Genomic DNA, 459,889 nt, shown 5'->3' on the forward strand with positions numbered 1-459,889 from the left:
CTGAACGTGATGCCGGGATACCGCTGGTGGCTCCCGGGCGCGGCGACAGTGGCCTGGATGGTGTCGTGCCACGCAACTACCTTGCCGTCCTCGGTCCGGGGGTGCCCAGCTCCAGTGTGGTCACGCCCAGCGCGCCGGGGAGTTCGAGAACGGTCCAAGGACTTCTCGGTCCATTCGTCGCGGCCGTCGCGGCGACGGCGGAACTCGCCATTGTAGCGATGAGGCAGCGGCTGCCGCGGCGGTCAGGATTGGGCGCAGTGGTGTATCCGCATTGGATGACGGGGCCAGCTGTCCGCCGGCGACCCGTCCACGCTAGGGAGGCGTTGCGTGCTCGGTGCGGGGAGTTGGAGGGGAGGTTAGCGGCAGTTGATGCCATTTCGGCGCGCATAGTCAAAAATCCCCATCCGAGTAACGACACTTAATGCTCGTCTAGCCGTTGTCATTGAAAATCTCTGGGACACGGTTATTGTACGACCATGGATTGGTAACGCGCGTCGGCAGGGCCATTCAGAGCATCGAAGAGAAATCGAGTTTCAGTGACAACTGCAGGCGATAAGAAAGTTGCCCCGATAGGTATGACAACAGAGTCGCTGCCGAAAGGGCGGCAAGGATTCCGCGTCTGGGGGTCCAGCCTCTATTACGACTTACGAGTCGTCGGCGGTAACCACTATGTGGATTCTTATGTAGCCATTCATGAAGGCGTGAGCGGCGTAACCGGGGGCGTACGTATTAGGGAAGTCGCTGAACTTGTCTACGAACCCTCAAATCCAAATGACGGCAACGCGGTTTCCGTGTATGTCAGAGGGTTGCTCGTTGGGTATCTTGCTAGGGATGATGCTGCGTACTTTGGTCCGCTCATTGGCGCCATTCGCGATGGTGGATTTTCAGCGATTTGTGACGTCCAATTGTGGTTCAAGGTAACCGAGATCGACAAGTACATCGAGGTTCCAAACCAGTGGTGGAGCCCCGAGGACCTCGACGAGCCGCCCACTGCATGGCAAGCTGTTGAAGGCGAAACCGAGCCGCAGTACTCGTGCGGGGCCGAGCTTGCCCTTCGCGGCCATAATGCGATTTATCCGGTGAACGGACACCCGCCGGGGCATTACGCCATGCTGCCTCCAGGGCGCATGATTCCCGTCTACGACCTCGACGAGGATGCCCCGCCACTCCGCCAAATCCGAAAGATTAGCGATGAGTTTGGAGGCCGGAGTCTTGCAGCCTTTGGCACCCTTACGGTAGGCAGTGATGGAAAACGAGAACGAGCTGTAGTGAGTATCGATGGGGTCCCGATAGGGCGGCTCAGTCTTCCCGCAAGCAAAGACTATGTCCCCCTCATAAAAGCAGAGCTTTCCGAATTCGACGAGCTTGCTGTAGAACTGCACATCGAAGACGGGGTGTGCCACCTAAACTCTCTACGCGCCTTTGAAACAAATCTGTCTCCACTGCCTCGGAAAGAACTCATCAACTGGCACAACCATCTTCCTTTCATACCCCAAGCCGACTTGACGCAATATCCAGAACGCTTCGTACACAAGGTATGGTCTGAGGAAGTAGGAGGCTACATTCATCCGCACGAAGACCCCCAGTGACAGCTGCGGCCGTCAGCCACCTCATGAGCCAAAGTCAGTAGAGACCTTCTCGCTGATACGCCATTTGGCTTGCGCAGATGATCAAAACGTCGAGGCGAACTCCAAGAGTGTGGGGCGCCGACTATGATCCGGACGGTTGCACCCGTTGTCCCTGTCCGCTAATCCCCTAGTGCGCTTTTCAGGTTTCCTGATGGGCGGGCCGCTTCCGCCCGGGCCCGGCGAGTATGTCGCCGTACTTCTGGCTTAGGTGATGATAGGGGCGTTGATCACCTGAGGGCCAGCGGCCTTGGGAACCAACAAAGGCCCAGCCAGAACGAGAGCGGCGGAGCCAGCTCGGTCCGATAGTGCAGCTGGATAGTCAGGACCATGAGTCGTTCGTGGTGTCTTTGTTCTTGTGGCCGGCGCGGAGGACGACCGACTAGTTGTACCTGCCAATAGCGCCAAGCCAAGCACCGACATAGGTGTTCGAACCGGGGAGCGAGCTTTGGCCTGATGGCCTACTATGCTCTGCGGTTCCCCGAGCTGGCCAGCTCCTTGGCCAACGCCCGCCCGCAGGCGTGCTGGTCTGCTCCTGGCGAGTGCCGGGCACTCGCGCGACTGAGTAGTGGATGGCGCTGAATGCGGCCGCGCCATTTAGCCTCGAGATTTCATCGGGGGTGTGACCGGGGCGCGTAATTAAAGCCTGAAAGGCGCCCTGACGTGGGAAAATGTAGTTACCACACCGCAATAGGAACCGTCAGGCCGACAGTCAGCCCTGAACCATCAGAAACCCCGCCTCATGAAAGATCGAGGTTAGAACATCGTGTATGTACTCGGTGTGATTAGGCACCGCCCGAGGCGGAGCGGGCTTCGTGGCTCTGTTCGGGTTGTCCAACCTGACCCCGGCAGGAACGCTCCCGTGCGTCTACGGAACCTAGATGACGTCATCCGCAATTCTTCCTCTCGAACGTTGGCTCTTTTGCCCCCACCTCGGACGTGACTATGTATTGCCCAAACCGACGGCGCGCAGCCACGAACGCTATGTAGCGCCTGGGTATCTTACAAGAAGGGAAGTAAGCCTTCGGCGCTTGCCTGCACGGTATGCCATTGTGGTTCGGACGAGTCCGGCCGCTACCATCTGACAAGAGTTGCTACGAACACTGACGGATTATGGGGAAAAGATGAAGTCAACGGAGTATTCCGGCAGCGATGTCGAGAAGATGGCTGACACGCTCGCAACTTTGGTGGCTGGCGGAATGACACTGCAAGGTGCCCAGACTGCCTTGACGTACGCACCAGAGGGTCTCGTGCATGCAGCGCGTGTCGTTTACGAGAAAAGGCTGAACCTCATCAAGGAAATTCCCGATCCCGGCATTTTGGCCGAACGGGAGAGGAAAGTGGGCTTCTGGTATTCCGGCCCACGCCACGACGATGTCGTCTGGCCGACGCTTAAGGCACGGCTGCTTCAAGAACTACCAGAAAACGCAGTAAGGGGGGTTGATGCAGCCTCGTCCAAAGTAATAGGACTGGGCAGTCCTCCAGGCAAGGAAGCCATCAGCACCCGAGGTCTTGTACTTGGCTACGTCCAGAGCGGCAAGACGACTAACTTCATGTCCGTTGTTGCGAAAGCGGCCGACGTCGGATACCGACTCATCATTGTTCTCACCGGAACGACCGAAAACCTTCGCACGCAGACGCAGGATAGGATCAATGACTACCTGATCCAACCGTGCAGTTCAATCTGGCACCCGTTGACTTCCGTCGATATGGACTTCAGCGTGACCACTTCTGCTGACGCGATTCTCAGTAATCCGTCCATGCGCTCAATTGCCGTGGTTAAGAAGAATCCCTCTCGGCTCCGGCGACTACACAAATGGATCAAGACCGCATCCGCGACTACGCGGCAAAATTGTCCAATTCTGATCATTGACGACGAAGCTGACCAAGCATCAATCGATGTAGGAACAAAACGTCAGTCGACCATTAATGGCTTAATCCGAGACCTCCTAGCCAACCCAAAAGCTGCATACATCGCATACACAGCGACACCCTTCGCAAACCTGCTTATCGATCCAAGTGTCGAACATGACCTGTATCCACGAGACTTCATCGTGGACCTACCTCGCCCCGATAACTATTTTGGTGCGGAAAGGATATTCGGTCAGTTCGAAGCTGAGAGCCTCGAGGATTCGGTGGATGATGGCTTGGATGTAGTCCGCTTGATTTCCGATTTGGAGGTTGACTCCGTTCGCCCGCCCCGGAACAAGACGCTTCTGGAACAGTGGTCTCCCGAAGTGCCCGATGCAATGGACGTCGCAATTCGGTGGTTCCTCCTGGCCACGGCATGCCGGCGACTCCGCGCCAACAAGGTTGCCCATTCTTCAATGCTTATCCATACCTCAATGTTGGCTGGCGCGCATGAGAAGACTGCGGAAGCCGTCGTCGATCATTTGGACGGGATTAGGGCCGAGCTGGTCAATGAGGCCCAAAGCGCCTTCGACGTATTCCGCGATCTGTGGGAGTCAGAATCGGCTCGCGTGAAGGCTGACTCATTTGGACATCAGCCGATCGAATTCGGCGATCTCATGCCGCACCTGATTGAGACAGCCCGTGCAACCAAAGTTGTTGTGGATAACTATCAATCAAGCGACCGCTTGGTGTACGACAAGGAGCATCCGCAGACGGCCATCGTCATCGGTGGCAACACGCTTTCCCGTGGATTGACGCTCGAAGGCCTCACCTCGAGCTACTTCGTCCGTGCCTCAACGGCGTATGACACGCTGCTTCAAATGGGACGCTGGTTTGGATACCGAGTCGGCTACGAAGATCTGATCCGCATCTGGATGAGTTCTGAGCTGAAAAGCTGGTTCCTCATGCTGTCCATTGTGGAAGCCGAGATTCGCGAGGAGATCAAAGTCTACGAAGCGGAGGGTAAGACGCCGGCAGAACTTCCTGTCAAGATCCGGACCCATCCGCAAATGTCAGTCACGTCAGCCGCGAAAATGCGTTCCGCTGTCAAAGCGCAAGTCAGTTATTCAGGACGTCGTGTCCAAACAATCATGTTCAACGAAGACGACGGCGCTTGGCTGGAAAGCAACATCACGGCAACCAAAAACCTGTTTGAGCGTCTGATTAGCAATGGCCATCACGAAAACGAACTGGAATCCTCTCGGCGCGGATTCCGTGACGTGTCGGCTGACGAAATTCTGGACTTCCTGGATGGTTACAGGGTCCACGATGCGGCAAAGTCCATTGATAAGGACGCTATCAGCCGCTACATCGAGAAGGAACGTGCCGAAGGCGACTTGAAACGCTGGGAGATTGTACTGATGGAGCCCCTCAACGGCGAAGGGCAGCTGGATCTTGGGCTCGCCGGGAAAGTCCGACTCCTGCGCCGTAAGAAGATGTACATCCCCAGCGACGACGGGACGGCCAATCTAAAGGCAGTCGCTTCGACGTCCGACCGCGTTGCTGATCTTGATGTCGGATTGGACTTTATCCGGAAATCGCTGAATCTAAAGTCCACAGACAAAATCACGGACCGACAGTTGCTGCAATTCCGCCAACTGCGGCAGGCGACGGATCGAAAGGGTCTCCTTTGCATCTATCCCATCGCCAAGGAATCCGACCCAGACCTAGATAAATCCGCGCTGGAACCCGCAGCGAACCGGAGAGTTCCGCTATTCGCGGCTGCCGACGTCGTAGGGCTCTGCTTCATGTTCCCCGATTCGCGCAATCCTCGATCAGTCGTCGACTACGTCGCCGCCAAGATAGACACTGAATACCTTGAAGCTCTAGAAGAGGAACTGGAAGCGGCCGATAAATTGGATGAAGCGAAGGCAATCGAAGACGAGCTGGTGAAAGCATGAGAGAGTCATCGTCTTCAGTCTTTGATTTCCTTGCCAAGGATGTCTCTGCCGCGGGAAGCTTCCATTCCCGGAAATCTGGCATATCTGCGGCGGAAGGCGAGGTGCTTTGTGCCGTTGACGCCGGAGGGCGCCCCACGGTGCTCGTCCCAGTGGAAATATCAAACGGCGGCCCGCTGGACTGGCATAGTAAGTCGCTGTCACTGCAGACACTTGAGCTGGTTGTTGATGGCGTGCAACGGCCTTTCATGATTCTCCGCTGTATCGACCCGAAGCTGCACCACCAGTTCGGGCTACTGGCGGACGACGTTCTGAATGCCATAGAACTGGACCCCGAAAGGGCACCAAACGCAGTTTCGGCGACCTTAGACCGCTGGAAGAATCTCTTTGAGGCCGATCGGGGAGCCCTCTTGGGGCCCGAGCAGTTGGCAGGCATAATGGCGGAGCTCTCAGTCCTCCACGAGCTCGTAAGATGTCACGGACCTCAGGCCATATCTGCGTGGCAAGGGCCCCACGGCAACCGACACGATTTCGTATTCGCGGACTGTTCCATTGAGGTGAAGGCTACGACCAATCACAACAACATGGTGGTTACCATTCATGGAGGCCGTCAGCTGGCTGCGCCGGATCGGGGCGACCTGTACCTTCGGGCCCTCCAACTGGAGCGCTCGCCAAACGGCACATCAGTCCCCGGTAAGGTCGAGGAGCTGATCGCATTAGGTGTTTCCAGGCTTGAGCTTCTGACGGTGCTAGGCGGCGCACACTATTCGGATGCCGAGTCGTCTGCATACGAAGGAGTTAAATTTTCCACGCTGTCCACGGGATCGTATTTGGTTGACGTCAGCTTCCCGCGAATTACCGCGGAAACCTTGATTCCGTCCGGCACTATTGAGCGGCTTGGCAGTATTTCTTACTCCATTGACCTTGGCCATATGGAGGAGGCTGACCTCGACCTGTCGACGGTCCTAATAGCGAACAGTGGGCAAAACTGATGTTGTCGTTGTATAGGCAGCAGTACGGCGCTGATGGCGGCCTGGATGCGCGTTCTGCAGACAACGCCATCGGGCGTACGTCGCTTGGGCTCTGGGATCTTGTGCTTCGCGAGTCTCTGCAGAATAGTTGGGATGCGCGGACTGAAAAGAATGGACGAATCTCATTTGCTGTAGACGAGTATGAAATGTCGATGGAACAAACTCGCATTTTGACTCGAGACGTCTTTGGCGAACTGCCGCCGCATTGCAAATCTACCCATCTTGACAAACACATTTTCGATCGCCGAATGAGAGTTCTCATCATTTCGGATACAGGAACACGCGGCTTGGGAGGTCCTATTCGGGCCGATGTATCAGGGACGTCGGGCGAGCGACGGGACTTCGTCGACTTCGTCCGGAACCTTGGCCGTTCGACCACCAAGGGCCTAGAGGGTGGAACTTATGGACTCGGTAAGGGTGTTTTGTACAGGGCAAGCCAAATGGGCCTTTGCCTTGTCTACTCACAGGCGCGTCAAAATGGATCGATTGAGCCTCGCTTGATTGGCGTGTCAGGAGGTGATGGGGACTATGACGATGATGACAGACGGTACACGGGGCGGAACTGGTGGGGGGTGCCCGGCGCAGACGGGATCGTAGATCCACTCACCGGTCAAAGCGCTCGTGAGCTAGCTGAGAGTCTGGGAATGCGAATTCCGGCGGGCGACGAAACCGGCACGAGCATCATGGTTGTTGCACCGGACTTTGCTGGTGTCACGAACGGCCGTGATCGGGTGGCAGCGATCGCTGAAGCTGCTCTGAAATGGGCGTGGCCACACGCCCTTGATATGGGAAACGGTCCAAATATTCGGTTTGAGTTCACTGCAGAGAACAACTCGATCCCTGGCCCAGAGCCGTTGAACCATCCGGTCTATCGTGAGTTTGCCTCGGCGTACATGGAGTGCCGCAAGCGGATCATGGATCCGAGCCATGAAAGCAATTGGCAGACTACGTTTACACCGATTCGAAGCTTGCGGCCAAATCAAAGTCTGGGACTCTTGACACACCGTATCAACCACACTCCGGTGGCAACCGGATCCGAACTTGAGAACACTGTTGCCCTATTACGGGATCCGCGGATGGTGGTGAAGTATCTTCCAATTTCGGCTCAGCCGAACGGAGTGCCCGTCTTTGGTGTATTCATTTCGGCGCCCGACATGAACGAAAAGTTCGCCAAATCGGAACCTGTGACCCATGACGACTGGGTATATCAGCAAGCCGCATTGGGCAGAAATTCTCCGAACCCCGTCAGGATCGCCTTAGACAAAATTCGCGAAACCTTCCGGGTGCTGTCGGTCCAAGGCGCCAAAGCAGGCAGCGGTGTTGCCTCCAAAGGTGCCTCTAGGGTGTCAGCGGCCCTAGGCAGCCTGCTTTCCGGCTTCTCGGGTAGTGGGGCCGAACAGCAAGCACTGGGCTCGTCTGATGGGCTAAGTGCAAAGCGCCCGCGGAAGGCATCCATCCGTCAACTCGCTGAATCGTCCTTGGACCTGTTGGACGGCGAGATGGTAGCAAGATTCGGATTCGCTGTGACTGGAGGGCGGCCAGGAAACGCTGTGGCAGTCCGTGTTGCCGCCCGTGTCGTTACGGAGTCTGGAGGGAATGAGTCGGTCAGCCCTGCCGACGCCGAGATGCCTCGTTTTATCGGGTGGATGTCATCAGGTGGGCAGCTCTCCTCTGGGGAAGTGTTGACGGTGCCTGTGCCGAGCGATGATGAGATCACAGCCGTGTTCACTCAGCCTGCCGATACGGCAATCCGTGTCACGGCCACCGTGGAGGAGCTTGAAATTGCGGGGAGTTAGTTTCGGGCACCTAACGTTACCCATTGAGGAGGTGTCGACGCTCTCATGGGACGTCTCTGTCGGTGAAACGCTTCTGTCTGATGGCGAGACTCTGGCTGAGAATTGGACATACTATGACGACATCTATATCAAATGCTCGTATCAGTTGGATCTCACGGATGCCTTGCACCGGCTGCGGCTGCCGCCAGGCGCACGCCTAGGGGCAGTAATCATCGCCCGTTCCTCAGGAACGCCGCTTATCACGATCTCTGAAGTCGTCGACGTCCGCGGTGGCCGCCAGCAGGTCTACTTGACGGTACCGGCGGATCAGGTTTCCGGGACGCTGTCCCTGGAATTCCAGATATCGGTCCTCGCTATAGGGCATGCGGTGGAAAGTCCCTTTGCGCCGAAGAGGCTCGGAAACACTGTCTTTCGAGTTGATCGAAAGATTGTTCTGGAGGGCACTGCTCCTCGTCTGCCAATGCTTCCGGTGAGTTTTGCGGACCACGGAATAGCCGGCTCGAGCAGATCACTTTGGTGGCTCCGGCTGACGACGCGTGATTTGGGAGCAAGCGCATCTGCCGCAATTTGGCTATGGCTAAATGTCGACAACCCATTCATCTCCCGGATGCTCGAAGATTCAGACTCCGCGGAGTCTGCTGCATGGCTGAGGTTTCTTGAACTGGATTTCATCCGCCAACTGCTTCGCGAGGCGCTCAGCAGCGACGAGTTGAGCCTTCAAACGGACTATCCCGAGGAATCTCTCGGATACGTGCTGAGCAGTGTGGTCCGGCTCTTGGGCGAATCCTTAGACCAGGTCCAACAGCGGTATCAAGAGGATCCTGGCCGCGTCGAGGCCGAGCTCCAATCGAAAGTTGGTGCCAAATAAAGTGGCGGAAATTCAAACGTTGCTGTGCTACCCTCGTATGCCGCTGTACGAGGCAGCTCAAACTTGGGAGGTGCTCCGCGGTCAGAGTTTGGGAGAGATCGGTTCTTCCCTTGATCTCAGTACTATTCAGGCGCAGTACTACCCCCTTGCCCGGCAGCGTGCAAGTGCCGAAGAGCTACTTGGGCTCCGGGGGAAGATCGTGGGTATTGCTGAGGAATTCGGATTCCCATCAGCGGTGAGCAGCAAAGTACTCGTTGAATTCGATCGATCCGTTGGGCCAGAGGTTCATGCCCAGATGACCATCATGCCCGCCGATGCGTCGTCGATAGATGTTTGGAATTTCATCAACACGGCCGTTGTACCCGACGTTGTCCTCTGGCGGTATGGACGATTCCACACTCAAAGCAAGAAGTGGAATATCTCTGAGGATCGCTTGTTTGACATGACAAGGACAACAATCGGCCGGCTTTGGTGGAGGGTTCATCTTCTTGGTCCCGAACTTGCACGCAAGCTCGGTGAAGATGAAGTTGTAAACCTGCTCGAAAAGCCCCGCATTGGCGGCTATCCGGTTCTTTCCCGCGCGATGGGTGGGCGTCTGTTGGCGTTTGCCTCGGAATCAAACACGGGACGCCGCATGGAACTCTTCCGAGATGCTACGAAACGTCTGCTCCGCAAGATGGCTGTCCAATCCGTCTTTGTGATGACGCCTGAGCAGATTGACGAGTTCGTCACCTCCTTGTTCCTGGAGTCCGCGACGGCCTTGGATATCTCTCCGCTAGGGGCCCCGACGAAACCAGCGAATGACGTGGTTTCGCCGGAACGTGGATTGACTGCTGATTGGCCGGTTTTCTGAGAATGCCTCGGCAGTAGCCGACCACGCCAACAGGGTTCCGCACACTCAGTCCTCCAGTCGTCCCAGCATCTCGGCCACCACATCACCAATCTGTTTGGAAAGCAGCGGGGGCACGGCGTTCCCTACTTGATGGAATTGTTGCGTCCTGGGACCTTCAAAAAAGTAGTTGTCAGGGAAAGATTGGAGTCGCGCGGCTTCGCGTACCGTAAGGCTGCGTGTCTGCTCCGGATCCGGGTGAATGTAATAGTGCCCATCTTTGGAGATGTGTGAAACCACCGTTGTAGCTGGTGCATCCCAAACCTGCACTCTAAAGCGGTCTGTAAAGGGGGGCCGCTCGCTACCGACGTTTTTGTGTTCGGGGTGGAGCGACGTCGGCAGGTCCGTGTACTTTGGGCTCTTGCCCAGTCGTTCCGCAAGCGCCGCGAGTACGCGGTAACGTGCCAAGTCAGAAACCATGTGGGCACGCGGTTCGTGTTGGATAGGCTCGCTAAGCCTTTTGTCATGGATCCACGCCTCATACTCATCCACAGCGAGAGCTCCGGCCTTCACAGGTTCGGGCTTGGTGCCTATTTCGACCGCTCGAACGCTCTCGAGTGCCTCGTTCTGAAGAGCCTCCCAGTCCAGCTCGACTTTCGGCCTTCTCTTCGACTTCGCCGCTCGCGCACTCGGCATTGTTTGTACAGCAGCTCGAACAGTAACTGCCCCGTCTGCTTTGGCGAGCACGTGTCGCGGAAGGCTTGCTGCGACATCACTTCGAACTCCAAGCAGAATCACGCGGTGCCGCCTCTGCGGCACTCCGTATTCTTCTGAACGAATGATGAAGTCCGAGGGTTCCAAGTCTTGCGGCTCGGCGTCCACGACTAATGATCGGATTTCGTAGCTGGTGCCACCAGGGAGGCGCTTGAGGTCACCCAAGATCGTTTGGAACATGCTGCTGTTGCCATTTTTCGACGAGAGAAGCCCCTTCACGTTCTCCATCACAAAAATCGTGGGCTTGAATTTGCCGAGGATGTGGAGGTACTCACGGTAGAGGAAATGCTTGTGATCTGCCGCGAACAACTCGTCGCCCGTTCTGCGTGACCGCCCGGCAAGGGAATATGCTTGGCACGGCGGACCCCCAATGAGCGCCCAATGTCCCCGCTCATTCTCTGGCCCGAGCTGCCGTTCGATGAAGTTGTCCACCTTGGGTCGGTTGTCCTCCCCAAGCTCGACCTGGTAGACGTGCGCTTTCGCAGTTTCATAGGCCTCTTTAAAGTCACCCGTGAGGACAGACTGCCACGCCTTTTTGCCTTGGATATAGTCGAAGTAGGGCTGCAGATCGCCCCCAGATCGAACGAGCTCCCGGTATGTTGCACGCAGCCTCAGCGTCTGGCAGGCCAAGCTATCCATCTCAAACGACGCCAACGCTTTGAAGACGAAGTCGCCCGACTCATCTCGTACGCTGGAAAAACCCTCGTTCAAGCCGCCTGGCCCGGCGAAAAGGTCGATTACTGGAAACACTTGCACCCCTTGATCTTTGGCTTCCAAGATACCAGGCCCCGACGACATCGTTCGTTCAGCGGCCGCCAGCTAAGAGGTGTGTGCCTGGTTCGATTCCGTGTGGGTGGCACCAACGCATTACGCCAGCAGCGAGCAACAAAGCCGGGCGTCAGTCCGGCCTGTATCTTCCTCTTGGGGGTGTCCCCATTCACACAACGCAGGGAGACAGCATGACTGAGGTTTGGGTTAAGACAAGCGACAACAGGCAGAAGATTCGCGCCAGCGACATTTCCATCGTCGGCATCCTTACGGGCGGCCGCGACGCGCTGGTCGAGGTCACTGCCCTCGGCAACAAGCACGTTATCGCACGCAAGAAGGAAGCTGTTGCGGCGGGTGATGACTTCCACAGCGATAAGGTTCTCGACGTTGCGTCGGATATCGCTGACGACTTCCTCAACACCGTTTACCGCATTAGCGACACAGGTGCGGCCTACTACGAGATCGGCTTCGACGGCTCGGATTGGCAAATCTTGTAATGAAACTTCGGCGCAACCGCGCCAACACAAACAGGTCCACCTGGTTATTCCGGTGGGCCTTTTTGTTTGTCTAAAGCCAGTTCCGCCCCTAGGGCCGTCAGCCCTTAGGAGGCACTGCGTGACTCTGGTGAAAGTTCTCTGACCGCGCCGCCGACATGCACTCGCTCCGGGCACCGCGGCTTGGCTTTGGAAGGTCGGCGTTGTTGACGGACTCACGAACAGCTTCCGCTACGTAGCGGTCCCCGACGTTCCGACCATCGACTTCACGGACCTGACTGAAGTCGATCCCGACACCCTGGAGCCCGCCCCCGCGCCGAACCCTGTATGGCATGCGTACATCGCTGACATTGAGGCCTCAGCCGCCGCATCGAGGGCTGCAGCCGCGGGCTCCGCCACTTCAGCAGTGTGGAGCGCCAGCTCGGCGACCGCTTCCTCATCTTCCGCTTCCAGTACCAAGACTGCCGCGGCCGGCTCGGCTACTGCAGCCGCCGGCTCCGCGACCACCGCGACCGCCAAGGCCACTGAGGCTGCGGCCAGCGCAGAAGGATTCTCGATCGGCACAGTTACTACCGGCAGCCCTGGCTCCGCTGCTCGCGCCACGATCACTGGCGCCAACCCCAGTCGGAAGCTGAACCTCACGCCCCCGAAGGGTGAGACTGGCCCAGCCTCCGCACCCTCTGTCGGAGAGGTGGTCACCGGCCCCGAAACGTCTGGCGCGATAGGCCCAGTCGGGCCTATCGGCCCGAAGGGTGATCCGAGCTGCCCGCCGCCGCCACAATCGGCGCGGGCAGAACCAAGCTCCCGTTCCGCGCCACCGAGAGCAAGGTAGGTTATGGTCCCATGATGAAGCTTCAGCTACTGACCCCAGAGCACCTTGAACGCAAGCTGTATGTATCGCCTTACACTGAGTCCGACGACTTCAATGAGGACTGGTGGCAGCCGGGTTGCATCGTGTTCGACTCTGCTGAGGATTCGGACCGGTTCCAAATCCTGTTGCGTGGCGTGGAGGTTGGACGCATCATGGCTGTCGATGACGGTACGCACCCGGCAAAGGAGTTTGGTGTGCCGGCGAAGGATTCTTTTGTACACCTTCCATTCATCGAGACTGCTGAGTCATGGCGGCGTCAGGGTCTGGCCACGCAGATGCTCCGTCTGCTCCGGGAGCACTACCAAGACAGGAACCTAATGGCGTTTTCTGAGGGGGCAGACGACTTTTGGGACTCTACCGCTTGGGAGCGCTTCGAGCATTGCGAGGCGGCACAAAGCCACCAAACACTGTACATCTCTTGGGCAGGTCAGACGGAGACCTCAGGGGTCGATAACTCCGCGCGCCGTGCAGACGCGGCGTTTTCATTGCTGAACATCGGTCCCCCTTTGGACTTAGCCGGAGAGCACCGGCGATTCGATCAAGACGGCGAGTGGAAGCGGGAGGGGCCGATTCAACTTCCTGGACGATGCCACCACGATATCTGTTCAACTGACCGCATACAGTGGCTGAGTTATCGCTGATCGCCCAAGTGCGGAAACTATCTGGCTGTGCTGAGCCCAACGTTGCACGGGCCGTGTGTCTGTCGTGGGTCCATGCCGGCTTCATGTTTCACTGAGACATGCAACCAATTTCAGTTCAGTCATCCAACGTACAAGCCGTTCAATACTCGCCAGCAGCCTTGACGCTGACAGTCTGGTTCCAATCCGGAGGGGTTTACGAGTACCACGGCGTTGCTGAGCATCTGTATCAACAGTTTCTTGCGGCGCAGCCGCATCCGTGGACCGCTGTGGGTAGAGCGATCAAACTGCATCGCTTTGTAAAGCTGGCTTGAGGCGTCTTGTCCATCAGAAAAATCACCCCACCGCCGAGATACTGTCCCTGCCCATCTCAGCCGCGTACCTGCAGCCCCGGCACACCGTCCTAGATCGTGAAGGCGGCCGTCGTGCTGACGGGGGATCCCGGCGTCGTGACGTAGTCCAAGACACGGAAGTCGGCGGTGAGGGCGTCCATGGTGATTTGGTGTTCACGTGTAGCCGCGGTTGTCGTTGTAGAACTTCAGGTGCGGGTTCTAGGCCGTAAGCGGGTCCATGGTGGAGCCGTTGCCCGTCGAGGTGATGGATTGCATACGTGCTCAGAGCCGACCATGGGGGAAGCGGGCGTTGCGAAAGTTTGCGTCCACCCAGCCCTGCGTAATTCGGCGGCAAAAGGCGGCGCGGCCGTCGCACCCGTCCATGAAGACGTCGTCGATATTCGGTGCCAGGGGTTTCGACAGGCTCAACCACCGAAGGAAGTCCAAACACCATGGGGAGGGCTCAACCACCGAGGCTGGCCTCAACCCGCGGCGGACGAAGCCCGGAACGACAGATACCGCGCATCCCCGCGTCCCACCAGCCGTCCCAGTTCCTCGACTGCCTCGAAATCCGGGGCACCCATATCAGAGGACAGCCACCGAACCAGCAGCCCGGGATTCCCGCTCGACCGCACAGCCGAACCAACTGCCAGGTCGAGCTGGTCGCGGAGCAGCTGGACAGCCAGAGCACCCGAGCGGCTGAGCAGGGGAGCCCGGTATGCCTCCAGCGCTTCGGCCACCCGTCCGTCGCGTAGCAGCCGCAGCACACGCCCCGAATCCGAACAGCCCACCAGGCCCGCTACGAGGCGATAAGGGTTCGACTCCACGGCCTCGCCCAGCATGGATCGGATCCTGAACATCTCGGTGCGGATGGCAGCCGTGGTGCCCGCATCGCCGTGGAGCTCATAGGCCAGTTCCTCGGCACTCCAGCCGTGGGTGCGTGAATCCAGCAGCGCCAGGATCTCGGCCCGGCGCAGCGTCAGCGGCACTCTGCTGCCGTCCCGGAACACCGCGGCGGGTTTGTCCCCGAGCAGCTCCAGCGACTCAACGGCAGCAACCGGCCGCCGGATAGCCTGCCGGGACGCACGAGAAGGAGAAGAGGCACCCAAGGCCGTCCCGCCGTCGGGCCTTCCCAAAAGCGACTCCGCCACCCGGACCGCGCACCGCACCATCCGCAGCGTGTCCGCGCTGATGGTGTCCAGCGGTCCGGAGATGTCGAGCACGCCCAGCAGCCGGCCCGTGGCCGGGTCCGTGATGGGCGCCGCCGTGCAGGCCCACTCATGGTGGGTGCGGACCAGGTGCTCGGCGGAGAACAGCTGCACCGGCCGGCCGGTGACCAGCGCCTCGCTGATGGCGTTGGTGCCGATCCCGGCTTCGGACCAATCGGCCCCTTCGGAGAACTCCAGCCGGTCCGCCCGCCGCAGCACCTCCGCGCTGCCCACGCGCCACAGGATCTCCCCGCTGGCGTCGGTGAGCACCAGCAGGTGCCGGCCGGAACTGGAATCGTCGGCCAGCAGGTCGTTCAGGGCCGGCATGACCTGCTGCAGCCGGTGCTCCCGCCGCAGCTCCAGGACGTCGGCGGCGTCGTGCAGGTGCCGGGGGGCTGTGCTGGTCCGGGCTGATGCCCAGGGCCATGGAGCGGCGCCACGAATCGGCGAGGTCGTTGGGGATCTCGGGGCGCGGGACGCCGGAGATGACCAGTTCGTGGGCGCGGCGCAGGGCGCGCGAGTACTTCGCCGGGTCCGAAAACCTCAGGCCGTAGTCCAAAACAGTGTCCTCCTCACCGGCGGCGTCCTTGCCGGCAGTGCCCGTGTAACGAGGCTGTTACCCCCACGGCGTTCCAATAGTGATGACCATAGAGGGCGTTGAGACTGTCATCTACCTGGATAAGGAATACAAGGACGGGCAGCTCGTAGCGGAAACCCGGGATTTACCTGGCACAACACAAAAACGGTGACGTGTGATACTTCGGCGAGGACGTGAACAACTACTCGAATGGGATGTTGCTGAACCACGCCGGAAGCTTTCTCCACGGAAAAGATGGGGCAAAAGCCGGCATCTGGATGAAGGCAGAGCAGCGTGTTGGCGATTCCTATAAGCAGGAATTTTATGTTGGCCATGCAGGAGATATCCGGGACACCGTCGCTACCGGCGAGACCGTGTCCACGAAAACCCGCACCTACACCGACTGCGTCAAGGTTTACGACTGGACGCCGTTTGAAAAGAATCCCCGGGAGCATAAATATGGCTGCCCCGAGGTCGGTGCGCTGGTCCTTACCGAGGACCTGCAGACAGGAGAACTGTCAGAGTTCGTGGATGTTGTCCAGCCCTATCCTTCCAACAGCACATCCGCATTCCGTCAGCACCTCCGCGAAGCTTCAGTAGCTGACGCGAAACAAGTACTCCGAGTGGCCGAACCGGGGGGTATGACGCCAAAAGATGAGTAGCCGGTACTCATGACCTGTCGCGGCCCCGCTCATAACCTGAACCGACAACAATAGAATCAGGCCGCCGCAAAACGTTCTTACTCGAGGTCACCCGCCGAGGCGTACATGGAAGGACCATAGTGCAACCAGCCCTCACAGTTCCCGGTATTCCAGGGTGGGCACAGGCCGGCAGGAGCCCACAGCATAGGCAGCATTCCATCCCTGCCCTGACCCGAGGCATGGATTTCCCATGAAGCGCCGCTCACTGTGCTGGTTGTGCTGCCTTCTAATCCTGGCCGGGCTGTCAGCGAGTGCAGCTCAGTCTGCATTCTCCATTCCGCAGCCATCTTCTGACTCGGGAACCACGGCATCAAAACCTGCCGAAGCCGATCCAGCGGACTCCGGCGTGGCGGGTGCTGACGTGCCGGTGGAGTCGCCTTCTCCCGATAGCGGGGCTGGGGTCCCGACGGAAGCTCCTTCTCCTGGTTTTGGTGCAGACACTCTCGCCGACGCGACTTCCGGCAATCCCGATGGAGCTGATTCAGTGGCTGCGGCTCCCGTCCCGGGCAAGACGCAGCCAGCTCCGCTCGGCGTTCGCGGCTCGTGGAATCTGGTTTTCGAAGATGAATTCAACATCCTGAACACAGCAGTCTGGACTCCATACTGGTTCAATGACTGCAACCCCAAATCGGTGATGAACAACGTCAAGACCTGTTCGAGCAACATAAGGGTTGCCAACGGTGAAGCAGTTCTCCAGCTCACCGACGCTGAGTCCGGGGCGCTTCTCTCCACCAATCCCAAGGACGGCGTTCCCGGCCATGCGGGCTTCGAGTTCACCACCGGCTACGTCGAAGCGCGGATTTCCTTCCCGGGAACCTGCAGCTTCGGGATCCTCAACTGGCCAGCGTGGTGGACAGTGGGGCAGCGATTTCCCCACACCGGGGAAATCGACATAGCAGAGTCCCTTGCCGGTTATGTGGAGAGCGTCTATCACTCAGAGGACTGGTCGAAAAGCCAGCAGGTCTCCGGCTGCTGGGCCGGTGAATACCACACGTACGGTTTGTACCGGAAGGCTGGAGTCAATGACATCTACTACGACGGCCGGCGCGTCCACTCCTATGCAACGAATGACGGCAACAGCCCACATTATCTCATCCTGAATGTGGGCGTTGCGGGGGGCCCCCGGATTTTCGGCGAGCGGGGCAGCATGAAGGTTGACTATGTGCGGGCTTGGCGGTAGCCCTGGCCGGCGCTGATCGATCTTCGAATTTCCTGCTCACGCGCAGCAACGGGCAGGAAGTCAGACCGCACCGACGGAACGTCTGGCCGGACATCCCGCTGGAACCAGTTGTCGAGCCTACCCCCGCGCCTGCAGCCCCGGAACTCCGTCCTGGATCGCGAAGGAGGCCTTCGTGCTAACAGACGCATCCGGCGTCGTGACGTAGTCCAGGACCCGGAAGTCTGCGGTGAGCGCGTCCTTGGTGACCCTGGTCCCAAGAAGCTCCAGCGACTCATCGGCAGAAGCCGGCCGGCGGACAGCCTGCCGGGACGCACGGACGGGAGACGAGGCACTCAGGGAGGTCCCGCCGTCGGGCGTTCTGCTTCGGACCAGTCCGCCCCTTCGGCGAACTCCAGCCGGTCAGACCGCCACAGCATCTCCGGGCCCGCCACAGGATCTCGCCGCGGGCGTCGGTGAGCACCAGCAGGTGCCGGCCGGAACTTGAATCATCGGCCAGCAGGTCGTTGAGCGCCCGCTCCCAGATCCGGTTCAGCAGATCCAGCTCGCCGGGGGGGTGTCGTAGCGGTGGTAACCGACGGTCTGACGGACGATGTGCCAGTTCTTCTGCTCCACCAGGACACTCACCACTATTGGTACGCCGCCGTACCCGCTTACCGAGTCGGAGCGCAGGCAAAATGCACTCCTCGTCTACCTGTAACGGACCGTCAGGAGCGCTTAGGGCCGCCCGTTCGGCCTCCGCTGCGTCCAGCAGTTCATCGTCGCGGCCAGCCAGCATCAGGACGGGCACCTGCAGACGGGGTAAAACCGGGCGGACGTCGGGGCGGTGCATCATCACTGATTGCATGGCCCAGTATTTTCCGGGCTTGTCCCCTGCCATAAAAGCAGCTTTCACCACCGCCGCAGCCTGCGGGGCGGTGGTGGCCACCCCCTTGCCGGCCAATGCCTCCACCATGATCCGACTGAAAGGTCGTGGCCCCACTATCGCTTCGGATGAGTCACCGGAGCCGGCCACGTCGCGCCGCTACTTGTGGCACCCCGTGAAGTCACCGAGCGAGTCCTGGCGTTCTGGTCCGACCTCCACGGATAAGCGCGGCTGTCCAGAAGATCCGCGTGCCGCCGTTTTCGTACTAGAAGTGCTGTGCACACACGTCAGTACCGGGCTGCATAACCGTTCCCTCTCCGAATGCGGGGTCATTTTGGCTTCCGGTCCAGATGGCACCGCCCCCAGGGCAGGGCCTCACCTCGAACGCCAGGCCATCACGCTGGGCCCGAAGGTGGCGCCCGTCATCCTTGACCACTTCCCAGCCCGCCTCTTGCAGCGCCGCACGATAGTGCTGCAACACATCGACCTCTCCTGAGAGCACAAACCAGCGGGCACAGCCGCCCACACCGCTTATGCCGCCACCGCTGTAAAGGCCGATGTGTTCAATGGAATCGAACGCCCGCTGGGACTCGCGGTCTGCGGTGGCCATGGGCTCATCCGTGCCCTCGATCACGCATTGCGGTGTGGAACCGAATTGCCTCTCGGTCTTCTGCCCCAGCGCCGAGGGGGTGACAGCGAGCATCCCGAGCAGCACGAGGACCGGGATAGCCACGGCCGTCAGCCGCATCCACAGTCGTGGCGAGAACACCAAAGCGAACACCCCAACCACCGCGACCACGCCGAGGGCCAACCCTGCGGGACCGGCCGTCAACCCCCAGATGAGTCCCTCGAACGCGGTATCAGTGATATCGCCGTACATTCTCATGAATTCGTAGTGGACCAGCACCGCCAGCACCGCCAGTCCTGCCTCAATGACGAGCAGCACCGCAACAGAGACAACTCGGCCGGTCATGGGCATGGCTCATTGTAGGGTCCGTCTGACCTGCTGTACATGGGCCGACGCTCGCGAGAGCCCTTGCCCTATTCGCAAGATATGTTGCAACCCCTCTTGACGCACTGGGCTTCTTGACGCCACACCTGAATCCCCAACCTATCTTGTAACCCATCTTGGAGTTCAAATGTTCATTCCGATCACCGTCCACGTCCCCGAACACCGCGTTGAGGAGTTCTACATCCGATTTGGAGAATTCATCGCCGACGTCCCTGATCCGGATGCGCCCACCCGGCTGCCGTCGGGGACCGTCCCCGCCTGGGTCGAGACCGACGAAGCTCCCGCTATCGCCGCGACCCTATGGAATAAGATCTCGCCGCAGGGACAAGAAGTTCTCCTTCACTTGATCCGGGCGACCGGCGACGAAACCATGCATTTCCTTCCATGGGAGATCGCCAAGGCGATCTCGCACCCGAAAGGTGCGTCGGGCGTGGCAGGCACTCTCGGTGGTGTGGGGAAGGCCATCCGTCGCGCGGGGCTTCCGATGTACACCACCCCCAAGGGCAAGCCGTGGCACTACATCTGGGGTTGGGACGGTGAACGCTACTCCATGACTCCCGAAGTCGCTCGGCTCTTGCGCACGGCCGCAGGCAACTGACAGCAAAGATCCTTCCGACGAGGACTTGGCGGGAGCGCGATTTAATCAAACCGCAATAGTTGGGCGTGAGTGTGAATCGATGAGCGAAGTTTGATGCGGAAGGGGAAACCGTGATCGCAGTTCTGAACGGAGCCGTCGGTTACATCGAGGAGCGCCTCACCGAGTACATCCGCCGGCGGCGCATGACCGTCGCCGCGGCCGACGTCATCGGAGATCAACCGGCCTTCCGGCTCGTCGGCCACACGGCTCGCGTGCCGCTCATTAACCACGGCCCCAACCCGCACATCCAGGCGCATATCGCCTCGCTGCCCGAAGCGGAGCACTCTCGCCTCAAGGCACTGAGCAACACTGAACGGGCAGGACTGCTTCAAGTGAGTGCCGACGTCGACCCCGATTACACCGAGGGCAGCGAGCTGACGTACCTGCACGGCGTCGCCGTCAGCGAAGGGGCGCCGGTGCCCGAGGACCTCGACGCGATCGAGGTCCCGGCCGGCACCTTGGCGGTGTTCCGCACCACCGGACCCTACCCGGCAGCCCTCCAGTCGACGTGGGCGGCGACGGCCTCCGACTGGTTCCCCTCCAACCCCTGGCGGGGGCCCGGCCCGTCGGTCGTGGCCATTCTCGACCGCGCCGCCGACTTCAGCACCGCAACCTCCGAGTTGTGGCTGCCGGTGGAACGCGCCTAACGACGAGATGCCAACCGACTGGGACTTTTTGGACTAACGCCAACTCCAGCACCCTTTGAATCATCTGCGCGTCAGTCTGGCCGCACATCAGTGACCTCGCCCTCTGACGCACATTCGCGTTAACCCAGCCCTCTATGAACGTTTGTGCAGATGCTTCTGGCGATCGTCTGGGCCCAAACACCCGAGTAGAAGCTACTGTCGAGTAACTACGCGGCGATCGAGCGTTTTACCCTTTGGGAGAGCGCCCGGGCTGGCAGCTTTCTTCGCGCACATCTGTGCAGCCAACCCCATATGGACTCCCGGGCTGCATACATTTGAGTACCCCGGCCCAAGCCTTGGTTGACACGAAGAACAAACATCCACGGCCGGCCCCACCCCGCTGACACACGAACAATGAGGTTTCTATGTCACTGCTTACCAAAACCCTGTCCGTCGCCGCGGCGGCCGTCCTTGCCGGCTCCCTGGCCGTGGCTCCCGCCCAGGCGGACGTTGTTGAGATTTCCCCGCCCGGAGCCAACGACTGGTCCTGCAAACCAACCGCCGAGCATCCGTATCCGGTCATCTTGGTCCCAGGAACCTTCGAGAGCATGGTGAAGAACTGGTCCACCCTGTCGCCGTACCTCAAGAGCGCCGGGTACTGCGTTTTCGCCCTGAACTACGGCGAGACGAACGGCGTGCACGCCACCGCGCCGGTGGCCGAGTCCGCGCAGGAACTCGCCCCGTTCGTGGACGCGGTACGTGCTGCCACCGGCGCGAAGAAAGTGAATCTGGTGGGCCACAGCCAGGGCGGCATGATGCCCCGCTACTACATGGGCTTTCTCGGCGGAGCCAAGCACGTCCACCAGCTCATTGGCATCGCACCCTCCAACCATGGCACGGAAGGTGTAATCGTCCCGCCGCCGGGCTTTATCCCGCCTCCGGACTACACCGGCCTGGGCTGTGCGGCCTGCGCCGACCAGCAGGCCGGATCGGCGTTCATGCAGCAGCTCAACTCCATCGGCGACACCGTTGCGGGACCGTCCTACACCGTCATCTCCACGGTCTACGACGAGGTGGTCATTCCCTACAACAGCCAGTTCCTCAACGGCCCGGCACGGCAGGTCACCAACATCACCATCCAGGACAAGTGCCCGGCCGATCTCTTCGAACACGACCAGACGCCGAACGACCCCGTGGTGCACCAGATCGTGGCCCACGCACTGGGTAAGACTTCCGGCCCCGCTGATCCGGCCTACCAGCCCCGCTGCATTTAGCAGGGATCAGGCAGGCCGCCCCTCGGCCTGCTCTCAGTCGACGTTATCCAGAACGACGACGGCGAATTCGTCGCCTCGCAGTGGGGCCCCGGGGCGTGGCTGCTCCAAGGAATGGGCTGGATGAATCCCCCTATGGACTGCCCCGTTCCAGGAGGCTTAATCTGGGAGAGGCGGACTAAGGAGACGTCATGAAGCGCTTGCTTATTGGACTATGCACGGCGGCAATGGTGGCCCTGACTGCACCACCAGCCGGAGCCGCTCCCAACAGTTACCACACGATTTCGTCATCGCATGGCTCTGCAGCGGTGGTCGAGACCGTCGGCTGCGAGCGGACCGAAATTTTCGTCTCCTCAATGGTGGCCATGTTCGCTGCCCAGCCCGGTCCCGTCAACAAGCAGGGCCTGACCAGCGTGTTCGTGCGCATCACCGACGTCTGTGCTGCCCCCGGCCGCGGCGTGGTGCTGTTCCAGGCCGACGGCCAGAACCTGGCACCCTTGGAGGTTCGTCCGAGACTGACCGCCGCATCCATCACCACCGAACTGGCCGGCACCGATGGCGACGGCAACCCCGTCACTATCAGCCTCTCGGCGTCGTGGACCGGCACCGGCCCGCTCGAGCATGACACCCTCAGCTCACACGAGAACATCCCAGGTGTGGGCAACGTCAACTCGACCGACAACAATTTGAGGCGTGTTGCCACGGCAACTGTGTCGGTCACAGTCAACGGACTGACGGTGGCGGGCACGGACAGCGAAGCAGTCCTTGAACAGGTGAAGGCACGCTGCATCGAGATTGCCCGCCCGGGTGTAGAGGGGTTCTTCCCGTGCTTTGGGTTCCCGGGGTAGCGGATGCCGGAGGCACGGCGGCAAGCCCTGGTCCCTGGGAGTTGCCGCCGCTGACCGCGACGGCGACGACCAGCATTTCGTTGAACAGATCGCGGAAGACTGGCGTGCTCCAGGGTTGAGCGTGAGAGGACTTCCAGCGGCCCGTTGGGTGTTTGGTCAAGAATATGGAAGCCCATGGATTGCCCCGGTTCGAACTCGACCACCTCCATCGTGCCCTCGATGGGGCCGCCAATCCGTGTGTGCCGGCGCTGATACCGTGTGCCGATGCCCACAGGTCCGTCCGTGAGCTGTTGAAGCTCCATGTGGGGATCCCACCGTGGATGGTTGTGCAAGTGGTTCACTGATAAACCGCGAGGACAAGAACCCGGAAAAACCAGGAGGCTACGTCGGTCCCGACAACACGAGATAGTGCCGGCCACGGCTGACTGAAGCCCAGCGGCGGGACGGCCAGCAGATGCTGTCCGCCCCGCCGTCGTCGTACGGTATCCCTTGTGGCAGGCTACCCCTTTGGCTGCAGTCCGGGCACCGCGGTTGTCGTTGTAGAACTTCAGGTGCGGGTTCCAGGCCTGGACCGGGTCCGTGGTGGAGCCAGAGCCGTTGCCTGTGGAGGTGTTGGACGTGCAGACCAGTTCCGATCTGGTCAGATGTGTCGGTACCCGAGGTACTCGGTGACCTCGAGGACGGAGCCGGGCGGAGGAAGCGCGTCCGGGTTCCACGTCTTGCTGGAGATGCCTCCCGTGATGAAGGTGCCGAGATAGTCGGCGTCCAGAAGGAGCGCGCCGTCCGGTGCCAGCACTCGGAGGCCGGTGAGGTCCTCACCCCTGCTGCTGACGACGAACGCCCCGTCATTCGCGGTGATCTGCAGTTCGTGGGCGGCGAGTTCCGGGGTGCTGACGGGGCCGGGTTGGAACGGCACGCGGCTGGTGCGAAGGATGTTCTCTGCGAGCACCCGGAAATCGACAACAAGTGAGGTGAGACTGCCGTCCGCGGCCAAACCCCAGTAGCACGGGTAGGTCCCGTCGCCGTACCCGCTCGAGACCATGACCGCATCCACCACCTCGCCGGTAAGGCCGAACATTGTGCCCGGTGTCTCCATGAGCCGTTCCATGTGCTCTTGAAACATCGCCTCGATGCGCTGGGCCTGACACTCCACCAGCGACCCGACGTCGAGGAGGGCGACGTTTCCGGCATCGACCCCTACGCCGTGCGTGCCGTCGGTGAACTCGGCGGGGTGCCAGCTGACCGCTGGCGCCTCGGAGAGCAGCAGCCGTAGTGCGACCGTCACGTCCGCCGCGGCGGCGACTTCGACGGCATACGTCCCCGGCAATATCCGTCGCGCCAAGGGGACGAAGTGTGCGTCAACCGAACCCAAGTCCAAGACCGTGAGCACCCCGGAGGCGCAGGTGAGCTTGCAGGTCGGGCAGAATGGCTTCGGGTGTTGCACTCTGCATCAGTGCCTCGGCCCGGGCCGGATCGATCAACGGTGTGCCGGGCGGGTCCAGAAAGGTCGAGAGTTGGGAGATCCGCCAGCCGTCATCGCCTCGCAGCAGCTGGTACTCGTAGTAGTAGGTGGTGTTCCCGGCCGTTTGGATGACCGAGCGGACCGTCGCCGAGTCCTCGTCGACATCGACGTCGGTGATCTGCTCGGCGGACGGGTCGTGCGCGGGACTGGAAGACAGAGCACCTTCCTGGCCGGTGCGGGCTCCCGGTGCGAAATGGGTCGCGACCAGGTCCGCCAACTCGGCCGCCCAGGCTTCGAAGACCCTGGGTGCCGGCAAGGTAGCGCTGGCACATCGGCATGAGAATACCTCGCAGGGTGAAGCGGCGAACGGGATCCCTGCGCTTCACGTCCCTGGCCTGGAAAATCTCGGCGATGATGGTCAGGACCACGGCGAGTATGCCAGGAAGCGCGACCGCCGCCGGCACGCCGTCGAACATCCCTGTAAAAACGGCAGTCACGGTATTAGGCCGTCCGCCCACAGCTACATTCCCGGAACGCGCATGCGGCGTGTTCGTCGAGGGGGTTCAGGTTCAAGACGAACTGCACTATCTTTTCTCCTATGGCCATGGGCAAGCAACGGTGCTCTGACCCCCTGCAGGAATTTCTACTCAGAAGGAGTGGGAAAGGTCATGAATCAACGAACCAAAATATTCTTTGCTCTCATCGTCGTGCTGCTGATTGCCGGCGGGGCGGCACTTCTTTTCTCCGAAAACACCAAAAGGAGTAGGGCCGGGGAGTACAGTCCACAGATCAACCCTGCCGATTTCACCACCAAAATCACCAATAAAAACTTTGCCCTCCCCGTCGGCAAAAAGATGACCTACGAGACCACCGAGCAGGGAAGCGTCACCGCGAGGATTGAAATCGAGATCCTGCAGGAGACCAAGACCATAGAGGGCGTTGAGACAGTCGTCTACCTGGATAAGGAATATAAGAACGGGCAGCTCGTAGAGGAAACCCGGGATTACTTGGCACAACACAAAAACGGTGACGTGTGGTATTTCGGCGAGGACGTAAACAACTACTGGAATGGGATGTTGCTGGACCACGCCGGCAGCTTTCTCCACGGAAAAGATGGGGCAAAAGCCGGCATCTGGATGAAGGCAGAGCAGCGCGTTGGCGATTCCTATAGGCAGGAATTTTACGTTGGTCATGCAGAAGATATGCGGGACACCGTCGCTACCGGCGAGACCGTGTCCACGAAAACCCGCACCTACACCGACTGCGTCAAGGTTTACGACTGGACGCCGCTCGAAAAGAATTCCCGGGAGCATAAATATCACTGCCCCGAGGTCGGTGCGCTGGTCCTTACCGAGGACCTGCAGGCAGGAAGCCGGTCAGAACTCGTGAATGTTGTCCAGCCCTAGCCTTCCAACAGCACATCCTGCCGTCATGCCGCACGACGGAACGTCCGGCCGTTGTGCGCCCGGCGTCGTGACGTGATCGAGCACCCGGAAGTCCGCCGTGAGTGCGTCCTTGGTGATCTTGGTGTTCACGTAGCCGCGGTTGTCGTTGTAGAACTTCAGGTGCGGGTTCCAGGCCTGAACCGGGTCGACTGTGGAGCCTGAGCCGTTGCGCCGGCGAGCTGGTCGTCGCGGTACTGCCGGGTGTCCATCATGTGGAAGTTGGCGAGCTGTCCCCATTGGATGGTGCGGTAGATCTTCATATCGAATCCGGCCAGCACGGAGGATGCCCGCAGCGGCATGTTCTCGTAGTAGGCCTGGAATGCGGCGGTTCGGCGCTGCCGGAACCGCTCGGTGGTGTCGTTGAGCTGGTTGGCGTCCTTGTTCTCCGGAACCTCGTCGGCCCAGTTGTTGTCCACCTCGTGGTCATCCCAGACCACCAGCCATGGTGCGATGGCGTGCGCGGCCTGCAGGTCGGCGTCGGACTTGTATTGTGCGTGCCGCTGCCGGTACCCGGCCAGGCTGGCGGTCTCGGGGCCCTGGTGGTCGCGCGGGTTGCAACAGGATCCACCGCGAGGCGGGTCCAGATCACGAAGCCGTCCGGCCATGGCTCGCCCGAGGCGATGCCCAGCAGGAAGGGATCGGTGCGGAGGCCGGCGTCGTCCGCTGTTGAAACGGCGACGGCGGCACCCGGCCCGGCAGCACATGCCACCTTGTCAGGAACTTCTGCCGGGAGGAGACTTTTCCTACGTCGTCCTCCTTTGCTGAAGGGACGGCGGCGGAATCGGTGGTTCTCCTGGGGGCGAGCGGCCCTCGGGGGTGGCAGGGCGAGGAAGCCATGGACGGACCTGGTGCCAGGAATGAGTTCATCGTCGTCAGCGGGGAGGCGGCGGGGAGCAGGATTGTCATTCCGCACGGGGACGTCCCCATCGGCAGCGTCGATGGCTCCCGGATCCGCCTGCCGGTCTCAGGTGTCAGCCGCCGCCACGCGCTGCTAACCTCCGCCGACGGCCGGACCCTCCTCGCCGACCAACAGTCCCGGAACGGTAGCTGGGTGAACGGGCACCGCATCAGCTCGCCGACGGAACTGACTGACGGGGACCTGGTTCAGTTCGGCCAGGTCAGGCTGCGGTTCATCGACAGGAAAGCCGACGGCGGCCACGGCGCACCCCACGGGAGCGGCGGCAAGAACGGGACGAGGCCAGCCCCGCAACCGTCCGGGGGTCGGCTGGGAACGGCACTGATGTACGCTGCCGGCATCAACGTCGTCGGGATTTTGGGTAACAGCCTCGCCTCGTTCCTCACCGAGCTGACGCCCACCTGGACGTGGTTCATCACCCCCTTCATCGGATTGCTGGTTGCCCTGGTCATAGAGACGCTCGGCTATTACCGGAAGGGTCAAGGCGCCCCGCAGCGGCCACCCGCTGGTCACGAACCCGGGCCCGGGCTGGCGCCTGCGCCCCGGCGACCGCTGGGGGTCACAGTGCTGCTGACGTTGCTGCTGCTCGGAGGCGGCGGCTGGCTGGTCACCGCCGGGGTGAGCTACGCCGTCGGCTACTTCTCGGGTAACGAAGACGGTGTGCAACGGCTGGAAAGCCAGGTGGTGGCCGAAGCGCAGGGAGTCAGGGTGACTGTCCTGGGCGTCCAAAGCACAGCCCACTTCACCCGGGTGGAGATCCTCGTCAACAACGGGACCAGGAACTCGATATCCCTCCCGCTGTTCCAGAACGCGCTGCTCACCGGCCCGGACGGCACCACCTTCGACGCGAGTGCCTTCCGCAGCAACTGGCAGCCCCAGATACCGGCAGGCGGGCAGCGCAGGGGAACCCTCAACTTCGAGAGCCAGCTGCCCGAAGAGCCGTCGAGGGTGACGCTCAGCTTCGCCACGGTCTTTGTGCAGGGCTTCGACGGACCCAAGTCCATCACAGTTCCAAACATTCCACTGAGGCCGCTGGACGCCGAGGTTTCGGCGTTGCCAGCCCAGCCGGCTCCTGCCCGGTAAGTGCCGTTTCAGGTTGTGGCCGAACCGAGGTACTTCCTGGCCGTTGCGACCTTCATGTACATTCTCAGGTTGCTCCCGCCGGTTGAAGCAAAACCGTGACGGGTGTACCAGTCCACCAAGCCCGGATTGTCGGCGTCGACCACGATGATTTGGCCGCCGCCGAGATCCGAGGCGCCCACAATTGTCTCGAGCGCCGCACGGAGAAGCTGCCACCCCCACTGGTTGATCTTGTCGCCGCGCAGGGAGCGGTCGAGCGCCAGCTTGGCCAACAGCCAACCGGGGGCGTTGCGCAGTACTTTCCGCTGGAGCGGCTTCGGCATGTCTTCCCGGACTACGAGCGTGGGGCAGATGGCAAAGTATCCCACGATCCGTTCGTCGTGGGCGGGCCGCTGTTCGAGCAGCAAGTAGACCATGCTCGCACCGGCCTCTACCGCCTGGGCCGCGTAGTCTGTCAGCCACTTGTTGTAATCGACTTCACCACAGTCAAAGGCCCCCAGATCATGCCCGGGGGCCAGCCTCGCAACGCGAATCGTCGGCCCGCTCATCGACCGATGAGGCGCGGAAGCTTGGACAGTGCTGCCAGTTCTGCGGACTCGTCTGGGACGTCGAGAGATGCCATCATGGCATCGAAGACCTCGGGTGCCATGAGAGTGACGTCCGAACGTGAGATGACTTTTTGTGCAGCCTGCCGGGCGGCATCGGTTACGAACGCAGACTTTGTCACGTGAAGCAGCTCCGCCGCTTCCGTGATCAACTCGTCAGTGCTCTGGTCCGTGCGCAGCTCTAAGCGACGCGTTTTTGTGCTTGCCATAGTGATCGCCTCCATCTGCAAATGTACGGCATTTGTACGGTTCGGGATAGAGGTTTTGTCGCTGTCGAGATTCGGCAGGCCCGACTGAAGTAGGATCGGCCGCTCTTCTGGGGTAGTGATTGCAGAGGGCAACGCCGGGAAGGTCGGATACACAGGTGGACGAATTGCTGGCCTCCCACCACACCCGGTGACGGCCGGAATGCTGGTTGGGTAAGCCTGTCCGCCGATGGTTGGGCTTGTCGAACCCGGTTCCGGCAAGCCCAACACCGGCAGGCCGCCGTCGACCCGTCCTGGGCTATTAATTACTACACGTATTGCGCGGACGCTCTCGCGCTTTGGCCGCTCGGCGGGTTCACCGTCCAGAGTCCTGGTGTCGTAGTCCCACGTGTACCGACCGCCGGTCAAAGTCGGCGTCTTTGCGGGTGTGCTCTGTTACAGTCGGCCCCCATGATCGAACTTCGCCCTGGCGGCCCCGGCGCAATCGGTTTCCTTCACACGGAACAGGTCCACGTGGCTACGTTCGAGGCCCTGTCCCGGGAGCTCAGGCCCTCTGCTCGCACGGTCCACCGGGTGGATCCGGAAGCTCTGGTGCTTGCCAGACAGGACGTTACAGGGGGGGCCATGCGCGCCGTCCTGGCCGGGCACCTGTCTGAACTCCGGAAGGCGGATGCGAGGTCGTCCTTTGCGCCTGTTCAACGCTCGGCGAGGTGGCGGAAGACCTGTCAGGAGACGGTCTCGAAGTGATCCGGATCGACCGGCCGATGCTTCGTCGGGCCGTTACCCTCGGCCCTCGGGTCGGGGTCCTCGCGGCGCTCACAAGCACCGTTGAGCCGACCACGGGGGAGGCGGGGTCCTTGTAGTCGACTTTGATGTCGTTGGCCCAGTTGCGGTGGACGTCGCCGGTGAGGACCACTGCGTTGCGGACGTTCGCGTCCACCCAGCCTTGGGTGATGCGGCGGCGTGAGGCGGCGTAGCTGTCCCATCCGTCCATGGAGACGTCGTCGATCTCGGGCGCGGCGTTCAGGTCCCTTTCGGCGAAGAACACCTGCTGGCCCAGGATGTCCCAGCGTTGCGTGGAGTTCTGAAGGCCGTCCAGCAGGCACTTCTCCTGCTCGGTGCCGGTGATGGTTAGGTCCTCGGCCAGGCGCTCGGCCACGTTGGGAACCGCGTCCTAGAAGGCAGACTTCGGCGACGCTATTGAGACCTATGGCCTTCAGTTACGCCAGTAGATTGAGGCGGGGCAGAGCTTTCCTGTTCCTTTGGTTCAAATTTTCCAAAGGTCCATTCGGCCGTCTTGTTCCCACGTTGGATCCGAGTCGGGTGCCAGGAACGGAAGTCCAGCCGGGGCGCTTCGGGAAAGTCCTCTCCGATGGTCCCCAGTGCGACGATGTAAGCTCCCTGCAACTCCTCTCTGTTCAAGAGATGATGCCAGGAGCCCGAGGCATTCCGGTGACCTTCGAAAACAGCGGGATCGCTCTTGATCAGCTGCTGCGCCCGTTGTGGGGACAGACCAAGTAGCGTTCCGACCTCGCGCACGGCCATGCCCTCTTCCGTCAGGGTGTGGGCGGCGTGGCGTGTCAGCGCGGACGCCTGCACCTGGGATTCGGCGGCTAGCGCGGCTGCTCGGACTGCTGCTTCCACAGCTCGCTCCAGTACGCCATCCATCTTGACGGTGACGACGATTTCGAAGGAATCCTCCGGTTCGCCAGTCAGTAGTGCCGCAGCGTCCCGCACCATGTATGGAACCTTGTCCAAGCGTTCGGCCTGCGTGAACAGGCCGTCAATCTCGGGGACTTCGACAGCCCACCATTTCCCGGATCGTTCTGCGATTGCGGTGAGTTTCATGCTTTCCCCCTTGGTTTCTGGAGGATACTCTTAGCGGTTGGTTCGGCTATCTCCGCGGCACGGAGCTTTGGTTTTGGCCGATGCGAACGACGGTGTGCTCTTTGCCCTCTCGGACCTGTAAGTCGTCCTGACGGGTGAGATGTCAAGGGATCGTGACGACATCGAAGCCGACCTGCGTGCTGCGGGGTTCGTCCCTCATCCGGCGATCACCAAAGCAGTCAAGCTCTTGGTTGCGGCAGATCCGGACAGCTTATCCGGCGAGGCGAAGAAGGCACGCAGCTATGGGATTCCGGTTGCGGGTGAGGGTACCTGCCAAAGCTGCTGCGGAAATAGACGGGCGGTGAGGCATCCCTGAACCGACGACGTAAGGATTACTGAATGCAGATGAACAAACAGACGCTCAAAGAGGACGGGTTCACAGGTTTCCAGTCGTTTCGAGAGATGGAAATCAACCGAGTTCCGCAGGTACCCGGAATCTATGCAGTGCTCAAACCAGAGGGATTTCAGCCGCTGTTCCTTGCGAAGAGCGTGGGCGGACAGTTCAAGAAGCGGGATCCGTCCCTGTTCCAAGCCGCGTTGGAAACGCATTGGATCGAGGATGCAGAGGTCCTCTACATCGGAAAAGCTGGTGCTGGAACTGCCGGTACCCGGGGACTCCGACAGCGCATTCAAGAGCTCGCTGACTTTGGCCGAGGAAAGCCCGTAGGGCATTGGGGCGGGCGGCTGCTGTGGCAGCTCGCCGACTCTCAGTCACTGGTCATCGCCTGGAAAGAATTGGAGGCGGCCGAGGTAAATTCCACCGAAGCCGCGTACCAGGCTGAGTTCATCAGCCTCTGCGGACGGCTGCCGTTTGCCAACTTGGTGCAGGCTCGGGGCAAGGGGTAGCTGCGACGACCTTCCTGGGGCCCCTGATTCCCCAAATGCCGCAGAAGGCCTCGAGTTCGGCCGCGGCACTTTGGCTCCCGCCGTCGACCTCTGCCCCCACCGTATAATCTGAGCATGCCGATCACGCGCCTCCACCGAGGCCTCCATGCCCAGCAGCCCATGCTCAAGCAGAGGGGGATCGACCAGTGAGCGGCGGTCTTGTCGCGCTGCTGGACGACGTCGCAGCCCTGGCCCGCATAGCGGCCGCCTCGGTGGACGACATCGCCGCCGGGGCCGCGAAGGCGGGGGCCAAGGCTGCCGGCGTGGTGATCGACGACGCCGCCGTCACCCCGCAATATGTGTCCGGGGCGGACCCATCCCGGGAACTGCCGATGATCAAGCGGATCTTCTGGGGCTCGCTCCGGAACAAGCTGTTGTTCATCCTCCCGGCGCTGCTGCTCGTGAGCGCTTTCGTCCCGTGGGCCATCCCGTTCATCCTCATGCTGGGCGGCACCTACCTTTGCTACGAGGGTGCCGAGAAGGTCTGGCACAAGCTCCGCGGAGACCACTCGGACGAAAAGGCGCCCGCGGTAGAGCGGGGTCCGGAGGCGGAGGCCAAGGTGGTCAAGGGCGCCATCACCACCGACTTCATCCTGTCCTGCGAGATCATGGTCATCTCGATGAACGAGGTGGCCGGTGATTCCATCTGGGTCCGGGCGTTCATCCTGGTCATCGTGGCTCTGGTGATCACCGTGCTCGTGTACGGTGCCGTCGCACTCATCGTCAAGATGGACGACGTCGGCCTGCACCTGGCCGCTAAGGATTCCGCGGGCTCCCAGCGGTTCGGCGAGCTGCTTGTCAAGGGGATGCCCTCGGTGCTGGCCGCGATCACCCTTATTGGGACGGTCGCCATGCTTTGGGTTGGTGGCCACATCATGCTGCAGGGAGCATACGACCTCGGCTGGCATGCGCCCTATGACTTGGTCCATGTCCTCGAGGCCCCCTTCGTCGGGATCCCGGTGGCGGGCAGCTTCCTTGCCTGGCTCGTGAATACCTTGTGCTCTGCTGTCCTCGGAATCATCTGGGGACTCCTCGTCATGGCCGTCGTGGGCCCGCTGCTCAAAGTGCTGCCGTTCGGCAAGAAGAGCGGTCACGAAGAGGGCGACGTCCGCGCCGAATTGGCAGGGTACCGGCCGGCTAAGCACAACGACGGTTCCGCCGGATAAGCGCTCATTTGGGCGGAGCCCCCAACGCCGCAAGGGAGGAGCTCACCGAGAGGCAGGCCAATCAACGACTGCTGAGCTACACGGAGGACGTGGTGCCGCTGCGCCGCTGGATGGCCGCTGCCATGATTACGTCCGGCTCGTGGAGGGCCAGGGCATCGAACTGCTGCTGCCAGAGCGCCAGCTCGCGGTCCATATATAGCCTGCGCGAGGGGGTCCATTTGGGCCAGATGTCCGGCTCCACCTGAGGTGGTCGGGCCTGGACAGGTACCCGGGGCCGGTTCCGGACAGGGACCGGAACCGGCGGCTGGTTCCGTCTGGGGCTAGCAGCGGCTTGGGGCCCCGTAAGTCTGGGCTTGAGGCCCAGCAGCCTGAGTATGACGTTGGACAGGCCCCAGATGGTGGCGAAAAGGACGAACGCAACGATCAAGAAGGCGATCCATAGGACGAGGCCGATCGCGGGAAAGAGCATCATGGCTCATTTTACTTTTCAAGACCATGTTTGGATAAGGGGTTAATCGTCGCCGGCAGGGGCTACAACCCTATTTAGGGGAGCAACTGCCGTTCGCCCATGGCCACCGCATCTTCGAACTCGACGTACGTGCGGCGCCGCTGCCGGCGCGTGAAGCGCCTCACCGGGTACCGGCGTCGGACATCCCGCGTACGGAGCGATCGGGAAGTGCTCCGAGAATGCGTCCTCCGAGAAATTATGGTCACTTACCTAATCACTAAAGGACTTAGTGGTCATGTTTATGACCTTTATTGGTAGGCTCTAAATGTGGCCACGAAGAGAACGTCCCTGAAGACGCAGCGGACTGCGCGCATAATCGGCGAGCAGCTGGTTACCTGGCGAAAACTACTCGGCCTCACCGCCGAGCAGGTGGCCGACCGCGCCGGGCTCAGTCGCAACACACTCCGCAAGCTCGAACATGGCGAGCTCGGAGTCGGTTTCGAGGCCTTCCTCGACGTGGCGCGGGTCCTCGGCCTCGCAGATCAGCTCAACGTCGCCTTCGACCCCTACGAGAGCGATTTCGGCCGCGCGCGGGCAGACCAGGAATTGCCGCAGAGAGTGCGCCGATGAGTGAACCAATCGAGGTCGATCTCGAAATGGAATCAGGCACTGTGAACGTGGGCCGGGCCTTCATTGCGGCGAAGCGGGGAGTGGTCACCACCAACTTCACGTATGCCCTTGATTACCTCGCCTTGCCAGGCTCCTATCCGATCGACCCGGCCCTGCCACTCTCGGGCGGAAACCACGCAGTCAAAGGTCTCCCCGGTGCCTTTGACGACGCGTCACCAGACCGCTGGGGACGCCACATCATCACGAAACGGCTCCAGGCGGAGGCGCGACAGTTCGGCCGGAACGCCGGGACGCTCACTGCCTTGGACTTCCTCCTGGGGGTGTCCGACCGCACCCGGCAGGGCGCAGTGCGGTTCCGGGTGGGGAACGGCCAATACCTGAGTGACGGAACCGACGTGCCCAAGCTCGTGCAGCTTCCCGAGCTCCGTCAGGCCGCTCAAGACGTCGAGAGCGATCCAGGCAACTTGAGTGCGCTAAAGAAACTACTCGACGCCGGGACCGGCAGCCTTGGGGGAGCCCGCCCCAAGGCATCCGTACAAGACGGCGGCCGGTTAGCGATCGCTAAATTTGGGCATCAAGGCGATCACTGGACGGTCATAGCCTGGGAGGCGGCCCTGCTGCGAATGGCCAAAGCGGCCGGCATCTCCGTTCCCCGGCACCAGCTTGTGCCCCTGGGCGGCACGGATTCAGTCCTCGTTCTCGATCGCTTCGACCGGGACGGGGAGCGGAGGATCGGTTACTCGTCGGCGATGACAATGCTTGAGCTGAACGACGGCGCGCACGGCGACTACCTCGATCTTCTGGACGTTATCGATGAGAACTCCGAGGAACCGAAGGCCGACCGCCAAGAACTGTTCCGGAGGATTGCCTTCAATATCGCGGTGAACAATACAGATGACCATCTTCGAAACCATGGCTTCCTCCGCGGGCGCAGTGGCTGGCGGTTCTCGCCGGCGTTCGACGTCAACCCGAATCCCGACCTGGCTGCGGAGAGAAGCACCGCCGTTGACGGAGCGACCACCCGGGACGACGCCATGGCGGCACTTCTCGATTCGGCTGAATACTTCGTTCAACCCAGCCAACGGGATACGATCCTCGCCTCCGTGCGCAAGGCGTTGGCTGCTTGGCGGAAGGCAGCGGATGCCTGCGGGATACCTCGAACCGAGTTGGAGCTTTTTGCGCCACTGTTCGACAACCCGCCGCTGCGTTTGGGCTCTCAGACAGAGTGAACTCCTGAAATCGTCCGGTAGCCACTTTCTCCTGCTCAGGGCCGGCCATACGCTGCGCGGCCTGGCCACCTACCTGTATCCGGTGCAAGGATGGGCGGGTGCGGTCCGGTCGCAACCCAGCGGCCCTGGACCCCTCAAGATACCCACATTCACCGAATCGAAGGACCATCATGAAGGCAGCACGTTTCCATGGCCGCAAGGACATCAGGATCGAGGATGTGCCGGAGCCGGAGCTCCGTGCCGGGGCCGTCAAGATCGACGTCGCCTGGTGCGGCATCTGCGGCACCGACCTGCACGAGTACCTCGAAGGCCCCATCTTCGTCCCCGCGCCGGGTCACGCCCACCCGCTCTCGGGGGAGGAGGCTCCGGTGACTCTGGGGCACGAGTTCTCCGGGACTGTCTCTGAAGTCGGCGAAGGGGTGACGGGCCTCGCGAAGGGGGACAACGTCGTCGTCGAACCTTATTTTGTCTGTGACGAATGCGATTCCTGCCTGGCGGGCAATTACCATCTGTGCCGCAAGATGGGGTTCATCGGGCTCTCCGGCGGCGGGGGAGGCCTGAGCGAGAAGATCGTGGTGGACGCGCGGTGGGTGCATCCCATCGGGGATATTCCGCTGGATGAGGCGGCCCTGATCGAGCCGCTGTCCGTGGCGCACCATGCGGTGGCACGCAGCGGCGTGAAGGCCGGTGACGTGGCGCTGGTGGGCGGATCGGGTCCGATCGGGCTGCTCACCGCGGCGGTCCTCAAGGGCATGGGCGTGACCACGATCGTCAGCGAACTGACGCTGGCCCGCAAGGAGAAGGCCGTCTCCAGCGGCGTGGCGGACCATGTGCTGGACCCCAGCCAGGAGGACGTCCCGGCGCGCGTGCTGGAACTCACTGGCGGTACCGGGGCGGACGTCGCCTTCGAATGCGCGGGCGTGAACGCTGTGCTGGACACCATGCTCGACGCCGTCCGGCCCGCCGGTGTGGTGGTCAACGTGTCCATCTGGGGCGCTCCGGCCACGGTGGACATGCAGAAGCTGGTGCTGAAGGAGATCGACCTGCGCGGGACCATAGCTTACGTCCGGGACCACGCGGCCGCCATCAAGCTGGTGCAGGAGGGCAAAGTGGACCTCAAACCGTTCATCACCGGCAGGATCGCGCTGGAGGACCTGGTTGAGCAGGGCTTCGACGCCCTGATCAACCACAAGGAGACGGCGGTGAAGGTGCTGGTGCATCCGTAGGAGCTGGCGGGCCAAGGCAGCGCGCATCGGCCCATGCGAGAATGGCGCCATGAGCCACGACGAGCAACAGTTTGCCGCGCCGGAAGCACCAGCTGCCTTCCACCCCGCATTCGAAGCCGCCTACCAGGCCGCCCAAAAGAGCCTCAGCGAAGGCGGCATCCCCATCGGAGCAGCGCTCGCCCGTGACGGTATGGTCATCGCAAGCGGCCACAACGAACGGGTCCAGAACGCCGATCCGATAGCGCACGGTGAAATGTCCGCCCTACGCGCCGCCGGCCGGCAGAAGAGCTACCGGGACACCACGCTCTACACCACCCTGGCCCCGTGTGCCATGTGCGCCGGAACCATCATCCAGTTCAAAATCCCCCGCGTGGTGGTGGGGGAAGCACACACGTTCGACGGCGAACTTGAGCTTCTGCGGTCACGTGGCGTTGAGGTGGTGGTCCTGGATGATCAGCGTTGCGTGGACATGATGCGCACCTTCCAGGCTGACTGCCCGGAGCTGTGGTCGGAGGACATCGCCGAGTAGGCCTGGCCGTGCGCGGCCTGCCACCCAGCCCGTGACCGTGCGCCGCGCAGACAGCGCGGCGCACGGTGCACTTCGCACTAGTTCCGCGCCGGTTCCTTCTCACGGTCGGCCGTCTTGTAGGACTCCCAGAAGGTGGCTCCCACGATGCCGAGGGGCCGCGGGTCGAACACCGGGTCGAGGCCAAGCTTCCGCTGCGCCTCGAAATCCTTGAGCGCCTTGAACGCGGGTTTCTGCAGGATCAGGATGCCCACAATGTTCAGCCAGGCCATCAGGCCGACGCCAATGTCGCCCATCGTCCAGGCATCGGCCGCGGTGTTCACGCAGCCGTAGGCAACGGCGATGAGGATCAGGAGCTGCAACGCCATCGTGGCGAGACGGCCCACGCTGACCTTGACGCCCGGAATGATCTTGCTCGAGGAATTGCCCACCAGGAAGCGCAGGTTGGTTTCGGCCATGTAGTAGTAGGCGAAGACCGTGGTCAGGCAGAAGAAGATCAGCGTGATGGCGATGAACGCCGCGCCGACTCCCGGGAAGACGCTGTCGAATCCGGTCTGCACGAACTGCGGGCCCACCGTGGCCGTGGCCGAGAGCAGTCCACCTTCGACGAGGACGCCGCTGTCCTCCGTGCCGCCGGAGAACACACGGTAGGCGCCGGTGGAGAGGATCAGGAATCCGGTGGCCGAGCAGACGAACAAGGTGTCGATGTAGACCGCGAATGCCTGCACCAGGCCTTGCTTGGCGGGGTGCGAGACCTCGGCGGCGGCAGCAGCGTGCGGGCCCGTGCCTTGGCCGGCCTCGTTGGAATAGACGCCGCGTTTGACGCCCCACATCACGGCCAGGCCAATGACGGCGCCCATGGCCGAGTCCATGCCGAGCGCGCTGCGGAACACCAGGGCGAGGATCTCCGGCAGCTGAGCGGCGTTGACGAAGACCACCACCATCGCGAGCACGATGTAGGCGACGGCCATGAACGGGACGACGAAGGAGGCGACGCTGGCGATGCGCTTCACTCCGCCGATGATGACGAATGCCAACACAATGACGGAACCGACGGCGACTATCCAGGACGGGACGGTCCAGGCACCGGCGATTGCCGTGGCCATCGAGTTCGCCTGTACGCCCGGCATGAGCACGCCGCAGGCCAGCACGGTCACGGCGGCGAAGACGTAGCCGTAGACCTTGAAGAAGCCCGCGCCCTTGGTGTGGGACAGGCCCCGGGAGAAGTAGTAGGCGGGGCCGCCGCGGTATTCGCCGGTCAGCGGGTCGCGGGTTTTGTAGATCTGGCCGAGGGTGGACTCGATGAACGAGGTGGAGGCGCCAAGGAACGCCACCATCCACATCCAGAACAGGGCGCCGGGGCCGCCGAAGGCGATTGCGGTTGCGACGCCGGCGATGTTGCCGGTGCCGACGCGGCCGGACAGGGACATGGCCAGAGCCTGGAACGAGGAGACGCCGGCGGCGGATTTCTCACCCCGGATCAGCTGCTGGATCATTCCCTTGAAGTGCCGCACCTGCAGGAAGCGCGAACGGACGGAGAAGTAAACGCCGGTGGCGAGGCAGAGATAGACGAGCCAGTCGCTCCAGATCACGCTATTGATGGCTGACAAAGCATTGCTCATAAGTGTGGGTTCCCTCCAGGAAGAGCATGGGTGATGCGGTTGGTGCCTGCGCATAGGTCGGTGGACGAAGTGGCGCACGACACCAAAACCTGTGAAGTTTCTCACAAGGTATCGGCGCAAGTCCATTTGGCGGTGTTCCGGCCGTTTTGCCGGGCTCCGGAGTAACCGCGGTGGGTGCCGTTTGACCGCTCGCCGCGGTCGGGTTTCGGCAAGCTAAACCACCGACGCGCGTCAGCGCACCCGGATGTTCGAAGGCTTCCCTGGAACGTCCAGCGGCTTCATGCCCGCGGCCCGAGCCTGCATCACACACCACTTACGCAGCGGCATACCCAGCACCTTGGGCAGCGAACCGTGGTGCTGCTTCACCAGCGGCGTCCCCACGGACCCGAAAAGGGAGACGCTGATACCGGTCTCTCCATGCAGCAGCGGATCCGCAAGCACCAGCTTCCATGCTTTCGCCAGTGCCTTGGCTGCTGCATCGGAGTTGCCGTTGACGCCGTGGAAGCTTTGCGCCAGGTGGGCGTTCATTCGCTGGTGCTCGGTCAGGGCAGGGGATACAGGCGCCGGGGCGGTCTTTGTCGCGGCAGCCCGCGGCTGGACGCTAACGGAGCCCTGGGCGGCCAGTGTGAGGTCGGCGAGTTCGACGTGCAGCGCGGCAATCTGCCGGTGAATGGCGCTGATCCGTTGGACGAAGTCGGTGTCCCCACCCACCAATGAACCTCGCAGCTTGGCTTTCACTTCGGCAGGTGATGTGGTGCGGAACAGCGCACAAAGCGCAGTCGCTAAGCGAAGCCGGGCGCCTTCTTCTGACATTACCAGCGGCGACCGGCTGGTCGAGTTCGAAATCACGGCAGCCAAAGCCGGAAGGCTGCCGTACACCTTGCCCCAGCGGATCCGCTCGATGGCTGTCCCCCCGTCCACCTGCGGAGAGTAGACGCTCTGCATAAGCAACAGCTGCTGCGGATCGAAGGCGGGGAAGTGCTGCGGAAGGATCTCGGCCCGCAGGACTGAGCGGACTGCATCGAGCTGCCGCGAGACTTGCTCTATCGGATTGGGGACCGCCATGCCGCCGTCGAGCCTCCACGGTTCACCCGTATCGGTTGCCGACACCACACGTTGCGGGAAACCCTTCCACTCGCTGACCATAAGTGTCCCGTGCCGCACGTTGTAGAAAAGCCAGTCAATTTCGGCAACAGGCTTACCAGGGGCATCCACCCGGCAATTGCTGAACGCCCACACGTCGTCGTCCAGCAGCCCACACAGGATTGCGACGTCGCGGTCAGAGGGACGGTGCGCCGCGGAATTGGCGGAAGGAAAATGCAGCAACGAAGGCCTTCTGGGGCGCTGGAACCGGCAGAGGGGACCCCGCACCCCCAGCCCGCAGCGCGACGTGCGCTACGCCATCATGACTGGGCACGCGTTCCATCCGCAAGTATCTCCAGCCGGGGAGTGCGGCCCAGCGGGAGCGCGGCCCAGCGGGATGGGGGCCCGCCGGGATGGGGCCCGGCGGGATGAAACCGGCAGTTACTGCGCCGGCTGGCGGGCAGGGGCGAGGCGGGCGGCCAGGCCACTGAGCAGGATGGTGATTCCCTCGTCGAGTTCTGCCATCCCGTCGTAGTCGATCAGGACGTGGGCGAGGGCGCGTAGGCGCGGGAACTCCTTTGGCGGTAACCGGTGCAGGCCCAGACGGAGCAGGGCTTCATTTTCGTCCGGATCTACAACGAACTCCTGCAGCTCGTTGAGGATGTGACCGTACAGGTATCCGTAGTAGGCGCGGTAGACATGGAGGGCGTCGGCCGGAGAAAAGCCGGCGTCGATCAACAGCGACAGGATCTGCTCCAAGGGCCGCAGCGTCCCCAGGGGGCGAAGGCCCAAGGGGGTGGACAGGGGGCGGGTCACCAGCAGGGGCACAACATTGGGGTGCCGGAGCGCCAGGAGGCGAAGATCGTGGGCGATGCGCCGGAGCTGGGCCTGCCAGTCCGGGTCGTCGGGAAAAATGGCCAGTTCGTTGAAGACCAGCTCAGACACGCCGTCGAGTAGCGCCGCGCGGTTTTCCGCATAGCGGTACAGCCCCATGGGATCCCGGCCGAGCTCCTGCCCGAGCCGGCGCATAGTGAGCGCATCAAGCCCTTCGGCATCCACCAGGTCCAGTGCCGCGGACAGCACAATTTCACGGGTGAGCCGCTTCTTGCTGCCGTGCGTCGAGCCGGATATCGGGTTCTCTGCGGGGGGCATTGGGTTCCGTTCAGGTGGAGGCGGCGGGCCCCTCAACCGAGGCGCCAATCGATGGGGAAATGCATCGGCAAACCCATGCGGGCTTGTTTAACCTGTAGTCTACGCCTAAAGTCTACAGTGTAGAGAATATGTTTAGCGCCCGTTACAGGCATCTACTCCTGGAACGCCTGGCCGTACCGGCCCGTCACGCGAAGCTGATTAAATTCATGCGGCGTGACCCAGAACCGCCCCCAAGATCACACCACTCCCGAAGCTGCAGTTCCGCAGATGCCGGGTTCCCCGCTTGACGCCGTGTGCGCAGTCAAGCATTGGCCGCCGCAACAACGCGGAGGCACGACCCCCAACGGAAGAGACTTTCATGACATCCACCCACGCGGAAGAGGCTTCCCTGGCAGATTCGCAGTTCGACCAGTTCCTTCAGGATGCCACCGCCCTCGACCCGGCAGCCGGTACAGCGCTCGGGCGGAACCGGCTTTACGGGCTCTACACGAGCTGGTGCTTCGTGTCCCAGGGCGTGCCGGGTCCCGAAGACGCCTTTTGGGCGGCCATGAAGCAAAAGGGGATCCGCCCCGGACGCACACGGCTCCGCATGAAAGGGCCTGCGGCCACCGACTACATCCTCTCCACGTATCCCGAGACGGTGTGAGGCAGATAAGCGTCACCGCAGGCGCCGTGGCATTCCTGGCATCCCGCTTAGCCCGCCGGTAGGCGGCTTAACCGGCTGGCAAGCCACCAGCAGCCGCCGCGGGTTTGTCTGCGTGTAGGCGGCCAGGTTGCCCAGCGTCATGGTGAGCAGGCACAGCAACGCGATCAGCAGCGGCCAGCTCACCGTGCCGGGCTACGCTCCGTTTCCTGGCGGCGTTGACCGGCGGTGTCCAACGGTTCGGCGACGCTCCCGTCCAGGCGGGCACCTGTTCCTCGTCAGCGCTCGCCTTGCTCCAGGGTGACGGGCCCGGGCGGGGGCACCAGTTCGTCGCCGCCCAGGTCTGCGGCTTCACGCGGCAGAGGCTCGGCATGGCGCATGCGCTGCAACCGGACCAGAGCAGTGATGGCGATGGCGCACCAGGCAATGTTGGTGGCCACCGAAGGCCACGCGCCATGCCAGGCGCCGTTGACGAGCAGGGCCAGGGCGCCTATCAGGTTTGCGCTTTGATACGTCCTGCCGTTGGGGATCCGGCCCAGGGAAAAGAGCAGGTAGCCCGCGAGGACGGCCAGCGCACCGAACCAGCCGGACGTTTCGGCCAGATATTCCATCGCACTAAGCTCCTTTTTGCAGAGGCGGCGTGACCGCTGCTGCGGGGTGCCGCCGGCCGTGTACCGGTCCGGTGTACCGCACGTGCGGTGTCGGGCCCCCGGTATGGACCCGGGTCATCGTGCGGTGAAAGCCGGTTCGGCCAGCTCCGACACTCGTAGCTCGCGTCCCCTCAGCACCACCTCGGCGAACTGCCACAGGATGGCGCCTGTTGGAGCGTGGATGACCATGCCCCGGCGCAGCGGCATCTGGAGGATCGGGCCACCGTCTGGCCGGGGGTGCCATCTCGGGACGCCGTCGGCAGTCAGCGCCTCGAGTGGCAGCGGATGCAGCGAGGCCACTTCCGCCGGATGCCGGCGGGGCCGTTGCGGCTCATCAAGCAGGACAATTACAGGGGTAATGACAATGCCCCGGCTGGCCGGGAAATCGTCCAGCAGACCCACCACCTCGGTGCGCGTCGCCATGATCCCGGTCTCCTCGTGCAATTCGCGCAGCGCAGTGTCCACGAGGTCTTCGCCTGGATCCATGCGGCCGCCCGGCAGCGCCCACTGCCCGGCGTTGGAGCCCCTGGCTGCACGTTTAATGATGAGGACGTGCAGGGAGCCGGATTTTGCGTAAACGGTGATGGCGACCGCGGCACGGCGCACTCCCGGGTGGTCTTCGCCGGCAATATGGCGGGCCCGGTGCTCCAGGCGGGAACGCCACAGGGAACGAAGCTCGCTGTGCGGCCCCGCCACCTGCGCCACGGTCAGGCCACGCTTGCGGACAGGGTGAGCTCCCTGTCAACGATGGATACCAGCATGGTCCGCATGCCATCAATGGACATGTCAGGGGCGCCGGTGAGGATCTTGATGGCCGCGCCGTCAGTGGCGGAGGTCAGCAGGCGTGCGAATCCGACGGGATCGAGGTCGCGGAAGATACCTTGGCGCTGGCCGCGGCGGACGATGCTGACCACCGCGTCCATCCAGCGGGCATAAAAGTCGTTGTGGATAGGCCTGAGTGAAGGGTTAAGGCAGGTTTCGGACCAGAACTGGAGCCAGATGGACCACTCGTTGCGAACTTGGGTGCCAATGGGCAGTTGGAGTTCAATCAGTGCCAGCAGCCGCTTGTGCGCGTTATCAATCTGGCTCAGCACCGCACCCTGGCGCTCGAAGGCCTGGTCCACGCAGTAGCGCAGCGCTTCACGCAGGACATCGTCCTTGCCGGGGAAGTAGTAATGGATAGTGCCGGTACTGGTGCCGCAGATCCTGGCTATGTCCTGCACCCGGACATGATGGTAACCACGCTCAGCGATCAGCTGCCAGGCGGCTTCGAGAATGGCGTTCCTGCGTTCCTGGGATCCCTTGGCATCGCCCGAATCAGTCATGGCAGTTCCTTCCGCGGACTGGCACATCATTTGTACCGATGACTATAGCCTAGCGGTAAAACTGACGCGCCAGTCAACTTTATCGCCCGAATTTAGGTTCTCAGGTCAGCCCGCCAGCTACTTGCGCCGGATTGTGACCCGCTAAAATTTTCGCACAATCTAGGCATTCTTGGGGCCTTAGGTGGTTTGAGTCTTGACAGACTGTGATCCGAGACACGAAGCTTGGGTCAATGACCGACGCGTCAGTCAATGCGTCAAGGTCCCCGATCCTTCCTTCATCGCCGCAGGAGGCACACCATGACCGCCCACCGACGTCACAAGAGTTCCCACCTCATCACCGCTTTGGCCCTGGGCTCGCTCATGGCTCTGTCCGCATGTTCTTCCGGAGCGTCAGCGGTCCAGGCCGGGGCAGACTCCGTGTCTGACCCCAAACCCGGCGGTAATCTGCGCGTGGGCATTGTGGGTGGATCGGCCAAAGACAGCCTGGATGCCCACGCCCCGGTGACCCATCCGGACCAGGCGCGTGTCATCCAGCTCTATGACACGCTCGCCAGCTACGACAACGAGCACAAGATCCAGATGGCGCTCGCCGACTCCATCACGCCGTCCGCGGATGCCACCACCTGGACCGTCCACCTTCGGGACGGGCTGAAGTTCAGCGACGGCAGGCCGCTGACGGCAGAAGACGTCATCTTTACATTTCGCCGCATCACGGATCCTGCCTCCCCGCAGAGCGGAGCTTCGGCACTGTCCACGCTCAACCGAGATGCTTTGAAGGCCACCGATTCCCAGACCGTCGTCTTTAGCTTCAGCGCTCCCAACTCGACCTTCCCGGACACCGCCGCCCAATACTCGCTCGGTATTGTGCCGGCCGATTACGATCCCAAGAAACCGATCGGCGCGGGGCCGTTCATGATGGAAACTTTCACGGCGGGCCAGCAGAGCGTGTTTGTGAAAAACCCGCATTACTGGCAGGCCGGGCAGCCGCTCGTGGACAAGGTCACCATCATCGACTTCCCGGACGACACCGCCCGCGTCAACGCTCTCCTGGGCGGCCAGGTCGACGCGATCGACCAGCTTCCCCTCGGCCAGGTCAACGTCGTCAAGGCCAATCCGGCCATGAAGGTTCTGGAATCGGCCACCGGGTCCTGGCTGCCGTTCACCATGCGCGTGGACCAGGAACCGTTCAACGATCCCAAGGTCCGCCAGGCCTTCCGCCTGATCATTGACCGCCAGCAGATGGTGGATCAGGTCCTTGGTGGCCACGGCACCGTTGGCAACGACATGTACTCACCGCTGGACCCGTGCTATCCGTCAGACACCCCGCAGCGGACCCAGGACATCGAGAAGGCCAAGCAGCTTTTGGCGGAGGCCGGTAAGAGCAACCTCACCGTTGATCTGGTCACGTCGCCAGTGGCCGCGGGACTCGTGGAGGCAGCGCAAGTCTTCGCACAGCAAGCCAAGGCCGCCGGCGTCACCGTCAACGTCAAAAAAGTTGATCCGGGAGAGTTCTACGGCGAGCAGTACCTGCAGTGGACCTTCGCCCAGGACTTCTGGTTCACCCGCGACTACCTCTCGCAGGCATCGAACTCGGGCTTCGCCACGTCGCCGTACAACGAAACGCACTGGGCCGACCAGGAATGGACAGAGCTCGTCACCCGGGCACAAGCCACCACCGACTCCGAGACCCGCTGCGGACTCATCAAGAAAGCACAGCAGATCGAATTTGAGCGCGGCGGCAACATCATCTGGGGTTTCCCGAACAGCGTGGACGCCTACAGTGCCGCGGTCCAGGGCCTGACCCCGGACAAGAGCGGCATCCCGCTGACATCATTCGGGTTCCGCAACGCCTGGCTCAATAAGTGACGGCCGCACAGGGAGGGGGCATGCGCCGGCTGCTGTTCAGGCGCACCCTGTTCGGGCTCTTTACCCTCTGGGTGGTGTCGCTGGTGGTCTTCCTCGCAACGCAGGCGCTGCCGGGTGACGCTGCCCAGGCCATCCTGGGGCGCGAAGCAACTCCGGAGCGGTTGGCCGCCCTCCGCGAGCAGCTCAACCTTGGGGGTTCGCTGCCGGAACAGTACTTCGGCTGGCTCGGCCAGCTCCTTAGTTTCAATCTCGGAACCTCCCTGGCCGGGGGGACTCCGGTGGCCTCGGCCGTGGGACCCATGCTCCTGAACTCGAGCATATTGATGCTGTGCGCGGCCGTCATAGCGATCCCGCTCGCCATCGGCATCGGCACGTGGACCGCGCTGCGGAAAGACTCCGCCGTGGATCACGTCACCGGCATCATCACCCTGGTGCTGGCCTCGCTGCCGGAATTCGTGGTGGGTGTGCTGCTGGTCCTGCTTCTGGCCACCGGGGTGTTCCACCTCTTCCCGGCTGTGTTTGTCCTGGTTCCCGGCGAACAGGTATGGAGCAACCCGGCCCAGCTGGTGCTGCCCGTGCTGACCCTGGTGCTGGCCGTGTCCCCGTACATCATCCGCATCATGCGGGCCACCATGCTCGAGGTGCTGGAGAGCCAGTACGTGCAGCAGGCCCGGCTCAAGGGTCTGCCGGAGCGCACCGTGGTCCTGCGCCACGCCTTGCCGAACGCCATCGGCCCGGTAGCCCAGGTGATCGCCCTGCAGCTCGCCTGGCTGATCGGCGGCGTGGTGATTGTGGAGTTCCTCTTCCGGTTCCCGGGAGTCGGCTTCCAGCTCATCGACGCCGTCACCAACAGGGACCTGCCCGTGGTGCAGGCACTGGTGATCGTCATCGCCATCTTCTACGTAGCGGTGAACCTTCTTGCAGACGTGGTCACCCTCGCCGCCAACCCTAAAGTAAGGACGGCATCATGAGCATCGGCATGAGCACCCGGCCGGCTGGCAACTCCGACCAGGCAGGCCGCACCCCCCGGAAGCAGGGGCTCCTCCGGCGGGCACTTCAGTCCAAACGCACCGTTGTGGGCTTGGTCCTGACCCTGGCCGTCCTGGCCGTGGCATTTCTGGGCCCCTACCTGGCACCACATTCCGCCACGGAATTTGTGGCGGCACCCTTTTCACCAGCTGGTATCGGCGGGCCGTTCGGTACCGACAACCTTGGACGGGACGTACTTTCCCGCTTCCTTGCCGGCGGGCAGACCCTGATGATCCTCGCGATCATCGCCACCGCCCTCGGCGTGGGCCTGGGCGCCCTGGTGGGGGTGCTGGCCGCGTACCGGCGGGGCTGGCTGGATGAATTGCTGATGCGTGCCGGCGATGTGGCACTGGCATTTCCCCAAATTGTGCTGGCTCTCCTGTTCCTGTCCATTATCGGTCCGGAGCTGTGGCTGCTGGTACTGATGGTGGGTTTCGGCCACCTTCCCCGGGTTGCCCGGGTGGTCCGGGGAGCCGCGTTGTCGGTGGTGGAGCGGGACTTCGTCAAGGCCGCCGAATCTGTCGGAATTCCCCGTTGGCGCATCATGATCGGCGAAATAGTCCCCAACATCAGCAGCACACTCGCGGTGGAATTCGGTCTGCGCCTGACGTACTCGATCGGGCTGGTTGCCGGTCTGAGCTTCCTGGGACTCGGAATACAGCCGCCCGCCGCGGACTGGGGCCTGATGATCAATGAAAACCGGATTGCCCTGACAATTTCCCCGTGGTCCGTTGCATTACCCGTGATCGCGATCGCCCTCCTGACAGTCGGCACCAACCTGGTGACCGATGGCCTCGCCAAGGCATCCATCGGCAGCGACAAAGGAGTCACGATATGAGCACCGCCGCGCCCACCCTTGAAGTGGAGGACCTGAAAATCATCGGCATCCCGTCGATGGCCGCCATCGTCGAGGAACTCTCCCTTGAAGTCCGTCCCGGCGAGATATTGGGGGTGGTGGGAGAATCGGGATCCGGCAAGACCACACTTGGGCTGGCCCTGCTGAATTACTGCAAGGAAGGCACCCGGCTGGGCGGTGGCAAGGTGAGCGTCGCCGGCCAGCAGCTGGCCGGATTGAACTGGCGGCAGGTGCGTCAGCTCCGTGGGCGCACCGTTGCCTACATCCCGCAGTCGCCGGCGTCGGCGCTGAACCCCGCCCTTCGCATCAGCACCCAGCTGAAGGAATGCCTTTCAGGCCCTGCGGCCCAGGTGCTGGAACGGGTCCGGCAGGTGCTGCGGGAGGTGGCATTGCCCGACGACGATGCCTTCCTGGCGCGATACCCGCACCAGCTTTCCGGCGGCCAGCAGCAGAGGGTGGCCATCGCCATGGCATTCACCGCGCGGCCGGCCCTGATTGTGATGGACGAACCCACGACCGGTCTGGACGTCAGTACCCAGGCCCATGTGCTGGCCACGGTACGCTCCATGTGCAGGACCTATGATTGCGCCGCGGTCTACATCAGCCACGACATGGCCGTAGTTGCCGAGCTTGCTGACCGGATTGCCGTGATGTACTCAGGCCGTATCGTGGAAATCGGCGGCACAGCTGAGGTATTGTCCAATTCACGGCACCCATACACCCGGCGCCTGCTGCTGGCGGTACCGGATCTTCTGGCCAAGCGCCCCATGATCGGTATTCCCGGCCACGCCCCATCACCGCTGGCCCGGCCACAAGGCTGCGCCTTCGCGCCACGCTGCCCGCTCGCGGACGCCGGCTGCGGCACGGTTGCCCCCGCTGCCACCGAGGTTGGTCCCCGGCACACTGTGCGGTGCTTCAAATCCGAGCAGCCCCTGCCGCCTCTGCAGCTCCGGAACCCATCCATTCCGTCGGCCCCGGCTGCCGGACGGAAACCGGTGATAAAGATCGAGGGGCTGACCGCCGGCTACGGCAGCAATACTGTCCTGGAAGGCATAAACCTGCAGGCGTATGCCGGAGAATGCCTGGCGCTGCTGGGAGAATCCGGATCCGGGAAGACCACCTTGAGCCGGTGCATCGCAGGGTTGCATCATAACTACACCGGCGACATCTCACTGGACGGCAGCACCCTGGCACCGAGCAGCTTCAAGCGCACCAAGGATCAGCGACGCCGCGTCCAATACATCTTCCAGAACCCCTACGAGTCACTGAACCCGCGGCGAACGGTGGAGGAACTGATCCTCCAGCCCGTCACCGCCGTACGCGGCAAGGTCAACAATGCCCGCGAGATCGTGGCCACGGCACTGGAACGTGCATCGCTGCGGCCGGACCACGCCAGACGCTATCCGGACCAGCTCAGCGGCGGGGAACGCCAGCGCGTGGCGATCGCCCGCTCCCTGGCCACCGAACCCGAGGTCCTCATCTGCGACGAAATAACCTCGGCCCTGGACGTGTCGGTGCAGTCCACGCTGGTGGACCTGCTGCGTGGGCTGCAGGCCGAAATGGGGCTCACCCTGGTCTTTATCACCCACAACATTGCCCTGGTGCGCAACATCGCGCAGCAGGTGGCCGTCCTTGAGCGCGGCCGGATCGTCGAATTCGGAGAGGTGGAACGCGTGTTCGCAGACCCCCAGCATCACTACACACAATCACTGCTCACCGCGACGCCCAACTTCCAGCTTCCCGACCGTCTGAGCACCCCGTGAACGGGGCACCGGTACCCGGACCCAGCTTCCACCCAAAAGCACTGGCAGGACAGGTTGTCCTGATCACCGGCGGCGGCACCGGCATCGGCCGGGCCACGGCCCTCGCCATGGCCGGGTGCGGCGCGAAACTCGTGCTCGCCGGCAGGCGGGAGGTCCTCCTCAAGGAAACCGCCGAGCTGGTCCGCCGGTCCGGCAGCGAGGCCATCGCCGTCGCAGGCGATATCCGCGAGCCGGAGCACGCCACCGAACTTGTGGACGCCGCGCTCGCCGCCTTCGGCCGGATCGATGTCCTGGTCAACAACGCAGGAGGCCAGTTCCAGTCCCCGGCGGAGGATATCTCGCTCAACGGCTGGCGCGCCGTGCACCGGCTCTCGGTGGATTCTGTCTGGAACCTCACCCGCGAAGTGGCCACGCGGACCATGATTCCCAACCGCTCGGGCCTGCTGGTCTTTATGGCTTTCTCGCCCCGGCGCGGTATCCCGGGCATGGTCCATGCGACGGCCGCACGTGCCGCCGTCGAGAATCTCGCCTCCGGGCTGGCGCTGGAGTGGAGCCGGTTTGGCATCCGCTCGGTGGCCGTGGCCCCGGGCAGCATCCTGAGCGAAGGCCTGGAGCAGTACTCCGCCGAGGCACGTTCCGAATGGGAACAGGGAGTCCCGCTTGGACGTCTCGGCCGGCCGGAAGACGTGGCAGACGTTATTACATTCCTGGCCACCGACGCTGCGCGCTACATCACCGGAACCACCATCACCATCGACGGCGGGGCGGACGCCTGGGGCTCAGGCCGTCCCGTCCCCGCAAAGGAGCTCTCATGACCTCAACCACGGACCTGCCGGTCCTCCCCGCCGCCGAGGCCTGCGACCTGGCCGCGCTGTTCGCCCCCAACGCCGTGGCCATCATCGGTGCCAGCGATGACACCCGCAAATACGGAAACTGGATCGCCGTCCAGGCGCTCAAAGGCGGCATCCCGGTCCATTTGGTGAACCGGACCAGGTCCACAGTGCTGGGCCGCACCGCCGTCCCCAGTGTCGCTTCGATCGGCAGCCCCGTCGAACTGGCGGTCATCGCCGTTCCGGCAGCCGGATTCGAGGATGCCGTGGACGACGCCCTGGCCGGAGGCGCCAAAGCCATCGTGGGAATCAGCGCGGGCCTGGGCGAGGCCGGGGGAGATGGCCTGCTGCTGCAGGAGCGCATCACGGCCAAAGTCCGTGCCGCAGGCGCCCGGCTCCTGGGTCCTAACTGTCTGGGAGTGCTGGATCACAGCAGCTCGCTGATGCTCGCCTCCAACGAGTTCCCGGTCGGCAACATCGGCGTCATCTCCCAGAGCGGAAACCTGGCCCTGGAACTGGCCACCCTCCTGGTGGACCATGGGCTGGGCGTTTCCCGTTTCGCCTCGCTGGGCAATCAGGCGGACCTCGACGCCGCAGACCTGATCGACGCCTTCGTGAAGCATGAGGGCACCGCGGCCATCGCCGTGTATTGCGAGGATTTCCGCGACGGCCGCCGTTTCGCCCGAGCAGCCCAGCGCGCCGCCGAGGCCGGCAAACCGGTTGTCCTGCTGACCGTCGGAGCCACGGATGCCTCGGTCCGCAACGCGAAGTCCCACACGGGCGCCATGGTGTCCTCCGGGATTGTCGTTGAGGCTGCCTGCCGAGCCTCCGGGATCGAACAGGTCTCCTCGCCTGCACAGATGGCGCATCTGCTCCAGGCCCTCGTCCGCAGCCGGGTACCCTCCGGCGCCCGCACCGCCGTGTTCGCCGACGGCGGCGGGCAGGCATCCGTAGCCAGCGACAACGCAGCCGAACAGGGCCTCGACGTGGTCGAGTTCGGCGCCGCTCTGCAGTCGGCTATCGCAGCGGAACTGCCGCCGACCGCGGCGGTCAGTAATCCGGTGGACGTCGCCGGCGGCGGTGAGCAGGACATCATGTGCTTTCAACGGGTCCTGGGTCACCTGATGGCGAGCGACGACGTCGATGCCACCCTCATGAGCGGCTACTTCGGCGGATACGGAAGCTACGGGCCCGAACTCGCGGCACGTGAAATAGAGACCGCCCGACGGATGGCCGCGGAGACGGCCGCGGGCGGCGGCACGGTACTCGTCCAGACGATGAACTGGCAGTCAGCGGCGGCCTCCGCCCTCCGCGACGGGGGCATCCCCGTCTACCGCGGCATTGAGGAGACCGCATGGGTCCTCGGACGGCTCGCACGCCGCCGCACCGAACCGGCCACCGGAATTCCTGCCCTGCCACCTCCGGCGCCGCCCGTGGAAGATACGGGCTACTACGCCTCACGCCAGCTCCTGGCCGACGCCGGTATCCCCTTCGTAGGGGCAGCCGAGGTGTCCGGCGAGGCCCAGCTCCTGGCCGCGGCGGCCACACTGCGCTACCCGCTTGTCCTCAAAGCCCTTGGGGACGAACACAAATCCGACCGCGGCGGCGTCATCCTCAACATTGCCGACGAGGCAGCCCTGCTCGCGGCCTGGCGGGACGTCGACGCGAGGCTCGCGCCGCCGTCGTGCTCCATCGAAGAGATGGCGGACCTCACCGGAGCGGTGGAACTGCTGGTGGGGGTCCGGCGCGACCCGCGCTTCGGGCCGCTGGTGCTGGTGGGCCTGGGCGGGGTCTTCGCCGAAATCCTCCGTGACGTGCGCTGCGCCCTCGGCCCGGTGACCGCCGCTCAGGCCAAGGACATGCTGCTGTCGCTGCGCGGCGCGGCGCTCCTGACAGGAGCCCGTGGACGGGCGCCGGTGGATATCGACGCGGCGGCGGACATTGTCGCCCGGCTTTCGACGGTAGCCGCAGCCCACCCGGAGATCGCTGAAATCGAATGCAACCCGGTGGCCGCCACGCCCGCCGGCGCCATCGCGCTGGACGCCCGGATCGTACTCGACTGAACCGTTCCGCCAAAAACCAAGCAGCACCAACATACCCAAGAAAGAGGACCCGTGGACTTTCGCATGACTTCCCGCCAGATCGAAATCAAGCAGCGTGCAATCGCCTGGACAAACGAGATGTACCAGTACGAGCTCGACTGTGAAATGAATAACGGGCTTACGGCTGATCAGCACGCCAAGGTCAGGCAACTGGTCATCAACCACGGGCTCGCCGCCATCAACATGCCGGCCGAGTGGGGCGGCGCAGGGCTCAGCGTGCTGGAGCACGCGATCGTCTCCGAAGAAGTGGGAAAACTGACCGGAGCACTGTGGGACACGCTGTGGCGTCCGGCCAACGCGCTGAAGGCCTGCACCCCGGCCCAGCGCGAGGAATACCTGCTCCCCGAGATCCGCGGTGAGCGCCGCGACGCCGTGGCCATTACCGAGCCGGAGGCCGGCTCGGATCCGCAGAACATCCAGACCACCGCGGTCAAGGATGGCGAGCACTACATCATCAATGGTGAAAAGCTCTTCGTAACCGTGGGGGATGCAGCGGACTTCATCCTGGTGCTCGCCAGCGTGGAGGGTGCCCCCACCATGTTCCTGGTGGACAAGGACCTACCGGGTGTCTCCGTCACCCGCACTCCGCGCTATACGCACACCTTCGTCTACGAGCACCCCGAGTTCCTTTTTGAGGACGTGCGCGTCGGGGCAGACAAGATCCTGGGCGAGATCGGCCAGGGCTACGAACTGACGCGTGACTGGTTCGTGGAGGAGCGCCTCATGATTGCCGCCCGCACCATCGGCGCCGCTGAACGGGCTACCTTGCTCGCAGCCGAGTTCGCCAAATCCCGTGTGCAGTTCGGCAAGCCCATCCTGGAATTCCAGCTCATCCAGAACATGCTCGCCAAGAACACCGTGGACATCATGACCAACCGTGTCCTGACGTATCAGGTGGCGTGGGAAGCGGACCAGGGAATGGACCGCAAGCTCCTCAACGCCAAGGCCGCCGTCATCAAGCTGGGCGCCTCCGAGGCTTCCAACCGCTGCGTTGACAACGCCCTGCAGATCTTCGGGGGCCGCGGCTACATGCGGGAAAACCCGGTGGAACGCCTGTGGCGAGAGCTCCGCGTGGACCGCATCTGGGAAGGTACCTCGGAAATCCAGACGGTCATCATCGGCAACGAAATTAACAAACGAGGCGCCGAGGGGCTGCTGGGCTACGCCGGCGCGGTGGCTCGGTGACGTCACAGGCACAAACCGCAGGACCGCACTCAGCCGGGACCGGCCCTGCAGCCCAGGATTCCGGGCTTGAACCTCTCGTCAAAGTCCGGCGCCAGGGCAAAGTGGCGGTGGTGCAGCTCAACCGTCCCGGCAAACTCAATGCCCTGTCCACCGCCCTGGAGCAGGCTTTGCTGGACGCCCTGCAGTCGCCGGAAGTGGCGGGTGCTTCGGCGATCGTCTTCGCGGGATCGGACCGGGCCTTTTCGGCCGGTGCTGATACGTCCGAGCTGCCGGAGATGACCCCGCAGAGGATAGCGGCCTACTACCGTGGCAGCGGATCGCTGTATGAGGTCGTCTCCCGGTTGCCGCAGCCCACCGTAGCCGCGGTGGCGGGGTACTGCCTTGGCGCCGGCTTCGAGCTTGCCCTGGCCTGTGACATCCGGATCGCGGACCAGACCGCCAGCTTCGGCCTGCCGGAGGTGGGGCTCGGGATCCTGCCCAGCTCCGGCGGGCTGACCCGGCTGGTCCGTGCGGCCGGCCCGGCCATTGCCCGGGAGATCATCCTGTTCGGCGAGCGGTTCCCGGCGGCCGAGGCCCACCGCCTGGGCCTGGTCCGAGAGGTGGCGCCGGCGGGAGATGCGCTGACCGTCGCCCTTGAGCGGGCTGAGTTCCTGGCCGAACAGCCGGCCATGGCAGTGGCCTGGACCAAAGCGGCCATCGACGCCGCCGCGGAGTCTTCGGCCTCGGCGTCGATGCTCATCGAACAGCTCGCCTACGCCGCGCTCAACCGCCCCGCAGGGGATCCCGAATGAGCGTGGGTGAATTCGAGCGGGTAGGGGTGCTCGGGTGCGGCCTCATGGGTTCAGGCATCGCGGAGGTCTGCGCCCGCGCCGGTGCCGGCGTTGTGGTTGTTGAAGCCAACGACGCCGCCGTGGCCGCCGGGCGCAAGCGCCTCACGGCGTCCATGGACAAGGCGGTGGCCTCCGGCCGTCTGGACGCCGCAGACAGGGACGAGGCGCTGGCCCGGATCAGCTTTGGCACCGACATCGAGGCGTTCGCGGACAGCCGCCTGGTCATCGAGGCCGTCCCGGAAATCATGGACCTCAAACTCGACGCGTTCCGGCGCATCGACGCCGTCATCCAGGATCCCGAGACGATCCTGGCCTCCAACACCTCCTCCATGCCCATCGGACGCATTGCCGCGGCAACCCGGCGGCCGGAAAACGTCCTGGGAGTGCACTTTTTCAACCCGGCACCCGTCCAGCCGCTGGTGGAACTGGTCACCGGCCTGCAAACAAGCAGCCGGACCCTGGCACGGGCCAGCGCTTTCGCGGCAGGTCTCGGCAAGGAAGTCATTGTGGCCAAGGACCGGGCAGGGTTCGTGGTCAATGCCCTCCTGATCCCCTACCTGCTTTCAGCCATCCGCATGGTGGAGGCAGGCCACGCCAGCGCTGCCGACATTGATACCGGCATGGTGGCCGGCTGCGCACATCCAATGGGTCCCCTGAAACTGACGGACCTGGTGGGGCTGGACACGACGCTGCACGTGGCCGCTGCACTGTACGAGGAATTCAAGGAACCGCAGTACGCCCCGCCGCCGCTGCTCCTGCGCATGGTGGAGGCAGGCATGCTGGGCCGCAAGAGCGGGCGCGGTTTCTATGACTACGGGTGAGGGAGCAACATCCGTGAAGGCCGCGACGGATGCCAGTGAAGCGATCCAGGTCCGGAACACCGGCTTCGATCCGCTGGGCCCTGTGGTGTGCTCCAAAGTTGTGGGGTCCGGCCGCACGGTGAACTACATCGACGACGGCGGCGCCGGGGCGGTCCCGCTGCTTTTCCTCGGCGGCGCAGGAACAACCGTCAGGGCCTTCAGGCTCCTGGAGTTCGCCCGGTCCTTCCGGCACGAATTGGGGATCCGAGTGGTGTCTGTAGAACGCAATGGGCTGGGGCAGAGCGTGTTCGATCCCGCCGTCGGATTGGATGAGTACGCCGCGGACGTGTGGTCCCTGCTGGACGCCCTGGGCATCGGGCAAATCTCCGTCCTCGCGATTTCCGGTGGCGGACCCTACGCCGCCGCGATCATCGCGGCGCGCCCGGCGCAGGTCCGGTCCCTGCATCTGGCTTGCGCCTTTGCCGAAAGGCCCGAGCGCGCGGACGCGCTGATGGAGGCGGACGATGTTGCTGCGGACCCGGTGGCCTGGTGGAGGTTCCCGGCCGACAGTTCTATCCACTCCATTCCCGGTTTCGTTGACTCGGTGATCGAGGAAGCCACTCGGGGGCTCTTTGCGAAGGGGCGCGACGTTCCGCCCGATGGGCTGAGGCAGGCCTTTGGTCTGTACGCGTCCGAGCCGCTTCGGGACCTGTCCTCGGTCCAGGCTCCGGCGTTCCTGTATTGGGGGAGTGAAGACGAGCTGGTCCCACCGGAACAGATGGGGCGCTGGACAGCTGCCCTGGCCGGGAGCGCAATGGTGGAACGGGTCTACCTGGGCGAGGGCCACGACGTGCAGTACCGCCACTGGGACCAGATCCTGGCCGATGTGAAGTTCCTCGGTGGGCGCATCGTGGCCAGCCGCGGCGGGCGGACACAGCTCATCGTGCCCGAGGAGGAAGCAGAATTCCTCGCAGCGGGTGGCATTCTTGGCATCGCCGCCTGGCAAAGGCCCACGGACGCGCCGCCCGAACCCTTCCCGGGCCCGACACTTCAGCGATAGCGCCGTGGACGCCACACCAGGACAATTTACCCGGAAGGGTCAGCTGGAGGGCGCCAGCAGTCCTGCCGCGACCAGCAGAGCCAGCAGAATCATGATGATGCCGATGGCTCCGACGATCCAGATCCGGCTGGATTTCCCCTTCGGCGCCCGCCAGATGGCGATGACCGCCGCGAGAAGCAACCCCGCGGCGACCGGGATGAATGCGAGCTGCCGGGGTTCGGTGTCGAGGGGGAGGAGCCGGTCGGCACCGTAGAGGGCCAGAACCAGGGCCGGAATGCCGAGGCCGAGGGAGGCCACCGCGGCAAGGGTGTTGAACGCGGCCTGCGAGTCCGCTTCCCGGGAGTTTGAAACGCTGGCCGCCGCGGCCATGAGATCCCGGGCGGAACCGGACTCGGCGTCAAGCTGTTTGCGCATCTCCAGGCACTGGCGGACGGCGGCGTCATGAAGGCGCATCCAGCTGCGGGTGGTGGAGGTCGCTGCGGCGGCGTCATTGATGATCGACGGGTCCTGGAGCCGGCGGTACGAATGGTACGCCTCCGGGTCTGAAAGGTGCAGCCACAGGCCTTCACGGACCGCTTCCCTGGCTTCATCCGCGGCGCGGCCGCAGATGATGTTCAGCTCGAGCAGGGACGCGACGATGGGTGTGTTGCTGGTGGTCGGGTGGCTCTTGCTGCTGAAGTGGGCCAGCCGGTGTTCGAGGTCGTATCGGATCTCCCGGACGCTCGCCACGGCGTTGCGGGACAGCTCGGCCAGGGCTTTGGCGTGTTTGGCGATATGCAGCTGGTTGTCTGTCACGGAGGTTGCGTCGGGCCACTCCGGGAGTTCGCGATTAAACTCTGCCGTGGCGGCCTGGACCTGCTCATTGGTGCTGGCTTCGGCCACGGTCACGCGCACGAACTCGCCGTCGTCCGCACCTTCCACCCACGCATTGGTCACGAACGACTCGACGGCTGCATGATCGATGTCCTGGATCGACAGGCAGCTGTGGCCCACCAGGACCACGCGGCGGCCCTTCTCCCCGGACACCCGCAGCAGCGGCACCACGCGGAGGATGCCGGGACCTTGGGCGCTGCCGGGATGTCCGGCCGATGCCTTGGCCACCATGTCCCGCTGGGTGAGGACATGGTTACTGTGCTCAGTCGAGACGACCGTCGTGTTTTTGACGTGGGAATCCGGGGCAGTCGGTGCGCGCATGGGCTAATCGTATGGGTGGAGCAAGCACAGACGGGTTTCGACAGGCCCGAACGCCGGGCTCGCAGCCGCGGGGGCGGGCTCTACCGCGCCACCAGCCCCGGCACCCCGTCCTGGATCGCGAAGGTGGCCTTGGTGGAAACCGGTGCGCCCGGTGTCGTGACGTGATCGAGCACCCGGAAGTCCGCTGTGAGGGCGTCCTTGGTGATCTTCATGTTTACGTAGCCGCGGTTGTCGTTGTAGAACTTCAGGTGCGGGTTCCAGGCCTGAACCGGGTCCGCCGTCGAGCCTGACCCGTCGCCGGTGGAGGTGATGGAGGTGCAGACGAGTTCGGAGCCCACCACGGGGGAGGCGGGGTCCTTGTAGTCCACCTTGATGTCGTTGGCCCAGTTGCGGTGGACGTCGCCGGTGAGGACCACTGCGTTGCGGACGTTGGCGTCCACCCAGCCCTGGGTGATGCGGCGGCGTGAGGCGGCGTAGCCGTCCCATCCGTCCATGGAGACGTCGTCGATCTCGGGCGCGGCGTTCCGGTCCCTTTCGGCGAAGAACACCTGCTGGCCCAGGATGTCCCAGCGCTGGGTGGAGTTCCGGAAGCCGTCCAGCAGCCACTTTTCCTGCTCGGCGCCGGTGATGGTGCGGTCCTCGGCGAGGCGTTCGGTGACATTCTTCTTCCAGCCGTCGCCGGCGAGCTGGTCGTCGCGGTACTGCCGGGTGTCCATCATGTGGAAGTTGGCGAGCTGCCCCCATTGGATGTTGCGGTAGATCTTCATATCGAACCCGGCCGGCACGGAGGACGCCCGCAGCGGCATGTTCTCGTAGTAGGCCTGGAATGCGGCGGTTCGGCGCTGCCGGAACCGCTCGGTGGTGTCGTTGAGCTGGTTGGCGTCCTTGTTCTCCGGAACCTCGTCCGCCCAGTTGTTGTCCACCTCGTGGTCATCCCAGACCACCAGCCATGGTGCGATGGCGTGCGCGGCCTGCAGATCGGCGTCGGACTTGTATTGTGCGTGCCGCTGCCGATACCCGGCCAGGCTGGCGGTCTCGGGGCCCTGGTGGTCGCGCGGGTTGCCGCCGCCGATCACGTAGCTGTCCTTCTTGTACTCGTAGATGTAGTCACCCAGGTGCAGGACCAGGTCCGGGTGGTCCTGGGCCAGCCGTGAGTAGGCAGTGAAGTAGCCGTGCTCAAACTGCGAGCAGCTGGCGAACGCCATGGCCAGCGCCGCGGGCGTCTCGTGCGGCGCCGGGCTGGTGAGCGTGCGGCCCACCACGCTGACGTGCTTGCCAGTGCGGAACCGGTAGAAGTACTCGCGCCCCGGCCGCAGGCCGCGCAGCTCCACGTGGATGGAGTGCGCGGTTTCGATCCCGGCGTGCTCGACGCCGCGGGCCACCACCGTGCGCATGTTGGCGTCCTCTGCCACTTCCCACGCCACGGCGACGTTGCGGGAGGGCATGCCGCCCAGGCCGTCTTCGGCAATAGGATCCACCGCGAGGCGGGTCCAGATCACGAAGCCGTCCGGCCATGGCTCGCCGGAGGCGATGCCCAGCAGGAACGGATCGGTGCGGAGGCCGGCGTCGTCCGCTGTTGAAACGGCGACGGCGGCACCCGGCCAGGCAACGACGAGCCCGGCCCCAAGGCCGGCGGAAAGAAGGGATCTGCGTGAAATGTTGTCCATGGGTTCGACCGTATTGCGGCCGGTTGGACATGTTGTGAAAGCGGTGTGAATGGGTGGTTAACTGCGTGACAAAACCTGTCGATTTGGCGCAGTAATCCACTACGACGACGGCGACCCGTCCCGCACCCTCCATATCATCTGGAAGTTGGAACCTGTTCCAGGTCTTCGGCATCGTTTTCCGAATCAATGTCCGAAGAGTTTGCAGCGGTTGCTTCGTTGTCCCAGCGCCCCGATTCGCGCTGGGAGTAGAACCAAATGGGTATGTAGAGCGCCAAAACGAGGAAGCCGAGCCAGGTTGAAGTCCAGCCAATCTCCTGGCTGTTCAGGTAGACCACACCGATCAGACAGAGTGGCAGGTTGAACAGGCCAAAGATCATGGCGACGTTTTTCCAGCCCTTGGGTGCTTTGAAGGGCCTTTCCAGGCTAGCGAAGGCGGGGTTTTTTTTGGCTCTGACATAGGCGAACAGGCTGATGCCGTTGGCGCAGGTGTAGCCAATGGCGGCGGCCGCGAGAATAGCGGAGAGGGAGCCCATGGAGATCAGGACCAGATTAAAGGCCGCGGTGACGAGCAAGGCGATAAAGGGAGTTCCGTGGCGGTTCGTTTTGCCGAAGACCTTGGGAAGGTTGCCTTCTGTCGTCATGGAGTGCAGCGCCCGGGACGAACCCAGGTAAGCCGTTTGGATGATCAGGATCATCGCGGCGATCAGCATGATGATGGTGACGATTGAGCCGGCCTCGCCAAAGACTGCCTGGGCAACTGGAATCAGGGGCGATACAGGCTCCGCCATCACACCTTCAACACCGAGCACGCCGATTACTGAAGCCTGCACCATTACGTACGAGAGGAAGCAGATGATGCCGCAGGCAAACAGTGCTTTCGGGACATCTTTGGAAGGGTTCTTGTATTCGGGGGCGTAGATGGCTGCTGTTTCCCAGCCACAGGCACTCCACTGTGCAATCGCAAAGATGCCAAAGAGAATGAGGATGTGGTGCATGTCCCAGGCCCAGTCAGTCGGCCACCAGTTGCCGGTGATATTGGCAAAGTCGACATGTCCGGTAGCAAAAGGCGCCACGGTGAGGATAACCAGCGGTATCAGGGATACGGCCGCCAGGATGTAGCCCAGGATGGCGCCGTCCTTGAGGCCGAACCAGTTAACGATGAACAATCCGGTAAAGATCACCAGACCGGAGATCAACGCGAGCTGGTACTCGGTAAATGTCTCGGCCAGAACCGGAAAGAGTCCGTGCAGGTAACCGCCCACCAGGATGGCGAAGATCGCCAGGACCGGGTTCCAGGCAAACCAGTAGCTCCATGCGGAAAAGCCGCCGATCAGTTTGCCCTTGTCGTACTTGCCTTTGAAGTTCTCGGTGCGAAAAACATGCTGCGCGAAACCTGGCAGACCAGAGGCCTTGGGAAAGGTTGTAGCCATTTCAGCATAGGCAGCGTTCTGTATGAAACCCTGGATGACCGACAACCCCCAGACCAGGATTGCTGCGGCAGCCATATACATCGGCAGGTAGCCTAGGGACGGCAGAATCAACAAGGGGACCCCCAGTGCTATGGCCAAGCCCTGTTTCCAGTTGATCGATCTTTCCAGATGGCCAACACCGTCCGAAATGCTTTTACTCATAACAGTCTCCTTAGACGGCTTCACGTCGTCTGATCTTTTAGGTTAAATAACCAGGTTCATGCCATTCGCGCAGTTTTCCACGATGTGTAGAAGGAAAATGCATGCGTGCGTAATGGGACAAGCCGTACGTTTGTATCCTCAAACTTTTAGGCTCGGTTAAAAATGCAACTGCGATCTTGCAGTTGCATGTATTACCGCGAGTGAGAATGAATTCTGGCGCGTAAATTTCCGCGCAATGACCCAAGGTGGAATAGGTTTTCGAGGGTCTGTAGAGGCGAAATAATATGATGCCTGCCGTTCAGCGGCGTTTGATTTGCAGAAATGCTGAAGCACTTATCGTTGTGCTTGGGCGGAACTCTGCGGCATCTATGTCACGTCTTGAACGGCTATATCGTTTCGTAGACGGTTGTGCCGTCAAGGGTGGCGTCTAAGGCTCAGATTTCGTAGTACCGGAAGGAATGCGACTCCGCGCCCTCGGGGTTGGGGCCATAGACGGTAACCATACGGGCGTAGGTGGGTGCCCAGTACCGGCCAAGTTGTCCGGGATTTACGCGCGCCGAGTCGCCGGGTCTGAGGACGACAGTCTTGCCCTCGGACTCTATGTAGAGCTCGCCCTCCACGACGAAGTTCGTTTCGCTGTGAGGGTGAAAGTCTTCCCACCCGCAGGCTTCCAGTTCCCATTCTGAGAGTCGGAAGTCATCCCAACGGCCTACGGGATCCGCGTTTATGAATCTGCAGCGCAATCGCGGCCATTCATCCTTCATGACCTGCATGGACTTCGCTGACCAAAAGTCGATCGTTTCCCCCGTCGTCAGTGCCGGGGGCTGGGTGGCTGTGGCCATAATCTTTCACCGTTCTTCAGTTGGAAATCTGATTTGCGGACATATCGGTGAAACAAAAATCAATTACATCAACGTGATGTGAATCACGGACTTTCAATACTCTGACATTGACAATCGTCCTAGTCAATAGTCCAGGAGCAGAAGATGGGACGTTTTTCGGTCGCGGATCCGAGCGTTAGTTGACAAAAAGAATCTCGCAGAAATCTGTCCCGAACGATTGACTTGTACGACTGTTCATGTCAAGGTCGGTGGACGACGGAGCGTGATTCACTTCACATCGGCACAGCTCGAGGAGGAGCTCAACCGGTCCGTTAAGAATCAAGAATGTCGGATTTGCGACCATTCCTCCCGGAGCCATAACCCGGTTTCAGAGGTGACCTTCAATGCAGTCCCTTATGCGCCAAAAGCGCCGTCCCCTATGGCTATTTATGCCCTAAATGAGGAGTTCTGAAGAGCTCTTCACCCAATTCACAGGAGAGACCATGGAAACCACCCTCGTAGGAACGCTCAGCAAGGCCGGATCCATCCACAAGGTAGAAAACGGCTTCATCGGGCTGCCGTCGATGAACGAGCCGGGGACGGACGCCGCGATCGGTGACGCCCTCCACAACCCCGCCGGCTCTGTCATGTGCGCCGGCTTCTTCGAGCTGGAGGCTTCCGAACCATTGGTGTACACGTACACCTATGACGAGATGAAGGTGGTCATCAAGGGTGAGTTCATCCTCACGGACCAGACGACAGGAGAAGTCACCCACGCCAAGGAACGCGATGTGCTGTTCTTCCCCAAGGGAACCACCGTCAAGTTCGAGACCCCTGAGTATGGCCTGGGGTTCTTCGCCGGCGACCGCACCTTCGCACCCTAGGGACCATCCAGCACGTTCACATCGTTGCTGGCTTGATACGCAACCCAACTCACAACGTCGCACACCAGCGGCCCCTGAAAATTTGGAAGAGGAAAGCAGCATGACACTTCGAGTCGGAATCATCGGTGCCGGCCCCAGCGGCCTGGCACAACTGCGGGCCTTTGAATCGGCACGCCAAAAAGGCGCCCCCATCCCCGAGATCCTCTGCTTTGAGAAGCAGGACGACTGGGGCGGGCAGTGGAACAACAGCTGGCGGATCGGCCTGGACGCTCACGGCGAGCCGGTGCACTCCAGCATGTACCGCCATCTATGGTCCAATGGGCCCAAGGAATGCCTCGAGTTCTCGGACTACTCCTTTGACGAGCACTTTGGCCGCCCCATTTCCTCTTTCCCGCCCCGCGAGGTTCTCTTCGACTACATCAAGGGCCGCGTGGAAAAGTCCGACGTCCGCAAGTATGTCAAGTTCAACACCGTCGCCCGCCACACCAGCTACAACGAGGCAACGCAGGAATTCACGCTGACGGTTGAAGACCTCAAAACCAACCTCACCGAAACCCACGTGTTCGACAAGCTGGTGGTCGCCACCGGACACTTCTCTGTCCCCTCAGTCCCCGAGTTCAAAGGCATCAAATCCTTTCCGGGCGAGGTTTTGCACGCCCACGACTTCCGCGGAGCCGAGCGCTTCTACGGGAAGAACCTGCTCATGATCGGCAGCAGCTATTCCGCCGAGGACATTGGCATGCAGGCCCACAAAATGGGCGCCGCATCCATCACCATCAGCTACCGGACAGCGCCCATGGGCTACCACTGGCCGGAGAACACGTTTGAGCGCCCACTCGTCACCCACTTCCAGGGCACCACCGCGTACTTTAGCGACGGCACCCATGATGACTTTGACGCCGTCGTACTTGGCACCGGATACCAGCACAAGTACCCGTTCCTGCCCAGCGAGCTATCCCTGAAGTCGCCAAACGTGCTGTACCCGGGCAACCTTTACAAAGGCGTGGTGTGGCAGCAGAACACCAACCTGTTCTACCTTGGCGCGCAGGACCAGTACTACACCTTCAACATGTTTGACGCGCAAGCGTGGTTTGCCCGCGACGTCATGACAGGAGCGATTGACCTTGCGTCCATTGCCGAGCGCGAGGCGGACATCCAGCTCTGGCTCGCGCGCCAGGCCGCGCTGCCTGATCACGACGCGGAGGCCGATTTCCAGACGGACTACCTGCGAGAACTCATCGATGCCACGGATTACCCGCCCTTCGATCTGGATGCTGTTTCCCAGTTGTTCAAAGACTGGATGCACCACAAAGAAACGGACATCCTGGGGTACCGCGACATGGTCCACCGCTCCGTGGTCACCGGCACCATGGCAACCAAGCACCACACCCGCTGGCTCAACGCCATGGATGATTCCATGAAGCGGTATTTGGAAGGGCCTTCGCAGGATGTGGACACCGGCTCACCTGCAGCTGTGGATGACATCCTTGCCGCGAGGTAGCTACAGGATATTCGCGCTCCGGACCGTATCCTGGCTGTTGCATCGACAGCCAGGATACGGTCTTCGGCGGTACCAAAATCCAGTCCTTCAACGCCAGGTGCAAAGGGTGGTCTATGCGGGTATCTGCTTCGGAACGAAAAGGACAGCTGATTGCAGCCACGGTTGAAATTATGCGGCGTGGGGGTATAGGGCCGGTGACTATGCGGGCCACTGCCGAGGTGGCTAAAGCCCCGTTGGCTACGGCTCATATTGCTTCAGCGATAAAGACGAGCTCACTTTGTGGGCAACACGCAATGCCCGACCCGAAGGCTCCCTATCACAGCGCCCAGTTCTAGCAGGCGTCTAGGGCGGGTCTTCTCCCACGGGCGAAACAGCCGCGACCTCAATCTCAACCCCTGCGTCCCGGAACTTCGGCACCTGACCCGCCGACGCCGTCGTCCGTTACCCAAGTCCACGGCAGCGCGAGCCCCGGTCCGGGCTCAATGTGGGCTCGGTTCAGACGCCCCGTCTTGTTTCCGCGCTGCCTCGTCGATCGCTTCCAACACCCGCGCGTGGTTTGCCGCGTCCTTGAGGTCGTAGCGGAGCGGCGTTCATCAAAATGCCCCATCCACAACGCGACGCTCGTTACCGGAAGCCCCTATGTCGTGCTGATTCTGGAACCATTGACACTCCTTCTGCCAGGGCGTGTACTTAAATCGGGTTCTGCTTGAGCAGAGGCCCAGCCATGGAGCGGCCCGCCCTTTCCGTGAGCCGCCCTTGAAACGGGAGGTCGGAAAATGGGACAGGCACGCGAGGTAATGGATCGCTTAACCTCGGCAATGACAGCGAGAGATAAAGAGACGCAGGCAGCCTGTTATGCCGCTGATGCGGTCGCCGTTACCCCGGATCAAGGCGAGATTACCGGGCAGGAAGCAATCAGCAACTACCTGTCGCAATTCGGGGAATCATTCCCTGACGTCGGCTATGAGTCTTTGCAGAAATATGAGGCTGGAAATGTAGCGATCGATGAGGGCTATGTCACCGGAACCAACACAGGACCGCTGCCCTTGCCATCCGGCGAAAGCCTGCCTGCAACGGGCAAAAGCATCAGGGTGAGAAGTTGCGACGTCGCGCACGTAGAGGGTGGCCTAATCAAACAGCACACGTTCTACTTTGACCAGAGGGAGCTCATGGGACAACTTGGCCTGCTCCCTGAATCCCCTTCCAAGCCAGGAGCCTGAATGGCAGATTAGGGCCACCGGTAGCGCCACAATCGGAAATGATCTGAGCTGCCGTACCCGTTGCCCGTCAACAGACACGGCTGCGCCCTTGCGGCCACTTGGGACGGAAGGGTTCTCAGGTCCTTACTGTTGCCGGGAGCTATCCCAAGGGGCAGATCTCGCTTCTTGCCTAAGAGCAGGCTCGCCCACCTGACAGAAGGGGCCAAACAACCGGATTAGTTGGAGGAAAATCGAAATGTTCGCCAGAGTCAGCACCTACGGAACCGGACCGGAAACCATCTCGGATGCGCCATCGGAAGACATCATCAACAGGGCGCTTGAAATTCCGGGGTGCAAGGGAATCTACTATTTGCGCGGGAAAGGTGCAGGCAAAGACCTGTCCATCACATTGTGGGACTCTGAGGATTCCATGACGGCGAGCCGGGAGACAGCGAATAAGATCAGGACAGAGACCAGCGCAGCTGAAGGAACTCAGATCCTCGCCGTGGAGGAATTCGAAGTGACGGCCAGCAGCTTCAAAGACTGAATATCCCCAGCCTGTGTCACATCCACCAGGACTTGCCACGCCAGCCGCTCAGGATTGTCTCGGTCATCCGCCCGACCACGCCAGCAAGCAAACTCGGTTTTTGCTGCTACCCGCGGGCACGAGTGGGCCCCGCAGCCCATGAATCGGTGCTCCGGGGCCGGGCAGTCCGCAACCTTTGGGAGATGCTGCGGACTGGCTATGAGGCCAGGGCAGGCGTCCTGCGCTGGCCTCAGTAGACCGTCAATTAGTCAACTATCCCTCGATCAGGATGGCCGGCTCGGTGAACCCCGCGAAGGTCAGCGAGTACTCGTAGCTGAGGACGTTGCTGGTGACTTCAGGTGTCCAGTTGGGGTTGGGGCACGTGAAGGTTGCCAGGAAGTCCTCGGTGCTCGTTCCCGCTGTGGTCTGCGAGGGCACCACGAGCCTGCCGTTCTTCGTGGAGGTGAGTTCGCTAGACGTTTCCGTTGTTACCGACCTCGAGAACGGTTCGACAACTTTGCTCTTCGAGCCTGGGTTGTGGCAGACGCCGCTGATTGTGCTGGTGACTTTCAGTTCCACGGTCGCGTTTGTGTTTCCGACGCCTGCTATCTGCGTGCCAGTACAGGTTACGGTGGTACCGCTGACGGTACAGATGGGCTCGGCAGAGCCCTTCGCGTAGTGGGCTCCCGGTGGAGCGTTGTTGAAGTTTGTGACCGCGTGCGCCGCAGTCATGCCTGTTGCGAGGGCGAACAGCATTGCCACGAACAGAGTCAGGACGCGGCGGAGTGATAGCTTCATTTTCAGACTTTCTGCAGATGCCCTGGGCCCGATGCCGAAGGCGGTAGTTACAGGGATTTTGGATCCGGCTTTCGCCGGTCCGTGTGTGTTTCGGGAGCCCCCTCAAGCCCTCCAAAAGCTACCCGGCCGCAGAACCCAGATTGAGCTGCGCCTTTCAAATCGGGCGAGCGACCCGCAGCGCCGTTGCCTGTGCTGTCCTCGCCACCGAACTGATTAGGGCCTTGTCCGGCTAATTTTTCTTATCGATATTGGGATTCTTTCAGTGCAGATGCTGCAAATATGAATTCGCCGATTCCCAGCTCGTGGCGGTGTGCATGCCGTCAGTGGCAGGCGACACGGAGACTTTGAAACATCACCTCCCGCGGGAACATTTTACCTCTGTGCGGCGCATCGTGGAATGCAGCGGGGCTAAATAGGGGAGGGCTTGAGGGGCATTTAGGTAGGCGTTCTGCCTCACCTTTCGGTGTCTATTTTTCGGGGTCAACAACGGCGGGCTTCGTCCAGGTTCTCCAGTGACATGAGGGGCTTCAGCGGCACACTCCACTGCGATGGAATTGCCCCTTCTGCTCGGCAGTTGCCGCATATCTCGTGGTTGACCGAGGTCAGCGGGCGCGCGCCGCGCCTCCCGCTTCAGCGCGCCGGTCAGGGTGAAGATACCCCGGTGATCCGGGTGCGCCGGGCTGGTTCCTCAGCGCAAGGTCCGGCGGGCTGTCCCCCCGTTGAGCAGATCGGCTGCCCGGGCGGGGACCAGTTCACCCAGGAAGCCGATGCTGGACTCCGCGCGCGTCGTGGCCGCTGCTCCGGCCACGGCCTCCAGGGCGGCCGCTGCGGTAGTCCGGGCGTCGTCGGCGTCCAGGCCCCAGGCGGCGCCTTCGCGGACGACATGCTCCAGGGTCAGATGATTCAGCCTTGCCTGACCGTCCAGCGCATGGCCGGCATTGACGCTGGGCGCGTAGAGCAGTTGGGTGGGTGCCACGTCGTACAGGGGTGCCAGCAACACCTCGCCGCCGTCGCGGATGAGCACCGAATAGTTCTTGGAGTGCGCGTCACCGTTGCCGATGACGAGGTTGAAGGTCACAGCCCGAAGCAGATCGCGCCGAAACGCGTCGTCGTCGCGGGCATGCGGTGCCGCCGCTGCTATAAGCCTGGTGAGCCTGGACGGCGGCGCCGTGGTGCCCTCGTACTTGGCGCTGCTGGCCAGTGCCAGGGCCTGGGTGAAGTCTTCCTGGTGGAGACGGCCACCGTCATGGGTCCGGTCGTAACGGGTGACAATGATCGCCTGGCGGGTGCCGAAGGTTTCCAGCCGGGACTCGGCTGCCGGCAGGCCGGCCGCGGCAGCCACGTTCAGGCACCAGTGCTCCGCCGCGAGCAGATGCGGCATCGGCGAGTCCAAGGGCTCGGGCTTGATGATGTGGGTGGAGACGGCTCCCCGGCCCGGCCATGCCCAGCCCTCGCCGCGGCGGCTCAGCAGGACCTTGGACTGGATGCCGGCCAGGGAAGCCGTGATAGCGAAGTCCGCCGGCAGGTCCCAGGTGGGCAACGCTTCGACGACGTTGGTGACCTCAACATCGGTCATCGGGATGGCGTCGGCTGGCCCGTCAGGCGACGTTCCGTCCGGCACCGCCTGGACGGCTCCGGCGCAGTCAGCCCCGAGTATCCGGAGCAGCCCTAGAGCGTCCGGAGTGGAGAGCCCGTTCACCAAGGCCAGGTGGGAACGGACCTGCCCTTCCGGCAGCAGCCCATCAAAATAGTTGAACACGGACGCGCCGGTGATCTTCTTGCGGGTGACCGGCAAAGACAGGGAGAGGAGGATCGAGCACGCACCGTATTCGGCGATGATGTCGGGGTCGTAGTGAAAGGCCAGTCGCAGGGATGACCCGGACAGCACCCCGATGTGGCGTCCGTGCAGATACACCTCAAGGCTTTGGCGCTTCATTGTTTCACCTGCAGTCTGGCGAAACGGGGGACCAGGGCAACGTCACGGCCGACTGCCCGGATGGCGTTCATGGCGATGACGATGGACACGGGCTCGCCGTGTTCAAGCCTGACGATGGTTCCCCGGGTGACGCCCAGTTTCTCGGCGACGTCCTGCTGGGTGAGTCCTGCTTCCTTGCGGGCCTCGGCGATCGACCGGCCAAGGGATGCCGCGTCGACCGCCCGGTAGAAACTGGTTGCCTCAGAATGTTCCATATAACGATCATATGGTCTTCGTGGCAGAATGTTCAATAACTCGAACATTCTTATCTCGATGTGTAATGTTCGATAAAACGAACACGCCGGGTTTCGGTCCCCAGCCGCCCCTCACCTCGCAAGCCCGGTCAGGGAACCCTGCGGTCGTGGGCCCGGCTCAACCACCGGCCAGGACAACCTCAATCCCGGAGCCGCGGAACTTCTGCACCTGGGCCGGGTCGGCGCCGTCGTCCGTCACCAGGGTCCACGGGAGCGCGAGCCGCGCCCACGCGTGGAAGGGCCGCAGGCCCAGCTTGGACGAGTCCGCCAGTACATACACAAGATTGCCGCGCCGGGCCATGAGTTCCTTGAGCCGGGTCTGGGCGTGGTCGGCCTCGCAGATGCCGTCCTCGGCGGTGACGGCGTCTGCGCCGAGGAACACGCGGTCAAAGCTCATCCGCTCCAGTGCGGCCTCGGCCAGGGGGCCAACGAAGCTTTGGCTCAGGTTCCGCAGCCGGCCGCCGAGGCAGTCCACCTCGATGCCGTCGGACTCGGCCAGTTCCTGCATGGTGTTGATGCCCGGCGTCGTCACGTACAACCGATCAAACCCGCGCAGTTCGTGGGCCAAGGCACCCACGGTGGAGCCAGCGTCGAGCAGGATGTTCTCCCCGGGCCGGATCACGGACGCCGCCCAGCGGGCGATGGCCTGTTTCTGCTCAAACGCCTCGCCGGTGCGCTGCCGCAACGATGCTTCCGGGTGGGCGCCCAGCGCCATGGCGCCGCCGTAGGTGCGCGCCAGCCGGCCTTGCCCGTTCAGGAGCGCCAGGTCGCGGCGGATGGTGGATGCCGTGACCTCGAACCGGGCGGACAGTTCCTCCACGGAGGCCAGGCCGGTGGTGAGCGCCAGATGGTAAATCTCTTCGCGCCTGGCATTTGCCGACAGCATTCCCGGTCTCCTTTCCGTGGGCGTGGTTACCATGCTAGTTCCGGCCCCTCATCCAATGGGTTTCGACAGGCTCAACCACCGGGGGTCTACACAGCCACGGCGGGCCGGGTGGCCATCTCCGCCGCCTGGTGCAGCGCCTCCACCATGCTGCGCGAATCGGCGATCGCCTTGCCGGCAATGTCAAAGGCGGTGCCGTGGTCCACGGAGGTCCGGATCACCGGCAGGCCCACGGTGATGTTCACGCCGGCCTCGATGCCCAGCACCTTCACCGGGCCGTGCCCCTGGTCGTGGTACATGGCCACCACCAGGTCGTAATCGCCCCGCCCGGCCAGGAAAAACAGCGTGTCCGCGGGCAGCGGGCCGGTGACGTCGATGCCGGCGGCGCGGGCGGCCTTCACCCCGGGTTCGATCTTCTCGGCTTCCTCGCCCTGGCCGAACAGTCCGCCCTCGCCGGCGTGCGGGTTAATGGCGCAGACGCCGATCTTCGGTTTGGCGATACCGGCCCGGATCAGCGCCTCGTGGCCGCGGCGGATGGTGCGTTCCACCAGGTCCGGGTTGATCTTCCGGACGGCGTCCATCAGTCCGATGTGCGTGGTCACATGGATGACCTTGATCTTGGGCGTGGAGAGCATCATGGACACTTCCTCCGTCCCGGTCAGCTGCGCCAGCAGTTCGGTGTGCCCGGGGAAGACGTGCCCGGCGGCGTGCAGGGCCTCCTTGTTCAGCGGCGCGGTGCAGATGGCCTGCACCTTCCCGGCCATGGCCAGCTCGCTCGCCACGCGGATGTATTCGTAGGCGGCGTGCCCGGCCACGGGGGAGAGCTGGCCCCAGGCAAGGTCTGCCGGCAGCAGCGCCAAGTCGATCACGTTCACCCGGCCCGGCGTGAACACCGCGTCCTCTACGGAGGAGTTTCTCTGGATGTCCGCTGCGATGCCCAGGATGTCCGCGGCCTGGCGGAGGCGCAGTGCGTCACCGATCACCACGGGTTTGCATTCGGCGTTGATCTGCGCATTCAGCACGGCGGCTACCACCACCTCGGGTCCAACACCGGCGCCGTCGCCCATGGTGACGGCTACATACGGGAGTTCCGTGGGATCAACAGCATTCATGGAGGGTCCTTTTCCGGGCAGGGACGGCTGGGGCGCCGTCGGCAGAGGGGAGTGCGTTGTGGGGGGATTCGCTGTGCGGGAGGGTGAAGACGTTGAGCAGCCGGCCAATACGGCCAATACGGCCAGGATGGTGCGGAGGCTGTCCGTTTCGCCGAAACTGCCCGGGCGGGTGACCACAGGGTTTCCGTCCGGAGCCAGCGACAGGACGGCGCCGTGCTCAATCTCGCCCTGAACGCCCAGCCGCTGCACACCTACGGCATCGAGCACCGAGCGGGCCGTTTCGCCGCCGGTGAGCATCAGCGGCCGATCCCTGGCGAGCGGCGCCACTGTCCGGGCCAGGGCGGCGGCAATGGCGGAGGACGCCGCAGGATCCACCGTGGATGCATCCACGGTCACCGCAGCCGGACCTGCCGCCAGGGCCTGCTGCAGCGCAGCCATGTCAGCGGTTCCCGCCAGCAGGTCTGCCGGGGACAGGGTGATGACGGGAACGCCGTCCGCGGCAAGGGCCTGCAGCTGTTCCCTGGCCGGGCCGGACGCGGAGCCCACCACCAGCAGGGGAAATCCGCCGGTTGTGCGCTCGCCGAGGGAGGAATCTACGACGTCGGCACTTCCGTTGGGTGCCTTGCCGGCAGCCCGAGCCACCGCGGCGCCTAACGCGGTACCTAACGCGGTACCTAACGCGGTACCTAACGCGGTACCTAACGCGGTGCCGAGAGCTGATCCGAGGGCTGAGGCACCCGCGAACCGGACGCCGGGAATGCTGAGGGCGGCGCTGACAATCGCTTCCAGATCGGCCTGCGTCTCGGCGTCGCAGACCACCACGGGGAAGGGGTGTTCAGCGCTCGCGTCCTTCAGTGCCGCGGCCAAGGTCTCGCCGCCGCTGCGGACAGTAGCCAGCCCAACGGAGGACGTACTTAGCGGATGCAGCGCAGCGGCGATGGTTACCGGCGGCGCCGACGGCTCGGCGTGCCACAGCGTGGTCTCGTGCAGTGGCACACCCTGGTGGTGCACCGTTCCGTTGACGGTGCTGCGGCCCAGCGGCGGCAGCGCCGGGGCCAGAATGACGGGACCTTCCGCGGCGAGCACGTCGAGCTGGGATGCCACCGGCCCACGGAGCAGGGAGTCGATCTTCAGGAAAACCATGGGGGAGGAGTCGCCGGCAGGAATTGAGTCCAGGACTTGGCGCAACCGTGCGGCGGCATCGGCGGGGAGCTTCCGGTTGTCAGTATCCAGCACCACAAGCGCGGTGTTTCCCAGGTTCGCGTCCTGCAGGATGTCCCGCAGGGCAGTGGCAAGCTCCCCCGGGGGGTGCGGGAGCATGCAGACTTGCGGCGCGCCGTCGTGAGACCTTGTGGCACCGGGTACGGTATGCGCGCTCTGCGCATCCTCACCAGGGGTGCTGGCGAGGGTCCCCAAAAATGCCGCTGCCGTCTCAGCGGCGCCGGAAAGGTCGTCAGCAATCGCAATTATGCGATTCATCGCTGCCTCCTTTAGTTTCCGCAGAACTGGGTTCGGTGAAGCCGGTCCGGATCAGTCTGCACAAAACACGCTAATTCACTTGCGTACTTTGCGCAATCCTGCGGCCGCCGGTGCGGCAGACGTCCGCTCAGCCGTTCACGCCGCCGGTACATAGGGCCCCGGGCTCCGGAGCGTTGGGGGACTGGGCGTAGGCGCGGATGAATGGGGCAATGCGCGGATCGGCGGCGTCCGTCACGGTCAGCTGGGCACCCCAGGCCGTGGCCGTGATGTCAGTCCCGGACACCGTACCGGGGCTGAGTAGGACGTAGGGCTTGTCCTTGGCCAACGCGGTCAGCGTAGTGACATCGGAAGCGGCCAGGCCGGAGCCGTACGTGATGCTGACGGCGCCGTGCTCCAACGAGTGGACGGCGCGCTCCTGGTTGACGGATTCGGTGTAAATCCCGCAGTTGGTCCAGGTGGCCGCATGATCACCACCGACTCCGGGCGGGTGGGGGTAATCCACGGGTCCTTCCACGTGGTTCCGGGACAGGCCGGTAAAGGTCTGGATGCCCTCGATGGGTTGCCTGGCGGCCTCGGCTGCGGCGTTCTTTTCCTGCGCGGACCCGACGATGGTCAGGGTGACGGCGGTGATGATGCCCGCCAGGAGCAGGCCAAAACCGCCGAAGAGGAGGATCTTGAGGCGGCGCCGTTTCGCCTGCTGCCGTGCGCGGATACCGGCCACGGTCTGTTCGTTTTCGGCGCGTCGTTGGTCTATATTACTCATGCGGAGATTCCTTTACTGGCGGGGCGGGGTATCCCGGCGTCGTCCCCGGGGCATTGGCCGGGGTTGTCGGCGTCGAAGATCACCGTGACCGTTTGTTTGGGCCGGACGATGACGGTGTCTTTCCGGGCGCCGTCGGTCCCGACCTGGAACGGCGCCGGTCCAGGTGGTAATCGGTGTGAATGCTCATGTGAAGTCCTTCGTAGGGGGTTCTGGAGACGCCGGTGCGCACCGGATCAGTCCGCGTCTGAGGGCCGGAATGACGCCCCGCCGTCCTTCGACACGATCACACCCTTTGAGGTGGCGGCCCAGATCCACGGCTTTCCGTCCGTGCCTTCCGTTGCGGTAATGGCCTGAACCTCGCCGCTGACGGCGCCCGTCCGTTCCCAGGACACGCCGGCGTCGGGGGAGTAATACACTGTCCCGTCCGGTGCGACGCCGACGGCCTTGCCGGCGCTCGCAAACGAGGCGAACTGGATCACAGGTGCCGCCTCGTTCAGCGTCCAGCTGGTTCCGCCATCGGTCGAGCGCTGCACGCCCTTCTGGGTGGTGGCGAGGACGGCGTCGCTGGCGGGATGAGCGGCCAGAACAGCGGGCACGAAGTCGACGGCGACCGTCTGCCACGTTTCGCCGTCGACGCTGGTCCGGAGTGTCCCGTCGAAGGCTACGATGCCGGATTTTGTGGCGGCCAGGGCGTGGAAGTCGGATTGCTTCTGCCGTGAGAGTTGCTGCCAGGTCCTGCCGCCGTCAGTGCTCTTGATCAGGCCGAGCGGGTTGGGCAGGTCCGAGCCTGCGCCAGGGTGCCCCGAAGCATAGAACACGTCCGGGTCACCGGCCGCGGTGAATCCCATGTAGTCATTGGTTGGTCCGATCTTGACAGCAGGGTTCCGGGACATGTCGAACAGGCCCTCATGGGTGGCCAGAAGCACCTGGCCGGTTTCGCCGTCGACGCTCAGCCCATGGACGTGGGCGCTCGGCAGTCCGGGCGCCGCGCCGGCTGCTGGGGCTGTTGCTGATCCACCTCCGGAAGGCGAATCGGTGGCTGCCGGGGTGCAGGCGGAGAGAGCAAGTATCAAGGCTGCTGCCGCGGCTGTCATGGCGGAGGCGGGCGGGCGCTGGCGGGAGGGAAAAGACATAGGGGGCTCCAAACGAAGACGGGAAAAGTCAGGGGATACCCGCGCCGGTCCGCTGCGGGACCGGCGCGTCTGCAGCGCTGGCTAGAGGGAGCCGAGCAGAATCTGCATTTCCTCGATTTCTGCCTGCTGGGACGTGATGATGTTCTTGCTCAGGGCGAGCGCGTCGGCGTTCCGGCCTTGGGCCTCTTCGGTCTGGGCCATCATCACGGCGCCCTGGTGGTGCACGACCATCTGGGTCAGGAACAGTTTGGCCGCCTCGGTTCCCTCCGCTGCCCGGAGTTCGTCCAGATCGCCCTCGCCCATCATGCCGGTCATTTCGTGTCCGGGAGCCATCTGCTCCGGTTCATTCCACGTCTTTAGCCAGCCGGTCATGGTGCTGATCTCCGGGGCCTGGGCGGCCTTGATTTTGGTGGCAAGGGCCGTGACCTGCGGATCAATGTCCGGCTTCTGGAGGATGATGTCGCTCATTTCCACAGCCTGGCTGTGATGCGGGATCATGCCCTGAACGAACATGATGTCGGCCGCGTTCGGAGTCACGGTGTCGAGCGGGGCGGCGGTCGCCGGCATACTGGAACTGCCGTGGTCCATGCTCGGCATGCTGCTGCCGGCAGTTCCGGTCCCGGCCGAGCAGCCGGCCAGGGTCAAAGCGGCGGCGAGGACGGTGGCGGAAATGGTCAGGTTTTTCGTCATGGGAATCGGGGTCCTTCAAGGTGGTTGCGGAAACAACGCTGGGCGGGAACGGTCGCCGTCCAGCGACTCAAGCCCTGGCAAAGAGGGCGAGTTATAAAGGGCTGCGTGCCGCTGCGGTGGCGCGGCACACACCTTTACGTTCGGCTGATGCAGAGGTCGCCCGGCGAAGGAGTCGTGGGCAGGAATGAATAAACAGCGTGGCCTGACGATTGGCCGGCGCCGGTGACATTCCCAAAGGGTGTGCTGCCGGGCAGCGGGGCTAACAGCGATCCGGTTCCCGGTGCCGGGACGCAGCCGGCATCCATGCCCGCCATCTCGGCGCACCCGCCGGATCCGGTGCATGAAGCGGCAGGGTCCGACCGTGTTGGAGCCGACGGCGTTTCGGTGACGTGGTGGCTGGTGTGGCCATCCGGTGCACGCACAACGGAATAGGATTCGGCGGCGTGTATGGCTCCGGTAGCGTCCATGGAATGCGTGCCAGGCATGAAGTGCATCCCGAAGATCCCGGAGATGAGGGCCAACAGCCCAGCCAGGAGGCCCGCACGGCGGAGGAGGGCCGGGAAGTGGCGTAGCAGTGTTGTTAGCATGCAAGTTCCTCCTTTCGCGCGGGATCAACTCAATAAGGGTACTCGTGGGGTGGTCCCACAAGCCCCATGTCTCTAACGTAGCCGGAGGCTGATCAGTTCCAGCCGGTCGACGCACCTCGCGGCGGGCGTGGGCCCGTAAGGGACGTCTCGGAATACCGGCACAATACCCCCGAAGGTGAGTCTCCTCGGCCTATTGCCGGGGCCGTGTTGCAAGCGGAGAATGGCCTTACTGGCGGGGTCCCATATTTCTCCGCCGTGGGTATAGGGGCTTCGTCGTAGCCCTATTCCAGGAGAAACCCATGAACGTCAAACGCACCTCTGCCGCCGTGAGTGCCGCCGTACTGGTTGTGCTCTTCACAGGCGCCGTCCCCGCATCCGCCGAGATTGCCAACAGTCACGCCGCCTGCACCGGACTTGGCATCTCGGATCATGCCGTCACGGACGGCCCCGGTGCCGTTCCCGAGATTATCAAAGAAATAAAGGGGGCGGCCGCCTACTTTGGCTTCGCTAACTCGGGCCAGGTTGTGAGCAGGTTCTCGAAGGTCCATGCAGGCACGCACGCGCCGGGCTGCGAGGAAGCCATTGTGGAAATCCTTGTTGCCGGACCATAACGTGCGGTTCATGCCCTGAGCCGCACTGACCTGGCTGGGAACGGTACTGGCCCCGCCAGCAGCGCGATGCTGCGGACGGGGCCATTGCCACGGTTGCCTGATGGTGCAAACGGTCCCTTAGGCGCGGACCTTGGTGTGTCCCTTGCTGAGGACCATGGCCAGGGCGATCATGCCGACGCCGAGCAGCAGGTGCAGAACGTTGTCGAAGCCGTTCAGCGGCACGAAGTTCCCGGCCGATTCCTGGGGGACCACCAGGCCGTATACAAACAGGACCAGATAGATAACCCCGCCGTAGAGAAGGAACGAGCGGGCGCCGGTGGCGGACTTGGCCAAGGCGATGCCCGCCGCGCCGAAGAGCAGGTGGACCACGTTGTGCAGGACAGATACCTGGAACAGGCCCAGCAGCATTGCCTCGGACTCGTGTCCCGCGAAATGCAGCTCGCCGAAGTTTGCCGTCAGGCCCGGTACGAAGCCCAGGACACCGACCAGCAGGAACACGGCGCCGACAACCATGGATGCTTTCTGGACATTGGTGCGGGTTACTGTGCCGGTGTGGGTGTGAGTGGCCATGATGATCTCCTGATGCGATATGGGTTTGCGGATCAGCGGGTTGTGCTTACCTGCCAAACCGTCGGGTTATGCCTTCAGTTCGGGGCCGGCATGCATCCCGGATGGCTCATTTCGCAAAAAATAGGTGTAGTCGGCTGGGGAATCAGCGGACTTCGACGACGCCCATCATTCCCTGGTCCTCGTGATCGAGGATATGGCAGTGGTAGACGGAGCGTCCGGTGAATTCTTCAAAATTGATCCTGACTTTCACCTGGCCGTTGGCCGGGACATTGACCACGTCCCGCCAGGCGATGGTGTCCGGAGCGGTCCCTGATTCCTCGACAACCTGCATCGGCCAGACATGCAGATGAAATGGATGGTCCATGGGGCTTGGATTTAGCAGGGTCCACTCTTCCACGGTCTGCGCGGCCACGACGGTGTCCGTCCGGCTTGCATTGAATACCCGGCCGTTGATGGTGAAACTCATCATTCCCGTCCCCACCCCCAGGCCGCCCACGCCGAGGGTCAGCTGCCGGTGCGCGGCAACCACCGCGGTCCTTAGGTCTGCCGGTGCCGGCTGGGCGGGCACCGGCAGAGGGGCGCCGGACGTTGTGCCGGACACCGAAAGGGTCGCAAGGACAGTGTCCCCTGCGTCCCCGCTGCTGGGGCCCAGTGGTGCCGGCCCCATCATGCCGGCCATGCTGCCACGGTTGTAGTACATGGTCCTGAAAGCGGACTCGCCCTCGATCGCGGTTACCAGCACATCTGCACGGTTGCCCGGCGTCAGCAGTAACTCGTCCACCGGCTTTGGTGTGGGGAAGCGCCCGGAATCCATGCCGAGCAGCTGCATCTGCTGCCCGTCCAGCCGTAACCGCAGGTAGCGGGCAACGCAGGTGTTCACGATCCGCCACCGTTCGCGCTCTCCCGGCCTGGCTGAGAGTTTCGGGTTGCTGTGACCGTTGACCAGGACCAGGCGGCCTTCGCGGCCGATCATCCGGTCCATGGGCGAGGCGCCAGCGACTGAACCGGACCCGTCCAGGGTGATGTCGGAAATGACCATAATGCGATCCCGGCTGGTGGCCGGGGGATCCGTGTCCTCGACGATGATGGTGCCAAAGAGGCCCGCGAAAATCTGGTCAGCGACCACGCCGTGATGGTGCGGGTGGTACCAGTAGATCCCGGGCGGGTGGTCTGCCGGCAGTGAGTACTCATAGCTGAATGAGCGGCCGGGCTGGACCACCACGAAGACGTTGTCTCCGTTTCCCTGGGGTGACACGTGCAGGCCGTGGACGTGCAGGTTGGTGGGGACGGCCAAGCTGTTGACCAGCTCTATTTGGAGTACGTCCCCACCCCTAAGATGCAGGGTGGGGCCCGGGACTCCTCCGTTGTAGCCGAGCACCGATGCCTGGTGGCCGCCGAGCCGGATTGATCCCGGAGCAGCTTCAAGCCGGACCTGCAACCCTCCGTTGGTGCTGTGCAACGCATCTGGTTCGGTGAAGTCCGCGCCTGCTATCGGAGAGAACCGGGAACTGGCCGTCCACCAGAGCCCGGCTCCGCCGGCGGCCGTGGCTGCCGCGCCGAGGCCTCCCACCAGGAGTGCGCTCCGGCGGCTGATGGGGCGCACTACTGGTCTTCCCCGAGGACCCCCAGCTGCTCGCGGTATTGGTCCGCAGACAGTTCGCCGCGGGCAAACCGCTCATCGAGGATCTGCCGGGCGCGGCTCCTGCCGGGGTAGGGACCCGGCGGTCCCTGCATGCCGCCCGGACCTCTGCCCGCGCCAAACAGGCGCGCCGCAACCAGTACAAGCAGGGCTATCCCGACGAGCAGGAGTATGCCCCACAGCCACATCGTCCAGCCCATATTCATGCCGTAATCCCACATCATGAGGGCGCCTTTCACTGGGAGCCATTGATGCTGCGATTCTCCGGCAGTTTCCGGCTGGCCGGTAGGGTTCGAAGGCTCTTAGCTCAAAGAACTTTTTGTGCCAGGTTTCGACCGGGCTCAGCTCCCGTGGACTTCGTACCGGGCCTTGCCGCTGTGCTTGGCCCGGTACATGGCCGAATCGGCCTGCCGCAGCAGCTCCGTCACGTCCGCCGTGTCCGCGGTGCGCTGGGCGACGCCCATGCTCAGCGACACCCGCAGTGACCGGTCGCCGATCATGAACGGCTCGCTCAGAGCCTCGTAGATCCGCTCGGCAACAGGCCCCGTGGCCGGAGTGCCGTCGTCGTTATCCAGAACGACGACGGCGAACTCGTCGCCGCCCAGCCGTGCCACCAGGTCGTGGCTGCGGACGCTGGCCCGCAGCCGCTCGGCCAGCTGGGCGAGCAGCGCGTCGCCGCCTTCATGGCCGAGGGAATCATTGACGTCCTTGAAATCGTCGATGTCGATGAACAGCAGGCCCTCGTGCCGGGTCCGGCGGTCGCTGTCCGGCTCGAAGGATGCCAGTAGTCGCTCCGCCAAGGCCGCGCGGTTCGCGAGCCCGGTGAGGTCGTCGTGTGTTGCCCGATAGGTCAATGCCTTGTGGCTGTCCTGGAGCGCCGCGGCCATGCCGTTGAAGGCCACCGCCACCTCGCCGAGTTCGTCCCGCCGGGCGACGTCCAGGCGGTGGCTGTAGTCGCCGGACTGGAGCTTCAGGACGCCCCGGCGGAGGCTGTTGACGGGCCGCATCAGGTCCTTGACCATCCGACGGCGGAAGTACAGGGTGGCGCCGATGGCCGCCACGAACAGCCCGAACCGGCCAACCACCAGGAGGCCCTCGAGCTCGCGGGTGTCCACAAGTCCGTTGTTGAGCGCCTGGAGGGAAGACTGCTGGACGGCGGAGAGCTGTTTCCGCACGTTTGAGCTCGCGGCCGCGAAGGCAGGCGCATCGGCCAGGTTGATCTCCGCGAGGCCCAGCACGTCATCACCCCAGAGCCCTGCCTTCTCAAGGCCGGCCTGCCATTCCTGCCGCGCCGCGGACAGGGCGTCGGACCGGCCTTCATCTTCCGCCCGGACCGCGGAGGCCGCAAGGAAAAGCAACTCAATGTCCTGCTGTTCAAGGACAAACGCTGCCCTGTGGACGGGCGCCAGCGCGAGCAGCTGGTATCCCAGCTGTTCATGTGTCTCAAGGGCGGCGGCCAGTTCCGAAACGCTGCCGTACTCGGCTTGGAGCCGTCCGGTCGCAGCTTCCATCTCGTTCACCACGAAACGAACTCCGACGACGGTGACGGCCGCTCCGATGAATAGCGCCAGCAGCATCAAAGTGAAGGCCCCGGACCATTCACGCTGCAGGCTAAAGGCGCGCGGCGTGGTGGTGGCGTTAATCATGGGCGTCCTCGGGCCGGGTGATGTTATGCCTAAATTACACGTCACTTCGTGCAATCGGGCTTTTGGCGGGGTTCCGTTACGACGGCCCCAACCGTCCCGGGCCGACACGCTCAAACACCATCCAGCTGGGGGCCCGGAGTTTCCCGGCCCCTTAGGATTTCCATATGACACCCAATCGAGGTCAAGCACTTTTCAGATTCTGGTTTGCCCTGCTCGGATTCCTGGCCATATTTTTCCAGCTGACACACCTGCTCCAGAACGTTCCCGGCGCCTCCGCGGGGAACTTCTTCAGCTACTTCACCATCGAATCCAACATCATCGCGGTCATTACCCTGGCCATCGCCGGCCGGTACGCGTGGCAAGGCGAAAGCCCCCGCTGGCTTGAGCTTCTGCGCGGAGCCGCAACCATCTATATGACCATCACGGGGATTGTTTACAGCCTTCTGCTCAGTAACATCGACGTCAACACGCCCATCCCCTGGATCAACGTGGTCCTGCATTACACCATCCCAACCATCATGGTGATCGACTGGCTTGTGGACCTGCCCAGAACCAGGGTCCCGGTCCGGACCTCGCTGATCTGGCTCGGGTTTCCCCTGCTTTACCTGGTCTACAGCCTGATCCGCGGTCCCATCGTCGACTGGTACCCCTACCCGTTCCTGGACCCCCGGGTCAGCGGCTACGGGACCGTCGCCGCGATGGCGCTGGCCATCGCGGCAGGAGCCTTCGTTTTTGCCCTCGTGGCTGCATTCTCCACGCGGCTTCACATCGCCCCGACCCCGGCAGTTGCCACCCCCAGCGCAACCGAGCCTTCGCTGCCGGGACGGTAGAGGGGTAAACCCGGCGTGGCACCAAATTGACCTGGACGGGGGCAGCTCAGCAAGGGACAAGCGGGCCGTGGAACAGGACAGTGGCTGACCATGCGGCCGCGGCAGTACCGCCGGAGTTCACGTACGACTTCCCAAGGCCCGTTGCGATGCCTGGGTAGCCAGGGTGTCCGGGAACTGGCTCGTCATTGGGGCAATTGAAATTGCCCCGGGGGTCCGCCGAGGGCTCGAACGCCAGAGCACTTGGCGCGGACATCAGAGTCGCTGTGGCCGTGATGAACACGACGGCCAATGCTTTGCTTCTCATTTCATTTCCACCTTCCGGGGTGCGGGCAGTTCCCCGGCCGGGAACGGCTTCAACCCGCGTCCTTAGGGCAGACATTACTCCGGACAGGGCCTCTTCTCATCACGCTTTGGGACAGCAGCTTCAACGACTGGTATCGAGCCGCACCAGCGCCCAGTCCCACGGGACCAGCTCCTGCTCCAGCCTGACCGCGACTCCGAACGCGTCATCGCGGAGCCTCTCGTAGAGCGCTGACTCCTCGGCCGTCAGCCGGCTTAACACAGCCTTCGACGGTGTCGGCTCGCGGACCCAGGCGTCGCGGTGGGCCAGCAGTGTGGCCTCGTCCATCAGCACGCTCACCACTTGCGGGTGGACGGCGCGGAGCTGGTCCAGGATCCGGAACCCGTGCGTGTCCAGGTCACCCCAGTACAGGACCTCACAGCCGAGCAGCCACCCTGCATCCCGTAGCGACGAGAACCCATAACCGCCGCCGTAAATCGCCAGAGTGTCAGATCGCTCGGGTAGGGCCAGGAAGTTGACGAGGTTCTCCGTGATCAGCACTCTGGTGACCGGCAGGCTCAGAGTGCTGAAGGCCTCAGCTGTCACGGTCACGTCGCGTGCCTGGCCCAGCAGCGGCACGGCAGGATCCAGCAGGCGGAATCGGACGAGCTCCGGAGGATGCAGGAAGCCGTGGCCGGCGGCAAAGCGCGCTGCCGGAGTCCGGGCCTGCGTCAGCCCCAGCAGCGAGCCGGCTTCCGCGGACGAATCCGGAAAAGCTTCATCGGCGGGACCGATCGCGCTGGGCTCGGAATTTGCCCGCAGCGCCAACGCCAGTTCGCTGATCACTGCCCTGTGGTTCTCGATGAACTTGGTGTGCACACCGGGAATGCCCAGCTGCCGCACATAGATGCCTGGCTCGGGATTGTCCTGCAGCCATAGGGCCACGCGGGCTGCGGTCAGCGCGTCGGCGCCGAGTTCGAGCAGCTTAAGCGGCCGCTTCAGCGCCCACGCGCGGAAGGATGAGTGCAGCGAGGCCAGGACCCGGGCGAGCTCCAGAAACCGGGCCGCCTCCTTTGCCTTGCCCACAAGCGCGATCTCGGCCTCGGCGTCTGCAAAGATTGCCGCCGCCGGCAGTTGGTTAGCGCCGACCGTGGTGCGGCCCACCTCGGCCGTTTCGAGGCTGAACGGACCCACTGCGCCGAACAACTCCGCCGCCCACGCGCTCGCCGCAGCATAGTCACTCCGGAGCGTCGCCGCCGTCGGACGCTTCAACGGACGACGGCGGGGGTACAGCCCGCCGGGTTCCAGTACCTCGCGGAGCAACGCACCGCTGCCCCAGGCTTTCTGTGACTGCGCCCGCAAATCAGCCAGTGTGGTCCAACCCTGTGCAGGCTGTTTAGGCACGCCGGGCCCGCTCGTCCCGGTACTCCTGGATGGTCATGTTCCGCAGCTGTGAATCGTCGCCGTTGGTGTTGGCCACGAAGCCTACATGGGAGACAAAGGGTTCGATCACATGGATCTTCTGCAGGGGAGTGACGATCAGCAACTGCAGCTTCATCCGCTGGAACAGCTCCAGTCCATAGCGCGCGGACTCGTCGGAGCCGCGGCCGAATGCCTCATCGATCACCACAAACCGGAAGCTGCGCCCACTGCCGGCATTCTTCCCGGCGCTCTTGCCGGACGCCAGCCCAAACTGGAATGCCAGGGCAGCCGCGAGAATCGTGTAGGCGAGCTTTTCCTTCTGGCCGCCGGACTTGCCCCCCGAATCCGTGAAGTGTTCAAATTCCTCGCCCGTCTCGGTCCACTTCTCCGAGGCGGAAAACGTGAACCAGTTCCGGACATCCGTGACCTTGGCGGTCCAGCGCTCGTCGAGGGTGGTGTAGCCGTCCCGCCCCCGGAACCGCTCGATCAGGCGCTCCACCTGCAGGTACTTCTGCTCGGAGTACTGGTCATCGTCGCCGATGGTGCCCTCCGAACAGGCCCGCAGGTCCAGGCCGAACTGCCGCACGTCCAGGTCGGTGCTGTTCTGGTGCTCCAGCTGGATGTGCCGGCCGGCGTTGTACTCAATCCCGGCCAGGGACAGGTTGATTTCGCCGATCCGGTTCACGATGTCCTGCCGGCGGCTGTCCAGGAACGCGTTGAACGCCACCACCTCGTGGATGGTGTTCTGGTTCAGGGATTCCTTGAAATGGGCTTCGAAGCGCGGGAGATCGTTGCTGACCAGCTGCTCCAGGAGTTGGCCGAACTCGCCCGCTGACTCCAGGGCGGCGTCGATCTCCGTGGTCTCGTTCTGGTATTTGTTCCGGAACTCAGCCATCAGCCGAACAGTTTTCTCGGCGGCCCGGGCGATCTGCTTGGACAGCGCGTCAATGGTGTCGGTCAGCCCGTTCCGGACGGCGCTTTCCACCGTGCCCGTGTTCTTGTAGGTGAGCGGCTTGCCGGCGAGTTCCGCGGCGGCGAGCCGGGCGACGGCGGCCAACACGCCGCCGTCGTCCGTTAACGGTGTCTCCCGCAGGACGTCGTGGCAGTCCTCGATCGCCTCGACGATGTCCTTGGCCGCGCCCTCGTTGGAGCCGATCCGGCGTTGGATATCATCAGCCCGCACCTGCAGGCGCTCCAGCTTTCCGGAGAGCTCGGTTTCCTTCGCCGTCAGCTGCCGTAGTACGTCGCTGGTGGACTCCAGCTGGGCTTTCTCCGCTTTGAGCTCCTCGATGCGGCGTGCGGTGAGCTGCCAGCTCAGCTCGGCGAAGTCGGACACCGCCCCGATGATGCCCAACTGCTGGTTCTGCCTGCCAATGGCGCCCAGGGAATCGTTGACCCGGGACAGCTGACCGGCTAATACGCTGAGCTGACCCTGGACCTCGTCCCGTTCCGCACGGAAGCGGCTGATCTTGTCCAGGTTGTCCCAGCCCAGGACGTAATTCCGGCGGTCCGACAGTTCCTGCCGGTCATCCTTCTCATGGCGGCCGCGGCCGCCCTTAAGCTGGCCGTTGGCGGTCAGGGCCTTGGAACGGCGGCGGAAGTCCTCAAGGGTGTCGCAGCAGAAGTAGTCGAAGCGGCTGCTGAGCTCATCCAGCAGGAAATTGCGGAAAGGAGTCCCCTGCTTGATGGCAATCTTCGCCGCCAAGGTGCCCGCCTCGGCCGGCTTCGGAGCGTACGATTCGCCGATCTTCAGGTACACCAGCCGGCCGCGCAGGTTGTTGCCGTCCACCCAGCCGCTCACCGCAGCGTAGTGCTCCGAGGGCACCAGCAGCGACAGCGCAAAGCCGCGCAGGGTGCGTTCGGCGGCGCCTTCCCAGGCCGCTTCGCCATCGCGGACGCGCAGCAGCTCGCCCGCGTACGGAAGGTGGGACTCCGCGATGCCCGTCCCCTCGCACAGACGACGGCGGAGTTCCACCTGGGGCCGCGGCAGCAGGTTGGGTCGCGCCTGCAGGCTGGTCAGCTCCGCGGCGACGTCCGCGGCGCGGCCGGTGAGCACGGTACGCGTCATACTCAGCTCGGTGCGGCTGTCCTGCGCTTCGTCGGCACGGGCGGCGAGTTCTTTTTCGACGTCGGTGAGGCGGGCCCGGTTGGCGTCGAACTGCACGCGGTCCGCCGGGGCCTGGAGGCCAAGATCGGCCGCAGCTTCGGCGTACTTCTCAAAGCGGACCCGCTGCGACCGGGACTCCTCGCCCAGCCGCGCAGCCTCGGCCTCGATGGCCGCCAGCCTGCCGCCGCCGTTGCTGCGGATATCTTCCTTGACCGCAGCCAGGTCGAGGCGGAGCTGGGTGATTTCGGTGGCCAGTTTGCCGCTGTCCTCCTGCAGCCGCAAGCCGGTGTTCCGCAGTTCCGCCTGGTGCTCGATGCTCAGCTGCAGCTTCTGGTCCGTGAACCACGGGTGCAGCTGGTCCCGCTGTTGGCGGGCGAATTCATCGTCCCGGCTCAGGGCGGCATGTTGGGCCGCGCCCTCGGTGATGGGGGTGAGCAGCCAGATCTGGTCTTTGGCACGGAGGACGGCGTCGTGGGCCTTCTTCAGGTCGTCGAAGTGGTGGATGAGGTTGCCGATCCGGGCCTCGACGTCGTCTTCCTCGAGCATGTTGGTGCGCACAAAGTTGGTGATGTTCTCCACTTGCTTCATGGACACCGTGCGGTGGAACAGCTCCATGGCCTGGTTGCCGCTGATGCCGAACTGCCGCTTGAACGCCGCCGCGTATGGCTCGAAGGTTTCATGGATGGACGCCCCGGCAGCCCGGAGCTGTTTCTTCAGCTTCGCGGGGTCCTGGCCGAAATTGCCGAAGTCTCCGGCGATGGACTGCTCGCCCTCCACCAGCGAGTAGAAGCGGTTGGGCTGGCCGGCTTCCTGGGTGGCCCAGAGGGTGATGGCCAGCGTGATGGATTTGCCCAGGACGGCGTTGTGGAAGACGCCGAGGACCACCGTGAGCTTACCGGTGCCGCGCAGGGCAACGGGCTTCGAGTATTCGCCGCCGGCGCTCCGGGTGCTCTTGTGGAAGCCCCGCACATAGGACATCAGGGTGCGTTCCTTCTTCTGTGCACCCGCGGCCTTGTTGTATTCGATCCTGTTGGCCGGCAGCAGCAGGGTGGTAATGGCATCCACCACTGTCGACTTCCCGGAGCCGATGTCGCCGGTGAGCAGGCTGTTGGACCCGTCAAGCCGGAAGGTGCGCACTTCCTGATGGAAGGTGCCCCAGTTGAGCAGCTCCAGTCGGTGCAGCCGGAAGCCCGGGGGAGTACCGGCGTCGTCCGCTTTTTCGTCCAGGCTGAACAGCATCTCCTGCTGGTCCGTCCCGTCACTGACTGCTGCCGCCGTCCCGGTGGTCATGCGCTGTCCTCTTCCTTTGTGCTGGTGCCGCTGAGCGAGGCGCGGTAGTCGGCCAGCCGCGCCTCGAATTCCTCCAGCCACTGGGCATCCACATAGGCCTTCAGGATCCGTGCTACCTCGTACGTCCCCGCCTGGCCGCGCAGTTTCCGCAGGAAGCCCAGCTCCACCACTTTCTTGATGTTGGTGCCGAGCTGGTCCAGGATCCGCGCCTCGTTGCTCGATTCGGGCAGGAAAACGGCCACCATGTCCGCGATGTCCTGATCCGTCATGATGAGGCGCAGTTCGCTGCTGTTGGTGTCGAATTCGAGCATCCGGCCGCGGAGCAGCGCCAGGAGGAGGCTGACGTTGAAGGTGAGCGGGCGCCGGGGGATCAGCCGCGGCAGCGTGCCGTCCGGATCCTCGCGCGATTTGAGGAACGCGTATCCCTCGGATTCGTCCAGGATGAGGTCAAGGCCCAGGACGGCCACATAGTCGCGGACGTGGGAGGACAGGACCAGCAGCGACTGCCAGACCTTTTCGTCGGCCTCGGCGTACACCACGCCTTTGAAAAGCTTCGTGACGACGCCGGGAAGTTCCCCGGGCGTGTGTGTTTCCGGTGCGTCTGTGGTGGTCATGCGGGCCTCACGAAGATGATCTGTTCGACGGTGGCTTCCCGGATGCTGCCGTCCGGGAGCTGCCAGGACAACTGCTGTGACTCGTCCGGGTTGATGGAGGCCCAGTCCGATTCGGTGGCCAACTGGTAGTAGGCGACGATTTCGGCCAGCCCCTGGGAGAGCGGATGTGCGGATGCTACTTCGCCGAGCGTGGCCTGTTCGGTGCCGGCCAGGACGTCGTCAATGTTGGACTTGAGCCGCTCCGTGTCCACATGGAACTGGCTGAAGAGGGCGCCGGCGTCGACTTCAGCATCATTTGCAGCCACGACGACGTCGTCCACCATGATCCGCCGGCTCGGCTCATACAGCGGCCGCTCAAAAGGCAGTGCCACATCCACAGACTGCGCGGCGATCTCCATAAAGACGCCCGACGGCGGCACCTCCCGGGTGCCCAGCGCGCCGGATTCGATGCTCCGGACGAGCTGCATGATGCGCTTGTTCTCCAGGAACACCTTGTCATCGAGGAGCCGGCGCATCTGCTGCGAGAGCTGGCGGACTGTGGCCTGGGTCTGCTCGACGGCGGGCAGCCAGTCCTGGTGCAGGTTGGTCACGGCGTGCAGATTGTCCAGTTTGGCGAGGGCGTCGATCCGGGTGGCCCGGTGAAGCAAGTCCCGCAGTTCGGTACGGAGCTGCGGGGACATCAGGTAGTCCCAGAAGCCCTGGAACGTGCGGCCCTGGAGCGAGCCGCTGATGTCCTGTTGGTTGGCGAAGATGGAGGCCAGCAGCTCGCCCTGGGAGCCGTCCCACGTGGCGATCTGTTCGCGGACCTGGCGGTCAAGCTTCCGGAAGTTCTGCTCTACCTCCCGGAAATCGGAGAGCAGGTCCTTGGCCAGGGTGGTCAGCTGCTGGAAATGGTCCAGAGCTTCGGGTCCGGTCATTACCCGGATGTTGCCGTCCTTGATCCGTTGCATCTCGGCGTCGATCCCGTCCCGCTGGCGCTGGAGCTCGGCGAGCCTTACCTCCGGGTCGGTTTCGGACTGCTGGACCAGGGCCTTCAGGACGGCGAAAATGCTGGTCAGCCTGGACTGGGTGGCCACGAAGTCCCGGCCGCTCAGGCTCTCCACCCAGCGGACTACGTCCTCGGCGGCGGCCGTGAGATCGTAGCGCGGCTCGTCCTGGCCCGGGATGTAGTATTTTCGCAGCCACGCGCGTTCCGGGGCAGCCCACTCGTCCAGATATTCCCCGGCCGGGCGGGGGTATTTGTCTTCGCCGAAGACTTCGCGGAGGCCGAACAGGACATCATCGAGGTGGTCGATGAGTTCTTGCCGGCCGATGTCCCGTTGGTTGGGCCCGGTGAAGGCTTTGATGAAGAAACTCACGGCCAGCGGGGCGTTCTGAGCGCGGAGCAGAGACCACCCCGCGTGGTTCTCGCGCAGTGCGTTGATGGCGTAGAAATCCATGGTGTCCTCGGTGCGGGGGCTGTTGTTTCTAAGCTACACGGGGGCGGTGACAATTTCCGTGGAGGGCATCCGGGCAAGGCAAGTTTTGCATCGTCGGAGGCCTGAATCCCCGCACTTTGGCGGCTTCCGCGAGCCCCGACGTTGCAAATGCACCGCAGGTAGGTGTCCGGACGGGGGCAAGGGCCGCCGATGAGACAGTGTGAACCTCTTTCAACGGCTGGCGGTTGTGCGGATGTTCGAAGGGCCGGGTCTTAGCATTGGACGTATGAAGGGACATATGAAGGTCGATCAAGTCCACGGACGCCCAGGGCGGAAACTGCAATGACCGGTGACAGGGACCGGGATGCTTCAAGGCGCCCCCGGCAGGCCCGGCCACGTGACGCTCTTGGGCGGCCGTTGCCGTACGGAAGCGCTGGCGTCGAGCCGGTCTCGGAGGAGCCGCTGCCACCGGCGCAGACGTTGGTCTCGGCCCGGAGTCTGGTGGACGCTGGCCGGCCTTTCGCCGCCCACGAGGTACTCGAGGCCCGCTGGAAGGCTGGGCCGGCCGAAGAACGCAACCTTTGGCAAGGTCTCGCCCAGATCTGCGTCGGGCTTACCCACGCCGCTCGGGGGAACAGCGTTGGCGGGCACCGGCTCTTCGAGCGCGGTGCGGCCCGCCTCGAGGAGTACGGTTCCGGCGACGGGCCGGCCTACGGGCTCGACTTGTCCGCCGTTGTGAGTTGCGCACGTGATCGGATGCGCACCGGCCGCTGAGGAGCAAGCAAGACGTGGCCGAACACTTCACCGCCGATTTGAACGTGGTCGACTCCCTTACCGACTGCCGCGACTATACCGGCGACATCGCGGCCGAGAACTACCGGGTAGTTGTGCGGCACCACCGAGGCGAGCAGCCCGGCGGCGGGGAACTTCTGGCCGAGCCCTACGTCAGGGTCGGGTGAGGCGGGTGTCCCCGCTGCCTCCTATAACCAAGGTAGGTCTGTCAGTCCTAGGAAAAGCAGGGCGGGGCTAACGTGCTGACATGAACCCATAACGTGCGTAGCGTCTTCCTCGTACACCTCACGACAGCGGATCCCGGGCTGGAATCCTTCAGCGGCTGGAACGGGCGGGTAATGCCGCAGGGTGCCATTTGATCCGCTGCGAATGAGCTGCCGCGAGGGGGTTTTCGAGCCCCGGACAGGGCATTATGCGGCCTGGTTTGGTGCCCTTAAATGACAGGAAGATGACTATGGATTACTCGCTGCTTGCTTACACCCTCATAAATGACCTGAATCAGGAGAGTCGCAGTGCGTTGCCGGATGCGCCGGTAGTGCGTGCGCGGCGCACCGGTCGCGCACGCACAAGGCTGTCTGCCCTGCACACAGGCAGCAGGGTTGTCCCGATGCGCTGGGACTTAGAGCGCTGGCGGCAGGCCAGATCGGACTGCCGAGTAATACCATCTGAAGGAGTAACCCCATGAGAATTGCAGTGACCGGCGGAAGCGGAAAATTGGGGCGGCATGTGGTCCGCAGGCTGACCGGCGATGGCCACCAGGTGTTGAACCTTGATCGTGCGGGGGAGCGGGGCCACGGGTTGGCGATCGTGGATCTGCGCAACTATGGCGAGGTCCTTGACGTGTTTCTGGGTCTCGACGACCGGCACTCGGGGTTTGACGCGGTCGTCCATCTCGGTGCTGTTCCGGCGCCCGGCATCATTCCGGATGCCGCCACGTTCGAGAACAACATGCTCTCCACGTACAACGTCTTCCAGGCGTGCCGGCGGGCCGGGATCAAGAAGGTGGTTTATGCCTCCAGCGAGACGGTGCTGGGACTGCCGTTTGACGTCGATCCGCCTTACATTCCGGTGGATGAGGATTATCCGGCCCGGCCCGAAAGCACGTACTCCCTGGTGAAGCACCTTGAGGAGCAGATGGCCATCCAGCTGACGCGCTGGGATCCGGAGTTGAGTATTACGGGCCTGCGGTTCTCGAACGTGATGGATCCTGAGGACTATGAACGGTTCCCGTCGTTCGATGCCGACGCCGCGCTGCGCAAGTGGAACCTCTGGGGCTATATTGACGGGCGCGACGGCGCGCAGGCTGTGGCGCGTGCGCTGGAAAACGGGCAGCCTGGATTCGAGGCTTTCATCGTCGCGAACGCGGACACCGTGATGACGCGTTCCAGCGCCAGCCTTGCCGCGGAGGTGTTCCCCGACGTCACGGTGACCAGGGAGTTGGGCGAACACGAGACCATGCTGTCGATCGACAAGGCCCGGCGCCTGCTGGGCTTCGAGCCTGAACATACGTGGCGGACTTACCACACCAACCGCAGCACGACCACCGAAAACTGATCACCGAGGAGCACCATGCAATATCGAACCCTGGGCCACAGCGGCGCAGTCGTTTCCGCCTATGCGCTGGGAACCATGACATTCGGTGCCGAAGCCACGGAAGAGGCTTCGCACGCAGTGCTGGACAGCTACTTCGACGCCGGTGGGAACTTCATCGACACCGCTGACGTATACAGCGCGGGCGCATCGGAGGAGATTGTGGGCCGCTGGCTGGCGCGGCGCCCGGAAGTAAGGGACAAGGCGGTGCTCGCCACCAAGGGCCGCTTTCCGATGGGAACGGCACCGAACGACGTCGGAACGTCCCGCCGCCGCCTCACCCGCGCCCTGGATGATTCCCTCCGCCGTCTGGGCGTGGACCAGATCGACCTTTACCAGCTGCACGCGTGGGATCCGATCACTCCGTTGGAGGAGACGCTCCGCTTCCTGGACGACTCCGTCAGCCGCGGCAAGATCGCCTATTACGGCTTCTCCAACTTCCTCGGGTGGCAGCTGACCAAGGCCGTCCACGTCGCCAGCGCCCACGGCTGGAGCCCGCCGGTGACCCTGCAGCCCCAGTACAGCCTGCTGGTCCGGGAAATTGAATCGGAGATTGTCCCGGCTGCGCTCGACGCCGGGATTGGTTTGCTGCCGTGGTCCCCGCTGGGCGGCGGCTGGTTATCGGGCAAGTACAAACGGGACCAACCTCCTTCAGGTGCCACGCGGCTCGGCGAGAACCCCGAACGCGGCATGGAGGCCTGGAAGGCACGCAATGACAATCCCCATACCTGGGCCGTCATCGCTGCGGTGGAAGACATCGCCGCGGCCCACGATGTGAGCCCCTCCCAGGTAGCCTTGGCGTGGCTGGCTGACCGGCCGGCTGTCACGTCCGTGATCCTGGGTGCCCGGACTAAAGAGCAGCTCGCCGACACCCTTGCTGCGGCAGACCTGCAACTCAGCCCGGACGAAACCAAACAGCTGACTCAGGCCAGCCAGCCTCAAGTCGGGGTCTATCCGTATGGGCCAATGGCGCAGGAGCAGCGCAGCCGCAAAATTGAGGGGGGACGGTAGTCGCCATAGGTCCCTACGCTGCCATCCTGGTATGGCGCTACGGGCGGGGGAAGGGCGCTCCTTCGCACCGAGTGGTAAGCGGTCGCCAAAATCTCCTGTACAGTTGATTTTGTTGTTGTGTTTATGCAGTTGGTAATTCAGGCAGTACGCGCGGTCGAAAGTCCGCGTCTTTCTGAAGTAGCGGTTTTGAACACCCCACACCGGAGGACCCGAAAGTCGGGACTTTTCCTCCACCTTCACGAAGGACAAAAAATAATGGCTACTGGTACCGTCAAATGGTTTAACGCTGAAAAGGGCTTCGGCTTCATTTCCCCCGATGACTCCTCACAGGACGTTTTCGCTCACTACTCCGCGATCGCCTCTTCCGGCTTCCGCTCACTCGAAGAGAACCAGAAGGTTTCCTTCGAAACCGAGCAGGGCCCCAAGGGTCCCCAGGCCGTCAACATCCAGGCACTCTAATTCTTTAGAGATTCTGGGGCCTTAGGGTTTCATTTTCAAAGCAGGGCCGGTCTAATTGACCGGCCCTGCTTTTTGTTAACCCAGGTGTGCTGCCAAGCGTTCCCTCACTCGGTCACAGTATCGGCGTGCCGGTGGGCTACCTTCCATTCGCCGTCTTCGCGCCGGTAAACCTGCGTGGCCCGCAGCGAATACGTGCGGGCTGCACCGTCGACGGATGTCGAAGTGTGTTCCCGCCCGGCTGTGTAGGCCATGTTGCCCACCACGTCGTACGCCAGCACTTCAAAAGCGTAGGAAGTGCAGTCAGAAAAACTTTTCGCCAGCGCCGTGAAGAGTTCGTCGAGTTCCTGCTGCCCGTGGGTATTACGCCATGCCCCGAGGACGCTTACCGGTTCCCTGCGCGACCAGAGCGCGCGGCGAGGGTTAGAGTCGCCATTGTGCAGGGCCAGTTCTGCCTGGTGGAGCGATGAATTTACCCAGGCCATAAAATCGTCGCGGTCGCTCATGATTCGTCGCCGGCCAGCCGGTCACACGTCCGGGTCTGGGCTGCGGACATCCTGTTCGCCGATATCGGCAGCACCCAGGGCGGCCGCGGCAGGGCTGTGCGTGGTTTCGTGCTCGCGGACGCGGAGCTCGGGGTGGTGGAGGTCCAGGGCGGGACGTTCCGAACGGATCCGGGGCAGCGAGGTGAAGTTGTGTCGGGGCGGCGGGCAGGACGTGACCCACTCGAGCGAGGCGCCGAAGCCCCATGGGTCATCCACCTCAACGCGTTCGGAGCTCCGTGACGTGATGTAAATGTTCCAGAAGAACGGAATCATGGAGGCGCCGAGCAGGAAGGAGCCGATGGTGGAGAACTGGTTCATCCAGGCGAAGTTGTCCTCCACCAGATAGTCGGCGTAGCGGCGGGGCATGCCCATGACCCCTAGCCAGTGCTGGATCAGGAACGTGCCGTGGAAGCCAAGGAACAGCATCCAGAAGTGGATCTTTCCGAGGCGCTCGTTGAGCATCTTGCCGGTGAATTTGGGCCACCAGAAGTAGAAGCCTGCGAACATCGCGAACACCACCGTGCCGAAGACCACGTAGTGGAAGTGTGCCACCACAAAGTAGGAGTCGGACACGTGGAAGTCCAGCGGCGGCGACGCCAGGATGATGCCGGTCAGGCCGCCGAAGAGGAAGGTGATGAGGAAGCCCAGGCTCCACAGCATGGGGGTCTCGAACGTCAGGGACCCCCGCCACATGGTGCCGATCCAGTTGAAGAACTTTACGCCGGTGGGGACCGCGATGAGCATGGTCATGAAGGAGAAGAACGGTAGCAGGACCGAGCCGGTCACGTACATGTGGTGCGCCCACACGGTCATGGACAGGGCTGCGATGGAGATGGTGGCATAGATAAGGCCCTTGTAGCCGAAGATCGGCTTCCGGCTGAAGACCGGGAAGATCTCGGACACGATGCCGAAGAACGGCAGCGCAATGATGTACACCTCGGGATGGCCGAAGAACCAGAACAGATGCTGCCACAGCACCGCGCCGCCGTTCTCCGGATCATAGATGTGTGCCCCAAACTTGCGGTCGGCCCCCAGGGCAAACAGGGCCGCCGCGAGCGGCGGGAAGGCCATGATGACCAGGATGGATGTCACCAGGGCGTTCCAGGTGAAGATGGGCATCCGCCACATGGTCATGCCCGGAGCACGCATGCAGATAATGGTGGTGATGAAGTTGACCGCACCCAGGATGGTGCCGAAGCCGGACAGCGCCAGGCCAAAGACCCACAGGTCACCGCCCACGCCGGGGGTGAACGTGGTGTTATTCAACGGCGCGTAGGCGAACCAGCCGAACGCGGCAGCGCCCTGCGGGGTGATGAAGCCCGCGACGGCGATGGTGGAGCCGAACAGGAAGAACCAGAAGGCCAGGGCGTTCAGCCGTGGGAACGCGACATCGGGGGCACCGATCTGCAGCGGCATGATGAAGTTGGTGAAGCCGGCGAACAGAGGGGTGGCGAACATCAGCAGCATCATGGTGCCGTGCATCGTGAACAGCTGGTTGTACTGCTCCTTGGTCTGCAGGATCTGCATGCCAGGTTCGAAGAGCTCGGCCCGGATGAGCAGGGCCATAACGCCGGCCAGCATGAAGAACACAAATGAGGCGATCAGGTACATGTACCCGATGACCTTGTGGTCGGTGGAGGTGAGCCAGCCGACCACCATGGAGCCTTTACGCAGCGGTACCACCGGGGGAGCGGCCGTTGAAGCGGTCCCTATTCGTGAATGTCCGGTGATGGCCATTTTTCACCTCACAGATTAGTCTGCACGGCATGTTTGGACCCTTTGCATGAGCCCCTAAGTGCAGGCTACTCACTTACGCGGCGTCCCGGAAGAGTCAGTGCAGGCCCATCGCGTTCCGGACCTCGTCCAGGATGTGGTGGACTGCGGTCTCCGCCGCCACAGCGTCACCGCGGGCCACCGCTGCCGCAACATCCTCGTGGGCCTGCAACGCTTCGTTCCGCGGCTTGAAGGGCATGAGACCCTGTTTGGTCCGGCTGGTGAGCACCTCGGCCACCATGCCTTCCAATGCGGTAAACATCTCGTTGCCACAGCTTTCGAGCAGCAGGCAGTGGAACTCGATGTCCACCGACAGGAACGCCTCGAGTTCGCCGGCTTCACCCAGCCGCCGCAGCTCTGCAGCCAGAAAAACCAGCCTTGTCCGTTCAGCCGCGCTTGCCCGGCGGGCAGCACCTGCAGCCGCAATCGGCTCGACGGCGATGCGCAGCTCCGTGAGGCTGCCGTACTGCTCGGCGCGGTTGGCCGATGCGAGGCGCCACCTCACCAGCTTGGGATCGTAAACGTTCCACAGCCCGCGCTCCTGCACCACGATGCCCACCCGCCGCCGTGAGTACACCAGGTTCATGGATTCGAGCACTTTCATAGTGTCCCGCGCGACAGTGCGGGAAATCCCGTACTCCAGCTGGATGCCCTCAAGCGTAAGCCGGCTTCCCGGTGGGAGGCTCCCGGATGCGATGGCGACGCCAACCGACTCCAGAACGCGTTCATGCATCGCGGGGGAAGCCCCGCCGTCGTCCGCGGTATCCGCGTGGTCCACTGTCGCCGTCGACATGTTTCCTGCCTCTCTATGCGCCGCAGCGCACTCACAGGATACCGAAGATTGAACCAAAGGTATGACTTGTGACACTCAAAGATAGTATCTATGGTTCCAAATGGTGATACCTTATCTCCCGGCGCAGTTCCCTGTGAGGTGCGCTTAAAGCGTTCTTCACTTAGCCAACGGCGTCTTCGGAGGTAAACATGCAGTATCCAGCCACGCACCTGGTGGTGATGGGCGTTGCCGGTTCCGGCAAGTCCACCATTGCGGCAGCTCTTTCCCGGCAGCTTGGCTGGGCCTGTGCCGAAGCGGACGAGTTTCACCCCCAGTCCAACATCGACAGGATGACCCAGGGCATTCCCCTGCAGGACGAGGACCGCTGGCCCTGGTTGCAGGAAATCCAGAACTGGATGAGCGCACATGCCGCTGCCGGGGAAAGCACCGTGCTCACCTGCTCCGCGCTCAAGCTCAGCTACCGCCGCCTGCTCTCCGAAGCACAGGGCCGGGTCCTGTTCATCCACCTCGACGGCGGCGCCGACCTGATCGGCCAGCGCATGCAGGGCCGCGAAGGCCATTTCATGCCGCCTACCCTCCTGCCCAGCCAGCTGGCCACCCTGGAACCTCTGACCGACCGAGAACTTGCCGCCGGCAGCCTCCGCCTGGACATCTCCAACTCCCCGGAACAGATCGTCGCCGCCGTGCTGGCAGGCCTCACGCTTCCCGCCCAGGCGGAACTCACCGACTGCTGAGCCCGCCCAAATTTTCACAAACCCCAATAAATTCTGTTTCGAAGGAGAACCATGGTCATCGAAGGATGGACCCAGACGCTGGGCGCAGGCCCGCTGCTGCTCATCGCAACAGCAGCGATCGTCGTACTGCTGTTCCTGATCATCAAGCTGCGGATGCACGCGCTGATCGCCCTGATCGCAGTCAGCCTCGCGACGGCATTTTCCACCGGAATCCCTGCCAACCAGGTGGTACCGGTGCTGATAAACGGGTTCGGCACAACCCTGGGCACCGTGGCCCTCCTCGTTGGCCTGGGCGCAATGCTCGGCCGCATCGTTGAAACCAGCGGCGGTGCCAAAGTGCTGGCGGACTACCTGATCGGTGTCTTCGGTGAAAAGCGTGCCCCGTTCGCCCTGGGCCTCGCCTCCCTGATCTTCGGCTTCCCCATCTTCTTCGACGCCGGCCTGGTAGTTATGCTGCCCGTGGTCTTCGCCGTCGCCCACCGCCTGGGCGGGGGAGTGCTGCGCTACGGCCTCCCGGCCGCCGGTGCATTCTCCGTGATGCACATCTTCCTGCCGCCGCACCCGGGTCCGGTCTCTGCTGCAGCCTTCTTTGATGCCAATATCGGCCTGGTCCTGATTGCCGGTCTCATCGCCGCCATCCCCACCTGGTACGTCACCGCCTACCTGTTCGGCCTTTGGACCGGCAAAAAACTGGTCCTCCCGGTACCGGAAATCCTGGGCCACGCCAGCGCTGAAGCCGAGTCCAACCCGCCGCGTTTCCGCACCATCATCGGCCTCCTGCTCCTGCCGCTCGTCCTGATCTTCATCAACACCGGCCTGAACACCCTCGCGTCCTCCGGCGTCCTGGACGCAGCCGTCAAGAAGGAGCAGTGGTTCCAGGTCCTGCGCACCATCGGCGAAACCCCGGTGGCCCTGCTGATCGCCGTGCTCGTGGCCATGTTTGTGCTCGGTGCCCGCCGCGGCACCGAGGCCGGCGCCCTGGAGAAGCTGCTCGAATCCTCGCTGGGCCCGGTCTGCTCGGTCATCCTGATCACCGGCGCCGGCGGCATGTTCGGCGGCGTGCTCCGCGCGTCCGGCATCGGTGCCGCGCTGGCAGATGTCCTGGGCAACCTGGGCATCCCGCTGATCCTGGCCGGCTTCCTTATCGCCGCCATCCTGCGCATCGCCCAGGGTTCGGCAACCGTGGCCCTGACCACCACGGCGGGCCTTATCGCCCCGGCCGTAGCACTGGCGGGGCTGAACGGCATGCAGGTCGCCGCACTGGTCATCGCCGTGGCGGCAGGCTCCGTGGTGGTCTCCCACGTCAACGACTCCGGCTTCTGGCTGGTGGGCCGTTTCTTCGGCATGGACGTCAAAACCACGCTGAAGACCTGGACCGTCATGGAAACGCTGATCGGTGTTATGGGCTTCGCCATCGCGGCGGTCATTTTCCTGCTCGCCGGCGTGGCGGGTTAGCGATCTGACTCCAGCCACGGCTGACTGAAGTACGACGGCGGGGCGTCCAGGGAAATTCTGGCCACCCCGCCGTCGTCGTCGTATTCCTGGGCGCCCCTACTTGCGGGGTTTGGCTGCTTTCGGCGCTTTGGGCGGGAGCTCCGCGACGTATTCGAAGGCCTTCCCCACCCAGGCCTTTGCCCGCGCATCGTCACCGTCGGCGTTCCACATCTCCGGGAGTCCGGTGTAGCCGCCCATGGGCCGCTCCGCCGGGCCGAAAGGGACTGTCTGCTCGGCCCCTTCGAGCTCCTGCCGGTCGGCGTCGGCGAGCTTCACACCGATGGTGGCGCCGAACAGGCCGGCGAACATGTTGCCGTTGACGAAGGCGCCCAGGTTGCCGAACATCGGCTTGACCACCACCTCAGGGATGTCCGGCACTACGGAGTGGAACCGCTCCTTGGCTTCGTCGGACGCTTTGGCCATTTCCATGGTGGTTCTCCCAGGGTCTAGGTGAGATTCTTTGTGCAGCTTATGCCCGTTAGGGCGCCGGCGACAGAATTGCCTACCGCTAGGCTGGCAGGAGTCCGCACCCACTTCTCAGGTTCCCACCCCAACCAAAGGACATCCCTTGACCCAACGCACCATTGTGATCACCGGCGCCAGCGACGGCATCGGCGCGGCAGCCGCGAAGACGCTGACGCAGGCAGGCGACCGGGTGGTCGTCGTCGGCCGTTCCGAGGAGAAGACCCAGGCCATCGCGAAGGAGCTCAATGCCGATTATTTCGTCAGCGACTTCGCCGACCTGGGCCAGGTCCGCACCCTCGCCGCGCAGCTGAAAGACGACTACGAACGGATCGATGTCCTGGCCAACAACGCCGGAGGCATCATGGGCAAGCGCCAGCTCACGGTGGACGGCAACGAATCCACCTTCCAGATCAACCACCTGGCGCCGTTCCTGCTCACCACCGAGCTGATGGACGTCCTCACCGCCAGCAACGCCACGGTCATCAACACCGCCAGCGCCGCCAACGGCTTCGGCAAAATGGATCTCTTCGACCTCAAATCGGAGCACAGTTACTCCACCAACCGCGCCTACGGCACGGCCAAACTCGCCAACATCCTCTTCACATCCGAGCTGCACCGCCGCTTCGGCGAGCAGGGAATCACGACGGCGGCGTTCCACCCGGGCGTAGTCCGCACCAACTTCGCGGCAGCGTCCACCAGCCCCATGCGGCATGCCTACAAGACGCTGCTCAACCGGTTTATGCTCACCCCGGACCAGGGCGCCGACACCCTGCTCTGGCTCATCAACGGCACCGCCGGAACCGACTGGATCTCCGGCGCCTACTACGCCAAGCGCGCCCTGGCCAAGGCCAACGCTCAGGCGTACGATGCCGAGCTGGCGCAGGGTCTGTGGGAGGCAAGTGAGGCGCTCGTCGCACGCTGAGCCGCTTTGCCGCGCCCTGTTGGACGGGCAGCTAAAACGGCCTAACCTAGCAACCGCAAGTATGCTTCCTATCCTTGAGGAGTGGTTTCGATGCGCAGTACTTCAGCGATTGGCCTGGCCGCAGCAAGCATTCTGGCCCTGGCGGCGTGCACAGGCGGAGACGGCGGACAGAGCCCCTCACCCACAGGCACCGCCACCACCAGCGCGGCGGCAGCCGACAAGGTCTACAGCGAAGATGAACTGCGCGAACTCATCGCCGGCATGCGGGATGCGGAAGGCAACGAACTAAAGCTCTATTCCCAGGACCAAGTGGCTCAGGGCAGCAACATTGCCAACCTGCTGCTGAGCACGGCGACGGTGGACCCTCAGGACTGCAAGTCCATCGCCGCTGCCGGGCTCCTCGACAAGGTGGACAACGGCGACGTGGCAGTCGCCCTCTCCGAGAGCGCCCAGCCGCGCACTTTGTCGGCCCAGTCCGGCAGCGAAGGCCCGGACGCCGTCGAACTGCTCCAGGAAGTGAGCGCCAAGATGAACCAGTGCGCCAACTTCAGCGTCGAGGCACTGGGCCAGCGCTACGAGGTGTCCAGCGAGGAACTGCAGGCGGAAACGGATGGTGCGGAGACCTTCGCCACCCTGAGCACGCGCGGCCAGGGTACCAACGAGAATCTGATGCAGGTCTCCGCTGCGGAGGGCAGGCTGCTGGTGGTGGCCACCAAGGGCGGGTCAGATCTGGGCGATGACGACCAGAAAGAGCTTGAGGACCTCGTGAACGAGGTTCTCGCCAAGGCCGACGGCGGCTCAGCTACCTCCTCGCCGACCGGCACCTCGACCGGCTCCTCGACAGGCACGGCGAGCCCCACCTCGAGTGCATCGCCCACAGCCGCCGAGTCGGAAGAGGACATGAGCCCCTCGCCGACAACAACGTCCACCAGCACACCGTAGATTTTGCATAGTGGACGACGGCGGCACTCATGGGAGTGCCGACGTCGTCCTCTTTTTCGTTGCTCTTTATTGCGGCCGGGCCCGCTCGATATCGGAGGCGCTCACCGCCTGCCCCCGTGCGCTGACTCCTGCGACCACGCCGTCCACATCCGCCGCGGATCGGTTCTGGCTCAGCTTGGTCTTCGCCTCGATCCTGGTGATAACCAGTTCGAGGCCCACGATGGCGCGAAGCTGGCCTGAAATGTAGCGCTCCGGCGCATCGTCCACGCTCCATGGGTGCTCAAAGTCCGCTTCATTGACGTTGGTCAGCCGCCTGACCTGGCCTTCAATCCACGCCGGATCGTCATGGATCACGAGGGTGCCGTAAACGTGCGCCGTGGAGTAGTTCCACGTGGGGACCACGCGTCCGTGCTCGGCCTTGGACGCATACCAGGACGGCGATATGTAGGCGTCCGCGCCCTGGATGATCATCAGGGATTCCCCGATGGCCGGTTCGGACCACTGGGGGTTGCTCCTGGCGACATGGGTGTGCAACGCGCCGCGTTCGCCCGCCGAGGGGTCGTACACGAACGGCAGCAGCGTGGCGAGCGGGCCCTGTGAGGTCATGGTGACCAGGTTGGCTGCGCCCGGCCGGGTGAGTAGTTCCTGGACGGCGCCGGCTTGAGCCTGACCCGTACCGCGGCGCCGGCGCAGAGGATGACGGCCAGGCCGCCCACGATGGTGCTCCACGTCAGCGACTCGCCGAGCAGGAGACCCGCCCAGCAGATGCTCAGCACAGGCTGCACAAGCTGGATCTGGCTGACCTGGGCCATGGGGCCGATGGCCAGGCCGCGGTACCAGGCAAAGAAGCCGAGGAACATGCTGACCACGCCGAGGTACGCAAAGGCCAACCACTGGACCGGTGTGCCCGACGGCGGCTGCTGCGCCACGGACACCGCCACCAGGAACACCATCAGCGGCGACGCCAGCAACAGCGCCCAGGACACGGTCTGCCAGGCGCCCAGCTCGCGGGCCAGCAGGCCACCTTCCGCATAGCCGATGGCCGCGGCCACCACTGCCCCGAGGAGCAGCAGGTCGGACCAGTGCAGCTGTCCGAACCCGCCGGACTGCAGGGATCCGAAGGCTATTGCGGCCAGCCCGCCCACGCCGGTGATGAGCCAGAACGCCAGCGGGGGATGCTCGCGCCCGCGCAGAACAGCCACGGTCGCCGTCGCGGCGGGCAACAGGGCGATCACCACGGCGCCGTGACTGGCCGGCGTGTTGGTGAGCGCGAAGGAGGTCAGCAGGGGAAACCCGACGACGATGCCGCCGGCCACCACGGCGAGGCGCGCCCACAGCGTGCCGTGGGGGAGCCGCTGCCGGGTGAGGGCGAGCGCGAAGGCGGCGAGGATGGCGGCTACCACCGCACGGCCTGACCCGATAAACAGCGGGGACAGGGACTCGACGGCCACCTTCGTGAACGGAACCGTGAAGGAGAAGGCCGCTACTCCGATGAGACCCCACCAGAGTCCGGTGGGCTGGCCGGACGGTATCACTGGCGGTAAAAGCGTAGTAGCGCTACTATTGTCTCTCATGAATAACGATAGCAGTTCCCGGATTGTGGCGCACCTGAAGAAATGGATTTCTTCGGCCGCGCCCGGTGCGAAGCTGCCGTCCACGCGCTCGCTGGTGGCCGAGTACCAGGCCAGTCCCGTCACGGTGCAGAAGGCCCTGCAGACGCTCTCGGCACAGGGGCTGATCGAGAGCCGGCCCGGCGTGGGGACCTTTGTGCGCGCCGTCCGGAGCGCCCGACCTTCCGATTACGGCTGGCAGACGGCGGCCCTCCGTTCGCCGCTGGCGCCGCCGCCGCCGGCGTCCAGCACCATGCGCAACGTGGCCAACGATGCCATCTCCTTCCACTCCGGCTACCCAGACCGCGAACTCCTGCCCGAGCGGCTGGTGCGGGCCGCCCTTGCCCGGGCAGCCCGCGGCGACGCTGCATTGTTCCGTCCGCCCGCAGCCGGCCTGCCGGAACTGCAATCGTGGTTCGCGCACGAACTCGGTGCCTCGACGCCGGCCGGGACTACTCCGCCGAACCCGAGCGACGTCGTCGTACTCCCTGGAAGTCAAAGCGGGCTGAGCTCCATTTTCAGCGCACTCGCCGGCCGCGGACAGCCGTTGCTGATGGAATCGCCGTCCTATTGGGGTGCCATCCTGGCCGCAGCGCAGGCCGGCGTGCGCATTGTCCCGGTGCCCAGCGGACCGGACGGACCGGACCCGGCCGAGCTGGCCCGCGCCTTTGAGGAGTCCGGCGCGCGGCTGTTCTATGCGCAGCCCAACTACGCCAACCCCACGGGCGCGCAGTGGTCTGCCGAACGGCGTGAACAGGTCCTGGACGTGGTCCGCGCGAAGGGGGCGTTCCTGGTGGAGGACGACTGGGCGCACGATTTCGGCATCACCTCCAACCCCGTGCCCGTCGCCTCCCGCGACGACTCCGGCCACGTGGTCTACCTGCGCTCGCTGACCAAGAGCGTGTCACCGTCGATCCGTGTCGCCGCGGTCATCGCCCGCGGTCCGGCGAGGGAGCGCATCCTGGCGGACCGGGCGGCGGAATCGATGTACGTCAGCGGGCTGCTCCAGGCGGCAGCGCTCGACGTCGTCACGCAGCCCGGGTGGCAGACGCACCTCCGCAGCCTCCGCCACCAGCTCGAGTCACGCCGAGACCTGCTGGTCACCAGCCTGTGCCAGCACGCCCCGCAGGCTCATATCGAGCAGGTGCCCAAGGGCGGCCTGAACCTGTGGGCCAGGCTGCCAGACGGGACCGACCTCGAACGGCTGACCCGCGACTGTGAAACCGCCGGGGTGATCATCGCCGGCGGCAACGAATGGTTCCCGGCCGAACCGGCAGGGCCGTTCATCCGGCTCAACTACTCGGGGACGAATCCGGGCGCCTTTCCTGAAGGCGCCCGGATCATCGGCCAGTCACTGGAACGGAACAGGGCCTAGGACTCAGCTGGCCAGTTCGGCGCAGACGTCAACCACTGTGCCGGTACCGGTGAACATGCCTCCGCGTTCGGTTCCGTCGGCGTTGAGGGTCCAGTTGACGGTACCGATGGTGAAGTACACCCCCAGAGGATGCCCGTTTGCCTTAGGAACGGTGATGATGTTGCGTCCCGTCGCGGTAACGTACTGGCCGCCATCGGAGGCTGGCTTAATGTGGGTCACGCCCGAGGCGCCCTCGTAGGTTATGGATTCCCCTGATTTTGCCGTGAGAGTGACAGTCAAGCCCGGCCAGATGATCTTGGCTCGGTCACCGGGCAGGTCGATAACCCCGACCTTGCCGTCAGCCGTCACCAACACTTTGAAGCCCGGGCATGACTCGTAGTATGAGACTGCAATCGGTTGGGGAGCAGCGGCGGCAATAGCCGGGTGGGCGGGCGCGACGAGGGCACCTGCTGCAAGGGCAGACAAGGCCAAGCTGCGAGTAATGCTGCTGGTTTTCATGGGATTTCCTTTCGGACGTATTTCGGGTTGGTTTTCTCAGCGTGGCCCGCAGGGCTTAACCGGTCCTTAATCGCCCGCGGACTACTGGACCCTTCGCCTGCCTCGGGAGCATGATGGGGTTGTTGTGGCCGGAACTTCCAGGCCGCATCGGGTGTCAGGGCGGGCGCTATGGGGTCGCTGGTCGATGAGCTCCGCGGTACAGGGCCGACCAGGTCCGGGCCAGCGGCCGGTCGGTGAGGGGTGCTTGGCGATGGGCGCATTGTGGATCAGGACCCTGGGCCCGCTGGAAGTTGTTGCCGACGGGGCGCCGGTCATTGTGGGCAGGGGGAAGCTGCGGATCGTTCTTGAATGCCTGGCCCTGCGGGCAAACTCGGTGGTCTCCACTGACTTCCTGACTGAAGCCGTCTGGGACGGCCGCCCGCCCGCGCGGCCGGGCCTGCAGCTGCAGGTGTACGCTGCCAACCTGCGGCGCCTGCTCCAACCGGACCGGTCCAAGGGGGTTGCTACCCAGCGCCTGGCAAGCCGGCCGGGCGGTTACCTGCTGACAGTCACCGAGGACGAGCTCGACCTCCTGCAGTTCCGCGAACACGTCACCGCCGGTGAACTGGCCGTGCAGGCAGGGGATTTGGCCGGAGGCACCGAATATCTGCGCCAGGCTGTAGAGCTCTTCAAAGGGGCCGCTTTCCCGGACCTTGCCGACGTCGAGCTTCTGCGCCCGGACCTGGACGCACTGGAGGAAGCCCGGCTGGACGCGCACCAAGACCTCATCGACGTAGAGCTCGCTTTGGGCCGACACGGCACTTTGGTGGGGGAGCTGCAGCGGCTCGTGTCCCGGCATCCATACCGGGAGCGACTGTGGGCCTCACTTGCGCTCGCCTTGTACCGCTCTGACCGGCAGGCCGATGCTTTGGCGGCATGCCGTAAAGCGCGGAGCATCTTCGTCGAGGAACTGGGTATTGATCCCGGTGCACGCCTCCAGGAACTGGAAGGCCAGGTCCTTCGGCAGGAAGCCTTGCTTGCGGCCCCCGCCGCTGACGGACACCGCAGGATCAGGCAACGGCTGGACAACCTCCCGGCCGAACTCACCCCGTTCGTCGGGCGGGATGCAGAGGTAAGAGAGCTGTGCTCAATGTATGCCGCGGAGGGGTGCAGGCTGGTTACCGTAACGGGCGCCGGCGGGACCGGCAAGACCAGGTTGGCCTTGGCAGCAGCGGCCCAGCTCGGTGAGCGAATGGCCGACGGCGTGGGCTGGGTCAATTTCGCACCGCTCACCCAGACTCAACAAGTGCCGGCCGCCATAGTTGCTGCGCTCGGCTTGCAGGACCGGGCCGGAGAAGACCCGCTGAAGGTCGCGGCTCGCTTCTTACACTCGCGCCGGCTGTTGTTGGTTTTGGACAACTTCGAACATCTGGAGGAGGCGTGGCCGGTGGTGCTTGGCATGCTCACCGCCGCCCCCGACCTGCGGATCATGACCACCAGCCGACGAAGACTTGGACTGCGCGCCGAATACGAATATGAGCTCGCACCGTTGGCTCTGCCCCCGATTGACCAGCCCCTCCCGCCGCCTCTGCTACGGGAGGTGCCGGCCGTGAAGCTGCTCCTGGCCCGTGGCCGGGCAGTCCGTCCGCATTTCGATCTCGACCACGGCAACGCGGCTGTTCTGACCCGTCTGTGCCACCGCCTGGACGGCCTTCCGCTGGCAATCGAACTGGCCGCCGCCCAGTTGCGGGATCGCAGTGAGACTGAGCTCCTGGACGACTTGGAGGTCAGCCTTGCCGCGCTGCCGGCAGCCTTCCGCGACCTTCCGGACCGCCAGCGGACAGTCACGGCCACGATCGAGTGGGGCCACCAGCTGTTGCGTAAGGCTGAGCGGCGGCTGTTCGATCAGCTCGGCGTCTTCGCTGGCGATCCGACTATAGCGGCAGTCAATAGCATCTGTGCTCAGCCTCCGGGCACGGAAACGATGCCTGAAGACTTGCTCATCTCCCTAGCCCGCCATAGCCTGTTGCATCGCTATACCGATCCCGCGGGACAAATCCGCGTGTCGATGCTGCATTCGATTCGCGAGTTTGCCCGTGACCGGCTCCGGGTGCTCAACGATGTGTCGGCCGTTCGGCGCCGGCATGCTGAGTACTACCTCGGCCTCGCTGAGTCTGTCGGCCCACAGCTGTGGGGGCGCGAGCAAGTGGACGCCTTCCGGCTGCTGAATGCTGATACACCCGATTTGCGCGCCGCACTGTTGTGGGCAACGGGGCCGGATGGCTCCACGGACCTGGCGCTTCGAATGGTCGGGCAACTCTGGCATTACTGGGAGCTCACCGAGGACGTGGCCGAGCAATGCGAGATCGCCCTCAAGCTGGTCGCGGGCGCACCCGACGCTCCACCTTCGCTCCAAGCCCCTGCACTCAGTGGAGCAGCGACTCTGTGTTGGCTCCTCGGTCGCAACGACGCGGCGGCCGACCTTCACCACCGCGCGCTTGAGGCATTCCAGAGGGCTGGCAACGAAGAAGGCGCCGCCTGGACCACGATGTGCCTGGCCGTGCAGGCGATGGAGCTCAACGACGCCGTCACCGCCCACCAACTCGCTGCCGAAGCATTGGCCATACCTCATGCCAGCCCCCGGACTCGCGCTGCCGCATTCGTTGTTCTGGAGCGGTTAGCCTTCTACGCCGGTGACCACGCGCGAGCCCTTGACCTGAGTCGCGAGAGCGTCAGGCTTGTACGACCGCTCGGCGATCGATGGGCCCTCGGGGTGGTTTTGACTAACCTGGCCGAAAACGCAGAGCGGGCCGGCGAATACGACGCCGCGGAACGGCTGCTCCTCGAGGCGGTCGACGCCGGATTCGAGTTGGGTGCACAGGGCAACCTCGTGGGTTTCCTCGAGTCATTGGCCGGCGTCTACGTGGCCGGGCATGGCGTCGAGCTTGCTATTCGCGTGCTGGCGGCCGCCGACTCCTACCGCACCGACCGGGGCATTCCGCTCTACCCTGCAGAACAGCACCGCATCGAATCGATCATTACCAGGGCGCGCTCCGAGGCCGGTGCGATCGGTTTCGGCCTGGCCTGGACGGCCGGGCAGGCTCTGACCCTCACCCAGATCGTCAAGGACTTGCTCCGCACCAGGCAAGAGGGCAGGCAGCAGGAATCCGTCGCCGACCAGCACATTCATTCACGTTCTGACCAATCTGCAGAAAGTGCCCTGAGCGCGGCGCCGTGGTGACGGCCGCGTTTGCCCGTTATTCGCCCAGCAGGCCGTAGGTGCTGATGACGTTGCCCTTCGTGGTCCGGTACTGGTCCTTCAGGGCGAGCCGCGTCACGGGGTCCCCGTCCTCGAACAGCTTACTGCCGCTGCCGGCCACCACAGGGTGGGTCATCAGGGTCAGCTCATCCAGCAGCCCGGCGAACAGCAATTGGCGCACCACCGAAATGCTGCCGGTCACGGCGATCTCGCCGCCGTCGCGCGCTTTCAGGCCGGCCACGAATTCCTCCAGCGGTCCCTCGACCAGGTGCGAGTTCTGCCACTCGAGCGGCTCGGACAGGGTCCGGGAGGCCACAAACTTCTCCACCGGGTTGATGAAGCCGGCGAAGTCATTGTCCGCGGAGGCTGTTGGCCAGTAGCCGGCCCACTCCTGGTAACTCACGCGGCCCAGCACCACGGTGTCCACGCGTTCCATCATGCCGGTCAGGCCCCGGCCGAGGTCGTCGTCGAAGCTGTCGAACTGCCATCGGAATGGGTCTGACACCACGCCATCAACGGAATGGAACAGGCCGGACGTGACTTTGCGCATAAGGTCCTCCAAGGTCAAGGTCAAGGGCAGATGGCGTCCACAGTATTGGCTGTGCCCTTAAGTACGGAAGCCCCAGCCGGTGCATGAGGCTGTCGAAACCCTGGATCACGATGGGCTGGATCACCGGCCCCAACCTTGCCGCAGTTACGTTCGTCACCACCGCCTGCGTGTTGCGCAAATCCACGGTCCGGCAGCCGCATACTGGTGTTCATGCGGCCTCTCGCCGCACCCCGGCCAGACAGGAGGAAATGCATGGAAACCCTGAAGAAAATCCTACGCAACCAGTACTTCCCGGCGGCCGCGGTGCTGACGGCAGTGTTGCTGTTCTGGGTGATTGCCATGTTCGGCGGGCTCTCGCTGCTGAACAACAACCAGCCGCCCATGGCCACCCTGACCTGGATGCTGTTCGTCTACGCCGCGGCTGTCCTGACGCCGCTGGCAGGCGTCCTGGCCGGCATGGACCTGGTCCGCCGCTGGCGCCGCAACCGCATGTACGCGTTGGTTGAGTTGGAGCAGCCCGCCGAGCCTGAAGCCCCGAAGCAGTCCGCCCCCAAACAGCCCGCGCCGCACCGCCCGGTCACTCAGCAGCAGCCCGTGAAACGCCATCCGGTGCAGCAGCAGCCCGGCAAGAAGCAGCCGGCTCAAACGAAGCAGCGAAAAAAAGCGGCGTAGCCGCTACTGCAGCGCCAGCTCCACCCGGTTCCGGCCGGCCGCCTTGGCAGCATAAAGTGCCGCGTCCGCTTCGCCCAGGAGGGTGGCGGCGTCGGCCCGGTGCTCGGCGGTGAACGCGGAAATCCCGGCGCTTAGCGTCAGCTGCCCCAGCGGGTCCCCGGAGTGGACAATCTCCAGCTCGCGCACGCTGTCCAGTGCCCGCTCCATAAAGGCCTTGGCGCTCAGCTGCGACTGGTTCGGCAGCACCAGCAGGAACTCCTCGCCGCCGTACCGGTACACGCCGTCGCTCCTCCGGGCCGCACCCACCAGCGCCTTCGCCACGGCCCGCAGCGCGAGATCGCCCGCCTGGTGCCCGTAGATGTCGTTGTAGCTCTTGAAGTTGTCCACGTCGCACATGGCCACGCAGTACCCCTCCGTGTACCGCTGGCTGCGCGCATGCAGTTGCCCGAGATCCTCGGAGAGCTTGAGCCGGTTGTGCAGGCCGGTGAGCGGATCGGTCCGCGCCTGCTGCGAAAGCACTTTCCGGTAATGCGCCAGGTCCGCATGCAGCGTAGTCACCCGGAGTGCCACAAGGAGACGCGCATGCAGGACGAACGGGTCCAGCGGCTTCGTGACGTAGTCGTCTGCCCCGGCTTCGAGTCCGGCGAGCACATCGTCCCGGGATCCCTGCGATGTCAGAAGCACGATATACGTGTACAGGTCAGCCTCGCGCGCCCGGATGGCCCGGCACAACGCCAGTCCGTCCATGCCGGGCATCATCCAGTCCGTGACCACAACATCGGGCTGGTGTTCCAGGTACAGGGCCCACGCCTCGTCACCGTCCGCCGCCGTCAGGCAGTCATGCCCGGAGCGTTCGACGGCGGCGCGTGCCACCAGGAGCGAGCCCGGATCGTCATCTGCCACCAGGACTTTCACTGTGCCACCTCCAGCGCTAAGTTGAGTTCAAAGTCCACCCGCACGAGCTCACCTTCCAGCCGGGAGACCAGCTGCGGGCCGCCGTCGAGCTTGCCGCTGCGTCCCATCGCCTCCAGTTCCCCGCACAGTCTGGCGACGGCGGTGGCGCCGATGTTGGCCGCCGCACCCTTAAATGCGTGCGCCGCCTGCGCCAGGGCCGGCCCGCCGCCGTCGGTCACCGCTTCGTGCAACGCCGCGAGACGTGCGGGAACGTCCTTCCGGAATGCTTCCGTCGTGGCGGGAAGCAAGCCCAGGCCGTCCTCCGGGCCGAGGCCGCGCAACATGGCGAGCCGCTCCGCGTCAAGGGCCGGCGCACCTCCGCCGGTGACGGCCAGCAGCTGAGGTGCCTCCAGCTGGGGAGCGTCCTCCAGCCGACTAGCCTCCGGCTCTTGCGGCGTAGAGAGCGGCGCTTGCTCGGGGGCCCAGCGGGCGAGGGCTGCTTCAAGCTCGGCAGCGTCCACCGGCTTGGAGAGGTAATCGTCCATGCCTGCCGCGAGGCAGCGTTCCCGGTCTCCGTCCAGGGCGCCGGCGGTCATGGCGATGATGGGGAGATGGCTGGCCCCGTCGCGCCGCCGGATGACGCGGGTAGCCTCGAACCCGTCCATCACCGGCATGTGGCAGTCCATCAGGACGGCGGCGTACCGCGTACTGGCGGTGGCGGCTACGGCCTCTGCTCCATCGGCAACTACATCCACGGCGTAACCAAACTTGGCCACCGTGGCGCGGGCCACGAGCTGGTTCACTTCGTTGTCCTCCACCACAAGGATGCGGCCCCGTGACGGCGCAGGGGGCCTCCCTCGAAGGGACAGCCCAGCGGAGGAGTGGGCGAGCGGCTCAGACGACAACTCAGCAGTCAGGTCCGCGTCGGAAGGCCGGCCGGACGCGGAAAGCGCCGGGGCGTGGTGTTCACTCGTGGACATCAGCCGGACCAGGCGGTTGTAGAACTCAGAGCTGCGGACCGGTTTCATGAGCCATTCGCGGACTCCGGCGTCGGCGATCTCGGCGGCGTTGACCTGCATGGTGGACGTGAGCATAATCAGCTCGATGTCCGCCAGTGCGGCGTCGGCCTTGAGTTCGCGGGCCAGCTCCAGTCCATCGGTATCGGGCATGCAGAGGTCCAGTACGGCGAGGTGGAAAGGAATGCCGTCCGCTGCGGCTTCGTGGGCGCGGGCCAATGCGGCCCGGGCATCCGGCACCGCCTCCGGCTGCAACTTCCAGCCGCGCAGTTGGGATTCCAGCACCAGGCGGTTGGTGGCGTTGTCGTCCACCACCAGGACACGCAGCCCGGTGAGGAAACCGGCCGCCGGCACGGGATGCGTGGACGGCGGGGCCACGGGCACAGGGATGCGGAACCAGAACGTGCTGCCCTCGCCCGGAGAGCTGTCCAGCCCGATCTCGCCGTCCATGGCCTCAGTGAGCCGGCTGCAGATGGCCAGGCCCAGGCCGGTGCCGCCGTAGCGCCGGGTTGTGGAAGCATCGGCCTGGGAGAAGGATTCGAACAGCCGCGCGTGGTGCGCGGGGTCGATGCCGATGCCGGTATCGCTGACTTCGAAGCAGACCATGGCGGTGGCTCCTGGTTTCGCGTCCGGCGTCTCGGTGGTCACACGGATGGAAACTTCCCCGGCCGCCGTGAACTTCACGGCGTTGGAGGCGAGGTTCAGCAGGATCTGGCGGATCCGGCCGGAATCACCGTGCAGCCTGGCCTGAACGTCCGGTTCGCAGTAGGCGATCAGCTCCAGGTTCTTGGCCCGCGCGGGCTCGGTCAGCAAGCCCGCCACTTCCTCCACCAGGACGCGGGGATCGAAGGCGCGGATATCCAGGTCAACCTTCCCGGCTTCGAGTTTGGAGAAATCCAGGATGTCGTTGATGAGGGACAGCAGCGCCTCACCGGCGCCCTTGACGCCCTGGGCGTACTGCTTTTGCGTTTGGTCCAGCGGTGTCTCCAGCAAAAGTGCCGTCAGTCCCACCACGCCGTTCATGGGCGTGCGGATCTCGTGGCTCATCGTCGCCAGGAACTCGGACTTGAGCCGGCTGGATTCCAGTGCAGCCTCGCGGGCCGCCTCGAGTTCTTTCTCGGCTGCCCTGCGTACAGTCATATCCTGGGCTATGCTCGCGACACCGCGCACACGTTGACCATCGCGGATGGGGGAGGCGGTTATCGCTACCGGGACCCTGGAGCCGTCCTTGCGGACATGCTCGCTTTCGAAGGTCTGGGCTTCGCCACCTGCGGCGACAGAGGCGAGGACTTCCGCCACCCGGCCGCGGCGTTCCGGCGGCAGCAGAAAGCCGGCATGCCGCCCTATCACCTCGGCCGATGTGTAGCCGTAGACCTTTTCAGCACCCGGGTTCCAACTGGAGATCACACCGTCAGGGGTGGTGCCCATAATGGCGTTGGCAGATGAATTCACAATCGCGCCGAGTCCCTCGAGCTCCGCCGTCCGGGCAGCCACCTCCTGCTCCAGCCCGGTGGTGAGGGTGAGGTTTTCGATGATGATCAGCACCTGGCGGACCAGGATGAGGGCCACAGTGATCCTGGCCACCGTCAGCAGGAAGGCGCTCATCGCGCTGACGTGCCCCTGGGCGATCATCATGACGGCCACCAGGATCGGCGCGTAGGGGAGCAGTTCAAGGGCCAGCGCAAACGCCTTGCGGTCCTGCCGGGGTTTCTCCGCATAGGGGAGCAGCGGTGCCAGCGCGATCAGGAGGAAGGCGCCGATCCAGCCAAGGGCGAGGGGCGATCCCGTGACGCCCGTGACGCCGTCGAACGTCAGCTTCACATAGGTGCTGTCGGTGATGGTGAGCAACAGCAGGCCGCCGCCGAAACACATCCACGGCAGCCGTTCGCCGGGCTGCCGGCGCATCCCCAGGGCAAGCACCAGGGACGTGATGACCATGTCCATCACGGGGTAGCCCATGGACGTGAGCCGGGTCAGGAGGTCACCTTCCGCGCTGAACGCCGGGCCCAGCGCCGTGTACCAGCTGACCACCAGGACTGAGCCGGCGATCACCGCGGCGTCCAGCACCGTCCGTGCCAGTCCCGCGCGGGTGGTGCCGCCTGGGCGCCTGAAGCTGAAAAGCGCGAGGGCAGCCGGCACCGAATGCGCGAGGAACAGGGCATCGGCCAAGGAGGGGAACGGGTACACGTGGTCGTTGGTGAGGCCTAGGTAGGTCCACACCGCCATACCGGCCGCCCATACGTAAGCGGCCACCGACATCAGGGTCCAGGCCCGGGCGTTCACCCCACCGCGCCAGGCGGCGCTGGCGCAGCTTCGGCCTGCCAGCACGGCGGCAATGAGGATGGCGAAGTCACCCGCCACCACGGCCGTGGTCGTGCCGCTGTTGGCGGCAAAATACAGTCCAAGAACACCCAGCACAACAGCACCAAGCGCGATCAGCCAACCCAGCCTGGCCGTGCTCCTACTGATGGCGGGACGTTTTTCCAGAAGACCGGTGTGAGACACGCGGATCCCTCCCCATAGGTGCGCCCGTCACCCACAAAAAAGCGAGACCTGGGCCCGCCCGAGACCTGGGCAGAGACGCATCCCTATGATATCCCTCACAAGTCAAGAAGGACCGTACTTCGCGTCCACATGAACTACCTCCCGGCCCGCGCGCTGCAGCAGGCTTGCCGCCACCCCGGAGCGGTATCCGGTGGCGCAGTGCACCCACACCGTGCCCGCCGGAATCTCGGCCATCCGCGGCAGCAGCTCATGCAGCGGGATGTTCACCGCCCCGGCGAGGTGGCCGGCGTCGTACTCATCCGTCCGGCGAACGTCCAGCACCACGTCCGCGGGCCCGCGCCCGTGCAGCATTTCGGTCCAGTCCACACGCGGATAATGCACGACCGCGGTGCCCGGGGCGAGTTCCGACGGGTCCGTTCCGAGGGCGGCATCGGGGGAGTCAATGCCGATGCGGGTCAGGTCCCGGATGGCCTTTTCGACGTCCTCCACTGGTCCCACCAGCGTCAGCCCTTGGTTCCAGGGCAGGACCCAGCCCAGGTATGCGGTGAAGCTGGAGCCGCGGCCGTACTCGAAACTCACCGAGCCCTGCAGATGGCTGCTGGCGAAGGCCACGCGGTGGCGCAGGTCCACCACCCATTCGCCGTCGGCAAGCCGGCGGCTGAGCTCCACCGGATCTACGGATTCCGGTACGGTGAGGTCCGCCGGCCCCGGTCCCGTCCGGTTCGCGGGGGCCATATGCGCGTAGTAGGACGGGTAGGCGGTCAGGTTGTTGATGAGCTCCCGCACAAAGTGGTCCTCATCGGCGTCCGTAAACGCGTGGTTAGCCTCCTGCTGTTCGGCAATCGTGGAGGCGTGGACGCTCGACGCCGGCCCGGACGAACAGAACGAGCCGAACCCGTGCGTGGGGTACAAAGCTGCGTCCGGCTTGGCCTCGGCGGCCAGACGGCGGACCGAGGAGTACTGGGCGTGGGTGAGCCGTTCCGTGTCCTCGCCGCTGACCAGATCGGTGCGCCCCACCGACCCGTACAGCAAGCTGCCGCCCGAGAACACGGCCTGCTGCTCGCCGTCGCTGACCACATAGCTGAGGTGGTGGTGGGTGTGGCCGGGAGTGGCCAGGGCCTTCACGGTGAGCCGTCCCACCTGGGCCGTGCCGCCGTCGGCTATTGGTGTGCGTTCAAACCCGACGTCGTCGTTTGCGCTGACCAGATACTCGGCACCGTGCGCCCGGGCCAGGATGAGCCCGCCAGTGAGGTAGTCGTTGTGCAGGTGGGTTTCAGCAACGTGGGTGATCCGGACGTTGGCGTCCGCGGCCGCGGCCTCCACCCGGTCCGTGTCCCGCTGCGGATCGATGACCAGGGCCACCTCGCCGTCGTGGACCAGGTAGCTGCGGTCCCCGAGCGGCCGTGTTTCGATGACAACGACGTCCATAGGTTCATTGTCCTCCCGCAGGCGGATAACATGCTCCGGTCAGCCGGTCTTTGGCCGCCGTGCCGCCAAGGCTGCCAGGGCGTCTTCCGCCTGCCGCCCGGCCAGCTCCAGCCGATGGCCGGACTCCGGCAGCGAGAAAAGGTATCCCTGCAACGAGTCGCGTGCTCCGGGACGAGACCAGCAAGACCTGGGATCCGCCGTTGTCCAGCCGTGCGCCTGCCACCTCGGCGGCGAACTCTGTACCGTCCCGGTGCAGTCCGTATTCCGGAACCCGTCCGACAGGAGCAGCCCGTGGTCGCTGCCGATCAGCTGATGGCGCGTGTAGCCAAACAGCTTGCTGGCCGCCGCGTTGGCCATTTTGATGGTTCCGTCCGCGTTGACCGTTATGAGTGCGTCCGGGCTGGCATCAAGAAGCGCGCCGAAGTTTTGCGCGCCCACATCTTCGTCCCGCCGCCTGGAACCCCCCATGCGCTACCACCCCCACGCACATCATAAAGGGCGGGTTGTGATCCCGGTACAAAAAATGCGTGACTTTTGAGTGGCCCTTGGGAATGGAGGCCCGGGAATTCAGGCTTCTGCTGGGCCGCGGCGGTGGAAACGGGCTAAGAGTTACGCATTCCCGTCAGGCCAGGCGCGGAAACCTGACCCGCAGCGGCAGCGGCGTTGGTGCCCAGGCCGCGGACCACCCAGCCCTCCGCCTGCCAAGCCACAACGTCCAGTACGTTTCGCGCATCCAGGACCACCCGGCGTCGGACCAAAGCGCCCGCAGCGGCAGGGTCGAGGTGACGGTATTCGTCCCATTCCGTGAGCAAGAGCACCAGCTCCGCACCTTCCAAAGCCCGCGTTGCGGAGGCTTCGAACCGCAGTTGCGGATACCGCAGCCACGCGTGGTTCACGGCTTTCGGATCGGTCACCGTGACGTGCGCGCCGGCGGCTGCCAGTTGGGCCGCGACGTCCAGGGCGGGGGAGTCGCGGATGTCATCGGTTTCTGGCTTGAAGGAGGCGCCGAGGATGGTAATGGCGCGTCCGGAGAGCCCGCCGCCGCACAGCTCCGCGGCAAGCGACACGGTCCGGGTCCGCTGACGGACGTTGATGGAATCCACCACGCCCATCCAGTCGTTGACCGGGTCCACGCCCAGCGCGGCGGCCTGGCTGCGGAGGCTGCGGATGTCCTTGGGCAGGCACCCGCCGCCGAAGCCCAGCCCGGCATGCATGTAGCGGTTGCCGATCCTCGGGTCCATGCCCATAGCCTCGCTGAGTTCGGCCACGTCCGCGCCGGACGCGTCGCACAGTTCGGCGATGGCGTTGATGAAGCTGACCTTCGTGGCCAGGAAGGCGTTGGCGGCCGACTTGATCAGCTCCGCGGTGGCAAAGTTGCACACCAGTCGCGGAATGCCGGCGTTCAGCAGCGGCTCATATACGGCATCCAGCGCAGCCGTCACCCCACGCGGCGCCCCCGTCCTGGGGTTGAACGCCGCGGTGCGTCCGCCCGCCACGCCGTAGACCAGCCGGTCCGGCACCAGCGAGTCCTTCACCGCGGTGCCTTGGCGCAGGAACTCCGGGTTCCAGCCCAGCTGCACGTCCGGCCGCCCTGCAAGGACGCCCTGGAGCATGTCCACCGTGCCCACGGGCACCGTTGATTTACCGACGACGACGGCGCCCCTCGCCAGGTGCGGGAGCAGCGCCTCGGTGGCTGAAACGAGAAAGGTGAGGTCGGCGCCGTCGGACGTTTTGGACTGCGGTGTCCCGACGCACAGGAAGTGGACCTGGGCGCCGGCGGCAGCGGCGACGTCGGTGGAGAACGTGAGGCGGTCGGTGCTGCGTCCGTCACGGAGCAGTTCGTCCAGGCCGGGTTCGAAGAAGGGGGCCAGGCCGCGCCCCAGCTGGTCCACTTTGGCGGCGTCCACGTCGATGCCCACCACGGTGTGGCCCATGGATGCGAGCGTGGCGGCGTGCACTGCGCCGAGGTAGCCGCAGCCGATCACCGATATTTTCACAGGGACGCTACACTTCCGGAGATAGAGGACACAGACAGTACTTCGCGGTATTGCTCCTCGAGCTGGGCACACAGCACCGGCCAAGTCCGTGCCTGGACCGAGGCGTGCGCTGCCGTGGCGAACGCGCGGCGCTTGGCGTCGTCGCCCATCAGGTCCATCACCCGGGCTCGGAAGCCGGCCAGGTCGCCGGGCCGGTACAGCCAGCCCGTGCGGGAGTTTTCCACCAGGTCCAGGGGCCCGCCGCGCCCGGTGGCCACCACCGGTACCCCCGATGCCATTGCCTCCTGGATGGTCTGGCAAAACGTTTCGAACTCGCCGGGATGGACAAAAAGGTCGAAGGACGCCAGCGCCCTCGCCAGCTCCTCACCGCCGAGGAACCCCGTGAACACGGCGTCCGGCAGGGCTTCCTGCAGCGCGGACTGCTGGGGTCCGTCGCCCACAATCACCAGCCTGGAATTCGGGACACTGGCGAGCGCGGCGAGGTCCTCCACCTGTTTTTCAACAGCCAGCCGGCCCACGTAGCCGATGATCCGCTCACCGCCGGGGGCAACCGTTGCCCGCCACCCGGCGTCGCGCTTTTCCGGCGAAAACCGCGCGGTATCCACACCGCGCCGCCACATGCCTACCCGCGGAATCCCGCGGCCGCGCAACTGGTTCAGCGCGAAAGTGGACGGCACCAGGGTCCGGGTGGCCAGCAGGTGGATGTTTTCCACCCGGTTCCACGCCCAGTTCTCCAAGTACGGCACACCATACCGGGCGGCGTAGCTGGGAACCTCTGTCTGGTAGATGGCTATGGTGGGGATCCCCAACTGATGCGCGGCCTGCACTGCACGCCACCCGAGGATGAACGGCGATGCGAGGTGGACAACGTCGGGTGCGTAGTCGGCAAGGATTCGCTTGACCCGGTACACACCGCCCATCGCCACTCGCACGTTGGTGTAGCCGGCCAGCGGAACGGCAGGAACCCGGTGTACCGTTGCGCCGTGAACCACCTCGGCGGGTCCCGCGAACTCGGCGACCGCATGGGTGGAAGGGGCGATGACCAGGACCTCGTGACCCTGGTCCTTCAGGTGTTCAAGCACCCTCAGGATGGAGTGGGTCACCCCGTTCATCAGCGGCAGGAATGACTCGGCAACAATTGCGATCCTCACCCCTCCACGGTGGGCGCGCCGCCTGACGGGGCGGGGTCACGCGGGTTGAGCGGAGGGAAAGGTTGGGTTAACAGATCAGCCCTCGAGGTCAGCCGCCTTCGCAGTGCCGCAGCTGCAGCAGCGGTGGCGTTCGCCTGCGCAGTCAGCTCCGTCCGGCGGGCGTTGGCCGTTCGCACCCGCCCAAGAGTCCAGAGCCCGGGCTGTTTGATTATTTGCCGAGGATCTCGCGGGCAACCCGCTGGGCCTCGATCTCCTCAGGGGCAACGGTGGTTCCGCGGAGGAAGCCCGCGGTGGCCATGAGTTGCCGCAGCTCCGCTTCCGTGCGGGGCGTGGTCACCCCGTGGTGCGCCATGGCGTGGCAGTTGGCGCACAGCGGAACCAGGTCCGTGAGCGGGTCCAGCAGATAGCCGATGCCAAGCTGGGACGCCGGCACCACATGGTGGACATCGATGAAGTCCTTGCCGAGCTTCCCGTACGCCAAATCGAAGGAGAACCCGCAGGCCGCACAGTTGGTGCCGCGGTGCGCGATGCAGGCCCGCCGCGCCTCGGGATCGTGCTCGTAACGGTTGGCGCTGACGCGCACGACGGCGGTCTCCGGGTACGTGCCGGGCACAGGCTGGGTGGGGTCCGGTCCTTGCATTGGCCCGTGTGTGGCCCAAACGCTGCGGATGGCCGCCGCATCGCCAGGTCCGAGCGCCATGCTTTCGGTTTCGGCGCTATCCCATGCGACGCCAGGCACCGCTTCGTCGAGGACCGCGGCGGGCACGTGGTCGCCCAGCGGCATGAGCGCATCGAACGCCACCTGCACGGTGCATTCAGGCTGATCCGGGGTGGGCGCGGACTCCGACAGGACAACGCCATGGCCGATCAAACCGGGACCGTGGGCTCCCATCAGGACCAGCCACACGCCGGTGCCGGCGGCAACGCTTCGGCCCACGCTCCAGGGCTCCGGGTGCAGCCCTGTCGCGGCGACCTGTTCGATAACGGCCGCGTAGTTCCAGCGGTTCCGGCCGGCCGGGTCCCAGCCCAGGATGATGTCGCTCATGGGGCCATTGTTGCAGGCCCAAAGGCCTGTGACGCCTTTGGCGCGGACAGCCACTTGCGGCCCTGACTTCCACGTGCGAACCGGCAGCTAATACCCGCAAAACCGAATTTTGACGTTAGTACTGCCGGTTCGCGTCAGCGGGTGGGCCTCGTTTCCGGACCTCCACGCCCGCTAGCCGCGTACCGTCGGGGCCCCGCGTCGCCGTCGGCGGGTTGCGTGGGCGCAAAGAAGCCGGTGCAGCTGTTCGCGGAACGCGGCAACTGCACCGGCAGTAGGACGAAAATTCAGAACTTATGGATCATTTCTCATTCGCGGCTCCTGTATCCCGGCCTGTCATTTCCGGGCTATTTCCTCTCGCCGGACATGTTCCGTGAGAACAGCCAGCCAGCAGCAACCATCACTGCGCCCAGCACCAAGTGGGTCCAGTTGTCAGCCATGTTGAGCGACAGGAAATTGGCCGCCGAACCCACACCGACACTGAGACCGAAAATGGCGAGGACGATGTACAGTGCGCCTGCCCCGATGAGGAAGTTCCGTGCGCCATGTTCGGTCCGGGCCATCGCCCAGCCCGTGGCACCAATGGCCAACTGCACGATATTGAGCAGCATGGACACCTGGAAGAGGCCAAGGAACATCGCATGGGAATCAGGTCCCAGGAACATCAATTCGCTGTACTGGGTGGTGACGCCGGGGATAAATCCCAGGACACCCACCAACAACAAGACAATACCTGCTCCCATGCCGGCGTTCTGGACGTCTGCGCGCCCAAAATGAACGCCGTGTGCATGTGGGGATGCGGTAGTCATTTTTCTGCCTCCAACCGTGATTGCGGACATTCCAATTTTACGGCGGTCCTGTGAAAAAAGCGCCGGATCAAGCCTGGACAGACTGGACTCCCGATGTCGGCGCCATCACCGGCGGGGGCCTTACCGCCGTCGTCGTCCGCTGCTTCGCCGGGGACTCCGCCGGGGACTCCGCCGGGGACTCCGGCTGCTGGAACTCCGCCTACCTCGTCGCCGGGAACGCCCGCGGGCCGGCCCCTGAACCGCGCCGAGGAGCTCCTGCCCGCGGTGAATGTGAAGCCGTGGCGGGCCACACTCCCGGTGGTGGTGCAGTCGGTGAACAAGGACATGCAGTGCTCCATCGGGGCCGTAGGTGCGTCCTGCCATCTCCTCAGCGACGTGGCACCGCGGGACGCATGGGCTGCGCGCACCTCAGCACCGGACGCGGGTTCATGATCAGCACCGCGGACTACGAACTGTGGTGAGGCACGTCTCGCAGGGAAAATGAGCCAGTCGAAGCCCGGTCCGACGGCCCGGCCGTGACACCATGGGACACGATGAAACTGCGCGCTGATCAGACCGGAGACCGTGGCCTTCCCATGCCCTTGTGGCTGCAGGGAGGCCTCGAAACGGCGCAGGCCGCCATCATCTCCGCGCTCCTGGCGGTGGTACCCATTGTGGCCGTCTGGGCCACAGCCGGGTTCCAGAACACCGCCTTTGATGCCCTGGCCCGCCTCGCCGGCCAGGGCTGGCTGCTGATTCACGGGGTGCCGCTGCAGCTCACCGTTGTCTCCGGTGAGGCTGGCGTAGCCGGCAGTTCAGGCTCCGGCCTGCTGACCCTGGTGCCCCTCGGCCTGACCTTGATTCCATTCCTGCTCGCCTGGCGCGCGGGGCGACGCCTTGCCCGGGCCTCCTATACGGACCAGCTGTGGCAGGCGCTGCTCGGGTCCTGGCTGGTCTACTCGGCGTTCGGCGCGGCCACCGGCTTTGTATGCCGCACCGCCGACGTCGTCATCAACATCTGGTTCGCCATGCTCATCCCGCTGATCCCGTTCGCCCTCGGCATGGTGATCGGGGCCCGACGTGAGGCAGGCTCATGGAGCCGGCTGATCGGCGTCGACGCCGTGGTCTGGATCTCGCGCACCAGTCAGCATTCCCGCTGGGCCGGCTCGTATTTCGGCTCCGCGGCCAAGGCGGGCTGTGTCGCGTTACTGGCGGCGTTTGCGCTCGCAGGTGCGCTTCTGGCGGTGGACCTCTTCATCCACTGGAACCTGGTTATTGCCGTCTATGAAGCGCTCGACGCCGGCGCGGTAGGAGGTGCGGCGCTCACCATCGCGCAGCTTGGGTACCTGCCCAACCTGGTGGTTTTTGCGCTGGCCTGGGTCTCGGGCTCGGGTTTTGCCCTGGGCGTTGGCTCGCAGGTGGGTCCGCTGGGCACCGCCACCGGGCCGCTCCCGTCCATCCCGGTCTTCGCTGCCATCCCGTCGGGTCCGCTGGATTACGGGTTCGTGGCCCTGGCAGTGCCGGTATTGGCGGGTATCCTGGCTGGCTGGTGGTTCCTGCGCGAAGGCGAAAACCACTTTGACGAATGGCTCTCCATCAAGATTGACGCGCGCTGGTTCACGGCCACGGTGTCCACGCTTGCCCTCGGCGCGCTGGTAGGGGTTGTGTCCGGGCTGCTGGCCGCGGGGCTGGCCTGGCTGGCCCGCGGCTCTGCCGGCCTCGGCCGCCTCACCTCCATCGGACCGGACCCCTTGTGGATGGGACTCTGGATTGCCGCGGAGGTGGGCATCGGCGTCGTGATCGGTTACGCGGCCGGACCGTGGCTGGAACGCCAGCAGCACGTGGATGAGGAATCTCAGCTGAGCCGCTAGTCTTTCCTGGCTGCCGCTGGGGCTGGCGTTGGCTTGGGGATGCTACGGGAGCCCGGGCAGCGAGTTTTCCAGCTGGATCCGGCATTTGGAGAGCGCCTGGTCCGTGATGGCCTGCCGCGAGCAGGTCTGAAAGTCCTGGACCTGGCGGAAGAACAGTGCCGTCGTCAGGATGACCAGCAGCAGGATCAGCGACACCACCAGTCCCGAGATGGTGCCGAACAGGACAAGTTTGGACTCCTTGAGCCTGACCGACCGGACCAGCAGGAGGATACCCAGCCCAAAGCTCGCGGCGGTCAGGATGCCGGTGAGCCAGAGGTAGCTGACGTCGAGCTGGTAGACGAAGAAGGCGCCCAATACGGTAACAATAAAGGTCCGGAACAGGTTGCGGGTTTTGGTGAGCGAGTCCTTGGCGGCCTCGCTGAGCGGCTGTTTGGTCCGTTGCTGGCCAGCCGGTTCCGGGGTGTTGTTCATGTTTTCCAGCCTACGCGAGCGTGCCCATAAGCTAGACCCATGCGCATCGTAGTCCTCGTTTCCGGTACCGGGTCCAATCTCCAGTCAGTCATCGACGCCGTTATGGCAGGGGAGCTGGACGTGGAAATCGCGGCGGTGGGTGCCGACCGGGAGGGGACCTACGGCGTCGAACGCTCCTCGGAAGCCGGGCTGGAGACATTTGTGGTCAACTTCAACTCCTTCCCCACGCGCGACGAATGGGATGCCGCGCTGACCGCCCGGGTGGCATCCTACGCCCCGGACGTGGTGGTCTCCTCCGGCTTCATGCGCATCGTCAGCGCCGACTTCATCGCAGCTTTCGACGGCAAGTACCTCAACACCCACCCGGCCCTGCTGCCCGCCTTCCCCGGCGCCCACGGCGTCCGCGATGCCATGGCCTACGGTGTCAAGGTCACCGGCTGCACGGTGCACTGGGCCGACGCCGGGGTGGATACGGGGCCCATCATCGCCCAGGAAGCCGTGGCGATTGAACCGGGGGACACCGAAGAATCCCTGCACGAACGCATCAAGGTCGTGGAGCGCCGCCTTCTGGTCAACACGCTGGCTGCCCTGGCGGCCGCCTGATTTTCGGGCGACGACGGGGCTACTCGAGGCGGCGCTGCTTGGTCTCAGGGGAGAAGAACGCCATCCACAGGACAGCCACCAGCACCAGCCCGCCGGCCAGGGCGAAGGACGTGGCCAGACCTAGCTCGGGCCAGAAGTAGTTCGCGAAAATGAGCGGCCCAAAACCTGCCCCCAGCCGCGAAAACGTCGATGCCCAGCCGAAACCAGTGCCGCGGAGCTCGGTCGGATAGAGCTCTGACACATAGGCGTAGAGCACCGGAATCGCTATCTGCACCACAAAGCCGAACACCAGCAGCCAGAACACCGCCGCCGTCGGGATGTCCACCACAATCGCCACGATCACCAGGGTCAGCGCGGACAGCGGGCCCGTGATGGCAAGGATCCATTTGCGGCCCACACGCTCCACCAGCAGCGCGGCAACAACAACACCCAAAAGCCCAACCGCCGCCATGGACGCCGTGGTCACAAATGCCTTGTATTCGGCGAAACCCGCACCGATCAGGATCCGCGGCATCCATGTCAGGGACAGGTAGTAGACCAGCAGGATGCTGAAGAACAAAGCCCACGCCGCGGTGGTGATCTTCCAGTTGAACTGCCACACCAGCCGCAGCTGGTGCCAGGCGCTGCCCACGGAGAGTCGCGGGACTTCCTGGGCGTCGGGAAGGCTGTAGGCACGGGGTTCGGCACCGGTAGCGGCCACGAGGGCGTCGATGACCTTGGCCGCTTCGTCGCGGCGGCCCTTGCGGATGAGAAACAGCGGTGACTCCGGAACGCTGCGCCTGATCCAGAACACGAGAAGAGCAGGCAGCACCATCACCAGCATGGTCAGCCGCCAGTCGCCGAACACGGCCACGAGCCCGGCTGAGACAAAGCCGGCAAGGGCCGCGCCCATCGGCCACCAGCCGTCCATCGCGGTGAGGACTTTCCCGCGCTGCTTGCGTGGTGTGAACTCTCCCACCAGCGCGTAGTCCACTGGTATGCAGCCGCCCAGACCGAAGCCGGCCATAAATCGGAACACGCAGAACCAGATGAAATCGGGGGAGAACGCGCCCAGCACGGTGAAGAGCGAGAAGATCAGCAGCGTGGCCGTAAACGCCTTCTTCCGCCCGATCGTGTCCGCGATGGTGCCCCACACAAACGCGCCCACGGCCATGCCGATCAGGTTGGACGTACCCACCCAGGCCACTTCGCCGGGGGCCAGGGCCCAGTGCGTCGAGAGCAGCGGAATCAGGATGCCGTTGAGCGTCACGTCCCACGCATCGAACATAAAGCCGAGGCCGCCGATCACGAAGATCCTGCCCTGGACTTTCCAACGCCAGGGCAGTTCCTGGACCACCTGTTCGCCGCTGGGCACAGTGGTGTAAGTATTCATCGCAGCCTCCTGTGAAAACTCTAACCGTGCCCACTGACGTTCACACTGCCGCCGGCAAGCGGGGCAACCTGCGCAACACGATAAACTGGGCCTATCCCCACCAACCGCGGCACTGTTCCGCGAGATCAGACGGAGACTTTTTGTGAGCGTCACGCAGCCTGACCGTGTATCCATCGACCGTGTTCCCATCCGCCGGGCGCTGATCTCGGTTTACGACAAAACCGGTCTGGAGGAGCTCGCGAAGGGCCTGCACGCGGCCGGCGTGAAGATCGTCTCCACCGGTTCCACGGCCAAGAAGATCGCCGCGGCCGGCATCCCGGTCCAGGAGGTCGAAGAAGTCACCGGGTCCCCCGAAATGCTGGATGGCCGCGTCAAGACCCTGCACCCGCGCGTCCACGGCGGCATCCTGGCCGACCGCCGCGTCCCGGCCCACATGGACACGTTGACCAAAATGGAGATCGAAACCTTCGACCTGGTGGTGGTGAACCTCTACCCGTTCGTTGAGACCGTGAAGTCCGGCGCCCCGCAGGACGATGTCGTTGAGCAGATCGACATCGGCGGCCCCGCGATGGTGCGATCGGCAGCCAAGAACCACGCCGCCGTCGCCATTGTTGTTGACCCCACGTTCTACGGATCCGTGGTCATCGCCGCCGCGGAAGGCGGCTTTGACCTGAAGACCCGACGCCGGCTCGCCGCCAAGGCGTTCGCCCACACCGCCTCCTACGACAACGCCGTTGCCACCTGGACTGCCAGCCAGTTCCTGGATGAAGACGGCGACGGCATTATCGACTGGCCTGCCTACGCCGGCCTGTCGCTGGAGCGCTCCGAGGTCCTCCGCTACGGGGAAAACCCACACCAGCAGGCTGCGCTGTACGTGGACAAGGCAGCCCCGGCCGGCATCGCGCAGGCCGACCAGCTGCACGGCAAGGCCATGAGCTACAACAACTTTGTGGACGCCGACGCCGCCCTCCGCGCCGCGTTCGACTTCGCCGAGCCTGCCGTCGCCATCATCAAGCACGCCAACCCGTGCGGTGTCGCCGTTGGTTCCGCGGGTGCTGCAGACCCGATCGCTGATGCCCACGCCAAGGCACACGCCTGCGATCCCGTTTCGGCCTTCGGCGGTGTCATCGCTGCCAACCGGACGGTCACCGCCGCCATGGCACAGACCGTCGCCGGCATCTTCACCGAGGTTGTCATTGCCCCGGACTTCGAGCCCGAGGCCGTTGAGATCCTCGCCAAGAAGAAGAACATCCGCCTGCTGGCCCTGCCCGAAGGCTACGGCCGCTACCCGGCAGAAATGCGCCAGGTTTCCGGCGGCGTCCTGGTACAGATGAGCGACAAGGTGGACGCCGACGGCGACGACCCCGCCAACTGGACCCTCGCCGCAGGCGAAGCCGCTGACGAAAAGACCCTCGCGGACCTCGCCTTCGCCTGGACCGCCTGCCGCGCCGCAAAGTCCAACGCCATTCTGCTCGCGAACCACGGTGCCGCAGTTGGCATCGGCATGGGCCAGGTCAACCGCCTGGATTCCTGCAAGTTGGCCGTGGAGCGGGCCAACACACTGGGCGTTTCGGTGGAGTCCGACGTCGAAGGTGCTGGCGGTGCGTCAAACGCCAACGCCAGCGGCGCACCGCAGCGCGCTCTCGGTGCCGTCGCTGCTTCCGACGCATTCTTCCCGTTCGCTGACGGCCTGCAGATCCTGATCGACGCGGGAGTCCGCGCCGTGGTGCAGCCGGGGGGTTCCGTCCGGGATGAGGAAGTCGTGGCCGCAGCCAACGCGGCCGGCGTCACCATGTACTTCACGGGTGCACGCCACTTCTTCCACTAGTCCCCACCGGGTCCCTCGCCGGCGTGGGCCCACCCACCGGCTCCCGCCCACGGTTAACGTCGACGGCGCCTGTCCCCAGCAAGGGACAGGCGCCGTCGGGCTTTAATGGGCAGCTACGAAGGACGTTGTATGGGGTCCGCGCCCCCCTGCATGAGGCGCGGACCTCCTTCCGGAAGCCGGAGCTCCCGGGGCTTTGCGTCGGCCATTCGCTGTTTGGTCCAGTACTCGAGGATCTCCTCGTGCGACGCGGCAAGCTCGCTGTGGCTGACGGATTCGCCGCCTGGCGAGGTTTCCTTAGGAAGCGGCCGCACTGGCGTAGGTCTGCTGGATGACGGTGCCCCAGTATGGGCCGTACATTACGGCGGAACCGCTGTTGTATCCGTAGCTGTTGATGGAGTTCTGCAGGCCGTTAGAACCGCTGGTTTCGGGGGTGCTGCCCTGGATGAACCAGGGACCGCCGGAGGATCCGCCGGTCATATCGCAAGCTATGCCTTGCGAGTTGAACTGGGGATTGCGCCTGTCGTCCGACGCGGTGCCGTAGCAGCTCTTGAGCGTCTCGCCGTTGAAGGGCGAAGCTGCGGGGTAGCCGTAGGACTTGTATGTCAGGCCGCGGGCTGCGTTGAATTCGACGCCGGATCCGGTCACGACGTCAGAGAGGTACTGGCCGTTGAGCTGGTTGACGACCGCGAAGCCGGTGTCGTACTGCATGTCGCCTGAGCCACTCCACTGGCCGGGGGCGTAAAGGGCGTTGGCGGTCCACTTGCCGTAGGGGGCGGCGCCGTTCAGGTAGGCAGGAACAAAAATGAAATTGGCAGCAAAAGTTCCGGGACCCTCGTTGAGGCAGTGGCCGGCCGTGGCGACGGTGCTCTTGTTGGCCGAAACCACGGCGTTGCCTGAACAGACATAGTTGGTGCCGCCGAGGGTGAAGAACACCTTGCCGATGTGGTCGACGGGGTTTTCGTTGACGGCGATGGTGGTCTTGCCCTTGGCGGCCGGGACCTTGGTGTTTTTGCCCTTCTCCACCGTCGCGGCGCTGGACGTGTTGCCGCGCTCCAGTGCCTTGCTGGCCAAGACGTCACCGGGAATCGCGGCGCGCATGCGGTCTGATGTCCAGTAGTCTGCCGCACCGGTGCTGTCCACTGCAGTGCTGGTGACGGAGGCTTGCCCTTTGTCCCCGGATGGGGTCGGTGCTGCCGATGCTCCGCCGGCCGTGGTCAACGCCAGGAGCGCGGCTGCGGAAAGGCTCAGAAGGCTGGTAGCCAGAGACCTCGTACGTGTCATGGTTGTCCTGTCTAAACGGGTGGGGGAGGGCTCCAGTCAAGCCCGCCGAGTGACCTACCGAATTTATCCGGCTATGACAACTTTGTAAATAGTAGTGACGTCTCATGTATGGTCAGGCCCTGACCTGCACGAAAGCCGCAGCGTGACCACAAAAATCCCGCAGACCGCCTTTAGATCGGGCGCCGGTTCTGGCGGGGACTGACGTTCAGGACTAATTTTGAAGCACAGCAATGATTGTCCGACTGGGCTCCGGACACGTAAGAGATTTGGGGCCCTCGCCATGTTTTCCTTCCGTAGACCAGCCAAGAAGTCCGCCGCCCGTGGCCGTCACTTCTCCGCCGCCGACCCGCAGGAGGCTGCCAACGGCCTGGCAGCCCAGGCTGAAGCCTTACGGCTACGAGACGTTGACCCGGTTCACACTTTCACCGCAACCTCGGAGCTTCGCCGCCGCGATCCCAAGTATGCGCAGATCTGGCCCAGTGATGTTCCCCACAGGAGGCGCTGACTGAACTGGTGCCCTGGCGGGCTACGCCCGAAACTCCTGTAAGCACCGCGCGACGGCGGCTTGCCGCCCGGTGTGCGCCCCGCCGTCGTGTGTTTTCCAACGCTGTAATCCGGCAGTAACGGAGCGGCGCCTACGGCTGTGGGTAGGGTCCAACGGCATGTACTCAGGTAAGTTAGGGGTGGTGAAATAGAACAAATTTCCAAAAAATCAGCCGACCTCCAGGGAGACGCCCGCGCATGTCCAAGATTATCTATACCCACACCGACGAAGCGCCGCTGCTGGCTACTTATTCGTTCTTGCCGATCATCGAGGCGTTTGCTTCGACCGCAGGTGTGGAGGTGGAGACCCGTGACATTTCGCTCGCAGGCCGCATCATCTCCGTGTTCGGTGACTACCTCACCCCGGAACAGCAGATCGGCGACGCCCTTGCTGAACTCGGTGAACTGGCAAAGTCGCCGGATGCGAACATCATCAAGCTGCCCAACATCAGCGCTTCCATCCCGCAGCTGAAGGCCGCCATCGCCGAGCTCCAGGGCCAAGGCTACAACCTGCCCGATTACCCGGACAACCCCTCCTCCGACGAAGAGACGGCCGTCCGCTCCCGCTACGACAAGATCAAGGGCTCCGCTGTGAACCCGGTCCTGCGCGAGGGAAACTCGGACCGCCGTGCGCCGCTGTCCGTGAAGAACTACGCCCGCCAGAACCCGCACTCCATGGGTGCCTGGTCCGCGGATTCCAAGACCAACGTCGCCACCATGACCGCTGACGACTTCCGCGCGAACGAGAAGTCCGTGGTCATCGGGGCCGACGGAACCATCGCCATCCAGCTGGTCCGCGAAGACGGCTCGGTCAAGGTCCTGAAGAAGGACTTCCCCGTGCTGGCCGGCGAAGTCATCGACGGCACAGTCATGCGCGCCGCGGCACTGGACGAGTTCCTGGTAGCCCAGGTAGTCCGTGCCAAGGATGAGGGTGTTTTGTTCTCCGCGCACCTGAAGGCCACCATGATGAAGGTCTCGGACCCCATCATCTTCGGCCACGTGGTGAAGGCCTATTTCTCCGAACTGTTCGAGACCTACGGCAAGCAGCTCACCGCTGCCGGCCTGAGCGCCAACAACGGCCTGGCCGCCATCCTGAGCGGCCTCGAGGAGCTGCCGGAGGACGTCCGTGCAGGTGTGAAGGCGCTCATTCAGAAGGGCCTCGACGACGGTCCCGCCCTGGCCATGGTGGACTCGGACAAGGGCATCACCAGCCTGAACGTTCCCTCCGACATCATCGTGGACGCTTCCATGCCCGCCATGATCCGCTCCTCCGGCCACATGTGGGGCCCGGAAGGCCAGGAAGCCGACACCCTGGCGGTCCTTCCGGACAGCTCCTACGCCGGCATCTACCAGGTTGTCCTGGATGACTGCCGCGCCCACGGCGCCTTTGACCCCACCACCATGGGCACCGTCCCGAACGTGGGCCTGATGGCCCAGGCCGCCGAGGAATACGGCAGCCATGACAAGACGTTCGAGATCCAGGAAGCCGGGACGGTGCAGATCGTGGACGGCTCCGGTGCTGTGCTGATCGAACACGAGGTTGCCCCGGGTGACATCTGGCGCGCCTGCCAGACCAAGGATGCCCCCATCCGCGACTGGGTCAAGCTTGCCGTCACCCGCGCCCGCGCCTCCAAGACGCCCGCAGTGTTCTGGCTGGACGAGTCCCGCGCGCACGACACCAACCTCATCGCCAAGGTCAACGAATACCTCAAGGACCATGACACAGAGGGTTTGCAGATCGAAATCATGTCTCCGATGAAGGCAACGGCCTTCACCCTGGAGCGCATCCGCAAGGGCGAGGACACCATCTCCGTCTCCGGCAACGTGCTGCGTGACTACCTCACGGACCTGTTCCCCATCCTGGAACTGGGCACCAGCGCCAAGATGCTCTCGGTTGTTCCGCTGATGAACGGTGGCGGACTCTTCGAGACCGGCGCCGGCGGATCGGCCCCCAAGCACGTCCAGCAGCTGCTCAAGGAAAACCACCTGCGCTGGGACAGCCTGGGTGAATTCCTGGCTTTGGCCGTCAGCTTCGAACACCTGGCCACTACCACGGACAACGCCCGCGCGCAGGTCCTGGCAGACACTCTGGACAAGGCGACAGGAACCTTCCTGCTGGAAAACAAGTCCCCGAGCCGCCGCGCCGGCGAGCTGGACAACCGTGGCAGCCACTACTTCCTCGCACGCTACTGGGCCGAGGAACTGGCCAAGCAGACCGAGGACACGGAACTGGCGGCATCGTTCGCGGCTGTGGCCAAGGAGCTTTCGTCCAACGAGGACACTATCGTCGGCGAACTGGCCGCGGTGCAGGGCTCAGCGGTGGACGTAGGCGGTTACTACCGTCCGGATGAGGCCAAGGCCTCATCCGTGATGCGTCCGTCTGCGACTCTGAACAAGGTTATTGCGACCCTGGGCTAAGCGGGACCGAACCTTAGGAGGCGGCGCCCCGGGGAACCGGGGCGCCGCTTTTTCGTCTTTTTGATCGTACGGGATGAAGCATGGGTGGGTTAATAACCCTCCACGCCGTCTGACCTCAGTCGCCCTTACCCTTGCCTTTATTTCCCTTGCCTTCATCGGATGCCGGTGCCGTGGCCACCTTGGCGGCCTCAGCCGCAGCGGCATCCGCTTCCGCCTGCTTTTGTGCCGCGGCCGCGTCCTCTGCAGCCTTCGCGGCTGCGGCGTCGGCTTCGGCCTTGGCCGCTGTCAGGTCTGCGCGGACAGCGGCAGCGGCCGTGGTGATGCTGCGCCGGCGTTCCTCCGTAACCTTTCCGCTCCCCACAGCGGACGCGAGATCGACCTCGAGGCTCTCCAAGGCCGCCAGTCCGCCGGAAAGGTCGTTGGCGGCGGCAGCCTGGCTGACGCGGAGGACCCGTTCCTGGAGTTGGCGGGCGGAATCACGTTGCAGGCCGGTCTCAGCCGGGCCGCACGCTGCCAACGAAACGGCCAGCAGAACGGCTGTGACAGCTGTGAGGCCCTGGGCTGCCGCAGAACGCCAGCGGTGATTCCGTGCACTGCTCATGGTTTCACGCTCTCCTGAAGTTCCTTGAGGTGGTCGCCCAAAGTGCCGGTGACGGCGGGGTAAGGAACGACGTCGGGCGTTGGCTCAGGTGCCAGGCTGTAGGTCAGCGCCGTTCCGGCTGCTCCAGCGGAGAGAACGCCCAGCGCGATGACCGTCCAGAACCGCCTCCCGGTGGAGCGAAGACGGGACAAGTCCGGGACCCGGCTGCGCGGGTCGGAACGGCGGGTGGCGTCCCGTTGTGTCCTGCTGGCCCGGACTACCGGCAGGTCGGATTCAGCGGTGATGGCGATGGACGGTGGCCTGAACGGCATGGCCGGGAGTACTCGGGTTGTCTCCGGTTCAAGCTCGCCCGGTGCTGACACGGGTGACACCAAGGCCTGACGCAGAACGGATTCAACGTCGGCCGCGACGGGACGTTCCAGCGGTTCGATGGCAGTCATGGAACGGATCAGATCAGCCCACTCCGCCGGAAGGTCAGCAGGGATCTCGGGCGTCCGGTGCAACCTGGCCACTGCGGATTCAACTGCGCTGCCCGGGAACTCAACGGTCTGCTTGACGCATTCCAGGAGAACCAGACCCAGCGAGTAGATGTCAGTGGCGGCCGACAAGGGAGAACCCATGGCCTGCTCCGGGCTGAGGTACGCGGCCGTTCCAACCATGGTACCCGTGGCGGTCAGCCGGGCTGCGTCCGCGATCCTGGCAATGCCAAAATCCGTGAGTTTGGGGCGTAAAGGCTCGCCCGGACGGATCTGCACGAGCAGGATGTTCCCGGGCTTGATGTCTCGGTGGATAATGCCTAGGCCGTGCACGTAGGCCAGCGCGTCAGCTATGCCTGCCCCGATGACTGCAAGTTCGTCCAGGGGAACTGCACTGTGCCTGATCCGGCTGCGGAGGTCCTGGCCCTCCACGAGTTCCATGGTCAGGAAGGGGCGAGGTTCGGCCAGGACGCGCGTATCGATGCCTGCGTCGAACAGCGTGACCAGGCTGGGGTGGTTGAGCGTTGCCAGCAGCTGGATTTCGGCTTGCTGGCGCTTGAGCTCATTGGCATCAGGCGCCTGTGGGGCAAAGAGCTTCAGGGCGACATCCCGGCCCAGGTTTTCGTCCCGGGCGCGGTAGACGGTTGACATGCCGCCGCGGCCGACTATGTCAGCCAGCCGATAGCGTCCGCCGAGCACTTCATTCTTAATGGAGCTAGGCGAATCCGCCACCATGACCAGTTCCTCCCGGTGCGCTGCGGCACTATTCTTCCCCAATAATACCGGCCGGTAAGGCATCCGTTAAGCCGTCTGCCGGCACGCCGACGGCCCGGCTGAGAAGTGATTGGGACTTTCAGCCAGGCCTTCGGGCCACAAGGACTACTGCAGGTAGTTGAGTTCTCCGGTGACCACCTCCTATTGGAAAAGCTGGTTATGCCGCGAACGGCCGAGCCGGTGTGTTGACGGTTTTAGTTCTCGCCGCCCGCTGAGGGCCACGTCCGCTTAGGCCTTCCGGCGACGCTTGAGCATCAGCAGTCCGGCAAGCAGCAGGATAAGGGCGAGCGGGATAAGGGAAGCATCCATGCCCGTCTTGGCCAGCATGGTGGCGCCGCCCTGGCTTGTGGTGTTGCCCCTGGTGTTCACCGCGGCAGATACCGAACCCGTGGTGTTGCCGGCGGGAAGAACGGTGATGCCGGTGGTGCCAGCTCCCGTGGTGCCGTCAGTACCGGTTCCCGGGTCGGTGGTGTCAGTGTCACCGGTCGTGCCGGTTCCCGGGTCGGTGGTGTCAGTGTCACCGGTCGTGCCGGTTCCCGGGTCGGTGGTGTCAGTGTCACCGGTCGTGCCGGTTCCCGGGTCGGTGGTTTCCGTACCCGGGGTTCCGCAGCCGTCGGGTCCGCCGCCGATGATGACGCATGCATCAAGACCGACATTCACATCATCAAGGACGCCGGACGTGTCCAGGCCCAGATCTACGTCAACCGCAGCGTCGAGAGCGCCGTTGGTGCCGCCGAGGACGTTGTCCCCGAGGTTCACGTCGACCACTGCAGCTACGTCAGCGGTAGTGGTGTCCGTTCCGCTGCCGTCAGTGCTGCCAAGAAGGCCGTCGCCGAGTCCAAGATTGGCGTCGACTACAGCAGCGACATCCGCTGTATCCGACTGCGTTGGGCCACCCAGCAGGCCCAACGACGTCGTGTCAACGGATGCCGCGGCTGAGACCAGGGCGGATGCGGAAAGGTCCGGTCCGTTCGTTGTGTCCGCGGCACTGGCTGCGGTGGCGCCGAAGGCGAGTAGCCCGCCGGCGAAGAGGGTGCTGAGCAGCCCTCTGCGAAGGTTGCAATTCATGATGTTCTCTCCTGAGAAATTGATTTTGGGCGCCGGTCAGCGCCTTGACCGTGTTCTGCCCATGAAGAAGGGCAGGCAGGGCTCAACTAGTCAGGAGAGGAACCCGGGTCGAATGACACCGGTGAAGGGGCATGCTCAGATGATCCGCTGATGGGAAAGACTGCCAGGAGCGGCACGTTGAAACCGAACTCGTCCAGCCAGGCAGCAGCGCCTGAGGCGCCGGAGGGCGAAGCGCCGCTCCCTGCCCCCGACGCTGGGCCTGCCGGGGCAGGAGCCGGAGGAGTGGAAGGATCCGTGGTCCAAGGGCTTTCTGCCCGGACTGCGTGCATTTCTGTGCCGGTTGGAACCGGCAGCGACGACGTTCCCGTAACGGCAAGCAAGTTGTCGGCAGAGCCGGGGGAGTTCGTGACGGCATCAGTTGTGACGTGCCCTGCTGCAGCGGGGGCGTCTGTGACCGCCAAGGTCTCGCCGGCAACGGCAGTCTCTTCAAGCGGCACCAGCCCGGGTAGCGTGACCGGTGCGGACAGGACGGTCACCTCTACTAGGTCCACCACGGGTTTCAGAACAGGCTCAGGAACCGGTGCAGCGTCGGTGAGGGGCGGGGCGACTGTCTCAATCAGGTCATCTGCAGCGGTATCCACCACTGCAGCAACCGGGACGGCCACAGCCGTGACGGTGCCCGCAGGAACCACACTCGTCACGACAGGGACCGCGGCAATCAGCTGATCCGCTGTACCCGCCACATTGCGCGCTAGCCCGGATTTTTCATCGGACGGCGGTCGGGGCGCCGGGTCCGGGTTTTTGTCGTCCCGGCGGGCTGGATCGGATTTAGGGCGTGGCTGAAGGGCCCCGGGGTCGCGGGGCGGGGCGCGGGCTTCCACTGATCCCGTTGGCGTGCTCTTTCCGGCTCGTTGGTTGACGGGGGCTGCGGTGTCAGGTCCGCAGCAGGTGTGCGGGGCGGTTAGCGGCTGCAGCGATCCGGCTGATCGCTTCGAGCAGTGCGGCGATGAGGGGTTTCTCCGGTGCGGCGTCGGGCAGCAGCAGGTGGGTCCGGCGGGCGCGGGTGATGATCTTGCCGGCGGTGGCGAAGAGCCGGTAGCGCCAGCGTTTGATGTCCCAGCCCTGTGCCTTGTGGCCGTCGGGCAGGGCGGTGAGCTGGAGCCAGGAGACCAGGTTCGCGGCCAGGACCGCGAGGTTCGCCCAGGCCTGGTTCGCGGCGAAATCGAAGAAGGGGAGCTTGCTCAGGCCGGTGTTCTTCAGCGTCTTGATGCGGTTCTCGCAGCGGCCGCGGGCCCGGTGCCGGGCGTCCAGGAACGGTCCGTGCCAGCGTGGGGCATTCGTCAGGAACGCTGTTACACGGTGACCGTCGATGTCGAGCAGGGTCGGTGTCGCACCGGGGTGCAGCGGTTCGGCGCGCAGGAAGATCTTCGTCCCGGGCGGGTAGTCCTCGAGCGGGATCACCTGGGTGGCGTTGATGACCCAGGCGTCGTCGCGTTCGTTGCCGTCCTGGTCCAGGGCCGGCTGCCAGTATTTCTTGTCGTTGATCCAGTCGATCATGTGGGCCTTGCCGACCGGAACCGGGTACGAGACGGAGAACTGCACGCCGCGCGAATGCAGGTACCAGAGGAACTTCCGGGACGCGCCGGCGCTGTCGGTGCGGACCAGGATTTTCTCCCCGTCCAGTTCGTCGTCTTCACCGTAGAGTGCGTCGGGCAGGACCGCGATGGCGGCCTCGAAGATGCGGATGTGGTCCTCGGCGTTGTTCGCTGTTGCCCCGCCGTGGCGCAACAGCACCGCGAGTTCCTCCCCGGTGCCTCGGCCGGAACCGTAATCGATGCTGGCGGTGAACGGGGCGAATCCAAACCCGCCCTTGTAGTTGCCGGTGGCTCGTTCCTTCTCGGAGTGCGAGGCCACCAGTGTGGCGTCGAGGTCGATGACCAGCGGGTCCGCGGCCGTCGCCGTCACCGCCGGGCTGCGGTCACCCGCGGCTTCCCATGCCCGGGTCCGCAGTTCCTTGGACAGGGTCGAAAAACCGTAATCGAAAACGTCCGGGTTCTTCACGGTGCGTTCGAAGAACCGCGAGACTGTCGCGTTCGAGGGCACTTTCCCGAACACTCCGGGCTGGGAGCGCAGGATGTCCAGGTCGGAGGCGTACTCGCCGCCGGCGGCGAGCATCACCGCCAGCGACCCGAGCAGCCTCCCTGGCCGGTGCGAGGCCATCGCGGGGACGAACTGGCCCAGCCGGTCCTCGCACAGATCCCGGAACCCGAGGGCGTCAATGAATGAAGTCAGGACCCTGGCACCGGCATGGGAGACCAGCGACTGGCCGGTGAAAGTGACCGGGACGGATGGGAAGACCTTGGTAGACTGGGGCATCGAAAAGGTGCTCCTTCAAGACACGGAAATAACGGCGTAGACACCCCTATTTTCCCTTGTCAGAGCACCTTTTCGTCTCTTAAACACACCCGTCAGCCCAAGACTGATGAAAACCCCGGGCTAGGGGCTGCAGGAGTCCGGTGAGTGAAAGAGCCGGCGAGCCGGCGTCAAGAATGGGGGAGAAACCCGGTAATGGCACTGTCAGGGAAGAAACCGGTGAGTTGGCGCCGCCCGGCCGCCCGGAAGGGACCTGGAATCCCTCGAAGAGTCCGCCGTTGCGGCAGGCGCGGAGAGTGTCAGCCAGGTAGCGGTTACCGCACCTGCGAGGAGCAGCGGCCGGAGCGCGCGCCACGGCGATCGGACTTTAGCCATGCGTACCACCCCCAGTACGGTTGAGACCTACGATTTCATCAGCCTAAGACTCCCGCGTGGAGCAAGTCTAGGGAAATGGAAAATACAACCAGCATATTTACTACTTTGTCACTCACCCATCGATAACTGAATGTCGATCGTCAGACCTGTTTACAAAAGAAGTCACAGTCCCGAAACGGGAAGAATCCGGTAATTCAGTGGGCATCGTTTGGGTAGCTGACGCCCAGCTGCCCGCGCACTCCGTCAAAGAGTCGCATCGTCTTGATGGAATCCTCCAGCGGCATAACGGGGCTCTCCGTGAGCCCCTGCTGGAGGCAACGGGTCACCTCGCGCAGTTCGTAGGTATAGCCGATGCCGACGACGTCGAACGTCTCCGTGCGCAGCCCTTCCCGGCCGATGCCGATCACCAGCTCCCGCGGATTGTTGATTGAACCGACGCTCTGGAGGTAGCCCAGGCTGCCCGCCACGGTTGCCGTCCGCGGACCGTGGGCCAGGAGCGAGGACGTCAGCTGGGCCTGGGCCCCATGGTTGTAGCCGAGCGTCAGAGCATTCTGGGCGTCTACGCCGTCGTCATTAATGCAGCCGGTGGCACTGACGGTCTGTGGGAAACCCAGCGTACCTACCGCCCACAGCAGGGGGTAGACCGAGATGTCCAGGAGGGCGCCGCCACCATCCTGCCTGGCCCACAGCCTGGACGTCGGGGAATAGGGTGCGGGAAAGCCCAGGTCAGCGGTCACCCAGTGCACGTCCCCGAGCTCCCCGGATGCCGCAATCTCGAACGCCCGCTGCATGCCCGGGAGGAAGCGGGACCACACGGCCTCCATGAGGAAGAGCTTCCGTTCCCGGGCAATCGCGGCCAGCTCACTCGCTTCCCTGGCATTGATGGTGAACGCCTTTTCGCACAGGACGTGCTTGCCCGCATTGAGCGCAGCAAGCACAATCTCGTGGTGTTGGGCGTGCGGTGTGGCGACGTAGACGACGTCCACCGACTCATCGGCGAGCAGCCGCTGGTAGCCGGGCACGCCGTCGTGGTCTCCGTATGCCTTGGTGAAACCGCAGTCCGTGGCGAATTTTTCCGCGGTGCCCTGTGAACGGGAACTGACGGCGTAGGGCTCGGCGTCAGAAAGCAGTGCCAGGTCCTGCGAAACCGACCGCGCGATCCCTCCTGTGGCTATGACGCCCCACCGCAGGCGTTTTCCGGTGGCGGACCGGGGATCCTGGTCGGACTGACTGGACAGCCACGGTGTGGCAATGGGCGCACTCATGGTGACCATCCTCTCATCCAGTACTTCAGACGTCAGACCAAGGCGCGTGCCGGTTCTTCCCTCAGTCTGCCCTGCTGGAGCCTGAAGCGGCGGTCCGTCTTGTTGGCCAACGCCTTGTCGTGGGTGACCACAAGGATAGTGGTGTTGTGGTCACGGCTGAGCGAGCTGAGCAGTTCGATGATGTGATCGCCGGTCTGCTCGTCCAGGTTGCCGGTGGGCTCGTCCGCAAGGATCAGCTTGGGTTCGTTGGCCAGCGCCCGGGCGATTGCCACACGCTGCTGCTCGCCACCGGATAGCCGGTTGACGCGGCGCACCTGTTTCTCCGGGTCCAGCTGCACCTGCTCCAGAAGGTCTGTCGCCCGCTGCCTCCGCTCCGCCCTGGGCACCCCAGCGAACTCCATGGGCAGCATGACGTTGTCCACTGCGGAAAGGTTGGGGATCAGGTTGAACTGCTGGAAAACGAACCCGATATCCCGGCGCCGGTACTCGGTCAGCTTGCCGTCCGGCATGCCGGCCAGGCTCACGCCGTTGACGACGACGTCTCCGCTGGTGGGTTTGTCCAGCGCACCCAGGAGGGACAACAGTGTGCTCTTGCCGCTGCCGCTTTTGCCGACGATGGAGGCCGTAGTGCCCTGCTCCAGAACAAAACTGACATCGGTGACCGGCTTGATGGTGCGGTCCCCGGAGTTGAAAGTGCGGACCAGGTTCCTGACTTCAATCATGGCTATTCTCCTCGCAGGACTTCGATGGGACGGATGCGTGCCGTGAGCAGTGCCGGGACCAGTGCGCCGATGATGGCCACGCCGAACACCGCTGCGATCCCGGCGGCGATGACGCCGGGGGAGGCGCTGGCGGTGACCGATGTCAACAGCTGGGAAGCGCCGCCAAAGGGTCCTCCCTGGCCGCCGGGGAAGCCGGTACCGCCGCCCGGCATTCCAGCGCCGCCGGCAGCGCCGGCCATGGCGGCCGCGCGACCGGTGGTGGTGGCCGCCGTCGTGGTGGTGTTAGTGCTGATCAGTGCGGAAGCGATGCCTCCGCTGGCAAAGGAGGCGACGGCGGCGCCCACCGCGCTGCCCATGGCCACCAGTACCAGCGCCTCCAGCACGAACTGCAGGCCGATGGTCCGGTTAGGGGCTCCGATCGCCTTCAGGACACCGATTTCCCGGCGGCGCTCGCGGACCAGCATGACCATGATCAGCAGGATGATCAGTCCAGCGGTGCCCAGGGCTGCGACGAAGGCGATGAAGGGCGGACTCCAGGTTCTGGCCCTGGGTGACGTCGGCCTTGTCGGTGCCCAGGGCAGACGCAAGCGCGGTCTTGGCGGTCTCGAGGTTTTCCATGCTGTCCACCGTCACGATCATCGATGACAGCTCGCCCGGCAGTTCCGCGACAGTCTGGGCCGTTGGGAGGGTCAGGTACAGGGCATTGTTGCCGAACGCGGTGCCGGAATCGAACAGGCCAGCCACGGTGAACGTCTGGTCGTTGATGGTGAACGTGGAACCGATGGCCAAGTTGTTCTTCTCGGCCAGAGTGGTTCCCAGGAGGGCGTTGGCGGATTCAGCCGTGTAGTCGCCGAGCCCCGTGCCTTCGGTGATGGTCAGGGCCTTGCCCGTGCTGTCCACTTCGCCGCCGATACCGGTTGCGGTGATGGGAAGCGAGTGTACAGGCTGCGCGGTGGTGGTTCCGGTGGTGCCGTTCGCGGCCTGGTTCCTGCCGCCCAGCGTGCCTGCGTCGATGGCCGCGGTGAGGCTGGTGGTCAGCGTTGTGGCATTCTGTCCGCCGGGACCGCCTTGGCCGCCGCCGGGGCTAACCTGGCCGCCGGCCGCCGTCTGCGCAGCGGCTTCGGCAGCGTTCCGCAGCCTGAGTGCACTGGTTCCGACGACGGAACTGACGTTGGGGACGGCCGCTGCGGTGGCGGCCTGTTCGGCAGTCAGCGGTTCGCCGCCGCCTTCGAAGCCCTGGCCGCCGGCCGGGTTGACGGTCAGGACGGTCCCGACGGATGCGTTCAGTTCCTGGACTTTGGCTCCGACGGCCTGGTTGGCCACCAGCATGGCCAGCGCAAGTCCGATCGCGACGGCCAGGACTGCCACCACCGCAGCCGTTCGAACCTTGTTTCTGAAGGCATTGCCTACACTCCGGGCAAGGACGCTCACTGTACTCCTAGGATCTGGGCCGGCGGAAGGCCTGCATCTGCTCCAACCCTCCCTTCCAGGCCTGTGCAGGAGACGGGCGAACCTATGTTTACGCTGTGAAGGCTGGCCGCTTAAGGCAGAATGCCCCGGCTCCCTGTGGGGGCCGGGGCATGTCCGCGTTCGGTGTTACTTGGTGATCGGGCCGAGTACCGGATCGTCGGTGTAGGCCGTCTTGACGTTTTCTGCCGTCACGATGACCGGCTCCAGCAGGAACGCCGGAACCACCTTCGTACCGTTGTCGTAGGACTTGTCATCGTTGACCTCGGGCGTCTTGCCTGCCTGCAGGTCCTTGACCATGGTGATCGCGTGCTCAACGAGCTTGCGGGTGTCCTTATTGATGGTGGAGTACTGCTCGCCGGCCATGATGGACTTGACGGACTCAACCTCGGAGTCCTGGCCCGTGATGACCGGAAGCTGCTTGCCGGCGGCCTTGACGGAGGTCAGGACTGCCCGGGCCAGCGTATCGTTCGGGGACAGCACGCCATCGAGCGTCGCGGAACCGTAGGTGCCTGCGAGCAGGGTGTCCATACGCCGCTGGGCGTTTTCAGCCTTCCAGCCCTGGGTGACGGCCTGTTCGAACGAGGTCTGTCCGGACATGACCGTGAGGGTGCCGTCGTCGATCTTCGGCTGCAGGATGCTCATGGCGCCGTCGAAGAAGACCTTCGCATTGGCGTCATCCGGGGAACCGGCGAAGAGCTCGATGTTGTACGGACCCTCGGGCTTCTTGGCCTTCATTCCGTCCAGCAGTGCCTGGCCCTGCAGCTCGCCGACCTTGAAGTTGTCGTAGGCCACGTAGTAGTCCACGTTTTCGGTGTTCAGGAGCAGACGGTCGTACGCGATGATGGTCGCGCCAGCGTCTTTGGCCTGCCTGAGCTGGGTGCCGAGCTGGGCACCGTCGATGGCACCGACGATGATGACCTTGGCGCCCTTGGTGACCATGGCACTGATCTGGTTCTGCTGCTCGGAAACGCCGCCGTTGGCAAACTGCACATCGGCCTTGAAACCGGCTCCGCTGAGGCCGTCGTTGAACAGCTTCTCGGCCAGGACCCAGTTTTCACTGGTTTTCTGCGGGAGCGCGACGCCGATCGAGGAGTCCTGCGGGAATCCTGCTGCGCCTGAGGCGCCGCCGGGGGTGGTGGGTTCCGTGCGGCCGCAGGCCGTCAGCGCCAGTGCTGCGATGGCGGCGATCGCCGCTACCTTTCCTGCTTTACCAATCATTTGCATTGCTTGGTTCTCCTTCTATAGGTGGTGTGGGGGAATGTGGGGGAGCCGATCAGGCTTCGCGGTGGATGACTTCTTTGGTGCTGGTCGTCTCGTCGGGCTTGATCTCGTTGTTCCGGCCGAAGTTCTTCATCATCAAGCCGATGATGGACTTCTTGCCCTGGGACTTGTTGTAGACATCGAAGGCCACCGCGATCAGCAGGACGAGGCCCTTGATGATCTGGGTCAGGTCGGCGCCGATGCCGAGCAGCTGCAGGCCGTTGTTCAGGACGGCCATCACCAGGCCACCGACTATCGAGCCGATCACGGTGCCGACGCCGCCGGTGACTGCTGCGCCGCCGATGAACACGGCCGCGATGGCGTCCAGTTCCCAGCCGACGCCGTCGAACGGCCCGGATGCGGTGGAGCGGCCAACGAAGATCATGCCCGCAAGGCCGGCGAGGACTGACATGTTCATCATCACCAGGAAGTTGATCTTCTTGGACTGCACACCGGACAATTCGGCCGCATGGCGGTTGCCACCGACGGCATAGACGTGGCGTCCGACGATCGTCTTGGAGGAGACGAAACCGTAAATCAGCACGAGGAGCGCCAGGATGAGCCCCGGGATGGGGAACGAAGTGCCGGGACGGCCGGTGGCGAACAGGTACGTGGCGAAAAGGATGGCGCCGCACACCAGGACCAGCTTGGTGATCACGACCCAGGCTTCGGGGACGTGGGCGCCGATGGCCTTGGCATGGGAGCGGGAGCGCACGGCACTGAAGATGACGAACGCAACTCCGGCGAGGCCAAGCAACAGAGTGAGATTGTTAAAGCCGGTGTCCGGCCCCACCTCCGGGAGGTAGCCGGAGCCCAGATACTGGAAATCGCGGGGGACCGGGATGGTGTTGGACTTGCCGATGAACTGGTTCAAGCCGCGGAACAGCAGCATGCCGGCCAGCGTCACGATGAAGGCGGGGATACCGACGTAGGCCGTCCAGAAGCCTTGCCACATCCCGATCAGCGCGCCGAGGGCCAGGCCCAGCAGCACGCCGGCGTACCAGGGAATTCCCCAGTCCCGCATGGCCATGGCCACCGAAACGCCCACGACGGCGGCGACGGAACCGACGGACAGATCGATGTGTCCGGCGATGATCACCAGCACCATGCCGATGGCCAGGATCAGGATGTAGGAGTTGCCGTTGAAGAGGTTGATGACGTTGCCTGAGGTGAGCGTATTGCCGCCGGTGGCCACCTGGAAGAAGATGATCAGTGCCACGAGGGCAAAGATCATGCCGAATTGGCGGGTGTTGCCGCCAAAGAGCTTCTTTAACGCGTTCATTGTGTCAGTCCTTGTGTCTGGAAGGGTCTGGAATGTTCCAGAAAGTCAGGCGGCCTTGCGGGCGGAGGTCATCAGTTTCATCAGGCTTTCCTGGCTGGCTTCCTCCTTGTTGAGGACACCGGTGATGGCGCCCTCAAAGATGGTGTAAATGCGGTCCGAGAGGCCCAGCAGTTCCGGCAGCTCGGAGGAAATGACTATGATGCCCTTCCCTTGGTTCGCCAGCTGCTGGATGATGCCATAAATCTCATACTTTGCGCCGACGTCGATCCCGCGGGTCGGTTCGTCAAGGATCAGCAGGTCCGGATCGGTGAACATCCATTTCGCCAGCACCACCTTCTGCTGGTTGCCGCCCGAGAGCTTCGCGACGCCTTCCTCCACGGACGGGGTCTTGGTGCGCAGCGACTTCCGGTAATCCTCGGCAACGGCAAATTCCTGGTTGTCATCGACGACCGAGCGCTTGCTGATCTTTTCCAGGTTGGCGGACACCGTCGTGGTCTTGATGTCGTCGAGCAGGTTCAGCCCGAGCGACTTCCGGTCTTCGGTGACGTAACCGAGGCCGGCGTCGATGGCCTGCCGGACGCTCTTCAGGGTGATTTCCTTGCCCTCTTTGTAGAGGTGGCCGGAAATGAAACGTCCGTAGGACCGGCCGAAGATTGACCTGGCAAGCTCGGTCCGGCCGGCACCCATCAGGCCGGCAAAACCGACGATCTCGCCGCTGCGGACGTGGAAGTTCGAGCCCTTGCAGACCAAGCGGTCCTCGATCTGCGGATGGCCCACGGTCCAGTTTTTGACTTCGAAGAGCACTTCGCCGATTTTCGGTTCATGTTCCGGGAAACGTGACTCCAGGGTCCGGCCGACCATGCCCTTGATGATCCTGTCCTCGTCGACACCGTCGGCCTTGACATCAAGGGTCTCGATCGTCTTGCCGTCGCGGATGATGGTGATGGAGTCCGCGATCTGTTCGATCTCGTTGAGCTTGTGCGAGATGATGATTGAGGTGATCCCTTTGCCCTTCAGGCCCAGAATCAGGTCCAGCAGGTGCTGGGAGTCGGACTCGTTCAGGGCCGCCGTGGGCTCGTCAAGGATGAGGATCTTCACGGACTTATTGAGCGCCTTCGCGATTTCCACGAGTTGCTGCTTGCCGACGCCGATTTCTTTGATCGGGGTGTCGGGATCCTCGCGGAGCCCGACGCGGGCCAAGAGCTCGATGGAGCGGCTGCGGGCCTCATCCCAATTGATGACGCCACGCTTGGTGGGCTCGTTGCCGAGGAAGATGTTCTCCATGATGGAGAGCTCCGGGATCAGGGCGAGCTCCTGGTGGATGATCGCAATTCCGGCGTGTTCGCTGGCCCTGATGTCCTTGAACTGCTGGACTTCGTTCTGGTAGACGATGTCGCCGTTGTAAGTGCCGTGGGGGTAGACGCCGGAGAGGACCTTCATGAGGGTCGACTTGCCGGCGCCGTTTTCGCCGCAGATGGCGTGGACTTCTCCGGCTTTGACCCGGAGGCTGACCTGGTCGAGTGCCTTGACTCCGGGGAATTCCTTGGTGATGGAACGCATCTCGAGAATGATCGGATCGCTGTGTGTGGTGTGGGACGTCATATGCCCTTACGCCTCCCATGGTGACTTCTTTGTCCGCCCAGCAAAGCGCAAGGTGGTCTGATGGAAAAGTAAACTGGATCACACCGGTTATCGTCAAGTCTTTAACGCAACTTCGGGGATAACGAAACGGCTACGTACGCCGGATGCCGGCGTACTGGAACACCAGCGCGGCTGCTCCCAACGCCTCCGCGCGGTCCCCGAGTGAGGACATTGTCAGTGTGGTGGTCTCGCCGATCACCGGCACTGCATGCCGGATCAGCCCCCGTCGGATGGGGTCGAGCAGCAGCTCACCCAGGCCCGCGAGCGGGCCTCCCACCACGATGACTTCAGGGTTGATCAGGTTCGCTACGTTGCCCAGGGCGCGCCCCACTGCCAGGCCTGCATCGTCCACCACGCGCAGTGTCGCGGAGTCGCGTGCCAGGGCCTTCCGGACGATGTCCGCAGGCGTGAGGGGAGGGTCTTCCCCGCGTCCGAGCAGCTCGATCATGGTGGTGGTGGAGGCGATGGTTTCCAGGCAGCCACGGTTGCCGCAGCGGCACACGAGACCGTGTTCATGGATGGTGGCATGGCCTATTTCGCCGGTGATGCCTACTGTGCCGTAGTAGGGGGCACCGTTGAGGATCAGGCCTGCGCCGATGCCAGAGCCGATCTTGAGGAACATCAGGTTACTGACCCCCGTATGCGGCCCCCACGTGACCTCCGACCAAGCACCAAGATTGGCGTCGTTGTCAACAAAAATGGGGATTTTGAGGGTGTCCTCCAGGTGTTGGAGGATGTTGATGCCCACCCATTCCGGGAGGATGGCGCCCTGCGCGACGGTGCCGGTCCGGCGGTCGATGGGTCCCGGGATTCCGACGCCGGCACCTACCACCAGGCTCCGGTCCACGCCGCCTTCCTGGAGCAGTTTATCCAGCAGCCCAACAGCCGCCTGGATGCCTTCCTCGGCCTGGTGGCCCAAGGGGAGCAGGACGGATTCCTCGGCGATCACGTGGTAGCTCAGGGACGCCAGGACCACACGGAGATGCCGCCTGCCGAAGTCGATACCCACGGCGACCGCGCCGTTGCTGTTGAGCCTCACGTTGAGCGCCCGGCGGCCGGAACTGGTGATCGGTTCGGTTGACGCCAGGCCCGCGTCCTGCATGATTTTGACGATGTTGGACACCGTTGCAGTGGACAGCCCGGTCTGGCGCGCAAGCTCGGCCTGCGTGGACGGGCCGCTCATGAGGGTCTCGATGATCCGTTGCTGGTTCAGTTGCCGGAGAGCTGACTGGGATCCCGGATTCTTTGGCTTGCTCCTCGTCGAGCGCGGTGTGGCGGACATGAAAAGAAGATTGCCCTACTTGACTCTTGTAGTCAAGAAGTTAACGCAAGGAGTCTGCCGGATGAGACAAATAGCTATGGGACGAACCGTCCGTCCTGTGGCGTGGGTGGTGCAATTGGCCCCGGAACTGATCGCGGCCGGTGGTTAGGCTGGACAAAGCGGCCGCATACTTCCTTCGGCTGTCCCGATCATGTGAGGTGGAAACGGTGCTGCTGGCCCTGATGCAGGCGAACGCCCGAGTACTGGACGTGGATGCAAACTGCGCTGCCCTGGAGGCGGCTGCCCAGGCGGCCGCTGCTGACGGCGCAGCGGTCCTGGTCACCCCGGAGCTTTTTCCCGTGGGCTATGCGCCGCTGCGGCTCCGCACGGAGCTTGACCCCTCCGGGCTTCCCGCCATCAGGGAAACGCTGTCGGGGATCGCCCGCCGCCACGGGATCGGACTGGCCTACAGCCTGCCGGCAGTCACGGCCGGGGGCAATTGGCACATCACCTCCACGCTGGTGGACGCCACCGGCACTGAGCTTCTCAACTACGCTAAGGTGCACCTCTTCGGTGATGGCGAACGCGAGGCGTTCAGCCCCGCGGAGACGGGTCCCGCCGTCGTCGACTTCAACGGGTTCCGAACGTCGATGGTGATCTGCTACGACGTGGAATTTCCGGAGGCGGTCAGGGCGGCGGCACTGGCTGGAGCAGAGCTGCTCCTGGTGCCCACTGCGCTGGCGCACGGATTCGAGACCGTCCCCCAGGTCCTGCTCCGGGCCCGCGCGCTCGAGAGCCAACTGACCATCGCCTATGCCAACCACTCCGGAAACGAGGACGGCTGCGAATTCCTGGGCGGTAGTGTCATCGCCGGGCCGGACGGTTCGCTGCTGGCCGCGGCGGGACCGGGAGCCGAACTCCTGTATGCCGAGGTGGATCCGGACGCTGCCCGAAATGCCCGTGGCGTGGTGCCCTATCTCCGCGAACGCCGCCCGGAGCTCTACCGGTCCTGGGGTATCTGAGGCACCCCGCCCTCAAGGCCGTCCACGTACTGCAGCGCAATCCACAGTTCAGCGCGCACTTGGGCGGAGTCCAGGTCCATGGCCAGCAGCTCGGCCAGTGCATTGATCTGGCGCCGCACGCTGTTCCGGTGCATCCCGAGGGCTTTGGCGGTGGCATCCCAGTTGCCGTTTTCGCCCAGCCATGACTTCAGGACGTTCAGCTGGGAGTTGCGGCGGTCAGGCTCCTGCGCCAGGACCGGTTCCAGCAGCCGGGCGGCAAGCATGGTGCCGGCGCTGGGGCCCAACAGTCCCGCGACTGACCACGTGACGTCATCCACTCGCACGCTTTCTCCGCTTGCCTGGACGCGGGATCGCAGCGACGCCGCGCGCTGGTAGGCGGCAGGAAGGCCGGCCATTTCGGTGGGATCGCCCACCACCAGGCGCCAGCCCAGGTCCTCCACCTCGTGCAGCAGCGTGTCGTCCACTTTGAACCGCGTGACGGCGGCAAACCCGTATTCCGTCAGTTCCACCATCTTCGTGTCGAACAGCCTGCGCCACTGCAGCAGTTCCCGGACCGGCCCGTCCGCCGACGCGGTCGGCGCAGCATCCGCGCGGACGCCCTGAACCACCCGCAGGGCACCGGACCGGGTTCCGGAAACGCTTTGGGCCAGGAGGTCCCTAAGGACGTTCAGCCGTCGGCTTGATCCGGAGGCCAGGCTCTCCGGTCGCAGCAGGAGTGCCGTTGCCAGCTGGCTGGGGGCGAGCGAGCCGCTGGTGCGTTGTCGCACCAGCAGTTCCAGCAGCCCCACCACCGAGGACACCACGCTGTTCTGCGCCGGGGTCAGCGGCTTGTCCGTGCCCAGGATGAGGGCCCCGAGGGTGGCGTCTTTGGTGCTCCGGAGGGGATGGCCGAAGACGAAGGCCGAACCGTCCGTCGGAAACGAGTCTGTCTCCACCCGCGGGCCGTTGCCTGCCAGCAGCCGCTTGAGCATGGGTTGCAGGGCAGAAGGCTCGACGGCGGCGGCAGGGCCGGTCCCGCCGGTCCCGGCCGCTGCCGCACGGGCCCGCACGCGTCCGTCCGCCCCGAAAAGCTGGGCCCACGCCGGAACCTGCTGTGCCAGCGCGGACAGGAGCTCGTGCTCGGGCCTGGCCGACAGCACAGCCCGCATCAGTCGTCGATTGGTCTCCGCCAGCTGGCGGAAGACCCGGGCATTTCCGGATTCCAGGAGCTGGGAGAACTCCAGGCCGATGGCGGCGAAGGGGACGCTGCTGGGGATCTGCACCAGGGTGAGCTGATGGGTTTGGCAGGCTGAAAGCACGTGGTCCGGGACGTCGTCGAAGTAGGGCTCCAGGCCAAATCCCAAGGCGGCGACGCCTGCGCCGACCAGCCGCCGGACGTACGCTTCCGCCCGCTCCTTGGTGCCGCCGTCGTCCAGGAACGGCAGTCCCGCCGTGAGGACGAACTCCCCGTCCAGCAGGTAGGGCGTGGGATCCTCCAGCTCGCTGGGTTCCACCCAGCGCAACGGCGCGCTGGAGTTACCAGCATCGTGCAGGACCCTGAGGTCCCGGGGGAGTGCTGCCAAAAACTGGCCCAGGGTCACCGCATCCAGGTGGTCCGCGGCATCAGGCTGCACGGAAGGAGCCCTCGCCGACGTGTCCGGCGCTGGCAAAGTTTGGTGCATTACGTCTCATGATTGAAAACTATAGGTCACTTTGCACATCCCTGAGATGCGGCTCACACCCCTACGCTGGATGAGGGAAACCGACAACTACTCACGAACGGACGTCAACGATGACTGTGCCAACACTCTCCGGACCTGCCACAGGCCGTGCAGCCGGCCGTCCCGGGCTGGGCGCGCAACTGCTTCGCCGGAAGCCGATCGGACAGATGGCCAGCGAAGCGGAAAGCGGCCATGGCGGACCGAAGCTGGTCCGCAGCTTCGGGGTCCTGCAGCTGACCATGATCAGCGTCGGCGCCACCCTGGGGACCGGCATCCTGGTGATCCTCGGCGAATCTGTTCCGCTGGCCGGGCCCGCCATCTGGATCTCGTTCGCCATCGCCGGGTTCGCCGCGCTGCTTTCAGCCGTCTCTTATGCAGAAATGGCGGGCATGGTCCCCGTCTCCGGTTCCAGTTATTCGTACACCTACGCCACGATGGGCGAAGGCATGGCCTGGATCTGCGGCTGGTGCCTGGTCCTCGAGTACGCCGTCTCCGTCGCGGCTGTTGCCGTGGGCGCGGGCCAGTACGTGAACGAGGCCCTGGCCGTGTTCGGGCAGGTCCTGCCTGACGCCGTGTCCCAGCCCCCGGGCGGCGGCGGCCTGGTCAATATCCCTGCCATGGTCATCGTGGTGCTGGCAACCATCCTGCTGGTCCGCGGAGCCAAGGAAAGCGCCTGGATCAACACGTCCATCGTTGTGGTGAAGGTGGGCATCCTCCTCTTTTTCTGCGTCGTGGCCTTCACCGCTTTCAACGCGGGCAACTTCGAACCGCTCATGCCGATGGGCGCCGCCGGAGTCTCCGCGGCCGCGTCCCGGGTCTTCTTCTCCTACATCGGCTTCGACGCCGCCTCCACCGCCGGCGAGGAAGCCCGCAACCCCAAGCGCGACCTGCCCCGCGCCATCATGCTCTCCATGGTCATCGTCACCACCATCTACGTCCTGGTGGCCGTCGCAGCCATCGGCGCCCGCCCCTGGGGCTGGTTCGACGGCACCGAAGCGGCCCTCGTGAAGATCCTGGAAGAAACCACCGGCCAGCCCTGGGTCGCCTTTGTCTTCGCCGTCGGCGCCGTGCTGGCGATCGCGAGCATCGTCCTGACTGTGCTGTACGGCCAGACCCGCATCCTGCTCTCCATGTCCCGCGACGGGCTTATTCCGAAGGTCTTCGGCCGCGTCTCCCGCCGTACCGGCACCCCCGCGGTCGGCACGCTCCTGGTGGGCACCGCCGTCGCCCTCACCGCCGGGCTGGTCCCGCTTGGTGCCCTGGCCGACGCCACGAGCATCGGAACCCTGTTCGCCTTCGCCCTGGTCAATGTGGCCGTGATCTACCTGCGCCGCACCCGGCCCGAGCTGGAGCGTACGTTCCGCGTGCCGCTTTTCCCCCTGACCCCGATCCTCGGCGCCCTGATGTGCGCGTACCTCATGGCCAATCTCGGGGCCGAGACCTGGGTGACCTTCGGAATCTGGATGCTTGTGGGCCTGGCGGCCTACTTCGGCTACGGGCGCCGGAACTCCAGGGTGGCGGCGCTGAGCCTGGAGGAATACCGTGAGCTGAGCAGGCCGGAATCTTCAACGCTGTCCACCCCCGAACGAACGAAGGCAGAGCTTTCATGACCGTCGCCACCGAACTCCCGGCTTCCGACCCGGCCAGCACCCAGGCTGGCCCCATCACTATGCTGAACCCCGATTTTCCGTTCAGCTACGACCAGTACCTGGCCCACCCGGCAGGGCTCGGCTCGGTTCCGCCGGAGCTTTACGGCACCGAAGTCGCTGTTGTCGGGGCAGGCCTTTCGGGCCTCGTCACGGCGTACGAACTGATGAAGATGGGGCTGCGTCCTGTTGTCTATGAAGCGGACCAGATCGGCGGCCGCCTGCGGACCGCCAGTTTCACGTCCGCTCCCGGCGTGGTGGCCGATCTTGGCGGGATGCGGTTCCCCGTGTCCGGCAGGGCCTTTTACCACTACGTTGACCTGCTGGGACTGGACACCCAGGATTTCCCCAACCCGCTGGCACCCGTCACCTCCAGTACCGTGATCGAACTGGCCGGTCAGAAGTACTACGCCGAGACCCCCCGGGACCTGCCGCCGTTCTTCCGCGAGGTTGCCGATGCCTGGAAGGCCGCAGTGAACGACGGCGCGAAGTTCGTCGAAATGCAGGAGGCCATCCGGGCCCGCGACACCGGCCGGATCAAGGACCTGTGGAACGAACTGCTGCCACTCATGGACGAGCAGACCTTCTACGGGTTCATCGCCGGGAGCGAGTCCTTCAAGGAAGCAGGCTTTGCGCACCGGGAGGCCTTCGGCCAGGTGGGCTTCGGTACCGGCGGCTGGGACACAGACTTCCCCAATTCCATCCTGGAAATTCTCCGCGTGGTCTACACCGACGCCGATGACCAGCACCGGCTCATCAGCGGGGGAGCCCAACGGCTCCCCGAGGCGCTGTGGCAGCACGCGCCGTCGGGCATGGCCCACTGGCCGGACGGAACGTCCCTGGCTTCGCTCCACTCAGGCTCGCCCCGCGGGGCTGTGGGCAAGATCAGCCGCGATGCCGACGCCGACCTCCGGATCCGGGAGCGCTGGGGCCGCGAGGCAAGCTACCCTGCCGTGGTGACCACGTGCCAGTCCTGGCTGCTGTCCACGCGAATCCACACCGAGGAGGCACTGTTCCCGGCCGAACTGTGGACCGCGATTGAGCGCTCACACTACATGCAGTCGTCCAAGACGTTTGTGATGGTGGACCGGCCGTTCTGGAAGGACATCGATCCGGACACCGGCCGTGAGGTCCTGTCCATGACCCTGACGGACCGGCTGAACAGGGCCACGTACCTTCTGGATGACGGCCCGGACAAGCCCGCCGTGATCCTGCTGTCCTACACGTGGAACGATGACGCGCTCAAATGGCTGTCGCTGGATGCCGACGAACGCGTTGAGCTGATGCTGCACTCGCTGGAGCAGATATACCCGGACGTGGACATCGCCAGCCACATCGTGGGCCAGCCAATCACCGTTTCCTGGGAAGCGGACCCCAACTTCATGGGGGCCTTCAAGGCGAACCTGCCGGGGCATTACCGCTACCAACAGCGCCTCTTCACGCACTTCAAGCAGGACAAACTGCCCGAATCCCAGCGCGGGATCTTCCTCGCAGGTGACGACGTGTCCTTCACCGCGGGCTGGGCCGAAGGCGCCGTGACCACCGGCCTGAACGCTGTGTGGGGTGTGGTGAACCATCTGGGCGGGTCCTCGGCGCCGGGCAATCCAGGTCCCGGCGAACTCCTGGACGCCATCGGGCCGATCAGCCTCGACTAAGCGTGCAGCTCCCGGTGCGCCCGCGCCAGTTCGACGTACCGGACGGCGTTTTGCCTGACGCCGTCGAACTCCTCGTCGGTGAGTTCCCGCCGTACCTTGGCGGGGACCCCGGCCACGAGTGACCGGGGCGGCACAACCGTCCCTTCCAGGACCACCGCGCCGGCTGCTACGAGGGAGCCTGTGCCAATCACCGCTCCGTTGAGGACGGTGGCCCCCATGCCGATCAGGCAGTTGTCCTCCACCGTGCAGCCGTGGACGACGGCGGCGTGACCCACGCTGACGCCCGCGCCGACTGTGCAGGGGAAGCCCGGATCTGCGTGGAGGACCACGTTGTCCTGCAGGTTACTGCCGGCGCCGACGCTGATGGCGGCCGTGTCCGCCCGGACCGAAACACCATAAAAGGCGCTCGAATCCAAAGCGAGCGTGGCCTTGCCGATGATCGACGCCGTCGGGGCGATGAAGGCGGATGCATGAACGGCCGGTGATTCGCCGGCGAAATCGTAAAGGGGAGCCATGGGCCAAGCCTAGGACATCAGCGCAGGGGTGCGGAGGATCAGGAACTGGTAGTGCTGCGTCCAGTTCCCGGCGCCCGGGCCGGATTCTTCGCCCGTGCCCTCCGGCCAGGTGACAAAATCCTCGATCGTGCCGTGCCGTCCGAAAATCCGCCGTACTGTTTCGTCGCGGCGCCGGCTGAAGAACCGGGGTTCGAGGTCGTCCTCCGGGTTCAGACTTTCTTCGTCGTCACCGGACCAGAGGCCGACGGCGATGGGCGCGTTGGGTGCCGCGACGCGCACCAGTTCATGCAGGACGCCGTCGATATCGGCGGCGGGGATGTGCAGCAGCGTGCTCATTGACCAGACCGCGGGAAACGCGCCGTCGGCGAACGGCAGGCTCCGGGCGCTTGCCACCGAGACGTCGAGGCCTTTGGACCGGGCCTGCCGGACGTGGACCTCGGCGAGGTCAACGCCGGTGTAATGGATCCCGGCCTGGACAAACTTCAGCCCGTCCAGTCCGGTGCCCGTGCCTATTTCCAGGATGTCGTGGCGGGCTTCGGATTTCAGCAGGCTGATGAACAGTTCGCGCTGTTCCACCCGCCGGGGCGACAGGGGATGATCCCAGCCGGACGAGGCGCGGCGGTTGTAGAACTCGGCGAGACGTTGTTCGCTGCCGTGTTCCTCCATCGCCGCCTCAGCTGGCTCCATGGCCCAGTCCTTTGGTGAGAGTCCGCTTAGTTAAAGACGACTGTCCGGTTGCCGTCCAGCAGCACACGGTGTTCGGCATGCCATTGGACGGCCTGCGTCAGAGTGCGGCCTTCCACGTCCCGGCCCATCTGCACGAACTGCTCCGGGGTGCGGGCGTGGTCCACGCGGATGACTTCCTGCTCGATGATGGGCCCCTCGTCCAGGGCGGCGGTGACGTAGTGGGCAGTTGCGCCGATCAGCTTGACGCCGCGGGCATGGGCCTGGTGGTAGGGTTTGGCGCCCTTGAAGGACGGCAGGAATGAGTGGTGGATGTTGATGGCCTTGCCGCTAAGGTCCGCGCACAGCTCATCCGAAATGATCTGCATGTAGCGGGCCAGGACGGTCAGCTCGATATCGTGCTCAGCCATGAGGGCGCGGAGCTTGTCCTCGGCCTGGGCCTTGGTGTCCGGGGTGACCGGGATGTGGTGGAACGGGATGCCGTAGAACTCGGCCAGCCCGGCCAGGTCACGGTGGTTGGAGACAATAGCGGGGATCTCGATGGGCAGGGTGCCGGAACGCTGCTGGAACAGGATGTCGTTGAGGCAGTGCGCGGACGTGCTGGCCATCAGCAGCGTGCGCACCTTCTGGCCCACGGGGTTGAGGCTCCACCGCATGCCGAAGGAGTGGGCCACCGGCCCAAGGGCTGCCTGGACTTCGGCCCGGGAAGCCGTCGTGGTTGCTTCCACCCGCATAAAGAAGTTGCCGGTTGCGGGGCTGCCGTACTGCTGCGAGTCCAAAATATTACAGCCTGCCACCAGCAGCGCTCCGGCCACCGCGTGGACGATTCCGGGGCGGTCCGGGCAGGACAATGTCAATACGTAGGCTCGGTTCAGCTGCTCTTCAGTCACGACTACAAGCCTACCCGCGCGGCCCGCCTGCGTTTGGTAGTCTGGTGGGGTCGCAACTGGCGTTGGGTGGCTAACCACCAGGGAGTGGCAATCACGAAGACCACGGATCGTACGCCTGGGCCGAGGGTCATGTCTTACCGGAGCTGCACCCTTTAGGGATGCAGCTCACTTTTACGCCCTGTCATCAAGGGGCGGTGGGGTGCGCCAGCCGGTAGCCTGACCTTAGCAGTGCCCGTATCCCTAGCCAGGAGTTTTTCGTGACTACTACCGCCACCACAACAGCCGCCGTCAGCAACCAGTCGCTGGCCGAGCTCGATCCCGAAATCGCCGCAGTCCTCAACCAGGAACTTGGCCGCCAGCGCGGCACCCTGGAAATGATCGCCTCCGAAAACTTCGCCCCGCGCGCCGTGATGGAAGCCCAGGGCTCGGTCCTGACCAACAAGTACGCCGAGGGATACCCGGGCCGCCGATACTACGGCGGCTGCGAATATGTGGACATCGCCGAGCAGCTGGCCATCGACCGCGTCAAGGCACTGTTCGGTGCCGAGTACGCCAACGTCCAGCCGCACTCCGGTGCGCAGGCCAACGCCGCAGCACTGTCCGCCATGATCACCCCCGGTGACAAAATCCTGGGCCTCTCCCTGGCTCACGGCGGCCACCTGACCCACGGCATGAAGCTCAACTTCTCCGGCAAGCTCTACAACGTTGCTGCCTACCAGGTGGAGCCGGACAACTTTCGCGTTGACATGGACAAGCTGCGCGAGCAGGCCATCGCCGAGAAGCCCCAGGTCATCATTGCCGGCTGGTCCGCCTACCCGCGCCACCTGGACTTCGCAGCCTTCCGCTCCATCGCCGATGAAGTGGGCGCGCTGCTCTGGACCGACATGGCCCACTTCGCCGGACTGGTGGCAGCCGGCCTGCACCCGAGCCCGGTGCCGCACTCCGACGTCGTCACCTCCACCGTGCACAAGACCCTCGCCGGCCCCCGCTCCGGTGTGATCCTGGCCAAGCAGGAGTGGGCAAAGAAGATCAATTCCAACGTCTTCCCGGGCCAGCAGGGCGGCCCGCTCATGCACGTCATCGCGGCCAAGGCCGTGGCCTTCAAGATCGCCGGCACCGAGGAATTCAAGGAGCGCCAAGAGCGTGTCCTCGAAGGCGCCAAGATCATTGCCGACCGCCTCAACCAAGCCGACGTCGCCGAAGCAGGGGTCTCCGTCCTGACCGGCGGCACGGACGTGCACCTGGTCCTGGTGGACCTGCGCAACTCCCAGCTGGACGGCCAGCAGGCCGAGGACCTCCTGCACTCCGTGGGCATCACCGTGAACCGCAACGCGGTCCCGTTCGACCCGCGCCCGCCGATGGTCACCTCCGGCCTGCGCATCGGCACCCCGGCACTGGCCACCCGCGGCTTCGGCGCCGAGGAGTTCACCGAGGTGGCCGAGATCATCGCCACCGCCCTGAAGGCTGGCTCCGCCACGGACGTGGACGCCCTGCAGTCCCGCGTGGACAAGCTCGCCGCCGATTTCCCGCTGTACCCGCAGCACGAGCAGTGGTAATCCATGACCACTGAGACTGGAACTGCACAGATTCTTGACGGCAAGGCTTCCGCCGCTGCCATCAAGGCCGAACTGACCGACCGCGTGGCCGCACTCAAGGCCAAGGGTGTCACCCCCGGACTGGGCACCATTTTGGTGGGCTCCGACCCCGGGAGCACCTGGTATGTGGGCGGCAAGCACAAGGACTGCGCCGAGGTGGGCATCACGTCCATCCGCCGCGACCTCCCCGAGGAAACCACGCAGGACGAACTCCTGGCCGTGGTCCGTGAGCTGAACGGGAACCCGGAGTGCACCGGCTACATCGTGCAGCTGCCCTTGCCCAAGCACATCAACCAGGACGTCATCCTGGAGGCAATGGATCCGGAAAAGGACGCCGACGGCCTGCACCCGATGAACCTGGGCCGCCTGGTGGCCAACGTCAGCGGACCCATGACATCGCCGCTGCCGTGCACGCCCAAGGGCTGCGTGGAGCTGCTCACCCGGCACGGCATCAGCCTCAAGGGCAAGCGCGTCCTGGTGGTGGGCCGCGGTGTGACCATCGGCCGGCCCGTCGGGCTGCTGCTGACCCGCAAGGACGTCAACGCCACGGTCATCCTGGCGCACACCGGGACCGTGGACCTGGCCGCCGAAGTCCGCCAGGCCGACGTCGTGATCGCTGCTGCGGGCGTCCCGCACATGATCAGGGCGGCGGACCTGAAACCGGGCGCCATAGTGCTCGACGTCGGCGTGAGCCGAGTGGACGACGGCAACGGCAAGGCGGTGGTCACCGGAGACGTGGACCCCGCCGCTGCTGACGTCGCCGCATGGATCTCCCCGAACCCGGGCGGCGTGGGGCCGATGACCCGCGCCATGCTGCTGGCCAACGTGGTGGAAACCGCGGAACGCCAGGCAGGGCTCGTCTAACAGCAAGAACAGTACGACGGCGGTCCCGCACCTTCTCGCGAAGGGCGCGGGCCGCCGTCGGGCTTTAACGGCGAGGGTGTGGTGTTCGCCGGGGGAAGAAGGTGCCTTGGTGCGCCGCGGCGTTTGAGACAATGGACCCATGCGATCTCTGGGTAACCCTCAAACTCCGTCCGGCCGGTCCAAGGGCGGCTTCTCCATGCTGAGGATCAGTGGCCCGGGAATGATGGTTTTTGTCATCGCTTTCCTCGTTGCCGTGATCTTTGCGGCCAACCAGAACGATGTCGTGGGCTGGGTTGTCGCCATCATCGCCGCGTTCTGGCTGGCCCTGGCAGCCTTTGTGGTGTTCAGCATCCAGAGGGCCGCCAAAAAAGCCGGCGCCAAGCTGACCGAGGCCCAGAACGCCTTCAACACTGCAGCCGGCCGCGCACCGTCGTCGTCCTCGGCCGACCATGGCGGCACGCGGGTGGTGTACGAACGCACCGAAGCGGACGGGGTCCGCGACCTCAAGCTGGACCACTCGTTCAAGATCGTCCAGGTGCAGATCCAGGTGGTGGAGAAGGAGCGCGCCAAGGGTGAGGCCGCGGACCAGGACACGATCCGCCGCGCGCTGGAGACCATCGAGATCACCGCCACCAACGCCCGCGACATGATCCGCGCCGGCGGCGGCACCGGCGACCCGGTCAGCGGAACCATCATCGACTAGAGTGGTGCGGGTGATCTCGGCATTGAAGAAGGACCACCTTCGCATCGCATCAGTCAACGTCAACGGCCTCCGGGCTGCCTACAAGAACGGTATGGCGGCATGGCTGGAGCCCCGCGAGGTGGACATTCTCTGCCTCCAGGAAGTCCGGGCGCCTGACGCGATCGTGCGCCAGCTGCTCGGTGATGGCTGGCACATCCTGCACGCCGAAGCCGAGGCCAAAGGCCGCGCCGGCGTCGCCATCGCGTCCCGTGAAGAGCCGCTGGACACCCGCAACGGCATCGGCGACGACTACTTCGCCACCGCCGGCCGCTGGGTTGAGGCTGATTTCAGGGTGGCTGACGCCGCGGGGAAGCCCGTGCAGCTGACCGTCGCCAGCGCCTACGTGCACTCCGGCGACGTGGGAACCCCGAAGCAGGTGGACAAGTACCGCTTCCTGGACGTCATGACCACCAGATTGCCGGAACTGACCAAGCACAGCGACCACGCCCTCGTGGTTGGCGACCTGAACGTGGGCCACACCGAGCGGGACATCAGGAACTGGAAGGGCAACGTCAAGAAGGCCGGCTTCCTGCCTGAGGAGCGCGCTTACTTTGACCGCTTCTTCGGCGAGGACATCGGCTGGAAGGATGTCCACCGGGGCCTTGCTGGAGACGTCGAGGGCCCCTACACCTGGTGGTCGCAGCGTGGCCAGGCGTTCGACAACGACACCGGATGGCGCATCGACTACCACATGGCAACCCCGGCACTCGCCGCCGCCGCGTTTTCGGCAGTGGTTGACCGGGCGCCCTCGTGGGACACCCGCTTCTCTGACCATGCTCCGCTGGTAGTGGACTACCGGCTCTAAGCCCCGAAGGTTCTTCCCCATGACTAGCCCGACTTCACCGGTGACCAAAAAACGCATCCTCTCAGGTGCCAAGCCCACGGCCGACTCCCTGCACCTGGGAAACTACATCGGCGCTGTCCGCAACTGGGTGGACATGCAAGCCGAATATGATGCCGTCTTCTTCATCCCGGACCTTCACGCCATCACAGTGGACTTCGATCCCGCCGAACTGGCCAAGCGCACCCGTGTGGTTGCCGCGCAGTACATCGCCGCCGGCATCGACCCGGACAAGAGCATCTTCTTTGTGCAGTCCCATGTCCCCGAGCACGCCCAGCTGGCCTGGGCCCTGAACTGCATCACCGGTTTCGGCGAGGCGTCCCGGATGACCCAGTTCAAGGACAAGACGCAGAAGTCGGGCGCGGACGCCGCGACGCTTGGCCTGTTCGCGTACCCCACGCTCATGGCAGCAGACATCCTGCTGTACCAGACGGACCTCGTGCCGGTGGGCGAGGACCAGCGGCAGCATCTGGAGCTTACCCGGAACCTGGCCCAGCGCTTCAACACACGCTACGGCCACACGTTCACTGTGCCGGAGGCCACCATCCTCAAGGCCAGCGCCAAGATCTACGACCTGCAGAACCCCAGCGCCAAGATGTCCAAAACGGGGGAGTCGCCCAACGGTTCCATCCAGCTGCTGGAGGATCCCAAGCTCGCGGCCAAGCGCATCAAGTCCGCGGTCACCGACACCGGGTCCGAGGTCCGGTTCGATGCCGAAGCCAAGCCCGGGATCTCCAACCTCCTCACCATCTACTCCACCCTCACCGGGAAGTCCGTGGCCGAGCTGGAGGCTGCGTACGAGGGCAAGATGTACGGCCACCTGAAAGTGGACCTCGCGGAGGTCATGGTGGACTTCATCACGCCGCTGCGGAACCGCACCAATGAACTGATGGCCGACCCGGCCGAGCTGGACCGGCTCCTGGCCCAGGGTGCCGAACGGGCCAGGGAAATCGCCGCAGTGACCCTTGGTCAGGTCTATGAGCGCATGGGCTTCCTGCCGTCCCTCAGCCTTGCAGGAGTCCGCTAGCTCGATGTCCGCCGCCAGCAATGTCAGTGAAGGAATGAGCGTAGGCGTCATTCTGGGCTTTCCCCCTGCCATCGCCGAGGAACTTCAACGGTGGCGCGCTTCCTTCGGGGACCCCATGGCCGGGGTGATACCGGCGCACATCACGCTGGTCACCACCACACCCACCCAGGACTGGGTAGCCACTGAGGAGCACGTCCGCGAGGTGGCGCGGCGGCAGGTCCCGTTTATGGTCACCATTGCCGGGACCGGAACCTTCCGGCCGGTGTCCCCGGTGGTTTACATCAACGTGGAGGACGGGTTCGAGTCCTGCGTGGAGCTGCACGAAAAACTCCAGACGGGACCGCTGCAACGCGAACTGCCCTTCGCCTACCACCCGCATGTCACCATCGCCCACGATGTTGCGCCCGAAAGCCTGGACGAAGCCGAAACGGTGCTTGAAAGTTACCGGGCGACGTTCCCGGTGGTTAGCATGGGACTCTACGAGCACGATGCCGACGGCATCTGGCAGCTACGGGAAGAGTTGGATTTTGGGACCGAAACTGACGACGACGGCGGGTCCTTCGCCGCGGACGCCGACGCAAACGGAGCCACCGCTCCCCACTGAACATGCCCGCCTGAAGCTGGCCGTCATCCAGAAACGGATGGAGTGGGGCAAGGCCAGAAGGTCCGACGGCGGCCCGGTGGCCAGCTCGCTGGCGATGCTGCAGTGGCTGCTTGCCCGGCTTAATACCTTCCGCCCGATGCGCGCCTGGCAGCACTACAACCTCCAGCACGGCCCGTTGATGAGCGCCGGCATCGGCTTCAATATGTTCTTCTCCATCACGGGCCTGCTGGCCACGGGTTTCTCCGTTGCCGGCCTGGTGCTGCGGGGACAGCCCGCCCTGCTGGACACCATCATCGGCAGCGTGGCCCAGAGCGCACCCGGACTGCTGAAGGTGCGCGGGGGAGAAGGGCTGGTTGATCCGACGGACCTCCTGAACCCGGACGGCCTCGGCTGGACTGCCGTGATTGCGGCCGTGGTTACAGTCATCACGTCGCTGCGCTGGATCGCCGGGATCCGCGACGGCCTGCGCGGCGTGGTGCAGTTGCCGCCCCTGAAGATCAATCCGATTGTCCTCAAATTCCGCGACGCCGGCACCCTCCTGCTCCTGGGAGTGGCCCTGGTGATCAGTGCCGGGGCATCCCTGGTGTTCGGCACGGCGGCCGGCTGGGTCACGGACTTCCTGCAGTTGGATCCGGCGGTGGCAGGTCCGCTGACCACCGTGATCAAGATCGGTGTGCCGCTCACACTCAGCTGGGTCACGGCGGTCATTATGTTCCGGCTGGCCGGTGGCCTCAAGCTCTCCCGGCGGGCATTCCTGGAGGGAACCATCCTTGCCGCCGTGGGCACCACGGTCCTGCAGGTGTTCAGCACCGAACTGCTGGCCGGCGCGGGACGGAACCCCATCCTGGCCCCGTTCGCCATCATCATCGGCCTGCTGATCTGGTTCAACCTGGTCAGCCAGGTCTACCTGGTGTCCGCCGGCTGGTCCAGCATCCGTGAAGCGGACCTCAGGAACGCGCCCGCCGGCCAGGACAAGGCCCTGTGGGGCTCCCGGCAGGTCCAGCCCGGCAAGGTCCCCCTGGAGGGCCACAGCGACGGAAAGCGTCCCGGTGCGGGGCACCCAGGCAGCCCGGCAGTTACTTCCCGGCGTCGAGGTACTGGTCGGCCCAGGCAGAAATAATCCTGGCCGCCCGGGCCGCCTGGCCCTTGCCGGTCAGCAGATGGTCGCTGCCCTCGAGGGAGACGAAGTTCCGCGGATGGCGTGCCGTCTGGAAAATGGTGCTGGCGTTCTCGATGCCCACGGTGTTGTCCGTGGGGGAGTGGAGCACCATCAGCGGCTTGTGCAGTTGCCGGATGCAGTCCGTGAGGTCCGCGTTCTCCAGGTCCTCCACAAAGTGCTTCCGGATCTCCACCCGTTTCCCGCCGAGGTCCACTTCTGCGCTGCCCTCGCTGAGGATCTTGTCCAGCGCGGCGTCAAAGACGTGGGCCACGTGCTTGGGTGAGAACGGTGCAGCCACTGTTGCGACCGCGTCCAGCTCCGGGATCTGGCGGGCGGCCGAAAGCACCGCCGCGCCACCGAAGGAATGGCCCACCAGCAGGGAGATGGCCTTCCCCTGGCTGCGCATGAACTCGGCGGCCACTACGGTGTCCGCCACCTTGTGGCTGAAGGAGCCCTCCGACCAATAACCTGCGGACTCGCCCAGCCCCAGGTTGTCGAACCGGAGCATCCCGATGCCGGTGTCAGCCAGGGCTTTGCACATGCGGGACGCCGCCGGGCTGTCCTTGCCCAGCGTGAAGCCGTGGGAGAAGACGCCCCAGCCCCGCACCGGCCCCTCCGGGAGATCGATGATGCCGGACAGGAGCTCGCCGGTGGATCCTTCGAAGCTGACTTTTTCGGAGCGGGACATCGCGTGCTGCTTTCGTTGGTGGCGTCAGGTGTTAAACAACGACGGCGCCCATCCCACCTAAGGTGGGTGACGCCGTCGTAAGCAAGAACCTGAATTAGATCTTACGGGAGAGAATTGCCTGCTTGACCTCGGCAATTGCCTGGGTCACCTGGATGCCACGTGGGCATGCTTCGGAGCAGTTGAAGGTGGTGCGGCAACGCCACACGCCTTCCTTGTCGTTCAGGATTTCCAGACGCATGTCGCCGGCATCATCACGGGAATCGAAGATGAAGCGGTGGGCGTTGACGATCGCGGCCGGGCCGAAGTACTGGCCATCGGTCCAGAACACCGGGCAGGAGGACGTGCACGCCGCGCAGAGGATGCACTTGGTGGTGTCGTCGAAGCGTTCACGGTCCTCGGCGGACTGCAGGCGTTCCTTGGTGGGTTCGTGGCCCTTGTTGATCAGGAACGGCATGACTTCGCGGAAGGACTGGAAGAACGGCTCCATGTCCACGATCAGGTCCTTCTCCACCGGCAGGCCCTTGATGGGCTCAACGGTGATGGGCTTGGTGGTGTCCAAGTCCTTCAGGAGCGTCTTGCAGGCAAGGCGGTTGCGGCCGTTGATGCGCATGGCATCGGAACCGCAGACACCGTGGGCGCAGGAACGGCGGAATGAAACGCTGCCGTCAATTTCCCACTTGACCTTGTGCAGGGCGTCCAGCACGCGGTCGGTGCCGTACATGGTCACCTTGAAGTCGTCCCAGGTGGCGTCCTTGGACACCTCAGGGTTGTAACGGCGGACGCGCAGGGTGACGTCGAACGTGGGGATCTCTCCGCCGCCTCCGATGTGTGCGGGCAGTTCGATCTTGGAGGCTGGCTCAGCAAGTTCAGCGGTCATCTTAGTACTTCCTCACCATCGGCTCGTAGCGGGTAAAGACAACCGGTTTGGTGCCCAGACGGATGCCGGCTGTTGTTTCCGCGGTCCCCGCGGTGCCGTCGGCCGGGGCGCGGTCATCCTTGTACGCCATGGAGTGCTTCATGAATTTTTCGTCGTCGCGTTCCGGGAAGTCCTCGCGGAAGTGTCCGCCGCGGGATTCCTCCCGGTGCAGGGCCGCCACGGTCATGACCTTGGCCAGTTCCAGCAGGAAGCCCAGCTCGACGGCCTCGAGCAGGTCCAGGTTGAAGCGCTTGCCCTTGTCCTGGACGCTGATCTTCTTGTACCGCGCCTCGAAGGACTCGATGTCCCTCAGGACCTGGTTCAGCGTGTCAGCCGTACGGAACACCTGCATGTTGGCGTCCATGGTGTCCTGGAGTTCCTTGCGGATTACCGCCACCTTCTCGTCGCCGTTGCCGTTGCGGGCTATATCCAGCAGCTCGATGGTGTAAGCCTCCGGGTCCTCCGGGAGGTCCACGAAGTCAGCAGTCTTGGCGTACTCGGCGGCAGCGATGCCGGCGCGCTTGCCGAACACGTTGATGTCCAGCAGTGAGTTGGTGCCCAGGCGGTTGGAACCGTGGACCGAAACGCAGGCAACCTCGCCGGCGGCGTACAGGCCCGGGATGACGGTGTCGTTGTCCTGCAGGACTTCGGTGGTGATGTTGGTGGGGATGCCGCCCATGGCGTAGTGCGCCGTGGGGAACACCGGAACCGGCTCTGTGTACGGTTCCACACCCAGGTAGGTGCGGGCGAACTCGGTGATGTCAGGGAGTTTGGCATCGATGTGCGCCGGCTCCAGGTGGGTCAGGTCCAGGAGGACGTAGTCCTTGTTGGGGCCGCAGCCGCGGCCTTCACGGACTTCGTTGGCCATGGAGCGGGCCACGATGTCACGCGGTGCCAGGTCCTTGATAGTAGGGGCGTAGCGCTCCATAAAGCGTTCACCCTCGGAGTTACGCAGGATAGCGCCCTCGCCGCGTGCGGCTTCGGAAAGCAGGATGCCCAGGCCGGCGAGGCCTGTCGGGTGGAACTGGAAGAACTCCATGTCCTCCAGCGGGATGCCACGGCGGAAGGCGATGCCCATGCCGTCACCGGTCAGGGTGTGGGCATTGGAGGTGGTCTTGAAGACCTTGCCGGCGCCGCCGGAAGCGAAGATCACGGACTTGGCCTGGAACACGTGCAGCTCACCGGAGGCGAGGTCATAGGACACGACGCCGGCAACACGCTTCTGTTTGTACGGCGTGCCGTCCTCGCGGACCGCGTCTTCCTCGACCGTCAGGAGGTCCAGGACGTAGTACTCGTTGTAGAACTCCACGTTGTGCTTGACGCAGTTCTGGTACAGCGTCTGCAGGATCATGTGGCCGGTGCGGTCTGCTGCGTAGCAGGCACGGCGTACGGGTGCCTTGCCGTGGTCACGGGTGTGGCCGCCGAAGCGGCGCTGGTCGATCCGGCCTTCGGGCGTGCGGTTGAACGGCAGGCCCATCTTTTCCAGGTCCAGCACGGCGTCGATGGCTTCCTTCGCCATGACCTCGGCAGCGTCCTGGTCAACCAGGTAGTCGCCGCCCTTAATGGTGTCGAACGTGTGCCATTCCCAGTTGTCTTCTTCGACATTGGCAAGGGCCGCACACATGCCACCCTGCGCAGCACCGGTGTGCGAGCGGGTGGGGTAGAGCTTGGTCAGTACTGCTGTTCGCGCGCGCTGACCGGACTCGATCGCGGCGCGCATGCCAGCGCCACCGGCACCGACGATGACTACGTCGTACTTATGGACCTGCATACTTGGGCGCTCTTTCTCTCAAAATTCGCTATAAAACAACGGGCGGGCGTTGCCTGCACCGCAAAACACAGCCTGCGGCTCACCGCGGGCAGCGGCTGAACTGGCTACGAGGGGCAGAAGCCGCCGGGCAGCGGAACACCGTCAACCACGGGGCACGGGTTGAAAGTGAAGATCACCAGGGTGCCAAGGACGATGATCACGGTGGTGGCCGCGTAGAGGACGATCTTGAGCCAGAGACGGGTGGAATCCTTCTCGGCGTAGTCGTTGATGATGGTGCGTACGCCGTTGGTGCCGTGCAGCATGGCCAGCCACAGCATGGCCAGGTCCCAGACCTGCCAGAACGGGTCAGCCCACTTGCCGGCGACGAAGCCGAAGTCGATGGCATGGATGCCCTCACCCACCAGGAGGTTCACGAAGAGGTGCCCGAAGATGAGCACCACCAGCACTACGCCGGACAGGCGCATGAACAGCCACGCGAACATTTCGAAGTTGCCCCGGCTGGCGCCCGTGCGGCGGTACTGGGGGGAGATTTTGCCGCTGCTGTTTTTCCCACTGCGTGGGCTGTCGATAGTTGCAGTCATGGCTTAGTGACCTCCGAGTGCGAGGGAAAGGTGGCGGATGGAGAAGCCGACCATAACAACTACCCACAGGGCCAGGACGGTCCACAGCATCTGGCGCTGGTACTTGGCGCCCTTCTTCCAGAAGTCGACGGCGATAATCCGCAGGCCGTTAAAGGCGTGGAAAACAATCGCGGCAACCAGGCCCGTTTCACCCAGGGCCATAAGGGGGTTCTTGTAGGCACCGATGACAGCCGTGTAGGCCTCCGGAGACACACGCACCAATGAGGTGTCCAGCACATGGACCAACAAGAAGAAAAAGATCACTACACCGGTAATCCGGTGTCCTACCCAGGACCACATGCCTTCACGGCCGCGGTACAAGGTGCCAGCTGGTTTTGTCGGCACTGATAAACCTCCCTGCAACACAGCGGCGCTGGCATGAGATCCACGCGGGGGGAACGCCTGCTGCGAGAGCAACTCGTAGCTCAGGCCTAAATCTAGGCTTCGCTCACAGCTTATTCAATTTAGGAACTCCTTGGTGACCCGCAATGCCCGCGTTTTGCCTGTATATGAGACGAACACCACACTAAGGCGCGCCCTCGGGCGTTGGCGGAGGGTTCTGAAGGGGCAGTTCACGGCTCGTCAGCTAAAGTAGGCGGTGATGAGTACAGACACAGTGACAAGCCCGGATTCACCCCTGAACCGCTTTATTGCGGTGATTCCGGCAGGCGGAGTGGGGACCCGCCTCTGGCCCCTGTCGCGAGCAGCCGCTCCAAAATTCCTGCACGACCTCACGGGGTCCGGCAGCACTTTGCTGCGCGCAACCTACGACCGGCTGGAGCCGCTCGCAGGCAGGAACGTCCTTGTCGTGACCGGCACTGCGCACCGGGCCGCCGTCTGCCGGCAACTGCCCGAGGTCCAGGAGTCGGACCTGGTCCTGGAGAGCGAGCCCAAGGATTCCGGCGCCGCCATCGGCCTGGCTGCCGCCATCCTGTATGAGCGCGACCCGGACACCATCATGGGTTCCTTCGCCGCGGACCAGGTCATCAGTCCTGACCACCTCTTCCAGGCAGCCGTCCGCGAGGCCATCCACACGGCCGCCGCCGGCAAGATCGTGACGATCGGCATCAAGCCGACGCACCCGTCCACGGGTTTCGGCTACATCCGCGCCGGCGAGGCGCTCCACATCAACGGTGCGCCCAGCGCCCAGGCCGTGGTGGAGTTCGTGGAAAAGCCGGACGAGGAAGTTGCCCAGCAGTATGTGGACAGCGGTGAGTATGTCTGGAACGCAGGAATGTTCGTGGCTCCCGTTGCCCTGATGCTGAGGCACCTTGAGGCCAACCAGCCGGAGCTGTTCAAGGGCCTCCAGGAGATCGCCCAGGCCTGGGACACTCCCGAACGTGACGCCGTCACAGCCCGCGTCTGGCCCACGTTGCCCAAGATCGCCATTGACTATGCGGTGGCCGAGCCTGCCGCCGCTGCCGGCGATGTTGCCGTTGTGCCGGGCACCTTCGGATGGGACGACGTCGGGGACTTTGCTTCGGTGGGTCGGCTCAACAGTGCGCGGGAAGTCGATGACGTCACCGTTATCGGTGAGGGCGCCCGGGTTTTCACCGAAAACGCGAGCGGTGTGGTGGTTTCGGACACGAAGCGCGTGATCGCCCTGATCGGCATCAAGGACGTGGTCATCGTTGACACCGGCGATGCCCTCCTGGTGACCACCAAGCAGCACGCGCAGCGGGTGAAGGGAGCCGTTGACGCGCTCAAGGCCAGTGGCGATACCGACGTTCTGTAACCCGGTCGGGAGTGTTCAGCCGCGGCACAATCTGTAACGCGCCCGCCCTGATGACGCTATTCCGTGGACGCTCGCTAGAGTAAATGAGTGCGTAATTACACTACTGAAGCCGAGCCCACCGCATTAGTGCGGCCATGGTTGGAACCCCTCCTGCCGGAGCTGATCGACTTCCGCCGGGATTTGCATGCGCACCCCGAGCTTTCCTTCAAGGAATTCCGCACCACGGACAAGCTGGTGGAGCGGCTCGAAGCAGCCGGACTGTCCCCGCGGCGGCTTGAAGGTACCGGCCTCACCGTCGATATCGGCGAGGGGCCCATCGCCACAGCGCTCCGCGGCGATATTGACGCCCTGCCAATCATCGAGGAAACGGGCCTGCCGTTTGCCTCCAAGAACCATGGCGTCACGCATGCGTGCGGACACGATGTCCACACTGCCACCATGCTCGGCGTTGCCCTGGTCCTCCAGAGCATGCATCAGGAGTCGCCGCTGGGCGGTTCCGTTCGGATCATCTTCCAGCCGGCCGAGGAAACCATGCCGGGCGGCGCGCTTTCCTGCATCGAGCAGGGCGTCCTGGAGGGTGTGCCGCGGATTTTTGCGCTGCACTGTGACCCAAGGATCGACGTCGGACGCATCGGTACGCGCATCGGCGCAATTACGTCCGCTTCGGACACCATCAAGATCGAGCTGAGCGGCCGCGGCGGCCATACGTCCCGCCCGCACCTTACCGAGGACCTGGTCTTCGCCCTGGCTCAGATCGCGGTCAACGTTCCGGCCGTGCTTTCACGCCGGGTGGATGTCCGCAGCGGAGTATCCGTGGTCTGGGGCCAGATCAACGCAGGATCGGCACCCAATGCCATCCCGGGCACCGGTTACATGTCAGGCACCATGCGCTGCCTCGACCGCGAGGCCTGGCATGACGCCGGCGAGCTCCTGGATGAAGTCGTGCAGCAGGTGGCCGCGCCCTATGGAGTGGAGGTCCATCTGGAACACACCAGGGGTGTCCCGCCGGTGGTGAACTCTGAGGACGAGACAGCGCTGATCGAGGCTGCGGCCCGCGCGGAAATCGGTGAGGGCGCCGTGGTGCTGACGCCGCAGTCCATGGGTGGTGAGGATTTCGCCTGGTTCCTGGCTGAACGTCCCGGCGCGATGATGCGCCTGGGCACCAAAACCCCGGGCGGCGAAGAGTATGACCTGCACCGCGGTGACTACATCCTGGACGAACGTGCCCTGGGCCTGGGTATCCAGGTCCTCACCGCGGCAGCCCTCCGGACCATCCGCGACCTTTAGCCCCCGCACCGCGCCCCTGACCTGGCGCGAACGGACACTTAAGCCTCCAGTTCGCGCGTCTTTTTAACCAGGTAAGTTGTGCACAATTGAATTGTGGACTACCGTCTTAGGTATGACTGAAGCCCCCCGCCTCGACCGCCAGGTGTGTTTTGCCCTGTACTCCGCGTCCCGCGCGGCAACAGCGGTCTACCGCCCCGTCCTGGAAGACCTCGGCCTGACGTACCCGCAGTATCTGGTGATGCTGGTCCTATGGGAATCGGAGCCGAAGGGCGTCAAGGAGCTCGGCGAGGAGCTGGGTCTTGACTCAGGCACGCTGTCGCCGCTGCTCAAGCGACTCGAGGCCATGGGGCTCGTGGAGCGCCGCCGGTCCGGGGAGGACGAGCGCCGCGTGGCAGTACACCTGACCCCGGCCGGACGCTTGCTCAGCAGCAAAGCCAACGCGATTCCACGGCACCTGGCGGACGCCGCCGGTTTGTCGGCCGATGAGCTGGAACAGCTTCGCACCACTCTGGAAAGGCTCACCGAAGCCCTTCACCGCGCGCACTGAGCCTGCAAGATTTCCGAGTTTCACATCCAACAGGACGGACCGTATATGAAGACTCTCTACACTGCCGAGGCCCTGGCTTCAGGCGAAGGCCGCGACGGCAACGCGCGCACCAAGGATGGGAAGCTGGAGGTCAGTCTTGCCAGTCCCGTGGAGCTAGGCGGTGATGGCCTGGGCACCAACCCGGAGCAGCTGTTTGCCGCCGGCTACGCCGCGTGCTTCCACTCGGCACTCCGCCTTGTCGGGCGCAAGGAACGTGCCGACCTCACCGACTCGGCGGTGGCCGCCAAGATCCACTTCGGCGCCCTGGACGACGGCATAGGTTACGGCCTCGCGGCTGAACTCGAAATCGCCGTCCCGGCCCTGGACCTCGCCACCGCCGAGTCCCTGGTGGCCAAAGCCCACCAGATCTGCCCCTATTCCAACGCCACCCGCGGAAACATGACCGTGGACATCAAGATCCTGGAGTTCGCAGCATGAGCACAATTACTGCACTGCCCACGTCCACCCGTGAAATCCGCCTGGCCTCACGTCCGGTAGGGCGTCCCGTCAGTGAGAACTTCCAGCTGGCAGAGTCACCGCTGCCGGCGCTTCAGGACGGCCAGATCTTGGTCCGCAACCTCTACATCTCCGTGGACCCCTACATGCGCGGCCGCATGAATGACGTCAAGTCGTACTCCGCGCCGTTCGCGCTGGATACAGCGCTCGACGGCGGCGCAATCGGTGAGGTCATCGCGTCCCGGGCCGAGGGGCGAAAGGTGGGGGACGCCGTCGTACATCAACTTGGCTGGCGGGAATTCGCGGTCCTGGAAGCAGGCGCAACCTCGGTTGCCCGCAGGGACCTTGCTCCCGCGTCGGCGTACCTTGGCGCGCTGGGCATGACAGGGCTGACGGCCTACACCGGGCTGCTCAAAGTGGCCGAGTTCAAACCCGGCGATGCCGTATTTGTATCCGGTGCTGCAGGCGCCGTGGGCTCGCTTGTTGGGCAGATCGCCAAGGCGATGGGCGCTTCGAGGGTCATCGGCAGCGCGGGAACCCCGGAGAAGGTGGCCCGTCTCCTGGAACTGGGCTTCGACGCCGCGTTCAACTACAACGACGGGCCGGTGCGCGAACAGCTTGCGCAGGCCGCAGGACCCGCAGGGATTGACGTGTATTTCGACAACGTGGGCGGCGAGCACCTGGAAGCCGCCCTGACTGTCCTCAACGTGGACGGCCGCGTGGCCATGTGCGGCGCCATCGCCCAGTACAACTCCACCGAACCCACGCCGGCCCCGCGGAACCTCATGCTCGCCATTGGCAAGCAGCTCACCCTGCGCGGGTTCCTGGTCAGTGGACAGCGCCAGCACAGTGCTGAATTCTTCGGGAAAATGTCAGCCTGGATTGCGGACGGTTCAGTCCAGTACGACGAGACTGTGGTGGATGGACTGGAGAATGCGCCCCAGGCCTTCATGGATCTGCTCGAGGGCGCGAACACCGGCAAGATGCTGGTGCGCGTCTAAGCTCCCCACCAGTGCGAACGGACACTTGGGACCCCTCCCGGCGGGTCCCAAGTGTCCGTTCGTACTCAACCGAAGGGGTCCGGCCAAGACGCCTTCTACTGGTTGGTAACAAGTTCTCAACAATCTTCAGGATCCGGCTCCAATGGGGTAGCGGATGTGTCGCGGCCCACTAATGTTGCTGCTATCAGTGCGCTTCGGCGCAGTGCTGCGAAGCCCTCAGTGAAAACAGAATTTCAGTGTAGAAACGGACACTCATTGAATTCGAGTCGTAGCGCCACTCTCTCCTGGAGGAAAATTGAAGAACACACTGCGCGCTAAATTCAAACGCGGTTCAATGGTCGGCGTAGCCTCAGTGGGTGCCGCAGCGCTTCTGCTGACTGGCTGCGGCGCGGCCCCCGAGGCCGGGAGCACCGCCACCGCCACGGCCAGTGACTACACCAGCTGCATCGTCTCTGACTCCGGCGGATTCGATGACCAGTCATTCAACCAGTCCTCTTATGAGGGCCTGAAGAAGGCTGAGGCCGACCTGGGCATCAAGGTCAACCAGGTCGAGTCCAAGACCAATAACGACTTCGAACCAAACCTCCGTGCCATGGTTGCCGCAAACTGCGACCTCACCCTGACCGTCGGTTTCCTGCTGGGTGACGCCACCAAGACCCAGGCCGCGGCAAACCCGGACAGCCACTTTGCCATCATCGACTTCGCCTACGACCCGCCCATCAGCAACGTCAAGCCCATCATCTACGACACCGCCCAGGCTGCCTTCCTCGCCGGATACCTCGCCGCAGGCACCACCAAGACCGGAACTGTTGCCACCTTCGGCGGCATCAAGATCCCCACGGTAACCATCTTCATGGACGGCTACGCCGACGGCGTGAAGTACTACAACGAGAAGAAGGGCACCAGTGTTAAGGTCCTTGGCTGGGACAAGACCGCACAAGACGGCAGCTTTACCGGTGACTTCGAAAAGCAGGACGTCGGCAAGCAGCTCACACGGAACTTCCTGGACCAGGGTGCGGACATTGTGATGCCCGTAGCCGGTCCGGTGGGCAAGGGCGCCGGCGCCGCGCTGAACGAAGCGAAGGCCGCCGGCAAGGACGTCAAGATGATCTGGGTTGACTCCGATGGATTCCTGACTGCACCGGAATACAAGGACATCATGCTGTCCTCGGTCATGAAGCTCATGGGTGAGGCGGTTGAGACCGTCGTGAAGGAAGACAAGGACGGGAAGTTCACCAACACGCCGTACGTTGGCACTCTGGCTAACGGCGGCGTCCAGCTGGCACCGTTCCACAGCTTCGACTCCCAGGTTTCTGCCGATCTGAAGGCGGAGCTGGACCAGCTCAAAACGGACATCGTCGACGGGAAGCTGAAGATCGAGTCAGCGGCAAGTCCCAAGGCATAGTCATCCTCGCCAAGCGCCACCCCCGGTTGGTTATCGACCGCCCGGGAGGTGGCGCTTTGCGTTGCAATGCTTGCCTCAGCGCTGCCGCCCGCCGGGGCCGCAGGCACTAGGCTGTTGCTGCAGCCTCATATCCCGTCCGGTTCGTGTACGGACGCTTCGAGATTGGTCAGAGTTTTGAAACTTGAACTCAGAGGGATCACCAAACGCTTCGGCTCCCTGCTCGCCAACGATCACATTGACGTGGTGGTTGAACCCGGACAGATCCACTGTCTGCTGGGCGAGAACGGGGCCGGCAAGTCCACCCTGATGAATGTGCTGTACGGGCTTTACGAGCCTTCCGAAGGTGAGATCCTCATCGATGACAAACCCGTTTCCTTCCGCGGGCCAGGCGACGCCATGGCGGCCGGGATCGGCATGGTGCACCAGCACTTCATGTTGGTCCCTGTTTTCACCGTTGCGGAGAACGTGGCGCTTGGGGCCGAGACCACCAACGCCGGCGGTTTCCTCGACCTGGAGGGTACCCGCCGCAAGATCAAACAGATTTCTGACCGCTACGGGTTCGACGTCGATCCGGACGCGCTGGTGGAGGACCTCCCCGTGGGCGTCCAGCAGCGCGTGGAAATCATCAAGGCATTGGTCCGTGACGCCAGGGTACTGATCCTGGATGAGCCCACTGCAGTGCTGACACCCCAGGAAACAGATGAACTCCTGGACATCATGCGCCAGCTTAAGTCCAGCGGAACCTCACTTGTCTTCATTTCGCACAAGCTGCGCGAAGTGAAAGCTGTCTCGGACACCATCACCGTGATCCGGCGCGGCAAGGTTGTGGGTTCCGCCGATCCCGGCGACTCCACAGCGGAGCTGGCCTCCATGATGGTGGGACGTGCCGTCAGCCTCACGCTCGACAAAGCCCCCGCCAACCCCAAAGAGAAGACCTTCCAGGTCAAGGACCTCACGGTCATAGCTCCGAACGGGCAGCACATTGTGGACGGCATCAGCTTCGACATTGCGCGCGGAGAGATCCTGGCCGTCGCGGGCGTCCAGGGCAACGGCCAGACGGAACTGACCGAAGCCATCCTTGGACTGCAGGAGCGCGTGCAGGGCTCCGTCCTGCTGGACAACGTAGAACTCGTTGGGCGCAGCGTGAAGGATGTACTGAACGCCGGCGTCGGCTTCGTCCCGGAAGACCGGTCTGTTGATGGCCTCATCGGCACGTTCTCGATCGCCGAAAACCTGGTCCTTGACCGTTACGATCAGCCGCCGTTTGCCAAGGGCATCAGCATGAGCCCGGCGAAGGTCCTGGAGAACGCGAAATCGCGGATCGATGAGTTCGACGTGCGGACGACGTCGGGCCTCCTGGCTGCCGGCACGCTGTCCGGCGGAAACCAGCAGAAAGTGGTCATGGCACGGGAGCTGTCCCGGCCGCTGCGCCTCTTCATCGCGTCGCAGCCCACCCGGGGTGTAGACGTGGGGTCCATCGAGTTCCTGCACAAACGGATCGTGGCGGAACGGGACCAGGGCACGCCTGTCATGATCATCTCCACGGAACTGGATGAGGTCATGGAACTGGCTGACCGCATCGCTGTGCTCTACAAGGGCAAGCTCGTAGGAATCGTTCCCGCAGGAACCGGACGTGACGTACTGGGTCTGATGATGGCGGGCATCTCACCGGAAGATGCCGCCAGCGCAGACAACACGAAGTCACCGACCGGCGCTGACACGCCATCCGCTGACGTGACTGACTCCGCGGCCGCAGAAAGCCGCGGAACCTCCAGCGCCGAAGGAGGCGATCATGCCTGAAGAGCATCCCCCTAAGCATGCAGACCAGCACCCTAAACCGGACGCACCCACCCCGGCGGCCGGAGAAAACGCCGCCGGGGTGGCGGTGGACACGGCCGGCGGAGCCATCAGCCCTTCAGCCGTTCCTGCCAGCGCCCAAAGCGGAAAGCTGCCCGGGGGACCGGACACGCTGGTCCGGAAGATTTTCACCGGCAGCGGCATGGTCTCGGTCCTGGCGGTGCTGCTGGCCCTCGTCATAGGCGGGCTACTTATTGCCACCACGGACGCACGCGTCAGCGCCACCTCGGCCTACCTTTTCGCCCGGCCCACCGATTTCCTTTTTGCGGTCTGGGACGCTGCCACCCGGTCCTACGTGGCCTTGTTCCAAGGGTCCGTCTTCAACCCCAAGGGTTCGAACCTGGCCGTCCGGTTCGCGCCGCTGATGGACACCCTCACCATCGCCACGCCCCTCATCACGGCTGGCCTCGGCGTTGCGCTCGCATTCCGGGCAGGCCTGTTCAACATTGGTGCCCAAGGGCAGATCATTATGGCCGGCATCCTGGCGGCCTGGGTTGGTTTTGCCCTGCACCTTCCCCTGGGCCTGCACCTTTTGCTGGTGCTCGTTGCCGGCATCGTTGGTGGTGCGCTCTGGGGTGGCCTGGTTGGCCTTCTCAAAGCCCGGACCGGCGCCCACGAAGTCATCCTGACCATCATGTTCAACTACATCGCCCTCTACTTCCTGCGGTACCTGCTGAACACTCCGGCGTTCCAGCGCCCGGGGGAGTCCAACCCGATCTCGCCTATCCTGGATCCCACCGCGATCTACCCCCAGATTTTCGGCTCCCAGTACCGCCTGCACCTCGGCTTTGTCCTGGCCATCGCGGCCACCGTCCTGGTGTGGTGGCTGCTGAACCGTTCTACCGTCGGCTTTGAATTCCGGGCCGTCGGGGCCAACCCGAAGGCAGCGCTGACCGCGGGAATCAACGTCCCGCGGTCCACCATCCTGGTCATGGCAATAGCCGGTGCGCTCGCCGGAATGTCGGGCGTAGCCCAGGTGGCGGGCACGGAAAAGGTCCTTACCGATGGGGTGGCGGCGACGTACGGGTTTGACGCCATCACGGTGGCGCTGCTTGGACGTTCGACGCCGTGGGGCACCTTCGCTGCCGGCCTGCTGTTCGGTGCCTTCCGTGCCGGTGCCGTGCAGATGCAGATCCAGACCGGAACCCCCATCGACATTGTCCTGGTGGTCCAGTCGCTGATTGTCCTCTTTATCGCGGCACCTCCGTTGGTACGGGCAGTCTTCGGGCTGAACCCCCGACGCAAGAAACCGGCCAGGGCCGGAAAATCCCAGCAGGCAGCAACCACCGGAGGCGCAGCGTGAGCGCAACAGCAACATCGCCCGTGCCGGGACGCGGAACGCCCGGAACAGCGCCGGAGTCCAGCGACGCTCAGGCCGCGTCCGGCAAACCGGTGCTTTGGAAAACTCCAGTCCTGCTGTCGGGGCTGGGACTCGTGGCCTTCATTTTCTTCGGCCTGATGGGGTCAGCGCAGACCGCCAGGTTCGGAGTTTCCACCGGCGGGGATTTCTTCCAACTCCCTGCGCTGGAAGTTCCGGCGATGCCGGGCGGTATTGTCCTCTCGGTCCTCATGCTTGGGCTGGCGGCCTACGCCGTCTATCTGAAGACCAAGGCCTGGCCGGTCCCGGCCTGGCTGACCATCACCTTTACGGTGCTGTTCGTGGCAGCCTTCCTGATCTGGGTAGTGGGCGGTGCCCGGACGCCCAGCATTTCGCTGGCCGGGCTCATCGCCGGTTCGGTCACCCTGGCCGTCCCGCTGGTTTTCGGCTCACTGTCCGGCGTATTGTGCGAACGCGTCGGGGTGGTCAACATCGCGATCGAAGGCCAACTCCTGGGCGGTGCCTTCACCGCGGCAATCGTTGCCAGCATTACACAGAGCCCCTTCGTGGGACTGCTCGCGGCTGCTGTGGCCGGCGCAGCGGTGTCCATGGTGCTCGCTGTGTTCAGCATCAAGTACCTGGTCAACCAGATTATCGTCGGCGTAGTACTCAACGTCCTGGTTTCCGGTGTCACGGGCTTCCTGTTCAGCACCGTTATGCAGGCGGATAAAGCCAGGTTCAACTCACCGCCCGGCCTGGACATCGTAGAGGTTCCCATTCTCTCCGGCATCCCGATCCTCGGTCCCATCCTGTTTAAGCAGTCTGTGGTGGGCTACCTGATGTACGTTGCCGTCATTGTTGTATGGGTTGGGCTGTTCAAAACCAGATGGGGCCTGCGGGTCCGGGCCGTGGGGGAACACCCGCAGGCCGCCGACACAATGGGCATTAATGTTAATGCGACGCGTTTTTGGAACGTCACGCTGGGGGGCGCCATCGCCGGTATCGGCGGTTCATTCTTCACGCTCGTGGCCATCGACAGCTTCACGAAGGAGATTTCCGGCGGACGAGGCTTCATTGCACTCGCCGCGCTGATTTTCGGACGCTGGAACCCCATAGGTGCCTTTTTCGCCGCCCTGTTGTTTGGCTTCGCAGACAACCTGCAGAGCATTGTGACTATCATCGGAACCCCGGTGCCGAGCCAGTTCATGGCCATGCTGCCCTACCTGGTGACAGTGCTGGCCGTGGCCGGGCTGGTGGGCCGGTCCAGGCCACCGGCGGCCAGCGGCATCCCGTACGTCAAAGGATGACGGCCATGGAACAGCATCGGGCTTCGCTCGGCGTCGATTGGCGGGCCCTCGAGGCGGCGGCCGTAGACGCCATGAAGAAGGCCTATGTCCCGTATTCGAAGTTTCCGGTGGGGGCCGCGGCCATCACGGAGGACGGCAGGCTGGTCAGCGGCTGCAACGTGGAGAACGCCAGCTACGGGCTCACCCTGTGCGCTGAATGCGCACTGGTGGGAAACCTGCACATGACCGGCGGTGGGTTGCTGCGCGCCTTCTACTGTGTGGACTCCGCCGGAAACGTCCTGATGCCGTGTGGCCGCTGCCGGCAACTTCTCTATGAATTCCGCGCCCCCGACATGGAGCTTATGACCACCCACGGCATCAAAACCATGGACCAGGTGCTGCCCGACGCCTTTGGTCCCCAAAACCTGGAGGACCCAAGGTGACACAGGCAACTGAGGCATTCGATGCCGTCGATATCATCCGCACCAAGCGGGACCGGGGCGTCCTCAGCCCGGAACAGATCGACTGGACCATCGACGCCTACACGCGCGGGGTCATCGCGGACGAACAGATGGCCGCGTTGAACATGGCCATCCTGCTCAACGGCATGGACCGTGCCGAAATTTCGCGCTGGACGGCCGCCATGATCGCCTCGGGGGAACGGATGGACTTCAGTGGCCTCCGGCGGCCCGACGGCGGCCTGAAACCCACTACCGACAAGCATTCCACCGGGGGAGTGGGAGACAAGATCACGCTTCCGCTGGCTCCCCTGGTGGCTGTGTTCGGCGTGGCCGTGCCGCAACTGTCCGGCCGCGGCCTTGGCCACACCGGAGGCACCTTGGACAAGCTGGAGTCGATCCCCGGCTGGCGGGCGGCCCTCAGCAACGGCGAAATGATGACCCAGCTTCAGGACATCGGCGCCGTGATCTGCGCTGCCGGGGCGGGGCTGGCCCCCGCGGACAAGAAGCTCTACGCACTGCGTGACGTCACCGGCACGGTGGAGGCGATCCCGCTGATCGCCTCCTCGATCATGAGTAAGAAGATCGCCGAGGGCACGGCGTCCCTGGTCCTGGACGTCAAGGTGGGCAGCGGGGCGTTCATGAAGGACGAGGCCCGGGCACGCGAACTGGCCGAAACCATGGTGGCCCTTGGCAAGGACGCGGGCGTGAACACCGTGGCGTTGCTGACCAACATGAGCACCCCGCTCGGCCTCACTGCGGGCAACGCGATCGAAGTGGGGGAATCCGTGGAGGTCCTGGCTGGCGGCGGCCCGGAGGACGTCGTCGAACTCACCGTCCGGCTGGCCGAAGAGATGCTGGCCTGCGCCGGCGTCCATGACGCCGATCCGCGCGCCGCGTTGAATGATGGCCGCGCCATGGACGTCTGGAACCGGATGATCGAGGCGCAGGGCGGAGACCCGCGCGCCAAGCTGCCGGTCGCCAAGGAATCCGAGGTCATTTATGCCCCGGCCGATGGTGTCCTGGTTGAGCTCGATGCGTTGGCAGTGGGCGTTGCGGCGTGGCGTCTCGGGGCAGGGCGCGCCCGCAAAGAGGACGCCGTCCAGGCAGGGGCCGGAATCCGCATGCACGCAAAGCCCGGTGCCATGCTCCGTGCCGGTGAGCCGCTCATGACGCTGCTCACGGACACGCCGGATAAGTTCGCCCGCGCCAAGGAAGCCCTTGAACGCGCCGTCACGATCGCCCCGGAAGGGGCACGCCCGGCGCAACAGCTCATCATCGACCGAATAGCATAGGGACAATGCAGGCCATCAATGACTTTATCCTCACTGCCGCCGGGCAGCCGTGGGTTCTCTTCCTTGTGCTGGCCTGCTGCCTGATTGACGGGTTTTTCCCGCCGATCCCCAGCGAATCCGTGGTGGTGGGCCTGGCCGCAGTCGCCGCCACCGCGGACGTCCCCAATCCGTGGCTGCTGATGGCCGTCGCGGCCCTGGGCGCCTTCTCAGGCGACAACATCGCCTACCTCATCGGGCGCCGGGTGGGTACCCGGCGCTGGCACTGGATGCGCGGACCGCGTATGCAAGGGGCGTTCCGCTGGGCAGGCGACGAGCTCAGGAAACGGCCGGCGTCGCTGATCCTCGTGGCGCGGTTCATTCCCATCGGCAGGGTTGCTGTCAATCTCACGGCCGGCGTGACCCGCTATCCGCACCGGCGTTTCGCTGGCCTGACGGTGCTTTCCGCCACGCTCTGGGCCTCTTACTCCGTGGGTATCGGGCTGTTCTTCGGCCAGTGGTTTGAAAACAACCATCTGCTCGGCGCGGCCATCGCAATCGTCTGCGCTGTGGGCCTTGGAATCTTGGTGGATCTGATCATTAACCGCATCCGGGGAAAGGTTCCTGTGGTGGAGCGGCTGAAGGATCCGGAAGCCTAGGGTTTGCGGCGTCCGAGCGTAGCGGGCGACGTCCCGGGCATGGGACACTGAAGAGCGATTAACGTCACTTCCGGCTGCATCATTTCGTCTAGGAGCAAGACCCGCGTGGAGTTTATTAATGAGGCCGTGCTCCATGCAGCGGGCCAATGGTGGATCTACCCGGTCCTTCTTGTGTTCTTCTTCATTGACGGCTTCGCCATGGTGGTTCCCAGCGAGACCCTTATCGTGGCGCTGGCCGCGTTTTCCCGGCACAGCGGTGAACCGAATCTCTGGATCTTGGGCGCGACTGCGCTGATCGGTGCGATGGCCGGTGACAACATGGCCTTTATGCTTGGCCGCAGGATCGGCCTTGACCGCTGGAAGTGGATGCGCCGACCCAAGGTGCAGAAGGCCTTTGGCTGGGCACGGTATGAACTCGAAAAGCGCGGCGCCGTCCTGATTTTCACGGCGCGCTATATTCCTTGGGGCCGGGTGGCGGTTAACTATGTGGCCGGCAGTACCGGTTTTGCGCACCGCCGGTTCTTCCTGTTGGACGCTTTCGCCTGTTTCACCTGGGTGGGGTATTCCATCGGCATCGGGCTGCTGGCCAGCTCCTTCCCGTGGCTTCACGACAACCCGCTGCTCAGCGCAGGCATTGCCGTGGTGTTCGCCATCGTCCTCGGCGTCCTGATCGACCACCTGCTGCGTTGGTGGCATAAGCGTCTGGCGCGCAATGACGCCGAAACCGTGGATGAATGGCTCGACGGCGGGGCGGAAGGCGCCCTGCCGGCGCACAAAGCGGCTGCCCCGATGGTGGCCCCGGCGCCGGCTGATGCGGAGCAACACGGAAAGTAGCGGCTGGCATAAGGCGCCTGCCGACCCTAAGGTTGGAAGGTGACTGAGCCTATTGTTGACGCTGCCCCTGCCATCGATTTCGACCTGAAGAGCCTGCCGAAGGTTTCGCTCCACGACCATCTGGACGGTGGTCTCCGACCAGCCACCATCATCGAACTGGCCGAGGCCGTTGGCCACAGGCTGCCCTCCTCCGACCCTGTTGCCCTGGGCGAGTGGTTCCGCGAATCCGCGGACTCCGGCTCACTGGTGCGGTATCTGGAGACGTTCGACCACACAGTCGCCGTGATGCAGACGAAGGAAGGCCTCATCCGCGTCGCCAAGGAATTCGTCGAAGACCTCGCGGACGACGGAGTGGTGTACGGCGAAGTGCGCTGGGCGCCGGAGCAGCACCTCCAAAAGGGCCTGTCCCTGGACGAGGTTGTTGAAGCCGTCCAGGAAGGCCTCGAAGCCGGCGTGGACGCCGTGACCGAGAGCGGCCGCGAAATCCAGGTGGGTCAGCTGATCACAGCTATGCGCCACGCAGACCGCGGCCAGGAAATCGCCGAACTCGCTGTCCGCCACCGCAACAAGGGCGCTGTGGGCTTTGACATTGCCGGAGCCGAAGACGGCTTCCTCCCGTCCAGGTTCAAGGACGCCTTCACCTACCTCGCCCAGCACAATTTCCCCGCGACCGTGCACGCCGGCGAAGCCGCCGGGCTCGAAAGCATCCAGTCCGCCCTCGTTGATGGCCGGGCACTGCGGCTGGGCCATGGCGTCCGGATCGCCGAGGACATCATGGTGGAGTTCGACGACGACGACGCCGCCGATGACGCCGCGAATGACGAGGACAACATCGGCCTGGTCACCCTGGGCGACCTGTCCAGCTGGATCCGCGACCGCGGCATCGCCCTGGAGATATGCCCGTCGTCGAACCTCCAGACCGGAGCGATCGCCGGTTTTGGCGAGGGCATCGAGAGCCACCCGCTGGACATGCTGTACCAGCTGGGCTTTAACGTCACCATCAACACCGATAACCGGCTGATGAGCGGTGTCACCCTGACAGACGAGTTCGAGCTGCTCGTGGAAACCTTCGACTACGACCTCGACGATCTGCTGGAGCTCACGCTTAACGCTGCCGAGGCATCCTTCCTGCCGCTTGAAGAGAAGGAAGCGTTGGTGGAATACATCAACGACGCCTACGACAACCTTGGCTGAGCAGGCTCCCATGGAACGGCTCCTGGATGGGCCCACGGCGGCAGGGGTCCCCGGGCGAGCTTGCGAGCTGGGGGAGCTGCTGGATGGGCCCACGGCGGCAGGGGTCCCCGGGCGAGCTTGCGAGCTGGGGGAGCTGCTGGGGATCATAGCCCAGCTGCGCGAGCACTGCCCGTGGATGGCCGCCCTTACACATGCCTCGCTGGTGGAGTACCTCCTGGAGGAGGCTTTCGAGGTTGCCGAGACCATCGAGACCGGCGCGGGTGACGCCGAGCTCCGCGGCGAACTGGGCGATGTGCTGCTTCAGGTGGTGCTGCACGCCCGGCTCGCCGAGGAGCGCGGCACGTTCACGTTCGACGACGTCGCACGCGGGCTGAGTGCCAAAATGGTCCGCCGCAATCCGCATGTCTTCCGGCCCGACGGCACGCTGCAGGACAGTTTCCCTGCCTCGGTGGCGGAGATCGTCCGGAAGTGGGACGCCGTGAAGACCGCGGAACGTCCGGAGCGTACGGGGCCTTTTGAAGGGATCCCGGACGCACTGCCGGCCCTGGCGAAGGCGCAGAAGTTCCTTGACCGGGCCGAGCGGGCCGGATCTGTGGTTGAGCGATCGGGGAGGGAAACCCCGGAAGTGGAGACCGCAACGACGGAGGAGGAGCTCGGCGACCTGCTGCTCGCCGTCGTCGGCTCCGCACGTGCCAGCGGATTCGACGCTGAACGCGCCCTTCGTGGCGCCATCCGGCGGCAGTTCGTGGCACCATCATGACGTCCGGGTGATGGATAGAGTTCCTTAACCTGCACCACTCTCGACTAGGCTTGGTCCTGACGAGGACGTCCCAGATTTAACGCTTTTTCCAGCTGTTCGTTCCCCCAAAATCGCCCATAAGGAGCACATCCATGGCGCTTATCGATGCCATCCACGCCCGCGAAATCCTCGATTCCCGCGGAAACCCGACCGTAGAAGTCGAAGTACTGCTTTCCGACGGCCAGATCGGCCGCGCGGCAGTACCCTCCGGTGCCTCCACCGGCGAGCATGAAGCTGTTGAGCTCCGTGACGGAGATAAGGGACGTTACCTCGGCAAGGGTGTCCAGAAGGCCGTTGACGCTGTCATCGACCAGATCGCTCCGGCACTGACCGGCTTCGACGCCACCGACCAGCGCAGCATCGACCAGGCCATGATTGATCTGGACGGCACGCCCAACAAGGCCAAGCTCGGCGCCAACGCCATCCTGGGCGTTTCGCTGGCCGTTGCCAATGCAGCTGCCGCCTCCGCAGACCTGCCGCTGTACAAGTACTTGGGCGGCCCCAACGCGCACGTCCTGCCGGTTCCGCTGATGAACATCCTCAACGGTGGCTCCCACGCCGACTCCGACGTAGACATCCAGGAATTCATGATTGTCCCGATCGGCGCAGAGACCTTCTCCGAGGGCCTCCGCTGGGGCGTTGAGGTTTACCACAACCTCAAGTCCGTCCTGCAGGCAAAGAGCCTGTCCACCGGCCTCGGCGACGAAGGTGGCTTCGCGCCGAACCTGCCGTCCAACCGTGCCGCCCTGGACCTGATCCAGGAAGCCATCACCAACGCCGGCTACACCCCGGGTAAGGACATCGCCTTGGCGCTGGACGTCGCCTCCTCCGAGTTCTTCAAGGACGGCGCCTACCAGTTCGAAGGCAAGGCACTGTCCGCCACCGAGATGAGCGCCTACTACGCCGAGCTCGTGGCAGACTACCCGCTGGTTTCCATCGAGGATCCCCTGGATGAGAACGACTGGGACGGCTGGAAGACCCTCACCGACAGCATCGGTGACAAGGTCCAGCTCGTGGGCGATGACCTCTTCGTCACCAACCCGGCCATCCTGCAGCGCGGCATCGACACCAAGACCGCCAACTCGCTGCTGGTCAAGGTCAACCAGATCGGTTCACTGACCGAAACGCTGGACGCCGTCAGCCTGGCCCAGCGTGCCGGTTACACCACCATCACCTCGCACCGCTCCGGCGAGACCGAGGACACCACCATCGCCGACATCTCGGTGGCCACCAACGCCGGCCAGATCAAGACCGGCGCGCCGGCACGCTCCGAGCGCGTTGCCAAGTACAACCAGCTGCTGCGCATCGAAGAGGAACTCGACGACGCCGCACGCTACGCCGGCCGCAGCGCCTTCCCGCGTTTCAAGGGCTAGTAGCCGCGTAAACCTCTGACCGGTGGCTATGGTTGAAAGACCATAGCCACCGGTTTTTGTTTTAGCCGGCATTGATAGAGCCGGCATCAAGCGCAGAGATGCGGCCAGAGACAGGCCGTACGTTTCAGGAGTGTCATGGCTACCCGCCGTCCCAAAGTTCCCAAGGCCGCTTCGAGGCATCAGGCCACAACGGACCCGGCCGCGGAAGCCGGCGGCGTCATCCGCGCCGATTTTGGCGGTACAGCCACCGGCGCAAAGAGCGGGACCAAAGGCAAAACCGGCCAGGCGTTCAGCGCCCGAACGTCCGCATCGGACACCAGGCTCCCGGCCAGTAAAGGGCAGGGGAGCGGACACAGCCGTAACACCGCGGGCAAGACGCCGAAGCCCGACACCACGCACGAGGACACCCAGCCGGTGCCCGCCAAGGCCTTCTCGGGCCGCATGCTGGCACTCGCCGTGGTTGTGATTGCCATCACCATCATGCTGGCGCCCACGGTGAAGATTTTCTTCGACAAACGCGCCGAACTCGCCGCCCTCAGCGCCGATATCGCCGCCCGCCAGACCGAGCAGGACGGCCTGCGGCAGCAGATTTCACGGTGGCAGGATCCGAACTACGTGAAACAGCAGGCCCGCGACCGCATTAACATGGTTATGCCGGGTGAATCCGGCTACTGGGTCTTCGGCACCGATCTGCCGGCCGGAACAAGCAGTAGCCTGACCGCCACAGCAGCACAAGACCCCGCCGACCTGCCGTGGGTGGATTCCCTGTGGGAGTCCATCAGGCGTGCGGCCACAGACTGAACAGCTAGAGGAAGGATGGCCCGCGCCAGTGGAAAAAAACACGGCGACTGCGCCGGAGAAGTCCCGCCAGCCATCAGCACATGATCTTGAAGTACTCAGCAGACAGTTGGGACGGCCCGTGCGCGATGTGGTGGAAATCCCGGCGCGCTGCGTCTGCGGCAACCCCCTCGTCGCCGCCACCGCGCCGCGGCTAAGCAACGGCACACCGTTTCCCACCACCTTCTATCTGACGCACCCCGTCATCACCTCCGCGGTTTCCCGGCTGGAAGCCGCCGGACTGATGAACGACATGAACGAACGCCTGAACGACGAGGAGCCGCTTGCTGCCGCCTATCGTGCAGCGCACGAGGACTATCTCGGGGCACGCGCGGCCATAGGTGAGCGTTCCGGCATCGGAGCCGTCCCGGAGATTGACGGCATCTCCGCCGGTGGCATGCCCACCCGGGTCAAATGCCTCCACGTCCTGGTGGGCCACTCACTCGCGGCAGGGCCCGGCGTGAATCCGCTGGGAGATGAGGCCATTGCCGGAATCAGCGAATGGTGGACGGCGGACCGCTGCTATTGCGACGGCGCCTGGGACACCGCAGGGGAGGCCCCGTCAAAGGATCTCAGCCGGCACGGACCCCAGGGCCTGCCGGAAATCGTGGGCCGGCCCGCTCCGGTCCGCAACACCGCAGCCACTGACGAGGCAGGGGCATGACCCGCGTCGCCGCCATCGACTGCGGCACGAACTCGCTCCGCCTGCTCATCGCCGACATCGACCGCAGCAACGGCACAACGACGCTCACCGACGTTGTCCGGGAAATGCGGGTTGTCCGGCTGGGCCAGGGCGTGGACGCCACCGGCGAACTCGCCCCTGAAGCGTTGGAGCGAACCTTCGCGGCCACCGCGGATTACGCCGCAATGATCCGCGAACACGGTGCGGAGTCCATCCGTTTTGTAGCAACGTCGGCCAGCCGGGACGCGCGCAACCGCCAGGTTTTTGTCGACGGGATCCGGGACCTGCTGGGCGTTGAGCCTGAGGTCATCTCGGGTGATGAAGAAGCTGCCCTGTCCTTCGCCGGGGCCAGCAGCGTCCTGCCCATCCTTGACGGCGAGCACGTGCTGGTAGTTGACCTCGGCGGCGGAAGCACCGAGTTCGTCCTCGGCACCGCCGGCGGAGTCACGGCCGCGAAGTCCGTGGATGTCGGCTGCGTCCGGCTGACCGAACGGCACTTGAAGAACGATCCGCCCACGGCGGAACAGATCGCCGCCGCGGAAGCCGACGTCGACGCCGCCATCACCCTGGCGGGGCTGGACGTTCCCCTGGAACGCGCCACCGCCGTCGTCGGGGTGGCCGGCTCGATCACCACCATCACCGCCCATGCCCTGCGGCTTCCGGCGTATTCGCCGGCGGCCATCCACGGGACGGAACTGTCCATCGGCAGCATTACCGAAGCCGCCACCGACCTCCTGCACATGACCAGGGGAGAACGTGCCGACCTGGCGTACATGCACCCCGGCCGCGTTGACGTTATGGGCGCCGGCGGACTGGTGTGGCGGCGCATCCTCGAGCGGCTGAATGAACTCACCGCCGGCCGGATCGTGACGGCTACGGCCAGCGAACACGATATTCTTGACGGAATTGCCCTGAGCCTCCAGTAACCAGGCCATCAGCCAACCAAGCATGGGAAACCCATATGACCAGAGCAAACGCACGGTTCCGCCGGGCCGCGTCAGCTCTCCTGGCGATAACCCTTGCCGGCGCCAGCCTGGCCGCCGGACTGACTTTTGCGCCTGCGGCCAGGGCCGACGCTGAACGGGACAAAGAGTACTGGCTTGGCGAATCCGGAATTACGAAGGCCTGGGAGGTTTCCAAGGGTGCCGGTGTGAAAATCGCGGTGATCGACAGCGGTGTGGACGCCCAGCACCCGGACCTGAAGGGCGCCGTCACCGGAGGCTTCGACGTGTCCGGGGCAGGCAGCCCCAACGGCCAGAAAAGCCTGGGCGTAAAGCCTGAACACGGGACGCTGGTCGCCACCATACTGGCGGGCCGCGGACACCAGCCGGCAGGCGCCACCGCATCGCCCAGTCCAGGCCCGGCTGCCACCGCCGGGCCGGACGGCATGATTGGGGTGGCTCCTGAAGCTGAGATCCTGTCCGTCTCAACGTGGCTCGGATCGACCAACCCCGCGGGCAAGAGCGATCAGGACCAGATCCCGGAAGCGGTCCGTTGGGCCGTGGACAACGGGGCCAAAGTCATCAACATTTCGCTGGGCAGCACCACGCCGCAGTGGCCCCAGAGCTGGGATGCTGCCTTCCTCTATGCCGAACAGAAGGATGTGGTCATCGTGGCCGCCGCCGGAAACCGGATAGGCGGCAACCTTCAGGTGGGGGCGCCGGCCACCATCCCCGGCGTCCTCACGGTTGCCGGCCTGGACCGCAAGGGCATGGCGAGCGTCGACTCGTCTTCCCAGGGGATCAGCATCGGCGTGGCGGCCCCGGCTGAAAACCTGCTGGGCGGGCTGCCCGGTGGTGGTTATGCGGAATGGGCGGGAACGTCCGGAGCTGCCCCGATCGTTGCCGGCGTGGCAGCACTCATCCGTTCCAAGTGGCCCGAGATGAGCGCCAAACAGGTCATCAACCGGATCGTCAGCACGGCCAAGGACGCCGGTCCAGCCGGAAAAGACCCGCTGTACGGCTTTGGCGTTCTGAACGCCGAGGCCGCCCTAAAGGACTCCGTACCTGAAGCCGCCACCAACCCGCTCGGTTCCATCTCGGACTGGATCAGGGTACACCGGCGCGGCAACCTGGGTGCGCCGGCGCCGGTGCCCACAGACGAAGTGGCCAGTGCCGTTCCCACCCTGCCCGAGCCGACTGTGCCCGCGGCGGAGGCGCCCTCACAGCGTGACAGTGCCGTTGGCGCCGCCGTCGTGATCGGTTCAGGGGCACTATTTCTGGCGATCATCGCTGCGGCCGTCGTACAGCTGCGCCGGGCGGCCCGAAACCCAGGAACGGCGCGCGAAGAACCGGATACCGGAGCCTTCCAAACCGTTGATTCAGGCGGCAAAACGTAGTTAGTGAAGATTTTCACAAACTGCTGTATCCTTAAATCATGGCAACCACCCCAGAGCTCCAGGACCGTCCCAGGGTACTCGTCGTCGGCGGCGGATACGTCGGCCTGTACGTAGCACTCAAACTGCAGAAGAAGATCGCGAATGCCGGTGGCATCGTCACCCTCGTGGATCCACTGCCCTACATGACTTATCAGCCCTTCCTGCCCGAAGTGGCCGGCGGCAACATCGAGGCCCGCCACGCAGTGGTCTCGCACCGCCAGCACCTGAAGCAGACTGAACTCATCCAGGGCAGCGTCACCTCGATCGACCACGCCAACCGCACGGCCGTCGTGGCGCCCGCGGATGGCGGAGAACACATCGAGATCCCCTACTTCGACATCGTGGTGGCTGCAGGCGCCATCACCCGCACCTTCCCCATCAAGGGCCTGGCGGATAAGGGCATTGGCCTGAAGACCATCGAAGAGGCTGTGGCCCTTCGCAACAAGGTGTTGGAGCGTATCGAAGCCGCGTCCACCATCGCGGATCCGGCTGCCCGCGCCAAGGCACTGACCTTCGTGGTCGTTGGTGGCGGCTTCGCCGGCATCGAGTGCATCACCGAAATGGAAGACCTGGCCCGCGCCGCGGTCAAGAACAACCCCCGTATCCGTCAGGAAGAAGTGCGCTTCGTCCTGGTTGAAGCCATGGGCCGCATCATGCCCGAGGTCACTGCACCGCAGGCCGAATGGGTTGTGGAGCACCTCCGCAGCCGCGGCATCGAGGTCCTGCTGAACACCTCCCTGGACAGCGCTGAGGGCTCCCTGAAGCTCATCAACCTCCCGGACAAGTCCCTGGCCCAGGAATTCGAAGCCGACACGCTCGTCTGGACTGCCGGCGTGCAGGCCAACCCGATGATCCGCTCCTCCGACTTCCCGCTGGAACCGCGCGGCCGCGTCCGTGTCCTGCCGGACCTCCGCATCGCTGGCGATGAAGGCATCATCGACAACGCCTGGGCCGCCGGTGACATCGCCGCAGTGCCGGACCTCACGGGTAGCGGCCTGCCGGACGGCACCTGCGTCCCGAACGCCCAGCACGCACTGCGCCAGGCCAAGCGCCTCGCCAAGAACCTGTGGGCTTCGCGCTGGGACAAGCCGCTGAAGGACTACAAGCACAAGAACCTGGGTGCTGTGGCTGGTTTCGGCGAGTGGAAGGGTGTTGCGAATATCAACCTCGTGGGCCGCATAGGCCTCAAGGGCCCGCTCGCCTGGCTGGCCCACCGCGGCTACCACGGCATGGCCATGCCCACCATGGAGCGCAAGGTCCGAGTCATCATGGGTTGGATCCTCGCGTTCTTTATGGGCCGCGACACCACCCAGCTGATCGACCTCGATAACCCGCGCGGTGCCTTCGTGGCCGCCGCCACACCGGCTCCCAAGCCGGCTGCTGCTGCGCCTGCTCCGACGGCGAGCATGCCGGACGCATCCGCAGGAGCGGCAAAGCCGGGCTCTGCGGAGGCCACCAGCGTGGACCCCAAACAGTCGGTCACCGCGGACGCCAAGTAACGCTGGCATCCTGACGCAGCATTTGTAACGCCCGACGGCGGCTGTCCCCTTAAGGGGGATGGCCGCTGTTTTGTGTATCCCGCCGGATGTCCCTTCTAGACTGGCACCATGACTGGCGAAAAGAACCTCCAGACCCTGCTGGCAACACTGAAACCGGTACTGCGGGAGGGGGAGTACGTCTACGTCCTGTGGCCGCATGGCAGGCCACTTGAGCCCGGAATCGAAGCTGCCGTGCGCGAGGCCGAGGGCCTGACGGTGGTTCTGCCCCGGGAAAGGGCGGACAGCCTGGGGCTGCACTACGACTTTGTGGCCGCGTGGATCACCCTCGAGGTACACTCCGCGCTGGAAGCTGTTGGCCTGACCGCAGCCGTCGGGAAAGCCCTGACCGACGCCAGGATCAGCTGCAACGTGCTGGCCGGCTTCCACCATGACCACCTGTTGGTGCCGGTGGCGGACGCGCCACGCGCCGTCGAATTACTTGCTGAGCTGTCGGCGGCCAGCAGGCACGTGCCGCGGCCCGCGCTGCTCCTCCGGAACGAGACGGCTGCGGACAGGGACAAGATCCTCGCGTTGACGGCCGATGCCTTCGCGGTCTCCCCGGTCACAGGCCTGCTGGTGGACGGGGAGCCTGAGGAGGTAGAGATGCTCCGCCAGCTCTTCGACTGCGAGGAGTACCTGCCCGGGTTCAGCGTGGTGGCCGTGATCGACGACGAAATAGTCGGCCATGTGATCAGCACGCGCGGGTGGGTGGGCGACTACGGGTTGCTGGGGCTCGGGCCCATCGGGGTGACTCCCAGGCTGCAGCGCCATGGGATCGGCAGCGCCCTCATGGATGACACCATCGCGCGGGCCAACACAGCACGGGAGGGCGGGATTGCGTTGCTGGGCAGCACCGACTACTACCCGCGGTTCGGCTTTGTCCCGGCCGCGTCCTTCGGCGTGCTGCCGCCCGACGAGGCCTGGGGTGACCACTTCCAGCTGCTCCCATTGGCAGTCTGGCCCGGCGGGGTCCACGGGACGTTCCGGTACGCCGCGCCGCTTGCGGGCGAATGTCGGTATAGCATAGACCGGGCGCCCCAGTAGCCCAATTGGCAGAGGCAGCGGACTTAAAATCCGCGTGTTGTGGGTTCGAGTCCCACCTGGGGTACAAACTTTTCCCCCGCGGCGCCCCGTTGCGGCCTCCCGCGCATCCCTCATGACCTCGGACGGAGCATTGCCTCCGTTGATTCCGCATATGCAACGACTGTTATAAGGATGTGACCTCAGTCACTTATATCCTCCGCGGATTTGCATTAGCTTGAAGTTAAATCAGGAACACCTGATCATCCGCGTCAAAGGCCGTTCGCACCTTTCGATCCAGGAGATTGTCAATGATTTCACTTTCCCCGGCGGCACCCCGTCTTGCCAAGCTCACAGCGCTTAGCGTCGGCGTCGCCTTTCTGGCCACGGCCTGTGGTGGTACCTCCACTCCGAGCGCGACAGAAACCACCACGTCAGCAACTGGGATCTCCTGCCCCGCTCCCAGCGCGGCTCCCGAAAGCACTGCGCAGGCCAGCGGTGGAGGCGCTGTTCCGCCGGCCACAACCATCACGGAAACGCCGCTCAAGATCGGTTCCCTGCTACCCACCACCGGATCGCTGGCTTTCCTTGGGCCGCCTGAAATTGCCGGCGTCAATCTTGGCATCAAGGAAGTCAACGATGCCGGGGGCGTCCTGGGCCAGCCTGTGGAAGTGATACACCGCGACTCCGGCGACACCAAGACAGATATCGCCACGCAGTCCACCAGTGCGCTTCTCGGCCAGGGCGTTAGCGCCATCATCGGCGCGGCGTCTTCCGGTGTCTCCAAGACGGTCATCAACCAGATCATCGGTGCCGGCGTTATCCAGTTCTCACCTGCCAACACCTCCCCGGATTTCACCACTTGGGATGACAAGGGCCTTTACTGGCGTACAGCACCCTCGGATGTGCTGCAGGGTAAGGTCTTGGGCAATTATATGGCTACGTGTGGTGCACAGACGGTCGGCATGATCGTACTTAACGACGCCTACGGAACCGGTCTGGCCAGCAACGTCAAATCCGCCTTCGAAGCGGCCGGCGGCAAGGTGGTTGCCGAGGAGCTGTTCAATGAGGGCGACTCCCAGTTCAGCAGCCAGGTGGACAAGGTCATCGCGGCCAAGCCCGACGCAATTGCACTGATCACCTTCGACCAGGCCAAGAGCATTGTGCCGCTGATGACGGGCAAGGGTGTCAAGCCCACCCAAATGTTCCTTGTAGACGGCAACACCTCCGACTACAGCAAGGATTTCGAGGCCGGGACGTTGAAGGGCGCCCAGGGAACCATCCCGGGCACGTTCGCCAAGGATGCGTTCAAGCAGAAACTGCTTGCCATTGATCCGGCCCTGAAGGACTACAGCTACGCAGGTGAATCCTACGATGCTGTAAACCTGATTGCACTTGCCGCTGAGGCAGCCAAGAGCACCAATGGCGTTGAAATTGCCAAGCAGCTCAAAGCAGTCTCGGAGACGGGTGAGAAGTGCAACAGCTTCGCTTCCTGCGTCACGCTGCTTCGCAACGGCAAGGACATCGACTACGACGGCCAGTCAGGTCCGGTGACCTTCTCCGATGCCGGCGACCCGACGGAAGCCTACATCGGCATCTACGAGTACCAGGACGACAATAAGTACGCACCGTCCAAGGAAGAATTCGGCAAGCTGTAAAGCCGCTACAACCTAGACGCGAAAGCCCCCGTCCAGCCGGACGGGGGCTTTCTGCTGCCCGAAGCTCGGCCTCGGGCGCCTCAGTGCTTCAGGCGCCTCAGCAAGCCCTTGGCGGTCTCCTCACGGCCCAGCGCCCGCAGAAAGGGCCGCCACCGGACGGTGACGGCCCTTCTGCGCCTTTCGGAACGGACTAGACCTCGTCAGCCAAGGTACCCAGGTAGAGCTGGATCACCTTTGGGTCCTTCATCAGTTCCCGGCCGGTTCCGGTGTAAGCGTCCCTGCCTTGGTCAAGCACATAGGCGCGGTCGCAGATCTGGAGGCAACGGCGGGCATTCTGTTCCACCATGATCACCGAGACGCCTGCCCGGTTGATCTCGTGCACCCGCAGGAAGGTTTCGTCCTGCTTGACGGGAGAGAGGCCTGCGGAGGGCTCATCAAGGAGCAGGACTGCGGGCTCCATCATCAGCGCCCGGCCCATGGCCACCATCTGGCGTTCGCCGCCGGAGAGCGACCCGGCCCGCTGGGCCCGGCGCTTGCCGAGCTCGGGGAACAGGCTGGTCACAAAATCAAACCGCTCGGCGAAGTCTTTGGGGCGCTGGAACATGCCCATCTGCATGTTCTCTTCGATAGTCAGCGTGGCGAACACATTATTGTTTTGCGGGACGAATCCCACGCCCTTGGTCACCAACTTGTTGGCTTTGAGCCCGGTGATGTCCTGGCCACGCACCACAACTGTGCCCGAATGGACTTTCACCAGACCGAACATGGCCTTGAGAAGCGTCGATTTGCCGGCACCGTTAGGACCAATAATGCCGATCAGTTCACCCTTGCGGGCTTCGATGCTGCAGCCATTCAGGATGTTCACACCCGGAAGGTAGCCAGCGACAAGGTCCGTCACCTTAACTACGGAGTCCTGGGAGCCTGCACTGCTTGCGGCCGGAGCCGCGCTTGTAGCACTCATTCGCTGTCCTTCCCCTTATGGCGGGCTTCGTCTGGTTCGGCGGCGACGACATCGATGGCGATGATGCCCGCGTTCTCAGTTCCGACAATCGATTCCTTGTCGGCCACCAGCTCGGCTGCAAGCTCCTTGATGCCCTCGGTGTCGCCAAGGTCCACGTCGTGATGGGCACCCAGATAAGCGTCGATGACGGCCGGGTTCTTCATGACTTCGCCGGGAGGGCCCTCGGCCACGATCTTTCCTTCGGCCATCACCACAACCCAATCGGCAATATGGCGCACCATGTTCATGTCGTGCTCCACGAACAGCACGGTCATGCCTTCCGCCTTGAGGTTCTTGATGTGGTCCAGGAGGGACTGGGTCAGCGCCGGGTTGACGCCTGCCATGGGTTCGTCCAGCATGACCAGCTTGGGCCTGACCATCAGCGAACGTGCCATTTCCAGGAGTTTCCGCTGGCCTCCGGAAAGGGAGGCAGCGTAGTCGTCCTTCTTGGTGTCCAGCTTGAATTTCTCAAGCAGGACGTTCGCCTGGGCGGTGATCTCCTTTTCCCGGCCGCCCCAGAGGCCCTTGAAAAGAGCCTTGGAGAGGCGCTCTCCGGGCTGTTCCGAGCCGCCGAGCCGCATGTTCTCCATGACGGTGAGCTTTCCCATGACCTTGGTCAGCTGGAAGGTCCTCACCATCCCCATACGTGCCACTTTGTAAGGTGAAACGCCGGCAAGGCTGTGGCCTTCGAACTGCCATTTGCCCGAGTTCGGCATGTCGAATCCGGTCAGCAGATTGAAGAGGGTGGTCTTACCTGCACCGTTCGGGCCTATCAGCGCTGTGATCTTGTGCCGCGGGATCTCCAGGTATTCGACGTCGACAGCGTTGATGCCGCCGAAGCTGCGGGTGACGTTTTCCGCCACCACGATCGGATCGCGCTTCCTGCAGCCGGGAGCGGAGTCCCCGGCGGCGATCGGACGCGTGTCCGTCATGTAGTTAATTTCCTCCGACGGGCGGGGTTCTTCGCTATGCGTGCTCATGCGAACGCCAGCTCCTTCTTGTTGCCGAAGACGCCCTGGGGCCTGAAGATCATCAGCAGCATCAGTGCGACACCCACAAGGATGTAACGCAGCTGACCGGCCTGGACTGTGTTCAGCCAGGTGACGGCGCCGGATTCGATCAGGCCGTACAGGATGCCCTGTGTGAGGGACAGCACCACCCAGAAGATCATCGCGCCGATGACGGGTCCCAGCACCGTGCCGAGGCCGCCGAGCAGCAGGCAGGTGTACAGGAAGAACGTCAGTTCGGTGCCGTAGTTGGCCGGCTGGACTGCGCCGCGGGGGAGCGTAAATATCATGCCCGCCAGGGCGCCGAGCACGCCGCCGATGATGAGGGCCTGCATTTTGTAGGCGTAAACGTTCTTGCCGAGGGACCGGACCGCGTTTTCGTCCTCGCGGATGCCTTTGAGTACGCGGCCCCAGGGGCTCCTCATCAGCAGCCACACCAGGGTGCAGCAGACGATGACCAGGCTCCAGCCGACTATGCGGATGAAGAAGTCGCGGTTGTTCATGCCCATGTACGAGCCCGCGGGGAACGGGTTCATGTCGTAGAACCCACCTTCGAAGGCGGCCAGGCCGTTGGCCGACCCGGTCACGGCGGTCAGCTGGTTGGTCGTGACAATGTAGCGGACGATTTCCGCGGCCGCGATCGTAACGATGGCCAGGTAGTCCGCGCGCAGCCGCAGGGTCGGTATGCCCAGGAGCATCGCGAAGATGGCCGAGCAGATCACGGCGATGATCACGCCCACAAAGAAGGGGACGCCAAAGGTGAGCGTCGAGATGGCGAAGCCGTAGGCGCCCACCGCCATAAAGCCGGCCTGGCCAAAATTCAGCAGGCCTGAGTAGCCGAAGTGAACCGCCAGTCCGAGAGCCGCAAGAGCATAGGCCGCGGTGGTCGGGCTGAAGAGTTCGCCGGCAGCGCTGGAGAGAATGAATCCGAAATCCATGGCTGTCTCCTAACCCACGCGCTCGCGACGACCCAGGATGCCCTGTGGCCGGAACAAGAGGACAACAATCATGATGAACAGTGCTCCCACATACTTGAGGTCGGCAGCGAGGCCGAAAACGGTGGTCAGCTCCACGAAGATGCCGACGATGATGGACCCGATGAGGGCGCCGAAGACGGTGCCGAGGCCGCCCAGGGTCACGCCCGCGAAGATGAGCAGCAGGATCTGCGAACCCATGTCGAAGGTCACGCCTGGCCGGTAGTAGGCCCATAAGATTCCGCCGAGGGAGGCGAGCATGCCGCCGGTGACCCAGACGATCCGGATGACCGAGTCGACGTCGATGCCGGAGGCGGCCGCCAAGGCAGGGTTGTCAGCCACCGCGCGGGTGGCCTTGCCTAGCCGGGTTTTCAAAAGCACGATTCCGATCAGAACGATCACTACAGCACTGATGATGAGCGACCAGAGGTTGTTGGGCGAGATGGATACCGGACCCAGTTGGATTTCTGCGCTCTGGGCAAACGGCAGTTGCTGCGTGGCGCCGCCAAAGAAGAACTGGATGACATAGCGCACGGCGAGGGCGAGTCCGATGCTGACGATCATCATGGGCACGAGTCCCGTTCCCCGGCGGCGAAGCGGCTTCCAGAGTCCGGCGTCCTGGACGTAGCCGAAGAGGCCACCGCCGAGGAGCGAAAGGATCAAGGCAAGCCAGAAGGGGAGACCTATGGCGTTAAAGGCGAAGACCAGCACTGCGCCCAGGGTGACCATTTCGCCATGGGCGAAGTTCGTCAGCCCCGTAGTTCCGAAGATTAGGGAAAGTCCCACGGAAGCCAGCGCCAACAGGAGGCCAAAACTCAGCCCAGCCACGAGACGGTTGAGAAGATTTTGGCCGAAATCCTGCTGCTGGACCACGATCCCCTTACCGAATGCGAAAATCACGGAGAGGTTCGAGGTCTGGCTGAACGTGACGCTGCGGGGGTTTTCCTGGCCGTCCGCGAGTTTGATGCCCTCTGGCAGGGTCGATTCGTCCAGTTCGATCTCGTAGGTGCCCTGAACCGGGACCCCAATGCTCCACGACCCGTTGGCCGATGATTTGGTAGACCCTTCGAAGTCCCCGCTCCTTGCGCTTATGGTCACATCGGCGATCGGGGCGCGCTCGTCATCCCTTAGGAAGCCGCTGATGTTGTTCTGGAAAGACGTAATCGACGGGGATGGTGTCGGCGACGGCGAGGTGGCCTGTGATGCCGGCGCGACGACGAGCAGTATCGCCACGACAGAGGCAAAGATGGCCCCTATCACTTTCAGCGATCCGCCCCGCCGTCTGGTCGGCAAGCCGTTGGGTGTACTTCTCAAAATGAAAATCCTCCACTTGGGTGGGGTGGCCAAGGGTGCGCCATTGCAACCACTGCAAACGTCGCGGGACGGATGGTGGTGCATTGTTCAGGTTGGGGGCCCGATTGTGATATCCGTCACCGCGTGTGGTTTATGTTACAGCTCGTCACGGGCAAATTTGAGGCTGCAGTGAGACCGTCTGGTAGCGATCGCATAACAACTGCGTCACGGTCATGGCGCTTCGGCAAAGTGTTCGCAAAGAAACTTCTGTTGTTTCGCGGTATTCCTCATGGAACACCCTGGTCCACGCGCGGCGCTGGGGAGCGGGCGTCCGTCCACCCGGATGCATCACGGTTGGGTTTCGGCGCCATGAGCGGGGAACTTATTGGGGCGCGGGCGCGTAGATATTGGTAGCGTGGTTCGTAAGTCACGACTCAAACCTTTACTTGGAGGACACCAGCAATGGCACTTGGCGGAAACCCGATCTTCAACGGAAAAAATTTCCGTGGAGCAACGCAGGCACCGCGTGTCCCGCAGGCACCCTACGGACAGGCACAGTACGGCCAGCGGGCTCCCGGCCAGGTCATGGATCCCCAGAATGGCTGGGGCCAGCAGCAGAACATGTCCGATGAGCAGCTGCGCCAGATGTACAACCAGCCGGCTGCAGGTCCCGCGGACACCGGCCGGATGACGTACGACGATGTAATCGTCAAGACAGCGGCTTGCCTCGGAGTCCTGTTGGCAGGTGCCGCAGTGACGATGTTCGTCAGCCTGGGGCTGGCCAGCATGCTGATGATCGTCGGTGCACTGGGCGGCTTTGTCCTGGCACTGGTCAACACATTCAAGAAGCAGCCATCACCAGCCCTGATCCTGGCCTATGCCGGACTCGAAGGCCTGTTCCTCGGTGGGCTCACCCGTGTACTCGACCTGATGTACCCGGGTGTCGGGCTGCAGGCCGTCATCGGCACGCTGTCCGTGTTCACCGTGACGCTGCTCCTGTTCAAGAGCGGCAAGGTGCGCGCCTCGCCCAAGGCCATGAAGTTCTTCATGATCGCCATGGTGGGTTACGGACTGTTCTCCGTGGTCAACCTCGTGATGATGATGACGGGTATGACGACGGAACCCTTCGGCCTGCGCAGTGGCATCATTGGTGTTGTCATCGGCATCCTGGCCATCGGTCTGGCCGCGTTCTCCCTGGTGATGGACTTCACCAGCATCGAAGCCGGCGTGCAGAGCGGCGCCCCGCAGCGCTTCTCGTGGACCGCCGCCTTCGGGCTGACGGTCACGCTGGTCTGGCTCTACGTGGAGATCATCCGTGTCCTGGCCATCCTCCGGGGCGACGACTAGCACCAACGCGGCGTCCGCCGTCGTAATTCTGTCCAACAACAAGGGGCCCCACCGATGCATTTCGCATCAGGTGGGGCCCTCTTTTTTGCGGGTATCCGCGCTACGAAATGCGCATTGCTCCTGCTGCCGGGGTCACGGTGAAGATGTCAGGTGCAGCGTAGCCGGCGTCTGCGAAGGCACGCACTACGGCGGCACGCACCTGCTGCTCGGATGTCACCGGCGTGAGTGCAATCGCTGCCCCGCCGAAGCCGCCGCCGGTCATCCGGGCGCCGATGGCCCCGTTGGCACGGGAAGTGGACACGGCCAGATCCAGCTCCGGGCATGAGATCTCAAAGTCGTCCCGCATGGAAGCATGGCTGGCGTCCAGCAGGGCACCGATGGAACCCGGGCCCGCACTGGCCAGCAGCTCCACGGTCTGCAGCACGCGGTCGTTTTCGGTCACGATATGGCGCACCCGCCGGTAAGTGACCTCGTCCAGGAGGCCGGCGGCTTCGTCCAGGTCCTCCAACCGGACGTCACGCAGTGCCTTGACGCCCATAACCTCGGCGCCCAGCTCGCAGGACGCGCGGCGCGAGGCGTAGCCGCCGTCGGAGTGTGAGTGGGAGACTTTGGTGTCGATGACCAGCATCACCAGCCCCGCTGGTTCTGCTTCGAAGGGAACCAGCTGGACGCTTTGGTCACGGCAGTCCAGGAACACGGCATGCCCCTTTGAGCCGCGCAGCGACGCTGACTGGTCCATGATGCCCGTCGGTGCGCCGACAAAGTCGTTCTCCGCCCGCTGCGTGATCAGGACCATCTCCTCCGCCTCCAGTCCGGCTCCCGTCAGGTCGTTGAGCGCCGAGATGACTGCGCACTCGATCGCGTGCGACGAGGACAGGCCGGCTCCCAGGGGAACGGTGGAGTCAAGCAGCAGATCCACCCCGGGAACGGTGATGCCTTGCTGTTGCAACGCCCACATCACACCCAGTGGATACTTCGTCCAGCCCTTGGCGGAAGCTGCGGCCAAAGAGCCGAGGTCGGTGCTGACCATGCCGTGGTCGCCGTAAGTGGACAGGAGCCTGACCGTGGAGTCCGGACGGACTCCGACAGCCACCCGGGCGGTCTTGTCGATCGCGAACGGGAGCACAAACCCCTCGTTGTAGTCGGTGTGCTCGCCGATGAGGTTCACGCGTCCCGGTGCCTGCCAGACGCCGTCGGGCAGCCTGCCGAACTCCTGCTCGAAGCGGGCGGCCAGATCCGCCATGCCGGGCTGTGCTGTGCGCAGGTTCGCCGTGCCGGGTTCCGGCGGGCTGGCCAGCTGGGCAGCCAATGGGTCAGGGGAGGCGCTCACGCGTGTGCTCCTTCAGGCAGTGCCCCCAGGGGGGCGGGGGCGGTCGTGGCAGGGAACGGGTTGGACTCGGGGACCACCACGGCACGGAGCCGCTCCGCGACGCTTTCCGGGGTGGTGTCGTTGATGAAGGCGCCCATGGCGGCCTCGGAGCCAGCCAGGAACTTGAGCTTGTCCGCTGCCCGGCGGGGCGACGTCAGCTGGAGGTGCAGGTAGCTGGCGGGGCGCAGGAGGTCGTCGAGGGGGGCCTGGTGCCAGGCTGATATGTAGGGTGTCGGCGTCGGATACAGCGCATCGAGCCGTTTAAGCAGGTCAAGGTAGACATGCGCCAGTTCGTCCCTTTCCTCCCCGCTCAGGGCGGCCAGGTCGGGCACCTGCCGGTGCGGCACCAGGTGGATCTCCAACGGCCAGCGGGCAGCGAACGGTACGTAGGCGCTGAAGTTCTCGCCCTCCATCACCATTCGGCTCCCGTCCTCCCGTTCTGCCCGCAGCAGCGAGCCCGTGAGCGTCTGCCGCCCGTCCGACCCATCATAGAACTTGCGTGCTGCCGCTCCGATGACCCCTGCGCGGGGGGTGACGTAAGGATACGCATAGATCTGCCCGTGCGGGTGGTGAAGCGTGACGCCGATGTCGGCCCCCCGGTTTTCAAACGGGAACACCTGCTTGATCCCTGGCAGTTTGCTGAGGGCTTCGGTGCGGTGCGCCAATGCCTCTACGACAGTCCGGGCGCGCGCCTCACTCAGGCCGCTGAAGGATCCCGTGTGCTCTGGCGTGAATGCGACTACTTCGCAGCGTCCGTAGGCAGGCCCCGTGGTGCCCCAGGCCGGGGCGGACGGCACAGGTCCCACCGCCGGACCCAGCGACGGGAAGCGGTTTTCAAACACCACAACGTCGTAGTCGGGGGCGGGGATCTCGGAGGGGTTGTTCGGCGTGGTGGGGCAGATGGGGCACTGGTCGGCCGGCGGGAGGTGCGTGCGGGACTGCCGGTGGGCTGCGACGGCCACCCACTCGTCGGTGAGGGCATCGAACCGGACCTCGCCGGGCTGGCCGCGCTCCGGCAGGGGCCGGTGATCGGTGGTGGTGGACGCTGTGCGGGGCTGGGCGGTTGCGCCGTCGTCGAAGTAGATCAGCTCCCGGCCATCGGCGAGCGTGGTGGTGGTGATACCTGTCATGGCGGGGGTCCTTTGCGTGCTGGTGCCGGCAGATGGCGGGCGTCCGTTGCCTCGATCATCCCACATTTCGCTCAAAAAAGAATAGTTTCACACAAAAGATAACATTTGCGGTAATGGCAGGCCGGCCGTGCCCCCTGTTACGGTGGTGCTCATGACTTCGAGTGCAACCCCGGACGCGGGCATTCCCGCCGGATTCCAGACCTACGCCACCGGTCGGCAGTACGAACTCCGGAGGGGTGACGCGTTGGCCGTAGTGACTGAGCTGGCGGCCGGCCTGCGGCTGTACAGCCGCGCAGGTGTCCTGCTCACCGAGACGTATGGGGACGCAGAGATTTCTCCCGGTGCCGCCGGGATCACTCTTGCGCCCTGGGCAAACAGGGTGGAGGACGGGGTCTGGTACCTCGACGGAAAGAAGCAGCAGCTGGACATCACGGAGGTTTCGCGGAACAACGCCAGCCATGGACTGCTCCGCAACTCCGCCTACAGTCTGGTTGATGAATCGCAATATTCAGTGACCCTCGAGGCGACGGTCTTCCCGCAGCATGGCTACCCGTTCCTGGTGCGGCACCGGGTCCAGTACTTCCTGACTGAGGATCTTGGTCTGGAAGTCCGCCAGACGCTGGTCAACGATTCCAACGCCCCGGCGCCGTTCGTCCTGGGCGCGCACCCATACCTGCGGCTGGGCGATGCGGACGTGGACCACCTGACCCTGACCGTTGCCGCCGATACCCGCCTGGTGGCGGACGAACGCTTGATCCCGCGCAGCTCCGAACCCGTTAGCGGGGACAGTGACTTCCGCAACGGTCAACGGCTGGGGGGCCTCGAGGTCGACGTCGCCTTGACGGACATAACGTTCGACGGCGGGGCGGCCCGCCATGTGCTCAGCGCACCTGACGGCCGCAGCGTGACCTTGTGGCAGGACGAATCCTGCGGCTACGTCCACGTTTTCGTGACAACTGAACTGCCCGGCAGGCCCAAGGCGGTGGCCATCGAACCTATGACCGGTCCGGCCAATGCCTTCAACTCCGGTGACGGGCTGCGCTGGCTCCCGGCCGGAGAAACGTTCACGATGGCCTGGGGGATCGAGGCTGCCCTGGGCGGGGCCGGGTAGCCGTTTCGCATAAGGGCCGGTGCTGAGGAAGTATTAGGCTATGACGCCAGACAAGGACGCCGCCCCATCCGATTCAACGCCCACAGGCACGCTGCCTAACCCGGCCCGGCCGGTGGAAACTGCCCTCCCGGGCAGCGTGCGGGCGGACCGGGATCTGGAGCAGGACATTCCGTACGGCATCCGGATCGCAGCGTCGTGGGCATGGCGGCTCGTCCTCATCCTGCTGATGGCCGGCGCCCTGATCTGGCTGCTCAGCCGGATCAGCTTCCTGATTATCCCCGTTATGGTGGCCGCACTGCTGGCCGGACTGCTGAGCCCCGTGGTGCGCTGGCTACGGAGCAGGCGGCTGCCAAACGGCGCCGCGGTGGCCATCACGGTGGTGGGGTTCATTGGCGTGATCGTTGGTGCCCTTTCCCTGGTGGGACGCCAGTTGGCTTCGGGTTTTGGCGAATTGTGGTCCCAGTCGCTGGCGGGCGTGACTCAGATCCAGGACTGGCTGGCCGCCGGACCCCTGCACCTCACCGCTGACCAGATCGACCAGTACCTCAAGGAAGCAACCACCGCACTCCAGGACAACAGCAGCAGCATCCTCAGCGGTGCGTTGTCCTTTGGCAGCACCGCCGGCCACTTCGCCGCGGGAATGGTGCTGGCCCTGTTCATCCTGATCTTCTTCCTGCTCGAAGGCGACAGGATCTGGGCGTTCCTGGTCCGCCTCCTCCCGAAGAAGGCGCGTGCAGCAACCTTCGGTGCCGGGCGCAAGGGCTGGGCCTCCATGGTCAGCTACGCACGGATCCAGATGTTTGTTGCGTTTGTTGACGCTGTAGGCATCGGCGCCGGCGCGGCCATCATCGGGGTGCCGCTGGCCCTGCCGTTGAGTGTGCTCGTGTTCATCGGCTCCTTTATCCCGGTGGTCGGCGCTCTGGTGACCGGGGCCATCGCCGTCCTCCTGGCCCTGGTGGCCAACGGTCCGGTCAATGCCCTGATCATGCTGGCTATCGTGCTGCTGGTCCAGCAGCTGGAGAGCCACATCCTGCAACCACTCGTGATGGGCAAGGCCGTGTCCCTGCATCCGGTGGCGGTGATCCTCTCCGTGGCGGCGGGTTCGTACCTTGCGGGTATCCCCGGCGCGCTGTTCTCGGTGCCCATCCTCGCCGTAGCAAACTCCGCGATTCGCTACATCGCCGCCAGAACGTGGGAACATGAACAGGTGCTGGCAATCCCCGGTGGGACAGTGACGCCAGGCCTGGACCATGATGACTCCATCAGGGATGTCCGGTTGCCGGGCGGCAGGCCCAAGCGCGGCAAGGACGCCGCAGCCAGCACAGAAGCAGCCAATCCGGACGCCGAGGCCTGAGATGACCCAAGGCGCCGGAGCCGTATCCACCCAAGGAGAATAAGTCCGTGAACACCCTTGAAACCCTTCCCGTCACGCTGGACGATGTCCTGGAGGCGCAGAAGCTGCTCGAGGGGATCATTATGCGGACCCCGGTGGAATCGTCACGGGCCCTGGGCGGGATGGTGGGCGGCGACGTCTTCTTCAAGTGCGAAAACCTGCAGCGGGCGGGATCATTCAAGGTCCGCGGTGCGTATGTCCGCATGGCCAAGCTCTCGGCCGAGGAGAAAAAGCGGGGGGTGGTGGCCGCATCAGCCGGAAACCACGCCCAGGGCGTGGCCGTAGCAGCCAAAAGCCTGGGCATCAAAGCCCGCATCTACATGCCTCTGGGCGTAGCCCTTCCGAAACTGGCGGCCACCCGCAGCCACGGCGCAGAAGTAATCCTCCACGGCCACAACGTGGATGAGGCCCTCGCCGAGGCGCAGCGCTACGCCGACGAATCCGGCATGGTGTTTGTGCACCCCTTTGACAACGTGGATGTGGTGTCCGGCCAGGGAACCATAGGCCTGGAGATTCTCGAGCAGATCCCCAACGTGGATACCATCCTGATGGGGGTGGGCGGCGGCGGGCTGCTGGCCGGAGTCGCTGTAGCCGTCAAGGCCCGGGCCAGGGAACTTGGGCGGGAAATCCGCATCATCGGTGTCCAGGCCGAAAACGCTGCGGCTTATCCGCCGTCACTCGCCGCCGACGCACTGGTTCCGCTGAAGAAAGTGTCCACCATGGCTGACGGTATCGCCGTGGGTCGGCCCGGACAGCTGCCCTTCAGTATCATCCGTGAGCTCGTGGATGATGTTGTCACGGTCAGCGAGGATTCCCTGGCGCGCGCCCTGATCTTCCTGCTGGAACGTGCCAAGATGGTGGTGGAACCCGCCGGGGCGGTGGGAGTTGCCGCCTTGATGGATGGCAAAATCGAAAACCCCGGGACTACCGCCGTGATCCTGTCCGGGGGCAACATCGATCCGATGCTGATGCTTAAAGTCATCCAGCGGGGCCTGTCCGCCGCCGGGCGCTACATGACAGTTCGGATGATGCTGGATGACCGGCCGGGCTCGCTGGCCACCATCGCCCGCATCATCGCCGAAAACGATGCGAACGTCACGGGCCTGGACCACACCCGCGTTGGCGGCTCCATCAGCATGGGCGACGTTTCCATCACCGTGAACCTCGAAACCAAGGGCCACGAACATTGTGAGCAGGTCCTCGGCGCCCTCCGTGCCGAGGGCTTCCAGCCCATTGTGGTGCATTAGGAGCAGCCATGCTTGACGCGATGGGGGACGGAAAGCCGCGGAGCCGGGAAACCACAGCCTCGCGGGCTAAAGTGGGGCTGTTGGTGGCCGGCGGCTTTGTGGCCCTGCTCTTTGTCATCGAACTGTTCAACATGCTGACCCTGCACGCCCTGAACCGGACCTTCGGGCTCCGGCCGCGGTCCGCTGACGGGTTGCTGGACATCCTGACGTTCCCGCTGCTGCACGCCAATCTGAACCATCTGCTCTCCAATGCCCTGCCCCTGATCGTCTTCGGCTTCCTGGTGTTCCTGTCAGGCGTGCGGGTGTTCCTGACGGCCCTGGGATTCAGCTGGCTGGGCTCCGGGCTGACGGTGTGGCTGATTGGCGACGGCGGCATCACAGTTGGCGCCTCCGGCCTGGTTTTCGGGTTGTTCGCCTTCCTCCTGGTGCGGGGTTTCTTCAACCACAGCTGGCGGCAGATCCTGCTCGCCGTGGTGCTGTTTATGGTCTACGGCGGCATCCTGCTCGGTGTGTTGCCGATCATGGGCAGCTACATCTCCTGGCAGGCGCACCTCGGCGGGGCGGCAGGCGGAGTTGTCGCTGCCCTGTTGCTGCGCCCCAAGCACGCAAAAACGCCGGCCTCCTGACGGGGACCGACGTTTGGCCAGGCCGGTAAGGCCTGAAGCGCGTTCAGTGTGACGCGTTAGCCTGCATACGGCTTGGCGGAGATGATTTCGACCGTGATGTCCTTGCCGTTCGGCGCAGTGTAGCTGAGCTTCGCACCCTCTTTGTGGCCGACGATTGCGGCGCCGAGGGGTGACTTCTCGCTGAACACGTCCAGGTCGGAATCGCCGGCGATTTCGCGGGACCCCAGCAGGAATGTCTCTTCGTCGCCGGCGATCAGGGCAACAACGAGCATGCCGGGCTCGACGATGCCGTCGTCAGCGGGGGACTCTCCTACGTGGGCATCTCGCAGGAGCGCGGTCAGCTGGCGGATCCGGGCTTCGATCTTGCCCTGCTCTTCTTTGGCCGCATGGTAGCCGCCGTTTTCCTTCAGGTCGCCCTCTTGCCGGGCCGCTTCAATCTTCTGGACAATCTCCGCACGGCCAGGGCCGGAAAGGTGGTCCAGCTCTGCCTTCAGGCGGTCAAAAGCTTCCTGGGTGAGCCAGGCTGCAGGCGCGCTGTTGGTGGTAGACACGGACTTCTCCTAATGGTCATACATGCAAAAGACCCCGCAACGGTGGCCACTTGTGGAACTCAGCAACCAGCTCAGCGGGGTAAAGGTATTGACCCATTGTAGTCAATACTCTGGACATACCCAACCGGGATAGGGCACAGATCACATGGTGCTACGTCCCGGCGCGCGGAATCCAGCAGTCGTCCACTACGCCGGAAACGGACAAGGACTCCGTCCGAAGGGCCACGCGCTGCGAAACTGTCCTGCCGCCGTCGGCCGTTCCGTTAGTTTCCCCCGGCGGGATGTCCACGACTTTCCAACCGACCACGGCGAACTTGGAGTCGAGGGCCTTCACAGCGCACTTGACGGCCGTTCCCGGGTCCCTGGTGACCTGGAAATCAACCTCTGCCGCAGTGGCATCAATGGTGCTGAATCCGACGTCCTTGAACGTCACGTCCGAGACAGCGTTCGACGTGGAGACCCAGGCCATAAACCCAACTCCGGCCGCCAGCGCCGCTACGGCGATGCCACGCTTGAACGCCGGCGGGAGGGACGGCTTTTTACTGCCATAACGATTGGCTAGGCTAGTGTCTGCAGGCGGGGACACTGCGGGCTGATCGTGGGTAGTCACCAGTCCAGTTTAGTTCGGTTCCGGTCCATGGCTGTCCGTGGCGGATCCGCACACCTCTCCCGCGCAGCTATTCCGTCTGTCCCGTTATATGCAGTCCCGTCAGTCCAGTGGCCGTCACAGCAGCCGCAGAAGAATAAGGAGCCGTCCTTCGATGACAGCGTCCACGCATACCCCGGCACCGCTGAGGCTGCTAGCCGTTCATGCGCACCCGGACGACGAGTCCAGCAAGGGCGCGGCCACCATGGCGATGTACGCCGCCGCCGGAGTGGAAGTCATGGTGGCCACCTGCACAGACGGATCCCGCGGCGATATTCAAAACCCTGCCGTGGAAGGTGAGCCGCATCCCAAGCGGGACATGGCAGGGGCGCGCCGGCTGGAGATGAACCGGGCGGCCAAGGTACTTGGCATCGAACAGCGCTGGCTCGGATTCACGGATTCCGGGCTGCCTGAGGGCGACCCCTTGCCGCCGCTGCCCGCAGGGTCCTTTGCAGTCCAGCCGCTGGCGCGAGCCGCGGCGCCGCTGGTGCGGCTGGTCCGGGACTTCAAGCCGCAGGTGATCGTCAGCTATGACGAAAACGGAGGATACCCGCACCCGGACCACATCATGGCGCACCGGGTGGCAGTGGAGGCGTTTGCGGCTGCGGGTGACCCGGACAGGTATCCGGACGCCGGTGCCGCCTGGGAACCAAGCAAGCTCTACTACGACAGGGCCTTCAGTCCGGACAGGTTCCGCGCATTGCATTTTGCCCTGGAGGAAGCGGGTCTGCAGTCCCCGTACGCCCAGCGGCTTGCCGCCTGGCTGGAAACGGACGCGGAGGGCCACACGCCGCCGCGGGGCGCCCATGCCACCACCACGCAGATCGACTGCGGGGACTTTTTTGAGGCCCGCGACGACGCCCTCCGCGCGCACCGCACGCAGGTGGACCCGCTGGGGTTCTTCTTTGCTGTCTCGGCCGAAATGCAGCGCCGCGTGTGGCCATGGGAAGGCTACTCCCTGATCGAGTCCAGGGTCCCCGCAGTATTGCCCGAAAAGGACCTTTTCGCCGGGCTAAGATAGAGACGGCAGCATATTCTATGCCGTGTAGAAAAGCAGCGGGCTGGTCCGGGTCCCGCGGACCAGCCTCCGGAATCACCGGCTGGCTGCCCATCAGTTTCCACAGAAGGTTTGAACCGTGCATCACATGCTCCTCGCCCTGACCACCACGCCCTCACCACTGCCGACGCCCGGCCTGCGTGAGGGCATCTCCGAGGACCAGATCACCCCGGGCCTGTGGGGCTTCATCATGACGGCGTTCTTTGTGCTGGCCACCACGCTGCTGATTGTGGACATGGTCCGCCGCATCCGCCGCGTCCGCTACCGCGCGCAGGTGGAAGAAGAGCGCCAGGCAGCGGCTGCGGCCGCGGACATCGAAGCCGCCGACGACCACGACGGACTCCGTGCTGCCGGGGAGCCGGATGCTGAAGGCGTCGAGGATGGCCTCGAAGGCAATGGGCAGGGCCAGCCGGCCGATCGGTCCCAGCCCCGCGACTAAGGCGGGCCGACTTCTCGCGCACCCACCGGTTTCCGCCAGTTCACGGTTCCCGCGAGGTCAACTGAGGACTGCGATGGCGATCGCCGTAAAGTGTGTTGCGAATGCCAGGACTGTCAGTGCGTGGAAGAGTTCGTGGAAGCCGAAGTGCTCGTAGCTGAAGTTGGGCTTCTTGAGCGCGTAGAACACTGCGCCGGTGATGTACAGGATTCCGCCCACACAGATCAGAATGGCCGCCGGGACGCTGGCCGCGAAGAATTCGGGCAGGTAGAACAGCGACCCGCAGCCAAGTGCAATGTAGATTGGCACGTACAGCCAGCGCGGGGCGTCCGTCCACAGCAGCCTGAACAGCACGCCGAGGATGGCCCCGGACCAGATGACCCACAGCAGCAGGACCGCCTTGGGTTGCTCCAGGAGCGACCAGGCCAAGGGCGTGTAGCTGCCGGCGATGACCAGCATGATGTTGGTGTGGTCCAAGCGCTTGAGCACAATCTTCACGCCGGGGGACCAGTTGCCGCGGTGGTAGATGGCACTGATGCCAAATAGCAGGACGCCGGTAGCGGCGTAGATTGCCGAGGTGATCTTGCGGTCTGTAGTCGGGGCAAGGACCACCAGGACGATCCCCGCGGCCAGAGCCAGCGGCGCCGTGACGCTGTGGATCCAACCGCGCCACTTGGGCTTGATCATCAGGAGTTCGGCCAGCCGGACAGCGGCGTCGTCCAGGGCGCTGTTGCCGTGGTCCGCGGAGGGCGCGCGGGAAGCGTCAGGAGTCTGGCTGTTCATGGGTTCAGAATATCCTCTCTTTGCGTAAGTTACTCATGGGTAACGATCATGACGGGTCATCCGGCACGTCCCGGCGCACCCGCTCCGGTCCCGGACGGTAGCCTAGGATGTGCAATGCCGTCGAACAGCAACGGAAGTCAGGTGAGTCTCCTCGTGGAATTTCGCGGGTTCCTTTATGGCTTCTACGAAAGGCGGCTGCTCAGCGAGCTTGCCGGCGGACGCATTCCCAAGCACATCGGCGTGATGGTGGACGGCAACCGCCGCTGGGCCAAGCAGTTCAATGCACCCACCAGCCAGGGCCACCAGGCCGGCGCGGACAAGATCCATGAGTTCCTGGGCTGGTGCCAGGAACTCGGGGTCAAGGTGGTCACGCTGTACATGCTGTCCACGGACAACATGAGCCGGTCCAGCGAGGAGCTGGATCTTCTGATGGGCATCATCGCCAACACCCTGGACCGTCTGGACGAGGACGCCAACATCTCGGTCCACGCCATGGGCGCCCCCGAGCTCCTGCCCGACTACCTGGCTGACCGGCTCAACAAGCTCACGGCCCGCACGCCGGTTCGCGAAAAGATCCATGTCAACGTTGCGGTGGGCTACGGCGGACGCCGCGAGATCGTCGACGCCGTGCGGGAGCTGCTTCACGACGCCGTAGCCAAGGGGTCTGACATTTCGGTGCTCGCTGACTCGCTGTCCGTCGACGATATTTCCCGCTTCCTTTATACGCGCGGCCAGCCGGATCCGGACCTGGTCATCAGAACGTCCGGGGAGCAGCGGCTGTCAGGGTTCCTGATGTGGCAAAGTGCGTACAGTGAGTTCTACTTCTGCGAGGCGTTGTGGCCCGCTTTCCGCAAAGTGGATTTCCTTCGCGCCCTCCGGGACTATGCAGGCCGGCAGCGGCGCTTCGGCACCTGATCTGTCAGCGCCGTTCACACGGAATTCACACGGCCGCAACAGGAATCGCCGACGGATGGCACCGGAAATTACTGGGCGGGGATTTACGTTGTATCCATCAGCAGGCAAAAACGCCGGCTGATCGGGGAGGCCAGTACATGGAGCGAAATTTCGCACCGGTTGTATGGGAGGCCGGACCCGGCCTCCAGGCCGAGCCGCCTCACCAATAACAATTCCGGGCGCGTGCCCGGGGCTGGAGTCGATGTGGCTATTTCTGAACAACTGCCCGAGGCCGTTTTTGACCAGGGACAGAAAGCTACCTCTCGCACCACGCGAGCCACCTCACAAACCGGTGCAGCAGACGAAAAATCTGCGGCCGGTTTTGCTGTCTCCGGAAGGGACGCCACCATTAGCACCTTCGTCATTGACACCTCCGTCCTGCTCTCGGATCCACGGGCGCTGCTCCGCTTCGCAGAGCACGAAGTCATTGTTCCAATCGTTGTGATCACGGAACTTGAGGGGAAACGGCACGACCCCGAGCTGGGCTACTTTGCCCGCACAGCGCTCCGGCTGCTCGATGACCTCCGGGTGAAACACGGTGGCCTGAGCAAGCCCATCCCCATCGGAAACGAGGGCGGCACGCTGTTGGTGGAGTTGAACCACATTTCCGCCGACGTGCTTCCGTTGGGTTTCCGCAGTGGCGACAACGACAGCCGGATCCTTGCCGTGGCCAAGAACCTGGCCAATGAAGGCCGGAACGTCACGGTGGTTTCGAAGGATCTCCCCATGCGGGTCAAGGCTTCCGCTATGGGACTTACGGCCGACGAATACCGCAACGAGCTCGTGAAGGATTCGGGCTGGACCGGCGTGGCCGAGGTGGAAGCCAGCGAGGAAGAAATCTCCACTCTGTACGGCCACGAGCCTGTCTTCATCCCCGCAGCCGCGGAAATGCCGGTCAACACCGGGCTGGTGATCCTCTCCAACCGGGGCTCAGCCCTGGGCCGGGTGGGCGCCGACAAGCAGGTGAGGCTGGTCAAGGGGGACCGGGACGTGTTCGGGCTCCACGGACGCTCCGCGGAGCAGCGGTTGGCCATCGACATGCTGATGGACCCCGCCGTCGGAATCGTTTCGATCGGCGGACGGGCCGGCACCGGCAAGTCCGCGCTGGCCCTGTGCGCCGGCCTGGAAGCGGTGCTGGAACGCCGCGAGCACCGCAAGGTGATCGTGTTCCGCCCCCTCTACGCCGTAGGTGGCCAGGAACTCGGCTACCTGCCCGGCTCCGAGTCGGAAAAGATGAACCCCTGGGCACAGGCGGTCTTTGACACACTCGGCGCCCTGGTCAGCCAGGAAGTCGTGGAAGAAGTCATGGACCGCGGCATGCTGGAGGTTATGCCGCTGACGCACATCCGCGGACGCTCCCTGCACGACGCGTTCGTGATCGTTGATGAGGCCCAGTCACTTGAGAAGAACGTCCTCCTCACCGTGATGAGCCGAATCGGCCAGAACTCCAAGATCGTCCTCACCCACGACGTCGCCCAGCGTGACAACCTGCGCGTCGGCCGGCACGACGGTATTGCCGCAGTTGTCGAAACCCTGAAAGGACACCCTCTCTTCGGCCACATCACCCTGACGCGCTCCGAACGCTCCCCGATCGCAGCCCTGGTAACAGAACTGCTGGAGGGCGCCGAAATCTAGCCATACGATCCGGTAGCGAGGGCCGTGGTTCCGCTCGTCGGGCCACGGCCCTTCTCCGTCGGAAGTGCCCTCAGCGAGCCCCGAGGAACTTGGCTGCTGCTTCGTGGCCCTTCACTTGCAGGGCCCAGTCGGGGCGTTTGAAGGTTACGGGAGTGAGGCGCATTTTTTGGACTTCCACGGCCTCGCTGCCCCAGGACTGCCTATGGACGCCGTTGAGTTCGTAGCCGAGGGAGCGGGACACGCCCAGGGAGGCGGCGTTCCAGGCTGCCGCTTCGGATTCGGCGACTTCGGCGCCGAGCCAGTCGAACGCGTAGAGCGCGACGGCGGCCCGCATCTCAGTGCCGAGGCCCTGGCCGTGGAGGGACTGCTTGAGCCATGAGCCGGTGCTGACGGTCTTGAGGGTTGCGAAGTCCTTGGCGCCGATGTCCTGGCAGCCGATGAATTCGTTCAGGTACCAGATGCCCAGGAGCAGGGTCCAGTCCTCCGGCGTGGCCTGGCCGCGGCAGCGCCAGTACCACTGCGCCATGTTGTGCCCCAGAGTTTCTGCCGGCAGTTCTGTCCACGGCGTGCTGAAGGGGTTCCGGCCGGGTTCGTGGACCCCGCTCGCTGCCGCTGCAACCGCGACAGGAATGTCGGCGTCGGCAATGGGTCGCAGCACTAGGCGGGGTGTGGTCAGCTCGAGGCCGAAGAGGGGCCAGATGGCAGTCAGCGCGGTCATCAGGGAAGCCTAGCCCAGGGCGGGCCACGGGGCTTGTCAACCGCCGGTGATGGCCGGAGGGGTAGCTGCGATCAGGTGCGGATGTCCCAGCTGATGTGGCGGCGGACGTCCGTGAGGTTCATGGACTCGGCCACAAAAAGGTCGTCCAACATGTATTCATCCACGGCGAGGATCCGGATCCAGTGCCCATGATTCGGGGCTGCCGCTTCCAGCGACCGGGTGGCAACGCAGACGCCCGTCTCCAGGTCGATCCGCACGCGGTTGCTGCCGGGCAGGCAGAGCGAGGCGGCAGGATACGCGGAACGATAGGACGCCGAAGGCGTCACAATTGCCTCCAGTGCCGGCCGGCCATCGTGATCCACGCGGCTAACGGCGTCGATCTCGACGGCGTTGGTCCCCGGGAACTCGATCGGGACAGGCGCGTTCCCGGCGAGTTCCACGGGATCGAGGGCGGCCGAGAAACGGCCGTTTCCGAAGCCAGGCTCGCCGTATGCTGCCTCCGGCCGGCGCCTGACCAGGCCGCCGTCGTCGTAAACAGGCGCCACTAAGTGGGGCGGCAACAGCCAGGACTTCCGGGTGGCGCTGACGTACAAGCCGTCCTTGGAATCGTTGATTCCGGTGGTGCTGTGGAGGACAAACCGGTCAGCGGTTTCCAGACGAAGTGCACCGGGTCGGCGGAGCCAGGCGCGGACCAGCGGTGCGGACGGGTCTGGGACGTCGGAAAACGGTTCATCCCAGTATTCAAAGCGCAGTGACTGCCACTTCCAGGGGGAGGACCGGCAAAGGTTCCGGAACATGGTGCTCAGGTCCGCAGCGTCAGCGCTGCCCTCCGGATCCGGCCGGCGCCTGGTGTCCCATGTCGACATATCCACAGTTTACGCGTGGGTTCTGCGGTGCGGCGCACCAATCCAGTAGCATCCGAGGGGTGATCCGACGACTCGATGGACTGTGGGACGCCACCCCGCTGGCGTTCTGGCTGGTACTGGCCGCTTGCGCCTACTTTTTTGTCATGGCAGTCCGCCTGACGGTTATTGACGTGCGCCACCACCTGCTGCCCAACCGGATTGTCTTCCCCTCGTACGGCGTGGCCGGGGTCCTGTTGCTCGCGGCTGCCTTGGTGCACGTGATTGCGGGTCCTGCCGCGATCCTGGGGTCACCTGACGGTGCTGCCGAGCTCCTGGGGATCCCGGCGCTGCGCATCCTGGCCGGCGGGGCGGTTTTGTGGGCGTTCTATTTTGTCCTGCGGATGGTCTACCCGCCCGGCATGGGCTTTGGCGACGTGAAACTGGCCGGCGTCCTGGGAATGTATCTTGGCTATCTTGGCTGGGGGCACGTCTTTGCGGGGACGTTTGCAGCTTTCCTGCTGGGGGGCCTCTGGTCTATGGCCCTGCTGGCGGCCCGCCGCGGCACGTTGAAATCTTCGATCCCGTTTGGCCCGTTTATGCTCGCCGGCGCCGCCGCGGCCATGCTGCTGCCTGCCTGACGCGGTCCGGGATGCCCATTTCGAGCCGTGACGGAGCAGCTCTACGGTGACATACAACAGGGGCGCCGCAACCCCCAAGATCGCGGCGCCCCTGACGGCTATTATTGCGGCTTGCGCCGCTACGGCTCACAGCCGTACGACGCCGGTCAGCGGCGTCGGGAGGCCAGCTACCAGAAGACCGGAGCGAGGGAGTCCGCGTATGCGTTGCCGCCCAGGCCCTGGATGGCGCGGAAGATCACAAAGCCCCAGAAATCTGTGGCCAGGGCGCAACCCACTGACGCAAGGGTAAACAGCTCAATGGCAATGAGGAACGGGTTCCGGCGGCCGAGGACGTCCCCGAACTTGCTGTAGATAGGCATCACGATGGTGGGCATGGCGGTCGAGACGATGGTCTGGTCGAGGCTGGAGAGCAGCACGCCGGCAATGAGCGCCGAGAAGATAATCCAGATGCGCTTCTGGGTCAGCAGCAGCGGTTCCTTCTTGATCACGCCGATCAGCTGACGGGTCTCCTCTTCGGAGGCTGCCATGTTTTCGGACAGTTTCAGCGAGAGTCCGATCAGGTCCTGGAAGAGGTCCGGGGAGATCTCTCCCGACGGGGAAGACGCACCGCCGGCGATGAAGCCGTCGATGACATCCTGGGGGATTTTCATCTTCCACGTGGCCGAGGATGGCGTCTTCCTTTGTGGGGAAGTAATTGAAGAACGTGCGGCGCGAGATCTCCGCCAGCTTGCGCGACGAACGACAGCGGCCGGCACCCTCCGTGGAAAGGTGCCGGCCGCCGTCGTTCGTTGGTGCTGAGTGCCTAGATACCGGGGGTCATGCCTTGTGCGGCGGGCGCGTCATGGACATAACGTCCAGCGCAGTGTCAAGCTGCTCTTCGGTGACCTCGCCGCGCTCCAGGAAGCCCATGGCGACGACGGTCTCACGGATGGTGAGACCCTCGGCCACGGCCTTCTTGGCGATCTTCGCCGCGTTCTCGTAGCCGATGTACTTGTTTAGCGGCGTCACGATCGAGGGGGACGCCTCGGCCAGGAAGCGGGCGCGCTCCACGTTGGCGGTGATGCCGTCGATCATCTTGTCCGCCATGACCCGGCTGGTGTTTGCCAGCAGCCTGATGGACTCGAGCAGGTTGGCGGCCATAACGGGGATCCCGACGTTGAGCTCGAAGGCGCCGTTGGTGCCGGACCATGCGATGGCGGTGTCGTTGCCGATGACCTGGGCGCAGACCATGATGGACGCCTCGCAGATGACCGGATTAACCTTGCCCGGCATGATCGAGGAGCCCGGCTGCAGGTCCGGGATGGCGATTTCGCCAAGGCCGGTGTTGGGGCCGGAGCCCATCCAGCGGAGGTCGTTGTTGATCTTCATGAAGGAAATCGCGATGTTGCGCAGCTGGCTGGAGCCTTCGATGAGGCCGTCGCGGTTGGCCTGCGCCTCGAAGTGGTCACGGGCTTCGGTCAGAGGCAGTCCGGTGTCCGTGGCGAGCAGTTCGATGACTCGCTCCGGGAAGCCGGCAGGGGTGTTGATGCCCGTGCCCACAGCGGTGCCCCCGAGCGGAACTTCGGCGACGCGGGGGAGGGCGGCGTTGATGCGTTCGATGCCGTAGCGGACCTGGGCTGCGTAGCCGCCGAACTCCTGGCCTAGCGTCACCGGGGTGGCGTCCATGAGGTGGGTGCGGCCGGACTTGACGACGTCCTTGAACTCCACGGCCTTGCGCTCCAAGGACTCGGCCAGGTAGCCGAGCGCCGGGATGAGGTCGTTGATCAGGGCCGAGGTGGCGGCAACGTGGACCGACGTTGGGAAGACGTCGTTGGAGGACTGCGAGGCGTTGACGTGGTCATTCGGGTGGACAACCTTGTCGCTGCCGGCGGCCTTGAGGGCACGGGTGGCCAGCTCGGCGATGACCTCGTTGGTGTTCATGTTCGAGGACGTGCCGGAGCCGGTCTGGAAAACGTCGATGGGGAAGTCGCCGTCGTACTTACCGGCAGCTACCTCATCCGCAGCCGCTGCGATCGCCTTGGCCAGCTCGCCGTCGAGCACCCCAAGTTCTGCGTTGGCCTGCGCGGCAGCCTTCTTGACCCGGGCGAGCGCCTCGATGTGCGCCCGTTCCAGGGTCTTGCCGGAGATGGGGAAGTTTTCAACTGCACGCTGCGTCTGTGCACGGTACAGGGCGTTCACGGGGACGCGGACTTCGCCCATCGTGTCGTGTTCAATGCGGAATTCTTCAGTGGAAGTCATGGGGCTAGCTTAGGGCGATCCGGGGCCCGGACTAAAACCGTGAACCGCATGCTACGGGCAACGATTCAGGCTGGGCCTAGACGTCGCCGATCCCGGAAACCGCGTTCGCGCGGCCCTCGGCGAGGCTGTAGGAGAGGCCGATCACCGCGGCGCGGCCGTTCTCGATTGCGGTGGAAATCACACGGGAGCTGTCCACCAGGCGCTGGGACGTCTGCTTGACGTGCTCCACCACCATGTCGTTGACCTCGTGCTCGCCGTTCCGCATGGACGTCAGTACCGAAGGCGTGATGCGCTCCACCAGGTCCCGTATAAAGCCCACCGGCATGTTGCCGGTGTCCACTGCGGACTTGGTGGCACTCACAGCGCCGCAGCTGTCATGCCCCAGCACCACGATCAGCGGTACCCCCAGCACGCTGATGCTGTACTCGAGGGAGCCCAATACGGCGTCGTCAATTACCTGGCCGGCGGTGCGCACCACAAAGGCGTCCCCCAGCCCCAGGTCGAAGATGATCTCGGCGGCGAGCCGGGAGTCCGAGCAGCCGAAGATCACGGCAAACGGGTTCTGGTTTTCCACCAGCGACGACCGGCGGGACGCGTCCTGGTTCGGGTGCGACGATTCGCCGGCGACAAAGCGTTCGTTGCCTTCGCGCATACGGCGCCAGGCAAGGGCAGGGGTCAGATAAGTAGCCACGGGCTTACTTTACGGGGCGGTACTGGCTGACGGCGAAACTGTGACAGCCGGATTGGCTTCCATGGACTGCACGACGGCGGCGGCGAGTTCAGCGAATTCGTCCAGCTGGGCGCTTCCAGTCAGGACGACAGTGGTTCCGCGGTAATTCAGCACCATGCTCTTTTCGCCTTTGCCGGTGTCATGCAGTTTCCAGTCCTGCCCGCCCGCTGCACGCGTTCCCGTAACGGGAGCGCTCCTGGTCTGCTGGACGAGCCAGGTGGGGTTGGGCTGGCGGGTCTGGACCAGGCCGATGAAGGACTCCTTCGGGGTCAGGTAGCCAACCTCCCAGGTGGGAACGCCGCTGCCGCTGCCGGACTCCCATCGTGCGTAGTTGGATGTGAACGACTTGCCGGTGTCCGGTGTTACGGGTGTGAATCCGGCCACATCCGTGGCGTTCCGGGCCACGGCGCTGACATCGATGTCCGGGCGGAATCCGTCGCTCTTGGGGAGGGGGTTCATCAGGATAACGGGCAGGAAGGCGGCGATGCTGACCACCAGGGCAACGACCATGCCGATCACGGAGGCATTGGCGCGCTTTGCAGCTGCGGCGGGGATCACTGGGCGGACGGGGGCTGTTTCGGCAGTGCCTGCGCCATCGCCGTTTGCTCCGGAGTCGGAGGGGTTCGGTCCGGGACTGGTCTTTTCCTGCATTTCGCTCACCTCTCTATAGTCGCCCATGTTCAGGCGCAACTCACAGTCGGGGGAGTGCGGGAGGCTGAAGGCCCATGTTGCACGACTGCGTCATGCCACGCCCTGAAGGCGCCGCCCAGACTATGATCAGTACCAGAGGAATCACCGCACCGGCTGAATCCGGCCGAGCGGGTCCAATGATCGCCACTCGAAGAAGAGGTTCACGTGTCACCAGCGCCTATGACCCAGCAGTACTCCACGATTTCCCCCTCCCTGGCCGTGGGCATCGACGAGCCAGACCGCAACCTCGCACTTGAGCTTGTCCGCGTCACCGAGGCCGCGGCCATCGCCGGTGGCCACTGGGTTGGTTTCGGCGACAAAAACAAGGCTGACGGCGCGGCAGTTGACGCTATGCGCTCCTTCCTTCACACGGTCCACTTCAACGGTGTTGTGGTCATCGGCGAAGGCGAAAAAGACGAAGCTCCCATGTTGTTCAACGGCGAACATGTTGGCGACGGCACCGGTCCTGAGTGCGACGTTGCCGTGGACCCGATCGACGGAACGCGGCTGACCGCGCTTGGCATCAACAACGCCCTGGCAGTCCTTGCCGTAGCGGAGCGCGGCTCCATGTTCGATCCGTCCGCCGTGTTCTACATGGAAAAACTGGTCACCGGCCCGGAAGCCGCCGACATGGTGGACCTCCGCCTCCCGGTCAAGCAGAACCTCCACCTCATCGCCAAGGCTAAGGGCGTGAAGGTCAACCAGCTCAACGTCATGATCCTTGACCGCGATCGCCACCGCCCCCTGGTCGAAGAGATCCGCGAAGCCGGTGCGCGCACCAAGTTCATCATGGACGGCGACGTAGCCGGCGCCATTGCCGCAGCCCGCTCCGGCACCGGCGTCGACGCCCTCATGGGCATCGGCGGCACCCCGGAAGGCATCGTTGCAGCCTGCGCCATCAAGTCGCTCGGCGGCGTTATCCAAGGCCGGCTGTGGCCCACCAGCGACGACGAGAAGCAGAAGGCGATCGACGCCGGCCACGACCTTGACCGAGTGCTGTCCACCAATGACCTCGTGTCCAGCGACAACTGCTACTTCGCGGCCACCGGCATCACCGACGGCGACCTCCTCAAGGGCGTTCGCTACTCCAAGGACAAGGTCCTCACCCAGTCCATCGTGATGCGCTCCAAGTCCGGCACCATCCGCTTTGTCGACGGCGAGCACCAGGCCAGCAAGTGGGAAGGCTACGCCCGCAAGAGCTAGCAGGCTCTTCACCCCGCGTCCTCCTGCGCGAACTGGCAGCTAATGACCCGCAAATTCCTGATTTGGCGCCATCAGCTGCCAGTTCGCGCGCCGGGTGAGGCGGGGTAACGGAGGGCACGCAGCTTATCGCGCAGCTTCCGGGCCAGTTGATACGCGTTATACCGGAGCTTTTGCACCGGGAGGTCCCAGGTGCCGGGGTACGCCACCTCGTGGCCGCCGAAGGACTTCTTGAACGCGGTGAATCCCGCCCATTTGTGGTCGGGCTGATCCGCGGGCGCAACGCCCCACAGGTCCACGTGTTTCAGGCCCCGGTCCTTGGCATCCGCCATCAGGGTCACCAGGAGCGGTATGCCGGCGCTGAGCTTGCGGTGGGTATCATCCAAGGCGGCATGGGCATACGTCCTGGTGTCCGCGGAATCGTAGGCGAAGGCTGCAGCAATCGGCTCGCCGGTCAGCTCGGCGATGAACAGCGTGGCTGCGCCGGCGGGCATCAGGGAGGCTGCCACCTGGGTCAGGTACTCGTCGCTCTGCGGCTTGAAACCGTTCCGCCGGGCCGTCATATGCAGGAACTCCAACAGGATACTGATGTCCTCCGGGTCCTTCGACGTCCGGAAGGTCACGCCCTTCTTGTGGATGTTCCGGTAGAGGTTCCGGTTCACGGGTTTCATCGCGGCCAGGACGTCCTTGAAGTCACCTTCGAGCTCCACGATCCAGCTGAGCTCAGGCTGCTGGTTCACCGGCGCCGGCTGAAGGCCGCGCCGGCTGAGCTCCGCGGCGGCCGGCAACTCAAGCCCCGCGGACACCGGCTCAATCCGGACAAACACCGCCCCACACGACCGTGCGGTGGCAACCAGGGCGGCCAGGGCGGCGTCGAACGTCTCCGCCGAGGATGCGACGGGCCCATAGGGGGCATAGAGGACCTTGCCGGCAGGGTTTTTCTCCTCCACGGCCAGGAAGCTCCAGCCCGGACCTGACTGCTGATGGACGGTGCGGCCCAGGGAAGCCTGGACTTCCGCCCAAGCGGGTGTCTGCAGGAAGAATTCCACGGTTCAGGCCTTCAGGGATGTGGTCACGGCGAAGGCAATGGCCGGTGACTCTGCCCCGGCCACGGGGTGGACATTGACCGGTGCTTCCGCGGCCGGCAGGAAGGCGCTGCCGCCGCGGGTCAGCTGCAGATCGCCCTTTGGCGAATCGAGATACACCGATCCGGCAACAACAATAACAACGACTGCGCCCGCCTGTGCCAGCGGGACCGGCTCCGCGCGGGGTGCCAGTTCGATCCGTTGAAGCTGGAACTCCCGGAAGGGCGGCTGATAGAGCTCCTGGCCAAGGCTGGAGAATTCCGGCGTCAGCCTGGGGATGGCCACCGACTGGAATTCGGCGGTCCGGAGCAGCTCGGGTACGTCGACGTACTTCGGCGTCAGCCCGCCCCGAAGGACGTTGTCCGAGGACGCCATGACCTCGACACCCATGCCGTGCAGGTAAGCATGCACTTTGCCCGCGGGGAGGTAGACGGCCTCGCCCGGGGCCAGTGAAATCCTGTTCAGCAGCAGCGAAATCAGCACGCCAGGATCGCCCGGGTACTTCTCGTTGAGACTGATGACCGTGGAAAGTTCCGCTTGGTAGGGTGCCAGCGGAGCGCCGGAGACCAGGACGGCCGCCACCAATGCTGTGGTGTGCGAGACGTCGTCGCCGCCCTTGATCAGCCGCTCGAAGGCACTCTTGAGACCGGCGTCCTCATCGGGGTTTTCCAGGACCTCCAGCAGTTCCAGCAGCAGGGGCGGGATCCCGGCTTCCACCAATTCGAAGCGGGCGGCAAGGTGGAGCAGGATCTTCCGGGTTGCAGCCAGCGCCCGGAACCCGCACAACGCTTCGAACGGCGTCAGCGCAAAGAGCATTTCGGGCTTGTGGTTGTCATCGCGGTAGTTGCGGTGATCGGCATCGGGCGCAATGCCTTCAGCATTCTCCCGGGCGAATCCTACTTTGGCCTGTTCAATGCTGGGGTGGACCTGGAGCGACAGAGGTTGGGCGGCAGCAAGGATCTTGGTCAGGAAGGGGAGCCGTGGGCCAAACTCTGCCACGGATTCGCTGCCCAGGAAATGTTCCGGATCTTCGGCAATCAAGGCGTCCAGCGCTGCCACGGAGCCGTCCGCCCGGCGGGCCATGGAAGGGGCGCCGGGATGGGCTCCGATCCAGAGCTCGGCTTCCGGCCGGCCGGACTCGGGGCGTCCCAGCAGCCCTGCGATCGCGGTGGTGGATCCCCAGGCATAGTCGCGGAGGACGTTCTCAATTTCGTACACAGCCGGTGTCCATTCTTGGTCTACAGGTCTTAAGGTCTTCGTGTTCGTGCAGTCAGGTGCTGCGGCCGGGATGCCGGCGAAGGCGCTGGGCCTAGAGTGGCGCGCACTTGCCGTTGGTGGCCACGAGTTGGCGGATAGCTTCTTCGTTACCCTCGCGCTTGAGCTGGCTCAGCAGCTCCTCGGTGATCGGCTCGCCGTCGGGCGTTGTAGTCACGGGGGTGAAGTCGGACGACGGCGGCGGGGTTTGCTGCGCGGCCGATCCCGCTGGCAGGCCGGCGGCCGGCCGCAATGGAGAGGACGCCTGCAGGCCTCCGCCCACGCTTGATGCCTGCACCATGCTGTCAACGGGCGCAGCAGCCTGTGGGCCCGAAGCTGATGCCAGCAGCTGGTTCACCTTGGCGTGGATGATGTCAAAGTCAGGCACCGTGGAGAAGGACGCGTCGAAGTCGGGCGGGCCGATGGTGAGCCGCTTGACCTCCTGCCCCTTGGCCTTCGTGGCGAGATCCACAAAGCTGCCGAGCTGGGACGAGGAAATGTTGGACTCCACAACCTTGGTGCCTGCGCTGGCGATGTCCTCGAATTTGGACAGCAGCGTGGGAGGGTCCAGCTGCTTCAGCATGGCCTGCTGGACGCACTGCTGACGCTGGATCCGGGAATAGTCGTCGACGTATTCGCGGGACCTGCCGTACCAAAGGGCGTGCTCGCCGTCGAGTGTTTGGTCACCGGCAGGAATCCAGCCCAATGGCATGCCATGGGTGCGGGTAACCTCGTCGAAGAAACCGCTCATCGGAACCCAGCCGCCGGCCTTGATTTTGATGCCGCCCATCGCGTCAATGAGTTTGGCGAAGCCCGCCATATCCACCAGGACGTAGGCCTGTACGGTGATGCCGAGGGTTCCCGACACCGCCTCAAGCGTGGCCTGCGCACCGGGGTCGTCTACACCCGGGTAGAGGTCGGCGTAGTCATTCGTCACTTCGGTGTTGATGGCGTTGATGAGGCACTCGTCGCCGCAGTCGTAGCCGTCCGGGTAGATCTTGCGCATGGGCGAGCCTTCGCTGAACTGGGCGTTCTGCAGGTTGCGCGGCACTGAGATGATGGCAGTCTCGCCGGTCTTGGCGTCCACGCTGAGCACGGAGAGGCTGTCCGGGCGCCTGCCTGTGCGGTCGTCGCCGGCGTCACCGCCCATCATCAGGAAGTTGTAGCGGCCGTCCGCGGGATCGATCGTTGGGCCCCCAGCGAAGATGCTGCCGATGGCGTTGCGGCCCACGTTCAGCAGGTACGCGGCATACCCAAGGGTGCCGCTGCTCAGGACCAGGGCAAGGACCAGGGCGATGCCGACGGCGGGACGCGCCGCCGGTGCCAGCAGGACGGGGCGGATCAGCCGGAGTGTGTTGATGAACAGGAATGCCCATCCGAGCGCCAGCGCGACCAGGACCAGGATGATCACCAGCGAGGCAAACGGATTGGTGAGGATGTTGATCAGGAGCGACCGGTTCACTGCCAGCAGCAGCAGGGTGACCGCCAGCAAAGCCCACGCGCTGAGGGTGACGCGCAGCGCAACGCGGCCGAGCTTGCGGTCGCCGGCCACAATTTGGGCGCTGCCGGGCACCAGGAGGGTCATCAGGACCAGGGCCAAGCCCCGTTTGGTCCGGAATGGCACGGAGGCGCTGGACGGATACCGGACAGGATCAGTCATGACTGTGCCGGTTGCTGGCTGCTGCGGTTCGCTTCTGGACATGTCGGGTTCCTTAACGGCTGCCCCGGAGAACACCATTGCCGTCGGCGAAGACTTCGCTGACCTTTTGCCTGAGGTTGGCTCCCTTGCGGGTGGCGGCGTCGTTGAGTTCCTGGGCGAAGTCCATGAGGTCGGCGCGGAGCGCGGCTGCCAGCTGGTCCGTTCCCGACGCGAGGATCCGGACCGCGAGCAGGCCTGCGTTCCGGGCACCGGCAATGGACACGGTGGCTACGGGGACGCCGGCCGGCATTTGCACGATGGAGAGGAGGGAATCCATACCGTCCAGGGTCTTCAGGGGGACCGGGACGCCGATGACGGGCAGGGGCGTCACGCTTGCCAGCATGCCTGGAAGGTGGGCGGCTCCGCCGGCGCCGGCGATGATGACCCGGAGCCCGCGCTCGTGGGCTGTCTGTCCGTACCGGATCATTTCGGTGGGCATCCGGTGAGCGGAGACCACATCGGCTTCGAAGGGGATGCCGAACTCAGCCAGTGCATCCGCGGCAGCTTCCATGACCGGCCAATCCGAGTCTGAGCCCATGACCAGCCCAACGATGGGACGTGGGCCGGTGCCGGCGGTGGTTTCGGTGGTCATGCGTTCTCCTCGGAAATCCGTGCTGATTCTTCGGCGGGAACCCGGCCATCGCGGATGATGGCCGCCACCCGGGTTGCGCGTTGTCGGACCGAGTCCACAACATCCGTGGAGGTCCCGACCAGGTTGACATGGCCAATCTTGCGTCCCGGACGCACGGACTTGCCGTAGCAGTGGACCTTGGCGGCCGGCTCGCTGGCAAGGGCGGCAGGGTAGGCGGAAAACAGGTCCTGGTTGGCGCCGCCGAGGAAGTTCTTCATGACCACTACCGGACCCAGAATGTCGGTGGCACCCAACGGTAAGTCAAGGACCGCCCGCAGGTGCTGCTCAAACTGGCTGGTAACGGAACCGTCCTGGGTCCAGTGGCCGGTGTTATGGGGCCGCATGGCGAGTTCGTTGATCAGGAAGCCGACGCCGGAGCCCGGCGTTTCAAAGAGTTCCGCCGCCATCACTCCGGTGACGCCCAGTTCCGAGGCGACGCGCAGCGCCGCGTCTTCCGCGGCCGCGGCGACTTCGAGGGGGATGTCCAGGGCAGGGGCAATGACTTCGTCGCAAACACCATCTACCTGGATGGTGTGCACCACTGGCCACGCCCTCGCTTCGCCGCCCGGTGTCCGGGCCACCAGTGCGGACAATTCGCGGCTGAACTCAACCTTGGCTTCGGCGAGGAGCGGGCTCATGGCCTCGAACCACGGAGCAGCCTCTTCGGCAGCGTCGGCGGAATCGATGATCCGTACGCCCTTGCCGTCGTAGCCGCCGCGGGGCATTTTGAGGACAACGGGCCAACCGGTTTCATCGCCGAAGGCCACGAGCGCGGCGACGTCAGCCACGGCAGCCCAAGTGGGGTTTGGGAGACCCAGGCTGTCGATGGCAGCCCGCATCACCAGTTTGTCCTGGGCATTAACCAGGGCATCCGGACCGGGCTGGACATTGACTCCGGCGGCCAAAAGGGCCCGGAGGTGGTCCGTGGGGACGTGTTCGTGGTCGAACGTCATGACATCCAGGCCGTCCGCGAAGTCGAGGAGTGTCTGGAGGTCCTTGTAGTCACCCACTGGTGAAGTGGACACAGCCGATACGGCTGAAACGTCCTCCGCCTCAGCCAGGACACGGAGTTCAAAGCCAAGGGCGGTAGCGGCCGGGGCCATCATGCGCGCGAGTTGGCCGCCGCCAACAACGCCGATTACTGGAAAAGTCACATATGCCAGCCTACAGAAAAGCTCACCGGATCCGGGCTTTGGGACGCCGAGGGTCCCGCTTTTCGGGGATTTCCGTCACCACCCTGCACTCTGCGGGGGCCGGTTCACTGTTTTCGGGTCTAAAATGGACCTCTGGCCGTGTGGCCCATTGAACGGACGGCCATGGAGGGTCATGTTTAGCGCACTTTCAGATCGTATCCGGGGACTTGCCTCGCTATTTTGGCGTGAAGTAGCCAAGTTCGGTGCCGTAGGCGGTGTGGCGTTCGTCATTGACTCGGCAATCTTCATTTGGCTGTTCACCGGTCCGATGCACGGCAGCGAGGTGTGGGCCAAGGCCGTGGCAACCGTCGTGGCCAGTGTCTTCTCGTGGGTTGCCAACCGCTACTGGACGTTCCGCCACCGCAAGCAGGCCAATGTGGCCCGCGAGGCCGTGCTCTTTGCCATCATGAACCTGGTGGGACTCCTGATCGCCTCAGGCTGCGTCTGGTTCGCGAAGTACATCCTGGACCTGAACGACAAACCCTCGCTCTTTATTGCCGGCAGCGTGGTGGGCCTGGTCCTGGGCACCATCTTCCGCTTCTTCGCTTACCGGTTCTGGGTCTTCAACGAAGAACTGGACCAGGAGCCGGAGTTCTCACACGACCACGAGCTCATCGAGCGGCACCACCAGGAGAAGGCCGCCGCCGCCCTGCGGGGGGAGCAGCCGGACGGGGACTTACCGAAAAGCCGCCGGCAGCCCTGACACAGCCGGTACCCGCGGACGCAGGCGGGGCTACTTGCCGTGGATGCGTTCCGCGGTCAGCAGCTTGTCCGTAAGCTCCACATCGGGGTGCGCCAGCACCACTGAGCCGCCGCTGTGCCACGCGCCGAGCGAGTTCGCCAGCGCCGGTTCCAGACCTTCGGCAGCAGGGACCAGAAGCCTGACGCCTTCCTCATGCGAGGCCGCAAAGCCAGAGATCAGGCCTTCGTGGCTGTGCTGCTGGCCTGCTCCGGCCCGAATGGCGCAGGCGGCGGCCGACGGATCCGTGTGCGCCATGAAGACGTCACCGTGGGAGCGCACCTCGGCGGCGTAGTCGAGGACTCCGGCAGGCAGCTCACCCGGCCACCGCATCGCCAGCGCGGGCAGCGCGACGGCTATGACGGCGTCGTACTTTCCCTCAACGGTTCCGGGCCGGTCGGTCACGAGGAGTTCCGCCTCCCCGCCGTCGAGCACTGTTTCCATGCCCAACTGCCAGGCGGCCAGCGCCCAGATCATTGACTTCCAGTGGGCTGGCAAATCAAGGTTCAGCCGCATACCGGGTTCTGCGTCGAGTTCGTCCTGCAGCAGATTACTGGTTTTTGCCACCCAGTTGTCCAACACGCGGCCGGAGAGTTCCACGCGCTCGGAGTCCGGGCCGTACCAGGTCAGGCGGGGCGACGTGGCGTGGCCGGAACGCAGGATGGTCATCAGATCTATCGCCGGGATACTCATGGCTTTATCTTGTCACGGACGCTGTGGGGCGTCCTTGGCGGGGATGTCCCGCGCGGAGTCCCTCAAGAGCGCAGGAGGGTCCAACTGCGCTGTGATGTTACTCACAGCAAATTTGTCATCTTATTTGTCTTATTCGGGCCGCGCCTATATTTTCGACCGCTATTCAGCGGAACCGGGGCACTTTGCGTGCCGATGTGGACCGTCAGGCCTCCGGCGCGCCGGGCCTTCGGAAAACTCCCGGGCGTGGCGTGCCAGCGATTGGCCCGGAAAGTTGATTATTATCCCGTCCACGGCTTGACTCCCCACTAGTTACACGCGTGTAATTAGATATCGAAAGTCGCTGCATAAATTCAGGCACACAACCGAGTGTCCAAGGATCCAGGCAGGGACTGCAACTTTCAGGAGGGTCGCCGTGGGGCAAGCAGAGCGTATCCATGAAGATGCCGTCGTCGCCGGCCAGGCAACGGCTAAATACCGCGCACGGGGGGTACCGAGCGACTGGTATGTGGATCCTGCCGATCCTGACGCGGCGGACCGCTACAACCGCAACACCAAAGACTCCCTCCAGGACCAGGCCACGGCCTTCCTGGCGGCGCACGAAGCACTTCTTGACGGCGGACACGACCAGGACGATGACGACCTGGATCCGCCCATGGAACTGCGCACCCCGGCGCAGGGGACAAGCACCCAGCCCGTGTGGATCGGGTTGCCATTCCGGCAGGACTTCGACGACGAAGGCGAACTCGGCTGGCAGACTGATGCATTGTGCGCGCAAACGGATCCGGAGGCCTTCTTCCCGGAGAAGGGCGGATCCACGCGCGACGCCAAGAAGGTCTGCGGTGCATGCAATGTGCGGTCGCAGTGCCTGGAATACGCGCTGGCAAACGACGAACGGTTTGGCATTTGGGGTGGCCTTTCCGAGCGTGAGCGCCGGCGGCTAAGGAAGCGAGCAATCTAATTCTTCAGGAAGTACACGTCACTGCCGTTGTGGTGTCCCACAACGGCAGTGCCTATCTCCCCAGAACCCTGGCTGCCGTCGCGGACCAGACCCGGCCCGCGGATTCCCATATCGGGGTGGACACGGGATCGAGAGACGACTCCGCTGTCCTCCTGGAGCGGGCCTTCGGCGTAACCAATGTGAGCACCTTCCCGCATGGCAAGAGCGGCATGGGCGGCGCCGTACGGGCCGGACTCGACACCCACTCGCCCTGGGAAGGCCGGTCCCAGCGAGCCGCCACAGAGTGGATCTGGCTGATTCACGACGATGCGGCCCCGGCGCCGGAGGCGTTGGCCGAACTCCTCAGTGCCGTGGAACGCGCACCCTCCGTGACAGTGGCTGGCTGCAAGCAACTGGACTGGCACACCGAACGCCGGCTGATCGACGTCGGGCTCTCCACCAGCCGCTGGGCCGAGCGGCTTACCCTGATCGATGCCGACGAACTGGACCAGGGCCAGTACAACGGCCGCACTGACACCTTTGCGGTGAACTCGGCCGGCATGCTGGTCCGCAGGGACATTTGGGAGCTCCTGAAAGGGTTCGACCCCGCACTGCCCGGCACCGGCGACGACGTCGACTTCTGCTGGCGCAACCGCCTTGCCGGGCACCGCGTGGTGGTGGTTCCCACTGCGCGGATGTTCCACGTAGCACATCGGCCCCATGCCCAGGGAAACGCCGCCGCAGCGCGGAAAGCCCAGGTCCATCTGCGCCTCAAGCATGCCCCGCTCTGGAAGGTGCCCGTCCATGCGGCCGGTGCGCTGCTGGGCAGCCTCTTCAAACTTGTGCTGAGCATTGCCGTCAAGGATCCCGGGCATGGTTTCTCTCAGCTGGTGGCCACGTTCGCTGCCCTGGCCCGGCCCGGTGCCGTCGCCAAGGCACGCAGGACGGCGGCCAGCAGCCGGCGGATCCGGCGGTCGGTCATCAAGAAGCTGCAGACGCCGCGGCGTGAAGTCTGGAACCACCGCCGCTCCCTCATGGAGGCCCTGGGCGCCGACAACTCCCCGGCCGACGGCCTGGTCCATGACCCCATGGCGGACCAGCCAACAGGGGACGCAGCAGATGACTTCGCTGCGCTGACCACCAGCGAACGGGGTTGGGTGGGGACCGGCGCCCTCGCCGCCGTGCTTATCGCGTCCGTGGCTTCCCTCACGGCTCTCAGCGGGCTGTTCCGGGCCGAAGCCGTTTCGGGTGGAGGCCTCATTCCGGTGTCCTCTACCCTCGGCGAAGTCTGGCACCACGCGTCCAGCTGGTGGATCAGCTTGGGAGCAGGGCTTCCGGGCAGGGGAGACCCTTTCGGCTATGTGCTGTGGATCCTTGGCCTGCTCGGCGGGGGAGATGCCAACGCGGCCATGGCGTGGCTCCTACTGCTCGCCGCTCCGCTGGCCGGCCTGACGGCGTGGTTTGCGGCCGGTGGCCTGACCATCCGGCGCCGCTTCCGACTCGTTGCCGCGCTCTTCTGGGCGGCCGCTCCGGCCTTGCAGATAGCGCTGAACCAAGGCCGCGCGGGTGCCCTGGTGGCCCACATCATGATTCCGCTGCTGGTTCTGGCGCTTTTGCGAGCCACTGGGTCGGCCGTGGGCCACGGACGTTTTATTGTCCCGTCCCCGGATGACCGGCGTTTCACTGAAAAACCGCCTGCACGGCCGGGGATCAACGGCATGCCGTCCTGGACTGCCGCCGCCGCCGCGGGGTTGGTGCTGGGCGTTGTGACCGCGTCGGCGCCCTCGCTGCTGATTCCCGCCACGGTGCTTATCGTGCTCTGCGGGCTGATGCTTGGCCGCCGTGGCCGCACCGTGTGGTGGGCCCTGCTGCCCAGCGCCGCGCTCTTTCTTCCCTTCGGCCTATCCGTCATCGACCGGCCGCGGGCCTTACTGGCAGACCCGGGTGTTCCGCTGGGGTTCGAGGCAGCCCCGCTATGGCAGCAATTCCTGGGCCAGCCGCTGCTGTTCTCCGCCGAAGGTGGCTTGACAGGCCTTCCGTTCTTCAGCGGCCAGGCCATCCCGTGGGCACTCGTGCTCGCACTTCTGCTGGCCGTTCCCGTTCTGCTGCTGGCCGTTGCCGCCCTTTTCCTCCCGGGTAAGCGCAGCAGGACCGCACGTGTTCTCTGGGTGGCGGCCCTGGTGATCTTCGCCGGTGGCTGGCTGGCCGGGCACGTTGCCACCGGCGCCACTGCGGACACCCTGGTGACACCGTTCACCGGTCCGGCCATCTCGGCCGGCGGGTTCGCACTGCTCGGAGCAGCCCTGATCGGTGCCGAGCGGTTGCTTGATGCCGCAGACCGGGCAGCCTCGCCCAGTATTCGGCGCACGGTGGCGCTCCGCTCCGCGACGGCGCTTGCCATGGTGGTGCTGCTGGCAGGTCCGCTGGCCGGCATGGCGGTGTGGTCGGCGCAGAACCTGCTCCGTTCCACAGCCACGGCCCGCCCCGCCGAGGTGGCGTCCGGTCCTGCGCTGGGAACGCCCCGCCTGGTAGAGGCAGGCAGTGCCCGGACGCTTCCCGCTACGGCCATCGACCGGGGCACCGGGCCGGAGCAGGCACGCACGCTGCTGATCAGCACCCAGGAAAACGGCGCCTATGACGCGGCCCTGATGCGCGGCGCCGGGACCACGCTGGACAGCATGTCAGCCATCGCCGCAGCCCGGAACATTCTGGGCGCACCCGGCCAGGAGACGGTCAGGGAGGACGACGACGTCACGGCGTCTATCCGAAGCGTCGTGGCCACCCTGGTGGCCGGGCAAGGTGTGGATCCCCGGCCCGGGCTTGAGCGCCTGGGCGCCGGGTTCGTGGTGCTGCGCTCGGCAGATACGGCCGCCCAGCTGACGGCCAGCAGAATGGACGCCGTGCCGGGGCTCGTTGCCGTCGGCCAGACGGATGTCGGCTGGCTCTGGCGGATTACGCCGCTGAACCAGCCTGTGCTGCAGCCTGCCGACGTCGCCCATCGCGTCAGGATTGTGGACGGGGCCGGAGCCACGGTGGCGCTCTTGCCTTCCAAGTACGACGACGTCGACACCGCCGTCGCCGGGGGACCGGAAGGGCGGCTGGTGGTGCTCGCCGAACGGGCGGACCCTGGATGGAGCGCCTGGTTCGACGGGCGGAGGCTCACGGCAACGACGTCCGGCTCGGCCCAGGCGTTCACCTTGCCGGCCTCCGCCGGACAGCTGACCATCCGCTACGAGGCGCCCGGGGCACTTTGGTCCGGAATCGCACAGATCACGGTGATCGGACTCACTGTAATGCTCGCCATTCCCATGCCCGCACGCCGGCCCAACACCGGGCTGTCGAGGGACGAAGGATCTTTGCGTAAGGAACACCAGAATGCATAAGGACGCAGCCCGCAGGACCCCGCGCAAGCAGATGCTGGCAGGCCTGGTCTCGGCTGTGGCGATTGTGGCCGCGGCCGGTGCGGTGCTCGCTGCCGCGTCAGTGGCTCCGCAGCCGGCGGGCAGCCGCAGCATTCCAGCCGTGCTGGTAGCTGTTCCCGCTGGCGCCAGCACAGGGGTATGTGCCGGCCCTGCCCGCCTGCTCGAAGGGACTGAGGCGGGCACTGATCCCCAGTTCAGCCCTGAATCCGCGACCGCGAAGAGCACCGTCACGGGCGCCGTCCTGAGCGCCCCCGGCGGGGTTCTTCCCGGGAGCAGGCTCGCCGCGCTTGACGGGACGCCCGCCGTCGAGATCGCCAAGGACGGCAGCCAGCCCGGCCAGGGGACAGGTCCCCAGGACCTGACCGCCGGCGTCCTCGCCGGGCACAGCGTGGATGATGCCACCCTCCTGAGCGCCGACGCCCAGGCCAGCCAGAAACCCTCCGCCGCCGGTGTTATGAAATTCACCGCCACGGACGGTGACCTGCAGGGCTCGGCCGCTGCCAACTGCCAGCCGCCCGCCAACGATCTCTGGCTCTCGGGCGCAAGCACCACTGTGGGCCGCACTTCCGTCCTGCTGCTCAGCAACGCTTCAAGCACACCCGCCACCGTCAGCCTGGAGCTCTTCGGCAGCAAGGGCCAGATCCAGGCGCCGGGCAGCAGGGGTCTGCTGGTTGCGCCGGGAGGTACCCGCTCAATAGTCCTGGCCGGCCTGACCCCCGGTGAAGCTCAGCTCACGGTTCATGTCCGGAGCGCAGGCGGTCCCGTGGCCGCGGCCATCCAGCAGAGTGTCCTGCGGGGACTTACGCCCGGCGGCATCGACTTCATCGCTCCTGGGGCCGCTCCTGCCGCACGGCAGGTCATGACCGCGGTAGACATCCAGGACGCCGGCGCGATCTCCGCCCTAACGGGAAACAGCGGCTACAACGACGCCGGCCCTGCGCTGGCGATCACGGTGCCCGGACCGTCGGATGCGGTAGTGGAGGTCAAGCTCTTCGGCCGGGACGGCCAGAAAGCCTTACCCGGCGGCGGTGTGGTCACGGCAAAAGCCGGGGCTGTCACCGAGATTTCGCTGGCGGGTGTCCCTGCCGGCCACTACACGGTGTCCGCCAGTTCGGACGTGTCTTTTGTGGCGGCAGCCCGCATCACGCGGGGCGTCACGAACGAGAAAGCCTCGGACGTGGCCTGGGCTGCCTCCGGTGTCCGGCTGGGAAGCCAGCACGTGGTGCCCGTGCCCCAGGGCGGTGACCGGATCCTGGTGTTCGGCGTCCTCGAGAACCGGGCCACGGTCACCTACGCTGCCATCACCGCGGACGGCAAGATCCGCGCTGCCGCAACTGCCGACGTCGCCGGCGGCACCACAACGTCCATCAAGGTCCCCGAGAAGGTGGACGAGTCGGAAATAGTGGCCTACGTTGTCTCCGCGTCAGGTGACGCCGCCTACGGCGCGCTGCTCCTGCAGCAGGAGGGCCGGGACGACATTTCCACGGTGGCCTTTACGCCGGCCGCTTCAGGGCACGAAAAGGTGCCAGTCTCCCTGGGATACTGACCGGTCAGTACCGGCGGCGGTAAACCGGATCCAGAGTTTCCGGCGCCACGCCAAGCATTTCGGCGGTGTGTTCCACCACAACGTCGTGCACCAGGTCCTGGAGTTCCTCCCGGCTGCCGCAACCCTGCTCAACTACCCGGCGGTACAGGGTGATCACAGGGCCCTCCTCGGCCGTTGCGGGGGTGTAAGCGCCCATGGGAGGCTGTGCGGCGTCCGCCACCAACTGCTCCAGCTCCGGGGGTATTTCGTCAACGGCAAACCGTACGCCGTCGAGCGTTTTGCCCCAGATGTCGTGGAGCCGCTGCGCGGAATCCAGCACCATCTCATCAAAGCGGTCTGAGCGGGTCCGATATCCGGGGAGTGTGGGCAACATCAGCTCCCCGCGCAGGCCGCGGCCGTGGCGGTTCCGGCGGCGCATCGCAAAGCTGCGGCCGGGCGAACCCGAGCCCGTTTCTGCGGCGCGGACATCCGGGTCAGCCAACCGGACCGAAAAAGCTGAATCTTGGTTCGATGACTGCATACCTTGACTGTAAACCCGGGCGCAGAATTACGCGACATACCCCGGTTTGCGGGCTCTTCAGAATGCAGAGTGTAGTTTCGGTCTGAATCCTCCAGATTCCAGCAGTGATCTGGCGACGTAGTTGGTGAGATTGCGGAAGCCGAGGGCAGAGCCGCGCAGGTGTTCCAGACGTCCGTTGATTGCCTCCGTTGGGCCGTTGGAGGTGCCTGGTCGGTCAAAGTACGCGAGCACGTCTGCTGCCCTGCGTTTGAGTGTTCCGCCCATCTTTTTCAGTTCTTTCAGGGCGGCGGGGACCCCAGAGCTGAGGGAGTCAATGAGGGCCTGCATGAGCTTCTTACCTTGATCCTGGTCCTTCTCCCGGTAGGCGGCGATCATGCGTTGATACGCGCCCCACGTCGCTTCGACCTCGACATGCTTCTCCTCGGCGAAGAGGTCAGCAATTCGCTTTTGTTGTTTCTCGGTCAGCAACCCGTCACCGGTATGCAGCGTCAGCCGGGCCTTGTAGAGCGGATCCCCGGCCCGTCCCCGGTGCCCGCACGTGGCTTGCTGAACCCGGCGACGGCAGTCATTGAGTGCGTCGCCGGCAAGACGGACGACATGGAACGGATCCATCACCGCAACAGCGGAAGGCAGCTCTTCGGACGCGGCACTCTTGAACCCGGAGAAGCCGTCCATGGCCACGACTTCCACCCCGTCCCGCCACGCTTGAGGACGTTGTTTCAGCCAAGTAGCGAAGACCTGTTTGGAACGGCCCTCGACCATATCCAGCAGCCGGGACGGGCCGGTCTTGTCGCGAACCGGGGTCAGGTCAATGATGACGGTGACGTACTTGTCTCCATGCCTGGTGTGTCGCCACACATGCTCATCAACGCCGATAATCTTCACCCCGTCGAAGCGGTTGGGGTCATTGATCAGCACACGCCGCCCTTCAGCCAGTACAGCCTTGTTCGCGGTATTCCAGGACACACCCAGGCCCTCGGCGACGCGGGCCACGGTGAGGTGCTGACACACGATGCCTTCCAACGCCCACACCAGGCCGCGACGGGAAAGCTTTGACCGTGGTTCGGCCGCCTGGGACGTGTCTTGCCGCCATACATGCCCGCACCCGGTACATCGATAGCGACGGATTCGTACCAGCAAGGTGGTTGGCCGCCAGCCGAAGGGTTCATGGCCAAGTTCCCGGGTCACTGTGTCCCGCGGGATGCCTTGGCAACCGCACTTGCGGCACCATTCGTCCGTGGCCACCACACGGCAGGCGATCACGGCACGATCGGCAGCAAGGAACTGCCCGGTCGCTTCCAAGCCAAGCTCGTCCAAGCGGCAGAAAGTAGTCAGGTCAGGGCATTGAAAGGTAGTTTTAAACACGAGGGCCTTGCGGTAGAAAAATCAGAACTAGACACTCCGATTCTTACCCAAGGCCCTCACCTATGCCGAACCAACTTCCCGGCCTCGGAAGTCACGCGCGCCAACCCCGGCTACACTCTGCATTCGGAAGAGCCGGTTTGCGTGCCGGGGCGCGGCGGTCGTTTCGGCAAATACTCCGAACGGGCAAGGATACGGAGTAGTCTGTGATGTCGTGGGAGCTATCCGTCAATGTTCAAGGTCAGCCTGCCGTCAGTCGGCGGTGGCAACTTTGACGTACGTCTATGCCGATTCCACCGCCGTCCTGGGTCCGCTTGCCACCTACGCCGAGCCTCATTGTTACGATTTGTGCGAGCAGCACGCAGGGTCCCTGACGGTGCCCCGCGGCTGGGAAGTGCTTCGTTTGGCGATGCCGACGAGCCCGCAGCAGCCGGGACCGGACGACCTCCTGGCCCTTGCCAACGCGGTCCGCGAAGCGGCGGGACAGCCGCCCAAGCAGCTGACCACGCCGGGCCAGCGGGTCTCGCATTCAGCGCTGGAGGCCCCAGCCGGCACGGAAGGCGTCCGCCGGGGGCATCTGCGCGCACTGCGCGAACCTTCCTGAGGCGGATCTGGCGGTAGGCTGGAACCTGCTAATCAGTCAGCCAACGGCGCGAACGCGCGCCCCTGTCGGGAGCACCAATCATGCCAAAGATCAGTCCTGAACTGTTGTCCGTCCTCCGCTGTCCCGTGACCGGTTCGCCCGTGGTCCAGGAAGGCGAAGAGCTTGTGTCGACGGCGGCCGGAGCATCGGGCGTGAAGCTGCGCTACCCGATCGAGGACGGTATCCCGCTGCTGCTGCCGCCGGAACTTCTCCAGGCCGCTACCGCTGCCGGCTCGGACCAGCACGATCCCGCTGTCCGGCCGGCCACGGACTAAACCCGGCTGCGGACCAAACCGCAGGTACTGCCCAGGCAGGGCATGGACAACCCGCACCACCACCAGCAGTCGACTTTCGCGCAGACGCTTCAACGCCGTCGCCGCCATCGGACAAAGCAAAGGAACCCCATGACATTTGACTACAAAGTAGCCGACATATCGCTGGCCGAAGCCGGCCGCCACCAGATCCGCCTGGCCGAGCACGAAATGCCCGGCCTGATGTCACTCCGCAAGGAGTTCGGGCCCACCCAGCCGTTGAAGGGCGCCCGGATCGCCGGATCCCTGCACATGACGGTGCAGACCGCCGTCCTGATCGAAACCCTCACAGCCCTTGGTGCCGAGGTCCGCTGGGCCTCCTGCAACATCTTCTCCACCCAGGACGACGCCGCCGCGGCCGTCGTGGTGGGCTCGGGAACGGTCGAGGACCCGCAGGGTGTCCCGGTGTTCGCCTGGAAGGGCGAAACGCTGGAGGAATACTGGTGGACTGCCCAACAGATCCTGGCTTGGCCGGGCGCGGACACCAACCCGGAGCTTGGCCCGAACATGATCCTCGACGACGGCGGCGACGCCACCATGCTGGTCCACAAGGGGGTTGAGTTCGAAGCCGCCGGCGCCGTGCCGGCGACAGGCGAGGACGAATCCGAGGAAGGCCGGATCTTCCTGGACGTGCTTCGCGCCTCGCTGCAGGAAGACCCTCAGCTGTGGACCCGGATCGGGGCCGGGCTGCGCGGCGTCACCGAGGAAACCACCACCGGCGTGCACCGTCTCTACCAGCTGGCTGAGCAGGGCAAGCTGCTGTTCCCGGCCATCAACGTCAACGACTCGGTCACCAAGAGCAAGTTCGACAACAAGTACGGCATCCGCCACTCGCTGCCTGACGGCATCAACCGCGCCACCGATGTCCTGATGGGTGGCAAGGTGGCCGTCGTCTGCGGTTATGGCGACGTTGGCAAGGGAGCCGCAGAAGCATTCCGGGGCCAGGGTTCGCGCGTCATCGTCACCGAGATCGATCCCATCTGCGCCCTCCAGGCAGCCATGGACGGCTACCAGGTTGCCAAGCTTGAGTCGGTGCTGAGCCAAGGCCACATCTTCATCACCACAACCGGCAACAAGGACGTCATCCTGGCCGAACACATGGCCGGCATGCGCGACAAAGCCATCGTAGGGAACATCGGCCACTTCGACAACGAGATCGACATGGCCGGCCTGGCGCGGATCCCTGGCATCAGGAAGGTGGAAATCAAGCCCCAGGTACACGAATGGGTGCTCGACGCCGGAACCTCGGAAGAGCGCTCCATCATCGTCCTGTCCGAGGGGCGCCTGCTGAACCTGGGCAATGCAACCGGTCACCCGTCCTTCGTGATGAGCAACTCGTTCGCCAACCAGACCATCGCCCAGATCGAGCTGTGGACCAAGCGGGACCAGCCCGAAGGCGAACGCGAATACATCAACCAGGTCTACGTCCTTCCCAAGATCCTGGACGAAAAGGTTGCCCGACTGCACCTCGACGCCCTCGACGTGGAGCTCACGGAACTCTCCAAGGAACAGGCCGACTACCTGGACCTGGACATCGCCGGACCGTACAAGCCCGAGCACTATCGTTACTGACGTGTGACTCCCCGGGTGCCAACCGTGCCCGGGGCTGTTACGTCCAAGTATTAAGATCGGACCATGGAACCTGTTGTTAAGCCACGCCGGAGGGGGACCGCCAGGAAGATACTCTTGGTGGCAGCCGTGTGTGTCCTTGCCGCGACGGGCGGAGTTTTCGCCGCCGTCGCGCCGGGCTTCGCGGGCGGCGGACTGGAGTCCGAAGCCAGCTCAGCAGTCCGGTCCGCACCGGGAGTGGCATCGCCCGTGGTGGCCCCGGTCAAGGTGGACGTCACGCCGGCCAACGCCGCGAAGCAGGTGAACCCGGCCACATCCGTGTACCTCACGGTGGGCAACGGTCGGATCGAGAGCGTCACCCTGACCAGCACAGCCGGTGAAGCCGTCCACGGTACCTTCGCCGGGGACGGCAGCAGCTGGACTGCGACGGATCCCCTGAAATTCAACACCGAATACAGCTACACATATGTGGTCACCGACGGTGCGGGACGGGAAACGAGCACAACTAACTCGTTCAGTACGGTATCCAGCACCCATGAGGCGGACGCCGCGATCTACCCCCTGGACGGGATGAAGGTTGGCGTGGGCCAGCCGCTGCAGGTCATCTTCAGCGAACCGGTAGTCAACCGGGATGCCGTGGAGAAAGCCATCAAAATCACATCCAGCGCAGGGCAGGCCGGAGCCTTCCACTGGTTCAGCGACACCATGGTCCGGTACCGCCCCGAGGCCTTCTGGGCGGCGAACTCCACTGTCACCATGGACATGCAGCTCTTCGGCGTGGACCTCGGCAACGGCCAGATTGCCAACTTCAACAAAAAAGTCACGGTCAATTTCGGTGACAAGCGGGTGGCCATCGCCGACGCCACCGCCCACACCTTCACGCTCAGCGTCAACGACCAGGTAGTGAAAACACTCCCGGTCAGCATGGGTGACAAACGCTTCCCGTCAGCGCGTGGCTACGCGGTCCTGATGGAGAAGAACCGCTATGACCACTTCCGGGCCGCCAGCATCGGACTCAAGCCCGGCGATCCCGCCTACTACGGCGAAGTGGACGTCGAATATTCCATCCGCCTCACGCTGAGCGGTGCCTACATCCACCAGGCGCTGGAGTCCGCCTTCCCATACATCGGCAACACGAACGTCTCGCACGGCTGCATCGGGTTCGCTCCCGACGGCGCCGCCTGGGTTTTCGCCAACATGACCACCGGCGATGTGGTTCAGATCGTCAACACCGAAGGCGACTACGCCGCCGTCGACGACGGCTACGGCGACTGGAACATCCCCTGGGCTGAGTACAACAACTAGGAACCGTTCGGCCTGCGACCAGGAACACGTCCGGGCCTACGGGCCGAACGGCAGGCGGCCCAGCCGCTCCGCCGTGGCCGAGTTCCGGCGCCGGGCCTGCCGCAACCGCGCAAGTTCGCGGTGCCGGCGTTCGGCGGTAACGGCCGCCAGGTACTGGTCCGGACGGGTACCCGGGGGCGGCGGCGGGGCCACATGCCCGGCCAGTTCCGTGGCGATCGATGCGGCCATTCCGGCGGCGGACAGGGGCGCCATGCGGCCGGCCTGCCGGATGAATTGGGCAGCCTGCCGTGCGGTGGCGTCCGGAATCCGGCCGATGTCCGCTGCTGAGGCCCAGGCCTGAAGCTGTGGGGGAACAAGGAGGTGGACCGGCGCCTCGACTGGCACCCGCCGACGCAGCGCATACGTGCCGGCAAGGATGTCACCCAGCCGCTTGGAGCGGCTGTTGAAGAGGGCGACGCCGATGGCGAGCCCGCCCATGGTCAGGTAGATTTCCAGGAACCCGGTCAGCCCCCGGATCACTGCATGGCGGAACCGGATGGCGCCGCCGTCGTCCCGAACCACCCGCAAGCCGGCTGCCAGTTTTCCGAGCGAGAGCCCACGGGTGAGGGTCTCCACCGCCACGGGGAAAATCACAAAACAGAAGACCACGCTCACCAGCATGAGCGCCCGCATTGCCGCCTCGTCAAGGTCCTGGCCGGCGGCTGCGATGCCCAGCAGGATCAGGACCAGCAGGATGATGTTGAACAGCACATCCAGCAGCAGCCCAAGGGCACGGGCGGCGAAGGACGCGGGGCGCAGTTCCAGGACAACTGCCTCGCCGGTGATTATCGAACTCAAGCGGATACCCCAATCCCTCGTCAACCATCCTGCGGACGTTCACAGTCTATGGCGGCTAGGCTGTTGCCGTGGATATGGATGCCTTCTCCGCCGCCAACGGGGACAAGTGGTCAAGGCTGCACCAGCTCGCCCATAAGCGGCGCCTCACCGGCGGCGAAGCCGATGAGCTGCTGCGGCTCTACCAGTCGACGTCGGCGCACCTTTCGTTCATCCGGTCCATTGCCCCGGAGAGCGGCCTGTCCGCCTCCCTGTCCGCCACCCTGGCCCAGGCCCGGACCCGTTTCACGGGCGCGCGGTCCAACGTGATGGCGGACCTGGCCCGCTTCTTCGTGGCTGCCCTGCCCGCAGCCCTGTACCGCCTGCGGTGGCTGACTCTGGCCTGCGGCGCCGCATTTGTCCTGGTCGCCGGCGCCTACGCGCTCTGGATCGGGACGTCCCCGGAAGCCCTGCGGTCCGTTGCCTCGGAGGCTGCGGTCCGGCAGTACGTCGAGGCAGACTTCATTGACTACTATTCGGAAAACCCTGCGGCCTCGTTTGCTGGGGCCGTCTGGACCAACAACGCCTGGATCGGCGCCCAGGCGGTGGCCCTGGGCATTACCGGTATCTGGGTACCCATGATCCTGTTCACGAACGCCCAGGGCGTGGGGATTGCTGCAGGAGTCTTCGCCGCAGTGGGCCAGCAGGGTGTGTTTTACACCTACATCCTGCCGCATGGCCTGATGGAACTCACAGCTGTTTTTATTGCCTGTGCTGCGGGCTTGCGGATCTTCTGGGCCATGGTGTCGCCGGGACCACGGACACGGGGACGGGCTGTGGCGGATGAAGGCAGATCGCTGATCACCGTGGCCTTGGGCTTAGTGCTGGTGCTGTTCGTCTCCGGATTGGTGGAGGGCTTTGTCACGCCCAGTCCACTTCCGGTTTGGGCCAAGATCGGCATCGGCCTGGCAGTACTGGCCGCCTATTGCAGCTACGTCCTGGTGTGGGGAAGGCGGGCCTATGACGCCGGTGAACGCGGCGATCTGCTGGCCGGTGACGCCGGATACAGCGAAATCGCCGCATGAATCCGCTGGCGCCGGGGTGGCTCCTCGCCCTCGTGGAGCAGCGGGCGGTAGGCTCAATATCAGATACACGGCGCTGCCCGGATCAGAGCCGGCAGCGCGGACCCCAACGGAAGTGACGCTGCTGTGAACGACAATTCTCCGACCCCTGCCAAACGCACGGAGCCGCAGCCGGATCCGGACCTGGATACTTCATCGGACACGGACGAGCCGGCTTTTGCCTGGCTGAATGAATCCGGCTCCGGCACTCCCGAGGCGTCCCCGGCCGGTAGCTCCGGTTCCGTTCAGGGCGGTGTCAACCAGCCCGAAAGCCGCGCCGGCCGAAAAGCCGCGGAGGCCGCCGTCGAACCCCCCGCCGTCGTACCTTCCGTGGAAGAGTCACTCCGCAAAGAACCGTCCGCGCAGGGCGCCACCCGAAACGGTGCCCACTTCAGCGAGCCGCTCCCCACGTCAGCCCTGCAGGTCCGTCCGCCGCAGGAGGAAGTGGAACGCCGCAACGCGGAGCGCGAAAGCGCAGCGAACGCCAAGCCCGTGGCTCCGCGCATCTGGCAAGTCCTGCTGGCCCTTTTCTACCCCGTGATCCTGCTGGTGCTGGCCGTTCGCGCGGTCACCAGCCCGCTGTTCCTGTGGGTCGAGTACAACCGGCCCGGGTTCCCCGGCGACGGGTACGGCTTCAGCACCGACGACCGGATGACGTACGGGTCCTACGCGGTTGACTACCTCAGCAACTGGGCGGGGCCGCGGTACCTGGGCGACCTGGTCAACCGCAGCGGCGGGGACCTTTTCAAGGACGGCGAAGTCAGCCACATGGCCGACGTGAAAATTGTCATCCTCTCGGCCTTTGGTGGGGGAGCACTCCTGATTGTCCTCAGCCTCGTGGCCATCGCTTACCTGCGCCGCCGGAGCACCGGCGGAGTGCGCCGCGGACTGTTCGCAGGATCCATCGTTGCGCTGGCGATCATCCTGAGCCTTGGCGCGCTGGCCGTGCTCGGCTGGCAGCAGTTCTTCACCGAGTTCCACCGGATCTTCTTCGCCAGCGGTTCCTGGACCTTCGCCCTGGAAGACACCCTGATCAGGCTGTTCCCGGGCCAGTTCTGGATCGATGCCGGCACTGTCATCGCAGCACTGGTCCTCTTGGCAGCCCTCGTGACGCTCATCCTCACCTGGCCCACGCGCCGCCGTCGCGGGCTGGCCAAGGATGACCAGGACGCCGCTGAGGTGCAGCCCTAAGCGGCTGCTCAGCCCTTGGAGTAGCGGTCTGCTACTTGCGGCCCGTGATGGTCAGGAAGCCCTCAGGGTCCAGTTCGCCGAGGTCTCCGGTCCTGAAGAACCCGTCCAGGAAGGCCCGGGCGGTGGCGGCTTCGTTGGCATGGTAACCCTTGAACACGCCGATCCCCTTGACCAGCACTTCGCCGTCCTCGGCCACGCGAATAGTGGTGCCCGGCAGGGGGATGCCCACGCTGCCCACCCTGGTCCGGGCGGGAGTGTTGGATGTGCAGGGCGCCGTTGTTTCGCTCAGCCCGTAGCACTCAAGGACCTGGATCCCGGCGCCGCGGAAGAAGTGCACGTCCTCAGGCGACAGGGGGCCCGAGCCCGATACCGCGTAGCGGACCCGGCCGCCCAGAAGCTGGCGGAGCTTCGGGTACGCCAGTCGGTTAATGACGGCATGCCGCGCCCGCAACGCCCGTCCCGGTACGCTGCCCCGGCCGCGGGCAGCGTTGTCCTGTGCTGTGGAGAAGCGGACGGCGGCGGCCGACGCAGCCCTGAAGATCCCGGCGTTTACTGACCCGGCAGCCTGGTGCGCGGCCTCCGCCCGGACCTTCGCGAAGATCCGGGGCCCCGCCAGGAGGAACGTGGGTTTGAACGTGCCCAGAGCCGCCGGCAGATCAGCCGGACCGGTGACATGGCCCACGGTAGCACCGGCATGGAGGCACGCAACCTGGGCGGCGTGGGCGGGCACATTGGCCAGCGGCAGGAACATCAGGGTGCACGCATTCTGCGCCTTGATGATGTCCGGGAGAAATGCAACGGCGTTGACGGCCACGAGCGCGAAGTTGCCGTGGGTGATCTCGCAGCCTTTGGGATGTCCGGTGGTCCCGGAGGTGTAGACCAGGGACGCGACGTCGTCCAGGCCTGCGGCGGAGCGGTGGCGTTCCAGCTCGGCATCCGTGACGCCCATTCCGGCGGCCGAGACGCTGGCGAGGTTCGGTGCAGCGCCATGGTCATCCATCCTCACCAAGGCGACCAGCCGGTCCTTAAACAGCGCGGAGGTCTCCAGGATGCCCTTAATCATCGCCACCTTGCCGCGGTCTTCGGCGAACACCCGCCGCGCGCCGGAGTGGTGCAGGATCCACTCCATCTGGCCGGGGGTCGAGGCCTCGTCGATGGGAACGCTCACGCCGCCGGCAAACCAGATGGCGAAGTCCACCAGCGCCCACTCATAGCGGGTGGCGGACATTATTGCCACGGTGTCGCCGGGCTCCAGGCCGCCGGCGATCAGTCCTTTGGCCAGGGCGCACACATCGTGCAGGAATTTCTGCGCCGGAACGTCGGTCCAGCCGTTGGGGCCTTTGCGCGCGTAGAGGGCGTGAGCCGGGTTGGCGGCCTCCCGCTGGCGCAGGAGATCGGTGACATTGCTGCCGGGCTCCAGTTCCACCAGGAGTTTTGTGCTTGCTTCTCGCACGGGTGGCGTCTCCGTTCCGCTGCCTCAACGCAGTTCGCGGCCGGTCAGGGTCTGATGCAATCCTGCCTTAGATCCAGGACGGCATCCACATCCGGAAGCGCCATTCCTGGTAGGGGATGGTCTCCGCCGTCCACACCGGGTAGAAAAAAGCGGACAGCAGGACTGCCCCGGCGACGAAGAGTGCCACCAGGTAAACACCGGAGCGCCGGCGCCAGAGGGGGTCGGTGTCCCGGCCCAGGACAAGGCCCAGGCAATACACCAGCGCGAGCACCAGGAAAGGCTCAAAGGAGACTGCGTAAAAGAAAAACATGGTCCGCTCCGGGTACATGAACCACGGCAGATAGCCGGCACCCACACCCGCGAGGATCGCGCCTGCACGCCAGTCACGGCGCCCTGCCCACCAGAACAGCAGGACCACCAGCGAGATGGCCGCTCCCCACCAGATCATCGGGTTCCCCACCGAGAGGATGGCAGAGGCGCAGTTAGGCACGTCGCATCCCGGGACGCCCTGCTCCGGTTTCTGGTAGAAGAACGACGTCGGCCGGCCCATCACCAGCCAGCTCCAGGCGCTTGCCTCGTAGGGGTGTTCGGAGCCCAGCCCCTGATGGAATTTGTAGGCCTCCAGGTGGTAATGCGCCAGGGAACGCAGGGAGTCAGGCAGCCAGCCCCACTCCGCGGAGGGGTTACTCTGGGCCCACTGCCGGAAGTAGGCGCCCTCGGAACGGAACCAGCCCGTCCAGGTGGCGGTGTAGACCACCACGGCAACAGGAACCATGCTGGCGAAGGCCTGGAGCCCGTCCTTGATGACTCCGCCGCTGACCCAACCGCGGATTCCCGCGACGCGCCGTGCATTGAGGTCCCACAGGACCGTCAGCACCCCGAAGCCGGCGAGGAAAAACAGGCCCGACCATTTGGTGCCCACCGCGAGGCCTATGCACACTCCCGCGGCGAGACGCCACCAGCGGATCCCCAGCCATGGTCCCGCCAGCAGCTGACGGGGTGAGGGCTGGCCCTTCGGGGACGCGGCCGCGTGGCGTCCGAGCCGTGCGGCCAGCCGCCGTCGACCGTCATCGTGGTCCAGCAGCAATGCTCCGAAGGCCGCCAGGATCCAGAACATCAGGAAGATGTCCAGGAGTGATGTCCGCGACATCACCAGGTGGTGGCCGTCGACGGCGAGCAGCAGGCCCGCGGCCGCAGCCAGCGGTAATGAGCGGAACAGTTTCAGCGCAATCAGCGTGAGCAGCAGGATGGACAGGGTTCCGGTCAGTGCGGCCGCGAACCGCCAGCCGAACGGATTATCGGCCCCGAACAGCCACATGCCGCCGGCGATCATCCACTTGCCCACGGGCGGATGGACCACGTACTCGGGAGTGTCCAGGAGGATGGCCGGGTTGCCCGCATTGAATGAGTCGTTGGCCTTGTCCGGCCAGCCCCGTTCGTAGCCGCTGACCAGGTAGGAGTAGGCGTCCTTGACGTAATACGTTTCATCGAAGACCAGGCTGTGCGGCGTGTCCAGCCGGACAAAGCGGAGGACGCCCCCGAGCGCGGAAGTCAGGGCAGGAACCAGCCAGAACCAGAGACGCAGCGACGGCGGGTAATCCCGCCAGCCGCGGGTGCTTCCGATCAGGCGCTCGCGGAGGGCTGCAGACGAGAAGGCCTTCGCCGGACGGGCGATCCAGGGGCCTCGTTCCGGCTGGTTGGTTTGGCCGGCCTCGGCAGGCCGCATGGAGGTCTGCGTCACGAGCCCCATGCTACCTTTTGCAGCTTGGGCCCCCTGCCAGCAGTACGCTGGGGGAGTGGACCCTAACCCCAGCACCTTCGCCGATTCCCGCCCTGCAGAACCTTCCGTTGCCGCCGGGGAGGAACCAGCGACAGAGACGCAGGTGACAGCGGACCCGGCTGCAACGGCACCAGTTGCCACGGGGCCGGGCCGGATTGTGCTGGCGGCGACGCCAATCGGCAATGCCGGCGACGCGTCGGCCCGCCTGATCGAACTCCTGGGTACAGCGGACATCGTGGCCGCCGAAGACACCAGGCGCCTGCACCGCCTGGTCCAGAACCTCGGAGTCACCGTCGCCGGGCGGGTCATCAGCTACCACGAGCACAACGAGGCCACTAAGACCGCGGAGCTGCTGGAGCACGTCCGGGCCGGCAAAACCCTGGTGATGGTCACTGACGCCGGCATGCCTTCGGTCTCGGACCCGGGGTTCCGGCTCGTGGAAGGCGCTGTGGCCGCAGGACTGACCGTGACCGCCGTCCCGGGCCCGTCTGCGGTACTGACCGCTTTGGCTCTCTCCGGCCTGCCCACCGACCGCTTCTGTTTTGAGGGGTTCCTGCCCCGGAAAGCCGGCGAACGGGCGTCGCGTCTGGCGGACCTTTCGGCGGAACGCCGGACTATGGTGTTTTTTGAGGCCCCGCACCGCCTGGAATCGATGCTGCGGGCGCTGCGTGAGCGCTTCGGTGCCGAGCGGCGGATCGCCGTCTGCCGCGAACTGACCAAGACCTACGAGGAAGTCATCCGCGGGACGGTCGGGGAACTGTTGCTGTGGGCCGAAGGCAACGAGGTCCGCGGCGAGATAGCCGTGGTGCTGGGCGGCGCTCCCGAGCAGGCGCCGGGGACCCCCGAAGACCACGTGGCCGCCGTCAACGAGCTGGTGGCCCAGGGAATCCGGCTGAAGGAAGCTGTGGCCGCTGTCGCTGAGGACGTCCGCGTCAGCAAGCGGGAGCTGTACGCGGCAGTCCTCGCGGCACGCTGAGCAGGCGAAAACTCAGCTGTGCAGCTGCACAACAGTGTCTGGTATCTGTAGTGCGTCCAGGCGTAGACCCTCTGGCGGCCGCGGCAGTAGTCTGACAGTAAATCAGCCGGGAAGGCAGGCCACCAGGCCTGTGCAGTGGCTGCACCAAACCTTACTGACGAGGGAGTCAACGTGACTGTCACCGCACTGCCAGCTGTTACCGCGGAGCGCGAAAGCGCGCTGCTGGCCTCTGTTCCCACCGGATTGCTGATCAACGGCGAATGGCGCCCGGCGGCTTCAGGCAAGACGTTCGACATCGAAGACCCCGCCACGGGGAAGGTACTCCTTAGCATCGCTGACGCGGGCCCGGAGGACGGCGAGGCTGCTTTGGACGCGGCCGCCGCCGCACAGGAGTCGTGGGCGAGGGTTCCGGCGCGTGAACGCGGTGAAATCCTCCGACGTGCCTTTGAAATGGTTACGGCGCGTGCCGAGGACTTCGCGCTGCTGATGACCATGGAAATGGGCAAGCCGCTTGCCGAAGCCCGTGGCGAGGTCACCTACGGCGCGGAGTTCCTGCGGTGGTTCTCCGAAGAAGCCGTCCGCGCGTTCGGACGCTACTCGGTCTCCCCGGACGGCAAGTCCCGCTTGCTGGTGACCAAGAAGCCGGTGGGCCCGTGCCTGCTGATCACGCCGTGGAACTTCCCGCTGGCCATGGCCACCCGCAAGATCGCCCCCGCCGTCGCAGCCGGCTGCACCATGGTGCTGAAGTCCGCCAACCTCACGCCGCTGACCTCGCAGCTGTTCGCCGCCGTCATGCAGGAGGCGGGCCTGCCCGCCGGAGTCCTGAACGTCATTCCCACGTCCACTGCGGGCGCCACCACCGGCCCGCTGATCAAGGACCAGCGGCTGCGCAAGCTGTCCTTCACCGGCTCCACCGAGGTAGGACGTCGCCTGCTCGCCGATGCCTCCGAGACTGTGCTGCGGACTTCCATGGAACTCGGCGGCAACGCCCCGTTCGTGGTCTTCGAAGACGCAGACCTGGACGCTGCTGTCGCCGGTGCCATGCTGGCGAAGCTGCGGAACATGGGCGAGGCCTGCACCGCCGCGAACCGGTTCATCGTCCACGAATCCGTCGCCGAGGAATTCGCCCAGAAGTTCGCCGCGAAAATGGGTGAGATGACCACCGCCCGGGGCACCGAGCCGGAGTCCAAGGTGGGACCCCTGATCGATGCCAAGAGCCGGGACAAGGTCCACGAACTCGTGTCCGACGCCGTCGCCTCCGGCGCCAAAGCTGTCCTGGGCGGCGCCCCGGCCGAAGGCCCAGGCTACTTCTACCCGCCCACCATCCTCACCGGCGTCACCGAAGGCACCCGGATCCTGTCCGAGGAAATTTTCGGCCCCGTCGCCCCGATCATCACCTTCGGCACCGAGGACGAAGCGATCCGCCTGGCCAACAACACCGAGTACGGGCTGGTGGCGTACGTGTTCACGCGCGACCTGAACCGCGGCATCCGGATGGGCGAACGGCTCGAGACCGGCATGCTCGGCCTGAACGCCGGCGTTATCTCCAACGCCGCCGCACCGTTCGGCGGCGTCAAGCAGTCCGGGCTAGGACGTGAAGGCGGCCTCGAGGGCATCGAGGAATACCTCTACACCCAGTACATCGGCATCGCGGACCCCTACGCCGGCTGAACGGACAATCCTCCGGCTGACAGGATTATCATCCGGTGAGCCGGGTCCTCCAGCGCCTGCGGGCAGGCAATAGCAGTTGGCTGCTATTGGCTGCCCCGCGGCCGGAACAGGCGGTCGCGCGCCCTCGACCCGGAGCGTGCGGCGGCTTTTGCCGTCCCGCGTGCCAGCCTGTTGACCTTCTTAAACGGGGCAGCCAGGAGCCAGGCCCACAGTCCCAGAACCGACGGCGGGAGCCAGTCGGCCCGGAGGCGTCGGGGGAGCGAGGCGTTAGCTCGCAAGGACTGCTGTACCGCCGCGATGCGCGGGGCAATCGCCCCAGTCCTGCCGCGGCCTGGGTCCTGGACAGGCGGCCCGTAGTGCCGGCGTTCGAAGTCGGAGGTGAGGCTGCGGATGGCCTGGTGCGCGGCGTCGTCCATTCCACCGCTCTCGCCGAGCAGGGATGACTGGCGGAACCGGGCGGAATATGTTCGGGCTGTTTCGCTGGATTCCGGTGGCAGGCCGTAGTCAGTTCCGAGGTCGCGGATTTCAGCCCACGCCAGCGGAACCACGTCCTCCCGGGCCCGGTCCTCGGTGCGGAGCCGCCGTGCGCGCCGCCCCACCCTCACCAGCCCTGGCGAGGCCGCCAGGAGGACAAGGCCAAGCGCGGCCGCCGTCCCGAACAGCCACGGCAGGAGCACCTGCCCCACGTCCCCATCGCCGCCACCTGCACCGGGGAGGGGCGCGGCCGTCGCACCTGGCGTGGAGGCCGGGGCTGTTGTGCCCGGGAGGAGGTCGGCGTTGTTTTCCAGCGACACGGGGCTACCCGGGTTGCTGGTTTCCGTAGCGTACGCAGGTATAACGCCACGCGACGGGGTGGGTTCGAACGGCACCCACCCCAGTCCCTGGAAGTAGAGTTCGGGCCAGGCATGGGCATCCCGGGCGTCCACCTCATACTCGGGCAGTCCACCTTGCCCGGCAACGGAAACCGTGGAACCGGTGGTACGGCCAGGCGCGTAGCCCACCGCGATGCGGCTGGGGATACCCTCCAAGCGGGCCATTACAGCCATCGCGGACGAGAAGTGGATGCAGTAACCGCTCTTCTGGGCCAGGAAATCGGCCAGCACCGAAAGCCCATTCCCGTCGTAGCCGCCCTGGACAGGTGACTGGAGGGAATAGGTGAACTCACCCGACCGAAGGTATTTCTGGATGGCCATGGCCTTGGCGAAGGGCGTGTCGCTGGAAGCCGTTACCGTCGCAGCGGTGCTCCGGACTATGTCCGGGACGTTGCCGGGAACCCTGGTGAAATCATCACGGATTCCCCGCACGGCCTGCGAGGACTGTTGAAGCAGGGTGGCCGTGAGCTTAGGCGTCGAGGACACCACAATGTATTGCTGTGCCCGTGAGTTGGTGTTGGTTCCCTTGACGGCCAGCGTGGCCGGGTCCCACGTCCAGGAGCCGTCGAGCCCGCGGATTGACTCGGGCGCATACGGCAACGGCAGGTACGGGCTGGTGAACGTGCCCGTATCCACGGCAGTCACCTGGCGGAGTTGCTCCTCGGCGACGATCTCGTAGCCCGTCTCCAGCTGTCCGGCCACGGGGCGGCGCTCGGCGTCCCGGTCATCAGGTCCCCAGGATTCGCCGTCGAAATTGTCAACAGTGACGGACCGCAGATAGAGCGACCCGGCCGCATTGGTGGCATAGGTGATCCGCCCGCTGCCGCCTGGTGCCCGCAGGCTGTTTCCCAGGGTAATCATGGGATTCAGGCCGGTGCCGGCGCCCCAAGGGTTCAGCCGGGAGCCCTGCGGAAACGTGCCGTGGTCGAAACCTGGAATTGCCGCCGGCACCGCCAGGGTTGCCACCAGCGCCACGGTTCCGGTCAGCACGGCCCGCCGCAGCTGGCCGGGATTCCGGCCGCTGTCGGCTGATGTGCGGGAATCCGACGCAAACCACTGGCTGCACGCGAGGATCAGCAGATATCCGGCCACCGTGGCAATGAAGCCCCAAACCCCCACGCTCTGGGGCTTCACCGTGGCGGGGACCACCAGAATGGCCAGAAGGCCCAGCCCGGTTGTTGCCGGCATGCCAAGCGGCACGGCCAACGCATCGATGAGGATGACGGTCAGGCCCAGGGCTGCGCAGCACACCATCACGATTCCTGCATTCGGAGCCACCGGGGCACTTTCCGCAAGGACCGTCTCGCTCGCCCGGCGGATGAACCTGTCCACTTCGGCCAGGGTTGCCCCGGACGGGATGAAACCGGCAATGCCCGTGCTCCGGAAGAACGTCAGTGTTAGAACCGCGATCAGCGACGCAAAGCCGCTGGCTGCCACCACAAGGGGCTGGGCCCGCAGTGCGCGGAGCGTGGCGATGGACAGGCAGACCACCACTACCGTGGTCAGGATCGGCAAGTACCAGGCCCATCCGCGCAGGACTCCGTTGAGGGAAATTGCGGCGCCCGCAACAGAGAGGGCCACAGCCCCGGCCATGGCCCAGGGGTACGCCCCAACCCGCGACCGTGCCGGGACTTGTCCAGGGCTACCCGTGGCTGCCTTGTCTCGGGAAACGTTGCGTTCCGGTGCCAGCGTCACCGCCCCACCCCCGCTCCGCGGCGCACGTCTGCAGCCGCCGTGGCAGGCGCAGCACCGGCCTGGTCGAAGTGGGTCCAGGCATCCGGGACTGAAATCGAGGTTGTCACAGCCACTGCCCTCCAGCCGCCCCGGCGGAGGGCCTCCAAAGAGACCTCGGCATCCGCGGGCCTGTCGGAAACGATGATGGCGAAGGCATTCGCGCCGTAACCCGCCGCCGGAGCGAGGGCTCTGGCCTCGCTCGGCGAGATCCTGCCGAGCACGGCAATAAGGGGACCCCGCATCCGGTGGGCCGAGAGTTTATCCATGAGGTGATCGTCGAAAACAGCCGGTCCGGCATCCTGGCCACCGTGCTCCCGGGCAGCATGGTGCGGACCGGAGAGCTGGATGGCAGCGAGGCTTTCGGCGATCGACTGGAGCCCGGACACTCCGCTGAACTCTTCCGCCTCCGGTTCCGGCGCGGACGGGGAACGGAGGAACGCGGGTTCGCCGCGGGGGTCCAGGAGCCGGAGGGCGTAGCTGCGCTCCGACAGGTGCGTACAGATGGAGATCGCGGCCACCACGGCCCACTCGAACGTGCCGCTGGTGATCATCTCGTGGCCGTCCGCGGCCGCACCGCCCCCAAGACCAGAACCGTGGCCGCCGGAAAACGCCGCGAACCGTTGGTCCAGGATGACGGTGGCCTCCGGCGTCGTGACGGATTCCTCCTGACGCACCATCAGGGCGCCGTGGTGGGCGGTCGCCGCCCAATGCACCCTGCGCATCGGATCGCCCGGGCGGTATTCACGGGTCATGACGTCATCGTCGCTGGGGTTGGCACGGGTACGCGTGGCTGTGATGCCGTCGTTCCCGCGGGCTCCCGCGAGGCCCGTCGCGGGAAGCTCGACGGCGGCGGGCGTCACGGTGAGGGTGTCGCCGTCGTCAATTGACCGCCGGTGCAGGGACAACCCGAACGGATCCGTGAACTCGGCTGTCACCGGGCCGATCAGGTATTGTCCGCGTTTGGTGGAGCGCAGATGGTATTCGTACCTGCTGGTCCCGCCCTTGGCGGAGCGGGCGGGAAAATGGAAGGCCGGGGATTCCCCGAACCGTGGCGGCAGCCGTTCCTCCATGATGGCCCGGCCGCCACCGGAACCGGTCCGTGCCACGGCGAGCCTAACCGTGGTTGCAGCGAAGGTTTCCACCGGGGACGGGTTGAACTCGCGGTAAACCCGGAACCGCGGCTTGAGGAGCCTGATTCCGGCGAGCGAAACCAGGGGAAGGACTATGAGCAGAACACTCAAACTCAGCAGATCCCGCCGCCCCATGATCTGCGCAGACAACAGGCAGACGGCGCCGGCGGCCAGGAGCCCCCAGCCACGCTGGCTGAAGAGGTGCCGGGGGAGTCGGTCACGCAGCGCCATGTGCCGGCCCAGCCTAGTGGTTCCGGCGCAATCCGGCGGGCGGGGCCGATGACCGGGCCGGGTTGTTCACCGGCTCCTGGTTCACCGGGAGCCGGGAGAGGATGCCCCGGATAACGGTGTGCGGCGTCTCGCCGGCGCCGGCTGCCTTGCGGTCCAGGATGATCCGGTGGGCCAGCACGGATTCCGCCACGCCGACGACGTCGTCGGGCAGCACAAAATCGCGGCCGTCCAGGGCCGCTGTGGCCTTCGCAGCCCGGAGTAGCTGGAGCATGGAGCGTGGGCTGGCGCCCAGCCGGAGCAGGGGGCTTCCGCGCGTTGCTCGGCCTACTGAGACGGTATATTCCTTGACCGCCTGAGATACGTAAACCTGCTGGACGGTTGCGATCATCGCTGCGACGTCCGCTGCGGTGACCACGGGGGAGACCTTGGCCAACGGGGAGGTCGCCTGATGGGTCTCCAGCATCTCGATCTCGGAGTCCTTGTCCGGATAGCCCATGGAAATCCGTGCCATAAATCGGTCGCGCTGGGCTTCCGGGAGTGGGTAGGTGCCTTCCATCTCGATCGGGTTCTGGGTGGCCACCACCATGAACGGTTCGTCGAGTTTGTACGAGTCGCCGTCCACCGTGACCTGGTGTTCCTCCATGCACTCCAGGAGGGCTGATTGCGTCTTGGCAGACGCGCGGTTGATTTCGTCGCCAATGACGATGTTGGCGAACACAGCACCCGGGCGGAACTCGAAAAGCCGCGACGCCTGGTTGTAGATGGACACGCCCGTTACGTCCGAGGGCAGCAGGTCCGGGGTGAACTGGATGCGGCTGACCGTGCAGTCGATGCTCCGGGCGAGGGTTTTGGCCAGAAGGGTCTTGCCCACGCCCGGCACGTCCTCCAGGAGCAGATGGCCCTGGGCCAGCAAAACTGTCAGGGCGAGCCTGGCCGCATCCGACTTTCCGTCGATGACGGTGTTGATGGATGCCAGGATCCGCTGGCTGGCCGCGTGGAATGCTTCCCTGTCCATAGCTGCTGACTTGTGGCCGTTGAGGTGGCCCACTTGCTCCGTCACGGCGGAAAAGTTCCGGCTGGCAGGGGTTACCTCGTTGACGGCGGTGCGGCGGTGGGAATCCATCTGCAACCTTTCAGCCCGGGGATCGCCCGGAACGGGACAGCAGGCCTGCCTTCGCCCGGCGGTGGGCGTTCGCGTCTGTTCGTACCAGCCTACTAACACAACTGCCCTGGCTGACAGAGAGTTCCGGGAATTCTGCGGGGATCGGCCGCCGCTAGGCTTGAGGGATGTGCAATTCGCTGATTCCCGCCGCCTACCGCGCAGTCGGGACGGACCCTGAAGATGCAGCCCATACCGCCGCTGAGGCCGCATCCGGTGCTACGGCCGACACCCCAGCCGGCACCTGGCGGCAGGCGCGGCCGCACTATCCGCCGGCGCCGGAGCCGTTGCCGGTCCCCGTGATGGACAACCATACGCACCTGGACTTCCCCGACGGTGAGAGCCCCGTGGGGATCGCCGCGGCGATGGATGCGGCCCAGGCCGTCGGAGTGCAGGGGGCTGTCCAGGTGGGCTGCGACCTGGAGTCCTCTCGGTTTACAGTCCGCGCCGTTGACCTGGACAGCAGGTTGCTAGGCGCCGTGGCACTGCACCCCAACGACGCCCCGGACTATGCCAGGCGCGGCGAGCTGGAGGATGCGCTGACCGAGATTGAGCGATTGGCCGCGCATCCCCGGATCAGGGCCATCGGCGAGACCGGCCTCGATTTCTTCCGCACAGAAGGGGAAGGCCTGGCCCACCAGCGCTATTCGTTCCGGCGGCATATCGATATCGCCAAGCGACTGAACCTGACGCTGCAGATCCACGACCGCGACGCTCACGACGACGTGGTGCAGGTCCTGCGCGAGGAGGGGGCTCCGGAACGGGTGGTGTTTCATTGCTTCTCGGGTGATGAGGAGCTCGCCAGGATCTGCAACGCCGCGGGCTGGAACATGTCCTTCGCCGGCACGCTGACGTTTAAGAATGCAGCCAACCTCCGCGCCGCACTGGCGGTGGCAGACCCGGACCTCGTGCTGGTGGAAACGGATGCTCCCTTCCTGACTCCGCATCCGCACCGTGGCCGTCCAAACGCCAGCTATATGGTGCCGTACACCGTCCGCGCCATGGCCGAATTGACAGGAACTGACCTCGCTGAGCTCTGCACCCGGATCAGCGAAAATACCGCGCGGACGTACGGATCCTGGGACTGATCCCGGCCGCGCCGGATTGCTTGATACACATACTTCGTATGTAAAATTCTTGGCCGCTTTATAACGCTACGGTTACAGTAGAGAACTATTAGCCGGGGTCGGGGAAGGCCTTCGGACAATTTCACTCCATTCGCAGCAGGACCGGGCAGGGCTTTGATGCCCGCTGCCTGCCGCGCGGAGTGTGGCGGCGCAACGGTGCCCGGAGCTTGTCCCCAGGGTCACGCGCCGGCCATTTTACTGCGTTTTTCCCCGTGCCCGGATCGATCTAAAGTTACGGGCAATCGTGGTCAAGCTCTTCACAACGGACGGCAAGTTCAGTTTTATCAAGGCGGGCACCCAGCTGGTGGTGCTTTGTGCGCTGGTGTTGGGCCTCGTGTCCTTCGTCGGAAATAACAAAACCGTTACCCTCAACGTCGATGGAAAAGTGACTTCGGTCCAGTCCTTCGGCGGCACCGTGGGCCAGGTAGTAAAAAGCGCAAGCGTAGAACTGAAGTCGGCTGACCGCGTCTCGCCCCCGGCGGACGCCAAAGTGGAGAACGGCACCGTGATAAACGTCAACATGGCCAAGTCCGTGAAGGTCAGCCTGGACGGTTCCGAAAAGACCATCAACACCACGGCGCCGGATGTTGCGGGCCTCGTGACCGAACTCGGGGTGGCCAGCTCCTCCTCCGTCTCCGTCCCCAAGGATGCCCAGCTCGCTGTGGCCGGATCCTTTGTATCGATCTCCACGCCCAAGTCCGTCAGCATTGTCGCCGACGGTAAGGCCGCCACGGCCACCACCACCGCGGGGACCGTCGCCCAGGTGCTGGAGGACGCCGGCATCACCCTAGGCGTGGACGACCGCACCTCGCAGCCGGGCAACGCGCACGTGGTCAACAACATGGTGGTCAAGGTCTCCCGGGTGGATACCAGCCAGACCGCAGCGACCACTGAAAATGTTGCTTTCGACAGCATGACCACCGAAAGCGCCGAGCTCTTCAAGGGCGAGAAAGAGGTCACCCAGGCCGGCGTGGCCGGCAAGGTGGACAAGAGCTTCAAACTGGTGATGGTTGACGGCCGTGAAGCCTCGCGGACCCTGGTCTCCGAAACAGTTTCCGTGCCTGCCGTGACTGAAAAGGTCACGGTCGGCACCAAGGCAAAGCCAGCGGCCGTGGCCGCGGCCGGAACGAACACCGGCGCCGCAGCCCCGGCCATGATGAACGAGGCCATGTGGGACAAAATCGCCCAGTGTGAGTCAACCGGAAACTGGTCCATCAACTCGGGGAACGGCTACTACGGCGGCCTCCAGTTCGATATCCGGACCTGGATCGGCTCCGGCGGCGGCGCCTACGCCCCTAACGCCAGCCTCGCTACCAAGGCGCAGCAGATCGACATTGCCAACCGCGTGTACGCACAGCGAGGCCTCCAGCCGTGGGGCTGTGGCTGGGCCGCTACAAGCTAGGCGCCAATAAGCACGTGCGCTGGCGGCAGCTGACCACAACCGCCAGGTAAGCAGAAGGCGGCGGCCGGTCCCGGATTGTCCCGGGGCCGGCCGCCGCCGTTAAGCGGAAACACATGCCGCCTGACACGCATGATCCGCCCGGAATGCGGATGGACCGTCACAGCGGCCGGGATAGGATACCTAGGTGACTGAACCGACTGCCGCCGCGCCCGCACCCCTCTTCGGTGCCTCCGACATACGCCGGCTGGCGGAAGAAATCGGTATCCGGCCCACCAAGACCTTGGGTCAGAATTTTGTCATCGATGGCAATACCATCCGCCGGATCGTCTCGGTTGCGAACATTGGGCCAACCGAGACCGTGCTGGAAGTCGGGCCCGGGCTTGGGTCGCTCACCCTGGGCCTTCTGGACGCCGCACAGACGGTGGTCGCCGTTGAAATCGACCCTGTCTTGGCAGCGAAGCTGCCCGAAACCATCAAGGCCTGGCGCCCTGAAGCGGCGGACTCTTTCCATCTGGTCCAGGCCGACGCCATGAAGGTGACGTCCCTCCCTGTTGAGCCCACCGCCATTGTGGCAAACCTGCCCTACAACGTCGCCGTGCCGGTGGTCCTGCACCTGCTCCAGCACTTCCCCAGCCTGCAGCACGGTCTGGTCATGGTCCAGGACGAGGTTGCCGACCGCCTGGCTGCGGGGCCAGGATCAAAGACCTACGGGGTGCCCTCGGTCAAGGCAGCCTGGTACAGCAGCATGCGTAAGGCCGGCGTGATCGGCATGAACGTCTTCTGGCCGGCGCCGAAGATCCAGTCCGGACTCGTGGCCTTCACCCGGCGCGAACCACCTGAAACTACCGCCACCCGTGAGCAGGTGTTCGCGGTGATCGACGCCGCCTTCGCCCAGCGCCGGAAAACGCTGCGCGCCGCCCTGGCCGGCTGGGCCGGCGGCGCACCCGAAGCCGAACGTTGCCTCATCGCCGCTGGAGTGGCTCCTTCTGCCCGGGGCGAAGTCCTGGACATCCACGCCTTCGCCCGGATTGCCGAAGCCCGCGAGGCCGGGTCGTGAACGCACCCTTGGGGAAATTTCCCGCGCGGACCGTCCGGGTGAAGGCGCCCGGCAAGGTCAACGTTTCCCTGGACGTGGGACCGTTGCGCGCGGACGGTTACCACTCCGTTGCCAGCGTCTACCTGGCCGTTTCCCTCTATGAGGAAGTGGCAGCCACCAGCACGGAGACGCCGGGGATCACCGTCAGCATCAGTCCTGACAGCACCCTGGACCTGGACGGCGTGGATATTCCGCTGGATGAGAAGAACCTGGCCCATAAGGCCGCAGCGATCATGGCCGATGTCTCCGAGCATTCCACCGGGGTGCACCTCGAAATCACCAAGCGGGTCCCCGTGGCCGGGGGCATGGGTGGCGGCTCGGCCGATGCCGCGGCCACCCTGCTGGCCTGCGATGCGCTGTGGAACAGCGGGCTGTCGCGGGACGAGTTGGCACACCTGGCTGCTGAACTGGGTGCTGACGTCCCGTTCTCCCTCCTCGGCGGAACCGCCGTCGGGCTCGGCGTTGGCGACGACCTTTCGCCGGCCCTAGCCAAAGCCCAGACTGACTGGGTCCTCGTGGCGGCGGACTATGGACTGCCCACTCCCGAAGTCTTCCGCACCCTGGACCGGCTCCGCGAGGCCGAAGGGCTTGACGTTGCCGAGCCCACGGCCGTGGATCCCAAGATCCTGCAGGCGCTGCGGAGCGGGGACGCGGACGCCCTGAGCCGGGTCCTGGTGAACGATCTCCAGCGGGCCTCCATTGAACTTGCCCCCGCGCTGCGCGATACGCTGGGAATGGGCGAGTCCCATGGCGCCATCGCGGGGATTGTCTCCGGTTCGGGACCCACAGTGGCACTGTTGACGCACAATCCAACGGCTGCCGAAAGCCTGGCCGAGGATCTGCGGCACTACGGGCTGACAGCACTGGCTGTCCACGGGCCAGTGCCCGGCGCCCGCATCATCTCCGATACCCTCCTTTAAGAGCCCCTTCCTTACTGAGCAGCAGAAAGCAGTCCTCTTGGCACACCTTCTTGGCGGCGAAAACCTTTCGGTTTCGTACGCAACGCGCACCGTCCTGGACGGCATCACCCTCGGACTCGAGGAAGGTGACAGGATCGGCATGGTGGGCCGGAACGGCGACGGCAAGTCCACGCTGATGCGCCTGCTGGCAATGCGCTCAACCCCGGATTCCGGCCGGGTGACCAAGCGCAGCGAAGTCAACATCGGTTATCTGGACCAAAGCGACGTGCTCGACGGGGACCTCACGGTAGGCGCGGCGATCGTCGGCGACCAGGCCGACTATGAATGGGCCCGCAATCCCCAGATCCGCGAAGTCATGGGCGGGCTTGTGTCAGACGTCGACTGGCATGCCAACGTCCACGCACTCTCCGGCGGGCAGAAGCGGCGGGTGGCGCTGGCCAAGCTGCTGATCGAGGACCACGATGTCATCATGCTCGACGAGCCGACCAACCACCTCGACGTGGAAGGTGTCGCGTGGCTGTCCAGGCACCTGAAGACCCGCTGGCGGGCGAACCAGGGCGCCTTCCTGGTGGTCACGCACGACCGCTGGTTCCTGGACGAAGTCTGCACCAAGACCTGGGAAATCCACGATGGCATCATGGACCCGTTCGACGGCGGCTACGCGGCCTACGTCCTGGCCCGTGCAGAGCGTGACCGCGCGGCGAATGTTATGGAAGGCAAGCGCCAGATGCTCGTGAAGAAGGAGCTCGCCTGGCTGCGCCGGGGCGCTCCGGCCCGCACGGCCAAGCCTAAATTCCGCATCGAGGCCGCCAACGCCCTCATCGCCGATGTCCCCGAGCCGCGCGACTCCACAGCCCTGAGCAAGATGGCCACCGCCCGGCTCGGCAAGGACGTCCTGGACCTCGAGAACGTCTCATTGGACTTCCTCGGCGGCGACCCCGGACAGAAACTCTTCGACAACATCACCCTGCGGCTTGCACCCGGTGAGCGGCTGGGCCTCGTGGGCGTCAACGGCGCCGGCAAGACCACGCTGCTGAAACTCCTCAACGGCGAGATTCAGCCGTCATCCGGCAAGGTCAAGCGCGGCAAGACCGTGGTCACCGCCGTGCTGACCCAGGAGGTCAAAGAGCTCGACGACGTCTCGGACCTGCGCGTGATCGAAGTCATCGAGCGTGAAAAGCGGTCCTTCAACGTGGGCGGCAAGGAATTCACGGCGGGCCAGCTCGTAGAGCAGCTGGGCTTCACCAACGAAAAGCAGTGGACCCCGGTCAAGGACCTCTCCGGCGGTGAGCGCCGACGCCTCCAGCTGCTGCGCCTGCTGGTGGGGGAGCCGAACGTGCTGATGCTCGATGAGCCCACCAACGACCTCGACACCGACACCCTCGCCGCCGTCGAAGACGTCCTTGACGGTTGGCCGGGCACGCTCGTTGTGGTCAGCCACGACCGTTACCTGCTGGAGCGCGTGACGGACCACCAGATGGCGCTGCTGGGCGACGGCAAGATCCGCGCCCTGCCGCGCGGCGTGGACCAGTACCTCGAACTCCGCGAAGGGGCTCTTGCCGGCTCCACGATCACCGGTGGCGGCAACCCTGTCACCGGCCCGAGCGGCAGCTCCGCCCCTGCAGCGTCCGGCTCCTCCGAAGCCGAAAAGCGCGACGCCCGGAAGGCCAAAAACCGGATCGAGCGCCAGCTGGGCAAACTGGAGCAGCAGGAAAAAAAGATTCACGACCAGATGGTCAGGAGCACCGCAGAATCCGACTTTGACGCCCTCGCCGACCAGAACAAAAAACTCAAGGACCTCGCTACAGACCGCGAAGCCTTGGAACTCGAATGGATGGAAGCCCTGGAAGTTCTCGGCGAGTAGCTTCGATATTGGGGCGCTGGCAGCCGCGGACATCCTCTGCGCTGCTCGTGTCCCGCTTTCGAACGCAACCCGGCTCAGCTTTCGGTGCGGAGTTCGGGGTCTTTCTGGAGGCCGGTGAGGCCGTTCCAGGCGAGGTTGACCAGGTGTGCGGAAACGGTGTGTTTGTCGGGCTGGCGGCTGTCCTGCCACCATTGGCCGGTCATGGCCACCATGCCCACGAGCATCTGGGCATACATGGCGCCGTCCCGGGCGCTGAAGCCGCGGCGGTGGAATTCGTCGGACAGGATGTGTTCCACGCGGGCGGTGACCTGGGACAGCAAGGTGGAGAAGGCGCCTTCGGGCTGCGACGGCGGTGCGTCCCGCATCAGGATCCGGAAGCCCTCCGCACGGTCCTCGATGTAGGTGAGGAGGGCCAGGGCGGCGCGTTCCACCAGCACCCGCGGTTTGCCTTCCTCCGTCAGGGCAGCGGTGATCGAGTCCAGCAGGATGTGGAACTCAAAGTCCACCACCTGCGTGTACAGTCCCTCCTTGGAGCCGAAATGTTCGTAGATTACGGGCTTGGAAACACCGGCGCAGGCCGCAATTTCCTCAATGGTGGTCCCGTCGAGCCCTCGCGCGGCAAAAAGGCCACGGCCGACGTCGACCAGTTGGCTGCGCCGCTGCGCGCCTGTCATCCGTATCCGGGGTGGGTTATTGCTCACATTTCCATCATGCCCTAGCGCCGCTGAACAGCTGGAAACGTCGGCGGCGCAGGGGCATGGCTGCCGAGATTCCTGCCAATGTCGCGGGCGGCCCTGAAGCCATGGCAAAATAAATACTTGTGCCTTGGCCTTTGCGCCTATGGCATGGTCCGCCCTGGTGTAATGGCAGCACCCCGGCCTTTGGAGCCGTGGAGTATAGGTTCGAATCCTATGGGCGGAACTGCTGTGCTATGACCGTCCAGTAGGATGAACTCGGTGCCCGCCAGCGATCTGGCAGGGCAGGCACCGCGCCCAGCGCAACGCGCAACCAAGCAAGGAGAACCCGTACGTGATCCCCGAGACTACCGGCCCAGCCGCCGTCATTGTTCTGGCAGCAGGCGCCGGTACCCGGATGAAATCCCGTACCCCGAAGATCCTGCACGAAATCGGCGGTCGGTCCATGGTGGGCCACGCCCTCCTGGCAGCCCGCAGCATTAATCCCGGACGGCTGGCCCTGGTGGTCCGCCACGAGCGGGATCTGGTGGCCCGCCACCTGAACGAGCTTGACCCCGAAGCCCTGATCGTGGACCAGGACGACGTTCCCGGCACCGGCCGCGCCGTTGAGGTGGCCGTGCAAGCACTGGACGCCCAGGAAAAACTTGCAGGCACCGTAGTGGTCACTTACGGCGATGTTCCGCTCCTGACCGGCAGCCTGTTGGCGGATCTGGTGGCCACGCATGAGCGGGAGGCCAATGCCGTCACGGTACTGACCGCGCTGCTGTCTGACGCCACGGGCTACGGTCGTATCCTCCGTGGTGAGGACAGCTCCGTCACCGGCATCCGCGAGCACAAGGATGCAACGGAAGCGGAACGCCTGATCCGTGAGGTCAATTCCGGGATCTACGCCTTCGATGCCGACGTCCTCCGTGACGCGCTGGTCCACATCACCACTGACAACTCGCAGGGTGAAAAGTACCTCACCGACGTGCTGGGAATCGCCAGGCAGTCGGGCGGCCGGGTTGCTGCCGTCGTCACCGAAGACCGCTGGCAGGTGGAGGGCGCCAATGACCGTGTGCAGCTTTCCGCCCTCGGCGCGGAACTGAACCGCCGCACCGTTGAGGCCTGGATGCGCGCTGGGGTCACCGTAGTTGACCCCGCCACCACCTGGATCGATTCGACCGTCACCCTCGACGAGGACGTCCGTATCCTGCCGAACACGCAGCTGCACGGCGCCACCACCGTGGCGCGGGACGCCGTCGTCGGCCCCGACTCAACCTTGACCGATGTCCGCATCGGCGAGGGCGCCAAGGTGACCCGCACGCACGGTTCCGGCGCTGTGATCGGCGCGGACGCCGCTGTAGGCCCCTTCACGTACCTGCGTCCCGGCACCGTGCTCGGTGACACCGGCAAGATCGGTGCGTTCTACGAAACCAAGAACGTCACGATTGGCCGAGGCTCCAAACTTTCCCACCTCGGCTACGCTGGTGACGCCGAAATCGGCGAGGACACCAACATTGGCTGCGGCAACATCACGGCCAATTACGACGGCGAGAAGAAGCACCGCACGGTGATCGGCTCGGGCGTACGCACAGGTTCCAACACGGTCTTTGTTGCGCCGGTCACCGTGGGGGACGGTGCCTACAGCGGAGCCGGCGCGGTGATCCGCAAGGATGTCCCGGCAGGGGCTCTCGTCCTGTCCGTTGCAGCACAGCGCAACGCCGAGGGATGGGTTGTGGCTAACCGCCCCGGCTCACGCTCGGCTGAACTGGCGAAGGCGGCCGCCTCAGATTCCTCACATACCCCGGCATCGACAGAAGAGGACCAGCGATAATGAGCGAAATTACGGCACGCGGCGAGAAGAAGCTGGTGCTAGCCGCTGGGCGGGCGCACCCCGAACTGGCGCGGGAAATCGCCAAGGAGCTGGGTACCGAGCTGCTGCCCGTTGATGCCTATGACTTCGCCAACGGGGAGATCTACGTCCGCGCCGGCGAAAGCGTCCGGGGAACAGACGCGTTCGTCATCCAGGCCCACCCGGCGCCGCTGAACAACCACCTCATGGAACAGCTGATCATGATCGATTCGCTGAAGCGGGCCTCCGCCAAGCGCATCACCGTGGTGTCCCCGTTCTACCCGTACGCACGGCAGGACAAGAAGGGACGCGGCCGCGAGCCGATTTCCGCCCGCCTGGTGGCGGACCTGTACAAGACCGCCGGTGCTGACCGCATCATGAGCGTTGACTTGCACACCTCGCAGATCCAGGGCTTCTTCGACGGTCCCGTGGACCACCTCATGGCCATCCCACTCCTGGCGGACTACATCCGCACCCGCGTCGCCGCGGACAACGTCACTGTCGTGTCCCCGGACACCGGCCGGGTGCGCGTTGCGGAGCAGTGGGCTGAACGCCTGGGCGGAGCGCCGCTGGCGTTTGTGCACAAGAGCCGGGACCTCACCGTTCCCAACCAGGCCGTCTCCAAGACCGTCGTGGGCCAGATCGAGGGCCGGACCTGCGTCCTCATCGATGACATGATCGACACCGGCGGCACCATTTCCGGAGCGGTCCAGGTCCTGAAGAACGCCGGGGCGAAGGACGTCATCATTGCCGCGACGCACGCTGTCTTCTCCGAGCCCGCTGCACAACGGCTCTCCGAATCCGGCGCCCGCGAAGTGGTGGTCACCAACACGTTGCCCCTCACCGCGAATCAGCAGTTCCCGCAGTTGACGGTGCTGTCTATCGCACCGCTGATCGCCCGCGCCATCCGTGAAGTGTTCGACGACGGATCTGTCACCAGCCTGTTCGACGGCAACGCCTGATTCTCGACGCTCTTGCAGCCGGCGTCGGGCCCGTTTTCAGTATTTGGTCCCGGCGCTGGTAAGCTTTTTGACGATACCTTGGCGAGGGAGAGCATCCGGGAAACCGGACTGCAGGTCTCCGTTATCGACTGGGTCTGAATCTCCCTTCTGGAAGAGCCGCCTCACGGCCGCCCGGCGTTGAAGGTCGTAACAGACCTCCGCCCTTGCCGAACACCTTTTAGTCTTCCGAGGAGATACACATGTCTGAGCAGAAGCTCGCAGCAGAAGTACGCACCGAATTCGGCAAGGGCTTTGCCCGCCGCGCGCGCATGGCCAACCTGATCCCCGCCGTCATCTACGGTCACGGCGCCGAGCCGATCCACATCACGCTTCCGGCGAAGGCCACCACGCTGGCAGTCCGCAAAGCCAACGCCCTGCTGACCCTGGACGTCAACGGCGAAGAGCACCTGGCCCTGGTCAAGGACGTCCAGCGCGACCCCATCAAGCAGATCATCGAGCACATCGACCTGCTGACCGTCATCAAGGGCGAGAAGGTCACCGTGGACATCCCGGTTCACATTGTTGGCGAACTGGCTCCGGGCAGCGTCTTCAACCAGGAACTCACCGTCATCTCCCTTGAGGCCGAGGCAACCCACCTGCCCACCGCCATCGAAGTCGACATCGAGGGCCGCTCCGCCGGACAGCACATCCACGCTTCCGACCTTGTCCTGCCGAAGGGTTCGGTCCTGCTGGCCGACGCCGACGCACTGGTGGTCCACATCTCCGAGGCCACTGAGGTCACTGAGGAAGAGGCACAGGCTGACTCCGCAGCCGCAGTCTCAGCCGAGTAATAACGGCACAGTTTGATTTGTGGCCGGGCCCTGTCAGGGTCCGGCCACAGCCATGTCCGGACCACCTTAGGATTGAATAATGACTGACACCTGGCTGATCGTTGGCCTCGGTAACCCCGGGGCCGAATACAAGGACAACCGGCACAACGTCGGCCAGATGGTCCTGGACGAACTCGCGGGCCGGATGGGCGGCAAGTTCAAAACACACAAGGCACGCGCCCAAGTGCTCGAAGGGCGGCTGGGGATCGGCGGCCCACGGGTGGTGCTGTCCAAGCCGATGAGCTATATGAACGTTTCCGGCGGCCCGGTGGCGGGCCTGGCGAACTTTTACGGCATTGATCCTGACCATGTTGTTGCGGTGCACGATGAGATTGATATCCCGTTTAACACCATAAAGCTGAAATGCGGTGGCGGCGAGGGCGGGCACAACGGACTCCGGGACATGTCCAAGGCACTGGCCACCAAGGATTACTTACGGGTACGGGTGGGTGTGGGCCGCCCGCCAGGGCGGATGGAAACTGCAGACTATGTCCTGCGCGATTTTGGCACTGCAGAATGCAAGGACCTTCCGTTCCTGCTCGATGAGGCGGCCGATGCCGTGGAATTGCTGGTCAGGGAAGGACTGACCTCGGCCCAGCAGAAGTTCCATCCGGCCAGGTCGGACGGTCAGCAATAAAACTTTAAACCGGCTGTCCCCTGTTTACCTGCGTGTGCCAAGGGGTAGTCTTCTTCCTAAGCGGGGGGGCGATGGGGCTTATCCCGCTTTAGGTGGGATTTAGGGGACAAGTTCATGTCAATCGAGCCACTCAGCTGGGGACGTGGGTCACCGCTCAACGACGTTGGGCTGCGCACCGACACTGCTGGCGTATCAGAGCCGCAGCGATGGTCCGTGCCCGCGCGGAGCGCCAACCTCGATGCGGTCCGTACAGCCCTGACCAGCCTCGAATCCCTGGGAGTGGTCATCACCGGCGGACGCGGCGTCGGCAAGTCCTCCTTGGCCAGGACGGCCGTCTCCGAGCTGGGACCGGATATCTGGACGTTGCAGCTGCGCAGCGGACCGTCATCCGGAACAACGCCCTACGGTTGCCTGGCTTTCCTGCTGGCGCGCCTTCCCCAGGCGTACATGGGTTCGCCCACAGCCATCCTCCGTGGCATTACATCCCTCATCAAAAGCGATGCCGCGGGGCGCCAGTGTGTCATCACCCTGGACACCGCGGGCGGCATTGATGACATGAGCGCCGGCGTACTGCTCAACATCCTCCTGACAGGGACCGCCCGCATTGTGGCCGTGGCACCCATGATCAGCGACCTTCCGGCCGACTTCCACTGGCTCCTCAGCGACCGCCGGCTCACCGAGGTCAGGCTGGACAACCTCAATGAACTGCAGACCCGCCAGGTGCTGCTTTCCCTGCTGGGCCACCGCGTGTCGGCCTCCCTGGTCAGCACCTTCCACACCATGGTTGGCGGTAACCCGCTGCTCCTGAAGGCGCTTGCCACCGAGCAGCAGCATTCGGGGAACCTGGTTCTTTCGGACTCCGTCTGGACATTGCGGGACAAAGTGGTGCTCGACGGCGCGGCCAGCCTTGACGACATCGTCCGGTCCCAGTGGACCCGGAAGTCTCCGCAGGAACGGGACGTCATTGAGATGCTCTCCTGCGCCCGCAGCGTGGAACTGTCCAGGCTGACCACCGTTTACGGTGCCGGTGTGGTCGCGGACATGGAGGATTCGGGCCTGCTGGAGATCGATTCTTCGGACCACCGATGGGTTTCACTGCGTGAAAAGTACCTCGGCGACGTTGTCCGCTCCTGGCTGAGCATCACTCGGCGACGGGAACTGCGGAGCCTCCTCCTGGGCGGCAAGGAGCCTGACCCTGCCACCATGACGGTGGAGGAGCTGATGGCGTTCGGCGCCTGGACCCAGGAATGCGAGGCTGAGTTGAGTCCGGCCATGGCGCTGGCCGCTGCCGAAGCCGCAGTGCAGCTCTTTGACCCTCATTTTGCCCTCAAGTACGCCGACACACTGAAGCGGAATGACCCCCAATGGGTGCCTGCCCAGCGGCAGAAGGCGGCAGCGTACCTGCTCATGGACCTGCCGGTGCAGGCCATGGCAGCATTGGACGATATTTCCCAGCCGCAGCTGGACAACCTGGACGTTGAAGAGTTCGCCCGGGTGGTCGCCGCCAAATCGCGGGTTATGGTCTGGCTCCCCGAACACACCGCCCGCATGCCGGCACTTCTGCAGACGGCACGGGAGCGGCTTGGCGTGGAACCGGGAATCGCGAAGGGCTGGCCGGAGCCTCTGGCTGCTGCGGCCAACCGGATCAGCCTGAGCGAATTCGAGTACCAGGCCTTCGTGGGGGACTACGCCGCTGCCCTGCCGGCGCTGGAAGCCGCCGCGGACCCTGGGCAGAATCCGGATACGTGGTTCAGGATGAACTCAGCGGTAATCCTCATGAGCGCACTGTCCATGACAGGGCGGGAAATGGACGCGCTGAGCCTGATGAGGCAGGTGGGCGGGCAGATCTCGGACGCCGGCGAGATCGTGGGGCTGCGTGAGAAGTTCGCCGGCCGGGCGTACAACGTGCTCCTGATGGCAGGGCAGTGGCGCCGGTGCATCGACCTCCTGGATCCGCCTTCCGCGCGCGAATTCCACCGGCTCCCTTACCGGAGTGCTGCCGCGGAGCTCGCTGCCGGCATCGCCTACGTGTACTCGGGCCGCGGTGCCGTGGCCCTTGATTCGCTGCTCTCGGCCGCTGCGCAGCTGGAGCTGCGGCCCGTCCAGAGCATGCTCCGCGCCTCTTACGCTGCCATCGCCTTCGCATATGCGCAGATCGGCAATGCCGGGCAGTCCCGGAAATATCTTGACAGACTGCAGCGGACAGCAGGTGCCGCTGACCATGCCACCCGGAGCCGCACTGAATTCTGTGCCGATATGGCCGCCCGTTGGCTGGGGGACAGCGACGCAGCCACCCGCCTCAAGCAGTCCGCCCGCCGCGACATCGCAACAGGCAGGTTCACCCTTGCCGGGGTCAGCCTGCTCGGAGCAACAGTCAACGGCACGGAAGCTGACTTCCGGCTGATGGAACAAGTAGCCGGGCATCGCCAGGGCCCCTTGGCCGAAATTTCGCGGCTGATCGCCGTGGGCAGCCGGACCCGCGATGCCAAAGCGTTGCTCGCCGGCGGGGAACTGGCGGCCACCCTCGAACTGGACGCTGTTGAGGCCCGTTGCATGGCGCTGGCCGTTGACTACGCCCGGCAGGCCGGTGACTCGGTCTCCGCCAGGACTGCACAGGCCCGGCTTGACATCCTTGCAGCCACCGTTGCCAGCCTGCCGATCGTACCGAGCAGCGGCAGCCCGCTCCTGACAGCGCGGGAGAGGCAGATCGCGCGGCTGGCAGGCCGGGGCGCGTCCAACCGTGACATTGCCGTAGAGATGGGAGTGTCCGTGCGCACTGTGGAAGGACACCTTTACCAGGTCTTTACCAAACTCGGAGTAACGTCCAGGGGTGATCTGACTGGACTCGTATAGCGGCCACGCAGCCAAACCAGGACCGCCGTACCGGCTCCTCACGGGCCGGCGTGAACCGCTGGACCGGATCTGCAATATCATCCGCAGCCGCACGAGTCAGGCAGTGTTCCTCATGGCGGGCCCGGGCATCGGAAAATCAACGCTGACCGAGGCCATCACCGAGCGGCTTGCCCAGGAGATGATCATTGTTCAGATTCATGGAAGCTCGTCGCTCTCCGGCGTACCCTTTGGAGTTCTGGCGCCCTACACCGCGGAGCTCACTGCCGAGGACTCGGTGTCTCCGGTGGCTGTGCTGCGGTCTGTGTGGAGGTACTTTGAGAAGCTGAAAGGCGGCAAAGATACCCCGTTGCTTCTGATGATGGATGACGCCCACCACTTGGACGAGGCAACGGCCAGCATTGTGGCCGACATGATCACCGCCGGCTGGGCCACCGTGCTCGCTGCCGGCAGGCCGCGACCCGGGCTGCCGCAGCCGCTCGCACAGCTCTGGTACGACGGCCTGGCCGAGCGTGTGGATCTGCGTCCCATGAACCGGGAGCAGATCGAGGAAGTCCTCTCCCATGCCCTTGATGGAACAGTCCCCGCTGCAACCATTGACACTATCTGGAGTGCATCCGGCGGAAATCCGCGGATTCTTGATGCCTTGTTGCACGATGCCGCAGAGCGGGGCCAACTCGCAAAGCGGAACGGGATCTGGATGCTGCTGGGCCCCTTGCCTGCCGACGGACCAAGGCTCACCGAGGTGGTGGTGAAGGACATGCTCCGCCGCGGCCCGGAAGAACAGGAAGTCCTGAAACTTGTTGCCCTCGCCGGGCCCGTGAGCCGGAAGGTGATCGAGGATACCTTTGGCGCCGAAGTGGTGCGCACGCTTCTGGACCAGCAGATGATCGTCGAAAATTCCGGTGTTCCGGCCGAACTCCGGATCTGGAACTCCGTATTCGGAGAGGCGCTCCGCACCAGCATCTCGGTGTCGCGGAGCCTGCAGCTGCTTGAAAAGATCCGGGACCAGCTCGGAACCGCACCCGAAGGATCTGAAGGCAGGATGCGGGCCGTGGAATGGGCCCTCGAATGTGGATTCAAAATATCCGGTCCCGAGCTGCTTGAGGCCGCAGGCACCGCCTTGGTCCACTCCCGAAATTGGAGCAGCCGTACGATGGCGGCAAAGGTCGCGGATCCCGACCTCGTGCCCCAGGCGCAGGCTGTCCAGGCAAGGGCCCTATTCAATGAAGGCGACTTCGTTGGTGCGGCCAAGCTTCTGGACGGGTGCTGGCTGCAGCTGGGGAAGGGGCCCTGGGCTGTCCCGGTCATGATGCTCAGGGCAATGGCACATCAGGCTCTGGGGACACCGCTGGCAGTATTCGCAGCCGATTCCCGCGGAGCGCTTCAGAGCGCCGGTGCCATGCCTGCTGGCCCCTTGGCCGTGCCGCATGATTCCCAACAGGCACCCGGTGCTCCTGACAAGATCTGGCAGGAGCGCTTGCTTCACCTGTTGGAACTTGGCGAAGCCGGCAACCACCAGGCTTTGGCGGCCGAGGTCCAGGAACTTCGTAGCAGCCGCGGGGGTGATGCCACGGAGGACGCCCTGCATGCTGTGGGACTCGCGCTGTTGGCCCATGCCCTCGCCTCGGCCGGACGCGCCCTCCAGGGGCTGGATGCTGCATTGCTGTCGGCCTCGGAACTTCCCGCCCTGCAGGGTGGCGTGTTCTTCTTCAATGAATTTGTCCTCGGGCGCCTGGTGGCAGACTACCTGGCCATGGGGGAGTGGGATTCGGCGGAACGGGAGTTGGCGAACTACGCCGCCGGACAGCCGAGGGGTATCGCATATTTCAGCGGCAGCCTCGAGGTACTCCGTGGCTACTCGTTGCTGCGGCAGGGGCGGATGGAACGCGCCTACCAAACGCTCTTACCGGCTGTGGAGACCTTGCGGCTCAACGACCCGTTGCAGCTGTTCCGGTTTGGTTCCGGGCTGGCATTCTATGTAGCGGCGAGGCTCGGTGACTCCGCCCAGGCCGGCCGGCTTGAGTTGGATTACAAGGATTCACCTTTGGGCTCCACCGGCTTCGGACTCCTTGCCACGGCCTACGCCGCAGCAGCATCAGAGTATGTGGCGCATGACGGAAAAGGCCTGGCGTCCCTCCACACACTGTCCACCACGCGCGAGGTGACCAGCCGAGCCGGGACACTTCTGGAGCTTTTGGCACTCTGCTGGGACCTTGGCGATCATTCCGTGATCCCTTTGGTCCACACGTTGGCGGTGAACGTTGAAGGCCCCTGGGCCGCTGCAATGCTCACCCTGGCGGAGCATTGGGAGTCCGAAGACGCGGATTCCATCATGGAGACGGCGGCCATGCTTGAAGGCGCCGGATTCGTCAACCTGGCGAGGGAGGCCTACGCCCGGTCGAGCACCGTCCTTGAGAGCTCCGGGGAGCGCCGGCGGGCCCGTCAGGCGGTGGCCCTGCGGGAGAAGTGTGACCACGAACTGGGGGAGCGGTTTCGGGAAGGCCACTTCATCGCCGCAGCACCGAGCGTGCACCTCACGCGCAGGGAACAGGACATCGTAGAGCTCGCTGTGCAGGGCCTCACCGACCGGGAGATCGCACAGAAGCTCATGGTGTCCGTGCGTACCGTGGAGGGTCACCTTTACCGCACCTACGTCAAACTCGGCGTGCGGAGCCGCGACGAACTGGCTACAGCCCTTCCGCACTAGGGACTGCGTACGGAAGCCGTCCGTCCGGGCCCCGGAGTGCGGACGTCCGGATATGCGTATCCACGGGGCCTAACGCGTAGCCCAGGCGCAAAAAACTAGAGTACTGCCTACTCGTGTGCCGGGCGTTCGTGTGCGGTTGACTTAGTGCGGCAGGAAAACCCGGAGTCACAGGAAACCGCGGACCGGCCAACAGACTATTTAGGCCTCGTTTTGACGCAAGCTTCCGGCCCCTGCGGCCGGATCGAAACGGGGTCGGCGACGTCGGAGTCTTCTGAGACCGAGACTCTCCCCCCAGCCGTCGCCGGCCCTCACTTCCGCGGGCTGAAGCCCGGAGCTGCTGTGGCGGTTGCCCATCGGGCCGCCGCCACAGTGGTGTTGTGGGACAATTGAGTGTCAATCCATTGGCATCTCAAGGAGTTCGCTTTGGCCCTAGTATCAACGCCTGCCACGCTGGAACGCGCAGTGCCGGCCATGGATAACGCCGAAGTCCTCAGGATTCGGAACGACTTCCCCATACTTGGCCAACTGGTCAACGGCCAGCCCTTGGTGTACCTCGATTCGGGCGCCACGTCGCAGAACCCGCTGAGCGTCATCGAAGCTGAGCAGGAGTTTTACGAACAGCGCAACGCTGCCGTGCACCGCGGTGCCCACTATCTGGCAGTGGAGGCAACCGAGGTTTTCGAAGATGCCCGCCAGACCATCGCAGACTTCATCGGTGCCGACTACGCGGAAACGGTGTGGACCTCCAACGCCACCGAAGGCCTGAACCTGATCAGCTACACGCTGTCGAACGCCTCGCTGTGGGCGGCGCAGGGGCGCGGTGACGCGCGGCTGAAAGAGCTTGGAGTGGGCCCGGGTGACCAGATCGTGGTGACGGAAATGGAGCACCACGCCAACCTGATCCCCTGGCAGGAACTGGCGTTCCGCACCGGCGCCACGTTGCGCTACATCCCCATCGACGACGCCGGTGCCCTGCGGATGGACATTGCGGCCCAGATCCTGGGACAAAAAACCAAGGTCCTCGCCTTCACCCACGCCTCCAACGTGCTGGGCACCATTAATCCCGTGCAGGAACTGGTCGCGCTGGGGCAGCGGGCCGGAGCCCTGGTGGTCCTGGACGCCTGCCAGTCCGCGCCGCACCTGCCGTTGAACGTCAAGGAGCTTGACGTCGACTTCGCCGTCTTCTCCGGCCACAAGATGCTGGCGCCCACCGGAATCGGTGTCCTCTACGGTAGACAGGACATCCTGGACGTGCTGCCGCCGTTCCTCACCGGAGGTTCCATGATCACCACCGTGACCATGGAACGGGCCGAGTACCTGCCCGCGCCGCAGCGCTTCGAGGCCGGTACCCAGCGCATCTCGCAGGCGGTTGCCCTGGCCGCCGCAGCCAACTACCTCACGGAAACCGGCCTGGACCGCGTGCACCGCTGGGAATCGGAGCTCGGCCAGCGGATGGTAGCGGGACTGGAGTCCATTCCCGGCATCCGCGTGCTGGGGCCCAGCGCAGGACAGGAACGGATCGGCCTTGCCGCATTCCACGTCGATGGCGTGCACGCGCACGACGTCGGGCAGTTCCTGGATTCCCGGGGCATCGCCGTCCGCGTGGGTCACCATTGTGCCCAGCCGCTGCACCGCCGCCTGGGCCTGACCGCAACCACCAGAGCAAGCGCCTACCTGTACAACACCACAGACGACGTCGACGCCTTCCTGGAAGCCGTAGCCGGAGTCCGCTCCTACTTCCGCGTCTAGCGCGATCACCGAAGGTACACCGCAATGAGCCTTGACCAGCTGTATCAGCAGATCATCCTTGACCATTCCAAGGTCCGCCACGGCAGTGGACTGGCGGGAATCGCCGCGCCGGCGGGGGCGTCCACGGGCCAGTCCCGCCAGCTCAACCCCGTCTGCGGTGACGAAGTCACGCTGCGGGTGGCTGTGGAAGGCGGCAAGGTGGCGCAGATTTCCTGGGACGGCGAAGGCTGCTCCATCTCGATGGCATCGGCGTCGGTCCTCAGCGAACTCGGGGAGGGAATGACCGTGGACGAACTCCGTGCCGTCATTGGCAACTTCCGCGAAGTGCTCCGCTCGCGTGGGAAAGTCAACGCCGATCCCGAAATCCTGGGCGACGCCGCCGCATTTGAGGGTGTGGCCCGCTACGCCGCGCGCGTTAAGTGCGCCATGATTTCCTGGGTGGCCGCCGAGGACGCCCTGAACCAGGCAACCTAGGCCCGCACGGTCCGAAGCCGGGCCGCGGCGGTCAGCGCCGCTGCTCGAAAACGTCCGGGACGCCGTCGCCGTCAGCATCGCGCCGTTCCGTCTCTTCCACTTCGCGGTAATGCCGGTTCCGCAGCCGGAGCACCACGGCGGCGAGCAGGGCGGCCGCCAGTGATCCGGTGAGGATGGCCACCTTCGAGTGGTCATCGTGCGCCGAGCCCGCACCGAAGCTCAGCTCCGCGATCAGCAGCGACACCGTGAAGCCCACTCCGGCCAACATTGCAAGGCCGGCAACATCGATCCAGGCGAGGCCGTCGTCGAGCTTTGCCCTGGTGGTCTTCGTGATCAGGTAGGTAGTGCCGAACACTCCAATCGTCTTGCCGACCACCAACGCAGCCACAATTCCCAACGCCACAGGATCCGCGAGGGCCGACCGGAAGCCGTCCAGGCCGCCCACGGCTACTCCGGCCGAAAAGAAGGCGAAGATCGGGACGGCGAAACCTGCCGAAAGCGGGCGGAGCCGGTGTTCAAAGGACTCAGCCATCCCGGAGCCCGTCTCACCACGATTCCGCGACGCCAATACCGGCACGGCAAATCCGAGCAGCACGCCGGCCACCGTGGCGTGGATACCGGAGGCGTGCACGAGTCCCCAGGTGGCGGCGGCCAGCGGCAGCAACAGATACCAGCTGCGGACCCTCCTCTGGGCCAGAAGGGCAAACAGCCCCAGCGGAACCAGTGCCGCCAGCAAGAAGAGCGGCTGCAGTCCGGACGAGTAGAAGAAAGCGATGATGCCGATGGCCAGCAGGTCATCTACTACGGCCAAGGTCAGCAGGAAGGTCCGGAGGGCAGCAGGCAGGTGGGTGTTGATGACTGCCAGGACGGCCAGGGCAAAAGCGATATCGGTGGCTGTGGGAATTGCCCAGCCACGCAGGCTCTCAGCGTCCTGCCCCTGGTTCACCAGCGTATAGATCAGGGCGGGAACTGCAACCCCTCCCACGGCCGCGGCCACGGGAACCACGGCCTTGGACACCTTGCGAAGTTCGCCGGAGACGAACTCCCGCTTGAGTTCCAGGCCGGCCAGGAAGAAGAAGATGGCCAGGAGACCGTCGGAGGCCCACTGCCCCAAGGAGAGCCGGAGGTGCCAGGGTTCGTAACCGATTTTCAGGTCCCGCAGTGTGAAGTAGCCCTCGGCCGCCGGTGAGTTGGCCCAGAGGAGTGCGGCAGCAGTCGCCAACAAGAGGAGGGCGCCGCCGGCTGTTTCCAGTCTGAGGATCGCGGAGATCCGCAGGAATTCAGGGTAGCTTGAGCGGCTGAGGACCTTAGCGGCGAAGGCGGGACGGGAAGGGTGCTTGGCCATGAATGGCTCCTGGAATTAAGGGGTCGGCAAAAGTATTGCCGACCAGACTTCCCGGCGCACCTTTACAGCCTACCCGAGCAGGCCCATAACCCCGATCACCGCGGTGACAGCTCCCAGCACCATCGAAATGCTGACCAGCACCACGTGGACGGTGAGGAACTTTGTGGCCTTGCCGGCGGCGTCCCGCGCCCGGGGGTCCTTCATCACGCGGCGCAGGAACTGCGGCCAGACCACGAGGGACCAGACTCCGGCGATGATCAGCAGGCAGCCCGCAAACAGAGGGAGCTGCACGGCCTAGTGGCTTTCGAGCCAGGCCTGGGCCTGCTGGGACTGGATGTTCAGGGCCTTGGACACCATGGGCTCGGCCGCCTCGGCGATTTTGCCGCCCAGGAAGGGAACAGAGGACGTGACGTTGCCTTCGAGTTCAATGCGTGTGCTGCCGCCCTCTGCGACGAGCCGCTGGACCGCGGTCACATCAAGGGGGGCGCCAGCGATCTTCAGCGTGATGTTGCTCTGGCGGGAACCGTCAGCCGCTGGGGCCTCCCAGTTTTCCACCTGCGTCACTGTGAGCTTTTCGCCCACGAACTTGCGGGCGATCTCCGGCAGGCGGGTGGTGGGGAGGGTGCGGACCGAGGTGGTGCTGAATGCTCCGTCAACGTCTCCGGCCACTTCGAAAGACTCCAGGGTGCCGCCAACGAATTGGCTGGTGTGCCGCTGGAAGTCCTCGTTGATAAAAACAGCAGCGACGCTGCCGACGGCGTGCGGAAGGGTGGTGGTTGCACTCAGTGCCATGGGTCCTCCAGTGATGTGTAGGTCAGAACGCTTTTTGCTCCCCACATCCTACGGGGAGCCCTGCTGGTTGTTGGAACCGGCCCCCGCGTTGTCGGCGCCGGCGATCTTCTGCGCCGCGGTGGTGATGTTCCGTGCCATCGCCGGAAAAATGAGGCTGTGGAACGGCAGTACGGCCAGCCAGTAGAGCTTTCCGCTGAGGCCCTTGGGGAAGAAAATAGCCCGCTGCCGGTAGCGGCTGCCCGTCCCGTCAGGTTCCACGGACAGCTCAAGCCAGGCACGTCCGGGGGCGCGCATCTCTGCGCGGAGGCGCAACAGTTTTCCGCGCTCTATCCGTTCCACACGCCACCAGTCCACCACTTCGCCTGGGGCCAGGGTGCCAGGATGCCGGCGTCCCCGCAGCAGGCCCGCGCCGCCGGTGAGCTTGTCCAGCAAGCCCCGAACGCGCCAGGCCAGCGGCAGTGAATACCAGCCGTTCCGGCCGCCGATCCCTTCGATGATGGTCCACACGTGGGCAGGATCAACATCCCCGTGGAAAGTCCGCTCATCCATATAGACCGTGTGGCCTGCCCAGTCCGGATCGCTGGGCAGCGGATCGGCGTCCGCGCCGGCATTTGACCACGTGGTTTCCACCTGGCCGTCACGCTCCTTGCCCAGGGCCAGGGCAACAGCCCCCCGGTACGGAGTCAGACCGCCTGCCGGCACGGGAATATGGGCGTCGATATCTTGCTCGCGGGACACGGCATCGTGCTGCAGCGACTCGACGAGCGGCAGCGACATGGACAGCGGGATCGGCGTGGTCAGCGCCACCCACAGGCCGGCAAGCTTAGGGGCCGGAATGGGCAGCGCCAGGACCACCCGGTACGGCAGCCCGGCCTCGGCAGCGTATTCCTTCATCATGCCCGCGTAGCTCAGGACCTGCCGGCAGCCGATGTCGAAGGTGCGGTTGACCGGCCCGTCCATGGAGGCGGCGCCCACAAGGTAGTGCAGCACGTCCCGGACGGCGATCGCTTCGATCTTGTTGCGCACCCAGCTTGGGGCCGGCATCAGCGGAAGGGTCTCGGACAGGTGGCGGATCATTTCGAAGGACGCCGACCCGGAACCGATCACCACCCCGGCCTGGAACACCACCGCGTCCACCGCGCTGTCCAGGAACACCTTCCCCACGGCTTCCCGGGAGCGCATGTGCGTGGACAATTCGACGTTGGCCGGGTGCAGGCCGCCCAGGTAGACGATCCGGCCTATATGGGCTGCGGCGGCAGCTGTGGCGGCTGTTTCCGCCATGGCCTTTTCCTTGGATTCGAACCCGGCGCCGGCGGCCATGGAGTGAACGAGGTAGTACAGCACGTCGACCCCGGCCAGCGCCTGGCGGAGGGAATCGCCGTCGTCGAGACTGCCCTGGATCACCTCAACTTTGCCTAGCCACGGCACGCCTGCGATCTTGGCCGGAGTCCTGACCATGACCTTTACGGTGTGGCCGGCCTCCAGCAGCCGGGGGACCAGGCGGCCGCCGATGTAGCCGGTGGCGCCGGTCACCAGGACGGTTTGCGCCGTCCCTGCGGCCACGGTGGAGGGAGTGTCGCTCGGACTCTTGCTATCGCTCATTGAAAGCTCCTCAGGCCAGGCGGGCGGAGGCGTCAAACGGGTGCGCTTCCTCAGCAAGCTTAGCAACGGGGGTTCCCGGCGGGCCCCGGTGCAGGGGTAGGCTGGGATGACCCGGGATTCGAAGAGAATTTCGGGTTTTCGTGCTGCCTGCGATCCCTTGAACCCACAGGAGTTTCCGCCATGAGCCCCACTGGCCCGTCCCATCCTGGCCCGTCCCATCCTGGCCCGTCCCACGCCGGTCCCTCGCTGGCCGGGCTGCGCCGCGTCCTGGCAGAAGACCAGACGTTCGCCAGGGTCCAGGCGGAGGCGGCCAGGGGCTTTGATGTCCGGGGCCAGGATTACCAGATCAGCGCGCCGGCCGGTCTCCGTGCCGTCCTGCTGGCGGAAATGGCAGATGGCCTGGCCGCCGGTGCCGACGAAGAAACTCCCGATGGCGGGCTCCCCCCGGTGGTGCTGGCAGTCACCGCGACAGGACGCGAGGCAGAGGACCTGACGGCGGCCCTGCGTGCCTACCTGCCGGCCGATTCAGTGGCCGAGTTTCCCAGTTGGGAAACCCTGCCGCACGAACGGCTCTCGCCCCGCTCGGACACGGTGGGCCGCCGGCTGTCCGTCCTGCGCCGCCTGGCTCACCCGGAAAGTTCGACGTCGGGTCCGTTGCGGGTGGTGGTGGCGCCGGTCCGCGCAGTGGTCCAGCCGATCGTCGCCGGACTGGGTGAGCTGGTTCCGGTCACGCTGAAGGTGGGACAGGACAGGCCGTTCTCCGACGTGGTGCGGAGCCTCGCCGACGCGGCCTACGCACGCGTGGACATGGTCACCCATCGTGGCGAGTTTGCCGTCCGCGGCGGTATCATCGACGTTTTCCCACCCACCGAGGACCATCCCATCCGGGTGGAGTTCTTCGGTGACGAGGTGGACCAGATGCGCTGGTTCGCGGTGGCCGACCAGCGCTCGCTGTCGGCGCCCGGCGTGCATCACCCCGCCGAACTCCATGCCCCGCCCTGCCGCGAAATCCTGATCACGCCGTCAGTGATGTCCCGTGCAGCCACCCTGAAGGCGCAGCTTCCCGCGGCCGCGGACATGCTCGAGAAGATCGCCGGCGGCATCGCCGTGGAAGGTATGGAATCCTTGGCCCCGGTGCTGGTGGATGCCATGGTCCCGTTCGTGAAGCAGCTGCCCGCCGGGTCCATCTCAGTGATCATAGAACCGGAAAAGGTGCGCCGGCGCGCACATGATCTTGCGGCCACCAACGAGGAGTTCCTGGAAGCTGCCTGGTCCACGGCATCCGATGGCGGCACGGCTCCACTGGACCTCAGCTCGCAGGCGTCGGAAGCCTTGCACTCCGCCAGCTTCCGTTCCCTGGCCGAAACCCGGAGCTCCTCGCTGGAGCACGAGGTCTCGTGGTGGTCCATCACGTCCCTGGCCACTGACGAGGAGCTGGTGCCGGAGATCGACGTCCTCAACCTCCGCGCCCGGGAACCGCGCGGGTACCAGGGTGATGTGGCCGAGATGATGGACTTCATCGGCTCCCACGTCCGGGACCAGTGGCGGATCGTGGTGGCCACTGAGGGGCCCGGCCCTGCGCAGCGCCTGGCGGAACTGTTCCACGATGCCGATATCCCCTGTGCCCGCGTGGACACCCTTGAGAAGGAACCGCAGGCGGGCATCATCGAGGTGACCACTGCCGCCGTCGGACGCGGTTTTGTCCTGGACAGTCTCAAACTGGGGTTGCTCACCGAAGCGGACCTGCTGGGACGGACATCCGCGGGCTCCACCAAGGACATGCGGCGCATGCCGTCCAAGCGGCGGAACGCCGTGGACCCGCTGCAGTTGGTCAACGGCGATTCCGTGGTGCACGAACAGCACGGCATTGGGCGTTTTGTAGAGCTGATCCAGCGCAAGGTGGCAGGCGGCGGAGACGGTGTCCGCGAATACCTGGTCCTGGAATACGCCCCCTCCAAGCGCGGCGCCCCGGGGGACCGGCTGTTTGTGCCCACCGACCAGCTGGACCAGGTAACCCGGTATGTCGGCGGAGACACTCCTGTCCTCAGCAAGATGGGCGGCTCCGACTGGGCCAGCACCAAGTCCAAAGCGCGCAAGGCCGTCAAGGAGATCGCCGGCGAACTCATCCGGCTGTACTCCGCGCGGATGGCTTCAAAGGGCCATGCCTTCGGGCCGGACACCCCGTGGCAGCGTGAGCTTGAGGAGGCCTTCCCATATGTGGAGACGCCGGACCAGCTGACCACCATCAACGAGGTCAAGGCGGACATGGAGCGGGAGATCCCCATGGACCGTCTGGTGTCCGGCGATGTGGGCTACGGCAAGACCGAGATCGCCGTCCGGGCGGCCTTCAAGGCGGTCCAGGACGGGAAGCAGGTGGCGGTCCTCGTGCCCACCACCCTGCTGGCCCAGCAGCACTACGAAACGTTCACGGAACGCTTCTCCGGCTTCCCCCTGCGGGTCAAGGCTCTGTCGCGGTTCCAGGGGACCAAGGAAACCAAAGAGACCGTGGAGGGTGTCAAGAGCGGCTCCGTTGACGTGGTTATCGGCACGCACCGGCTGCTGTCCAAGGACTTCGCGTTCAAGGACCTGGGCCTGGTGATCGTGGACGAGGAACAGCGCTTCGGCGTGGAGCACAAGGAAGCGCTGAAGAAGATGCGCACCAACGTGGACGTGCTGGCCATGAGCGCCACCCCGATTCCGCGGACACTGGAGATGTCCCTGACGGGCATCCGCGAAACCTCCACGCTGGCCACGCCGCCGGAGGAGCGCCACCCCGTGCTGACCTACGTGGGCCCGTACACGGACAAGCAGTCCTCGGCAGCGATCCGGCGTGAGCTGATGCGCGAAGGCCAGGTGTTTTTTGTCCACAACCGGGTGTCCACCATCGAACGGACGGCCGCGAAGATCCGTGAACTGGTTCCGGAAGCGCGGGTGGAGGTGGCGCACGGGCAGATGTCCGAGAGCCGGCTGGAGCAGATCATTGTGGATTTCTGGGAAAAGCGCTTCGACGTCCTGGTGTGCACCACCATCATCGAAACCGGCCTGGACATCTCCAACGCAAACACCCTGATCGTGGACGGGGCCGACAAATACGGACTCTCCCAGCTGCACCAGCTCCGCGGCCGGGTGGGCCGCGGCCGTGAACGCGCCTATGCCTATTTCCTGTACCCGTCCGAGAAGCCCCTGGGCGAGGTGGCCCTGGAACGACTCAAAGCCGTCGCCACCCACAATGAGCTCGGCGCCGGCATGCAGCTGGCCATGAAGGACCTCGAAATCCGCGGCGCCGGCAACCTGCTGGGCGGCGAGCAGTCCGGCCACATCCAGGGCGTGGGCTTTGACCTCTACATCCGCCTGGTGGGTGAGGCGGTGGCCGATTTCCGCGGCGACGCCGAGGAAAAGGCCGCCGAAATGAAGATCGAGCTGCCGGTCAACGCGCACCTCCCGCACGATTATGTGCCGGGGGAGCGGCTCCGCCTGGAGGCCTACCGCAAGCTGGCATCTGCCTTGACGTACGAGGCCATCGAGGAGGTGCTGGCCGAGCTTGTGGACCGCTACGGCGAGCCGCCGCTGCCGGTCCAGAACCTCATTGCCGTGGCCCGCTTCCGGGTGGGTGCCCGAGAAGCCGGCCTGTCCGACGTCGCACTTCAGGGCAACTTCATCAAGTTCTCGCCGGCGCAGCTGCCGGAGTCGAAACTGATGCGGCTGACCCGGATGTACCCGGGTTCCCAGTCCAAGCCTGCCCTGGACGCGGTGCTGATTCCGAAGCCCAAGACCGCGAGGATCGGCGGCCGGGACCTGCAGGACGCCGAAATCCTCGAATGGGCCAACGGGGTCATCCGCAACATCTTCTCCGACGCGCCACTCGCCGCTCCGGCAGTAAGCGGTTAGGGCTTGATGGGAGGACACCACGCCGCGTCGGGGGCCGCGGCGTGGGTGGCTATTGCCTCAACCGGACCGTACACGCTGGGCTGGTATCCGCTGGACGCCACAGGAATCATCATCGGCGGAATGGCGACGGCGGGGACGGCGCTCGTGTGCGACTGGGACCACCGGCACAGCACCGTGGCAAACTCTTTGCCGCCGCTTTCCAACCTGATTGCGGTGGGTATTGAGAACGCCAGCGGCGGGCACCGGCAAGGAACCCACTCGGTGCTCGGGGCTGCGTGCTTTGTGCTGCTGGCCATGATGGCCGGCCAGTTCCAGCTGCAGACAGCGTGGGGCCTGCTGTCCGTGGGTGCCGGCCTGCTGTGCATGTTCATGATCAACATTGCGGCCAAGGCGCTGAAGCTGTTTCCCAAGTCCGGATTTATCAGCAACTGGATCTTTGCCCTGGCCATGGCCGGGCTGGTGACCTGGTTCGCGCCGGAGCAGTGGACGTGGCTGCCCGTATCGATGCTGACCGGGGTGGTGGTCCACATCGTGGGGGACATGATCACCACCGGGGGCGTGCCCCTGCTCTGGCCGATCGTCATCAAGCCACCGAAGTTTCTCCGGAAACTGCCGGTGCTCAATGACGTCTGGAAAGCCAACGGCGCCTTTTCCCTGCCGTTGCTGGGCCGCGCCGGTTCCAAGCGCGAGTGGCTGGTCCTGATCCCGGTGAGCGCCTACGCGATGGTGGGCATGTTCGTGGCGGCGTGGTCGTTGGCCAAAGCCCATTTCCCGGCCGCCATGGCACTCGGTAAGACCGTGGTCAGCCGGCTGCTGGGCGCGGACTGACACGGGATTGACGCGGGCTGTAGGTGAACGGCCAGTCTTTAGCGTTCATGACTCAAAAAGCTGCGGCCCCGGAATATCCGGGGCCGCAGACCTTTAAGTTGCAGAGGGTTCTTACTTGCCGCCGGCTGAATCGGAGCGACCGGTGATGGTCTGCGGGATCCAGAACGCCAGGAAAAACAGGCCCAGGCAGACGGCCATCGGCCACGGGTTGCCGAGCGTGAGGAAGGACAGGGAGTAGATGGAGCCCAGGAACAGCGCCATCATGGATACAAACAGAAGGATGCTGCCCACGAGGCTGTTCTCGTTCTGGGGGGTTTGTACCGTGGCGTTGCCGGACTCGGTGGTCTTGCTGGACATTTGTTCCTCCTAGGCCCCGCGGGGCTCAAACTGTGGCGGCTCCGGGCCGGCGTCAGTAGCTGGCTGAACCCTGTTCACCCTTGACGATGGCAATGCCGGAGCTGGCACCAATACGTGTTGCACCTGCAGCAATCATAGCCTGCGCGTCGGCGAGGGAACGTACGCCGCCGGACGCCTTGACGCCGAGATCGGGGCCTACAGTGCGGCGCATCAGTGCGATGTCCTCGGCCGTGGCACCCCCGCCGTTGAACCCCGTGGACGTCTTGACGAAGTCCGCCCCCGCTTCAACGGACGCAAGGCAGGCAAGGACCTTCTGGTCATCGCTGAGCAACGCGGTTTCGATGATGACCTTCAGGATGGCTCCGCCCGCGTGGACCGCGTCCGCGACGGCGGAGATATCGTCCACCAGCGCACCCTTGTCACCGGCGCGGGCGGCCGCGATGTTGATGACCATATCGATTTCGTCCGCGCCGTCCAGCACCGCGCCCCGGGCTTCAAATGCCTTCACATCGCTGGGTGTGGCACCCAGGGGAAAGCCGATCACCGAGCACGTCAGTACCCCGGACCCCTTGAGCGCGGTCTTGACCGTCTTGACCCAGAGGGGATTCACGCAGACTGACTTGAAGTGGTACTCAGCGGCCTCGGCACACACATCGAGGATCTCCGCTTCGCTGGCCTCGGGCTTGAGCAGCGTGTGGTCGATGTAGGCAGCGATGTTGCCCGGTGCTGAGACCGTACCGGCTCCAGTCAGGTCGGTAGGAGTGGCTGCGTTGCTCATGATGGTCCTTTCCATGTGGCCTTGTGGGCCGCCGGAGCCACGCTGTGCGTGGCTGTTCAGGTGACCATCTTGTCACAGCGGGTGTCACGGCGGCGGACGTTTAGGCGGCCGCAGGCACGTGCCCGGCCACACCCGTGGCCGGGGCGTCCGCCGCTGATGTAGCGGTCATCAGCTGCGCAGCGCAGGCGCCGGCGGCAGAGGCCGCCGCGACCAGCAGTCCCAGCCGCACGCCGTCGAACGCGGCGGCGTCGCCGATGGCCCAGACACCGGCGACCGATGTCCGGTAGTCCTTGCTGATGGCGATTCCGCCGTTGGGGGCGGTAGCGAGTCCGGCGCTGGCGGCGAGTCCATCGCGGGAGACCCGCTCTTCGGCCAGGACAACCAGGTCGCCGTTCATGCTGCTGCCGTCGTCGAAGACAACCCCGGAGGCGGTCAGGCCTGAGCCGGCGATGGAGTGCACCACGGCGGCCGGCCGGACCGTTGTGCGGATAGGCCGGACGCCGCGGGCCCGCAGCACTGCTTCGGCCTGGCCCGCAGCCGCACCGGTTCCCACGAGGATTCCCAGTGGCCGCCGGCCCAGTTCCCGCGTCACTTCCTTCACGGCGTCGCCGATCCGGGCTGCGTCGTCGATCGTGGAGTAGCTCAGGCAGCGGCCGGCGCCCGCTACCGGGGACGCGACGGGCGCTGATCCGGTGGCGATGACCAGCTCGTCGTAGCTCAGTTCCATGCCATCGGCGGTGGTAACGGAACGGTTCTCCGCGTCGATGAAGCTGGCCGGCTGGCCGAAGCGGACTGATACCTGTGGCAGCTCTGCCAGTTCCAGGAGTTCGGCGGGAGCGTCGTCCCGGTTGCTGAGGACGGTGACCGTGCCGCGGAAGCGTGCACCGTCCAGCTGGCGGACCAGCGCCTGTGCGGCGGGCCCTGCTCCGGCAATGACAATGCGAGGAGCCGGGGAAACTGAGGTGGACGGTGCCGGAGCGGACATGTGCTGGCCCTTTCGCTGGCGGCCGCAGGAGCGGCCGGGACTTCGTGATGAATCCCAGCGTAGGCTGCCCGTTTTTCCACCGTGTTTCCACATCGTCGCTGCCATTTACCGCCCGGTAACAATAGGAGAGGGCGGGAGGCGCTAGACCCGGATCCGGTAACCCCGCTTGACCACCGTCTCCACCAGGCGGCCGTCCGGCAGCGATGACCGCAGGCGGCTGACCGTCATGTCCAGTGCATGGACCGAGCCCTTCAGCTCCAGCAGTTCCGACAGCGATTCCCGGGAAAGTACAGCCCCACCGGCCCCCAGGAGGGCACGCAGCAGCAGCAGCGGCGCAGGCGCCAGCTCAACCTGCACTCCGTCGACCCGCAGGCTGCGCCCGCGCAGCTCAAGGTTACCGGACGCGGTGTCCAGCCTGCGGACATGGTTCAGGGCGAGGTGCTCGCACACCAGCCGGATGAGGGCGCCCATCCGGAACCGCTCCGGAATGAGCGGCGAGATGCCGGCATCGATCAGGGGCTGGGCGGTGACCGGCCCCACCACTGCCGTCGTGACGTTTGTTTTCAGGCTTTCGATGAGCTGCTTGTAGACGCCCATCTCGTGGGCGGTACTCCATACGGCATCGACGGCGGGTGCGCTCGTGAAGGTGAGCACGTCCAGGTTGCCGCTGCACACAGCCTCGATGAGGCGAGGAAGCCGGTCTTCGCCGTCGGGCTTCACCCAGCGGTACGGGGTGACCGTCAGGACCGTGGCGCCGGACATACGCAGGCGTTCCAGCTGCCGGACGTCTGTGTAGCCGTGCAGCTGCACGGCCACGGTTTTGCCGCGCACGCCTTCGGCGAGCAGCATGTCCACCAGTGTTGCGGTGGTTTCGTCGCTGCTGATTCCTACGTCGGCGAGTCCGGCCGCGCGGACGGCGCCGCGGGCTTTGGGGCCGCGGACGAACATCCGGCATCCGGCGAGGGTTTCCAGCAGCTGCTCACCTATCCCAAAGGAGTCGGCGGCTTCGCACCAGCGGCGCATGCCGTACGCCGTGGTGGCGATGCACAGGTCCGGGCGTGCGGCGATGATCGCCTTGGTGTCCTCGATGAGGCGGAAGTCCTCCTGCACCGGGGCGATCTTGAGGGCCGGGGCATGCAGCACTTCCGCGCCGCGGCGTTCCAGGGCCTCAATGAGGTCCCGGGAGCGCCGGTGCGAGGTGACTCCGATGCGGAAGCCCTCCAGCGGGGAGTCCGCAGCCTCCGGCCCGGACGTCTCTGCAAGCTGGACGGGTTCAGCTGGTGCCAGTGCGTTCATGGGGGTCAATCCTTTCATGAACCGAGCAGCGAGGCCGCCAGGCGGTCGAGGTCGGCGGCGGCCTCAGCATGCCCGCGGTTGGCTTCCGCCACGCGAACCACCTCGCCAATGACGAGCACCGCGGGATTGCTGCACGCGGCAGCGGCGGAGGTGATGGTGCCCAGGTCCGCGATGGTGGTGCGCTGGCCGGGGCGGTAACCGCGTTCGACGACGGCCATGGGCATGTCGGGTCGCATGCCGGCTTTACGGAGTCCGGCCGCGAGCTGGTGGAGGGTGCCAATGCCCATCAGGACCACAATGGTGCCGCCCAGTCCGGCCAGGTGGGTGTGTTCCTTTTCGGTCAGGGGCGCGTGGCCGGAGACCACAGTGAACATGTGGCTGACCTCGCGGTGCGTGACAGGGATGCCGGCGGCCGCCGGCACGGAGATCGCGCTGGTGACGCCGGAGATGACACGGACAGGCACGCACGCTGCCACGCAGGAGGCCACTTCCTCGCCGCCGCGGCCAAAGACGTAGGGGTCGCCGCCTTTGAGGCGGACCACGTTGTTGCCGGCGAGGGCGCTTTCGACCATGAGCTTCTCGATGTCGGCCTGGCTCACTTTGTGGTGGCCGGGCTTCTTGCCCACATCCACCAGTTCGGCGGAGGTCAGGTCCGGCAGGTCCTGGCAGGGAGCCAGCCGGTCGAAGAACACCACGTCCGCATCGCGGAGAGCCTTCACGGCTGCGACGGTCAGCAGCTCGGTGGTGCCGGGTCCGCCGCCCACCAGGGTGACGTGGCCGACGGGTCCGGCGGCAGGCTCGGCCGCCACCGGGATGCCGGTGGCGGCGCAGCGCTCGAGCAGGGGCTCCCAGCCGGGCTGGCCGTCGTCGACCGCTGCGACCAGGAACGGGCGCTCGGGAAGCGGGCCGTCATGCGCTGCGCCCGCAGGGGTGCTGAGGCGGTAGACGACGGCGCCCGCCGCCGCGTAGCGGCGGACCGCCTGGCGGGCGGCGTGTTCGGAGCCGGTGACCAGGACTTCGCGGCCGGTGAGATCAATGCTGAGCTGCATGGCTATACCTCGTTCTCGGCGCGGGGCCGCATGGGGATGGAGGCGCCGATCAGGACTGGCTGTTGGCTGGCGCGCGTCTTTTCCTCCGCAGTGGCAGGGCGCATCTGGCCACGCTCGTCGGAGACGAAGGTGATGGAGTCGTCCTTTTGGTCGGGTGCGTTCACGAAGGAACGGAACCGGCGCAGGCGCTCGGGGTCCTTGAGGGTGTCCGCCCACTCGTCAACGTAGGTATCGACGTGCTTGGCCATGGCGGCTTCGAGCTCCTCGGCGATGCCCAGGGTGTCCTTGACCACCACGTCCTCGACGTGCTTGATGCCGCCGTCGAGCTCTTCCTGCCAGCGTGCGGTGCGCTGCAGGCGGTCCGCGGTGCGGATGTAGTACATGAAGTAGCGGTCGATGTACTTGAGCAGGGTTTCGTCGTCGAGGTCCTTGGCCAACAGCTGGGCGTGGGCCGGGGTGGCACCGCCGTTGCCGCCGACGTACAGGTTCCAGCCGTCGGCGGTGGCGATCACGCCGACGTCCTTGCCGCGGGCCTCGGCGCATTCGCGGGCACAGCCGGAGACGCCCATCTTGAGCTTGTGCGGGCTGCGGAGGCCGCGGTACCGGAGTTCGAGCTGGATGGCCATGGCCACGGAGTCCTGAACGCCGAAACGGCACCAGGTGGAACCGACACAGGACTTCACGGTGCGCAGGCTCTTGCCGTACGCCTGGCCGGATTCGAAGCCGGCGTCCACCAGTTCCTTCCAGATTTCCGGCAGCTCTTCCAGCCGGGCACCGAACATGTCGATCCGCTGGCCGCCGGTGATCTTGGTGTACAGGTTGTACTTCTCGGCCACGGCGGCGATAACGCCGAGCTTCTTCGGGGTGATCTCGCCGCCGGCGATGCGGGGGACCACCGAGTAGGTGCCGTCCTTCTGCATGTTCGCGAGGGCGCGGTCGTTGGTGTCCTGCAGGGTGCCGCGGCCGGCATCCAGGACGTAGGCGCTGTTCTGGCTGGCCAGGATGTTGGCGATGGTGGGCTTGCAGATATCGCAGCCGGCACCCGTGCCGTACTTGGCCATGATCTCCTCGAAGGAGGTCAGTTCCAGGACGCGGATGGCGTCGAAGAGTTCCTGACGGGACAGCTCGATGTGCTCGCAGAGTGCCTTGGAGACCTCGACGCCGGACTTGGTGAGTTCGGTTTCCAGCAGCTTCTTGAGCATCGGCACGCAGGATCCGCAGCTGGTGCCGGCGCGGGTGCAGCCCTTGAGCTCGCCAAGCTCCTGGACGGGGGCGTTGCCGTCGCAGGCGCCGCAGCCGTTGATGGTGTCGCGGATGGTGCCGGCGGCCACGTTGTTGCAGGAACAAAGGATGGCGTCGTCCGGGAGTTCGGTGTCCGGGGCGTCGCCGCCGCCGGCCGCCGTGAGGTATGCGCCCGGTTCGGCGCTGAGTTCGCGGCCGAGCAGCGGGCGCAGGCTCATGTAAGGGGATGCGTCGCCCACGAAGATGCCGCCGAGCAGGGTCTTGGCATCGTCGGTGGTGACGATCTTCTGGTAGACGCCGCGGGCGGGGTCTGCATAGACAATCTCGAGGGAGTGCTCGGTCCGGGCGAATGCGTCACCGAAGCTGGCAACGTCCACGCCGGAGAGCTTGAGCTTCGTGGCGGTGTCAAAGCCCGGGAAGGTGGCTGCGCCGCCGTGGAGGCGGTCCGCGACGATCTCGGCCATGGTGTTGGCGGGGGCAACCAGGCCCAGGCACATGCCCTCAAAGTTGGCCACTTCACCGATTGCCCAGATACCGGGGACTTCTGTGGCGCAGAAGTCGTTGATGACCACGCCGCCGCGCGGGCCCAGGCTGAACTGCGGCTCCTCGCCTTCGGCTGCGCGGAAGAGTTCGTCACGGGGCTTGACGCCGATGGCCACGATGACGAGGTCGGCGGGGATGATCCGTTCGTCCGCCATGAGGACGCCGGTGACTTGTCCGTCGTCGTCGGAAAGGACCTGCGAGGGGAACACACCGCCGTGGACCGTAAAGCCCTTGGCTTCGATGAGGCGGCCCAGCGACTGGCCCGCGCCTTCGTCCAGCTGGGTGTTCATCAGCCACGGTGCGCCGTTAATAACCACGGGAGTCGCGCCGAGCTGTTCAGTGCCTGCAGCTGACTCGAGTCCCAGGAGCCCGCCGCCGATGGTCACGGCATTGATCTTGCGGCCCAGCTTTTCCGTGAGCTCCGCGATGGCCTTGTTGATGGCCCAGACGTCCTCGAGCGTGCGGTAAACATGCACGTGCTCGGCGCCGGGGATGGGCAGGCGCATGGCGTCGGAGCCGGTGGCAACCACCAGGTCATCGTATTCAAAGATGCTGCCGGCTGCGGTCTCAACCGTCTTCGCTCCGGCATTGATCTTGACCACGCGTTCGCCGGTCTTCAATGACAGGGAAGCGTGGTCCCACATGGAGGCAGAGCCCAGGGTGAGGTCCACGCTGCTGTCCGTCAGTGCCTTGGACAGAGCCACGCGGTCATAGGGGAGGTGGGCTTCTTCCGTGAGGACCGTGACGTCCCAGCCCTCAAGGCCCCGGGTGTGCATGGCATCGGCGAAGCGGTGGGCAGCAGGGCCGCCACCGGCGACGACGATCCGGCGCGGTGCCGTCTGGGGTGAAGTCTGTTCGGTCACTGTGGGCCTTTCGCATGTGCCGCAGACGATGTTCTGCGACTTTCTCTGACGAGGTGTCCATCCAGACTAGGTAGCCGCAGTTTCGCTTCAGTTTCCCTTATGTTTCGTAGGCTTAACTTCTGCATCACGAACGCGTTTCCGAGCGGGTGAGGTCTCTTTTACGCGCCGGACACATTCACTGCACGCCTCTGAAACACCCGTTGCCTAAGTTGTTTGGTACGGCCATAGAGGTGGCCAATAAAGCACGGGGAGAGGAGCCGGACATGACGGCAACACTGGAACTTGGGGCGCTCGCCGCCGACACCGCTACCTGGCACCGGGTCTGCGCCGTGGACGAGCTGGAGCTCGCCTGGGGCGAAGCAGCACTCATTGCGGGCCGCCAGGTGGCACTCTTCCGGACGGGCCCCAGTGAAGTTTTTGCCGTGGCCCACGAAGATCCCGCCACCGGCGCCCACGTGATGGCACGGGGCATCCTGGGTTCACGCGGCACACGACCCACCATCGCTTCGCCGCTGCACAAAGAGGTCTACGATCTGGAAACCGGTGAATGCTTCGGAACCGCCGCGGTGCGCCTGGAAACGTTCAGCACCCGCATTTCAGACGGTTTCATCGAAGTTGAGGTTTAGCGTCCCGCTAGAGCCCGAGCGCCTCGCGGACATCACCGAGCACATGGTCCAGGGCGGAACGGGCTGCCTGCCGGGCTTCGGGCAGTTCGGCAGCTGACTCAACCGGGAGGATGACCTCCAGGTAGCACTTGAGCTTTGGCTCGGTGCCGCTGGGCCGGATGATGACCCGGGTGTTGTCCCGGGTCAGATACAGCAGGCCATCGGTGGGCGGCAGGTGCCCGCTCCCTTCGGCCAGGTCCACAAAAGTTTCAACAGCGGACGAACCGAACGAACCGGGCGGGCTCACCCGGAGCCGGTTCATCATGGCGTCCAGCAGGCCCAGATCCGCCACCCGGATGCTCAGTTGGTCGCCGGCGTGCAGACCGTGCTGAAGGTAGAGCTCATCCAGGGTGTCGAAGATGGTTTTTCCGTCCGCCTTGGCGGTGGCAGCCATTTCCGCGATGAGGACAGCGGCAGAGATCCCGTCCTTGTCCCGGACCAGGTCCGGTGCAACGCAATAGCCCAGGGCTTCCTCGTAGCCGTAAACCAGCCCGGGCACCCGGGAAATCCATTTGAACCCGGTCAGTGTTTCCTCATGCTCGTATCCTGCCGCGGCGGCGATACGGGAGAGCAGGCGCGAGGACACAATCGAGTTGGCGAAGACGCCGGCCCCTTCACCAGTGCCAAGTTCGTCCGCGCTGCCTGACGCTTGGTGTGGCCCGGCCGCCAGCCGGGCCACAATGTGTGCTCCCAGCAGCGCGCCAACCTCGTCGCCGCGGAGCATACGCCAAACGCCGGTGTCCGGATCTTTGGCCGCCACTGCAGCGCGGTCCGCATCCGGATCGTTGGCCAGGACAATATCGGCGTCGACGCGGACGGCAGTTTCCAGGGCCAGGTCCAGCGCGCCGGGTTCTTCCGGATTGGGAAAGCTCACCGTGGGAAAGTCGGGATCCGGCTCAGCCTGTTCAGCCACCAAGGTGACATCGGCAAAGCCGGCAGAATTAAGCACCGCCACGGCAGTTTCGCCGCCCACACCGTGCATGGGGGTCAGGACAATCCGCAGGTCACGGGACGGGAAGCGGCGCGCATCGGCGAGTGCCGCCGTCGCGCGTTCATAATCCGCCGCAACCGACGGGTCCAGGACCGCCCAGCCGTCGGCCGCCAGGGTGATGGATTCCAGGGCGCCCACGGCATCGATCCGCGCCGCGATCCTGGCGTCGTAGGGGGCCACGATCTGCGCTCCGCGGCCGCTGCGCTCCACGGCATGACGGCCCAGATACACCTTGTAGCCGTTGTCCTGCGGGGGATTGTGGCTGGCGGTCACCATCGCACCGCCGTCGCAATTGAGGGCCCGCACAGCGAATGCGAGCAGCGGGGTGGGCAGTGCGGACGGCATCAGGAACGTTTCGATCCCGGCGGCCGTAAAGATGGCCGCCGTTTCCTCGGCGAAGATGTCGGAGTTGTAGCGGGCGTCATAGCCGACGACGGCGCGTGGCCGGGTCCCGGGGGCGGCCTCACCCACCGCATCAACCAGGAAGTCGGCGAGGCCGGCGGCGGCGCGGCGCACCACCACGCGGTTCATGCGGTTCGGCCCTGCGCCCAGGGCGGCGCGGAGGCCTGCGGTGCCGAACTGAAGGGTGCCGTTGAAGCTGTCGGCCAGCTCCTGTGATGCTGCGGGGGAGCCCTCCTCCGCGAGTTGCAGCAGCTCGGTGAGCTCTGCGGCTGTGGCGGGATCCGGATCTTTGGCCGCCCATTCGCGGGCTTGGCTGAACAAGGAAGCGGCATCGGAGGACATCATGCGGTCAACGCTATCGTCATTGCTTCAGGAACTGTGCCTGAACACCCACCTGTGACAGCGGAAACCAGTGGAATCCTTGCCGTAGATTTTCTGGACAAGTAATGTCGCGGATATGAAACTGGGCCAGGGTGTTGAGTGGGGGCTGCACAGCTGCGTCAACATGTCCTGGACCGTGCCGGGGGAGGCTGTCAGCAGTGCACGCCTGGCCGAATTTTACAAGCTTTCCGCCGCGTACCTGAACAAACAGCTCCAGGCCCTGGTGCGGGCCGGGATCCTTACCTCGGTGTCCGGGCCGCGGGGCGGCTTCTCGCTGGCCAGGCGTCCGGACCGGATTTCCGTCCTTGACGTGGTCCTCGCCATCGAAGGAAGTGACCATGCCTTCCGGTGCGAAGGCATCGCCAAGGACGCCCCGGGCGGGGGCATGGACGCCGACTACGCCCGCACGTGCCTCATCTCCCAGACCATGCGCCACGCCGAAGTCACCTGGCGGACTGAGCTGTCCCGGCAGAGCATTGCCGGGATCGCCCAGTCCATCGAGCGCCGGTTTCCCGAAGCCCGGGAGGCCACGGTCAGTCAACTTATGGGCACCAGATCGTGACCAGCCCAGAGGCAACGCGGGGTCACTTAGCGCCCGTTACAAGGCCTCGGATGGGCGATAAGTGACCCCGCGTTGCGCTAAAGCTTGGCGATGATGCCCGCCAGCAATTTGGAGATCCGCGGTCCGGCGGCCTGGCCGGACTCGATGACTTCCTGGTGGCTCAGCGGCATGGCGCTGATCCCGGCCGCAAGGTTGGTGACCAGCGAAATTCCGAATACTTCCATGCCTGCGTGGCGGCCGGCGATCGCTTCCAAAGCAGTGGACATGCCCACCAGGTCCGCGCCGATCCGCTTGGCGTACTGGACCTCGGCCGGCGTTTCGTAGTGCGGCCCGCTGAACTGGGCATAGACGCCCTCGTCCAGCGAGGCGTCCACTTCGCGGGCGAGGGCGCGGATGCGTGAGCTGTAAAGATCTGTCAGGTCAACAAACGTTGCGCCTTCCAGCGGGGACGTGGCGGTGAGGTTGATGTGATCTTTGATGAGTACCGGGGTGCCCGGCGTCCAGCTTTCGTTCAGTCCGCCGCAGCCGTTGGTGAGGACCAGGGTTTTGCAGCCGGCGGCCGCGGCGGTGCGGATGCCGTGGACCACGGCGCGGACGCCTTTGCCTTCGTAGTAGTGCGTCCGTGCACCCAGGACCAGCGCGCGTTTGCCTTCTTTGGTCAGGACCGAGCGGATGGTGCCCACATGGCCCTCCACCGCCGGGGCATGGAAGCCCGGGACGGTGTCAGCGGTCAGGGTGGCGGTGGTCTCGCCGATGAGGTCGGCGGCTTCGGCCCAGCCTGAGCCCAGGACGAGGGCGATGTCGTGGCTGTCAACCCCCGTCTCGCGGGCGATGTAGTCAGCAGCGGAGCGCGCGGCGGCGAAAGGGTCCGTGTTCTGGAAGTCTGTATTACTCACTGGTACAAGTTATCGTGCTGCTGCCGCTGTGCACAGTGGCAACAGCGGTGCTCCAGGCCGCGGCCGGCACCGTGACGGGCCACTCTTTTATTGGTGGTCCCTGCGCTGATGCGGGACAATGGTTGATTGTGACTACGCACCCTGATTTCAGCTCCCCCCGGATCGCAATCCTCGGAGGTGGCCCCGGCGGATACGAAGCCGCTATGGTCGCTGCCTCGCTGGGAGCGCAGGTCACCATCATTGAACGCGCGGGCATGGGCGGCTCGGCTGTGCTGACCGACGTCGTGCCTTCCAAGACCCTGATCGCGACGGCGGACCTGATGACCCGCGTCGGTGAGGCCGGGGAGCTGGGAGTGAAGTTCGACGTCGACGGCGGCGACTTTGTGCCGGCGATGCGCGCCGACCTCAAACACATCAACGACCGCCTGCTGGGCCTTGCCCGCCAACAGTCCACCGACATCTCCAGTGGGCTGGAGCACCAGAACGTCCGCATCCTGCTTGGTTCGGGCAAACTCCTGGACAACCACACCATTGAAGTCCTGACAGCTGGCGGCACCGAAATCGTGGAAGCTGACACCATTCTGCTGGCCGTCGGCGCGCACCCCCGCGAGCTGCCCACCGCGCGGCCGGACGGGGAACGCATCCTGAACTGGGCGCAGATCTACAACCTTGATGAGCTTCCCGAGGATCTGATTGTGGTGGGCTCCGGTGTGACCGGTGCCGAGTTTGCCTCCGCCTACAACGGCCTTGGCTCCAAGGTCACCCTGATCTCCAGCCGCGACCGGGTGCTGCCCGGCTCTGACACCGACGCCGCGGAGGTGCTGGAGGAAGTCTTCGAGCGCCGCGGTGTGCGCGTGCTGTCCCGCGCCCGTGCCGAAACCGTCGAACGGACCGACGACGGCGTGGTGGTCACCCTCGGTGACGGATCGAAAGTCACCGGCAGCCACTGCCTGGTATGCGTGGGTTCCATCCCGAACACCGCCGGCATCGGCCTTGAAGAGGCCGGCGTGGCCCTCACCGAGAGCGGCCATATAAAGGTCGACGGCGTCTCCCGCACCACCTCACCGAACATCTACGCCGCGGGCGACTGCACCGGCGTGCTGGCCTTGGCCTCGGTGGCCGCAATGCAGGGCCGGATCGCGATCGCACATTTCCTGGGCGACAGCGTGATGCCGCTCAAGCTTCACCAGGTGGCGTCCAACATCTTCACCTCACCCGAGATCGCGAATGTGGGGGTCTCCGAGGCCGAGATCCAGTCCGGCAAATACCAGGGCGACATCGTCAAACTCTCGCTCAAGAGCAATGCCCGCGCCAAAATGCGCAATCACAAGGACGGCTTCGTTAAGATCTTCGCCCGTAAGGGCTCCGGCACAGTGATTGGCGGCGTTGTGGTGGGGCCCAACGCTTCCGAGCTGATCTTCGCCATCTCCCTTGCGGTCACCCAGAAGCTCCACGTCGACGACGTAGCCAACACCTTCACGGTCTACCCATCGTTGAGCGGGTCCATCTCGGAAGCGGCGCGGCGCCTGCACGTCCACATGTAAATGAGTTGCGGTAGCGTGGGGGGCATGACTACAGCTCTGGAGCGGCCACGCCGTGGAAAAATCATCGGTGGCGTTTGTGCCGCCCTGTCAGCCCGGTTCGGGCTCCCGAAGTTCCTGGTCAGGCTCGGTTTTGTGATCTTTGGCCTGGTGGGAATCGGGGAGCTGGTCTACATCGCCCTGTGGATTATGATCCCCAAGGCCCCGGCCTGAAGACCGCCCGGATTCCCGGCCCCGACGCCTAAGCCAGGGCGTAGGGCGGTACAGTGCTCCCGGCTGCAAACGGGGTGAACCAGCCCTTGATACTGAGGTTCCCGGCGTCGATTTCCGGAAGGTCGGGGCAGTCCGAGTAGAGGGCTGGACTATCGGCTTCTTCCAACAGGACTTCCTCGACCTGCGCCCGCCAGTCTTCCGGGAGATCGAGTTCATAGATGTCCTCGGTGATTTCCGCCTGATCGAGCAGGCAGCGGACGGCGAGTTCGGCTGCGAGGCATCCGGGGGCTGTCCAGCCGCGGACCAGCGATGCCGTTACATCGGAAGCCACCACGATGAACCTTTGGGTGAACTTGGCGTCGTAGCTGGCGGCGAACCGAGGCGGCAGCGAGGACAGCACAGAGGTCCCGGCGACGTCAGACGGAGTAACCGCATCCAGGGCGGTCAGGGTCCCCAGATCGCGGAAGAGCTGGTCAACGAGAACGCCCGACGAGTTCCACAGGAGTCCTGCCAGCACGAGTGTCTGGCTCACGGCTGTTTTCCGGTCTTCCGGCGAGACCGCGGCCATTTCGTCCAGGTCTTCGGGTTCGAACTGCAGCCGCTGCTCCGGCGTCATGTCATCCGGGTGCGGGTCAAGACCCAACAATTCCAGGCTCAGCCCCGTCAGTTTTCTGGCGTCGGCCAGCAGCTCTTCGGTGATGTCGTCTTCTTCGTCGGCATTCATGGCCACGATGTTACCTGCCGCCCGCGGTCGTCCCCGATTCGCGTTACGCGGACATGTCCGGGCTTCCCGGCTTCAGGACGACTCAGGCGGCGGGAGCCGCCTGGAAGTGTTTTTCGATGAGCCCCTTGATGTCCTCGTGGCAGCCGCCGCAGCCGGTGCCGGCGCGGGTCGCCTTGGACACCTCGGCCACGGTGGAGCAGCCATCCGCCACGGCACCCTGGATCTTGGTGCCGCTGACACCGGCGCAGCGGCATACGGTTTCTTCCGGGTCCGCGGGACCGGATGCGGCCAGCTGGTCCGGACCGTCCAGCCGCAGCAGCAGGGACCTGTCGGCCGGCAGTTCCGCGCCGCGCTCAAACAGTCCCACGAGCTCGGCGGCGGTCCGCGGCATGCCCACGGCCACCAGGCCTTCCAGCACTCCGCCGCGGGTGGTCATCTTGACGTAGCGGCCGTGTTCCGGATCTGCCCACTGGGCGATCTGCAGCCGCGGCCGGCCGTTCACGGCACCAGCGGTGAGGGCTTCTTCATCCCACGGCTCGGCACCGTTGTCCCCGGCCACCGCCATGTTCATGCCGCGGGCCTTGAGCACAATCACGCCGGCCTGTTCCTGGGGCAGCTCCTGCAGCGCGTCGGCCTGCTCCTGTGTGCCGGTGGCCAGCCTGGTCAGGTATTCGGCCAGCCATTCGGCCTGCCGCCACCCGGGACCCACCAGGCCGGACGGGCCCTTCGCCGTGCGGCATTCACCGCAGGCTGGGTCCGGGCAACGGACTTCGGCGCAGTCGCCGATCGCGAAGATGTGCGGCTCGTGGTGGGCCCGCAGCCGGTGGTCCACCAGGATGCCGATGCCGGTGGACAGACCGCAGCCTTCGGCGAGCTCGGTCCTGGGACGGACGCCGCAGGAGAGGACCAGGAGGTCGCCGTCGATCGCCGAACCGTCATTGAGCAGCAGCGCCGAGAACCCGCCGTCGGGCGCGTTGTGCTCCACCCCGGTGGACCGGGCATTGCCGGCCATTCGGACGCCGCACCGGCGCAGGCTGGCCGCGAGGACCGCTCCGCCGCCGCGGTCGATGGTGCGGCCCAGGGGGTGCGGCCCGTTGTGTACCACCGTGACGGTGGCGCCTTCCTCGGCAGCGGCGAGGGCTGTTTCGAGGCCAAGGACGCCGCCGCCGAGCACCACAACGCGCTTGCCGCCGTCGACGGCCTGCTTGAGCACGGCAGCGTCCCGGAGGTCCCGGAGCGCGGTCACGCCGGCCGGAAGGACGGGGGAAGCGGGATCGGGGTTGATGCCGGTCAGGTTGGGGATAACGGGCCGGGAACCGGTGGCGAAGACCAGCCGCTCATAGTGGATGGAGGTGCCGTCGGTGAGAAGTACCTGCTGGCGGGCCCGGTCCACACGGCGGACGCGCACACCGAGCCGGACGTCCACGCCGTCGGCGGCCAGGGCTGCCGCGTCGGAGAGGGCCAGGGCGTCGGCGGTGGTGCGTCCGACGCCGAGGTCGGCCACCAGCACACGGTTGTACGCGGCCTCTGCCTCTTCGCCCACGACGGTCAGGCTGACGTGCCCGTCGCGGACCGCGGGCAGCAGTTCATCGATCAGGCGGGCAGCCACCGGGCCGAAACCAACAACGACAATCTGCTCACTCATGAGGCCTCCGATGTCTGAAGAACACTGTTCTGAAGTCCGGTTGCGACCGCCCGGACCCACACCTTGTTGAACTTGAATTCGGGCATCCCGGAAATGGGATCCGTTGCCGCCTCGGTGAGGCGGTTCGCGCTTTCCAGTTCCGGAAAATGGAACGGCAGGAAGACTGTCTCGGGACGGATCGCGGTGCTGAGTTCCGCCCGGCACACCACCTCGCCGCGTTCATTGGCCACCGAGACAAATGCACCCTCGGTGATGCCCATGGCGGCAGCGGCAGCGGGGTGGATCTGCATTTTCGCTTCAGGCTGGCTGGCCAGCAGCTCAGACACCCGCCGGGTCTGAGCTCCGGACTGGTAGTGCTCCAGGAGGCGGCCGGTGATCAGGGTCATGGTTTTCGCGGCCGGGTCCGGATTGGCGTCCGGCGTACGACGGCGGCGGGGCGTCACCGGGGTCATGACCGCCATGCCGCCGGCGTGGGCGAACGTATCCAGGAAGAGCCGGGGCGTGCCGGTGCTCCCCGCAGGGTAGGGCCAGTAGGCGGCTTCGCCGCGGTCCAGCATGGCGTAGTCGATGCCGGAGTAGTCGGCGTGCCCGCCGGCGGAGGCCAGCCGCAGTTCCTCAAAGACCGTTTCCGGATCTTCGCTATACGTGGACGGGGCTTCGAGGGCTTCGGCGAGCCGGGCCATGATCCACAGTTCGCTGCGCGCCCCGGCGGGCGGCTGCAGGGCGCGGCGGCGGCGGAGCACGCGTCCCTCCAGGTTGGTGAGCGTGCCCTCCTCCTCGGCCCACTGCAGGACCGGGAGGATGAGGTCGGCTTCGGCGGCCGTCTCGGACATAAAGAAGTCGCAGACCACCAGGAAGTCCAGGCTGCGGAGCCCGGCAATGACGGCGTTCGCGTCGGGGGAGGCCACCGCGATGTTGGAGGCGTGCACAAAAAGGCACCGGACGCCGTCGGGCTGCCCCAGCGACTTCAGCAACTGGACGGCGGGCAGCCCGGGCCCGGGAATGGTTTCCTCCGGGACGCCCCAGACGCCGGCCATATGGGCGCGGGCCGCGGGATCGGTGATCTTGCGGTAGCCGGGGAGCTGGTCGGCCTTCTGGCCGTGCTCGCGGCCGCCCTGGCCGTTGCCCTGGCCGGTCAGGGTGCCGTAGCCGCTGCGGCGTGAGCCGGGCAGTCCCAGCAGGAGGCTGAGGTTGATCGCGGCGGTGGCGGTGTCCGTGCCGTCCACGTGCTGTTCCACGCCGCGGCCGGTCAGGATGTAGCTCCCGCCCTTGCCCGCGCCGTCGGCAAGCCTGCGGGCGGTTTCCCGGATGAGCTCCGCCGGGACGCCGGTGAGGGACTGGACACGTTCGGGCCAGAACGAGTTGACGCTGCGGACCACGGCCTCATAGCCGGTGGTGCGTGCCGCGATGAAGTCCTGGTCGGCAAGGCCTTCGTGGATGATCACGTGTGAGAGGCCCAGTAGGAGGGTGAGGTCGGTGCCCGGCAGGGGCTGGAGGTGGAGGCCGCCGCCGTCGGCCGTGAACTTCGCCGTGGCTGAACGGCGGGGATCCACCACGATCAGCCCGCCGGCGTCGCGGGCGCCCTGGAGGTGCTGCACAAACGGCGGCATGGTTTCGGCGACGTTGGAGCCGAGCATCATGATGGTGCTGGCGGAGTCCAGGTCTGCCAGCGGGAACGGGAGGCCGCGGTCCAGGCCGAAGGCACGCATCCCGGCGGCCGCGGCGGAGGACATGCAGAAACGGCCGTTGTAGTCGATGCGCGAGGTGCCCAGGGCCAGGCGGGCGAACTTGCCCAGCATGTAGGCCTTCTCGTTGGTGAGGCCACCGCCGCCGAAAACCCCGACGGCGTCCTTGCCGTAGCGTGCCTGTGTGTCCTTCACGGCGGTGCTGACCAGCGCCAGCGCCTGGTCCCAGCCGATGGGGTGATGGACGCCGTCGGCCCCCTTGAGCAGCGGTTCGGTGACCCGTCCGGGGTGGTTCAGGAGCGTGGCGGAGGTCCAGCCTTTGCGGCAGAGGCCGCCGCGGTTGGTGGGGAAGTCCCGGCCGCTTACTTCGAGGAGGGGGGCCTTCAGGAGGGAGGCGTCTGCAGCGGCCAGCGCTGCGGATTCAGCCGGCACGGGGACTGACCCCGGCTCGGAAGCCGGGGTCAGTTCCGCTGGTGACGTGAGCGTCATGGCGCACTGCAGGGCGCAGTAAGGGCAGTGCGTGTCGGCGCTTTTGGTCATGTTAGACGTGTCCCATCGCGTTTCGGTTGGCGTTGCGGATGTAGAAGAACCAGCAGACCGCCAGCATCACTACGTAGGCTCCGACGAATCCGTAGAAGGCCGGGGTGTAGGAACCGCTGGCCGTGTTGGAAGCGTTCAGGACCTGCGGGATAACGAAGCCGCCATAAGCGCCGATGGCCGAGATGAGTCCGAGAGCAGACGACGCGAGCCGCTGGGTCTGCACGGTGCTGGCACCGGACATTGCTGCCCGGCTGGACGTGGCGAAGATGATGGGGATCATCCGGTAGGTTGCGCCGTTGCCGAAGCCGCTGGCGGTGAAGAGCATCAGGAACAGGACCAGGAAGAGCCAGAAGTTCTTCAGCGGCAGGGTCCAGATCATGGTCAGGGTGATGACGGCCATCGCGGCAAAGGCTGCGACAGTCATCCGTGCCCCGCCCATGCGGTCAGCCATGCGTCCGCCGTAGGGGCGGGCGAGTGAACCGACCAGCGGGCCGAGGAAGGCCAGCGAGAGTGCCACGGTGCCGACTCCGATGGAGGAGAACGCCGGGAAGTAGTCCTTGATGAGCTTGGGGAACACTCCGGCGAAGCCGATGAACGAACCGAAGGTACCGATGTACAGCAGCGCCATGATCCACAGGTGCGGTTCCTTCAGTGCTGCGACCGAGCCGGCCACGTCACCCTTGGCGCTGGTGAGGTTGTCCATGTACTTCCAGGCACCGAAGGCGGCGATCAGGATGAAGGGGATCCACATCCAGCCGGCCATGGGCAGGTTGACGCTGCCGACGGCCACCAGTGTGATCACAATCGGGACGGCGAGCTGTGCAACGGCTGCACCCATGTTGCCGCCTGCGGCGTTCAGGCCCAGGGCCCAGCCCTTCTCCCGTGCCGGGTAGAAGAACGTGATGTTGGCCATCGAGCTGGCGAAGTTGCCGCCGCCGAAGCCTGCCAGTGCTGCCACGAAGAGCATGACGCCGAACGGGGTTTCCGGGTTGGAGACGCAGAGTCCCAGGCCGACGGAGGGGATCAGGAGGAGGAGCGCCGACACGATGGTCCAGTTCCGGCCGCCGAAGCGGGGGACCATAAAGGTGTAGGGGATCCGGAGCGTGGCGCCTACCAGGCTGGGCATCGAGATCAGCCAGAAGATTTCCGAGGTGGTGAACGTGAAGCCGGCTGCAGGAAGCTGGACCACCACGATGGACCAGAGCTGCCAGACCACAAAGCCGAGGAACTCGGCGAAGATGGACCAGTTCAGGTTGCGGCGGGCGATGGTCCGGCCGCCGGACTCCCACTGCTCTTTGTTCTCGGCGTTCCAGTTGGCGATCCAGCGGCCTGGACGGAACTCAAGGGCGGGGGCGTCGGTTGTACTGGTGGAGGGCTGCGGGCTGGCGGATGAGGACACGCCTCCGTGCAGCGGGTCGGTGTCAATATCTACGGAATTGCCGGGGCCGGCATTTGCGCTGCGGTCAACAGTCACGGTGGACCTCCTCATGGGGGATGTTGTTCTTCCAAGGTAGAGAAGGCGCGTTTCGTGGACGGTCGCGGTTTGTTAACGCGCTGTGACATTTGCCTATCGGCAGCCATCCGGCGGCGTGAGGAGAGTTAACGGACCAAAGGATGAGACGTGGACCACGGGTCCATATGATGGACCTTTTGTCCATTGACTGGACGGCCGGAACTAATATTGAGCTCTAACTACTGCATGCCGGACCTTACCGGGCCCGGCCGGTCCTCAGGAAAGTGCTCATATGTCATCCAGTCAAACCACCGCGGAGCCAAAATCCCCCAAGGCGGTGAACTCACGCGGCCGCGTGATTGTGGCCAGCCTGATCGGCACCACCGTTGAGTTCTACGATTTCTACGTCTACGCGACCGCCGCCGTGCTGGTCTTCCCGTCACTGTTCTTCCCCAACCAGAACGAGACCACCCAGCTGCTGAGCTCCTTCGCTGTCTTTGGTGTGGCCTTTGTTGCCCGCCCGCTGGGATCCATCGTCTTTGGCCACTTCGGCGACAAATTCGGCCGCAAGGGCACCCTGGTGGCCTCGTTGCTGACCATGGGCATTGCCACGTTCCTGATCGGCTGCCTGCCCACTGCACTGGTCCCCGGCTGGCAATTCTGGGCCCCGGCACTGCTCGTTGTTATGCGCTTCGCCCAGGGCCTCGCCCTTGGCGGCGAATGGAGCGGCGCTGCCCTCCTGGCCACCGAAAACGCCCCGGCCAACAAGCGCGCAATCTACGGCACGTTCCCGCAGCTCGGAGCACCCATAGGCTTCATCATCGCGAACGTGATCTTCCTGGTGGCCAGCTACACGCTGACGCCGGCCGACTTCCTGGCCTGGGGCTGGCGCGTGCCGTTCCTGCTCAGCGCCGTCATGGTGATCATCGGCCTGTACGTCCGCCTGAAACTGATCGAAACCCCTGCCTTTACCAAGGTGCTCGAATCCAACGAGGTGGCCAAGTTGCCGCTGGCCCGGGTCTTCAAGTCCAGTGGCCGTCCGCTCATCCTGGGCACGTTCATCATGCTCGCCACGTACGTTCTCTTCTACCTGATGACCACGTTCACGCTGACTTACGGAACCCGCGCCTCCAACCTGGATGCCGCCAAGGCTGCCGCCGAGAAGGCCGGCAAACCAATGTCCGAGGCCGCAGCGGCAGCGTTTGTTCCCGGCCTGGGCTTCAACCGCAACGACTTCCTCTGGATGCTGATTGCCGGCGTCGTCTTCTTCGGCATCTTCACCCTGGTTTCAGGGCCGCTGGCGGAGAAGTACGGCCGCCGCAAGATGCTGCTGACCGTCACAGGTGGCATCTTCGTCTTCGGCCTGCTGTTCGTTCCGCTGTTCAGCGGCGGCTTTGTGGGCACCATGGCCCTGCTGATCATCGGCTTCTCGCTGATGGGCCTTACCTTCGGCCCCATGGGTGCGCTGCTGCCCGAACTGTTCCCAACCAACGTGCGCTACACGGGCTCCGCCGTCAGTTACAACGTGTCCAGCATCCTGGGTGCTGCGGTGGCTCCGTTTATCGCCGTCGCGCTTTGGGAGCTGGCTGACGGCAGCCCTGTCCTGGTGGGTGTCTACCTGACCGCGATGTCGGTACTGACGCTGATCGCGCTGTTCGTCAGCAAGGAAACCCGCGACCTGGACTACGAGAACAACGTAGCCTGACGCTCCGCCGTCGGGCGTTCCAGCCCGGTTGCTGACGGAACTGCCCGGCATGTTCCCCGTTATTGCGGGGAACATGCCGGGCATTGCTGTGTCCGGGGCAGGCGCACCTGCGCAGGACACAGTGGAACGCGCGACGGCGGCGCCCGCCTACCAGCGCGGAGCTCAGCCGGCGTAGCGGGCCACGAAGTTCTTCAGAATGGTCATGGGCTCGGTGACGGTGAAGGTACGGGCGGCTGCCATCAGTTCCTCGGCGGATTCCGGCGGGAAGTAGCCGGCATGCCGGTAGATGTCGATCCTGGTGACCAGGCCCTCCGCGTCCAGCTCAGGGTGGAACTGCGTGGCGTACAGGTTCTGCTTGATCCGGAACATGTGGACGGGGCACGCCAAGGAGGATGCCAGCAGCACGGCGTGGGAGGGCAGCGATGAACAGGCTTCCTTGTGTCCGGTGAAGGCGGTGAAGCGGCGTGGCATCCCGCGCAGGAGCGGATCCGCGAGCCCTGCCTGCGTCAGCTCGATTTCCACCCCGCCCAACTGTTCGCCGAAGGTCCTGTCGATGACGGCGCCCTGGTGCCTTCCCAGTGTCCCAACCCCGTAGCAGGCGCCCAGGAAGGGAAAGTCCTGTTCCACGATCCGGTCCAACAGCCCGGCCAGCTCACGCTCTACGCGGTGCTGGGTGGCGCTTTTCTTCTCCGCGGGGTCGCTGGAGGTAAACGGACTGCCGCCCACAATCACGCCTGAGTATTCGGCCAGGTCAAGGTGCGGCAGGGGCGCGGCTTCAAGCCGGACGCGCCGTAGCTGCTCCGGCACCAGGCCGCCGTACCTCAGGTACGCGGCGTACTCGTCTTCAGCGGCGGCGTCTTCGGCCCGGGAGGCCAGGAGCAGGAAAGGCTTCACACGCTAAGTGTGCCTTTGGCCCCAGCCCGGCGCCAGAGCATCCCCGGCTCCAGAGCACTGTCCGGCGCCGGCGTGCCACTCAGGCCGGAGCACAGCCCAGGCGCCGGGGTGATGTCAGTGGCCGGCAGGCTGCACGAACGATCGCCGGGACTGCGGCTGTGCGGCCGGGTCTGCGTGGCGGTGGACCAGCTTCCAGTAGCCTTCTTCGCGCCGGAAGATGCTGGTCACGCGGAGCGCGAATTCCTCCGGCGCCGCGGCGCTCTCGAGGCGGGCACGGAAGTGTTCCGTTTCCACCAGGAAGGCCGTGTCACGTGCGGTGTAGGACGTGATGGTGTCGAATCCGAGCATCTCGCCGTCCTGGAACTGGCGGGACGCCTGGTCCAGCCGGGCCTCCACTTGGGCCCAACCGCGTGCGATGCCGCCGAACGGGTTGGCCAGCGTGACGTCGTCGAGCCTGGAATACAGGTCCTTGACGGCACCGGGATTCCCGCGGGTGATTTCCGGAACCGCCAGGTGGTAGCGGTCTACTTCTTCTTCAAAACTGGGTGCAAGCATAGGGGGGCCTCCGGCAGGGTCTAGTCTTCGATCGTGGCGATGACGGCGCCGGCCGAAACCGTCTCACCGGCCGCTGCGGTGAGTCCGGTGATGGTGCCGGAGCGGTGTGCGGTCAGGGGCTGTTCCATCTTCATCGCTTCAAGAACCACCACCAGGTCGCCCTCGGCCACAACGTCGCCGTTGGCCACGGCAACCTTAACGATGGTGCCCTGCATCGGGGAGGTCAGCGCGTCCCCGGCGGCGGCCGCTGCCACGCCGCCTGAACGGAGGCGCTTCTTGGACTTGCCGGCCTTGGCTCCGGAACCGGCGGTGGAGCCCGCCCCGATCGAACCTAGGGAGGCGGGCAGGACAACCTCTAGGCGCTTGCCGCCTACTTCAACCACCACACGCTGGCGTTCACCGGCGTCGCCGCCGGCGTCAGCGGTTCCGTCCGGCGTCCAGGCAGGAATGGTGTTGACGAATTCGGTTTCAATCCAGCGGGTGTGGATGCTGAAGGGCCCTTCCTCGGGCGCAAAAGCGGGGTCCGATACAACGGCGAGGTCGAAGGGGATAACGGTGGGGATTCCTCCCACCACCATTTCCTCCAAAGCGCGTCGCGAACGCTGCAGGGCCTGGGCGCGGGTGGCGCCGGTGACGATCAGCTTGGAGAGCATCGAGTCGAAGTTGCCGCTGATGACATCGCCCTCCTCCACGCCGGAATCGATCCGGATGCCGGGGCCCGTGGGGTTCTTCAGGGTGGTGATGGTGCCGGGGGCGGGCATGAAGTTGCGGCCGGGATCCTCGCCGGTGATGCGGAATTCGAAGGAGTGGCCGCGGACCTCGGGGTCGCCGTAGCCAAGCTCCTCGCCGCGCGCCAGCCGGAACTGTTCGCGGACGAGGTCGATGCCCGTGACTTCCTCAGAGACGCAGTGCTCCACCTGCAGGCGGGTGTTGACCTCGAGGAAGGAGATGGTGCCGTCCTGGCCCACCAGGAACTCGCAGGTTCCGGCGCCCTGGTAGCCGGCTTCCTTCAGGATCGCCTTGGAGGATTCGTAGAGGCGGCGGTTCTGCTCTTCCGTGAGGAACGGGGCAGGCGCTTCTTCAACGAGCTTCTGGTTGCGGCGCTGCAGCGAGCAGTCACGCGTGGAGATGACCACGACGTTGCCATGGGCGTCCGCGAGGCACTGCGTTTCGACGTGGCGCGGGGCGTCCAGGAAGCGTTCGATGAAGCACTCGCCGCGGCCAAAGGCCGCCACAGCCTCACGCACGGCAGACTCGAAGAGCTCCGGGATTTCTTCGCGGTTGCGGGCCACCTTGATGCCGCGTCCGCCGCCGCCGAAGGCTGCCTTGATGGCCACGGGCAGGCCGAACTTGTCCACGAACTCGAGGATTTCCTCGGCGGACTCCACAGGATCGGCGGTGCCGGGAACCTGGGGCGCGCCGACCTTTTCGGCGATGTGCCGGGCCTGCACCTTGTCGCCCAAAGCGGAAATTGCGGCAGGGGAAGGGCCGATCCAGGTGATGCCTGCGTCGATGACCTTCGCGGCGAACTCGGCGTTTTCGGCGAGGAAGCCGTAGCCGGGATGGATGCCGTCGGCGCCGGACTGGCGGGCCACGTCAATGATCTTGTCCATCACCAGGTAGGACTCCGCGGCGGTGTTGCCACCCAGGGAGTAGGCTTCGTCGGCAAGCCTGACATGGAGCGCGTCGCGGTCCGGATCGGCGTAGACCGCCACGGAGGCAATGCCTTCGTCGCGGGCCGCGCGGATGATGCGCACTGCGATTTCGCCCCGGTTTGCGATCAGTACCTTGGTGAGGTTCGACTGCACGGGACTAGCGGACTGCTCCAAATTTGCTGACAAGGCGTCTCCTTCTTTCCTTCAGGGAGCCTAGCGCGATTTTGTGGGTTCCGCCGATATTACTTGCGGTTTCCGCGTGTAAACGGGCGCGGCTTTGTAGGGAACCTACAACTGGCCGGAAAATCGCCGAAATTATTCGGCGGACCACAGCTCCGTGATGCGTACGTTTGCGTGCGCGAGGAGACTGCGCAGGGTGGAGACTGACAGCCCCACAACGGCGTGCGGGTCCCCGTCCACCTTCAGGATGAACGCGCCGCCCAGGCCGTCGATGGTGAAGGAGCCGGCGCAGTGAAGCGGTTCGCCCGTGGCGATGTACGCGTCGATCTCTTCCGGATCCATGTCCGTGAAGTGGACCTCGGCGGAGGCGACCGCCCCGAGCGTGGCGCCGGATCCCGGTGCTGGGGCGCCGTCGTCGGGCGCCCCAGCCGCGATCTCCTCGTCGGGCTCGTCATCGGCTGCCGTTGCGCGGCAATCCACCAGCCAGTGGCCGGTGTGCAGGACCCCGCTGTTGCCGCTCATCCGCAGCATCCGTTGGCGGGCGACGGCGGCCGTGTACGGTTTGCCGTGCGCCTCGCCGTCGAATTCGAAGACGGAGTCGCAGCCGATGACCAGTGCGCCGTCCGCTTCCGGCAACGCGGCCACCGCCTCGGCCTTGGCGCGTGCCAGCAGCAGCGCGGTATCGTGCGGATCCGTAACGCCGTAGCGGGCCTGGACCGCGTCCTCGTCCACGTCGGAGACCAGCACGGAGTGCCGGATGCCGGCGTCGGCCAGGAGCTTGGTGCGGGCGGGGGACTGGGAGGCGAGGATGAGGCGGGTCACTGTTTCAGCCTAATGGACGGGCTCGGCCCGCTTCTGCGGCTCGTTTTCGCGGCGTTCCAGCCGGGCGCCCTCCACATCCACATCAGGCAGGATCCGGTCCAGCCACTTCGGCAGCCACCAGGTCTTTTCGCCGAGGAGGTACATTACGGCCGGGACGATGGTCATGCGGACCACAAAGGCATCCAGCAGCACACCGAACGCCATGGCGAAGCCCAACGGCCGGACCATGGTCAGGTGGCTGAAGATGAAGCCGGCGAACACACTGACCATGATGATCGCAGCGGCGGTCACCACGGTGCCGGCGTGGCTGAAGCCGATGCGAACGGCCTTTTTGGCCGGGGCGCCATGCATGTAGGCCTCGCGCATGCCGGAGGCGATGAACACCTGGTAGTCCATGGCCAGGCCGAACAGCACACCGATCAGGATGATCGGGAGGAAGCTCAGGACCGCGCCGGGATTGGCGACGTCGAACACGCCGCCCAGCCAGCCCCACTGGTAGACGGCCACCACCAGGCCGAACGCTGCGGCCAGGGACAGCAGGAAACCGCCGGTTGCCAGGAGGGGAACCACAATGGAGCGGAACACCAGCAGCAGCAGGATGAGGGAGAGCCCGACGACGATCGCCAGGTACGGGGGCAGGGCGTCGCCGAGTTTTGAGGAGACGTCGATGTTGCCGGCCGTCTGTCCGGTCAGGCCGATGGTGACCCCCGTTTCGGCCTGGATCTGCGTGCCGCGTTCGCGGAGTTCGCTCACCACCTGCACGGTGCCGGCCTTGGCGGGCCCCTCCTCCGGGATGACCTGGAAGACGGCTGTGCGGCGGTCTTCACTCAGTGCTACCGGTACTGTCGCCACCACGTTGTCCACGCCCCGGATCAGTTCCGCGACGTCATACTGCAGTTTTTGGGCCTGGGTTTCGTCCAGGCCGGCCGGGAATTCACCCACCACCACAATGGGTCCGGTGACGCCTTCGCCGAAGCTGCGCGCGGTGACGTCATAGGCCTGGTAGGCCTCGGAGTCCACCGGTTCGGAGCCGCCGTCGGGCAGTGCGAGCTGAAGCTGAGCGGCAGGCAGGGCCAGCGTCCCCAGTAGGAGCACGCCGGAGACGAGCGCCACGATGGGGTGCCTGGTGACCATGCCGCCCCAGCCCCGGGTGCTCTTTTCCTCGTCACTGGCCTGGTCCGCAACCTCGTGGCCGGCCTCGGCATTGTGGGCATCGGCCTTGGCCCAGGCCCGCCGGGAAATGATGCGCCGGCCGATCAGGGACAGCAAGGCGGGAGTCAGGGTGAGTGCCACCAGGACGGCCACCGCGACGGTGCCGGCCGCGGCCAGGCCCATCACGCTCAGGAACGGCAGGCCGGGCACCACCAGGGCAGCCAGGGCAATGATGACCGTCAGGCCGGCAAAAAGCACCGCGTTGCCCGAGGTTCCGGTGGCGCGCGCCACGGATTCTTCGGGGTCCATACCCGCCTGCAGCTGGGTCCGGTGCCGGTTGACGATGAACAGGGAGTAGTCGATGCCCACCGCGAGGCCCAGCATCAGCGCGAGCATGGGCGAGATGGAACTCATCTCGAAGGCGCCGGACAGGGCGAACGTGATGCCTACGCCGACGCCAACGCCGATGACGGCCATCAGCAGTGGCAGGCCCGCGGCGATGAGCGTGCCGAGCATCAGGATCAGGACCAGGGCCGCGACCCCGATGCCGATGATTTCTGCGGTGCCGAAGAGTTCTGAAATGTCCTCGGTGATTTCCTTGCTGGCCAGGGCCGTCACCCCGGCGGACGAAGCCTCATGCGCGATGTCCTGCACCTGCTGGCGCACCGCCGGTGTGAGGGCATTGATGGAGGTGTTGAACTGCACCTGTGCCACGGCTGCCTGACCGTCCGTAGAGACGAAGCGGATCCCGGCCGAAGCTTCCGCCTGCCGCTTGCCCAGGTCAAGCTTGGCCTTGGCAGCCTGCAGTTCCTGGGTGCCGGCCTCGAGCTGCGCCTTGCCCTGTGCGAGGGCGGCCTTCTGGACTCCGAGCCGGGCTTCGATCATGGCTGGGGTGGCGCCGCCGGCAGCGAGCTGCTGCTCAGCGGCGCTCAGCTGCGCGGCGCCGGCGTCGAGTTCGGCGCGTGAGGCATCCAGGCGGGCCTGGCCCGCGGCAAGCTGCTGCTCGCCGTCGGCGATGGCCTGCCCGGCCTGGTCCAGCCCGGCCTGTGTGGCGAATGGATCCACCGTGGCCTTGACGTCCGGCAGGTCACCAAGCTTGGTCAGCGCGGCTGTGACGGCGGCGCGGCTCCGGTCGGTAAAGCCGCCTTCCGGGGCTTCAAAGACAATCGTCGCAGAACCGCCCGACGCTGCCGGCAGTTCCTGCTTCAGCTTGTCCGCGACCCGCTGGGTCTCGGTGCCTGGAATCTGGAAGTTGTTGGACAGCGTGCCGTGGAAGGCGGCTGCGGAACCGCCCACGGCCACCAGCGCCGCGAGCCAGAGGGAAATGACCAGCCAACGGTGGCGGTAGGAGAACTTGCCGAGGCGGTAGAGCAGCAGGGCCATGTCAAAGCCGTTCTTTGAGGAGGGGGGTTGTGGCAGTTGTGGGAGTCGCGGCGGGGCCGGCTGCTGGAAGAGGGCTGCCGAAACCGGAGCCGAGGTGGCCCATGGCGTCAATGAGCAGTTGCCGCAGGACAGCGAGCGATGCGGGGGAGAGATCGGCGCCGCACTGGACGAACCATACGTCCATGGCCGCCTTCCCGCAGGAGATGACGGAGCCTGCAAGGGCGCGCAGGTACAGTTCGTCGACGGCGGCGCCCGGCGTTCTGGCGAAGCGCTCCCTGGCCGCGCTGATGATCTCTTCGGTGCAGTGGTCCCACGCTTCGAGTTCGGACCGGGACAGGACCGCGTTGTCCTGGGTGAGTGTGAAGAGCTCAGCCAGCGGTGCCACGGTCATGGGGTCGGCGAGTTGCATCAGGGCCGCGCGGGCGGACTCCAGAACCGGCTCGTTTGCGGGGCGCAGCCGGAACTGCTGAAGGGCGCTGTCCAGGAACCCGTGCGTCACTGAGGCCAGGGCGGCTTCGATGCTGCTGAAGTAATTGAAGAACGTGCGGCGCGATATCCCGGCTGATTCGGCGATATCCTCCGCCGTGAAATTCCCTGGGCCGTTCGCACGCAGCAGGGTCAAAGCGGCGTCGGTGATGGCCTGGCGGGTGGCGGCTTTGTTCAGCTCACGGCGCGAGAGAAGTTCGGGCATGAAATTACCCTACGTGCAAGTTTGCACACGAGGCAAATTTATTCACAGGAAGATGAAAGGTTCCCGACAGCTCCCCCTGATGCTGCCGCCGGAGACTGGGAGAGTTCCCAGAGGGACACACGACCAGCCGTCACCTGACGGCAGATCCAGGAGACAGAAATGGTACGGACAAAGAGAATCACCCTCGGCCTGACGGCCACCGCCCTAGCTCTCGGTGCTGGAATCGGCATAGCCGGAGTCGCCTCGGCAACCACAACGCCGACCCCGACCCCGAGCGCCAGCTCGAGCACGTCGGCGGACGGCAGCACCAGTGCCGCGACCGCCGACGGCAAGGGCATGCGAGGCGGTCACGGCCACGGCGGCTTCCGCGGCGTCGAGGCCGCGGAACTGGCCACGAAGCTGGGCGTGGATGAAGCCAAGGTGACGGAGGCCCTGAAGGCCTACCGTGACGCCAACAAGCCACCCACCCCGCCGGCCGACGGAACAAAAACTGAAGGAACCCGACCGGACCCGGCCGCGAAGCAGGCTGAACTGGCGAAGTCCCTCGCGGCGACGCTGGGCATCGACGAGGCAAAGGTCACAGCGGCGCTTGAAGAGCTGCGTACTGCCGAACAGGCGGATCGCGCCGCGGCTCTGAAAACGCGCCTGGATGCAGCCGTCACTGACGGCAAGCTGACCCAGGCCGAGGCGGACGCCGTGACCAAGGCTGTCCAGAGCGGAGTCATCGGAGGTGGCGGTCGCTAGCAAAAGGGCACCCCGCCCCCGAAGAGTTTTTGTCCAGATAATGCCCCTTTAAGCGTTTCCTGGGCGCATTATCTGGACAAAAACTCGGGGTGGGGTGTTGCGGGGTGTGGCTGCGGCTGTGCGTCAGGCCTTCGCGTCGGCCAGCTCGCGTCCGGCTTCCGAAGAGTCGGTAGCCCCGGTGATGGCGGAGGGATCCGCGGTGGACGAGTCGGCGTCGTCGTCCACAAACGGAGTGCCGTTCCGGGGCGCGTTGTAGAGCGCCTCGTCAAGGATGCCCTGGCGCTTGGCCACGATGGTGGGCACCAGGGCCTGGCCTGCAACGTTGACCGCGGTGCGGCCCATGTCCAGGATGGGATCGATCGCCAGCAGGAGTCCGACGCCGGCCAGGGGCAGGCCCAGCGTGGAGAGCGTCAGGGTGAGCATTACGACGGCGCCGGTGGTGCCGGCCGTTGCGGCGGAACCGAGGACCGAGACGAGGGCGATGAGCAGGTAATGGCTGGCGTCCAGCGGGACGCCGAAGAACTGGGCCACGAAGATGGCGGAGATCGCGGGGTAGATCGCGGCGCAGCCGTCCATCTTGGTGGTGGCGCCCAAGGGCACGGCGAAGGAAGCGTAGGCGCGGGGAACACCCAGGCTGCGCTCCGTGACGCGCTGGGTCAGCGGCAAGGTTCCGATCGAGGAGCGGGACACAAACGCCAGCTGCACGGCAGGCCAGACGCCGGAGAAGTACTGCTTCACGGACAGGCCATGGGAGCGGATGAGGGCCGGGTAAACAACAAACAGCACCAGGGCAAGGCCCACGTAAATGGCGAAGGTGAACTTGCCGAGCGCGCCGATGGTGTCCCAGCCGTAGACGGCCGCGGCGTTGCCGATCAGGCCAACAGTGCCGAGCGGGGCGATCCGGATGATCCACCAGAGGACCTTCTGGATGACGGCCAGCGCCGAAGCGTTGAGGTTCAGGAACGGCTCGGCAGCTTTGCCCACCTTGAGGGCGGCGACGCCGACGGCGATGGCAATCACCAGGATCTGGAGCACGTTGAAGCTGACAGAGGTGGCGACCGTTGTGGCTGCGGTGGCGCTTTCAGTCACGGTGGAGCTGGCGCCGAGGCCAAGGAAGTTCTTGGGGAACAGCCCGATCAGGAAGGACCACCAGTCACCGGACTTGCCGGCGTACTTGGCTTCCTGGGTGATGCCGGTGTTGGCGCCGGGCTGCAGGAACACGCCGAGGCCGATTCCGATCACCACAGCGATCAGGGACGTGATGGCGAACCAGAGCAGGGTGTTCCAGGCCAGCTTGGCGGCGTTGGAGACCTGGCGCAGGTTCGAGATGGAGCTGACCACGGCGGTGAAGATCAGCGGAACCACCGCGGTCTGCAGCAGCGAAACGTAGCTGGAGCCGATGGTCTGCAGCGTGGCGCCGAGGCCGTTGGGGATCTCCTTGGTGCTGCCGGTGTACTTGGCCAGCAGGCCGAGGCCCAGCCCGACAATGAGGGCGGCGATGATCTGGAAACCGAACGAGCCAGCCCACTTGGGCAGCTGGAAGCCGGTCGTTCCTGCGGATTCTGGGGTGCGGGTTTGAGTGCTCACCAGAACACGCTAGGCCCGGGCTTCTTATCACAGCGAACAAATGTTGAGAAATGTTACGCCACCACCAATCCCATTAAAGCCCTGTATCCCCGGAAATCCAGCTCCACTCAAGGCAATTGTGAAGTTATTCCCGCCGTCATTGTGCCAAACGTCACCCCGGACCTGGCTAATCCAGCAGCGCCCGCCGGAGGGTGTCGAGGCCTACGGAGCCGACGTTCAGTGCCTTGGTGTGGAACGCCTTGAGGTCGAAGCCTGGCCGGGTTTCGAGGTCGGCGCGGATCTGTTCCCAGAGGCGCTGTCCCACTTTGTAGGAGGGTGCCTGGCCGGGCCAGCCGAGGTACCGGGTGAATTCGAATTTGAGCTGGCCTTCGCTGATGGGCAGGTTCTCCTTGAGGAAGTCGTAGCCCGCCTCCGGGGTCCACGTTCCGGTGCCCCAGCGTTCGGGGATCTTGAGTTCCAGGTGGACGCCGATGTCGAACACCACGCGGGCCGCCCGCATCCGCTGCATGTCCAGCATGCCCAGGTGGTCGCCGGGATCGGCCAGGTAGCCGAGTTCCTGCATGAGCTTTTCGGCGTACAGGGCCCAACCTTCGCCGTGGCCGGACGTCCAGCAGATGTTGCGCCGCCACTTGTTCAGCAGTTCCCGCCGGTAGATGGCGGTGGCCACCTGCAGGTGGTGGCCGGGGACGCCTTCATGGAAGACCGTGGTGGTTTCGGCCCAGGTGGTGAAGGTGTCTTCGCCGGCAGGAACTGACCACCACATCCGGCCCGGGCGTGAGAAGTCGTCAGAGGGGCCGGTGTAGTAAATGCCGCCCTCGTCGGTCGGGGCGATGAGGCATTCGAGCTTCTTCATTACGTCCGGGATCTCGAAGTGCACCCCGGCAAGTTCGGCAACTGCCTTGTCCGAGAGTTCCTGCATCCACGCTTTGAGGGCCTCCGTGCCCTTGAGCTGGCGTGCCGGGTCATTGTTGAGGAGGTCCTTGGCCTCCGCGATGCTGGCCCCGGGCTTGATGCGGGACGCGACATTTTCCTGCTCGGCGATGAGCCGGTCCAGTTCCTGGACGCCCCAGGCGTAGGTCTCTTCGAGGTCGACGGCGGCGCCCAGGAAGGATCGCGAAGCCAGTGCGTAGCGTTCCCGGCCGACGGCGTCCTGCTGCGGGGCGGCAGGCAGCAGCTCCGTGCGCAGGAACTTCGCGAGGTCCCGGTAGGCACCACGGGCGGCGGCAGCACCGGCGTCGAGCCTTCCCCGGGTTTCGACCGGCAGCGGACCACCGGCAGTCCGGGCCCTGGCGGCGAGCTTGGCGAAGAAGCCGTCGTTGGCGGCGTATTTGGTGGTCTGCTCGATGACGATGGACACCTGGCGTCCGGCCGCGACCTTGCCCGCGTCCCGGGCCTGGCGCAGGGATTCCATGTAGCCGCGGAGAGCCCCAGGGACGTTAAGGGCGCGGCCGGCGATGTGCTCCCAATGTTCAGCGGTTTCGGTGGGCATCAGGTCGAAAATGGCCCGGATGTCCTGTGCAGGGGAGGCGATGTTGTTCAGCTCCGCCTCGTCCCAGCCCGATTCGTGGATTTCCAGCTGGAGGCCCAGCCGTTCCCGCATCGCGTCCAGGGTGACGGCGTCAACGTCGTCCTGGGGCACCAGGTCCGCCAGGGCCGCGAGGGCATTCCGGGCTTCCGCTGCAAAGCCGGCGATGCCGGCGGGGGAGTAATCCGGGTACTCGGACTCGTGCCCCGGCAGCCCCAGCGTGGTGGCAAGCGACGGGTTCAGCCGGATGAGTGTGTCGGTATAGTCATCCGCCACGGCATCGATGGCGGAGTGCGGGCGGGCGGCGGGGACGGCTTCGGTAGTCACGCCACGAGCCTAACCCCGGCTCCGCCTCCACGCGCCGGGACCCGGCGTCGGGGCGAGCCGCAGCTGCTGGCGGCGCACCCAGTCGCGGGCGGTGGGCTTCCCGGCGGCCACGGCGTCGGCGCTGCCCAGGGAAAGCACGACGGCGGTCAGCGCCGCGAGCTCCTCGGCCGACGGGTGGCCCTTGACAACTGAGATTAGGGGGAGTGCGGCTTCGGCCACCGGCTCGTCGGTGGGGATCACAGCGGGATGTTCCCGTGCTTCTTGGTGGGCAGGCTCGCCCGCTTGTCACGGAGGGCACGGAGGCCCTTGATGATCTGGCCCCGGGTATCTGACGGTGCGATAACCGCGTCCACGTAGCCCAGCTGGGCGGCCTGGTAGGGGTTCAGCAGCTCTTCTTCATACTGCTTGATGACCTCGGCGCGCCTGGCCTCAACGTCTCCGCCGGCCTCGGCAACGGCGGCCAGGTCGCGGCGGTACAGGATGTTGACGGCGCCCTGGGCGCCCATCACGCCAATCTGCGCCGTGGGCCACGCCACGTTCAGGTCCGCGCCGAGCTTCTTGGAGCCCATCACGATGTACGCGCCGCCGTAGGCCTTGCGGGTGATGACCGTCAGCTTGGGGACGGTGGCTTCGGCGTAGGCGTACAGCAGCTTGGCGCCGCGGCGGATGATGCCCTGGAACTCCTGGTCCTTGCCCGGCAGGAAGCCGGGGACATCCACAAGGGTGATGATGGGGATGTTGAAGGCATCGCAGTTCCGGACGAAGCGGGCGGCCTTCTCCGAGGCTGCGATGTCCAGCGTGCCGGCGAACTGCAGCGGCTGGTTGGCCACAATCCCTACGGTGTGGCCCTCGACCCGGCCGTAGCCGATGATGATGTTGGGGGCATAGAGGGACTGCATCTCCAGGAAATGGGCGTCGTCAACGATCTGCTCGATGACGGTGCGCATGTCGTACGGCTGGTTGGCAGAGTCCGGTACGAGCGTGTCCAGGGCGAGGTCGTCGTCGTTGATCTCCAGCTCCTGCTGGTGCTCCAGCACCGGGGCCTCGGCGAGGTTGTTGGACGGCAGGAAGTCCAGCAGTTCGCGGACGAACTCGATGGCATCGGCTTCGTCGGAGGCCAGGTAAGTGGACGTGCCCGTGTTGGCATTATGCTGGCGGGCGCCGCCGAGGGTTTCCATGTCCACGTCTTCGCCGGTGACGGTCTTGATGACGTCCGGTCCCGTGATGAACATGTGCGAGGTCTTGTCCACCATCACCACGTAGTCCGTGAGGGCGGGGGAGTAGGCCGCGCCGCCGGCGGACGGGCCCATGATGAGCGAAATCTGCGGCACCACACCGGACGCGTGGACGTTATTGCGGAAGATGTCGGCAAACATGGCCAGGGAGGCCACGCCTTCCTGGATGCGGGCACCGCCGCCGTCCAGGATGCCTACCACAGGGCAGCCGTTGCGCAGGGCGAATTCCTGGACCTTGACGATCTTCTCGCCGTTGACCTGGCTCAGCGATCCGCCGTACACCGAAAAGTCCTGGCTGTAGACGGCTACGGGACGCCCGTCCACTGTGCCGTAGCCGGAGACCAGCCCGTCGCCCAGCGGCTTCTTCTTTTCCATCCCGAAAGCGGTGGAGCGGTGCACTGCCAGAGCGTCAAGTTCCACAAACGAGCCCTCGTCCAGCAGCAGGTCCACGCGCTCGCGGGCGGTGTTTTTGCCGCGGGCGTGCTGCTTCTCGATGGCTTCGGGGCCGGAGGGTTGTTCTGCACGGGCCTGGCGGTCGCGGAAATCGGCGATCTTTCCTGCTGTCGTTGTCAGATCGTGGCTCATCAAGTGTCTCCGGCTCTGTAGCAGATTAGTGCTGTAACAATGTGGTGCTGGGTGCGGTGGTGGCGGGCAGGCCGGGCGCGGGATTTAAGTAGCTTCCACACAATGGACGAACCCTGCTGGCTAGTCTAATGACGCATCTGCGTGGGACGACTGTAGAAAACCTACAATTTTCCGCACTTTCCAGCGGTCAGCCGTATGTTACCGGCCAGTAACATACCTCGGCTACAGTGGAGCCATGACTTCCAGCAACGATCCCGCGACTCCGTACCGGGCCGCCGCCGCAACGCCCTACCAGGCCGCCGGGTCCCTTCGGGGCCGCACCATTCTGATGTCCGGCGGCAGCCGCGGGATCGGGCTGGCCATTGCCACCCGGGCCGCGCAGGACGGTGCCAATATTGTCCTGATGGCCAAGACCGGTCAGCCCCATGCCAAGCTGGCAGGCACTGTCTTCACCGCCGCCGAGCAGGTGGAAGCCGCCGGGGGCCAGGCCCTGGCCATCGTGGGTGACGTGCGCAGTGACGACGACGTCGTCGGAGCCGTGGCGGCCGCCGTCGAGCGTTTCGGCGGGATCGACATCGTCCTCAACAACGCGTCCGCGATTGATCTCTCCTCCACCGACGACGTGGACATGAAGCGCTACGACCTGATGCAGGACATCAACGTCCGCGGGACATTCCTGCTGTCCAAGCTGTCGCTGCCGGCGCTGCGTAAATCGGCCCACGCGCACATCCTGACGCTCTCGCCGCCCTTGAATCTTGACCCCTACTGGGCAGGCAAGCATCTGGCGTACACGATGGCCAAATACGGGATGAGCCTCACGACGCTTGGCCTTGCCGAAGAACTCAAGGCCGACGGCGTCAACGTCAACTCACTCTGGCCGTGCACCCTCATCGATACCGCGGCCATCCGGAACATGCCCGGCGGCCAGGAAATCGTCCGCGCTGCCCGCGGACCGCAGGTCATGGCCGACGCAGCCCATGCCGTCCTGACCGGCAGCCACCTGGCCGGCGCGCACGGGGCCGGCAATGACGGGGGTAGTGCGGGTTCCCCCAGTGGCAACTTCTACACGGACGAAGAGGTGCTTCGCGCGGCGGGTGTCACTGATTTCCGTCCGTACAGCCTCGGGGCGGCGGAGGATCGGCTGGTTCCGGACATATTCCTCTAGAGCCGCGGTTCCAGTCGTGTGGCTGCGGGAACGGCCAGTGGCGGCGCTTGAGTCGATAGGATTCAACCATGGATGACGCACACACCCCAGGAAATCCGTTGAATCGCGGGGCCTTGGCGGACCAGGATTTCCTTGCGGCCACGGGCATCGCCAAGGTGGTGGTAGTTGACTCCACCGGCTCCACCAACGCCGACCTCCTGCGCTCGGTGACCGTTGAACCCAAAGAGTGGCCGGACCTGTCAGTGCTGACTGCCGAGTACCAGACCGCCGCCCGGGGACGCCTGGACCGGCGTTGGGAGGCGCCTCCGATGAGCTCGGTGTCGGTGTCACTCGTCCTGCGGCCCGCTAACGCAGAGGGCAGGCCGCTGCCCACCCAAACGTATTCGTGGCTGTCACTGCTGGGCGCACTCGCGCTGCGGGAGACGCTGACCGAGGCCGCAGGGATTCCGGCCGAGCTCAAGTGGCCCAATGACGTTCTGGTCCGTGGCCGCAAGATCGCCGGCATCCTGGCCCAGCTGGGGCCAATGGGGGACGGTTCCGTTCCGCCGGTTATTTTGGGGACCGGCCTGAACGTGACTTTGACCGCATCAGAACTCCCGGTGCCCACAGCGACGTCGGTTGCCCTGGAAGAGCCGCTGACTGTTGATAGGACCCTACTGCTCAAGAGCTACCTCGCCCATTTCACAGTGCTCTACCGCAGCTTCTGCAATGCCGACGGCGACCCCACCGCCGGGATTGCCGGCGGCGCGTCGCTCCACAAACGGGTGGAGTCCGTCATGGTGACGCTGGGCAAGCAAGTGCGTGCGCAGCTGCCCGGTGACCACGAGATCATCGGGCACGCTTCGAGGCTGGACGAGTACGGCTCACTCCTGGTGGTGGACAAGGACCGCCGGGAACATGTGGTCACCGCCGGCGATGTAGTCCATCTGCGCCCGTGGGCCCCGCCCGGCCAGGGCACCGAAAGCGGCTATGCGTAAAGGCCTCGTGCCGGGCGAGCAGGTCATTACGATCACCCGCCCGCAGCCGAGGAAGCTGGCCGGCCCTGCCGCAGCCTTTATTGCGGCGCCGGCCGCGGCAGCCTTCGCCTGTGCCTGGACCGTGCGCGGCGAGGCGACCCGACTAATGCCCGTGGCTTCCGCTGACTGGACGCCGTGGATCGTCCTGGCATGCGTCCTGGCCGCAGCGTGGATATGGTTGGCATATTGCCTGCCTCGGCTCCTGCGGTGGCAGGCAACCCGGTACGTCCTCACGAGCCGACGGATTGTTGCCCGCTATGGCATGGTGCGGCGCCGGGACGAGCAGGTCAACCTCGCGTCGATCCGCCACGTCACGGTCCACCAGTCGGTGCTGCAGCGCATATTGCGCTCCGGGAATATATCCTTGGAAACCGGGTACCAAGGTGTGGTGAGCATCCAGGACGTCCCGGAAGCAGTACGGTTCCGGGACTTCGTGCTGGATGCAATAGACGAACTGCCCGCGGGCGGGGACCCGGGGACCGGTGAGGTATCGGATTATACAAACCAGGCGCTGCCGTGGGAGTTGAGAGAAGGTGGAGACGATGAACGATGAGGACCAGCGGGACGAAGCGGACCTGCCGGCTCCCGCCGTGCCTGAAACTGCCCACCCGGCAACAGGCACACTGTCTCCCGAGCGAGTGGCTGCCAAGGCGCTCGAGGCCAGGCTGTTGGGCGGCGAACGGAAGCTGCGGCGCCGTGAGGTGGCCGCCGGGGCAGGGCTGTCCCTCCTGTCGGCGCGGAAGCTGTGGCGTGCCCTCGGCTTTCCGAACTTCGGCGACGAAGACGTCGCCTTCACCGAACGGGATCAGGCGGCGCTGTCCACGGTGGTTGACCTGGTCCGCACCGGGGTGCTGACCGAAGAAGCCGCCATCTCCGTGACCCGGTCCATCGGACAGATGACAGACCGCATGGTGGTCTGGCAGATCGAGGCTCTGGTGGAGGACATGGTCCACGAGCAGGGCGTCACGGACGCCGTGGCCCGCAAGCGCCTGGTGAAGGAACTGCCCTCCTTGCTGGACGCACTGGAGGAGATGCTGGTTTATTCGTGGCGGAGGCAACTCAATGCCGGCGTTCAACGCCTGGCCGTGCGGGCCGAGGCTGGCTTGCAGGCCAGCGAAGAAGGCCGCGATGGCGATGAAGACGATGCCCCGCTGCCGTTGGCCCGCGCCGTCGGTTTTGCTGACCTGGTGTCCTATACGAGTCTCTCCCGCCGGATGAACGAAAAGACCCTGGCCCGGCTGGTCCAGCGCTTTGAGAACAAATGCGCCGAAATCATTTCCGTGGGCGGCGGGCGGCTGGTCAAGACAGTAGGCGATGAAGTCCTGTATATCGCCGAAACGCCGGCAGCCGGAGCGGAGATCTCGCTGGCGCTGGCACAGGCGTTCACCGAAGACGAGATCCTGCCGGAAGCGCGGGTGGCGATGGTCTGGGGCCGGATACTGTCCCGGCTGGGTGACGTCTACGGCCCGACGGTCAACCTCGCCGCCCGGCTGACCACCTTGGCGGAGCCGGGAACGGTCCTGATCGACTCCATGACAGCTTCCGCGCTGGACCAGGACAAACGCTTCATTCTCGTTCCGAAGGCCGCCGAAAATGTCCGCGGGTTCGGCGAAATCCACCCGGTACTCCTGGCGCGCGGCCAAGGAAAAGGCCTGGTCCTCGACTAGGGCGTTGCCGCCCCCGCATTTATCCAGTTGTTGGCGTATCGCGCTATAGTCGACCGTGGCGGGCTCCCCGTCGCGCAGGACCAGGGGAGCGCTCCCCATCGCCGCAGCTGCAATGCTTCGGTAGGCTGACCCCGGGAACAGAGAGCCCGGTATCGGGTCCTTGGAGGGGGCGCCACGGGGGCAGCCACACAATTGAGGGAATAGTAACGCTGTGACATCACTGCTGGGGAAGTTCGGTCTCAAGAAACGCCACAATAAGATCGTGACGGGTTCGGCCTTTGCCGCGGCCGCCGCCGTGTTGGTCGCCGGCGCGATCATTTATCCGGGGTTCAAGACCACTGAGGTGGAGTTGAACGACGGCGGTGTGTGGGTAGTCAGCAAGTCCAAGAATGCGGTGGGGCGGCTGAATTATCCGTCGCGCGTACTCGATGGTGCCGTCACGCCGGCGAGTACTACTTTCGATATTCTCCAGAATGCCGGGGATGTGTTTGTGGATGATGAGACGGGTTCAACGCTGAACCAGGTTTCTCCGGCGAATATGCGCCTGGGCGGGGACAAGCAGTTGCCGGGTTCGGCGGATGTGAGCTTCGGCGCCAGCGTGATCTCGGTGACGGACGCGGCATCCGGCAAGGTCTGGGCCGTCTCGCCGACCACCGTTAACGGTTTTGACCAGGAAGCATCCGAACCTGTGATGGTCGGTTCCGAAGGTCTGGTCTCCGCGGTTGGCGCCGATGACCGGATCTACAGTGCCGACCCCAAATCTGGCGCGGTGACTGTAACGGCGGTGGACGCGAACGGCGAAGTCGTGTCCAGCGATTCCAGTACGTGGGGTGAGTTGAGGGGCGCTGGTGATCTGCAGATCACGGTGGTGGGGGATAAGCCGGTGGTGTTGGATGCTGCTGCGGGGAAGATGTTCCTGCCCGGTGGTAAGCGGTTGCAGTTGGATAATGCGCGGGATGCGAAGCTGCAGCAGGGCGGTCCGGCGAGTGATTTTGTGGCGGTTTCGACGCAGAAGGCGTTGTTGAAGCAGCCGTTGGATGGTTCGACGGCGAAGACGGTGGCCTTTGATGGTGAGGGTGTGCCGGCGGCTCCGGTGCAGCTGGCCGGGTGTGTGCACGCTGCGTGGTCCGGGGCGAACAAGTACGTCCGGGACTGTGTCAATGATGCTGATGATAAGAACGTTGATGTGCCTAAGGCGAGTGCGTCGCCGTCGTATGTTTTCCGGGTGAACCGGGACCTGGTGGTCCTGAACGATGTGAATTCCGGGAATGTGTGGCTGGTGAACCAGAACATGCAGCTCGTGAACAACTGGGACGATGTGGTTCCGCCAAAAAACGAATCCGACGAGCAGGACCAGGAATCGGCGGACAACAACACCGTCAACGTCCTGCCGGACCGTACCAAACCCAACCGGCCGCCGGAAACCAAACCTGACTCCCTGGGCGTTCGCCCGGGACGGACCACCATCCTCAGCGTCCTGGACAACGATTCGGATCCCGACGGCGACGTCCTGACCGCCGCGGTCGGCAGTTCAGGGCCCAAAGCCGGAACGCTGGAAAGCATCTACGGCGGCACCGCATTCCAGATCTCCGTTCCCGCGGACGCCAGGCCAGGCGCCGAGACATTCAGCTACAACGCCGCGGACGGGCGGGGACTTTCAGCCGGCGGACAGGTCACCCTCAACGTGGTGGGACCTGATGAGAATAAGGCGCCTGTCTTCAAGCGCGGGGGAGACTCCACCACCATGCTGGTGGAACAGGGCAAAACCGTCAGCCAGAACATCCTCACCGACTGGGTGGATCCCGACGGCGACGACCTCGTCCTGCTGGACGCCAAGGCAGACAACGACCAGGACCAAGTCAAAGTCCGCCGGGACGGGCTGCTCACGTTCCAGGACTCCGGCGCCACCGCCGGCAAGAAAAATGTCCAAGTCACCATCTGGGACGGCCGGGCAACTGTCACTGGCAAAGTTGTAGTGAACGTCCAGCCGCCGGGTGCCCTGGCACCTGTGGTCAACGCCGATCACGTCACTGCCGTGGTGGGCCAGGACCTGGTGATCGCGCCCCTGAAAAACGACGTCGATCCCAACGGCGGAGCCCTCCGCCTTGCACAGGTGGAGGCCAACGGTCCTGCCGAACTCGGCCCCGTCACCGACGGCGGCACGTTCACGTTCCGGAGCACCACTCCAGGACCCGTCTACCTGACCTACATCGCCAGTAACGGCCCGCAAAGCAGCCAGGGCCTGATCCGGGTTGACGTGGAGTCCGGCAAGGACGCCGGTGACCCCGTGGCCGTCCATGACGTTGCGCTTATGCCCACCGGAGGCAGCGTGCTGCTGGATCCGCTGGCCAACGACTCCGATCCTTCCGGCGGCGTGCTGGTGCTGCAGTCCGTGAAACTCCCGGACAACATCACGGCCTCGGTCAGCGTGATCGACCACAGCGTCCTGCGCATCACCGATGTGCTGGGCACCAAGGACCCGTTCCTTTTTGAGTACACCATGTCCAGCGGCAAGAAATCAGCCACCGGCAGCGTCTCGGTGGTCCCGGTCCCGGCTCCCGCCGTCGTTGAGGCGCCCCAGCCCAAACCCGACGAAGTGAACGTCCGGGTCAACGACGTCGTCACCATCCCGGTGCTAAACAACGACACGCACCCGCAGGGCCTGGAGCTGAGTGTGGACCCCGTGCTGCCGCAGGCCGTGGAAGCAGTGGACGGCAAGAGCTTCGTCTCGGAAAACACCCTGCGCTTTATCGCTGGCCCGCAGCCCAAGACAGTGCGGGCCATCTACAACGCCGTGGACCCGCAGGGCCAGAAGAGCGCCGCCGCCGTCACCATCCACATCCTTCCCTTGGAAGGCGCGGAGAACTCGCGGCCCCAGCCCCAGAATCTGACCGCCCGTGTGGTTGCCGCGGGAACGGTGCGCGTTCCCGTCCCGCTGGACGGCATCGATCCCGACGGTGACTCCGTGCAGCTGACCGGGGTCGACAGCACTCCCGCCATGGGAACCGCCACCGTGGGCAGCAACTTCATCGACTTCACCGCAGCCGGCGACGGCGCCGGAACCGACACCTTCCGCTACAAGGTGGTGGACCGCCAAGGTGCCGTCAACACCGGAACCGTGACCGTCGGCATCGCCCCGCGTGGCGAAACGAACCAGAACCCCACCCCCGTCGATGACGAGGTCAAGGTCCGGCCGGGACGGCAGATCGCCGTCGACGCCACCGGCAACGACACCGATCCCGACGGCGACATCATCCGCATCCTCACAGACGGTATCGAGGCTGACGATGCCCTCCAGGCCACCGTCAGCAAGACAAGCGGCCGCATCATCCTGACTGCTCCCGGCGCTGCCGGGACGGTCAACGTCCGCTACACCATCGCCGACGACCGCGACGCCACCGCCCAAGCCACCATCCGCGTGGTGGTGGACAACGAGGTTCCGCTCAAGGCACCCATTGCCCGCGACGACCGCGTCACCTCGGCCCAGGCGATGGGCAAAACTGCCGTGGACGTGCCGGTCCTCAAGAACGATGAAGACCCCGACGGTGTCGGCGAGAACCTCAAACTCAGTACCGAGTCACTCACCGCACGCCCGGGACCCGACGGGACCATGATCGTGGACCTGACCGAACAGCCGCAGCTGATCCCGTACACCGTCGAGGACGTGGACGGCCAGAAGTCCACCGCCATCATCTGGGCGCCAGGGCTGGGGCAGCAGGTTCCCACCCTTGCCAAGGACGAGGTTATTGAGGTCATTGCCGGCCAATCCGTGAACGTCGATCTCAAGGAATGGGTCAAGGTCCGGGAAGGCCGCACGCCGCGGTTGACCCAGACGGACCGGATCAAACTCATCGGTTCGGATGGCAGCAACCCGGTTTCCGGTGACGGAACGGCACTGAAGTACACGGCCGGCGCTGACTACGTTGGCCCGGGCTCGCTGAGCTTTGAGGTCACCGACGGCACCGCCGTCGACGATCCTGCCGGGCTGAAATCCACTCTGAGCATCCGCACGAAGGTGCTGCCTGACCCCAACCGGAACAACCCGCCGGAACTCCTGGGCGCGAACGTTGACGTGCCGAAGGGCGAGTCTGCGGACCTGGACCTGGGCAAACTGACCTCTGACCCGGACCGGGACGATCTGGAGAACATGAAGTACGAACTGGTCGGCGGCAGCCCGGCCAGTTTCAACGCCAGGATCGATGGCAAGGTGCTCAAGACATCCGTGGACGGCGCCACTGCCACCGGCACTACCGGTGCGGTCCAGGTGAAGGCCAAGGACTCCCGCGGGCTGGAGGCAACGGCCACCTTCCAGCTGGCCGTCACGGCCTCCAACCGGCCCAAGCCCATTGCCAACGACGACATTGAACCCAGCGCGGCCGCCGGGAAGCCGGTCACCGTAAAAGTCCTGGCCAACGACTCGAATCCGTTCCCCGAAACTGCCTTGAAGATCATTGCTGCCGGCACCGAAACCGGGAGCGGGAACGTGGATGTTTCCGGCGACTCAGTTGTAGTGACCCCCGCGCCCGGTTTCACCGGGACGATGGTGGTGTCCTACACAGTGGCTGACAAGACGGAGGAATCTTCGCGGCAGGCGACAGCCCGCATCCGGCTCACCGTCAAGGACAAGCCGCTGGCCCCGGCCACCCCGCAGGCCCAGAGCGTCGGAGACCGGACAGCACTTCTGAACTGGACCGCGCCTGCCGACCGAGGCTCACCCATCACCAAATACACGGTATACGGCGCGGGCTTCAGGCAGGAATGCCCCGCCAATACCTGCACGCTGACCGGACTGGTCAACAACACCAAATATCTGTTCGAGGTGACGGCCACCAACGAGTTCGGCGAGTCAGACCGTTCACCCGCCTCGGCGGAGGTCAGGCCCGACGTCAAACCGGATACACCCCTGGCGCCGACCCTTAAGTTCGGCGACAAGCAGCTTGCGGTGAACTGGGTGGCTCCGGCCAGCAAGGGATCGCCGGTGAAGTCCTACGACCTGGAGATTTCGCCCCCGCCCGCGGGACAGAACGCCCAGATCCAGAACCTGACTGCTGTCAGCTACGTCTGGAAAGGACTGCAAAACGGCGTTTCCTATAAAGTACGCGTCCTGGCCCGGAATGATGCCAAGGAACCGTCCGAATGGAGCGCATACTCGGCGGCGGAAGTACCTGCCGGTGTCCCGGCCACCCCGTCCGCGCCAACTGCGTCGCAGGCTGGGGCTGTGGGCGCGCAAAGCCAGCTCAAGGTCAGCTGGACCGCGCCGAACAACAACGGTGACGCGATCTCCTCGTACACCCTCACCACCCTGCACGGCGGCGCAGTAGTTGCCACCCAACCGGTACCTTCAGGTACGACGCAGAACGTCACCGTGGACAACTCAGAGTCCAACTACACCTTCACCGTCTCCGCCACCAATAAGGCCGGAACCAGTGGGACCAGTGCCCCTTCCGCAGCCATCCGGGCCGCGGGAAAACCCGGTCAGGTGAGCAGCGGGACGGTGGCTGACACCGGTACCAGCGGCCAGCTCCGGGTGACGTTTACGCCGCTGACGCAGGCTCAGCGGAACGGATCAACGGAGACGGAGATCCAGTACAGTTACAACGCGGACGGCAAGTCGGGAAGTATTGCCGCCGGCGGTGGGACCATCGGAGGACTTACCAATGGCCGGGACATCACGGTCACCATTATCGCCACGTCCACCAAGAACAACGTATCTGGGGACGCCAAAGCCATCGGTACCGGCAACCCCTACGGTCCGCCCAATGCACCCAACGTTGACGGAAAGACCTCGGCCAAGGGTGACGGCGACGTTCACTGGACCTGGAACAACCCGGCCGTCAATGGACGCCCGCTGGATCACTTCGAGATCAGCTACGAAGGCGGCGCCTGGACCAGTGTTGGCCTGGCAAACCGCTATGACCGTCCGGCCGGCGGCTGGGACCAGGTCCGAACCCTGAAAGTCCGTGCCGTCACTGCTGCAGTGGGTCCTGCCGGCCAGGCGAACTCGCGTTCCGGAGCGGACCCCACACCACCGCCGCCCACGTCGTGGTCCATCACGGCGTCACCCGTCCGAAGTTGCACTGAACCGCGCAAGGGCACTGACAGCTACCGCGAAGGTAACCCGTCCTCGTGCGTGGGCGAAGGTAAATGGCTTGACGCCGGCGCCGGCTCACAATCGGACCGCTACCAGGTCTGGTACAAGACGTCGGACAACCCGACGGGCATCTGGTATCACCTGACCAGCGGCATGGCCGCCGGCAACTGGCTCCGCTGCGACACGTCCAACCTGGGTTGTAACCCGCCGAACGGAATGCCCAACCGCTAGCGCAATACCGCCCGCACCAACACAGCGCCGGGGCTCCCGGCCCGACCAACCAGCACCAAATATTGAAAAGGATTCCCTTCATGACCATGACCACCGAGCAGGCCGAATGGTTTGCAGGCACTTTCGACAAGCTCGTCGCCAATGTGGGACAGGCGGTGCTCGGCAAGGACCACGTCATCCGGCTCACCTTCACCGCGATGCTGGCGGAGGGCCATGTGCTGTTCGAGGATGCTCCCGGCACTGGCAAGACCATGCTGGCCCGGGCCATGGCCGCCACGGTGCAGGGGTCCAATAACCGCATCCAGTTCACCCCCGACCTCCTCCCCTCGGACGTCACGGGCGTGACCATCTACGACCAGAAAACGCAGAAGTTCGAGTTCCACAAGGGACCGATCTTCAACAACATCGTCCTGGCCGACGAGATCAACCGTGCTTCGCCGAAGACCCAGTCGGCCCTGCTGGAGGTCATGGAGGAATCCCGGGTCACCGTGGACGGCGTCACCTACGAGGCCGGCCGGCCGTTTATGGTGATGGCCACCCAGAACCCGATCGAGCAGGCCGGTACGTACCGCCTGCCCGAAGCGCAGCTGGACCGCTTCCTGATCAAGACCTCCATCGGCTACCCGGACCACGCCTCCACGGTCCAGCTGCTCGGTGGCTCGAACCTGAAGGACCGCTCGAAAGAGATCTCCGCAGTGATCACCACCCAAGCCGTGGCGGACATGGCCGACCTCGCTGCCACCGTGCACGTGGACACGGCGGTCCTTGAATACATTTCCCGGCTCTGCGAGGAGACCCGCAGCGCGCCTGAGACCCGGCTGGGCGTTTCCGTTCGTGGCGCCATCGCCATGGTCCGCGCCGCCAAGGTATGGGCCGCGGGGCAGGGACGGAACTTCGTCCTGCCGGACGACATCAAGGAACTGGCGTCCGTTGTGTGGACGCACCGGTTTGTGATGGACGCGGAGGCTGAGTTCTCCGGCGCCACCGCCGAGGCTGTCCTGGCGCGGGTTCTCTCTGACCTCGCGGCACCGCAGCAGCGCGCCGCCGTCTGACGCTCCGACGGAGCTCCAGACCACCAACTGACCAGCGCGAACAAAGGCACGTTTATGTCCAGCAGCACTCCGTTGACCCGGCTTGCTGAACGTCTCCGGCAACCCTCCCACCGGAACGGCAGACCCACCAGGGTGCATCCCTCATCCGTCTGGGCCGAAGCCACCGGCACCGCCGCACTCGCCCTCACACCCGCATGGGAGAAGGTCCGCGGCCTGTGGCTGCGCTACGTGTGGCCGGTCCTGTCGGTGGTCAGTGTCCTGGGCTGGTCGGTTCTGGCCGCCTCCATCCTGCTGTGGATCGCCGGCCAGGCCTTCGGTTGGCAAGAGGCCAAAGCCGCGGCCATCGCGGCGTTTGTCCTTTTCCTGATTGCCATCGGGTTCATCCTGGGCCGGTCCTCGTACGGCGTGATCCTGGACCTTGCCCGGACCCGCGTAGCCGTGGGGGACAGTGCGGTCGGAAGCATCGCCGTCTCCAACACCTCGGCCCGGCCCCTGCTTCCGGCCGCCCTGGAACTGCCGGTGGGCAACGCCACCGCGGTCTTCCACCTGCCCAGGATGAAGCCCGCGCAGGTGCACGAGGACCTTTTCACCATTCCGACCGCCCGCCGCGCCGTCATCGTGGTGGGCCCTGTCCGCTCCGTCCGGGCCGACCCCCTGCACCTCCTCCGCCGCCAGGTGCTGTGGACGGAACCGGAGGACCTGTTTGTGCACCCGAAGACGGTGGCCCTGGCCGGTTCCGCCGCCGGATTCATCCGCGACCTCGAGGGCATGCCCACCACTGACTTGTCCAGCGCGGACGTGTCCTTCCATGCCCTCCGTGACTACGTACCGGGCGATGACCGGCGGCACATCCACTGGAAGACCACCGCCCGGACCAACAAGCTGATGGTGCGCCAGTTCGAGGAGACCCGGCGCGCCCACCTGGCCATCTCGCTGTCCATCAACACGGACGAGTACGCGTCAGAGCAGGAATTCGAAATGGCCATCTCCGCGGCTGCCTCGATCGGCCGGCAGGCCATCCGGGAACAGCGCGAACTGGACGTCCTGACCCAAAACGGGCCGCTACGCTGCGAAACCGGACGGAACATGCTGGACGACATGACGCGGATCGCCGGGGCACCCATGCGCCGGACCGCCGTCGACCTCGCCCGGACCCTGGCCGACACCGTCCCCAACGCGTCCGTAGTCTTTTTTGTTGTCGGCAGCAACGTGACACCCGCCCAGCTCCGTTCGGCCGCGGCCTCCGTGCCGCTCGGCGTCAGGAGTCTGGCCGTTCGCCTCCAAATCGGTGCCGCCCCGGGCCGCGCGAACATCGCGGACCTGACAGTGCTGACGCTCGGCGACCTCGCTGACCTCGCCATCGTCCTCAGAAAGGCGGCCGCATGAGCTCCGCACCGGATCTCCGGCCGCGCCCGCAGCAGCGGCAGTACGAATCATCGTTCGCCGACGGCCGTCCGGTCTGGCATTTTGTGCTCGACGCCGGCGCCCTCACCGTTCTGCTGGGGTTGGGCCTGTTGGGCTTCAGCCTCAGCTTCGGCGGTGACCCCTACTACTTGGTCTCGGGCTCCGGCGGTATCCTCCTGGGCCTCGGCATCGCCGCCGCCAACGCGCACCTTCGCCTGGGGTTACTGATCACCACGGCCCTCGCGCTCGGCGCATACCTCGTGTTCGGCACGCTCCTCGCAGTCCCGGATGCGGCGATCGCAGGCTTTGTTCCCAGCCTTGACTCCTTGCGGACCCTGCTCCTGGGCGTTGTGTTCGCCTGGAAGGACATGCTCACGGTGGGCGTTCCGGTGGGGTCTGCCGGCGGCGTCCTGATCGTCCCGTTCCTGAGTTCGCTGCTTACTGCATTGGTGTCCGGCATCCTCACATGGCGCCTGAAATCCCCATACTGGCCGCTGCTTCCCGTTCTGGTGCTATTCATTACAGGTATCGCGTTCAGCACCACCGCCGCCTTCCTCACGGTGGAACGCGGCATCGGGCTTACCGTCATAGGGATCGCCTGGGCCACGTTCCGCCGCGACGCGCTGCGGCGCAGCGACACCCGCAAAGTGTCGGTCAACCGTCCGCAGACCGATGCCGCCACGGCCCAGCGGGCCAAGCTCCGCCGGCTGGGCACCGCAGCCGCCGTGATCGCCGCAAGCGTCGCCGTTACCGCGGTGGCGGCGCCCCTGGTCACCGCCGGCGGTGACCGGAAGGTCCTGCGCAACGTGGTGGTCCCGCCGTTCGACCCCAAGGACTACATCACACCCCTGGCCAGCTTCCGGACGTTCGTCAAGGACAAAAAAGACGACACCCTGTTTGTAGTCAAAGGACTGCCCAGGGAAGGCCGGGTCAGGCTGGGGGCCCTGGATGCCTTCAACGGAACCAACTACAACATGGACCCCCACGGCTCCGGCAGCTTCAGCAAAGTGGGGGACACCGAATCCATCAACACCCTGGCCGACACCTCGGGCATCGTCCCGTCGAATGACTACTCCATTGACATCACCATCGGGGACTACCAGGGCTATTTTGTCCCGGGCGGCCGGAAGACCACCGGCCTGAGCTTTGACCAGAGTGCTTCCGCGGCGGCGTCGGGTCTCTACTTCAACGCTGGCACCGACACCGCTGTGACCACACAGGGCCTTTCCAAAGGCGACACCTACAGCGTCCAGGTGTCCGATCCGGTGAAGCTCGAACACGGCCAGCTGACCCAGTACGACTTCGCGAAGATCACGATGCCGGACGCCGTCGAGGTCCCTCCGGTGGTGGGGTCACAGGCCAACGACCTCTCAGCCGATGCGTCCACCGCGATTGACCGGGTCCGCCAGATCGAGGCACATTTCCAAAAGACGGGTGCCTTCAGCAACGGCCTGGTCGCTGACGGCCAGCTGCCCAGTGTGTCCGGCCACAGCTCGTCGCGGATCAGGAACCTCCTGACCGCCAAGCAGATGCTCGGCGATGACGAGCAGTATGCCGTGTCCATGTCGCTGATGCTCCGCCACCTGGGGATCCCGTCACGGGTGGTCATGGGCTTCTACCCCGATCCGACCAGCCCGGAGAACGGTGCCGGTGAGGTAAAGATCACCGGCAAGGACGTCCACGCCTGGGTTGAGGTGGCGTTCGACCGGGTGGGGTGGGTCAGCTTCGACCCCACGCCTCCCAAGGACAATGTCCCCATCCCGCCGGACCCCGAAAACAAGTCCAAACCCAAGCCGCAGGTGCTGCAGCCGCCGCCCCCGCCGCAGGAACCGGCCGACCTGCCGCCGGATTCCTCGCCGGACGCCCTGGACGCCGACGAAAAGAAGAATAATCCATGGCTCTTCTGGGGTGCCCTTCTGGGGGCCCTGGGCATTGCCCTTATCCCGCTGTCCATCCTGGCGCTGCCGCTGCTGCTGATCGCGCTCCTGAAATCACGGCGCCGGAAGGCCCGCCTCACCGAGGGGCACCCTGCACAGCGGGTGGGAGGCGGCTGGAACGAGATGGTGAGCCTCGCCACGGACATGGGTGCCGGCATCGACACGCGTGCAACCCGTCGTGAAAGCGCGGTGGTGCTCGCTGACTCGTTCCCGGCCACCGGTCAGACCACCACCATGCTCGCGCACCGTGCGGATGCCTCCATCTTCGGCGCCGGCCAGCCCAGCGAGGAGGAAGTTCAGGAATACTGGACCATCGTGGACGGCTCGCTGAAGGAGATGACCGGGACTGTAGGGTTCTGGCGGCGCCAGCAGGCCCGCTTCTCGCCCCGGTCGCTGCTGGCCGATGGCCGCAACGCCCTTAAGCTGCGTGGCGCCAGGCTTGGGATAGGTCCGCTGGTGCGTCCTTCCGGCCACGGTTCCACCGGATGGCGGTCCGCCACCGGTAGGGTGGAGACCGGTCCGGACACTGCCCAAAATCCGAATCCGGCAGTTCAGGAAAGCGGAGCCGGGACCGCGGCGTCTCAGCCTGATGAGTCCACCGTTCTCCGGAACCCTGGCAGGAAGAACCCCACTGAATCATGATGAACGAGGCCGAGCGCTGCCAGCGGTGCCAGCAACTGATCCGGGGCGGCGCCACGTTCTGCACGGCATGCGGTGCTCCGCTGCCCAACAGGGCGGCACGCAGCGGACTCAACGTGGACCACGCGCAGCGGGCTGTGATGGACCGTTCGGCGGCGCACGCCAGCCAGAATCCCGGTACTATCCCGGTAGTACAAACGGCTCCAGGGGGAGGAACGGGAATGGCAGCCAATCTTGAGCTTGCTCCGGCCACGGCGGGGAAACGGCTCGGCGCAGCAGTGCTCGACTGGCTGGCCCCCGTCGCGGTCCTGGTGGTGACTTTCGCCATCGGGTTCGCGGGAATCACCCGCACGCAAAGCAGCGGCTTCGTCATCTATGACACCGGCTCGCTGGTCCTGTTCGGCAGCATCGGCCTGGGGCTGACGCTGGTGTATTTGGTGGTGCTGATGGGCATGGAGGCCCGCTCCGGGAAGACCCTCGGCAACCATGTCATGGGCATCCGCAGCGCTGACAAGGATGGTTACGCCCCCGGCGGCGGAGGTGTGTTCCTGCGCGGCGTCATCACAGGCGCGGGCATCATCCTGGCGCTCCTGGCCGCACTGGCTGTCGTCATCTTCAAATGGTTCGATGTGGCCGTCTTCATCCTCGGCCCGCTGCTGTCGATCGGCGCCGTGTGGGCCGTACTTGTGGTGGTTTCCAACACGTGGGACCGCAACGGCAGGCTCCGCGGCTGGCATGACACCGCTGCCAAAACACTGGTGTTCGACGTCAAGGACGGCCGCAACCCCATCACCTCCGGCGGCATCCAGGGACCGTACAGTTTCGCGCCCCTGGACCTCCCTCCTGTCCAGCACGTCGCCTCGCCAGTCGCGGGGGCAGCAAAGCCGCCCCAGGTTGTGAACGCCCAGGCGCCCGTCGCCCAGCCACCGGTGCAGCCATGGCAGCCGCCGGCCCAACAACCCGTGCAGCCGTACGCGCCGCAGCCGTCCGCACAGCCGTCCTTCGCACCCCAGCCGTACGCGCCGCCGTCGTCCGCTCCTTTTCAGACGCCGCACGCGCAGACTGCCGCCCCGGCGGTTCCCACGACGGCCGCCCAGTCCCAACCCGATGACGACCTCGACCGTACGCAGATGCGCGGCGGCGCAATGTATGAGGCGCCCGTCGCCGTGCTGCGGATAAAGCTCGACGACGGCCGGGACTTCCAGCTCGACCGCAATGTCCTGGTGGGCAGGAACCCCGTGGGCCAGACAGGGGAGCAGCAGGCCCAGCTGCTGGCGATCAGTGATCCCGGCCGCTCGATCTCCAAGACACACCTCCACCTGCTAACCGACGGTGCCGGCATTTGGGTGACTGACCGGAACTCCACCAACGGCAGCGCCGTCACCACGCCGGACGGCCTGCGCACGCCGCTGCCGCCGGGTGTGCCCGCTTTTGTCAGCCCGGGATCCACTGTCCACTTTGGTGACCGTTCCTTCCACCTAGGACAGGCATGAACTCCCAGCCCGCCAGTGACCCAGCTGACGCAGACCACGGAACCGGCCTCAGCCTGAGTTACGGCTACGGTACGGACCGTGGGCTGCGCCGCGAATTGAACGAGGATTCCTTCATCGCCTCCGACCCCGTCTTCGCCGTGGCAGACGGCATGGGCGGACACGAAGCCGGCGAGATTGCCAGCGGCATGTGCGTGCGCGCCCTCGCTGCCATGCCGCAGCTCGCCACCGGGGAGCGGAGTGTCACGGCGGCAGTGCTCCAGCAATACCTGCTCCGCGCCGACAGCTCCATCCGGGAAGTGACCGGCGCCCGGGCCGGGACCACGCTCACCGGTGCCGTTGTGGTGGAACAGATGGGCATGCCGTACTGGCTGGTCATGAACATCGGGGATTCCCGCACGTACCGGCTGAGCCAAGGGCACTTTGAACAAGTCAGCGTGGACCATTCGGAGGTCCAGGAGCTCGTGGATGCCGGTGAAATCACGCCGGAGCAGGCCACCGTCCATCCCCGCCGCCACGTGGTGACGAGGGCGCTGGGCACCGGGGACGAGATCGAAGCTGATTACTGGCTCCTGCCCGTTGAGGAGGGCGACCGGATCATGGTCTGCTCCGACGGACTCAATGGCGAACTCACGGACGAGCACATCTCCCGGATCCTGGGCACCGTGGGACATCCGCAAGACGCCGTGGATGCCCTGATCCAGGCTGCGCTCCGCAATGGCGGAAGGGACAACGTCACCGTCATTGTGGTGGACGCCAGGAACGTGATGAACGACGGCGGCGTCGCGATCACTGCGCCCCGCCCCGCCGCTGATGCTGCGGAGGAAGTCACACTGCCCCGGGGACAGATTGTTGACGCCAGCCGGCCGGCCGGCCAGGACGACGGAAGGGGGGAACGCTGACATGGCAACAGCAACATACAGTGCGGGCACGTGGCTGGGCGTTGTCCGGGCCAACACAGTTGTCCTCCTGGGGCCCGGGACCCCGCCCGCCCTGGTCCAGTCCCTGTGGGAGCTGCTGGAGCATGCCCCGGAAGTCCACGAAGTACTTCACGCCGTCACCAGCAGTTTCGGCGTTTCGCTGGCGCAGATACCGTCGTTCGGGATAGTCGATTCGGGCGACGCGCTCCGGGTCTTCCTTCGCGGCGACCTGGACCTGACCGTGCAGTTGCCCGGCGGCTCCCTGGACCTGAACGGGCGGGACGTCACCACCTGGACGGAGCGCCGGCTGGACACCCCCGCGTGGTACCGCATCACTGTAGCCGGGGACGGCCAGCCCGGGGACGTGTTGCCGCTCAGCGAAGGAGTGGTCCTGCTGGAGTCGCTGACAGTGTCGCTCACTGGAAGTCCGGTGGATGAAGCCATGGCCCCGTCCGGCCTGCCCGCTGAGGACGGGGCACCCACCCTCGCCGTCGCCGTCGTCGTTGGAGCGGATGCTGAACCTGGGTCTGAACCAGCGCCCGTACATGGCCGGGAGGTCTCGACCGAAACCGTGATGGGGCTCATGGACGATGACGCCAACTTTGCTGCCGAAGCGCCGGAGCCCGGGCCGGACCAGGAGCCCGCTCCGGAGACCCCCGCCCATCCTGATCAGGTCCCGGCCCACGAAATGACCGGCAGCTATGACCACCTCTGGGAACGGACTGTTGTCCGCCGCATCGAGGACGCGGCGGTCCGGGACGAGCCCGAGGAAGATCACGGTGCCCCTGCGGCACCAGCCGACGCGGTGGTGGCACCGGTCGATGCGGCAGAGGCGAATGCACCAGGGCAGTTGGAGGCAGCGGCCAGCCTGGCCCCTGCACAGCCGGCCAGCGAACCGGCAGGTCCACCCGTCACGCCGGCAGCAGCCGCGCCGCCTGCAGCCGCAGCCGCCGCCCGGATGATCGGCGGGCTCATCGACTCGGTCCCGTGGCGGACCGGCGGGAGCACACCTGCGACCCAGGCACCGCTGCCGTCCAAGCTGCCGGAGTTGAATCTGCCGCCGTCGAATCTGTCCCCTTCGAATCCGCCCACGGCGGACGTGCCGGCAGAAGTCCAAGCGGCAGACCCGGCTGCCTTGGACGGGGACCACGACGGCCACACGATCATGAAGAGCGACCTCACCGGAATGGCCGCGCATCCGGCCCCCGTTCCCGGGCCGGATTCCGCCGCCGGCCCGCTGGTGCTGGCCCGGGTCTGCGACCAGGGACACGCCAACCCGCCCACCCATGCGCGGTGCACTGCCTGCGGTTCGCCGTTGCCCGCCGATGCCGTCCAGGTGGCCCGGCCACGACTGGGCCGGATGCGGGTCTCGACGGGTGCACTGGTGGAACTTGACCAGTCGCTGGTCATTGGGCGGCAGCCGTCCGTTTCCCGGGTGCACGGTGGTGTTATGCCGAGGCTGGTCCAGGTGGCCAGCCCCAGCGGAGACATCTCGCGCTCCCACGTGGAAGTGCGGCTGGAGGGCTGGCACGTGATGCTCTGCGATCTTAAGGCCACAAACGGCACGGTCCTGGTCCGCGATGGCCAGCAGCCCCGCCGCCTGGCCCAGAACGAGATGGCTATCCTGCTCGACGGCGACGTCGCCGAATTGGGTGACGACATCTCATTGCGTTTTGAGGAGATTCCTTGAGTTCCAAACGGCCGGTTGCGCCGCCGCCCCCCATCCCGGGGTTTACGTACATCAGCCTGCTCGGCTCCGGCGGGTTCTCAGACGTCTACCTCTACGAACAGGACCGGCCGCGCCGGAAAGTGGCCGTCAAGGTCCTTCTGTCGGACCTGAAGACCGAAGGTGCCCGGCGCAGGTTTGAGTCCGAGGCCAACCTGATGGCCCAGCTCTCCTCGCACCCGTACATCGTGACCATCTTCGAGGCGGAGGTCACCGAGGCAGGCCACTCCTACCTGGCCATGGAGTACTGCTCGAGGCCCAGCCTGGACGTCCGGTACCGCCGTCAGCGCTTCAGCGTTGATGAGGTTCTGGCCGTCGGCATCCAGGTGGCCTCCGCCGTCGAGACCGCGCACCGGGCCGGCATCGCCCACCGGGACATCAAGCCCGCGAACATCCTCGTGACCGACTACAACCGGCCGGCCCTGACGGACTTTGGGATCTCGGGCACCCTGGGCGGCGACGCCGACGACGACGCCGGGATGTCCATTCCGTGGTCCCCGCCGGAACAGTTCGCGGATGGCCCCGTGGACGGCGTGATGGTGGATGTCTGGGCACTGGGCGCCACGCTGTACACACTGCTGGCCGGCAGGTCGCCGTTCGTGATGCCCGGTACTGATAACTCCCAGCGCGAACTGATCTCGCGGATCACCAGCGCGGCATTGCCGCGCCTGGGCCGGGCCGACGTTCCAGAGTCACTGGAGCGGGCACTGTCCACGGCAATGGCCAAGTCTGCGGCGTCCCGGTACTCCTCAGCCCACGCGTTTGCCCTCGCCCTGCAGCGGATCCAGGCCGAACTGAACCTTTCGGTCACGCCCTTCGAGGTATTCGAAGAGCCGCAACTGGATGAAAACCACCCCGATGATGGCTTCGAGGAAACCCGCGTCCGGAGCATCGCGGCCATCGATCCGGAGCGGACCGGCAGCGCCCCTACTTTCCCGGCACGTACCCGGCCCCAGGTTCCGGCCAACCTCTTTGCCGGCCAGCTGGCCGGCCAACAGGAGGGCCAGCGGGTGGGCGGCAGCCCGGACGGTAGCAGCCCCGCGGGCGAGTGGGCCCAGGCCACGATGCTCCGCGGCAGTGCACCGGCGGCGGGATACGGGTCCGTGCCGGACGCAACTGTCCAGCGCCCAAGGCTCCTTCCTGCACATTCCGGACAGCAGTCCGGACAGCAGGCCGGCCTGTCGGCCGCGCCCGGCCACCGGGCGGCGGGGGCCGAGCCCGAGATCGACGCGACGATCAGCCGTCCCGCCCCGGTCGCCGAAGCCGCCCCCGAGGCGGCGCCCGACCACGGCAAGCGCAACGTGTGGCTCGCCGCGGCGGGCGGAACGCTGCTGGTCCTCGCCATCGTTGTCGGAATCGTGCTGGCGTCCTCAGCTCCGGCACCGAAGGTCGAAGAGCCCGGCCAAGTCAGCAAACCCCCGGCGGATGCCCTCGACAATGGGACAGTCCCCGACGTCGCGGACCTGGCGGGGACCGTGGACGCTACCGGCAAGGCGACGTTCAGGTGGACTAATCCGCAGCCGAAGTCGGGCGACGCCTATAAGTGGCGGGTCTACGCGTTGGGCAACAACGGCGAGTACCAGTCCGCTGCCGAGCCAACCGCCCAGGTTGCGTTGAATCCGACGGAACCCACCTGTATCCAGGTGATGATCGTCAGGAGCGACGGCGCGTTCTCGCCTTTGGAAGAAGACTCGATCGCCTGCATCCGCAAGTGACGGCAGAGCAGACCGGAAGCGGTAGTGAACGCGGGCACTGCCCAACGAGGAGGCACGGAAAATGGGGGATCTAGCAATAGATTTCTGTGGTGAATGGTACGAACCGTCCGATGAGGAAATCTTCAACATCGGCCGGGAAGGCGATCTTGAAGTGGACGACAACCCGTACCTTCACCGCCAGTTCCTGCAGGTGGCCCGCTACGACGGGATCTGGTGGCTGAGCAATGTGGGCGGGATGCTTTCCGCCACGGTTGCCGACGGTTCCGGCGGGATGCAGGCCTGGCTGTCGCCGGGTGCGCGGATCCCGCTGGTGTTCAGCCACACAAACGTCATTTTCACCGCCGGTCCCACCACATATGAGTTCGCCGTCCACCTCAAGACGCCGTCGTTCCGCCAGGAATCACGGGAGGACGACAGCAACGGCGACACCACAATCGGCCCCGTGGTCTTCACTGACTCCCAGCGGGCCCTCATTGTGGCTCTCGCCGAACCCATGCTCCGGCGGGAAGGGACCGGGTTCAGCGCCATCCCGTCCTCGGCTGCAGCGGCAAAGACCCTGGGCTGGGCACTCACCCGGTTCAACCGGAAGCTGGATAATGTCTGCGACAAACTTGACCGCGTGGGCGTGGTGGGCCTGCGCGGCGGCGGCGGGAAACTGGCCACCAACCGGCGCGCGAGGCTCGTCGAGCACGCCGTCACGTCCCACCTGGTCACGCCCGACGATTTGTACTTACTGGAAAAGATGAGGGGCGTGGACGAAGGATGAGGATCCGGCTGACACTCCGCCGGGACCCGGCGGAAACCAAGGACCTGGCCGTGACCGTCGACGGCCTGGCCACGGTGGCGGATATCGCCACCCAGCTTTGGGTCGCGGACCCCGACCGCAAGGGATCGCCGGCACCGGAGAACCTTTCGCTTCGCATCGACGAGGCATTTGTGGGCGGCGGCATGCGCGGCAGCGTCCTGACCCGCGCGGACAACCTCCTGGAATCGGGCCTGCGCCCGGGCTCCGTGGTGTCCCTGACCGAGGTCAGCGAACTTTTCAACGCCCCCGGCGCCCACCGCGGACCCGCCGCAGCCACCTTGCGGATCCTCTCCGGGCCCGACGTCGGCCAGGAGTTTTCGCTGCCTTCCGGCACCAGCTACATCGGCCGGGACCGGGACGTGGACATCCGGCTCACGGACCCGCTGACCTCCAAACGCCACGCGCGCATCACCGTGGGCGAGAGCGTGGAGATCGTGGACACGAACTCCGCCAACGGCCTCCTGATGGACGGCCTGCCGGTCACTCGGGCCACCCTGAACTCATCCGATACGGTGACGCTGGGGGAGACCACCGTCACGGTGGTGCCGCTGGGCCGCAACCAGGCGGCAGCACCGACGTCGCCCCTTGTCGATTTCAACCGCTCCCCGCGGGTGGTTCCCCGCTTTGAGGCGCCCAAGCGCGTGCCGCCGGCCGGACCCAAACGTCCGGACCACCAGCCGTTCCCGTACATCATGCTGATGGCGCCGCTGCTCATGGGCGGCATCATGTTCGCGGTCACGCGAAACATCCTGTCGGTGGTGTTCATGATGATGATGCCGCTGTTCATTGTGGGTCATTATGTTGACCACAAGATGCAGACCAGGCGCCAACAGAAGGAACAGCTCAAACAGTTCCGGGAGTCCATGGCTGCGTTCCGCCAGGACATCACCGAACTGCAGCACGTCGAACGCGCAGTCCGCCTGCAGGAAGCGCCTTCCGTCAGTGACACCGTGGATTCCATCTACAAACTCGGTCCGCTGCTGTGGACCCACCGCCCCGAGCACCCCGGTTTCCTGGGCCTGCGGTTCGGGCTCGGCACCGGTACATCGCGCATCCTGTTCGAGGAACCCAACAGCAACGACACCGAAGCTGAGTTCATGCGCGAGATCCAGGACTGCCTGAAGCAGTTCAGGGACATCGAGGGTGTCCCCGTGGTCTCCCAGCTGCGCACCGCCGGGTCCTTCGGCGTGGCCGGGGCCCGGGGCCTGGTGGACGACGTTGCCCGCGGCATGGTCCTGCAGTTTGTGGGGCTGCATTCGCCCGCGGAGGCCGTGGTGACAGCCATTACGTCGGCGCAGTCCCGGCAGCGCTGGGACTGGCTGCAGTGGCTGCCCCACGTGGGCTCCGGCCACAGCCCCCTCAACGGCGACCACCTCGCTGCCGGTTCAGCCAGCGGCTCCTCCCTCGTGGCCAGGCTCGAGGACCTGCTCGACGCACGCGAAGCCATGGCCAAGCGCTCCACCCCCGAACACCGCGGATCTGTGGACCCGGCCAAGGACGAAATCCCGGCGCCGGTGCTGCCGGCGGTCCTGGTCATCGTCGAGGACGACGCTCCGGTGGACCGGGGCAGGCTGACCCGCCTCGCCGAGCGAGGGCCGGATTCCGGCGTCCACGTCATGTGGGTGGCCACCGACATCCAGGCGCTCCCTGCCGCCTGCCGGGACTTTATGGTGGTGGACGGCGAAAACGGCACCACCACCGGGCAGGTGCGGCTGGGACGGCACACGTACCCCGTGAGCTGCGAAAGCCTCGACGCCGAAGTGGCCGCGCAGCTGGCCCGGATGCTGGCGCCCGTGGTGGACGTTGGCAAGCCTGTCAGCGACGACTCCGACCTGCCGCGTGCGGTGTCCTACGCCACCCTGATCGGCAAGGACTTCCTGGACAACCCGCAGGCCGTGGCGGAGCGCTGGGTCGAGAACAATTCAGTCCATGCCTCCGCGGTTCCCAACCGGAAGGACAACGGGACCCTCCGGGCGCTGGTGGGTTCCAAGGGGATAGAGCCGCTCTACCTGGACCTGAAGAACGAGGGCCCGCACGCGCTGGTCGGCGGCACCACCGGCGCCGGCAAATCAGAGTTCCTGCAGTCCTGGGTCATGGGCATGGCCGCCGCGTACAGCCCGGACCGCGTGAGCTTCCTGTTTGTGGACTACAAGGGCGGGGCGGCGTTCGCCGATTGCCTCAGCCTGCCCCACACCGTGGGCCTGGTCACCGACCTGTCCCAGCACCTGGTCCGCCGTGCCCTGACCTCCCTCCGTGCCGAGCTGCACTATCGCGAGCACCTGCTGAACCGCAAGAAGGCCAAGGACCTGCTCGGGCTCCAGCGCGAAGCCGACCCGGAAGCACCGCCCTACCTCATTATCGCTGTGGACGAATTTGCGGCGCTGGCCACCGAGGTCCCCGAATTTGTGGACGGCGTAGTGGATGTTGCTGCCCGTGGCCGGTCCCTGGGCCTGCACCTGATCCTGGCCACGCAGCGTCCCGCCGGTGTCATCAAGGACAGCCTGCGCGCCAACACCAACCTCCGGGTGGCCCTGCGCATGGCGGATGAGGATGACGCCACCGACATCCTCGGCGTGCCTGATGCGGCATACTTCGACCCGTCCATCCCGGGCCGCGGCGCCGCCAAGACCGGGCCCGGCCGCATCCAGGGGTTCCAGACCGGCTATGCCGGCGGCTGGACCACGGAGAAGCCCCAGCGTCCGCAGATCGACATCGTGGAAATGGCCTTCGGGTCAGGGCCCAGCTGGGAGGCTCCTGCGCCGGAAAAACCCGTCAAGGAAGCCCCGGCCGGCCCCAACGACATCGCCAGGATGACCACCAACATCGTCCGGGCAGCGGAATCGCTGGCCATCAGGCCGCCGCGCAAACCGTGGCTGGACGAGCTGGCCAAGACGTACGACTTCTCCAAGCTCCCGAACCCCCGGACGGACGAACGGCTGCTGCTGGGCGTGGCCGATGATCCTGCCCGCCAGGAACAGCCCACTGTGTTCTACGAGCCGGACCAGGACGGCAACATGGCCGTCTACGGCACGGGCGGCTCCGGAAAGTCCGCTGCCCTGCGCGGCATTGCGATTGCCGCCGCCGTCACGCCCCGGGGCGGGCCCGTGCACATCTACGGGATAGATTGCGGTTCCTCCGGACTGAAGATGCTCGAAGAGTTGCCGCACGTCGGCGAGATCATCAACGGTGACGACGTCGAACGCGTGGGCCGGCTGCTTCGCCTGCTCCGGGACATCGCCGACGAGAGGTCCGCCCGGTTCGCCGAGGTCAGGGCCTCCACCATCGTGGAATACCGGACCCTGGCCAACCGCCCGGACGAGAAGCGGATCTTCGTGCTGCTGGACGGCATCTCGGCGTTCCGCGAGACGTACGAATTCAGCCGCCTGTCCGCGCTCTGGGATATCTTCCTGCAGCTGGCCACCGACGGCCGTCCCCTGGGGATCCACCTGGTCGTCACCGGTGACCGGCCCAACGCTGTACCGGCGACGTTGCTGGCCTCCATCCAGCGCCGGCTGGTGCTGCGGCTGACGTCCGAGGACGACTACATGTCCATGGACGTCGCCAAGGACGTCCTCACCAGCTCCTCACCGCCCGGGCGCGGCATGCTGGGCGGCTACGAGGTCCAGCTGGCCGTCCTGGGAGGTAACTCCAACCTGGCGCTTCAGGCCCGCGAACTCCACAAGCTCAGCCAGGCGATGCTGCGCCAGGGGCTGGAATCGGCACCCAAAATCCAGCGGCTTCCCGAACTGGTGGACTTGGATGTGCTGCCTGCCGGCAGCCCGGACCTGCCCGTCATCGGTGTCGACGACGAAACCCTGCAGCCGGCCGGGATCATGGCCCAGGGACCGCTGCTGCTGGCCGGACCGCCAGGCGCCGGCAGGACGGTGGCGCTGGTGACCCTGGCGTACGCGCTGCGCCGCTCCAATCCGGACACAGAGCTGGTGTACATCGGCTCGCGCCGGTCCGCGGTGGCGTCGCTGCCGCTCTGGAACCGTTCGGTGGTGGGTGCCGATGACCTGGCCGAGATCATCGAGGACCTCACAGAGCACTCTTCCGGGAACCCCGGGAAGCTGGCGATCTTCATCGAGGGCCTGACCGAGTTCACGGATACCGTGGCGGAATCAGGCGTGTCGCAGCTCGTGTCGGCGTCCATCAAAGCCGATCAGTGGGTCATCGGGGAATCGGAAACGTCAACCTGGTCCTCGGCCTGGTCCCTGGCCCAGCCTTTCAAATCCGGACGCCGGGGCCTGCTCATCAACCCGGGCGACATCGAAGGGGACAGCCTGCTCAACACGTCGCTGGGGCGCGTCAGCCCGGAATTCATACCTGGCCGCGGCTACATCGTGGGACGCGGCAAGGCGCGGAAACTGCAGATCGCCCTGCCGCCGGAAAACAGGGGCTGAGCCGTTGCCTTACACGGGTCCGTAAATCCATTGGATTTGCGGGCCCGTGGGCGTTGTAGGAGACTACCGGAAACACTGTTCGCTGCGGCAAGGGGGTGCCGCGCGCTGTCGAAAAGGTGACCATGATCCGATCTTCATCCGTGCTCCGCGACGTGTCCGCTGCTGCGGCCGCTGCGGTGCTGGCGCTTCTGGTTGGCCTTTCTGCGGCGGCCCCGGCGCAGGCCGACAACGGTGAAAATGGCAAAATGCCCTGTTTGGTGCTGTGTGGCCCGGCCGACGACCCGACGCCGCCCAGTCCGGGCAAACCAACGGAGACGCCCTCGCCGCCGGCCCCAGTGATCGAGCCCCCGGCACCGCCGCCCGCGCCCGTGGTGCCCGCCCCGGAACCGGTTCCCACCCTCGCCCCGGAACCGAGCGTTTCGCCGGCTGAGGAATCGACGTCGGCCGCGCCCAGCACCACCATCGCCAGCCCGCCGTCGTCGTCCGCAGGCCCGTCCACGGAATCGAACTGGAACAAGCCCATCACCAAATCGGTTAAGCCCACGCAGGCCGCCGCTGTTTCCCGGAACGAGGGCTCCGGCCTCTTCGGCGGCCCCGGATTGCTGGCCATTATGGCGGGCGTGCTGCTGGTGGGAGTCTCAGGCCTGGCCTTCGCTTTGTGGAGCAGGAACCGCCTCGCCTCGCACTGACCAGGTCCCGCACGCCACCCACTTCCGTGGCGAACGGTCAGGCACGCACACCGCGGCGCATGGGCGTTTGGGCGCATTGTCGGGGCTGTAGGGCAAGATAGGTCTGTGAGCACAGCACCGGTCCCCGCAGAGAAAACAGCAAACAGTACTGAGGAACTTACCGAGCCGAACGCCGTCCCCGCCGGGTCAGTGCGCGAAGAATACGAAAACCTGACGGACCTGGTCAGGGAGTACCGGTTTGCGTACTACCAGGAGGACGAACCTCTGGTCTCGGACGCTGAATTCGACGAACTGTTCCGGCACCTGGAGGAGATCGAGGCACTGCATCCGGAGCTGGTAGCCAATGATTCGCCCACGCAGGAGGTTGGCGGGGAAGTCTCAGCCGCGTTCGCCGCCGTCGAACACCTGCAGCGGATGTACAGCCTCGAGGACGTCTTTTCCCTGGCGGAGCTGGAAGCGTGGATCACCAAGGCCGAGGCCGGCGTCAGCAAGCTGGGGGACACCGCCCAGCTGGCGTGGCTCACGGAACTGAAGATTGACGGCCTCGCGGTCAACCTGTTGTACCGCGACGGGAAACTGGTCCGTGCCGCCACCAGGGGTGACGGAACCACTGGTGAAGACATCACCCACAACGTCCTGACGATCAAGGAAATCCCGACGGAACTGACGGGCACCGGATTTCCCGCAGAGGTGGAAATCCGGGGTGAGGTCTTTATCCCCTCGAAGGCCTTTGCGGAATTCAATGAGGCACTGATCGAAGCCGGCAAGGCGCCACTGGCCAACCCCAGGAATGCTGCCGCCGGTTCGATCAGGCAGAAGGATCCTGCGGAAACCGCCAAGCGTCCGTTGCGGATGTTTGTCCACGGCATTGGTGCGCGCGAAGGGCTCGAAACCCTGAGCCAGTCCCAGACCTACGCCGTGCTGGAACAGTGGGGCCTTCCCGTCAGCCCGTACTTCGAGGTTCTCTGCGGCCTGCCGGAGATCCTTGCCTTCATCAAGCGCTATGGCGAGCAACGGCATACCCTGATGCACGAAATCGACGGCATCGTGGTCAAGATCGACGACTTCGCCACGCAGCGTGCCCTCGGCTACACCTCACGCGTTCCCCGCTGGGCCGTCGCCTACAAGTACCCGCCGGAAGAAGTCCACACCAAACTGCTGGACATCCAGGTCCAGGTGGGCCGTACCGGCCGGGTGACCCCGTTCGGGGTGCTGGAGCCGGTGAAGGTGGCCGGTTCCACCGTGGCCCGTGCCACGCTGCACAACCAGGACGTGGTCAAAGCCAAGGGCGTGCTGATCGGCGACGTCGTGGTGCTGCGCAAGGCCGGAGACGTCATCCCGGAGATCGTCGGCCCCGTGATGGCGCTGCGCATAGGCCGTGAGGACGAACTGCACGAGTTCGTGATGCCCGCCGAATGCCCGTCCTGCGGCACGGAGCTCGCCCCCTCCAAGGAGGGCGACATCGACATCCGCTGTCCCAATTCCAGGTCCTGCCCTATCCAGCTGACGGAGAGGGTCGCGCACCTGGCCGGCCGCGGGGCCTTCGACATCGAGGCCCTCGGCGGGGAAGCTGCCGTGGCACTTACCGATCCGGCGGAGCCCAGGCCCGGCCCGCTGGTAAGCGAATCGGAGCTCTTCTTCCTGACCGCGGCGGATCTGGAGCACGTGCGGATCCTGCGCGAGAAACGTTCCAAGGGCGTGGGCACCGGCGTCTTCGAGCTGGTCCCGTACTTCTGGACAAAGGCAACCGCCAAGACGCCGTCCAAGCCCACGGCGACCACCGCGAAGCTCTTAGCGGAGCTGGAGAAGGCAAAGGCCCAGCCACTGTGGCGGGTGCTGGTTGCCCTGTCCATCCGGCACGTTGGTCCGCGCGCCTCGAGGGCCCTGGCCACGGCGTTTGGCACCATGGACGGTATCCGGAAGGCCTCCGAGGAAGACCTGGCCCACGTGGACGGCGTTGGCCCAACCATTGCGGCCGCACTGAAGGAGTGGTTCGCCGAGGACTGGCACGTGGAAATCGTTGACCGCTGGGCCGCGGCCGGGGTCCGCATGGAGGACGAGCGCGACCAATCCATGCCGCGGACCCTGGAAGGGTTGACCCTTGTGGTTACCGGCTCCCTGCCGAACTTCAGCCGGGACGAGGCGAAGGAAGCGATCCTCATCCGCGGAGGCAAAGCCGCGGGCTCGGTCTCGAAAAACACCAGTTATGTGGTGGCCGGCGAAAGCGCAGGCACCAAACTGGATAAAGCCGAACAGCTCGGAATTCCCGTGCTGGACGAGGACGGCTTCCGGGAACTCCTTGCGAACGGTCCGGCGCCTGCCGGGGGAGCCACGCCCACACCGACATCCACAGAATCAGAAGAGGCAGCCGAATGAACCAGCAGGACCGCACCACCGAATTGCTTGCGGTGGCCCGGCAAGCAGCCGCCGCCGGCGCCGCCGTGCTGGCTTCCCGCAATGGCGAAACGCTGGATGTCAGCAACAAAGGCGACGCCGGGGACTGGGTTACGGCCTTTGATGTCGCCGCTGAGAATGCGGTTCGGGATGCCATCACGGCCGCCCGCCCGCAGGACACCATCACGGGCGAGGAACATGGGACCACCCGCCCCGCTGCCCCCACCGGCTATCGCTGGTCCATCGACCCGCTGGACGGTACCACCAACTTCATCCGGAACATCGTCTACTACGCCACCTCCGTGGCAGTGGCGGATTCCGACGGCGTCTGGCTGGCCGGCGTCGTCAACGCCCCGGCGCTGGGCCGTGTCTACTACGCTGCCCGCGGCCAGGGTGCGTGGCTGGAAGAGGGCGGCCGGGTGACCCGGCTCCAGGGCCCGGTGCCGGACCGTGCCGGGCAGATCCTCGCCACCGGCTTCAGTTACGACCCCGCCGTACGCTCCGAACAGGCTGCACTGCTGGGTAGCCTGATGGACGGATTCGCAGACGTCCGGCGGCTGGGCTCCGCGGCGCTGGACCTCTGCATGGTGGCTGACGGGACCCACGACGCCTACGGAGAACGCGGGCTCAACGAACATGACTTCTCCGCCGGTGCGCTGATTGCCGAGGAAGCCGGCTGCTGGGTCCGGCGTCCCCGGCTGGCCAGTCCGCTGGACGGCGGACCAGCCGACGAGGACAGGCTTGCCGCCTGGACCTGCGCCGGGACCTTGGCCTTGTCCGGGAAGTTTCCGCTGTGACGCCGTTGCGCCACTAGCATTGTCAGGTGCAATCGCAAATAACCATCCGACCGGCCGTTGAGGCAGACTTTCAGGCCATCGCCAGGATCACCGTGGACTCGTACCTGGCAGCAGGGTATTTCGACAGCGCGGACCATCCCTATATGCAGCAGATCCAGGACGTTGCCGCCCGTGCGGCGAAGGCCACCATCTGGGTTGCCGAGCGTGACCGGCAGGTCCTGGGATCCGTGACTCTCGCGCTGGCAGGTGAACCGTTCGCCGACATCGCCCTGCCGGATGAGCTGGAGTTCCGGATGCTGGTGGTGGATCCCGCGGTCCAGCGCAGCGGCGCAGGCAAGGCCATGGTGGAAGCCATCATTGAGCATGCCAAATCGCTGGAGGGGATCACCGGCGTGGCCCTCACCACCGGCGGGACCTGGGAGAGTGCCCATGGCCTCTACCGGAAGACAGGCTTCAAACGTGTCCCCGAGCGTGACTGGCTGATTCCGGGCACCGACATAAAGCTGCTGGTTTACCGGCTTGACGTCCAGTCAACCTAAAGTGGTGCCGACTCATTTTCGGCACTGAAAGGCCCACCATGCGCAAAACATTCGGCACCGGCTCCGTCTGGGAGCAGACCCTCGGCTACTCCCGCGCCGTCCAGGTGGACAACACGCTGTACATCTCCGCCACGGCCGCCAGCGGCGAGGACGGCATTGTGGGCGAGGACTTCTACACGCAGACCCAGTACATCCTGCAGAAGCTCGGCGTGGTCCTGGCCGATGCCGGTTTCAGCATCGACGACGTGGTCCAGTCCAAGCTGTACCTGACGGACATCAGCAAGTGGGAAGAAGCCGGCCGCGCCCATGGAGAGGTCTTCGGCGAGATCCGCCCCACCCTTGCCCTGGTGCACGTCCTGCCGTTCCTTGACCCGAAGATGCTCGTCGAGATCGAGCTCGTGGCGCAGAAGAGCGCCAACTAGGAAGCCTCCCGCAGTCCGTTCGCGCTCAAGGGGGCGCCGCTACTGGGCCGGGAGGCTGTAGCGGTGCTCCGGGCGTCCGGTGGTCCCGTAGCGCAGTTGGATGTCGACGGCGCCGTCGTCGGCCAGCGAGGACAGGTACCTTTGTGCCGTGGCCCGGGAAACCCCTACGCGGGTGGCCACTTCCACCGCCGAATACTGCTCGCCGGCCACCAGCGATTCCAGCACCGCGGCCTCGGTGACCGAGCGGGGCTTGGCCGATGGCGCCACGTCCCCGGGGATCAGTGCCCGCTTGGCCCGCTCCACGGAGCCCTGGTCCAGAGACCCGGGCTGGCCCAGCAGCCTGCGGTACCGGGCATACGAACGCAGCTGCTGCGACAGCGACTCGGCAGTAAAGGGCTTCAACAGGTAGCCAAGGGCGCCGCGGCGGAACGCTTTCCGCAGCGACTCGGTGTCCGACGCGGCACTGAGGATCATGGTGTCCACGTCGAGCTGCTGCAGCAGGTCGAGCCCTGAGGCGTCCGGCAGGTAGACATCCAGCAGCACCAGGTCCGGGCGGAGACTGTGGATCGCCTGCTGGGCCAGGGACGCCGACCCCACCGGCGCCAGCGCAAGGAAACCCGCCACCGAATCCACATACGCGGCATGCAGCTTGGCCACGTGGAAATCGTCATCCACAATCAGCACCCTGAAATCCTCAGGCATCATTGTCCTCTCCAGCCAAATCCGTGGTCCCCGAAGGTGTCCCGGCCGTTGTGCGTGGCAGGGAAGCCATAAACACGGCCCCGGGTCCGCCCGTTGTCCCCGGCTCAAGCAAGCGGACGTCCCCGCCGCGGCGCCGCGCCAGCTTCCGGGCGAGGGCCAGGCCCAGCCCCTGCCCGCCGCTGGTCCCGGCGGCAGCCGCCGAAGCCACCAATACAGGGCCGGCTGCGGTCGTAAATCCTTCTGCAAAGACCACTTCCGGATCCGTCCCGGCCGCGAGCCCGTCACCCGAATCGGCGACGACGATGTGCAGCGTCCCGCCGTCGTCGTGCGGTTCGTCCAGCACCTCCAGCTCCACCCAGCGCTCCGGGGAGGAACCGGCGACGGCGGCGTTTACGGCGTTGTCTATCAGGTTGCCCAGCACCGTGGTCACGTCCTGCGGCTCGGTGACCTGGCCGCGGACCAGGGTTTCGGGCCCGATCCGCAGCGTAACACCGCGCTCATCAGCCTCCACCCCCTTGGCACCCACAAAGGCCTGCAAGTACGGGTCCTGCAACAGTTCCGCCTGGTCCACCGGAAACTTCAGCGGCCCCTTCGCGACCAGCCCGGCCAGGTAATCGTGGACCTGCTGGTGCTGCCCGATGCTCATCAGGCCGGCGATGGTATGCAGCTGGTTGGCGAACTCGTGGCGCTGCGCGCGCAGGGCCGTGGACATGGTGCCCACGGCGTCGAGCTGCCGGGTGAGCTGCTGGAGTTCGGTGCGGTCCCGGAGCATCACCACCCAGCCCAGGTCCTCGCTTCGATGCAGGGCCTTGCGCGCGCTGGCCACCAGGACACTGCCGCCGGCCACCAGCGCAATGGCGTCCGCCTCCGCCGCGTCCGGCCGGGTCAGCGCCTTGAGCTGCCCGGGCACCGGAGCGTCGGCCCACGGCGTCCCGGAAAGGTCCGGCTGCTCGAGAAGGCGCTGCGCGGCTGCGTTGAACACGCTGATCCTGCCGTTGGACGAAACGCCGATGACGCCGTCGTCCACGCCCTGCAGAACGGCCACCTGGTCGTGAACCAGCGTGCTGATTTCCTCGGGCTCCAGCCCCAGGGTCAGCCGCTGGAGCCGCCGCCGCAGCAGGAACGAAGCCAGCACTCCCGTGAGCAGCGCTCCGCCTGCGGTGAGGACGATCGGGACGATGTCGCGGGCCAGGCTTTGGCCCAGCGATTCCATTGAGTAGCCAACGCTGACAATTCCCACCACGGTTGTGGAGGACTCTGGTGCATAGATGGGCACCTTGGCACCTGCTGACGGGCCGAGGGTCCCGGTGTTCCGCGTGGTCTCTTCCCGTCCGGCAAGCGCCACCGAGGGGTCAGTGCTCACGTGCTCGCCGAGGAGGGCAGGGTCCGGATGGGCCAGGCGAAGGCCGGTTTCGTCGGTGATCGCCACAAAGAAGGCGCCGGTGCGGAGGCGGGCGGCCTCTGCGGCGGCCTGCACGGGCCCGGCGGCCAGCACGGGAGCCGGCGGCGTGCCCTCTTCCTTGCTGATGGCCTCGACGGCGGAGCGTATGCCCGGATCCGAGGCCACAGTCCGGGCGAGGGTCAAAGCCTGGTTCTCGGCCTCGTTGCCGATCCGCCCGGACACCAGCCAGGCGTGGACGGCGCCGCTGAGCAGCACCACGAGCAGCACAACGCCCAGCTGCAGGAGCAGCGTCTGGGTGGAGAAGCGCATGGCGAGCCGTGGCATCCGGGCTCCTTCCGCCGTCGTGCGCGCCGGTATGTGCAGGGGCAGCCCGGGCGCTGGAAATCAAAGTGCTTCTGCCATCCTAGGGTGTGAGCACAATGCGCAAAATGCTCCGAATAAGCAGTATGCCAATCAATTGGGCCAAAGGCACGGCCGTGACGTCCACCACCCTAATGTCTGTAGCACGCGTCACACTGCGGTGGCGTTGTTCACATGAAGGAGCCGGCCGTGCTGGTATTACTTGGATTCGCAATGATCGCGGTATTCATGGTGCTGATCATGACGAAGAAGCTGACGCCAGTACTGGCGCTGATCATCGTCCCCACCGTTTTTGGCCTGTTCGCAGGTGCCGGACTGGGTATCGGGGACATGGTCCTGGAGTCCATGAAGTCCATGACGTCCACGGCGGCGCTCCTGATGTTCGCCATCATCTACTTCGGCCTGATGATCGACGTCGGACTGTTCGACCCGCTCGTGAAGTTCATCCTCCGCAAGCTCGGCAATGACCCCGCCAAGGTAGTGCTCGGCACCGCGATCCTCGCGGCCGCGGTCTCCCTGGACGGCGACGGCTCCACCACCTTCATCCTCACCACCGCCGCCATGCTCCCGGTCTACCTTCGCCTCAAGATGAGCCCCGTAGTCCTCACCTGCGTGGCCGGCCTGGCCAACGGCACCATGAACATCCTGCCGTGGGGCGGCCCCACCGCCCGCGCTGCCACCGCGCTGCACCTGGACGTCAACGACGTTTTTGTCCCCATGATCCCGTCCCTTATCGCCGGCCTCGTTGTGGTCTTCGGCTTCGCCTGGCTGCTGGGCCTGCAGGAACGCAACCGACTCCGCGCCATTGCACCGGAAATCTGGGGAACGCCGGACACAGCAGAGCCGTTCACCGCGGAAAAGTTCGACGGCGGCGCTTCCGACGGCGGTTCGGGAAGCAGCCGCGGACGCAAGGGAGGCGGCCCCGCCGGAGTAGCCCCCGCCGTCGTCGGTTCAGTGTCTGTCCTGGACCGCACCGGAACGCTGGTGGATGAACGGGATTCCGCCATGGCGGACACCGCCCTGGACCCGAACCGCAAGACGCTGCGTCCCAGGCTCTTCTGGTTCAACCTTGGACTGACTGTCGCGGTCATGTTGGTGCTCGTGGCCAACATCGTGCCGCTGCCGTTTGTCTTCATGGTGGGCTCCGCCATTGCACTGCTGGTGAACTTCCCCAAGGTCAAGGAACAGGGCGAGCAGCTGATCGCCCACGCACCGTCCATCGTGGCCGTGGTCAGCATGGTCATGGCCGCGGCCGTCCTCACCGGCGTCCTGAAGGGCACCGGCATGGTCGAGGCCATGTCCGCGTGGCTTGTCCAGATCATCCCCACGAGCATGGGCCCGTTCATGGCCGTCATCACCGGCGTCCTCAGCATCCCCATGACGTTCTTCATGAGCAACGACGCCTTCTACTTCGGCGTTCTGCCCGTACTCAGTGAGACCGCCGCGCACTACGGAATCAGCGCTGCGGACATGGCGCGTGCCTCCATCACCGGGCAGCCGTTCCACCTGCAGAGCCCGCTGGTTCCGGCCATTCTCCTGCTGGTCTCGCTGGCCAAGGTGGACCTCGGAGACCACCACAAAAAGGTCCTGTGGCGCACCGCAGTGGTTTCCCTCGTCATGCTGGGCGTGGGGATGCTGACGGGAGCCATCGGGATCGGTTAGTCTGTAGCTGCCTGTGGCTGGCCCTTGTGGCCGGGACCACGGCACCGATGTGCCCGTCTGACGCCCGCTGGGGGTCGTCAGACGGGCACTGACGTTTCCCCACTAGACTGGTTCGGAAAACAATCCGAACCTGCAGGGGAGATCCATGGCTGCGATCAACCGTGACGACGTGGCGCACCTCGCGCGGCTCGCTCACATCGAGATGAGTGCTGAAGAGCTGGACAGGATGGCCGGCGAACTCGCCGTCATCGTTGATTCAGTGAAGTCCGTGAGTGAAGCCGCCGGTGACGACGTCCCGGCAACTTCCCACCCGATCCCGCTGACCAACGTGTTCCGCGAGGACGTTGTGGGCCACACCTTCACCGCGGAGCAGGCACTCTCGGGAGCTCCGGATTCCGATGAGAACCGTTTCAAGGTCCCGGCAATCCTGGATGAGGCATAACCATGACTGACACCAACGAACTCATCCGCCTCTCCGCCGCGCAGTTGGCCGCCAAGCTGGCCGCCCGCGAGGTCACCTCCGTCGAGGTCACCCAGGCGTACCTGGACCGCATTGCTGCCGTGGACGGCGGCGAACGCGGGGTGAACGCTTTCCTGCACGTCAACACCGAGGAAGCGCTCGCCGTCGCCGCAGAGGTGGACGCCATCCGTGCCGCAGGAGGTGCCGCGGCCGGGGAACTCCACGAACTCGCCGGCGTGCCGATCGCGGTCAAGGACCTCATTGTCACCATCGGCCAGCCCACCACGGCGGGCTCCAAGATCCTCGAGGGCTGGCACAGCCCCTACGACGCCACGGTAGTCAAGCGCCTCCGTGCCGCCAAAATGCCCATCCTGGGCAAAACCAACCTGGACGAATTCGCCATGGGTTCCTCCACCGAGCACTCCGCGTACGGCCCCACCCGCAACCCGTGGGACCTGGACCGGATCCCCGGCGGGTCCGGCGGCGGTTCGGCCGCGGCCGTTGCCGCTTTCGAAGCCCCGCTGGCCCTCGGCACGGACACCGGCGGGTCCATTCGCCAGCCCGGCGCCGTCACAGGCACCGTGGGAGTCAAGCCCACCTACGGCGGTGTCTCCCGCTACGGTGCCATCGCCATGGCTTCCTCGCTGGACCAGATCGGCCCGGTTTCCCGCACCGTCCTGGACTCGGCACTGCTGCACCAGGTCATCGGCGGTCATGATCCCTTTGACTCCACGTCCCTGCCGGACCCCCTGGCAGACCTCGTCGCCGCAGCCCGCGTGGGCAATGTCGAAGGCATGCGGATCGGCATCATCAAGGAACTCCACGGCGAGGGCTACCAGGCCGGCGTCGAGAATCGCTTCAACGAATCCCTGGAGCTGCTGAAGCAGGCCGGTGCGGAAATCGTTGAGGTGTCCTGCCCTAACTTCCAGTACGCCCTCGGTGCCTACTACCTGATCATGCCGTCGGAGGCCTCCTCCAACCTGGCAAAGTTCGACGGCGTCCGGTACGGCCTGCGCGTCCTGCCCGAGGACGGACCCATGACGATCGAACGCGTTATGGGTGCCACCCGCGCCGCAGGATTCGGCGACGAGGTCAAACGCCGCATCATCCTTGGCACTTACGCCCTGAGCGCCGGCTACTACGACGCCTACTACGGTTCTGCCCAGAAGGTGCGCACCCTGGTCCAGCGTGACTTCGAGGCCGCGTTCGCGCAGGCCGACGTCCTGATCTCGCCCACGGCGCCCACTACGGCGTTCAAGCTCGGCGAGAAACTGAATGACCCGCTGGCAATGTACCTCAACGACGTCGCCACCATCCCCGCCAACCTGGCAGGCGTTCCCGGGCTGACACTGCCCGGTGGCCTGGCTGACGAGGACGGCCTTCCGGTCGGCATCCAGCTGCTGGCTCCGGCCCGCGAGGATGCCCGGCTCTACCGCGTGGGTGCTGTCCTGGAATCCCTGCTCGAGGCACAGTGGGGCGGACCGCTCCTGGACCGTGCACCGGCGTTGGTTGAGACCCTTGTTGAAGCCAAGGAGGCAAAATAATGAGCACTGACGCAACCCTGAGCTTTGAAGAGGCCATGGAGAAGTATGATCCCGTCCTGGGGTTCGAGGTCCACGTGGAACTCAATACCAGGACCAAGATGTTCTCCTCGGCGCCGAACGTCTTCGGCGACGAGCCGAACACCAACGTCAACGAGGTGGACCTGGGCATGCCCGGCGTGCTGCCGGTGGTCAACAGGATCGCGATCGAGTCCTCGATCAAGATCGGCCTTGCCTTGAACTGCAAAATCGCCGAATCCTGCACGTTCGCCCGGAAGCAGTACTTCTACCCGGACACTCCCAAAAACTTCCAGACGTCACAGTACGAGGACCCGATCGCGTACGACGGCTACCTGGACATCGAACTCTCGGACGGGACCATCTTCCGCGTCGAGATCGAGCGCGCCCACATGGAAGAGGACGCCGGCAAGCTGACCCACATGGGCGGGTCCGCCGGCCGTATCCAGGGTGCAGACTTCTCGCTGGTGGACTACAACCGATCCGGCGTTCCGCTGGTGGAGATTGTCACCAAGCCCATCGAGGGCGCCGGTTCCCGTGCCCCGGAGCTGGCCAAGGCCTACGTGGCGGCCGTCCGGGAGATCGTCAAGAACCTGGGCGTCTCGGACGCGAAGATGGAACGCGGCAACGTGCGCTGCGACGCGAACGTTTCGCTGCGCCCGCACGGCCGCGAACGCTTCGGCATCCGCTCTGAAACGAAGAACGTTAACTCGCTGCGCGCCGTCGAACACGCGGTCCGCTACGAGATCCAGCGGCACGCAGCTGTCCTGGACGCCGGCAACCCGGTCATCCAGGAAACGCGCCACTGGCACGAGGACACCCGCACCACCACCTCGGGCCGTCCCAAGTCGGACGCCGATGACTACCGCTACTTCCCGGAGCCTGACCTGGTTCCGATCGTTGCGTCCCGCGAATGGGTCGAGGAGCTCCGCGCCACCCTGCCCGAGCCGCCGGCGGCCCGCCGCAAGCGCCTGCAGGCCGACTGGGGCTACTCGGACCTGGAATTCCGCGACGTCGTCAACGCCGGCGTGATGGATGAGATCGAAGAAACCATCGCCGCAGGAGCCGCTGCCTCCGTGGCCCGGAAGTGGTGGATGGGCGAGATCGTTGGCCGTGCCAAGAACGCCGACGTCGATCCCGGCCAGCTGGGCGTGCAGCCCGCCACCATCGTGGAGCTGAACCGGATGGTCGAGGACGGCAGGATCAACAACAAGATGGCCACCGAGGTCCTGGACGGCGTGCTCGCCGGCGAAGGCACCCCGGCGGAGATTGTTGTGAAGCGCGGCCTCGCCGTTGTTTCCGACGACGGACCCCTGCTCGAAGCCATCGACGCCGCACTCGCCGCGCAGCCCGACGTCGCCGACAAGATCCGGGCCGGCAAACTCCAGGCGATCGGCGCGATCGTTGGCGGCGTAATGAAGGCCACCCGCGGGCAGGCCGACGCCGGCCGTGTCAAGGAGCTGATCCTGGCCAAGCTCGGCGTTGAAGGCTAGCCGAGGGCCGGGTCGCAGGCTTAGCCGCCTGATTTAACCCAACTGGGTCGCAGCTAATACTGTTGTGTGAGTACTCATGACGACGTCTACTGCGACCCAGTTGGGCTTTAAGTACTCGCTTCCCGCCCACAAAGTACGCGTGTTCAGTGTGGCTTACCGGTTCTAGACTGAAGATCCAGGGCACCGGAGCCCTGCCGGTGCTGTGGGAGGAATGGCCATGTCGGTCCAAGAACCGTTGAGATTCCGCAAGGTCCTGCTGGCCGGCGTAGTAGCGCTGGCGCTGACCGGCACCGGTGTCGCCATCGCCTGGTCCGCCACAGACTCGCCGTCCCCGTCACCGTCCGCCTCCGCGCCGGGGAAGGCGGACAAGGCGCCGGGCCAGGAGAAGCCGGCCAAGGCCCAGCGCCTGCAGCACCTGCACAGTGAAAGTGTGGTGAAGAAGGCGGACGGGACCTTCGAAACCGTGCTGACCCAGCAGGGCACCGTGGAGGCCGTCAGCGAAACCTCGGTCACCGTCAAGAGTGAGGACGGCTTCACCCAGACCTACGCCGTCAACGCGGAGACCAGAATCATCAAGTTCCCTGCCCCGGCCGCGGACGGTTCGCCGGCAACGGGCGACGACGGCAAGCGGCTGAAGCGGTCAGAGGTCACCATCGCGGAAATCGCCACGGGCGGGGCCGTCAGGGTCTCCGGCGTAAAGAGTGGCGACAACGCCACGGCGCGTCAGATCGTGGAGGGCGCCGGCACCGGCCCGGGCAACGGCCTTGGGAAAGGCTTAGGCAAGGGACACGGCAACGGGCTGGGCAAGGGACTCGGCCACGCCAAGCGGCTTGCCCCCAGGTAGTTGGCAGTCAACGTCGTCAAAACGCGGAGTGAGGACGTTAACTGCCACCCTGGTGGGCCTGGCCGCCCTGTTCCACCAGTCCCGTCATGATCGCCTGCAGCGCCTCGCACACAATCATCACGGAGCGGCGCTTCAGGTTCTCCGGGCGGGCCAGGATGTCGATCCGCCGCCGGGTGCTGATGCCCTCGAGCGGGCGCAGCACAATGCCCGGGTTGAGCACGGGCTGCGCCGTATGTCGCGGCAGCAGGCCCAGCACACCGCCCGCCGCGACCAGGGCGGCCACGGTGGAGTAGTCGTTAATCCGGTGGACGATGTTCAGTTCCCTGCTGGAGACGGCCGCAACGGCGGAGAGGACGTCCGCGGGGGAGTATCCGGTGTGGCTGGTCACCCACGGTTCGCCCACGACGTCGGCCGCGGTGACGGTGTCCCGGTCCGCCAGTGGATGCCCGGCCGGCAAGGCGACATCCAGCGGTTCATGTGCCAGTGGGATCACCGCCACACGCTCCTGGGGCCAGCGCGGGCTGTGGTCCATCCGGTGCGCCAGTACCAGGTCGTACCGCGCCGTCAGTGCCGGGAAATCCTGCTGCGCGACGTCCGCGTCGGAAAGCTGGACCCGCGGCTGGCCGGGCGCGTCCAGCATGCGTGCAAGCGGCGCGAACAGCGCCTGGCCCGCACTGTGGAAACCGCTGATGGTCACGGGCCCAACGGGCGAGCCGTGATAGGCGCCGATCGCGGTCCGGGCGTCCGCCATGGCACTGACGACGGCGGCACCTGCGTCGGCGAGAACCTGGCCGGCCTCCGTCAGCACCAGGTTGCGGCCCTCTTTCCGGGTCAGCGGAACGTCAATGTTGCGCTGCAGCAGGGCCAGTTGCTGGGACACGGCGGACGGCGTGACCATCAGCGTCTCCGCCACCGCCTTCACGCTGCCCAGAGCGCCCAGTTCGCGGAGGATTTCCAGCTGATGAATTTCCATCCGTCCAGTCTATGCATAAGCGAATGCTTCATCGTCGATTGAGAGAATTATGCTTGTGCTAATGCTTCGAAATGGCTCTAATAAAGGGAGACCACACCCGCAGGCCGCGGGTCGCTGCCAACAGTCAGGAAGCCAATGAAGGCACTCTACAAGTCCGGTGCACACGCCGGGTTCGAGCTGGTTGACCGCCCCGAGCCCGAGGCCGGCCCCAGCGACGTCAAGATCCGGGTCATGACCACCGGGATCTGCGGCACGGACCTGCACATCCAGTCCTGGGATGCCTGGGCACAAAGCATGATCGAGGCGCCACTCATCGCCGGCCATGAGTTCTACGGTGAAGTCGTGGAAATCGGCGACGGCGTCCGCGACGTCAAGGTAGGAGATCGGGTTTCCGGCGAAGGCCACGTGGTCTGCGGGATCTGCCGAAACTGCCGCGCGGGGCGCCGCCAGATGTGCATCCACACCCTTAGTGTCGGCGTGCAGCGGGATGGCGCCTTCGCCGAGTTCGTGGTTATCCCCGAGACCAACGTCTGGGTCCACCATGATCCCTCCATCACGCCGGAACTGGGCGCCATTTTCGATCCGTTCGGCAATGCCGTACACACCGCCCTCAGTTTCCCGTTGGTGGGCGAGGACGTGCTGATCACCGGGGCCGGTCCAATTGGCCTGATGGCCATCGCGGTGGCCCGCCACGCCGGCGCACGCAAGATCGCCATCACCGATGTCTCCAAGCCCCGGCTCGATCTGGCACGCCAGCTCGGCGTGGACCTGGCCATCGACGTCTCCACCACGCGCGTCAAGGATGCCCAGCGTGAACTCGGCATGCGGGAGGGCTTCGACATCGGGATGGAAATGTCCGGCCACCCCACCGCCCTGCCTGAGATGATCAACAACATGAACCACGGCGGCCGCATTGCCATGCTCGGCCTGCCCAGCCAGGACATCACCATCGACTGGGGCAAAGTAGTCACGCACATGCTGACCCTGAAGGGCATCTACGGCCGGGAAATGTATGAGACCTGGTATGCCATGAGCGCCATGCTTTCTTCCAACCCCGTGCTGCACGCCGGCATCTCAGCGGTGGTGACGGACAAGCTTCCCGCCGCAGAGTGGGAAAAGGGCTTCGAGACCGCCCGCGCCGGCGTCGGCGGAAAAGTTGTCCTCGACTGGACCGAACTCTAAGGAGCACCATGTACACCGCCATCAAGGACCAGCTGCAGGCTGAACTGGACCACATCCGCACCGCCGGGCTTTTCAAAACCGAACGCAGCATCAACTCCCCGCAGTCCAGCCACGTCACGGCCGGACAGATCGGCCAGCCGGGCGCCACCGTCCTGAACTTCTGCGCCAACAACTACCTGGGCCTCGCGGACCACCCGGACATCATCACCGCTGCCAAAGAGGCCATGGACTCACGGGGCTTCGGCATGGCCAGCGTCCGCTTCATCTGCGGTACCCAGGACCTGCACCTGGAACTGGAAGCCAGGGTCTCCAGGTTCCTCGGCACCGAGGACACCATCCTGTTCTCCAGCTGCTTCGATGCCAACGGCGGCGTCTTCGAATCCCTCTTCGGCCCCGAGGACGCCATCATCTCCGACGCCCTCAACCACGCCTCCATCATCGACGGCATCCGGCTCTGCAAGGCCCAGCGGTTCCGCTACGCCAACCAGGACATGGCGGACCTCGAGTCCAAGCTCGTTGAAGCGAAGAATGCACGCCGCAAGATCATCGTCACCGATGGGGTGTTCTCCATGGACGGCTACCTGGCACCGCTGGAAGCCATCTGCGACCTCGCCGAGAAGCACGACGCCCTGGTGATGGTGGACGATTCCCACGCCGTCGGTTTTATGGGTGCCACCGGCGCCGGAACCCCCGAGCACGCCGGCGTGTCCCAGCGCGTGGACATCTACACCGGAACGTTCGGCAAGGCCCTGGGCGGCGCGTCCGGCGGCTACGTGTCCGGCCGCAGTGAAGTGGTGGCCATGCTCCGCCAGAAAGCGCGCCCGTACCTGTTCTCCAACTCCCTGGCCCCCGCGATCGTCGCGGCGACTATTAAGGCCCTTGACCTGGTGGAGAACTCCGGTGACCTGCGGACCCGGCTGTTCGAGAATGCCCTGCTGTTCCGCCGCCGGATGACCGAGGAGGGCTTCGAACTCCTGGACGGCGAACACGCGATTGTTCCCGTGATGTTCGGGGATGCCGTGCTGGCCGCCAAGGTGGCGGACCAGATGCTCCAGCACGGCGTTTTCGTCACGGCGTTCAGCTTCCCGGTTGTTCCGCGCGGCGCGGCCCGGATCCGTGTGCAGCTTTCAGCGTCGCACTCAGCGGACGACGTCGAAGCCTGCGTGGGTGCGTTCGTCGCCAGCCGTGCGGCGGTAGCAGGCTGACCCGGCCGGGTTTAGCCCAGCAGGGCTAAACCCGGCGCGTGCCCGGCGCGGCCGCAGGGCAACTCTGCAAGGATGGAGCCATGGCAGCACACTACGACGTCCTGATTGTGGGCGGCGGCATCGCCGGCCTGTCCCTGGCCTCCGCGCTCGCGGGCAGCTGCAGCGTGGCGCTGGTGGAAGCGGAGCAGGAGCTGGCGTACCACACGTCCTCCCGCTCCGCCCGCCAGCTTATTCCGAGTTACGGCCCTGAGGTGGTCCAGGAACTCACGGTCCGGACCCTGCAGCTGATGGCGGCCCGGGACGCGCAACTGCCCGAACCTGTCCTGACACCGCGGAGTTTTATGCTCATCGGCACCGCCGAGTCCGTCCGCGCCGAGGCCAGCGGCCACATGAGTCCCATCACGCACCACCGGGCACTGGAGCTTTGCCCTGCGCTGGTCCCCGGGACTTTCTCCGCCGCAGGCCTGGACACCGGATCCTTCGGCTGCAACGCCCCGCTGCTGCTGGCCGACCACCGGCACTGTGCAGAAGCCGCCGGCGCCGACATCATCACTGGGGCACGGGTGCATTCCGCCCAACGGCTGGGCTCGGGCTGGGAGATCGGGGCCGGTCAGGAAGCCTTTGAGGCCGGTGTGCTGGTCAACGCGGCCGGCGCCTGGGCCGAGGAAATCGCCGTGATCAGCGGTGTGGAGAAGCTCGGGATGCAGCCGTACCGGCGCACTGCGGCGATTGTCGACGTCGAACATCCCCTGCCCGGGCACAGCCCCATGGTGGCGGCAGCGGACAACTCGTTCTATTTCCGCCGGGAGGGCACCGAGGTGCTGATCTCGCCGTCGGAAACGGTACCCAGCGGACCAGAGGACGCCCGGCCCCGGCCCGGTGATGTCGAGCGGCTGATCGTGAAGCTGAACGAGCTGACCACGTTGGGAATCCGCGGAGTCCGGAGGGCATGGACGGGGCTCCGGACCGAGGCGGCCGACGGCGTCCCGGTAGCCGGGTTCGACGCCGAAGCCCCGGGGTTCTACTGGCTTGCCGGTCAGGGCGGATACGGCTTCCAGACCTCATCGGCCATGGCGGAGCTCGCCGCTGCACAGATCCTGGCCGGGCAGGGCACCGGTCACGGTACCGTCCCGGACCACCATCCGGCATCCCGGACAGCGGAGGCGCTGGCGGCCACGCGCTGGTCCATCCGGCGCTGAACAATGGAACCCATGAGCACCCTGATCACCAATATCGCCGAGCTGATGACCCAGGACCTGGATCACCGCGTCCTAAAAAAGGCCGCCGTGGTGATCGAGGGCGAACGGATCGCCTGGCTCGGTTCCGCCGCGGATGCGCCGGCGGCCGATGACGCCGTGGACGCCGGCGGCCGGGCCGTTTTGCCGGGCTGGGTGGATTCGCACACGCACCTGGTCTTCGCTGGCGACCGCACCGCGGAGTTCGAGGCGCGGATGGCAGGGGAGTCGTATTCGGCCGGTGGTATCGCAGTCACCATGGACGCCACCCGGCGCGCGTCCGATTTCGACCTCACCCGGCTGGCCATGGCGCGTGTGTCCGAGGCCGTGTCGCAGGGTACCACCTACCTCGAAACCAAGACGGGGTACGGGCTGGACATTGAGCATGAGGCCCGGAGTGCCCGGATCGCCTCCACGGTCGCAGACGAAGTCACCTACCTGGGCGCCCACCTTGTCCCCGCGGGTACAGACGCGGAGGCCTACACCGATCTCGTCTGCGGGCCCATGCTCGACGCCGTCCGGCCCTACGTCCGGTGGGCGGACGTGTTCTGCGAGGAAGGCGCCTTCACTGCCGAGCAGTCCCGCCGTGTGCTGGAGGCGTGCCGCGCCTCGGGACTGGGGATCCGTGTCCACGGCAACCAGCTTGGCGAGGGGCCCGGCGTGCAGCTGGCGGTGGAACTCGGGGCAGCCAGCGTGGACCACGTGAACTACCTGTCGGCCCGTGACGTCGCGGCGCTCGCGGAAAGCTGGTCCGGCTGGAATCCGGACAGCGGTGCTGGTGACCGGGGCACCGTGGCAACCTGCCTACCCGCGTGCGATCTCTCCACCCGTCAGCCACTGGCCCCCGGGCGTGAACTTTTGGACGCAGGGGTGCAGGTGGCGCTGGCGTCCAATTGCAACCCGGGTACCTCGTACACCAGTTCCATGGCGTTCAACGTGGCGACGGCGGTGCTGCAGATGCGGCTCAGCGTCCACGAGGCGGTGCGGGCTGCAACCTATGGAGGCGCGCTGGCGCTGCACCGGGAGACAGGGCACGACGCCGACGGCGCACGGGCGGTGGGTTCGCTCGCCGTCGGGCACCGGGCAGACCTGCACATGCTCAACGCGCCCTCCGCCACGCACCTCGCCTACCGCCCGGGGATGCCGCTCACGTTCGCTGTGTGGCGGGCCGGTGCGCGGGCACGCTAACCAGGGTCCACGTATTTGTGATTGAGATGTGATCATTTGGGCCTGTTATGATCAGATAACGTCATATTCTGGTGACTGTTTGACGCCGACTTGTTTGACGCTGAGAGGCTCCCATGACCCGCACTGACCGCCTGACGGCCATTCTGGACATCCTCGCCAAGACCGGCCAGGTGGAGGTGGAGGAGATTGTCACGCAGCTTGCGGTCTCGCCAGCCACGGCACGGCGTGATCTGGACAGCCTGGCCAAGCGACGGCTGCTGACCCGCACCCGGGGCGGAGCCACCACCGGCGCCTTGGCCTACGACCTTCCTGGACGGTACAACCGTGACGACCACGCCGAAGCCAAGGAACAGATCGCCCAGGCCGCCGCCGCCCTGATTTTCCCCGGCGCGGTGATCGGGCTGTGCGGCGGCACCACCAGTACGGCCTTGGCGCAGATCCTGGCCACGCGCGAGGACCTCAACGCTCCCGGCCACCAGTCCACCCTGACGGTGGTCACTAACGCCATCAACATCGCTGCGCAGTTGGCTGTCCGCCCCAACATCAAGGTCATGGTGACCGGCGGCATCCTGAACCCCCGCTCGTACGAACTGGTGGGACCGTACACCGACATCATTATGCAGAAGGTGGTCATGGACATCGCCTTCATCGGCGTGAACGGCATCGACCCCGAGGTCGGTCCCACCAATACGGGGGAGGGCGAAGCGTCAGTCAATGCCCTGCTGGCCAGCCGGGCCCGGATCTCGTACGTGCTGGCCGACTCCTCGAAGGTGGGCGTCAGAGCCTTTGCCACCATGGATGGCTACGCGTTCACCCGCCTGATCACCGATTCCGGTATCTCCGCCGAGGACAAGGCGGCGTTCGAAGCCAATGGCACCGAAGTGATTGTGGCCCCGCACTAAGCGCACTAGGCGCCGGCAACAAACCCTAGAAGATCATCGGCGGCGCGTCCAGGACGGTCTCGTCCACGCGGCGGTCCACCCACTGGCTGAACGGAACGTCGAGTTCGTACTTGCCCAGGTCCGTTTGCAGAAGCGTCCGCACCGCGGCATTGTCCGGATTGTTTAGGGATTCGAAATACTCCACCGACCAGTGGAACCAGCGCATGCAGAACAGCCGCATGGTGAGCCCGTGGGTTACCAGCAAGGTGTTGGGGGCGTAGTCCGGTTTGGACCAGTGGCGGTAGAGCGTCTCCATAAAGGATGAGATCCGGTCGTAGACGTCGGAGCCGGATTCGCCCTCCCGGAACCGGTAGAAGAAATGGCCGTAGGCGTTGCGTAGTTCCTTCTGGTCTTCGATGTCGCCGGTGATCTGGAAATTGGCCCAGTCCTGCTCACGGAGGCGTGGCTCTTCGATCACCCGTTCCGTGAGATTGCCGAGATTCAGTGCCTCCAGGGTCTGGTGCGCCCGAAGGTACGGGGATACGTAGACGCAGACCTGCCGGCCGTCCAGCTCGCGGCGGATCCGTTCGCCGGCAGCCGTGGCCTGCGCCAGGCCCTGGGGAGTCAGCGGAATCCGGTAGTCCGGGACCCTGTTGTAGATGGACGTATCGACATTGGCCGCGGACTGGCCGTGCCGGATCATGAAGATTTTCCCTGGCGCGCTCATAAGCCCCAAGCATAGGTCCCGCCGCCGGCGCAGGGCCTCTCCGCGACCCGGGCCGTCGGGAATCGGCGAAGAACCAGAAACTACAGGCAAGATGGAACCATGTTGGTTCCCTCCCGCCGTCGGCTGCGGATCGAAGTCTGGATTGTGCTGGGTCTTTCCCTGGGGCAGTCCGCCGTCTACTCGGTGGTGCAGCTGCTGGACAAGATGACCCGGGCCCCGCTGGCCGAAGGCACGTCCACGCTGAACCGGTCACAGAGCCCGCGCGAATACTTCGACCTTACATACCAGCTGCTGGACATCATTTTCGCCCTGGTGCCCGTGCTGCTGGTTATCTACTTCCTCACGGACCAGCGGCAATCCAGTGCCGGCGTGAGCTCCCAGGGCGGTTCGGCTTTCCGGAAGCTGGGCTTCAACTTCGCCCGGCCGGGCCGTGACCTGTTGCAGGGCTTTGGCCTGGCGGCGCTGATCGGGATCCCGTCACTGGGCCTCTACGCAGCGGGGCGTGCGCTGGGGATCACCACGGCTATCATCCCCAGCGCACTCGACTCATACTGGTGGACAATTCCCGTCCTGATTCTTTCGGCGCTGCGGCACGCCGTGGTGGAGGAAGTCATCGTGGTGGGCTACCTCCTGGACCGCTTCGGCAAGTTCGGCTGGAGCGTGCCCCTGGCCATCTTCGCCAGCTCGATGCTCCGCGGCAGCTACCACCTGTACCAGGGCTTCGGGCCGTTCATCGGCAACGCCGTGATGGGTGTGATGTTCGCCTGGCTCTACACGAAGACCAAACGGGTGATGCCGCTGGTCATCGCGCACGCGCTGCTGGACATCGTGGCGTTCGTTGGCTTCAGCCTCTTTGGCCGGGCCGTGGGACTGGGGTAAGAGGTCCGTTGTTCCAGTGCCGCACTGGTGGACTGAATCAGGCCCGGCTTAAAGGGATTCGGCCGCCATCGGTGGGTGGCATCATTGGCACCCGCTGATGGCGGCCGAAGCTTTGAACGTGCAATCAGATGGTGACTGCACCGGTGGCGGTTTCGAAGGTCACTGACAGGATGCCCGGTGTTCCATGCGGAGCCACCCAGTCAACGGCGACGTCCTCCAGGGGCTTCTCGACGGGTTCACCCAGCCATTCCGTCACGCGTGCGGCGGAACCGGCTATGGTCAGGCAGCTCATCTTGACGTTGCTCTCATAGGCATTTGACGGGTGCAGGGCGGGATCGCCCTCCCACTTGAGCATGTACGGGACCTGCGGGTCTGCGATCAGGCCCAGGATGCCGATCTGCTTCCAGACCAGCTCGCGGCCGTCCGGGAACTTGCGGTTGCCGTTGACTGCGGCACGGCCCAGTCGGTCTTCGAACGGGGCGAGGTCGTCCACTTCGACGCACCAGCCCATCCAGCCGCCGCCGGCTTCGGACCGGGCCCGGACAGCTTGCCCGAAGGGTGCCTTGTCCGATGCCGGGTGGTTCAGGACCTCCACAACTTCCAGGTATTTGTGGCCGGCGAGGGGAATAATCATGTTCCGGGTTCCAAACCGGGGGTGCACCCCGCCCTTCACGGCTTCAACGCCGAGGGCGGACGAAATACGTTCGGTGGTGGCAACGAGGCCATCTTGTTCACAGGCGTAAGAGACGTGATCCATGCGCATGCCATCATCTTGGCACTTTGTGATCCGGCTCTCAGCTAAGGGTAGCCTTACCGGAATCCTTTGCGTCACGAGTGGACATTCCGCCGGAAAGCGGGAGGAGACCGGCCGGCTGACCACCTTCGTCACAATCCTGTTCCTGTCTGGGAAAGTCTTCCTACACTGAACGCAACCGAGCTGTGCCACACCACGTCAAGGAGCATTGAATGTCGAACGCATGGTCTTTCGAAACCCGCCAGATCCACGCTGGCCAGGAACCGGACAGCGCCACCGGCGCGCGGGCGCTCCCGATTTACCAAACGACGTCGTTCGTCTTCCCGAGCGCCGAAAGCGCCGCCAACCGGTTTGCCCTCGCGGAGCTCGCGCCGATCTACACTAGAATCGGCAACCCCACGCAGGATGCCGTGGAACAGCGGATTGCCAGCCTTGAGGGCGGGCTCGCTGCACTGCTGCTGAGCTCGGGACAGGCCGCTGAAGCCTTTGCCATCCTGAACATTGCCGAAGCCGGGGATCACGTCGTGGCCAGCCCCAGCCTGTACGGCGGGACGTACAACCTCCTGGCGCACACCCTCAAGAAGTTCGGCATATCCGTCACGTTTGTGGCTGACCCGGACAACCTAGACCAGTGGCGCGATGCCGTCCAGCCCAACACCAAGCTCTTCTTCGGCGAAGTGGTCTCCAACCCGCGTCAGGACGTGCTGGACATCGAAGGCGTGTCTGAGGTAGCTCACGACGCCGGCGTTCCCCTGATTGTGGACAACACCCTGTCCACCCCCTACCTCATCCGCCCGCTCGAATGGGGCGCGGACATTGTGGTCCACTCCGCCACCAAGTATCTGGGCGGGCATGGCTCGGCCATAGCCGGGGTGATTGTGGACTCGGGGAACTTCGACTTCGGCGCGGAGCCGGAACGGTTCCCGGGCTTCAGCACCCCGGACCCCACCTACAACGGGCTGGTGTATGCCCGGGACCTGGGGGCCGGCGGAGCCCTCGGTGCCAACCTGTCCTACATCCTCAAGGCCCGGGTGCAGCTGCTGCGCGACCTCGGCTCGGCAGTGTCACCGTTCAACGCATTCCTCATCGCCCAGGGCCTGGAGACCCTGAGCCTGCGGGTGGAGCGTCACGTGGCCAATGCCGTGGACGTTGCCCAGTGGCTTGAGGCAAGGGACGACGTCGAATCCGTCGCCTATGCAGGGCTGTCCTCCAGCCCCTGGTATGAGCGCGGCCGCAAATACGGCCCCAAAGGCACCGGTGCGGTGGTCTCATTCAACCTAGCCGGCGGCGCGGAGGCCGGGAAGCGCTTCGTGGATGCCTTGGAACTGCACTCCCACGTTGCGAACATCGGGGACGTCCGTTCACTGGTGATCCACCCGGCATCAACCACGCACAGCCAGCTCTCGCCGGAGCAGCAGGTCATCGCCGGGGTCACGCCGGGACTCGTCCGCCTGTCCGTGGGCATCGAACACATTGATGACATCCTGGCCGACCTGGAGGCCGGGTTCCGGGCGGCCAAGGGTGCGGCGGACCCTAACAAAGACGCGGCGGCCCCGCAGGAGTAGGGCTTCCGCGAAGTCACAACCAGTCACACGCTTAGCAATAGACCGGGGCTGTTCGTACACTCGAAGCAGGTCATGAGTGCCAGCGACAGCCCCGGCTTGCTGGCCGGCAACCCTCTTTTGCGGCGGGGTGCCCCGGGTGAGGACCTGGCCTGCTGGTCAATTGACGGTGGGCAAGCGCATAGAAAAGGTCCTTCCATGACGATTACGATTTCCCGTACTGCAGCCCCCGGAAACGGCGTGGTCCGTTACGCCAGCGTCGGCGGACTTGAGCTCGAAGCCGGCGGTTACCTCCCGGACGTCACCCTTGGCTATGAAACGTGGGGAACCCTCAACGCGGACGGCTCCAACGCCGTCCTGATTGAACACGCCCTGACCGGGAGCACGCACGTGACGCGCGGCGACAGCGACGAGCCCGGCTGGTGGGAGCAGCTGGCCGGACCAGGTGCGCCGGTGGACACCGACCGGTTCTTTGTGGTCTCCATCAACATTGTGGGTGGCTGTTACGGCTCCACCGGGCCATCCTCGATTGCCCCCGACGGCAAGCCATGGGGGTCGCGGTTTCCTTTGGTAACGCTGCGGGACACTACGGCGGCTGAGGCCAGGCTGGCTGACCAGCTGGGCATCCCGAGCTGGTACGCCGTGCTGGGCGGCTCCATGGGCGGCGCGCGGGCATTGGAATGGGCGGTCACCTACCCGGAACGGGTCCAGCGGTGCGCTGTTATCTCGATCGGTGCCGCCAGCACGGCCGAACAGATCGCGTTCGCCCAGGCGCAGACGCTCGCCATCCGCCAGGACAGCAATTTTAACGACGGCGACTATTATGGCGGTCCGCTGCCGGAGGACGGACTGGCCCTGGCACGGCGCATTGCGCACATCACCTATCGCTCCGCAGAGGAATTCGATGGGCGCTTCGGCCGGTCGGCCCAGCACCCGGAATCGCCGTTCCAGGCGGCAGCGCTGGGGGAGCGGGGCCGCTACCAGGTGGAAAGCTATCTGGACCACCAAGGCAAAAAGCTGGTGCGGCGCTTTGATGCCAACAGCTACATCGCCATCACCGACGCCCTTATGAGCCACGACGTCTGCCGCGGGCGGGGTTCCCTGAACGAGGCCTTGGGCCGGGCTACCGCCAGGTTCTTCGTGGCCGCCGTGGACAGTGACCGGCTGTATTTCCCGTCCCAGTCCCGTGAACTGGCTGACGCGCTCCCGGGTGACGTGGACGTGCACGTCATTGAGGCTCCGATCGGCCACGACGGCTTCCTGACCGAGATTGGCCAGCTGGGCCGCCAGCTCCGGAATACGTTCCTGATCTAAGCAGTTAGCCGTTCATGATGTCGGAGCGGCGCTTCATGTACTCCTCCATGGCCAGCTCGCCGCTGCTGTACTGCTGGTCGAGTTCGGCCAGTTTCCGGGCCCGGTATCCCTGCGGGCCCGACGGCGGCAGGGGAATGCCAGGGGCGGCAGGCTGCTTCGGTGCTTCCGCGCGCTGATCTGGCACCGACTGGCCGGTGGGCTGCGGCTGGCCGTACGGCGGGAACTGCTGGTCCGCGGAAGGAATCGGCTGCATGGGCGGCAGCGGCTGGCTCGGCGGCAGGGGCTGCGGGCTCATGATCTGGCGGAAGCCGCCACTCATGTAATCCTGCTGCGTGTAGCCATCACGGGGCTGTTTATTCTGCGGCCCAGGATACTGTTCGCTGCCTGGGTACTGCCCGCCGCCTGGAAACTGTTCGGGGTAGCGACCGGAAAAGCTCTGCTCCTGGTTCCGTTTGTTGACGGACTTCCGGTACATCCGCATCGCCATCGGTACTACGAACGACAGAATGATGATCCAGAAAAACAAGCTGTTCACGGTGTAGCGCCTCTCATATGTGTCCTTCCAGCTTAACCCCGGAGCTCACACGCACGGCCGGGATCCCCAGAAAGGCTCCATGCCGGTCCACGGCATCCTGCACGGCATCGCTGTTCCCTGGGCCACGCCGGGCCGCCTCTAGCGCCGGGCGTCGGTGGTGCCCGGGGGCCCCTCGCCGGATCCCAACGGAACGCCCGGGCCAAACACAGGGCCCGGCGTCGGACGTTTTGCGGTGATTCCGTCGCCGGAGGAACGGTTGCGCAGCCGCCGCACCACCCAGGGGACAAAGTACTCGCGGGCCCACACCAGGTCTTCGGAGCGGGCTGCCCGCCAGGTGCGGACGGGCAGGGGCTTGGGCCGGAGTGGCTCGAGGGTGTGGTTCACGTTCAGCGAATCCAGCACCATGGCGGCGATGGTGTGGTGTCCCAATGGCGAAAAGTGCAGGCGGTCCTCGTCCCACATCTGCGGATCGTTCAGCTGCTTGAGCGACCACATGTCAGCGATGATGGCGTCATGACGGGCGGCCACGGTGCGCAGGTTCTCGTTGTAGATGGCCACCTTGCTGCGGATCCGTCCCAGGACCGAGGAACCGGTATCCGGGCCGTTGAACAGCACCACCGTGGCACCGCCCATGGCCAGGATCTGGACCACTGAATCAAGTTTTTCGGCGAGGGCGTCGGGGTCTCCGCCGGGCCTGATGAGATCGTTGCCGCCGGCGGAAAGGGTTATCAGGTCCGGCTTCAGCGCCAGGCACGGAGCGAGCTGCTGGTCCACGATCTGCTGCAGGAGCCGGCCGCGGACGGCCAGGTTGGCGTAGGCGAAGTCCGACTGGCCCCGGCCCAGTTCCTCGGCCACCCGGTCAGCCCAGCCGCGGAATCCGCCGGGGCTGGTTGGGTCGGGGTCGCCGATGCCCTCGGTGAATGAATCTCCCATCGCTACATAGCGGCTCCAGGGGTGGGCTTCCGTGGCCCTGGGCGGGCTCTGCATGGCTTTCGCGTCATTCACGGTCCTATCCTGCCTCCTCCTTCACAAGCTACGCCACCGTAGGTAGTTACCACCGGGTAACTGTAAGAATGGAAACCATGACTGACGCCCAAGTATTTCCCGCTCCTGTTGTTCTGTGGTCCCGGCCGGAGGCCCAGCGCTCCGGGAAGCCGCTGCTGGTGCTGCTGCACGGCTACGGCGCCAACGAACAGGACCTGCTGAGCCTGGCGGATATGCTTCCCGAGAATTTTGTCGTTGCCTCACTTCGGGCACCCCTGGTGACCGGCCCCGGGTTTACCTGGTTCCCCCTGACGGCCTCCATCGAATACACGCTCGACGCCGTCAAGGCCGCAGCCATGTACGTGCAGGACTGGATTGACACCGTCAAAGCCGACCACCCGACGGTGACGCTGCTCGGCTTTTCCATGGGAATGGCCATGGCCACCACGCTGCTCCGGCAGCGCCCCGCTGACTACGCCGCCGTCGTCGGGCTTTCCGGTTTTGTGGTCAACGCGGACGGCGACCCCGCCTTCAAGGACGGCGAACTGGACGGCACAGTGCCGCTCTTCTGGGGCCGGGACCAGCAGGACCCCGTGATCACTGCCGACAAGATCGACTACACCATGGGCTGGGTGCGTGGGCACGTCAAGCTCACCAAGGTGCTGTATGCGGGCATGTGGCACGGCATCAACCAGCAGGAAATCGGGCACGTCTCCGAGTTTCTGACGCACGAGGTGCTGAACAAATAAACGTGCGACGACAGCGGCCGGCGGCACAGTGCCGCCGGCCGCTGACGTTTGTCAGGCTTCGGGGGCCACGACCTTCACGGTCTGCCCGTTGACGGTGACCGTGTCGCCGTTGTGCAGCTGGCGTCCGCGGCGGTCATCGATCGCGCCGTTGACCTTGACGAGGCCGTTTTTGATCAGCTCAGCGGCTTCCACACCGTCCTCCACAAGGCTGGCGAGCTTCAGGAGCTGGCCAAGACGGATCATGCTGTCGCGGATGGGGATCTCTTGAATGTCCTGGTTGCTCATACAAGTAATAATGCCTGACGTAAGGTGAATCCAATGACCCACACCCCCCGGCTGCCGCGGTTCGCGGGGCTCCCGCTGGCCGTCGTCGCGGGACTGGCCATTCCCGTCCAGGGCCGGATCAACGGCGCGCTCGGCGTCCGGCTCAACGACGGCATCGCCGCGGCCGTGGTGGGTTTCAGCACCGGCCTGGTGCTGATGATCCTGATGTCCCTGATCCTGCCCAGCGGCCGCGCCGGTCTCGCCAGGATCCTGCCGGCGGTCCGTACCCGGGCCTTCCCACCCGGGTATGTCCTGGCCGGCGGCATCGGCGCCCTTTTTGTATTCTCGCAGTCCTTCACCGTGGGCATCCTGGGCGTGGCACTGTTTACCGTCGCCGCCGTGACCGGGCAGACCCTGAGCGGGCTGCTGGTGGACCGGCTGGGCATCGGACCGGCCGGCAAGCGGGCCGTGACTCCCCTGCGGATCATCGGATGCGTGCTGACGGTGGCCGCCGTCGCCTGGGCGGTTTCGCCGCGGCTGGCCGGCCCGCCGGGTTCCCCGGGTGCACCCGCGGACGGAGCCGGCGGCCTGGAAACCTTGGTCCTGCCGTTGATCCTGCCTGTTCTGGCCGGGTTTCTGATGAGTTTCCAACAGGCCATGAACGGGACGGCGACGGTCCACTACGGTTCGCCCATCGCCGCTACGCTGGTGAACTTCGTGGCCGGCGCGGTGTTCCTGTGGATTGCCTTGGCCATCAAGGTGGCCGTTTTTGGGCCGGGCAATCCGTTGCCGGCGGAGTGGTGGTATTACCTGGGCGGGCCCATGGGCTGCGTGTTCATCGGCCTGGGTGCGCTGCTGGTCCGCAGCCTGGGAGTGCTGGTGACCGGGCTCGGCATGATCGCCGGACAGCTCCTGGGCTCCCTGGGGCTGGACCTGCTGGTGCCGGCCCCGGGGAGCATCGTGGCCCCGGCCACCGTCCTGGGCACACTGCTGACGCTGGCCGCCATCATCCTGGCCACCCTGCCGTGGCCGCGGGGTGCCGTCCGGAGGCAGGCAGTTTCCGGAGGCAGTGGCCGGTAGGCTAGGACACGCAGTTCTCTGCATCTTGTTCCTTCGCCCGCCCCGCCCGCACCCAGCGGTGATGCACCCACGTGCAGCGGGGCCAGATACCCGCGGACCGCACCCAGCGGCCCTGTAGAAATTGGAGTCCACCATGGCAGCAAAATCCGTACTCGACCAGGTCATTTCCCTTTCCAAGCGAAGGGGCTTTGTGTTCCAGGCCGGTGAAATCTACGGAGGCTCGCGCTCTGCCTGGGACTACGGACCCCTCGGTGCCGAGCTGAAGGAAAACATCAAGCGCCAGTGGTGGCAGTCCATGGTCCGCGGCCGCGAGGACGTGGTGGGCCTGGATTCCTCCGTCATCCTGCCCCGCCAGGTATGGGAAGCCTCCGGCCACGTTGACGTCTTCTCGGACCCGCTCGTTGAGTGCCTCTCCTGCCACAAGCGCTACCGTGCCGACCACCTCGAAGAAGAGTACGAGGAAAAGAAGGGCCGCCCCGCCGAGAACGGTCTCAAGGACATTGCCTGCGTCAACTGCGGCACCCGCGGCGAATGGACCGAACCCCAGGAATTCTCCGGCCTGCTCAAGACGTTCCTCGGCCCGGTGGCCAACGAGGAAGGCATGCACTACCTGCGCCCCGAAACGGCCCAGGGCATTTTTGTGAACTTCAGCAACGTGCTTACCACGTCCCGCAAGAAGCCGCCGTTCGGCATTGGCCAGATCGGCAAGTCCTTCCGCAACGAGATCACACCGGGCAACTTCATCTTCCGCACCCGTGAATTCGAGCAGATGGAGATGGAGTTCTTCGTCGAGCCCGGCACGGACGAAGAGTGGCACGAGTACTGGATGAAAGAGCGCATGTCCTGGTACACCGGCCTGGGCATCCGTGAAGAGAACCTGCGCTTCTTCGAACACCCGCTGGAAAAGCTGAGCCACTACTCCAAGGGCACCACGGACATCGAATACCGCTTCGGCTTCCAGGGCTCCGAATGGGGCGAGCTCGAAGGCATCGCCAACCGCACCGACTTCGACCTCTCCACGCACTCCAAGGCTTCCGGCCAGGACCTGAGCTACTTCAACCAGGCCACCAATGAGCGCTACACCCCGTACGTGATCGAGCCGGCCGCCGGCCTGACCCGTTCCTTCATGGCGTTCCTGGTGGATGCGTACACCGAAGACGAGGCGCCCAACGCCAAGGGCGGCGTCGACGTCCGTACCGTCCTGCGCCTTGACCCGCGGCTGGCTCCCGTCAAGGCCGCGGTGCTGCCGCTGAGCCGCAACGAGGACCTCTCGCCGAAGGCCAAGGACCTGGGCGCGCAGCTGCGCAAGAACTGGAACATCGACTTCGACGACGCCGGCGCGATCGGCCGCCGCTACCGCCGCCAGGATGAGATCGGCACCCCGTTCTGCATCACCGTGGACTTCGACACCCTTGAGGACCAGGCAGTGACCATCCGCGAACGCGACACCATGAGCCAGGAACGCGTCTCGCTGGACAAGGTGGAAGGCTACCTGGCCGCCCGCCTGATCGGCGCCTGAGCATGGCCATCGAATACCGCGAATGGCTTGAGGGCGATGATCTGACGCTGCTGGAAATCTGGGGCGGCCCGGAGACTGAACAGGCAAGGCAGTTCCGCGGAGCCCTGGCCGTCTCCTCGGGAGGCGCGGACGGCTCGCCGTGGCGCCGCTGCATCGTTGCCGAGGACGTCATTGACGGCGTTGGTATTCCGGTGGCGGCGGGCGTCGTCTACGAAGCCTCGCTGCACCCGGAACGGCTGTGGACCTACATCGAGGTAGCGCGCGATCACCGCCGCGCCGGCATCGGTGCCACGCTCCTGACCATGCTGCGCCGCGAAGCCGAGCAGGCGCCGTCAGGCGTTACCAGGCTGCGCGCGAAGGTGCAGCCGGGCACTGCCGGGGCCGCGTTCGCCGAGGCGTTCGGGCTCGCCCCCATCCAGCGTTCCCGTCTCGTGGTGGTGGAGCCGGGCGCCCTGAAGCTGCCCGTGTTCCCTGCGAAGAACGACGCCGGCGGGCTGGCCAACGACGAAAACGCCGGTTCCGACGTCGTGATGGACCTCGCTACCGGCTCCGTTGAGCTGACCGACGTCGTGGGACGGTACTACACTTCCATCCACGGCTGGGATTCGCCGGGCGTGCTGTCGGTGGGGCAGGTGCAGAAGCTGTTCCTGGATGACCTCACCGGCGCCCACGGGGCGCTTGTGCTGCGCGCCGAGCCGGGGTCAGCCTTCGGCACCGGTGTTTCGCCCAGCAAGAAGGGCCGGATCCGCGCCTTTGCGGTGAGCTATGCGGAGGCGGCCCAGGACCCGGCGGCGGACGCATCGGCCCAAGGCTCTAAGGCCACGGATGTGTTTGTGGGCCACGAACCCGCGCTGGACGCGGACGACGCCGCAGCCGCGGTCCGTGACCTGCTCTCGCTCCTCGCGTACCAGCACCCGGTCATGCTGGAACTGGACGATTCGATGGCCGCGCTGCGCGCCGCCGTCGAGCCCTTGCTGGAATCCGGCAAAGCGCGCCAGGCCGGCGCGGACACCGTGATCGTCAGCGACTAGCGTTTCGTTCCAGACGGACCCCGCCGTCTCCCCAACTGACCCGCAGTTAACGCTCCTTCAATCAGAGCGTTGCTACGACCATATGACTTTGCCGCGAAATGGCGACGTTAATTGCGAGTCAGGTTGGGGGCGGTCACCGGCGTTTGGGCGGCCACGGGATGAAGCCGCTGGTTGCTTCGACATATTCCCGGTAGCCGGGCCGGCCGGACATCGCCTTTTCCGCCAGGGGCTTCCCGGTCTTCCCCGCCAGCGTCCACACCATCAGCGCCGGTGACAGGATGGTCAGGATGCCCGGCCAGGAGTCTGCGGCGATGAGGAACAGCCCCGTCCAGATGGCTGCATCACCGAAATAGTTGGGATGCCGGGTGTATCGCCACAAACCGGTATCCAGCACCGTGCCGCGGCGGGACGGGTCCTTCTTGAACCGGGCCAGCTGCCAGTCGCCCACGGTTTCGAACACAAACCCCGTCATCCACAGCAGAACGCCGAGCAGGGCCACCCAGGCCACAGGCCCGGTGGCGAACATCCCCACCTGCAGCGTCAGGGACACAAAGAACATCACCGCACCCTGCGGCAGGTAGACACGGCGGAGCGCGTAGGCGTTCCTGGAACCGGGCGCAGGATCCAGCAGGGCCTTGTAACGCGGGTCTTCGTGTCCGTCGCGCGCCCGCCACCCAATGTGGCCACCGAGCCGCAACCCCCAAAGGGCCGACAGGAGAAGCAACAGAAACCTGCGGGTGTCATCGCCAGATCCGGCAGACAAGAACCAGGACACCACGGCCACCGCCACGAAGCCCGGGCCCCAGGCGACGTCCATCACCGAGTGCCGGCCCTGCCACACGGCCACACCAAACGTCAGCGCCAGGACCGCCAGGACCGCCAGCGCTGTCCAGGGCAGTGACGCCGCGAACTCCGGCCAGGGGAACGGGCTCACAGGGCCACTTCAGCGGAGGACATGGGCACCAGTTCAGCAAGCGTGCGCGAGGCGGGGTGTGTGAATCCGGTGCGCGCGGCGAACGCCATCATGACAAAGCCGGTGGCCAGCGTGTGCCACAGACGGCCGCGGCGGACCATAAAATGACCGGCACCGTGTAGCGAAACATACTGCATGGAGGCTGCTGTCCCGGTGGCTCGGCGCGCGAAGGCCAGGGACTGGGACGGGCTGGTCATGTGGTCTCCGGTGCCGTGGACAATCAGGACCTTGCGCCCAGTGAGCGCAATGGCAGGTGTCTCCGGGCTGAGCCAAGGGGCCAGCGCCACCACGGCGTCCACCTGCGGATCGTCCGCGGCACTCACGGCGGTGAGGCCGCCCATGGAGTGCCCCACCAGATACACGGGAACGCCAGGGTGCTGCGCACTGATCTGCTGGAGCGCCCAGTGGGCATCCTGCAGTGCAGACCTGTCCGGCCCGTTCCAGCCCCGCACGCTGTTCCGCAGGGACCACACGGCCATGCCATGGTCCTTCCCGGCACGGTGCAGGTGGCGGGCGAACGTGATCATGCGCAGCGGGCTCAGGTGGCGAGCCTCCACGGGCTCAAAGCTGTGTGCCTTGCCCCCGTGCAGGACCAGTGCCACGCCCTGCGTTTTCCCGGAGGCCGGCAGCACACTGAGCGCCGCCTCCCGCCTCGCAGCAGGTTCGTTGGTGTGGAATTCAGTGCTGCGGTCCGTCACGTGTGGTTCCTCTCGGTTCATGCCATTTATCAACCCTAAGGCGCCGCACGTAGAGTGCAAGGTATGAGGTTCAACTGCTGATGGGCTCCGGTCACTCCCACGTTTCAACAGATCATTCGGAGCCGACAGCCCAGGCGATTGCTGCCCGGCGGAAGGCAAACCGCATTCTGGCAGCTGTGCTAGTGCCGCTGACGCTTCTGACCCTGGTTGGCATGGCCATGCTGTGGCCGTCCGGGTCCCAAGAGGGGATATCCCTCGCCAGCCCTTACTCGGCGGCGCCGGGCGTTACGTTTGATACCGGCAAGATCCAGAGCGTCGTGGAAGAAAGCTGCTTGCAGGGCTCCACAGCCGCCAGCCGGCCCCCGGACACCAGCGGCCAGCCTGCCCCCGCCGGTTCCGAGTGCATGTTTGCTTTTACGGAACCGGACCAGGGCGGCAGCCCCGTCAAAGTCGTGATCAATCCTGACGTGGCGCAGTCACACGGCGTGAAGCCAGGTGACCAGATCAGGTACCTCAACCTTTCGAACGCCCAAGGCGCCGCGGCGTCGCAGGGGTCCCCGGCGTACATCTTCGTTGACTTCGTCCGGACCCTGCCCATCGTGATCCTGGCGCTCCTTTATGCCCTGGTGGTGATCGCGGTGGCGCGCTGGCGCGGACTCCGGGCACTGCTGGGGCTGGTGGGCGCGTATTTCGTCCTTGCCGGCTTTATGTTGCCCGGGCTGGTGGAGGGCAAACCTCCGCTGCTGCTGGCCCTGGTGGGGTCAACGGTGATCATGATCGGGGTCCTGTATTTTGCCCACGGATTCTCCGCGCGGACGTCCACGGCGCTGCTGGGCACCATGTTCGGCCTGGGCATCACGGCGCTGCTTGCGGCCTGGGCCACCGACGCCGCCAACCTCGCCGGCGTGGGCAGCCACGATGCCACCACCCTGATCAATACCTCGGCCAACATCTCCATTTCCGGGGTGATCCTCTGCGGCCTCATCATTTCCGGCCTTGGTGTCCTCAACGACGTCACCATCACGCAGTCGTCTGCCGTCTGGGAACTTTACGAGCTGGCACCCGGCACCAGCGCCCGGACGCTCTTCACCTCCGCCATGCGGATCGGCCGGGACCACATCGCCTCCACGGTCTACACCATCGCGTTTGCCTACGCCGGCGCAGCCCTGCCCATCCTGATCATTGTGATGCTCTATGACCGGCCGCTCGGGGACACGCTGACCAGCGCCGAGCTGTCCGAAGAAGTCATCCGCACACTCGTCGGCTCCATTGGCCTGGTCCTCGCCATCCCCGTGACCACCCTGATCGCCGTCCTGGTGGTCAAGGCCACCGGCGTCCGGACGGTGGGTCAGCCCGCCGTCGGCATCCCGGACGAAGACCGCCGACCAAACGGCACCCCGGGCGCCGACTCCATTAGCGCGGACGACGTCGGCGACAATGGTGCGCTCGCGGCGGCCGCCTTCGAGAGGCGGTCACGGCAGTCCACGGAAGACTCCGACGATCCTGTCCTCGCCCGGAGGGGGCGCCGCGCAGACCGCCGCTGAACGGCAGCTCGCCGCCCGGCGATGCCAGACAGTTCCAAGGGTGTCCAAATGGCCTGGCCCGCCGATTTGCCCGCCTTTGCGACAATGGACAGGTGACTGTTACCGCAACGCCTCCCGCCCCCAAGCTGGAACTCCCGCCCCTGAAGCTGGGCCCCATCACGGTGGACACTCCCGTGATCCTGGCTCCTATGGCGGGCATCACCAACTCCGCTTTTCGTCGTTTGTGCCGTGAATACGGCGGCGGCCTGTACGTGGCGGAGATGGTCACCTCGCGCGCCCTCGTGGAACGCACCCCCGAGTCGCTGCGCATCATCTCGCACGACGACGACGAAAAGGTGCGCTCCGTCCAGCTGTACGGCGTGGACCCCGTTACGGTGGGCCACGCAGTGCGCATGTTGGTCGAAGAGGACCGCGCGGACCACATCGACCTGAACTTCGGCTGTCCCGTTCCCAAGGTGACCCGGCGCGGCGGCGGGTCTGCCCTGCCCTGGAAGACCGATCTCTTCACCTCGATCGTCCAGACCGCGGTCAAGGAAGCGTCCAAGGGCAATGTCCCGCTCACCATCAAGATGCGCAAGGGCATTGACGAGGACCACCTGACGTACCTCGACGCCGGCCGGATCGCCCGCGATGCCGGGGTGGCCGCCGTCGCGCTTCACGGCCGCACCGCAGCGCAGTTCTATTCCGGCCAGGCGGACTGGTCTGCGATCGCCCGCCTGCGCGAAGCCCTGCCGGACATCCCTGTCCTCGGCAACGGCGACATCTGGTCTGCGGAGGACGCTGTCCGGATGGTCCGGGAAACCGGCGTGGACGGCGTGGTGGTTGGCCGCGGCTGCCAGGGACGCCCGTGGCTGTTCGGTGACCTCATGGCGGCCTTCGAAGGAAGCGACGTCCGCCACAAGCCGGACCTGCAGAAGGTGGCCGAGAGCGTCTACAGGCACGCTGAGCTGATGGTGGAAACCTTCGGTGACGAGGGCAAAGCCCTGCGGGAGATCCGCAAGCACATGGCCTGGTACTTCAAGGGTTATGTGGTGGGCAGCGAACTGCGGACCAAACTGGCCATGGTGTCCAGCCTGGAGGTACTGCGCGAGACCCTGGACCAGCTTGACCTGGACTCGCCGTACCCCGGCGTGGATGCCGAAGGCCCGCGCGGCAGGGCAGGGTCGCCCAAGAAGCCGGCGCTTCCCAAGGACTGGCTGGAATCCCGTGCCCTGAACACAGCGCAGTCCCGGGACATCTCTGCCGCGGAGCTGGATGTTTCCGGTGGCTGAGACGCGCACCACGGCACAGGCCCTGCCCGGCTACGAGGCCCACGATTCCGCCCGCTGGGTGGAGGAACCGGCCAAAAACAACTACCGGTCCGATTTTGAGCGGGACCGCGCCCGGGTGCTGCACTCCTCGGCCCTGCGCCGCCTCGGCGCGAAAACGCAGGTGGTGGCCCCGGATACGGATGACTTCGTCCGCACCCGCCTGACCCACAGCCTCGAAGTGGCCCAGGTTGGCCGCGAACTGGGCCGTGCCCTGGGGTGTGACCCGGATGTGGTGGACACCGCCTGCCTGAGCCATGACCTGGGGCACCCGCCGTTCGGCCACAACGGCGAGTCCGCCCTGAACGAGGTGGCTCATGCCATCGGCGGTTTCGAAGGCAATGCCCAGACCCTCAGGCTCCTCACCCGGCTGGAGCCCAAGGTCCTGGCCACCGACGGGCGCCCGGCCGGACTGAACCTCACGAGGGCCAGCCTGGACGCGGCGGCGAAATACCCCTGGTCCGCGCTGAACGCGCCGGTGATCCATGGGCAGCGCACCAGCAAGTTCGGCGCCTATGAGGACGATCTTCCCATCTTCGACTGGCTCAGGGAGGGTGCGCCGGAACGCCGATCATGCCTGGAGGCACAGGTCATGGACCTTGCCGACGACATTTCCTATTCCGTCCACGACGTCGAGGACGCGATCGTGGCCGGGCACTTCCAGCTGCGCTGGATGGATAACCCGGACCACCGGGCCCGTGTGGTGGGCTATGCCAAGCAGTGGTACCTTCCGCACAACGACCCCGCCGCGATCGACGCTGCCCTGGCACGGCTGGAAGCCACCGACGTGTGGGTCCGCGAGGCCGACGGCAGCCGCAAATCCATGGCCGCCCTGAAGAACATGACCAGCCAGCTGATCGGCCGGTTCTGCCAGAGCGCCCTGGAGGCCACCCGTGCCGTCTACGGCCCGGAAAACCTCACCCGGTACAGCGCCGAGCTGATGGTCCCGGACGAGACGGTCATGGAAATCGCGGTGATGAAGGGCCTGGCCACCACGTTTGTGATGACCACCGAACACCGCCAGCCCATCTACGAGCGCCAGCGCGAGGTGCTGCACGCTCTGGTCACTGCCCTGAACGCCACGGGGGACCGTCACCTGGAGCCGATGTTCGCGGCTGACTGGCGGGACGCGCCCGACGACGGCGCACGGCTCAGGGTGGTCATCGACCAGGTGGCGTCGCTGACAGACGGATCGGCGCTGGCAATGTACGAACGCCTCGTGGGGAGCCTGCCGTCGCTGTGGTGACAGACGCCGTAGGGCGGCCTTCACTGTTGTTCCCCGGGACTAGGATGGCTCTGTGGCTGGCCTGATCAAACGTGATGACATAGACGAAGTACGCCAGCGCACGGACATCAAGGAAGTGGTTGACGGCTACGTCACGCTCAAGGGTGCCGGGCTGGGAACGTATAAGGGCCTGTGCCCCTTCCACGACGAACGGTCGCCGTCGTTCACCGTGCGCCCCCAGGTGGGCAGGTACCACTGCTTCGGGTGCGGTGAAGACGGGGACGTCATCGCCTTCGTGCAGAAACAGGACCACACCTCATTTCATGAGGCCGTGGAAAAACTGGCTGCCCGCATCGGCTACGAACTGCGCTACGAAGACGGCGGCACCGGCCCCAACCGCGAGGAAGTGGGCAAGCGGCAGCGCCTGCTCGATGCCCACAAAATCGCCGATGAATTCTTCCGCGCCCAGCTGTTGACGCCCGGCGCCGCCGAAGGCCGGAACTTCCTGTTCGGCCGCGGTTTTGACCGCGCCGCTTCGGAGCAGTTCGGCGTGGGCTACGCGCCGCAGGGCTGGGACGCGCTCCTGAAGCACCTCCGCGGCCGCGGCTTCACGGACCAGGAGCTCAAGCTGACGGGGATGTTCTCCGAGGGGAACCGGGGCATTTATGACCGGTTCCGCGGCCGGCTCATTTGGCCCATCCGCGACATCGCCGGCGACACCATCGGCTTCGGCGCCCGCAAGCTGTATGAGGACGACCAGGGCCCCAAATACCTCAACACCCCGGAAACCACGCTCTACAAGAAGTCCCAGGTGCTTTACGGGATAGACCTCGCCAAGCGCAGTATCGCCAAAGACCGCCAGCTTGTGGTGGTTGAGGGATACACGGACGTGATGGCCTGCCACCTGGCGGGAATCCCGACGGCGGTGGCCACCTGCGGCACGGCGTTCGGCACCGAGCACATCAAGATCGCCCGCCGTCTGCTGTCGGACGACGGCACCGGGGGAGAGGTTATCTTCACCTTTGACGGTGACGCCGCCGGGCAGAAGGCGGCACTGCGCGCCTTCGAGGAAGACCAGCGCTTTACCGCCCAGACCTACGTGGCCGTGGAGCCCACCGGCGCCGACCCGTGCGACCTGCGCCAAAGCAGGGGCGACGCCGCCGTGCGGGACCTGATCGCCACGCGCCGGCCGCTGTTCGAGTTTGCCATCAAGGCCACGCTCAGGCGCCACAACCTGGACACCGTGGAGGGCCGGGTGGCCGCGCTGCGGGAATCGGCTCCGGTGGTGGCCCAGATCCGCGACGCAGCCATCAGGCCCGAGTATGCCCGGGAACTGGCCGGCTGGCTTGGGATCTCGGTTGAAGATGTCAGCCGGGCTGTTGGTGTTGCCATGAAGCGTGCCGCCGCAGGCGGGCCGGCTGCACCTGGGACGCCCTCAGGAGCCGGTACGGCGGCTCAGCTGGGGTCCGCCCGGGCGGGCGGGCCCGGCGTGGCTGCCGGTCCGACGTCGGGCGCTGTCCCTTCCTATCAGCGGCCCGACCCACGGGATCCCGTGGCCTCCATGGAACGGCAGGCCCTGGAGGTGGCGCTGCAGGAGCCCGCACTCCTGGGCGGCGGCATCTGGGAGCGCTTCTCCGGGGCCCGGTTCATCACGCCCGCCTTCCTGGCCGTGCACGATGCGATGCGCGCCTCCGGCCCCGAGCTGATCGGCGACCCCGCACGCTGGGTGGGCCAGGTGATGGAGGAAGTCCCGGAACCCCTGCGGCCGTTGGTGTCCGAACTGTCCGTGGTGCCGCTGCCCGCGAGCACCGCCGAGGGAGTCCAGAAGTACGGCAGAGGCATTCTCACTGCGCTGTTTGAACTCCAGATCACGCGTGTGAAGGCGGACAAGATGGGCCAGCTGCAGCGACTCGACCCAGGCTCCGAGCACGACCGGATCCAGCAGCTGCAGCGTGAACTGATGATGCTCGAAATGGAACGCCGGGCACTGCGCTCGGACGCCTGAAACGCGCCGATTCCACTCCGATTTCGTTTCCCCGCACGGTGTTTGCTAGGCTGGTACCCGCTTCATTCCTCCTTAGCTCAATTGGCAGAGCATTCGACTGTTAATCGAAGGGTTGCTGGTTCAAGTCCAGCAGGAGGAGCGCACAATCCCCGTTCCGGGTCTCCGGAACGGGGATTTTTTTATACCCGGGGCGGGTATGCGATGCTGTGCTGCCGCCGATTTCCCATTCCCGGGAAACCTTTGCTAATGTCATACCTGCTTCATTCCTCCTTAGCTCAATTGGCAGAGCATTCGACTGTTAATCGAAGGGTTGCTGGTTCAAGTCCAGCAGGAGGAGCAAACAAACAAAGATCCCCGTCCTCATCTCTGAGGGCGGGGATTTTTTGCATCAGACAAAGTCCATTTCCACTTGCAGGAAGCACTCCGCTTCGGCAATGGCCGCGCGGAAGGCGTCCTGCTCGGTTGGGAACTTGCGGGGCTCCCGCGGATGCCACTCATGGGCTGCTGAGTGCACCCGGACGAAGCCGGAGGCCGGCGGTGCGTAGAAGATGCCGAACCGCTGCACCGGCCATTCGGGCGACGTCTCCGGGGCCACCAGGAGGGCGGCGCTGAAGGCGGCGTTGAACCACTGCGCGATGGGCCGCCGTCGGTCGTCCGTGAAGAGTCCGGCGGCATAGAGGGCTGCGGACTGCTCGCCGGTTTGGGCGCACAGCCGGTCCCACCACAAGGGCAAAATGCCTGAGTCGCAACGTTGCCATGTGGCCGGGGGCGGCGGGGAGAACTGCCAACTGGGCACGGATCTATTTTATCGTGGGAAAGCACCCCAGCGGCAGGGGTTGGCCCCCTCCTCGGTGACCCGCGATTTGGCGCCCGGTCACAACGGCTCTCCAGACCCCCACAACTACGGGCGGTTCCAGGGGCCCGGGTTAACCCGGTACAGCAGGGCAGCACCGGCCAGCGCGCCCAGGATTATGCCTATGGCGCCACTGCCGAACACGCGCCCAAGGAAGTAACCGGCCACGCCGCCCAGCACTGCCCCGAGGAACAGTCCCCGGGGGTTGCGGTGCGGCTTGCGTGGCATGCGTTTCATCAGTGATCGACCGGTTCAGTGGATCGAGGGCACGGTGCGCGGCCTGACGATCAGCCAGAGGCCCGCTATCGCCATCAGTATGCAGGCGGCCTGCACGGCGCCCATGGGGGTGGAGCTGGTGATGCCCAGCCACCCCACCACCGGTGACACCAGGCCGGCCATCAGGAACGTCGCGGCACCCAGGAGGGACGCAGCCGTCCCGGCCTGTGCGCCGTGGCTGCTCAAAGCCAGCACCTGGACACAGGGGAACGTAAAGCCAGTGCCCATAATGTAGAACCAGAGCGGAACCATCGCGCCCCAAAGTCCCAGGCCGGCCTGGTCAAAGACCACAATCAGCAGGGCCATGAGGAACATCCAGGCTGTGGAACAGGCAAGGATCCACTGCGGGGGAACAATACGGATGAGCCTGGAGCTGATCTGGACGCCAGCCACAATGCCCAGGGAATTGATGCCGAACAACAGACCGTATTCCTGCGGCGAGAACCCGTAGATGTCCTGGAAGAGGAACGGCGACGCGGACAGGTAGGTAAAGAGGCCGGCGAAGTTCATGCCTCCCACCACCAAGAGGCCCACGAAGATCCGGTCCGTGAAAAGAACCTTGTACCGCTGGCTGGCGGTCATGCCGGTCAGCCCGCGCTTTTCCGGTGGCAATGTTTCGCGGACCAGGACGAGCGCGGCGATGATCACCAGCGTGCCGTAACCGGCCAGGAACACGAAGATTCCCGGCCACGGCATCACCAGGAGCAGCTGCGATCCGATCACCGGGGCCAGAATCGGAGCCAGTCCGTTCACCAGGGCCATGCGCGAGAACATCCGGACCATGGCATAGCCGGAGAACAGGTCCCGCACCATTGCCATGGCCACCACTCCGCCACCCGCAGCCCCCACTCCCATGAGGACACGGAAGAAGCCCAAGGTGGAGATGTCGGTGGACAGGGCTGCTCCCACGGAGGAGGCGATATGCAGGGCCGTGGCCAGGATCAGCGGGAGCCGGCGGCCGAACTTGTCGCTGAACGGGCCTACCACCAGCTGGCCGAGGGCAAAGCCCACGGTAGTGCCGGCCAAGGTCAGCTGGACCTGGGCCTCGGTGACCCCCAGGCTCGCTTCCAGTGCCGGGAACGCAGGCAGGTACAGGTCGATGGTGAAAGGGCCCAGCGCGGTGAGTGCACCGAGGAGGAGGATGTACAGCAGTTTCCGGCGTCGGGTCAGCGAATCGCCCGGATTCGAGTGGGTGGTCACGGAGATCAATCCTAGGCCCGGAAGTTCCATCTTTCCGGGGTTGCGGGCGCGCCGTGGGGCCAACCAGGAAGTTTGCCCCGGACCGGAATGATAGTTTTGGGGGCGGGACCGTGCTGCCGCGGGCTCCCACAGCACACGGATGCCGAATCGACCAGGCAGCAGACTACGCAACAAGTTAGGCGGGAACCGATGAGCGGACGTCACACCGGGCGCACCAGCCAGGGATTGCGGATCACCGCGCTGCCCAGGACGCTGAAACTACTCTTTCGCCTGGCCCCTCGCCAACTCAACGATGAAATCGCCTTCGCCAAGATCGAGCTCAAGCGCAAGGGCATCCAGGTCGGCGTCGCCGCCGCCTTCCTTGCCGTCGCGCTTATTTTTGTGGCGTTTCTTATGGTGGGCCTCATCGTAGCCGCCATAATGGGCCTGGCCACCATCATGCCGGCGTGGCTGGCCGCGCTGCTCGTCTGCGCCCTGTTCCTGGTCATCGCCCTCATCAGTGCACTGATCGGCCTCCGCAAATTCAAGCAGGCCATGCCCCTGGTCCCTGCCGAAACCATCCGCGGGATCAAACACGATCTCGGCATCGCCAAGGAAGGCTCGGGCTTCAACGCCGAACTGCTCGATCCCGCCAGCCCGGAGGCCAAGGCCGCGAAGGCTGCCAAGGACGAAGCAGCCGCGAAGGCCAAGGCCGAGAAGGAAGCCAAGGCCGAGGCGCATAAGACGGAGTTCCCGCACGCGTCCGAGCCCGAGCTTCACCGCCGCCTCGAACAGCGCCGGCGGCACTTGGCACAGGTCCGCGACGAGCTGGATACCGAGCTCGACATCAAGCCGCAGGCCATGTTCGTACTGGGCGCTGCCAGGGAGAAACTGGGGGAGGGCAAGGCCGCCGTTGAACACGGCGCGGCCGCGGCCAGCCAGAAGTTCGCTGCCTTCTCCGGCTCCCGGGACGGCGCCGGCGTGCGCTGGAAGCCGCTTGCCGCCCTTGCGGCCTCCGCGACGATCTTTGCGGTGCTCCTGCGCAGGCTGCTCCGGAACCCCTGACAACACACATCACACTGGGCACTATGGAAGGGGGGCGGAGTGAGGTTCATTGGCGCTGGCGCGCGACCCGGCCGCCCCCAAACTGACCACGACCGCGTTTTCACCCTCCCCAACGCCCTGACGGTGCTGCGCTTTATGGGCGTGCCGCTTTTTGTCTGGCTGGTCCTGGCCCAGAAGGAATATGGGGCCGCCGTGGTGGTTCTGGTGGTCATGGCGGGAACCGACTGGATTGACGGGTATGTGGCCCGCCGCTTCGACCAGGCGTCCAAGCTCGGCCGGGTCATGGACCCGCTGGCGGACCGGCTTGCCCTGATCGCGGTGGCGGTCACCCTGGTGATTGCCGGCGTCGTCCATTGGCTGTATCTGGCCGCACTCCTGGTGCCGGACGCCGTGCTCCTGGTGCTGACCCTCTCCTACTTCGGCGGCCATCCGGACCTGCCGGTGAGCCGTGTAGGCAAGGTTCGCACCGGATTCCTGCTTCTGGGCACACCGCTGCTGGTCCTGTCGCGTTTGGACACCCCGATTGCCGGGCCGCTGTACGTTGCCGCTTGGATCGTGCTGGGACTCGGGCTTGCCGGCCACTGGATTGCCGCCTACAACTATTTCTGGGCGATTCTGCGCAAGGGCCGTCAGCAGTCCCATCACGACGGCGGCACCGGCTGATGGTGTGGGTGGCCGTTCTGCTGGCGGTGCTTGGGGCATTCTGCCTGGCCTTCGGAGCGCAGAAGCAGGGGAGTGCAGTCAAAGCCGACACCGGCGGGCTGGCGCTGAGTTCTAACGGCTTCCTCCGTCTGCTCCGCAATCCGCGGTGGGTGCTGGGACTTCTCCTGCTGTGCGTCGGGATGGGAATGAACGCGGTGGCATTGGTCTCCGCGCCGCTGACGGTGGTACAGCCGATCGGCGCCATTGCGCTGGTCATTACCACGGTGGTGAACGCCCGGGACCAGGACATCACCATCAACCGGGCCACCATGGTGTCCATCGCGGCCTGCGTGACCGGCTCCGCATTCTTTGTCCTCCTCGCCGTCAACGTGACGCAGGAGAACCACCACGTGAACCAGGAGGACGAGCTCACCATCGTGTTGCTGCTGGCACTGGCCGTCGGCGTGTTCGGCACCCTCGCGGTCATGTTCCGGCACCGGATGGGCGCGTTTGTTTACATCCTCGGCGCCGGCGTGCTGTTCGGCTTCGTCGCGGTCCTGACACGTATCATCGGCAAACACCTGCTGGATCCGAACGGGCTGGCACTGCTCAATGTCCAGTGGTATTCGGTGGTGGCCATCGCTGCGGCCGGCGGCCTGGGTTCGTGGTTTGTGCAGAGCGCCTACTCGGGCGGCCCGCCGGACCTTGTCATCGCCGGGCTGACTGTCATCGACCCGATCGTTGGCATCGCCATCGGCATCGTGATCCTGGGTGAGCTGCGCCCGGACGTCCACGCCGTGATGGCGATTGCCATGGCTACGGCTGCTTCGCTTGCTATCGTGGGGGTGATCGCCCTTTCCAGGCACCATCCCGAGGTCGCCAAGCGCAGGAAAGATGCGCGGAAGGCGGCGGGCAGGGCGTCCCACTAGCCTGTTTACCCGACTAGCCCACTTCATGACCAGCCGATTTTCACTAATAGGCCCCGCGCTACCTTGCCGGCGGCCCACCGGTGCAGCCAGCGACAGCTGCCCGCACCGTGACCTTCAGGAGCTCTCCACGTGACAACGCCCTCTGACCAGCGACCCTTGACCGTACTGATTGCCGCGGATACCTATCCGCCCCACATCAACGGGGCCGCCCAGTTCAGCTACCGGCTCGCGAAGGGTATGACGGGCCGAGGCCACAATGTGCATGTGCTCGCCTGCCGCGCGGACAACGGCGCGAGCTTCACCGAGTTCCGCTCCGAGGCGACCGTGCACCGGCTCCGCTCGCACGGGGTCTTCACCCACGAATACTTCCGCATCTGTTTCCCTTGGGAAATCAAGAAGGAGATCGGCCTCCTTTTCGATCGGATCCAGCCCGATGTAGTGCATATCCAGAGCCACTACATGATCGGGGAGCACGTCCTCTATGAAGCGGCGAAGCGGGGCATCAGAATTGTGGCCACCAATCACTTCATGCCGGAGAACCTCAACCCGTTCCTGCCGTTCCCGCAGTGGTTCAAGGACATCATCGGCAAGATCTCCTGGAAGGACATGGGCAAGGTCATGGGCCAGGCCGACGTCGTCACCACGCCCACACCCCTGGCCGCCAAGGCCATGCACCAGCACGCTTTCCTGCACAAGGTACTGCCACTCTCCAACGGCATCGACTCCGCAGCCTACGAGCTGCAGCCAGGTGAAGTTATCGAACCGCACGCCCATCCCACAGTGGTCTTTGTGGGGCGCCTGGCCGAGGAAAAGCACGTGGACGTGCTGATCAATGCCGTGTCCAAAACGCCCGCGGATCTCAACGTCTGCCTGGAGATTGTGGGCGGCGGCGAAGTCCGTTCGGCTCTTGAATCGCAGGCGGAACGTCTCGGAATGGGGGAGCGGGTGAAGTTCCTGGGACTGGCCAGCGATGACGACCTCCGTGAGGCCTACATCAGGGCAGACCTGTTCTGCATGCCGGGGACCGCTGAGCTTCAGTCCCTGGTGACCCTTGAAGCTATGTCTGCCTCCACTCCCGTCCTGCTCGCGGATGCCATGGCACTGCCGCACCTGGTGCGCGATGGCGAGAATGGCTATCTTTTCACGCCCAACGACAGCGACGACCTCGCAGCCAAGATCACGAAGATCCTCCAGTTGCCGGCCGACGAACGGGCGGCAATGGGCCAGGCCAGCCGGCGGATGGTTGAACCGCATAGTATCGAGGGAACGCTGCAGACCTTCGAGGACCTCTACCGGGGTGCAAGCTACGACGACAAAGCAGTCTGACTGCGATCTGGCAACTGCTCGCTCCAGCCTGGCCGTGGCCCGGCGTCATGGCTGCGTGGTCTTCATGCCCGCCACTTTTTGCTAGAGTGTTTTTGCCCTGCTGAAGCTGAAGTCCTCCACGGACCACGCTGGGAAGGGCGGGGGGCTATAGCTCAGCTGGTTAGAGCGCGGGACTCATAATCCTAAGGTCCTCGGTTCAAGTCCGAGTAGCCCTACTGTGTGTGCCCTCCGGTCTGCGTTCACGCAAACCGGAGGGCATACGTGTCTCAGACGGATGCCTAATCAAGAATGGCTGTGGCGAGCTTTTGGCGGATCACGTGTTCTTCGCCGCTCCCGGTGGTTGGCAGCCGCAGGAGAGGAATGCCGTGCGCGAGGCAGATCGCATCCTTGAAGCCGTCCCGGACTCGTTGCAAAGGATCAGCCTCGTGGAAGGCAAAACCGTCAACTTCCACAGCGAGGACAGGCACATTGGTGATGCGGTTGTATATGACGAAGTCCACCGTGGCGCGGTTGCGCACGTAGGCCATCTGCTGGGCCGTGAGCCTGGACAGGTCGGGGAGCAGATTGCGTAAAACGACCTGCTGAGCAACGGCCAAATCCGTGTAGGTTGCCTCGGCAAGAATTTCGAGGAGCAGCGTCCACACGATGTTTTCGGAAGCGAACTTGGACGTGTTTTGAAGGCGGGCAGCCAAGGGCCGGAGCACCGCCGAGTACTCCTTGTAGAGGAGATCGAATACAGATACGACTGCGCTATCGAACACGCCGTGCTCGGGATCCTGGTACTGGATGAACTGGACCAGATCGCGAAGATGACGGCTGGCCGGCAGCATGTCGTAATTCGTCACCAATATGAACCGTTTGACCGCCCGGGATACCGCCACATTGACCAGTTGCGGGTTATCCACAAATTCAACCCCGAAACGTCCGTTTTTGGTCTCGTCCAGGACCGTGCTCATGATGATGACTTCCTTCTCGCGGCCCTGGAACTTGTGGACGGTGTCAGCCTGGATGGTGTTGACGAGGGCTTCCGCCACTTTGTCCACTTGCAGACGGTACGGTGTGACCACACCTATGTCTTCAGGCCGTGTGTCTGAGCAGAATTCTTGCAGGACTTCCTCTGCAATAACGTCCGCTTCCCGTTGGTTGGTGCGACCGCCCACGTGCTGCCGCATGTGGTTTCCCTTAGCTGTGCGTACCACTATGAGCGCCTTGTTGTCCGGGTCACTGACCGTGTACGGAACGAGTTGCCCACCGTAAAACTTCTTGTTGCAGAAATCGATGATGGCAGGGTCGCAGCGGTAGTGCTCCCGGAGCATTGTGCGGGGGAGGTCGGTGCCGAAGCGCTCGATGATTGAGGACAGGATACTGTGCCGCCCATAGTCGTAACTTGGCGCAGGTGCTGGCCGGGCGCGCTCGGATGCACCCTTCGCCGCTATGTGCTGTAGCTGCTGCAGGTCCCCCACCACGATGACGTTCCGTGCGCAGGAAAGCGCCACGCCCGCGACTAGAAGGTCCACCTGGGACGCTTCATCGATGATCAGGTAGTCCAGCAGGAAGCCAGCCGGGATGCTTCGCCGTAGCGAGTGGCAGGTACTCAAGATCACTGGATAATCGTTGGCAAAGTTCGTGAAGTCCCGGCGATAAGTGTCGTCCGAATAGCCTTGAGACCGGCCACCGGAATAGCGCTGGTACAGACTGGCGTCCAGCGCTTGTCGTGACAAGTGCCTTAGTTCGTCTTCGAGACCGGGGCAGTCGTTCTGATCGAGCTGCGCTTTCGCTCGCTCCATTTGCTGTTCCAACTCCGCAATTTTGCTGTCGTAGAAAGCAGCCTGGAGACGCAGGATTACGTCCGTGTTGTCTGGATCGATGTGCTTCGTGGATCCATATCGAAAACGGCCCTTGAACCGTCGAAAAACTCTTTTGAGGCGACTTTCATTCGCTGGAACGGCCGCTGTCTGGGCGAGGAATTCGAGGATACGGTTGGACGGCCGCTTCAGGAGTGTCAATGCCGGAAGCGGGGGCAGTTCGTGACTGTCGACATGTTGGCTGAAGTGACGCCGTTCAAGTTTGTAGGCATCCAGCTCCTGCCGCCGCATAGCCAGCTCCCGGGCCATCACCTGCAAGTGCTGGAGTTGCTTGTCGAGGTCCGAAATCCGACCGGCTGCTGGCAAGGACACAGTTGAGCGCCCGGCTTGGCGTTGCACCTCGACGTTTTCGGCGTGTTGTCCCGCGAAGAACTTACGTCTCACGTCGCTACGCCCCAAGTCTGCAACGACGTGGCCGAGCCCTTCCCGCGCGAGCTTGTCGCGGACGTTTTCCACCGCGGCATTATTGGAAGACACAATGCCCACAGTTGTCCCCGGGGAACGGATGATGTTGGCAACCAGGTTCAGTATTGTTTGCGTCTTTCCTGTTCCCGGCGGCCCGTCGATGACCGAGATACGGTGGGTGAGGCCTTTCATCAGAGCCTCGCGCTGGCTAAGGTTTGACGAAAATGGGAAAATAAGTTCCCCGATTTCCGCCGAGGCATCCAGGGCTTCGCCGCGAAGGTAGAGATCGAGGATGCTCCCCTGGGGGACGGCCCGAAAGTTCTTGTATAGGGGGCGCAATGGATCGTCCTGCCCGAGATGGGAAACGACGTGGTGCCAGTAGTTGAGGACGTCGTAAGCTTCGGTGGCGTCCTCCGCAGCGTGGACAATGCTGATCTCGTCCTGCCTGCATGTCCTATAGTCTTCGCGTCCGCTGGTTAAGGAGAAAACGCGCCACCAGGTCTGGCCTGGACCGTCAAAACGCCACACCTCCGTCACTCCCTGCACGGGATCTCCACGGATGCTGACACAGTCCCTATCCTCGATGGGTTCGCGTGTCGGGTTGCGCAGAATCATGACGTTCTGGGCCGAATACCTGTATTTCCGCGGGCTGCTGGCTGGCTGGAATGTAACGAAGGTGAAGTCGGCGGCGACAACGTAATCCAAAACTTGCGAGGTTTTGTCATGAAATCCGGGCTGGTCCCTGCTCCGGATGAGAACGGCCTCGCGGTGTGGGTCAGTCAATACAATTCCCCCAAGTAATAAGATGCAACATCCTTGCACCCGACGTTATCGAAGTTCTCTGCACCGATCGACCGCCTGGGCGTTAGCAGGTCCAGCTTCCTTCCATCGCCACCGTTGCGGAGGGTAAGGCCGATGCTGTAAGTTACTGACCAGTAACTTAATGAACTTCCGGGGATGTTCGCGCCTTGGAGCCGTCCATCAGCACTGATCCCTAGCGAGGAAAACCATGTCTAAGAAATCCATTGACATCAACAACCTTCCGTACGCCGACGGCGACTTCTTCGCCTTCGAGCAGCTTCTCACCGCCAAGGAGCAGGACCGGCTCGCCGAGATCCGTGGTTTCCTTGCCCGCGAAGTCCGGCCGATTGCCGTGGACTGCTGGAACCGAGGCGAGTTCCCCATGGAACTCATTCCCAAGCTGGCCGAAATTGACCTGGTGAGCCCGGTGCGGCGCCAGGGCTACTCCAACCTGTTTGCCGGCCTGGTCCACGCCGAGGCCACCCGCGCCGATACTTCCATCGCTACCTTCATGGGCGTGCACGACGGACTGTTCACCGGCTCCATCGAAGCCCTTGCCTCCCAGGAACAGCAGGACGCCTGGCTCCCGGATATCTATTCGCTGAAGAAGATCGGCGCATTCGGGCTCACCGAACCCCTGGGCGGTTCCGACGTGGCCGGCGGCACGCGCACCACAGCACAGCGCGACGGCGACACCTGGATCCTCAATGGCGACAAGCGCTGGATCGGCAACGCTACATTCTCGGATTGGGTGGTCATCTACGCCCGGGACCTCGCCGACAACCAGGTCAAGGGCTTCCTCGTAGATACGGCGCTGCCCGGGTTCAGCGCCACCAAGATCGAAAACAAGATCTCCCTCCGGACCGTCCAGAACGCAGACATAGTCCTGGAGAACGTCGTGGTTCCGGACTTCTTCAAGCTGGCAGGCGCCAACAGCTTCCGCGACACCAACAAGGTCCTGAAGGTCACTCGGCTGTCCGTCGGCTGGCAGGCTGTTGGCCAGCAGCTGGCAGCCTTTGACGTGGCCCGCCGCTACGCCGTGGAACGCCACCAGTTCGGCCGTCCGCTGGCGTCGTTCCAGCTCGTCCAAAGCCAGCTGGTGCAGATCCTGGGGAATGCGGTCAGCTCGATGGGCATGATGGTCCGGCTTTCCCAGCTGGAGGATGCCGGCCAGGCCAAGGACGAACAGTCCGCCCTGGCCAAGGCATTCACCACCGCCCGGATGCGCGAGAGTGTTGCGATCGGCCGCAGCCTCCTGGGCGGCAACGGCATCGTGACGGACTTCGAGATGGCCAAGATCTTTGCAGATGCCGAAGCCATCTACTCGTATGAGGGAACCCACGAGATCAACACCCTCGTGACCGGTCGAGCCATCACCGGGATCTCTGCCATCGTCTAGTGCCGTCAGCCGTCAGCCGTCAGCCGTCGTCCGTCAGCCGTCAGCCCGTGTCCGGCCCCAGGGGCAACAGGATGGACGGGCGGAGGTCCGTGACGAATTCCAGCGGATTGACGTAGGCGTCCCCGCGCCGGACGCCCCAGTGGACGCAGGCAATGGCGCCGCAGTGCCCGGGTTGCAGCGTTCCGATGGGTTCGCCCTTCGCCACCAGGGTTCCCGCCGTGAGCGGGCTGTGGACCGGCTCAAAACTGCTGCGGAGACCGCCTCCGTGATCGATGGTGATCACGGGGCGGTCCACTACCACTCCCACAAAACTGACGGTGCCGGACTCCGGCGAGGTGACCGGGACGCCGTCGTGCGTTGCCTCAAGGTCCACGCCACGATGCCCGCTCATCCACGGCTTGTCCGGAGGGTCAAAGGCGCGCAGCACCGCGGGCCTGGGGGAGAGCGGCCACTCCCAGGAATCGCGCGGCGCTGTACCTGCTGGGGCCGCCGTGGCTGGAAGCAGTAGCGCGGCGGCGAGGACGAGTGATGCTTTCATGAACCCAGCTTTACGTGCCGGATCCCTGATGGGGAGTGCCCACTTTGGCCATGTGGAAAACGCCCGCCGAGGGCCCCGGGTAGTCCAGCGGTTATTGGCTCCTGTAGTACACTTGGTGGAGCAGTTTGCTGTGCCCTCAACGCTTGCGTCGGCACGCCTCATTCAGGAATGCGGGGGAGCAGCAACTGACTACGCGTATCCAGCCCTCCAAATCTGAAGCCCCGGCTTTGTATAAGGAGGATTGTGTCTCTTGCGGTCAGGGCCTCGCGGTCCTGGTAAGGGTCGCAATGGATGCCAGGAGCACGGCCCGTCTTGGGCCACGCTAAATAACCGTCAACTATTGGCAGGGTAAGAGAGCCTGAAAAGGTTCTCTCATGAATGACCTGCCGGAAGGAGCGCCGGCATGCCCGTCGTAACTATGCGCCAGCTGCTTGACAGCGGCGTCCACTTTGGACACCAGACCCGCCGTTGGAACCCGAAGATGAAGCGATTCATCTTCACGGAGCGCAACGGCATCTACATCATTGACCTTCAGCAGTCGCTGTCCTACATCGACCGCGCCTACGAGTTCGTAAAGGCCACCGTTGCACACGGCGGCACCGTACTCTTCGTCGGCACCAAGAAGCAGGCCCAGGAATCCATCGCTGAGCAGGCTACCCGTGTTGGACAGCCCTACGTGAACCAGCGCTGGCTCGGCGGTATGCTGACCAACTTCCAGACTGTTTCCAAGCGCATCCAGCGCATGAAGGAACTGGAAGAGATCGACTTCGACGACGTCGCCGGTTCCGCGTACACGAAGAAGGAACTGCTGCTCCTTCGCCGTGAACTCACCAAGCTGGAAACCAACCTCGGCGGTATCCGCAACCTGACCAAGGCGCCGTCCGTGCTCTGGATCGTGGACACCAAGAAGGAACACCTGGCCGTTGACGAAGCCAAGAAGCTGAACATCCCGGTTGTGGCCATCCTGGACACCAACTGCGATCCTGACGAAGTTGACTTCCCGATCCCGGGCAACGACGACGCCATCCGCTCCGTCAACCTGCTGACCCGCGTTGTCGCCGACGCCGTTGCGGAGGGCCTCATCGCCCGCCACAACCGCGCCACGGGCACCACGGAAGCTCCGGAAGAGCCGCTGGCTGAGTGGGAGCGCGAACTCCTCGAAGGCAGCAAGACTGAAGAAGCTCCTGCTGCTGAGGCTGCTCCGGCTGCTGAAGAAGCTGCCGCTCCGGCAGCTGAAGAAGCAGCCCCGGTTGCCGAGGAAGCTCCGGCTGCCGCCGAGGCTCCTGCCGCCGACGCTGACAAGTAAGACAAGTAAATCCGGATTCTCCGGCGCTGCCCGCAGCGCCGGAGCACCTGACAGGATGGCGGCTCACCCGGTGAGCCGCTGTCCTGTCGGTCCGTACACCACATACATTTTCTAGACAGAGGGGTTCCCATGGCGAACTACACTGCCGCCGATATCAAGGCTCTGCGCGAGCGCACCGGCGCCGGCATGATGGATGTCAAGAAGGCTCTTGACGAAGCCAACGGTGACGCCGAAAAGGCCATCGAGATCATCCGCATCAAGGGCCTCAAGGGCGCTACGAAGCGCGAAGGCCGCTCCACCGCTGAAGGCCTGGTGGCCGCCAAGGTCAGCAACGGCGTCGGCGTTATGATCGAAGTCAACTGCGAGACCGACTTCGTGGCTAAGGCTGACAAGTTCATCCAGCTGGCTGACAAGGTCCTGGCCGTGGCTGTGGAGTCCGGCGCTGCCGATCTCGACACCCTCCTGGCCATCGAAGTTGACGGCAAGCCGCTGTCCGAGGTTGTCGTCGAAGAAGGCGCAATCCTCGGCGAGAAGGTTGTTGTCCGCAAGCTCTCCCGCATTGTGGGCGGCACTGTGGACGCTTACCTGCACAAGACGTCCAAGGATCTCCCGGCCCAGGTCGGCGTCCTGTTCGCTGTTGACGGTGAAGGCGAAGCCGCTGCCACCGCCGCACACGACATTGCAGTACACATCGCAGCGATGTCCCCGAACTACCTGACCCGGGAAGACGTACCGTCCGACCTGGTCGAGTCCGAGCGTCGCATTGCCGAAGAGACTGCCAAGGCTGAAGGCAAGCCCGAGGCGGCAATGACCAAGATTGTGGAAGGCCGCGTAACAGGCTTCTACAAGGGTGAGGTCCTGGTTGACCAGGCGTTCGCCAAGGACGCCAAGAAGTCTGTGGCGCAGGTTCTCGAAGAGGCCGGCGTCAAGGGCACGTCCTTCGCACGTTTCCGCGTCGGCTCCTAGCCGAATCCGCAAAGGGGTGGCCACTTCGGTGGCCGCCCCTTTTGCATGCACCGGCTAAACGTCCGATGAGACCTTTGGCCACCCGGCACGATAACCTTTTTCAGAGTTCACCAACGGGAAGGCACCCATGGAAGCCGTCAATTCTTCAAGCCAGCCAGAGAAAAGCAGGCGCCGCGTCCTCCTGAAGTTGTCCGGCGAGGTCTTCGGCGGCGGCAAGCTGGGCGTTGATCCCGACACCGTCCGCGATGTCGCCAAGCAGATCGCTGCGGCGGTCCCCGACGTCGAGGTCGCAATCGTCGTCGGCGGCGGTAACTTCTTCCGTGGTGCGGAACTGTCCCAGAGCGGCATGGACCGCTCGCGCGCGGACTATATGGGCATGCTCGGTACCGTCATGAACTGCCTGGCGCTGCAGGACTTCCTGGAGCAGGCCGGCGTGGAAACCCGCGTGCAGAGCGCCATCACTATGGGCCAGGTCGCCGAGGCGTACATTCCGCGCCGGGCCATCCGGCACATGGAAAAGGGCCGCGTGGTCATCTTCGGCGCCGGCGCCGGCCTGCCGTACTTCTCCACGGACACCGTTGCCGCCCAGCGCGCCCTGGAAGTCCACGCGGACGTTGTCCTGATGGCCAAGAGCGGCGTGGACGCCGTCTACACCGCGGATCCGAATAAGGACCCCACTGCCGAGAAGCTGGACACCCTGAGCTACGACGACGCCCTGCGCCGCGACATCCGGGTCATGGACCAGACGGCAATGACCATGTGCAAGGACAACAACCTGTCCATGGTGGTTTTCGGGATGGAAGGCGAAGGGAACGTCACCCGCGCCATCCTGGGTGAAAAGCTCGGTACCCTGGTGACCCCGTAGCTGCAGCTAGGATGATCTGAGTACGGTTCCATGGCCGCGGCCGGGCAACAATGGAACCAGGAACACTGAACCAAGATTGTGCAGGGAACCGGTATCCGGACTGCACTGATTTCTGAGGAGAGACCGTGATCGAAGAAACCTTGCTCGAAGCCGAAGAGAAGATGGACAAGGCAGTAGAGGTAGCCAAGGAAGACTTCGCCTCGATCCGCACCGGACGGGCAAACCCGGGCCTTTACAACAAGGTCCTGGTGGACTACTACGGTTCGCCCACCCCGCTGCAGCAGCTCGCTTCCTTCGCCATTCCGGATGCGCGCACCATCCTCATCACGCCGTTCGATAAGACCGCGCTGCGCGACATCGAGCGGGCCCTGAGTGATTCCGAGGTGGGTGCCAACCCCTCCAACGACGGCAACGTCATCAGAATCACCATCCCGGACCTGACCCAGGAACGCCGCAAGGAATACGTCAAGATCGTCAAGACCAAGGGCGAGGACGCGAAGATCTCCATCCGCAACATCCGGCGCAAGGCCAAAGAGACGCTGGACAAGCTGGTCAAGGACGGCGAAGCCGGCGAGGACGAAGGCAGCCGTGCCGAAAAGGAACTGGATGGCCTGACCAAAGCGCACGTGGACGGCATTGACGAGCTGCTTAAGCGCAAGGAAGCAGAGCTGCTCGAAGTCTGATGAGCCAGGCAGAGCAGGCCCCCACACAAAGGGCGCGCACCAAGGGGAAACAGTTGCGGAGTAATCCGACACCCAAGGCCGGCCGGAATCTTCCGGCAGCCATTGTGGTGGGTCTGGCTATGCTGATCGGCGTGCTGGGCGGACTTGTTTTCCTCCCGCTCGGATTCGTGGCCGTCACCACCGGGTTCGCGGTCTTCGGAGTCTGGGAGATCTTCCGCGCCCTGGAGGCGAACGGAACCAGGATGCCCATCGTCCCGGTCATGGTGGGTACAGTCGGTATGCCGTTTGCCGCCTATTTCGGCGGTCTTGAGAGCCTCCTTTTCGCCATGCTCCTGAGCTGCGTTGCAGTTCTCCTCTGGCGTTCAGTGGAGAGCCCGGCGGGATCAGCGAACAGCATCTTTGCCGGCGTGTTCACGCTGGGCTGGGTGCCGTTCTTCATCAGTTTCGCGGCGCTGCCGCTGCACGCCGTCGGTGTCGCCACCCCGGTGGGTCTCTGGCCTGGCGGGACCGTGCCACCCGGGGCCTGGCAGGTGGCCGTGATGCTCCTGCTGGTGGTTTCGAACGATACGTTCGGCTATCTCGTAGGCGCGTCGCTGGGCAAACATCCCATGGCCCCCAAAATCAGCCCCAAGAAATCGTGGGAGGGCTTCGCCGGATCCGTGGCGGGGGCCATGCTGATCGGCATCCTCGCCAGTATTTTCCTGCTGGACAAACCCTGGTGGGTGGGGGTGATCCTTGCGGTTGGCGTCGTTGCAGCGTCCACCGCAGGAGACCTGGCCGAGTCGATGGTCAAGCGGGAACTGGGAATCAAGGACATGAGCAGCATCCTGCCCGGACATGGGGGCGTCATGGACCGGCTGGATTCCATCGTCTTCGCCTGTCCCGTGGCATTTGTGCTGTTCGCACTGGTCGCGGGCGTCTGATACGACCTTAACTGCCCACCTCCGCCGGAGCACCGGCAGCGCCAATAGACTGGTGCGTAACCTGACCCAGCTGAAGAGCAACAAAGGAACAACAGTGGCATTGGACTTTCAAAGGAAAACTCCCGCGTCGTTTGAGCGCGTGCGGGGCAACGAATTCGGGTACAACGCTAAACAGGTGGACCAGTTCCTCCAGCGGGCCAGGGTGGCACTTGAAACGCCGAAGGCCACCGTCCATGCCGTCACCAGCGCCGATGTCCGGGGCGTCTCTTTTGACCCGGTCAAGGGCGGCTACGCTGCCGCCGTCGTCGACGCAGCGCTGGACCGGCTCGAAGACGCCTTCGCCCGCCGCGAACGGGACGAACTGATCGCCGCCAAGGGCGAGGATGCCTGGCTGCGGGAGATCGGCAGCCTCTCCGGAATCCTCCGAGGCCGCCTTCACCGGCCTGACGGTCAGCGCTTCCGGCGCCCGTCAAAAAAGAAGGCCCGCAGTTACAACATCCTGGATGTGGACAACCTTTGCTACGACCTGATCGGCTACCTCGAAGAGGACAAGCCGCTCAGCGTGGACAACGTCCGCCGGGTGGTCTTCCGTCCCGCCGTCGGCAAGGACGGCTACGAAGAGACGCAGGTCGATGCGTTCCTGGACCGCGTGGTTGAACTCATGGCGGCCATCGACTGAAAGCTTCCCGGCACACTGCCCGGACCAGGCTCAATGACTTTGCCTGGGCGTGGGGGACACAGGCGTGAATTGGCGCCAAACTGCCATATACGTCCTGTAGCCGTAGACCGACGAAACGGTGAAAAAAGCCACCGAACACTGCCCCTTCGGCGGCCGCACCAGCGACGCCGGTCCCGAAGAGGGATGTCAGCAGCCCTGCCATGATGGCGATGAGCGCCGAGTTCGCTGTGCTGATGAAAGTCATGCTGCTTCCTGCCACATGGCTCAGTGGGTTGCGGCTCCCCAGGAAGTCGTACGTCTGGACGGAAGCTGGCAGGTCGTCGTGCGCGGAGGTCATGAAGTACCGGGCGATGCCCGGGTCGAGGTCAACGTAGGCCGCCCGCAGTCGGTTCATCGCGAGCACATACATCAGGTCCTCGTACGCAACATTGAAAACCCGGACCTGCGTGAGGCAGCCGATGACGATGTCCACGAAGAGCACCACTCCGGCCAGGACCATGAACATGTCCGAGAACCTGGTGGCCTGACCCACCAGCGCCAGGCTGACCAGGCTGGCGGAGGTGAACATCAGGAACATGCTGATGCGGGTCAGCACCTCAGCCTGTGTAGTGCTGCGGGATGCGAGCAGGCTCCAATGCTCGGTGGCGAGCAGCTGCGCCCGGACCGACGGCGGGACGCCGTCCGCCTCGTTGGGGGTGCTTCCGTCCTGCGTGGACATGCCGCAATTGTCCTCCCTCCGGCCGCCCGGCGGGAAGCCCAGGACCGCTTGTGCGGGTAAGATCAGCGTTCGGTGGCCAACGGCCGCTCCGGCGTGTGCAGCCGGGTCATGACACGCGCCATGGTCCGCGGAATCCGATGTTTTGTTGCCCGGGAGACAAGCACTGTCACGGCAAAGGCGGCAGGCACCGTCCACGCCGCCGGCTGGGCTAGCCAGAACGGCGTGCCGGCGGCGCCCATAACGGTTCCCCACACCATGGCGCCACCGCAGAGGACGCCGCCGGTCACCATGCCGGCGATGGCGCCGGCATCGGTGAGCCCGCGCCACCAGATGCCCAGCAGGAGCACCGGGCAGACGGTGGAGGCCGTAAACGCGAACACCAGGCCCACGCTGCCGGCCAGGGCCAGGGAATCGGACATCACGGCAAATCCCAGCGGGACCACGGCCGAGACGACGGCGGCGAGCCGGAATCCCCGCACACCGCCGCCCAGCACGTCCTGGCTGATTACGCCCGCCAAGGAGACCACCAGGCCGGAGGTGGTGGACAGGAATGCGGCAAAGGCTCCGGCCACCACCAACGCGGAGAGCAGATCGCCGGCGGTTCCACCGATCAGCTGCCCCGGCAGCAGGAGAACCACGGCGTCCGGCTGCCCTGATCGGGCGAGTTCGGGCGCGAACATCCGCCCCACCAGCCCGTAGGCGGTGGGAAACAGGTAAAACACCGAGAGCAGCCCGAGCACGATCAGGGTGGTCCGCCGGGCCGAGTGTCCGTCCGGATTCGTGTAGAAGCGGACCAGGACGTGAGGGAGTCCCAGCGTGCCGAACAGCAGCGCCACCAGCAGCGAGATGTTCTGGTACGGCCCGGCCGGGGCCAGCCCGGTGGGATTCACGACGGCGGGGGCCACAGCGGCTTCCCCGTCACCGGCGAGCGTAAACACGATGAACAGGACGGGCACAGCAAGGGCTGTGAGCTTCAGCCAGAACTGGAAGGCCTGCACAAAGGTGATGGAGCGCATGCCGCCGGCCACAACGGTCAGGCACACCACAACCACCACTGCGGCGGAACCCACCCAGGCCGGCAGCCCCGTGCTGATCCGGATGGTCAGGGCCGCACCATGGAGCTGCGGCACGATGTAGAGCCAGCCCACCGCAACCACCACCACACTGGTTACACGTCGGACTGCGCGCGAATCCAGCCTGGCCTCGGTGAAGTCCGGGATTGTGTAGGCGCCGGACCGGCGCAGCGGTGCGGCTACAAAGAGCAACAGCATCAGGTAGCCGGCGGTGTAGCCCACGGGAAACCACAGTGCGTCGGTACCGGACAGCAGGATCAGCCCGGCTACGCCGAGGAAACTCGCCGCAGAGAGGTACTCTCCGCCGATGGCCGAGGCGTTCCACCATGGCCTGACAGTCCGGGAGGCCACGTAGAAATCTCCGGTGGTCCGGGAAATGCGCAGCCCGTAGAACCCGATGGCGGCTGTTGCCAGCGAAACAATAACAAGTGCCATCACACCCACGGCGGGATTCATCAGGCCATCACTTGTCCCCGGCCAGGTCCCGGTAGCGGGTCTCATTCCGTGCCGCGGCCCGGATAAAAAGCCAGGCGCTGAGGCCGATCACCGGATAGATGCCGACACCCAGCAGGATCCAGTCGAACGGGACACCCGCAATCCGGGTATCGGCCAAGCCCGGCACGGCTGCCAGCAACGGGAACGCAGACAGGATCAGCAGGAACCCGATGGCCACCACCAGGGCCAGCCGTAACTGGGAACGGATCAGGGAGCGGACGAAGACCTGTCCCACGTCTGATTCCTCCGCCGCCTCGCGGGATTCCCCTGCGGGCCGGGGCGCAGAGCGCGGGGCGGTGACGCGGACCCGGGTCATGCCTGCGGCCGGATGCGGGTGGCTTCCAGCTTTTCCCTGACCATGGGAAGGTGGCGGCGGCTGATGGGCAGGCCGGCGCCGGCCACCGAGACGCTGGGCTTGTCCGCCGCCAGCTTCATGGACTGCACATGCTTCAGCGCAACCAGGTAAGACCGGTGCGTCCGGATGAACCCGGCCTCCGCCCACTGCTGCTCCAGATCGGCCAGCGGCACACGGATCAGGTAGCTGGCATCCGCGGTGTGCAGCCGGGCGTAGTCTCCCTGCGCCTGGACGTACGTGACGTCGTCGCGCCTGATCATCCTGGTGGTGCCGCCCTGGTCAACGGTGATCATCTCAGGGGCGGCGGCGGCGGCGCCGTCGCGCAGCAGCTCGCTGATCCGGCCCACCGACCGGGAGAGCCGCTCGGCCCGGACGGGCTTGAGCAGATAGTCCACGGCGGCCAGTTCGAAGGCTTCCAGGGCGCAGTCCTCGTCCGCGGTCACAAACACCACCGCCGGAGGTTTGCTGCTGCGCGTGATGGCGCGTGCCACGTCAAGGCCGGACACGGCGGGCATATGGATATCCAGGAAGACGGCGTCAATCCTTTCGGTGTTCAGGGCCCGCAGTGCCTCGGCGCCGGACGTAGCCCGGTGGATGACCCCGATCCGGTCGTCCTTGCCCAGCAGGTAGGCCAGTTCCTCCACGGCGGGTAGCTCGTCGTCGGCGACGAGGACATTAATCATGGTCCTACATTATCCGCCGGAGGCGGCTGGGATCAGACTGCCGCGTTCAGGCGTCATGGCCGGGCTGGGACTTGGGCACGCGCATGGTGATCAGCGTTCCTTCTCCCGGGGCCGTCTCGATCACCAGGCCGTGCTGGTCACCGTAGACCTGCCGGAGCCGGGCGTCCACGTTGCGGAGCCCCACATGGTCGCCGTCGTGGTGCCCGGCCAGCATCGACTGGAGCTCGGCAGGGTCCATCCCCACGCCGTCGTCCTCGATGGTCACTTCCGCGTAGGCGCCCGAATCGTTGGCAGTGATGGTGATGTGGCCCGCCCCTTCCTTGGCTTCCAGGCCGTGCCTGACGGCGTTCTCCACGAGCGGCTGGAGGCTGAGGAATGGGATGACGGTGCTCAGGACTTCGGGCGCGATCCGCAGGCTGACCTGGACGCGCTCACCGAATCGGGCACGCTCCAGCAGCAGGTACCGGTCAATGCAGCGCAGTTCCTCCGCCAGCGTGGTGAAGTCTCCGTGGCGCCGGAACGAGTACCTGGTGAAATCGGCGAATTCCACCACGAGTTCGCGCGCCCGCTCCGGGTCCGTGTTGATGAAAGACGCGATGGCGTTCAGCGAGTTGTAGATGAAATGCGGACTGATCTGGGCGCGCAGCGCCCGCACCTCGGCTTCCATCAGCAGCGTCCGGGACGCGTCCAGCTCAGCCAGTTCCACCTGGACAGCCACCCAGTCCGCCACTTCACTGGTGGCACGGACCAGGCCAGCGCCGGCCGACGGGGCAAACGCCGCCACGACGCCCACCACCCTTGACCCGGCACGTACCGGAGCGATGACGGCGGCGAGGCTTCCGGAGGCCAGTCCCGCACCCAGGTCCCGCGCCTGGAGCACCGCGGTCCGGCCGCCGAGCAGGACGTCTGCAGCCAGGTCCATCAACCGCGGTTTCAGTTCCTCGGCGGCACCGTCCCAGGCGAGTACACCGGCCGTATCGGTGATGGCCAGCGCTTCACAGCCCAGCAAGTTCCGTAGCTGCCGGCTCGCTTTGGCCGCGCCTGCCGGGTTGAGGCCGGTACGAAGGTGCTGGCCGGCACTCGATGCAGCGTGGAGGGTGTTGTACGTGGCGCGCTCAGCGTCGGTGCCCAACTCACGGAAGGACCGGAGCAGCTTGATGCCAACGCCGACGACGACGGCGATCGCCAGTACAATCACCGCAACTGCGGCGGCGGTCAGGAGCGGGGAGTCTGGCATGGTGCCCAGCGTAGCGGCGGGTGCCGTTAGTCGCAGCATCGTAACCGTTGAGCGACCGTTCCGGCCATGGTTCTGGAATGGCTGCCCGCGGCAGCGCAGAGTGATTGCAGTCACATTGTCCGAATCCTGCCCGCAGGCCTCGGCCGGTGTGAACCAGGCAAGTCTCAATGAGGAGGAACGATGGGTAACGATGCCCACACTCCGGACGCAGCGGCGTCCGTGGACTTCGAACAGGTCCAGTCGACAGAGCGGTTCCAGGAACTGCGCAAACGTCACCGCAGCTTTGTATTCCCCATGGCCGTGGCATTCCTGCTGTGGTACTTCGCGTATGTCCTGCTGGCTGACTACGCCGTCGATTTTATGTCCACCAAAGTGTGGGGCAACATCAACGTCGGTCTGATCCTGGGCCTGCTGCAGTTCATCTCCACGTTCGCCATCACCGGCTGGTACGTCAGCTACTCCAACCGGAGGCTGGACCCCATCGCGGCGGAGATCCGCAACGAAATCGAAGGCCATGAGTTCGACAAAGGCGGCAACCGAGTGAGTGGAGTCACCAAATGATCGGAATTGCCACCGCGGTGGATGTGGCCGCGCTCAAGGACACTACGTTGCTGAACATGGGCATCTTCGGCCTTTTCGTTGCCGTCACCATGGTGATTGTGCTGCGCGCCAGCCGGAACAACAAAACCGCTGCGGACTACTACGCGGCCGGCCGCTCGTTCACCGGTTCCCAGAACGGAACGGCAATTGCCGGGGATTACCTGTCCGCCGCATCGTTCCTGGGCATCACCGGCGCCATCGCCATCAACGGCTACGACGGCTTTATGTATTCCATTGGCTTCCTGGTTGCCTGGCTCGTGGCCCTGCTGCTAGTCGCTGAGCTGCTCCGCAACACCGGAAAGTTCACCATGGCCGATGTCCTCTCCTTCCGGCTCAAGCAGCGGCCGGTCCGCATCGCTGCGGCCATCTCCACCCTCGCCGTCTGCTTCTTCTACCTGCTCGCGCAGATGGCCGGAGCCGGCAGCCTCATTTCGCTGCTGCTGGGCATCAGCGACTGGGGCGGACAGGCACTGGTGATCATCGTCGTCGGCGCCCTCATGATCATGTACGTACTGATCGGCGGGATGAAGGGCACCACCTGGGTCCAGATCATCAAGGCGATCCTGCTGATTGCCGGTGCTGCCGTGATGACCTTCTGGGTGCTGGCCATCTACGGGTTCAACCTCTCCGACCTGCTAGGCGGCGCCGTGGAAACCTCGGGCAACCCGAACATGCTCAACCCCGGCCTGCAGTACGGCAAGACCGAGACGTCCAAGCTGGACTTCATGTCCCTGGCCCTCGCCCTGGTCCTGGGAACGGCTGCCCTTCCCCATGTGCTGATGCGCTTCTACACGGTTCCGACCGCCAAGGAAGCCCGCAAATCCGTAGTCTGGTCCATCGGGCTGATCGGACTCTTCTACCTGTTCACCCTGGTCCTGGGTTACGGCGCTGCAGCGCTGGTGGGAGCCGAAACGATCAAGGCTGCCCCGGGCGGCGTCAATTCGGCGGCCCCGCTGCTGGCCTTCTATCTCGGTGGACCACTGCTCCTGGGCTTTATTTCCGCGGTGGCCTTCGCCACCATCCTGGCAGTGGTGGCCGGCCTGACCATCACCGCCGCAGCGTCCTTCGCCCACGACATCTACGCCAGCGTTATCTCCAAGGGCAAGGCCGACGCCGAGACAGAGGTCAAGGTGGCGCGGCGCACCGTGGTGGTCATCGGGGTGATGGCCATCCTTGGCGGCATCTTCGCCAACGGCCAGAACGTGGCTTTCCTGGTGGCGCTCGCCTTCGCCGTTGCGGCGTCGGCGAACCTCCCGACGATCGTCTACTCGTTGTTCTGGCGCCGGTTCACCACCCAGGGTGCGGTCTGGAGCATGTACGGCGGCCTGGGCTCGGCCATCATCCTGATCGCCTTCTCGCCTGTGGTTTCCGGCCTGAAGACCTCCATGATCCCTGGTGCCAACTTCGCCTTCTTCCCACTGAGCAACCCTGGCATTGTGTCCATCCCGCTGGCATTCCTGCTCGGCTGGCTGGGCACGGTGCTGGACAAGAAGCGCGAGGACACCGCCAAGCAGGCGGAAATGGAAGTTCGCTCCCTGACCGGTGTTGGCGCGGAGAAAGCCGTCGACCACTGACACCCTGAAAACGATCCTGCTGGCTGATCGTCGCAGCGGATCTTGAACCACAGAAAAGAGTCCCCGGGCCATAAGGCATGGGGACTCTTTTCTGCTCTGGTTCCCGGCGCTAGGCCGCGCTAGGCCTGGGGCTTGAGCTTGATGTTGATCATTCTCAGCTCGTCGGTGCCTTCGAAGCGGTAGGCGAGGTCGATCTTCTTGTCGCCGTCGCAGGTGATGAGGCCGGCCACGTCGGCCGCCTTCGTGCCGTTCTCGGTGCTGGCATTCACCTGGTTGTAGGCCGGCTTGCAGGTCTTATCCATCTTTAGCGTCTTGATGCCGGCGATGAATTCTTCCTTGGTCAGCTGTTCATGGAGTGCGGGGTCAAGGTAGTCGTCGTAGGCCTTGGAACTGTCGCCCGCAATGACCAGCTTAGTGAAGCCGTCAGCCAGGCCCCGGGCATGGTTGGTGGCTCCGTTGACAACGTTGACCAGGATGAGCACGCCGACCACCGCCAGCAGCAGGACACCGCCCACAATGCCGAGGATGGTCCACAGCTTCCGGCGGTTTCGCGCCGGTGGTTCCTGTCCGGGCAGGCCGAACGGTCCATCTGACGAGTACTGGCTAGGTGCCCCATACTGTCCCGGCGCACCATGCGGCGGGTTGCCCGGCAGCGGTGGCGCGCCGTGCTGCCCAGGGTTCCCGGGCTGCCCGGCTGGTTGTGCGGGCCAGGCCGCCGGCTGGACCGGCTGGTACGGTTCCTGAGGATTGCTCACGATGGAGCCTTTCCGGCAACGCACTGGCACTGCCTTATTGTAGGGACCCGCTGAACGGCACCCATGGATTCACCTTGGAACAGCCTATAACCCACCCCGCCGGGGCTGGGTATCGGAGTATTAGTAAGGGTTGCCAGGCCCTAGGCGTCTCCGGATCCCCGCTCAAGCAATGGCTGGATGCGGAAGGGAATGAGTTCGCCCATGGCCAGTGCGGTATCCGTCCGGTCCACTCCATCGCACGCCAGGATTTTCCCATTGATCCGGAAGAGATCTTCGGCGTCCAGGGCCACCACGCGGAGCAGGAGGTCAGCGGAGCCGGTGAGGCCGTAGCCTTCCAGGATTTCCGGAATGCCGGCAAGGTCATGGGCCAGCTGCCCCAGTTTCTGCTGCTGGACATGGACGGATATGAACGCCATCAGCGGATAGCCCAGTGACGCCGGGTTGATCCGCCGTTCAAAGGACAGAAAGACGTGCTTCTTCTCCAGTTGGGCCATGCGCGCCTGCACGGTGTTCCGGGACAGCCCCAGCTTCTGGGCCAACGCCACCACCGTCCGCCGGGGGTCGCGGGCCAGGGCCGAGAGCAGCCGCGTGTCTGTGCCATCCAAAGCGTGCATAATGCGCAACTTTAGCACGGTGACAACAGTCCAAACAGGGCATTTTGCGCAGTATCCGCTGCGGTGGTTGTACCCATTGAGCATTGTGAGTAGGGTCACAAATATCCGGGGCAACGGCGCCCGGGCGGCTGGCGGCGGGCGGGACCACAAGTCCCCAGGCCCCGGTCAAACGACGTGAGAAGGTTGCGTGCCATCGTGTCTACAGACAGGAACCTGATCCAGCTGATTACCCCGGCAGGGGAGCGGATCAGCCACCCGGAGTTTGATCCCTGGGTGAAGGACATAGGGGATGAGCAGTTATGTTCCCTCTACGAAGACCTCACGGTGATCCGACGGATCGATGTTGAGGCCACCGCCCTCCAGCGTCAGGGCGAACTCGGTCTTTGGCCCCCGTTGCTGGGGCAAGAGGCGGCGCAGGTCGGTTCCGGCAGGGCCCTGCGCGAGGACGACTTTGTTTTCTCCAGCTACCGGGAAAACGGTGTGGCATACTGCCGCGGCGTGGACCTGACGGACATCACCCGGGTTTGGCGTGGCACGGCCTCCTCCGGCTGGGACCCGTACACCGTGAATATGGCCACCCCGCAGATCATTATCGGCGCGCAGACGCTGCATGCCACCGGCTACGCCATGGGCATCCAGAACGACGGTGCGGACTCGGTGGCGGTGACGTACTTCGGCGACGGTGCCACCAGTGAAGGCGACGTCAACGAGGCCATGGTTTTTGCCGCCAGCTTCCAGGCGCCCGTGGTCTTCTTCTGCTCCAACAACCACTGGGCCATTTCGGAGCCTGTGCGCTTGCAGTCCCACATCCAGATCGCGGACCGGGCCACCGGATTCGGCATTCCCAGTCTCCGGGTGGACGGCAATGATGTGCTGGCCGTTATGGCAGCCACGCGCGTGGCCTTGGACCGTGCCCGGCATGGCGGCGGACCCACGTTCATCGAAGCAGTCACCTACCGCATGGGACCGCACACCACCGCTGACGATCCCACCCGCTACCGTGACGCCAACGAACTGGAGGACTGGGCCGCGAAGGACCCCATCCAGCGCGTCAAGGCCCTGCTGGAACGCAAGGGCCTCCTCACGGATCAGGTCAGGCAGCACGTTCACGACAAGGCAGAGGCCGTCGCCCGCGACATCCGTTCGGGCTGCATCGGCATGCCGGATCCGGAGCCGATGGACATCTTCAAGCATGTCTACAGCGGGCCCAACTCGTGGCTGGACCGGCAGCAGGACCACTACGCCCGTTACCTGGATTCCTTCGGCGATCCCGCGGGAGCCACTTCAGAAGAAGGTGCACGCTGATGACCCAGATGACCTTTGCCCGCGCCATTAATTCCGGCCTGCGCAAATCCTTGGAAAACGATCCAAAAGTCATCCTGATGGGCGAGGACATCGGCACCCTTGGCGGTGTTTTCCGGGTGACCGACGGCCTCCAGAAAGATTTCGGCACGCACCGTGTGGTGGACACCCCGCTGGCCGAATCGGCCATCATGGGTACCGCCGTCGGCCTCGCGTACCGCGGCTACCGCCCGGTGGTGGAGATCCAGTTCGACGGCTTCATCTACCCTGCCTTCGACCAGATTGTGAGCCAGGTGGCGAAGCTGCACTACCGCACGCAAGGGGCTGTCAAGATGCCCATCACCATCCGGGTCCCGTTCGGGGGAGGCATCGGCTCACCCGAGCACCACTCCGAATCGCCCGAGGCGTACTTCACACATACGTCGGGGCTTCGAGTGGTCAGCGTCTCCAACCCGCAGGACGCCTACACGGTGATCCAGCAGGCCATCCTGTCCGATGACCCGGTGCTGTACTTCGAACCCAAACGCCGGTACCACGACAAGGGTGAAGTGGATGAGGGCATCGATCCGGGCGCCGCTCTGCCGATGGACTCCGCCCGCGTTGTCACCGCGGGCACGGACGTGACGCTGGTGGCCTACGGGCCGTTGGTGAAGACGGCCAAGGACGCAGCAACCGCGGCCGCCGACGAAGGCATTTCCATCGAGGTGATCGACCTGCGCTCGCTGGCACCCGTGGACTACGCCACCGTTGAAGCGTCCGTCCGGAAAACAGGCAGGCTCGTGGTCACCCACGAGGCCGGCCAGTCCGGTGGCCTGGGCGCGGAAGTGGCAGCCAGCATTACAGAGAGGTGCTTCTACCACCTCGAAGCTGCCCCCGTCCGCATCACCGGGTTCGATATTCCCTACCCGTACTCCAAGCTCGAAATGCACCATCTGCCCGGCCTGGACCGGATCCTCGACGGTGTGGACCGCGCCCTCGGACGCCCGAACTCCCTCAGCGGGCTGGAAGGATGAGCGCCATCATGATCAAGGAATTCAGGCTCCCGGACCTCGGCGAAGGCCTCACGGAATCCGAAATCCTCAGCTGGAAAGTGGCTGTGGGGGACACTGTGACTCTGAACCAGGTCATCGCCGAGGTGGAAACCGCAAAAGCCGTAGTGGAGCTGCCCTCACCCTTCGCGGGCGTGATCACTGCCCTCCATGAAGAACCCGGAACAATCGTGGAGGTCGGCAAGCCGATTGTCTCCTTCGAAGTAGCGGACGACGGCGGCGGCTCACCTTCGGGGGTTGCGCCTGCGGGGGTTGCGCCCGCCGGGGCGACCAATGCTGTGGCGGGCGCCGCAAAACGTGAGCCGAACCTGGTGGGGTACGGTGCCGTCGTCGAAAGCTCAGGCCGTCCCGTTCGCCTGGCCCGCACCTTCACAACCGCGGTGGTTGAGCCTGCCCGTGGCTCGGTGGTTGAGCCTGTTAAAACAGTGCCTGCAGAAACGCAGCCCGCCGAAACCGACACTGCAGAGCGCCCACGCTCCACGCCGCCGGTCCGGAAGCTGGCCAAAGACCTTGGTGTCGAGCTGGCCGCGGTCGCGGGTACCGGCGCCGGCGGACTGATCACGCGGGAGGATGTCCGGAATTTTGTCGGCGGGGAACCGTCGGCGCCGGTGCGTCACCTTTCCGCGGTATCGGATTCGGTTTCTGCCGCGGGGCCGGGAGCGCAGGGCGGCCGGGAAGTCCGTACTCCCATCAGGGGCGTCCGCAAGTTCACGGCGGCCGCGATGGTGGCGAGTGCGTTCACGGCTCCCCATGCGACGGAATTCCTCACGGTGGATGTCACACCCACCATGGACCTGTTGGCCAAGCTGAAGACGAGCCGGGCTTTTTCCGGCTACAAGCTCACGCCGCTGACATTGGTGGCCAAGGCGGTGCTGATCGCGCTGCGGCGCAACCCGTCGCTGAACTCACGGTGGGAGGAGGCAAGCCAGGAGATTGTGCAGTTCAACTACGTGAACTTGGGCATCGCCGCGGCGACTCCCCGCGGGCTCACCGTGCCGAACATCAAGGACGCGGATACCTTGTCGCTGCTGGAACTCTCCGAAGCCCTGACCGGGCTGACCGAGATAGCGCGGGCGGGCAAGACTGCCCCGGCCGACCTCTCCGGCGGCACCATCTCCATCACGAACATCGGGGTCTTCGGCATCGACGCGGGCACGCCCATCCTGAACCCCGGTGAGGCAGCCATCCTGGCCATGGGGGCCGTGCGGAGAATGCCGTGGGAATTCCAGGATGAGGTTGCCCTGCGCCAGGTCATGACACTGAGCCTGTCTTTTGACCACCGCCTGGTGGACGGGGAGCAGGGCTCCCGGTTCCTTGCCGATGTTGGCGCCATCCTGGCCGAACCCGGCATGGTGCTCACGATGGTCTGACCCGTAGTTTTTGTCCAGATAATCCGGGTTTGGGGCGATCTAAACCGTTTTATCTGGACAAACCCTGGGGTCTGGGTCGCACCCGCCGCTCAGGCCCGCACCACCCGCAGGGCCTTTTTTGTCGCCCGGACCCTGGAGGCGCCGTGCCTGTGGTCAGGGGGCTTCGGGAACGTCCACCGTGAGTGCCGCCAACGCCATGCTCTCGAGAAGCGGCCGGGCTGTTTTGTGCGCGATCTTGCGTCCGTGGTTCCGTATGGAGTGCGGCGTGGAGTTGATCAGGCCGAAAGTAGCGTGGGCCCGCATCCGCAGTTCGACGGCGTCGGTGCCCGGGTGCAGCAGCGACAAGACCTCCACCCAAATCTCCACGTAATTCCGCTGCAGCGCCCGTACCTCGGACTGGTCCTTCTGGCTGAGGTTGCTGAAATCCCGGTCCTGCACCCGGATCACGTCCGGCTTTCCCAGTGCGAACTCCACCTGGAAGCCCACCAGCCTCCGGAGCGCAGCGAGTGGGTCCGTGGTCTCGGCAATGACGCGCCGGCCGCCGTCGAGCAGCTCGCGGCTGACGGTGAGCAGGAGGTCTCCCAACACCGCCTGCTTGCCCTGGAAGTGGCGATAGACGGCCGGGCCGCTGACACCAGCTGCGGCGCCCAGATCTTCCAACGACACCCGGTTGAACCCGTGCAGCGCAAAGAGCGCCGCGGCCGCGGCAAGAAGGGCCTGGCGGCGGTTCTCCTTCGCCTGGCTGCGGGGTGTTCCGGGAGTTACGTGGGCTGCCAGTGCCGGTGCGGACGGCTTGACCGGTGGGGGTGTGGGCATGCTTTTCCTCCTAGGAACAGCAGATTCTAACAATGTCCTGTTGTGTTGGACATCACAGTTAATAAAGACTAACCTGAATTCCAGTTATAAAGCATTAACCGGGCTGGCTTTTGCGGCTCTCGCCGGAGCCTTGGTGGCTTTCACAGGATGAGGAACGGACACCGTCGATGGAGACCCTTGCCAGCCGGCTTGATGCCGCAAGTGAAGTGTTTACTGCAAACAACTCTGCGCAACTCGCGCTGGCCGCCGAGCTCCGGACCAGGCTGGCCGACGCCGCGCTGGGAGGGCCGGAGAAGTCGCGGGAGCGCCATGTGGGCCGCGGCAAGCTGCTGCCCCGGGAACGCATCGACCGGCTGCTGGATGACGGCAGCCCGTTCCTGGAGATCGCGCCGCTGGCAGCCAATGGCATGTACAACAACGAGTCGCCGGGTGCCGGGGTGATTGCCGGAATCGGGATGGTGCACGGCCGCCAGGTCCTGGTGATTTCCAATGACGCCACGGTCAAGGGTGGCACGTACTATCCGATGACGGTGAAAAAACACCTCCGCGCCCAGGAGATCGCGCTGGAGAACCGTCTGCCGTGTATCTACCTGGTGGATTCGGGTGGGGCGTTCCTTCCGAAGCAGGACGAAGTGTTCCCGGACAAGGAGCACTTCGGCCGGATCTTCTTCAACCAGGCGAAGATGTCAGCAGCGAAGATCCCGCAGATCGCCTCAGTCATGGGTTCCTGCACGGCGGGCGGCGCTTACGTTCCGGCGATGAGCGATGAGACGGTGATCGTGCGGAACCAGGGCACCATCTTCCTGGGCGGTCCGCCGCTTGTAAAGGCCGCCATCGGCGAAATCGTTACCGCAGAGGAACTGGGCGGCGGTGACGTGCATTCGAGGATCTCGGGGGTCACGGACCATCTCGCCGAGAACGACGAACACGCACTGCAGATCGTCCGCGACATCGTGGCCACCCTGCCGAGGCCGGCAGCTCCCGCGTGGGATGTGGACACCGCCGTCGAGCCCTTGGCGGATCCGGGGGAGTTGTACGGCGCCGTCCCCACGGACGTCAACGCGCAGTACGACGTGCACGAGGTCGTTGCCCGGCTGGTGGACGGCAGCAGGTTCCACGAGTTCAAGAGGGAGTACGGCGCCACACTGGTCACGGGGTTCGCCAGGCTGCACGGGCACCCGGTGGGGATCGTGGCCAACAACGGCGTGCTCTTCAGCGAGTCCTCGCTCAAGGGCGCACACTTCATCGAGCTCTGCGACCAGCGCGGCATTCCCCTCATTTTCCTGCAGAACATTTCCGGGTTCATGGTGGGCAAGGACTCGGAACAGGGCGGCATCGCCAAGAACGGCGCGAAGATGGTCACCGCAGTGGCCACCGCCAGGGTTCCCAAGCTGACGGTGGTGATCGGCGGGTCCTTCGGCGCGGGCAACTACTCCATGTGCGGGCGGGCCTACTCGCCGCGCTTCCTGTGGATGTGGCCTGCGTCCCGCATCTCCGTCATGGGCGGGAACCAGGCTTCCGGCGTCCTGGCCACCGTCAAGCGCGACCAGTACGAAGCGGCGGGCCAGGAATGGTCCGCTGAGGACGAGGAAGCCTTCAAGGCCCCGATCAAACAGCAGTATGAAGACCAGGGCAGCCCCTACTACTCCACCGCCCGCCTTTGGGACGACGGCGTGATTGACCCCGCGGACACCCGCACCGTCCTGGGACTGGCGCTCGACGTCGTCTCCCGCAGCCCGCTGCCGGAGACCTCCTTCGGCCTTTTCCGGATGTGAGCCAGCCATGACCGTTTCCTCGCCCGACATTCGTTCCACCACGCCGCAGAAGCCGCTGTTCAACACCGTGCTGGTCGCCAACCGTGGGGAGATCGCCTGCCGCGTGATCCGTACCCTGCGCGCACTGGGCATCCGTTCCGTGGCCGTCTACAGCGACGCCGACGCCGGGGCCCGGCACGTGCACGAGGCTGACACTGCCGTGCGGATCGGCCCGGCCGCCGCGGCAGAGAGCTACCTCAAGATTGCGGCGATCATCCAGGCCTGCCGCGACACCGACGCCGAGGCTGTGCACCCCGGCTACGGCTTCCTCAGCGAGAACGTCGATTTTGCCCGCGCCCTTGAATCCGCCGGCTTCACCTTCATCGGCCCTGGCGTCGAATCCTTGAACGTCATGGGCGACAAGATCCGATCCAAGAACCACGTGGCCGGCTACGGTGTCCCGGTGGTGCCGGGCATCGCCGAACCGGGCATGACTGACGCGCAGCTGATCGAGTCCGCGGACGCCGTCGGATTCCCACTGCTCATCAAACCGTCAGCGGGCGGCGGCGGCAAAGGCATGCACATCGTGGAACGGGCCGCGGACCTGCCCGTCACCTTGGAAACCGCCCGCCGCGTCGCCGCCAGCGCCTTCGGCGACGACACGCTGTTCCTGGAGCGGCTGGTCCGCATGCCCCGACACATCGAAGTCCAGATCCTGGCCGACAACCACGGCAACGTCATCCATCTCGGGGAGCGCGAGTGCTCGCTGCAGCGCCGCCACCAGAAAGTCATCGAGGAAGCGCCCTCGCCGCTGCTGGAGTCCCTGCACGACGGCGGTGCCACCCGGGCACGGATCGGTGAGGCCGCTTGCCAGGCGGCACGGAGCGTCCACTACAGCGGCGCCGGAACTGTGGAGTTCCTCGTCTCCGACGAGGCCCCGGACGAGTTCTTCTTTATGGAGATGAACACGCGCCTTCAGGTGGAGCACCCGGTCACGGAAATGGTCACCGGCTTGGACCTGGTTGAATGGCAGGTCCGCATCGCCGCCGGTGAGGAACTGACCGTTCGCCAGGACGACGTCGACCTTAACGGGCACGCCGTCGAAGCCCGCGTCTACGCGGAAATCCCGGAGCGGAACTTCATGCCGTCCACCGGAACCGTACTCTTGCTCGACGAAATGCCCGAGCACGGAGCCGGCAGAATCCGCGTGGACTCAGCCCTCCTCGAGGGGCTGGAGATCTCGTCCAGCTACGACCCCATGATCTCCAAGGTCATCGCGTGGGGCCCGGACCGCACCGTTGCCCTGGACACCCTGGACGCGGCCCTCGCCGGCCACACAGCCCTTGGCATCGACACAAACGTTGAGTACCTGCGGCTGTTGATCAACGACGACGATGTCCGCGCAGGGCATCTCGACACCGGCCTGATCGAACGCAGGATGCCTAACTTCGCCTTCCGGCGGATTGACGACGCCGAACTGGTCGCGGCAGCCCTGTACGCCGTCGTGAGCGGGGAACAGGGCAACGCGGTGACACCCTCCGGTCCGTGGCAGGCAAGCAACGGCTGGCGGATCGGCGCTCCGGCGCCCCGGCGGATCAGCCTGGGAAGTCCCGACGGAGGGATCGCAACAGTCAGCGTCACAGGCCAAGCGGCTGCCGGCCCGGTTCAGGTCCGCGTTGGCGAAGGACCCTGGCGTACGGCCTCCCTGCGGCTGCCGGGCCGCGGGAGCCTGGTCCTCACCCTGGACGGCGAAACCACGGACTACTCGCTGGCGCCAACGGACGCGGGCCCGGACAGCCTCACCCCGGGCACCCCGGGCAACCCGGCCTTCGGAGTTCCCGCGGAGCTGTTCCTCGGCAACGGCGGCTGGTCCTGCCGGCTGGAGGTGCTGACACGGGAGTCGCGGCTCGTCCGGGTGCTCGCCGCCGTCGAGCGCGAGGAAGGCACCGCGGACCCGGAGGTGCGCTCACCCATGCCGGGCACGGTGGTGTCCGTTGCCGTCAGCAACGGCGACACCGTGGAAGCGGGCCAGGTCCTCCTCTCCGTGGAAGCGATGAAGATGGAACACCAGCTGGTGGCAGAGGTGGCAGGCACGGTCCACATCAGCATCAAGGCCGGCCAGCCGGTCAAAGCGGACCAGGTGCTGGCCACCATCCACCCGTCACCCGCCGATTCACCCGCCGATTCACCCGCCGATTCAGTCGCGGATGCACCCGCGGATTCACTTCAGGATTCCTACATGGAGTCGAACAACACAGGCAAGGGAGCCTAGCCATGGCAGATTTTGAGCTCAGCGAGGAATACCAGGACCTCAGCGACACCGTCCGGGATTTTGCGGACACCGTGGTGGCGCCGGTCTCGGCGAAGCACGACGAGGAGCACAGCTTCCCGTACGAAGTGGTGTCGCAGATGGCAGACATGGGCCTGTTCGGGCTTCCTTTCCCGGAGGAGCACGGCGGGATGGGCGGGGACTACTTCGCCCTGGCACTCGCCCTTGAGCAGCTTGGCCGGGTGGACCAGTCCGTGGCCATCACGCTGGAGGCAGGGGTTTCCCTCGGCGCGATGCCGGTGTACCGATTCGGCACCGAGGCGCAGAAGGAGGAGTGGCTGCCGCTGCTGGCCTCCGGCAAGGCGCTCGCCGGCTTCGGACTCACGGAGCCCGAAGCCGGCTCGGACGCCGGCGGCACCAAAACGCACGCCCATTGCGAGAACGGCGAGTGGGTGATCAACGGCAATAAGGAATTCATCACCAACTCCGGCACGGACATCACCCGCCTGGTCACGGTCACCGCGGTGACGGGTCAGAAGGAACGCAAGGACGGCAGCCTCAAGAAGGAGATCTCCACCATCCTGGTGCCCACCAACACTCCGGGTTTCAAGGCGGAAAAGGCCTACAACAAGGTGGGCTGGAACGCCTCGGACACGCACCCGTTGACGCTCAAGGACGTCCGGGTGCCGGAGGCGAACCTGCTCGGCGAAGAGGGGCGGGGTTACGCCAATTTCCTTTCCATCCTGGATGAGGGCCGGGTCGCCATCGCAGCACTGGCCACGGGGGCGGCGCAGGGCTGTGTTGATCTGTCGGTGAAGTACGCCAAGGAACGCAGCGCGTTCGGCCATCACATCGGCAAGTACCAGGCCATCTCGTTCAAGATCGCCCGCATGCAGGCGCGGGCCCATACAGCCCGCCTGGCCTACTACGACGCCGCATCGAGAATGCTGGCCGGCAAGCCGTTCAAGACGCAGGCCGCCATCGCTAAGATGGTCGCAGGCGAGGCGGCCATGGACAATGCGCGGGATGCCACCCAGGTATTCGGCGGCTATGGCTTCATCAACGAATTCACCGTGGCACGCCACTACCGCGACTCCAAGATCCTTGAAGTGGGGGAGGGCACCACGGAGGTCCAGCTGATGCTGATCGCCCGCGAACTCGGACTCTAACAAGCCCGCTGGTCGGGAAATTCCACGCGGTGGTCGAGCCTGTCGAGACCCTTGAAAGGACCAACGATGATCAACAAGGTTGTTGCCAGCGCCGAGGAAGCCATTGCGGACATTCCAGACGGCGCGTCCCTGGCGGTGGGAGGGTTCGGCCTCTGCGGAATCCCCGTTGCCCTGATCGATGCCCTGCACCGGCACGGCACCAAGGACCTCGAAACCGTGAGCAACAACTGCGGAGTGGACGACTGGGGCCTGGGCGTCCTCCTCCGCGACGGCAGGATCCGGCGGACCGTCAGCTCGTACGTCGGCGAAAACAAGGAGTTCGCGCGCCAGTACCTGTCCGGTGAACTTGAGGTGGTGCTGACCCCGCAGGGCACGCTTGCGGAGAAGCTCCGTGCCGGCGGCGCCGGGATCCCTGCGTTCTACACCAAGGCGGGGGTGGGCACTCAGGTGTCCGACGGCGGCCTGCCGCAGAAGTACGACGCCGACGGCGGCATCGCCATCGCGTCTTCCCCGAAGGAAGTGCGGGCGTTCAATGACGTGGACTATGTCCTCGAGGAATCCCTGACACCCGACTTCGGACTGGTCCACGCCTGGAAAGGCGACCGCCACGGCAACCTGGTTTTCCACGCCACCGCCATGAACTTCAACCCGCTCTGCGCCATGGCCGGAAAAATCACCATCGCCGAGGTGGAGGAACTGGTGGAGCCGGGCGAGCTGGACCCCGAGCACGTCCACACGCCTGGCATCTTTATCCAGCGGGTGGTGGTGGTGCCCGCCGGTGAGAAGCGGATCGAAAAGCGGACCGTCGCCCTTGCACAGGCTGCCGGAACCGAAAGCGCCACCGAACAGGCAGGAGCGTAGCCATGGAGTCCAGCAGCACGCAGGGAGCCCCTCCCCGCCCCGAAGCCGTCCGGCCCGAATACCGGCGTGCCGCCGTCGGTCATCCCGAAGGCACCAATCCGGAGGCCAAAGGGTGGACGCGCACCGAACTGGCCGCCCGGGTGGCCAGGGAACTCAGCAACGGGCAGTACGTCAACCTGGGCATCGGCATGCCGACGCTCATTCCCAACTACATCCCGGCAGACGTCGAGGTGGTGCTGCACTCGGAGAACGGGATCCTGGGCGTGGGACCGTACCCCGGCGAGGACGCAGTGGATCCGGACCTCATCAACGCCGGCAAGGAAACCGTCACGGTTAACCAGGGGGCCGCATTCTTCGATTCCGCCTCTTCGTTCGGCATGATCCGCGGCGGGCATGTGGACGTGGCCGTGCTCGGTGCCATGGAAGTGGCCCAGAACGGGGACCTGGCCAACTGGATGATCCCGGGCAAGATGGTCAAAGGCATGGGCGGGGCCATGGACCTGGTTTTCGGCGCCAAGAAGGTGATCGTGATGATGGAACACGTGGACCGCAACGGCAACCCCAAAATCGTGGAGAACTGCTCGCTGCCGCTGACCGGCAAGGCCTGCGTGGACCGGATCATCACCGACCTCGCCGTGATCGACGTGGTCACCGAAGGCGGGCGGTCCCGGTTGGTGCTCCGCGAGTTGGCCCCCAACGTCTCCGTGGAGGACGTGGCGGCGGCAACCGGCGCCGAACTGTTCGAAGAAGACCAGGAGCTCACCGTATGAACGGGGTTCCGCTCCCCGATGCCCCGGGCCCAACAACCGACGCCCCCCGGGTCATCGAACAGCGCGGCCTGTACTTTGACGAGCTCGAAGAAGGCGTTGTCTACGCGCACCGGCCCGGCCGCACAGTGACCGAGGCGGACAACGTCCTCTTCACCACGCTCACCATGAACACCCAGGCCCTGCACCTGGACGCCGCGTGGAGCGCCGGCCAGCCGTTCGGCCAGCGGCTGGTCAACTCCATGTTCACGCTGTCCACCCTGGTGGGACAGTCCGTATCGCAGCTCACCCAGGGCACCATCATCGCGCAGCTGGGCCTGACGGACGTCTCCTTCCCGCACCCGCTGTATCACGGGGACACGCTCTACACCGAGACCGTGATCACCGGGAAGCGCCTCTCGGGATCGCGTCCCGGCCAGGGGATCGTAACCATGCAGCACACCGGCAGGAACCAGATCGGCACCGTGGTGGCGCTGGCCACGCGGAGCTGCCTCATGTGGACCCGGGACGCCCATATGGCGCAGTCTTCCGGGCAACGGGTCCAGCCTGCAGGAGCTGAAAGGGGGAGCGTGCAGGGCCCCGAAAAGAGGACAATGTCCGTATGACATTTGTGATGGGTCCCGCCCTCCTCTTCTGCCCTGCCGACCGTCCCGAGCGTTTCCCTAAGGCCGCCCAACGCGCGGACGCTGTCATCGTGGACCTCGAGGACGCCGTGGCACCCGCGGACAAGCAGCGGGCGCGCGGCGCCATCCTGGCCCAGTTGGGCGCTGCCGGGGAGGGACCGGAGCTCGATCCCAGCCGCACCATCGTCAGGATCAACCCGGCCGGCACCGACGAGTTCGAGAAGGACCTGCACTGCCTGGCCCACACGCCGTACCGCACGGTGATGCTGGCTAAAGCAGAGAGCGCGGCCCAGCTCGAAGCCCTGACGGATTACCACGTCATCGCCCTGTGCGAGACCGCCGCCGGGGTCCTCAACGCACCTGCCATCGCTGCAGCCCCCAACGTGGTGGCACTGATGTGGGGCGCCGAAGACCTGCTGGCTTCCCTCAGCGGCACGTCCAGCAGAACGGACGACGGCGGCTACCGGGCCGTGGCACTGCACGCCCGGTCCGCGGTGCTGCTCGCCGCCCGGGCTTTCGGGAAAGAAGCCGTGGACGCAGTGTACGTCAACATCCCTGACCTTGACGGGCTGGCGCTGGAGGCGGCCGATGCCGCAGCGTCAGGATTCGGCTCCAAAGCCTGTATCCACCCCACTCAGGCGGCCATTGTCAGGGGAGCCTACGCACCGTCCGAGGCCGACGTCGCCGCCGCCACCGAACTGCTGCGGGTCGCCGCTGCTGCAGGATCCGGCGTGTTCCAGCACGGGGGCAAAATGATCGACGGACCCATCCTCAAGCACGCCGAAGCCACCATCCGCCGGGCCGGCATCCACTCCTAGGGTCACCGCGCAGAAACCGCCTGGGACAGAATCATCGCCGCCGTCCACGGGAACCGCGGAGGGACCGCGGCGGGATGGCCTCATAGAGCGGCGTCCGGACCCAGCGCTCGCCGGTCTCCCGGAACTCAGCCCTGGTGGCGAAACGGTACAGGTAACTGTTGACCCGCACCCAACGCGGCGGACCGCCGTCGAACGGGTCGGCACGGAGAAGCCGCAGCGTCTGCCGGTCCGCCTCCAGCAGCTTCGTGAGGAACGCGTAAAACCACTCCTCGTGGACCGTGCGCAACGGCAGGAACCACATCAGCCAGTCCAGCCGCAGGTGGTATGGCGCCCACTGCCGAGGCAGCCGGCGCACGTCACCGGGTTTGCCCCTGAACGCATATTCGCGCCAGTCCGCCGAGTCCCCAGGTTCCTTGTCCAGGGTGCCCTCCACCACGATCTCGACGCGGTGCTTCGTTACCGTGCCGAACGCGCCGTACGTGTTGGCCAGTTGCCAGCGGTTGAAGCTGGCATTCATCAACTGCCCTTTGGAGAGCAGGTTGCGCAGCGGCCAGTAGCTGAGCACCACCAGCAGGAAGGTGGCCACCAAAGTGATGGCAAGCCAGTACGGGGGATTGCCACGGACGTCCACCCGGGGATCCCCGGACAGCGGCAGGAACGGCAACACGGCGTGGGCCACGGGGTCGCTGACCGCGGCGAAGGCCAGCACAACGGCCATCCAGTTAAGCCACGCAAAATTGCCGCTGGCCACCAGCCACAGCTGGGTGAAGATGATGATGCCGGCTGCCGCGCTTGCCAGGGGCTGCGGTGCGAAGAGGAAGAACGGGACCACCAGCTGGGCGAAATGGTTCCCCAGGACCTCCAGCCGGTGGAAAGGTTTGGGCAGGAGATGCGCCTGGCGGCTCAACGGCCCCGGCATGGGCTGGGTTTCGTGGTGGAAATAGAGGGCCGTCAGGTCACGCCACTCCCGGCCGCCGCGGATCTTGATCATCCCGGCGCCGAACTCCAGCCGGAAGACGAGCCAAGCCAGCAGGATCAGGATGGTGCGCGGCGGCTCGGTCTGGTCCGAGCCAAGGAACGCCACCGTGAACCCGGCCTCCAGCAGCAGCATCTCCCAGCCGAAGCCATAAAACGTCTGCCCCACGTTGACGATCGACATGTACAGCAGCCACAGGGCCAGAAACGCGATCAGCGGAACCCACGGCGGGCCGAGCTGGGGGATACCGGCCACCAGGAGGGCTGAAATTGCCAGTCCGGTAGCGCAGACACCACGCAGCAGCCGGTCCGAATAACGCCAACGGAACAGCGTGGGCCGCCGGCGCGCGCTGAACCCTTCCAGATAGTCCGGTACCGGCAACAGACCGCGTTCGCCCAGCAGCGCAGGGAACTGGTTCAGGGAAGACAGGAACGCAACAAAGAACAGTGCCGCCACACCTCGCTGCAGCACCTGCCGGGCGAATCCGTACTCCGGCGCACCGAACCAGGAAACCCAGTCCACGCAATCCACGTTACGCCCGGCGTCGCCGTCCGCCCACTAGGATCGGATGGTGTTTGCATTGGTGCTCATTGCCGTCGTTGCGGGGGCACTGGCCCAGCGGCTGGCCGGCCTCGGATTCGGCCTCCTCGTCTCTCCCGTCCTGGTGGTGCTGCTCGGTCCCTTCGACGGCGTCATGATCATTAACCTCTGCGGCGCAGCCTCATCCCTGCTGATCCTCTCCAGGGTCTGGCGGCATGTGGAGTGGAAGCGCTACTCCGGACTGGCGCTCGCCGCACTCGCAGGGGTACTGCCGGGTGCCTGGCTGGCCAGCAATGTGGCCGAAGCGCCGCTGGAGATCTGCATCGGCGTCCTCCTCATCATCGCCCTGCTGGCCTCGCAGCGGCTGACGCGCAGCTCTTGGCATGCCAGTGGCCCCGTTCCCATGGTCTCCCTCGGCTTCACCAGCGGACTGATGAACGCGGCGGCGGGTGTCGGCGGACCGGCCATCACCGCGTACGCCATTGCCACCCGGTGGGAGCAGAAGAGTTTCGGCGCCACCCTCCAGCCCTATTTCGTGACCACCGGACTGTCTTCCCTGGCGATCAAGTACGTACTGTCGGGTGGACATGTTCCCGGCCTGGATGCTTGGCAGTGGCTCAGCATCCTGGCCGCCATGGTGGCGGGAATCATCGCGGGCGATCTGCTGTCCGGCAAGGTCAAACCTGCCGCTGTCCGCAGGATCGTGGTGGCCATCGCCTACATCGGAGCCGTGTCCACGCTGGCGAAGGGTTTCATCGAGCTGGCGGCGGCCTGACCTGCAGCCTGACCGGACCGCGGGCCGGGTGCGGGATACTTAACCAATGCAGCCTCGCAGAATCGTCCTCCTCGGATCCACCGGTTCCATCGGCACCCAGGCGATTGACGTCGTCGACGGCGCTCCGCACCTTTTTGAGGTGGTGGCGCTCAGCGCCGGCGGCGGAAACCTGGAGCTCCTGGCCCGCCAGGCCGTCCACACCGGTGCCGCCGCCGTGGGTATCGCCGCGGGGGATCCGCGGCAGCTGCGGGACCTGATCTCCGAGGCCGCCCGCCTCGCCGGACGGCAGGACTACCGCCCCGAAATCATCGCCGGCCCGGACGCCTCGGCCCGCATCGCCGCAGTAGCGGCGGACGTGGTGCTCAACGGCATCACCGGGTCCATCGGGCTTGCCCCGACTCTCGCCGCCCTGAAGTCAGGTGCAACACTGGCGCTGGCCAACAAGGAATCGCTCATCGTGGGCGGAGCGCTCGTCAAGGCGGCCGCCCGTGAGGGGCAGATCGTGCCGGTGGACTCCGAGCACTCAGCGATAGCGCAGTGCCTCCGCTCCGGGTCCGCGGCCGAAGTCGAGAAGCTTATCCTGACGGCATCGGGCGGGCCGTTCCGCGGCCGGACGCGCGAGCAGCTCCACGACGTAGCGCCGAAAGAGGCGCTGGCCCACCCCACCTGGGACATGGGCCTGATGGTCACCACCAACTCGGCCACGCTGGTCAACAAGGGCCTCGAGCTCATCGAAGCCCATTTGCTGTTCGACGTGCCGCTGGACCGGATCGACGTTGTGGTCCACCCGCAGTCGGTGGTCCACTCCATGGTCCAGTTCATCGACGGGTCCGTCATCGCCCAGGCGTCCCCGCCGGACATGCGCCTCCCCATTGCCTTAGGGCTGGGCTGGCCGGACAGAGTCCCCAAAGCGGCCTCCCCATGTGACTGGACCAAAGCCACCAGCTGGACGTTCGAACCGCTGGACACCGTCGCTTTCCCGGCCGTGGACCTGGCCAAGGACGCCGCCAAGCAGGGGAGTACCTTTCCCGCCGTTTTTAACGCAGCAAACGAGGAGGCGGTCATGGCGTTCCACGCGGGACGCATCCGCTTCACCGAAATCGTGGACACCATCGATGCTGTCCTCAGCGAACATTCAGGATCCTTAGGGCTGACGCTGGAGTCGGTACTGGATGCTGAAGACTGGGCACGTACGCGCGCCCACGAACGTTTAGCAGTCAGCAGTCTCTAGGAAGCAGCAGATCCACGCATGAGCCCCGTCCTCCTTTTCATCCTCGGCGTCGTCTTTGTGGCGATCGGCATTGCCGTGTCCATTGCGCTGCACGAAGTGGGGCACCTGTTGCCCGCCAAGCTGTTCAAAGTGCGCGTCACCAAGTACATGATCGGCTTCGGCCCCACCCTGTGGTCCAAACGGAAGGGCGAAACCGAATACGGCGTGAAGGCGATCCCGCTGGGTGGCTACGTGTCCATGATCGGCATGTATCCACCCAACAAGGAGGACGGAACCGTCCGCCCCTCGAGCACCGGCATGTTCCAGACCCTGGCCACGGAGGCCCGGTCCATGGCACACGAGGAAGTGGGTCCGGAGGACGCAAACCGCGTGTTCTACCGGCTGCCGGTGTGGAAGAAAATCATCGTGATGCTGGGCGGTCCGGCCATGAACCTGCTGATCGGCGTGGTCCTGACCGCCGTGCTGCTGATGGGCTTCGGCATGGCCACGGCCACCACCACCATCGCCGACGTCTCCAAATGCCAGGTGGCCGCCGGCCAAACGGTTGACCCCGATTCCCCGGACTGCCAGCTGACCCCCGCGGCCGCTGCCGGGCTCCTGCCCAACGACGTGGTCACCTCCTTTGACGGGAAAGCTGTCACCGGCTGGGACGAGCTGACCGAATGGATCCGGGCTTCCGCGGGCAGGGAAGTCAGCATCACCGTGGAGCGCGACGGCGCGCCTGTCACCACCGCAGTGACGCCGGTGCTCTCCGCCCGCCCCGTCGTCGGCGTGGACGGACGCCAGGCCAAGGACGACGCCGGCACCCTCCTGTACCAGGACGTCGGATTCCTGGGCATCGGCGCGCAGACCGAACTGGTTCCCCAGCCGGCGTCGTCCGTCCTGCCCATGGCGGGCGAAAACATCAAGCAAGTGGCTGGCGTTATCTTCAATCTGCCCGCCCGGGTGGTGGGCGTTGCGAAGGCGGCCTTCAGTGAGGAAGAGCGGGACCCCAACGGCCCCATCAGTGTGGTGGGCGTCGGGCGCGTGGCCGGTGAAGTGGCGGCCATGGAAGAAGTGCCGCTCCAGTCCAGGATTGGCGCCCTGGTAGGGCTGCTCGCCGGACTGAACTTTGCGCTCGCGGTCTTCAACCTGATCCCCCTGCTTCCGCTCGATGGTGGCCATGTGGCCGGAGCGCTGTACGAAGGGGCGCGGCGGCGGGTGGCCAACCTGTTCGGCAAACCGGATCCGGGCGCCTTCGACATTGCCAGACTGCTGCCCGTGACCTACGTGGTGGCTGTGTTGCTGATGGGCATGAGCGCGCTCCTGATCTATGCCGACATCGTCAAGCCGGTGAGCCTCTTCGGCTGACTCCTGCAGACGTCTGGCTCGACGGAGGCCCCGGATCCACCAGGAACTTGGCCTGCCTGCAGCAGGCCGTACCTGACCGAATCGGGTGAATCTGTTAAATCAGCCTTTATTGGCTGATATTAAATAATCAGCTGTTTTTGATTGATTATGCGTGATCACTTGGGTACGGTTAAGCCATGTACGTACTGACCATCGACCAGCGCGGCAGCACCGCCGACGTCGACCGTGTTCCCGATCTGATCACCGCGCTGCACAGCCTCGCGCCGGCGCCCTTTGAGCGCTCGGTGGGTGATGAACTCCAGGGCGTGGTGGAACATGCCGAGGACGTGGTGGAGATCGCCATGTACGCACTCCGGAGCGGGCACTGGTACGTCGGGATCGGCATCGGTGCCGTGCAGCTCACCCCGGGTGGCAGCCCACGGGAAGGTTCCGGGAGCGGCTTTGTGGCAGCGCGAAAGGCCGTGGAACTCGCCAAGGGGGCGGCTGGTCAGGTGCCATTGTCGGTGGTGTCCGGCAGTATCGGCCGTGGACGGGAGATGCCTCCCCGCGCCAAGGAAGGAGCCATGACCAGTGCAAATGCCCAGGCGGTGCTTCGCCTGATCGGACGGCTGGTGCAGCAGCGCACACCAGCCCAGTGGCGGGTGGTGGACCGGCTGCGCGCACTCCAGGGCGGCGATGGGAAGCACGGTAGCCAGAAACACGTGGCCCAGGAACTGGGAATCACGGAGCAGTCGGTGAGCCGTGCTGTGCTCAGGTCCGGCTGGCAGGAAGAATGGGCTGCCAGGCCCGCCGCGGCCATGCTCCTCGAGTACGCGCATTCCCAGATCGAAGGCGACCGGTGAACGCACTATGGATCGCAGTTGCCCTGCTGGTGGCCGGATTTGCCGGATGGCCGGTGACCGCACTGGTGTTCCGGCTCGCCAGGACCATTGACGACAAAGCGGACGCGGCCAGTAAACCGGCCCCGGATGCATCAGCCCAGGATCCTTCGGCCGATGTCACCGTGGACACCGTTTCGGAAGCCCCGAGGCCGGCAACGGGGCAAACCGTCGACGGCGAGCTGATGGCGCGTGGCGGCCAGCCGCCGTCGGACGTTCCCCAGCAGGCGCAAACGCTGCCGGCCCAGCGGATCCTGCGCGGCGGGGCAATCATTGGAGTCCTGGAACGCCTGGGCGTCTGTGTGGCCATCCTGACCGGACAGCCGGTGGCCATCGCCTACATTGTGGCCATCAAGGGCCTGGGCAGGTTCGCCGAATTGAAGGAGACCCCCGTGGCTGCGGAGCGGTTCATCATCGGAACGCTCACATCCATGCTGTGGGCCGCGGGAACGGCGGCAGTGATCAAGGTGGTGTTCCTGCAGTGAGTCTTCCTGGTGCCCGGATCGGCGCCAGCCCACCCCTGGGGATAGGGTGTCCTTATGACTGTTTTTGCCGTTGAGTATGTGTACGCCGCCGATTCCTCCGCCGTCCGTGATGACCACCGCCCCGCACACCGCGCCTGGCTGGCGGGTCTGGCGGATGAGGGCCAACTGCTGACCAGCGGACCTTACGGTGACGGGGCCGGCGCCCTGCTGATCTTCAAGGTCCAGGACGAAACCGAGCTGAACGACCTCCTCAAGCAGGACCCGTTCGCCGTCGCCGGTGCCATTGCCGGGATCCGGACCACCGAGTGGACTCCCGTGATCGGCCTCCTCGCCGCACACGCATCCTGATTCCCGGACCTATTTCACTACTGAAACACCTATTCAAGGAGTCCACGTGACCTCGGTCAGCCTGGGAATGCCGTCAGCACCGCCGCCCGTCCTCGCCCCCCGCCGCAAGACGCGGCAGATCAAAGTCGGTTCCGTCGGGGTCGGTTCGGACTCGCCCATCAGCGTGCAGTCCATGACCACCACGCCCACTACGGACATCAACGCCACCCTGCAGCAGATCGCGGAACTCACCGCTTCCGGCTGCGACATCGTACGGGTCGCCTGCCCGTCGGCCGATGATGCGGAGGCACTGCCCATCATCGCGCGCAAGTCCCAGATCCCCGTTATTGCGGACATCCACTTCCAGCCCAAATACGTCTTCGCGGCAATTGAGGCCGGCTGCGCGGCAGTGCGCGTGAACCCGGGCAATATCCGCAAGTTCGATGACCAGGTCAAGGAAATCGCCCGCGCCGCGAAGGACCACGGGACCTCCATCCGGATCGGCATCAACGCCGGATCCCTGGAGCCTGGAATCCTGAAGAAGTATGGCAAGGCCACGCCCGAGGCCCTCGTGGAATCGGCCGTCTGGGAAGCCTCGCTGTTCGAAGAGCACGGTTTCAACGACTTCAAGATCTCGGTCAAGCACAACGACCCCGTCATCATGGTTGCTGCCTACGAGATGCTTGCCGAGCAGGGCGACTGGCCCCTGCACCTGGGCGTGACCGAAGCCGGGCCCGCCTTCCAGGGAACCATCAAGTCCGCTACGGCCTTCGGGGCGCTCCTGGCCAAGGGCATCGGCGACACCATCCGGGTTTCCCTCTCGGCGCCGCCCGTCGAGGAAATCAAGGTGGGCAACCAGATCCTCCAGTCACTGAACCTGCGCCCGCGCAAACTGGAAATCGTCTCCTGCCCGTCATGCGGCCGCGCCCAGGTGGACGTTTATACCCTGGCCGAGCAGGTCACTGCCGGGCTCGAAGGCATGGAAATTCCGCTCCGCGTGGCAGTGATGGGCTGTGTTGTGAACGGGCCGGGCGAAGCCCGCGAAGCCGATCTGGGTGTGGCGTCGGGCAATGGCAAGGGCCAAATCTTTGTGAAGGGCCAAGTCATCAAGACTGTGCCTGAGAGCGAGATTGTTGAGACACTGATCGAAGAGGCCATGCGCATAGCTGAAGAGATGGGGGAGGCCGATGGCGAAGATGCTGTCAAGGGTAGCCCCGTGGTTAGCGTCTCATAAGGAGGACGCCGCGCTGGCGGGGATATCCGTCAGGACCCTCGCCGGTGCGGACACCGCTGCCCTGCGGCGCCTCGCGTCGCAGGACCCGGTGGCCAATGTATTTATCCTGGCGCACCTTCGGGCGGCTGGTTCGGCTGCGCCCACCACTGGTGGTGCTGCCGTCTTGGGAGTTTTCGACGACGGCATCCTGGCGGGCGCGTGCTGGGCAGGCGCCAACCTGGTCCCGGTCCAGCTTGACCCGGAATTCGCTGGGCTTGTCGCTGCGGCAGCAAGCACATCCGGCCGCCGCTTCGCCTCCGTCTTTGGCCCCGCAGATGCCGTCCTTGCACTTCATGCTGAGCTTGCCGAACTGGGGCATGCGGCCCACGAGGTGCGGGATGAACAGCCGCTGATGACGCTGTGCGGGCCGCCGTCGGTGGAGCCGAACGCGGACCTGGACCTTGGCCGGCTGGCCGATTTTGACCGGATCCTTCCCGCCTGCGCCGCCATGTTCGAAGAGGAAGTGGGCTATTCGCCGTTCCTCGGGGGCAAGGAGTTCTATAGCCGTCGGGTGGAAGGCCTCATCCGGCAAGGCCACTCATTGGCGCACGTCAACGAATCCGGCGATGTTGTGTTCAAGGCCGAGCTGGGAGCGGTGACAGCTGATGTCACGCAGATCCAGGGTGTATGGATGAACCCCGGCTACCGCGGACAGGGTCTGAGCGCAGGCTACATGGCTGCCGTAGTGGAGAAGGCGCGAACGCTTGCCCCGGTCACCAGCCTCTACGTTAACGGCTTCAACCTGCGGGCGCGGTCCACGTATGAGCGCGTGGGCTTCCGCCAGGTTGGCACCTTCGCCACGGTGCTGTTCTAGCCTCCAGGACGTCGCTTTAGGTCACCCCTCAGCTTTCAGGTCACCCGTCAGGTAGTGCTGGACGTTCGGCGCCACGAGCCGGACAACGTCGTCGGAGGAAGCGGACGCGAGCGGTTCCAGCCGAATGAGATACCGGACCAGCATCACGCCCATCATCTGCGTGGCCACGAGATTTCCGCGCATGGCGACTTCTGCGGGCGGTCCGGGGACTCCCGCCATGATCCGGCTGAGGATGGTGCGCTGTACCAGTTCCCGCAGCAGCAGGGTCTTCGCCTTCGAACCGATGGTTCCCCGGAGGAAGGCCACCAGGCTGTGCTGGGCAGGGCTCTCCCACAAGCGCAGCACCGCCCGCACAATCGCCTCGGCCCGGTCTTCCGGCGAGTAGCCGTTGACGCCCGCCAGGACTTTCTCCGGGTCGGCCGGCAGTGCCACGCTCAGCGCAAAGAGCTCGTCCTTGCCCTTGAAGAAGTGGTGCACCATGGCGGGGTCCACTCCGGTTTCCCGGGCGATCTGGCGCAGGCTGGTCCCCTCGAAACCGTGTTCGGCGAACAGTCTCCGGGCGGTGTCCAGGATCTGGTCCCTCGACTCGCTTGCCCCGCCGCGTCTGCCCCGCCGGCCCGGACCAGCCGCGCTGCCTGCGGGCTCCGCGGCGCCTGCGGGATCATGCTGTCCGTTCACGCAGTCCGCCGCCGTAGGGTCAACGACGCGAGGACCAGTACCGCCAGGACAATCGCCACCATGATGCCGGCGTCCATCCACAACTGATCTGTGGCCTCGGTGTTGGTGGCGATCTCCTGGAGCGCATCCACCGAAAAGGTCAGGGGCAGGACATTCGACACAGCCTCCAGGGCCTCGTTCATCCTCTCGCGGGCCACAAAGAGGCCGCAGAGCAGGATCTGCGGGACCACCACCACCGGCATAAACTGCACGGCCTGGAATTCTGTGCGGGCGAAGGCCGAACAGAGCAGCCCCAGGGCGACGCCAAGAACCGCATTGATCACGGCAATCATGACCACCAGACCCGGGCTACCTTGGATCTCGAGCCCGAATATCCAGTAGGCCACGGCGGTAGCCACCAGCGACTGCAGCGCGGCCATGATGGAAAATGCGAGCCCGTAGCCGAACAGCAGGTCTGCCTTGTGGATGGGAGTGGTCAGCAGCCGTTCCAGGGTCCCGGAGGTGCGTTCGCGCAGCATCGTAATGGACGTGACCAGGAACATCACCACAAACGGGAAGATCGCCAGCATCATCAGGCCTACGCGGTCAAAAGTCCTGGGCACGCCTGGCGGCAGTGTTTCATTTTCATAGAGAAAGTACACGGCGGTGAGCAGCAGCGCAGGAACCACCAGGATCAGCGCGATGCTTCGGTGGTCGTGCCGGAGTTGGTCCAGGACGCGCCGGGTGGTGGCCAACAGCATCAACAGGTTCATGACCGTACCGTCCCTTCGGTGGACCGGCCTTCGGCGGTGTCCTGGATGATATGCAGAAAGGCCTTCTCCAGATCGGCGCTGTGCCCGCGTTGACTCAATTCCGCCGGCGTCAGCTGCGCCAGGAGCTTCCCTTCCCGGATCAGGAGCAGCGATCCGCAATGGCTGGCTTCCTCCATCACATGGCTGGAAATCAGGAGCGTGGTCCCGGACTCGGCCATGGTCCGGAACCGGTCCCACAGGTCCGCACGGAGCACCGGGTCAAGGCCGACGGTGGGCTCGTCCAGGACGAGCAGGCTGGGACGGGCCACCAGGGCGCAGGCCAGTGAAACCCGGCTCAGCTGGCCGCCGGAGAGGTCGCCGGTTTTCTGCCTGGCCTGCGGTTCAAGCCCGACGGCGGCGATCGCCTCCGCGGCTTCGGCGCGGCCCCTGCGGTGCATGGCGCCGAAGTAGCGGACGTTGGCTTCGACGGTGAGGTCCGGATACACGCTGGGGGACTGGGTCACGTAGCCCACCCGGTGCCGCAGGTCAGGGTGCCCGGCGGGCAGCCCCAGTACTTGGACCGAGCCGGAGGTGAGTAGTTGGACGCCCATGATGGCCCGCATGAGGGTGGTCTTGCCGCTGCCGGACGGGCCCAACAGCCCGGTTATCTCGCCCCCGTGGATGGAAAAGTCCAGGCCGCGCAGGACGGGAACCTTTCCCCTGGTGACGTGCAGGGAGCTGGCGGCGACGGCCACCCCAGCCACGGGGCTGGCCGGGGCCGTTGCTGCTGAATGGGACATGTGTGCCCTCCGAAATGCTGGGAGTCCGCGCTGAATTCACCAGATGATGAATTCAACCTAGACCTGCCGAAGGTAGCCGTCAACAACTTCGAATGGAAAAAACCTTGTGCATGTGTCGGCTATCACATAGGTTCGATCTAGCTGCGCTGGAGTGGGTGGGCGGTCTCACCAGTCCTCACCAGTCCTCACCAGTACCTAGGCGTCAACGGCCATGGAGCCACGTCCGCATGTAATGACCAGCCGTTTACGGCCAGGGGCTTTGCACGCCGGGCGTGGCTCTATTGCGTTCCGCCCCGTCCAGTCCTCAGCAAAGCACCGCATCCGGCTCCGCGCCTGACTCTGGCCTGGCTCTGGTTCCGCCGCCGGGCGGGGCGTGGATTGCCGGTAGATTAGTACCCAGAAGAATTGCCCCGTCCTGCTTTTCCAGCAGCTATTCCCAGAAACGGATGCCCACCCGTGGTCACAAGAATGTCCCAGCTTTTCCTGCGCACCTTGCGTGAAGATCCCGCCGATGCCGAGGTGGCCAGCCACCGGCTCCTGATCCGGGCAGGCTACATCCGCCGGGCCGCGCCGGGTATCTACACCTGGCTGCCACTGGGGCTCAGCGTGCTGCGCAGAGTGGAGAAGGTCATCCGCGAGGAAATGGCAGCCATCGGTGCCCAGGAAGTCCACTTCCCGGCACTGCTGCCCAAGGAACCCTACGAGGCCACCAACCGCTGGAAGGAATACGGCGAGGGCATCTTCAGGCTCAAGGACCGTAAGGGCAACGACTACCTGCTGGCACCCACGCATGAGGAAATGTTCGCCCTGCTGGTCAAGGACCTGTACTCGTCCTACAAGGACCTGCCGCTGAGCATTTACCAGATCCAGAACAAATACCGCGACGAAGCACGCCCCCGGGCGGGTTTGATCCGCGGCCGCGAATTCATCATGAAGGACTCCTACTCCTTCGACGTGGACGACGCCGGCCTGGACGCCAGTTACGCCGCACACCGCGTCGCCTACCTCAGGATTTTCGAGCGCCTGGGCCTGGAGGTTGTTCCTGTTGCGGCCACCGCCGGTGCCATGGGCGGGTCAAAGAGCGAGGAATTCCTGCACCCAACCGAGATCGGTGAGGACACGTTTGTGCGCTCCGCCGGAGGTTACGCGGCCAACGTTGAAGCCGTCACCACTGTGGTTCCCGCGGACATCGACTTCACCGGCGCCCCCGCCGCCGAGGTCCGGGACACCCCGGACACCCCCACGATCGACACGCTCGTCGAGGCCGCCAACGTCCTCGCTCCGCGGACAGAGGCCGACGGCGGCGCCTGGACCGCCGCTGACACGCTCAAGAACGTCGTCCTCGCCGTCACGCTGCCCACCGGGGAGCGCCAGCTCGTAGTCATCGGCCTCCCCGGCGACCGCGGCGTTGACCTCAAGCGCGTCGAAGCGAACATCGGGTCTTTCTTGCCGATTGCCGGCGAGATCACGCTCGAAGCCGCCAACGACGACGACCTCAAGAAGCAGCCCCTGATCGTGAAGGGCTATCTCGGCCCCGGCATGTCCCTGGACGCGCCGCTGCTGGGCACCGAGGGCGCCGCAAAGATGCTCTACCTCGTGGACCCCCGCGTCGTCAGCGGCTCCGCCTGGGTCACCGGCGCCAACGATGCCGGCAAGCACGTCTTCGGCCTCGTCGCCGGACGCGACTTCGGCTGGGACGGCGTCATCGAGTGCACCGACGTGCGCGCGGGTGACGAGGCTCCGGACGGCTCCGGTCCGCTCGAAACCGCCCGCGGCATCGAAATGGGCCACATATTCCAGCTGGGCCGCAAGTATGCCGCGGCCCTGGACCTGAAGGTCCTGGACCAGAACGGCAAGCAGGTCGTGGTGACCATGGGTTCCTATGGCGTCGGTGTCACCCGCGCCGTCGCCGCCCTCGCCGAGTCCAACCACGATGAGAAAGGCCTGATCTGGCCCCGCGCCGTCGCCCCGGCAGATGTCCACGTGGTGGCCGTCGGCCGCGGCGAGGAGATCTTTGCCGCCGCCGAGCAGCTGGCCCTGGAACTCGAGGCCGCCGGCCTGGACGTCATCTATGACGACCGGCCCAAGGTCTCCCCGGGCGTAAAGTTCGGCGATGCGGAACTCGTCGGCGTCCCCACTATCCTGGCCGTCGGCCGCGGCCTGGTGGACGGCGTTGTGGAAGTCAAGGACCGCCGCAGCGGCGAAGCCGAGAACGTGGCCGTGGACAAGGCCGTTGACTATGTGGTCACCGCCGTCCGCAGCTGACCTGCGGAGTTGATTTCCGGTTTCGAGTCAATCCAGCTCACCACAATCATCCTGATTGTGGTGGCTGGATTTGCTGCCGGCTGGGTGGATGCGGTGGTGGGCGGCGGGGGCCTGCTCCAGCTGCCGGCCATGCTGCTGGTACCGGGAATCACGCCGGTCCAGGCCCTGGCCACCAACAAGATGGGGTCTATTTTCGGCACCACCACGAGTGCGGTGACGTACTACGGGCGGGTGAAACCGGACCTTCGGACAGCCGTGCCCATGGCGCTGATCGCCCTTGCCGGCAGCTTCGCCGGGGCAGTTCTGGCCGCCACCCTGCCTGCGAGTGTCTTCAAACCGATCATCGTGGTGGCGCTGGTCGTCGTCGCGCTTTTTACGGCGCTGAAGCCCAACGTCGGCGACATCACCGTGCTGCGGCACGATGGCCGCGCGCACTACGTGGTGGCATGCCTGATCGGGGCCGTCATCGGCTTCTATGACGGCCTGATCGGTCCGGGCACCGGTTCCTTCCTCATCATCGCGCTCGTTTCGGCGATGGGCTATGCCTTCCTGGAGGCCAGCGCCAAAGCCAAGATCGTGAACATGGCCACCAACGCAGGCGCCCTGATCTTCTTCCTGCCCCACGGGTCAATCCTGTGGGGTGTTGGCCTGGTGCTGGGCCTGGCCAACATGGCCGGCGGCTACCTGGGCGCACGGACCGCGGTGAAGCAGGGCAGCCGCTTCATCCGTGTTGTATTCCTGCTGGTGGTGGGCACCCTGATCATCAAACTCGGCATCGATGTCTGGCTGGAAAACTTCGCCTGACAGGGTAGCCAAAGCCCTCGCAGTCCCCGGCCGGCCGGGCGTACCATGCAGGTATGTCCGCAGGCGGGGAGCCCTATTCGGAAGCATTGTCAGCTGCGGCACGCCGCGCCGCCGAGTGGCTGGCGAGCCTGCCGGACAGGCACGTCGGTCCTGCCCAAAGCGCCCACGATCTCGCGGCCGACTTCGGCGGCCCACTTCCCGAGCAGGGCATGCCTGCCGCAGCTGTGGTTGAGTACCTGGCGGACAAAGCCGAGCCGGGGCTGATGGCCATGCCCTCGGGGCGTTTTTTTGGCTGGGTGATCGGCGGGACGCTGCCTGCTGCCCTGGCCGCGGACTGGCTGGTCAGCGCCTGGGACCAGAACTCCGGCCTGCGCTACGCCACACCTGCCATAGCCGCCATCGAAGAGGGGGCCGGCCATTGGCTGCTGGACCTCCTGGGCCTCCCGGCGGAATCGGATGTCGGCTTCACCACGGGTGCCACCATGGCCAACTTCACCGGGCTGGCCGCTGCGCGGTGGCGGTTGCTGGCCGATGCCGGCTGGGACCTCGACGTCGGTGGCCTGGCAGGCGCCCCGCGGATCAGGTGCTTTGTGGGCCAGGAGCGCCACGAGACGATTGACCTGGGCCTGCGGTACCTCGGGCTCGGCCGGCCCACCGCGGTCCCCGCAGATGCCCAAGGCAGGCTGGTCGCCGCAGACCTGGACCGGCTGCTGTCGGAAGGGTCCGGGCCCGCGCTGGTTTGCCTCCAGGCAGGCAACCTCCACTCCGGAGCCTTCGACCCCTTCGATGCCGCCATCGAGGTTGCCCGGCGGCACGGTGCCTGGGTCCACGTGGACGGAGCGTTCGGGCTGTGGGCCGCCGCCGTGCCTGAATTCGCGGACCTCACCCGCGGCATGTCCCTGGCCGATTCGTGGGGGACCGACGCACACAAGACGCTCAACGTCCCGTACGACTGCGGTATTGCCATCGTCAGGGATTCAGCAGCGCTACGCAGCGCCATGGGGCTGCAGCACACCAGCTACCTGATCCACGACGTCGAAGGACCAGGCGACCCCTTCGAGAAAGCGCCGGAGCTGTCCCGGCGCGGCCGCGGGGTGCCGGTGTGGGCCGCCCTCCGCTCCCTGGGGCGGGACGGTGTGGCAGCCCAGGTCCGCGGGCTCGCCGACGCCGCTTCGAAGATCGGCAGCCGCCTGGCCGACGTGGACGGAGTCGAGGTGCTCAACACGGTGGATTACACCCAAGTTTCGCTGGCCTTCGGGGACGACGCCACCACGCGCGCAGTGACAGCCCGGGTGATCGAGGACGGCAAGGTCTGGATGTCCGGTTCACGCTGGCAGGGCAGGGATGTCCTGCGCGTCTCGGTCAGCAACTGGAGCACTGACGCGGACGACGTCGGCACTGCCGTCGAGGCAGTCAGTTCCGCTTTGGCGGCTGTGCGGGCTGTCGGCTGATCAACTGGAGGCACCGTTCCATCGGGGAGGCGCCCGTCGCTCAGATGTCGCCGTGGCCCGGCTCAGGCAGGGCGTGCGCCGAGGGGAGGCCGTCGAGGGTCCGCCCAGCGAGGGTACTGGCCACCCAGAGGGACCGGGTCAGATCGCCTTGGTGGCGCGGCATGGCCGCGTAGCAGAGGGCGTTCCCCACTTCGCGCGCCACGGCCCACTGGCGGGAAGCCTCGGCATCGAGTCCGGCCGCGGCGCTGAAGTCCTGGCAGCGCCGCCTCAACCCTCCTGCCGGATCGCTCCGGGGCAGGTCGCCGAGACGGTTCCACAGCAGCGGTGCCACCGCGAATTCCGGTTCGCCGATCATGGGCTGTGGGTCGATGGCTACGAAAGCCTGCCCGGTCTGCGCTCCGCTGTTGGCCAGAGGCCGGGCCAGGATGTTCAGGAAATGCAGGTCCGTATGGACCAGGACATCGCGGCCCGAGCGGCGGCCCACGGCACCGCGGGTCTGGCAGACCTCCAGGGCCGCCTCCAGGAGCCAGCGCGGGAATGGGCGGCCCTGCTGTTCCCAGTCGGCGGGGAGGTCATCGCTCCATTGTTCGGCCCGCCCGGCGATGTGGTCGAATTCCTGCCACTGCGGCCGTCCGTCCGGCACCAGGCCCAGCTGCCGCATGGTGCTGCCCCAGGCAACCGCCGCATCGTCCAGCGGAAGGGTCTGGAGTGAGGAGTCCGCATCCAGCCGCTCAAGGAGCATGGCGCACGTTCCGGCGTCGGATCCCAACAGCTGGACGGCGCCGGAGCCTCCCCACAGGGCCAGCGCATGGCGTTCCATCCGTGCCTCATCGTGGGGAAAGGCGATCTTGAGCGCGGCCGGAGTCCCGTCCGTCCGGCGGACAGGGACCACCACGCCGCCGTGGCCATGCCACGGGAGGGCGCCGGCTGCCAGGTCAACAGCCAGTTCCCAATGTTCCAGCCGGCCCTGCACGAGTCCCGGGAGGGAGGAAAGCCAGGCCCGTCCCGCACTGCTGTGGCTGTACCGCATGGTGAGGGCCGGCGGGATCGGCACGCCAATCCGGACGCTCATAGGACGCCGCTTGCGCCGAGCAGGTTGCCGATGGAGAACGTGGCAGCCAAGGCCAAAGCCCCGCCGGCCACTACCCTGGCGGCGGCCCGCACTTTCGAGCTGCCGCCGATCCAGGCGCCCAACGCTCCGGTGGCCGCGAGTGCCACGAGTACGGCCACGAAGGTCAGGGGAACCCTGATGTTCTCCGGAGGCAAGAGGATAGCGAGCATAGGAAGGATGGCGCCGATGAGGAATGCGACGGCGGAGGCAATGGCGGCGTGCCACGGACTGACGATGTCTGTCTCGTCGATGTTCAGTTCGGCGGACAGGTGCGCGCCCAGCGCGTCGTGGGCTGTCAGCTCCCGCGCTACTTTCCTTGCTGTGTCCAGGCTCAGTCCCTTGCCCTGGTAGATCGCAGTGAGTTCCTCCAGCTCTTCCTCCGGCTGGTCCTGCAACTCCAGGCGTTCCTTTTCGATCAGGGCCTGCTGGCTGTCCTTCTGGCTGCTGACGGACACGTATTCGCCCAAGGCCATGGAAACTGCACCACCCACCAGGCCGGCAGTGCCGGCGACAAGGATCGGGCCGGATTGTGTGGTGACACCGGCGACGCCCACCACGATTGCGGCGACCGAGACGATGCCGTCATTGGCGCCCAGAACCCCGGCGCGCAGCCAGTTCAGGCGCTGCGCGACGTCGTTCTGGTGTGGCTCATTCTCGTGAAGGGCGGGGGCGCCGGCACTGTCCATGCCTCCAGCAAAGCATTAGTGCCCGCGGCAAGCCAGTGCCGGGCCTTGGCTACGAATTGCCGTGGGCGCTGGTTGCGGAAGGTCCCGGGGTTGATACAGGCTCCGGCAGCGGAGGCAGGAGAGCTTCGTCCAGGACCATGCCGGGAACCGGGCCTGGCGATGCGCCCCAATGTGCGGTCCTCCGGGCCGCCGACTCAAGTGCAGAGAGGGCCCATTCACGATCGCGCCCCTCGCTGAGGGAAACCAGGTCGCCGAATACCGGAAGTATCCCCGCCTCCAGTGTTCCCAGCCCGGCTGCAGGGTCTGCCAGGAACACCTGGCTCAGGGCATAACCGGGCTGCCTCAGGGGTACCGCGGCGCAGTGGGACCTGCCTATGGCCTCTGCTTCGTTTCGGAGGGTGACGTGTTGGGCCAGGAAGTTCGACGCCGGAGCAGCTGACCCGGAGTTAAGCCGGGTCAGTGCGGCCTGGTACGCGTAGACCAGTTCCAGCTCGCCGGCAACGGCAGAGGCAATCGCCGGGCCGAGGTCCGCGCCAGTGCTTGCGTCGGCGACCGCTGCTTCGCTGGGACAGCTGGCGGCGGCTGAAGCCGTAGCAGGCGTGGGGGCCGCCGGCGATGCCAAGGAGGACGGTCCGGCAACCGGAAGCGGTGCCAATGCGATCCCGGCCGCCGAAGCCAGCTCCTCCGCGGCCAGAAGCTGGGCAGTGCCGGTGCCGGCGAGAAGGCGGGCCATGCCGCCGTCGGCCGTTTCGGCGTCCTGGAGCCGCTGAGCCCCGCTTGCCTGGAGGGCAGCGGCGAAGTCCGCGGTGGTCGACGGCGGCGTGATGCTGGCTAGCGCCGTCGCCGCCTCAGTAGCAGGGACGGTCTGGGCGCGATTGCCGGAAGCGACCGCCGGCAGCATCAGCGCCTGTGCCTGGACAGTCAGCAAAGTCACAACGCGGGCCAGGGCGGCCGCTAGTGGGGCCGGCGCGGTGGCGCCGGCAGCGCCGTCCAGGTCCAGGCCCACGACCCTCAGGGACAGGGAATCCGCGAACGCAGATGCCCTTGCCTGCTCGGAAAACGGCGGCGCCGCAGGCGGGGACGGTTCGCGGGGGATGAGTACCAATCCCAGGCTCACCACCAGGAGGGTGGCCAGCCCAAAAACGGCGTACTGGAAATAGCGCCGGCGGCGGCCGGTTTCCTGCGTGTCGTCTTTCACAACAGACCATGTTGTCACGCCTGATGCGAACCTTCGTGCACCACTGCGGCCGGAAAATCGTTACGCTAGTAGTCACAACATCATCTATTGGAAGGCGGCCGGCATCGTGAGTAATGCAGAAGCCACGACTTCATCAGACGCTACCGGAACGGGTACCGCTGTTGCTGCGCCCGCCAACAATCCCGAAGCCATCAGGCTCCGTGCACTGCTGGAACCGGCAGTGCAGGCCAACCGCCTGTACCTCGAGGACGTATCCATCATGGCGGGTTCGCACCGTGTGGTCCACGTGGTGGTTGACCTGCCGCAGGCGGAAACCGGCGGCGTGAACCTTGATGTCATTGCGGACATCTCCAGGATCCTCTCCGATGTCCTGGATAATGATCCAGCGGACGACGGGCGCCCCTACGACCTCGAGGTTTCCTCCCCGGGTGTCTCGCGTCCCCTCACCGAAGTCCGGCACTGGCACCGTGCCCGGGGCCGGATGGTTAAGGTCAACGTTATCCAGGGCGAAAATGTCACCGGCAGGGTCCAGTCAGTGGATGATTCCGGCGTCACCATCATCCCGGAGATCGCCGTCAAGAAGGGCATGAAGCCCAAGCAGGGCGAGCCCCAGATTCTTCCTTTCGACAGGATCCGTAACGGAAAAGTCGAGATCGAATTCAGCCACCTCGAAGGAGCTGGTCTGGAACCTGAGCACAATGGACCTTCTGAGGAGGCCTGATGGATATTGACATGAGCGCGCTGAGACTACTGGAGCGTGAGCGCGAAATCCCGCTGGACCTCCTGATCCCCACCATCGAGCAGGCGCTCTTGGTGGCGTACCACAAATCGCCCGGCGCCTTCGAGAAGGCCCGGGCCGAGTTGGACCGCAAGAGCGGCCACGTGACCATCTGGGCCGTGGAGATCGACGACGACGGTGACCCCATCGGCGAGTTCGAGGACACCCCTGCCGGTTTTGGCCGTATTGCAGCGAGCACCGCACGGCAGATCATCCTGCAGCGCCTGCGCGACGTCGAGGACGACGCCATTCTGGGTGAGTTCAAGGGCCGCGAGGGCGAACTTGTGGCCGGCCTGATCCAGCAGGGCAACAACCCGCATATGATCCAGGTCAACCTGGGTTCGGTGGAAGCCCTGCTGCCGCCGCCCGAGCAGGTGCCGGGGGAGAAGTACATCCACGGCAACCGACTCCGTGCCATCGTTATCGATGTCCATCGCGGCACCAAGGGCCCGTCCGTCACCCTGTCCCGCTCACACCCGGGCCTCGTCCGGAAGCTCTTCGAACTGGAGGTCCCGGAGATCGCGGACCGCTCCGTGGAGATCGTGGCCCTGGCCCGCGAGGCCGGCCACCGCACCAAGATCGCGGTCAAGGCCAACACCCAGGGCATCAACGCCAAGGGCGCCTGCATCGGTGAAATGGGTTCCCGCGTCCGCGCCGTAATGACGGAACTGAACGACGAAAAAATCGACATCGTCGACTTCAGCGAGGATCCGGCAACGTTCATTGCCAGCGCGCTTTCCCCGTCGCGTGTGAATTCTGTCACGATCGTGGATGAGGCCACCCGCTCCGCGCGTGTGGTGGTCCCGGACTACCAACTCTCGCTGGCCATTGGGAAAGAGGGCCAGAACGCCCGGCTGGCCGCCAAGCTGACCGGCTGGCGGATCGATATCGTCTCGGACGCTGCCCCGGCGCGCGAAAGCTGAACCCGTTCCGGGGCGACGGCCAACGGCGGATCCCGTCGGCCGATCCCCGGTTTCGGGCAGAACTGCCCCGAGGGGCTAGAATAGACATGACCGCGCCTAACGGCCGGTATTCGTGTGCCCTGAGTGTTCCCGTTCCGCCGATGTGCGGTGGGGCCTTAGGGCCGGCAGTTATGAACGTCAGGAAGATACTCACCGTGGCAGAAGTGCTTCACACCGAGGATCAACCGCAGCGTACCTGCATCGGATGCCGGAAAAAGGCTGCGCGGTCTGAGTTACTCCGGCTCGTCGCCGAAGGCAGCGGTTCCACCGCAGTGCTGGTAGACGAACGACGCCGGATGGCTGGCAGGGGCGCATGGCTGCACCCCAGCGAAGCGTGCCTGGCCCTGGCGGTCAAACGGCGAGCATTCGGAAGGGCCCTCAACGGCGCTACCGGGTCAACCGCCGTCGAACGCCGGATCATGGCAGGCAAGCGGGACGCCGGCCCGCTGCAGATACCCGTGGTAGCTGCAGCAAAAACCGTCCAACCTGAAAGCGGGTCAGAAAACTGATGGAAACCCGATGAGTTCCCAGCGATGAGTGCGCAACGATGACAACTTTGTTGCGCTCTGCAATGGGCCCCTATGTTGCAACCGCGGCTGGGGCCCGCAGTAAGAAGTAGACGGTTCGTGCCTGGCTCGGTGCGGACCGAGACAGGAGAAATGTGGCCAAGGTCCGCGTACATGAGCTTGCTAAAGAGCTCGGTATTACTTCCAAAGATGCAGTAACCAAACTGCAGGAACTGGGCGAATTCGTTCGCTCCGCCTCTTCAACCATTGAGGCCCCGGTGGTGCGGAAACTCCGCAACGCCTACCCCGACGCAGCTGCTAAGACCGCAGCTCCGGCAGCCGCGCCCAAGGCGCCTGCCCCGTCGGCCGACACACGACCCGCAGCACCCGCTCCGGGCCCCGCAGCTCCCTCAGCCCCGGCAGCACCAGCTGCTGCGGCGCCGGCTGCACCCGCTCCCGTTTCCGCAGCCCCGGCGGCACCAGCTGCTCCGGCTGCAAGTGCACCGTCCACCGGCGCCAAGCCCGGTGCCCGTCCGGCACCGAAGGCTGAAGCCCCGGCTGCACCGACCCGCTCCGGCGGATCAGCGCAGGGCGGTTCGCAGGGCGGCTCAGCACCGCGTCCCGGCGGTCCCCGCCCGGGCAACAACCCGTTCGCCACGTCCCAGGGCATGCCCCGCGGCCGCGGTGGCGACGGCGAGCGTGCTCCCCGTCCGGGTAACAACCCGTTCGCTCCTTCTCAGGGCATGCCCCGCGCCGGTGGCCGCCCCGACGGCGACCGTCCGGGTGGTCCGCGCCCCGCAGCCGGTGCCGGCGGCCCCCGTCCGGGTGGTCCGCGTCCCGCAGCCGGTGCAGGTGGCCCCCGTCCGGCTGCTGGCTCAGGTGGACCCCGCCCGGGTGCACCCCGTCCCGCGGGTGCCGGTGGAAACCGGCCCACGCCGGGGATGATGCCCAACCGCACCGAGCGTCCAGCACCGGCTGGTGCAGGACGTCCCGGTGGCGGCGCACGCGGTCCCGGACGTCCAGGTGGCGCACCGGGTACCGGTGGAGCTCCGGGTGCCGGTGGCGGCGCTCCGGCCGGCGGTGGCTTCGGCAAGGGTGGCCGCGGTCGCGGTGGCACCCAGGGTGCCTTCGGTAAGGGCGGCGCAGGCCGTGGCAAGCAGCGCAAGTCGAAGCGTGCCAAGCGCCAGGAACTCGAGCAGATGAGTGCTCCGTCGCTGGGTGGCGTGAGCGTACCCCGCGGCGACGGCAATACCGTAGTCCGGCTTCGCCGTGGCTCGTCCATCACGGACTTCGCCGACAAGATCGAGGCAAACCCCGCAGCACTGGTGACCGTCCTCTTCCACCTCGGCGAAATGGCCACGGCCACGCAGTCGCTGGATGAAGAGACCTTCGCGCTGCTCGGCGAGGAGCTTGGCTACAAGCTCCAGGTTGTGTCGCCGGAGGACGAGGAGCGCGAGCTGCTCTCCGGCTTCGACATCGACTTCGAAGCAGAGCTCGAAGCCGAAGGCGACGACGACCTCGAGGCACGTCCTCCGGTTGTCACCGTCATGGGCCACGTTGACCACGGTAAAACCCGCCTGCTCGATGCCATCCGCAAGTCCGACGTTATGGCGGGCGAACACGGCGGCATCACGCAGCACATCGGCGCTTACCAGGTCACGCACACCCACGAAGACATCGATCGTAAGATCACCTTCATCGATACTCCGGGCCACGAGGCGTTCACCGCCATGCGAGCCCGTGGTGCGAAGGTCACCGACATCGCCATCCTGGTGGTCGCAGCCGACGACGGCGTAATGCCGCAGACCGTTGAGGCACTCAACCACGCGCAGGCAGCCAATGTGCCGATCGTGGTGGCTGTGAACAAGATCGACAAGGAAGGCGCCAACCCGGAGAAGGTCCGCGGCCAGCTGACTGAGTACGGTCTGGTTCCCGAAGAATACGGTGGCGACACCATGTTCGTGGAGGTCTCTGCCCGCCAGGACCTCAACATCGACGAGCTGCTCGAGGCTGTCCTGCTCACCGCGGACGCTGCCCTGGACATGCGCGCCAACCCGAACAAGGACGCCCGCGGTATCGCGATCGAAGCCAACCTGGACAAGGGCCGCGGTTCCGTGGCAACCGTCCTGGTGCAGTCCGGCACCTTGCGTGTCGGTGACACGATCGTGGCCGGTACGGCCCACGGCCGCGTCCGCGCCATGTTCGACGACGACGGCAGTGTCCTGACCGAGGCTGGCCCGTCCCGCCCCGTGCAGGTGCTGGGTCTGTCCAACGTGCCGCGCGCCGGCGACACCTTCTTTGTGACCGCTGACGAGCGCACCGCCCGCCAGATCGCCGAGAAGCGTGAAGCAGCCGACCGCAACGCCGCCCTCGCCAAGCGCCGCAAGCGCATCAGCCTGGAAGACTTCGACCAGGCCGTGGCCGACGGCAAGATCGACACCCTCAACCTCATCCTCAAGGGTGACGTGTCCGGTGCCGTGGAAGCCCTCGAAGACGCACTGCTCAAGATCGACGTCGGCGAAGGCGTGCAGCTGCGCGTCATCCACCGCGGCGTTGGTGCTATCACGCAGAACGACGTCAACCTGGCAACGGTCGACAGCGCCGTTATCATCGGCTTCAACGTCAAGCCTGCCGAGCGGGTTGCCGAACTGGCAGACCGCGAAGGCGTGGACATGCGCTTCTACTCCGTCATCTACGCAGCAATTGATGACATCGAGATGGCCCTCAAGGGCATGCTCAAGCCGGAGTACGAAGAGGTCCAGCTGGGCACCGCCGAGGTCCGCGAAGTCTTCCGCTCTTCCAAGTTCGGAAACATCGCCGGTTCCATCGTTCGCTCGGGCATCATCCGACGCAACACGAAGGCCCGCATCAGCCGCGACGGCAAGACCATCGGTGACAACCTCACCGTTGAGACGCTCAAGCGCTTCAAGGACGACGCCACTGAGGTCCGCACGGACTTCGAGTGTGGTATTGGCCTTGGTTCGTTCAACGACATCACCGAGGGCGACATCATCGAGACCTTCGAAATGCGCGAAAAGCCGCGCGTCTAAGGTTCGTTGCTTGACGGGTCGGGGGCGTCGGATTTTTTCCGGCGGCCCCGCCCCTACGCTGGGCGGCATGGGATCTGCGATCCCTTGCCGCCCAGCTTCGGCAGCGGAACTGGCCGTCCCAACCCTCGCAAGCTCGGGTCGGGGCCCTCGGCCAGTTCCTTGGATGCCACTCCCTGGCCGCCGGAAAAAATCCAACGCGCGTCCGTCGTAGACTCGCCTTAGGTGCGTGGCATCAAAACCCAACAGTTGTGCGACAGCCGCTAGCGTGCCGTCGTACATCCAAAATTTTTAGGAGTGGAAATGGCTGATCCCGCACGGGCTGCCAAGTTGGCGCAGCGGATTAAGGTTGTTGTTGCGGAGGCTCTGGGCCGGAAGGTTAAGGATCCTCGGCTGGAGGGCATTACTGTTACCGATGCCCGGGTCACCAATGATCTGCAGCATGCCACGATCTACTACACCGTTTTCGGCGACCAGGCGATCCAGGCTGATGCTGCCAAGGGCCTGGAGAAGGCCAAGGGTGTGCTCCGCCAGGAGGTGGGGCGCAACGTGACCGTCCGCCTGACTCCGACGCTGGAATTTGTTGCAGACCAGATCCCTGTCGTTGCCTCGAACTTGGAGGAACTGCTCCGGGCCGCCAAGAAGCGTGACGCCGAGGTGGCTGCCTTGGCCGAAAACGCCAAACACGCCGGCGACGCTGATCCGTACAAGAGCGACATTCCCGCCGATGTGGAGATCGACGAGGACGACTTCGACGAAGAGGACATTGACCTCACCGACGACGAAGATCTCGATGAAGACGCCAATAAGTAATTGACACGAGGCGAAGGCCCGGACCCGCAACTGAACTGCGGTCCGGGCCTTCTCTCGTCTGCCGGACTGGGCCCGGCAGGATCTACCTGATGTGGGCCTTCAGCACGGTTCCAGTCGGTTGCCCGAAGCTGAAGCCCGGCCGTGGCGTAAAGGGTTTTCCCTCTGACTTCGACGGCCGCAGGACCGTCGACAGCCAGGAACTGTGAAGCCTCACGGGTCCAGGCGTCGATCTTCACAATCTCGTTGCCGAACAGCGAGGCTGCGTAGACATCCCCGCAGTCGGACACTGCGATGCTGCCGGTGAGGCTCAGGATATTCTCCGCCCACAGGCGTGATATGCCGGTCCAGGGGTTGATGCGGGAGATGGCACCGCGGGCGCCCAGGGAAGGATCCTCGGGACCGCCTGGGAGCGAGGAGACATACAGCCAGCCGTCGGGGCCGATCTCCACGTTCGTTGGCACCGGTTCAAACGCGTATTCGTGGCCAACGACGCATGCAGGGACTTCGACCGTTCCGCCCGCCATATCTATGGGGATCCTGGTGCCGGCAGGGACGACGGCAGGCCGTGGCGGCAAGAAAAGCAAGGTGGATATGGAATTAACAGCCCCGGGCGCCAGAATAGTCCTCCCGGCAGGCTTCGTCGACGGAAGTTTTCTTTTGTGTGCCCCCTATTTTGAACCGGAAATCCTGGGCCCTGGCTAGGATCTAGATATGACGCAGGCGAGCGACAACCACGAGGCCACCCGCTACCTGGAACAAGCCATTGAGCTGGCTGTCCGGAACGTCTCCGACGGCGGCGGGCCGTTTGGTGCGCTGGTGGTGACCCCGGATGGCCGGGTCCATGAAGGCATCAACCGGGTCACCCGGGACAACGACCCCACCGCGCATGCAGAAGTGGTGGCAATCCGCGCTGCCGCAAGGGCGGGGGCCACGTTCGATCTGAGGGGTGCCGTGCTCTACACCAGCTGCGAGCCGTGCCCGCTCTGCCTGTCCGCCGCGTTGTGGGCGCGGATCGATCGAGTCTATTTTGCGGCCGACCGCCATGGTGCAGCCGCTGCCGGTTTCGACGACGCCGTGTTCTACGAGTATTTCAACGGCACACGTCCGGAACTGCTGCCGGTCGCCCAAGCCGCCATTCCGACGTCGGACGCTCCGTTTCTTGCGTGGCGCCGCAACACGAAACGCAAAGACTACTGACCAGATGCCGGGTCAGGAGTCCTGACGATCCGGCAGCCTGCCGACGCCATTGACCAGATCCTCGCAGGCACCACACAGCGCGATCCGCACCCAGCCTTCGCCAATCGAGCCAAACGCGGTTCCCGGCGCGAACGCGACGCCGGAATCGGAGAGGAACCGTCGGGTCCAGCTCCGGACGTCCCCGTCGCTGACATGGGAGACGTCGGCCCAAAGATAGAAGGCTCCTTGGGCACTTAGGTACGGGATTCCTTTGGCGTCCAGCACTGCTGAGGCAGCGTCCCGGTTGGCCCGGTAGTGGTCATGGGCGTGGCGGACGTAATCCTGCGGGCCTGTCAGCGCCGCCAGCGCGGCATACTGCGACGGGGAGGCAACGCAGGAGACAATTGCCTCCATCACGTTGTTCATCTTCTGTTCCAGCCCCGGCGGACAGATCAGGGCACCGATCCTCAGCCCGGTCAGGCCGTACGTCTTGGAGAGAGTCAGTGACGTGAATACCCGCGCTTCGCCGGGGACGTCGCTGTCGAACCGGGCCGGGCTGACGTGGGGGACGTCGTAGGTGAAGGCCTCGTAGCATTCGTCGGAAATGATCCAGAGATCATACTTGCGGGCAAGGTCCACCAGCTGGCGGGTCAGGTCCTCGCCGAGGACGGCGCCCAGCGGGTTGGACGGGGAGTTCAGGATGAGCACCCGGGTCCGGTCCGTGACGAGCGCCTCAATGTCATGGATCCGCGGCTGGAAGTCATGCTCGGGATACAGCGGGTAGCCGACGGGTACGGCGTTCAGGAGCCGGCTGGTCATGGCGAATGTGGGGTAGCCGGGGTTGGGGATCAGGATCTCGTCGCCGGGGGAGAGCAGGAGGCTCATGGCGAAGTGCAGGCCCTGCTGCGCGCCGTCCACCACGTAGACACGCTCCGCTCCGAGGCTGGTATGGAGTCCGGCTCGTTCGCGGAACCTGGCGGCGAATGCGTCACGGAGGGCCGGGATGCCGGCGTTGGGCGTGTAGTTGGTCTCGTCCCGGTCGAGGCACGCCATGCCGGATTCCAGGATGTGGCGGGGGAGCGCGAAGCCCGGTTCGCCGATGCTCAAGACGATGGCCCCGGGGGTATGCCAGGCGGCCTCCGTGATTTCCCGGATCTGGTTGACGGGGACGTCGCGCGCGTGCGCCGCAAGCTCAGGCATGGATGCCATCCTAGCCGCCGGAGCCGGAGCCGGGGGCAGGGGGGCAGGAGCTGGGTGCAGGGCTTGTGGGCAGGGGTGGTGGTCAGCGCCGATATACTGGGAAGCGTGCTTTCTGGACTGGTGATAGTGGACAAACCGCAGGGATGGACCAGCCATGATGTGGTTGGTCGGATGCGGCGTCTCGCCGGGACCCGGAAAGTGGGGCATGCCGGCACCCTCGATCCCATGGCTACCGGCGTCCTGGTGGTCGGCATCAACAAGGCCACCCGGCTCCTTACCTACATCGTGGGCACGTCCAAGACGTACACGGCAACCATCAGGCTGGGCCAGTCCACCATCACGGACGACGCCGAAGGTGACGTGATTGCCGCCGTCAGTGCAGCCGCCGTCGCCGACGAAACAATCCACGACGGCGTCGCCGCCCTCACAGGTCAAATCCAGCAGGTGCCCAGCAGCGTCAGCGCCATCAAAGTCAATGGTGAACGTGCCTACGCCCGGGTCCGCTCGGGTGAAGAGGTAAAGCTCGCGGCGCGCCCGGTCACCATCCACCGCTTCGAAGTTCACGGCATCAACCGGGAATCCGGCGGCGACGTTGTGGACATTGATGTCACGGTGGAATGCTCCTCCGGCACCTACATCCGGGCCCTCGCCCGCGACCTCGGCGACGGGCTGGGAGTGGGCGGCCACTTGACCGCCCTCCGCCGGACCAACGTTGGCCCGTACTCTCTGGACCAGGCCCGGACGCTGGAACAGCTGGCCGAAGAGCTTAATGTCCTGGAAATGTCGCAGGCTGCCAGGGCACTGATGCCCAACCGTGAACTCACGGCAGAGGAGACCACCGAGATTTCCTTCGGACGCCGGATCGCAGCCGGAGCCGAAGCGGGCGATCCCGCGGCCGCCACCACTGAGCACCCAGCGGCGGCGTTCGCGCCCGACGGCAGCCTCGTGGCGCTTCTCGCGGACTCCGGAAACTTTGCCAAGCCCGTACTGGTGTTCGCGCCGGGCAATGGTGCGCCCGGAAAAGCAGCGGGCAGGGACGCCTAGGCATGGACGCCTACTTCTATATCATCCTGGTGGTCGGCCTGCTCTCCAGCGGAATCTGCCTCGGTGCCGGCATCCTCAAAAAGGCCCCCAACGATTTCACCATCCTGTCCGTTGCCGCCGTTGAGCTGGCACTGCTGGTTTATCTGGTGGGCTCGATTGTGAGGGTTATCGCGGGCGAACCGATTGCCGGCGAAGCCTGGGAATTCTGGGGATACCTGGCCACTGCGATGCTCCTGCCGCCGGCGGCCGTGTACTGGTCCATCCTGGAACGGACCCGCTGGAGCAACTTCGTCCTCGCCGCCGTCGGTGTCACGGCCTTGGTGATGGCCGCCCGCATGAACCAGATCTGGTACTGAAATGGAAGAAGCACGCAACGTGAAAGCACCTCGTTCGGAAGCAACCCGTGGCAAGGCAGATGCCAAGGCCGGCGGCAAGGACACCCGGAACACCGGCCCCGGACGTCTGCTCATCGCCGTCTATGCAGTGTTTGCCATTTCGGCTACCGCACGGGCCGGCTACCAGATCCTGACGAAGTTCTCCGAGGCTCCGCTCGCATACCTGCTGTCCGCCTTCGCGGCGCTGGTCTACGTGGTGGCAACCGTGTCGCTGGCCAAGCCCGGCCGCACCTGGTTCAGGATTTCCCTGGCTGCCGTCCTGGTGGAACTTGTCGGTGTGCTGGTGGTGGGGGCGTTGAGCGTCATCGATTCGGTGGCGTTCCCGCATGAGACCGTCTGGTCCCTTTTTGGCCGGGGCTACGCGTTCATTCCGCTGCTGTTGCCGATCCTGGGACTGGTGTGGCTTTACCGGCGCCGGCCGCGCGGGCAGTAATACCGCACCAGCGCTACACCGCACCGGCGATCGGTGGCTGCCGGCAAGCCTTCGGGTATGTCCGCGCGTGCCGTCCCGTTGGCCTGGCGGCGTGCGGAAGCCATCCTGAATGCGGGTAATCTTAGAGAGTTCCGGCGCCGGTGCGTTCGGAGAGATGTCAGTTTTAGGCAGTAAAAGGCGAGGGTGATGGTCTACATCTGGAACGATCCGGCCGAGGTCCCGGCGGACTTTGGTCCCTCCGTTGTCACTTTTGGCAACTTCGACGGCGTGCATCGCGGGCACCAGCAGGTGCTCTCGGAGCTCATCCGCTCGGCGCGGCTCAACAAGACCAAAGCCGTTGCCGTCACCTTTGACCCGCACCCGGCCCTGATCCACCGCCCGGAGTCCGCGCCTGAAATGATCATGGGCCTGCAGGACAAATTGGTGGCATTGGGGGAGCTGGGCCTGGATGCGATTTTGGTGATGAAGTACTCGCTGAACCTGGCCAGCCTGACCCCTGAGGAATTTGTCAGCCAGGTCCTGGTGGACAGCCTGCACGCCAGCCATGTGGTGATCGGTCACGATTCCCGGTTCGGCCGCGGCAACTCCGGTGACCTTGACACCATGAAGCAGTTGGGCGAAAAGTTCGACTTCGACGTCCAGGTCATCAGTGAGTTCGGTTCAGAAGGTTACCCGCTGCATAACGACGGCGGCACGGACCGCCGGTGTTCCTCCACCTGGGTGCGCGAAGCATTGCAGGAGGGCGATGTCGCCACCGCCGCCGCGGTGCTGGGACGACCGCACCGGATGCGCGGCGAGGTTGTCCACGGTGCCGCCCGCGGCCGTGTGCTCGGGTTCCCCACCGCCAACCTTGCCAACCAGGCCAGCGGGTTCATCCCAGCCGACGGAATCTACGCCGGCTGGCTGGTGGACCAGGCCGGCACGCGCTGGCCGGCGGCCATCTCGGTGGGGTCCAATCCCACGTTCGACGGCGTCAGCCGCCAGGTCGAAGCCCATGTGATCGACCGTCCGCACGAGGCCGTGGAGGATTTCGATCTGTACGGCCAGACAGTAGTGGTCGAATTTGTGGCGCGGCTCCGCGGCATGGTGGCATACCGTGGGCCGGAGGCGCTTGTTGACCAGATGCGTCTGGACGTTGTTCAGGCCCACGATCTCCTGGTGCGGCGCTGACCGGGTCCCACCCGCAACGAACAGCCAGGGAGGCAGCACAGTGGCCGTCGAGAAGAACACCCGCAAACTGGACAAAGGCATTGTCCGCGATTTCAGTTCCCGGATGAGCTACGCGTCCTATCTCCACCTGCCCACCCTGCTCAGTGCCCAGCAGCCGGTCAGCACACCCGAGCACCACGACGAGCTGCTGTTCATCATCCAGCACCAGACCACCGAGCTGTGGCTGAAGCTGGTCCTGCATGAGCTCCGCAGCGCCGCGGCCTGGCTGCGCGCAGACGATCTCGGCTCCGCACTCAAGGGCATCGCCCGGGTCAAACACATTCAGAGAACCCTGACGGAGCAGTGGTCGGTGCTGGCCACGCTGACGCCCACGGAGTACTCCCAGTTCCGCGGTTTCCTGGGCAACTCCTCCGGCTTCCAGTCCAGCCAATACCGGGCCGTCGAGTTCATCCTCGGCAACAAGAACCGCAAAATGCTGCCGGTGTTCGAATCGGACCCGGAAGCACACGCCATGCTGGAGGAGCTGCTGAACGCGCCCAGCATCTACGACGAGTTCCTGGCCTACTTGGCCCGGCAGGGTTTCGACGTCCCGCAGTCCATCCTGGAGCGGGACGTCACCCGCGCCCACGAGTTCTGCCCCGACCTGTTACCGCTGTTCAAGCACATCTACGAAAACGCCGCCGATAACTGGGGCGCCTACGAGGCCTGCGAGGAACTCGTGGACCTGGAAGATAATTTCCAGCTCTGGCGGTTCCGGCACTTCCGCACTGTCCAGCGGACCATCGGGATGAAAACGGGAACCGGGGGATCAAGCGGCGCTGCCTTCCTGCAGAAGGCCCTTGAGCTCACCTTCTTCCCTGAATTGTTTGCGGTACGGACGGAGATCGGCCAATGAGCAATGCGATGGACGCGAAGATTGAAACTCACGACGGCACCACCCTCCTTGAGCAGGCAGTGCGACTGGACGTCGCTGACCCGTTGGCACGCTACCGCGGCCTCTTCATCGGGACGGACACGGACCTTTCCTACCTCGACGGCAATTCCCTGGGCCGCCCGCTGAAGAGGACCCCGCGGGACATCAGCGCCTTTATCGAGGAAGGCTGGGGCGGCAGGCTCATTCGTGGGTGGGACGAGGAATGGCTGGACTTGCCACAGGCCATCGGCGACCAACTGGGCCGGGCTGTCCTCGGCGCAGCCCCGGGCCAGACCGTCATCGCCGACTCCACCACGGTGGTGCTCTACAAGCTGATCCGTGCTGCGCTGGCCACCGTTGCTGACGCGGCCCGCACCGAGATTGTTCTGGACACCGACAATTTCCCCACGGACCGCTACCTGGTCGAGGGCATCGCCCGCGAGGAAGGCCTGACCCTGCACTGGATCGAAGCCGATCCAGCGTCCGGGGTCACTATTGAACAGGTGCGGAACGCAACCGGTGCGGCCACCGCCGTCGTACTTTTAAGCCACGTGGCCTACCGCTCCGGCTTCCTGGCAGACCTTCCGGGTATTACGGAAGCTGCGCACGGCGCGGGGGCACTGGTGGTCTGGGATCTGTGCCATTCCGCCGGCTCGGTGGAGCTGGACCTGGACGGGGCGGATGTGGATTTTGCCGCGGGCTGCACCTACAAGTACCTCAACGGGGGACCGGGCTCGCCGGCGTTCGCCTACGTCAACCGCCGGCACCTGCCCGGACTCCAGCAGCCGATCTGGGGCTGGATGGGACGCAAGGACGCGTTCGAGCTGGCAGCGGGCTACGAGGCGGCGCCGGGCATCCGCAGTTTCCTGAGCGGCACGCCGGCCATCTTCGGGATGCTGGCCATGCGCGGGACCCTTGACCTCATCGAAGAGACCGGCATGGCTGCCATCCGGGAGAAGTCGCTGAAACTCACCGCCTACGCCGTGCAGCTGTATGAGGCCTGGCTGGAGCCGACGGGCGTGGAGCTTGCATCGCCGCGCGATCCGGAGCTTCGCGGGAGCCACATCACCCTGGATCATCCGGCGTTCCGGAACGTGACGGCGGCGCTGTGGGAACAGGACGTCATCCCGGACTTCCGCGCACCACAAGGGATCCGCGTGGGGCTGTCGCCCCTGAGCACCAGCTTCGCTGAACTGTTCCGGGGGATGGCTGCCATTCGGGATCAGCTGCGCCGCTGAACTGCTGCCTTTTGCTGACGGTTTTTGGGGACGGCATTTGGTGACGGGGCTTGGCAACGGCGGGGGCTGTTTCGACAAGATTGCGGCGGGGCCGGTAAACTAAGGGTTGGTTCCGGCTGCAGTCCGTGGCGGCTGGTTCCTGTCATGTGTGGAAAGACCCTGGTTTCCGGGGAATTCCCGCGCGGGCAGACCCGGCAGTGAAGTACTGAATCGGGCCTCACGGCACATCTCTAGGAGTTATTGTGGCACTTGAAGCCGCTGTAAAGCAGTCCATCATCCAGGATTTCGCAACGTCCGAGGGCGACACCGGTTCACCGGAGGTCCAGGTTGCAGTCCTGACTCAGCGGATCAAGGATCTGACTGAGCACATGAAGGTGCACAAGCACGATTACCACACCCAGCGCGGTCTGCTGGCCATGGTTGGTCGGCGCAAGCGTATGCTCACCTACCTCAAGAACACTGACATCACCCGCTACCGTGCGCTCATCGAGCGTCTCGGCCTGCGCCGCTAGTCAGCTTTAAGGGGCGGCCCCTTCCGCGACGGAAAGGGCCGCCTTCTTCAGAACAAAATTAAACAGGAGGATCAACCGCATCACGCATTCGCGGTCCTCGGTAGTGATCCCCGGGAACGGCTTCGAAGAATGAAGCCCTCGGCCCGTGGGTCTCGATCGATGACCGGGTGCAGTGCAGGCCAGTAGACAGATGCTGGACTGGGTTGATGCGGCTGGACTCCGTGAAACAAGAAACGGAGGTGACTCTCTTGGAGGGTCCCGAAATCCAGTTCTCAGAAGCAGTCATTGACAATGGCCGCTTTGGCAAGCGTGTAATCCGCTTTGAAACCGGCCGCCTTGCCAAGCAGGCAGCCGGCGCAGCCATGGTGTACATCGACGAAGACACCGCGCTGCTGTCCGCCACCACCGCAGGCAAGCACCCGCGCGAAGGCTTCGACTTCTTCCCCCTGACGGTTGACGTTGAAGAGCGCATGTACGCCGCAGGCCGTATCCCGGGCTCGTTCTTCCGCCGCGAAGGCCGCCCGTCCACCGAGGCCATCCTGGCCTGCCGCCTCATGGACCGCCCGCTGCGTCCGGCCTTCGTCAAGGGCCTGCGCAACGAGGTCCAGATCGTGGTGACCGTCCTGGCCATCAACCCTGACGAGCTCTACGACGTGGTGGCCATCAACGCCTCCTCCATGTCCACCCAGCTCTCCGGCCTGCCGTTCTCCGGCCCGATCGGCGGCGTCCGCGTTGCCCTCGTCGCTGACGAGCACGGTTCGCAGTGGGTTGCTTTCCCCAAGCACTCCCAGCTCGAGAACTCCGTGTTCAACATGGTTGTAGCCGGCAGGACTGTGTCGGGAGCCGACGGAGACGACGTCGCCATCATGATGGTCGAAGCCGAAGCAACCGACAACTCCTGGAACCTCATCAAGGAACAGGGCGCCACGGCTCCCACCGAAGAGGTTGTCTCCGAGGGCCTCGAGGCTGCCAAGCCGTTCATCAAGGCACTCTGCGAGGCCCAGGCTGACCTGGCTGCACGCGCTGCCAAGCCCACCGTTGAGTTCCCGGTCTTCCTGGACTACCAGGATGACGTCTACGCTGCTGTTGAGTCCGCTGCCGCTGAGAAGCTGGCCGCTGTCTTCCAGATCGCTGACAAGCAGGAACGCGACGTTGCAACGGATGCGCTCAAGGACGAAGTCACGTCTTCCCTGGCCGGCCAGTTCGAAGGCCGCGACAAGGAGCTGTCCGCAGCATTCCGCTCGGTCACCAAGCACGTTGTGCGCCAGCGTATCCTCAAGGACCAGATCCGCATCGACGGCCGTGGCCTGACGGACATCCGCCAGCTCACCGCCGAGGTTGAAGTTCTGCCCCGCGTGCACGGCTCAGCAATCTTCGAGCGCGGCGAAACCCAGATCATGGGTGTCACCACGCTGAACATGCTCAAGATGGAACAGCAGATCGATTCGCTGTCGCCCGTCACGCGCAAGCGCTACATGCACAACTACAACTTCCCGCCGTACTCCACCGGTGAGACCGGCCGCGTGGGTTCGCCCAAGCGCCGCGAAATCGGCCATGGCGCCCTCGCAGAGCGCGCCATCATGCCGGTACTGCCGTCCCGCGAGGAATTCCCCTATGCGATCCGCCAGGTGTCTGAGGCTCTCAGCTCCAACGGTTCGACCTCGATGGGTTCCGTCTGCGCCTCTACGCTGTCCCTACTCAACGCCGGTGTGCCGCTGAAGGCTGCTGTTGCCGGTATCGCCATGGGCCTGGTCTCTGACCAGGTTGACGGCCAGACCCGCTACGCAGCCCTGACCGATATCCTCGGCGCCGAAGATGCTTTCGGCGACATGGACTTCAAGGTTGCCGGCACCGCCGAATTCGTGACAGCCATCCAGCTGGACACGAAGCTCGACGGCATCCCCGCTTCCGTGCTGGCAGCAGCGCTGAAGCAGGCCCGCGAAGCCCGTCTCCACATCCTGGACGTCCTGAACTCCGCGATTGACACCCCGGATGAGCTCTCCGAGTTCGCGCCGCGCGTCATCGCGGTCAAGATCCCGGTTGACAAGATCGGCGAGGTCATTGGGCCCAAGGGCAAGATGATCAACCAGATCCAGGAAGACACCGGCGCGGACATCTCCATCGAGGACGACGGCACGGTCTACATTGGCGCCACGAACGGTCCGTCTGCTGACGCAGCACGCTCCGCGATCAACGCCATTGCCAACCCGCAGATCCCGGAAATCGGCGAGCGCTACCTGGGTACGGTCGTTAAGACCACCACCTTCGGTGCCTTCATTTCGCTGACCCCGGGCAAGGATGGCCTGCTGCACATCTCCGAGCTGCGCAAGCTGGCCAACGGCAAGCGCGTGGACAACGTTGATGACGTGGTTTCCGTCGGCCAGAAGATCCAGGTGGAAATCACCAAAATCGATGACCGTGGCAAGCTGTCGCTGTCCCCCGTAGTGGCTGAAGAAGAAGGCGTCGAGCTTGTTGACGCTTCCGCCGCAGAGGGCGCTGCCGAAGCGGAGTAGCCCATTGGCGCGGAGTAACATCCTCCGTCACTCAGCATGAATCGACGGGGCCGGTGGATGATCCACCGGCCCCGCCGCTGTTACGATGGCAGCCAGATCCGGCTGCCTCTCCTGAAAGGCTTCAATGACTGTTGTACCCCTGCCGCTTGAGCAGAACCAGCCCGGCGACACCCTGGTCCACGGCTCCGACGGCGGCTCCGTTGTCCGGCGTTCAGTGCTGCCGGGCGGCGTGCGGGTACTCACCGAAGCGATGCCGGGCCAGCGTTCGGCGACCATCGGTTTCTGGGTGGGCGTCGGGTCACGCGATGAAGCCCCGGGCCAGCACGGCTCCACGCACTTCCTGGAGCACCTCCTGTTCAAGGGAACCAAGCGTCGCACCGCCCTGGAAATCGCCTCGGCCTTTGATGAAGTGGGTGGGGAGTCCAACGCCGCCACGGCCAAGGAGAGCACCTGCTACTTCGCACGCGTGCTGGACACGGACCTGCCGATGGCCATCGACGTCATTGCCGATATGATCACCGGTGCCGTCCTGGATCCGGCCGAAATGGAGCAGGAACGCGACGTCATCCTGGAGGAAATCGCCATGGACAGCGATGACCCCACGGACGTTGCGCACGAGAACTTTGTGGCTGCCGTCCTGGGCAGACACCCGTTGGGCCGCCCCATCGGCGGCACTCCAGCCGCGATCCGGGCCGTCGCCCGCGACTCTGTCTGGGAGCACTACCGCCGCTACTACCGCCCGGATGAGCTGGTCATCACCGCCGCCGGGGGCCTGGAGCACGACGTCGTCTGCCGCCTTGTGGTCAACGCCCTCCACACTGCCGGGTGGTCACTTCAGCCGGACGCCGCCCCGGTGGATCGCCGTTCCACAGCGCGGGCGGACATCACCGGCACTGCCGGGCTGCATGTGGTCAAGCGTGCAGTTGAGCAGGCGAACATCATCATGGGCTGCCCCACGATTGTGGCCACCGATGAACGGCGCTACGTCATGAGCGTCCTCAACGCCGTCCTGGGCGGCGGGATGTCCTCGCGGCTGTTCCAGGAGATCCGCGAAAAGCGTGGCCTGGTGTACTCCACATACTCCTTTGCCTCCTCTTACGCGGATGCCGGCTACTTCGGGATGTACGCAGGGTGCACTCCGTCCAAGGTCCGCCAGGTGTTGGACCTGCTGGGGCTGGAGCTGGACAAGCTTGCCGAAGGCGGGATCTCCGACGACGAACTGCGCAAGGCCGTAGGCCAGCTGTGCGGCGGAATTGTCCTGGCACTGGAGGACACGGGCTCCCGAATGTCCCGCCTGGGCCGCGCTGAACTGGTGTCCGGTGAATACCAGGACATAGACGAGACCCTGCGGCAGATCAAGGCGGTCACCGCGCAGGAGGTCCAGGACCTTGCCAGGGAACTGGCAGCCGCCCCGCGGACTGTCACCGTGGTGGGCCCGTTTGAGGAGACCGAAACCTTCGGTCTCTGAGCGGCAGGCCCGCGCCCGCAATAATGAACCTATGAACATTCCGCAGCCGGGCACGGTGCACGCCGTACTGGAGAACTTTCTGGGCCATTGGCGCGGCACCACCCGGCTGGACGCGTCGGCCTGGGGGCCCCAGCGCACGGCCGCGGCGGAAGTCAGTTACACCAGGGCTGCCGGGGGCTACGCCGTGGTGCAAAGTTACAGGCACACCGAAGCTGATGGCACGCACTTTGAGGGCCATGGTGTCTTTACTGTCGACCGTGACCACAACGACATCCTCTGGTACCACGTGGACAGCCTGGGCCTGCCGCCTGGAGCCCCGGCCCGGTGCACGTGGGTGGATGGTGTGCTGCGCGTCGAGCGCCACAATGACCGGAGGACAGCCCGCCATACCTTCCGTGTGGACAACGACGTGCTCATCCACACCGCAGAGTTGCGCCTCGGCGACGGCCAGGATTTTGTCCCGTTCATGACGTCCGAGTGCCGCCGCGTCTGACCCCATCCCGCCGTGCGTTCCACCGTGCTCACTGACACTGACGGCCCCTACCTCTGCGCGAACAGACACTTGCGGCCCTTCAGAATTCCGGCCGTCAGGCGGCTGATTCCAGAATCCTTGTCCGCGGCGCGCCGTTCAGGGCTGGCGCTGCGGAGGAAGAATTCCACACCCTGTCTTTCAGGGTCGCCAGCAATTGCTCGGCCTGGCCGCGTTCCGTGAAATCGAGTTCCACCACCACGTAGTGGGGGTCGTCCACCGGCTGGGAAATCCGGTGGCCGACGACCCCGGACGCCGCGCGGTCCACCGGATCCCGGTCGAAGGCCGCCTTCCACATGCCAAAGTCCTTGATGCCATGTTCTATCTGCAGTGTGTACATTGCTGATTCTCCTTAGTTGATCGCGTTAGTTGGTCGCACGTGTTGACTCCGTGCTCCGACCCTTTGCTCCGCTGCCGGGAGAGCCGCACGGTTCCGCCGCGTTGCGTACCGTCACGGTAACTGTTGGCCGCTGCCGCCGGTATCCCAGAAATCTGGGGTCCTGGGACGGAAGCGCCGGCGCCGGCCGCAGAGCGCATACTGGGGGAATGACCGCTGGCAGGCCCTGGCGCCGGAGCCTTGAACGGATCCGGCTGATCGGCGATTCCGCCCCGGATCACCACTCATTGCGCACCGCTGTGATTGCTGAGTTGGGCCGGGTGCTTCCGTTCAGCGCCTTCGTCTGGCCGATTTCAGATCCGCTGACGGCGACGGGCATCTCGCCCATTGCCCGGATTCCGTGCCCGGACGAACTGCCGTTGCTGATCCGGCTCAAGTACCTGACGCCGGCAGGTCGGTGGACGCGGTTGGCGATCAGTACGTCGCCGGCAACGACGCTGCTGCGAGAAACGGCCGGCAATCCATCCCGGAGCCTGGTCTGGAATGGCTTGATGAAGCGCTACGGGGTGACCGATGTCCTGTTCGCAGTGCTGGCGGATAAACACGGCTGCTGGGGTTGGCTTGACCTCTGGCGAACGGCGCAGGACGATCCCTTTACTGCCGAGGAAGTGGGATACATCGCCGCCGTGACGCGTGAGGTGATGCCCGCCCTGCGTCGTTCGATAGCCCGGCAGTTTCTTATGGAGGTGCCCGGCGGACGCGACCCCGTAGGACGCGACCCCGTAGGACAGGAGGTGGTCCGTGCGGGGGCGTCAGCCATCGACGGAGGTCCGAGGCCGGACTTGCCTCAGCAGGCTGTGCTGACTCTGGATGCGGATCTGGCCGTGGTGGGTGGAACGGCTTCGGTGGGGGAGTGGCTGGGGCTGCTTCAGCCTGGCCCGCGTCCCTTTCAACGCGTAGCGGCCGAGGTTTTCAACGTTGCTGCCCAGTTGCTGGCGCGTGAGGCGGGCGTGGATCGGCATCCTCCGTCCGCCCGTGTGCACATAGGGTCAGGCCAGTGGGCCCTGATCCAGGCCAGCCGGATGGACTCCACCGGCACAGCGGCCATTCCGCCATTGGCCGTGACCATCCAGGCATGCCCTCCGGGGGCGCGCCTTGATATGTTCGCCCGGAGCTTCGGGCTGACAACGCGGCAGCGGGAATTGTTTGAGCTTGCCGCCAGCGGCGCCGACACCAACGCCATGGCTGACGCCTTGGGGATCGGGGCCTACACCGTTCAGGATCAGTTCAAGCAGATTTTCGAGACATGCGGCGTCCATAGCCGCGCGACTTTGTTGGCCCTGGCGATGGGAACGGCCCAGTAACCGGACCGGCCGTCAACTCTGTGGCGGTGGCAGGCTTGTGTCCAGGTCCAGGTCCAGGTCCAGGTCCAGGTCCGGGTCGAGTGCCAGGTGCACGTCCAAGACCAAACCGGGGCTGATGCCAGTGCCAGTGCCGGAGCCGGGCATGGGGATGTCTGCTGGCCATTGGGGTGGTTCCCAGTCGGGTTGTTCGCTGGTGTAGTGGCGTCCGGTGGGTGATGTCCAGCCGGGCGGGTTATTTTTGGTAGCCGCGGTGGGTGTCCGGGCTGTGGTGTGGCGGAGTCTGTGGTGTTTGTGGCAGGGCTGGCCGAGATTTGAGATTCCGGTGGTGCCGCCGTGGGCCCAGGCGAGGATGTGGTCGGCTTCGTTGTCGAGGGAGTGGTTGCTGCAGCCGGGGAACGGGCACTTCCCGTCGCGCAGTCTGAGCCATTGGCGTTGGGCTTTTGTGAGCCGGTAGCTGGTCCGCCCGATCTCCAGCGGTGCACCGTCCCGGGGATCGGTCAGGACGCGGTGGAAGGACTCCGCGCCGTCGGCGATCAGTTGGCGGGCCATGGACGGCGGGATGGGCCCGTATCCGTCGAGCATGGCCGGTTCATCCGTGAGGCCCAACAGCGCAAACACCGGCACGGTGACGAGGACCTGCGCCCGCGGCGACGGAACACCAACACCCACAGCGATGCCACCGGTCTCGTGGTGGCTCGTTTCGCCGGTCGCGTCGCCGCTGTTTTCCCGACCCTCATCACCGGTTCCGGCGCCGGCGGTGGTGTTGGCGCCGAGGAGCCAGGTGGCAACGGTGTCTGCGCGGAGTTGGCTGAGGGTGCGGTCTTCATGGGGGCCTTGGAGGGCCCGGGCTGCGGTGGTGGTACGGTCCCAGATCCCGGCAGCCTGGACGGCGGGGAGGTAGGCGGAGAGCCAGGCCATCCCGTCGCGGTCCGGGGCGTACTCCACCCGACGGTCCTGGACCCCACGTAGGTGGCGTTGTTCGATGCTGACCGGGTGGTGGCGTTCCCGCCAGGTGCGGGCCTTGTGCCGGAACCGGCCGGGGATGAGCTCACCGGCCGGGCCATGTGCCGGGTTCATTGCGTGGGGGTCCAGGAAATGTGCCTCCAACGCCTGCGCTCCCGCGGGGTTTAGGTTCATGGTTTCGTCGACCATGATCCTCGCGTGCTGCCATGAAATCTGCCCGGCCTGCAACGCCGAGAACGTCAACGGCAGGGCCGTGGTCAGCGCGTGCGCCTCAGCGAGCAGAGCACTGGCGGAGCGTTCGCTGACCGTCAGAGCACAGGCGACTTCAGCGATCACGGCCATCTCCTGGCCCCTGTGGTCCTGCGGCGACTCAGCCGGGCCCGCCAGAGCCTCGGCAGCGGCGGCGTACACGGCGGCCGCATGCACCTTCAGGGCAGCCATCGTCGCCTCCCCGCAGGCGACGGCGGCCAAGGTCTTCAGGGCAACATCAGCCCTACGGCGAAGCGGATCAGCACACGCAGCGGAGCCTTCGGTAGCTTCACGGAGCACTGCAGCAAGCTCACCGAAAGACACCGAAAGGGCCTCCGCCGTCGCCACAGCTGCTCTGCTATCCATACCCAAATCATCCCCGGAGGGTCCGACAAAAGCGGTGAGGCTCAATGGCTATGTGCATAACTCCGCGGCCACGGCCTTGACGGCAGCCATCGCGACTACGAGCCCGGCCATTTCGGCGCGACGGACACTTACGGGGCCTCAGATCCCAGGGCTCAACTGTCCGCTCGCGCTCGGAGGCGAAGGATGGCCCCAGCTACGGGACCTCAAGTGTCCGTTCGCGCGGTCTGCGAGGTGTTCTACCCGCCCGCGAAGGGCGGCAGTACGTCAACCACATCGCCCGGATTTAACACAGTGGTGCGGTCCCGGACGGCCACCTCGTTGAGCAGGAAGCTGCTCCGGGACAGGATCCGTTGCAGGGGAGGAGTGCCGGCAGGCGGCTCGGCGCGGTCCACAGCCAGGACTGCCTGCAGCAAGCCGGCCACCGTAGTCCCGGACGCGAGATCAAAGGACTCCTCGTCCACACCCGCAGCGGCGCGTGCGGCAGCGAAGTAACGTACGTTCAAGAATTCAGCCTCCGATGGCGCTCATGCTGCGGTCCGGCTGGACAAAGTCCGGCGCGCCGAGACCTGTGTGGTCCATGCCGTGGGCCTTTGGCTTGACCCACATGGCGTCCTGCCAGCGTCCGGCCAGGGCTTCGTCGCTGGCGCCCTCCCGCAGCAGACCCAAAAGATCAAACTCCTCACGGGAGAACAGGCAGCTCATGATCTTGCCCTCGGCCGTGATCCGCGTCCGACGGCAGTCGGCGCAGAACGGCTCCGTGACGGACGCGATGATCCCCACGGTACCGAGCACCGGCCCCTCGGCGTCCGGCCCCTTGGCGTCAGGCCGGTCGGCGTCCGGCACCCCGGTACCCTGCCCCGGACCATCGGGCCCCGCAGACCCGGCCACCCGGCGTCGTACGTCAAAGCGTTCTGCCGGGGCTCCATCGCGGGCACGGGGATCGGGGCTCAACACAAAGTCGCGCGAGAGCAGGGAACGGATCTCGGCCGCCGTGATCATGTTCCGCCGCGTCCACCCGTGGTCCGCGTCAAGGGGCATCTGCTCGATGAAACGCAGTTCGTAGCCGCGGTCCAGTGCCCAGGCGAGCAGAGACGGCGACTCGGTGTCGTTGATGCCGCGCATCAGCACGGCGTTGAGCTTGACGGGGCCCAGCCCCGCGGCCCAGGCGGCATCGACGCCCGCGAGTACGCGGTCCAGGAACGGGCGCCGGGTCAGCTTGGTGAAGGTCTCTTCGTGCAGCGAATCGAGCGAGACATTGATGCGGGTCAGGCCCGCAGCTTTGAGCGCAGCGGCCTTTTTGTCCAGGCCCACGCCGTTGGTGGTCATTGAGATCGGCAGCTCCGGGTGATTGCTCCGCAGGGCCGCGATGATATCAATCAGGTCCGCCCTGACCAGCGGCTCCCCGCCCGTAAGCCGCAGTTCCCGGACGCCGAGCAGGTCCACGCCAATGCCGACAATCCGCACGATTTCCTCGGCCGACATCACAGCCTGTTTGGACAGCCACTCAAGCCCCTCGGCCGGCATGCAGTACGTACAGCGCAGATTGCACTTGTCCGTCAGCGACAGCCTCATGTCCGTGGCCCGGCGGCCGTACTGGTCCAGCAGCCCGGGCGGAGTGCCGGCCGGCCGGGCAGGCGGCAGGCCCGGCCCGGCATCTTCTCGGGGTTGCGGCATGCCTAGCTGAACACTCATGAAATCAGGCTACGCCACCTTTGGCCGCGTCGTGGCGCCGGTGCCGCAGGATGATCTTACGGAAGTCGTACAGAACTCCCGAAGACGGCCAAGTCCGGCGCTGCCGGGTCCCGGCGAACCTATGCTGGAGAGGTGAACAGCTCCCAGCCCCTGCAGGAAACGGCCGACGACGGCGCCACCTCTCCCGGGCGCTCGGGAACTGCGGGTGCCGCTCAGTTCAGCCGCCGCTGGGCAGCAGCCTCGGGGGCCGTGGCCGCCGGCGCCGCCCTCGTCATAGGGGAGTTGCTGGCAGGCCTGATCAGTCCGTCCCTCTCGCCCCTGACGGCAGTCGGCGGGGCCCTGATCGATGCCGTTCCGCCGGGTGTGAAGGACTGGGCCATCTCCTTGTTCGGCACCGCCGACAAGGCAGTATTCGTGGCCGGGATGCTGTTGGTTATCGCAGCAGTCGGGGCGTTGGCCGGAATTCTGGAACAGCGCAGGCGGTTTGCCGGTGCAGCGGTGATTGGTGTTTTTGGGCTCGTCGGGCTTACTGCGGTGCTTACCCGCGCCCAGATGACCCCAGCAGCGGCTGTGGTTCCATTGGTCGCAGCCCTGGCTGGAGCACTTCTGCTCGGATGGCTGAGCCGCCGGCTCCAGGAAGGACTACCGGCCGGCGCAGCGGGGACAGAAATGTCCGCGAGGACTGCACGAACCGCCGGGCGGCGCACGTTCCTGCAGGTCCTGGCTGCGAGCGCCGGGGCCACCGCCGTTGGTGGGATTGTCGCCGCGGTCTGGCGAGGAGCGGCCGCCGGCATCAGTACTGCCCGCGAAAAACTGACGTTGCCCGCTCCATCGTCTGAAGCGCCCGCGATCCCGGCCGGCGCCGAAGTAAGCCTGGACGGGATGCAGCCGCTGGTCACCCCGAACCGGGACTTCTACCGGATCGACACCGCCCTGATTGTCCCTTCCCTCGACCCCGAATCCTGGGTACTCCGCGTCACGGGAATGGTGGAACAGGAGATTGAGCTGAACCTGGCTGATCTGCTGTCCAAGCCCCTGATCGAACGTCATGTGACCATCGCCTGTGTGTCCAACGTGGTGGGCGGGGACCTGATTGGCAATGCACGCTGGCTTGGCTGGCCGGTGCGGGAACTCCTGGCCCTTGCCCGGCCGCAAGCCGGTGCCGATATGGTATTGTCCCGAAGCTCCGACGGCTGGACTGCGGGCACCCCGCTGGAGGTCCTCACCGGCGATCGCGACGCCCTGCTCGCGGTGGGGATGAACGGCGATCCGTTGCCGTTGGAACACGGCTTCCCGGTCCGGATGATCGTGCCTGGCCTCTACGGCTACGTTTCCGCCACCAAATGGCTCACCGAACTCCGTGTCACCAGGTTCGCGGACGACGTCGGCTATTGGACGCCGCGTGGTTGGTCCGACCGTGGCCCCATCAAAACGTCCTCACGGATCGACGTGCCGCGAACCGGCCGGCGGGTGAGTGCTGGAACGGTCATGTTTGGCGGCGTGGCCTGGGCACAGCACACCGGGATCGGCAAGGTGGAACTCCGCGTCAACCGCGGTCCGTGGCAGGCAGCCCGTCTCGCACCCGGGATTTCGCTGGACACCTGGTACCAGTGGCAGGTTGGCATCGAGCTTGCTCCTGGGCAGTACGAGGTCCAGGTCCGCGCGACGGACCTCAACGGCGAGCCGCAGGTCGAGGAACGCCGGCCGGTTGCTCCCGACGGGGCCACCGGCTTCCACACTATTAGAGTTGATGTGAATCCATGACCGCCCGGACCGAAGGCAGGACCATGCACAGCTCTCCGCACCAGCACGGCCAAACGACCCACCAGGCGCGGTCCGTCGCCCTGCACCGTGCCGCTGTCACCGAACTGCTGACACCCCTGTTCGCCCGGAAAAAGACGGAAAGGCTGGCACTTCGGGACGCGTTGGGCAAGGGGCTCGCCCAGGACATTACGGCCCCCCTGGGCCTCCCGCCGTTCGCCAACTCCCAAATGGACGGCTTTGCCGTCAACAGCGCGGACGTTCCCGAAAGCGGTGCGGTACTGCCTGTGGTGGTTGTCCCCATTCCGGCAGGCGCCGTGCCGGCGGCCCTGGGCGGTGGCACTGCCGCCGCCATCATGACGGGAGCCATGCTCCCCGCCGGCGCTGACGCCGTCGTGCCCGTGGAACGTGCCATCCCGGACCGGTTCCCCGCCGGAGGGGAAGCAAGTACCGTGTGGTTGCCGGCGACGCCGGCGGGCACCTTCGTGCGGTCGGCCGGGAGTGATATCGCGGTGGGGGAGCGGGCGTTGGCAGCGGGAACCTTCCTCGGCCCGGCTCAGCTGGGGCTGCTGGCGGCCCTGGGGATCGCCGAAGTTACTGTTCGCCGGCCGGTGACCGTCCTGCTGGCAACCACGGGCGACGAAGTGGTGGAACCCGGCCGGCCCTTGCCGGCCGGCAAGATTTATGATTCCAACGGAACGCTCCTCGAGAGTGCCATGCGGCAGGCGGGCCTGGCCGTGGTGCGCACGGCCATCGCCTCGGACCATCCTCGCGACTTCCGCTCATTGCTGCGCAGCCATGCCGGAGCGGTGGACATGATCGTTACCACGGGCGGGGTCAGCCAAGGAGCCTACGAAGTTGTCCGCCAGGCCATGGAGGGCAAGGGCGCCGAGTTCCTGCATGTCGCCATGCAGCCCGGTGGCCCGCAGGGCATCGGAACTTTCGACGGAGTACCCTTCCTGGGTTTCCCGGGAAATCCGGTCAGCTGCCTCGTTTCCTTCGAAATGTTCCTGCGGCCCGTGCTGGCCGAACTTTTTGGATCGCCTGCACCTCGGATCCCGGTCCGCGCACGGCTGGGCCACAGCCTGTCGTCGCCGGAACATAAGCATCAGGTCCGGCGCGGAACCCTCCAGGGGGACGGAACCGTCCGCTTGGAAGGTGGCGAAAGCTCCCACCTCATGCATGCCCTCGCCGGCTCCAACGCGCTGGTGCACGTACCGGTTGGAGTCTCGGCGCTCGCCGAGGGCGACGAGGTGGAAGTATGGATGCTGTGAATCCAGAACATAACCCGTCCGCGTTGACCCATCTGCGCCAGGACGGCAGCGCCCAGATGGTGGACGTGTCCGCGAAAGCCGAAACCACCCGGGAAGCCACAGCCACTGCCACGGTCCGCACCACTGACGAAGTGCTGGGCCTGCTCGGATCCGGCGGCCTGCCCAAGGGTGATGCCCTGGCCGTGGCGCGGGTTGCCGGCATCATGGCGGCAAAAAAGACGCCCGACCTCATCCCGCTCTGCCATCCCTTACCGCTCTCGAAAGTTACCGTGGACTTCGAGCTCGGAACCGATTCCGTGGCGATCCTGGCCACGGTCAAGACGCGCGGGGTCACCGGGGTGGAGATGGAAGCACTGACGGCGGCCTCTGTGGCCGCGCTCAGCGTGTACGACATGATCAAGGCCGTCGACAAGCACGCCGTGCTGACCGACATCAGAGTGCTGGCGAAAAGCGGCGGCAAGAGCGGGGACTGGACACTATGAGCACCGAGAGCACTATCCTGCCCGAGCCAAACAGCGGGCCGCTTGCACCTCAACCTCACCTGCCGGAGCCGCACACGCACGGCGAAGTGCAGGGGCGCAAGGCCGGGGTTGTCATTGCGTCCACCCGCGCGGCCGCAGGCATCTATGAGGATGAAACCGGTCCGGTCATCATCGACTGGCTCACCGAGCACGGCTTTGAGGCCTACCCTGCCATGGTGGTGCCGGACGGTGAGCCTGTTGGTGCCGCCATCAGGGCCCTCCTCACCCAGCATCCCGCCGTCGTGATCACCAGCGGCGGTACCGGGCTTAGCCCGGACGACCGCACACCCGACGTGACCCTGCCCCTCCTGGACCGGGAAATTCCGGGCATCATGGAGGCGATCCGGCGCGAAGGCGCAGTCAAGACGCCGCTCGCCGCGCTCAGCCGCGGGCACGCCGGAGCTGCGGGGCAGACCTTTATTGTCAACCTGCCCGGGTCGCCCAAGGGCGTTATGGACGGACTGTCGGTGCTCGATCCGCTAATCGGGCACCTGTGCGACCAGCTGGAGGGCGGACATGGGCACTGAATCGGTTTTCGAAGTGGTCCATGCGGTGCTGAGCGCAGAACCGATCTCCGTGGACCAGGCCATCGCTGCCGTGGAGTCTGACACAGCAGGGGCGGTGGTCAGCTTCAGCGGCGTGGTGAGGAATCACGACGGCGGCAAGGCAGTGGAGCGGCTCAGTTACAGCGCGCACCCCACGGCTCATCAGGTGATGGCCGACGTCGTCGCCCGCCTTGCCGCCGAACATGCCGGGGACGGATCCGCCACGCAGCCCGTGCGGATCTGGGCTGCCCACCGCATCGGAATGCTCAACATCGGTGATCCGGCGCTGGTCTGTGCGGTCTCCGCTGCGCACCGAGGACAGGCCTTTGCCGTGTGTTCCGAACTGGTGGACCGCATCAAGGAGCAGGTGCCCATCTGGAAGGAACAGTTCTTCGCCGACGGCACGGTGGAGTGGGTCGGCGCAGGCAGCTAGGGCGCACCGGCTTCCCTACGCCTTCCGGCGGCCGCGAGGTAACGCACACCTTTCGGTTCAATCCCGCACCCGGCCCGACGGTAGGGTTAACGGCATGATCGAACAACTCTCCGCGCCCACCCGCGTGGCTGTCCTGGGCGCCAACGGGCGCATGGGCGCCGAAGCCGTTAAGGCTGTTGAAGCGGCTCCTGACCTGCTGCTCGTAGCCGCCCTGGGACGCGGCGACTCGCTGGACCAGCTGGCCACGTCGGGTGCCCACATAGTGGTGGACCTCACCGTCCCCGAAAGCACCGAAGCAAACGTGCGCTACGCCGTCGAGCATGGCATGCATGCCGTCGTAGGGACCACCGGTTGGGACGCCACCAGGCTAGCCGCCCTGGAGGCACAGCTGGCGCAGCGCCCCGAAACCGGGGTGCTGATCGCCCCCAACTTTGCCCTTGGCTCCGTGCTGGCCTCGGCCTTTGCCGCCAAGGCCTCCAAGTATTTCGCATCCGTGGAAATCATTGAACTCCACCACCCGGAAAAGGTTGATGCCCCATCCGGGACGGCTGTCCGCACCGCCCAGCTCATCGCCGCCGAGCGCAAGGCGGCGGACGTTCCGGCCAGTCCTGACGCGACCACCAGTGAACTCGCCGGCGCGCGGGGTTGCGACGTTGAGGGAGTCCGCGTTCACAGCGTTCGGCTCCGCGGGCTCGTGGCCCACCAGGAGGTGCTGCTCGGCGGGCCGGGGGAGCAGTTAACCTTCCGGCACGATTCCTTTGACCGGGCCTCCTTTATGCCTGGAGTGCTGCTGGGCGTGCGGAATGTCGCCGCACATCCGGGACTGACGGTGGGCCTGGACGGCTACCTGGACCTGGGACTCTAGGCCGTGGGCGGGTTTTTTGCCGCGTTCCGGAAGAACCGCACGAAGATCTGGGTGGGTGCCGTAACCCTCCTGCTGGTCTTCTACCTGGTGGTGTCCTTCCAGCGCTCCATCCTCCTGTTGCTGGACAGCAACCCCGCCGCCAAGGCCATCGGAGCTGCCTACCTGGTCCTCCCGGCCATCGGCGCCTGGGCCATGATCCGTGAACTGCTGTTCGGCGCCCGCACGGAACAGATGGCCACGGTCCTGGAAGCCGAAGGCGGGCTCCCGGTGGACGAACTGCCGCGCACACCCGCCGGCCGGATCGTCCGCTCCGCGGCGGATCTGGAATTCGAAAAGTACAAGGCCGAGGCGGAAGCGGCGCCCGGTGACTGGCGTTCGTGGTTCCGGCTCAGCTGCGCCTATGACGCTGCCGGGGACCGCAAGCGAGCCCGCGCGTCCATGCGCGACGCCGTGAAGCTGTTCCGCGGCAAGGTTCCCGCTTAGAGCAGGCTGGCCCGGTCGCCGCGCCCCAGCCGGTTGGCCGCATGGCCCACCAACTCCAACGGGCCCCGCCACTTCAGGAGCACAAACACAATACCCACGGTGATGGCCGTCGCGGCATGCGCCCAGTACATCCCGTCCTCGGTCCAGCCCGCGGGCAGCGGCTTCAGGTAGAACGCCGAAACAACCCAAACATGCGCTGAGTAGAGCGTGAGCGTCATGGCACCCGCGCCCCGCAGCGGCAGCAGCAGGTCCAGGTCCAGCCAGTCAGCCAGCCTGCCGAGCAGGAGGAACACGCCCACCACGGCGGCTGCCACGCCGCAGGTGTGCAAAAGGTCCAGCGTGGTGGCCGAATGCGGCGCCGCGGCCGCCAGCCACCACCAGGATCCTTCCTGCCGGATTCCGGTGAGGTTGACCTGGAGGACGCTGTCCAGCGGGTAGCCGGGCGCGTTCAGGACTGCCTCCAGCGCGGCCCGGCCGCCCCAGTTCTCCATCGCCGCGGTACCCAAAGCCTTGGCCAGTGCGGCCACCGCCGCGCCGACGCAGAGCAGCAGGACAGGGACTATCGCTTTGGTGAGGGCCAGCCGGCCGATGACCAGGCCCACCAGCAGGTATGACAGCCACTGGAACACCGGGTAGTAGCCGGTCAGGAACAAGTCCCCCAGCAGGGGGAAAGGGGTAGAGAGGTCTTCCCAGGACGGGTTGTGGCCCAGGTTCAGGGGCGGGTTGGCCGCCATAAGCCAGGGGCGGAGCAGATAGGCGAGCAGGGGGGAAACCACGATCCAGCCGACTGCCCAGCCGCACAGCGCCCTCAGCTTCAGGCCCAGGAACGCCAGGATGCACAGGAACAAGAGGGCGTAGTGGACCAGGATGTTCGCAAGGTTTACTTCCAGCCCGCCCAATGAGAGCCCGACGGCGGCAATCACCAGTGCGCGCAGTGCGATGCCGCGGCGGGCTGCGTTCAAGGCAGTACCTTCCGGCGGTAGCTGCTTTCCGGTAGACAGCGCCAGTCCCACGCCCGCCAGTACGGCAAACAGGGCGGACGCCCTGCCGGAGAAGGTAAGGCCGATCCAGGTGGGCGTGAGATCGGCGTTTGCCTCGAAGGTGGGGAGCAGGTGCGTGGCCATCATGCCAAGGAGCGCCAGCCCCCTCGCGGCGTCGATACCGCGGAGGCGGCCCGCGGCCTGTGAGGTTCGAGGCACCCGCGAGGGTCTTGCCGGGGCACGGGACGTCATCAGGCGATGTTCTCACACCAACCTTTGTGGCGGCAGTCAAGGGCCCGGCAAACACGCGGCCTTAAAGACCTTGTGTTCGAATATATGTTCGAATAATATGGACACCATGCAAACCCCATCCCAGCCGCGGCCGTTTCCGGAATTCCCACTCGCCGGCGGATCGGTGCGCCCCGCCCGGGATGCCCAGGACGCCGCCCCGGCACATCCTGCAGGTTTGATGAAAGCGATGAGCCCAGGAGTGGTGGACTTTCTTTTCCGGCAGCTCGTGGCGGGTCGGCCTCCCGTGGACATCCAGTGGCAGGACGAAGGGGTGACACTCGCCGCCCAGCCGGCGGGGGCCGAGCTGGCCCGCAGGTTGGCCGAGAGCGACCTCGACGCCTTGACGCCCACGGAACTGTTCCACTACGTCCGGGCGGCCCAACGGCTTGCAGCCTGGGCCGAGGGGCTGCGGGAGGCTGCGGTGGACCGGTACTGCCAGCCGGGGAATACGCAGGATGGTGTGGCGAGGGCTGACGCGCATCCCTAGGATAATGAGGTGACTGATGCCCTGACCGTCTCCGCCGTGCAGTACCAGGCGCTGGAAGGCGGGATTGTCCCGAATGTGCAAGAACACGTCCGGCTGATCGAGGATGCAGAGTCCCACGGCGCTCGGCTGGTGGTGTTCCCGGAGCTGTCGTTGACGGGATACAAGCTGGCGCAGTTGGCCGATGATGGCTATTGGCTCCAGCACAAGGACCCGCGGCTGGGCGACATTTACGAAATCTGCCGCCGGACCGGGATCACCGCCGTGGCGGGTGCTGCCTATCGGGAACCTGATGGCACGCCGCGGCTCGCCAGCCTCGTGATCCACCCCGACGGCACTCTCGGACTCGGCTTCAAAACCCACCTCCACGGCCAGGAGCGGGAGGTCTTCGCCGCTGGCGACGGTGCACTTGTGATCGAGTTGGACGGCTGGAAGATCGCGCTGGCCATCTGCTTTGACGCCGC

404 protein-coding genes, 5 tRNA genes, 8 pseudogenes and 1 riboswitch (2 of these 418 only partly in view) are annotated in these 459,889 nt (G+C 65.0%); of the genes and pseudogenes, 240 read left to right on the plus strand and 177 right to left on the minus strand.

The window, feature by feature from the left end; genetic code table 11:
* From FYJ92_RS04500 to FYJ92_RS04530, 7 genes and pseudogenes are all read left to right on the plus strand, one after another.
* Window positions 1-51, plus strand: a pseudogene (locus tag FYJ92_RS04500) (MFS transporter); its annotated part reaches 231 nt to the left of the window's first position; the annotation flags it as partial.
* Window positions 52-575: 524 nt separating this feature from the next.
* Window positions 576-1,589, plus strand: coding sequence for an HIRAN domain-containing protein (locus tag FYJ92_RS04505; RefSeq protein ID WP_185262786.1), 1,014 nt, complete (start codon window positions 576-578; stop codon window positions 1,587-1,589).
* A gap of 1,127 nt (window positions 1,590-2,716) precedes the next feature.
* Complete coding sequence (locus FYJ92_RS04510; RefSeq protein WP_219729684.1) at window positions 2,717-5,437, plus strand: Z1 domain-containing protein; 2,721 nt, start codon at window positions 2,717-2,719, stop codon at window positions 5,435-5,437.
* The gene (locus FYJ92_RS04515; RefSeq protein ID WP_185262787.1) at window positions 5,434-6,426 is read left to right on the plus strand and encodes a PD-(D/E)XK motif protein; all 993 of its coding nucleotides are present in this window, start codon (window positions 5,434-5,436) and stop codon (window positions 6,424-6,426) included. The genes FYJ92_RS04510 and FYJ92_RS04515 overlap by 4 nt, the downstream gene beginning before the upstream one ends.
* A 683-nt stretch (window positions 6,427-7,109) precedes the next feature.
* Entirely contained in the window at window positions 7,110-8,261 is a 1,152-nt protein-coding gene (locus FYJ92_RS04520) for a hypothetical protein (protein ID WP_185262788.1), read from the plus strand.
* A gap of 31 nt (window positions 8,262-8,292) precedes the next feature.
* Window positions 8,293-9,129 carry a hypothetical protein gene (locus FYJ92_RS04525; protein ID WP_185262789.1) on the plus strand — a complete coding sequence of 279 codons (837 nt, stop codon included), beginning with the start codon at window positions 8,293-8,295 and terminating at the stop codon, window positions 9,127-9,129.
* On the plus strand, window positions 9,116-9,982 hold the full coding sequence (locus FYJ92_RS04530; RefSeq protein WP_185262790.1) for a hypothetical protein: 867 nt from the start codon (window positions 9,116-9,118) through the stop codon (window positions 9,980-9,982). Before FYJ92_RS04525 ends, FYJ92_RS04530 begins: the two co-directional genes overlap by 14 nt.
* Before the next feature lie 45 nt (window positions 9,983-10,027).
* On the opposite strand, the gene FYJ92_RS04535 is transcribed toward FYJ92_RS04530, so the two are convergent.
* Window positions 10,028-11,509: a DNA cytosine methyltransferase gene (locus FYJ92_RS04535; RefSeq protein ID WP_255482307.1), complete on the minus strand. Its 1,482-nt coding sequence runs from the start codon at window positions 11,507-11,509 to the stop codon at window positions 10,028-10,030.
* A gap of 182 nt (window positions 11,510-11,691) precedes the next feature.
* Between FYJ92_RS04535 and FYJ92_RS04540 the strand changes: the two genes are divergently transcribed.
* The gene (locus tag FYJ92_RS04540) at window positions 11,692-11,997 is read left to right on the plus strand and encodes a hypothetical protein (protein WP_185262792.1); all 306 of its coding nucleotides are present in this window, start codon (window positions 11,692-11,694) and stop codon (window positions 11,995-11,997) included.
* A gap of 228 nt (window positions 11,998-12,225) precedes the next feature.
* Here FYJ92_RS04540 and FYJ92_RS04545 read toward each other — a convergent pair whose 3' ends face one another.
* Entirely contained in the window at window positions 12,226-12,558 is a 333-nt protein-coding gene (locus tag FYJ92_RS04545; protein ID WP_185262793.1) for a hypothetical protein, read from the minus strand.
* Window positions 12,559-12,837: 279 nt separating this feature from the next.
* Between FYJ92_RS04545 and FYJ92_RS04550 the strand changes: the two genes are divergently transcribed.
* Window positions 12,838-13,506 carry a GNAT family N-acetyltransferase gene (locus tag FYJ92_RS04550; protein ID WP_185262794.1) on the plus strand — a complete coding sequence of 223 codons (669 nt, stop codon included), beginning with the start codon at window positions 12,838-12,840 and terminating at the stop codon, window positions 13,504-13,506.
* A gap of 98 nt (window positions 13,507-13,604) precedes the next feature.
* Window positions 13,605-13,817, plus strand: a complete 213-nt coding sequence (locus FYJ92_RS19275) for a KTSC domain-containing protein (RefSeq protein WP_185262795.1) — start codon at window positions 13,605-13,607, stop codon at window positions 13,815-13,817.
* An 89-nt stretch (window positions 13,818-13,906) separates the two neighbouring features.
* On the opposite strand, the pseudogene FYJ92_RS18930 reads toward FYJ92_RS19275, so the two are convergent.
* Window positions 13,907-14,243 (minus strand): annotated as a pseudogene (locus FYJ92_RS18930) (alkaline phosphatase); the annotation flags it as partial.
* A gap of 74 nt (window positions 14,244-14,317) precedes the next feature.
* A complete protein-coding gene (locus FYJ92_RS04560) occupies window positions 14,318-15,370 on the minus strand; it encodes a GAF domain-containing protein (RefSeq protein ID WP_255482308.1) in 1,053 nt (350 codons plus the stop codon).
* Between the two features lie 444 nt (window positions 15,371-15,814).
* Here FYJ92_RS04560 and FYJ92_RS04565 point away from each other — a divergent pair, with 444 nt between their 5' ends.
* Complete coding sequence (locus FYJ92_RS04565) at window positions 15,815-16,282, plus strand: hypothetical protein (RefSeq protein ID WP_255482309.1); 468 nt, start codon at window positions 15,815-15,817, stop codon at window positions 16,280-16,282.
* A 523-nt stretch (window positions 16,283-16,805) separates the two neighbouring features.
* Window positions 16,806-17,501 carry a family 16 glycosylhydrolase gene (locus FYJ92_RS04570; protein ID WP_185262796.1) on the plus strand — a complete coding sequence of 232 codons (696 nt, stop codon included), beginning with the start codon at window positions 16,806-16,808 and terminating at the stop codon, window positions 17,499-17,501.
* A gap of 271 nt (window positions 17,502-17,772) precedes the next feature.
* Here FYJ92_RS04570 and FYJ92_RS18935 read toward each other — a convergent pair whose 3' ends face one another.
* Window positions 17,773-18,453 carry an alpha/beta fold hydrolase gene (locus FYJ92_RS18935; protein WP_255482310.1) on the minus strand — a complete coding sequence of 227 codons (681 nt, stop codon included), beginning with the start codon at window positions 18,451-18,453 and terminating at the stop codon, window positions 17,773-17,775.
* Window positions 18,454-18,628: 175 nt separating this feature from the next.
* Entirely contained in the window at window positions 18,629-19,336 is a 708-nt protein-coding gene (locus FYJ92_RS04580; protein WP_185262797.1) for a hypothetical protein, read from the minus strand.
* A gap of 166 nt (window positions 19,337-19,502) precedes the next feature.
* Between FYJ92_RS04580 and FYJ92_RS04585 the strand changes: the two genes are divergently transcribed.
* From FYJ92_RS04585 to FYJ92_RS04600, 4 genes are all read left to right on the plus strand, one after another.
* Entirely contained in the window at window positions 19,503-19,973 is a 471-nt protein-coding gene (locus FYJ92_RS04585) for a DUF6416 domain-containing protein (RefSeq protein ID WP_185262798.1), read from the plus strand.
* Between the two features lie 110 nt (window positions 19,974-20,083).
* Window positions 20,084-20,659, plus strand: coding sequence for a GyrI-like domain-containing protein (locus FYJ92_RS04590; RefSeq protein ID WP_185262799.1), 576 nt, complete (start codon window positions 20,084-20,086; stop codon window positions 20,657-20,659).
* Window positions 20,660-21,063: 404 nt separating this feature from the next.
* Entirely contained in the window at window positions 21,064-21,912 is an 849-nt protein-coding gene (locus tag FYJ92_RS04595; RefSeq protein ID WP_185262800.1) for a triacylglycerol lipase, read from the plus strand.
* Window positions 21,913-22,100: 188 nt separating this feature from the next.
* Window positions 22,101-22,757 carry a hypothetical protein gene (locus FYJ92_RS04600; protein ID WP_185262801.1) on the plus strand — a complete coding sequence of 219 codons (657 nt, stop codon included), beginning with the start codon at window positions 22,101-22,103 and terminating at the stop codon, window positions 22,755-22,757.
* A gap of 640 nt (window positions 22,758-23,397) precedes the next feature.
* Here the strand turns inward: FYJ92_RS04600 and FYJ92_RS04605 are convergent.
* Both FYJ92_RS04605 and FYJ92_RS04610 read right to left on the minus strand, forming a co-directional pair.
* A complete protein-coding gene (locus FYJ92_RS04605) occupies window positions 23,398-24,129 on the minus strand; it encodes a DUF4241 domain-containing protein (protein ID WP_185262802.1) in 732 nt (243 codons plus the stop codon).
* Window positions 24,116-24,535, minus strand: coding sequence for a hypothetical protein (locus FYJ92_RS04610; protein ID WP_185262803.1), 420 nt, complete (start codon window positions 24,533-24,535; stop codon window positions 24,116-24,118). Before FYJ92_RS04610 ends, FYJ92_RS04605 begins: the two co-directional genes overlap by 14 nt.
* 352 nt (window positions 24,536-24,887) lie before the next feature.
* Here FYJ92_RS04610 and FYJ92_RS04615 point away from each other — a divergent pair, with 352 nt between their 5' ends.
* On the plus strand, window positions 24,888-25,625 hold the full coding sequence (locus FYJ92_RS04615) for a hypothetical protein (protein ID WP_185262804.1): 738 nt from the start codon (window positions 24,888-24,890) through the stop codon (window positions 25,623-25,625).
* Here FYJ92_RS04615 and FYJ92_RS04620 read toward each other — a convergent pair.
* Window positions 25,596-26,373: pseudogene (locus FYJ92_RS04620) on the minus strand (alkaline phosphatase D family protein). The gene FYJ92_RS04615 and the pseudogene FYJ92_RS04620 overlap by 30 nt on opposite strands.
* A gap of 126 nt (window positions 26,374-26,499) precedes the next feature.
* On the opposite strand from FYJ92_RS04620, the gene FYJ92_RS04625 reads away from it, so the two are divergent.
* Window positions 26,500-27,663 carry an FHA domain-containing protein gene (locus tag FYJ92_RS04625; protein ID WP_185262805.1) on the plus strand — a complete coding sequence of 388 codons (1,164 nt, stop codon included), beginning with the start codon at window positions 26,500-26,502 and terminating at the stop codon, window positions 27,661-27,663.
* An 8-nt stretch (window positions 27,664-27,671) separates the two neighbouring features.
* On the opposite strand, the gene FYJ92_RS04630 is transcribed toward FYJ92_RS04625, so the two are convergent.
* The 4 genes and pseudogenes from FYJ92_RS04630 to FYJ92_RS04645 form a co-directional block, all read right to left on the minus strand.
* On the minus strand, window positions 27,672-28,208 hold the full coding sequence (locus FYJ92_RS04630) for an N-acetyltransferase (RefSeq protein WP_185262806.1): 537 nt from the start codon (window positions 28,206-28,208) through the stop codon (window positions 27,672-27,674).
* Window positions 28,205-28,474, minus strand: a complete 270-nt coding sequence (locus FYJ92_RS04635; RefSeq protein ID WP_185262807.1) for a DUF1778 domain-containing protein — start codon at window positions 28,472-28,474, stop codon at window positions 28,205-28,207. The genes FYJ92_RS04630 and FYJ92_RS04635 overlap by 4 nt, the downstream gene beginning before the upstream one ends.
* A 787-nt stretch (window positions 28,475-29,261) precedes the next feature.
* A pseudogene (locus FYJ92_RS04640) lies at window positions 29,262-29,633 on the minus strand (alkaline phosphatase D family protein); the annotation flags it as partial.
* Window positions 29,634-29,668: 35 nt separating this feature from the next.
* Complete coding sequence (locus FYJ92_RS04645) at window positions 29,669-30,319, minus strand: hypothetical protein (protein ID WP_185262808.1); 651 nt, start codon at window positions 30,317-30,319, stop codon at window positions 29,669-29,671.
* Window positions 30,320-30,697: 378 nt separating this feature from the next.
* Here FYJ92_RS04645 and FYJ92_RS04650 point away from each other — a divergent pair, with 378 nt between their 5' ends.
* Together FYJ92_RS04650 and FYJ92_RS04655 are read left to right on the plus strand one after the other, a co-directional pair.
* Window positions 30,698-31,204: a hypothetical protein gene (locus FYJ92_RS04650; protein ID WP_185262809.1), complete on the plus strand. Its 507-nt coding sequence runs from the start codon at window positions 30,698-30,700 to the stop codon at window positions 31,202-31,204.
* A gap of 185 nt (window positions 31,205-31,389) precedes the next feature.
* On the plus strand, window positions 31,390-32,409 hold the full coding sequence (locus FYJ92_RS04655) for a DUF808 domain-containing protein (protein WP_185262810.1): 1,020 nt from the start codon (window positions 31,390-31,392) through the stop codon (window positions 32,407-32,409).
* Between the two features lie 76 nt (window positions 32,410-32,485).
* On the opposite strand, the gene FYJ92_RS04660 is transcribed toward FYJ92_RS04655, so the two are convergent.
* Window positions 32,486-32,881, minus strand: coding sequence for a hypothetical protein (locus tag FYJ92_RS04660; protein WP_185262811.1), 396 nt, complete (start codon window positions 32,879-32,881; stop codon window positions 32,486-32,488).
* 405 nt (window positions 32,882-33,286) lie between these two features.
* On the opposite strand from FYJ92_RS04660, the gene FYJ92_RS04665 reads away from it, so the two are divergent.
* The 4 genes from FYJ92_RS04665 to FYJ92_RS04680 all read left to right on the plus strand — a co-directional run bounded on the left by FYJ92_RS04665 (window position 33,287) and on the right by FYJ92_RS04680 (window position 36,471).
* Window positions 33,287-33,487, plus strand: a complete 201-nt coding sequence (locus FYJ92_RS04665; protein ID WP_370526248.1) for a hypothetical protein — start codon at window positions 33,287-33,289, stop codon at window positions 33,485-33,487.
* Complete coding sequence (locus tag FYJ92_RS04670; protein WP_185262813.1) at window positions 33,484-34,716, plus strand: type II toxin-antitoxin system HipA family toxin; 1,233 nt, start codon at window positions 33,484-33,486, stop codon at window positions 34,714-34,716. The genes FYJ92_RS04665 and FYJ92_RS04670 overlap by 4 nt, the downstream gene beginning before the upstream one ends.
* A gap of 170 nt (window positions 34,717-34,886) precedes the next feature.
* Window positions 34,887-35,942, plus strand: a complete 1,056-nt coding sequence (locus FYJ92_RS04675) for a 2,3-butanediol dehydrogenase (protein WP_185262814.1) — start codon at window positions 34,887-34,889, stop codon at window positions 35,940-35,942.
* A 49-nt stretch (window positions 35,943-35,991) separates the two neighbouring features.
* Window positions 35,992-36,471: a nucleoside deaminase gene (locus FYJ92_RS04680; protein ID WP_185262815.1), complete on the plus strand. Its 480-nt coding sequence runs from the start codon at window positions 35,992-35,994 to the stop codon at window positions 36,469-36,471.
* A gap of 77 nt (window positions 36,472-36,548) precedes the next feature.
* Here the strand turns inward: FYJ92_RS04680 and FYJ92_RS04685 are convergent, their stop codons facing one another.
* The 3 genes from FYJ92_RS04685 to FYJ92_RS04695 form a co-directional block, all read right to left on the minus strand.
* Window positions 36,549-38,090 carry a sodium:alanine symporter family protein gene (locus FYJ92_RS04685; protein WP_185262816.1) on the minus strand — a complete coding sequence of 514 codons (1,542 nt, stop codon included), beginning with the start codon at window positions 38,088-38,090 and terminating at the stop codon, window positions 36,549-36,551.
* Between the two features lie 231 nt (window positions 38,091-38,321).
* On the minus strand, window positions 38,322-39,416 hold the full coding sequence (locus FYJ92_RS04690; protein ID WP_185262817.1) for a hypothetical protein: 1,095 nt from the start codon (window positions 39,414-39,416) through the stop codon (window positions 38,322-38,324).
* Window positions 39,417-39,614: 198 nt separating this feature from the next.
* Window positions 39,615-40,325, minus strand: coding sequence for a TetR/AcrR family transcriptional regulator C-terminal domain-containing protein (locus FYJ92_RS04695; protein WP_185262818.1), 711 nt, complete (start codon window positions 40,323-40,325; stop codon window positions 39,615-39,617).
* Window positions 40,326-40,683: 358 nt separating this feature from the next.
* Between FYJ92_RS04695 and FYJ92_RS04700 the strand changes: the two genes are divergently transcribed.
* The gene (locus tag FYJ92_RS04700; protein WP_255482311.1) at window positions 40,684-40,971 is read left to right on the plus strand and encodes a hypothetical protein; all 288 of its coding nucleotides are present in this window, start codon (window positions 40,684-40,686) and stop codon (window positions 40,969-40,971) included.
* Between the two features lie 12 nt (window positions 40,972-40,983).
* Here the strand turns inward: FYJ92_RS04700 and FYJ92_RS04705 are convergent, their stop codons facing one another.
* The 4 genes from FYJ92_RS04705 to FYJ92_RS04720 form a co-directional block, all read right to left on the minus strand.
* Window positions 40,984-41,154 carry a hypothetical protein gene (locus FYJ92_RS04705; RefSeq protein ID WP_185262819.1) on the minus strand — a complete coding sequence of 57 codons (171 nt, stop codon included), beginning with the start codon at window positions 41,152-41,154 and terminating at the stop codon, window positions 40,984-40,986.
* Between the two features lie 92 nt (window positions 41,155-41,246).
* Window positions 41,247-41,579, minus strand: coding sequence for a hypothetical protein (locus tag FYJ92_RS04710; RefSeq protein ID WP_185262820.1), 333 nt, complete (start codon window positions 41,577-41,579; stop codon window positions 41,247-41,249).
* A 114-nt stretch (window positions 41,580-41,693) separates the two neighbouring features.
* A complete protein-coding gene (locus tag FYJ92_RS04715) occupies window positions 41,694-42,314 on the minus strand; it encodes a CoA pyrophosphatase (protein ID WP_185262821.1) in 621 nt (206 codons plus the stop codon).
* Between the two features lie 11 nt (window positions 42,315-42,325).
* Window positions 42,326-42,943, minus strand: coding sequence for a TetR/AcrR family transcriptional regulator (locus FYJ92_RS04720; protein ID WP_185262822.1), 618 nt, complete (start codon window positions 42,941-42,943; stop codon window positions 42,326-42,328).
* Window positions 42,944-43,240: 297 nt separating this feature from the next.
* On the opposite strand from FYJ92_RS04720, the gene FYJ92_RS04725 reads away from it, so the two are divergent.
* The 10 genes from FYJ92_RS04725 (at window position 43,241) to FYJ92_RS04770 (ending at window position 55,264) form a co-directional block, all read left to right on the plus strand.
* Entirely contained in the window at window positions 43,241-44,809 is a 1,569-nt protein-coding gene (locus FYJ92_RS04725) for an ABC transporter substrate-binding protein (RefSeq protein WP_185262823.1), read from the plus strand.
* A 20-nt stretch (window positions 44,810-44,829) separates the two neighbouring features.
* Complete coding sequence (locus FYJ92_RS04730; protein WP_185262824.1) at window positions 44,830-45,780, plus strand: ABC transporter permease; 951 nt, start codon at window positions 44,830-44,832, stop codon at window positions 45,778-45,780.
* A complete protein-coding gene (locus FYJ92_RS04735) occupies window positions 45,777-46,676 on the plus strand; it encodes an ABC transporter permease (protein ID WP_255482312.1) in 900 nt (299 codons plus the stop codon). The genes FYJ92_RS04730 and FYJ92_RS04735 overlap by 4 nt, the downstream gene beginning before the upstream one ends.
* Window positions 46,673-48,457, plus strand: coding sequence for an ABC transporter ATP-binding protein (locus FYJ92_RS04740; RefSeq protein ID WP_185262825.1), 1,785 nt, complete (start codon window positions 46,673-46,675; stop codon window positions 48,455-48,457). The genes FYJ92_RS04735 and FYJ92_RS04740 overlap by 4 nt, the downstream gene beginning before the upstream one ends.
* Complete coding sequence (locus tag FYJ92_RS04745) at window positions 48,454-49,272, plus strand: SDR family NAD(P)-dependent oxidoreductase (protein WP_185262826.1); 819 nt, start codon at window positions 48,454-48,456, stop codon at window positions 49,270-49,272. Before FYJ92_RS04740 ends, FYJ92_RS04745 begins: the two co-directional genes overlap by 4 nt.
* Window positions 49,269-51,350, plus strand: a complete 2,082-nt coding sequence (locus FYJ92_RS04750) for an acetate--CoA ligase family protein (RefSeq protein ID WP_185262827.1) — start codon at window positions 49,269-49,271, stop codon at window positions 51,348-51,350. Before FYJ92_RS04745 ends, FYJ92_RS04750 begins: the two co-directional genes overlap by 4 nt.
* Window positions 51,351-51,413: 63 nt before the next feature.
* On the plus strand, window positions 51,414-52,574 hold the full coding sequence (locus FYJ92_RS04755; RefSeq protein ID WP_219729685.1) for an acyl-CoA dehydrogenase family protein: 1,161 nt from the start codon (window positions 51,414-51,416) through the stop codon (window positions 52,572-52,574).
* Window positions 52,571-53,365: an enoyl-CoA hydratase/isomerase family protein gene (locus FYJ92_RS04760; RefSeq protein WP_185262829.1), complete on the plus strand. Its 795-nt coding sequence runs from the start codon at window positions 52,571-52,573 to the stop codon at window positions 53,363-53,365. The genes FYJ92_RS04755 and FYJ92_RS04760 overlap by 4 nt, the downstream gene beginning before the upstream one ends.
* Complete coding sequence (locus FYJ92_RS04765) at window positions 53,362-54,225, plus strand: 3-hydroxybutyryl-CoA dehydrogenase (protein WP_185262830.1); 864 nt, start codon at window positions 53,362-53,364, stop codon at window positions 54,223-54,225. The genes FYJ92_RS04760 and FYJ92_RS04765 overlap by 4 nt, the downstream gene beginning before the upstream one ends.
* A 13-nt stretch (window positions 54,226-54,238) precedes the next feature.
* Window positions 54,239-55,264: an alpha/beta fold hydrolase gene (locus FYJ92_RS04770; protein ID WP_185262831.1), complete on the plus strand. Its 1,026-nt coding sequence runs from the start codon at window positions 54,239-54,241 to the stop codon at window positions 55,262-55,264.
* A gap of 39 nt (window positions 55,265-55,303) precedes the next feature.
* Here FYJ92_RS04770 and FYJ92_RS04775 read toward each other — a convergent pair whose 3' ends face one another.
* From FYJ92_RS04775 to FYJ92_RS04790, 4 genes are all read right to left on the minus strand, one after another.
* Window positions 55,304-56,458 (minus strand): hypothetical protein, encoded by a 1,155-nt coding sequence (locus tag FYJ92_RS04775; protein WP_185262832.1) that lies wholly within the window; start codon window positions 56,456-56,458, stop codon window positions 55,304-55,306.
* 80 nt (window positions 56,459-56,538) lie between these two features.
* Window positions 56,539-58,125: an alkaline phosphatase gene (locus FYJ92_RS04780; protein WP_185262833.1), complete on the minus strand. Its 1,587-nt coding sequence runs from the start codon at window positions 58,123-58,125 to the stop codon at window positions 56,539-56,541.
* 134 nt (window positions 58,126-58,259) lie between these two features.
* Window positions 58,260-59,756, minus strand: a complete 1,497-nt coding sequence (locus tag FYJ92_RS04785) for an APC family permease (RefSeq protein WP_185262834.1) — start codon at window positions 59,754-59,756, stop codon at window positions 58,260-58,262.
* Window positions 59,757-60,190: 434 nt separating this feature from the next.
* A complete protein-coding gene (locus tag FYJ92_RS04790; protein ID WP_185263670.1) occupies window positions 60,191-60,529 on the minus strand; it encodes a cupin domain-containing protein in 339 nt (112 codons plus the stop codon).
* Here FYJ92_RS04790 and FYJ92_RS04795 point away from each other — a divergent pair.
* The 5 genes from FYJ92_RS04795 to FYJ92_RS04815 all read left to right on the plus strand — a co-directional run bounded on the left by FYJ92_RS04795 (window position 60,483) and on the right by FYJ92_RS04815 (window position 64,708).
* Window positions 60,483-60,680, plus strand: coding sequence for a hypothetical protein (locus tag FYJ92_RS04795; protein WP_185263887.1), 198 nt, complete (start codon window positions 60,483-60,485; stop codon window positions 60,678-60,680). The genes FYJ92_RS04790 and FYJ92_RS04795 overlap by 47 nt on opposite strands.
* Window positions 60,681-61,080: 400 nt before the next feature.
* A complete protein-coding gene (locus FYJ92_RS04800) occupies window positions 61,081-61,461 on the plus strand; it encodes a cupin domain-containing protein (RefSeq protein WP_185262835.1) in 381 nt (126 codons plus the stop codon).
* A gap of 100 nt (window positions 61,462-61,561) precedes the next feature.
* Complete coding sequence (locus FYJ92_RS04805; RefSeq protein ID WP_185262836.1) at window positions 61,562-62,962, plus strand: NAD(P)-binding domain-containing protein; 1,401 nt, start codon at window positions 61,562-61,564, stop codon at window positions 62,960-62,962.
* Between the two features lie 776 nt (window positions 62,963-63,738).
* Complete coding sequence (locus FYJ92_RS04810) at window positions 63,739-64,182, plus strand: ester cyclase (protein ID WP_185262837.1); 444 nt, start codon at window positions 63,739-63,741, stop codon at window positions 64,180-64,182.
* A gap of 235 nt (window positions 64,183-64,417) precedes the next feature.
* Window positions 64,418-64,708, plus strand: coding sequence for a hypothetical protein (locus FYJ92_RS04815; protein ID WP_255482313.1), 291 nt, complete (start codon window positions 64,418-64,420; stop codon window positions 64,706-64,708).
* Between the two features lie 252 nt (window positions 64,709-64,960).
* Here the strand turns inward: FYJ92_RS04815 and FYJ92_RS04820 are convergent, their stop codons facing one another.
* From FYJ92_RS04820 to FYJ92_RS04865, 10 genes are all read right to left on the minus strand, one after another.
* Window positions 64,961-65,485: a hypothetical protein gene (locus FYJ92_RS04820; protein WP_185262838.1), complete on the minus strand. Its 525-nt coding sequence runs from the start codon at window positions 65,483-65,485 to the stop codon at window positions 64,961-64,963.
* A 688-nt stretch (window positions 65,486-66,173) separates the two neighbouring features.
* Entirely contained in the window at window positions 66,174-67,421 is a 1,248-nt protein-coding gene (locus FYJ92_RS04825) for a type II toxin-antitoxin system HipA family toxin (protein ID WP_185262839.1), read from the minus strand.
* Window positions 67,418-67,675 carry a helix-turn-helix transcriptional regulator gene (locus FYJ92_RS04830; protein WP_185262840.1) on the minus strand — a complete coding sequence of 86 codons (258 nt, stop codon included), beginning with the start codon at window positions 67,673-67,675 and terminating at the stop codon, window positions 67,418-67,420. The genes FYJ92_RS04825 and FYJ92_RS04830 overlap by 4 nt, the downstream gene beginning before the upstream one ends.
* A 157-nt stretch (window positions 67,676-67,832) precedes the next feature.
* Window positions 67,833-68,600, minus strand: coding sequence for a DeoR/GlpR family DNA-binding transcription regulator (locus FYJ92_RS04835; protein WP_185262841.1), 768 nt, complete (start codon window positions 68,598-68,600; stop codon window positions 67,833-67,835).
* 86 nt (window positions 68,601-68,686) lie between these two features.
* Window positions 68,687-71,188 (minus strand): 4-hydroxythreonine-4-phosphate dehydrogenase PdxA, encoded by a 2,502-nt coding sequence (gene pdxA, locus FYJ92_RS04840; protein ID WP_185262842.1) that lies wholly within the window; start codon window positions 71,186-71,188, stop codon window positions 68,687-68,689.
* A 127-nt stretch (window positions 71,189-71,315) separates the two neighbouring features.
* The gene (locus FYJ92_RS04845; protein WP_185262843.1) at window positions 71,316-71,951 is read right to left on the minus strand and encodes a DUF3105 domain-containing protein; all 636 of its coding nucleotides are present in this window, start codon (window positions 71,949-71,951) and stop codon (window positions 71,316-71,318) included.
* Complete coding sequence (locus FYJ92_RS04850; RefSeq protein ID WP_219729709.1) at window positions 71,948-72,061, minus strand: hypothetical protein; 114 nt, start codon at window positions 72,059-72,061, stop codon at window positions 71,948-71,950. Before FYJ92_RS04850 ends, FYJ92_RS04845 begins: the two co-directional genes overlap by 4 nt.
* Before the next feature lie 123 nt (window positions 72,062-72,184).
* A complete protein-coding gene (locus FYJ92_RS04855) occupies window positions 72,185-73,084 on the minus strand; it encodes a F510_1955 family glycosylhydrolase (protein WP_255482314.1) in 900 nt (299 codons plus the stop codon).
* 81 nt (window positions 73,085-73,165) lie between these two features.
* On the minus strand, window positions 73,166-73,774 hold the full coding sequence (locus FYJ92_RS04860; RefSeq protein WP_185262844.1) for a DUF305 domain-containing protein: 609 nt from the start codon (window positions 73,772-73,774) through the stop codon (window positions 73,166-73,168).
* A gap of 134 nt (window positions 73,775-73,908) precedes the next feature.
* Entirely contained in the window at window positions 73,909-74,361 is a 453-nt protein-coding gene (locus tag FYJ92_RS04865; RefSeq protein WP_185262845.1) for a hypothetical protein, read from the minus strand.
* 299 nt (window positions 74,362-74,660) lie between these two features.
* On the opposite strand from FYJ92_RS04865, the gene FYJ92_RS04870 reads away from it, so the two are divergent.
* The gene (locus FYJ92_RS04870) at window positions 74,661-74,972 is read left to right on the plus strand and encodes a hypothetical protein (RefSeq protein WP_185262846.1); all 312 of its coding nucleotides are present in this window, start codon (window positions 74,661-74,663) and stop codon (window positions 74,970-74,972) included.
* A gap of 117 nt (window positions 74,973-75,089) precedes the next feature.
* Here the strand turns inward: FYJ92_RS04870 and FYJ92_RS04875 are convergent, their stop codons facing one another.
* From FYJ92_RS04875 to FYJ92_RS04890, 4 genes are all read right to left on the minus strand, one after another.
* The gene (locus FYJ92_RS04875) at window positions 75,090-75,542 is read right to left on the minus strand and encodes a DUF4383 domain-containing protein (protein WP_185262847.1); all 453 of its coding nucleotides are present in this window, start codon (window positions 75,540-75,542) and stop codon (window positions 75,090-75,092) included.
* A 142-nt stretch (window positions 75,543-75,684) separates the two neighbouring features.
* Window positions 75,685-77,145, minus strand: a complete 1,461-nt coding sequence (locus FYJ92_RS04880) for a multicopper oxidase family protein (RefSeq protein ID WP_185262848.1) — start codon at window positions 77,143-77,145, stop codon at window positions 75,685-75,687.
* Complete coding sequence (locus tag FYJ92_RS04885) at window positions 77,145-77,405, minus strand: SHOCT domain-containing protein (RefSeq protein ID WP_185262849.1); 261 nt, start codon at window positions 77,403-77,405, stop codon at window positions 77,145-77,147. The genes FYJ92_RS04880 and FYJ92_RS04885 overlap by 1 nt, the downstream gene beginning before the upstream one ends.
* 117 nt (window positions 77,406-77,522) lie before the next feature.
* Window positions 77,523-78,827: a diguanylate cyclase domain-containing protein gene (locus FYJ92_RS04890; protein ID WP_185262850.1), complete on the minus strand. Its 1,305-nt coding sequence runs from the start codon at window positions 78,825-78,827 to the stop codon at window positions 77,523-77,525.
* A 164-nt stretch (window positions 78,828-78,991) separates the two neighbouring features.
* On the opposite strand from FYJ92_RS04890, the gene FYJ92_RS04895 reads away from it, so the two are divergent.
* The gene (locus tag FYJ92_RS04895) at window positions 78,992-79,657 is read left to right on the plus strand and encodes a Pr6Pr family membrane protein (RefSeq protein WP_185262851.1); all 666 of its coding nucleotides are present in this window, start codon (window positions 78,992-78,994) and stop codon (window positions 79,655-79,657) included.
* A gap of 424 nt (window positions 79,658-80,081) precedes the next feature.
* Here the strand turns inward: FYJ92_RS04895 and FYJ92_RS04900 are convergent, their stop codons facing one another.
* The 4 genes from FYJ92_RS04900 to FYJ92_RS04915 are packed head-to-tail and all read right to left on the minus strand — an operon-like array spanning window position 80,082 to window position 86,809.
* The gene (locus tag FYJ92_RS04900; protein WP_185262852.1) at window positions 80,082-81,299 is read right to left on the minus strand and encodes a Wadjet anti-phage system protein JetD domain-containing protein; all 1,218 of its coding nucleotides are present in this window, start codon (window positions 81,297-81,299) and stop codon (window positions 80,082-80,084) included.
* Between the two features lie 34 nt (window positions 81,300-81,333).
* Window positions 81,334-84,756: an ATP-binding protein gene (locus FYJ92_RS04905; protein ID WP_185262853.1), complete on the minus strand. Its 3,423-nt coding sequence runs from the start codon at window positions 84,754-84,756 to the stop codon at window positions 81,334-81,336.
* On the minus strand, window positions 84,753-85,370 hold the full coding sequence (locus FYJ92_RS04910; RefSeq protein WP_185262854.1) for a DUF4194 domain-containing protein: 618 nt from the start codon (window positions 85,368-85,370) through the stop codon (window positions 84,753-84,755). The genes FYJ92_RS04905 and FYJ92_RS04910 overlap by 4 nt, the downstream gene beginning before the upstream one ends.
* The gene (locus FYJ92_RS04915; RefSeq protein ID WP_185262855.1) at window positions 85,367-86,809 is read right to left on the minus strand and encodes a DUF3375 domain-containing protein; all 1,443 of its coding nucleotides are present in this window, start codon (window positions 86,807-86,809) and stop codon (window positions 85,367-85,369) included. The genes FYJ92_RS04910 and FYJ92_RS04915 overlap by 4 nt, the downstream gene beginning before the upstream one ends.
* Before the next feature lie 321 nt (window positions 86,810-87,130).
* On the opposite strand from FYJ92_RS04915, the gene FYJ92_RS04920 reads away from it, so the two are divergent.
* Window positions 87,131-87,562, plus strand: a complete 432-nt coding sequence (locus FYJ92_RS04920) for a DUF309 domain-containing protein (RefSeq protein WP_185262856.1) — start codon at window positions 87,131-87,133, stop codon at window positions 87,560-87,562.
* On the opposite strand, the gene FYJ92_RS19280 is transcribed toward FYJ92_RS04920, so the two are convergent.
* On the minus strand, window positions 87,499-87,639 hold the full coding sequence (locus FYJ92_RS19280) for a hypothetical protein (RefSeq protein WP_370526249.1): 141 nt from the start codon (window positions 87,637-87,639) through the stop codon (window positions 87,499-87,501). The two genes, FYJ92_RS04920 and FYJ92_RS19280, sit on opposite strands and share 64 nt — an antisense overlap.
* On the opposite strand from FYJ92_RS19280, the gene FYJ92_RS18940 reads away from it, so the two are divergent.
* From FYJ92_RS18940 to FYJ92_RS04940, 4 genes are all read left to right on the plus strand, one after another.
* Window positions 87,577-87,747, plus strand: coding sequence for a hypothetical protein (locus tag FYJ92_RS18940; protein ID WP_255482315.1), 171 nt, complete (start codon window positions 87,577-87,579; stop codon window positions 87,745-87,747). The genes FYJ92_RS19280 and FYJ92_RS18940 overlap by 63 nt on opposite strands.
* A gap of 514 nt (window positions 87,748-88,261) precedes the next feature.
* Window positions 88,262-89,134, plus strand: a complete 873-nt coding sequence (locus FYJ92_RS04930; RefSeq protein ID WP_185262857.1) for an NAD(P)-dependent oxidoreductase — start codon at window positions 88,262-88,264, stop codon at window positions 89,132-89,134.
* A gap of 15 nt (window positions 89,135-89,149) precedes the next feature.
* Window positions 89,150-90,181 carry an aldo/keto reductase gene (locus FYJ92_RS04935; RefSeq protein ID WP_185262858.1) on the plus strand — a complete coding sequence of 344 codons (1,032 nt, stop codon included), beginning with the start codon at window positions 89,150-89,152 and terminating at the stop codon, window positions 90,179-90,181.
* Between the two features lie 255 nt (window positions 90,182-90,436).
* Window positions 90,437-90,640, plus strand: coding sequence for a cold-shock protein (locus tag FYJ92_RS04940; RefSeq protein WP_024365339.1), 204 nt, complete (start codon window positions 90,437-90,439; stop codon window positions 90,638-90,640).
* 104 nt (window positions 90,641-90,744) lie between these two features.
* Here the strand turns inward: FYJ92_RS04940 and FYJ92_RS04945 are convergent, their stop codons facing one another.
* From FYJ92_RS04945 to FYJ92_RS04955, 3 genes are all read right to left on the minus strand, one after another.
* Window positions 90,745-91,143: a nuclear transport factor 2 family protein gene (locus FYJ92_RS04945; protein ID WP_185262859.1), complete on the minus strand. Its 399-nt coding sequence runs from the start codon at window positions 91,141-91,143 to the stop codon at window positions 90,745-90,747.
* Window positions 91,144-91,164: 21 nt separating this feature from the next.
* Window positions 91,165-92,919, minus strand: a complete 1,755-nt coding sequence (gene ctaD, locus FYJ92_RS04950) for a cytochrome c oxidase subunit I (RefSeq protein WP_185262860.1) — start codon at window positions 92,917-92,919, stop codon at window positions 91,165-91,167.
* Between the two features lie 94 nt (window positions 92,920-93,013).
* Window positions 93,014-93,748: a FadR/GntR family transcriptional regulator gene (locus FYJ92_RS04955; RefSeq protein ID WP_185262861.1), complete on the minus strand. Its 735-nt coding sequence runs from the start codon at window positions 93,746-93,748 to the stop codon at window positions 93,014-93,016.
* Between the two features lie 188 nt (window positions 93,749-93,936).
* On the opposite strand from FYJ92_RS04955, the gene FYJ92_RS04960 reads away from it, so the two are divergent.
* Both FYJ92_RS04960 and FYJ92_RS04965 read left to right on the plus strand, forming a co-directional pair.
* On the plus strand, window positions 93,937-94,482 hold the full coding sequence (locus FYJ92_RS04960; protein WP_185262862.1) for a gluconokinase: 546 nt from the start codon (window positions 93,937-93,939) through the stop codon (window positions 94,480-94,482).
* Between the two features lie 51 nt (window positions 94,483-94,533).
* The gene (locus FYJ92_RS04965) at window positions 94,534-95,937 is read left to right on the plus strand and encodes a GntP family permease (protein WP_185262863.1); all 1,404 of its coding nucleotides are present in this window, start codon (window positions 94,534-94,536) and stop codon (window positions 95,935-95,937) included.
* 96 nt (window positions 95,938-96,033) lie between these two features.
* Here the strand turns inward: FYJ92_RS04965 and FYJ92_RS04970 are convergent, their stop codons facing one another.
* Window positions 96,034-96,405 (minus strand): TfoX/Sxy family protein, encoded by a 372-nt coding sequence (locus FYJ92_RS04970; protein ID WP_185262864.1) that lies wholly within the window; start codon window positions 96,403-96,405, stop codon window positions 96,034-96,036.
* A 139-nt stretch (window positions 96,406-96,544) separates the two neighbouring features.
* Here FYJ92_RS04970 and FYJ92_RS04975 point away from each other — a divergent pair, with 139 nt between their 5' ends.
* Entirely contained in the window at window positions 96,545-97,363 is an 819-nt protein-coding gene (locus FYJ92_RS04975; RefSeq protein ID WP_185262865.1) for an SDR family NAD(P)-dependent oxidoreductase, read from the plus strand.
* Between the two features lie 90 nt (window positions 97,364-97,453).
* Window positions 97,454-98,305 carry a hypothetical protein gene (locus FYJ92_RS04980; protein ID WP_255482316.1) on the plus strand — a complete coding sequence of 284 codons (852 nt, stop codon included), beginning with the start codon at window positions 97,454-97,456 and terminating at the stop codon, window positions 98,303-98,305.
* A 66-nt stretch (window positions 98,306-98,371) separates the two neighbouring features.
* Here FYJ92_RS04980 and FYJ92_RS04985 read toward each other — a convergent pair whose 3' ends face one another.
* Together FYJ92_RS04985 and FYJ92_RS04990 are read right to left on the minus strand one after the other, a co-directional pair.
* Entirely contained in the window at window positions 98,372-98,911 is a 540-nt protein-coding gene (locus FYJ92_RS04985) for an FMN-binding negative transcriptional regulator (protein WP_370526148.1), read from the minus strand.
* A complete protein-coding gene (locus tag FYJ92_RS04990; protein ID WP_185262866.1) occupies window positions 98,908-99,879 on the minus strand; it encodes a DMT family transporter in 972 nt (323 codons plus the stop codon). The genes FYJ92_RS04985 and FYJ92_RS04990 overlap by 4 nt, the downstream gene beginning before the upstream one ends.
* On the opposite strand from FYJ92_RS04990, the gene FYJ92_RS04995 reads away from it, so the two are divergent.
* Window positions 99,878-101,290, plus strand: coding sequence for a PLP-dependent aminotransferase family protein (locus FYJ92_RS04995; protein WP_185262867.1), 1,413 nt, complete (start codon window positions 99,878-99,880; stop codon window positions 101,288-101,290). The genes FYJ92_RS04990 and FYJ92_RS04995 overlap by 2 nt on opposite strands.
* A gap of 3 nt (window positions 101,291-101,293) precedes the next feature.
* Here the strand turns inward: FYJ92_RS04995 and FYJ92_RS05000 are convergent, their stop codons facing one another.
* A complete protein-coding gene (locus tag FYJ92_RS05000) occupies window positions 101,294-101,788 on the minus strand; it encodes a hypothetical protein (RefSeq protein ID WP_185262868.1) in 495 nt (164 codons plus the stop codon).
* Between the two features lie 250 nt (window positions 101,789-102,038).
* Here FYJ92_RS05000 and FYJ92_RS05005 point away from each other — a divergent pair, with 250 nt between their 5' ends.
* On the plus strand, window positions 102,039-105,008 hold the full coding sequence (locus tag FYJ92_RS05005; protein ID WP_185262869.1) for a BTAD domain-containing putative transcriptional regulator: 2,970 nt from the start codon (window positions 102,039-102,041) through the stop codon (window positions 105,006-105,008).
* A 16-nt stretch (window positions 105,009-105,024) separates the two neighbouring features.
* Here FYJ92_RS05005 and FYJ92_RS05010 read toward each other — a convergent pair whose 3' ends face one another.
* Window positions 105,025-105,576: a dihydrofolate reductase family protein gene (locus tag FYJ92_RS05010; protein WP_185263676.1), complete on the minus strand. Its 552-nt coding sequence runs from the start codon at window positions 105,574-105,576 to the stop codon at window positions 105,025-105,027.
* Between the two features lie 252 nt (window positions 105,577-105,828).
* Here FYJ92_RS05010 and FYJ92_RS18945 point away from each other — a divergent pair, with 252 nt between their 5' ends.
* On the plus strand, window positions 105,829-106,248 hold the full coding sequence (locus FYJ92_RS18945) for a hypothetical protein (RefSeq protein ID WP_255482317.1): 420 nt from the start codon (window positions 105,829-105,831) through the stop codon (window positions 106,246-106,248).
* A gap of 3 nt (window positions 106,249-106,251) precedes the next feature.
* Here FYJ92_RS18945 and FYJ92_RS05020 read toward each other — a convergent pair whose 3' ends face one another.
* The 8 genes from FYJ92_RS05020 to FYJ92_RS05055 all read right to left on the minus strand — a co-directional run bounded on the left by FYJ92_RS05020 (window position 106,252) and on the right by FYJ92_RS05055 (window position 117,090).
* On the minus strand, window positions 106,252-107,163 hold the full coding sequence (locus tag FYJ92_RS05020) for a diguanylate cyclase (RefSeq protein ID WP_185262870.1): 912 nt from the start codon (window positions 107,161-107,163) through the stop codon (window positions 106,252-106,254).
* A complete protein-coding gene (locus FYJ92_RS05025) occupies window positions 107,160-110,663 on the minus strand; it encodes a response regulator (protein ID WP_255482318.1) in 3,504 nt (1,167 codons plus the stop codon). Before FYJ92_RS05025 ends, FYJ92_RS05020 begins: the two co-directional genes overlap by 4 nt.
* Before the next feature lie 102 nt (window positions 110,664-110,765).
* Window positions 110,766-112,091, minus strand: coding sequence for a rhodanese-like domain-containing protein (locus FYJ92_RS05030; protein WP_185262871.1), 1,326 nt, complete (start codon window positions 112,089-112,091; stop codon window positions 110,766-110,768).
* A gap of 39 nt (window positions 112,092-112,130) precedes the next feature.
* Complete coding sequence (locus FYJ92_RS05035; RefSeq protein WP_255482319.1) at window positions 112,131-112,559, minus strand: PAS domain S-box protein; 429 nt, start codon at window positions 112,557-112,559, stop codon at window positions 112,131-112,133.
* A 134-nt stretch (window positions 112,560-112,693) separates the two neighbouring features.
* Window positions 112,694-114,088, minus strand: coding sequence for a UDP-glucose/GDP-mannose dehydrogenase family protein (locus FYJ92_RS05040; protein ID WP_185262872.1), 1,395 nt, complete (start codon window positions 114,086-114,088; stop codon window positions 112,694-112,696).
* Window positions 114,085-115,239: a glycosyltransferase family 1 protein gene (locus FYJ92_RS05045; RefSeq protein WP_219729687.1), complete on the minus strand. Its 1,155-nt coding sequence runs from the start codon at window positions 115,237-115,239 to the stop codon at window positions 114,085-114,087. Before FYJ92_RS05045 ends, FYJ92_RS05040 begins: the two co-directional genes overlap by 4 nt.
* 208 nt (window positions 115,240-115,447) lie before the next feature.
* Window positions 115,448-116,284 (minus strand): HNH endonuclease, encoded by an 837-nt coding sequence (locus tag FYJ92_RS05050; protein WP_185262873.1) that lies wholly within the window; start codon window positions 116,282-116,284, stop codon window positions 115,448-115,450.
* A 344-nt stretch (window positions 116,285-116,628) separates the two neighbouring features.
* Entirely contained in the window at window positions 116,629-117,090 is a 462-nt protein-coding gene (locus tag FYJ92_RS05055) for a DUF4383 domain-containing protein (protein ID WP_185262874.1), read from the minus strand.
* Window positions 117,091-117,623: 533 nt separating this feature from the next.
* Here FYJ92_RS05055 and FYJ92_RS05060 point away from each other — a divergent pair.
* The gene (locus FYJ92_RS05060) at window positions 117,624-118,940 is read left to right on the plus strand and encodes a DUF6350 family protein (protein WP_185262875.1); all 1,317 of its coding nucleotides are present in this window, start codon (window positions 117,624-117,626) and stop codon (window positions 118,938-118,940) included.
* A gap of 42 nt (window positions 118,941-118,982) precedes the next feature.
* Here the strand turns inward: FYJ92_RS05060 and FYJ92_RS05065 are convergent, their stop codons facing one another.
* Complete coding sequence (locus FYJ92_RS05065) at window positions 118,983-119,411, minus strand: hypothetical protein (RefSeq protein WP_185262876.1); 429 nt, start codon at window positions 119,409-119,411, stop codon at window positions 118,983-118,985.
* A 39-nt stretch (window positions 119,412-119,450) separates the two neighbouring features.
* Here FYJ92_RS05065 and purN point away from each other — a divergent pair, with 39 nt between their 5' ends.
* Window positions 119,451-120,014, plus strand: a complete 564-nt coding sequence (gene purN, locus FYJ92_RS05070; protein WP_185262877.1) for a phosphoribosylglycinamide formyltransferase — start codon at window positions 119,451-119,453, stop codon at window positions 120,012-120,014.
* A 19-nt stretch (window positions 120,015-120,033) separates the two neighbouring features.
* Here purN and FYJ92_RS05075 read toward each other — a convergent pair whose 3' ends face one another.
* Window positions 120,034-121,386, minus strand: coding sequence for an MFS transporter (locus FYJ92_RS05075; RefSeq protein ID WP_185262878.1), 1,353 nt, complete (start codon window positions 121,384-121,386; stop codon window positions 120,034-120,036).
* Between the two features lie 142 nt (window positions 121,387-121,528).
* On the opposite strand from FYJ92_RS05075, the gene purH reads away from it, so the two are divergent.
* Entirely contained in the window at window positions 121,529-123,214 is a 1,686-nt protein-coding gene (gene purH, locus FYJ92_RS05080; protein WP_185262879.1) for a bifunctional phosphoribosylaminoimidazolecarboxamide formyltransferase/IMP cyclohydrolase, read from the plus strand.
* Window positions 123,215-123,508: 294 nt separating this feature from the next.
* Here purH and FYJ92_RS05085 read toward each other — a convergent pair whose 3' ends face one another.
* On the minus strand, window positions 123,509-124,495 hold the full coding sequence (locus FYJ92_RS05085; protein ID WP_185262880.1) for a serine protease: 987 nt from the start codon (window positions 124,493-124,495) through the stop codon (window positions 123,509-123,511).
* 741 nt (window positions 124,496-125,236) lie between these two features.
* Here FYJ92_RS05085 and FYJ92_RS05090 point away from each other — a divergent pair.
* Window positions 125,237-127,456: an NADP-dependent isocitrate dehydrogenase gene (locus FYJ92_RS05090; protein WP_185262881.1), complete on the plus strand. Its 2,220-nt coding sequence runs from the start codon at window positions 125,237-125,239 to the stop codon at window positions 127,454-127,456.
* A 115-nt stretch (window positions 127,457-127,571) separates the two neighbouring features.
* On the opposite strand, the gene FYJ92_RS05095 is transcribed toward FYJ92_RS05090, so the two are convergent.
* The 12 genes and pseudogenes from FYJ92_RS05095 to FYJ92_RS05150 form a co-directional block, all read right to left on the minus strand.
* Window positions 127,572-128,057, minus strand: coding sequence for a hypothetical protein (locus FYJ92_RS05095; RefSeq protein WP_185262882.1), 486 nt, complete (start codon window positions 128,055-128,057; stop codon window positions 127,572-127,574).
* The gene (locus FYJ92_RS05100) at window positions 128,054-129,268 is read right to left on the minus strand and encodes a serine/threonine-protein kinase (protein WP_185262883.1); all 1,215 of its coding nucleotides are present in this window, start codon (window positions 129,266-129,268) and stop codon (window positions 128,054-128,056) included. Before FYJ92_RS05100 ends, FYJ92_RS05095 begins: the two co-directional genes overlap by 4 nt.
* Window positions 129,269-129,535: 267 nt before the next feature.
* Entirely contained in the window at window positions 129,536-130,375 is an 840-nt protein-coding gene (locus tag FYJ92_RS05105) for an LPXTG cell wall anchor domain-containing protein (RefSeq protein WP_185262884.1), read from the minus strand.
* Between the two features lie 86 nt (window positions 130,376-130,461).
* Window positions 130,462-131,076, minus strand: a complete 615-nt coding sequence (locus tag FYJ92_RS05110; protein ID WP_185262885.1) for a hypothetical protein — start codon at window positions 131,074-131,076, stop codon at window positions 130,462-130,464.
* Between the two features lie 232 nt (window positions 131,077-131,308).
* The gene (locus tag FYJ92_RS05115) at window positions 131,309-132,751 is read right to left on the minus strand and encodes an IS1380 family transposase (protein ID WP_185261092.1); all 1,443 of its coding nucleotides are present in this window, start codon (window positions 132,749-132,751) and stop codon (window positions 131,309-131,311) included.
* Window positions 132,752-133,317: 566 nt separating this feature from the next.
* A complete protein-coding gene (locus tag FYJ92_RS05120; protein WP_185262886.1) occupies window positions 133,318-134,388 on the minus strand; it encodes a Gfo/Idh/MocA family protein in 1,071 nt (356 codons plus the stop codon).
* A 32-nt stretch (window positions 134,389-134,420) separates the two neighbouring features.
* Complete coding sequence (locus FYJ92_RS05125; protein ID WP_185262887.1) at window positions 134,421-135,110, minus strand: ABC transporter ATP-binding protein; 690 nt, start codon at window positions 135,108-135,110, stop codon at window positions 134,421-134,423.
* 2 nt (window positions 135,111-135,112) lie between these two features.
* Window positions 135,113-136,541, minus strand: a pseudogene (locus tag FYJ92_RS05130) (ABC transporter permease).
* A gap of 165 nt (window positions 136,542-136,706) precedes the next feature.
* A complete protein-coding gene (locus FYJ92_RS05135; RefSeq protein ID WP_185262888.1) occupies window positions 136,707-137,804 on the minus strand; it encodes a sugar-binding protein in 1,098 nt (365 codons plus the stop codon).
* A gap of 49 nt (window positions 137,805-137,853) precedes the next feature.
* The gene (gene mmsB / locus FYJ92_RS05140; RefSeq protein ID WP_185262889.1) at window positions 137,854-139,122 is read right to left on the minus strand and encodes a multiple monosaccharide ABC transporter permease; all 1,269 of its coding nucleotides are present in this window, start codon (window positions 139,120-139,122) and stop codon (window positions 137,854-137,856) included.
* Between the two features lie 45 nt (window positions 139,123-139,167).
* On the minus strand, window positions 139,168-140,724 hold the full coding sequence (gene mmsA / locus FYJ92_RS05145) for a multiple monosaccharide ABC transporter ATP-binding protein (protein ID WP_185262890.1): 1,557 nt from the start codon (window positions 140,722-140,724) through the stop codon (window positions 139,168-139,170).
* Window positions 140,725-140,854: 130 nt separating this feature from the next.
* Window positions 140,855-142,045, minus strand: coding sequence for an ROK family transcriptional regulator (locus tag FYJ92_RS05150; RefSeq protein WP_185262891.1), 1,191 nt, complete (start codon window positions 142,043-142,045; stop codon window positions 140,855-140,857).
* Window positions 142,046-142,251: 206 nt separating this feature from the next.
* On the opposite strand from FYJ92_RS05150, the gene FYJ92_RS05155 reads away from it, so the two are divergent.
* Window positions 142,252-143,046 carry a nitrilase-related carbon-nitrogen hydrolase gene (locus tag FYJ92_RS05155; RefSeq protein WP_255482320.1) on the plus strand — a complete coding sequence of 265 codons (795 nt, stop codon included), beginning with the start codon at window positions 142,252-142,254 and terminating at the stop codon, window positions 143,044-143,046.
* Here the strand turns inward: FYJ92_RS05155 and FYJ92_RS05160 are convergent.
* Window positions 143,025-144,707, minus strand: coding sequence for a PucR family transcriptional regulator (locus FYJ92_RS05160; RefSeq protein ID WP_185262892.1), 1,683 nt, complete (start codon window positions 144,705-144,707; stop codon window positions 143,025-143,027). The two genes, FYJ92_RS05155 and FYJ92_RS05160, sit on opposite strands and share 22 nt — an antisense overlap.
* A gap of 110 nt (window positions 144,708-144,817) precedes the next feature.
* Between FYJ92_RS05160 and FYJ92_RS05165 the strand changes: the two genes are divergently transcribed.
* Both FYJ92_RS05165 and FYJ92_RS05170 read left to right on the plus strand, forming a co-directional pair.
* Window positions 144,818-146,356, plus strand: coding sequence for an amino acid permease (locus tag FYJ92_RS05165; protein ID WP_185262893.1), 1,539 nt, complete (start codon window positions 144,818-144,820; stop codon window positions 146,354-146,356).
* A complete protein-coding gene (locus FYJ92_RS05170) occupies window positions 146,353-148,047 on the plus strand; it encodes an NAD(P)/FAD-dependent oxidoreductase (RefSeq protein ID WP_185262894.1) in 1,695 nt (564 codons plus the stop codon). The genes FYJ92_RS05165 and FYJ92_RS05170 overlap by 4 nt, the downstream gene beginning before the upstream one ends.
* Here FYJ92_RS05170 and FYJ92_RS05175 read toward each other — a convergent pair.
* The 3 genes from FYJ92_RS05175 to purU are packed head-to-tail and all read right to left on the minus strand — an operon-like array spanning window position 148,044 to window position 150,136.
* The gene (locus FYJ92_RS05175; protein ID WP_185262895.1) at window positions 148,044-148,562 is read right to left on the minus strand and encodes a gamma carbonic anhydrase family protein; all 519 of its coding nucleotides are present in this window, start codon (window positions 148,560-148,562) and stop codon (window positions 148,044-148,046) included. The two genes, FYJ92_RS05170 and FYJ92_RS05175, sit on opposite strands and share 4 nt — an antisense overlap.
* A 9-nt stretch (window positions 148,563-148,571) precedes the next feature.
* Entirely contained in the window at window positions 148,572-149,249 is a 678-nt protein-coding gene (locus tag FYJ92_RS05180) for a class I SAM-dependent methyltransferase (protein WP_255482322.1), read from the minus strand.
* A gap of 26 nt (window positions 149,250-149,275) precedes the next feature.
* Window positions 149,276-150,136: a formyltetrahydrofolate deformylase gene (gene purU / locus FYJ92_RS05185; protein ID WP_185262896.1), complete on the minus strand. Its 861-nt coding sequence runs from the start codon at window positions 150,134-150,136 to the stop codon at window positions 149,276-149,278.
* Window positions 150,137-150,393: 257 nt separating this feature from the next.
* Between purU and glyA the strand changes: the two genes are divergently transcribed.
* The 7 genes from glyA (at window position 150,394) to FYJ92_RS05220 (ending at window position 156,929) form a co-directional block, all read left to right on the plus strand.
* A complete protein-coding gene (glyA, locus tag FYJ92_RS05190) occupies window positions 150,394-151,692 on the plus strand; it encodes a serine hydroxymethyltransferase (protein ID WP_219729688.1) in 1,299 nt (432 codons plus the stop codon).
* Window positions 151,693-151,695: 3 nt separating this feature from the next.
* Window positions 151,696-152,595 carry a bifunctional methylenetetrahydrofolate dehydrogenase/methenyltetrahydrofolate cyclohydrolase gene (locus FYJ92_RS05195; RefSeq protein WP_185262897.1) on the plus strand — a complete coding sequence of 300 codons (900 nt, stop codon included), beginning with the start codon at window positions 151,696-151,698 and terminating at the stop codon, window positions 152,593-152,595.
* A gap of 139 nt (window positions 152,596-152,734) precedes the next feature.
* The gene (locus FYJ92_RS05200) at window positions 152,735-153,298 is read left to right on the plus strand and encodes a hypothetical protein (RefSeq protein WP_185262898.1); all 564 of its coding nucleotides are present in this window, start codon (window positions 152,735-152,737) and stop codon (window positions 153,296-153,298) included.
* A gap of 10 nt (window positions 153,299-153,308) precedes the next feature.
* The gene (locus FYJ92_RS05205) at window positions 153,309-154,142 is read left to right on the plus strand and encodes an exodeoxyribonuclease III (RefSeq protein WP_185262899.1); all 834 of its coding nucleotides are present in this window, start codon (window positions 153,309-153,311) and stop codon (window positions 154,140-154,142) included.
* Between the two features lie 19 nt (window positions 154,143-154,161).
* The gene (gene trpS / locus FYJ92_RS05210) at window positions 154,162-155,205 is read left to right on the plus strand and encodes a tryptophan--tRNA ligase (protein WP_185262900.1); all 1,044 of its coding nucleotides are present in this window, start codon (window positions 154,162-154,164) and stop codon (window positions 155,203-155,205) included.
* Between the two features lie 4 nt (window positions 155,206-155,209).
* Entirely contained in the window at window positions 155,210-155,809 is a 600-nt protein-coding gene (locus FYJ92_RS05215) for a 2'-5' RNA ligase family protein (RefSeq protein ID WP_185262901.1), read from the plus strand.
* A gap of 37 nt (window positions 155,810-155,846) precedes the next feature.
* Window positions 155,847-156,929 (plus strand): YihY/virulence factor BrkB family protein, encoded by a 1,083-nt coding sequence (locus tag FYJ92_RS05220; protein WP_185262902.1) that lies wholly within the window; start codon window positions 155,847-155,849, stop codon window positions 156,927-156,929.
* On the opposite strand, the gene FYJ92_RS05225 is transcribed toward FYJ92_RS05220, so the two are convergent.
* The 5 genes from FYJ92_RS05225 to sdhC all read right to left on the minus strand — a co-directional run bounded on the left by FYJ92_RS05225 (window position 156,886) and on the right by sdhC (window position 161,263).
* Window positions 156,886-157,656 carry a S9 family peptidase gene (locus tag FYJ92_RS05225; protein ID WP_185262903.1) on the minus strand — a complete coding sequence of 257 codons (771 nt, stop codon included), beginning with the start codon at window positions 157,654-157,656 and terminating at the stop codon, window positions 156,886-156,888. The two genes, FYJ92_RS05220 and FYJ92_RS05225, sit on opposite strands and share 44 nt — an antisense overlap.
* A gap of 94 nt (window positions 157,657-157,750) precedes the next feature.
* On the minus strand, window positions 157,751-158,533 hold the full coding sequence (locus FYJ92_RS05230; protein WP_185262904.1) for a succinate dehydrogenase iron-sulfur subunit: 783 nt from the start codon (window positions 158,531-158,533) through the stop codon (window positions 157,751-157,753).
* Window position 158,534: 1 nt separating this feature from the next.
* On the minus strand, window positions 158,535-160,343 hold the full coding sequence (gene sdhA, locus FYJ92_RS05235) for a succinate dehydrogenase flavoprotein subunit (protein ID WP_185262905.1): 1,809 nt from the start codon (window positions 160,341-160,343) through the stop codon (window positions 158,535-158,537).
* 104 nt (window positions 160,344-160,447) lie between these two features.
* Window positions 160,448-160,924 carry a succinate dehydrogenase hydrophobic membrane anchor subunit gene (locus FYJ92_RS05240; RefSeq protein ID WP_185262906.1) on the minus strand — a complete coding sequence of 159 codons (477 nt, stop codon included), beginning with the start codon at window positions 160,922-160,924 and terminating at the stop codon, window positions 160,448-160,450.
* Between the two features lie 3 nt (window positions 160,925-160,927).
* A complete protein-coding gene (gene sdhC, locus FYJ92_RS05245; RefSeq protein WP_056347392.1) occupies window positions 160,928-161,263 on the minus strand; it encodes a succinate dehydrogenase, cytochrome b556 subunit in 336 nt (111 codons plus the stop codon).
* A gap of 301 nt (window positions 161,264-161,564) precedes the next feature.
* On the opposite strand from sdhC, the gene FYJ92_RS05250 reads away from it, so the two are divergent.
* The 24 genes from FYJ92_RS05250 to FYJ92_RS05365 all read left to right on the plus strand — a co-directional run bounded on the left by FYJ92_RS05250 (window position 161,565) and on the right by FYJ92_RS05365 (window position 186,594).
* Entirely contained in the window at window positions 161,565-162,698 is a 1,134-nt protein-coding gene (locus FYJ92_RS05250) for a mannose-1-phosphate guanylyltransferase (protein WP_185262907.1), read from the plus strand.
* A gap of 87 nt (window positions 162,699-162,785) precedes the next feature.
* The gene (locus tag FYJ92_RS05255; protein ID WP_185262908.1) at window positions 162,786-163,985 is read left to right on the plus strand and encodes an amidohydrolase; all 1,200 of its coding nucleotides are present in this window, start codon (window positions 162,786-162,788) and stop codon (window positions 163,983-163,985) included.
* Window positions 163,986-164,097: 112 nt separating this feature from the next.
* On the plus strand, window positions 164,098-164,532 hold the full coding sequence (locus tag FYJ92_RS05260; protein ID WP_185262909.1) for a MarR family winged helix-turn-helix transcriptional regulator: 435 nt from the start codon (window positions 164,098-164,100) through the stop codon (window positions 164,530-164,532).
* A gap of 45 nt (window positions 164,533-164,577) precedes the next feature.
* Entirely contained in the window at window positions 164,578-165,009 is a 432-nt protein-coding gene (locus FYJ92_RS05265) for an organic hydroperoxide resistance protein (protein WP_185262910.1), read from the plus strand.
* A complete protein-coding gene (locus FYJ92_RS05270) occupies window positions 165,006-166,028 on the plus strand; it encodes an NADP-dependent oxidoreductase (protein ID WP_185262911.1) in 1,023 nt (340 codons plus the stop codon). Before FYJ92_RS05265 ends, FYJ92_RS05270 begins: the two co-directional genes overlap by 4 nt.
* A gap of 334 nt (window positions 166,029-166,362) precedes the next feature.
* On the plus strand, window positions 166,363-167,433 hold the full coding sequence (locus FYJ92_RS05275) for a BMP family protein (RefSeq protein WP_185262912.1): 1,071 nt from the start codon (window positions 166,363-166,365) through the stop codon (window positions 167,431-167,433).
* A gap of 174 nt (window positions 167,434-167,607) precedes the next feature.
* Window positions 167,608-169,233: an ABC transporter ATP-binding protein gene (locus FYJ92_RS05280; RefSeq protein WP_185262913.1), complete on the plus strand. Its 1,626-nt coding sequence runs from the start codon at window positions 167,608-167,610 to the stop codon at window positions 169,231-169,233.
* Window positions 169,226-170,593, plus strand: coding sequence for an ABC transporter permease (locus FYJ92_RS05285; RefSeq protein WP_185262914.1), 1,368 nt, complete (start codon window positions 169,226-169,228; stop codon window positions 170,591-170,593). The genes FYJ92_RS05280 and FYJ92_RS05285 overlap by 8 nt, the downstream gene beginning before the upstream one ends.
* The gene (locus FYJ92_RS05290) at window positions 170,590-171,915 is read left to right on the plus strand and encodes an ABC transporter permease (RefSeq protein ID WP_185262915.1); all 1,326 of its coding nucleotides are present in this window, start codon (window positions 170,590-170,592) and stop codon (window positions 171,913-171,915) included. Before FYJ92_RS05285 ends, FYJ92_RS05290 begins: the two co-directional genes overlap by 4 nt.
* A 5-nt stretch (window positions 171,916-171,920) precedes the next feature.
* Window positions 171,921-172,337 (plus strand): cytidine deaminase, encoded by a 417-nt coding sequence (locus FYJ92_RS05295; RefSeq protein ID WP_185262916.1) that lies wholly within the window; start codon window positions 171,921-171,923, stop codon window positions 172,335-172,337.
* The gene (locus FYJ92_RS05300) at window positions 172,334-173,647 is read left to right on the plus strand and encodes a thymidine phosphorylase (protein WP_185262917.1); all 1,314 of its coding nucleotides are present in this window, start codon (window positions 172,334-172,336) and stop codon (window positions 173,645-173,647) included. The genes FYJ92_RS05295 and FYJ92_RS05300 overlap by 4 nt, the downstream gene beginning before the upstream one ends.
* 5 nt (window positions 173,648-173,652) lie before the next feature.
* Window positions 173,653-174,282, plus strand: coding sequence for a DedA family protein (locus FYJ92_RS05305; protein ID WP_185262918.1), 630 nt, complete (start codon window positions 173,653-173,655; stop codon window positions 174,280-174,282).
* Between the two features lie 105 nt (window positions 174,283-174,387).
* Entirely contained in the window at window positions 174,388-175,116 is a 729-nt protein-coding gene (locus FYJ92_RS05310; protein WP_185262919.1) for a DedA family protein, read from the plus strand.
* Window positions 175,117-175,155: 39 nt separating this feature from the next.
* Window positions 175,156-176,310, plus strand: a complete 1,155-nt coding sequence (locus tag FYJ92_RS05315; RefSeq protein ID WP_185262920.1) for an adenosine deaminase — start codon at window positions 175,156-175,158, stop codon at window positions 176,308-176,310.
* Between the two features lie 175 nt (window positions 176,311-176,485).
* On the plus strand, window positions 176,486-177,070 hold the full coding sequence (locus FYJ92_RS05320) for a MazG nucleotide pyrophosphohydrolase domain-containing protein (RefSeq protein WP_185263682.1): 585 nt from the start codon (window positions 176,486-176,488) through the stop codon (window positions 177,068-177,070).
* A gap of 131 nt (window positions 177,071-177,201) precedes the next feature.
* Complete coding sequence (gene eno / locus FYJ92_RS05325; RefSeq protein ID WP_185262921.1) at window positions 177,202-178,482, plus strand: phosphopyruvate hydratase; 1,281 nt, start codon at window positions 177,202-177,204, stop codon at window positions 178,480-178,482.
* Window positions 178,483-178,617: 135 nt separating this feature from the next.
* Entirely contained in the window at window positions 178,618-179,283 is a 666-nt protein-coding gene (locus FYJ92_RS05330; RefSeq protein ID WP_185262922.1) for a septum formation initiator family protein, read from the plus strand.
* A 28-nt stretch (window positions 179,284-179,311) separates the two neighbouring features.
* Entirely contained in the window at window positions 179,312-179,983 is a 672-nt protein-coding gene (locus tag FYJ92_RS05335; RefSeq protein WP_185262923.1) for a DUF501 domain-containing protein, read from the plus strand.
* Window positions 179,980-180,927, plus strand: coding sequence for a Ppx/GppA phosphatase family protein (locus FYJ92_RS05340; RefSeq protein ID WP_185262924.1), 948 nt, complete (start codon window positions 179,980-179,982; stop codon window positions 180,925-180,927). Before FYJ92_RS05335 ends, FYJ92_RS05340 begins: the two co-directional genes overlap by 4 nt.
* A 35-nt stretch (window positions 180,928-180,962) precedes the next feature.
* Window positions 180,963-182,339, plus strand: a complete 1,377-nt coding sequence (locus FYJ92_RS05345; protein ID WP_185262925.1) for a S8 family serine peptidase — start codon at window positions 180,963-180,965, stop codon at window positions 182,337-182,339.
* 38 nt (window positions 182,340-182,377) lie between these two features.
* Complete coding sequence (locus tag FYJ92_RS05350; protein ID WP_185262926.1) at window positions 182,378-183,877, plus strand: NAD(P)/FAD-dependent oxidoreductase; 1,500 nt, start codon at window positions 182,378-182,380, stop codon at window positions 183,875-183,877.
* A gap of 108 nt (window positions 183,878-183,985) precedes the next feature.
* Window positions 183,986-184,960, plus strand: a complete 975-nt coding sequence (locus FYJ92_RS05355; RefSeq protein ID WP_185262927.1) for an N-acetyltransferase — start codon at window positions 183,986-183,988, stop codon at window positions 184,958-184,960.
* Window positions 184,951-185,024 (plus strand) — tRNA-Leu (locus FYJ92_RS05360). Before FYJ92_RS05355 ends, FYJ92_RS05360 begins: the two co-directional genes overlap by 10 nt.
* 223 nt (window positions 185,025-185,247) lie before the next feature.
* Window positions 185,248-186,594 carry an ABC transporter substrate-binding protein gene (locus FYJ92_RS05365; protein WP_185262928.1) on the plus strand — a complete coding sequence of 449 codons (1,347 nt, stop codon included), beginning with the start codon at window positions 185,248-185,250 and terminating at the stop codon, window positions 186,592-186,594.
* 190 nt (window positions 186,595-186,784) lie between these two features.
* Here the strand turns inward: FYJ92_RS05365 and FYJ92_RS05370 are convergent, their stop codons facing one another.
* The 4 genes from FYJ92_RS05370 to FYJ92_RS05385 are packed head-to-tail and all read right to left on the minus strand — an operon-like array spanning window position 186,785 to window position 190,832.
* On the minus strand, window positions 186,785-187,555 hold the full coding sequence (locus tag FYJ92_RS05370; protein ID WP_185262929.1) for an ABC transporter ATP-binding protein: 771 nt from the start codon (window positions 187,553-187,555) through the stop codon (window positions 186,785-186,787).
* Window positions 187,552-188,574, minus strand: a complete 1,023-nt coding sequence (locus FYJ92_RS05375) for an ABC transporter ATP-binding protein (RefSeq protein WP_185262930.1) — start codon at window positions 188,572-188,574, stop codon at window positions 187,552-187,554. The genes FYJ92_RS05370 and FYJ92_RS05375 overlap by 4 nt, the downstream gene beginning before the upstream one ends.
* Entirely contained in the window at window positions 188,571-189,539 is a 969-nt protein-coding gene (locus tag FYJ92_RS05380) for a branched-chain amino acid ABC transporter permease (RefSeq protein WP_185262931.1), read from the minus strand. Before FYJ92_RS05380 ends, FYJ92_RS05375 begins: the two co-directional genes overlap by 4 nt.
* Window positions 189,540-189,548: 9 nt before the next feature.
* On the minus strand, window positions 189,549-190,832 hold the full coding sequence (locus FYJ92_RS05385) for a branched-chain amino acid ABC transporter permease (protein ID WP_185263683.1): 1,284 nt from the start codon (window positions 190,830-190,832) through the stop codon (window positions 189,549-189,551).
* 498 nt (window positions 190,833-191,330) lie between these two features.
* Here FYJ92_RS05385 and FYJ92_RS05390 point away from each other — a divergent pair, with 498 nt between their 5' ends.
* On the plus strand, window positions 191,331-192,215 hold the full coding sequence (locus FYJ92_RS05390; RefSeq protein WP_185262932.1) for a Bax inhibitor-1/YccA family protein: 885 nt from the start codon (window positions 191,331-191,333) through the stop codon (window positions 192,213-192,215).
* Window positions 192,216-192,315: 100 nt separating this feature from the next.
* Here FYJ92_RS05390 and galK read toward each other — a convergent pair whose 3' ends face one another.
* Together galK and galT are read right to left on the minus strand one after the other, a co-directional pair.
* On the minus strand, window positions 192,316-193,458 hold the full coding sequence (gene galK, locus FYJ92_RS05395; RefSeq protein ID WP_185263684.1) for a galactokinase: 1,143 nt from the start codon (window positions 193,456-193,458) through the stop codon (window positions 192,316-192,318).
* 83 nt (window positions 193,459-193,541) lie between these two features.
* Window positions 193,542-194,714 (minus strand): galactose-1-phosphate uridylyltransferase, encoded by a 1,173-nt coding sequence (gene galT / locus FYJ92_RS05400; protein WP_185262933.1) that lies wholly within the window; start codon window positions 194,712-194,714, stop codon window positions 193,542-193,544.
* Window positions 194,715-194,865: 151 nt separating this feature from the next.
* On the opposite strand from galT, the gene FYJ92_RS05405 reads away from it, so the two are divergent.
* Genes FYJ92_RS05405 through FYJ92_RS05420 form a run of 4 tightly spaced genes read left to right on the plus strand, consistent with a single transcriptional unit; the run spans window position 194,866 to window position 199,091 of the window.
* On the plus strand, window positions 194,866-195,825 hold the full coding sequence (locus FYJ92_RS05405; protein WP_185262934.1) for an aldose 1-epimerase family protein: 960 nt from the start codon (window positions 194,866-194,868) through the stop codon (window positions 195,823-195,825).
* A 40-nt stretch (window positions 195,826-195,865) separates the two neighbouring features.
* Window positions 195,866-197,179 (plus strand): AI-2E family transporter, encoded by a 1,314-nt coding sequence (locus tag FYJ92_RS05410; protein ID WP_185262935.1) that lies wholly within the window; start codon window positions 195,866-195,868, stop codon window positions 197,177-197,179.
* 47 nt (window positions 197,180-197,226) lie between these two features.
* Window positions 197,227-198,465: a threonine ammonia-lyase gene (gene ilvA / locus FYJ92_RS05415; RefSeq protein ID WP_056343503.1), complete on the plus strand. Its 1,239-nt coding sequence runs from the start codon at window positions 197,227-197,229 to the stop codon at window positions 198,463-198,465.
* A gap of 8 nt (window positions 198,466-198,473) precedes the next feature.
* Window positions 198,474-199,091, plus strand: a complete 618-nt coding sequence (locus tag FYJ92_RS05420) for a rhomboid family intramembrane serine protease (RefSeq protein ID WP_185262936.1) — start codon at window positions 198,474-198,476, stop codon at window positions 199,089-199,091.
* 56 nt (window positions 199,092-199,147) lie between these two features.
* Here FYJ92_RS05420 and greA read toward each other — a convergent pair whose 3' ends face one another.
* Both greA and FYJ92_RS05430 read right to left on the minus strand, forming a co-directional pair.
* Window positions 199,148-199,642 (minus strand): transcription elongation factor GreA, encoded by a 495-nt coding sequence (greA, locus tag FYJ92_RS05425; protein WP_185262937.1) that lies wholly within the window; start codon window positions 199,640-199,642, stop codon window positions 199,148-199,150.
* 151 nt (window positions 199,643-199,793) lie between these two features.
* Window positions 199,794-200,252 carry a DUF4307 domain-containing protein gene (locus tag FYJ92_RS05430; protein WP_185262938.1) on the minus strand — a complete coding sequence of 153 codons (459 nt, stop codon included), beginning with the start codon at window positions 200,250-200,252 and terminating at the stop codon, window positions 199,794-199,796.
* A gap of 151 nt (window positions 200,253-200,403) precedes the next feature.
* Here FYJ92_RS05430 and mca point away from each other — a divergent pair, with 151 nt between their 5' ends.
* Together mca and FYJ92_RS05440 are read left to right on the plus strand one after the other, a co-directional pair.
* Complete coding sequence (mca, locus tag FYJ92_RS05435; protein ID WP_185262939.1) at window positions 200,404-201,309, plus strand: mycothiol conjugate amidase Mca; 906 nt, start codon at window positions 200,404-200,406, stop codon at window positions 201,307-201,309.
* 115 nt (window positions 201,310-201,424) lie between these two features.
* Complete coding sequence (locus FYJ92_RS05440) at window positions 201,425-201,784, plus strand: hypothetical protein (RefSeq protein WP_185262940.1); 360 nt, start codon at window positions 201,425-201,427, stop codon at window positions 201,782-201,784.
* A gap of 57 nt (window positions 201,785-201,841) precedes the next feature.
* Here FYJ92_RS05440 and FYJ92_RS05445 read toward each other — a convergent pair whose 3' ends face one another.
* Window positions 201,842-202,564, minus strand: a complete 723-nt coding sequence (locus FYJ92_RS05445) for a hemolysin III family protein (protein WP_370526155.1) — start codon at window positions 202,562-202,564, stop codon at window positions 201,842-201,844.
* Between the two features lie 153 nt (window positions 202,565-202,717).
* Between FYJ92_RS05445 and FYJ92_RS05450 the strand changes: the two genes are divergently transcribed.
* Window positions 202,718-203,479: an isoprenyl transferase gene (locus tag FYJ92_RS05450; RefSeq protein ID WP_185263686.1), complete on the plus strand. Its 762-nt coding sequence runs from the start codon at window positions 202,718-202,720 to the stop codon at window positions 203,477-203,479.
* Window positions 203,480-203,722: 243 nt separating this feature from the next.
* The gene (locus FYJ92_RS05455) at window positions 203,723-205,153 is read left to right on the plus strand and encodes a PhoH family protein (RefSeq protein ID WP_185262941.1); all 1,431 of its coding nucleotides are present in this window, start codon (window positions 203,723-203,725) and stop codon (window positions 205,151-205,153) included.
* 70 nt (window positions 205,154-205,223) lie between these two features.
* Here the strand turns inward: FYJ92_RS05455 and FYJ92_RS05460 are convergent, their stop codons facing one another.
* Window positions 205,224-205,871, minus strand: coding sequence for a GNAT family N-acetyltransferase (locus FYJ92_RS05460; protein ID WP_185262942.1), 648 nt, complete (start codon window positions 205,869-205,871; stop codon window positions 205,224-205,226).
* Between the two features lie 71 nt (window positions 205,872-205,942).
* Window positions 205,943-206,737 (minus strand): hypothetical protein, encoded by a 795-nt coding sequence (locus tag FYJ92_RS05465; protein ID WP_185262943.1) that lies wholly within the window; start codon window positions 206,735-206,737, stop codon window positions 205,943-205,945.
* Between the two features lie 59 nt (window positions 206,738-206,796).
* On the opposite strand from FYJ92_RS05465, the gene FYJ92_RS05470 reads away from it, so the two are divergent.
* Entirely contained in the window at window positions 206,797-207,354 is a 558-nt protein-coding gene (locus FYJ92_RS05470) for a prepilin peptidase (RefSeq protein ID WP_185262944.1), read from the plus strand.
* Window positions 207,355-207,560: 206 nt separating this feature from the next.
* Here the strand turns inward: FYJ92_RS05470 and FYJ92_RS05475 are convergent.
* The 4 genes and pseudogenes from FYJ92_RS05475 to FYJ92_RS05490 all read right to left on the minus strand — a co-directional run.
* A pseudogene (locus FYJ92_RS05475) lies at window positions 207,561-207,881 on the minus strand (MFS transporter); the annotation flags it as partial.
* 289 nt (window positions 207,882-208,170) lie between these two features.
* Window positions 208,171-209,592: a class II fumarate hydratase gene (locus FYJ92_RS05480; RefSeq protein WP_111906278.1), complete on the minus strand. Its 1,422-nt coding sequence runs from the start codon at window positions 209,590-209,592 to the stop codon at window positions 208,171-208,173.
* Between the two features lie 76 nt (window positions 209,593-209,668).
* Window positions 209,669-210,283, minus strand: a complete 615-nt coding sequence (locus FYJ92_RS05485; protein WP_185262945.1) for a carbonic anhydrase — start codon at window positions 210,281-210,283, stop codon at window positions 209,669-209,671.
* Between the two features lie 9 nt (window positions 210,284-210,292).
* The gene (locus tag FYJ92_RS05490) at window positions 210,293-210,973 is read right to left on the minus strand and encodes a DUF4245 domain-containing protein (protein WP_185263687.1); all 681 of its coding nucleotides are present in this window, start codon (window positions 210,971-210,973) and stop codon (window positions 210,293-210,295) included.
* Between the two features lie 219 nt (window positions 210,974-211,192).
* On the opposite strand from FYJ92_RS05490, the gene glpX reads away from it, so the two are divergent.
* On the plus strand, window positions 211,193-212,215 hold the full coding sequence (gene glpX / locus FYJ92_RS05495) for a class II fructose-bisphosphatase (RefSeq protein WP_185262946.1): 1,023 nt from the start codon (window positions 211,193-211,195) through the stop codon (window positions 212,213-212,215).
* Between the two features lie 71 nt (window positions 212,216-212,286).
* On the opposite strand, the gene FYJ92_RS05500 is transcribed toward glpX, so the two are convergent.
* The 5 genes from FYJ92_RS05500 to FYJ92_RS05520 all read right to left on the minus strand — a co-directional run bounded on the left by FYJ92_RS05500 (window position 212,287) and on the right by FYJ92_RS05520 (window position 217,987).
* A complete protein-coding gene (locus FYJ92_RS05500; RefSeq protein ID WP_185262947.1) occupies window positions 212,287-213,261 on the minus strand; it encodes a peptidoglycan bridge formation glycyltransferase FemA/FemB family protein in 975 nt (324 codons plus the stop codon).
* A 3-nt stretch (window positions 213,262-213,264) separates the two neighbouring features.
* Window positions 213,265-214,515 carry a mannose-6-phosphate isomerase, class I gene (gene manA / locus FYJ92_RS05505; protein ID WP_185262948.1) on the minus strand — a complete coding sequence of 417 codons (1,251 nt, stop codon included), beginning with the start codon at window positions 214,513-214,515 and terminating at the stop codon, window positions 213,265-213,267.
* A 91-nt stretch (window positions 214,516-214,606) separates the two neighbouring features.
* Window positions 214,607-216,253, minus strand: a complete 1,647-nt coding sequence (locus FYJ92_RS05510) for an LCP family protein (RefSeq protein ID WP_185262949.1) — start codon at window positions 216,251-216,253, stop codon at window positions 214,607-214,609.
* Window positions 216,254-216,263: 10 nt separating this feature from the next.
* Complete coding sequence (purE, locus tag FYJ92_RS05515; protein WP_185262950.1) at window positions 216,264-216,842, minus strand: 5-(carboxyamino)imidazole ribonucleotide mutase; 579 nt, start codon at window positions 216,840-216,842, stop codon at window positions 216,264-216,266.
* A complete protein-coding gene (locus tag FYJ92_RS05520) occupies window positions 216,839-217,987 on the minus strand; it encodes a 5-(carboxyamino)imidazole ribonucleotide synthase (RefSeq protein ID WP_255482382.1) in 1,149 nt (382 codons plus the stop codon). The genes purE and FYJ92_RS05520 overlap by 4 nt, the downstream gene beginning before the upstream one ends.
* A 220-nt stretch (window positions 217,988-218,207) precedes the next feature.
* On the opposite strand from FYJ92_RS05520, the gene FYJ92_RS05525 reads away from it, so the two are divergent.
* Window positions 218,208-218,777 (plus strand): GtrA family protein, encoded by a 570-nt coding sequence (locus tag FYJ92_RS05525; protein WP_185262952.1) that lies wholly within the window; start codon window positions 218,208-218,210, stop codon window positions 218,775-218,777.
* A 30-nt stretch (window positions 218,778-218,807) separates the two neighbouring features.
* On the opposite strand, the gene FYJ92_RS05530 is transcribed toward FYJ92_RS05525, so the two are convergent.
* On the minus strand, window positions 218,808-219,506 hold the full coding sequence (locus tag FYJ92_RS05530) for a TIGR03089 family protein (protein WP_185262953.1): 699 nt from the start codon (window positions 219,504-219,506) through the stop codon (window positions 218,808-218,810).
* Window positions 219,507-219,918: 412 nt separating this feature from the next.
* Between FYJ92_RS05530 and FYJ92_RS05535 the strand changes: the two genes are divergently transcribed.
* Genes FYJ92_RS05535 through FYJ92_RS05545 form a run of 3 tightly spaced genes read left to right on the plus strand, consistent with a single transcriptional unit; the run spans window position 219,919 to window position 225,411 of the window.
* Complete coding sequence (locus FYJ92_RS05535; RefSeq protein ID WP_185262954.1) at window positions 219,919-220,464, plus strand: WhiB family transcriptional regulator; 546 nt, start codon at window positions 219,919-219,921, stop codon at window positions 220,462-220,464.
* A gap of 29 nt (window positions 220,465-220,493) precedes the next feature.
* Window positions 220,494-223,826, plus strand: a complete 3,333-nt coding sequence (locus tag FYJ92_RS05540) for a glycosyltransferase family 2 protein (RefSeq protein WP_185262955.1) — start codon at window positions 220,494-220,496, stop codon at window positions 223,824-223,826.
* Window positions 223,819-225,411 (plus strand): DUF5719 family protein, encoded by a 1,593-nt coding sequence (locus FYJ92_RS05545; protein WP_219729689.1) that lies wholly within the window; start codon window positions 223,819-223,821, stop codon window positions 225,409-225,411. The genes FYJ92_RS05540 and FYJ92_RS05545 overlap by 8 nt, the downstream gene beginning before the upstream one ends.
* Window positions 225,412-225,415: 4 nt before the next feature.
* Here FYJ92_RS05545 and FYJ92_RS05550 read toward each other — a convergent pair whose 3' ends face one another.
* Together FYJ92_RS05550 and FYJ92_RS05555 are read right to left on the minus strand one after the other, a co-directional pair.
* On the minus strand, window positions 225,416-225,931 hold the full coding sequence (locus FYJ92_RS05550) for a metallopeptidase family protein (protein ID WP_185262956.1): 516 nt from the start codon (window positions 225,929-225,931) through the stop codon (window positions 225,416-225,418).
* Window positions 225,932-225,988: 57 nt separating this feature from the next.
* Window positions 225,989-227,296, minus strand: coding sequence for an ISL3 family transposase (locus FYJ92_RS05555; RefSeq protein WP_185260970.1), 1,308 nt, complete (start codon window positions 227,294-227,296; stop codon window positions 225,989-225,991).
* A 211-nt stretch (window positions 227,297-227,507) separates the two neighbouring features.
* Between FYJ92_RS05555 and FYJ92_RS05560 the strand changes: the two genes are divergently transcribed.
* The 4 genes from FYJ92_RS05560 to FYJ92_RS05575 all read left to right on the plus strand — a co-directional run bounded on the left by FYJ92_RS05560 (window position 227,508) and on the right by FYJ92_RS05575 (window position 231,121).
* Complete coding sequence (locus FYJ92_RS05560; RefSeq protein ID WP_185262957.1) at window positions 227,508-227,897, plus strand: DUF3499 domain-containing protein; 390 nt, start codon at window positions 227,508-227,510, stop codon at window positions 227,895-227,897.
* Between the two features lie 80 nt (window positions 227,898-227,977).
* Window positions 227,978-228,211, plus strand: coding sequence for a Trm112 family protein (locus FYJ92_RS05565; RefSeq protein WP_185262958.1), 234 nt, complete (start codon window positions 227,978-227,980; stop codon window positions 228,209-228,211).
* Between the two features lie 129 nt (window positions 228,212-228,340).
* Entirely contained in the window at window positions 228,341-229,819 is a 1,479-nt protein-coding gene (gene ahcY, locus FYJ92_RS05570) for an adenosylhomocysteinase (RefSeq protein WP_185262959.1), read from the plus strand.
* Between the two features lie 63 nt (window positions 229,820-229,882).
* Window positions 229,883-231,121, plus strand: a complete 1,239-nt coding sequence (locus FYJ92_RS05575; protein WP_185262960.1) for an Ig-like domain-containing protein — start codon at window positions 229,883-229,885, stop codon at window positions 231,119-231,121.
* A 36-nt stretch (window positions 231,122-231,157) separates the two neighbouring features.
* Here the strand turns inward: FYJ92_RS05575 and FYJ92_RS05580 are convergent, their stop codons facing one another.
* The gene (locus FYJ92_RS05580; protein WP_185262961.1) at window positions 231,158-231,958 is read right to left on the minus strand and encodes an RDD family protein; all 801 of its coding nucleotides are present in this window, start codon (window positions 231,956-231,958) and stop codon (window positions 231,158-231,160) included.
* Window positions 231,959-232,026: 68 nt separating this feature from the next.
* On the opposite strand from FYJ92_RS05580, the gene FYJ92_RS05585 reads away from it, so the two are divergent.
* Window positions 232,027-233,019 carry a stage II sporulation protein M gene (locus FYJ92_RS05585; RefSeq protein WP_185262962.1) on the plus strand — a complete coding sequence of 331 codons (993 nt, stop codon included), beginning with the start codon at window positions 232,027-232,029 and terminating at the stop codon, window positions 233,017-233,019.
* A 123-nt stretch (window positions 233,020-233,142) separates the two neighbouring features.
* Window positions 233,143-234,246 (plus strand): TIGR01906 family membrane protein, encoded by a 1,104-nt coding sequence (locus tag FYJ92_RS05590; protein WP_185262963.1) that lies wholly within the window; start codon window positions 233,143-233,145, stop codon window positions 234,244-234,246.
* A gap of 34 nt (window positions 234,247-234,280) precedes the next feature.
* Here FYJ92_RS05590 and FYJ92_RS05595 read toward each other — a convergent pair.
* A pseudogene (locus FYJ92_RS05595) lies at window positions 234,281-235,699 on the minus strand (long-chain fatty acid--CoA ligase); the annotation flags it as partial.
* Between the two features lie 67 nt (window positions 235,700-235,766).
* Window positions 235,767-237,449: a dolichyl-phosphate-mannose--protein mannosyltransferase gene (locus FYJ92_RS05600; RefSeq protein ID WP_185262965.1), complete on the minus strand. Its 1,683-nt coding sequence runs from the start codon at window positions 237,447-237,449 to the stop codon at window positions 235,767-235,769.
* A 133-nt stretch (window positions 237,450-237,582) separates the two neighbouring features.
* On the opposite strand from FYJ92_RS05600, the gene rsmI reads away from it, so the two are divergent.
* Window positions 237,583-238,455 (plus strand): 16S rRNA (cytidine(1402)-2'-O)-methyltransferase, encoded by an 873-nt coding sequence (gene rsmI, locus FYJ92_RS05605; RefSeq protein ID WP_185263688.1) that lies wholly within the window; start codon window positions 237,583-237,585, stop codon window positions 238,453-238,455.
* A gap of 171 nt (window positions 238,456-238,626) precedes the next feature.
* Complete coding sequence (locus tag FYJ92_RS05610) at window positions 238,627-240,126, plus strand: NAD-dependent succinate-semialdehyde dehydrogenase (protein WP_185262966.1); 1,500 nt, start codon at window positions 238,627-238,629, stop codon at window positions 240,124-240,126.
* A gap of 83 nt (window positions 240,127-240,209) precedes the next feature.
* On the opposite strand, the gene FYJ92_RS05615 is transcribed toward FYJ92_RS05610, so the two are convergent.
* From FYJ92_RS05615 to FYJ92_RS05625, 3 genes are read right to left on the minus strand one after another with little or no spacing between them, the layout of a single operon-like run.
* Window positions 240,210-242,693: a transglutaminaseTgpA domain-containing protein gene (locus tag FYJ92_RS05615; protein WP_370526158.1), complete on the minus strand. Its 2,484-nt coding sequence runs from the start codon at window positions 242,691-242,693 to the stop codon at window positions 240,210-240,212.
* Window positions 242,690-244,093, minus strand: coding sequence for a DUF58 domain-containing protein (locus FYJ92_RS05620; RefSeq protein WP_185262968.1), 1,404 nt, complete (start codon window positions 244,091-244,093; stop codon window positions 242,690-242,692). The genes FYJ92_RS05615 and FYJ92_RS05620 overlap by 4 nt, the downstream gene beginning before the upstream one ends.
* Before the next feature lie 13 nt (window positions 244,094-244,106).
* Entirely contained in the window at window positions 244,107-245,216 is a 1,110-nt protein-coding gene (locus FYJ92_RS05625) for a MoxR family ATPase (RefSeq protein WP_185262969.1), read from the minus strand.
* Between the two features lie 164 nt (window positions 245,217-245,380).
* On the opposite strand from FYJ92_RS05625, the gene FYJ92_RS05630 reads away from it, so the two are divergent.
* The 5 genes from FYJ92_RS05630 (at window position 245,381) to FYJ92_RS05650 (ending at window position 251,661) form a co-directional block, all read left to right on the plus strand.
* A complete protein-coding gene (locus FYJ92_RS05630) occupies window positions 245,381-246,340 on the plus strand; it encodes a TatD family hydrolase (protein ID WP_185262970.1) in 960 nt (319 codons plus the stop codon).
* A gap of 283 nt (window positions 246,341-246,623) precedes the next feature.
* Complete coding sequence (locus FYJ92_RS05635) at window positions 246,624-247,781, plus strand: resuscitation-promoting factor (protein WP_185262971.1); 1,158 nt, start codon at window positions 246,624-246,626, stop codon at window positions 247,779-247,781.
* Between the two features lie 184 nt (window positions 247,782-247,965).
* The gene (gene rsmA, locus FYJ92_RS05640) at window positions 247,966-248,838 is read left to right on the plus strand and encodes a 16S rRNA (adenine(1518)-N(6)/adenine(1519)-N(6))-dimethyltransferase RsmA (RefSeq protein WP_185262972.1); all 873 of its coding nucleotides are present in this window, start codon (window positions 247,966-247,968) and stop codon (window positions 248,836-248,838) included.
* On the plus strand, window positions 248,835-249,797 hold the full coding sequence (locus FYJ92_RS05645; protein ID WP_185262973.1) for a 4-(cytidine 5'-diphospho)-2-C-methyl-D-erythritol kinase: 963 nt from the start codon (window positions 248,835-248,837) through the stop codon (window positions 249,795-249,797). The genes rsmA and FYJ92_RS05645 overlap by 4 nt, the downstream gene beginning before the upstream one ends.
* A gap of 37 nt (window positions 249,798-249,834) precedes the next feature.
* On the plus strand, window positions 249,835-251,661 hold the full coding sequence (locus tag FYJ92_RS05650) for an ABC-F family ATP-binding cassette domain-containing protein (protein ID WP_185262974.1): 1,827 nt from the start codon (window positions 249,835-249,837) through the stop codon (window positions 251,659-251,661).
* 74 nt (window positions 251,662-251,735) lie between these two features.
* On the opposite strand, the gene FYJ92_RS05655 is transcribed toward FYJ92_RS05650, so the two are convergent.
* Complete coding sequence (locus FYJ92_RS05655; protein WP_185262975.1) at window positions 251,736-252,362, minus strand: TetR/AcrR family transcriptional regulator; 627 nt, start codon at window positions 252,360-252,362, stop codon at window positions 251,736-251,738.
* 148 nt (window positions 252,363-252,510) lie between these two features.
* Here FYJ92_RS05655 and FYJ92_RS05660 point away from each other — a divergent pair.
* From FYJ92_RS05660 to sufU, 9 genes are all read left to right on the plus strand, one after another.
* Window positions 252,511-252,582, plus strand: a tRNA-Gln gene (locus FYJ92_RS05660).
* A 108-nt stretch (window positions 252,583-252,690) separates the two neighbouring features.
* The gene (gene glmU / locus FYJ92_RS05665) at window positions 252,691-254,172 is read left to right on the plus strand and encodes a bifunctional UDP-N-acetylglucosamine diphosphorylase/glucosamine-1-phosphate N-acetyltransferase GlmU (protein ID WP_185262976.1); all 1,482 of its coding nucleotides are present in this window, start codon (window positions 252,691-252,693) and stop codon (window positions 254,170-254,172) included.
* Window positions 254,172-255,152, plus strand: a complete 981-nt coding sequence (locus FYJ92_RS05670) for a ribose-phosphate diphosphokinase (RefSeq protein WP_056348072.1) — start codon at window positions 254,172-254,174, stop codon at window positions 255,150-255,152. Before glmU ends, FYJ92_RS05670 begins: the two co-directional genes overlap by 1 nt.
* Before the next feature lie 239 nt (window positions 255,153-255,391).
* Complete coding sequence (locus FYJ92_RS05675) at window positions 255,392-255,982, plus strand: 50S ribosomal protein L25/general stress protein Ctc (RefSeq protein ID WP_185262977.1); 591 nt, start codon at window positions 255,392-255,394, stop codon at window positions 255,980-255,982.
* A gap of 79 nt (window positions 255,983-256,061) precedes the next feature.
* Window positions 256,062-256,658 (plus strand): aminoacyl-tRNA hydrolase, encoded by a 597-nt coding sequence (gene pth / locus FYJ92_RS05680; RefSeq protein WP_185262978.1) that lies wholly within the window; start codon window positions 256,062-256,064, stop codon window positions 256,656-256,658.
* Between the two features lie 114 nt (window positions 256,659-256,772).
* Window positions 256,773-259,511, plus strand: coding sequence for a LuxR family transcriptional regulator (locus FYJ92_RS05685; protein ID WP_185262979.1), 2,739 nt, complete (start codon window positions 256,773-256,775; stop codon window positions 259,509-259,511).
* A 79-nt stretch (window positions 259,512-259,590) separates the two neighbouring features.
* The gene (locus FYJ92_RS05690; protein WP_370526250.1) at window positions 259,591-262,218 is read left to right on the plus strand and encodes a LuxR C-terminal-related transcriptional regulator; all 2,628 of its coding nucleotides are present in this window, start codon (window positions 259,591-259,593) and stop codon (window positions 262,216-262,218) included.
* Window positions 262,219-262,641: 423 nt separating this feature from the next.
* Window positions 262,642-263,967, plus strand: a complete 1,326-nt coding sequence (locus tag FYJ92_RS05695; RefSeq protein WP_185262980.1) for a SufS family cysteine desulfurase — start codon at window positions 262,642-262,644, stop codon at window positions 263,965-263,967.
* 24 nt (window positions 263,968-263,991) lie between these two features.
* The gene (sufU, locus tag FYJ92_RS05700; RefSeq protein WP_185262981.1) at window positions 263,992-264,441 is read left to right on the plus strand and encodes a Fe-S cluster assembly sulfur transfer protein SufU; all 450 of its coding nucleotides are present in this window, start codon (window positions 263,992-263,994) and stop codon (window positions 264,439-264,441) included.
* 31 nt (window positions 264,442-264,472) lie between these two features.
* Here the strand turns inward: sufU and nhaA are convergent, their stop codons facing one another.
* The 4 genes from nhaA to FYJ92_RS05720 all read right to left on the minus strand — a co-directional run bounded on the left by nhaA (window position 264,473) and on the right by FYJ92_RS05720 (window position 268,180).
* On the minus strand, window positions 264,473-265,786 hold the full coding sequence (gene nhaA / locus FYJ92_RS05705) for a Na+/H+ antiporter NhaA (protein ID WP_185262982.1): 1,314 nt from the start codon (window positions 265,784-265,786) through the stop codon (window positions 264,473-264,475).
* 69 nt (window positions 265,787-265,855) lie between these two features.
* Window positions 265,856-266,077 carry an SCO4848 family membrane protein gene (locus FYJ92_RS05710; RefSeq protein WP_185262983.1) on the minus strand — a complete coding sequence of 74 codons (222 nt, stop codon included), beginning with the start codon at window positions 266,075-266,077 and terminating at the stop codon, window positions 265,856-265,858.
* 3 nt (window positions 266,078-266,080) lie between these two features.
* Window positions 266,081-266,578 (minus strand): DUF2505 domain-containing protein, encoded by a 498-nt coding sequence (locus FYJ92_RS05715; RefSeq protein WP_185262984.1) that lies wholly within the window; start codon window positions 266,576-266,578, stop codon window positions 266,081-266,083.
* A gap of 48 nt (window positions 266,579-266,626) precedes the next feature.
* Window positions 266,627-268,180 (minus strand): SDR family oxidoreductase, encoded by a 1,554-nt coding sequence (locus FYJ92_RS05720; protein WP_185262985.1) that lies wholly within the window; start codon window positions 268,178-268,180, stop codon window positions 266,627-266,629.
* A 180-nt stretch (window positions 268,181-268,360) separates the two neighbouring features.
* Between FYJ92_RS05720 and mfd the strand changes: the two genes are divergently transcribed.
* Both mfd and FYJ92_RS05730 read left to right on the plus strand, forming a co-directional pair.
* The gene (gene mfd, locus FYJ92_RS05725; RefSeq protein ID WP_255482324.1) at window positions 268,361-272,068 is read left to right on the plus strand and encodes a transcription-repair coupling factor; all 3,708 of its coding nucleotides are present in this window, start codon (window positions 268,361-268,363) and stop codon (window positions 272,066-272,068) included.
* 6 nt (window positions 272,069-272,074) lie between these two features.
* Window positions 272,075-272,896 (plus strand): metal-dependent hydrolase, encoded by an 822-nt coding sequence (locus FYJ92_RS05730; protein WP_185262986.1) that lies wholly within the window; start codon window positions 272,075-272,077, stop codon window positions 272,894-272,896.
* A 111-nt stretch (window positions 272,897-273,007) separates the two neighbouring features.
* Here the strand turns inward: FYJ92_RS05730 and FYJ92_RS05735 are convergent, their stop codons facing one another.
* From FYJ92_RS05735 to nirB, 6 genes are all read right to left on the minus strand, one after another.
* Entirely contained in the window at window positions 273,008-273,253 is a 246-nt protein-coding gene (locus FYJ92_RS05735) for a hypothetical protein (RefSeq protein WP_185262987.1), read from the minus strand.
* 52 nt (window positions 273,254-273,305) lie between these two features.
* A complete protein-coding gene (deoC, locus tag FYJ92_RS05740; RefSeq protein WP_185262988.1) occupies window positions 273,306-274,031 on the minus strand; it encodes a deoxyribose-phosphate aldolase in 726 nt (241 codons plus the stop codon).
* A 100-nt stretch (window positions 274,032-274,131) separates the two neighbouring features.
* A complete protein-coding gene (locus FYJ92_RS05745; protein ID WP_185262989.1) occupies window positions 274,132-275,016 on the minus strand; it encodes an FAD-dependent oxidoreductase in 885 nt (294 codons plus the stop codon).
* A gap of 141 nt (window positions 275,017-275,157) precedes the next feature.
* Complete coding sequence (locus FYJ92_RS05750) at window positions 275,158-276,312, minus strand: uroporphyrinogen-III synthase (RefSeq protein WP_185262990.1); 1,155 nt, start codon at window positions 276,310-276,312, stop codon at window positions 275,158-275,160.
* 14 nt (window positions 276,313-276,326) lie between these two features.
* Window positions 276,327-277,361, minus strand: coding sequence for a uroporphyrinogen-III C-methyltransferase (cobA, locus tag FYJ92_RS05755; RefSeq protein WP_185262991.1), 1,035 nt, complete (start codon window positions 277,359-277,361; stop codon window positions 276,327-276,329).
* Window positions 277,362-277,363: 2 nt separating this feature from the next.
* Window positions 277,364-280,009, minus strand: a complete 2,646-nt coding sequence (gene nirB / locus FYJ92_RS05760; protein ID WP_185262992.1) for a nitrite reductase large subunit NirB — start codon at window positions 280,007-280,009, stop codon at window positions 277,364-277,366.
* Window positions 280,010-280,272: 263 nt separating this feature from the next.
* Here nirB and nirD point away from each other — a divergent pair, with 263 nt between their 5' ends.
* Window positions 280,273-280,635 carry a nitrite reductase small subunit NirD gene (nirD, locus tag FYJ92_RS05765; RefSeq protein WP_185262993.1) on the plus strand — a complete coding sequence of 121 codons (363 nt, stop codon included), beginning with the start codon at window positions 280,273-280,275 and terminating at the stop codon, window positions 280,633-280,635.
* A gap of 7 nt (window positions 280,636-280,642) precedes the next feature.
* Here nirD and FYJ92_RS05770 read toward each other — a convergent pair whose 3' ends face one another.
* Window positions 280,643-282,412, minus strand: coding sequence for a phospho-sugar mutase (locus tag FYJ92_RS05770; protein ID WP_185262994.1), 1,770 nt, complete (start codon window positions 282,410-282,412; stop codon window positions 280,643-280,645).
* Window positions 282,413-282,524: 112 nt separating this feature from the next.
* Here FYJ92_RS05770 and FYJ92_RS05775 point away from each other — a divergent pair, with 112 nt between their 5' ends.
* The gene (locus FYJ92_RS05775; RefSeq protein WP_185262995.1) at window positions 282,525-283,010 is read left to right on the plus strand and encodes an Rrf2 family transcriptional regulator; all 486 of its coding nucleotides are present in this window, start codon (window positions 282,525-282,527) and stop codon (window positions 283,008-283,010) included.
* A 77-nt stretch (window positions 283,011-283,087) separates the two neighbouring features.
* Here the strand turns inward: FYJ92_RS05775 and FYJ92_RS05780 are convergent, their stop codons facing one another.
* Window positions 283,088-283,906 carry a purine-nucleoside phosphorylase gene (locus FYJ92_RS05780; RefSeq protein ID WP_185262996.1) on the minus strand — a complete coding sequence of 273 codons (819 nt, stop codon included), beginning with the start codon at window positions 283,904-283,906 and terminating at the stop codon, window positions 283,088-283,090.
* A gap of 128 nt (window positions 283,907-284,034) precedes the next feature.
* On the opposite strand from FYJ92_RS05780, the gene FYJ92_RS05785 reads away from it, so the two are divergent.
* The gene (locus FYJ92_RS05785) at window positions 284,035-285,450 is read left to right on the plus strand and encodes an NAD(P)H-quinone dehydrogenase (RefSeq protein ID WP_185262997.1); all 1,416 of its coding nucleotides are present in this window, start codon (window positions 284,035-284,037) and stop codon (window positions 285,448-285,450) included.
* Window positions 285,451-285,474: 24 nt separating this feature from the next.
* Window positions 285,475-285,660: a PspC domain-containing protein gene (locus FYJ92_RS05790; protein ID WP_185262998.1), complete on the plus strand. Its 186-nt coding sequence runs from the start codon at window positions 285,475-285,477 to the stop codon at window positions 285,658-285,660.
* A gap of 28 nt (window positions 285,661-285,688) precedes the next feature.
* On the opposite strand, the gene FYJ92_RS05795 is transcribed toward FYJ92_RS05790, so the two are convergent.
* The 4 genes from FYJ92_RS05795 to FYJ92_RS05810 form a co-directional block, all read right to left on the minus strand.
* Window positions 285,689-286,384 (minus strand): hypothetical protein, encoded by a 696-nt coding sequence (locus tag FYJ92_RS05795; RefSeq protein ID WP_185262999.1) that lies wholly within the window; start codon window positions 286,382-286,384, stop codon window positions 285,689-285,691.
* 82 nt (window positions 286,385-286,466) lie between these two features.
* The gene (locus tag FYJ92_RS05800; protein ID WP_185263000.1) at window positions 286,467-288,029 is read right to left on the minus strand and encodes an FAD-dependent oxidoreductase; all 1,563 of its coding nucleotides are present in this window, start codon (window positions 288,027-288,029) and stop codon (window positions 286,467-286,469) included.
* Window positions 288,026-290,254 carry a molybdopterin oxidoreductase family protein gene (locus tag FYJ92_RS05805; protein ID WP_185263001.1) on the minus strand — a complete coding sequence of 743 codons (2,229 nt, stop codon included), beginning with the start codon at window positions 290,252-290,254 and terminating at the stop codon, window positions 288,026-288,028. The genes FYJ92_RS05800 and FYJ92_RS05805 overlap by 4 nt, the downstream gene beginning before the upstream one ends.
* 1 nt (window position 290,255) lies before the next feature.
* On the minus strand, window positions 290,256-291,728 hold the full coding sequence (locus tag FYJ92_RS05810; protein ID WP_185263002.1) for an MFS transporter: 1,473 nt from the start codon (window positions 291,726-291,728) through the stop codon (window positions 290,256-290,258).
* Between the two features lie 271 nt (window positions 291,729-291,999).
* Here FYJ92_RS05810 and FYJ92_RS05815 point away from each other — a divergent pair, with 271 nt between their 5' ends.
* Window positions 292,000-293,412 carry an MFS transporter gene (locus tag FYJ92_RS05815; RefSeq protein WP_185263003.1) on the plus strand — a complete coding sequence of 471 codons (1,413 nt, stop codon included), beginning with the start codon at window positions 292,000-292,002 and terminating at the stop codon, window positions 293,410-293,412.
* A gap of 162 nt (window positions 293,413-293,574) precedes the next feature.
* Here FYJ92_RS05815 and FYJ92_RS05820 read toward each other — a convergent pair whose 3' ends face one another.
* The 6 genes from FYJ92_RS05820 to FYJ92_RS05845 all read right to left on the minus strand — a co-directional run bounded on the left by FYJ92_RS05820 (window position 293,575) and on the right by FYJ92_RS05845 (window position 300,744).
* Window positions 293,575-294,306, minus strand: coding sequence for a glutamine amidotransferase (locus FYJ92_RS05820; protein WP_185263004.1), 732 nt, complete (start codon window positions 294,304-294,306; stop codon window positions 293,575-293,577).
* A gap of 114 nt (window positions 294,307-294,420) precedes the next feature.
* Window positions 294,421-294,861, minus strand: a complete 441-nt coding sequence (locus FYJ92_RS05825) for a nuclear transport factor 2 family protein (RefSeq protein WP_185263005.1) — start codon at window positions 294,859-294,861, stop codon at window positions 294,421-294,423.
* Between the two features lie 20 nt (window positions 294,862-294,881).
* The gene (locus tag FYJ92_RS05830) at window positions 294,882-296,702 is read right to left on the minus strand and encodes a biotin carboxylase N-terminal domain-containing protein (RefSeq protein ID WP_185263006.1); all 1,821 of its coding nucleotides are present in this window, start codon (window positions 296,700-296,702) and stop codon (window positions 294,882-294,884) included.
* A 129-nt stretch (window positions 296,703-296,831) separates the two neighbouring features.
* Window positions 296,832-297,518 carry a nucleoside triphosphate pyrophosphatase gene (locus tag FYJ92_RS05835; RefSeq protein WP_185263007.1) on the minus strand — a complete coding sequence of 229 codons (687 nt, stop codon included), beginning with the start codon at window positions 297,516-297,518 and terminating at the stop codon, window positions 296,832-296,834.
* 9 nt (window positions 297,519-297,527) lie between these two features.
* Window positions 297,528-300,053, minus strand: coding sequence for an MMPL family transporter (locus FYJ92_RS05840; RefSeq protein ID WP_185263008.1), 2,526 nt, complete (start codon window positions 300,051-300,053; stop codon window positions 297,528-297,530).
* 1 nt (window position 300,054) lies between these two features.
* Window positions 300,055-300,744 (minus strand): TetR/AcrR family transcriptional regulator, encoded by a 690-nt coding sequence (locus FYJ92_RS05845; protein ID WP_185263009.1) that lies wholly within the window; start codon window positions 300,742-300,744, stop codon window positions 300,055-300,057.
* Window positions 300,745-300,903: 159 nt separating this feature from the next.
* Here FYJ92_RS05845 and FYJ92_RS05850 point away from each other — a divergent pair, with 159 nt between their 5' ends.
* On the plus strand, window positions 300,904-301,488 hold the full coding sequence (locus FYJ92_RS05850; protein ID WP_185263010.1) for a hypothetical protein: 585 nt from the start codon (window positions 300,904-300,906) through the stop codon (window positions 301,486-301,488).
* A gap of 123 nt (window positions 301,489-301,611) precedes the next feature.
* Here FYJ92_RS05850 and FYJ92_RS05855 read toward each other — a convergent pair whose 3' ends face one another.
* The 4 genes from FYJ92_RS05855 to FYJ92_RS05870 all read right to left on the minus strand — a co-directional run bounded on the left by FYJ92_RS05855 (window position 301,612) and on the right by FYJ92_RS05870 (window position 306,747).
* Window positions 301,612-303,075 carry a dicarboxylate/amino acid:cation symporter gene (locus FYJ92_RS05855; protein WP_185263011.1) on the minus strand — a complete coding sequence of 488 codons (1,464 nt, stop codon included), beginning with the start codon at window positions 303,073-303,075 and terminating at the stop codon, window positions 301,612-301,614.
* Between the two features lie 166 nt (window positions 303,076-303,241).
* Window positions 303,242-304,927: a DUF885 domain-containing protein gene (locus FYJ92_RS05860; RefSeq protein ID WP_185263012.1), complete on the minus strand. Its 1,686-nt coding sequence runs from the start codon at window positions 304,925-304,927 to the stop codon at window positions 303,242-303,244.
* Between the two features lie 9 nt (window positions 304,928-304,936).
* Entirely contained in the window at window positions 304,937-305,167 is a 231-nt protein-coding gene (locus tag FYJ92_RS05865) for an acyl-CoA carboxylase subunit epsilon (RefSeq protein ID WP_185263013.1), read from the minus strand.
* On the minus strand, window positions 305,164-306,747 hold the full coding sequence (locus FYJ92_RS05870) for an acyl-CoA carboxylase subunit beta (protein ID WP_185263014.1): 1,584 nt from the start codon (window positions 306,745-306,747) through the stop codon (window positions 305,164-305,166). The genes FYJ92_RS05865 and FYJ92_RS05870 overlap by 4 nt, the downstream gene beginning before the upstream one ends.
* A 235-nt stretch (window positions 306,748-306,982) precedes the next feature.
* Between FYJ92_RS05870 and FYJ92_RS05875 the strand changes: the two genes are divergently transcribed.
* From FYJ92_RS05875 to FYJ92_RS05965, 19 genes are all read left to right on the plus strand, one after another.
* Entirely contained in the window at window positions 306,983-307,912 is a 930-nt protein-coding gene (locus tag FYJ92_RS05875) for an NAD(P)-dependent oxidoreductase (RefSeq protein ID WP_185263015.1), read from the plus strand.
* A 68-nt stretch (window positions 307,913-307,980) separates the two neighbouring features.
* Window positions 307,981-308,889 carry a biotin--[acetyl-CoA-carboxylase] ligase gene (locus FYJ92_RS05880; protein ID WP_185263016.1) on the plus strand — a complete coding sequence of 303 codons (909 nt, stop codon included), beginning with the start codon at window positions 307,981-307,983 and terminating at the stop codon, window positions 308,887-308,889.
* Window positions 308,882-309,481 (plus strand): PH domain-containing protein, encoded by a 600-nt coding sequence (locus tag FYJ92_RS05885; RefSeq protein WP_185263017.1) that lies wholly within the window; start codon window positions 308,882-308,884, stop codon window positions 309,479-309,481. Before FYJ92_RS05880 ends, FYJ92_RS05885 begins: the two co-directional genes overlap by 8 nt.
* Window positions 309,471-310,595 (plus strand): adenylate/guanylate cyclase domain-containing protein, encoded by a 1,125-nt coding sequence (locus tag FYJ92_RS05890; RefSeq protein WP_185263018.1) that lies wholly within the window; start codon window positions 309,471-309,473, stop codon window positions 310,593-310,595. The genes FYJ92_RS05885 and FYJ92_RS05890 overlap by 11 nt, the downstream gene beginning before the upstream one ends.
* 211 nt (window positions 310,596-310,806) lie before the next feature.
* Complete coding sequence (locus tag FYJ92_RS05895) at window positions 310,807-316,917, plus strand: Ig-like domain-containing protein (RefSeq protein WP_185263019.1); 6,111 nt, start codon at window positions 310,807-310,809, stop codon at window positions 316,915-316,917.
* Between the two features lie 80 nt (window positions 316,918-316,997).
* Window positions 316,998-317,969 carry a MoxR family ATPase gene (locus FYJ92_RS05900; RefSeq protein WP_185263020.1) on the plus strand — a complete coding sequence of 324 codons (972 nt, stop codon included), beginning with the start codon at window positions 316,998-317,000 and terminating at the stop codon, window positions 317,967-317,969.
* A 54-nt stretch (window positions 317,970-318,023) separates the two neighbouring features.
* A complete protein-coding gene (locus FYJ92_RS05905) occupies window positions 318,024-319,355 on the plus strand; it encodes a DUF58 domain-containing protein (protein WP_185263021.1) in 1,332 nt (443 codons plus the stop codon).
* Complete coding sequence (locus FYJ92_RS05910) at window positions 319,352-321,952, plus strand: transglutaminase-like domain-containing protein (protein WP_255482325.1); 2,601 nt, start codon at window positions 319,352-319,354, stop codon at window positions 321,950-321,952. The genes FYJ92_RS05905 and FYJ92_RS05910 overlap by 4 nt, the downstream gene beginning before the upstream one ends.
* Before the next feature lie 218 nt (window positions 321,953-322,170).
* Window positions 322,171-323,442: an RDD family protein gene (locus FYJ92_RS05915; RefSeq protein ID WP_255482326.1), complete on the plus strand. Its 1,272-nt coding sequence runs from the start codon at window positions 322,171-322,173 to the stop codon at window positions 323,440-323,442.
* A complete protein-coding gene (locus FYJ92_RS05920; RefSeq protein WP_185263023.1) occupies window positions 323,439-324,341 on the plus strand; it encodes a PP2C family serine/threonine-protein phosphatase in 903 nt (300 codons plus the stop codon). Before FYJ92_RS05915 ends, FYJ92_RS05920 begins: the two co-directional genes overlap by 4 nt.
* A 1-nt stretch (window position 324,342) precedes the next feature.
* Complete coding sequence (locus FYJ92_RS05925; RefSeq protein WP_185263024.1) at window positions 324,343-326,049, plus strand: FHA domain-containing protein; 1,707 nt, start codon at window positions 324,343-324,345, stop codon at window positions 326,047-326,049.
* Window positions 326,046-327,800: a serine/threonine-protein kinase gene (locus FYJ92_RS05930; RefSeq protein ID WP_185263025.1), complete on the plus strand. Its 1,755-nt coding sequence runs from the start codon at window positions 326,046-326,048 to the stop codon at window positions 327,798-327,800. The genes FYJ92_RS05925 and FYJ92_RS05930 overlap by 4 nt, the downstream gene beginning before the upstream one ends.
* A gap of 61 nt (window positions 327,801-327,861) precedes the next feature.
* Complete coding sequence (locus tag FYJ92_RS05935) at window positions 327,862-328,566, plus strand: hypothetical protein (RefSeq protein ID WP_104061062.1); 705 nt, start codon at window positions 327,862-327,864, stop codon at window positions 328,564-328,566.
* The gene (locus FYJ92_RS05940) at window positions 328,563-333,008 is read left to right on the plus strand and encodes an FtsK/SpoIIIE domain-containing protein (protein WP_185263026.1); all 4,446 of its coding nucleotides are present in this window, start codon (window positions 328,563-328,565) and stop codon (window positions 333,006-333,008) included. Before FYJ92_RS05935 ends, FYJ92_RS05940 begins: the two co-directional genes overlap by 4 nt.
* A gap of 122 nt (window positions 333,009-333,130) precedes the next feature.
* Complete coding sequence (locus FYJ92_RS05945; protein ID WP_185263027.1) at window positions 333,131-333,697, plus strand: hypothetical protein; 567 nt, start codon at window positions 333,131-333,133, stop codon at window positions 333,695-333,697.
* A gap of 105 nt (window positions 333,698-333,802) precedes the next feature.
* Window positions 333,803-336,073, plus strand: a complete 2,271-nt coding sequence (gene ligA, locus FYJ92_RS05950) for an NAD-dependent DNA ligase LigA (RefSeq protein ID WP_185263028.1) — start codon at window positions 333,803-333,805, stop codon at window positions 336,071-336,073.
* Entirely contained in the window at window positions 336,070-336,888 is an 819-nt protein-coding gene (locus FYJ92_RS05955; RefSeq protein WP_185263029.1) for an inositol monophosphatase family protein, read from the plus strand. Before ligA ends, FYJ92_RS05955 begins: the two co-directional genes overlap by 4 nt.
* A 26-nt stretch (window positions 336,889-336,914) precedes the next feature.
* Window positions 336,915-337,427: a GNAT family N-acetyltransferase gene (locus tag FYJ92_RS05960; protein WP_185263030.1), complete on the plus strand. Its 513-nt coding sequence runs from the start codon at window positions 336,915-336,917 to the stop codon at window positions 337,425-337,427.
* Window positions 337,428-337,465: 38 nt separating this feature from the next.
* A complete protein-coding gene (locus tag FYJ92_RS05965) occupies window positions 337,466-337,849 on the plus strand; it encodes a RidA family protein (RefSeq protein WP_185263031.1) in 384 nt (127 codons plus the stop codon).
* 39 nt (window positions 337,850-337,888) lie between these two features.
* On the opposite strand, the gene FYJ92_RS05970 is transcribed toward FYJ92_RS05965, so the two are convergent.
* Window positions 337,889-338,551: a response regulator gene (locus FYJ92_RS05970; RefSeq protein WP_185263691.1), complete on the minus strand. Its 663-nt coding sequence runs from the start codon at window positions 338,549-338,551 to the stop codon at window positions 337,889-337,891.
* Complete coding sequence (locus FYJ92_RS05975) at window positions 338,544-340,277, minus strand: ATP-binding protein (protein ID WP_255482327.1); 1,734 nt, start codon at window positions 340,275-340,277, stop codon at window positions 338,544-338,546. Before FYJ92_RS05975 ends, FYJ92_RS05970 begins: the two co-directional genes overlap by 8 nt.
* A 225-nt stretch (window positions 340,278-340,502) precedes the next feature.
* Here FYJ92_RS05975 and FYJ92_RS05980 point away from each other — a divergent pair, with 225 nt between their 5' ends.
* From FYJ92_RS05980 to FYJ92_RS06000, 5 genes are all read left to right on the plus strand, one after another.
* Window positions 340,503-341,975 (plus strand): CitMHS family transporter, encoded by a 1,473-nt coding sequence (locus FYJ92_RS05980; protein ID WP_185263032.1) that lies wholly within the window; start codon window positions 340,503-340,505, stop codon window positions 341,973-341,975.
* 145 nt (window positions 341,976-342,120) lie between these two features.
* A complete protein-coding gene (gene gatC / locus FYJ92_RS05985) occupies window positions 342,121-342,417 on the plus strand; it encodes an Asp-tRNA(Asn)/Glu-tRNA(Gln) amidotransferase subunit GatC (RefSeq protein ID WP_141940678.1) in 297 nt (98 codons plus the stop codon).
* A 2-nt stretch (window positions 342,418-342,419) separates the two neighbouring features.
* The gene (gene gatA, locus FYJ92_RS05990; RefSeq protein WP_185263033.1) at window positions 342,420-343,979 is read left to right on the plus strand and encodes an Asp-tRNA(Asn)/Glu-tRNA(Gln) amidotransferase subunit GatA; all 1,560 of its coding nucleotides are present in this window, start codon (window positions 342,420-342,422) and stop codon (window positions 343,977-343,979) included.
* Window positions 343,979-345,487, plus strand: a complete 1,509-nt coding sequence (gene gatB / locus FYJ92_RS05995; protein ID WP_185263034.1) for an Asp-tRNA(Asn)/Glu-tRNA(Gln) amidotransferase subunit GatB — start codon at window positions 343,979-343,981, stop codon at window positions 345,485-345,487. The genes gatA and gatB overlap by 1 nt, the downstream gene beginning before the upstream one ends.
* Before the next feature lie 217 nt (window positions 345,488-345,704).
* A complete protein-coding gene (locus tag FYJ92_RS06000) occupies window positions 345,705-346,331 on the plus strand; it encodes a hypothetical protein (RefSeq protein ID WP_185263035.1) in 627 nt (208 codons plus the stop codon).
* A gap of 37 nt (window positions 346,332-346,368) precedes the next feature.
* Here FYJ92_RS06000 and FYJ92_RS06005 read toward each other — a convergent pair whose 3' ends face one another.
* Entirely contained in the window at window positions 346,369-347,304 is a 936-nt protein-coding gene (locus tag FYJ92_RS06005) for a LysR family transcriptional regulator (protein WP_185263036.1), read from the minus strand.
* A 135-nt stretch (window positions 347,305-347,439) separates the two neighbouring features.
* Between FYJ92_RS06005 and tdh the strand changes: the two genes are divergently transcribed.
* The 5 genes from tdh to FYJ92_RS06030 all read left to right on the plus strand — a co-directional run bounded on the left by tdh (window position 347,440) and on the right by FYJ92_RS06030 (window position 353,016).
* On the plus strand, window positions 347,440-348,486 hold the full coding sequence (gene tdh, locus FYJ92_RS06010; RefSeq protein ID WP_185263037.1) for an L-threonine 3-dehydrogenase: 1,047 nt from the start codon (window positions 347,440-347,442) through the stop codon (window positions 348,484-348,486).
* Between the two features lie 8 nt (window positions 348,487-348,494).
* Window positions 348,495-349,691 carry a glycine C-acetyltransferase gene (locus FYJ92_RS06015; RefSeq protein WP_185263038.1) on the plus strand — a complete coding sequence of 399 codons (1,197 nt, stop codon included), beginning with the start codon at window positions 348,495-348,497 and terminating at the stop codon, window positions 349,689-349,691.
* Window positions 349,692-349,771: 80 nt separating this feature from the next.
* Complete coding sequence (locus tag FYJ92_RS06020; RefSeq protein WP_185263039.1) at window positions 349,772-350,890, plus strand: FAD-binding oxidoreductase; 1,119 nt, start codon at window positions 349,772-349,774, stop codon at window positions 350,888-350,890.
* A gap of 12 nt (window positions 350,891-350,902) precedes the next feature.
* Entirely contained in the window at window positions 350,903-352,114 is a 1,212-nt protein-coding gene (hutI, locus tag FYJ92_RS06025; protein ID WP_185263040.1) for an imidazolonepropionase, read from the plus strand.
* 113 nt (window positions 352,115-352,227) lie between these two features.
* Complete coding sequence (locus FYJ92_RS06030) at window positions 352,228-353,016, plus strand: DeoR/GlpR family DNA-binding transcription regulator (protein WP_185263041.1); 789 nt, start codon at window positions 352,228-352,230, stop codon at window positions 353,014-353,016.
* A gap of 25 nt (window positions 353,017-353,041) precedes the next feature.
* Here the strand turns inward: FYJ92_RS06030 and FYJ92_RS06035 are convergent, their stop codons facing one another.
* Window positions 353,042-353,722, minus strand: coding sequence for a histidine phosphatase family protein (locus tag FYJ92_RS06035; RefSeq protein WP_255482328.1), 681 nt, complete (start codon window positions 353,720-353,722; stop codon window positions 353,042-353,044).
* Between the two features lie 99 nt (window positions 353,723-353,821).
* Here FYJ92_RS06035 and FYJ92_RS06040 point away from each other — a divergent pair, with 99 nt between their 5' ends.
* A complete protein-coding gene (locus FYJ92_RS06040; protein ID WP_185263042.1) occupies window positions 353,822-354,601 on the plus strand; it encodes a CPBP family intramembrane glutamic endopeptidase in 780 nt (259 codons plus the stop codon).
* Between the two features lie 124 nt (window positions 354,602-354,725).
* On the opposite strand, the gene FYJ92_RS06045 is transcribed toward FYJ92_RS06040, so the two are convergent.
* Window positions 354,726-355,364, minus strand: coding sequence for a VOC family protein (locus FYJ92_RS06045; RefSeq protein WP_185263043.1), 639 nt, complete (start codon window positions 355,362-355,364; stop codon window positions 354,726-354,728).
* Between the two features lie 203 nt (window positions 355,365-355,567).
* Between FYJ92_RS06045 and FYJ92_RS06050 the strand changes: the two genes are divergently transcribed.
* Entirely contained in the window at window positions 355,568-356,920 is a 1,353-nt protein-coding gene (locus FYJ92_RS06050) for a bifunctional o-acetylhomoserine/o-acetylserine sulfhydrylase (RefSeq protein ID WP_185263044.1), read from the plus strand.
* A gap of 68 nt (window positions 356,921-356,988) precedes the next feature.
* Window positions 356,989-357,103, plus strand: a riboswitch (SAM riboswitch).
* A gap of 12 nt (window positions 357,104-357,115) precedes the next feature.
* Entirely contained in the window at window positions 357,116-358,231 is a 1,116-nt protein-coding gene (locus FYJ92_RS06055; RefSeq protein WP_185263045.1) for a homoserine O-acetyltransferase, read from the plus strand.
* Window positions 358,232-358,235: 4 nt separating this feature from the next.
* Here FYJ92_RS06055 and FYJ92_RS06060 read toward each other — a convergent pair whose 3' ends face one another.
* The gene (locus tag FYJ92_RS06060; protein ID WP_185263046.1) at window positions 358,236-358,766 is read right to left on the minus strand and encodes a hypothetical protein; all 531 of its coding nucleotides are present in this window, start codon (window positions 358,764-358,766) and stop codon (window positions 358,236-358,238) included.
* Window positions 358,767-358,904: 138 nt separating this feature from the next.
* Window positions 358,905-359,753: an SGNH/GDSL hydrolase family protein gene (locus FYJ92_RS06065; protein ID WP_185263694.1), complete on the minus strand. Its 849-nt coding sequence runs from the start codon at window positions 359,751-359,753 to the stop codon at window positions 358,905-358,907.
* A gap of 95 nt (window positions 359,754-359,848) precedes the next feature.
* Here FYJ92_RS06065 and FYJ92_RS06070 point away from each other — a divergent pair, with 95 nt between their 5' ends.
* Window positions 359,849-360,499 (plus strand): alpha/beta hydrolase, encoded by a 651-nt coding sequence (locus FYJ92_RS06070; protein WP_185263047.1) that lies wholly within the window; start codon window positions 359,849-359,851, stop codon window positions 360,497-360,499.
* A gap of 51 nt (window positions 360,500-360,550) precedes the next feature.
* Here FYJ92_RS06070 and FYJ92_RS06075 read toward each other — a convergent pair whose 3' ends face one another.
* On the minus strand, window positions 360,551-360,784 hold the full coding sequence (locus FYJ92_RS06075; protein WP_111906389.1) for an RNA-binding S4 domain-containing protein: 234 nt from the start codon (window positions 360,782-360,784) through the stop codon (window positions 360,551-360,553).
* Between the two features lie 33 nt (window positions 360,785-360,817).
* Here FYJ92_RS06075 and FYJ92_RS06080 point away from each other — a divergent pair, with 33 nt between their 5' ends.
* From FYJ92_RS06080 to FYJ92_RS06090, 3 genes are all read left to right on the plus strand, one after another.
* On the plus strand, window positions 360,818-361,843 hold the full coding sequence (locus tag FYJ92_RS06080; protein ID WP_185263048.1) for a DMT family transporter: 1,026 nt from the start codon (window positions 360,818-360,820) through the stop codon (window positions 361,841-361,843).
* Between the two features lie 133 nt (window positions 361,844-361,976).
* Window positions 361,977-363,362 carry a glycine--tRNA ligase gene (locus tag FYJ92_RS06085; protein ID WP_185263049.1) on the plus strand — a complete coding sequence of 462 codons (1,386 nt, stop codon included), beginning with the start codon at window positions 361,977-361,979 and terminating at the stop codon, window positions 363,360-363,362.
* 2 nt (window positions 363,363-363,364) lie between these two features.
* Window positions 363,365-364,393: a GNAT family N-acetyltransferase gene (locus FYJ92_RS06090; protein WP_185263050.1), complete on the plus strand. Its 1,029-nt coding sequence runs from the start codon at window positions 363,365-363,367 to the stop codon at window positions 364,391-364,393.
* Between the two features lie 133 nt (window positions 364,394-364,526).
* Here the strand turns inward: FYJ92_RS06090 and FYJ92_RS06095 are convergent, their stop codons facing one another.
* Together FYJ92_RS06095 and FYJ92_RS06100 are read right to left on the minus strand one after the other, a co-directional pair.
* Complete coding sequence (locus FYJ92_RS06095) at window positions 364,527-365,327, minus strand: DUF1295 domain-containing protein (protein WP_185263051.1); 801 nt, start codon at window positions 365,325-365,327, stop codon at window positions 364,527-364,529.
* Window positions 365,324-366,064, minus strand: coding sequence for an alpha/beta hydrolase (locus FYJ92_RS06100; protein ID WP_255482329.1), 741 nt, complete (start codon window positions 366,062-366,064; stop codon window positions 365,324-365,326). The genes FYJ92_RS06095 and FYJ92_RS06100 overlap by 4 nt, the downstream gene beginning before the upstream one ends.
* Before the next feature lie 80 nt (window positions 366,065-366,144).
* Between FYJ92_RS06100 and FYJ92_RS06105 the strand changes: the two genes are divergently transcribed.
* The 6 genes from FYJ92_RS06105 to FYJ92_RS06130 all read left to right on the plus strand — a co-directional run bounded on the left by FYJ92_RS06105 (window position 366,145) and on the right by FYJ92_RS06130 (window position 372,482).
* Complete coding sequence (locus FYJ92_RS06105) at window positions 366,145-367,608, plus strand: YibE/F family protein (RefSeq protein ID WP_185263053.1); 1,464 nt, start codon at window positions 366,145-366,147, stop codon at window positions 367,606-367,608.
* 92 nt (window positions 367,609-367,700) lie between these two features.
* Window positions 367,701-368,879 (plus strand): tRNA dihydrouridine synthase DusB, encoded by a 1,179-nt coding sequence (gene dusB, locus FYJ92_RS06110; RefSeq protein ID WP_185263054.1) that lies wholly within the window; start codon window positions 367,701-367,703, stop codon window positions 368,877-368,879.
* Entirely contained in the window at window positions 368,863-370,161 is a 1,299-nt protein-coding gene (locus FYJ92_RS06115; RefSeq protein WP_185263055.1) for a deoxyguanosinetriphosphate triphosphohydrolase, read from the plus strand. The genes dusB and FYJ92_RS06115 overlap by 17 nt, the downstream gene beginning before the upstream one ends.
* 52 nt (window positions 370,162-370,213) lie before the next feature.
* The gene (gene dnaG / locus FYJ92_RS06120) at window positions 370,214-372,145 is read left to right on the plus strand and encodes a DNA primase (protein WP_185263056.1); all 1,932 of its coding nucleotides are present in this window, start codon (window positions 370,214-370,216) and stop codon (window positions 372,143-372,145) included.
* A gap of 66 nt (window positions 372,146-372,211) precedes the next feature.
* Window positions 372,212-372,284 (plus strand) — tRNA-Asn (locus FYJ92_RS06125).
* A gap of 125 nt (window positions 372,285-372,409) precedes the next feature.
* A tRNA-Asn gene (locus tag FYJ92_RS06130) sits at window positions 372,410-372,482 on the plus strand.
* A gap of 51 nt (window positions 372,483-372,533) precedes the next feature.
* Here the strand turns inward: FYJ92_RS06130 and FYJ92_RS06135 are convergent.
* The 3 genes from FYJ92_RS06135 to FYJ92_RS06145 form a co-directional block, all read right to left on the minus strand.
* A complete protein-coding gene (locus FYJ92_RS06135; protein ID WP_185263057.1) occupies window positions 372,534-372,941 on the minus strand; it encodes a hypothetical protein in 408 nt (135 codons plus the stop codon).
* Window positions 372,942-373,046: 105 nt separating this feature from the next.
* Window positions 373,047-373,226, minus strand: a complete 180-nt coding sequence (locus FYJ92_RS06140) for a hypothetical protein (RefSeq protein WP_185263695.1) — start codon at window positions 373,224-373,226, stop codon at window positions 373,047-373,049.
* 24 nt (window positions 373,227-373,250) lie between these two features.
* A complete protein-coding gene (locus FYJ92_RS06145) occupies window positions 373,251-374,504 on the minus strand; it encodes a multidrug effflux MFS transporter (RefSeq protein ID WP_185263696.1) in 1,254 nt (417 codons plus the stop codon).
* A 159-nt stretch (window positions 374,505-374,663) separates the two neighbouring features.
* Here FYJ92_RS06145 and FYJ92_RS06150 point away from each other — a divergent pair, with 159 nt between their 5' ends.
* The 5 genes from FYJ92_RS06150 to FYJ92_RS06170 all read left to right on the plus strand — a co-directional run bounded on the left by FYJ92_RS06150 (window position 374,664) and on the right by FYJ92_RS06170 (window position 378,630).
* Window positions 374,664-375,518 carry a phage holin family protein gene (locus tag FYJ92_RS06150; RefSeq protein ID WP_185263058.1) on the plus strand — a complete coding sequence of 285 codons (855 nt, stop codon included), beginning with the start codon at window positions 374,664-374,666 and terminating at the stop codon, window positions 375,516-375,518.
* A 39-nt stretch (window positions 375,519-375,557) separates the two neighbouring features.
* On the plus strand, window positions 375,558-376,181 hold the full coding sequence (locus FYJ92_RS06155) for a CDP-alcohol phosphatidyltransferase family protein (protein ID WP_185263059.1): 624 nt from the start codon (window positions 375,558-375,560) through the stop codon (window positions 376,179-376,181).
* On the plus strand, window positions 376,181-377,089 hold the full coding sequence (locus FYJ92_RS06160) for a DMT family transporter (protein WP_185263060.1): 909 nt from the start codon (window positions 376,181-376,183) through the stop codon (window positions 377,087-377,089). Before FYJ92_RS06155 ends, FYJ92_RS06160 begins: the two co-directional genes overlap by 1 nt.
* Window positions 377,090-377,218: 129 nt before the next feature.
* Window positions 377,219-378,415 (plus strand): glycosyltransferase, encoded by a 1,197-nt coding sequence (locus tag FYJ92_RS06165; protein WP_185263061.1) that lies wholly within the window; start codon window positions 377,219-377,221, stop codon window positions 378,413-378,415.
* Between the two features lie 141 nt (window positions 378,416-378,556).
* Window positions 378,557-378,630: transfer RNA gene (locus FYJ92_RS06170), tRNA-Ile, on the plus strand.
* Window positions 378,631-378,693: 63 nt separating this feature from the next.
* Here FYJ92_RS06170 and FYJ92_RS06175 read toward each other — a convergent pair.
* Window positions 378,694-381,468 (minus strand): AAA domain-containing protein, encoded by a 2,775-nt coding sequence (locus FYJ92_RS06175; RefSeq protein ID WP_185263062.1) that lies wholly within the window; start codon window positions 381,466-381,468, stop codon window positions 378,694-378,696.
* A 226-nt stretch (window positions 381,469-381,694) separates the two neighbouring features.
* Between FYJ92_RS06175 and FYJ92_RS06180 the strand changes: the two genes are divergently transcribed.
* Entirely contained in the window at window positions 381,695-382,885 is a 1,191-nt protein-coding gene (locus FYJ92_RS06180) for an acyl-CoA dehydrogenase family protein (RefSeq protein ID WP_185263063.1), read from the plus strand.
* Between the two features lie 40 nt (window positions 382,886-382,925).
* Here FYJ92_RS06180 and FYJ92_RS06185 read toward each other — a convergent pair whose 3' ends face one another.
* Entirely contained in the window at window positions 382,926-383,423 is a 498-nt protein-coding gene (locus FYJ92_RS06185; RefSeq protein ID WP_185263064.1) for a M23 family metallopeptidase, read from the minus strand.
* A 403-nt stretch (window positions 383,424-383,826) separates the two neighbouring features.
* On the opposite strand from FYJ92_RS06185, the gene rpsB reads away from it, so the two are divergent.
* The 6 genes from rpsB to FYJ92_RS06215 all read left to right on the plus strand — a co-directional run bounded on the left by rpsB (window position 383,827) and on the right by FYJ92_RS06215 (window position 388,845).
* Entirely contained in the window at window positions 383,827-384,729 is a 903-nt protein-coding gene (rpsB, locus tag FYJ92_RS06190) for a 30S ribosomal protein S2 (protein WP_056348267.1), read from the plus strand.
* 129 nt (window positions 384,730-384,858) lie between these two features.
* Window positions 384,859-385,695 carry a translation elongation factor Ts gene (tsf, locus tag FYJ92_RS06195; RefSeq protein ID WP_185263065.1) on the plus strand — a complete coding sequence of 279 codons (837 nt, stop codon included), beginning with the start codon at window positions 384,859-384,861 and terminating at the stop codon, window positions 385,693-385,695.
* Between the two features lie 127 nt (window positions 385,696-385,822).
* Window positions 385,823-386,560: a UMP kinase gene (gene pyrH / locus FYJ92_RS06200; protein WP_185263066.1), complete on the plus strand. Its 738-nt coding sequence runs from the start codon at window positions 385,823-385,825 to the stop codon at window positions 386,558-386,560.
* A gap of 125 nt (window positions 386,561-386,685) precedes the next feature.
* Window positions 386,686-387,243, plus strand: a complete 558-nt coding sequence (frr, locus tag FYJ92_RS06205; RefSeq protein WP_185263067.1) for a ribosome recycling factor — start codon at window positions 386,686-386,688, stop codon at window positions 387,241-387,243.
* Window positions 387,243-388,166, plus strand: a complete 924-nt coding sequence (locus FYJ92_RS06210) for a phosphatidate cytidylyltransferase (protein ID WP_185263068.1) — start codon at window positions 387,243-387,245, stop codon at window positions 388,164-388,166. The genes frr and FYJ92_RS06210 overlap by 1 nt, the downstream gene beginning before the upstream one ends.
* 94 nt (window positions 388,167-388,260) lie before the next feature.
* Window positions 388,261-388,845 carry a DivIVA domain-containing protein gene (locus FYJ92_RS06215; RefSeq protein WP_185263069.1) on the plus strand — a complete coding sequence of 195 codons (585 nt, stop codon included), beginning with the start codon at window positions 388,261-388,263 and terminating at the stop codon, window positions 388,843-388,845.
* Here FYJ92_RS06215 and FYJ92_RS06220 read toward each other — a convergent pair.
* The 5 genes from FYJ92_RS06220 to FYJ92_RS06240 all read right to left on the minus strand — a co-directional run bounded on the left by FYJ92_RS06220 (window position 388,826) and on the right by FYJ92_RS06240 (window position 393,406).
* Entirely contained in the window at window positions 388,826-389,563 is a 738-nt protein-coding gene (locus FYJ92_RS06220; protein WP_370526172.1) for a hypothetical protein, read from the minus strand. The two genes, FYJ92_RS06215 and FYJ92_RS06220, sit on opposite strands and share 20 nt — an antisense overlap.
* A 62-nt stretch (window positions 389,564-389,625) precedes the next feature.
* Window positions 389,626-391,092, minus strand: a complete 1,467-nt coding sequence (locus tag FYJ92_RS06225; RefSeq protein WP_185263070.1) for a cation acetate symporter — start codon at window positions 391,090-391,092, stop codon at window positions 389,626-389,628.
* A gap of 7 nt (window positions 391,093-391,099) precedes the next feature.
* Complete coding sequence (locus FYJ92_RS06230; protein ID WP_185263071.1) at window positions 391,100-391,447, minus strand: hypothetical protein; 348 nt, start codon at window positions 391,445-391,447, stop codon at window positions 391,100-391,102.
* Window positions 391,444-392,169: a LytTR family DNA-binding domain-containing protein gene (locus tag FYJ92_RS06235; protein ID WP_185263072.1), complete on the minus strand. Its 726-nt coding sequence runs from the start codon at window positions 392,167-392,169 to the stop codon at window positions 391,444-391,446. The genes FYJ92_RS06230 and FYJ92_RS06235 overlap by 4 nt, the downstream gene beginning before the upstream one ends.
* 46 nt (window positions 392,170-392,215) lie before the next feature.
* On the minus strand, window positions 392,216-393,406 hold the full coding sequence (locus tag FYJ92_RS06240) for a sensor histidine kinase (protein WP_185263073.1): 1,191 nt from the start codon (window positions 393,404-393,406) through the stop codon (window positions 392,216-392,218).
* A gap of 180 nt (window positions 393,407-393,586) precedes the next feature.
* Between FYJ92_RS06240 and FYJ92_RS06245 the strand changes: the two genes are divergently transcribed.
* Both FYJ92_RS06245 and FYJ92_RS06250 read left to right on the plus strand, forming a co-directional pair.
* The gene (locus tag FYJ92_RS06245) at window positions 393,587-393,967 is read left to right on the plus strand and encodes a DUF485 domain-containing protein (protein WP_185263074.1); all 381 of its coding nucleotides are present in this window, start codon (window positions 393,587-393,589) and stop codon (window positions 393,965-393,967) included.
* On the plus strand, window positions 393,964-395,580 hold the full coding sequence (locus FYJ92_RS06250; RefSeq protein ID WP_185263075.1) for a cation acetate symporter: 1,617 nt from the start codon (window positions 393,964-393,966) through the stop codon (window positions 395,578-395,580). The genes FYJ92_RS06245 and FYJ92_RS06250 overlap by 4 nt, the downstream gene beginning before the upstream one ends.
* Window positions 395,581-395,699: 119 nt before the next feature.
* On the opposite strand, the gene FYJ92_RS06255 is transcribed toward FYJ92_RS06250, so the two are convergent.
* Both FYJ92_RS06255 and FYJ92_RS06260 read right to left on the minus strand, forming a co-directional pair.
* Window positions 395,700-396,335, minus strand: coding sequence for a hypothetical protein (locus tag FYJ92_RS06255; RefSeq protein WP_255482330.1), 636 nt, complete (start codon window positions 396,333-396,335; stop codon window positions 395,700-395,702).
* A gap of 140 nt (window positions 396,336-396,475) precedes the next feature.
* The gene (locus tag FYJ92_RS06260; protein ID WP_185263076.1) at window positions 396,476-396,949 is read right to left on the minus strand and encodes an Lrp/AsnC family transcriptional regulator; all 474 of its coding nucleotides are present in this window, start codon (window positions 396,947-396,949) and stop codon (window positions 396,476-396,478) included.
* Between the two features lie 195 nt (window positions 396,950-397,144).
* On the opposite strand from FYJ92_RS06260, the gene pdhA reads away from it, so the two are divergent.
* The 3 genes from pdhA to FYJ92_RS06275 are packed head-to-tail and all read left to right on the plus strand — an operon-like array spanning window position 397,145 to window position 400,670.
* Entirely contained in the window at window positions 397,145-398,254 is a 1,110-nt protein-coding gene (gene pdhA, locus FYJ92_RS06265) for a pyruvate dehydrogenase (acetyl-transferring) E1 component subunit alpha (RefSeq protein ID WP_185263077.1), read from the plus strand.
* Window positions 398,254-399,264, plus strand: a complete 1,011-nt coding sequence (locus FYJ92_RS06270) for an alpha-ketoacid dehydrogenase subunit beta (protein ID WP_185263078.1) — start codon at window positions 398,254-398,256, stop codon at window positions 399,262-399,264. The genes pdhA and FYJ92_RS06270 overlap by 1 nt, the downstream gene beginning before the upstream one ends.
* A gap of 8 nt (window positions 399,265-399,272) precedes the next feature.
* A complete protein-coding gene (locus tag FYJ92_RS06275) occupies window positions 399,273-400,670 on the plus strand; it encodes a dihydrolipoamide acetyltransferase family protein (RefSeq protein ID WP_185263079.1) in 1,398 nt (465 codons plus the stop codon).
* Between the two features lie 153 nt (window positions 400,671-400,823).
* Here FYJ92_RS06275 and FYJ92_RS06280 read toward each other — a convergent pair whose 3' ends face one another.
* Window positions 400,824-401,486: a TetR/AcrR family transcriptional regulator gene (locus FYJ92_RS06280; protein ID WP_185263080.1), complete on the minus strand. Its 663-nt coding sequence runs from the start codon at window positions 401,484-401,486 to the stop codon at window positions 400,824-400,826.
* Between the two features lie 167 nt (window positions 401,487-401,653).
* On the opposite strand from FYJ92_RS06280, the gene FYJ92_RS06285 reads away from it, so the two are divergent.
* The 7 genes from FYJ92_RS06285 (at window position 401,654) to FYJ92_RS06315 (ending at window position 409,747) form a co-directional block, all read left to right on the plus strand.
* Window positions 401,654-403,261 carry a carboxyl transferase domain-containing protein gene (locus tag FYJ92_RS06285; protein ID WP_185263081.1) on the plus strand — a complete coding sequence of 536 codons (1,608 nt, stop codon included), beginning with the start codon at window positions 401,654-401,656 and terminating at the stop codon, window positions 403,259-403,261.
* Between the two features lie 7 nt (window positions 403,262-403,268).
* Window positions 403,269-405,512 carry a biotin carboxylase N-terminal domain-containing protein gene (locus FYJ92_RS06290; RefSeq protein WP_185263082.1) on the plus strand — a complete coding sequence of 748 codons (2,244 nt, stop codon included), beginning with the start codon at window positions 403,269-403,271 and terminating at the stop codon, window positions 405,510-405,512.
* A gap of 2 nt (window positions 405,513-405,514) precedes the next feature.
* Window positions 405,515-406,678, plus strand: coding sequence for an acyl-CoA dehydrogenase family protein (locus FYJ92_RS06295; RefSeq protein ID WP_185263083.1), 1,164 nt, complete (start codon window positions 405,515-405,517; stop codon window positions 406,676-406,678).
* Between the two features lie 66 nt (window positions 406,679-406,744).
* Window positions 406,745-407,539: a CoA transferase subunit A gene (locus FYJ92_RS06300; RefSeq protein ID WP_185263084.1), complete on the plus strand. Its 795-nt coding sequence runs from the start codon at window positions 406,745-406,747 to the stop codon at window positions 407,537-407,539.
* A gap of 2 nt (window positions 407,540-407,541) precedes the next feature.
* On the plus strand, window positions 407,542-408,309 hold the full coding sequence (locus tag FYJ92_RS06305; RefSeq protein WP_185263085.1) for a CoA transferase subunit B: 768 nt from the start codon (window positions 407,542-407,544) through the stop codon (window positions 408,307-408,309).
* Complete coding sequence (locus FYJ92_RS06310) at window positions 408,306-408,911, plus strand: MaoC family dehydratase (protein ID WP_255482331.1); 606 nt, start codon at window positions 408,306-408,308, stop codon at window positions 408,909-408,911. Before FYJ92_RS06305 ends, FYJ92_RS06310 begins: the two co-directional genes overlap by 4 nt.
* Entirely contained in the window at window positions 408,908-409,747 is an 840-nt protein-coding gene (locus tag FYJ92_RS06315; protein ID WP_185263086.1) for a CoA ester lyase, read from the plus strand. Before FYJ92_RS06310 ends, FYJ92_RS06315 begins: the two co-directional genes overlap by 4 nt.
* A gap of 31 nt (window positions 409,748-409,778) precedes the next feature.
* On the opposite strand, the gene FYJ92_RS06320 is transcribed toward FYJ92_RS06315, so the two are convergent.
* Window positions 409,779-411,245 carry a lipase maturation factor family protein gene (locus FYJ92_RS06320; protein ID WP_185263087.1) on the minus strand — a complete coding sequence of 489 codons (1,467 nt, stop codon included), beginning with the start codon at window positions 411,243-411,245 and terminating at the stop codon, window positions 409,779-409,781.
* A gap of 46 nt (window positions 411,246-411,291) precedes the next feature.
* Between FYJ92_RS06320 and FYJ92_RS06325 the strand changes: the two genes are divergently transcribed.
* From FYJ92_RS06325 to FYJ92_RS06360, 8 genes are all read left to right on the plus strand, one after another.
* Window positions 411,292-412,038, plus strand: a complete 747-nt coding sequence (locus FYJ92_RS06325) for a sulfite exporter TauE/SafE family protein (protein ID WP_227007510.1) — start codon at window positions 411,292-411,294, stop codon at window positions 412,036-412,038.
* Between the two features lie 46 nt (window positions 412,039-412,084).
* Window positions 412,085-413,269 (plus strand): 1-deoxy-D-xylulose-5-phosphate reductoisomerase, encoded by a 1,185-nt coding sequence (dxr, locus tag FYJ92_RS06330; protein ID WP_185263088.1) that lies wholly within the window; start codon window positions 412,085-412,087, stop codon window positions 413,267-413,269.
* An 18-nt stretch (window positions 413,270-413,287) separates the two neighbouring features.
* Window positions 413,288-414,619, plus strand: a complete 1,332-nt coding sequence (locus tag FYJ92_RS06335) for an RIP metalloprotease (RefSeq protein ID WP_185263089.1) — start codon at window positions 413,288-413,290, stop codon at window positions 414,617-414,619.
* 176 nt (window positions 414,620-414,795) lie between these two features.
* Window positions 414,796-415,461, plus strand: coding sequence for a MarR family transcriptional regulator (locus FYJ92_RS06340; RefSeq protein ID WP_185263090.1), 666 nt, complete (start codon window positions 414,796-414,798; stop codon window positions 415,459-415,461).
* Window positions 415,458-415,982, plus strand: coding sequence for a hypothetical protein (locus FYJ92_RS06345; protein WP_185263091.1), 525 nt, complete (start codon window positions 415,458-415,460; stop codon window positions 415,980-415,982). The genes FYJ92_RS06340 and FYJ92_RS06345 overlap by 4 nt, the downstream gene beginning before the upstream one ends.
* Window positions 415,983-416,036: 54 nt before the next feature.
* On the plus strand, window positions 416,037-416,330 hold the full coding sequence (locus FYJ92_RS06350; RefSeq protein ID WP_185263092.1) for a YciI family protein: 294 nt from the start codon (window positions 416,037-416,039) through the stop codon (window positions 416,328-416,330).
* A 46-nt stretch (window positions 416,331-416,376) separates the two neighbouring features.
* Window positions 416,377-417,543: a flavodoxin-dependent (E)-4-hydroxy-3-methylbut-2-enyl-diphosphate synthase gene (ispG, locus tag FYJ92_RS06355; protein WP_104063099.1), complete on the plus strand. Its 1,167-nt coding sequence runs from the start codon at window positions 416,377-416,379 to the stop codon at window positions 417,541-417,543.
* Entirely contained in the window at window positions 417,506-418,396 is an 891-nt protein-coding gene (locus FYJ92_RS06360; RefSeq protein ID WP_185263699.1) for a GNAT family N-acetyltransferase, read from the plus strand. The genes ispG and FYJ92_RS06360 overlap by 38 nt, the downstream gene beginning before the upstream one ends.
* A gap of 21 nt (window positions 418,397-418,417) precedes the next feature.
* Here FYJ92_RS06360 and FYJ92_RS06365 read toward each other — a convergent pair whose 3' ends face one another.
* The 3 genes from FYJ92_RS06365 to FYJ92_RS06375 are packed head-to-tail and all read right to left on the minus strand — an operon-like array spanning window position 418,418 to window position 420,605.
* Window positions 418,418-419,074, minus strand: a complete 657-nt coding sequence (locus FYJ92_RS06365; protein ID WP_185263093.1) for a TetR family transcriptional regulator — start codon at window positions 419,072-419,074, stop codon at window positions 418,418-418,420.
* The gene (locus tag FYJ92_RS06370; RefSeq protein WP_219729710.1) at window positions 419,071-419,814 is read right to left on the minus strand and encodes an ABC transporter permease; all 744 of its coding nucleotides are present in this window, start codon (window positions 419,812-419,814) and stop codon (window positions 419,071-419,073) included. The genes FYJ92_RS06365 and FYJ92_RS06370 overlap by 4 nt, the downstream gene beginning before the upstream one ends.
* Window positions 419,815-419,822: 8 nt before the next feature.
* Window positions 419,823-420,605: an ABC transporter ATP-binding protein gene (locus tag FYJ92_RS06375; RefSeq protein ID WP_185263095.1), complete on the minus strand. Its 783-nt coding sequence runs from the start codon at window positions 420,603-420,605 to the stop codon at window positions 419,823-419,825.
* Between the two features lie 456 nt (window positions 420,606-421,061).
* Here FYJ92_RS06375 and FYJ92_RS06380 point away from each other — a divergent pair, with 456 nt between their 5' ends.
* The 3 genes from FYJ92_RS06380 to FYJ92_RS06390 are packed head-to-tail and all read left to right on the plus strand — an operon-like array spanning window position 421,062 to window position 425,125.
* On the plus strand, window positions 421,062-422,870 hold the full coding sequence (locus tag FYJ92_RS06380; RefSeq protein WP_185263096.1) for a proline--tRNA ligase: 1,809 nt from the start codon (window positions 421,062-421,064) through the stop codon (window positions 422,868-422,870).
* Window positions 422,871-422,879: 9 nt separating this feature from the next.
* Window positions 422,880-423,674: a TSUP family transporter gene (locus FYJ92_RS06385; protein ID WP_185263097.1), complete on the plus strand. Its 795-nt coding sequence runs from the start codon at window positions 422,880-422,882 to the stop codon at window positions 423,672-423,674.
* Window positions 423,675-423,727: 53 nt separating this feature from the next.
* A complete protein-coding gene (locus tag FYJ92_RS06390) occupies window positions 423,728-425,125 on the plus strand; it encodes a pyridoxal-dependent decarboxylase (protein ID WP_185263098.1) in 1,398 nt (465 codons plus the stop codon).
* A 40-nt stretch (window positions 425,126-425,165) separates the two neighbouring features.
* On the opposite strand, the gene FYJ92_RS06395 is transcribed toward FYJ92_RS06390, so the two are convergent.
* Genes FYJ92_RS06395 through FYJ92_RS06405 form a run of 3 tightly spaced genes read right to left on the minus strand, consistent with a single transcriptional unit; the run spans window position 425,166 to window position 428,138 of the window.
* A complete protein-coding gene (locus FYJ92_RS06395; RefSeq protein WP_185263099.1) occupies window positions 425,166-426,197 on the minus strand; it encodes an aminoglycoside phosphotransferase family protein in 1,032 nt (343 codons plus the stop codon).
* A complete protein-coding gene (locus tag FYJ92_RS06400; RefSeq protein ID WP_185263100.1) occupies window positions 426,194-426,922 on the minus strand; it encodes a VIT family protein in 729 nt (242 codons plus the stop codon). Before FYJ92_RS06400 ends, FYJ92_RS06395 begins: the two co-directional genes overlap by 4 nt.
* Before the next feature lie 49 nt (window positions 426,923-426,971).
* Window positions 426,972-428,138 (minus strand): DUF4439 domain-containing protein, encoded by a 1,167-nt coding sequence (locus tag FYJ92_RS06405; RefSeq protein WP_255482332.1) that lies wholly within the window; start codon window positions 428,136-428,138, stop codon window positions 426,972-426,974.
* Window positions 428,139-428,226: 88 nt separating this feature from the next.
* On the opposite strand from FYJ92_RS06405, the gene rimP reads away from it, so the two are divergent.
* The 5 genes from rimP (at window position 428,227) to rbfA (ending at window position 434,226) form a co-directional block, all read left to right on the plus strand.
* Window positions 428,227-428,841: a ribosome maturation factor RimP gene (rimP, locus tag FYJ92_RS06410; protein ID WP_185263101.1), complete on the plus strand. Its 615-nt coding sequence runs from the start codon at window positions 428,227-428,229 to the stop codon at window positions 428,839-428,841.
* Window positions 428,841-429,821, plus strand: a complete 981-nt coding sequence (gene nusA / locus FYJ92_RS06415) for a transcription termination factor NusA (protein WP_185263102.1) — start codon at window positions 428,841-428,843, stop codon at window positions 429,819-429,821. The genes rimP and nusA overlap by 1 nt, the downstream gene beginning before the upstream one ends.
* A 170-nt stretch (window positions 429,822-429,991) precedes the next feature.
* On the plus strand, window positions 429,992-430,369 hold the full coding sequence (locus tag FYJ92_RS06420) for a YlxR family protein (protein WP_185263103.1): 378 nt from the start codon (window positions 429,992-429,994) through the stop codon (window positions 430,367-430,369).
* 152 nt (window positions 430,370-430,521) lie between these two features.
* The gene (gene infB / locus FYJ92_RS06425; RefSeq protein WP_185263104.1) at window positions 430,522-433,416 is read left to right on the plus strand and encodes a translation initiation factor IF-2; all 2,895 of its coding nucleotides are present in this window, start codon (window positions 430,522-430,524) and stop codon (window positions 433,414-433,416) included.
* Window positions 433,417-433,716: 300 nt separating this feature from the next.
* Window positions 433,717-434,226, plus strand: coding sequence for a 30S ribosome-binding factor RbfA (gene rbfA / locus FYJ92_RS06430; protein ID WP_185263105.1), 510 nt, complete (start codon window positions 433,717-433,719; stop codon window positions 434,224-434,226).
* A gap of 194 nt (window positions 434,227-434,420) precedes the next feature.
* On the opposite strand, the pseudogene FYJ92_RS06435 reads toward rbfA, so the two are convergent.
* Window positions 434,421-434,810: pseudogene (locus FYJ92_RS06435) on the minus strand (ScyD/ScyE family protein); the annotation flags it as partial.
* Between the two features lie 127 nt (window positions 434,811-434,937).
* Here FYJ92_RS06435 and FYJ92_RS06440 point away from each other — a divergent pair.
* The gene (locus FYJ92_RS06440) at window positions 434,938-435,423 is read left to right on the plus strand and encodes a nucleoside deaminase (protein WP_185263106.1); all 486 of its coding nucleotides are present in this window, start codon (window positions 434,938-434,940) and stop codon (window positions 435,421-435,423) included.
* A gap of 12 nt (window positions 435,424-435,435) precedes the next feature.
* On the opposite strand, the gene FYJ92_RS06445 is transcribed toward FYJ92_RS06440, so the two are convergent.
* On the minus strand, window positions 435,436-436,602 hold the full coding sequence (locus FYJ92_RS06445; RefSeq protein WP_185263107.1) for a pyridoxal phosphate-dependent aminotransferase: 1,167 nt from the start codon (window positions 436,600-436,602) through the stop codon (window positions 435,436-435,438).
* A gap of 105 nt (window positions 436,603-436,707) precedes the next feature.
* On the opposite strand from FYJ92_RS06445, the gene truB reads away from it, so the two are divergent.
* From truB to FYJ92_RS06495, 10 genes are all read left to right on the plus strand, one after another.
* Complete coding sequence (truB, locus tag FYJ92_RS06450) at window positions 436,708-437,646, plus strand: tRNA pseudouridine(55) synthase TruB (protein ID WP_185263108.1); 939 nt, start codon at window positions 436,708-436,710, stop codon at window positions 437,644-437,646.
* A 2-nt stretch (window positions 437,647-437,648) separates the two neighbouring features.
* On the plus strand, window positions 437,649-438,002 hold the full coding sequence (locus FYJ92_RS06455) for a hypothetical protein (protein WP_185263109.1): 354 nt from the start codon (window positions 437,649-437,651) through the stop codon (window positions 438,000-438,002).
* A 1-nt stretch (window position 438,003) separates the two neighbouring features.
* The gene (locus tag FYJ92_RS06460; RefSeq protein WP_185263110.1) at window positions 438,004-438,474 is read left to right on the plus strand and encodes a hypothetical protein; all 471 of its coding nucleotides are present in this window, start codon (window positions 438,004-438,006) and stop codon (window positions 438,472-438,474) included.
* 186 nt (window positions 438,475-438,660) lie between these two features.
* The gene (locus FYJ92_RS06465) at window positions 438,661-439,644 is read left to right on the plus strand and encodes a bifunctional riboflavin kinase/FAD synthetase (protein WP_185263111.1); all 984 of its coding nucleotides are present in this window, start codon (window positions 438,661-438,663) and stop codon (window positions 439,642-439,644) included.
* Window positions 439,645-439,684: 40 nt separating this feature from the next.
* Window positions 439,685-440,539 carry a tryptophan 2,3-dioxygenase gene (gene kynA, locus FYJ92_RS06470; protein WP_185263112.1) on the plus strand — a complete coding sequence of 285 codons (855 nt, stop codon included), beginning with the start codon at window positions 439,685-439,687 and terminating at the stop codon, window positions 440,537-440,539.
* On the plus strand, window positions 440,536-441,795 hold the full coding sequence (locus tag FYJ92_RS06475) for a kynureninase (protein WP_255482333.1): 1,260 nt from the start codon (window positions 440,536-440,538) through the stop codon (window positions 441,793-441,795). Before kynA ends, FYJ92_RS06475 begins: the two co-directional genes overlap by 4 nt.
* A gap of 242 nt (window positions 441,796-442,037) precedes the next feature.
* Entirely contained in the window at window positions 442,038-442,307 is a 270-nt protein-coding gene (rpsO, locus tag FYJ92_RS06480) for a 30S ribosomal protein S15 (protein WP_104063120.1), read from the plus strand.
* A gap of 248 nt (window positions 442,308-442,555) precedes the next feature.
* Window positions 442,556-444,820, plus strand: a complete 2,265-nt coding sequence (locus FYJ92_RS06485) for a polyribonucleotide nucleotidyltransferase (RefSeq protein ID WP_185263702.1) — start codon at window positions 442,556-442,558, stop codon at window positions 444,818-444,820.
* 124 nt (window positions 444,821-444,944) lie between these two features.
* Window positions 444,945-446,288 carry a pitrilysin family protein gene (locus FYJ92_RS06490; protein ID WP_185263113.1) on the plus strand — a complete coding sequence of 448 codons (1,344 nt, stop codon included), beginning with the start codon at window positions 444,945-444,947 and terminating at the stop codon, window positions 446,286-446,288.
* Window positions 446,289-446,319: 31 nt separating this feature from the next.
* A complete protein-coding gene (locus FYJ92_RS06495) occupies window positions 446,320-446,781 on the plus strand; it encodes a DUF1579 family protein (protein ID WP_185263114.1) in 462 nt (153 codons plus the stop codon).
* A gap of 94 nt (window positions 446,782-446,875) precedes the next feature.
* Here FYJ92_RS06495 and FYJ92_RS06500 read toward each other — a convergent pair whose 3' ends face one another.
* Window positions 446,876-447,157: a hypothetical protein gene (locus FYJ92_RS06500; RefSeq protein ID WP_185263115.1), complete on the minus strand. Its 282-nt coding sequence runs from the start codon at window positions 447,155-447,157 to the stop codon at window positions 446,876-446,878.
* Between the two features lie 206 nt (window positions 447,158-447,363).
* Between FYJ92_RS06500 and FYJ92_RS06505 the strand changes: the two genes are divergently transcribed.
* A complete protein-coding gene (locus tag FYJ92_RS06505; protein WP_185263116.1) occupies window positions 447,364-448,518 on the plus strand; it encodes a helix-turn-helix transcriptional regulator in 1,155 nt (384 codons plus the stop codon).
* A 12-nt stretch (window positions 448,519-448,530) separates the two neighbouring features.
* Here FYJ92_RS06505 and FYJ92_RS06510 read toward each other — a convergent pair whose 3' ends face one another.
* From FYJ92_RS06510 to moaA, 3 genes are all read right to left on the minus strand, one after another.
* On the minus strand, window positions 448,531-450,096 hold the full coding sequence (locus FYJ92_RS06510; RefSeq protein ID WP_185263117.1) for an HNH endonuclease signature motif containing protein: 1,566 nt from the start codon (window positions 450,094-450,096) through the stop codon (window positions 448,531-448,533).
* A gap of 236 nt (window positions 450,097-450,332) precedes the next feature.
* The gene (locus FYJ92_RS06515; RefSeq protein ID WP_160669617.1) at window positions 450,333-450,599 is read right to left on the minus strand and encodes a MoaD/ThiS family protein; all 267 of its coding nucleotides are present in this window, start codon (window positions 450,597-450,599) and stop codon (window positions 450,333-450,335) included.
* A 4-nt stretch (window positions 450,600-450,603) separates the two neighbouring features.
* Entirely contained in the window at window positions 450,604-451,788 is a 1,185-nt protein-coding gene (moaA, locus tag FYJ92_RS06520; protein WP_185263118.1) for a GTP 3',8-cyclase MoaA, read from the minus strand.
* A 249-nt stretch (window positions 451,789-452,037) separates the two neighbouring features.
* Here moaA and FYJ92_RS06525 point away from each other — a divergent pair, with 249 nt between their 5' ends.
* From FYJ92_RS06525 to FYJ92_RS06555, 7 genes are all read left to right on the plus strand, one after another.
* Window positions 452,038-453,552, plus strand: coding sequence for a molybdopterin-dependent oxidoreductase (locus tag FYJ92_RS06525; protein ID WP_255482386.1), 1,515 nt, complete (start codon window positions 452,038-452,040; stop codon window positions 453,550-453,552).
* 23 nt (window positions 453,553-453,575) lie between these two features.
* Window positions 453,576-454,823 (plus strand): gephyrin-like molybdotransferase Glp, encoded by a 1,248-nt coding sequence (glp, locus tag FYJ92_RS06530; protein ID WP_185263703.1) that lies wholly within the window; start codon window positions 453,576-453,578, stop codon window positions 454,821-454,823.
* Entirely contained in the window at window positions 454,811-455,305 is a 495-nt protein-coding gene (gene moaC, locus FYJ92_RS06535) for a cyclic pyranopterin monophosphate synthase MoaC (protein ID WP_185263120.1), read from the plus strand. Before glp ends, moaC begins: the two co-directional genes overlap by 13 nt.
* Window positions 455,302-455,871 (plus strand): molybdenum cofactor biosynthesis protein B, encoded by a 570-nt coding sequence (locus tag FYJ92_RS06540; protein ID WP_255482334.1) that lies wholly within the window; start codon window positions 455,302-455,304, stop codon window positions 455,869-455,871. The genes moaC and FYJ92_RS06540 overlap by 4 nt, the downstream gene beginning before the upstream one ends.
* A complete protein-coding gene (locus tag FYJ92_RS06545) occupies window positions 455,861-456,322 on the plus strand; it encodes a molybdenum cofactor biosynthesis protein MoaE (protein WP_185263121.1) in 462 nt (153 codons plus the stop codon). Before FYJ92_RS06540 ends, FYJ92_RS06545 begins: the two co-directional genes overlap by 11 nt.
* Before the next feature lie 94 nt (window positions 456,323-456,416).
* Window positions 456,417-457,187, plus strand: coding sequence for a 4-hydroxy-tetrahydrodipicolinate reductase (gene dapB, locus FYJ92_RS06550; RefSeq protein ID WP_185263122.1), 771 nt, complete (start codon window positions 456,417-456,419; stop codon window positions 457,185-457,187).
* Between the two features lie 3 nt (window positions 457,188-457,190).
* On the plus strand, window positions 457,191-457,670 hold the full coding sequence (locus FYJ92_RS06555) for a hypothetical protein (protein ID WP_185263123.1): 480 nt from the start codon (window positions 457,191-457,193) through the stop codon (window positions 457,668-457,670).
* On the opposite strand, the gene FYJ92_RS06560 is transcribed toward FYJ92_RS06555, so the two are convergent.
* A complete protein-coding gene (locus FYJ92_RS06560) occupies window positions 457,667-458,902 on the minus strand; it encodes a heparan-alpha-glucosaminide N-acetyltransferase domain-containing protein (protein ID WP_185263124.1) in 1,236 nt (411 codons plus the stop codon). The two genes, FYJ92_RS06555 and FYJ92_RS06560, sit on opposite strands and share 4 nt — an antisense overlap.
* Window positions 458,903-459,128: 226 nt before the next feature.
* Between FYJ92_RS06560 and FYJ92_RS06565 the strand changes: the two genes are divergently transcribed.
* Together FYJ92_RS06565 and FYJ92_RS06570 are read left to right on the plus strand one after the other, a co-directional pair.
* Window positions 459,129-459,428 carry a hypothetical protein gene (locus FYJ92_RS06565; RefSeq protein WP_185263705.1) on the plus strand — a complete coding sequence of 100 codons (300 nt, stop codon included), beginning with the start codon at window positions 459,129-459,131 and terminating at the stop codon, window positions 459,426-459,428.
* 9 nt (window positions 459,429-459,437) lie between these two features.
* Window positions 459,438-459,889, plus strand: partial view of a carbon-nitrogen hydrolase family protein gene (locus tag FYJ92_RS06570; protein ID WP_185263125.1) — the 5' portion only. It continues 295 nt past the right edge of the window; only the first 452 of its 747 coding nucleotides appear in the window; its start codon is at window positions 459,438-459,440; its stop codon lies off the right edge, out of view.

Source organism: Pseudarthrobacter sp. NBSH8, from assembly GCF_014217545.1.
Taxonomy (GTDB): Bacteria; Actinomycetota; Actinomycetes; order Actinomycetales; family Micrococcaceae; genus Arthrobacter.

Coding starts and splice junctions, on each gene's coding strand:
- FYJ92_RS05250 (WP_185262907.1), top strand. CDS start 161,565: ATGAGTACAGACACAGTGACAAGCCCGGATTCACCCCTGAACCGCTTT.
- mmsB (WP_185262889.1), bottom strand. CDS start 139,122: ATGAACGCGTTAAAGAAGCTCTTTGGCGGCAACACCCGCCAATTCGGC.
- FYJ92_RS06465 (WP_185263111.1), top strand. CDS start 438,661: ATGGTCTACATCTGGAACGATCCGGCCGAGGTCCCGGCGGACTTTGGT.
- FYJ92_RS05170 (WP_185262894.1), top strand. CDS start 146,353: ATGACCGTCGCCACCGAACTCCCGGCTTCCGACCCGGCCAGCACCCAG.
- FYJ92_RS06055 (WP_185263045.1), top strand. CDS start 357,116: ATGACGATTACGATTTCCCGTACTGCAGCCCCCGGAAACGGCGTGGTC.
- FYJ92_RS04725 (WP_185262823.1), top strand. CDS start 43,241: ATGACCGCCCACCGACGTCACAAGAGTTCCCACCTCATCACCGCTTTG.
- FYJ92_RS05215 (WP_185262901.1), top strand. CDS start 155,210: ATGTCCGCCGCCAGCAATGTCAGTGAAGGAATGAGCGTAGGCGTCATT.
- FYJ92_RS05735 (WP_185262987.1), bottom strand. CDS start 273,253: ATGTCCAGCAAGACCACCGAGTCCGGCAACGCCACGGTACAAACCCCC.
- FYJ92_RS04970 (WP_185262864.1), bottom strand. CDS start 96,405: ATGGAAATGGCCAAAGCGTCCGACGAAGCCAAGGAGCGGTTCCACTCC.
- trpS (WP_185262900.1), top strand. CDS start 154,162: ATGACTAGCCCGACTTCACCGGTGACCAAAAAACGCATCCTCTCAGGT.
- FYJ92_RS05965 (WP_185263031.1), top strand. CDS start 337,466: ATGCGCAAAACATTCGGCACCGGCTCCGTCTGGGAGCAGACCCTCGGC.
- FYJ92_RS05870 (WP_185263014.1), bottom strand. CDS start 306,747: ATGAGCCACGATCTGACAACGACAGCAGGAAAGATCGCCGATTTCCGC.
- FYJ92_RS04910 (WP_185262854.1), bottom strand. CDS start 85,370: ATGACCACCACAGACGCACCGGAAACACACACGCCCGGGGAACTTCCC.
- gatB (WP_185263034.1), top strand. CDS start 343,979: ATGAGCACTGACGCAACCCTGAGCTTTGAAGAGGCCATGGAGAAGTAT.
- galT (WP_185262933.1), bottom strand. CDS start 194,714: ATGACAGGTATCACCACCACCACGCTCGCCGATGGCCGGGAGCTGATC.
- FYJ92_RS05125 (WP_185262887.1), bottom strand. CDS start 135,110: ATGATTGAAGTCAGGAACCTGGTCCGCACTTTCAACTCCGGGGACCGC.
- galK (WP_185263684.1), bottom strand. CDS start 193,458: ATGGCGGATCTGGCCGCCCGCTTCGAGCAGGAGTTCGGCAGGCTGCCC.
- FYJ92_RS05625 (WP_185262969.1), bottom strand. CDS start 245,216: ATGGATTCCCACCGCCGCACCGCCGTCAACGAGGTAACCCCTGCCAGC.
- mca (WP_185262939.1), top strand. CDS start 200,404: ATGACAGCGTCCACGCATACCCCGGCACCGCTGAGGCTGCTAGCCGTT.
- FYJ92_RS06475 (WP_255482333.1), top strand. CDS start 440,536: ATGAGCAATGCGATGGACGCGAAGATTGAAACTCACGACGGCACCACC.
- tsf (WP_185263065.1), top strand. CDS start 384,859: ATGGCGAACTACACTGCCGCCGATATCAAGGCTCTGCGCGAGCGCACC.
- FYJ92_RS05920 (WP_185263023.1), top strand. CDS start 323,439: ATGAACTCCCAGCCCGCCAGTGACCCAGCTGACGCAGACCACGGAACC.
- FYJ92_RS04800 (WP_185262835.1), top strand. CDS start 61,081: ATGGAAACCACCCTCGTAGGAACGCTCAGCAAGGCCGGATCCATCCAC.
- FYJ92_RS05745 (WP_185262989.1), bottom strand. CDS start 275,016: ATGTCCGCTCCGGCACCGTCCACCTCAGTTTCCCCGGCTCCTCGCATT.
- FYJ92_RS04520 (WP_185262788.1), top strand. CDS start 7,110: ATGCGAATTCCGGCGGGCGACGAAACCGGCACGAGCATCATGGTTGTT.
- FYJ92_RS06085 (WP_185263049.1), top strand. CDS start 361,977: ATGGCAGCAAAATCCGTACTCGACCAGGTCATTTCCCTTTCCAAGCGA.
- FYJ92_RS06030 (WP_185263041.1), top strand. CDS start 352,228: ATGACCCGCACTGACCGCCTGACGGCCATTCTGGACATCCTCGCCAAG.
- FYJ92_RS06140 (WP_185263695.1), bottom strand. CDS start 373,226: ATGCCACGCAAGCCGCACCGCAACCCCCGGGGACTGTTCCTCGGGGCA.
- FYJ92_RS05200 (WP_185262898.1), top strand. CDS start 152,735: ATGCGATCTCTGGGTAACCCTCAAACTCCGTCCGGCCGGTCCAAGGGC.
- pyrH (WP_185263066.1), top strand. CDS start 385,823: ATGGAAGCCGTCAATTCTTCAAGCCAGCCAGAGAAAAGCAGGCGCCGC.
- FYJ92_RS04905 (WP_185262853.1), bottom strand. CDS start 84,756: ATGACCACCGGGACGGCGGCAGCAGTCAGTGACGGGACGGACCAGCAG.
- FYJ92_RS05445 (WP_370526155.1), bottom strand. CDS start 202,564: ATGAACAGCCAGACTCCTGACGCTTCCCGCGCGCCCTCCGCGGACCAC.
- FYJ92_RS05770 (WP_185262994.1), bottom strand. CDS start 282,412: ATGATGTCCTCCGATGCCGCTTCCTTGTTCAGCCAAGCCCGCGAATGG.
- FYJ92_RS05530 (WP_185262953.1), bottom strand. CDS start 219,506: ATGAGTATCCCGGCGATAGATCTGATGACCATCCTGCGTTCCGGCCAC.
- FYJ92_RS05565 (WP_185262958.1), top strand. CDS start 227,978: ATGCCAAAGATCAGTCCTGAACTGTTGTCCGTCCTCCGCTGTCCCGTG.
- FYJ92_RS05675 (WP_185262977.1), top strand. CDS start 255,392: ATGTCTGAGCAGAAGCTCGCAGCAGAAGTACGCACCGAATTCGGCAAG.
- FYJ92_RS04730 (WP_185262824.1), top strand. CDS start 44,830: ATGCGCCGGCTGCTGTTCAGGCGCACCCTGTTCGGGCTCTTTACCCTC.
- FYJ92_RS04625 (WP_185262805.1), top strand. CDS start 26,500: ATGGACGGACCTGGTGCCAGGAATGAGTTCATCGTCGTCAGCGGGGAG.
- FYJ92_RS05670 (WP_056348072.1), top strand. CDS start 254,172: ATGAGCGAAATTACGGCACGCGGCGAGAAGAAGCTGGTGCTAGCCGCT.
- FYJ92_RS05120 (WP_185262886.1), bottom strand. CDS start 134,388: ATGAGTGCGCCCATTGCCACACCGTGGCTGTCCAGTCAGTCCGACCAG.
- FYJ92_RS05460 (WP_185262942.1), bottom strand. CDS start 205,871: ATGACCGCGCTGACTGCCATCTGGCCCCTCTTCGGCCTCGAGCTGACC.
- FYJ92_RS04740 (WP_185262825.1), top strand. CDS start 46,673: ATGAGCACCGCCGCGCCCACCCTTGAAGTGGAGGACCTGAAAATCATC.
- FYJ92_RS06075 (WP_111906389.1), bottom strand. CDS start 360,784: ATGAGCAACCAGGACATTCAAGAGATCCCCATCCGCGACAGCATGATC.
- FYJ92_RS05490 (WP_185263687.1), bottom strand. CDS start 210,973: ATGCAGGAAAAGACCAGTCCCGGACCGAACCCCTCCGACTCCGGAGCA.
- sufU (WP_185262981.1), top strand. CDS start 263,992: ATGAGCCTTGACCAGCTGTATCAGCAGATCATCCTTGACCATTCCAAG.
- FYJ92_RS04865 (WP_185262845.1), bottom strand. CDS start 74,361: ATGCTAACAACACTGCTACGCCACTTCCCGGCCCTCCTCCGCCGTGCG.
- FYJ92_RS04615 (WP_185262804.1), top strand. CDS start 24,888: ATGAATCAACGAACCAAAATATTCTTTGCTCTCATCGTCGTGCTGCTG.
- FYJ92_RS04600 (WP_185262801.1), top strand. CDS start 22,101: ATGAAGCGCTTGCTTATTGGACTATGCACGGCGGCAATGGTGGCCCTG.
- FYJ92_RS04815 (WP_255482313.1), top strand. CDS start 64,418: ATGTTCGCCAGAGTCAGCACCTACGGAACCGGACCGGAAACCATCTCG.
- FYJ92_RS06235 (WP_185263072.1), bottom strand. CDS start 392,169: ATGATTAATGTCCTCGTCGCCGACGACGAGCTACCCGCCGTGGAGGAA.
- FYJ92_RS06050 (WP_185263044.1), top strand. CDS start 355,568: ATGTCGAACGCATGGTCTTTCGAAACCCGCCAGATCCACGCTGGCCAG.
- FYJ92_RS06560 (WP_185263124.1), bottom strand. CDS start 458,902: ATGACGTCCCGTGCCCCGGCAAGACCCTCGCGGGTGCCTCGAACCTCA.
- FYJ92_RS04765 (WP_185262830.1), top strand. CDS start 53,362: ATGAGCGTGGGTGAATTCGAGCGGGTAGGGGTGCTCGGGTGCGGCCTC.
- cobA (WP_185262991.1), bottom strand. CDS start 277,361: ATGCAGCTCAGCATTGATCTCACCGGCCGCGAAGTCCTGGTCACCGGC.
- FYJ92_RS04720 (WP_185262822.1), bottom strand. CDS start 42,943: ATGACTGATTCGGGCGATGCCAAGGGATCCCAGGAACGCAGGAACGCC.
- FYJ92_RS04805 (WP_185262836.1), top strand. CDS start 61,562: ATGACACTTCGAGTCGGAATCATCGGTGCCGGCCCCAGCGGCCTGGCA.
- FYJ92_RS05320 (WP_185263682.1), top strand. CDS start 176,486: ATGGCCGCCCTTACACATGCCTCGCTGGTGGAGTACCTCCTGGAGGAG.
- FYJ92_RS06335 (WP_185263089.1), top strand. CDS start 413,288: ATGAGCCCCGTCCTCCTTTTCATCCTCGGCGTCGTCTTTGTGGCGATC.
- purE (WP_185262950.1), bottom strand. CDS start 216,842: ATGACCACCGAAACCACCGCCGGCACCGGCCCACGTCCCATCGTTGGG.
- FYJ92_RS06015 (WP_185263038.1), top strand. CDS start 348,495: ATGTACACCGCCATCAAGGACCAGCTGCAGGCTGAACTGGACCACATC.
- FYJ92_RS06285 (WP_185263081.1), top strand. CDS start 401,654: ATGGAGACCCTTGCCAGCCGGCTTGATGCCGCAAGTGAAGTGTTTACT.
- FYJ92_RS04830 (WP_185262840.1), bottom strand. CDS start 67,675: ATGGAACATTCTGAGGCAACCAGTTTCTACCGGGCGGTCGACGCGGCA.
- FYJ92_RS05525 (WP_185262952.1), top strand. CDS start 218,208: ATGTTTAGCGCACTTTCAGATCGTATCCGGGGACTTGCCTCGCTATTT.
- FYJ92_RS04855 (WP_255482314.1), bottom strand. CDS start 73,084: ATGTCTTTTCCCTCCCGCCAGCGCCCGCCCGCCTCCGCCATGACAGCC.
- FYJ92_RS06455 (WP_185263109.1), top strand. CDS start 437,649: ATGGACGCCTACTTCTATATCATCCTGGTGGTCGGCCTGCTCTCCAGC.
- FYJ92_RS06340 (WP_185263090.1), top strand. CDS start 414,796: ATGTACGTACTGACCATCGACCAGCGCGGCAGCACCGCCGACGTCGAC.
- dxr (WP_185263088.1), top strand. CDS start 412,085: ATGCAGCCTCGCAGAATCGTCCTCCTCGGATCCACCGGTTCCATCGGC.
- FYJ92_RS06420 (WP_185263103.1), top strand. CDS start 429,992: ATGAACGTCAGGAAGATACTCACCGTGGCAGAAGTGCTTCACACCGAG.
- FYJ92_RS04595 (WP_185262800.1), top strand. CDS start 21,064: ATGTCACTGCTTACCAAAACCCTGTCCGTCGCCGCGGCGGCCGTCCTT.
- FYJ92_RS05230 (WP_185262904.1), bottom strand. CDS start 158,533: ATGACCGCTGAACTTGCTGAGCCAGCCTCCAAGATCGAACTGCCCGCA.
- FYJ92_RS04965 (WP_185262863.1), top strand. CDS start 94,534: ATGGTCATCGAAGGATGGACCCAGACGCTGGGCGCAGGCCCGCTGCTG.
- FYJ92_RS05005 (WP_185262869.1), top strand. CDS start 102,039: ATGGGCGCATTGTGGATCAGGACCCTGGGCCCGCTGGAAGTTGTTGCC.
- FYJ92_RS06505 (WP_185263116.1), top strand. CDS start 447,364: ATGACCGCTGGCAGGCCCTGGCGCCGGAGCCTTGAACGGATCCGGCTG.
- glpX (WP_185262946.1), top strand. CDS start 211,193: ATGACCCAGCAGTACTCCACGATTTCCCCCTCCCTGGCCGTGGGCATC.
- FYJ92_RS05375 (WP_185262930.1), bottom strand. CDS start 188,574: ATGAGCACGCATAGCGAAGAACCCCGCCCGTCGGAGGAAATTAACTAC.
- FYJ92_RS05800 (WP_185263000.1), bottom strand. CDS start 288,029: ATGAGTGAGCAGATTGTCGTTGTTGGTTTCGGCCCGGTGGCTGCCCGC.
- FYJ92_RS05225 (WP_185262903.1), bottom strand. CDS start 157,656: ATGTCCCGCTCCGAAAAAGTCAGCTTCGAAGGATCCACCGGCGAGCTC.
- FYJ92_RS05915 (WP_255482326.1), top strand. CDS start 322,171: ATGGCAGCCAATCTTGAGCTTGCTCCGGCCACGGCGGGGAAACGGCTC.
- FYJ92_RS04935 (WP_185262858.1), top strand. CDS start 89,150: ATGCAATATCGAACCCTGGGCCACAGCGGCGCAGTCGTTTCCGCCTAT.
- FYJ92_RS04940 (WP_024365339.1), top strand. CDS start 90,437: ATGGCTACTGGTACCGTCAAATGGTTTAACGCTGAAAAGGGCTTCGGC.
- FYJ92_RS06065 (WP_185263694.1), bottom strand. CDS start 359,753: ATGCAGAGCCCGCCCAGGGCCACGGAAGCCCACCCCTGGAGCCGCTAT.
- FYJ92_RS05520 (WP_255482382.1), bottom strand. CDS start 217,987: ATGATGGCCCCGGCCGCTACCGCCCTTGGCTTTGAACTCCGTGTCCTG.
- FYJ92_RS05955 (WP_185263029.1), top strand. CDS start 336,070: ATGAACCAGCAGGACCGCACCACCGAATTGCTTGCGGTGGCCCGGCAA.
- ahcY (WP_185262959.1), top strand. CDS start 228,341: ATGACATTTGACTACAAAGTAGCCGACATATCGCTGGCCGAAGCCGGC.
- FYJ92_RS05575 (WP_185262960.1), top strand. CDS start 229,883: ATGGAACCTGTTGTTAAGCCACGCCGGAGGGGGACCGCCAGGAAGATA.
- FYJ92_RS06230 (WP_185263071.1), bottom strand. CDS start 391,447: ATGACCCGGGTCCGCGTCACCGCCCCGCGCTCTGCGCCCCGGCCCGCA.
- FYJ92_RS05840 (WP_185263008.1), bottom strand. CDS start 300,053: ATGGCCCTGCTGCTCTACCGCCTCGGCAAGTTCTCCTACCGCCACCGT.
- FYJ92_RS05905 (WP_185263021.1), top strand. CDS start 318,024: ATGTCCAGCAGCACTCCGTTGACCCGGCTTGCTGAACGTCTCCGGCAA.
- FYJ92_RS06145 (WP_185263696.1), bottom strand. CDS start 374,504: ATGGAACTTCCGGGCCTAGGATTGATCTCCGTGACCACCCACTCGAAT.
- FYJ92_RS05730 (WP_185262986.1), top strand. CDS start 272,075: ATGGGAGGACACCACGCCGCGTCGGGGGCCGCGGCGTGGGTGGCTATT.
- FYJ92_RS06035 (WP_255482328.1), bottom strand. CDS start 353,722: ATGAGCGCGCCAGGGAAAATCTTCATGATCCGGCACGGCCAGTCCGCG.
- FYJ92_RS05750 (WP_185262990.1), bottom strand. CDS start 276,312: ATGAACGCACTGGCACCAGCTGAACCCGTCCAGCTTGCAGAGACGTCC.
- FYJ92_RS06395 (WP_185263099.1), bottom strand. CDS start 426,197: ATGAGCGTCCGGATTGGCGTGCCGATCCCGCCGGCCCTCACCATGCGG.
- FYJ92_RS05510 (WP_185262949.1), bottom strand. CDS start 216,253: ATGTCCAGAAGCGAACCGCAGCAGCCAGCAACCGGCACAGTCATGACT.
- FYJ92_RS05620 (WP_185262968.1), bottom strand. CDS start 244,093: ATGGCGCTGCGTGACCGACTCCCCCGGCACCTCTTCAGCCAGCGTGGC.
- FYJ92_RS05940 (WP_185263026.1), top strand. CDS start 328,563: ATGAGGATCCGGCTGACACTCCGCCGGGACCCGGCGGAAACCAAGGAC.
- FYJ92_RS04920 (WP_185262856.1), top strand. CDS start 87,131: ATGACCGGTGACAGGGACCGGGATGCTTCAAGGCGCCCCCGGCAGGCC.
- FYJ92_RS05350 (WP_185262926.1), top strand. CDS start 182,378: ATGGCAACCACCCCAGAGCTCCAGGACCGTCCCAGGGTACTCGTCGTC.
- FYJ92_RS05910 (WP_255482325.1), top strand. CDS start 319,352: ATGAGCTCCGCACCGGATCTCCGGCCGCGCCCGCAGCAGCGGCAGTAC.
- FYJ92_RS04995 (WP_185262867.1), top strand. CDS start 99,878: ATGAATAACGATAGCAGTTCCCGGATTGTGGCGCACCTGAAGAAATGG.
- FYJ92_RS06445 (WP_185263107.1), bottom strand. CDS start 436,602: ATGCCTGAGCTTGCGGCGCACGCGCGCGACGTCCCCGTCAACCAGATC.
- moaC (WP_185263120.1), top strand. CDS start 454,811: ATGGATGCTGTGAATCCAGAACATAACCCGTCCGCGTTGACCCATCTG.
- nirD (WP_185262993.1), top strand. CDS start 280,273: ATGACGGCAACACTGGAACTTGGGGCGCTCGCCGCCGACACCGCTACC.
- FYJ92_RS05775 (WP_185262995.1), top strand. CDS start 282,525: ATGAAACTGGGCCAGGGTGTTGAGTGGGGGCTGCACAGCTGCGTCAAC.
- FYJ92_RS06250 (WP_185263075.1), top strand. CDS start 393,964: ATGATCGGAATTGCCACCGCGGTGGATGTGGCCGCGCTCAAGGACACT.
- FYJ92_RS05975 (WP_255482327.1), bottom strand. CDS start 340,277: ATGCCACGGCTCGCCATGCGCTTCTCCACCCAGACGCTGCTCCTGCAG.
- FYJ92_RS06390 (WP_185263098.1), top strand. CDS start 423,728: ATGTCCGCAGGCGGGGAGCCCTATTCGGAAGCATTGTCAGCTGCGGCA.
- sdhC (WP_056347392.1), bottom strand. CDS start 161,263: ATGTGGTCCTGGGTAGGACACCGGATTACCGGTGTAGTGATCTTTTTC.
- FYJ92_RS05275 (WP_185262912.1), top strand. CDS start 166,363: ATGGTCGGCGTAGCCTCAGTGGGTGCCGCAGCGCTTCTGCTGACTGGC.
- FYJ92_RS05405 (WP_185262934.1), top strand. CDS start 194,866: ATGACTTCGAGTGCAACCCCGGACGCGGGCATTCCCGCCGGATTCCAG.
- FYJ92_RS05970 (WP_185263691.1), bottom strand. CDS start 338,551: ATGCCTGAGGATTTCAGGGTGCTGATTGTGGATGACGATTTCCACGTG.
- FYJ92_RS05380 (WP_185262931.1), bottom strand. CDS start 189,539: ATGGATTTCGGATTCATTCTCTCCAGCGCTGCCGGCGAACTCTTCAGC.
- FYJ92_RS06090 (WP_185263050.1), top strand. CDS start 363,365: ATGGCCATCGAATACCGCGAATGGCTTGAGGGCGATGATCTGACGCTG.
- FYJ92_RS06545 (WP_185263121.1), top strand. CDS start 455,861: ATGGGCACTGAATCGGTTTTCGAAGTGGTCCATGCGGTGCTGAGCGCA.
- FYJ92_RS06460 (WP_185263110.1), top strand. CDS start 438,004: ATGGAAGAAGCACGCAACGTGAAAGCACCTCGTTCGGAAGCAACCCGT.
- FYJ92_RS05030 (WP_185262871.1), bottom strand. CDS start 112,091: ATGGACGTCGTTGTCATCGAAACACGGCCGCTCGGGGACCGCAGCTAC.
- FYJ92_RS05365 (WP_185262928.1), top strand. CDS start 185,248: ATGATTTCACTTTCCCCGGCGGCACCCCGTCTTGCCAAGCTCACAGCG.
- FYJ92_RS05050 (WP_185262873.1), bottom strand. CDS start 116,284: ATGAGCGACATCATCCTGGGCTGGGACCCGGCCGGCCGGAACCGCTGG.
- FYJ92_RS06300 (WP_185263084.1), top strand. CDS start 406,745: ATGATCAACAAGGTTGTTGCCAGCGCCGAGGAAGCCATTGCGGACATT.
- FYJ92_RS05075 (WP_185262878.1), bottom strand. CDS start 121,386: ATGAATACTTACACCACTGTGCCCAGCGGCGAACAGGTGGTCCAGGAA.
- FYJ92_RS04685 (WP_185262816.1), bottom strand. CDS start 38,090: ATGAGCAATGCTTTGTCAGCCATCAATAGCGTGATCTGGAGCGACTGG.
- FYJ92_RS06275 (WP_185263079.1), top strand. CDS start 399,273: ATGATCAAGGAATTCAGGCTCCCGGACCTCGGCGAAGGCCTCACGGAA.
- FYJ92_RS05850 (WP_185263010.1), top strand. CDS start 300,904: ATGGTACGGACAAAGAGAATCACCCTCGGCCTGACGGCCACCGCCCTA.
- eno (WP_185262921.1), top strand. CDS start 177,202: ATGGCGCTTATCGATGCCATCCACGCCCGCGAAATCCTCGATTCCCGC.
- purN (WP_185262877.1), top strand. CDS start 119,451: ATGCGCATCGTAGTCCTCGTTTCCGGTACCGGGTCCAATCTCCAGTCA.
- FYJ92_RS05880 (WP_185263016.1), top strand. CDS start 307,981: ATGGATGACGCACACACCCCAGGAAATCCGTTGAATCGCGGGGCCTTG.
- FYJ92_RS06070 (WP_185263047.1), top strand. CDS start 359,849: ATGACTGACGCCCAAGTATTTCCCGCTCCTGTTGTTCTGTGGTCCCGG.
- FYJ92_RS04660 (WP_185262811.1), bottom strand. CDS start 32,881: ATGATGCTCTTTCCCGCGATCGGCCTCGTCCTATGGATCGCCTTCTTG.
- ctaD (WP_185262860.1), bottom strand. CDS start 92,919: ATGGCCATCACCGGACATTCACGAATAGGGACCGCTTCAACGGCCGCT.
- FYJ92_RS04810 (WP_185262837.1), top strand. CDS start 63,739: ATGGGACAGGCACGCGAGGTAATGGATCGCTTAACCTCGGCAATGACA.
- FYJ92_RS04785 (WP_185262834.1), bottom strand. CDS start 59,756: ATGAGTAAAAGCATTTCGGACGGTGTTGGCCATCTGGAAAGATCGATC.
- FYJ92_RS05890 (WP_185263018.1), top strand. CDS start 309,471: ATGAACGATGAGGACCAGCGGGACGAAGCGGACCTGCCGGCTCCCGCC.
- FYJ92_RS05055 (WP_185262874.1), bottom strand. CDS start 117,090: ATGACTACCGCATCCCCACATGCACACGGCGTTCATTTTGGGCGCGCA.
- deoC (WP_185262988.1), bottom strand. CDS start 274,031: ATGAGCAACGCAGCCACTCCTACCGACCTGACTGGAGCCGGTACGGTC.
- FYJ92_RS04775 (WP_185262832.1), bottom strand. CDS start 56,458: ATGCGCGCACCGACTGCCCCGGATTCCCACGTCAAAAACACGACGGTC.
- FYJ92_RS06185 (WP_185263064.1), bottom strand. CDS start 383,423: ATGAAAGCATCACTCGTCCTCGCCGCCGCGCTACTGCTTCCAGCCACG.
- FYJ92_RS05095 (WP_185262882.1), bottom strand. CDS start 128,057: ATGAGCAGTGCACGGAATCACCGCTGGCGTTCTGCGGCAGCCCAGGGC.
- dapB (WP_185263122.1), top strand. CDS start 456,417: ATGATCGAACAACTCTCCGCGCCCACCCGCGTGGCTGTCCTGGGCGCC.
- FYJ92_RS06305 (WP_185263085.1), top strand. CDS start 407,542: ATGGAGTCCAGCAGCACGCAGGGAGCCCCTCCCCGCCCCGAAGCCGTC.
- FYJ92_RS04860 (WP_185262844.1), bottom strand. CDS start 73,774: ATGACGAAAAACCTGACCATTTCCGCCACCGTCCTCGCCGCCGCTTTG.
- gatC (WP_141940678.1), top strand. CDS start 342,121: ATGGCTGCGATCAACCGTGACGACGTGGCGCACCTCGCGCGGCTCGCT.
- FYJ92_RS04540 (WP_185262792.1), top strand. CDS start 11,692: ATGACTGAGGTTTGGGTTAAGACAAGCGACAACAGGCAGAAGATTCGC.
- FYJ92_RS04985 (WP_370526148.1), bottom strand. CDS start 98,911: ATGACCTCACAGGGCCCGCTCGCCACGCTGCTGCCGTTCGTGTACGAC.
- FYJ92_RS05285 (WP_185262914.1), top strand. CDS start 169,226: ATGCCTGAAGAGCATCCCCCTAAGCATGCAGACCAGCACCCTAAACCG.
- FYJ92_RS04585 (WP_185262798.1), top strand. CDS start 19,503: ATGTTCATTCCGATCACCGTCCACGTCCCCGAACACCGCGTTGAGGAG.
- nhaA (WP_185262982.1), bottom strand. CDS start 265,786: ATGGCCAAGCACCCTTCCCGTCCCGCCTTCGCCGCTAAGGTCCTCAGC.
- FYJ92_RS06080 (WP_185263048.1), top strand. CDS start 360,818: ATGACCCACACCCCCCGGCTGCCGCGGTTCGCGGGGCTCCCGCTGGCC.
- FYJ92_RS06400 (WP_185263100.1), bottom strand. CDS start 426,922: ATGGACAGTGCCGGCGCCCCCGCCCTTCACGAGAATGAGCCACACCAG.
- FYJ92_RS04560 (WP_255482308.1), bottom strand. CDS start 15,370: ATGCCGGCCCTGAACGACCTGCTGGCCGACGATTCCAGTTCCGGCCGG.
- FYJ92_RS06360 (WP_185263699.1), top strand. CDS start 417,506: ATGCTGTCAAGGGTAGCCCCGTGGTTAGCGTCTCATAAGGAGGACGCC.
- FYJ92_RS05150 (WP_185262891.1), bottom strand. CDS start 142,045: ATGTCCGCCACACCGCGCTCGACGAGGAGCAAGCCAAAGAATCCGGGA.
- FYJ92_RS05795 (WP_185262999.1), bottom strand. CDS start 286,384: ATGAATGCCGACGAAGAAGACGACATCACCGAAGAGCTGCTGGCCGAC.
- FYJ92_RS06000 (WP_185263035.1), top strand. CDS start 345,705: ATGTCGGTCCAAGAACCGTTGAGATTCCGCAAGGTCCTGCTGGCCGGC.
- mfd (WP_255482324.1), top strand. CDS start 268,361: ATGAGCCCCACTGGCCCGTCCCATCCTGGCCCGTCCCATCCTGGCCCG.
- FYJ92_RS04795 (WP_185263887.1), top strand. CDS start 60,483: ATGAATCTGCAGCGCAATCGCGGCCATTCATCCTTCATGACCTGCATG.
- FYJ92_RS05115 (WP_185261092.1), bottom strand. CDS start 132,751: ATGCCCCAGTCTACCAAGGTCTTCCCATCCGTCCCGGTCACTTTCACC.
- rpsB (WP_056348267.1), top strand. CDS start 383,827: ATGCCCGTCGTAACTATGCGCCAGCTGCTTGACAGCGGCGTCCACTTT.
- FYJ92_RS05165 (WP_185262893.1), top strand. CDS start 144,818: ATGACTGTGCCAACACTCTCCGGACCTGCCACAGGCCGTGCAGCCGGC.
- FYJ92_RS05875 (WP_185263015.1), top strand. CDS start 306,983: ATGACTTCCAGCAACGATCCCGCGACTCCGTACCGGGCCGCCGCCGCA.
- FYJ92_RS04960 (WP_185262862.1), top strand. CDS start 93,937: ATGCAGTATCCAGCCACGCACCTGGTGGTGATGGGCGTTGCCGGTTCC.
- nusA (WP_185263102.1), top strand. CDS start 428,841: ATGGATATTGACATGAGCGCGCTGAGACTACTGGAGCGTGAGCGCGAA.
- FYJ92_RS05345 (WP_185262925.1), top strand. CDS start 180,963: ATGACCAGAGCAAACGCACGGTTCCGCCGGGCCGCGTCAGCTCTCCTG.
- FYJ92_RS05805 (WP_185263001.1), bottom strand. CDS start 290,254: ATGACCAAAAGCGCCGACACGCACTGCCCTTACTGCGCCCTGCAGTGC.
- FYJ92_RS04890 (WP_185262850.1), bottom strand. CDS start 78,827: ATGATTAACGCCACCACCACGCCGCGCGCCTTTAGCCTGCAGCGTGAA.
- FYJ92_RS06225 (WP_185263070.1), bottom strand. CDS start 391,092: ATGAATCCCGCCGTGGGTGTGATGGCACTTGTTATTGTTTCGCTGGCA.
- FYJ92_RS05685 (WP_185262979.1), top strand. CDS start 256,773: ATGTCAATCGAGCCACTCAGCTGGGGACGTGGGTCACCGCTCAACGAC.
- FYJ92_RS06510 (WP_185263117.1), bottom strand. CDS start 450,096: ATGGATAGCAGAGCAGCTGTGGCGACGGCGGAGGCCCTTTCGGTGTCT.
- FYJ92_RS05355 (WP_185262927.1), top strand. CDS start 183,986: ATGACTGGCGAAAAGAACCTCCAGACCCTGCTGGCAACACTGAAACCG.
- FYJ92_RS06040 (WP_185263042.1), top strand. CDS start 353,822: ATGTTGGTTCCCTCCCGCCGTCGGCTGCGGATCGAAGTCTGGATTGTG.
- FYJ92_RS05220 (WP_185262902.1), top strand. CDS start 155,847: ATGGAGTGGGGCAAGGCCAGAAGGTCCGACGGCGGCCCGGTGGCCAGC.
- FYJ92_RS05390 (WP_185262932.1), top strand. CDS start 191,331: ATGGCACTTGGCGGAAACCCGATCTTCAACGGAAAAAATTTCCGTGGA.
- FYJ92_RS04670 (WP_185262813.1), top strand. CDS start 33,484: ATGAGTGAACCAATCGAGGTCGATCTCGAAATGGAATCAGGCACTGTG.
- FYJ92_RS05060 (WP_185262875.1), top strand. CDS start 117,624: ATGAAACTGCGCGCTGATCAGACCGGAGACCGTGGCCTTCCCATGCCC.
- FYJ92_RS04675 (WP_185262814.1), top strand. CDS start 34,887: ATGAAGGCAGCACGTTTCCATGGCCGCAAGGACATCAGGATCGAGGAT.
- FYJ92_RS05090 (WP_185262881.1), top strand. CDS start 125,237: ATGTCCAAGATTATCTATACCCACACCGACGAAGCGCCGCTGCTGGCT.
- FYJ92_RS04580 (WP_185262797.1), bottom strand. CDS start 19,336: ATGACCGGCCGAGTTGTCTCTGTTGCGGTGCTGCTCGTCATTGAGGCA.
- FYJ92_RS06290 (WP_185263082.1), top strand. CDS start 403,269: ATGACCGTTTCCTCGCCCGACATTCGTTCCACCACGCCGCAGAAGCCG.
- FYJ92_RS04915 (WP_185262855.1), bottom strand. CDS start 86,809: ATGGATTTCTACGCCATCAACGCACTGCGCGAGAACCACGCGGGGTGG.
- FYJ92_RS06280 (WP_185263080.1), bottom strand. CDS start 401,486: ATGCCCACACCCCCACCGGTCAAGCCGTCCGCACCGGCACTGGCAGCC.
- FYJ92_RS06105 (WP_185263053.1), top strand. CDS start 366,145: ATGGGCTCCGGTCACTCCCACGTTTCAACAGATCATTCGGAGCCGACA.
- FYJ92_RS05010 (WP_185263676.1), bottom strand. CDS start 105,576: ATGCGCAAAGTCACGTCCGGCCTGTTCCATTCCGTTGATGGCGTGGTG.
- FYJ92_RS06370 (WP_219729710.1), bottom strand. CDS start 419,814: ATGCTGTTGGCCACCACCCGGCGCGTCCTGGACCAACTCCGGCACGAC.
- FYJ92_RS04630 (WP_185262806.1), bottom strand. CDS start 28,208: ATGAGCGGGCCGACGATTCGCGTTGCGAGGCTGGCCCCCGGGCATGAT.
- FYJ92_RS04895 (WP_185262851.1), top strand. CDS start 78,992: ATGACACCCAATCGAGGTCAAGCACTTTTCAGATTCTGGTTTGCCCTG.
- FYJ92_RS05825 (WP_185263005.1), bottom strand. CDS start 294,861: ATGCTTGCACCCAGTTTTGAAGAAGAAGTAGACCGCTACCACCTGGCG.
- FYJ92_RS06325 (WP_227007510.1), top strand. CDS start 411,292: ATGGTGTTTGCATTGGTGCTCATTGCCGTCGTTGCGGGGGCACTGGCC.
- FYJ92_RS05085 (WP_185262880.1), bottom strand. CDS start 124,495: ATGACACGTACGAGGTCTCTGGCTACCAGCCTTCTGAGCCTTTCCGCA.
- FYJ92_RS06540 (WP_255482334.1), top strand. CDS start 455,302: ATGAGCACCGAGAGCACTATCCTGCCCGAGCCAAACAGCGGGCCGCTT.
- FYJ92_RS06495 (WP_185263114.1), top strand. CDS start 446,320: ATGAACATTCCGCAGCCGGGCACGGTGCACGCCGTACTGGAGAACTTT.
- FYJ92_RS18945 (WP_255482317.1), top strand. CDS start 105,829: ATGGAAACCCTGAAGAAAATCCTACGCAACCAGTACTTCCCGGCGGCC.
- FYJ92_RS05550 (WP_185262956.1), bottom strand. CDS start 225,931: ATGCAGTCATCGAACCAAGATTCAGCTTTTTCGGTCCGGTTGGCTGAC.
- FYJ92_RS05175 (WP_185262895.1), bottom strand. CDS start 148,562: ATGGCTCCCCTTTACGATTTCGCCGGCGAATCACCGGCCGTTCATGCA.
- FYJ92_RS06045 (WP_185263043.1), bottom strand. CDS start 355,364: ATGCGCATGGATCACGTCTCTTACGCCTGTGAACAAGATGGCCTCGTT.
- FYJ92_RS06240 (WP_185263073.1), bottom strand. CDS start 393,406: ATGCCAGACTCCCCGCTCCTGACCGCCGCCGCAGTTGCGGTGATTGTA.
- FYJ92_RS06160 (WP_185263060.1), top strand. CDS start 376,181: ATGGTGTGGGTGGCCGTTCTGCTGGCGGTGCTTGGGGCATTCTGCCTG.
- FYJ92_RS05135 (WP_185262888.1), bottom strand. CDS start 137,804: ATGCAAATGATTGGTAAAGCAGGAAAGGTAGCGGCGATCGCCGCCATC.
- FYJ92_RS04515 (WP_185262787.1), top strand. CDS start 5,434: ATGAGAGAGTCATCGTCTTCAGTCTTTGATTTCCTTGCCAAGGATGTC.
- FYJ92_RS06315 (WP_185263086.1), top strand. CDS start 408,908: ATGACATTTGTGATGGGTCCCGCCCTCCTCTTCTGCCCTGCCGACCGT.
- FYJ92_RS05900 (WP_185263020.1), top strand. CDS start 316,998: ATGACCATGACCACCGAGCAGGCCGAATGGTTTGCAGGCACTTTCGAC.
- FYJ92_RS05195 (WP_185262897.1), top strand. CDS start 151,696: ATGACCACTGAGACTGGAACTGCACAGATTCTTGACGGCAAGGCTTCC.
- sdhA (WP_185262905.1), bottom strand. CDS start 160,343: ATGCAGGTCCATAAGTACGACGTAGTCATCGTCGGTGCCGGTGGCGCT.
- FYJ92_RS04835 (WP_185262841.1), bottom strand. CDS start 68,600: ATGCTGTCGGCAAATGCCAGGCGCGAAGAGATTTACCATCTGGCGCTC.
- FYJ92_RS06220 (WP_370526172.1), bottom strand. CDS start 389,563: ATGTCCACGCAGGACGGAAGCACCCCCAACGAGGCGGACGGCGTCCCG.
- FYJ92_RS04820 (WP_185262838.1), bottom strand. CDS start 65,485: ATGAAGCTATCACTCCGCCGCGTCCTGACTCTGTTCGTGGCAATGCTG.
- FYJ92_RS04750 (WP_185262827.1), top strand. CDS start 49,269: ATGACCTCAACCACGGACCTGCCGGTCCTCCCCGCCGCCGAGGCCTGC.
- FYJ92_RS06350 (WP_185263092.1), top strand. CDS start 416,037: ATGACTGTTTTTGCCGTTGAGTATGTGTACGCCGCCGATTCCTCCGCC.
- FYJ92_RS05885 (WP_185263017.1), top strand. CDS start 308,882: ATGCGTAAAGGCCTCGTGCCGGGCGAGCAGGTCATTACGATCACCCGC.
- FYJ92_RS19275 (WP_185262795.1), top strand. CDS start 13,605: ATGCAACCAATTTCAGTTCAGTCATCCAACGTACAAGCCGTTCAATAC.
- hutI (WP_185263040.1), top strand. CDS start 350,903: ATGAGCACCCTGATCACCAATATCGCCGAGCTGATGACCCAGGACCTG.
- FYJ92_RS06150 (WP_185263058.1), top strand. CDS start 374,664: ATGAGCGGACGTCACACCGGGCGCACCAGCCAGGGATTGCGGATCACC.
- FYJ92_RS05270 (WP_185262911.1), top strand. CDS start 165,006: ATGAGCACAATTACTGCACTGCCCACGTCCACCCGTGAAATCCGCCTG.
- FYJ92_RS05105 (WP_185262884.1), bottom strand. CDS start 130,375: ATGAATTGCAACCTTCGCAGAGGGCTGCTCAGCACCCTCTTCGCCGGC.
- FYJ92_RS04550 (WP_185262794.1), top strand. CDS start 12,838: ATGATGAAGCTTCAGCTACTGACCCCAGAGCACCTTGAACGCAAGCTG.
- FYJ92_RS05330 (WP_185262922.1), top strand. CDS start 178,618: ATGGCTACCCGCCGTCCCAAAGTTCCCAAGGCCGCTTCGAGGCATCAG.
- FYJ92_RS06210 (WP_185263068.1), top strand. CDS start 387,243: ATGAGCCAGGCAGAGCAGGCCCCCACACAAAGGGCGCGCACCAAGGGG.
- FYJ92_RS06565 (WP_185263705.1), top strand. CDS start 459,129: ATGAGCCCAGGAGTGGTGGACTTTCTTTTCCGGCAGCTCGTGGCGGGT.
- FYJ92_RS04505 (WP_185262786.1), top strand. CDS start 576: ATGACAACAGAGTCGCTGCCGAAAGGGCGGCAAGGATTCCGCGTCTGG.
- FYJ92_RS04755 (WP_219729685.1), top strand. CDS start 51,414: ATGACTTCCCGCCAGATCGAAATCAAGCAGCGTGCAATCGCCTGGACA.
- FYJ92_RS04645 (WP_185262808.1), bottom strand. CDS start 30,319: ATGAAACTCACCGCAATCGCAGAACGATCCGGGAAATGGTGGGCTGTC.
- FYJ92_RS05240 (WP_185262906.1), bottom strand. CDS start 160,924: ATGACTGCAACTATCGACAGCCCACGCAGTGGGAAAAACAGCAGCGGC.
- FYJ92_RS05295 (WP_185262916.1), top strand. CDS start 171,921: ATGGAACAGCATCGGGCTTCGCTCGGCGTCGATTGGCGGGCCCTCGAG.
- FYJ92_RS06500 (WP_185263115.1), bottom strand. CDS start 447,157: ATGTACACACTGCAGATAGAACATGGCATCAAGGACTTTGGCATGTGG.
- FYJ92_RS05815 (WP_185263003.1), top strand. CDS start 292,000: ATGTCATCCAGTCAAACCACCGCGGAGCCAAAATCCCCCAAGGCGGTG.
- FYJ92_RS06490 (WP_185263113.1), top strand. CDS start 444,945: ATGACTGTTGTACCCCTGCCGCTTGAGCAGAACCAGCCCGGCGACACC.
- FYJ92_RS04945 (WP_185262859.1), bottom strand. CDS start 91,143: ATGAGCGACCGCGACGATTTTATGGCCTGGGTAAATTCATCGCTCCAC.
- pdxA (WP_185262842.1), bottom strand. CDS start 71,188: ATGAATCGCATAATTGCGATTGCTGACGACCTTTCCGGCGCCGCTGAG.
- glp (WP_185263703.1), top strand. CDS start 453,576: ATGCACAGCTCTCCGCACCAGCACGGCCAAACGACCCACCAGGCGCGG.
- FYJ92_RS05410 (WP_185262935.1), top strand. CDS start 195,866: ATGACGCCAGACAAGGACGCCGCCCCATCCGATTCAACGCCCACAGGC.
- FYJ92_RS06180 (WP_185263063.1), top strand. CDS start 381,695: ATGTCTAAGAAATCCATTGACATCAACAACCTTCCGTACGCCGACGGC.
- FYJ92_RS04980 (WP_255482316.1), top strand. CDS start 97,454: ATGCGCAGTACTTCAGCGATTGGCCTGGCCGCAGCAAGCATTCTGGCC.
- FYJ92_RS05945 (WP_185263027.1), top strand. CDS start 333,131: ATGATCCGATCTTCATCCGTGCTCCGCGACGTGTCCGCTGCTGCGGCC.
- FYJ92_RS05630 (WP_185262970.1), top strand. CDS start 245,381: ATGTGCAATTCGCTGATTCCCGCCGCCTACCGCGCAGTCGGGACGGAC.
- FYJ92_RS05420 (WP_185262936.1), top strand. CDS start 198,474: ATGCTTGACGCGATGGGGGACGGAAAGCCGCGGAGCCGGGAAACCACA.
- FYJ92_RS05925 (WP_185263024.1), top strand. CDS start 324,343: ATGGCAACAGCAACATACAGTGCGGGCACGTGGCTGGGCGTTGTCCGG.
- FYJ92_RS05000 (WP_185262868.1), bottom strand. CDS start 101,788: ATGAAAACCAGCAGCATTACTCGCAGCTTGGCCTTGTCTGCCCTTGCA.
- FYJ92_RS04955 (WP_185262861.1), bottom strand. CDS start 93,748: ATGTCGACGGCGACAGTGGACCACGCGGATACCGCGGACGACGGCGGG.
- FYJ92_RS05845 (WP_185263009.1), bottom strand. CDS start 300,744: ATGCCCGAACTTCTCTCGCGCCGTGAGCTGAACAAAGCCGCCACCCGC.
- FYJ92_RS06440 (WP_185263106.1), top strand. CDS start 434,938: ATGACGCAGGCGAGCGACAACCACGAGGCCACCCGCTACCTGGAACAA.
- FYJ92_RS04875 (WP_185262847.1), bottom strand. CDS start 75,542: ATGGCCACTCACACCCACACCGGCACAGTAACCCGCACCAATGTCCAG.
- FYJ92_RS05465 (WP_185262943.1), bottom strand. CDS start 206,737: ATGTCGACATGGGACACCAGGCGCCGGCCGGATCCGGAGGGCAGCGCT.
- FYJ92_RS04780 (WP_185262833.1), bottom strand. CDS start 58,125: ATGGACAACATTTCACGCAGATCCCTTCTTTCCGCCGGCCTTGGGGCC.
- FYJ92_RS05720 (WP_185262985.1), bottom strand. CDS start 268,180: ATGAGCGATAGCAAGAGTCCGAGCGACACTCCCTCCACCGTGGCCGCA.
- FYJ92_RS06005 (WP_185263036.1), bottom strand. CDS start 347,304: ATGGAAATTCATCAGCTGGAAATCCTCCGCGAACTGGGCGCTCTGGGC.
- FYJ92_RS05260 (WP_185262909.1), top strand. CDS start 164,098: ATGACTGAAGCCCCCCGCCTCGACCGCCAGGTGTGTTTTGCCCTGTAC.
- FYJ92_RS05600 (WP_185262965.1), bottom strand. CDS start 237,449: ATGGGGCTCGTGACGCAGACCTCCATGCGGCCTGCCGAGGCCGGCCAA.
- FYJ92_RS05305 (WP_185262918.1), top strand. CDS start 173,653: ATGCAGGCCATCAATGACTTTATCCTCACTGCCGCCGGGCAGCCGTGG.
- FYJ92_RS05715 (WP_185262984.1), bottom strand. CDS start 266,578: ATGGCACTGAGTGCAACCACCACCCTTCCGCACGCCGTCGGCAGCGTC.
- FYJ92_RS05790 (WP_185262998.1), top strand. CDS start 285,475: ATGACTACAGCTCTGGAGCGGCCACGCCGTGGAAAAATCATCGGTGGC.
- FYJ92_RS04990 (WP_185262866.1), bottom strand. CDS start 99,879: ATGAGAGACAATAGTAGCGCTACTACGCTTTTACCGCCAGTGATACCG.
- FYJ92_RS06115 (WP_185263055.1), top strand. CDS start 368,863: ATGTTTCCGGTGGCTGAGACGCGCACCACGGCACAGGCCCTGCCCGGC.
- mmsA (WP_185262890.1), bottom strand. CDS start 140,724: ATGACGTCCCACACCACACACAGCGATCCGATCATTCTCGAGATGCGT.
- FYJ92_RS05180 (WP_255482322.1), bottom strand. CDS start 149,249: ATGGAGCCAGCTGAGGCGGCGATGGAGGAACACGGCAGCGAACAACGT.
- FYJ92_RS06245 (WP_185263074.1), top strand. CDS start 393,587: ATGGGTAACGATGCCCACACTCCGGACGCAGCGGCGTCCGTGGACTTC.
- FYJ92_RS18935 (WP_255482310.1), bottom strand. CDS start 18,453: ATGGTGGAGGCATTGGCCGGCAAGGGGGTGGCCACCACCGCCCCGCAG.
- FYJ92_RS04825 (WP_185262839.1), bottom strand. CDS start 67,421: ATGAAGCGCCAAAGCCTTGAGGTGTATCTGCACGGACGCCACATCGGG.
- FYJ92_RS04650 (WP_185262809.1), top strand. CDS start 30,698: ATGCAGATGAACAAACAGACGCTCAAAGAGGACGGGTTCACAGGTTTC.
- FYJ92_RS05340 (WP_185262924.1), top strand. CDS start 179,980: ATGACCCGCGTCGCCGCCATCGACTGCGGCACGAACTCGCTCCGCCTG.
- FYJ92_RS05035 (WP_255482319.1), bottom strand. CDS start 112,559: ATGGGGGGTTCCAGGCGGCGGGACGAAGATGTGGGCGCGCAAAACTTC.
- FYJ92_RS04700 (WP_255482311.1), top strand. CDS start 40,684: ATGACATCCACCCACGCGGAAGAGGCTTCCCTGGCAGATTCGCAGTTC.
- FYJ92_RS04680 (WP_185262815.1), top strand. CDS start 35,992: ATGAGCCACGACGAGCAACAGTTTGCCGCGCCGGAAGCACCAGCTGCC.
- FYJ92_RS06310 (WP_255482331.1), top strand. CDS start 408,306: ATGAACGGGGTTCCGCTCCCCGATGCCCCGGGCCCAACAACCGACGCC.
- FYJ92_RS05065 (WP_185262876.1), bottom strand. CDS start 119,411: ATGAACAACACCCCGGAACCGGCTGGCCAGCAACGGACCAAACAGCCG.
- FYJ92_RS05370 (WP_185262929.1), bottom strand. CDS start 187,555: ATGAGTGCTACAAGCGCGGCTCCGGCCGCAAGCAGTGCAGGCTCCCAG.
- FYJ92_RS04885 (WP_185262849.1), bottom strand. CDS start 77,405: ATGATGTGGGATTACGGCATGAATATGGGCTGGACGATGTGGCTGTGG.
- FYJ92_RS04635 (WP_185262807.1), bottom strand. CDS start 28,474: ATGGCAAGCACAAAAACGCGTCGCTTAGAGCTGCGCACGGACCAGAGC.
- moaA (WP_185263118.1), bottom strand. CDS start 451,788: ATGAGTGTTCAGCTAGGCATGCCGCAACCCCGAGAAGATGCCGGGCCG.
- FYJ92_RS05265 (WP_185262910.1), top strand. CDS start 164,578: ATGAAGACTCTCTACACTGCCGAGGCCCTGGCTTCAGGCGAAGGCCGC.
- rbfA (WP_185263105.1), top strand. CDS start 433,717: ATGGCTGATCCCGCACGGGCTGCCAAGTTGGCGCAGCGGATTAAGGTT.
- gatA (WP_185263033.1), top strand. CDS start 342,420: ATGACTGACACCAACGAACTCATCCGCCTCTCCGCCGCGCAGTTGGCC.
- FYJ92_RS06375 (WP_185263095.1), bottom strand. CDS start 420,605: ATGTCCCATTCAGCAGCAACGGCCCCGGCCAGCCCCGTGGCTGGGGTG.
- FYJ92_RS06020 (WP_185263039.1), top strand. CDS start 349,772: ATGGCAGCACACTACGACGTCCTGATTGTGGGCGGCGGCATCGCCGGC.
- FYJ92_RS05480 (WP_111906278.1), bottom strand. CDS start 209,592: ATGACTTCCACTGAAGAATTCCGCATTGAACACGACACGATGGGCGAA.
- FYJ92_RS06260 (WP_185263076.1), bottom strand. CDS start 396,949: ATGCACGCTTTGGATGGCACAGACACGCGGCTGCTCTCGGCCCTGGCC.
- FYJ92_RS06295 (WP_185263083.1), top strand. CDS start 405,515: ATGGCAGATTTTGAGCTCAGCGAGGAATACCAGGACCTCAGCGACACC.
- FYJ92_RS06270 (WP_185263078.1), top strand. CDS start 398,254: ATGACCCAGATGACCTTTGCCCGCGCCATTAATTCCGGCCTGCGCAAA.
- FYJ92_RS05935 (WP_104061062.1), top strand. CDS start 327,862: ATGGGGGATCTAGCAATAGATTTCTGTGGTGAATGGTACGAACCGTCC.
- FYJ92_RS04870 (WP_185262846.1), top strand. CDS start 74,661: ATGAACGTCAAACGCACCTCTGCCGCCGTGAGTGCCGCCGTACTGGTT.
- FYJ92_RS04930 (WP_185262857.1), top strand. CDS start 88,262: ATGAGAATTGCAGTGACCGGCGGAAGCGGAAAATTGGGGCGGCATGTG.
- FYJ92_RS04695 (WP_185262818.1), bottom strand. CDS start 40,325: ATGCCCCCCGCAGAGAACCCGATATCCGGCTCGACGCACGGCAGCAAG.
- FYJ92_RS05545 (WP_219729689.1), top strand. CDS start 223,819: ATGCATAAGGACGCAGCCCGCAGGACCCCGCGCAAGCAGATGCTGGCA.
- FYJ92_RS04710 (WP_185262820.1), bottom strand. CDS start 41,579: ATGGAATATCTGGCCGAAACGTCCGGCTGGTTCGGTGCGCTGGCCGTC.
- FYJ92_RS04845 (WP_185262843.1), bottom strand. CDS start 71,951: ATGAGTAATATAGACCAACGACGCGCCGAAAACGAACAGACCGTGGCC.
- FYJ92_RS04735 (WP_255482312.1), top strand. CDS start 45,777: ATGAGCATCGGCATGAGCACCCGGCCGGCTGGCAACTCCGACCAGGCA.
- pth (WP_185262978.1), top strand. CDS start 256,062: ATGACTGACACCTGGCTGATCGTTGGCCTCGGTAACCCCGGGGCCGAA.
- FYJ92_RS04790 (WP_185263670.1), bottom strand. CDS start 60,529: ATGCAGGTCATGAAGGATGAATGGCCGCGATTGCGCTGCAGATTCATA.
- tdh (WP_185263037.1), top strand. CDS start 347,440: ATGAAGGCACTCTACAAGTCCGGTGCACACGCCGGGTTCGAGCTGGTT.
- FYJ92_RS05100 (WP_185262883.1), bottom strand. CDS start 129,268: ATGGTGGCGGATTCGCCTAGCTCCATTAAGAATGAAGTGCTCGGCGGA.
- FYJ92_RS05160 (WP_185262892.1), bottom strand. CDS start 144,707: ATGCACCAAACTTTGCCAGCGCCGGACACGTCGGCGAGGGCTCCTTCC.